Here is a 432623-nt window from a genome sequence, read left to right on the forward strand (position 1 = left end):
AAAGGCGTTGCCCCGGGAAACCCTGAAGACGGTCGGGCGACGAGTAAGCGACATGACGAAAGAACCGACGGTTACGCTCACCGTCAGGGGCGCGGAAAAGCGAGACGGCGGGCGTGGCATCGCCCGCATCGCGGACGCGGCCCGCCAGCGACTCGGCGTGCTCAGCGGGGACACCGTCGCCCTCGACGGCGAGCAGACGACGGTCGTGAAGGTGTGGCCCGCCGCCAGTACGCTCCCGGAGAACACCGTCCAGATAGACGCCGAAACGCGGGCGAACGCCGGCGTCCGAATCGGGGACGAGGTGTCGGTGCGACCCATCGCCGTCTCGGACGCCGACTCGGTGACGGTCGTTCCGAAGGCGAACTTCTCGCTGGACGACGTCGACACCCTCGAATCCGCCGCGAAGCGCGAACTGTTGGACCGTCCCGTGAGCGCGGGCGAACGCGCTCGAATCGAGCGACTCGGCGACGCGGGCCTCTTCGTCGTCTCGAAGACCGACCCCGACGGAACCGTTCGGGTGACGAGCGAGACCGACGTGAACGTGTCCCTGTCCAACCTCGCGGAGTCGGCGACGCCCGCGAAGTCGGACGACGACGCGTCGCTGACCGAGGTGACCGGCGCGACCTACGAGGACATCGGCGGGCTGGACGAGGAGCTTCGACGGGTTCGGGAGATGGTCGAGCTCCCGCTCTCGAACCCCGAGTTGTTCCGCCGCCTCGGCATCGACCCGCCGAAGGGCGTCCTGCTGTACGGTCCGCCCGGCACCGGGAAGACGCTCATCGCCAAAGCCGTGGCGAACGAGGTGAACGCCCACTTCGTCTCCGTCTCCGGCCCGGAGGTGATGAGCAAGTACAAGGGCGAGAGCGAGGAGCGACTGCGCGAGATATTCAACGAGGCGGAGGAGAACGCGCCCGCCATCGTCTTCTTCGACGAGGTGGACAGCCTCGGCGGCAAGCGCGACGAGGAGAGCGACATGGAGAACCGCCTGGTCGCCCAACTGCTCTCGCTGATGGACGGGCTCGAATCGCGGGGCGAAGTCGTCGTCATCGGGGCGACCAACCGCGTGGACGCCATCGACCCGGCGCTCCGCCGCGGCGGGCGCTTCGACCGCGAGATCGAGATCGGCGCGCCGGACGAGGGCGGCCGACGCGAAATCCTCGAAGTCCACACCCGCGGGATGCCGCTCGCCGACGACGTGGCCGTCGACCGCCTCGCCGCGACCACGCACGGGTTCGTCGGCGCCGACCTCCACGCGCTGGTCACCGAGGCGGCGATGGCCGCGCTCCGCAGGGCGCGGGACGCGGGGTCCGACGACGAGGCGCTCCTCTCGGTCGAGGTCACCCGCGAGGACTTCAACACCGCGCTGACGAGCGTCGAACCCTCCGCGATGCGCGAGTTCGTCGCCGAAGCGCCCGAGATATCATTCGACGACGTGGGCGGACTGGAGGAGGCCAAACGGACGCTTATCGAAGCCGTCGAGTGGCCGCTCTCCTACGCCAACCTCTTCGAGGCGACGAACACCGAACCGCCGAGCGGCATCCTGCTTCACGGACCCCCCGGTACCGGGAAGACGCTCCTCGCCAGGGCCCTGGCGGGCGAGAGCGACGTGAACTTCGTCCACGTCGCCGGACCGGAGCTGCTCGACCGGTACGTCGGCGAGAGCGAGAAATCGGTCCGCGAGGTGTTCGAGCGCGCCCGACAGGCCTCCCCCGCCATCGTCTTCTTCGACGAGATAGACGCGCTCGCGTCCCAACGCGGCGAGTCGCACGAGGTGACCGAGCGCGTCGTCTCGCAACTGCTGACCGAACTCGACGGGCTGACCGAGAACCCGAACCTCGTCGTCCTCGCGGCGACCAATCGCTACGAGGCCATCGACCCCGCGCTCCTCCGCCCCGGCCGACTCGAATCGCACGTCGAGATTTCAGCGCCCGACGAGGCCGGACGGCGCAAGATACTGGCCGTCCACGGGAGCGACAAACCCCTCGCGGACGACGTGGACCTGGACGCGCTCGCCGAGGAACTCGACGGTTACACGGGCGCGGACCTCGAGGCGCTCGTCCGGAACGCCTCGATGCGGGCCATCCGCGAGGCCGCCGACGAGTGGGGTGCGGAGGAGGCGAACGAGCGGGCGGACGAGATAATCATCGAGAAGCGCCACTTCGACGTGGCGCGCGAGTTCGTCCGGCCGACGACGTAGTTAGCCATCAGACTTAGGCGCTCGACCCGACTAGTGCGTCTGCCATGCGCACGCTCATCGTAACCGGCGACGGAGTAGAGGACGCGGAGTTCACGTACCCGTACTACCGACTGCAGGAGCGGGACGTCGACGTCGACGTCGCGACGCCGAACGGGGAGTCGTTCGAGAGCAAGCACGGCCAGTCGTTCGACGCCGCCACCCTCGCCATCGAGGACGCCGAGGCCGGCGAGTACGACCTGCTCGTGCTCCCCGGCGGGCGCGCGCCGGAGAACCTCCGACTCGAAGCGCCCGGCGTCCCCGACATCGTCCGCGAGTTCGACGCCGACGATAAGCCCATCGCGTCCATCTGCCACGGCGCGCAACTGCTCATCAGCGCCGACGTGCTGGAGGGGCGCGACGCGACCGGTTACTGGTCGCTCGAAGTCGACATCGAGAACGCGGGCGCGAACTTCGTGGACGAGGAGGTCGTGGTGGACGACAACCTCGTCACGTCGCGCAACCCGGACGACCTCCCGGCGTTCATGCGCGAGACGCTGACGTTCGTCGGCGAGGAAATCGAATCGCCGGTGTAGAGGGGATTTTTGCGCCGAGACGAGGTTCTCGTCAAATCGTCGTCACGAGCTTCCGCCGGAAGAACACGAGTGTTGGACGAGTTCGACCCTGCTGGTCGATTCGGGGCCGTCGAGTCGCGTGGGTTGCTCGACGTAGTAGACCGTGACGTTCACCAGTTTATTTTGGTGGTTGCTGTTCCACTGATGGCAGAGGTATCCGGCGAACCGGTGGTCGAGGTCGTCGTTTCTCGCACGTCGCAAGTCGAGCAGATACACCAGCCAGCGATGAGTAGGGTACGTTTGCGCCACCTCTCGCGGTCGCTCCCATCGAACCGCCGACCGATGGAAGGCGTCGACTCGCTCGCCGGATTCGAGTCGCCCGGGAACCGCGTACCAGCCGTCCGTTCCCCGCGGTTCCGGCGCGAACATATCCCAGCGGCGCTCCTCGGGATTCACCGCCGAGTCAGCACCGGTCGGTAGTTCTGCGTAGCCGAGCGACGCGGCGTTCCAGACGAGGACGAACAGCAACAGTGCCGTCACGACCGCCGGGACGACTCGTCGTTTCCACCGACCGACTGTTGTCGGAAGTGCTGAGAAAGCGGTTATCGGAACCGCATCGCCGATTCGGTCGCGCCAGCGGTGCAACCGAGTGGCGTCGAACGGGAACCGTCTTTCCGCCGCGTCCCAGACGACACCGGGGAAAAATGGAATCAGCGCGGCTATCGAAATCAGCGGAAAGAGACCCAGATTCATCGTTAGAAACATTCCGAAGTGCATCGCCGCAAACAGCGCGGCGAACAGTGCCCGCGACCACCCCGTCAGTAGCAGCAACAACACCGACGAGAGAACCATCGCGAGCCAGATTTTGCTAAAGAATCGAAGCAAGGTCGGGACCTGGGCTACGTAGTCTCCGAGCAGTACGGTCAATTGGTCTAAACTAAACACGTACCGAATCGCGTCACCGCGTATCCAAAGGTCGCCTCGAAGTTTGAGGAGGCCGTTCACGGTGTAGATTATCACCACCTGCACCAGCAGCGCGGCGGACGCGACGCTCGCTGTGCGTCGTTGGGAATTCTCCTCGCAGAGGGAATCGACCGACCAGCGTTCCCCGAGGGGTAAGAACAGTCCCCAGATCAGGAGTCGTCGGAGAACCGAGTCCCCAGCGTTCAGCACGAGTGGATTGCGCGCCTGCAGTGACACCAACAGAACGAGCGACGCGAGCGTTGCGAGCGTCGTTCGATAGCCGAGTAGGAGCGACAGGGCGACCGCGCCGGCTACGAGGAACAGAAGCACTTGCATCCACACGTCACCGGAGAGGGCGTGAATCGAGAGTCGAGAAAATCCGGGAAACTGCTCGAAGAGAAGCGAACGTGGCAGGACACCCGCGTCGGTATAGTGGGCCACGAGGTCGCGCGAACGAAGGAGCAAATCCGTGAGGAGGAAAACGCCGAGCGAAATCCGGAGGGCGGCGAGTGCGCGCGTGTCGACATCGAACCGACGAAAGAGCGCGTCTCGACCGCGAATTTGAGCCTTCGCTACGAACGCGCAACCATTCATAACCGGGGGTTGTAACGAATCGGAATAAGTCTTCTATCTTCGACCAATCGGGACGAACGATTCTGCCACAACGTCTACTAGCCGCACCGTAGTATGGTCCACGTTACCATGACGAACGCCTACGTTCACATCCGCGCCGAACCGACGTCCGTGATGCACGCCGCCCGCGAGGTCGGCGAAATCGACGAGATAACCGCCGCACACGTCGTGACCGGCGAGTACGACGTCATCGCGCAGGTCGAACTGGACGACCCGAGCGACCTCCCCCGAGTCGTCACCGAGAAGATTCAGGAAGCGCCGCCGGTCGAAGGAACGAGGACCAGCGTCGCCTACGAAGTCGAGTAGTCACCCGGCCAGCGTCACCTCGAACGTCCGCCGAATCGCCTCGGTCTGCAACGCCAACGGGAGACTCGGCTCCACCGACGCGCCGCTCGTCCCGTCACCCTCGCGCGCCCGCCGAGCGGCCTGTTCGGGCGTGCAGGGGAGGTGGACGAACCCCATCGACGTATCCCGATTTTCGCGCTCCAAGTACGCCAGCGTCGAGTAGAGGACGTTGTTGCAGAGGTGCGTCCCGGCCGCGTTCGAGACGCGCGCCGGAATCCCGTCTTCGAGTAAGCGCCGGACGACGGTGACGACGGGCAGCGTGGCGAAGTAGCCCGCCTCGTCGCCGGGGCGGATGCGCTCGTTTCGCGGCTCCGCGTCGGCGTTGTCGGGCGTGCTCCCGCAGTCGTCGACGTTGATGCCCACGCGCTCGACGCTGATGCCGGCCCGTCCCGCCGCGAGGCCGGTGGCGACGACGGCGACCGGGTCGACGGTTTCGACGAGCGCTCGCATCTCGTCCGCGGTTCGTTCGAACTCGACCGGGAGGACGCGGCCCGCGATTTCGTGACCCGCCACCTCCTCGCCGTCGAGTTCGCGCGCGATCCGTTCGCTGGGATTCTCGTCGTGGTCGCCGAAGGGTTCGTAGCCCGTCAGGAGGAGCGCCATGGCGGTTCGTTTTCGGTAAAGCGGCTTAGTTGGTCGCATCGCGGAAGTGCGGATTTTGTCGCCTAGCGCCGTCCGAAGAACGCGGTGACGTAGCGGACGGTTTCGCTGCTCCGAAAGCCCTCACGCGCACCAGTCCCGCGGACCGCGCTGCGCGCTTCGGTCGCTCCCTGTAGTCGCTCCCCGTTGTGCTCGCGGGTTCGGGGTTCCCGGAGCGAGTTCGCCCTTTCGGTCCACCAGGGTATCGAAAGTCGGCCAGCACGACTCCCGGTGGTTGGTCGGCCCGTCGAGACCGTCCGTTGGCGGGCGTGCGAAACGCTTCGGCGAGAGGGTCTTCCGAACCGTACCGAGAAATGTGATAACGGAATGGAACGATACCTCGACCATGCGACCGCTCGTCGGCCCCGGCGGTTCCGATTTCTCGGCGCGGAAACGGCCGCCATCCCCCTCGGAATCCGGCTCTGCTGGAAGGCTGCTCGCCGGTTGAACAGTCGCGTCGCAGGCCGCATCTAGTCCCAGAACGCCTGCGTTCGGGCGTACTCCCGCTCCCGGGCGAGGATGTCGCGGTAGAAGTCGTCCTCGTCCTCGCGCAGTTTGGCGATGATTCGGGCGGCGTTCTGCGGGCCGACGCCGCGGGCCGCCAGCGCGACGACCGCCTGCTTTCCGTGGCTCTGGACGAGGTTCGCGGCCTTGTACGCGCGCTCGGTCATCTTCTCCTGTTCGTCGTCCTTCTCGTTCGCTCGGACGGCTTTCACCACCTCGTCGGCCCACGGGTTGAGCGCGGCGATTCGCGTCGAACCGCACTCCGGACACTTCGGCTTCTCGGCGACGCGCTTCACCTTCGTCTTTCGCTTCCACTCCCGACAGTGCAGGCAGAGCAGGATGGTTCGGTCGTTCCGAATTCGCTCCCGGACCGTCTCGATAACGCTGGCGTCGGCGTTCTCGGGCGCGAGCAGTTCCCGACCCGAGGAGCGGCCGCCGCTTCCGACCGGGGTTCGCCCGCCGGTCGAGACGACCTCGAGGTCGCCCGCTCGAATCGCCCGCAGCACGTCGCCCGCCCGCTCGACTTCGAGGTCGTCGTGGAACACCTCTCGAACCGCCTCGTCGTACATGGGGGTGTCCTCCAGCGCGCCGAGCAGGCGACCCATCGACGCCGGATTTCGCCCCTCCCATCGATTCAGCGCGCCGAACTTCGCGGCCACCTGCGCGAGGGTGAACTTGAGGGTGTCCGATCGCTTGAGCGAGAGTTCGATGAGCGGGCCGACGTGGTCGGGGTCGGTCGTCTCCAGCACCTCGACGACCTCCCGTCCGTCGACCTTCGGCGGCACGTCCAACTCGATCCGGTAGGGATCGATCTCCATCCCGACCGACGACCCCGTGCGCTGGCCGACGAGCGAGGAGAGCACGCGCCCGAGCGTCTCGTTCACCTTGTGGCCGAAGCAGGCGTTGACGACGATTTTACGGGGGGCGTGCTCCACGACGATTCGGTCGTTCGTCGGAATCGGCGTCTCGGCTTCGGCCTGTCGGTCGACCTGTTCGAGCGCCGATTCGGCGGTGTACCGGTCGGTCGGATAGCGGTTCGCGAACTCGCGGGCGACTCCCTCCCGCGGTGCGCCGCGCTCGAACTGGGGCCCGGCGACGGCGCGCATCTCGCCGACCTCCTGGGCCACCTCGAACGGAACCGGAATCTCCTCGCCGACCCACGACGGAACCTCGCCGCCGGGGTCTTCGATGGGCGAGACGTTGACGCGGCCCTCCTCCTCGTCGATTTCGGCGATGCGCCACATCTCGCCGCGCTGGATGAACACCTCGCCGGGTTCCGCGAAGTTGACGACGAACCGCTCGTCCAGCGTCCCGACCTGCGACCCGCTCGCCATATCGTAGACGCTGTAGGTCTCCTCGTCGGGAATCATCGAGAGGTTGGCGTAGAAGTACTGCCACGTCTTGCCCGACTTCTCGATTCGGTCTCGCTCCTCGTCCAGCCACACCAGTCGATTGCCCTTCAGTTCCCGAACGACCTCCTTGAACTCGCCCTCGTCGAGGTCGCGGAAGGGGTAGGCGCGGGTGACGATTTCGTATGCCCGGCGGGCGTCTATCTCGCCGAAGTCCATCGCGAGACCGACGATCTGGTTCGCCACCGTGTCGAGGCTCCCGTGGTGGATGTCCGCCGGTTCCACGTCGCCCTCGGTCGCGCGCCGGGCGATGGCCATCGCTTCGAGCGCGTCGTCCGGGTTGGCCGTGACGATGGTCCCCTCCGACACCTCGTCCATCCGGTGGCCCGCGCGTCCGACGCGCTGGAGCAGGCGCGCGACCTCGCGCGGACTCTGGTACTGCACGACGTGGTCGATTCGGCCCACGTCGATGCCGAGTTCCATCGAGGAGGTGCAGAGCAGGGCGTCGAGTTCGCCCGCCTTGAACCGGTCCTCCACGTCGATTCGCGTCTCCTTCGAGAGACTCCCGTGGTGGACGCCGATATTCGCGCCGAGTTCCTTGAACCGGGAGCCGAGCGCCTCGGCGGTCTGGCGCGTGTTGACGAAGACGAGCGTCGAGTCGTGGTCGTCCACGATGTCCCGAATCGCCCTGACGTGACTGGCGATGTCGGGGTTCGTCATCAGCTTCCTCGCCAGTCGCTCGTCCTCGTCCCGAATCTCGGGTTCGCGCACCCGGAAGTCGACCTTGCTCCCGACGTCCACCTCGATTATCTCGCAGCCCCGACTCCCGGTGAGGAACTTTCCAACTTCCTCGGGGTCGCCGACGGTCGCCGACAGCCCGATTCGCTGGAACTCGCCCGCGAGTTCCTGCAGGCGCTCCAGCCCGACGGTCAACTGCGCCCCGCGTTTCGCGCTGGCGAGTTCGTGCACCTCGTCCACCACGACGTGGCGCACGTCCTCCAACGCGTTCCGCAACTTCGACCCGGTGAGCATCGCCTGCAGCGTTTCGGGGGTCGTCACCAGCACGTCCGGCGGGTCGTTCGCCTGTTTCTGTCGTCGGTAGTCCGTCGTATCGCCGTGGCGCACGTCGATTCGCACGTCGAGCGTCTGGCCCCACCACTCCAACCGCTGGCGCATGTCGCGGTTCAGCGCCCGAAGCGGCGTGATGTAGAGCGCGGAGATGCCGAACTGCGGTTCCGCCCGCGCTATCGAATCGAACACCGGCAACATCGCCGTCTCGGTCTTGCCAGTCCCGGTCGGCGCGATGACGAGGCCGTGTTCGCCCTCCGCGAGCGGCGGAATCGCCCGCTTCTGGGGTTCGGTGGGCGTCGAGAAACCCCGTTCCGAGAGCGCCGACCGCACCTCGGAGCCGAGTCGCGCGAAAGCCGCAGAATCCGCGGCTTGCTCGTTCTGCATCGGATTTTCGGATAGGGGTTCGAGCGAATTAAGTCCGTTGCCTTCTCGGGAAGTCGGTGGTTTTGAACAGGGATTTGGACTTGGTTACGAGAGCATCATTTTCCCTACGTGGGAATCGATGGTTCCGCGGTAGAGCTGTCATCGAAAGTCCGCGAGGGCTTTCTGAAAGCTCGCGACGATGTTTCGGTCGTCCGAACGGGGGAGGACATTCTGGAACTCGAAATCGGGGGTCCCGGAAGCGAGTACACCATCAAAATTCGCGTCCGTACACCGTCTCAGATCGTATCGTACCGCCCCAACCGAGCGCCGTCCAGCAGGTACGCCTCGCCGTCCGAGATTCCCTCGGGCAGAAACGGCGCGAGAAAGCCCTGTCCGTCGACGTTCACCCACGTCCCGCCGGTCAGGTCGTTGAACGCGGGAAAGACTATCAGTTCGCCGTCGATGTCCAACTCCTCCCCCGCTCGCTCCTCGAAGGGGTCCGGATTCAGTCCGCCGCGCAACCAGACGCGCTCCACGCGACTTCCCCCGACCGTGTCCTCGAGTCGCACGCAGGGGTGTTCGTGGCCGACGCAGACGGCGTCCCCCGAGAGCACCCCCCGAGAGGGCCACGTGTGCCCGTGGACGAATCCGACGTCGCCGAGGCGGATTCCGTCGCCGGGCGTCACGTCGCACTCGACCCACGATTCGATGTCGCCGTCGTGGTTGCCCTTCACCAGCGTCGTCGGAACGTCGATGGCTTCGAGCAGGACTTCGATTTCGCCGCGCTCCGCGCCGCCCGGTCCGGCGATGGAGTGCATCAGATCGCCCAAAAAGACGACGCGGTCGGGGTCGGCGCGGTCGACGAGGGCGCGCATCCGCTCGCGGCGCGCTTCCGCCCGGCTGTCGAGGTTGATGCCCTGCTCGTACCGCAGCGCGTCCTCGATTCCGGCGTGGTAGTCCGCCACCACCAGCGCGCGCTCGTCGCCGAGGTCGGCGGTCGCGGCGGGTTCGCCAGGAATCGGTTCGACCAGCGCCATCAGATGGGCTTCAGGGTGTCCTCGCCGGACTCGTAACACCGCCCGGCCATCAGCGCGTCTTGCAGGGCGTCCTCGACGTCCGCGGGCGACACGTCGTACGCATCGACCATCGCGGCCAACAGGCGTTCGCGCTCCACGCCGTCGCCGCCGTTCAGCTCCTGCATCTTCTCCATCACGGCGTTTTCGAGGTTTTCGGGGGCTTCCGTCTCCGCCCCACCGTCCTCGGCGTCGGGTTCGGACTCGACGGTCCGCTCCGCCTCCGGTGCCGATTCGGCGCTCGTCTCGGGTTCCGGTTCCGTCTCGGGTTCGGATTCCGGTTCGGGGGTCGGCTCCGGTTCCGGTGCGGTCTCCGTCTCCGGTTCGACTTCGGGTTCGGACTCCGGCGTTTCGATGTCCGATTCGCCGGGGTCGCCGATCTCCCCGCCGGTCGAGAACTCGGTGCCGTACTCCTCCTCGATTCGCTCGCGTTCCCCCTCTTCGAACTCGTACATCTCGCCGCCACCGCTCTCGTCCGGCGATTCGGCGTCGAAATCGCCCAGTTCGTCCTCGGACTCCCCGGCGTCGAAGTCGCCGAGTTCGTCGTCCGCGGCGGGGCCCTCTTCCTCGGCGTCGGTCGCGTCCGGTTCGCCGCCCAGTTCGGGCTCTCGGGCTTCCGCGGGGGGCGTCGTCGCCTCCGGCCCGGAGTCGGGCGCGGCTTCCGATTGCGTTTCCGACGCGGACGTTTCGACCTCCGAGTCGGGAACTGACTCGGAGTCGAGCGTCGGCTCAGGTTCCGTCGACTGCGGTTCCGTCGCCTCCGTTTCTGCGTCCGTTGCCGGCTCCGTCTCCGCGTCGAACGCCGGTTGGGACTCTCCGCCCGCTTCGACGTCCGCCGCGGGTTCCGACTCGATACCCGCCTCGGGAGCTATCCCGGCGGCGTCGAGCGAGGCGTCGAAATCGACGGTCGCATCGCCCGGCTCGTCCGGTTCCGCGTCGAGCGTCCCGACTTCGTCCCGCTTGCCCGCGACGACGCGGGCCGCGTCGAGCGCCACGTCCCTGACCGTCGCGAGGTACGGCGTCGTCGTGTGGTAGTGGTCGAGCGCGAGGGGGATGCCGGACGCGAGTCCGGCGTCCACGTCGTTCGCTTCGAGCGTCCGCCGGAGGCTCTCTCCGCGTTCGCCGGAGTCGAGCGCCTGCGCAAACGTTCGCACGCGCGCGAGGGTCTGCTCCGCGGTCTGCACGGTCCAGCGGTCGCGGGTCTCCGCGTCCACGGTGTTGACGCTCTCGGGGCGAATCGACGTGTACACCGCGTCCGAGTCCTCCGGCTGGAAGGTTCGCGCCTTGCCCGTCACGGCGACGAACATCGGCGGCTCGGCGCGTTCGAGGAACGCCAGCGCGTCCGGTTGGTACTGCCCGGCGTAGACGACGAATCCGCCGGTCGGGTCGACGATTCTCGCGCGGAGCACCTCGTCGCCGACCTGTTCGACCTCGGTCAGCACGCCGACGACGAACAAGCGGTTGATTCGCGCCCCGGTCGGCGTGACGACGTAGTTCGGCGCGCGCTCCTCGTCGCTGTCCGAGTGTTCGAGGCTCGCGTCGTCGTACTCCGCGGCGAAGATTCGCCACGCGACTTCCCGGCGTCCGGCACCGCCTTGGGAACTCATGCGTCCACCCCCGAGAGGAGGGATTTCGCGCGCTCCGTCGGGTCGTCGGCGGTTTCGTCGAACTCGCTCGCTTCGAGGTTCGCGCCGTAGTCGTCGACAGAGAGGTTGCCGCGGACGCGGAACTCGAGTCCGACGATGGTGTCCCGGATGGTGTCCGCGACGACCTCCTGATCCATCGCGTCGCGCGCCTGCTGACGGGCCTTTTCGAGACCGCCGCCGTACACCTCGGCCGTGAGTTCGTCGTCCAGGATGGCGGTGACGGTGCCGGTTCCGTCGTCCACGATGGCTTTCACGCGCAGGTCGTCCTGTCCGTCGACCTGTCCGTGACTTCGACACTGACCCTTCTGGATGACGCGCCCGCACTCGGGGCAGCGTTGGATGAGTCCCGACCCGTCGCGAACCGCCACGACGTTACCGAGCACCTCCACGTCGAACGCGCCGCCCGTCTCGACGGCCTCTCGAACGGACATTCGGGTCGCCGTGTCGCGCACGTCCACCTCCCGTGAGAGGGGTTCGACCGTCGTGAACTCGGAGAAGTTGATGGAGGGGACGCCGCGGAACTCGCGGACGTAGACGTTCTCGGCGCGGATGGTCGCGCCTTCCTCCAGTCCGGCGCGCGCTTCCCAGTCGGTGAACGGAAGCCGGGCCGACTCGTCGGCGACAACGCCGCTCTTGATGGTCGTCTCGCCGTCCCGGCCGTCGATGACCTTCTCCTCGACTTCGAGCACGGTCAGTTCGAGCGCGACGCCCCTGTCGCCGGGTTCGACCTCGGCGAGCGTCGAATCGCCGCCGACGTCGTAGGGGACGTCGATGTCCGTCTCCTCGCGGGCGACGTTGGTGCTCTCGCCGAGGTTGAGCTCCGGTTCGCCCTCCCACTCGCGGACGTTCGCGTTGCCCGCGGTGATAACCTGTCCCGGCGCGAGGCTGAAATCGTTCCACGCGGTGTACGATATCTTCCCGGTTCCGTCGGCGAGTTCGCCTTCGAAGATGACCTGCTCGTTTCCTTGGTATCGGATCGAGCGTTTGCCGACCGTGAGCACCTTCGCGGTGACGGTGACGTTGCCCATCTCGGTCGTCACGTCGTCTATCTCGACGGTCGACGGCGCGGCGCTCCCGCCGCTTCCGCCGCCGTACTTCCGGCGGAGGCTCTGTTTGGCTTCCTCGACCGGAACGCTGTACTCGATGAGGTTCTGCAGGTCGGCTTTGACCTCCTCTTTGTCGACGCCGAGGTCGGAGGCAAGCGCCTCGGCATGGTCGTCTACGTTCATCACCCGGAGTTGGGACGGGATGGATTAAAAGTGTTCGTCGTCGCTCGTTTCCCGGGAGATTCGAATCGGGAGGTGCGTCTCGATTTCGAGATTCGCGTTCCGAAGTTCGAAGCCGACCCAGACGAGCAGCGTCAACAGGGCGACGAGCACCGCGACCAGTTCGCCGAGTCCGGCCCACATCGGCAGGACGAACCAGAAGCCGTTCACGAACTTCTTCGAGAAGAGCGCGTGGGCCAGTCGCTCGTAGATGCCGCGCTCGGCCACGCTCGCGGTGGACGATTCGATTCCCACCCGCTCCGCGCTCGGTCCTCTCGCGCTCTCGTCGCCGGTTCCCAGGCGCTCGACCTCGTAGGGCGAGTAGAACGGCACCGTCCAGATGACCTCGCCGAACCGGTTCACTTCGACAACGCGGTTCCCGTTGGTGTCGGCGACCAGCGTGTGACCGTTCGGCAGGCGGTCGGCGTCGCGCGTCCAAACGGTCTCCGAGTCGTTCCACACCCACGACTGTCGCCACTCGCCGTCGACGCGTCGATACTCCACGACGCGGTCGTTCAGCGAGTCGGCGACGACCACCGCAGGGCCGCCGTGCTCTCGGGGAATGTAGTCGGGATTGTGCTGTTCGTACAGCGTACTGAAGTTGTCCTCCGCGCCGAGCGTCCACGACTCCATCAGGCCGCTCTCGTTCAGGAAGACGACCTGGTCTTGGTTGCGGAGGCTGACCATGTAGCGTCCGTCCGGCAGGCGCTCCACGTCGTTCAGGTGCGCCCAATCGACGGGGTACGGACCGCCCTCGGTGATGGGGAAGTCGTCCTGCGCCTCCCACCGCCACGTCGTGATGCCGGTGGTCGTGTTGACGACGTACACCTGGTCCTGATGGATGTCGCCGACGAGGAGGCGGTCGTCGTCGATTCTATCCACGTCGTGCCAGTTCGCGCCCCTATTCTGCGGGATGATCCGCGAGTAGACCCGCGTCTTCTCGCCCGTCGTGAGGTTCGCCCGCTCGACGAACGAGAGGGTGCACTTCGCGTCGCACGCCTCCGCCCGCGGGCCGGTCAGCGGTTTCTCCGCGACGTACTCGACGGTCATCGACTCCCCGGGGACCGGGTCGACGTCGAAGTAGCCCACGTAGGCGTCGTCGTGGTAGCGCACCCGACCGTCCGGACCGAACGCGACGAGTGCGGACTTCTCTCCGTCCATCCCGTGCCCCGCGATTACGGTGACGCCCCCGCTCGGCGGGGCGACCGATTCGCGCTGCTCGAGCGGCGCGCTCGCTTGGTCGCGGTACTCGCCGACCGCCTCCCGAACCGGGGAGGTGGCGTACGTGAAGCTGACCGCGACCGAACAAAGGAGGAGCAGGGCGGCGAAAAACGCTCGAAAGGCGTTCCGAGTAACCATCGTCAGTCCGGTTCGAGGAGGCCGTATAAAGTTCTTGATAGCACCGAAAGCGGTTTTCGCGGGGGGTACCTACCTCGGCGCATGCACGTGGTCGTCAACGCCGCGACGAGCGCCGACGGGAAACTCTCCTCGCGCCGGCGCGAACAGGTCGCCATCAGCGGGCCGGACGACTTCGCCCGCGTGGACGACCTCCGGGTCGAGAGCGACGCCATCGTCGTCGGCGTCGGGACGGTGCTCGCGGACGACCCGTCGCTCACCGCCGACGGGGGGTCGAACCCGCTCCGCGTGGTTGCGGACTCGCGCGCGCGGACGCCGCCCGACGCTCGCGTGCTCGACGACCGGGCGGACACCCTCGTCTTCGTCGCCGACTCCGCGCCGGCCGACCGGGTCGACGCGCTCCGGGAGGCGGGCGCGGACGTCGCGGTCGCGGGCACCGGTCGCGTCTCGCTCGACGCCGCCTTCGACGAACTCGAATCGCGCGGCGTCGAGCGGGCGATGGTCGAGGGGGGCGGCGAACTCATCTTCTCGCTGTTCGCCGACGGACTGGTGGACGAACTTCGCCTCTACGTCGGGTCGCTAGTCATCGGCGGGCGCGACGCGCCCACCCTCGCCGACGGTGACGGGTTCGTCGACCGCGAGGCGTTCCCGAGGCTGGAGCTAAACGGCGTCGAGCGGATGGACGACGGCGTGTTGCTCCGCTACTCGGTTCCCTGACTTCGGAGGGGTCCGTCCCCTACACCCAGCCTTCCCGCGCGAGCAGTTCGCCGTTCAGCAGGCTCGCTCCGGCGGCCCCGCGGATGGTGTTGTGGGCGAGGCAGTTGTACTGGACACCCGCGGGGGTGTCCTGCACCCCGCCGACGGCGACCTGCATCCCGCCGCCGAGGGTGCGGTCGAGTCGCGGCTGCGGGCGGTCGTCGTCCTCGAACACCTCGATGAGCGGATCGGGGGCGCTCGGCAGGTCGAGCGTCGGCGCGTCGCGGAAGGCGTCGCGGGCGTCCTCGGGGGTGGCGGTCTCCTCCGTATCGGCCCAGACGTTTTCGAGGTGGCCGTCGAGCGTCGGCACGCGGTTGCAGGAGGCCGACACGTCGACGTCGTGGTGGTCGATTTCGCTCCCGTCGAACGTCCCGAGGAGTTTCCGCGACTCGGTCTCCATCTTCGACTCCTCGCCGCCGATGTGGGGGATGACGTTGTCGATTATCTCCATCGACGTGACGCCGGAGTAGCCCGCGCCGGAGACGGCCTGCAGGGTGGCGACGTGGACGCGGTTCAGCCCGAACCGGTCGAGTGCGGCCAGCGTCGGAACCATCGTGATGGTCGAGCAGTTCGGGTTCTTCACCAGCGCGCCGTCCCACCCCCGCTCGTCCCGTTGCACCTCGATGAGGTCGAGGTGGTCGCCGTTCACTTCCGGGATGACGAGCGGAACGTCGTCGGCCATCCGCGCGTTCGAGGAGTTCGAGGAGACGACGTACCCCGCCTCGGTGAACCGCGGTTCGACCTCCGCGGCGATTCCGGACGGGAGCGACGAGAAGAGCAAGTCCACGTCGTCGGGAACGTCGCTGGGGTCGGTCGCGCGAACCGTGATATCGCCGACGCTCTCCGGAATCGGCGAGTCGATGCGCCACTTCGCCGCCTCGCGGTACGACTTGCCCGCGCTCTCGTCGCTCGCCGTTATAACTGCCAGTTCGAACTCGGGGTGGCCGTCGAGCAGTTGGATGAACCGCTGTCCCACCGCCCCCGTTCCGCCCAGGATACCAACGTCGATGCTCATGTGCGAGATGGTAACGAAAGCGAGCGCAAGTAGCTTTCGACGGTGTCGGTGCTTGCCGAGATGGTCAGAAATGAGAGGGTTTCAACCCATCGCTATCCTCATATACCGTCTGTCGCCTCTAAGACTTCATGAGGCGGGAAGTCGTTACGTGCAAAGAGTGCGGACAGCCGTACTCCGTACGGGTTCGAGACGACGGGTCGTTCGTTCTCCCGACCGAGACGGGGGAGTGTGAGCGGTGCGGTGCAAACCAATTCTCTCAAGTCGCTGACGAGCCTATCGGCGACGACTGAAACGCGGTCGGTTCGATTCTCTGCGGATAATCGCCGTCGACTACCGGAGTCCGGACTGCAGAACTACTCTTTCTTTCGGGTGACGTACCCGGCGATTCGGTTGCGGACGCCCTTCGACCCGATGTTGGTCAACTTCTCGACGCTCTCTTTGTTCTGGTCGAAATCCTTCGTGAAAGCGTTCGGATATCGTTCCAGCAGGATGCTCCCCGTCTTCTTGACGTAGTCGGGTTTGATTGCCATGTCGAACTGTTTCCGGTTGTAGGTCTTAAAAGCATTCGTTCACGCCCGGCGAGCGTGAATCTCTCGCACCCCCGAGGTCGCCGCTTATCGGCGCACCCGAAAGCCGTCTTCGTCCTCCGGTTCGCCGTACTCGACCGCGACGTCTTCCACGTCGGCGGCCGGACTGCCCGTGTAACACCACTCGACCATTTCGTTCACCGCCTCCTCGGGACCCTCGAAGACGGCCTCGACGCGTCCGTCAGAGAGGTTCCGTACCCAGCCGTCGACCCCCTTCTCCTGCGCCGCGTCGCGGGTGTTCGCGCGGTAGTAGACGCCCTGTACCGTGCCCGAGACGAAGACGTGTGCGCGGGTTCTGTCCGCCATGGTCGGTTCTTCGAATCGGAGGCACAAAATCGTCGGGGCCGGCGTCACTCGTCGCCGGGCGCTCGCTCGTAGGAGAGGTGTTCGACCCCGGTTCGAACCTCGTTCTTCGTGAGGTCGAGTTCGCCGTAGAAGAACGTGCGGAGGGCGAGCAGCGCGCCGATTCCCGACGCGAGCACCAAGCCGACGAAGGCGGCGAGTCCGAACAGTTCGGTGGCCATGTTCAGCGTCCAAACGCTCGGATAAAATACCTTTCGACCGAGGTCAGTTCCGCAGATAGTGAAAGACGTACGTCTGGGTGTAGCCGGCGTACTCGTCGCCGAACTGCTCGCGAATCGCCCGCGAGGTCTTCGCGTACGACCCCCGCTCGCAGTGGGGGTAGTGGTCTTCGATGGCGCCCCGAATCCACGTGTCGAGCGGAACCGCCTGCAGGTAACCGAGCGAGAACAGCAGGACGCAGTCTGCCACCTTGTCGCCGACGCCCACGAACACCTTCGCGGCGTCGCGGGCGTCCTCGTAGGCCCTCCCTCGAACGTCGTTCGGTGACGCTTCCCCCGACGCTATCAGCTCCGCGGTCTTCCGGACGTAGGGCGCGCGGTAACCGAGGTTCAGGTCGCGCAGATCGGCTTCCGTCGCGGCGGCCAACCGCTCGGGCGTCGGAAAGTCGCGGTAGGTCTTCCCGTCGAACTCGATTTCGTCTCCGAATTCGCGGGCCAGCGCGGTCTGCATCCCGTAGATTCGGTCGACGCGCATCTGGGCCGAGCAGATGAACGAGACGAGGCAGGGGAAGAAGGGGTCGCGGACGATTCGCATCCCGCGGTACGCCTCGTAGGCCTCCTCGACCAGCGGGTCGTCGGGCGTCGCGTCGACGATGGCGTCCAGGTCGTCGTCGAGGCGGAGGAGGGAGAAGAGCAGGGGTTCGGCGTCGGTCGTCGACTCCCATTCCAGCAGGCCGTCCCGCTGGCGGGCGCGAACCACCTCTCCCTCGACGACGGTGTAGTACCACGCACCACCGCCGTAGGCGCGGGCCGTCTCGTACATCCGACCGTCCTCGCGCCGCCAGAGGTAGCTCTGGCCGCTCTCGACGGTCGCTTGGAGGTCGAACCCACCCGGCAGGTCGGCGACGGGAATCGAACCGGTTTCCATCGTTCCGGGAGAGGGAGCGCGGGGGAGCAAATCTTTCGGTTTACCACGTCTCGGCGAGCACCCGCCGCCAGTTCCCGCGGGCGACCCGCGCGACGTCGTCCTCGTCGAACCCGCGCTCGCGGAGGCGGGAGAAGAGCGCGGGGAGGCCCGTCACGTCGCCCACCTCGTCGGGGATTCGCGCGCCGTCGAAGTCCGACCCGAGGACGACGTGCCGGACGCCGACGCGGTCTGCGACGTACTCGACGTGCTCCGCGATGTCCGCGAGCGACGCGCTCGCGTCGGGGTCGGGGTCGTCGGCGACGCCCGGTTCGTGGAACGAGATTCCGACGACGCCGCCCGACTCGGCCACCGCGTCTATCTGCTCGTCGGTGAGGTTCCGAGAATGGGGACAGAGCTCGTGGACGCCGGCGTGCGAGACGACGATGGGCGCGTCGCTCAGTTCGCTGACCTCCCAGAACCCCCGTTCGGTCATGTGGGCGCAGTCGACGACGATGCCCCGTCGCTCGCACGCGCGGACGAGGTCGCGCCCCGCGTCGGTCAGCCCCGCCCCGGTGTCGGGACCGCCGGGGTAGCGCGAGACGACGCCCTCGCCGAAGGCGTTCGGCCTGCTCCACACCGGGCCGATGGAGCGGACGCCCGCCGCGTAGAGGAAATCGAGGTTGGCGAGGTCCGACGCGACGCCCGCCGCCCCTTCGAGGTGCGGGACGGCTCCGAGGTCGCCCGATTCGAGGCATGCGTCGAGGTCGTCGAGCGAGCGGACGACGCGAAACCCGTCCGCGTCGGCGGCGAGCCGGTGGAGCAGTTCGAGGGTTCGGTAGGTGACGCGCCGGGCCTCCCCGTGGTCGACGGCGTCCGGAAGGGGGTACTCGTAGCCGTCGTCGCTCGGTTCGGGGTCGCGTTCGTCCTCGCTCGGGACGAAGACCGCGAAGAACCCCGCGCCGAGTCCCGCCTCGCGGGCGCGGGGCAGGTCGACGTGCGCGTCCTCGCATCCGTCGGCGAAGCGCAGTACCGGGTCGGCGGCGCGACTCAATCGAAGGAGGATGTCGTTGTGGCCGTCGATCGTCGGCACGTCGGTCATCGTCGGAGGTGTGTTCGACGGCGACATAAGTGCTGGTGTGACCTGTCGCGAAGCTCGTGGCGTGCGAAAATTCATACCGCTGGCTCTCCAATTGCCCTTGGGATCATGAACTGCAGAGTTGTCGTGGAAGCCGCGATTCCGGTGTACGACGTACAAACACCGGACGAGGCGGTGCGAATCGCCATCTCCAAGACTGGCGAGCTGCTGAACCCGGATCTGAACTACGTCGAGATCAGCATGGGTGAGCGGACGTCTCCGTCCGGCGAGGAGCTCCCGCCGGCGTTCATCGCCGCCGACGAGGCGCTCGTCGCGCTGGAGCTGGAGATGACGGTGTTCAACGTCGAGCGAGAGGAGCACGCCTCGCGCATCGCGCGGAAGGAAATCGGCCAACGGCTGGAGAACATTCCCCTCGCCGTCCTCGACGTCGAGGTGTTAGAGGAGGACGAAGACGAGGAGGACGAAGCCGAGAGCACCTCCGAGAGCGACGACGGCGAGGACACGACCGACGAGGACGAAAACGACGACGTACTACCGGAATTCGAAGACCTCATCGAATGAGATCGACGGTGCGCAGGTCTCGATTCGGGCCGCTCGGGAGACGATTGTAGGTCGTTTCCTTCGACAACTCTCTTTCCGACGAACCTTCGCCGAGACGCGTCGCCGGCGTCCCCCCACGCCGCGACGCTCGCGCGAACGACGTAAACGATAACCGGCAGGCCGACCAAACGCCTGCCATGACGGAGTACACGACGGTTTCCATTCCGAAAGACCTCGCCGACCGCGTCGAAGAGACCATCGAGGGGACGAGTTTTTCCAGCACGAGCGACCTCGTCCGGTTTCTTCTGCGGAGCATCGTCATCCAGCACCAGAAGGAGGGTCGGCTGACCGAATCGGAGTTCAGCGAGATAACCGACCAGTTGCGCGAACTGGGGTACTTGGAGTAGCGGCGATTTCTCGCCGTCGAGGTGCGCGATCGCCGCTCAGAGCAGTTCCGCAGGAGGCTCGGCGTCGAGGACGACCAACCGTTGTTTTCGCCCGGCCCTGTCGAACGCGGCGATGGAGTCGGAGCGCCACGGCGGAACTGCGACCAGCATCGCTTCGTGCAAGTCGTCCGTCCGAGCGACTTCGAGGTCGCCCTGCGGATGTGAAACGAACCGACCCTGCGACTGCCCGGCGGGGATGGAGAGGTCCATGCCGAACACGGCGGTTACCGACCCGCCCGTGTCCGGCGGGTAGAAGTGCGTGAAGACGGGCGTCTCCGGGGGTGGTAAGTCGTCGCCCCCGCGCAGGTCGCCCGCAGGGGTGACCGCGAGCGATACCGTCACCCGCTCGGGTTCGGCGTTCGCGGCCAGTTCCAGAAGTGCGTCCCTCAGTCCGCGTGTTACGAAGACCACGTCCGCCTTTCGTGTCGCCTGATGATAACGTCGTCGCCCGGCGTCGCCTCACTTTGTTGCCTCTACGTATTTTTTAGAATACATATTTACAAATAATGTAGGCGGTTCTCGGAATATATTTCGAAATATAATATAGAAAAATTAATATAAGTGGTGTGGGTATGTGTGGGTGATGGCAGAAAACGACCTCACCTCGTACCTCGCGGAGAACCCCCGAATGATCGGCGTGCTGTTCACCATCGTGTTGCTACTCTCGCAGGCAGGAAGCGTTGCGGGCGTGGCTATGACGGGTAGCCTCGGAACGTAAAAATCAGCGTTCGTCGGTGTCGATTTCGTAGCTCCACGTAAACCGCCCGTCGAAGTGTACGGGAACGTTCTCCAAGAGAAGATACTCTTCGAGTTCACCGTCGGTGAGCGTAACGGTCGGAAGTGATCCTGACGCGAGATACGACGTGCTCTGGCCGGAGAACTGTGGCGTGACGAATCCACCGATTCCTCCATCGTTGGAATGATACGTGATCGGCGTTAGTTCGAACACGTCCTCTTTCGTTTCGATATCGTAGAGCAGTGCGACGATACTCTCCGTCTGAACGATATTGACGCACCCATCACCAACGACGATGTACTGCCCGCCGATGATGCTCCGGTCCCGGGCGATGTCCAGCGCCGCCCAGAGCGGGAAACCGCGATTCAGGAGGCGAATCATCGTCCGTCCGACGCGAACCGCGCCGCTGTTTATCACGTCGTTCAGCGTGACGACCCCGCCGACGGCCCCCGCCTCGATGAGCGCCATCCCCTGCTCGTAGGACTGACACGCGTTGAGGAAGAACGCCTCGATACCGACCGAGTCGAGTTCCCTCGCGTCGAGCATCCCGTCGACGCACTCGAATCCCCCCTCGTCGATGTGGCCGATGTAGTGGAGGAACTGCGTCTCCGATTCGAGGACGGCGCGCAGTTCCGCCGTCGAGAGATCGTTCCGAACCGTCACGTCGAAGGGGAGCTCCTCGCGCGAGCCGTAGACCTCGTCCGCGAGGGTTCGCTCTTCGTCCATCTGTCGGTCGTTACAGACGACGGTGATGTCGATATCGCCGGACGTGGCCGTCCGTTCGAGACGGTTGCGAAACGCCGCCGCCGTCGCCTTGCTCGCGCCGACCGGCGCGTCTTCGCCGACCCACATCTGCTCCAGCGAGTCCGTCGCCTCGGGTTCGACGAGCGAGTTCACGCTCGCGGGTGCCTCGACGGCGCTTCGCGTCGAGTCGCCACCCCTGACGAACTCGTCGACCGCCGGAGTCTGTAGCACGGACGAGGACACTTCCGTCGCTCGCGGCGTCCGAACGACCGCGAGGTCGTCCACGAGGAACGGAAGCATCTCGACGCTCTCGGACGTCGGTTCGACGTGCGTCGTCAGTTGCCAGTCCGGTACGAACTCCTCGACGACCGCGTACGGAACCGAGAGATACGCTTCGAGTCGCTCGGCCACCGGCGCGTCGTAGAGCGCCGCGAAGTCGAGGTCGGCCAGCGGTTCGACCCGTTGGCGCTCGTGGAGGTCGATTCTGTAGAAGCCCTCCGTGCGGGTCACGCAGTCGAGGAGGAACGTCTGTTTCAGCACGCGCTCGACCTCGTTCTCGAAGCCGCGTGCGGTACGTAACGGATGCTCGAAGTCGTCCGTCACGATTCGCGGGTTCCGCCCCGGCGCCAGTTCCGCGCCGAGGTAGTACGCCAGCGGCGCGACGGGGAATATCGACTCGTACCTCGGAGGTATCTCGATTCGGATGCCGGCGTCGGGGGGCGAGAGTTCGTCGGGGATTTCGAGGCGGTCGCCGAGTTCGATCGTCGGCGGGTGGCCGCGCAGCGTTGGAAACGACCGCTCGGGGCTGGTGGTCTTGAGCGCCGACCCGAACGTCGAAATCGCCGCCATCACGTCGACCGGATCGGCCGTCGTCGTCACCGTCTCCGCCGGGCGGCGGTGGGAGGATCGCGCGCCGACTCGCACGGTCGTCTCGCCGTCGAAATCGAACGCGACGCTGTCGAACGCACCCGAGACGCGGAGCGACCCCTCGACCCGGACGTAGAGTTTGATCGGCGTACAGAGTTCGAGATTGTACGTTCCCTCCGAGAGTTCCTCGTATCCGATACCCTCGACGCTCGCCAACATCTCGCCGCATTCGTCCCTGACGTACACCGCGGCGGGTGTCGGAAGCCGGAGCCCGTCGGTCGAGATGGTTACCGCATCGTCGACCGGAAAGTGAAACAGCTCGGTGTCGGCCGAGGTCGGGTGGACCGCGTCGGACGTGTGGAGCGTGCACGTCCGTCGCTCTACCGAATCCCGTATCTCTATTCCCGGTTCGTTCCCGCGGGAGACGAACGAGATAGTCACCGGAACACCCCACGAAACAGAGGGTTACGAATCCGGCGTACAGGGTACATGTGTGCCATGTACCGACCGAACGCCAAAAACCTATCGGATGGTAAATATAGCGTCGCGTCAGATCGGCGCGAACCGACGCACGGTCGCCGCCAGCAGCGCGGGGTACCGCCGGCGGGAACCGTCGAGCGCGTCGGCGAGTGCGGCAGGCGCGTCGTCGAACACGCCCGCGCCGTGGCTGACGAGGATACGACGGGGGGTCAGTCCGCGGAGCTCGTCCGGCGGTAGCAGTCGAATCGCGGGATGGACGCCCAGTCGTTCGCGGGCGGTTCGATAGTAGTCGGCGGTCCCGACCGATTCCGGAACGACGAGCGTTCCGCTCGCCTCGTCGTACAGCGCGGCCTCCTGCCACGCGGGGTTGTCGAACAGTCGCAGCGCCCGAAAACCGGTATCCGCGAGCGAGGTCTCGAACCTCCGGACCGCGACTTCGCTCGGGCTTCGTCGGAGCCACGTCGGGAGGTACAGCGGAACGTCGTATCGTCGGGCGAACGCCTCCGCGTCGCGCACGTGGCGGTCGAGGAGAACGACGACGCCTTCCACGTCGCCGAGTTCGGCGAGCAAGTCGTCGATTCCGGGGGCGTCCAGCGGGTCGACGAGCCACACGCCGTCGTCCACCGCGAGCGCGTGGCTGGCCCGCTGCATGCTTTCGTCCGGATGTGCGACCCACCCGACGCCGCCGTCCCATCGGTCTATCTCTCGATACTCGGTCGGCGGGGATGTCTCTTTCACCGGCACGGTTGCACTAGCGTCCCGTGAGGCCATAAATCGACGGGCGACGTTTTAAGCGCGGTCGCCGTGTACGACGGATTATGCTCTCGGGGCTTCGTTGGTTAGCGCTGGAAGTGAAGTATCTCGATCGCGGGCGAGAGTTCTACGAAACGGTCCTCGATCTGCCGGTTCGGGAGGCGAACGACGAGGAGGTCGTCTTCGAAGCCGGCGACCACGCGCTCGTTCTCCGGCGGCCCCACGGCGTACCTCGCGGCGGGGTTCACACTCACTACGCCCTCTCCACGCCGAGGGCGCGATACGACGACTGGTACGACCGCCTCTCGGCCGACTTCGACCTCGTGGAACACGACTTCGGGGCGTCTCGCTCGCTGTACTTCTACGACCCGGACGGTAACTGCGTCGAAATCGGCGGCACCGACGCGGACGGGGGCGCTATCGCGGGCATCTTCGAAATCGTGCTCGAAGTCGAAGACGTCGGACGGGCCGAGCGCTTCTACGCCGACCTCGGGTTCGAGACGCGCGACCGGGGAACGAATCGACCGCGGATTCGGATGAGCGGTCCGTTCGATCTCGAACTCTGGGAACCGCACCTCGGTATCGCGGACGCCCGTGGCGGCGTCCACGTCGATATCGGCCTCCGCGCCGACGACCCGACGGCGGTTCGGAGAACGGTCGGTGAACACCGCGTCGAGGCGGTCGAGTCGGGCGTTCGAATCCGCGACCCGGACGGCCACCATCTGACCGTCGTGGCCGACGGTTAAACGTGCTCGTCGATGGGCGTCCCGTCCGCCCAGACTTGTTCGAACAGCCTCTCCCCCCAGTAGCACGCGCGCTCCGACTCCGCGACGAACTCGGTTCGACTGTCGTAGGACCCGTCGAGCGTCGGCAGCGAGAGCAACAGACAGCCGTCCAATACCCCGAGCGCGAACGACACGTCCGCCACGCGGATGTCGAGGCCATCGTTCTCGTTCCGTTCCACCTCGAATCCGTCGTCGTCGAGCAGGTCAGCGAGCACGGTCGCATCGAGGACGAGCCGCGAGTCATTGCAACCGTCGTAAAAGGCCTCCGAGTAGCGCTCGTTGTATATCGGCGCGACGACCGCCGCCGAGTCCGACGCGGCGAGTCGTCGCTCCACCTCGCGCTCGGCCTGCGTCGGTTGCGTGTCGGTCGCACGGATGACCGTTCCGTCGGAGAGGTCGGCGAGATAGTACCGAAACGGAACGGGAAGTGCGGTTACGTCGTGTCGTTTCCAGTACTCCGTGTCTATCCGGAGGACGTTCTCCGTTTCCCGTTGCCGCCGGATGAGGGTGGCGACGACCGAACCCATTCCCGTCGGTGCCCAGCGTTTCGTTCGCGGCACGTATATCAGCCCGCATTCGCTGAGTTCGGTCAGGGCGTTGTACACTGCGGATTCGCTCGCGAGGTCGAGGTCAAGCAACTCCTGCGTCGAGTTATAGTCGTCGGTGATAGATAGCAGCACGTCCGTGCGCGCCCCTGACCGAAGTACGTACTCGACGAACGACCGTTGGTTATCCATGGCGGTACCGTACCATTCAACCGTCCGGCTCTTTTTCCTATCGTTTTCTGGCTGAATCTATCAAATTCCAATTACGACGGAATATTCTACCAACGATAAAGGTTTATGCGTATAAAAATGGAATTTTTATATGGGGTCGAATCGTTATTAACGCTTGGGCCACCCGGTGGTCCCGCTGACGTACAGCGGTACAGTGCTCGCGCCCTGACACTGTGCCCTCCTCCATCAAGCGCAGGCGTTTCTCAGAGTTCGCTCGTATCGATTTCGAAATCGGGCGGTGAGACGATGAGAAACTTCCTGAAATGCACTAGATTACCCCCTCGTTTTTTGATGGCCGGTGCGAGATCGGACGCGAGTTCGTTCAGGTCTCCTTCGACGGCGAGGACGAGCACGTTCCCGCGGTCGACGGCCTCGACCCGTTCTTCTATCGGCGTCGTCCCGTCGAGTACTCCTAACACGATACGCTCGCCGTCGGAGAAATCCATCTCCTTCTCGGCCGACTGCAGGTCGAGGTCGAAGTCCGGGTTGCTCATGGACGGGTCCTCTCACCCCCCCGAGAAAAACCCTTGCCTTACTACTCGTACTCGCGCTTGAACCCGCGGAACTCGGTTCGGTGAGCCTCTTCGTCGGCCAGAATCGTCACGCCCAGGTCCTCGGTGACCGGGTCGTCCGTGTCCCGCGCCGCCGAGATGAGGGAGCGGTACGTTTCGATGGCGTCCTCTTCGGCTTCGAGCACGCCCTCGATGACCGACAGCACGTCCGTGCTGTTCTCCGGCGGTTGGAGACTCTCCTGGCGCGCCTCAAAGTCGTACGAGGCCGGCGGGCGCTCGTCCAGCTGTTTGAGACGGTGGCCGATCATCTCCGCGTGGCCGAGCTCCTCCTGGATGTCCGATTCGAGGCTTTCTCTAACCTCTTCTGCGCTGACACCTTCGAGGACGATGGAGTTCGTGAGATAGTTCATCACGGTCTCGATTTCGTCGCCGTAGGCTTTCTTGAGGAGTTGAGTGACTTCTTGGTTCGTCATGCACCTCCTAATTCGTCGTGAATCCCCCTTATCCTTGTGGCAAACATCTATATCGCCCCGACCGCGACCCGTCCGCTGCGCAAAACTTATATCTTACTACCATCTGAGTAACACAGTACGATGAGACAGCTAGACACTCGCTCGCACACCCGTGCCGCGAGCGGCGTCGCTGTCGGTTCGATTCGCATCGTAGGGGTGTAACGCCCCTACTCACTCCACTTCCGACCCGACGAATCGACATCCTACGAGAGGCGAACGAGCGTCCCGAAAAGACACACGATGACGAACGACCGACAGACGACGCAGGACACGAACCACTCACCCCCGCACGACGACCGCCGACCGCGACCGGCGGCCGACGAGGGGCGAATCAACGAGACGATGGCGGACGTCGCCCACACGCCGCCGCACGAAGCGCTCGGAGCGAACCGAGCGTTCGAACGCGGAAACGAAGGCCGACGCTAAGGGCGTCGAATTAGAAAAAGATCGGTGTCACTTATTTCTCGTCCCCCACCTCCGTTCTCAGCGAAGCGGCTCTCGGCCGCCGATGAGTTTCGACGTGTCCACGTGCTCCGCCCGCGCACCGCCCTTTTTCACTTCCGTGGCAGTCATACATTCGAGGCAGCCGAAGACTTCGTTCTCGTTGTTCCCGAACACGCGCGCGAAATCGCGGGTCACGAACGAGCCACAGCTTCGGCATCGGTTTTCAGAGACGGTGTCGTTTCGACTGGTGATCCTGCTGTCTGTCGTTGTCATAGTGAGCCTCGGCGATACTGTAACAAGAGCGCGGGTACTTTGTTATCCGGTCACTTCACGCGAGAAAGCAACCCCTGTCTTCTCGCAAGACGGGTCTACGAGGTCAGTAACGGGCGCTTACTCGGTCGGGGTATCGAAAACGCCGACTCCGTCGTTTACCGGGTCCGACGCGAAAACCGACCGCTGGCCTATGCTTTAAAGACCTTCGCGGCCATCGATTAATGTGATGCCCAAGATAACGCTCGACGAGGAGACCGTATCGCGCCTCGACAACCTCCGGGTCGAAGACGAGTCCTACGACGAGATAATCACCGAACTCATCAACATCTACGAGGCGGAAGAGCTGACCCTGTTCCACGGCGGGGACTACTCGAGCGACTGAGCGGCGATGACCGTCTCGCCCGCCCGGACTCGTTCTCCTTTCGCCACCGAGACGTCCGTCACGTCGAACGTCGGCGGGAGGAGTACGTCCGCCCGGCTCCCGAACGCGATGTGGCCGAGGCGTTCGCCTCGCTCCACCGCGTCGCCGACCTCGACGTAGGGGTGAATCCGGCGAGCGAACGCGCCGGCGATGAGCGTCAGGTCGTGCTCCGGAAAGCCGACGCGGACCCTCTCGTTTCTGTCCGACTCCTTGCTGAACGCGGGCCGGTGCGCGCCGGGTTCGTGTTCGACCGACTCGACCCGCCCGGCCAGCGGCGCGCGGTTTACGTGCACGTCGGTCACGTTCATGAACACGCCGACGCGAACCCGACCGTCCTCCTCCCGGATGACGGACACCCGACCGTCGGCGGGCGAGAGGACTCCCTCCGCGGGGGACGTGCGCTCCGGGTCGCGAAAGAAGAGCAGGACTGCGCCGCCCAGCGCGAGGGCGGCGAGCGTGGCGACCGGCGAGAGGAATCCGACCGGCCCGGCGAGGAGGAACGGGGGGGCGGCGTACCGCCACGCGCCGGGTGCGAGACGCATCACTCTTGAACCGCCCTGCGGGCGCGATCCCACCGGTCGTTCGCTTCCAGTCGAGTTTGCAGTTCGTCGGCGTACTCCTGGGCCAGTCGCTCGGCCGCGGCGAGCCGATCTTCGTCGATTCCACCGCCGCTACCGCCCAGTCCGAGGGCCTCTTTGACCGATGTGAAGATACCTTTGCTCTCCCGGTTCGAGGATTTACCCGCCATCGCGTTCATCTGCGATTGGATGTTCTCCATCTCGGGCATCACCTGCCGCACCTTGCTCGTGTCGGCGACGAGCCTCGCGCGTTCGTCGTCCTCGGGGTGTTCGATGTCGAGTTCGACGGCGGTCATTATCAGTCCCCACTCCTGACGGGAGAACTGCGAGTCGGCCACGCGCTGGGTGAACTCCTGGTCGACCGCCATCCTGTCTCCCACTATCATATCCGTCCACTGGTGACCGGTCATACTACAGATTGGCGGCGCGCGAGACTTGGTGTTTTCGTCTGCGAAAGAACCGTTCGGACGCGGGCGAGCGAGCGGCGCGCTTCGACACCGAAGGCGTCAGCGCAGAAGGGTGAGAGTCAGAATCGGGCACCGGTACGCGCTCGATACGACCCCGAAATAGTGCGTAACGGCTCCTTTCCGGAGGAAACGCGGTCGGATGCGAGCGTCCGCCGGTTCGCCCGCTCTCTCGCTACTCGTAGGGGTAGCGTTTCTGATGGCCGCAGTCGCAGGTGACGACGACGTGGTCGTCCCGCAGTCGGACGCGGGCGTTCTTGCCGGGACGGAGGTACGCGTCGCAGGCGTCGCAGGTGAATCGCTTGAACCGGCGAGGGAGGCGGAGGCGATTTCGCTCGGCGATTCGCCTGGCAAGGCGAACGTACTCTCGCGCACGGTCGTCGTGGCACTCGGCGGCGGCGTCCCTCGCAAGTGCGGCGAGACGCGCTATGCGCTCTTCAGCTACTGTCATTCGGAATGGGGGGGTGGGGGTTTCCGGGGCGAGACAGGACAAGGATAGAAGTGTTCCTGTATTGCCCCATGCGGCTCATTCTCCCGCTTCAACAAATACTTTTCGGTCCTTCAACGACCGCTTTCCGAAAGCGGTAATGGGCGGCTACGCCATCACACGGCCAGTGCGCGCACTCAACTATCTCGAACTGGAATCCCGACTACACCGAAGCGGCATCGGAACCGCCGCGAAGCACCAGCGAAAGGCGCTCGCCGGAACCGACGTGGACGTCGTCACCTCGCCGTGGCGGGGCGGAACGCCGGGTCGCGCGCTGGCCTCGCGGGCGGTAGGGCGTCGTTTCTTCGCCGAGTTCGACGTGGCTCACTGCAACCTCATCGGGCCGGGGTCGGCGTCGGTCGCTCGCCGCGCGAAGCGCGCCGGGATTCCGCTCGTCCTCCACGCGCACGTTACGCGCGAGGACTTCGCGGAGAGCTTTCGCGGCTCGACGCTCGTCGGTCCGGCGCTCGGACGCTACCTGAGGTGGTTCTACTCGCAGGCCGACCTCGTGCTCTGCCCGAGTCGGTACACGAAGGGAGTGCTCGAATCGTATCCGGTGGACGCGCCGATTCGCCCGATGACGAACGGCGTGGACGCGGAATCGCTGGCGGGCTTCGAGGCGTTCCGCGAGGAGTACCGCGACCGCTACGACTTGGATGGGATGGTCGTCTTCTCCGTCGGCAACGTCTTCGAGCGCAAGGGCGTCACGACGTTCTGCCGACTCGCGCGGGCGACCGACTTCGACTTCGCGTGGTTCGGCACGTACGACACCGGTCCCCACGCCAGTTCGACGGTCAGACGGTGGACGCGCGACCCGCCGGAGAACGTCACGTTCACCGGATGGGTCGAGGATAAGCGCGGCGCGTTCGCCGCGGGCGACGTGTTCTGCTTCCCGGCGAAGGTCGAGAATCAGGGTATCGTGGTGCTGGAGGCGATGGCCTGCGGGAAGGCGGTCGTCCTGCGGGATATCCCCGTCTTCGACGAGTTCTACACCCACGGCGAGGACTGTCTGAAGTGCGAGACGGAAGCGGAGTTCCGCCGGGCGCTGGAACTGCTCGCCCGGAACCCCGACCTGCGCGAGCGACTCGGGGAGAACGCCCGCGAGACGGCGAGAGAACACAGTCTGGAGCGCGTCGGCGAGCGACTCGCGGAGACGTACCGCGAGCTTGCCTGAAGTCACAAGCCCTTAACACCCCCTACCCGAATCACGGAACAATGAGTCGATGGGTCGCCGCGTTCACGGATACGTACTTGCCGACGATAAACGGCGTCACCTACACGATACGGTCGTGGCGCGACTGCTGGGAGCGGAACGGGGGTCGGATGGACGTGGTCTACCCCCGGTCGGACGACTACGTGCCGGAGAAGGGCGAACACCCCGTCGGGAGCCTCCCGTTCCCGTTCTACGACGGCTATCGGCTGGGAACGCCGCGCGTTCCGAAGGCGGTTCGAGACGCCGACATCGTCCACTCTCACACGCCGTTCGCCATCGGACTCGGCGGCCTCCGACTGGCTCGGAAGCACGACCGAGCCTTCGTGACCTCGTACCACACCCCGACCGGCGAGTACGCGGATTACCTCGTCTCGAACGACGCCGTCGCCGAGTACGTCGAACGCGCGTCGGTGGCCTACGAACGCTGGTTCTTCGACCACTCCGACGCCGTGCTGACGCCGAGCGAGGCGACGAAACGACACATCGTCGAGACCGTGGGCGTGGACGCTCCGGTTCACGTCGTCTCGAACGGGGTCGATATCGAGCGATTTCACCCCGTCGAAATCGCGGAGTTCGTCCGCAAGTACGACCTCGACGCGGACCGACCGCTCGTCGGCTACACCGGCCGCCACGGGTTCGAAAAGCGCCTCTCGGAGCTCGTCGCCGCGGCGGACGGGATGGACGTGACGCTCGTCCTCGGCGGCGACGGACCCGCCCGCGAATCGCTCGAAAAACAGGCCCGCGAGAGCGACGTGGACGCGCGATTCCTCGGCTTTCTGGACCGCGACGAGATGGCGGCGTTCTACTCCGCGCTGGACGTGTTCGCGTTCCCCAGCCCGGTCGAAACGCAGGGGTTGGTCGCGCTGGAGGCGAACGCCTGCGGAACCCCCGTCGTCGGCGCGAACGCCGGCGCGCTGGCGAACACCATCGTCGACGGCGAGACGGGCTACCACTTCGAGAGCGGCGACGTCGACGGGTTTCGGGAGGCCATTCGGCGCGCGCTCTCGGAATTGGATCAGCTTCGGGAGGCGTGTCTGGCCCGGCGCGAGGAGATAAGCGTCGAGCGGGCGGTCGAAGCGCTGCGTCGGGTGTACGAGAGCGTCGCCTACAGCTCCACTCTCTCGACGATGTGATCCGTTCCCTCGCGGACGTTCAGGGCGACGATTCGAATATCGTCTTCCAGTCCCGACTTGTGGAGTTTCGCCTTGAGCAGGTTGTCCACCTGATAGACGCCCGCCGCATTTAGCATCTTGATCTCGACGAGGACGGGGACGGTGTCGCCCCGCCTGAGACTCACCTTCTTGATGGCCTGGCTGGAAACGGTGTTGATGCCGCGACCGCCCTTCTCGTACGGGATGCGCGACCGACCGTGTTCCATGTCCAGCGCGTCCGCGACGCGAATCACGCCCGCCTCGGTGGTAAGCGGGTCTTCCTCGGTGTGGTGACAGAGGATTGCGTGAAGCACCTCGCCTTTCATCCGCACCGCGTTCGCGGTGTCGTAGAAGTTCGGCAGTATCCTATCTAGCAGGTCCGCGGCGAGCGGTATCGAGTAGTAGGAGTGCGAGTCGCGGTGGACGACGTGGCCGATGTCGTGTATGGTCGCGGCGAGCGCGATGATGACGCTCTCGTCCGCCTCGTCCAGCCCTTGATCCGCCGCCCCGTTGAACTCGACGTCGCCGCGTTTCAACAGGTCGTAGAGGAGGAGGGCGCGATTGCGGACGATCTCGATGTGCTTCGTGCCGTGATCGTTGTACCCCTTTCGAGCGACGGCGTTGACGTTCTGGGCTTCGAGGTACGTCTGGATCTCGACGTCGTTTTCGATGAACGCCAACATCTCGTTCAGCCGCTCGTCCGGAAAGGCGTGTTCCGCCTCCGGGTCGTATGCCATCCGACCGTTTTCCGTCTCTCCTTCCGGTTCACTCTCGTCCATGGTGGACCCTATCGTTCCGGCGCAAAAAGCGCTCGGGCGGTCGGATTCCCGGCCCGTTTCTCCAACCCCGTCGACGAGTTGTACGCCAGCGATACCGACGCTGTGCCCCCTCGAAGGGACCTGCGGCTCAGCGTCGTATCACTCCTCGAATCCCTCTTCTTTCGTTTCGTACACGACCGTAAACCGGCCTGGGTTCGGGCTTCGAGCGGCGTCTCGGATGGCCTTGAACTCCCCTAACATCTGCGTCGAATCCTCCGTTCCTTCGCGGGTCGTCCGTGACTCCTCTCGAACCGAATCGTACACGTGAGTCATCAATCGTTCGATCGCGTACGCGTCCGACTTCGACTCGATCGTGAAAGTGGCTTCGTACTCCTCCATAGAGTCGAATACTACTCCCTGAAGGATAGGGTTGTCCTCAAACGGAGGTGGCGTCGACGTTTGTGCGAAGTTCGGGCCGTTCCCCGGAGCGATACACTCGACTCCGGTTGGTCGAACCGAGGACTCCCTGTATGGAACGGGATCGAATACGTCCGCTGTTCAAAGTGCGCCCCGTCTCTTACACGGTCACTCCCAACTTGCTCAACTGCGATTCGCGGTAACACTCGATTTCTGCGCGCCGAAGGAGTCGCGTCGCCGCGGTGAGAGGTACTCGTCACGCGCCGCGTTCGGGGTGTTTCCGTCCCCAACCCATCTTGTTCTAATCGCCGATTTTGGCGACCTATGAAATGCAAAAAGCCTATAATTGCCAGTGGGTAAGCAACGTGTAGAGGATGTTCGAAATGATACCACTGTTCGGGCCGCTTCCCGGCGGGATGGAGCTCGCGGTGATTCTGCTCATCGCGGTGCTCCTCTTCGGTGCAAACAAGATTCCGAAACTCGCGCGCTCGACCGGTGAGGCCATGGGCGAGTTCAAGAAAGGACGACAGGAAGTCGAAAACGAACTCCGCGAGATGCAGGAGTCCGGGTCGTCCACGGAGACCCAATTCGACGAGTCGGAATCGCGTACGGACACCGACACCGACACCGGCACCGCGACCGAGACGGAATCCGAAAGATAACCCGTTTTTCTGATCCACCTCGTGGCGAGCGTGTGGCCTAGCGGATAGGGCGAGAGGTTCCTAACCTCTCGACCGCGGGTTCGAATCCCGCCACGCTCGTATTCGTCGCTCGCGGAATCGAACGGTCGAGCGCCGAGTCTCCCCCCGCATCTTTCGTGTCTGGAATCGATATATTACTCCGAAGTGTCCGATGAAAATCGCGGTACCCGAAGACGATACTCGCGAACGTGAATGTTTACACATGTATATTAATTTTAACAAGGTTTTTTAATGGATTAGTGATTGACGGTACTCAATGGCTAGTGAGGAATCCGAAGCGCTCGGGGGCGGGGGACCCGAGGCCGGCCCCGACGGAGTCGATTTCTCCGGCGGGGTCCCCGCTCGCGTCGCCCTCGGGACGTACACGTGGGAGGATTTCAAGGAGGAGTTCTTCTACGAGGACGGTCGCCCGCCGACCAACTGGCGGGGGAAATCTCGACCGTTCCCGGCCGAGGAGTTCCTCGGCTTCGACCCGGACGAGACCGAATCGCGCGTCGGGGAGGCGGCGAGGCGAGCGAACGCCCTCGGCGCGCGATTCGAAGCGTTCCTCGACCCCGAGGAGACACCCGTCACGGTCGGCGAGTACCTCTGGGAGCACTTCCGCTACGAGTACTACTACGACCCCGACCGGGAGAAACCGCACGAGAAACCCCGCGACGAGGACGGGAACGTCGTCGAATTCGAGAAGTCCGACTGGCTCGGTTTCGAGGAGGACGACCTCCCGAACTTGCTCGCGGAAGGCGCGGCGAAGGCCGAGAGGCTCCTCGAAATCGAGGACGAACGGACGCTGGACGTGCCCGACGACCTGGACGAGGACGCCTTCTTCTCGACCGTCGAGGGCTACACGACGGTGGTCAATCGCTACGACCTCGAAAAGGCGGTCGCCCTGCCGAAGAAGACGCACTTTCGCGAAATCGACCGCTACTGGGTGAACAAGCCGTACTCGTTCGTCGTCGTCTTCCACTCCGAGAAGGAAAACGAGCAGAAGTACTACCTCGTGGAGCCGTACTGCACGCGAATCGAGGACGACCTGCGGGAGTTTCTGACCGGGAAGCTCCGCACGTCCATCAAGTACTCGAGCGACGACGTGGTCGTGGACGCCGACGAGGAGGACCGCGAGGCGGTCATCGAGCGCGAAACGCTCCGCCTGCTCTCGCGCTACGACCTCCACCTCCCCGGCGACGCCCAGATCGCCGAACTGCTGCGAGGGACGCTCTCCGGCTACGACGACGCGCGCGATACGTGGAACCGCTACGCCGCCGAGACGCGCGCGCAGACCGGCGAGGCGATTCGAACCCTCCGCGAGCGGACCGCTCCGTACCTCGAACGCTTCGGCGAGGACGAGAAGGAACCGGAGCGGGACGAGGCCGACGACGGTGCGGACGCGAGCGAATCGGTCGAAGAATCGGACGCGAACGACGTCGACGAGGAGAGCGGTGAGCAGGAACGTGATTCGACGTCGGAAGCCGACGAGCCGAGGGAACCCGCGACCGAACTGGACGAATCGGCGGAACCGACCCCGGAACCCGACGGGGCGGAACGATCGACTCCGGAGACCGACGAGACGGGGACCGTCGCGGCCGCGCCGAGCCGTTTCGACGGTCTTCGAGCGCGGTGGGACGACCTGCTCGCGGAGCGCGTCGGCGACGAGAGCCTCCGCCGGGCGGTTCGCACGCGCGTCGAGGAGGCCATCGCGGAACACGAGGCGGACGACGAGGGCGGCGAACTCGACGGCATCATGGCCCGCCCGGAGCCGGCTCTGCTGGAGGAGGACGCCGACACGCTCACCGAGTATCAGGTCGAGAAGCTGCTCTACCTGCTGAAGCGCGACTTCATCGGCTACGAGCGGATCGACGGCATCAAACACGACATCAACGTGGAGGACATCTCCTGCGACGGCTACAACTCGCCCGTCTTCGTCTACCACACCGACTACGAGCAGGTCATCACGAACGTCCACCACGGCGAGTCGGAGTTAGACGACTTCGTCGTCAAACTCGCCCAACGCTCCGGAAAGGGTATCAGCAAGCGCCAGCCGCAGGTTGACGCCACGCTCCCCGACGGCTCCCGCGCCCAGCTGACGCTCGGGCGCGAGGTGTCCGACCACGGGACGAACTACACCGTCCGGCAGTTCAAGGACGTGCCGTTCACGCCCATCGACCTCGTGAACTGGAACACGTTCTCGCTGGACGAGATGGCGTTCCTCTGGCTGGCCATCGAAAACCACCGGTCGCTCATCTTCGCCGGGGGAACGGCGTCCGGGAAGACGACCAGCCTCAACGCGGTCTCGCTGTTCATCCCGAGCAACACGAAGATCGTCTCCATCGAGGACACGCGCGAGGTCGAACTGCCGCAGCGCAACTGGATAGCGAGCGTCACCCGGCCGTCGTTCTCCGACGACGACAAGGGCGACGTGGACGAGTTCGACCTGCTGGAGGCCGCGCTCCGCCAGCGCCCGGACTACATCGTGATGGGCGAGATTCGCGGCGAGGAAGGTCGCACCCTCTTTCAGGTCATGTCCACCGGGCACACGACCTACACGACCTTCCACGCCGACACCGTGGGCGAGGTGCTGAAGCGGTTCACGACCGAACCCATCAACGTCTCGAAGACGCTGTTCACTGCGCTCGACCTCGTCTCCGTGCAGACGCAGACGCGGGTGAAAGGGAGCAAGGTTCGCAGGACCAAATCCATCACCGAGATAAACCACTACGACACGGAGAACGACGAAATCAACGTCAAGGACGTGTTCCAGTGGCGGGCCGAGACTGACGAGCACGAACACCTCACCGGGTCGAACACGCTGGAGGAGATCAAGTTCGACCGCGGGTGGGACCAGGCGCGCCTCGAAGAGGAACTCCTGAAGCGCCGGACCATTCTCGCCTACCTCATCCACAACGGGCTGAACGAGTACACGCAGGTCGCCGCGACCGTGCAGGCGTTCATCAACGACCCGGACACCATCCTCGCGCTGGTCGCCAACGAAAAACTCGAAGACAGCCTCGCCGACCTCCGCGAGATGGAGAGCGTCCTCATCGACATCGACCCCGAGAAGGAGGAGATGGTGCCGCGACCCGACCCCGACGGGGAAGTTGCGGACCTCTCGAAGGACATCCTCGCGGAGGCGGACGACGAACTGCTCGACCGGTACCGCGGCGTGACCGTCTCGGAGGACGAACTGGCCGTCGCGCTGGCCGAGACGGCGAACCCCACCGACGACCGCGCCGGCGGGGTCGAGCGAAACTCCGCGCTCGACGCCGACCCGTTCGGCGAGTTCGAGGAAGCGACGTTCGCCGAGGACGACGGGGGAGCGACGCCGACCGGGGACGAGGCGACGGGGGCCGGGGAGGACGACGAATGAGCCTCGGCTCCGCCACCGGCGGGACGAGCGCCGACGCCCTCGCGGACGCGTTCTACCCGCTCTACGCCCGACTCTTCGACGAGGACAGCGATTTCGCCGCCGACTTCGAACGCAAACTCGCCGAGGCGCGGATGCCCGAGACGGCGGAACTGTACCTCTCTCGGGGGCTGGCGGTCGGGACGCTCGCCGGACTCGTCCTGTGGCTGGTCGGACTCCTGCTCGGCTACCTGCTCGTCGCGGCGGGGGTCGCGGGCGGGGAGGTCTGGCTCGGCGTGCCGGTGTCCGGCGCGGCGGCCGACCTGCTGAACGCGCTCAAGGTTCCCGCGCTGGTGCTCGGCACCGGCGTCGTCCTCGGAACGCTCGGCTTCGCGGGCGGGTTCGGCACCGTCGTCGCCGTTCCGTACAGTCGGGCGTCGTCGCGGAAGCGCGAGATAAACATGCTCCTGCCGGACGCCATCTCGTTCATGTACGCCCTCTCCATCGGCGGACTGAACCAACTGGAGATTTTAGAGGCGATGGCGAAAGCCGACGACACCTACGGCGAGGTCTCCCGCGAGTTCCAGAGCATCGTCCAGGAGACGGACTACTTCGACACGGACTACCGAACCGCCATCCGAAAGCGGGCGCTCGAAACCCCGAGCGACGAACTGTCGCAGTTCTTCACGGACATGCTCTCCATCGTCAACAGCGGCGGGAACATGACCCGGTTTCTCGACGACAAGAAGGACAAGCACATGCGGACGGCGAAGCAGGAACAGGAACTGACGCTCGAAACGCTGGAGCTGTTCGGCGAGATGTACATGACGCTCTCGCTGTTCCCGCTCCTGCTCATCATCATCCTCGTCATCATGAGCATGCTCGGCGAGGCGCAGCAGTTTCTGCTGTACGCGACGGTGTACGCGCTGATTCCGCTAGTCGGCGTCGGTTTCCTCGTCCTCGTCTCGACCGTGAAACAGGACGAAGTGGGCGACGGATACCTCGACGCCGGCGACGGCGGCGACCGACTGGAGACCGTCTCGGGCGCGGGACTGCTACGCCTCGGACTCGTCGAGGAGTTCGTCGGCGAGTTCTCGGTGTTCGACCGAATCAAGAGCCGGGAGGGAACCCACACGACGGTCGAGCTTCTGAAACGCCCGCACATTTTCTTCCGGGACAATCCGCTCTACGTCCTCGGAATCACGATTCCGGCGTCGATGGTGCTCGTCGCCAGCGCGGTGTGGACCGGCGCGGTCTCGTCGTCGCTCGACGGGTTCGTGACGAATCCCATCTGGACGACGTTCGTCTACGTCTACCTCCCGCTGTACGTGAACGGCGTGCCGCTCGCGGTCTTCCGGGAGTGGAACGTTCGCTCGCGCCGGAAGGTGATACGGAAGCTCTCCGACAACCTCCGGAAGCTGTCGAGCGCGAACGACACCGGACTCACCCTGCTCGAATCCATCAAGACCGTCGCCGACACCTCCTCGGGCAAACTCGCGGAGGAGTTCGACCGAATCCACGCCAAGGTGGAGTACGGCATGAGCATGAAGTCGGCGTTCGTCGAGTTCAACAACCGCTATCACCTGCCTCGACTCGCCCGGACGGTGAAGCTCATCAGCAAAGCGCAGGAGGCGTCGAGCCAGATAACCGCCGTCCTGTCGACCGCGGCGCAAGCGAGCGAGAACCAGGACGACATCGCGCGGGAACGACGCTCCCGCGCCCGGATGCAGGTCGTCATCATCGTCATGACCTTCCTCACGCTGCTCGCGGTGATGGCCATCCTGAAGGTGCGGTTCCTCGACGTGATGTCCGGGCTGGCCGGGCAGGCGTCGAGCGCGGAGGACGCGCCGAGCGCGATAAACTTCGGCGGAGCCGTCGACACGACCACGCTGTCGATGCTCTTCTTCCACGCCGTGACGATACAGGCCGTCCTCTCGGGGTTCATCGCGGGCTACATCCGCGACGCCGACCTGCTCTCGGGCGTGAAGTTCGCCGTCGCCCTGTCGACCACCGCCCTGCTCACGTTCGCGTTCATCTAACCATGCGGGGCCAAACGAGCATCGACTTTCTGGTCGGGATGAGCGTCTTCCTGCTCACGGTGGCGTTCGTGTTCGCCGCGCTTCCGAACACGTTCGCGCCGTTCGCGGGCGACGACGGCGCGGACGTCCTCGCCGCGGACCGGGTCGCCGCCCACCTCGCGGAAGGAACGCTCGCCCGCGAGGGTCGGCCGAACGTCCTGAACGCGACCTGCACCGAGCAGTTCTTCGACGAGGACGTTCCCGGGCCGTGCCACCAGTCGAACCTCAACGACGCGCTCGGCGTCGGGCCGACTCGCCGGGTGAACGTCACCATCGAGTCGGACGAGGCGCTCGTGTACGCCGCGGGACCGCCGGTGCCGACCCGCGGCTCCGTCGTCGTCGCGTCACGCCTCGTCTCGCTCGGCGGCGAGGAACGCACGCTCTCGGTGAGGGTCTGGTAGCATGGGAAGGGCACAAGCGCACACGTTGGAAGCGTTCACCGCGGCGCTGCTGGTCGTCAGCGCGGTGGTCTTCGCGCTACAGGCGACGGCGGTGACGCCGCTCACCGCGAGCACGTCGAACCAGCACATCGAGAACCAGGAGGAAGCGACCGCCGACGGCCTGCTTTCGGCCACCGCGGCCGACGGACGACTCCGCGAGGCGGTGTTGTACTGGAACGCGACGGGCGAGCGGTTCGCCGGGTCGAGCGACGAGGGCATCTACGCGAACGGCGGCCCGCCGAACGCCTTCGGCGACGCGCTGAACGAGACGTTCGGCAACCTCACGACGGGCGGCGGTCGCATCGCCTACGACGTGTTCGTCGTGTACCGACTTCCGAGCGGCGAGACCCGCCGGCAGACGATGGTGTACATGGGGTCGCCGAGCGACAACGCCGTGGTCGCGACCCGGACCGTGACGCTCTTCGACGGCGACGAATTCACCGCCCCGAGCGGCGGCGCGGTCGGGCAGTCGTTCTACGCCCCGGACGCCGCCCCGAACGCGACGCTCTACAACGTCATGGAGGTGCGAATCGTCGTATGGAAGATGTGACCTCCCTCCGCCGACCGGACGACCGGGGACAACTCATCCTCGTGACGGGGCTCGCCGTCGCCGTCGTCCTCGTCGCCCTCGTCCTCCTGCTCAACACCGTCATCTACACCGAGAACCTCGCCACGCGGGGTGCGGACGTGGGCGGCCGCGACGCCGTCGAGTTCGAAAACGCCGCGCTCTCGGGGGTCGGCGGCGTCGTCGTCACCGAGAACGCCGCCGACCACGGAACCGCGGAAGCCGCGACGGAGAACGTCTCCGAGGGAGTCGGTCGATACGCCGACCTGCTGGAGCGGGGCTATCTCGAACGGGCGACGGTCGCCGAGCTCTCGAACCTCTCGGTCGCGGAGGGCGTCACTCTGCGTCACGGGAACGAGACGCGGACGTTCACCAGCGCGAGCGACGCGGAGAACTGGACGCTGTCGACGACCGTCGGCGAGGGCGAACTTCGACGGTTTCGGGTCGACGCCGCCCGCGACCGACTCGCGTCGTCCTCCTCGCGGTCCTTCCGAATCGTACTGAACGACGGCGACGACGTTTGGCGGGTCTTCGTCTATCGGGAAGGCGAGGACATCGTCGTCGCCGCTGACGCCGGGGGAACGCCGACGAAAGCCTGCTCGGTGACGGGCGACCGCGCGACGTTCGACCTCACCGACGAGTCGCTCGACGGCGGCGCGTGCTCGTTCGACTTCGCCGAGGGAATCGACGACCCCTACTCGGTCGAGTATCGGTACGGCGGGGCGGTGAACGGAACGTACTCGCTCGTCGTGAACACGTCGGGCGGCGCGAACGTTGCGGATTCGAACTTCGCTCCCGGTCCCGATTCGTCCCCGTACGCCAGCGCCGCCGTCTACAGCGCGACGTTCGACCTCCACTACCGGACGCCGCGACTGACCTACGCCGAACGTCTCCGGGTCGCCCCGGGTGAGAGCGAATGACCGACCGCGCGGTGTCGGCGACGGTGAACTACGCGCTCAACCTCGCCGTGGCGACGCTGCTCATCGCGGGCTTGCTGACGGCGACGGGCGGACTGGTCGAAGATCAGCGCCGGGAGGCGGCGCGAACGGAACTGAGCGTCGTCGGCCAGCGCCTCGCGTCCGACCTGCAGACCGCCGACAGACTGGTGCGGGCGGGCGGGGAGACGGTCGCGGTCGAGTCGCCGCTTCCCGAGCGCGTGGCGGGCGTCTCCTACACCGTGACGGTCGGGTCGAACGAACTCGTGCTGGAGACGACGCACCCGGAGGTGACCGTGCGGGTCTCCTTCGCCGCCGCGACCGCGGTGGAGGAGACGACCGTTTCCGGCGGGGCGGTGACCATCGTTCGCGTCGACGGCGGGACGGGCGACCGCTTGGAGGTGCGACCGTGAACGACCGCGCGGCGAGCGAGACGGTGGGGTTCGTCCTCGCGTTCGTCCTCGTGACGGCCACCGTCGGCGTCGTCTACGCGACCGGCATCGGCGGACTGTACGACGCCCAGCGGTTCGAGCAGGTGAACAACGCGGAGCGCGCGTTCGACGTGCTGGCCGACAACGTCGCGGACGTCCACCGCGAGGGTGCGCCGAGTCGGGCGACCGAACTCCGTCTCGGCGGCGCGACGCTGAGCCACGGCGACCCCGTGACGATTCGCGTGCAGGTGAACGACACGCAGTCCGCGCGGAACGCGACGTACGCGATGAACGCCAGACCGCTCGTCTACTCCGGCGTCGGGGATAGCGAGCTCGCCTACGCTTCGGGTGCCGTGTTCCGGAGCGACGGCGACGCCAGCGTGATGCGTCGAGAACCGGGGTTCGTGTTCGACTCGCGCCGCGTCGTCGTCCCGTTTCTCGTCACGTACCCTCGCGGCGACGCGCGCTCGCTCTCCGGCGACGCGACCGCGCTGGTCGTCGCGTACCGCCAAAGCGCCGACCTCGGCGGGGAGTTCGACACCGATTCGAGTTCCGACGCGAGGGTGAACGTGACCGTCGAATCGCCGCGCGCGGCGGCGTGGAAGCGGTACTTCGAACGGGAGGGATTGACGGCCGTCGACGGGGACGCGAGCGACGGCGGCGTGACTTACCAGTTCGTCACCGACCGACTCGTCGTTCCCGAGACCGTCGTCGAGTTCGAACTGAAGCGTTAGACCGCCGTGACGTTCACCCGATTGACCGAGACGTGCATGTAGGTGACGCGCGGCACGCTGGTGAACTCCGCCGGTAGGGTCTTCGTCGTGACGAGCGCCTGGTCGTAGTGAACCCTGCCGCCGGATTTGAGGGTCGTCTTCCCGCCGACTATCGCGCCGTACACCCGAGCGTGAGAGGTGACGGAGACGTCGCCGTACTGGCTCTTGGAGTCCGGCGCGTAGAGGACGCCGACGAACCGCGTCTCCTCGCCGGAGAACGTCGCGCTCGTTCCCGGCGGCGCGTAGATGCGGAGCGCCGGGGATTCGTCTCCGGAAACCGAAACGCTCGCCGCGTTCGTGACGCTCACCGACCGCCCGGTCGCGTAGAGGTTCGCCGTTCCGTTGTCCGGATTTTGAACCGTTATCTTTCCCCCGGAGAGCGTCACGTCGTCGTCTATTACGAGGTCGATATCCCCCCCGTTCAGGTCGAGGACGAGCGTTTCGCCGGAGGCGATGTCGAGGTCGTCGAGGTAGTAATTACCGCTCGTGAGCGTCCACGTGGATTTCGTCGCGTTCAGGCTCCGTCCGTCTATCGCCTCCGTCGCGCCGTTGTCGTTGTCGGCCGCGAGCGAGGCGGCTTGGTTCTCGATCATGGAACCTATCGGGTCTATCTGCTCGACCGAACCGTTGTCCGCCGTCCACCCTCCGATCGTCGCTTTCTTGTGGAGAGCGGTACTGCCGCCGTACGAAAGGTTGCCGACTATCTCCGTGTTCGCGCTCTCCATCTTCACGACGCCGCCGCCGGTCACGAGGTCGCCTTCGATCACCGCCCCGCCGCTCAACGACACGCCGCCGACGGTCTTTATCGTCCCGTTCGTCCCCTCGGTCTCGCTGTACGGTCCGACCGAGGAGTTGTAGCTGTCCGTGAACGACGAACCGCCGGAGCCCTGGATGACCAGTTCGCTCGGCGAGGTGGACGCCAACCCCTGTTCGATTTTCGGTGCCTTGGTCGGCGTGACGAGGGTGAGCGTCACGGACTCCGCCGAGTGGTCGTACTCCACCTCGCCGCCGGTTCGCTGTTCGAAGAAACTCCCCCACGCCCGGTAGTAGTCGCTTCGGACGGTGACGTTCACCGTCGCCTCGCTGAGCGGGTTCGTCTTCTCCGGTTCCGCGAGCGGGAACTTCGACTCGGCGGTGCCGTTCTTGGTTATCTCGAGTCGCGGTTCGAGCGCCCCTTCGCCACCGACGACGACCAGCGGGAGCGTGAGCGTCGTCTCACGGTAGTGGAACTCCGGCGGGGAGACCATCGTCGCGCCGTCGCCGGTCCGTTTCCAGACGCCGCCGCCTTGGTAGGCGACGGTCGTTTCGCCGTTTCGGTAGACGACCGCGCCGAGCGTCTGGTTCATCACTTCCACCTCGCCCCCGTCGTCGGGATGAACCTCGACGCGCATCCATCCGCCGTCCGTGCGGGCGAGCGTCCGCCCGTCGTTCTCGACGCCGAGGTTCACCCGTTGGGTGTCGGTGTCGCCGATACCGACGAGGCTGGCTTTCGAGTCGAGTTGCGTCATCGCGTGTTCCGCGCTGTCGAGTTCGGCCGCGCGCTTCGAATCGTCCAGCATCGACGACCCGAACGCGACGACGAGTCCCGTCCCCGCGAGCGTAACCGCGAGCAGGAGGACGACGCCCAGCGTCTCGGTCTGGGCGCGGGCGGAGGCAGTTGTCATGTCGCCCCATCTTTCGTCATGCGTAATAAACGTCCGCACTACTTTCTGAAAGTTGTCCTGTTTTTCCGCGGCGCAACCCCCGTATTTTCGATCGACCTCCCCCGTCGATGAACAGTTTTCTCGGTTCGTCTATCGCACGAAGACGCATCGGTACTCGGACCGTCGACGAGCGTCGACCGTGGCTCGCGCTTCGACGCTCGTCGCGCTCATCGGTGCCGCGTCGTTCTTCGTCCCGACGCCGATACCGTCCGAACTCGCCGTTCTCGTCGTTCTAGCGGTCGCGGTGATGCACCCGCTCGGTGGTTCGTGGTGCGAGGATTCGACGGTTCGTTCCCGGGCCATCGGCGTTCTCGTTCGAATCACAAGAAAAGTTGATAATTCCCCTCCGCGAATCGTCGCTGTGTTCGAATCCGACGGAGCGTTCGTCAGCGCCCTACGGTCGCACCTCGGCCCCGCGTTACAGGCGGTCGCGGATTCGCGCGACGGTGACTACGAACTGCTCTACGTTCGAGACGACGTCGCGGGCAAATTCCGGTCGGAGGACTTCGACCGTATTCACCGCGAGTCGCTGCTCGCCGGTCGGGAGCGCGAGAACGCGGAGAACGCGTTCCGGATGGGGAACCTGAACTTCGCCATCTACACCTTCGACGTGGGCGTGGCGTTGCAGTTCGTCGATGGGGAGCGGACGTTGTTCGTCGTGTTCGACGACGCCGACGTGGAGTTGCTCCGCGTCGTCGAAACGTGTTCGAACTGGATTCGGTCGAACGTGTGAGCCGTCCGCCGGAATCGAACGAGCCAATGCAACGACTTAATCGTGGTCGCGGCGAACTCCGCTCGTGAGTGACGAATCCGGGCGGCGGAACCTCCGCATGCCCAACGACGACGAAGTTTTCGCTGTCGTGACCGACATGCTCGGGAAGAACCGAGTTCGGCTTCGCTGTAACGACGGCGAAGAACGGATGGGCCGCATCCCCGGACGAATGCGAAAGCGCGTCTGGATTCGCGAGGACGACGTCGTCCTCGCGGAGCCCTGGGACTGGCAGGACGAGAAGGCCGACGTGACGTGGCGCTACACGCGGCAGGACGCCGACCAACTTCGGCGCGAAGGCCACATCGAGTGAAGGAGAACGAGAGTCCGCCCCCGGACGGGCGTCCGGCGACTTTCTCAAACTGATATCGAACCGTCGAGAGCTACGGCCATCAGCAGTTACGACCTCCTCGGTGACGTTTCGTTCGAGTCCCCGACTTCGACTCCGCGACCTCCCGACTCTCCGACGCGCCGAACCGCGACCCCGTAGAACGGTTTGCGCGCGCAGTACCCGCTCGGAGCGTCGTCGCAGACGAAGATGGTGGCGATGCGGTACACGCCCCGCGGAAGTCGCTTCCGGGTCGCCCACGCGATGCCTTCGCGCCCGCGCTGGTCCCGCTGGAGGTCTGCGAACAGGTAGCGGTGGATCGTCGTCTCCTCCTCGAAGCAGGTCGGCTTCGCCGGGGCGAAGGTCCCCTCGACTCGTCGGAGGCTTATTCGGTCGTTCACGTCCGGCGTGGGGTCGTCCTCAGTGGTGATGTCGCAGGAGTAGAGGAGCCGAACCGGACCGTCGCTCTCGTCGCTGGACTCGCTCGAAGCCGGGTCGGCCGCGGTCGCTCCGGCGGTCGCGAGGGTGGCCCCTGCGGCGATTCGGCGGAGCAGGGTGCGTCTCGTTTGTTCGTCCATTGTTATCACTACTCACTCCGATTCGTCGGGGGTACTACGGAGGAGTGATTAGGTGTTTCGGCGGTCGCAAGATCGCTATTCGAGCGGAACGAAGTGGGCTCGCTGGAATTCGAACGCCGGAGCCTGCGCTCGCTTCGCTCGCGCAACCGCTCGCTCCGTTCGATTCCAAGACTCCGCTCCAAGGCGAGTCCTCGGTGCTGCTTGATTCGCGGCCGCTAACTTTCGGTACGACAGTTTCGAATAGTACACAAACGGGACTCGTTACGCGTCGTAGCGCGTTACCCGCCTTCCCTGCATCGTCTTTTAACAGCACGGCGCACAAAAAATGACCGCGGTCGGCTAGCAATCCGTCGTGCTCGTCGTCCCACCACCTGCTCCGTCACTATTACCGCCGTCACTCGTCGTCGTGGTTGTCGTTGTGCTGCCACCGTCGCCGTCCTCGGTCGGTGTAGTGGTCGTCGTCTCGTCACCGTCATCACCATCGTCGGTCGTCTCCGTGGTGGTCGTCTCCTCGGTCGTAGTGGGTTGGGAGTTTTTGCTCGTGCAAACCACGTTGCCGTCGGGATCCAGTAGCGCGATGACGTCGTTGCCGTCGTTGTTGAAGACTTCGCTCTCGTACTCCAATATTAGATCGATGCCGTTCACGTCGGAGACGTCTTTCACGCCACTCGCCACGCCGTAGGTTTCGCCCTCTTCCACGATGGTACGGTACTCGGGGCCGCCGTGTTCGGCTTTCGAGGGAATTTCGCGGCGTTGGTCGTAGTCTTCGTTGCCGTATTCGAAGGCGACGGTGTAGCCAGCGAGGTTCGCACTGCCGCTTACGCATTTGAAAATGACGTATTCGCGTTCAGCGTTGACCTCTTCGACTTCCATTTCGACGTCGGCGTCTTGGGCGAGAACGTGTTGTGCGCCCACTCCGGCGACGGCGAGTCCGGCCATGCTTGTCAGTACGTTCCGTCGTGTCCGCTTACTTGGTGCCATTAGACGACTAAGTAATGCTAAGCTAGAATATTAAAATGAGTGCACTGTCACGCGGTATTTTCATAATAAGTAACAGAAATAAGCTGATCGGGGGAGATTTCAACACGCGCTTGCCCACCACTCTCCATCCGTTCTACGGATAGTCATGCCGCAAACGACGATGCGGCCCTGCTATCAGACGAACGAGTGTCCGCACGATCGCGACCTCAATGAGTGCGAGGCTGTCGGCCAGTACAATACGGCCTCAAAGTGTCCGTCGTCACGGTCACCGCACGCACTCCGTCGAGGAGCAGCAACGAAGAACCTCAACGATGGGATGCCAGAGGAGATGGCGAGCGACAGGATGGACATGACTCCCGAAGTGCTTCGGGACCACTACAACGCACAGACTGAAGAAGACAAAAGACGATTACAACGGAGATTCTTCGAGGAAGAATAGAACGGGTTGTCTAAGGAAATCAAGCGATTAAATCTCCAAACCGGTGCTTCAGGGCGATTCCATGTAATCGCTCGTGGAGTGTGTCCACGGCGTCCAAAGCCCTGCTAACATCACTCGGTATCTCCACCTCATCTAAGAAGTCATTTTCATCATCCGAATGATGGACAATAGAACTCCTCATGTCGTAGACTCTACGGATTTTACCCTTCTCTCCATCCGTGATGACTCCCGTAACATAGAGCAACCACTCTCGCTCATACTGCGACATTCGCTCTACTCTCTGTCTGACAGAATTACTCCTTCGAGACGGTTCTACCACATCTTCAAGAAAGAGGTCAATAGTTAGAGTTTCAACCATCTGTCCAGCAAGCATGAAGAACTCCTCTAGTTCATCCTTTCTTACAAAGTGGTTCAGTTCCTCGGGAGTCACTTTCGGATTTTCGGGCAGTTCATCCTCCTTCTCGTATTCAAAAACAGGACCAGATTGGATTTCACTTCTCAAGCGAAAGAGCCGGAATACCTGAGCATCAAATTCGTCTGCTTCCTCTGAAATTAGGGGTGCTAAATACTCGAAAGCCTCGGCCATTCCGATGGTATCTTCATCGCCATCTATGGTCTGTCTGTCGAGAATTTGTCTATCGAACTCACCGGCCCATTCTACAAAATCAACAATCAGTTCGGATTCTTCCGATGATAGGTCTTCAGCAGTCCATTCACTCATAGTCGGTTTCTATGATGTCTTCACTCCGTAAATGCACCCCTTAGAGTTTGATTGGTGCTGATACACTCCTGTACTTCGCGTATCAACCCGATGAGGCCGGGGGAGGGAAGAACTGTTAATGTCATCCGACGCAACTCCCTGCGTGAAACCGACGTATGGCTAAGGGGCCACAGCGGAGACGGGTTCAAATCACCTCGGACGCGATTGCCGGGTTTGCGATGGAAATCGCCCTCAACAAGACGTGGTTGGTTAAGAAGACCGACCGCCGTCTGTTCAATTGGGGTAAAGAGGAACGCGCTATGGACTCGCCGGGATTTGAACCCGGGGCCTGCGCTCGCTTCGCTCACGCCACCGCACCGCCTGTTCCGAGTCTCCAACTGTAAGGGAGTAATTGGGTTCTGAAACTGAACTCCTCGTTTGGAGCGTCGTTCTTCGGAGTTCTACATGGAAAGAAAACATGCTGGAACCGATTTCGCCCCAAGAAGCGGTGAACTACTACCTCCGCGACCGAGCGGATGAAATAGCCCACGAAACACACCGAAAGCACGACGACCGACTCAAGCAGTTTGTCGCTTGGTGTGACGAGACGAACCGTACGAATCTGAACGAGCTGACTGGACGTGACCTGCTAACGTTCAAAGAGTGGCGCTCAGAGGGTATCAAGCAGATTACGCTCAAGAACAACCTGTGGACGGTCAAGAAGTTCCTCCGGTTCTGTGAGAACATTGACGCCGTGCCACCGGGAATCAGCGAGAAGGTACTAATCCCTAAGACCGACCCGGAACAGGAAGCCCGAGACGTCTACGTGACGAAGGAGGAAGCCAACGCCATTCTTGACTTTCTCAAGAAGTATGAGTACGCTTCTCTCCGGCATGCCTTGTTCATTACCTTGTGGAAGACAGGTATCCGGTCGGGAACACTTCGAGGACTCGACTTAGATGATTTCAAGCCCAAAATCCCGGCATTAGAGATTAAGCATCGCTCTACCTCAGGAACACCACTCAAGAACAAGAAACGTGGTGAGCGAGAGATTCATCTGACCGATGAGACGGCACGAGTTCTCACAGATTACATTGAACACACTCGCTCGGACGTGACCGACGACTACAATCGACGACCATTGTTTACTGGCCGAACTACTCGCGCCGGAAAGACCGTGATTCAGCGGAACATCTACACGGCAACTCGTCCCTGCTTCTATACCGGAGAGTGCCCCCACGACCGGGATTTACAGGAGTGCGAAGCGAACTCGTATAGCGGGGCAAGTAAGTGTCCGTCTTCAAAGAGTCCCCATACGCTTCGACGTGGCTACATCACGGCGGCATTGAACGCAGGGCAACCTGTAGACGTGACTGCAGAACGGACGAACGTAAGTCGGGATGTTCTGGATAGGAACTATGACGCCAGAACGAATAGTGAGAAAAGACAGATACGGAGACAGTTTTTAGAGGAAATTTAATTTTCTACTTCTGATATTTCTTGGAGTTCAATTATTATTGCGGAAACTTCATCTGTTACGTAACGCAAATCAGATTTGTAGATATCTTTTTTGTCCTCTAAATCCTTAATCTGCCTCTTTACTCTTTGTTTCCGGTTGCGAAGCTCAGCAAGTTGCTGTTCAATTGTGTCTGAATCTATAGCATCTGTATTTGAGTTAGCACTAGTATTCTGGAGCTCACCCTCAGTTGTTAAATTGTCAATACATTCGGTGGTCCGTTCAAACTTGTTTGTGAGAGCATCCATCTTCGTTATAATATCTATATATTTGTGGCTTTCTTCTTCCAGATATGCTAACAGCGAATCTATCCTTCTTAAATGTTCTCGTTCCATAAATTCTATTTCGTCTGGATACGAGTTGATTAAGTTATCTAATCTACTACGGATTCTATCAATTTCATCATGGAAGTTCCTAATGTCTTCGTCATCATCCGGGTTTAGCGAATTAATATCGACTAAGTCATTTATATCATTGGCTAATTCAAGAGTTTGTTTACGCCATTGTTTTTGGCGTTCCTTGCCCCGTCTTATATTGAGATAGTGTACAAAAACCACCATTGAACCAATAACTGAAATTAAGGAAGAAGAAAGTAAAGTGGCAAATGTGATAAAATTCGATATTTTCAATCCCGTTATTCCCAGTCCATCAATATTTGGTGGTACTAAATACCCTATTCCTCCTATCATAGCAGTAACTATGACATACTTGCCGTATTTCCATGTTTTCTGCTTGAGTGCTGATTCGACTGTTACGTCATCTTCTAAGTAAAGCGGCCTTCGGAAGGCAACTAATATCGCGATTCCCAGAATTATTAATGAGAGTGATAATAATATAACTCCTCCTTGGATAATCCAAGAATTGCTTCCAATTACAATTTTCGCACTGAATAACAATCCGCTAAAAACTAGTAATGCAAATCCCCATTCAATAAATTGGAATTCTGTTTTAAATCCTAACACATCCCCGTCAGAATGGTATTTATCTTGATAGCTAAGGACTGCTTGTAACAAAATAGCTACTGCAGGGAGAGTCAGAGCTACGAACTGTAGAAGAGCCATTTCAGCTTTGGGCATATCTCATAAGAGTGGACAAACCCATATTAAATCATGTCTCTCGCACTAGGGTGAATGTGCTGGGTGAAATCTCCAAGAATCCATGCAGCGTTTTCCCCCACATATGATTCGGCCATGTGCCATTATGAACTGTTTACACCGGGCATGCTATCGTAGGTGGTTCTCACAAGCGGTCATCGACGAGCACTACGACCGGCGAACGGAGCACGAGAAAAATGGGGCAACGGTGACAGTTCCTCGACGAGATTTAGTACCGTAGACACTACGTCAGGCTGGCTTTTCGTTTCCCCTTATTAATTCCAATTCAAGCGTGAAGAAGTGGCAAACAATTTTTGGTGATTGGTTTAGTATAGTCCTCGTATGAAGATTGAAAAATTACTGGACAGGGTTGAGTCCAATGCTATCGTTCTCCCGGAATTCCAGCGCGAATTTGTCTGGAAACGCCAGCAGGCAAAAGCACTGATGGATTCATTATATAAGGGGTATCCAATTGGCGGTCTCCTCACCTGGGAAACCGAGAATCCTCCTGAAATCAAGAACGACGCGATTGATGAGGAAAAACAGGCGCTCTTTGAGATTCTTCTTGATGGTCAACAACGATTGACGGTTCTCTATATGCTCCTTATGGACGAGATACCACCTTACTACGATGAGTCCGACATTGAAAATGACCCTCGCAAACTGTATTTCAACGTCGAAACTGCTGAATTTCACTTCGAAAATAAGCGAGTCCGCGAGGGGACGGTATGGGTAAAGGTCACTGACTGCTTCACCGACGAAATCAGTGCCATCTCCATTGCTCGGAGTGTAGTGGGAGACGATGACCCGGAAGAAGTGCTTCAAATCTCGGAGCAGTACGAAAAGCAGTTGAAACAGCTTCAGAACGTCGGTACCAATGACATCCCAGTCGAGACCCTTCCGAAATCCGCTGATATCCATCAGGCCATCGAACTCTTCGACAAAATCAACTCGCAAGGGACGCACCTGAGTGATGCGGAATTGGCACTTGCACACATGAGTGCGGAGTGGCCGCATATCCGACGACACATGAAGGAAAAGCAGGCGAAACTCGCCGAGCGAGGGTTCGATTTTGACCTCAACTTCTACGTGAAGTGCATGATTGGTACTATCACACAGACGATGACCTATGAGCAGGTCTATGATACTCCCCGAGAGATATTGGAAGCAAAGTGGCGCAGTCTCGCGAAGGATGATGGTGTCCTCGATTACCTCGTGAACGTTCTTCGAAATGAGGCTCACATTCCAAACTCAGACTACATCAATACCCGCGACGTTCTCATCCCCTTCATCGTCTACCTCGACAAGACGAACCGGCAAATTACTCAGCAGGAGAAGAAGGAATTTATCCGGTGGTTGTATGCCGCGATGATGTGGACCCGGTACAGTGGCTCGTCCGATTCCACTGTCGAACATGACCTTTCGCTGCTCGATAATCCGTCACCGACGAAGGACCTGATGCAAGAAATCAAAAACGACCGAGGCCGGATTGAGGTCCAAGCCTCCGACCTCCGGGGACGAGGGAAACGAACGCGACGATTCTACAATATGGTTCGAATGGTTACCCGTGCAAACAAGCCGGTTGACTGGAAAACAGGTGAGCCGCTCGTCGGGAGTTTCCGTCTTGAGTCACACCATATCTTCCCGAAATCCCGTCTGTATGAGGAGTACGATGCCGGACAGTCAGAACACCGAAAGCTCGTCAACGAAATCGCCAACCGAGCGTTCCTTACCCCCGAGACAAACAAGAAGCTAGGCGACACGCTGCCAGAAGCGTATCTCCCAGAGGTCAAAGAGAGTCACCCCGATGCACTCAAGTCGCAGTTCATCCCTGACAATCCTGAACTGTGGAAGGTCGAAAATTATGAAGACTTCCTCGCGAAGCGGCGTGAAAAACTTGCGACAGCCATCAACGACTACATGGAGAGTCTCATCACTGATGGCGGTGGAAAGAAGCGAGAATCTATCGAGGACCTCCTCGCACAAGGCGAGAATGCTCGCGTCGAATTCAAGGAAACGTTCCTCTACGATGTGTACCGTGACCAACCGAATAAAGAGTTAAAGGCGGAAGTCGTCAAGGAAATCGCTTCATTTGCGAATTCCGATGGTGGTGTCGTCATCATCGGTGTTGAGGATGAGACACATGAACCAGTCGGTATCGACCGCGACCTCAAGTTGATGAAGAAGGGAAAGGACTCGTTTGAACTGCAACTCAACCGCGAAATTTCGAACCGCCTCGGAAAGATGATGGCAGCGGCCTATACACACCTCTCCTTCGAAGAAGTGGATGGGAAGACGGTGTGTGTCGTTTGGGTCGATGATAGTCCTGACCCTGTCTACTTTGAGGATGGAGACGAGGAGAAATTCTATGCTCGGGCAGGGAGTTCGTCAGAACCCTTGGGAATTCAGGACGCGAATCGGTATATTCAGCGGAATTGGAACTGATTGAGCCTGTCTTACTGGCTGTACCGGGCCGTTCCCCCACGGGTGATGAGCAACCAAACAAACATCTTACAGGGGGGGCCTTGATGAGTACTGCGACCAAGGGACGGAACACGATAAGATGTAGCGACAATTTCTAGACACCGTCTGACAGTCGGGGCTACTCCATCAACGAATAAGAATCGAAGTGCCGTACTGGAATCGCTGACTGCTTATCGAGCGCCAGCATCGGGTGCCAGCGATAGTTGGGCACGCGATGGTTCATCTACACTAATGGGGATGGGGTCATCGTGCACCGTGATGGTGCTGAAAACCCAGCTAGCCACCTCCTCCCAGGTGTACTCGCCAGTCGCAATGCCCCGTGCCCACGATTCCTCAACGTAGTAGTAACCAAGCTCGTAATGCGTTCGCCCTTGTGTTTTGACGATGGTCGCAACGAGGCGGTCGGGAGGGTTGTCAGTCGAGCTGACGACGCCGGCGTACGCCCCCGTAATCGTCCCCATTTCGCTAGCCAGTTGGACTTCATCGGTGCCCTTCGTCTCGTAGACAACATACAGTACGTCATCGCGTTCGGTCACGGAGTAGACGGAGATGCCTTTCGAGATAAGTGCCGCTTCGACAATGGCGGCCGTGGTATCCGGGTCGCTACTGTCCTGGCTCGTAGTCGGGCGTCTTGTCGTCGTTGCTCGCATCGTGGTTCGTGTGGTCGTAGGTATCAATCTCGTCGTAGTCTGTTGTGGCATTGTCGTGGTTTGCTGTGGCGTTGTGGTAGCAACGATTGGCTCGGCTTCCGCGGGGGACGCCGTGGGTTCCGCTGTTGGTTCAGCACCGCTGAACAGTAACAGCAGAAGTGTCATCACGACGAAGAGGGACAGCACCACGTACGCATACCCAAGCGCGAGGTTTCGCACCGTCCGTCCCGGTTGCATTAGCGGAAGTGCGTTAACGATTGGCGACGCCCATCTGCGAAGGGTGGCGATGACCCCCATCAGCGACGGTCCCGCGTTCGGGCTTTGATGTGGGCGTCCACATCACCCTGCTTCACATCGATACAGACCAGTTGGCCCGTAAAGGGAATGACCGTCGCATTCTCGCCTCCGTTTACGACCACACGCACTGACTGGTGTGTAGTTGTGGTGTGGTGTAACTGCCCCTGAACTTGGATGTCCACAATCGCTGTTTGCGTCTGTTCCGTCGGTTCCAAGATAAGTTTTGAGCGTCGTTGCTGGGTCTGTCCGGCACAGTCGGTATTGGTGTCGCTGTTAGGTGGTGTTCCGCGCTGGAATTCTATAGGGTCAACAGACCGCCCATCGAGATACACTTCGACGGAGCCCTCCTGAAACCCGAGGCCGCTGAAGTTGACGTATGATAACTGGCCGGTGAACCGATAGACGTCTGCTCCACCGTTCGTTGCACCATGGACAAGACAGCTCTTGATGTCGTCCTCACCGTCGACGGTAACGGCACTGGCGGGGACGTTCCTATACGGGTCACGCCCGAGCTTTTGGACGCTGTCCGTCGGTACGAACTGATAGAAGGTTTCGTGGCCATACGGGGCCGTAATCGTCAAGATGTGAGTGCTGGTCTGGCCAACGACACTCCCAATCCCGAGAAGGCCGATGACGCCGCCGAACGTTTGAAGCAGTGTCCGGCGAAGTGATACTGTTGATGTTGCTGGTGATGGTTTTGCGTTGGAGTGTCCCATTGTATTCCCTGCTGCGTGTGTGTTCCGCGATGTAACCGCTGGGAACGCACCAGGATAAGAGAGAATTGTTGTGATGATAACATATTAGGATTGTTCAGGAGGGCGAGAACCAGTTTTGACCAATACGAGGAGATAGGCTGGCCCTACGAGACACAAACTGAAGCGAGACATCTTACCGGCCGTTCCCGACGAACCATACGACCAATGTACAGAGCATGAGAAGATGGAGTAGCGGGAGGCAGTTCCTTAACGTGATATAATTTCTCGGCTATCCACCTTGTGATATACGGTGCGTCTCTCGGTCACGCCTGTTCATGAGGCTGTAGAAGTTGGAATTGAACTCGGACCACGAAGGAGAGAATCACTCATGTTAGCGAAGAATATCGAAGGCCAGCGACACCTCGAACGAATCCAAACGAACCGTGAAGAAGTGAGAGAACTGAGTATCTCGGTCTAATTGGCTCAAAGAGGAAAGATGGGGTAAAAAGACACGTTACTCAGAAATTGTTCAAAGGTCGCCGACGTATTAAGGAATCAGCCATAGGCACTGCCATTGGACTGAAAGACCTAGCTAGGGATGCATCCTTCCCTCCATTGAATGGGAACGTCGACCCTGAGTCAGTCACGGTTGGTTCTTTGACTGACCACATTCGACTCCAGTGGTATTGAGAAAGACCTAAAATCGCTTCCGGACATCTCAGAGGGACATCAAAAAGAGTCCTACTTTGTTCTCGCAACGATGTATGACCCTCTATGTCGTGGCGAACACGCCAAGTACCACTTATCTAATGCACAAGCAAAACAGAAGACGGGTGACGCTTTCGTTTAATTGGTTCGCGATGAATACCCGTTGGTCAACTTTCTCTACCTGTATCCCGATGGTGGAGAATATCTAAACGAATTTTCATCTCGCAACCATCTAATTGTTAATTCAATCCAATTTAAGTTTCAGCCTCTACTTCCCTGCTAGTATGAGCGTCTTCCTCGTTCAGACAAATGGCCACGAAATTAGTGAAGATGCCGCCCCCGAGTACATTTGGGGTGCTCAAGGGCCCACCTTCGTTGATGAACCGCTCCGACATCACCGGTATTTCAATGCAAACCCTTATTGGAAACGTGAGGGGTACGGACGGCGAGATGCTTGGGAAAGTGCAACCGAAGGTGACACTGCGCTTCTGTATTGCTCCTCCTCCGTCGACCAGTACCCAACCTGTATCAGCCACATCCTTCTCATTGAAGATAAACAAATCGACACTGAGGGTGCGCTACTGGAATTTGAGACACCGGTAGAGATTGAACCCAAAATAACCTACCAAGAGATTCAGCGGCTCGTTGACCAAGGAGAGTTCTCAGAGAAGATGAACTATTGTGGGCAGCAAGGGTTTAATTTCACCCAGGTTGCAAACTCAGACCTTGACAAAGTTAACGAACTGACCACCCGAGTATGAACGAAGATGAGGTACGTCAGGCAGTAATTAGCGCTCTTGAGAGAATTATCAAAAAAGACACTGACTTACTAAGGTACGATGTTAACGAGAGGAGTATCACCCACCGGCTCGGAATGTATCTTCAGGAGGTAGTCAGTACTCCTTGGGATGTGGATGTCGAATATAATCGAATAGGCGAGGATGACGTGACTAAGCGACTCCCAGCTGAGATGTTGCGTGACGAGAGTCAGGGGGCAGTGTATCCCGACGTAATAATTCATCAGCGAGGGTCGGAGGACGACAATCTTCTCGTGATTGAGGCCAAGAAATCGGGGAATCCCAGCGACGGTGACCGGCAGAAGGTACGAGCATACATGCAGCACCTAGATTACGACTATGGGTTGTTCGTGCGGTTCGATACAGGGCAGAATTTTGAGGAGTATGATTACTCCTGCGAGTGGCAATCCATCTAAAGAGATAATCGGCTATAGGAAATCACGGAACGAGGGTCTCAACAGGCGCTATATGCACATTTACTATGGGCAGATTGTGAGTTGTGAGAATACTCCCGTGGCCCTACGCCAATCGAATTCGAGAAAGAGGAAGGGCGACTCATCGAAACAAATGAGTACGACTGCGTCTGCGCCTTCCTTGACATGGTCGTAAAAGGACGCTATCAAGGGCGGGAGAAGATGGAGCTACGGCAGCAGTTCTTGGACGATATCTAATTGATTCTAAAACGTAGATATTTTCTATACTAGGCTATTTTCCACCGCTGATGGTGAAAATTACACTTCTACTTTCGTAATCAGGTTTGGTTTTGACGTATTTGGAAATTTGTGTCCGATTATTTCTGGATTAGAAGTAACCGTCAAGGTCCACGACCATATCTGTCAATTCGTAACTCCGTCATGATTAATACTAATCTGTCTCCACTATCCAATATGGTATCTGATGCAATTTGGGCCGCTGCCATTGCTGGCACTGCAGGTGTTGCCGGTTCCGTTTTAACTGCTATTGTAGGCTACTACCGCACCAAGAAACGGTTAGACGACGAACGAACTCGCTGGAGGGCAGACCATTGGATGGACAAAAAAGTCGAGGTGTTAACTGAATTGGCCGTAGCGGAACTAGAGTGCTATCGTGCAGTAAGGAATGCGGGGAACGACACTCATGATTCGTATGACGAAATGGACGAAAGCGTGAGGCCCGCCCTCTCTCGGTTCACGGATGCGCTAACGACCGCTCGAATCTATCTAACTGAAGATGAAATTGGAATAATTGAAAGTACTATTGGAAAATATAAAATTTTCCTGAATGACTTGGCGCGACGTGTTAACGGGGAAATTATAAATCTGCCGTGGGACGACACTGAAGAAGCCCACAACGAAGCTTATTCCGTGTTGAGCAGCATCGTAAATCCCGACGAAGACCGCGAATCGTAGGAACTTCCAGTCGATTCGCAAACCAGTACGAATCACCAGTATCTAATCGGCTTGCGCAGTGTTCGCGTCTGTGCTCACCCTCGACAGTAAGTTGGCAAGTGCGCTTGACGCTAGTTGACCGAGTCGTCGTTGCTGCTCCACTCACCCCAATAGTGTGCGCGGAGTGACGAAGGGACACTCCTGAGAGCAGCAATATGGGGCAACGGCGTCGTGGATGGACCGGTCGAAGATGTCGGTGAACATGCCGGAATGTGCCGTCGGAAAAAGATTCTGCAGGCTACACGTACATCGAACGGAGCGCGAGAAAAGTCGGAAGAGATGAATAGAATGGGGGGTCAATTACCAAAGTCTTCGGATTCTTCTTCGATTCTTTTAATCAATTCATCCAAGCTATCTTTCGCGTCATGATTCTTCGGTAAATAGGTCCAATCACCTCCAGCACGGCTAAAGTACCAATCAGAATAAATTTGATAGAGTGAAATTCGAATATCATCGGGAATTTCGCCAGGACAAGAACCATATAATTCAAGTAGTGATTCGACCCGTTCGGTCATGTCGTTTAATGTTCCCTCTTCTACTCCATAGCCATTCTCAGACAGGGGATAATGCTCGGATTGTATGATATTCTCCCATGTCTTATGTAGTATCCTCGCTTCTGTGAAAACTTCACGATACCAACCTTCAACTTGCTCAATGTGACGCATCTCCTTTTGGACGTTTACCATGCGCCTCGTTTCAAGAGTGTACCAGCCTGTCAATCCCACTAGTAAAAGTGTGGCCACGGAAGACGTAATAGAGGCGAGATTTGCAGGGAAAACCAAGTGTGCAGATGTTTCGAATGAATCAATAGACGAGAGAATGATGAATACAATGGATGCAACAGCGGTCGCTAATAGAATTAGAATTATAAACTCCGAAGAGCTGAAACCGATTTCCGATTTTCTTCTTGAGTTATTGGACATACTTACCACTTGCTGATAAGGTATAATATCCCTGTGCATTAATTTCCCTCATTTCAGTAGGATGAACAGTTACTACCAATCGGCATTTAAGGGGTGGGCTTCGCTCTGAATCGGCGTACGCCTCATGACAGCAGAGCCGGAGCGCATCCACAAAGTCGTCGGGCTGGCCAGTCGGGACACTATAGTGGACGTTCCCGGCTTGGGTGACCTCGTACTAGAACGCCGGCAGGTCCTGCCCCAAAACCGAGATATCTGGCAGTATCAGTTCATTCAAGTTGAGTAACCAGATTCTCGATAAGCGCCTGTTTCTTCTGGGACGAGAAGGTTATCAACTTGACCGAAACGCTCATCCATTCCAAGTTAGACAGAAAAGCATTGATAAACAACTGGGTCACAGATACCGCGAGCAACAGAACCATCGGGACTTAGAAGACCTCTAAGTAGTCCTCGATGACTTCGCGCTCGCCCTCAGTAAGCTTGAACAGGTTGTACACAGCCTCGTCTATCTCAGCTTCCAATTCCTCGATGCTCGTTTCTTCGACTGTCGCTCGGTCCCGCTCAAGTGCGTCGAGGAGTTCTTGCACGCCGTCATCAGTTTCTGGAATCGGGATGGCCTGTTCTTCTCCCTTTTTTACGTTGCGGCCATCGACGGCGGCGTGAACGTACTTCGCTTTGCGTTTGCGTTCCTCGCGGTCACCAGTATCCATTTGTGGTGCAGTAATTTCATCGGAACGCCCTGCAGTAACCACATAGCGACCATCGTCAAGTTCTTCAATATCGGCATTAACGGGATAGCGGCGGGTCTGCCACTCATAGTCAATGTAGCTGATAGTTCCGCCATAGTTGTCCATATATTTGTTCGGGAAGCTTCTAACTCTATTTTCTACATCGATTATTTTTCGTATCGTTTCCACCAGTTCACCAATTTTAGTTTCCTGCTCTCCACCGGTTTTGACTGGAAGACGTTCTTGATAACGAGTAAGGAATTGATAGTAGCCATTCTGTAGTGGCGAACTGGTTTGTTTAATGAAGAATTCAAGGGTTGATGAATTCAGTAAACCAAGTAGGAACTCAAGTTTAGGGCCAAATTCATCTATAATTTGTAAGAAGAATACTTTATTGAGGATGAATCTGCCATCTTTGTCTAGAGCGTAGTTATTCCGCTGAGACATTTCTGGGCAAATTATCTTTTCTACCTCCATAACTTCTTCAGAATGAGGTATGTTTAGCTCATACCATTTTTTGTCCTTGTTCTTGAACGTCGCGTCCTTGCGGCTCTCAAGCGCCTCTTTATGTTGTCGTAGATATTGATGTGCGTTTGGATATTCTTCAATTTCGACACCCTCAGTATATATTAAATATTCATCTGGATAGCCCATTTGGTATCTTTTGATATCACTTCCTCTGTAAATTGGCTTTAAAATACTCTGTTCGATGTTCCACTGTTTTACTTCTTTAGCACTCAATATGAAAACGGTATTTTTACCAGTCTTGATTCCAGCCGAAATTCGCTTGGTAATTTCACTTAAGCTATTCTCGGATTTCGACTGTAGACCTCGGAACAATTCATTAGCTTCCTCAGGCGTAAATCTCCATTCTCGCTCATCCAAGTCAGAGAACGGAGTTTTATATGTCGTATAGTATTCGGAGGTGTGGCGACCGTTCTTACGGATAACATCACGGATTTCTTCAAGCACACTCTCTACTTCGGAATCATCAGGTTTCTTCCTTCCATATACTACATTTATATCATAGTCTTCTTCAGGAGTAATATTCTCTAACACAAGAATACAAGGGTAGGCAGTTGCGTCTTCGAAGAAGTTACTCATCTCATAATTTGAAAACTCATCTATTTTTACGGTGTTTGCTAATGTCTTTCTCAATCCAGAACCATACGCTGTACTTGTGAATCGAGATGAAGTAATATAACCGAGTTTACCTCCCTCGTTTAGAAGCTCTGTTCCACGTTTAATGAAGTATATAGAGAGGTCTGCGTTACCGGAGTACACGTCCTCATAGAGTGATTGAAGAACTCTTTCCTTGTAATTCGAAAGAATAGACTCTTTACGAACATACGGTGGATTCCCAACAACGTAGTCGTATTCCATGTAGTTCTTGACGACGAGCGAGAGAACCGTGTCCTCAAACATCTTGAACAGGCGTCCATCACCGTGTTCGACGCGGAGATACCGAACGGTATCAAGAATGTCGTTCACGTACTCCTCGAAGAACTCCTCGACGCCCTCGTACTCACGGGTTGTATAGCGATGGATACCTTCTTCCAGTCCACCATAGTACTCCCACATCCCTTCATGCATGTGGTATTTCACCACGTCGAGGACGCCCTGTAACGCCGCATAGTATTCTCCGAAGTTTCGAATCTCGGCGTTCATCTTAGCGGTCTGGTGCTTCGGCATTCGAACACGCTGAACGAGGAACTCTCCTTCGCGCTCCGATTCATCCACCTCGTCCTCGTCAACTTCGACCGGGAGCGGAACGGGAATCAGCACATCCTGATTATCCTCAGTCATCGCGTCGAACGTCATCTGGGTCGTGTCGTCGTCCCCGAGGTCGATGCCCGTCAGTTCCCGTTCGTTCCGAAGCGTGTCAGTGCGGAAAATGGGCAGGCGTCGAATCGTGAAATCAGCGTTGCTTCGCTTCGCTTCCCGATACTTTGGCAGGATGGCGACCATGAACCGAATCTGAGCCATCAGCACTGCGAACGGGTGAATGTCCAACCCGACGATATGCGGGCGGGTACAGAGTTCGGTGAGGTGTTTCACCCAGTCCGGGTCGTCGTTGTATCGCTCCACGTCCTCGATGTACCGCTTCACAGCTTCCACGAGGAACGTCCCAGACCCACAGGACGGGTCGATAATTCGCTCGCTGGAAACACCCACGTCGTAGCCAACGCCGTCCATGATGTAGTCGATGACTGGCTGTGGCGTGTAGAACTCGCCGAGGGCCTTACGCGTTTCTGGGTCGAAGTATCGCTGGTAGAGGTTCCCGAGCGGGTCGCCTTCGATGCGGGAGAAGTCGAATTTCAGCACTGAGAAGACGACGTGGGCCACTGCGCGACTGAACCGCTCTCGCGTTGCCCGACTCACGCGAGATACTTCACTCCCGTCCTTCGCCACGTCACGGAACCGATTGTATGGATTCTTGTGTTGACTGGCGGTCTCCTCGGCGTAGCCGTCAGTCCACCAGATGAAAATGTCGTCCTCGAATAAGCTCTCGACGAGTTGGTTCCGCATGTCCTCAATCATTCCGTTCGCCGCGACCGGATATGCATCGAGGCTAATTTCGCCATCGAATCCACCGAGCGCGTCGAAGTACCGCCGGAGCCCTTTATTAGTTGGGAAGAACGCGTGGTCTACAGTAGCTTTCGATAGGAGGAGTCGTGCGAGGAGTGCGTGACCGCTCTCCAGACAAAACATGAAATCCCGAAGCGATTGCTTGCCGTCAACAAATGCATCCCACGACTTCGGTATCTCATCAGGCTCGCTGGCGTAACTCGCTTCCCAGAAATCGTAGGCCCCTTTCACGAACTTCGCTTCGTTCTCGTCACGGAGTTCCCGAAGTAGGTCAACCATCGCAGTCACGAGGTCGGCGAACGGACTATCCTCTTCCAATCGGAATGTGTCGAAGAAGTGTTCGCGCCCAAGTTCGCTGTCCAATTCCACTGCGTCGAGATTGTCGAGGTATTCGTTGACGCTTTCGGGATTCGTGATGTCCCACTCCGGTTTTTCGAGAGCAGCGACAATGTCTGCGGCATGGCTTTCGGTCGCTTCTTCGAGAGAGATTGCAAGCATCTCCGTGTGACCGTCACGGCTGTAGAGTTGGAGTTTTTCGCCGTTTGTTAGAACTCCGTAGTCGGCTTTCAACTCGTCCACGTAGTGAAAGAGTTGGTCAGTGTGAGCGTCGAGGTCGTGTCCCGATGTTTTGAACTCGTAGATTGCAGTAACGGCTTCATTAGCGTCCAGTGTCACGTAGTCCGGTCGTCGGTTATCTGGAAGTGTCCACTCGCTCCGCAAGTCGTGTCCTGCACCGGAATAGCCAAGGAGTGTGTAGAAATTCTCGTTCATAAATGCATTCTCCACGTCCTTCTCGCTCATATCATCGCCAATGCGGGCTGCAATGCTGTGGAGCGCATTATGAACTGACGACGTTTGGGTCATATCTTGCTGGAGACAGTGATACATTAAAAATCTCGTGTTTGAATTACAGATGACCCTCACGTAGATGGAGTTCGGGCGGTACACTTCGACTCTGAACCTACAAATGGTTCGCAGGTCATCGCACCGGTTTTGCCGAGAGTACACATCCGTGGAAGAGGCGAGAAGAGAGGAGAACGCCGCTATCAAAGACCCACACTGTTAGATGGTGTTAAGTCCCTGTTTCGGGGGTATTCTCGTGGTTACTCTCGAACTGAACGACACAAACAGTAGCCGCTGTTTAACTGTGAACTGATTGTCGTATTGCCGGAGGTAGCCATGAAAGCACTCAAATTACTCGTGGCATTCGCCGTCATCACCAGTATTGCCGTCGGTGGCGTTGCCGCGCAAGAACAAGAAAACGAATTCGAGCAAGGCGCTGACGCCGACGTTGACCAAGAACAGTACGTCTCGCAGACGAACGTGAACGTCCAAGACGATAACACCGCCGTGGCGCTTGGCAAGTGGAGTGATGCGACGGCAGTGCAGGCAAGTGAGCAGTCCAACAGCAACTCGCAGACTGGTGTCGCAATCGCCTCGAACTACGCTAAAGATGTCGAGCAGGAGAATGAGGTTGAGGACGGTGGGGGCCGTGGTATTGGTGGTGGCAGATAATCACGGAGAGCAGCAATGAGATTGAAACCATTCCTAACGGTCGCACTCGCAGTGGCACTCCTCTCAACAGTGTTCGCCGGTGGTGCTCTGGCACAAGATGGCGGTGACGCGGTTGCCATTCAGACGAACGACCAGAGTAATTCGAACGCACAGACAGGAATCGCCATCGCCGAGAATACCGCTGAGGACATCGAGCAGGAAAATGAACTAGACGACAGCATACCGGTTCCACCACCACCCCAACCCAGTGACCCAGGCGAAACCTAATCAAACCGCGGAGCGACAGTGACGCCGCTACCCATATTTTCCTCCGACCCACCTACACTATTGTCCAGTAGACGCCTTTCCAGAGTGACTGTTTCAGCAGTTAGTATATCATACTAACCCGCTGACCATAGCGGTGCTCAACGACTGGAGTCTCAACCACGGATTTCGGCGGTGCTATCGTGGTTACTCTCGATGTGAAGAAGATGAACGGTTGGGGCTGTTTAACAGTGCTCTGCGTGTCGTGGAGTCGGAGGTAGCCATGAAAGCACTCAAATTACTCGTAGTATTTGCAGTGATGACCAGCATCGCTGTTGGCGGAGTAGCCGCGCAAGAACAAGAAAATGAGTTCGAACAGGACGCTGAGGCCGAGGTGGAGCAATACCAAGACGTCGAGCAGACAAACGTGAATGTGCAGGACGATAACCTCGCCGTGGCGGCCTGGGGTGGCGATGCAACTGCCGTGCAGGCAAGTAACCAGGCTAACGAGAACTCACAGACTGGAGTCGCGGTCGCCTCGAACTCCGCTGAAGACGTCGAGCAGGAAAACGAGATAGAAGATAGGAGTGGTGACAACAATGTTGGTGGCAGAGGGTAACCCCAACGGATGACAATGAAACTGAAAGCACTCTTAACGGTCACACTTGCGATAGCACTTCTCTCGACAGTACTCGTTGGCAGCTCGATGGCCCAAGAGCAAGCAAACGAATTCGAGCAGGAGGCTGACGCTGAGGTCGAGCAATACCAGGATGTTGAGCAGCTCAACGTAAACGAACAGTCAGACAACGTCGCAGCAAGCAGTGGCGGTGATGCAACTGCCGTACAGGCGAGCGAGCAGTTCAATAGCAACTCGCAGACCGGCGTTGCAGTCGCGTCGAACACTGCCGAGGACATTGAGCAGGAGAACGAGGCGGATGATGAATGTGATGGTATTCTACTACCGGACGGCACTTGCCGACCACCAGCGCCCAGCTAATTACGGAGTAAACCAATGAGACTGAAACAACTTCTCACCCTTGGCATTGCACTGGTACTCGTGACGACGGTTTTTGCTGGCAATGTCGCTGCGCAAGAACAAGAAAATGAGTTCGAGCAGGACGCCGAGGCCGAAGTAGACCAGTATCAAGATGTATCGCAGACGAACGTGAACATCCAGGAAGACAACACTGCTATAGCAGCGTGGGGCGGTGACGCCACTGCTGTGCAAGCGGGTGAACAGAGTAACGAAAATTCGCAGACCGGCATCGCAGTCGCGTCAAACTATGCTGAAGATATTAGTCAGGAGAATGAAATCGACTTCGAAGACAACAGCCCGCCACCCCCGCCACCGATTGACGTCTAATCACACTAAAGGGCGGCAGTGACGCGATTACCCATTTTCTGCGAACCAAGTGAACCAGAGGGCTTGGTCTCTGGGGGGTGGCGCGTTATGGGGTCACCTCGTCGTTTATCACCGCACAAATCTCACAGGTATGCTCGCTCGCCGAATCATACGGTACCGGTTCTCCGATGAGGGTTTCTTTGATGTAGTCTAATTTACTCATCCGTGATAATTCATACAATCGGTTAAATCAGCCTTTCGCCACCGTTTGTCCATAAGACTCTGAACTGTATCGTTAGCCCAGGCAGCTCGCTCCTGCAAGACGATACCAATAGACCGCTGCATGAATTTAAGTCCATGACCGACATCTTTCTTGACAAGAGAAGCGATGAGCACGAATTACCTCGCCGCAGAGGTACCACCAGAGAAAGACCCCGCCGACTACTCGTACGTCGAACGCAGAGCCGACTTGCTCGACCGTGTCCTGGCGGCGGGCTCCAGAAAGAACATCCACCAAGCCCGTCTCGCGGAGGTCTACGACGTATCGCCAGCCCAGATTTCGAAAGATATGGCGCGTATTGGTGATGACGTGGCGGACCATCTCACGAACGACCTCGAACTCCAAACGGTCGCGATGTATGAGCATACGGTCGAACAGTTGCGTGCCGACGGGCGCTACAAAGCGGCATGGGACGTGCATCTGGACTTCCTCGACTGGGTCGATTATTCACCCGAGGCAGCAGCGAACGAGACAGATACGACTGACACGGAACAGGACGACGTCCGCAAGCTACCACAGGAAACCAAGCGTCTCATGGCCCAATTAACCCACACCGACCACGACACCTCCGAGGAGACGACTCCACCTGCATCACAGAGTTAATCGATGAAGCGGTAAAGCCGTTCTCCAAGTCAGAGAAACCTGTAGCGAGCGTTCTGGCGGTGAAAAATTAACTCTACTTTACCCGCGGTGAACGGCTGTAGTCTGGGGGTGCCGTCGCTGGCAGGTGAGGGCGAATAGCCTGTATGGAGTGGGTCAATTCCGGTCAGCCGGGTGGAGGTGCGCCGTCGAGTACCGTCGAAAGCGTTGTCTGGCCCATCGGTTCGCCAGGTGACGGGCTGCTCGCGGTATCAGTACCTTGATTCCATGCGAAGTTGCGGAAATCTCGCGTATAGAGTACAATATGCGATTCTTCTGCAACCGTGTCACCGGCTCCGTCAGCGATGGCCGGGAGGTCGACGGTGCCGTTGCGGTCGAAGTCGGTGAGGCCGATATCGGCCCACCGAGTGACGCGTCCGTCGTCGGGGTCAGTCCGGCGGGCAAGATGGCCAGTATCGGCGAACATCGTGAGGATTTGTCGCACCCGTCGTTCACTGATGGTGACGGCATCGTGGGCGGCGACCGCGGCGGTGGTCACTCCGGTGGTTCCGTCTCCGTCGCGAGTGAGCAGGTCGGTCGTCGCGTCAAAGACGCTCTGTTCGCCGGCACTCCGGGTGTCGACGTGTGCAGTAGCGTGGATGGGAAACCAGTCGGGGATGGCCGCCGTATCCAGAATCACGGTCGCAGGTTTGTTGGCGGTGCGCCCGACGCGAAGCGCCACTTGGGCAGTATCGGCCTCCCGCATCTGTTTAAGGACGGCATTTCCAACGGCACTTCCGTAATCACGCTCAGTCCCCTTCCCGACAGGGTCGATGGTTTCGTTCAACCACGCCGCCCGTCGTCGGAGTTCGTGGTCGCCATGGTGAGCCGACCCGAGGACAACCGCGAGCGATTCATCGCCGTAGGTATCTGACCCGCGGAGGTTGCCGCGGTGGTCCATCAGCTTGGCGAGATTCGCGTCGCCAGTGAAGTGGTCTTCATACTGGTCACGCACCTTCTTTGACGTGAAGACGACCGGCGGCGTGCCACCGCCGTACTGGTCGCGTACAGCCGCGCACAAAGCGGCGTCGTGTGCGGGGTTCGTCCATCGACCAGATGAATACGGTTTGATGGCGTCAGTACTTTGAATGTAGGTATTGGCGAGCGTCTCGCCGAGGAACGCGGCACGTTCATCATCGTCTAGTATTTGGACGTGATTCATCGGACGGCCGAGCGCCCGTTCCCATTCGAGAGGGTCATCATCGACGAGGAGCGGGGTGCCGTCCAATCCGATGACAGCCTTCGTATAGGAGAGTTCGGGCGGCGTTTGGAACTCAACGTGATAGGTACCGTTCTGCTCACTCGTGGTAAAGAACTGGGCGGCGTTGTTGATGCCGGGGAGACTTGTCCGTTCAAACGGCTCGCCCGGTGCTATCGGGTCGGCGTTGAGGATGGTAAAGACGGCGAGCGGCGCGTAGGCGTGATACCCCATCAGTTCGAAGTCGACGGCATTGCGCTCGTCGGGTTCGAAGTCGAATTCGGGGCGGGTGAACCATGCGAGCGCACGCTTGCGGCGTTCTGCGTTGGTGCGGACGGCGAGGAGGTCGTTCCAGTCGTCGATTGGTGGTGAGTCATGGAGAGCGAGAAAGGCGTTCACGCCGCGAATAAGCGCTTCGCCGTCGAGCCGGGTCGTAAACACGTCTTCGCCGGCTTCGTCGAAGACCACGTGGCGGCCTTGTCCGACCTGGGGGAGGTGTGTATGTGCGTGATGCCCGATGATGACCTGATAATCGTCGAGCTCAACTGCCATCTTCGCGCGATAGGGACACTCCGCGTCGCCATCCTCGCACGGGAGGTCAAGGAGGTCGTGAATCGTCTGTGGTTGAACCTCGTGCTGATAGAGCTTTTGGGCCCGGTCTCTGATGGCGTCGTCGAACTCGCCGGTGAATGTGGGACAGTCACGGAAGACGGATGGAAGGGTATAGATGTCGTCAGGGTCGAAGCCGACCTGTTCGGCGTATCTCGTTCCCTGTTCGTACAACCCTTCGCGTTTCGCGAGGTATGCAATCGGTTCGTCGCGCTCGCGGGCAACTTTGAACGTGCTGTAGGACTTCCCACTCCCCATAATTGCGTCAATCACGACTTGGTCGTTGCCCTGCATCGCCGTGTCGAGTTCACCGGCAACGCAGGCACGAATATCGTCGATAGTGGGGGCATCCGTCGCTGCATCAACCAAGGCCAAGGGGATGTCGGCGCGGGCGCGAGGAGAGTTTGGGAGCGTGACCGTGGCGGCGACCGCGTCGGTCGTGGTACTTTCGGAGGCGTTGTACTCGGGAATGGCGAAACCAAGGGCACGAAGGTAGTCAACACCGCGCCACCAATCGGCACCGTCGGCGATGTGTCCGCGCGGCCAATCCTCGTTAGCGATAAGCGCCATCTCGACGACGGTGCCGTGGTGGTTCTGGCCAGTGTCGACCCACACGCCCTTCGTCGTGTTGATGTAGTTCGCGGTACCGTTCGCGTCCGGCCCCCATATCGGGACGAACGCGCGATGCCCAGCACTGGTTCCGGCGTCGTCGTTCCACGCATGGACGATGGTCTTCTCGGCGACGCGTTCGGCATCCAGCGTGTCGATAGCAACGAAGATATCGCGAATGTCGCTGGTTATCTCGTCGGCCGTCGTCGCCATGGGGTCGTGGCCGGAGAGGTCGTAGTTATCGTGGTTAGTTGAGCCAGCCGGCGTCGCGCCCGCCGGGATGTCACTGGCACGGTCGTCGTCGACCCACGCGTCGAGTGCCGCCCGCCAATCGTCGTGGTCGGCGGTGTACTCGGGCCACAATCCCTCGACAAGGGCTCCAACACGGTCGGCGTACGTGGGGTCGGTGAGCTCCTCACCCCATGCGGCCGTCTCAGCAATTAACTCGTCGGAAACGGCATCGACGGGCGTCGGGTCGTACTGGACATCCGTCGTGTCGATGGGCGTGACGACGGAATCGTACTCAGCGTGGAATGACAGTGGGGCCTTGTACTGCCGGTTCTTGTTGTTCACCCAGTCCGGGTCGAGGAGGTCGTTTGCGCCATCGACGCTTTCGTACACATTGGCTTCGGCCACCTCCAAATAATCACGTTCGCGGTTACGCAGTTCCGCAAACACACGCCGGCGGGCGTCACGGTCGTCGGCGAAGTGCTCGGCGATGGGCAGCGTCGCCGCAGGCGGACCGAAGATGTACGCACCGCCAACGCTGTCGAGCATCGAAACAGCATCACGCCCGCCGTACAATGCTCCTACTTCGGCAGCGAAAGCGGCAAGCGCGGCCTCAATCGTCTCCTGTTTTCCAGGGGCGAGCGTTCCGGCGTCGCGCTGGGCTTTCAGGGAGTCGCTGGCCAGGTCGATATCGCCCCAGACGGCATAACCCTGAATGTCGCCATAATCGGGCGTCGGTTTTTCGTCGTCCTGCCACGTCGTGCCATCGTCAGTCCGGCACGGCACGGTGCGAATCGTCGCCGGGTCTTTGTATGAGGTAATTGCGTACACGCACCGGTCAGCACGGTCGTAAATCGTCTCGCGGTCGTCCGCAAGCGTTGCGACCCGCCCCAGTTGGTCGAAGCCCTGTTCATGCAGGTCGAGGTCATCATGCTGGCGCTTGATATACCATCCGTAGTAATCGTTCAACCCCAGCGTTGGACGACCGTCAAGCGTCGCAATGGCCGCATGCGCGGGTTCGATACGTCGATAATAGTCGTGCACTGCGATGGAGGTCTCGGAGCAATTTGTTGCGATAGCCTCACGCTGGTCGTCCCCGTGGCCGAGGTCGGGCATGACGCTCACGGTCGCCGTCGTGGCCGTGACCGTTGTCGTCACCGTCGCCGCAGTCGCGACTACGTGCGTCCCTTGGGTCATCGGTTCCCTCCATCCGTTACCTCGCGCTGGCAATACTCGCAGATATAGACGGGAATATCGTGCGTCAAAACAACCGATTTCGTCACCCCATGCACCTCGCAGCGAGGTGGTCGGTCGACCCGCCCATTCATCGGGTGCCCTCCCGCGATGCAATGCCGAGACGCACGGCTAGTGTAACCGCCACGAGGACGCGACGAATGAGGTGATGCAATCGGAATCGTCTGGATGTGATAGTGGTCATGGGTTGTGAATTGGAGTTCCGACACACGCTTGTGCCCTCGTGGGGCAGAACCTATATGGGGGAATCCATGGGTATTGGAAGTACGGCCGTGAAGTCCGCCTCATTGCGGGCTGGCGTGCCGTCGGATGTACGCGTCCACCGACTGCCTGTGGCTGGGTGAGGTGGTGGACGCGTAGGTCTTGTCGTGTTATTCGCCCTCCTGGTCGGGCTCTGACGCGGTCTGTTCGAGCATCCGCTCCAGAATGTCCGCATATGTCTCCCCTTTGATACCACGCGCTTTGATGCGGTCCCGAATCGTTTCGGGGAGTTGTATGCTAGTCGTTGCCATAAATAATGCATAGTATTGTAGCACTATAGTTCTATTCCCCAAGTAACCAGAGTTATTACCCGGCATCTCGAACAGAAAACCGATAACTTACCCATGAAAAACGAGGATAGTTTCGACGGCCCTCAGACTGAGTGGAGCACCGACCTACCGCTTCCCGGCGGTGAAGATGACCCAGAGCGTCGCCTCCGCGGGTTTCTCACCGAAACCGACGTGAAATTCCTTCGTGATGACCTTGAGCCGAGTGACCCCGCCGAACGTCGGCGCAAGCTCTATCAGCGTGGCCGCTCGGCCGTGATGGACTTTACACTCTTACACGAGTGCCTCACCGACACCCATCTTGACTTCATCTTCTTCCCCGAACGTGATGGCCGCGCCAAGCGCGCACTCATGGAAGACGAAGCGACGTGGCTCCGGCGCGGGATGATTGACATGCTTGCTGTCCTCCATCGGGTGACACTCGACACGGACGCCGCAACCGAGAGTGTCCAGCCCGATACATTCGAGTGGCTCAACGAGCGCGGGCAGTATCGCGCATCCCGCGAGTACCGAAGCGTCGGTGACGTTCGTGCCCTCGTTGAACGCGGGCAGCCTGAGGAACTGACCGAGGCTGAGAAAGATTGGTATTTGCGTGCGCTTGCGAACGGCACGCTTGACGACCTCGATGATGATGCGGCGTGGTTTCCAACGACGACGCCCGGCACAGCCACCGACGCTCGTGACCCCGAGGCCGACTCTGCATACCAGAACCTGACCGGAAAGGGAACATTCGACGTGGCAGACCATATCTATGTAGCGCCCGAGGAGGCTGAGTTCTACGACCCGGAGAAGGACGACGACCAAGAACACGAAGACGACGCATGAGACAGCCGCAACTGTCGGCGATAGAATCGCGACCGGTAGTGCGGATAGCACGTGAAGGTGTCGGAGTGGCACACCAGCGAGACTATGGTGAACCCCGCAACCGGTGATAGGTTTTAGTGGGCGTGCTGAATACAGGGCGCGTATCGGTCACGGGCCACCCCACCGTTCACAGTGTAGAGCATACGCTTATCTGGAACCAGCGCAGAAACTATCTAAATGAATGTACCAGAATCAATCCGTGATATTGGAGAACGTCCCCTTGGCCGTGTTCTGGTGATTCTCGTTGGTCTCTGCCTTGTCTTTGGGGTAATGACACTGTTCCTTCCAATTCGTCCTCTAATTTGGTGGTCTCTCCCGGTTTTACTCATTATTTGGGGAATCTCGACACTATATCGTTACGGAGTAGGAAAATCTCTGACTCTGCTTGCTGGTTGTCTGCTCATACTCGGCGGAATCACACGTGCCTTGTTCCAACTCATTTCGATGAGTGAATTCATCGGAACTGTGGCTAATCTTGTCCCGCTCGCGGGCATTTTTGCTGAAATGTTTGCTCACCACTACCGCGAGAATAAATAACTGCATCACACTTTGCTAACTACGTCGACGTGACAGCTGGTTCACCACTCTTTAGCCGGAACAAACGAGTTCAATTTGACGAATACAACCTCTCTATTCGGCACGTCAATTCTATCAGTCGTTGAGGATTTCTACAGAGCCACCAGCAATGCTCTCCTTGGGTGATGAAAAGTACTGGTCGAATGGGTGGTGGTGACGATACGTTTATGCAGCCACCCACATTTAGCTCTCTGCGAATCGAGGGACAGCACCGATGGCAACCTAGAGCAGGTTCAAATCACCTTGCCGGTTTGCGCGTACGTGAGAAAAATATCCCACCGCAGGCTGTTGGCTTCCCTGATAAAAAGAACTCCTCAGAGTCGGTTCATAGCGCTTTTATCATCTCTGTTTTCATTCAATGCACTGGTGGACAGTTCCCACACCTTGAAGGGTGGCAGTACATGTTCGTCGAACCTGAAGAGTTATGATGTCACTCTGCTACTGGAATGTTGTAGAACGCCCGACCGAGGCGTGCCGGGAGTGAGGAACGATTGGAATCCAGATGGCGTAAATTGCCGGTAAACCGCTTGGAATCCAAGCCAAAACCGGGCTATCCGATATAAGGAACTCTACGCCGTCTACGGAATGTGGAAAATGCGCGAAGCGCATGGACTCGCCGGGATTTGAACCCGGGGCCTCTCCCATGCCAAGGGAGTGATCTACCACTGATCTACGAGCCCGCGTCTGCAGTCAGTTCTTCCCTGCGACCATTGATAAACCTCTCGAAATCCGCGCACCCCCGCCGGAGCGTGTCACACCGACTCGTCCGCTCGACCGACCGAATGGAAACCCTTTAACCGCTGAGAGGGGAAACGGGCGTAGGGAACGGCACAGCCGCAAATCCGACTCGTCGCGAACGTACTTTGACGCGACTTGGGATTGCGGACGTGCAACGTGACTCTCGTCACGACTGGCGGAACCCGCCGCCAGCACTCTAGCGGCTCGTGCAGTTCCTATCCTCGAACAATGGCACGAATGCACACCCGACGCCGCGGCTCGTCCGGTTCCGACCGGCCCGTGGCAGACGAACCACCGGAGTGGAGCGACGTAGATGCGGGCGACGTGGAAGACCGCGTCGTCGAACTCGCGGAGCAAGGCTACAGCCCCAGCCAAATCGGGCTGAAGCTCCGCGACGAGGGCGTGACCGGCACGCCCGTCCCCGACGTGAAACTGGCCACCGGCAAGAAAATGACCGAGATTCTGGAGGAGAACGACGCGGGCTCCGACCTGCCCGAAGACCTCGAGAATCTGATGGAGCGCGCCGTGCGCCTCCGCGAGCACGTCGACGAGAACCCGCAGGACAAGCAGAACAAGCGCGCCCTGCAGAACACCGAATCGAAAGTTCGCCGCCTCGTGAACTACTACCGCGGCGACGAACTCGACGAAGACTTCACGTACACCTACGACGTGGCGAAAGAACTCCTCTAATAGATGTCGACGTCCGGCCGAACCGCTTCCGAGGACGCCCACTCCGCGAGCGAGGTGGCCGCGGCGCTCCGCGACGCCGACTTCGTTCGAATCGTCGCGCAGGCCGACGGCGACTCACTCGCGGCGAGCGGCGTCCTCGCCCGCGCGTGCGCCGACGCCGGAATTCCGTTCCAGGTGAGCGCCGCGCGCTTCCCGGCTCACCGCGCCGAGACCGACGACCGCTCCGTCGTCGCGACGGTCGGTGCGACGGGCGGCGACGTGTCGCTCCTCGGGCGGTCGGCCAGCGTCGCGGCCTACGAAGCCGCGGACGAACTCGGCGAAACGCCGGACCCTGTGCTGGCACTCGCCGGCATCGCGGCGGCCGGCGTCCTGCCGGGCGAGGACGAGAGCGCGCGGCTGCTGGACGCCGCGGGCGACCGACTCGCGCGCAAACCCGGCGTCGCGACGCCCACGAACGACCTCGCGGACGGGTTGGCACACTCGACGCTGATTCACGCGGGATTCTCCGGCGACGCGGAGGCGGCGCAGGCCGAACTCGCGGAACTGGGTCTTCCGGTCGACCTCGACGACGACGCCCGCCGACGGGTCGCCTCGCTCGTCGCGCTCTCGGTCGCGGGGCCGGAGGGCGCGACGCCGCGGGCGGGCGACGCCGTCGAGCGCGCGCTTCGCCCCTACGAACTCGCGGACGGACCGTTCGCGACGCTCGGCGGTTACGCCGACGTTCTCGACGCTGTCGCGCGCGAACAGCCCGGAACGGGCGTCGCGCTGGCGCTCGGACACGACGCTCGCGCGCCGGCGCTCGACGCGTGGCGCGACCACGCGAGCGCGGCGCACGCGGTGCTCCGAGAGGCGACGACGGGACGCTACGACGGCCTGTTCGTCGCCCGAACGGACGACGCGCCGGTCGAGACGGCGGCCCGACTGCTCGGCGACTTCCGGTCGCCGGAGCCGATCGCGCTCGTCGTCACGGACGCCGAAGCCGCAGCGGTTTCGGTGGACGACCGCGAACCCGACGACCCCGAAGCGGGCGTCATCGGACTGGGCAACGCGATGCGGCGGGCCGCGTCGGCGGTCGGCGGCGACGGAACGGGAAGCGCGCGCCGCGGTTACGCGCGGTTCGACGCGGACGCGAAGGAGTTCCTTTCGGCGTTCCGGGAGGCGCTATGAGACGAGCGACGATTCGCACGGAACTGGAGGACGCCGACGTTATCGCGGCGTCGGTCGCGCCCGACAACACGTCCGAAATCGAGACGAACGTGGAGGGCGGCGCGGTCGTGACGACGATAGAACGCGGGACGACCGGCGGTCTCCAGTCCACCGTGGACGATTACGTCGTGAACCTCTCGGTGGCGGAACAGGTGGTACGGACGGCGAAGACGACACCGACAACTCAGACAGCACAAACGACGAACGACGATACCAACACGAACCATGAGTGAACGATCAGTCTCCAAGAAGTCACAGCAAAAGCGGTGGTACACGGTCCACGCTCCCGAGCAGTTCGACCGCGCGGAGCTGGGAACGACCCCCGCCGACGAACCGAATCAGGTGCTCGGTCGCACCATCGAAACGACGCTCGGCGAGTTGACGAACAACGCCAGCGAGAACAACACGAAACTGACCTTCAAGATCAACGACGTGGGGAGCGACGCGGCCTACACCGAGTTCGTCAAGCACGAACTCACCCGCGACTACCTGCGTAGCCTCGTGCGACGCGGCGCCTCGAAGGTCGAGGCGTACATCACGGTGCTGACCGCGGACGACCACCGCGTTCAGATCCAGCCCGTCGCGTTCACGACGAAGAAGGCGGACCACAGCCAAGAGAAGGCCATCCGCCGGACGATGATCGACCTCGTCAGGGAGGCCGCGCGAGACCGCACCTTCGACGACCTCATCGACAGCGTCGTCGAGGGTCGCCTCTCCAGCGCGATCTACGGCGAGGCGAAGACCATCTATCCGCTTCGCCGGGTGGAGATCCAGAAGGCGACGTTGGAAGCCCACCCCGAGGAGGTCGCGGAAGAAGAAGAGACCTCCGTGGACGTGGAAGAAGAGGACGTGGAAGTTTAATCGACTTCGTTTTTTGCGCGGGCGACAACGCGGTTTCTCGCGGAGCCGCGGCCGTCGCGAAGTGGTCGCGGAGCGGCGCTACTCGGTGACGACGACGGTGCCCGACATACCATCCACCTCGTGAGGGATGCAGAAGTAGGAGTAACTCCCCGGAACCTCGAACGTGTGCTCGAACGTCAAGTTCGGGTCGATGGTGCCTCGACCCTTCTGCCACGCTTTGCGGGCCGCCTGCTCGGAGTCGAAGCCGCCCGACGCGAAGTACTCGGCCCCGTCCGGGATGCCGTCCTGGTACGCCGTCACGCTGTGTCTGCGCATGTCGGTGTTCGTCCAGACGACGGTCTCGCCGGCCTTCACTTCGAACTTCCGCGGGTTGAAGGAACTCGACCCCATCGAGATGTCGCCCTCGGGGGCGTTCGACCCGGTGTTCGTCAGAGCCGCGCACCCCGACACCGTGGCGGACGTCGCGCCGACGACCCCGGCCAGAAACGCTCGGCGGTTCATAGCCGAGGGTCGGGTCGCCGAGGGTATATGTCTCTCGAAACGCGATTCGCGCGGTCGTCGCGGTTTCCGCCCCGCCCGTTAGGGCCAGTTGCCGCCTTCCTCGTAGGCGTCGATGACGCGCTGGAGGGCGACGACGTACGCCGCGGTGCGGAAGTTCGGCAGGTCGTGTTCCTCGTAGGCGCTCGTCAGGTCGTCGAAGGCGTTGACGATGACGCTCTCGAGTTCGTCGTTGACGCGCTCTTCCGACCAGTGGAACCGCTGGCGGTTCTGCACCCACTCGAAGTACGACACCGTCACCCCGCCCGCGTTGGCGAGGATGTCGGGGAAGACGTGCACGCCGCGCTCCGTGAGCACGTCGTCGGCCTCGGGGGTGAGCGGTCCGTTCGCGGCCTCCGCGATGACGTCGGCCTGCACCTCGCGCGCGAGTTCGTCGTCGATGGCGTTCTCCAGCGCCGCGGGCACGAGCAGGTCGACGTCGAGCGTGAGCAGGTCGTCGTTGCCGAACTCCTCGTCCGCGCCGGCGTAGCCGACGACGCTGCCCGTCTCGTTCTTGTGGTCCTTCACGTCGCGGGCGTGAAGCCCCTCGGAGTTGTAGACCGCGCCGCTGGAGTCCGAGACGGCGACGATTTTCGCGCCGAGGTTCTCCAGCAGTTTCGCGGCGATCCACCCCGCGTTGCCGTACCCCTGCACGGCGACGGTGGCGTCTTTCATCTCCTTGTCGAGGTAGTCGAACGCCTCGCGGGCGGTGAGCATGGTCGAGCGCCCCGTCGCCTCGACGCGGCCCTCGCTCCCGCCGGAGTCGAGCGCCTTACCGGTGATGACGCCCGGAGCCGTCGTGTTTTCCAGCGTCTCGTAGGTGTCCTTTATCCAGTTCATCTCCCGCTGGCCGGTGTTCACGTCCGGCGCGGGGATGTCGCGGTCGACGCCGATGAACGGGCGGAGTTCCGTCGCGAAGGAGCGCGTGATGCGCTCCAACTCCGCCTCGCTGTACTCGTCGGGGTCGATGACGATGCCGCCTTTCCCGCCCCCGTAGGGGATGTCCACGACGGCCGTCTTGTAGACCATCCATCCGGAGAGGGCTTTCACCTCGTCTCGGCTGACGTTGGGATGGTAGCGGATGCCGCCTTTGTACGGTCCGCGGTCGCCGTTGAACTGCGAGCGGAACGCCTTGAAGACCTCGATGGAGCCGTCGTCCATCTCCACGGAGAGGTTCGTTTCGAGCACCCGCTCGGGATGCTTGAGCCGTTCGAGGACGTCGTCGGACGCGTCGATGTACTCGGCCGCGTCGTCGATCTGCTCCTGCAGGCTCTCGAACGGATTGGCTTGTTCTGACATCGTCTGTCAGTGACACCCACCCACTGTTAAGCGTGGCGAAATTCGGGACCGACCGGCTTCGATTCGGGGTGAGGGGTTCAGTTACCGGAGGCGCGAGCGTACTCGAGGATGCGCTCCGCCTGCGCGACGAGAGGGGCGTCTATCATCTCTCCCTCGACCCGAAAGACGCCGCGACCCTCCTCGTCGGCCTCCGCTTTCGCCGCCAGCACCCTCTCGGCCCACTCGACGCGCTCCGGGTCGGGCGCGAACGCCTCGTTGATGGGTTCGACCTGCGACGGATGGATCGCCATCTTCCCGTCGTAGCCGAGTTGGATGGCGAACTCGGTCTCCTCGCGTACTCCCTCCGGGTCCCCGAAGTCGGTGTAGACGGTATCGATGGCGTCCACGCCCGCGGCGCTCGCGGCCAGCACGACGCGCTCGCGGGCGTAGAGCACCTCCGTCCCCTCGTCGGTTCGGGTCGCCCCGATGTCCGCAGAGAGGTCTTCCGCGCCGAAGGCGAGGGCGTCGGTCGCGTCCGCCGCGCCGATCTCGTCGGCGGCGAGCACCCCGGAGGCGGTTTCGACCAGCGCGACGACGGGCACGTCGCAGTCGTGCTCGTCGAGGAGGCGGGACAGCGTCTCGACGTCGTCCGCCGACCCCGTTTTCGGGAGCATGACCGAATCGAGCGAGTCCGCGCCCGCCGCGATTTCTCGCAGGTCGTCGTCCGCCGCGACCCCGGTCGGGTTGACCCGAACGCACACCTCGCAGTTCGGTTCGAACTCCGGGTCGGCGAGCGTGTCCCGAACCGCCTCGCGCGCCTCGTCCTTTCGGTCGGGCGCGACGGCGTCCTCCAAGTCGAACACTATCACGTCCGCCCCCGCTCCGGGCGCTTTGCGCAGCATCTCCGGACGGTCGCCCGGCGTGAACATGACGCTTCGTCGTGGCATACGCGAGGCGACGCGCGGGTTCGATTTCAACCCACCGGGATTATGTTGTCGTACGCGAGTCGGTGGATATGGCAGACGATATCGACGGAGAACAGATGGGAGTCGGAATCGCAATCGGCGCGGGCATCGGCGCGGCGTTGGGCGTGGCGATGGACAACCTCGCGCTCGGGATGGGGATGGGAATCGCGGTCGGAGTCGCTATCGGCGCGGCGCTGTCCTCGAAGTGAGGCGCAGACCGCCGTCTCAGGGCCAGAGACCGCGCGCCTGATGGGCCTCCGCGATGCGCGAGAGGCCGACGATGTAGGCCGCGTCGCGCCACGTCACGCCGCGCGTTTCGACTTCGTCGCGCACGTCGTTCCACGCCTTCAGCATCTCGGTCTCGAGTTCCTCGTTCACGCGCTCCAGCGACCACTGGCGGCGGTTGATATCCTGCAGCCACTCGAAGTACGACACCGTCACCCCGCCCGCGTTGGCGAGGATGTCGGGGACGACCGGGATGCCGCGGTTTTCGAGTATCTCGTCCCCGGTGGTGGTCGTCGGACCGTTCGCGCCCTCGACCACGATGTCGGCGTCCACGTCGCGGGCGTTCGCCTCGGTGATGACGTTACCGATGGCGGCCGGGACGAGCACGTCCACGTCCAGTTCGAGCAGTTCGTCGTTCGACAGGTGTTCGGGCGCGTCGTAGGTCGTGACCGCCTCGGGTTCCTCCTCGTGCGTCGGGATGTCGTCGATGTCGAGGCCGTCGGGGTCGTAGATGGCGCCGTTGACGTCGCTGACGGCGACGACGTTCGCGCCCCACTTGTGCAGGGCGAGCGCCGCGTTCGCGCCGACGCTGCCGAACCCTTGAATGGCGACCGTCGTCTCTTCTAAGGGGTAGTCGTAGTAGTCGCACGCTTCGCGGACGATGATGGCCACGCTCTGTCCGGGGGACTCCTCGCGTCCGTGGCTTCCGCCGATGACGGGGGGTTTGCCGGTGACGACGCCGGGGGTCGTCTCGCCTTCCTGCATCGAGTAGGCGTCCATGAACCACGCCATCGTCTGCGCGTCGGTGCCCATGTCCGGCGCGGGGATGTCCCGCATGGGGCCGATGAAATCGCGCAGTTCCTCCGCGAAGCGTCGGGTGAGCCGTTCTTTCTCCTCGGCGCTCAACTCCTTCGGGTTCACGACGATGCCGCCTTTCGCGCCGCCGAACGGGATGTTCATCACGGCGCACTTCCACGTCATCCACATCGAGAGGCCGATGCACTCCTCCTCGGTCACGCCGGGGTGGTAGCGCATGCCGCCCTTGAACGGTCCGCGCACGCTGTCGTGCTGTGCGCGGTAGCCGGTGAATATCTCCGTGTTGCCGTCGTCGCGCTTGAGCGGAACCGACACGCGGTGAACCTGGTCGGGATGTTTCAATCGGTCGATGATGCCGCGGTCGATGTCGAGGTGCGCCGCCGCTCGTTCGAGTTGGCGACGCGCCGTTTCGACCGCCGTTTCGGGTTCGTCGGTCGTCTGCTTGCCGGTGGATGCCATGATTTGGACGCCTCCGTGGGGTCTGACCGGCAAATATTGCACGACCGGAGAAAGACCTTCCCATCCGAGTCGGAAGCGATATGCATTACCAAAGCACGCTACCGCCGAAACGGCTACTGCGGGAACGCGTACACCGTTCCCGCGACGTCGCCGACGTACACGGCGTCGCTTCCGACAGTCGGCGACGAGACCAGCGCGTCCTGCGCCCGGAAGCGCCAGCGGATGCGCCCGTCGGCGCGGTCGAGCGCGAACACCTGCCCCGCGTCGTTGCTGACGTACGCGAACCCGTCGGTCACGACGGGCGACCCCCACACGCGCGCGCCGGTTTGGACGCGCCACCGGACCGTCCCTTCCCGCGCGTCGAGCGCGTAGACGTTACCGTCGGCGCAGCCGACGTAGACGGTGCCGTTCACGACGACGGGGGTCGACCAGACGCCCGCTTCCGTCCGGAACCGCCACTTCGTCTCGCCGGTCTCGGCGTCGAGCGCGTAAACTCGGTCGCCGTCCACGGTCCCGACGTAGGCGGTGTCGCCGACGATTTCGGGCGTGCCCGCGATGGCGAGGGCCGGCGCGAACCGGAACCGCTCGCTCCCGTCGGTCACGTCGTGGGCGAACAGGCCGCCGTCGAGGCCCGTCACGTAGAGGGTGTCGCCCGCGATTCGAAGCGAGGTGAGCGCCCGCGCCGGACTCCGAAACGAGTCCGCCACCTCGCCGCTCTCGGCGTCGAGGGTGGACACCTGCCCGTCCCGGGCCGCGACGTAGAGGGTGTCGCCGAGCAGCACCGGCGACACTTCGAGTCCGGCCTCCGTCTCGAACTGCCACTCCCGTCTCCCGTTGGCGGCGTCGAGCGCGAACAGGTTTCCGCTGCGGTCGCCGACGTACGTCAGTTCCGGGCCCATGGTCGGCGTCCCGACCGCGTTCGGTGCCTGAAACAGCCAGTTGCTCACGCCGTCCCGGCGGTCGATGCCGCAGACGAACCCGTTTCCGGTCCCCACGTACACCGTTCCGTTTCGGACGACCGGCTTCGTTTGGACCGGTCCGCCCGCCTGCGCGTACCAGCGCGCGCGAACGCGGTCGCCCCTCGACGACGTCCGACCGGTTCGAAGCGCGGTTCCGCCGTCGCCGCCGCGCGGTGCCGACCGCCAATCGACGCCGCCGTCGGTCGAGGTCCGACGAGGGGACGACCGTCGCTCGGCACCGCCGTCGGTCGACACTCGACGAGGCGGCGGCGAGCTAGCGCCGTCGTCGGGCGCTCCGACCGCGTCCGTCGGGTCGGTCGTCTCGGAGCACTCGAAGGACCACTCGACGCTCCGCGAGACGCGCGTGTCCCCGCGAGTCACCACCTGGTCGAACTGGAACTCGCCGGCCGCGTTCATATCGAAGCTGTCAGGTTCCGCCCCGTTCTCGGAGTCGAAAGACGCTCCTATCGATTCGTGGTCACGTCGATTCGCCGTCGAACGCCGCGTGTTTTGGTCTTTCATGTTTTCCTCCCGACCTGAATTAGGTCTGACTACAACTCCCGTTCGAATAGTGTCTACTTTGTTATGCACCGATTATACGCCTCCGTCTCCGTTGCAACGGTTGGAACGGTTGCAACAATCGGTGATAGACGAACTGAAAGGTGTGATAGACCGAAGAGATGGCGGAGACAGACCGATAGGATTTTTCCGGCGCGCGGCGCAGATTCCGCCATGACGGGCCGCTACTACGAGGAGTTCACGGTCGGCCAAACTATCGAACACGAGAAACGGCGCACCGTGAGCGAGAGCGACAACCAACGGTTTTGCGACATGACTATGAATCAACAGCCGCTCCATCTGGACGCGGAGTTCGCCGCGGACACGCAGTTCGGCGAGCGACTGGTCAACGGTCTCTACACGATGAGCCTCGCGGTCGGGTTGACGATCCCGGACACGACCGACGGCACCATCGTCGCCAACCTCTCGTACGACGACGTTTCCCATCCGCGTCCGGTCTTTCACGGGGATACCATCCGCGCGCGGTCGACGGTCACGGACAAGCGCGAGACGAGCGACGGCGAGCGCGGCGTCGTCACCATGCGCGTCGAGGCGTTCAACCAGGACGACGACCTCGTCTGCGAGTTCGAGCGCACGGTTCTCTCGCTGAAGCGCGAAAACGCCGAGTGAGCGCTCGAACGCCGACCCGCGAAATCAGACGAACAGCGAGAGGTTGACGACCACGGCGAGCGTCCACGGGAGCGCGAGGCCCGCCGGGACGAGCGCGCCGTACTCCCGCGGAATGAGCCTTCGACCGACGAGTCCGACCCCGACGGCGAACGCCTTCAGCGCGACGAGCGACGCGAATCCGAACCGCGCGAGCGCGCTCCGCGCGACGGGATTCGTTTCGGTCAGTCCCGCGCGCAAACCGACGTAGGTGGTGAGCAAATCGCCGACGAGCGCGAGCAGAACGAGGTACCAGAGGAGTCGCTCCCCGTCGCCGATGTCGGGCCAGTTCGCGCGTCGAAGTCGGGCTGAAAACCACTGGTGGTTCATGGGTGGTGTCGCGGGGCGACCCCGCGTCGCCCGAACCGACGGCGGAGTGGGGCTTTATTATGCGGCGCATTATCGATCGAATTCGACCGTAAGGAACCCCCTAAACGGTCGCGGAACTACGAACTCGTTTCGCCGAAGACGTGGAGATCGCCGTCCGCGGTTCCGACGAATCCGAGTTCGCCGCGGACGGTCGGCCAGTAACAACACCGATTTCAGCTCGCGGCGAGGACGAATCTCGCCTACAGAATCGTCCCGTGTTTCTTGTCCGGCAGGTCCTTCTCCAGGTCGGCGTAGAAGTCGAACCGCTGGACGAGTTCCTCGCGCAGCGTGCTCGGCGGGACGATGTCGTCGATGACCATCTCGCTCGCCATGCGGTGGACGTCGATGTCCTCGCGGTACTCCTCCCGGAGTTCGCGTTCGCGTTGGGCGCGCTCCTCGTCGTCCTCGATGGCGTTCAACTTGTTCGCGTAGACGGCGTTGATGGCGGCCTCCGGCCCCATGATGCCGATTTCGCCGGACGGGAGCGCGATGGTGCTCTGGGGGTCGTAGGCCGGGCCGGACATGGCGTAGATGCCCGCGCCGTAGGCCTTCCGCACGACGACCGAGATCTTGGGGACGGTGGCCGAGGAGGTGGCGTAAATCATCTTCTTGCCTTTTTCGAGGATGGCGTCCTTCTCGACCTGCGACCCGGCCATGAAGCCCGGCGTGTCGCAGAGGTAGAGCAGCGGGATTTCGAAGGCGTCGCACTTCCAGATGAACTCGGCGGCCTTCTCGGCGGCGTCGGGGAAGATGGCACCCGACCGCTGCGCCGGTTGGTTGGCGACGATGCCGACCGGCCGCCCGTCGATTCGCGCGAACGCGGTGAGTATCTCCGGCCCGTAGTCGGGTTTGAGTTCGAAGTAGGAGTCGGCGTCCACCACGCGCTCCGCGAGGTCGGTCATGTCGTAGGCCCGGTTCGGGCTCTTCGGGATGACGGCGTCGATTCCCTCGGGGGATTTTCGTGGTGCCTTCGGCTCGCTTCGGGGCGGTTTCTCGTGGGCCTTGTCGGGGAGGTACGTGACGAGGTCGGAGACGAGTTCGCGGGCGTGCTCCTCGTCTCGGGCGACGAGGTCGGCGCTTCCGGAGTGTTTCGCGTGCATCCCCGCCCCGCCGAGGTCCTGCATGTCGATATCCTCGCCCGTGACCATCTGCACCATCCGCGGGGAGGCGATGGCCATCGCGGACATCCCCTCGACCATGATGGTGAAGTCGGCGAAGACGGGGGTGTAGGCCGCCCCGGCGATGCACGGTCCGTAGAGGACGCATATCTGCGGGACGCGCCCCGAGAGCATCGAGTGGTTGTAGTAGTACTTCCCGATTCCCTCGCGGTTGGCGAAGAAGCCGGTCTGCTGATCGATGCGCCCGCCGGAGGAGTCCATCAGGTAGAGGACGGGGTTGCCGCTCTGGAGCGCCCGCTGTTGCATCCGGAGGAACTTCTCGACGCCCTTCGCGGCCATGCTTCCGGCCTTGACGGTGAAGTCGTTCGCCATGAAGTGCACGTCGCGGCCCTCGAACTCCGCCGCCCCCGTGAGCAGTCCGTCCGCCGGGAGCTGGTCGTCAGCGTCGAACTCCGCGAACTTACCGTCCTCGAACTTCAGACCGTCCTCGCCGAACCAGAGGTCGAGTCGGTCGCGGACGAACAGTTTTCCCTTCTCGGGGAGGCGTTCTTTGTACTTCTCCGGGCCGCCGGACTCGATGGCCTCTATCTCCTCCCACAGAATCGCTTCGCGGTCGGTCGGTTCCAGGCCGTCCTCCTCCGGCGATTCGCCGGGGTCGCTCCACGTGACGGTCGGTTCCTCCGCGTCGCCGACGTACACTTCAACTTCGCTCCCGACGTGCTTGGCGAGCGCGCTGGCGATGGCCGAGGCTTCCTCTTCGGTCGCCCCCTCGCCGATGCGAACTTTCATGTCTCCGTGTCCGCGGGGTGATTTCAAACCGTTTTCCCTTTCCTGCGAGGCGAAATTCCTGACGCGCGGCGACCTCCGAATCGCCGAAAAAAGACGGGGCGGCGTGAGCGTCGAGAAGACGGGGGAGGGCCTAGAAGCGTCTGCGGGGACACGGGGAGAACCGGACGAGAGATTACTACTCCGGCAGTTCCATCGCTGCGACGTGCTCTGCGTACTCTTCGAGAACCGGTTGACCCCAGTAGCGTATCGACTCGCTTCGCGCGTCGTAGTCGATGATGTTCGCGTCGGCCAGTTTCGGGAGGTGCGTGTGGTGCAGAGACGCTTCGATGCGTCTCCGGTAATCGTCCGGAACGTCGTTGGGCGACGTTTCGGTTTCCCACGCGACGACCTGCTCGACGAGGTCGGAAAGCGTCGCCGCGCCGTCCGGCGTCCGCGAGAGATAGTGGATGGCGTATCGTCGTCGTCTCTCCGACAGCAGTCCGAAGATATCGTCGAAGGAAGGCCTACTCACCCCCGGTTCAGCGCGAAGTACGTGGGGTGGGTGTGCCGACGGTCGTTTCCCCGAGTCGTCACGGTACGGTGACTCATTGCTCATGCGACGCTCATCACCAGTTGACCACCCTCCGTAAAGAATGGTGAATCTAGGCACCTAGAGAACTGCCAATTAAACTGAAAACGACGACGTTACAGGTTCTATTTCCAACACGAACGCGCTGCGGACGGCACGCGCCCCCCGACCGAAGCGCACCGACGGAAACGGAGGAAACGTCCGGTCGAAACGACGATTACCGGACCGGTTGGACGCGGTTGCGAACGGTAGCGGGCGACACCGACGCCGGGGGTGGCGCCGTCCCGTCTCGGCGTCGGTCGAGAACGGAATTAACGGTGTCGAGGGTTGAAAACCGCCACCGTCGAGTACGGTACACTCATGAGACGATTCGCGCGGACGACACTCGTGCTCGTGTTGGTCGTGAGCCTCTCGAGCGCCGGACTCGTCTCGATGGGAGAGCCAAGGGCACGTCCGTCCGCGGACGCGCCGGCGGTGTTACCATCGAGCCAACGAACGGACGTTTCCCGCTCGCCGCACCTACGGGGGATGATACAGGACACGAACCTCTCCGAGTCCGAGCGAGCGGCGGCGCGCGGGGCCGCGCAGGGTGCCGCGCTGGCGCAGCGACAGGGCGTTTCGATAACGCAGCAGCAGCGCCAAGCCGCGGTCGTCGGCGCGGTTCGAGCCGTCGAGCAGGAACAGCGGGCGAACGTCTCGCAGATCCAAGCCGCCGCGCGCGGCGCGGCGCACGGAACGTTGCTCCAGAGTCAGGACGTCCGGATCACGCAGATACAGAGCGCGACGCAGGGTGCGACGAAGGGCGCGACGCAGGTGCAGCGAGCGACGGTCGAGCAGGCGCAGTCGGCGGCGTTCGGGGCCGGACACGGCGCGGTCGCCCAGAGTCAGAAAGCGACCGTGACGCAGGTGCAGGTGGCCGCGCGGGGCGCGGCGCGGGGCGCGGCGAAAGGAGCGGTTCAAAAGCAGCGCGTGAGCGTCTCGCAGATCCAGGAGGCGGCGCAGGGCGCAGCCTTCGGCGCGCTCGACCAGCGCCAGACGGTCGAAATCAGACAGGTGCAGTTCGCCGCGCGGGGCGCGGCGAAGGGTGCGCTTCAGAACCAGCGGGCGAACGCCAAACAGGTGCAGGTCGCGGCGCTGGGGGCGGCGAAAGGCGGCGTGACGCAGGTACAGCAGGTCGACGTTCGACAGGTGCAGGCGGCCTGTCGCGGCGCGGCGGCGGGGGCGATATCGCAGATTCAGAAGGCGAGCATCGTCCAGATTCAGGTGGCCGCGCACGGTGCGGCCGCCGGAGGGCTCAAACAGGGTCAGCAGGCGACCGTCGAGCAGATGAAGGCGGCCTGCCGCGGCGCGGCGGCGGGTGCGCTGAGTCTCGTCCAGATTCAGGTCGTGAACGTCGTTCAGATTCAGATCGTCGCGCAGGGGGCGGCGCAGGGGGCCGTTCAGGGCGCGGTTCAGAAACAGGTCGTCGAGGTTCGACAGGTGCAGGCCGCCGCGAGGGGCGCGGCGCGCGGCGGCGTGACGCAGGTTCAGACCGTCCGAATTCGGCAGATTCAGGTGGCCTGCATCGGCGCCGCGTCGGGGGCGGTGACGCAGAGCCAACAGGCGAGCGTCACCCAAGTCCAAGCCGCCGCGCAGGGTGCAGCGACGGGCGGCGTGACGGCGAGTCAGAGCCAGCGGGCCGACGTTCGACAGGTGCAAGCCGCCGCGCGGGGTGCGGCCACCGGGGCGGTCTCCCAGAGTCAGCGGGCGAGCGTCGTTCAGATTCAGTCCGCCGCGCAGGGTGCCGCCGCGGGCGGTATCGCGCAGCTTCAGCAGGCGACCGTCGTCCAGACGCAGGCCGCGTCGCTGGGCGCGTCCGCGGGCGCGGCGCAGGCGGCGGCGCGACAGGACGTGAGCGACGCGACTCGGATACAGCAGGCCGCCCGCGAAGGCACCGCGCAAGCGGCCGAGCGCATCTCGACCGCGGAGGACGTCGAACCGCAGGTCGTTCGGTCGGTCGCTCTGCAGGAGGCGAGCCAAATCGAGGAGGTTACGACTCCGACCGCCACGACCCGGCGGCCGACGACCACGACCCTGCCGACGCTGACCACGGCGGAGCCGGTCACGACGACGGCTACGACCACCACGACCGCCACGACCACCACGCAACCGACGCCGACCGCGACTCCGGAGAACGCAACGACGCCGCCCCCAGCGACGCGGCCGGCGACGCCCACCGCGACGCCGACCACGACGCCGGAGAACGTCACGACCACGACGACGGCTACGACCACCACGACGACCGCCACGCCGACGCAACCGCCCGCCACGCCCACCGCGACCACGACACCGCCGACCGCACCGCTCTCGGTCGAGTTGAACTGCACCGCGGTGACGGTGAACGCGACGCAACCGGCGGACTACCGGTTGTCCGCGCTGCTCGTCAACGTCTCGAATCCGCAGTCGGGCGTGCTGGTGAACCGGACGATTCCGGCGGCGGAGTTCGAGCAGGCACCGGACGGGAACGTCACGTGGACGAACGACACGACCGACCTCGGCGTGGAAGGCTACGTTTTCGTCAACGCGACGATATTCGACGCGAACGGGCGGGTCGTCGCCACCGCCGAGCAGGACGACGTGCAGGCGTGCATCGATCAGGAGCGCACGACGGAGGGACAGACGACGCGGACCACGACGGCGCGACCGACGACCACCCCAGCGAATCGGACGACGACTGCCGGCGGGACGACGCAACTACAAACCGCCGAAACGACGCAACCGGGGTGAGTTTTAGTCGCGGCTAACGAGTTCGACTCGCCGAGCGAAATTTCGAGCGAAAAATGGACTGGTCGAAATCGGCGGTTACAGCGCCGCTTCCAGTCGGTCGACGAGTTCCGCGTTCCCGACGTGGAGCGGAACGCGCTGGTGAAGCCCCTCGGGCGACACGTCGAGGAGCGAGCGTTCGCCGTCCGAGGAGCGCCCGCCCGCGGACTCGACGATGTACGCTATCGGGTTCCCCTCGAACTGGAGGCGGAGTTTCCCCTCCGTCCGCGACCTGAGACTCGGGTACGCGAACACGCCGCCGTAGGTCATCACCTGGTTCACGTCGCCTATCATCGCGCCGCCGTATCGGAGTTTGAGTTCGTCCTCTATCTCGCGGGCGTACTCGGTGAACGCCTCGGTCCAGTCGGGAACGCGCCCGCCGAACCCGTAGACGACGGGGTCGTCGGGGAGGCTCACGTCGTCGTCGACGACCCTGGGGTCGCCGTTCTCGACGACGTACTCCGTCACCGTTCCACCGCGAGCGACCATCATCGTCGTAATCGGCCCGAAGAGGACGTAGGCCGCCGCGACGAGGTCTCGACCCGACGCCGGGAGGGGAGCGTCGTAGACCCCCACGATGGTTCCCATCGAGTTGTTCGACTTGAGGTTCGAGGAGCCGTCGAGCGGGTCGACGGCGACCGAGAGACCGTCGCCGCAGTCGATAACTTCCTCGCGCTCCTCGCTGGCGAACTCGCCGACGCCGTCGATGGCGGTCAACTCGGCTTCGAGGTGCTCGTCGGCCCACACGTCCGCCGCCATCTGCGTCTCGCCGCTGGGGTTCTCCTCGTCGGCTTTCCGTCGCCGTCCCGGGAGACCGCCCCGAATCTCGGGGGCCGCCGCCGCGACCGTCTCGACGATTCGGTCTACCGTCTCCATCATTCGAGCGCTTCGTCCGCGGTCGCGCCCTCGAAGATGACCTTTTCGAGCGCGTCGAGGATTCGCTCGGGGTTATCGCGCTGCCAGACGTTGCGACCGACCGCGAGACCGGCGCCGCCCGCGTCCATCACGGCTTCGACGCTGGAGAGGAAGTCGTAGTCGCTGATCTTCGACCCCCCGCTCATGACGACCGGCATGTCGGCGGCGGATTTGACGGCCCACTCCATCGATTCGCGGGTGCCGGGGTACTTCACCTTCGCCATGTCCGCGCCGAGTTCGAGCGCGATTCGAGTGCCGTAGGCGATGATGCTCTCTTTCGTGTCGTTCTTGAGACCCTGACCGCGCGGGTACGACCACATGACGACGGGCATCCCGTACTCGCGGTGCGCCCGCTCCTGTACGTCGCGGAAGTCCTCGTACATCTCCGTCTCGTGGTTCGACCCGGAGTAGACGGTGTAGCCGACCGCGTCCGCGCCGAGTTCGGCGGCGTAGTCGACCGTCCAGTTCTGCGGCGAGTAGGGCTCGCCCATCCAGAGGTTGCTCGTCCCGTTCAGCTTGGCGAGCAGGTTCACCGAGTCGTCGTAGGAGGGATAGTACGTCTCGGCGACCCCCTTCTGGACGGCGAGGCAGGTCACCGCGTCGTGGGTGGCGATGTCGAAGACCGTCTCCGGGTTCAGCGAGTCCGGCACGGAGCCGAAGTCGGCCGACGGTCCGTGTTCCAGACCGTGATCCATCGCGAGAATGAGCGCCTTGTCGTCCCGAGTCACTGGTGAGTCACTCAGCGGAATCATCGTTCCGAACTGCGCCGACGAAATATATGAGTCTACTGGTCGCGCGCGAGTCGAAACCTCCGTTTTCGTCGCTCTCGATGGTCCTATCGAGCGTCCGTGAACTACGAAGGTAGTAAATTTACAGCGGTTCGCCGGTCGCGGAGGCGTCTACGCCAGGTCGCGGGCGTCGTTCCACCACCGCTCGACCGCCTCTCGGTCGAGTCCGAGCGAGTCCGCGACCCGCTCCGGGTCGGCGGTGGCGAGACTTCGAATCGAGGTGACGCCGCCCTCGGCGAGTCGGTCGGCCGCTTCGTCGTCGATGCCCGGGACGTCGGTCACCGGGTCGGGACTGCTCCGCTCGCGCCACGCCGCTTCCTCGGCGTGCGCGTCGCCGCTCCCGTCGGTCGACGCGGGGGTCGCTTCCCAGTCGCCGGAACTCGCCGCTATCCACGCGCGCTCCTCGTCCTGGAGGCCGCGAATCTGGTTCGAACGGTCGGTGAGGTCGTCGCCGGACCCGCCGAACGACCACGACAGGGAGTGTTCCCTGCGTAACCGTCCGGCGACCCCCGGATTCACGCCCGCCTCGCGCAACATCTCGTAGGAGACGGTTCGCTCGACGATGCCCTCGGCGTCGAACGACGCGTCCTCGATGACCGCCGCCGTCGCCGGGCCGACGAACTGCACGTCGGTCGGTCGGGTTTCGGTCGGTTCCTCCCCATCTGTGTCGTTTTTCGTCACGGTCTCACCGACTTGTTTCCCTCTCACACCCCTGATTCTTGAACTTTTCGCAGGCGGCGTCTCGGGCGGCGGCGAGTTCGCCTCTCGCGCCGCACGACGGACGACCCCGCCCCGCGTTCCGCTATCCTTACGTTCGTCCCCGGAGCACTCCCGGCCATGCGTACGCTGGACGACATCGACACCATCGGCGTAGTCGGCGCAGGTACCATGGGAAGCGGCATCGCGCAGGTCGCCGCCGCGAACGGGTTCGACGTGGTCATGCGCGACATCGAAGCGTCGTTCGTGGAGAACGGGTTCGACGCCATCGAAAACAGCCTCGACCGCTTCGTCGCCAAGGAGGAGTTGAGCGAGGACGAGGCCGAGGCGGTCGTCTCCCGCATCGAGGGGACGACGGACCTCGCCGACCTCGCCGACTGCGACTTCGTCGTCGAGGCCGCGGTCGAGGACATGGCAATCAAGCGGGACATCTTCGCCGACTTGGACGACGTCCTCCCCGAGGACGCGGTGCTCGCCACGAACACCAGCACGCTCTCCATCACGACCATCGCCAGCGCGACCGATCGCGAGGAACTCGTCGTCGGTCTGCACTTCATGAACCCGGTCCCCGTGATGAAGGGCGTCGAACTGGTCGTCGGCGAGAAGACGGACGAAGGCGTGGTCGACCTCGCCCACGACCTCGCGGAGGAACTCGGCAAGGAGACGTGGGAGTCCGACGACAAGCCCGGCTTCGTCACCAACCGCATCCTCATGCCGTGGATAAACGAGGGCATCCGCGCCTACGACGAGGGCGTCGCCGACAAGGAGGACATCGACAAGGGGATGACGCTCGGAACGAACGTCCCGATGGGTCCGCTCACCCTCGCCGACCACATCGGCCTCGACATCTGTCTGGACGCCAGTCAGACGCTGTTCGAGGAGTTGGGCGACCGCTACAAACCCGCCTACCTGCTGAAGCGAAAGGTCGACGCTGGTGATTTAGGGAAGAAGACCGGGAAGGGCTTCTACGAGTACTGAGCGGACGGATTTCTCTCCCTTTCGATTTCGCCGAGGAAGGCCATCACCGCGTCGTACCGCTCGGAAACCACCTCGCGGGCGGGGCCATCTTGTTCCAACTTCGCTCGACCGTCGGTTCGCGAAAAGGGACGACTCAGGCCAGGTGGAACGGTCGCTCGGCTATCGTCCGGCGGAGGTCGCCCAGCATATCCCGCTCCACGCCGCCCGAGAGCGACGCGAGGACGGCGTGTACCTCCTCGCGCGAAATCTTGATTCCGGCGCGTCGGAGGGCGTCCTCGGGGCGCTTTCGCACCTCGCGGAGCGTGCCGACCGCGAGCAGGTACGGGACGGTCCACGCGACGAGGCGGTTGCCGCTCTCGCGGGGCATCGTTTCGAGGTAGGCCTGCGCGTCGTCCGCGAACCCGTGGGCGTGCTCCGCGGTGCGGGCGACGACGCCGGCGACCTCGTCGCTGTTCTCGGGGTCGCAGAGGGCGTCCTGCGAGACGTCCGCTTCGCCGAGCCACGTCGCCGGGAGGTAGACGTTGTTCTCGTCGTGGTAATCGACGTACACGTCCTTCGAGACGTTGACGAGTTGGAGGAGGAGGGCGAACGACTCGGAGTTCTCGCGGAGGCGGTCGGCCTGTTTCGAGTCGGCGTCCCGGCAGACGAGGTTCGTGATGAGTTCGCCGACCGTTCCGGCGACGTAGTAGCAGTACTCTTCGAGTTCCGCGCGCGTTCGTATGCGGAGGCCGCCCCTGTCGGCGTAGCGCTCGACGAACATCGCCATCCCGGAGACGAGTTCTCGGACGGGCGGACGAACCGCTCGCCGGACGGGGAGCGGACAAGACGCGAACGTCTCGACCACGCGCGGCGCGTGCGCGACGACCGACCAATCGTCGCCGGCGTCGTCGGGAATCCACTCGTCCGCGGCGGCGCGGAACTCGGCCACGGTCGTCTCGTCGTCCGGGTCGAGCGCGGCGTCGTAGGTGCGGAGGAGGTGCGCCTGTTCGGCGGGCGGGATGTGGCCCGCGTCCTCTATCGTGTCGGCGATGCGGCAGAGGAGGTATCCGACGCAGATGGCGTCGGCCATCGGTTCGTCGAGCAAGTCGATGGTGATGGCGAACGTTCGGGAAACCCCCTGAACCGCCCGATGACACCAATCGAGGTCGGCCTGCGAGATGTCGTCTGAAATCTTCGGTGTCGGTTGGTAGCTGTCCATTCTGATATTGAACCTCCCGGCCTTTCGGGGCGAGGCGGCAAAACCTCTTGGGCTTACCACCGCGTCAACTTCGACGGGTTAATCTGTTCCGAATCGCCGATCCCCTCGTCGCCGTCCGACGCGGAGTCGCAAGCGCCAAGTCCGGTCGCGTCCGACCGAAAGACGAGCGATGTACGAGAGCGTCCACGCCGTCCCGGACGGGGAGAGCACCGTCGCGCGCTTCGCGGCGACGGCGACCGACTACGGGTTCGACGGTATCGTCGTCCGGAATCACGGCGATTCTCGCGCGGCGTTCGACGCCGAGCGGGTGCGCGAGGCGTACGACTTGGACGTGGTGGACGCCCTCGAAATCCGCGCTGACGACCCCTCGCAGGCCAGCGGCCACGTCGGCAACTACCGGCCCAAGACGACGCTCCTCCTGCTCCACGGCGGCACGCCGAAGCTCAACCGATTCGCGGTCGAAGCGGAGCGAGTGGACGTGCTCGCCCACCCGATGCGCGGGCGCGGCGATTTCAACCACGTGCTGGCGAAGGCCGCCGCCGAGAACGGCGTTCGAGTGGAGTTCAACTTCGCCCGCGTGCTCCGCGCCGACGGCGGCCCGCGGGTGCGAGCGCTGCAGGACCTCCGGAAACTCCGTGAACTCGTCGCGAAGTACGACGCGCCGTTCGTCGTCACCGCCGATCCGCGCTCCCACCTGCAGTTGCGCGCCCCCCGCGAACTGCTGGCCGTCGGAGAGACGATAGGGTTCACGAGCGAACGGGTCGAGGCGGGACTGCGGGAGTGGGGCCGCCTCGCCGAGCGAAACCGGGAGCGACGCTCCGACGATTTCATTGCGCCCGGCGTGAAACGTGGCCGGTATGAAGAAGACGATTGAGGAACACGCCGACCGATTCTCGGAGATCGCCGGACAGTACGACGATTCGCAGAACAGCGACGAGTACCGCGCCTGCGTGAGCCTCGTCGTCGAACACGCCGCCCCGAGCGCGGACGACACCGTGCTCGATTTAGGGACGGGCACGGGCGCCATCGCGCTCGCACTGGCCCCCGACGCGAAGCGCGTCGTCGGACGCGACATCAGCGAGGGGATGCTGGACGAGGCTCGCAGGAAGGCCGAGGAGGAGGGGTTGGAGAACGTCGAGTTCGGCGAGGGGAGCTTTCGGGAGCCGAACGTCGAGGAAACGGAGGGGGAGGTCGACGTCGTCGTCTCCAACTTCGCCATGCACCACCTCTCGGACGAGGAGAAGCGCGAGGCCGTGGAGGTCGTCGCGGGACTCGACCCGCGGAAGTTCGTCTTGGGCGATGTGATGTTCTTCGGGACGCCCGACCCCGACGAGCCGTTCTACAGCCCCGAGGTCGACGACCCCTCGACGGTCGGGCACCTGGCGGACGCGCTGACCGACAACGGGTTCTCGCTGACCGCGGTGGAGCGCGTGCACGAGCAGGTCGGCGTGCTGGTCGCTGAGCGGGCGGGCGGGTAGCGACGGACGGAAGCCGCGCGGAAAGCCGAATCTCCCGGCCGAATCAGGTCTCCGTCCGCTCCGGCGGGGTAAACCGACGTCCGGCCGCGGTACGAAGACCGGAGCGGCGACCGTTCCGGAGCGCACGATTCAAATCCGTCCGAACCGAACTCACGGCCGAGACCCCGAAATGAAACATCTCCCGAAACACCTCAGACCGCGCTGGCGCTACCTCGCGGTCGGTCTCGAATCGTGGCCCGACGCCGACGTCGACCGTCGGTCGTTCCAGCGGAGCCTCTGGTTCGCCGCGCAGAACCTGCTCGGCGACGCCGGGAGCGCGGACGCCGACCTCAAAGTGCTCGGGTTCGAGTTCGAAGACGGCGAGGGCGAGGCCATCGTTCGCGCCCGCCGTGGTCACACGGACGACGCGAGGGCGGCGCTCGCGTGCGTCGAGGAGGTGCGCGGCGACCCCGTCGGCGTGTTCGTCCGCGGTATAAGCGGGACGGTGCGGGGTTGTGAAGAAAAGTATTTAGGTCGCCGCAGGGAACTTTCGGGGGAGAGAAGCGTCGTGTTCGCGGACGCAGAACGACCCGCCGTCGTACGGAACGACTTATTCGACGTCCGGGTCGATGGCGCGTTCGTAGGCGCGGCGGAACTCGATTTCGAGTGATACTATGCAGGGACAAGCCCAACAGCAAGCGTACGACCGCGGGATTACGATATTCTCCCCGGACGGACGCCTCTACCAGGTCGAGTATGCACGGGAGGCCGTCAAGCGAGGAAGCGCCAGCATCGGCGTCAGGACGCAGGGTGGTGTCGTCCTCGCGGTGGACAAACACACCCGGTCGCCGCTGATGGAGCGCACGAGCGTCGAGAAGCTCCACAAGGCCGACGACCACATCGGCATCGCCAGCGCGGGTCACGTCGCGGACGCCCGCCAGCTCATCGACTTCGCGCGCCGCCAGTCGCAGATAAACCGCCTGCGCTACGGAGAACCCATCGGCGTCGAGACGCTGACCAAGGAGGTCACCGACCACATCCAGCAGTACACGCAGGTCGGCGGCGCGCGCCCCTTCGGCGTCGCGCTCATCATCGGCGGCATCGAGAACGGCGTTCCGCGACTCTACGAGACCGACCCGTCCGGCACGCCCTACGAGTGGAAGGCGCTCGCGGTCGGCGCGGACCGCGGCGAGATTCAGGACTACCTCGAATCGAACTACAGCGAGGAGATGGACCTGGACGGGGGCGTCGACCTCGCGCTCAGCGCCCTCGGAACCGTCAACGACGACGAACTCTCGGCGAAGGGAGTCGGCGTCGCCACCGTCGACGTGGAGAGCGAACAGTTCCGCATGCTGGACGACGACGAAGTCGAGGGCTACCTCGACGAACTCGGCCTGCTCGAAGGCGAGGAGAGCGACGAGCCGGACGAGTAACCGGGACGTTTTCTTCGGGAAACAATTTTTAGGTGGGCGCGTTTAGCTCCGGGTATGATATCACTGGAAGAGGCGGTGACGGCGCGTCTCGAATCGCACGGGGCGCGATTCGAGGTGCTCGTAGACCCGGACGCGGCGCTCGCCATCAAACGCGGCGATTTCGAGGGCGACATCGAGGACGTCATCGCCGCCGAGGACGTGTTCGAGAACGCGAGTCGGGGCGACCGACCCGCCGAGGAGGACTTGGAGAAGGTCTTCGAGACGACCGACCCGCTGGAGATAATCCCGGAAGTCATCGAGCGCGGTGAGATTCAGATCACGGCGGAGCAGCGCCGCGAGATGCAAGAACAGAAGCACAGACAGCTCGTCGACCGCATCACGCGCAACGCGGTTAACCCGCAGATGGACAACGCGCCGCACCCGCCGGAGCGCATCGAGAGCGCGCTGGAGGAGGCGGGCTTCTCCGTCGACCCGATGGAACCCGTCAGCCAGCAGGTGGACGACGCGCTCGACGCGCTCCGACCGGTCATCCCCATCCGGTTCGACGAGGTGACCGTCGCGGTGCAGGTGCCGGCGAACTACGCGGGAAGCGCGCAGGCGAGGATTCGCCAGTTCGGCGAACTGGAGCGCGAGGAGTGGCAGAACGACGGCTCGTGGATCGGCGTCCTGACGTTCCCGGCGGGGATGCAAAACGAGTTCTACGACCTCGTGAACGAGATAACCAGCGGCGAGGCAGAGACGCAGATTATCAAGGACGAGGACGACCTGCAGACGCGCTAGCTCGTCTCCGACTCACCCCTCCGACTTCTCCTTGGGCGGCACGAACGGACCGACCGAGACCGTGTAGAACGCGATGGTCGCCACCCGGAGGATGTACGCGATGAGCACCGCGAGCGGGCTGATGATGACGCCGAATCCGAGCAGGACGACCGCGGTGAGCGTCTCCGGCTGAACGTACGCGCCCGAACTCGACTTGTAGAGGAGGGTGAGGGCGATGGTCGTCACGAACGCCGACAGCCCGGTGTACGCGATGAACCGCGAGAGGCGGGCGAGGTCCTGCTGGATGGCGAGCGTCTTGAAGAACTGCCGGGCGATGGCGATGGATTCGAGGAGTTCGAGCACGTCCTCTAACTCCGATACGGTTCCTTCCGAGAACTCGTCCTCGAACTCGTTTTTCACGTAACGCGTCGCCTCCATGTACTCGGCGTACTCCGCGCCCATTATCTTCGAGAGGACGCCGATGGTGTCGTCCTGGTCCCGAACCGAGTCGGTCAACGAACCGGAGTACGAGGCGAGCGCCGACTGGTAGTCGCCGGCCTCCTCGTCGACGGACGACAGGTCGAGGTCGGTGACCTGGTCGTGAATCGTCTCGGTGATGAGCGCCAGAAACTCGCGGGGGTCGGTCGGACTGGTCGAGGTTCCCGCTATCCGCTCGACGTTTCGCCGAAAGTTGACCGTTCCGTCGAGTCGGTCGGAGAGTTCGTTCGGCGACCCGAACAAGCGCGAGAGGATGAGTTGGTTGATGGAGAGCGTCACCGTGATGAGCGTGAGCAGCCCCGACGTGATACCGCTCGCGAGCAGGGTTCGGGTAGCACTCGAAAGGCCGACGGAGATGACGCCGAGCGCGGTGAGCGCGGCGAGAATCGCCACGAACGCGACGACGATTCCGGCGGTGACGACGAGCCGATTGCCCGAGAGGAGGAGCCACCTCGAGACGGACACTCCGTCGTCGTCGTCCAACGTAGGCTCGTCTAACATCTCCCGCAACTACCGCGTCGTCCCGGAAAAAGCGAACGGCCGGGCGAGAAGAAATTTTTGTCGTCGGAGCGTCGTAGCCGGTACGATGAAACTTCCCGACGACCGGTCGCAGGTCGGCTGGTGGGTGCTCGCCACCGCGCTGTTCGTGGCGCTATTGTTCGTCGCGTACTCGTTCATCGGCACGCTCGTCCTCGGCCTGTTCCTCTACTACGGAACGAGGCCGCTCTATCGACGCGTGACGGCGCGGGTCGAATCGGACAATCTCGCGGCGATGGGGACGCTGCTGCTCGTCGCCCTACCCGCGTTACTGCTCATCAGCTACAGCGTCGTCGTCGGGATTCGAGAGCTGAGCGCGTTCACCGGAACGGGTATCGAAACCTACTACGCCCGTCTCGTACCCGGTTCCGGCGAAGTTCCGGCGGTGCTCTCGCAGCCCCGACGACTTCTCAACTCCGACATCGGTCGGTTTCAGGACGAACTCGCGACCGCCGCGAAGTCGCTCGGCGCGGTCGCCGCCGGCATCCTCCACCTCTTTATCGCCATCTCGTTCGCCTTCTTCGCGCTCCGCGACAGCGACCGACTCGCTGACTGGTTCCGCGACGAAGTGGGCGACGAAAGCCCGCTCGTCGCGTACCTCTCGGCGGTCGACAGCGACCTCGCCACCGTCTACTTCGGTAACGTGCTCACCGTCCTCCTCGTCGGCGTGGCGGCGACGGTCGTGTACAACGCGTTCGCAGCGCTCGCCCCGTCGGGCGTCTCGTTTCCGATTCCGACCATCCTCGCCCTCCTGACCGGATTGGCGACGTTCGTCCCCATCGTCGTCGGAAAGCTCGTCTACGTTCCCATCACGGCGTATCTGGCCGTGCAAGCGTTCCGGACGAATCCCCGACTCGCGTGGTTTCCGGCCGCGTTCTTCCTCGTCTCGCTCGTCTTTCTCGACCTGCTCCCGCAGATGGTCGTTCGGCCCTACGTCTCGGGGCGGACGACGCACACCGGATTAGTGATGTTCTCGTACGTGCTCGGCGGCCTGCTGTTCGGCTGGTACGGCATCTTCCTCGGCCCGCTGGTGCTCGTGCTCGTCGTGCAGTTCGCCGGGATGGCGCTCGGCGACCTCCTCAGCGGAAAACGAGTGACCGCTAATTCGTCGCTCTCGCTCGGCTCCGAACCGCCGGAGGAGCGGTAACGACGGATCTACCGACGCCGAATCAGTACTGGAGCCGAATCTCGTCGTCCGTGACGGACGCGATCGTCTCCTCCTGGAGCGGGTAGGTGTCCTCGTCCCTGTCGCCCCAGCCGAGTTTCGATTTCACCTTCTCGGTGAGTCCCGGGTCGGGGTCGACGTACGCCGTCCCGTGTTCGACGTCGGAGACGATGCCGACTTGGTCGCCGTTCTCGTCTACGACCTTCTTCCCCTCGTCGTCGTCGGTTATCTCGGTCGCTGACATAGCAACTCGTTTTTACGCCTCTCGGCGGGTAGTCGCCGTGGTTGCCTGTTCATGCCGCTTATCAGCGCCGTCGCTCGGACGGTCGTCGGGCGCGGTCGCGCACGGAAGTCAGTCCTTGCCGGGCAACAGCGGGTGGTCGTCCGGCGCGCGCGCGAGTCGGCGCTGTACCGCGTCCCACTCCTCGAAGTAGCCGTAATCGGTCATCGTGGACATCCCGGCGATGGCGGCGCTGAGGCTGAGGCCGACCAGCGGCACGTCCGCGACCGTGATGACTACGTCCGCCTGTATCACGGCTCCGTCGCGGAGCAGCACGTCGAGCAGGTCCACCACGGCGTGGTCGTCTTTCGTCGGTTTCATGCGTCGAGTTCGGGGGCGAACGAGTAAGGGGGCCACGGCCCCGTAAAGCGCACTTCGACGCCCGGTTCCCCCGCGATGTCGTCGAGTACGTCTCCGATGTCCGTTTCGCGGTCCTCGTGCGCGAGGAACGCGACCTGTACCACGTCCTCGGGGGTGTCCGACCCGAGGAGGTTGGTCCGCGAGTCCGCCTCCTCGAACTCCCGAACGAGGGGTTCGAGACCGTCGCGGAGCCGAGTCGCCAGCGCTTCCTTGCGCGTCCGACGCAGGTCGCGGAGTCTGTTGTCGTACTGCTTTTCGAGCATGAACGCGGTGCCTTCGCTCGCGTCGTCGATTCGCTCGCGCAGGTCGGCCAACGTCTCGTCCTCCGACTCCAGTTCGTCGCGGACCTGTTCTTCGTCCCACGTCACGCCGACGCGATACTCCCAGTGGCCCGCGAACTCGTCCAAGTGCGCCCGGAGGTCGGCGCGTTGGTCGACGAGCCACTCCCGCACGCGGTCGTCGTCCCCCTTCAGGATGGTGTCGAAGCGAAACGGGAGCGGCGTACCGAACGCCTCTCCGGCGGCGTCGACGACCTCCTGATGGGTGAGGAGCCACTCGCGCACCGTGTCGAGGTCGTCCGTGTCGTAGGGCGAGTCGCAGGGCTGGACGACCGCGCCGACGCCCTCGGCGGCGACGACCGAGACGGGTTCGTCGTCGATACCCGTCTCCGAGAATTCCGTCTCCGCCGTCGAATCGACCACGCAGTAGAGGTAGCGACCGTCCCCGAACTCGGCGTCGACCCCCGCGTTCGCACCCGTCTCGGCTCCGTTCGGTTCAGCCATCGAATCCCTCCAGTTCGGGTTCGCGCTCGGCCACGTCCACCAGCGCATCGGTGAGCAGGGCGTCCAGGTCGTCGCGGAGGTCGTCGACCTCGCGCTCGATGTTCTCCGACTCCTTCAGTCGCTCTATCTCCGCTTCCAGCGCCGCCAGCTGCGAGCCGAGTCGCTCTATCTCCTCCGGGTCGAGGTCGTCGTACTCCATCCGACGAACCGCCTCGCGCTCCAAGGCGTCGACCAGCAGTTCGACGAGGGTGACGACGAGCGCGACGAGTCCGCGCCCCGCGTCGTCGCCGTCGATTTCAATCGCGCTCATTCTCCGCCGTCACCTCCTGCGCTTCCTTTTCCTCCTCTTCTTCCGCTTCGGCGTCCGCCTCCTCTTCCTCGTCCTCGTCTTCGTCCTCCTCGTCGGACGCCTCGACCGTCACCGCCTCGGACTCCGGGAGTTCCTCGACGCCCGCCGCCTCCTCGACGCGCTCCATGTCAGTGCCCTCCGGGAACTGGAGTCCGTAGTGGGCCGCCGTCTCGAACGAGGCGATGGCGGCCCGGAGTTGGACGCCGAGCAGTTCCGTCTCGCCGACCGTCACCACGATGTCCGCGTTGATGACGACCCCCTTGTCGAGCAGCAGTTCGAGCATCTCCGCGAGGTCGGACTGGCTGCGCGTCGGTCTCGCGTCATCCATCGTTCTCCTCCTCGAACCTGTCGCCGTAGATTCGTTTCGTGTTCGGTGCCGACGAGTACTTCGTCTCCCGCGGAACCGTCGAGAAGCTTCCCGCGCTCCCCATGTCCGTGCGCGACCGTGCCACGCTGGAGTAGGCCGTCGGGTTGCGCGAGTTCGGCTGACCGGGGCCGCCTATCGACTCGTTCTCCGCTTTAATGGCGGCGAGTTCGTTTCGGGTTTCGATCAGCTTCTCGCGGAACGTCTCGACGCTGTCTTGCAGTTCGGACTGAATCTTCGCCTGGTACAGCTCACCCCGCACCTCGCTTTCCACGTCGGCGTCGTCCACGTCGGCACCCCCGACGTCCGCGCTCGTGCCCGACAGCATCCCGCCGTCACCTCCGTCTTCCGAATCGCCGCCGAGGTCGTCGACCGCGTCCTCGAACTCCCGCGCTTCCCGCCAGAGTTCTCGCACGTCCGCCGACTCCCACAGCTGCCGGAGTTCGAGCGCCTTGACGAGTCCCCGCGCGTCGATGGCCTCCTTCGGGTCGCCCTCGGAGATGGCCTTCGGAACGTCCTCATCGTCGACGGCCTCGGAAGCGTCCTCCGCGTCGACGATGTCCGGAACGTCGGCGAGGTCGATTTGGTCGAGTACGTCCTCCCCTTCGTCCAGTACGGTCCAGAGCTTCTCCGCCTCGTCCGAAACCTCCTCGAACGACTCCGACGATTCGAACGCCGATTTCAGTCGCTCGACGCCCGACCGAACCTCCGTCTCGAACGCTTCGATCTGTTGGTCATCCATTTTCCATCCCTCCAAACCGCAGTTCCAGCACGCGGTTGTTGTACGACGCCGCGACCACCCGCACGTCGGTTCGGGGTAGGTCGATGCGTTTGACGGTTCGTCGCGCGTCCCGAATCTCCACCGTCCCGGTCTCGTCGTCGAACTTGACCGAGAGGTCGTCCTCCGACACGTCGGGCACGTCGACGGTGACGAGGAGTTCGTCGTCCTCTTCCCGAATGTCCGTGAGGTACTCTCGGCGCGACGCCGACGACGGTTGTTGCCGTTGCGCGGAGTCGGTCCTGATGGAGTCGACCGTAACCGCGTAGTCGATTCGCCCCTTGTCGCCGAGTTCTCCGGAGCGCATCCGCGTTCCGTCCTCTTCGGCGAGCGCGTTCGCCAGTCTGACCAGCCGTTCGAGCAGTCCCATTATCCTTTTACCTCAACTTTTCCGTTCCGCAGTCGGTCGTGAACCTCCTCCGCGACCTCCAGTTGTTCTTCGAGTTCTTCCTTCCGCGTTCGGTACTCCTCGTCCGACAGTTCGCCGAGTTCGTACAGCAGGTGGGTCTCCTTGAGTTCGTCCTGGATGCCCTCCACGTCGTACATCTCGTCCAGCGCCAGCGAGTGAAGCACGTCGAGGAGCGAGACGAACGGGCGTACGAACAGGTCGTCGACGACGATCATCGTTGCGCTCCTATCTCGATGTCCACGAAGTTGTACGGTGCCCACGGTCCGGTGTACTGGACGGTGAGGTCCTCGTACTCCTCGCGCACGTCGTCCACGACCTCGCCGAACGCCTCGCGGTCGTCTTGTGCGACGAGGTACGAGCGGTTCAACACGAGTCGGTCGCTGAACAGGTCGTCGTCCGTCTCGCCCGCCGCGATCTCCGACAGTCGGCCCCCGACGTCGTCGCGAATCTCCTCGCGGGGGAGGTCGGCGTCCTCGTCGGCGACGAGTTTGACGCCGAGTTCGACGTGACCGTCCACCTCGCGGAGGGCTTTCGTGAACGCCCGCCTCGCGCCGCGGAGGACGGTCTTCAGGGTTCGGTTGTCCTTGAACGCCATCCCGTACTGCATCGGGACGACGGCGTCCACGTCGTCGCGTTCGAGCACACGACGGAGCACCTCGTCGTGCGCTTTGCTGTCCTCGTCGGTTCGCTCGGGGTCGGTCGTGTCGATGTCCGAGACGACGGCGGAGAGCGTTCGGTAATCGACGGTGTACACTCGGTCCGCGCCACCAACCGCGTCGGCGTCGAACTCGAACTCGTTCTGTTCGACCACCCCGTAGACGTATCGGTTCGAACTCATCGTTATCAGGACGGCGACGGCTGTCCTCTAGCTCAAATTGACGTGACGCGCGCTATTAAGTCGTGTGGCGGATACAGCAAGCAGACGCCTCGTTCGCGGCGGTTGGGCCGGTTAAACGGAGCGAGACGCTCCGCGACGCCGAGCCTTCCGTCCGCCGAAGCGACCGCCGCGTTCGAGGGGCGGTCCCGTTCCCGGCGAGATGCGTCGAAGCGCTCCACTCCTCGTCACTGCGCGGCCTTCCGCTGCTGAATCTCGTCGAGCAGGTCGTTCGCCAGCGACTGGAGGTCCTCGTCGGAGAGGTCGTCGAAGCTCACGCCACCCTCAGTCGCCTCCGCGGTCGGTTCGCCTTCGGCTTCCCTCTCGTCTTCTGGGGGTTCCGTCTCTTCCGCTTCGGCTTCCCCTTCCTCCTCGTCCGCGTCCTCCTCGGCCTCCGTCTCCGCTTCCGTTTCTTCTCCTTCCGTACCTTCTTCCTCGGTTTCCGCCCTTTCTTCCTCCGCTTCCGTCTCTTCCGCTTCGGCCTCCGCTGGCTCTTCGGCTTCCCTTCCGTCTCCGCCTTCTTCCCCCTCGCCTTCCGAGTTTTTTCCCTCTTCCCCTTCCGTCTCCGCCTCCGACTCCGTCTCTTCCTCGCCCGTTTCTTCCTCCGCTTCCGGTTCCCCCTCGTTCGCTTCCCCTTCCGTTTCTCGCTCGCTCGTCTCCTCCTCCGCTTTCTCTCCCTCGCTTTCACCGCCGGATTCGCCCTCGGATTGGTCGCCCGCCTCGCTCTCGTCGCTTCCGACGCCGGGTGCGGACGCGAGTATCTCCTCCGCCTCCTCTTTGCCCACCTCGAACGCGTCTTGGACGCGCTGGCGGACGAGTTGTTCTCGCGAGGAGTCCGACGACTCCTCGTGCTCGTCCCCGCCGAGGCGAGTCTGGACGTTCGTACCGATCGATTTTCCGAGCCTTCGTCCGACGTACATCCCCAGCGCGCAACCGATCAGCCCGCCGACGTTGCGTCCGACGTTTCCCCCGTTCTCTCGCTCCCCGCGAATAATCTCGTCGACCAGTCGTTCGACGTTCTCCTCCTCTTCCAAGCTCTCCTCGAGCAGTTCTCTCATCGTTGGTGTTTCGTTTTCGCTCATGTCGTCCCCCGTTCGGCGTCGGTTACGGCGAAGATTTCCCGCTGTTCGTCGAGGCTTCCGCGACGATACCGACCGGCGCGGCCGTATCCCCGAACGCCCCCGGTCGAATCGAGGCTGATGACGTACCGGTCGATGACGTCCTGCGTGTCGGGTATCGAGTGGCGCTTTACCACTTCGGCGATCACGCGCCACCCCTCCTCGTGGCCTTCGACCTCGACGATGCGGTCTAACGGCAAACCCGTGAGGTCTTCCGTGACGGCTCGTCCGACGTCACGCGCGTCGACGACGTCTATATCGTCGTCCGTCTCGGGCATCTCTTCTTCCGCATCCCGTTCGGACGCTTCGACGGCGTCGGCGAGTCGGCCGGCCACTTCGTCCAACTCCCCCCTGGAGTCGTCCGTTCGTTCGCTCATTCTCTCCCCCCGCTATTGTGTCGACACCGACGACAATAACTCGTGCGCCCTCATCGGCGATTTCTCGCCGGACGCGGTTCGACGCTCGATTTGGCGCGGACGTAACGACCGATTTCGAGCACGACATTCCTCACTTCTCGATAATGATGGTTCGTTATAAACCCACCCCGCATATAAACGGCTTGCTTCGTCGGCCCTAATCGTCAAATAGCGCCGAACAACTAGAGAATGTACGGGGATTGGATTCCCGCTGATAACCCATGGCACGAACAAATCCGGATTCGTCCAGTCTCGCGGAAGTGCTGGACCGAATCCTCGACAAGGGTGTCGTCATCGACGTGTGGGCACGCATCTCCGTCGTCGGTATCGAGGTGCTGACGGTCGAAGCGCGCGTCGTGGTCGCGTCGGTCGATACGTTCATCCACTACGCCAAGGAGATGTCGAAGATAGAACATGCGGAGGCGGGCGAGGAGGTCGACTTCGAGGAAGTAGATGTAAAAGCGACCACGTCGTAGATAGCCACTGAAACATCATGTCGGAAGCCGACCAGTGCCGGGCGCTCACCGAGTCCGGCGAGCGCTGTTCCCGCCCGGCACAGGACGACGGGTTCTGCTACCAGCACGACCCGGATGACGCGACGATAGACGATGCCGACGAAATCGCGGCGGACGGGGGCGGAGAGGCGGAAAACGAATCGAGCGAGAGCGACGAAGAGGAGGACGAAAACGTGGACGAAGCCCAAAACGGCGACTTCGACGTGATGGACGTTCGGGAGACGATAGAGAGCGTCGCATCGGACCTCGTCGGTCGTCCGCTCGACGGAATTATCGAGATAACCGAGGAGGACGACGGCTGGGAGGTCGGCGTCGAGATGGTAGAACGGAGCGCGATTCCCGATACGCAGGATATCCTCGGACAGTACGAAGTTTCCTTGAGCGAATCGGGAGACGTGACCGGTTATCGTCTCAAAGAGCGGTACCGCCGGGGCGACGAACAAGAACGGTAGGTTACCCTTTTTGGAAGCCGAGCATGAAGCCGCCGACGAAGCCGGCGCTCACGGAGACCATCGAGAGGAGCGTCGTTATCCACGACGGCGGCGTCCCACTGCCGGCGACTTCGCCCGTCTTGAGCAGGCCGGCGGAGAGCTTATCCCAATCGACCGTCAGTATGCCGCGCGATTCGAGGAACTTGAACAGGGCGAGTTCGAGGCCGACGATGACGGCGATCAGCTTCGCCACCTTCTTCGCGGCGAACCCGATGACGCCGCCGATGACGGCACCGCTCCCGAACTCCAGTCCGAGCTGTTGCGGGTCGATTCCGAATTGCATCGTCCGATTCAGTACGTCGACACGTTAAGAATTTTGTGGTCTCTCTGAGATGATAAGACGGTCCTCGAGACCGTTTCGGAGAACTCGCACCGCGCCGTTCGACGCGGTGCGCACCGCGGCCGGTTCCGTCGGATAGCCGCCCGAACCCTCCTCCCGGCGGGAGATTGAAGAACCTCGGCGGCTTACGGGAGGACGTGCACGGAAACGCGGCACGAACGGGAGTGAAGGGCCGGCACGGCTGACGTGGTCGGCGTCGACATCAGCGGTCGCCACGAGGAGCGAGGCGAGTACCTGATGGTCGCCGCCGCCGTCCACGCTACCGTCGGAACGACGCGCCTGCGATGTATCGAGGGAATGGGGTTCGCCGTCAGCCGCGAACAACCGACGCTCTCCGCCATCACGGACCTCGTCGCCGCCGCGTTCGGCGACCTGCCGACCCAGCCGGAAGGGCCGGTCGTCGCCGAACGCGGCGAATTCTACGAGGAGCCCGAGTGGATGGTCGAACAGTACCTCGAACCTGAATTTAAGTACGTCGAGAGCATAGCCGAACGTGAAACCGTGCAGGCCGCACACCACGCCGCGTACGCCGCTCGCAAACTACTCCTATGAAAGCGATACTGGCAAAACGAGTAGACGCAGGAACCGCCGACACCGCCGAACTTCGGGACCTGACCCGCGCCGCCGGCTACGAAGTAATCGCCGAGTTCACCCAGTCGCGCGAGGAAGACGCCGCGTTCCAGTTCGGCGAGGGGAAAGTGACCGAACTGGCCGAAACCGTCGCCGATACGGGGGCCGAGTTGGTCGTCTTCGACAATCAACTCGGCCCGTACCAGACGTACAACTTGGGTCAGCGTCTCCCCGAGGGCACGCGGGTCATCGACCGGTTCCGACTCATCCTCGAAATCTTCGGCCAGCGCGCGCAGACCCGCAAGGCGCAGTTGCAAGTCGAGTTGGCGGAGCTCCGGTACGAACTCCCCCGCGTCGAGGCGAAGACGAGCCTCGCCAAGCGCGACGAGCGCCCCGGCTTCATGGGGCTCGGCGAGTACGACGAGAGCCGCGAACGGGACATCAAAGACCAGATCAGCCGCATCAAGAACGAACTCGACGCCATCGCCGACAAGGAAGCGGACCGCCGACAGAAGCGCCGGGAGTCGGGCTTCGACCTCGTGGCGCTCGCGGGCTACACCAACGCCGGGAAGTCCACCCTGCTACAGCGGCTCGCCGAGGACCTCGAAATCGGCGAGAACGACGACCTGCACCCCGACCTCGCCACCACCGCAGAGGCGGAAGACCGCCTGTTCACCACGCTCGGCACGACGACGCGGAAGGCGGCCATCGACCGACGGGACGTGCTCGTCACGGACACGGTCGGATTCATCCAGGACCTGCCCCACTGGCTGGTCGAATCGTTCAAATCCACGCTCGACGCGGTGTACTACGCGGACCTCGTCCTGCTGGTCGTGGACGTGAGCGAACCCGTCGACGAGATCCGCGAGAAGCTCGTCACCTGTCACGACACGCTGTACGAGCGCAACCAAGCGCCCATCGTCACGGTGTTGAACAAGATCGACGCCGTGAGCGACGAGGAACTCGAAGAGAAGCGAAAGGCACTCTCCGCGCTCGCGCCGAACCCCGTCGCCATCAGCGGGATGGAGGGGTCGAACGTCGAGGCGCTCAAACGCCGCATCGACGTCGAACTCCCCGACTGGGAGTTCGAACGACTCGTCATGCCGATGACCGAGGACACGATGAGCGTCGTCTCGTGGGTTCACGACCACGCGCGCGTGGAGGACGTGACTTACGTGGAGGACGAAGTGGTCGTCGAGTTCGAGGCACGCCCGTCCATCGTGCAGCGGTCGCGGGCGAAAGCGAGCGACTTGACGGCCGCGCCGTCGGCCTAAAGCATCGAGGAGATCGATACCGCCCCGTCGGAGCGAATCCACGCCCGGTGGTTCTTCTGGTCGTAGATGAGGACCGCGTCGTCCTGCACCGCCAGTTCGGCGTATCGGTCGTCGGTCCTATTCCGTCGGGAGTCGTCTGCTTCGTGCGTGCTCGGGGTCATGCCAGCGTGGTAGTGTGTCGTAATCGACTTACTATACAGCAGTAGGTAACAACCAGCCATTGATAAATGTTACCTATTATCACAGCTCTGCAGTTACTCCTCCGTCGGCGGAGGACGAAAACGTTTCGGTGAGAATAGATACCGCAGATTTCACTTCGTTCGACCGCCGATATCGGGGCGGACACGCGTCGAACCGCGGGAGAGAGATTTTCGCTCTTCGGTCCGTCCGCCGACCGGTCGTCCGGGAGCGTCGCGGAGCGCGGACAGTTACGAAACGTAAGTCGGTGGTCGTGGGTAACTTTTTGTGCCGGCGGCGAAAACGTTCGGTCATGAGCGAACCGGCGCGACCCCTCGAACTCTGGTGTGCGGGCGAAGAGTGGTGTTCCATCACCGCGACGGCGCGACTGGTCGGGAAGAAGTGGCACCCCGTCATCGTGCATCGACTCCTCGAAAACGGCCCCCTCGGGTTCAACGCGCTCAAAGAGGAGGTGGACGGTATCTCCAGTAAGGTGCTGTCGGACAGCCTGGAGGACCTGGAGGAAAAACGGCTCGTAAACCGCGAAATCGTGAACGAGAAGCCGGTTCGCGTCGAGTACTCGCTGACGCAGATCGGCGAGTCGCTCCAACCGGTCATCACCGCGATGCGCGACTGGGGAACGGAGTATCTCACTCCCGCCGAGGACCGGGATTCGGCTATCGCGTAAGCGGCCGTTTCTCCTTTTCGACCACCCGGACGTTTCGGATCGCGGTGTCGGGATACCCCCCGTCGTCGTCCTTCTCGGCGGCTTTCACCATGTCCCAGACGACGTTCAGTCCAGTCGTGACCCCCTCCAGCGCCTCCATCTCGCACCCCGTCTTCCCGGTCGTCTCCACCGCGACCGAGAGCGCGACGCGGTCGTCGCGCACGTCGAACTCGGTCTCGACGTTGGTGATGGGAATCTGGTGGCACATCGGAATCGTCTCCCACGTATGTTTCACCGCCTGCACCGCGCCGATTCGCGCCGTCGCCAGCACGTCGCCCTTCTGCAGGTCGTCCGCGCGAATCGCCTCGACGGTCGACCGTCGGAGGTGAATTTCGCCCTCGGCGACCGCCCGGCGGGCCGCGTCTGGCTTGTCGCCCACGTCCACCATCTGCACCTCGCCCTCCTCGTCGGTGTGAGTCAGGTCGTCGGCGTCAGTCATCGAACCCACCCCGGATGGCCGCGGGTACGGCGTCGAGCAGGTCGGAGGCGAGGAGCCCTTCCCCGCGCTCGTCGTACAGCAGGTCCCCGGCCCGCCCGTTGGCGTACGACCCGGCGCAGGCGGCGTCGAAGGCGTCCACCGCCCCGAACAGCCCCGCGACGATTCCGGCGAGCACGTCGCCGGTGCCTCCGACTTTCATCCCGGTGTTTCCGGTTCGGACGACGCGCGTTCGCTCGCCGTCCGACACCACGTCGACCGCGCCCTTCGCCAGCACGACGTGGCCGAGGTCGGCGGCGAGGGTTTCGATGCCGTCGGTCGCCTCGCGCAGGTCGTCCGTCTCCGGACCGCCCATCTCCGCGAGTTCCTTGCGATTCGGCGTGCAGACCAGCGTCGCCTCCGTGTCGAGGTCGGGAATCGCGGGGAGGGCGTCGGCGTCCACCACCGCCCTGCCCGAGAACGATTCGAGGAACGAAGCGGCCGCCTCGACGGTCTCGTCCGCGTTTCCGAGTCCCGGTCCGAGGACGACCGTGTCGTCGTACCCCTCCGCCGTCTCCACCAGTCCGTCGACCTGGTCGGACGTGAGCCGGTCGCCCTCGTAGGGCTGGACGATGAGGTCTTCGGCGTAACCCTGAATCTCGCCGGCCACGGCGTCCGGCGCGGCCACGAACGAGAGGTCCGCTCCCGCTCGCAGGGCCGACTGCGCCGCCAGCGCGGGCGCGCCGGTGAACGGACCGCCCCCGATGACGAACACCCGACCGCCGATTTCGCCGCGCACGCCGCGGAGGTCGCCCGGGCCGACGAACCGCTCGGCGGCGGCGGGGATGCCGATGTCCGCGACCGTCACGTCGCCGTCGAGGTCGTCGAAGCCGGGTTTCGTGTCGTGGAACGTGACCACGCGGTCGGCGTCGACCGCGGTGCCCTCCGCCTCCCCCGTGTCGGCGTTCACGCCCGAGGGGACGTCCACCGCGAGGACCGTCGCGTCGCTCTCGTTCATCTTCTCGGCGGCGGTCGCCTCGGGTTCGCGCAGCGCGCCCGTCACGCCGGTTCCGAGCATGGCGTCCACGATAACGTCGCAGTCGGGCAGGTCGAGCGCGCGGGAGTCGGTCACTTCCATCGCGTCGTACTCCGCCTCCCGGAGCGCGTCCCAGTTCTCGCGGGCGATGTCGGTGCCGATGGTTTCGGCCCGTCCGAGCAGGAACACGGACACGTCGTAGTCGTCCAGAAATCGAGCGGCGACGAAGGCGTCGCCGCCGTTGTTCCCCCGCCCGGCGACGACGACCACCCGCGAACCCGGCGAGGCGACCTCGCGCACTTCGCGGGCGACGGCGTTCCCGCTCGACTCCATCAACTGCTTGCGCGGTACGCCGAGCGCCTCGGCGTTCTCGTCCACCGCGGCCATCCTGTCTGCGGTAATCATACGCGGGGTTTGGGTCGGATTCGGGGTTAACGTTGTGGGTCGGCGCGTCGGTATCGCTCGAACGACGATCGTTTCCGGAACGCTCCAATCCCCGCGTCCACTCCGGCGGTCGCGAAGAGAAACTATCGCGGGAAGCTGTCCGCCGGCGCAGGCACCGCGGACGGTCGTGTCCGTTCGAGGGGCGACGAACCGCGCGACGCGCCGACGACACGCCCTGTCGTCCGCGCCACCGGATGACGTAAAGTTCCCGACGGTTCAACGAACCGATATGCGAGTGCTGATCGTCGGCGGCAGCGGCTTCGTCGGTACCGCCCTCACCGAAGAACTCCACGAGCGCGGCCACGACGTGACCGTGCTCGCGCGCAACCCCGAGGACGCCGCCCTCCCCGCCGGCGTCGAAACGGTCGCGGGCGACGTGACCGACTACGAATCCGTCGAAGGCGCGTTCGGGGGACGGGACGCGGCGGTCAACCTCGTCGCCCTCTCGCCGCTGTTCCAACCCTCGGGCGCGAGCCACGAGGAGGTCCACCTCGGCGGCACCGAGAACGTCGTCCGCGCGTGCGAAGAGCGCGACGTCCCGAAACTCGTCCAGATGAGCGCCCTCGGTGCGGACCCCGACGGGCCGACCGCCTACATCCGAGCGAAAGGGCGCGCGGAGGGGGTCGTCCGCGACTCGACCCTCGACTGGATACTCGTCCGCCCGTCGGTCGTCTTCGGCGACGGGGGGGAGTTCGTCTCGTTCACGAAGACGCTGACCACGCCCTACGTGACCGGGCTTCCGGGCGGCGGAAAGACCCGATTCCAGCCGATCTGGGTCGGCGACATCGCGCCGCTGTTGGCCGACTGCGCGGAGGACGACGGACGCGCCGGTCGAACCTACGAATTCGGCGGCCCCGAAGTGCTCACGCTCGCCGACGTGACGAGACTCGCCTACCGCGCGGAGGGAAAGTCGGTCGTCGTCCTCCCGATTCCCATGCCGCTCGCCGGACTCGGCCTGCGGCTCGCCGGCCTCGTTCCGTTCGTTCCGATGGGAGCCGACCAGTACCGCTCCCTGAAGTTCGACAACACGGTCGCGGAGAACGACGTTCGGGCGTTCGACCGCGACCCGGACGACCTGCGACGCCTCGCGGACTACCTCGGCGTCGACGACCGTTCGAGAGCGACCGCGACCGACGAGACGACGCCGAAAACCGCGTGAAAAACGGAAGTCGAAGCCGGCGTTCGTTTCGTAGATCGAGGGCCGGCGAGCGCCACCGCCTTCGGTTCCATCCCGGGAATCGTCTTCGTCGCGATAGCGGTCGCGTACGTACTGGCCGGGGTGCTCGTCGGAAGCGTCGGCGGACATCTCCTCGCGCGCGGCGTCGCTCGGGGATGGAACACGGTCGGGCGATTCGGAGCGTGAACCGGGCGCGACGGCGGGAAACGAGCTGTCAGCCCACCGCGAATCCGCGCGGTCGGCGCACGAAAAACGGGAGTCGTTCTCCACACATCTTATGCCGTTCCGTCCGTTCTTCCGACTATGTACGAAGTCGAAGTGAAGGTTCGCGCCGACCACGCGGCGGTTCGGGAGCGACTCCGAGAAATCGGGGCTCGCCCGCTCGGAACCGTCACGCAGGAGGACTTCTACTACGACGCGCCACACCGCGATTTCGCCGAGACCGACGAGGCGCTCCGGATTCGCCGGGAAGCGGGCGAGGAGGGGACCGCGGAGGTCGTGACGTACAAAGGACCGCTGGTCGAGGAGGAGTCGAAGACGCGCGAGGAACACGAGACCGTCGTCGGAGACGGCGACACGGTCGACGCGCTGCTGTCGGCGCTCGGCTTCGAGGCGGCGGCGACCGTCCGCAAGGAGCGCGAGCGGTACGAACTCGACGATTACCTCGTCGTCCTCGACTCGGTGGCGGGACTCGGCGAGTTCGTGGAAGTCGAAGCCGAGGCCGAGGAGGACGCGGTCGAATCGGCGCGCGACGGGGCGTACGCCGTGCTCCGCGACATCGGTCTCGACCCGGACGAGCAGGTCAGAACTTCGTACCTCGGTCTCCTGCTCCGGAATGACCGTGAGTAATACTAACGCGCCGGAGCGTTTCCGGAAGTTATAGAATCTGCGACTGTGAATCCGAGATAATGACCGAGCGGAACATCCAGGTGGAGCCTATCGACCGTCGGGCAGTCGAAGACCAGGACATCGAAATCGTCGAGCGAAAGGGCATCGGCCACCCCGACTCTATCTGCGACGGCATCGCCGAAAGCGTCTCCAGCGCGCTCTCGCAGGCGTACCTCGACCGCGTGGGGAAGGTCCTCCACTACAACACCGACGAGACCCAACTCGTCGCGGGGAGCGCGAACCCGCGCTTCGGCGGCGGCGAACTGGTCGAACCCATCTACATTCTCCTCGTCGGTCGCGCGACGAAGTCGTACGAAGGCACCAAGATTCCGACCGACACCATCGCGCTGGAGGCGGCCCGCGAGTACCTGAACGAACACATCCCGGAGCTCGACGTGGGTACCGACGTCATCCTCGACGTGAAACTCGGCGAGGGAAGCGGCGACCTGCAGGGCGTGTTCTCGGAGGACGGCGCGAGGGTGCCGATGGCGAACGACACGAGTTTCGGCGTCGGCCACGCGCCGCTCTCTGAAACCGAGCGGATCGTGCTGAACGCGGAGCGCCGACTCAACGGCGAGTTCGCCGCGGACCATCCCGCGCTCGGCCCGGACGTGAAGATAATGGGCAAGCGCGAGCGCGACACCATCGACGTGACCGTCGCCGCCGCGATGGTGGACCGGTACGTCGAAGACCGCGAGGAGTACGACGCGATGGTCGAGAACGTCCGCGGCTACGTCCGCGCCGTCGCCGAGGAGTACACCGACCGCGACGTGAACGTCTACGTCAACACCGCCGACGGCGACAGCGACGACGAAATCTACCTCACGACGACCGGCACGAGCGCCGAGATGGGCGACGACGGCTCCGTCGGACGCGGAAACCGCGCGAACGGACTCATCACGCCGAACCGCTCGATGAGCATGGAAGCGACGAGCGGGAAGAACCCCGTCAACCACATCGGGAAGATATACAACCTGCTCAGCACCAGCATCGCCGAGACCGTGGTCGCCGAGGTGGACGGCATCCGCGACATGCGGGTTCGCCTCCTCTCGCAGATCGGCCGCCCCATCGACGAACCGCACGTCGCGGACGCGCAGGTCGTCGTGGAGGACGGCGTCTCGCTCGCCGACATCGAAGACGACATCGTCGCGCTCGTGGACGAGGAACTGGCGAACGTGGCGACGATCACGGAGCGGGCCATCCGAGGCGACGTGACGACGTTCTGAATCGCCCTTCGGTTCGACACTCGTTTATTGCGGCCGCTGTTACGCCCGGTATGCACCCGTCGGGAGCCGACACCGTCCTCGTCCGCCACGGCGACGTCGGCGTGAAGAGTGGGAAAGTGCAGACGGAGATGGAGCGACGGCTTCGGGACAACATCGCGGGAATCCTCGCCGACCGGGGCATCGACGCCGAGGTCGAGCGACAGTGGTCGCGCCTGTTCGTCCACGCGAGCGAAGACGACGTCGAGGCGGCGACCGACGCGGCGGCGGACACCTTCGGCGTCCAGTCGGCAAGCCCCGCGGTCGTCGTCTCGCCGGAACGGGAGGTCATCGAGGAGACGCTGGCCGAGGCCGCCCGCGAACACTACCGCGAGGGCACCTTCGCCGTGCGCGCCCGGCGGTCGTCGAAGGACCACCCGTTCACCAGCGCGGAACTCGAACGCGAGGGCGGCACCGCGATTTGGGAGGCGGTCGAGAACCCCGAGGTGGATTTGGACGACCCCGACGTCACCTTCTGGGTCGAGGTGCGCGAAACGGACGCCTTCGTCTTCCTCGAAAAGCGCCCCGGGCCGGGGGGACTCCCGCTTGGCACCCAGACGAAACTCGTCTCGCTGGTCAGCGGCGGCATCGACTCGCCCGTGGCGACGTGGGAGGTGATGAAACGCGGCAGTCCCGTCGTCCCCGTCTACCTCGACCTCGGCGATTTCGGCGGCCCCGACCACGAAGCGCGGGCCGTCGAGACGGTGCGAAAGCTCTCGAAGTACGCGCCCGACCAAGATATGCGCGTCAGGAGGGTTCCGGCGGGAGACGTGATGCGCCTGCTCGACGAGGAGGTCGGCCCGGCCCGGATGCTCGTCTTCCGCCGGTTCATGTACCGCGTCGCGGAGCACCTCGCCCGCGACGAGCGCGCCCACGGCATCGTCACCGGCGAGGCCATCGGCCAGAAATCCAGCCAGACCGCGCGAAACCTCGGCGTGACGAGCGCGGCGACGACGATGCCCGTCCACCGGCCACTGCTGACGATGGACAAAAGCGACATCGTCGCCCGCGCCCGGAAGATAGATACCTTTACCGATTCCACGATTCCGGCGGGCTGTAACCGCATCGCGCCGGACTTTCCCGAGACGAACGCGACGCTCGAAATCGTCGAAAACGCGGAACCGGACGACCTGTTCGAACTGGCCGAGGAAGTCGCGGGGGACGTGGAACTGGTCGAACTCTGATTCGCTCGAATTCACCTCCACTCCGTTTACGAAATTCACCCTCGTCCCGTGGGTCCCCGGCGCGCGAAGGCGGTCCGCAGAGAATCCGCGAACCGCCCGCGCGAGGTCTTCGTGAACGGGGTGAGCGAACGGCTCGTCGGAACTTGTCTCCGACGGTGGACGACCGAAACGACAGAAAGGAGCGGAGGGAGTCGGTTAGGGAGGTATGTGGCTTTGGCGGTGCGGTGTGGTGCGGTTGCGGTATTTCGTTCAACGAATCGCTAGAACTCGTCTAACGCACGGGTTCGAGTCGGAAGCCAACTTTTTCTGAGAGTAATTGACGGATGAAAATACAAATCACCGCTCTTCGAACTATCATCGAAATGGTGGATTCGGTCGAGATGGACGCCCGAGCGCCACTGCGGAAAACCGGCCCGTTTCACGCTTGCAGCCGTGCGACGAAGTACGCGAACTCCGCGTCCTGCTCGGCGAGTCCGTCTTCCACCGTCCCTTCGCGTTCGACGGCGAAGCCCGCGGACTCGAGGAGCCTTCGCGTCTCCGCCGGGCCGGCGATATCCCACCGCATCTCGACGCCGCTTCCGAGCCAGTCGGGGTTCGTCCCGCTCCACTCGGACGTCCCCGCGGTGAGGAGCAACCGGCCTCCGGGCGAGAGCACCCGCGCGAACTCGGCGACGACCGTCGGGTGGTCCTCGCTCGGGACGTGAATCACCGAGTGAAAGGCCGTCACGCCGTCGAACTCCCCGTCTCGAAACGGGAGCGACGTCATGTCGCCCTGCGCGAGCGCCGCATCGGGGGCGTTTTCGGTCGCTCGGCGGAGTTGGACGCGGGAGAAGTCCACGCCCACGGCCTCGGTCGAACCGCCGGCGCGTTCGAGAACCGGCACGCCCTGGCCGCACCCGGCGTCCAGGATTCGCGCCGCCCCCTCCAGCGAGTCCAGGAAGTCGCCGAGAGCGTCCGTTTCGAGCGAGTCCGGAGACCGCTCGGCCGCGTACGTGTCCGCGAGTTCGTCGTACCCGCGACGAACGACGTCTTTGTCCGACATCGTTCACGTCTATTCGACTGTCACGTAAATAACTATTCGACGGAGCCGACGGCAATTCCGAGACCGGCGTCCGGGAGAAGACGAAATCGCTTTACTTCGCCGCTCCCACCGGGGAAACAGTGACCCGCGTCCTGCTCGTCGGTTCGGCGGAAGTGGACCTGCGCGCCGAGCTGCTGTCACGGGAGACGGCGCGCGACGCCCTCGCCACCTATCAGCTCCGCGAACCGTACCGGAACTGCCTCGAACTGGAGACCATCAGCGTCGGCGCGGCCACCTCGCTGTTGAACGACCTGAACTGGTATCTCGTGCGCTTCGTGGACGAGGCGCTCGTCCTCGAACCGAGCGTGAGCGACGAGGAGTGGCTCTCGCGGACGCTGGCGGCCCGGGTGCGCGACGGCGACGTCGAACCCGCCGAGACCGACCCGCTGCTCAAGGTGTACGGCGTGGTCGGCGGCGAGTTCGGCGAGGAACTCGTGGAGCCGATGTACGTCGCCCGCACCGTCGACGGCGTTCCGGAGTACGACCTGCGCGAGGTGGACGACACGCTGGTCGTGCGAGTGACCGAAGACGAGTTCCGGTCGTAACCGGCGTATCGCCCCTTCCGTCGTTCGGAATCGAACCCCCGAGGCGACCGGTCGACCGACAGGACTACTTCCTCCCGCTTCGAATCCGAAACGATGCCCTCCAACCCTCCGTCCGATCACCCACCGCGGCGGATAGTCGGGCCGATCTGGGTTCGCGACGCCACGCTCCCGTTCCAACTCGTCGGGCTCTTCTTCGCGTTCGTCGGGGTCGAGATACTGACGTTCGGACTCGACTTCCTCCGGTTGCCGCTCACCGTCGCCGAGGTGATTCGTTTGCCGACGGACGCCTCCGTGCTGACGCACCACCCGGCGTCCGCGGCCTACCACATCGTGCTCGGATGCTTCTTCCTCTGTAGCGGCCTCGGAATCGGCGGCGTTCGCCTCCGGTTCGAGCGATAACGCCTGCATCGAACACCTACTCCGAACGGTCGGGCGACCCTCTCGGCGGAACCCTTATCCACGTTCTTCGCAACCTCCGTGACATGGGGGAGCACATCAGTTCCGAACAGGTGGAGGCGTGGCTCGACGAGAACGTAGTACAGGACGTGCAGCGCGTCTCGGACGACGAAACCGAGTTCAACGTCCAGCTACGACTCGCGCAACTTCCGCTCCACATCATCAAAGAGGAGACGTGGGGGCCGCTTCGGCTGGTCAGCAAGAACGCGTTCGACACGGATCGAACCATGCTCCTCAAGGAGGACGACCGGGACAGGCAGGAACTGTTGACCCGTATCGGTCCGGTGCTGGCGGCGACGCCGGGGTTCTACACCTTCCTCGACGAGGAGAGCGTCTCGTGCGATTTCGCGGAGGCGCACTCCATCCAGCTCGAACACCGCATCTATCCCGACGGCGCGAGCCAGCAGGCGGTGATGGAGGGCCTGATGAGCCTCGCAACCGCCATGCGATACCTCCAGAACACGGTCGCCTCGATGCTTCAGAGCCGAGCGGAGTGAGCGATCGGCTTTTTCCGTCCGACTCGCGTATCGTCACCCTGTGCCAACCGTCGACGAGCGGATCGGCGATTGCGACGGACTCCGAATCCGATACCTAGCGGCGGGCGAGCCGGGAGATCCGCCCGTCGTGCTACTTCACGGTGGCAGCCTCGACTCGGCGAGGCTCTCGTGGAAGCGCGCGATTCCGGCGTTCGCGGGCGATTTTCGCGTCGTCGCGCCGGACTGGCCGGGATACGGGGGGAGCGACCCGCCGGACGCGCCGGTCACCACGGGGTACTACCGATGCGTGCTCGGACGGCTCCTCGACGCGCTCGAACTCGAATCCGCGAACCTCGTCGGCGTCTCGATGGGCGGCGGCGTCGCCCTCGGTTTCGCGCTCGACGATCCGAGCCGCGTCGAGCGATTGGTACTCGTCGACAGCTACGGGCTCGGCGGGGCGGTGCCGGGCGGACCGGTCGGCTACGTCGCCGGGCGGCTCGGCCTGACCGGACTCGCGTTCTCCCTCCTGCGGCGGAGTCGACGGGCGACCGCGCTGGCGCTCCGGAGCGCCGTGGCGGGGACGCCGGACGACGAACTCGTGTCGGAGGTGTACGACGAAGTTCGCCGCCGCGGCCAGTCGGCGTGGATAGCGTTCCAGCGAAACGAGGTCGGCCCTCGGCGGCTTCGAACGAACTACGTCGATCGGCTCCCGGATCTCCCGGTGCCGACCCTGTTGATTCACGGCGAAAACGACCCGCTGGTTCCGGTTTCGTGGGCGGTTCGGGCCGGAACGCTGATTCCGAACGCGGAGGTTCGCGTGCTGCCGAACTGCGGGCACTGGCCGCCGCGAGAGAAACCGGAGGCGTTCGCGGAGCTGGTTCGGGCGTTCCTCTAATCGAACATCCCGGTCGAGAGGTACCGTTCTCCGCTGTCGGGGAAGACGGTGACGACGAGCGGGCAGTCGTCGTAGCCCTGTTCGACGCCGCCGTCGGACGTGACCGTCGACGGCGAATCGAACTCGTCGTCCATCGCCTCGCTCCACTCTTCGGGGACCTCCGGGCAGTTGAGTTCGGGTCGGGCGAGTCGCTCGGCGACGCGGTAGGCCGCGACGCTCGCCGCTCCGCTCGACTGGCCGACGAGGATCCCCTCCTCGCGGGCGAGTCGGCGACACTCCTCCTCGGCGTCCTCCAGCGACACCGTCTCGATGGCGTCGATGCGGTCGGCGTCGAGCAGTTCGCTCACGAAACCCGGGCCCATCCCCTGATACTCGTCCTCGCCGGACTCCCCGGTCGAGAGGACGGCGTTTCGTTCGGGTTCGACGGCGACGACCTCCATGTCGGGGTGCTCCTCCGCTAGCCGCGCCGCGGTGCCCGTGATGGTGCCGCCCGTTCCGACGCCCGCGACGAAGGCGTCTATTTCGCGCCCGTCGACGGCCTCGATAATCTCTTCCGCGGTCGTTCGATAATGGGCGTCCGCGTTGGCCGGGTTCTCGAACTGGCCGAGTTGGGTCGCGTCTCCCGACGCGGCGAGTTCGTCGGCCCGCGCTCGGGCGGCCTCCATATCGCCGTCCACGAGTTCGATGTCCGCTCCGTACGCCCTGAGCAGCTGCCGGCGCTCGGGCGACTTCGACGCGGGCATGACGATGGTGAGGTCGTACCCGCGGGCCGCGCACACGACCGCCAGCCCGATGCCCGTGTTGCCGCTCGTCGGCTCGACGATGCGGTCTCCCGGGTGCAGTTCGCCCGCTCGCTCCGCGGCCTCGACCATCGCCAGCGCCGGGCGGTCCTTCGCGGAACCGCCGGGGTTGAACGACTCGACCTTCGCCGCGACGGTCGCACCCTCGGGCGAGCGAACGTGGACGAGCGGCGACCCCACGGTGTCGAGGATGGACGATTTCATGATTCGGAAGTAAGTCGTCCACGCCTAAACCACTGATGGAATCCGGCAGGTGGTGCCGGAAGAAAGAGTCGTTTAACTGCATCCGACCCTAGGCGCAAGTATGGAATCGACCGAACCGAATCCGACGTGGGACGCGAGCGCGCACAGCGAGACGGTGAGTGCCATCGAATCCGGCGTCGGCGAAGTCACCTACCGCGTCTGGGGTGCGGACTGGTGCGGCGACTGTCGCTCCGCACTCCCCGACTTCTTCGCCGCGCTGGACGCCGCGGGCGTCCCCGAGGACGAGATACACGTCTACGAGGTCGACGAGGAGAAGGACGGCGAACTCGTCGAAGAGTACGGCGTGACGCTCATCCCCACCATCGTCGTCGAGCGGAGCGCGACGACCAACCGAACCGCCACGGACGACATCACCGCGGAGGAAGACGATGAGATCGTCCGGTTCGAGGAGGAAGAGAGCCTGCCCGCCGCGGAGTACGTCGCCGACGAACTGCTCGAAAGCGACGTGTTAGCGTAAGGGGACGGTCGGCAGTAGAGAGCGGTCTGTTGTCCGGTTTCATCGGTTAACCCCAATCTTTGCAACCGTCGTTAGAGACGGACCGCGTGTATAACGACGGGATCACGGCAGACGTCGGTACCCCTACTCGGGTCCCCCGATGGATGTGAAGTGCTCTCGGTGCCCGCCGCGATCGTCCCGATAGACACGCGGTACGTCTTCGTCGAAACCACTCGCACACTGATCGTTGAGTATCATCGTGATCGGCGAGACGTGCTGTTTCGAGCGCCCCGAACCCCTTCAGGGGCGGAAAAACCATCCCCGACGACCTCACGGAGAGTCGTTACTCGACCGGTGACCGTCGGTACGGTGGAGCTAGGCGGTTCTCAGCGAGACCACGGCCACCCGCCGCTCGTCAGCCCATCTTGAAATGTGTCGCCCACTACTGTTTCGTTATGACGAGTGCCAGCCGGCGCTGGAAGGGAGTGAATCGAGGATGAGGGATCGTTCTAAGGGGGTTTCCCGTCGCCGTTTTCTCGCCTCGGTGGGTGTTGGAACGACCGTCGTCCTCGGTGGTTGTGCGAGAACGAGCAACAAACCGGGGTACGAGAGTCGTAGCGTGAATGAAACCGCCGGCGACCCGCGGACGGCGAACGAGATGGTCGCGGCGGAAGCGCTGGCCCAACAGGATGCGAACGAGAGCGCCAGTCCCCTTAGCTCGCTCGAACTCGGGAACCACCAGTTCGTCGTCAAAAAAGGATACAAGGGGCCAACGGTGCAAGGCACCGCCAGCAATACGGGTAACGGTCTCCTCACGTTTGCCGAGGTTCGCGTGCGGGTGTACGACGATACCGGGGCTCAGATCGGACGCTATCTCGATACCACCGGCGACCTGACCGCCGGAGCAACGTGGCGATTCGAGGTGATTCTTCTCGCCTCGGCCAAAGAGATCGCGAAGTACGACATCGCTCTTGTCGGTATTCCAGACTGATGTATCGACTGAGGATAGCTCACGTGGGTTGGGTCGCACGTACCGTTCTGATGGCGATGCGATCCGGGTATTGAAGTACCACGCTGACCGTGACGCCACGTTCAACACCGTAGACCGCTGCCGTGGCGGAGCGATGCTCAAAAGAACTCACGAGTGACGATCTGTACCGGGCGCGTCGCTCGGTGAGCCACTATATTCGTGGTGAGTTCCCGTCGCTAAACCGATCGAACATCGGAGTTGCGATAGAAGCGTCAGTTCCGGGTAATACGAACCGACGGAGACCGACGGTCTCACCGACTGTCGGTGCGGTAGGGCCTTCTCCCTACACCGGCCGCAGGTCGTCGGCCCACTCCAGTCCGGCGTCGACGTCGGTCACCGGCGGCGAGCAGGTGAACGACCGACAGACGTAGAGGGTCGGTTCGCCGTCAGCGTCCCGGTTCGCCCAGATCGGCGGCGCGTCGTCCAATCCGAGCTTCTCGCACCAGTCCGCGAGGCCGTCCTCGGTCGGCGGCCGTCGGGTCAGAATCCGCGTCGGGAGGTACGCTTCGGCGAGTCGCTCGCGCCACGCCGCGGGGAGTTCGTCCGCGGCGACCGTCAGTTCCAACGAACCGGTGGCGCGGCGGTCCGCGGCGAGCGTCAGCGTCGCGTACTGCACCGGGTTCGACTCGACGGTCCGCGAGTGCGTTTCGAGCACCGACTCCGCGACGTCGGCGAACCGGTCGTGGGGCGCGAACTCCGAGAGCGCGAGGAGGAGGTCGGTGGCGACCCCCAGACTCGACGGCGTGGACTGGTCGGCCAGTTCCTGCGGGCGGGCGACCAGTCGCTCGCCGCTCTCGGGCGTGAAGTAGAGCGTCCCGCGCTCGCCGTCCCAGAACTCGCGTTCGACGGCCCGCGCGAGGTCGAGCGCGAAGCCGAGGTGGTCTCTCTCCCCCGTCGCCTGGTACAGGTCGAACGCGCCGCGCGCGAGGAAGGCGTAATCCTCGAGGTAGCCGTCGATGGCGACGTCTCCGCCGTGAGACGCGGTCTCACGAGCTTCCGAGTGCGACCCGGAAACGTCCTTGAACCGGCGGGAGAGCCGCCCGCTTTCGGCGTCCCAGAGTCGCTCCCGAACGAAATCGAGGGCCGACTCGGCGAGGTCGGCGTACCGGTCGTCGAGCACCAGTCCGCCCTCCGCGAGCGCGGAGACGAGCAGGCCGTTCCAGCCCGCCAGCACCTTCTCGTCGCGGGGCGGGCGTTCGCGCTCCTCGCGCGCGTCGAACAGTTTCCGGCGGGCGTCTTCGAGCAGTTCCGCCACCTCGTCCTCGGAACGGTCGTACTCCTCGGCCAGTTCGGGGACGCTCGCCCGCAGGGTGAGCACCGTCTTCCCCTCGAAGTTGCCCGGCGTCGTGACGCCGTAGCGGTCGCAGAAGAGGTCCGCGGCGGTCTCGTCGCCCACCGCGTCGCGAACTTCCTCGGGCGTCCAGACGTAGAACGCGCCCTCTTCGCTGCCCTCCTCGCCCTCGCTCCGCGCGTCGAGCGTGCTGTAGAAACCGCCCTCGGGGTGGCGCATCTCGCGTTCGAGGAAGGCGAAGGTGTCGCGGACGACGTCGGCGTAGCGTTCGTTCCCGGTGACCTGGTAGCCCGCGAGATAGACTCGCGGCAGTTCGGCGTTGTCGTAGAGCATCTTCTCGAAGTGCGGCACCGTCCACTCGCGGTCGGTCGCGTAGCGGTGGAACCCGCCGCCGACGTGGTCGTACAGACCGCCGCTCGCCATGGCGTCGAGCGTCTCGACCGCCACGTCGCGGAACTGCGCCGCGCCGGTTCGGTCGTAGGCGCGCAGGAGCAGGTCGATTCTCGCGGGTTGCGGGAACTTCGGCCCACCCTGCCCGAAACCGCCGTGTTCGCGGTCCGCGCTCCGAACCGTCTGCGAGGCCGCGGACCGGAGCAGTTCCGCGTCCGGCGCGTCGCCCGCCTCGGGCGTCGATTCCAACTCGCCCTCGATGGCGTTCGTCCACTGCTCGGCGCGATTCTCCATCTCCCCCCGGTCGGTCCGCCACGAGTTCCGGATGTTCTCGAGCAGGTCGACGAACCCGGGGCGTCCCCGCTGGGCGCGCTTCGGGAAGTAGGTGCCGACGTAGAACGGTTTCCCCTCGGGGGTCAGCCACGCCGAGAGGGGCCACCCGCCGCCGCCCGTCACCTGCTGGCAGATGCTCATGTAGATGGAATCGATGTCCGGGCGCTCCTCGCGGTCGACCTTGATGGGGACGAAGTGTTCGTTCAGCACAGCCGCGACCTCCTCGTCCTCGAAGCTCTCCTCTTCCATCACGTGACACCAGTGGCAGGCCGAGTAGCCGATGGAGAGGAAGATGGGGACGTCGCGCTCGCGCGCCGCCTCCAGCGCGGTCTCGTCCCACGGCTGCCAGTGAACCGGATTGTCGGCGTGTTGGCGGAGGTACGGGCTCTCCTCCTCGTCGAGTCGGTTTCGCCGCGTCGGGTCGTTCATGGTCGAAGGTTGGCCCCCGACTCACGTAAAGACCCTCGCCGCACGACTGATGTGGGTCGAAAGCGTACCGCATACGATTATGACAGAGACGGGAATCTCCGACCAGTTCGCGGACGAGATAGCCACGACCTGTCGGACGGGAATCGGGGACACGCTCAGGAGCGTCATCTACTTCACTCGGAACGAGTTCGACCACCTCTACCTCCGGAGCGACCTCTACGGGGGCGACGCCGAGCGAGCGCGAGAACTGGAGACGGTGTTCGTCAGCAACGAACGCCTCGGCTTCAGCACGAACGAGACGTACAGGCGACTCGAAGAACTGGGGGCCGAACCCGACCTCGGTGAGTATCAACTCACCATCCGCGCGTTCTCCGACGGGTTCGTCAGCCGGGTCATCGTCGGCGACCACGGCATCCTGCTGACGAGCGACAGCTACCACATCTCCGACTTCGAGGAGGTGGCGGTGTCGCTCAGGAAACTGTTGGCGGAACGAGCGCCGGAGTAGCCACGAACGTGCATACATCTCCGGAGGGTAACGACAACCTTTACACCGGTGTGCCCACATTTTGGCTGTATGAGCGAAACCGTACTGCTGGTCGGCGGTGGCGGCCGCGAACACGCCATCGCCCGGGCGCTGGCCGACAGCGACGCCGACCTCTACGCCTGCGCGGGAAACCGTAATCCCGGTATCGCCCGCCTCGCCGACGGATTCGAGAGTCTCGACGCGACGAACTCGACGGCCGTCACCGCCTACGCGGAGGACGTCGGCGCCACCCTCGCGGTCGTCGGTCCCGAGGGGCCGCTGGCGGCGGGCGTCGCCGACGCGCTGGAGGACGCCGGAATCTACGCCTTCGGGCCGCGTCGGGACGACGCCCGCATCGAGACGGACAAGGCGTTCCAGCGGCGGTTCATGGAGGAACACGACATTTCCGGCTGTCCGGACTTCGAGACGTTCGACGACGTGGAGGCGGCCTGCGAGTACATCGACGGATACGACGGCGACCTCGCGGTGAAACCCGCCGGACTGACCGGCGGCAAGGGCGTTAAAGTCATCGGCGACCAGGTGACCGCGGAGGAGGCGAAAGCGTACCTGCGCGACAGCGACTACGACCGCGTCGTCCTCGAAGAGCGACTCGTCGGCGAGGAGTTCACCGTGCAGGCGCTCGTGGCGAACGGGCAACTGCGGGTCACCCCGGCAGTCCAGGACCACAAGCGCGCGTACGAGGGCGACGAGGGACCGAACACGGGCGGAATGGGAAGTTACAGCGACGCGAACCTCGCGCTTCCCTTCATGACCGAGGACGACTACCACGAGGCCGTGGACGTGTTGAAAGCGACCGTCTCCGCCTTGGGTGACTACCGGGGCGTCCTCTACGGGCAGTTCATGCTCACCGCGGACGGCGTGAAAGTCGTGGAGTTCAACGCCCGGTTCGGCGACCCCGAGGCGATGAACACGCTCCCGGTGCTCGCGACCGACTTCCTCGACGTGCTCGTCGCCGCGCGCGAGGGCGAGGACCTTCCGAAGCTCTCGTTCGCGTCGAAGGCGACGGTGTGCAAGTACGCCGTCCCCGAGGGCTATCCGACCGACCCCGAAGCGGGCGCGAAGGTGGCGATAGACGAGGAGAGCGCGGGCGATGCCATCCTCTTTTTCGCCAGCGTGGACGAGCGCGACGACGGGATTTACACGACGACTTCGCGGTCGTTCGCCGTCGTGGGCGTCGGCGACTCCATCGCCGCGGCCGAGGAGACGGCGGAGGACGCCCTCTCGATCGCCGGCGAGGAAGGACTGCACGTTCGCCACGACATCGGCACCGACGACCTCGTACAGCGCCGCGTCGACCACGTGCAGGAACTACGTACCGGCGGGTAACGGACCGCCTGCGAGACCCTCAATCAGCCCATAACCAAGCGACAGTATCCAAATCCTTACAACATGTGCGAACGCCTCTCCCCCGACGAGATATTCGACGTCCTCGGCCACCGCTATCGACGGTACGTCGTCGCGGAACTGCTCGAGCGGGACGACGGGACGACGGTTACGGAACTGGTCGAGACCGTCAGTCGGCGGACGGACGCGGATTCGAACCGGATCGAAATCGGCCTCCTCCACTCGCATCTCCCGCGCCTCGAAAACGCCCACGTCGTCGAGTACGACGCGGACGCGGGCGTGGTCGAACCCACCACCGCCGTCTCCGATTTCGAACCGTTCTTAGAAATTATCGAGGAGTAGCTTCAAGCGATCAGGGTGCGAACCGCGGCGCGTGAGCGACGACACGCCCCACCGCCACGAGCGCATCGCGCGCCACCCGACGCCCGGCGGCCTGAACTCCCTGCAGTACTGGACGACGGCCCGCAGTCCGCTCCGGGTCGCGCTCAACTACGTCGTCATCTGGCTCGTGCGGATAAATCCCAGCCTCCGCCTGAAGAACTGGCTCCTGCGCCGAATCGGCGTCACGGTCGGGCGAGGGGTGTCGTGGGGTCTCGAATCGACGCCCGACGTGTTCTGGCCCGACCTCATCACCGTCGAGGACCACGCCATCATCGGCTACGACGCGACCATCCTCTGTCACGAGTTCCTCCAGGACGAGTACCGAACCGGCGAGGTCGTCGTCGGCGAGCGCGCGATGATCGGCGCGGGGGCCGTCGTCCTGCCGGGCGTCGAAATCGGCGCGGGCGCGCAGGTGGCCGCGAACTCGCTGGTGACCCGTGACGTGCCGCCGGGGGCGACGGTGGCGGGCGTTCCGGCGACGGAGATGTCGAGCGGGAGTCCGGAGTAGCCGAACTCAGTTTCGGAGCCGAACCGCGCCCCTCCGGAAGACGAGGTGGTTCGGGATGATGAACTCCTCGCCGTCGTTCTCGATGTGCGTGACGAACATGTCAACCTCCTGTACTATCCCCTGATTGCCGGCGACCCGAATCTCGTCGCCGATACTGTACGGTTGGTTGAGAAGGAGATAGATGCCGGCGGCGGACGAGCGGAGCAAGTCCCAGAACGCCACCGCACCGAAGACGATGACCGCGAGGATGTACGCTCCGAAGAGGACGAGCAGCGTGAGCACGGCGATACCGATCTGGCTCAGCGCGATGAGCGTGGCGATGTAGACGATGCTGTACTTGACGAGTCTCGGGAGCAAACTGACCTCGGGCAGTTTGACGCTCCGCAGTCGTTCGCTGACCAATAGCTCCGCCTTGTCGGCGATGATGAAGCCGACGATGAACACGAGCGCCGCGACGAACAGGTCGGGGATGAAGAGGATTATCTGCCAGAACAGTTGGGTGCTGAGGGGGAGCTCCGCGGTGTTGAGCGCGAGCAGGATGGCGACGCCGTAGATGAACCACGACGTGAGGCGGGCGATGAGCGACACCGTCGTCGTCCCGAGACTCCGCGCCGTGCGCTCGAACGGCGTCCCCTCCACGACTTCGTGAACGCCCGCGGCGCGCAGGATGCGCTTGTTCAAGCGGCCGAGGAGGTAGCCCGCGATGCCCCCGGCGATGATGATGAGGATGGCGAGGACGATTCGGTACTCCTCGCGCAGGAGCTGTTGCCACTCGGGTTGCATCCTAATACTCCTCCGGATCCAGTTCGAGGATGAGCTCACCGCCTTTGAACGACCGGACGAGGCCGTCGCTCTCGGAGAGGACGATTGCCGTCGCGTTCGTGTCGCGGGTGATGGCCCCCGCCGCCATGTGGCGCGCGCCGAGCCCCTTCGGGATGTCGACGCCCTCCGCGGAGGGTTCGAGGTAGCGGTAGGCGGAGACTATCTTCCCCGAGTCGGAGATGACGAACGCGCCGTCCAGCCGCGAGAACTCCTTCAGCATGACGTTCACGATGGGGTCGCCGACGTGAACGTGGGACTTCTCGAAGGGGTTGTACGACAGCGGGCGCGACTTGTTCATCACCTTGCCGGCGTCGCCGACGACGAACAGCGCGCCGACGGGCTTGCCTTTCTGTCCTTTCTTGCCGAGTTCGATGGCGACCTCGAACACGTCGCGGATGACCCCCGGGTCGGCCCGCGAGTTGGCGAACAGGCCGTAGATACCGGAGTGGGACTCCTCGTTCGCCCGAACGCGGGTGACGGTGTCGATGCCGTCCTCGAACATGGTCGCGATGCACGCGAGTTCGTCGCCGTCCTCCGTGATGCCCTGTTCTATCGCGCCTTCGATGCCGAACCGAATGCGATCTTTGACGTTGTCGAACTCCAGCGGGAGTTCGACGTACTCGCTCGCCCCGACGGCGTTGTCCGGCGCGACGACCACGACGTCGAGTTCGTCGAGGTCGGAAAGTCGCTCGTAGTACGAGCCACTCGGAGAGAAGAGGAACACCGCGTCGACGCCGGTGACGAGGTCGTTCAGAAGGTCGCTCAGGCTAGCCATTACTCAAGCCCACTCAATCACCGGAGAAAAGGTTTGCGGGGGTATATGTCATCGGTCGTTTCTATTTGCGGAACAGTCTATCGTCGTGGGCTAGAGAGGTTCCGTTCCGCACGTTCCCGGATTCGTACGATACTTTTCACATTCCCATGTCCGCGGCGACGTCGGGAACGGGGAGGTCGTTCGGTCGAACCCCCAGGCGTTCCGCCGCGTGGTCCAACGCCATGTCGAAGCCGTAGTATCGCTCCAGTTCCGAACCGTCGGCGGTTTCGCGCACCTTCAACATGCCGTACCCCTCGCGGTTCTGCGCGACGACGGCGGTTCGACCCTCGCGGGAGAGTTCGAGGACGCGCTCGTCGTCGGTCTCGAAGTAGCGCGCCGTGACGTCGCCTTCCGAAAGCGTGGTCATGGCGGTCGGTTCGGAGGCGGGGCAGTCGAAGCTATCGGTTCCGTCCGAAAGGGAAAACGACGTGGCGACGGACGCCGCACGCACCTACATGCGATGGCACCAGAGCGGAACCCGCCGCGACATCTGTATCATCCTCGCCGACGCCGGAGAGCTTCGCGGCCAACGGGTGAAGACGCGCCTCGAATCGCGGTACGACGAGCAGCTCGACCCGAAGCGGTTCTACGGAATGCTCGACAGGTTGGTCGAGAGCGGCCACGTCGAGAAGCGCGTCGAGGGACTGTACGACGTGTACTCGCTGACCGAGGTCGGAGGGCGGGCGCTCGGGGAGCAGTTCGAGTGGATGCGAGAGATGGTGGAGTGAGGGGAACCGTTCGGTTCTGGTGTGATTGCAACTACCAACAAGCAGACATCGAAAGCCCTCGCCCACTCGCGGTCGCCGAGACGACCACGTACGCGCGAGCGGAGGGCCCCTTCAGTCCACCGGCACCGCGCTCGCCACGCCAACGCGCGCCATCGTGGAACGTTCGTCTCGGGTAGCACCCAGAGCTTCCAAAATTAGCGGAACCGACCGTTCAGTCCAGCATCTGCGCCGCGATGGTGTTCCGCAGCACCTCGCTCGTCCCCTCGTAGATCTCGTTCAGTTTGGCGTCGCGGTAGTATCGTTCCACGTCGAAGTCGGTCGTGTAGCCGTAGCCGCCGTGGATTTGGATGCCCTCGTTCGCCACCTCCCTGCTGATTTCGCTGGCGAACAGTTTCGCCTGCGCGGCCTGCTTGATGTAGTCCTCGCCCCGAATCTTCCTGTCGGCGGCGCGGTGCATGAGCATCTTCGCGGCGCTGACCTTCGTGTCCATGTCCGCGAGTTTGTGCTGGATGGTCTGGAAGTCGCTGATCGGCCGGTCGAACTGCTCGCGCTGCTGGGCGTACTCGAGGGCGTCGTCCAGCGCCGCGCGGGCCAGTCCGATGGAGCGCGCCGCGATGGTGATGCGCCCGCCGTTCAGCGTCTTCAGGGCGTGGACGAACCCCCGCCCCTCCTCGCCGAGGAGGCGGTCCTCCGGGATGCGCATATCGTCGAACCGGAGTTCCGCGGTCGGACAGCCCTTGTCGCCGAGTTTGTGCTCCGTGCCCTCGACGTGGAAGCCGTCGTCCTCCTCCGGGCGGACGACGAACGACGAGATGCCCTTGTTCCCCGCGTCGGGGTCGGTCTTGGCGAAGACGGTGACCGTCTCGGCGACCGACCCGTTCGAGATCCAGAGTTTGCCGCCGTTCAGCACGTACTCGTCGCCCTCCCTCTCCGCCGTGGTGTCCATCGCGGGCACGTCGCTCCCCGCGCCGGGTTCCGAGAGCGCGAACGCGCCGATGTCCCGCCCCTCGTTGAGCGGCGTGAGATACTCCTGCTTTTGCTCCTCGTTTCCGAACTCGTAGAGCATGTTGCCAGCGAGGCTGGTGTGAGCCGCGACGATGGTGCCGACGCCGCCGCTTCCGCGGGATATCTCCTCCAGTCCGATGGCGTAGGAGTGGTAATCGAGTCCGGCCCCGCCGTACTCCTCGGGGAAGGGCATCCCCATGAGGCCGAGGTCGGCCATCTGGTCGATGAGGTCGCGGGGGAACTCGTCCGTCTCGTCTATCTCCGCGGCGCGAGGTTTGATCTCCTCGTCCACGAACTCCGCGACCATGTCCCGGATCTGTTTCTGCTCTGCGGAGAGGCTGAAGTCCATACCGGAAAATGCGACTAGTCAATCCTTTACTTTTCCCATCCCGCTCGACGCTCGGCGGTCGACGGCGGTCCGTCCATCGGCGTGAAAGGCTCGAACGTCGAGGAGCGCCGTCCCCTAGCGGTCGAGCGCGTCACCGCCAGGTCAGTGAATTCATACGTTTCGACGGTGAACCGACGCACGAAAATGGCCGCGCAACGCGAAGTTCTCGCCGTGCTACTCGCGCTCGAGTTCGTCGTCGTCGCCGCCGTGGTGTTTCTAGTGGTGCCGTTCGAGGCCGCACTTCCGCTAGCGCCGATGTTTCTACTCCTCGTGTTCGCGCTGTACAAGTACTACTTCTGAATGGCTCCGTGGGGTCTGTCTTCCGGCTTCACTAAATTTGCCACGTGCGCGCCCGCAATAATTCCAGAGGCTCGACGGACTGCCTGATACCCGTCGAGAACGCGGTGCCGCGGACAGAAGTCGAGTTCGGCACATCCCTCATCGCTATGCCAAGAATTAATATGATATACGCAAATCCACCACAAATGAAATATCACTTCAAAAATAACGATCCGATAGCATACACTAATACCGATGAAGCCGACATAGTGATGAACTACATCGATAGGGAACCTGCTCACGAAACGGGCCAATACGCGTTCTTACGCCACGTACGGGCGAATATCGCGGACGATGACGATGACGGAGACGTTGTAATCGAAATCAATGCGGTCGACAATTGTAACGGCGGGATATTCTCTTTTCACGATGTTTTGGAGGATGCACCCGGGGGAGAACGAATTGAGTTCAGCGACGTAATACGGGTTCCCAAAAAAGAAATCGAGGACCGAACGCTCGATGACGCAGTTGATACTCGCTCCCTATCTGACCTCGTAATTCAGGACGTCAAGGAGTGGAGCGACAACACGGCGTTTAAATCGGAGCCGGAGATCATCCCCGAGAAATTCAAGTTCGATTCGTAACGTATCGCAACCGTGCTGATATAAACGTTCGCCGATTCGAGCGGATCGAGTTGCGAGGTGTGCGCCTTCTATTCGGCACCACCGCCGAGAACTGTGATCGATCGAGGTTCAACAGAGCACCTTGAACCGGAGATACGGATGCCGGTCGACGACCTCTTCGAAACGCCGAATCGCTTCCGCTCAACGGAGGCGCTTGCGGAGCGAATCGAGCGTGAGCGCGCCCTGCACGAGGTACGACAGTTTGCGGTTCTTCGGCGCGATGGTCGCCGCGCCGAGCAGAATCGCGCCTCGCTTCGCGTTCCCCTTCTGGAAGGCGTACCCCGCCTGCGCGAGCAGGGACAGGACGTTCAGTTTGTCGAGGGAGTCGCTCTGCGCGGGTGCGGCGGGCGACGAGGACGTCAGCGCGGACAGCAGTTTTACGCCGGACTTCACGACGCCGAGTAGTGTTCGAAGCATGGAACGATGAGAGGGTTCGTAGCGGGGTAAGGGTTCCGGCGGCAGGAGAAAGGAGTTGAAGGCGAACGGCGGGGCCGTCGCCGTCCGAAACGGCTTACCGGCGTGAACCCCAACCGACGGAATATGTACGGCGTGGTGACGCGCAACCCCGAGGAACTCGACTGGCCCGAGTTCGACAGGGGGTTCTACGAGATGAAGGACGTGACGGGTCGCGCGACCGAACCCGTCGAATCGGGCGTGAACATGATCTCCTGTTTCGGCGACAGCGCCGCCGCGGAGAGCGATCCGTCGCTCGTCCCGGTGAGCGACGAGGGCGAACCGGCGACCCGCGACCGCCCCTACTTCGATTGGGGGTACGTCTGCCCGACCCGCGAGTCCTACCGCGAGGGGCTGTTGGAGATGATCGACGACGCCGCGGCGGCGTACCCCGACGTGCGACTGGACGACGTGGGATTCCCCCGCGCCGAGTACTGCCACTGCGAGCAGTGCGAGCGCGAGTTCGACGCGAGCGAGTACGACGACAGGATGGAGTGGCGCGCGAACGTCATCACGGACTTCGTGGCCGAGGCGACCGAGCGAATCCCCGGCAAGACCTACCTCACGCTCTACCCCGACCCCTATCCGGGACATCTCTACGAGCGCGCTGGACTCGATTTAGACGCGCTCTCGGAGTACGTGGACGAGTTCGTCGTCCCGCTGTACGACATGGCCTACTCCACGACCTACTGGCTCGAAGTCATCGCCACGGGGTTCGAAGACGCGCTCTCCGTCCCGTTCAGCATCGAACTCTACGCGGTGGACATCGACATCGACGACCTCATCCACGCCACCGAGGTCGCCGACGCATACGCCAACGACGTGTTCTTCGGCTACGAGTCCGGCAACGCTCGCGGCGCGATTCGGCGGATGGACGCCGACTCCCGCGACGGCGTCACCCACGGGAAATGAAGCGGTCTTCCTGCCACGCCACCAACTGTTCCCGGTCGCGCGTGTTCGCCGGCAGTTCGTCGAACCACTTCGCGTCGGTTATCTCGCCGTCGGGGTCGTCCACGGTCGGCGTCGTCGTCTCCGCCCGCGCCTGAAACACCGGCAGGACGCCCCACGTCGAGTAGTCGCCGCACCGAATCGATGTTCGAGTCGCGATGGCCAACCCCTCGTAGTCGGCTTCGACGCCCGCCTCCTCGTAGAGTTCGCGCTCGGCGGTCTCGCGGTACGATTCGCCCTCGTGGACGCCGCCGCCGGGGAGCACCCACATGTCCACGCCCTCGTGCCAGACGAGCAGTAGCTCGCCGGAGGGTCGGTAGACGGCGGTGTGCGCGCCGTACGGCGCGCCGGTCTCGGATACGCGCTGGGCGAGCGTACGGAACCGATAGCGGGAGACCTCGTAGGTTCGGTCGAACTCCAGAAACTGCGTGTAGGCGTCCGTCAGTCGGTGATAGGCCTGCTCGGCGTGTTGTTCCGCCTCGGTGGCGAGAAACCAGAGGTCATCGAGCGTCATCGTCGGGTGGCGAGGGACGCGACTTCGAGGAGTGCGACTGCGAAGACGAACCGATTCCGAGGCGTGCGAAGAGTATAATCATGTGCCGGAGTACTTCGGCGGTCGAAATAAGCCTTCGGTCGCCGACATTCCGGAATCGGACGGTTTTTACGAGCGGGCGGGGTATCCGCCGGTATGAGCTTCGACGAAGACGACCGCGTCATCTTACACGATAAGCACAGCGAGTACGACGGCGAGGAAGGAACCGTCACGCAGGTGATGGAAACGATGTTCGGCGACGCCACCTACACCATCAGCTTCGAGGACGGGCAGGAGACGGGTATCTCCGAGGACTCCCTCGAAGCGGTCGACGACGAAGCGTAACGCCGTTCACCGAACGTCTCTCCATGACCAGCGTTCCGTTCCACTACGTCGACCTGCGCGCGTTCTGCTACGACACGGAAGACGACCAGCGCGTCGAAGCGGCCCTCCGAACCTTCCTCCCCGAGGAGTTCGAGGTGACGCGCGCGACGAGCGAGGGCCACCACGGCGACCGCATCCTCGTCCTCTCGGCGCGAGTCGAGACGGCCGACGAGATGCGCCACGTCCTCGACAAACTCCGCGAGCTTCCGGACATCGAGCGAGTGCGCGACGAACTCGACCAGCGCGTGGACGAGAACTGCTCGTTTTTCGTCTCGCTCGACAAGCAGGCCGCCTACCGCGGTCGGGTCGAACTCGGACAGGGAATCACCCTCCGCGCGAAGGTCGAAGCGTACCCCGCGAAGAAGGACGCCGCGGTCGAGAACGCCCGCGAGGCGCTCGCCTGACGAGCGCCTCGGACGACTCGCCGCTCGCGGTTCGCTCCGCCCCCGTCCTCGTTTCCGTCCGCGCGGGTCGACACAAAGTTTATCACAACCGCGACTGTGGTGTCAGACGTTACCACGCATCGCGTGGATGAGTATCATGCAAGAGTGCCCTTACTGTAATTCTGACCTCCGCCGCGGCGGTCAATCGCGGACGACCCGCAATGGCGACCCAACTGGACACAAGAGCACAGGCACCGAACTCGTGTCGTGCCCGGACTGCGGAAACGTAATCGACGGGTTCACTGCGCACTGAGAAACGGCCAGCGGGACGTCTCGTTCGTTTTTTACTCGTCGCGTGGCGGAGTGTCCCCGTGTTCGAAGCCGGGAGTGGCTGCTCTCCACGGTTCGTTCCATCGAAACGAGTCACGGCACTCCGTCGGTACGGACGGCGGGTGGTGCTTTCGTCGGCGACGGTCGATGGACTTGGGTAAACGAGGGGTTCGCCGGTGGCTCGGTAGACCGGTTCGCCGATAGATCGAAAAGTAAGACGAACCTTCTTTATCGACCAGCACCTCAGCCATTTACTTGACATGTAGACAAAACCAACCGACGGAGCCGTCCATGAGAAGAATTATACCCGGACGCAAGAGTGGTACGCTCCATGAAAGCGGTCATTCTCGCTGCCGGTGAGGGCTCCCGACTGAGACCCCTCACCAACCATCGACCGAAACCGATGCTCCCGGTCGGAAACAAACCCCTGCTCGAGTCCGTCATCGAAGCGGTGTCCGCGGCCGGCGTGACGGAAATCGTCCTCGTCGTCGGCTACCACCGCGAACGGATCCAGAACCGCTTCGGCGACGGCGACCGCTGGAACGTCGATATCACGTACGCCGTCCAGGAGAAACAGCTCGGAACGGGACACGCCCTCCTGCAGGCGGAACCGTACATCGAGACGGATTTCATCGCGCTGAACGGCGACCGCCACCTCAAACCGAAAGCGGTCGAAGATCTGATCGACGAACGACGCCAGACGGGGGCGTCGTGTCTCGCCGTGACGCGCGTCGAGATGCCGAACCGATTCGGCGTCGTGGAACTCGACGGGCAGACCGTCACCGACATCATCGAGAAGCCGATTCCCGGGACGACGTCGTCGAAGCAGATCAACGCCGGCGTGTACGCGTTCGGCCCCGAGATTTTTTCGGCGATTCGCCGGACGGAGAGTCACGGTGAACAGGCGCTGACGACGACGCTACGGACGCAATCGGACGTTCGGCCGCTTCGGGCGGTTCCGTACGACGGCTTTTGGGGCGACATCTCCTACCCGTGGGATCTGCTCTGGCTCAACAACTACGTCTTGGATCGGCAGCGCTCCACCAGCGAATCGGACCTTCCTCGGTCGGTACGGGTCGCATCGAACGCCGTCGTCCACGACGACGTCGTGCTGGACGAGAACGTGACGGTGCATCCCGGTGCGGCCGTGCTCCGCGGAACGTCCGTCGGCGAGAACGTCTCCGTCGGGTCGAACGCCGTGATCGAGGACGCCGTGATCTTCCCGGACGCGACGATCGGACCCGGTGCCGTCGTCCGCGATTGCATCGTCGGCGCGAACGCCGCCGTCGGCCCCAACGCGACCGTCGAGGGCGGGAGCACCGACGTCACGCTCGCCGACGAGGTCCACCGCGACGTGACGTTCGGGGGACTCGTCGGCGACAACGCTCGCCTCGGCGGTAACGTCACGGTGCGGCCGGGAACCATCGTCGGCGAGGGAGTAACGGTAGACAGCGGGGCGATCGTCGGTGGACGACTCGAAGACGGCGCGTTCGTACAGCGAGGCTAACGTATGTGTGGAATAACGGGTTACATCGGCGACGGAGATTGCTCGACGATCATCGCGCGGAGTTTGAAAAATCTCGAGTATCGCGGCTACGATTCCGCCGGCGTCGCGTTGCTCGACGGGACGCTGGAGGTGCACAAGCAAAGCGGCCAGATCGACGACCTCACGATTCCCTCGATGCCGAACGCCACCTGCGGAATCGGTCACACGCGGTGGAGTACGCACGGAGCCCCCACGGACGCGAACGCCCACCCGCACACCGACTGTTCGGGAGACGTGGCGGTCGTCCACAACGGCATCATCGACAACTACGAGGCGTTCAAACGGGAACTCGGCGACGACCACGAGTTCACGAGCGAGACGGACACCGAGGTGATCGCCCACCTCATCGAGGACGCGCTCGCGGACGACGCGGACCTCCGCGACGCCGTCGAAGACGTCGTCGCGATGCTCGAGGGGAGTTTCGCGATCGCGGTCACCGCGGTCGGCCACGAGGGCATCGTCGCCGCGCGCCAGGATAGCCCGCTCGTCATCGGTCACACCGACGACGCCACCTTCCTCGGGAGCGACGTCACCGCGTTCGTCGAGTACACTCGGCGTGTCACGTTCCTCGAGGACGGTGACATCGCCCGCCTCACCGAGAGCGACGTGACGATTACGAACGGCGATACGCTCGTAGAGCGCGAGCGCCAAACCGTCGATTGGGACGCGGACGCCGCCGAGAAGGGCGGGTACGAGCACTACATGCGAAAGGAGATTCACGAACAACCGCACGCCGTCCGACAGGCGCTCTCCGGCCGCGTCGACGAACTCGCCGGCGCCGTCGATCTCGACCTCTCGCTGTCACGGGAATACTGCAACTCGCTGGACGAGATTCAGATCATCGCGTGCGGGACGTCGTACTACGCCGGTCTGTACGCCGCAGAACTGCTCGAACGGCACGCGGACGTGCGCGTCTCGGTGCACGTCGCGAGCGAGTACGAGTTCCGGGGGAACCGCGACCCGTGGCGAACGCTCGTCGTCGCCGTCACCCAAAGCGGCGAGACCGCCGATACCTTGCGCGCCCTTCGAAAGGCCGCGGGTGCAGGCGCGCGAACGCTCGCGGTGACGAACACGGTCGGGTCGACGGTGGCCCGCGAAGTCGACGACACGGTGTACATCCGGTCCGGACCGGAAATCGGCGTCGCCGCTACCAAGACGTTCGCCTCGCAGGTGACGACGCTCGCGCTGGTGACCGTCTACCTCGGTCGACAGCGCAACGCCATCTCCTCGAACGAGGCGTCGACCATCTTGCGGGGACTGTCCGCGGTGCCGGGGGCCATCCAACAAGTGCTCGACGCCGAACCCGCGGTACGAGAGACGGCGGAAGAGTACGCCGACGGGGACGCGTTCTTCTTCATCGGTCGGCGATTCGGCCATCCGGTCGCGCTCGAGGGCGCGTTGAAGCTCAAGGAGATCTCCTACGACCACGCCGAGGGCTTCCCGGGCGGCGAACTCAAACACGGTCCGCTGGCGCTCGTCACGGAGCAAACGCCCGTCGTCGCCGTCCTGACCGAGGGGACGAACGCCGACGAGACGCTCCACAACGTGAAGGAGGTCGAATCGCGGGGCGCACCCGTCATCGGCGTCACCTCGGAGACCGACCCGAATCCCGTCTTCGACACGGCGCTCGAAGTGCCGGCGATCGGGCTGATGGAACCGGTCGTCGCGAACGTGTACCTCCAACTGTTCGCGTACCACGTCGCGAATCAGAAAGGGCGTTCCATCGACAAACCGCGGAATCTCGCGAAGAGCGTCACCGTCGAATAGATACCCTTTCCGTCGGTGGAATCGACGGGTCGGACTCGCGGTAACCCTCCGAGGGGGGTCACCGGTCGACCGAATCCTTCCAGTCGATCATCTCGTTCACGTCGCCCACGAGCGGTTCTTCCACCAGCGTCCGGAACGCGCCGCGTCCGGCGAGGGTTCGGAGATGGGACACGAACTCCCGCCACTCGGCGGCGCACTCCGTGTGGAGATGCCACGTGTACGAGGGCGGGCGCGGGTCGGGGGAACCGACGATCACGTCACTGGTCCGTTGATCGATACTTTCGGCGCACCACGGGCAGGTCGCCGAATCCGTCTCGTCACCGTCGGCGGCTTTCTCGGCGCTCATTACTCTATATTTATATGTCTTCTATGGGTTAGTTCTTGCCTTCATCACGCCGTTCTTTAGGTAAGAGATTCGATAAACGTCCGCCCGGTCCTTCGGTTGCACCTCGGAGAAGGAACCCTCCCACCGTCGGAATCGGCGTAACAGACTACGACCGCCGTACTCCCGTTCGCTCTTGCGTGAGTAGCCACACGAGGGCGATGGTTCCGACGGCGATTATCGAAACGAGAACGTCGTAGTACCCGTCAATCAGTATCACGCTGAGCCACAGGATGCTGATCGCGCCGGTTCGGAGCGCCCTCGCGTGCGTCCCGCGGACGACCGCCTGATAGCCCGCGACGAGCGCGGTCCCCGTAGCTGCAAGTAGAAACACCCAGTCAGCTAGCCACGCTGGGGTCATACCGTACAGTTCGGCGGTTCGACTTGTATGCTTTTCCCTCCCCGACCTTGACACGTACTCCCACCCCCTCCGTTCCGCGCGAATCGACGGTGCGGGCGCACCGTCGATTCGGCCGTCGAACCGTTCCGAATCGAACACGTCGCGTCCGGATGTTTATTACTCAAGGCATCGGGAGTAGTGATATGTATCCGACCGTGGGAGACACACTCACCCTCACCGCCGAGAAGTACCCGGAACGAACCGCTGTGGTCTACCCGCGAAAGAACCAGTCGCTGACCTACCGCCAGTTCGACGAGCGCACGAATCAACTCGCCCACGCCCTCGCCGACCGAGGCGTCGAGCGGGGCGACCGCGTCTCGACGCTCCTGTTCAACACGAGCGAGATGGTGATCACGATGTACGCCGCCGCGAAACTCGGCGCCGTTTTCAACCCGCTCAACTTCCGCCTGCCCGCCGGCGAGGCGACGTACATCCTGAACGACGCGGAGAGCTCCGTCCTCGTCTACGAGGACGCGGTGGCGGACGTCGTCGAGGCGGCCGAGGGCGACCTGGAAACCGTCGAGGAGTTCGTCCACGTCGACGATTCGAGCGCGACCGGGTACTTCTACGACCTCCTCGAGGGCCGGCCGACGACCGCTCCGGACGCCGACGTCGCGCAGGACGACGACTACATCGTCATGTACACCAGCGGCACCACCGGTCGGCCGAAGGGCGTCGTCCACGCGCACCGGGACATGATCGAGCACAGCGCGTCCGTGCTCGTCGACCAGCAGCTCACCCGGGACGACGTCGGACTCTCGGCCGCACCGCTCTACCACTCCGCGGAGCTCCACGTCTTCCTCATCCCGCGGGTGCACGTCGGCGCGACGAACGTCGTGCAGCACGCCTTCGAACCGGAGGCGACCCTGTCGATGCTCGCCGAGCACGACGTCACCGTGCTGTTCGGCGCGCCGACGATGTGGCTCGCCATGCTGCAGGCCGACCCGGAGTCCTACGACCTCTCCTCGCTCCGGTTGGGCGGCTACGGGGGGGCCAGCATGGCACCGACGACGATTCGCGAAATCCACGACCGAATCGGCTGCGACCTCGTCCAGTACTACGGGATGACGGAGCTCGGCCCCGCGGTCACGGTGCTCTACCCGGACGAACAGCTGGAGAAAGCCGGCAGCGCCGGGGTGCCGATACTCAACCACGACGTCCGCGTCGTGTCGCTCGACGAGGGCGGCGACGCGCTGGCCCCGGACGAGGAAGCGCGGCCGGGGGAGGTCGGCGAGATCGTCGTTCGCGGCCCGGCGCTCATGCGGGAGTATCTGAATCGGCCCGAACAGACCGACGCCGCCATCCGCGACGGCTGGTACTACACGGGCGACCTCGGCTACGCCGACGAGGACGGCTACCTCTGGGTCAAAGACCGCGCCGACAGCATGATCATCAGCGGCGGGGAGAACATCTATCCGCGCGAAATCGAGGACGTGCTCTTGGAGCACCCCGAGGTCGTCGAGGTGGCCGTCGTCGGTAAGCCCGACGAGGAGTGGGGCGAGCGAGTGGTCGCGTACGTCGTCGGGGAGGACGGGGCGACCGAGGAGACCCTGGACGCCTTCCTGCGCGAGAGCGACGACCTCGCCGACTTCAAGCGCCCCCGCGAGTACGTCCACGTCGACGAACTGCCGAAGACCCCCAGCGGGAAGGTGCAGAAGTTCGAACTCCGGTAGGTTACTCGGAGTTCGTTCCGGTCGTCCGACAACGACCATCGCCCGCCGCATCGGTGACCCCTACCGGAGATTGTTTAGTACTGGGTTGGGAACGGTTCGCAAAGGATGCCGACGACCGACGCCGATTCCTTCGACCCCACCGAGACGACCGTCGACGAGATTCACGCGGCCATCGAAGCGGGCGACGTCACCGCCGAATCGCTCGTCGACCGCTATCTGGCGCGCATCGACGAGTACGACGACGAACTACGCGCGATTCTGACGGTGAACCCCGACGCTCGCGGGCGGGCGCGACGACTCGATTCGCGGTTCGAAACGAACGGCTTCGTCGGCCCGCTGCACGGCGTTCCCGTCGTCCTGAAGGACAACCAGGACACCCACGACATGCCGACCACGGCGGGGTCGCGGGCGCTCGCCGAGTCGGTGCCGGAAGCGGACGCGTTCATCGTCGAACGGCTCCGCGACGCGGGCGGCGTGATCCTCGCGAAGGCGAACCTACAGGAGTTCTCCTACGGCGTCGACACCATCAGTTCCCTCGGCGGGGAGACGCGAAACGCGTACGCGCTCGACCGTCGACCGTCCGGTTCGAGCGGCGGCACCGCCGCCGCTATCGCCGCGAATCTGGGCGCGGTCGGAACGGGAACCGACACCTGTTCGTCCGTCCGGTCGCCTCCGGCGTTCAACAACTTGGTCGGACTCCGGCCGACCAGGGGACTGGTGAGCCGAACCGGCATCGTCCCGCTGAGCGAGACCCAGGACACGGCGGGCCCGATAACTCGAACCGTCGCCGACGCCGCGCGGATGCTCGACGTCGTGAGCGGCTACGACCCGGCGGACCCCGTCACGGCGCGAGGCGCGGGCAACGTCCCCGAGGGCGGCTACGTCTCGCACCTCGACGAGGACGGACTGGAGGGGGCGCGAATCGGCGTCGTTCGGGAGTTCTTCGGCCTGCAGGACGAGGAGAGCGCGCCCGAAGCGGCGGCCGAAAGGGTGACCGGCGTCGTCGAGACCGCGCTCGACGAGATGGAGGCGGCGGGCGCGACGATCGTCGACCCCGTCGAGGTCGTCGACGCGGACGTCTTGGCGACGGCGCGCGTCATCCGCTACGAGTTCGAGCGCGACGTGAATCGGTATCTGGAGGGACTGGGAGACGCGGCTCCGTACCGCACGCTGGGGGACATCGTCGAGTCGGGACTGGTCGCCGAGGCGGTGCAATCGCGACTCACGGCCGGCGACGTCCTCGACGTCGACGCGGAGGCGCCCGACGAAGAGCGCGGCTACCTTCGGCGGCTCGAGCGACGGCGGGAAATCGCGGTGGACACGGCGCGTCGGATGGTGGAACGCGACCTCGACGCGCTCCTGTATCCGCCGTCGACGATTCCACCCGTCGAAATTCCCGAAAACCAGCCGTTCGAGGAGCTATCCTGCGAGTTGGCCGCGCACACGGGATTCCCCGCTATCGTCGTGCAAGCGGGCTTCACGGAGGACGGCTTGCCGGTGGGGGTCGAACTGCTCGGGCGAGCGTTTTCCGAACCGCGGCTCTTCGAACTCGCGTACTCCTACGAACGGGCGACGCGGCACCGACGACCGCCGGAGGGATTCGGAGCGGTCGACTGAAGTCGGCGGACGAAACGCGGTAAGAGCGTTACTGCGCGACGGTGTCACCCCCGGCGGGGGCGGACTACACGTTCACGCAGACGCCGGTGGCCGGGATGCAGACCCTTCGGGTGTGGTGGTCGCGGCGACGCCGCAACAGGTGACCGCCGAGCACCGCCGCGGTCGCGCCCGCGAGCACGCTGCCGACCACGACGGGGTAGGAGACGGCCAACAGCACGGCGAGGAACGCCAGATACGCCGCCGCCCATCCCAGGATCGTTTTTCGAAAGCCGTGCGTCGAGGACGGGGTCTGTTGCCGGTCCGGCAACTGGGTCGGTATCGATCTCATCACAGTTGAACAGTGGACGGCCACCGGCATAAACGTAATCTGAATTACATTTCTGTAGGGGAATTTACTGAAATCGATTTCAGCCGAGGCGTGCGTTCGTGCGGAAAGCGCGGTTTCCGACGGTCGCCGTGGTGCGTCTCGCTCACCCCTCTCGTCGGTCGACCAGCGGTTCCGACCGGTCTCGGTACACCGCGAAGACGCGTTCGGCCCACCGGCGGGCGATGGCCGCGTCGGAGTCGACGAACACCTGCAACGCGCCCGTCTTCTCGTCGTAGGCCCCGATACCGACGCGGTCGTCGAAGATGGCGAGACCGTACGGAAACGCCTCGCGCGTCCGGAGTTCGAGGTGGCCGTGGTCGAGGGCGGTGCTCGCCCGCTCCGGGTACGCCTCGACGAGTCGTTCCGCCGTATCCGGGAGGGAGATGAGTTCGGTGTCGGTGCTTTCCAGCAGGCGTTCGTGGAACGAATCGAGCGACAGGGGCACCATGTGCGTCGTGTTGAAACCGCGGAACGACGACGACTCCTCCACGAGCGAGAGGAAACGCTGCATCGGTCGGTACGGGTCGTCGGGGGTCGCGACCGTCACGGTCGCGTCCGCGAACGGTTCGACGACGAACTCCTGGTGGTTCTCGCAGATGGAATCGAGGAGCGGCGCGAGGCGGTGCGCGGTGGCGAGGTTCTGTTCGAAGCGCACCACCTCCTCGGCGACCGCCTGCCCGTATCCCGTCAGTTCGAATCGCCCGTCCACCTTCCGCGCGAGGTCGCGGTCGGTCAGCCACCGGACGAAGCGGTGGCTGGTGGCGCGGGACACGTCCAGTTCCGCCTCGATATCGCGCCGGTCGAGCGGCGCGAGAAAGAGCGCCTCGAGCACCGGCCCGTGCCGAATCACGTCGATGAGGTCGTCGGTACCGATGCGCCGCTCCGATTCGGTCGATTCGTCGCCGACCGCTCGGAGTTCGAGGCGCGTCTGAAACAGTTCGTCGAGGATGGACGCGCTCTCGTCTTCGCTCACGCCGGTGCGCACCCGGCGGCGGGACTCCCCGTTGCTCTCTCCCATGGGTGCGCTTCGCTATCGAATGACATAGCGATATCGCGTCTCACTGTGTGAGATGGGTTTCGAGCGACGACCGCGGTGTTGACGGATGAGGCTATCGTTCCGCCCGTCCTCTAGTGAAGTAGGGACGGCCACCCGACGCGACTCGACGGTCGCGTCGAGTCGCGTCGCACGAGACGGCGGTCTCGCCGGTCGACAGGTCCGACGTCGACCGGTCGCTCCCGAGGAGACCCACCATGACGACACCCACCCGTTCACCGACCGATTCCGAAGAGCGGACGACCTCCCCGTGGCAGTCGCCGACGGTGCGGATCGTCCTCGCGGCGACCCTGCTCGCGCCGCTCGGCGTTCCGTTAATCAGCCCGACGCTGCCGGCTTTCCGCGACGCGTTCGCCATCACGGACGCGCAGGCGAGCCTGCTCGTCAGCACCTACTTCGTCACGGGAATCGTGCTCTCGCCGTTCATCGGGATGCTCGCCGACCGAGTCGGTCGCCGGGCCGTTCTCGTCGGGTGTCTCTTCGTGTTCAGCCTGTCCGGCGGTGCGATCGCGTTCGCGCCGAGCTACGAAGCCGTGCTCGCGCTCCGCGTCGTCGGCGGCACCGCCGCGGCGGGCATCTTCATCACGACGGTGACGCTCATCGGCGACGCGTTCGAGGGGACGCAGCGAAACGCCGTCCTCGGCATGAACAACGCGGTGCTCTCGGCGGGCGCCGCGACCTTCCCGCTCCTCGGCGGCGCGCTCGCCGCGTTCGGCTGGAACGTGCCGTACCTCGCCTACTTCGCCGGACTGCCGCTCGGGTTGTACGCCGTCAAACACCTCGAAGAACCCGCCCACGAGCGGGACTCGCAGGGCATCGCGTACCTCCGCCGCGCCGCGCGCGTGCTCAGCGGCGCGGACGCGCTCGTCCTCTACGGCGCGGCCTGCATGACCGAACTGCTGCTGTTCGGTACCGTCATCACCATACTGCCGTTCCTGCTGGCGGGGGACTACGGCATGTCGGCCCTGCTCATCGGCCTCGTCCTCGCGATCGGTGAGGCGGCGTCCGTGGTCGTCTCCGCGAAGAACGGCTGGTTCGCCCGCTACCTCTCGAACTACAGCCTCATCGCCGCCGGCTTCGCGTGCTACGCGGTCGGCCTGTTCGGCGCGTGGTTGGCGTCGTCCCCGGTCGGCATCACGCTCGCGATGGTCGTGTACGGGGCCGGTCTGGGGCTCTCGATGCCGGCGGTCGACGCCGCCATCAGCGACCTCGTCTCGTCCGGCCTCCGCGGGGGCGCGCTCAGCCTGCGCAACAGCACGACGTTCCTCGGACGCGCGGCCGGGCCGGTGCTGTTCGCCAGCATCGCGGCGACGACGGGGTACTACCCCTTGTTCGTCGCCAGCGGCGTCGTCGCGCTCGGAATCGCGCTCGCCGTGTTCGCGATGCGAGCGTACCAAAAGCGCCGCGTCTCGCTCGTCGACGAGCGCCCGGCGTGAGGGTCTTCGCACGTCGCTCCTCGGCGTCTCGCTACCGAGAAATCGGTACGCCCCCGTCCGGAATACCGCGTGCTGACTCGACTGGAGGTGCCTCAACCCCCGTCGACGGGTCCCCTCACCGAATCCCTCAAGTCACCGGAATCGCGGGCCGTGGCAATTTCGACGGTGTCCCCCTGCGGCGTTTTTGGTGACACCCCGCCGTCACTGTACTTCGTCCACCCGTTCTCCAATGCGGGTGTGCACTTGCGCACCGCGGGGTTTCTAGGGGTGTACTCGCCCGGCGTCGGCGGCGCTACGCATCGACTATCGACGGACATCAGTCGAAGCGGTCAGCCACTCCGAAGCCTACGACTGCGAGAACGAGACCCAGTCCCACGTGGAGGAGCGTATCGGCGAGACCGATGTTGAGTAACTGGTTCAAGAACGCGGGAACGACGAGCCAAAGCGCGGCCAACAACAGGTACGCGAGACCGCCGTACCTGTTATAGTCGCCGGAGAAAGCACCGACCGCGAAGTATCCGGCGGCGAGGCCCGCGACGCCCGTGAGAAAGTGCACGGCGTTGTGGAGCGTATTCACCCCGAAAATCCCGAAGAGCCTGCCCTCGACGGGTACGAGAATGAACCCCAGAATCCCAACGAGCGCGATGACCGCGCCGATACCCAGTGCCGTCAACACCTGTAGTCGGTTTCCCTCCCCGGTTTCGCTGGCATCGGTTGCCATCCTATTCCAACTCTCACACCGTTTTACGGCGTGAAGACACAAAACTCTGATTCGGCTTCGACGACCGAACGCTCGGAATAACCCCCTCCCGTTTTCTCGGATGGCATTCTTCGTCGTCCGATGGAAGGATGACGATGGTGTCGATCGACGTCCGGAACGGCGGCTCCTCGTTGTCGCTGAAGTTCGCTGGATTCCCCGACGCGGCGACGCGCAGTGCGAAAAACCGCGCGGCAGCGCGGGTTGTAGTGTGCGGGACCGGATTCGAACCGGCGGACCCCTACGGGACAGCGTCCTAAGCGCTGCGCCGTTGGCCTAGCTTGGCTACCCGCACGCGGTATCAACTTCCGAAGTCGGCGATAAGAACCTGTCGCTCTCGTCGGACGAGCGTTTATATTCGACGGCGCGCTACCTTGCTCCCGTGTATCGGGCACGTGACCAAGTCGAAAACGAATCGTGGCTCGCAGAACTCCAACAGGCCGCAGACCGCCTCGAACTCGAAACGGGTGCGCGGTCGCGCGCGGCCGACCTCTTTCTCACGACCATCTCCGACGAGGACGACCCCGAGGAGCGTTCGAAGCGCGCGGTCGCGGCGGCCAGCCTCTACGCCGGGTCGCTCATCGAGGGCGACCAGCGGTCGCAGCAAGCGGTGGCCGACGCGGTCGGCGTCGCGCGGTTGACGATTCAGCAGCGCTGGAAGTCTATCCTCGAAGAGGCGGGGCTCCAACCGCCGTCGTGGTGACTCGCCGCTCGAAAATCAGTCGCGTCCGCGGCGTCCATCGCGCTCGGGGGTGAGGTTCCCGTGTTCGTCGATTTCGCCCCGGACGATTCGGGTGCTGGAGATGATATCCCCGTCCTCTGCCTCCACGTGCGGGACCACGACGATGTCGAGGGGGTCGTACCCGCGCTCCTCGCGGATGTCGTTGATTCGCTCGCCGCCGTCCTTCGTCTCCGGGGAGACGATGAGCGCGTCGAATTGCTCCTCGGTGGCGATGCCCGTCGGCTCCGTGAGCTTCCGCACCTCGAACTCGCGGTCGTACCCCTCGGCGAGCGTCCGGAGGTCGGCTTCGAGGTCGCGCTTTCGCTCCTCGAACGGGCGGACGTACCTGTCCACGTTGCGCGTCTTCGGCGCGAGGTCGTCGCTCGTCAGCCCGACGGTCACGTCACCCAACTCAAACGCTCGCTCGAACAGCGCCCTGTGACCGTCGTGAACCGGGTCGAAAGTCCCGCCCAACGCAACGTCCATATCCCGCCGAATGATTCGACACGGTTTATCACCTTCGGAACTCGCCGACGGGGGCGGCGTCAGATGGGCCGCGCATCGTCTCGATAGCGGCGGTACAGCGTCTCGGCCCAGTCCAGAAAGTCGCGGTCGTCGCACTCCACGAGCGCCCTGAGCTGTCCGTCGTCGTCGTACGCGCCCGCGAGCGCCCAGTCGTCCCCGAGCGTCAGTCCGAGTCCGACCGCTCCGTCGTACCGCCGGATGTCGATGGCCTGCTTGACCGTTCGAAATTCGAGCGGGTTGCGCGACCGCGCGATTTCGATCCGCTCCGCGGGCATGACGAGTTCCGTTTCGACGCCGGAGAGGACGAGTTCGGCGTGGGCGTCGTGGTAGAGTCGACTCAGGACGGGCGCGAGCATTCGAACCGAGCGCGTTCGACGCTCGCGCAGTCGGCGCACGTAGCGGCTCACCGGTGCCTGCGGTTGCTCCGGCGACGCGGCGACGAGCGTCGCGCCGCGCAGCCACTCCGGGTCCGGCGCGTGCGCCGGGTCTGGGAGGTGTCGGAAGAAGGGGTCGTACTCCGCGAGCGTCGCCATCGTCTCGACGTACTCCCCGTGGGTTCGAGCGACGAGGTCGCCGCTGGTGGTGAGGGCGTACTTCCCGTTCCGCTTTCGAACCCAGCCGCGGTCGGCGAACTCCGAGAGGTTGCGCTGGACGCTTCGGTGCGACGCGTCGAGAGCGTCCGCCACGTCGCGCGGGGAGCCGGGGTGCTCCCGGAGGTGGACGAGCAGGCGCAGGCGCTCCGACGACCCGGCGAGAAACGCGACGGATTCGGGCGCGTCCATCGGGGGAAACTACTCGGAGCGGCGACGTAAATCCCCCTCTTCGCGCGAACTCGCTCTCGCGGTCGAAACGTGATTCTTAAGGGGCGAACGGGTGTCGTTTCGTGTATGAGTGACGAACAAGAGGCGGAAGTAGCCGAGGAAGAAGAGACGGAATCGCAAGACGGACTGCAGGAAGGCGACTTCATCAGCCTCGATTACACCGCACGCACGGTCGAGGACGACGACCTCGTGGACACGACCAGCGCGGACGTCGCGGAGGAGGAGGGCGTCGAAGCGGAGGGTCGCGAGTTCGGCCCGCGCACCATCGTCCTCGGCGCGGGACACATCTTCGAACCCGTCGAGGAGGACATCTACGGTAAGGAAGCCGGCGACGAGGGCACCGTCACCGTCGAGCAGGCGTTCGGCGAGTACGACAACGAGCAGGTTCGCACGGTGAGCGCCGACAAGATTTCGGAGGACGACCGCTACCCCGGGGCGCGCGTCAACGTCGACGGCCAGCAGGGCCACGTCGAGACCATCATCGGCGGTCGCGCGCGCGTGGACTTCAACCACCCGCTCGCCGGCGAGGACCTGGAGTACGAGTACGAAATCGTCGAGGAGGTCGAGGACGCGGACGAGAAGGCGAAGGGCCTGTTCTCGATGTACATCGACGCCGACCTCGACATGTGGATTCAGACGGACGAAGTGGAGGAGGAAGTCGAGGACGAGGAGGGTGAAACCGAGACCGAGACGGTCGAGAAGGAGACGCTCTACATCGAGGCCACGCCGCAGCTGTCGATGAACCAGCAGTGGATGTTCCAGAAACAGCAGATCGCACAGGACGTCATCGACCGCCTCGACTTGGACCGCGTCATCGTCCAGGAGACCATCGAAGGCGGCGGCATGGGCGGCATGATGGGCGGTATGGGCGGCATGGGCATGGGCGACGCCGACATCGAAGAGGCGCTCGAAGACGTCGACGTCGACGAGGACGAGATCGTCGAGGAACTCGAAGCCGAAGGCGAAGACGAGGACGAAGCGGCGGCCGAGGACGCGGACGCGACCGAAGAGTAACCCGAACCGAACCGTTTTCTACGCGGTGGACGACTGTCGGGTGTGATACCCCCGACGCGACTCTTTCACCTCCACTTCAACACGCCCGACGTGAGCGGCGCCGAACGACGACTCGCGGAGCGCGGCCTACCGCTCTATCGCCGATTCGGCCGCGTCGACGGCGAGTTTCGCGCGCTCGACGCCGACGACCCGGTTCCGGACGACTTTCGCCTCCGCCTCCAGAACGCCCAACGGGGGTACGTGAACGTCACCCTCGCTCCTGGGCGACGACCGCGCTTCGACCACCTCGGCCTCTGTACGACCGCCTTCGACGCGCTCTGCGACCGCGCGACCGAGCGGGGCTGGTCGGTGCGCGACCGCGACGGGCGGCGGACGTTCGTGATGACGCCGTGGCGGTTCCGGGTCGAACTCCACCCCGACGGAAGCGACGTGGAGACGGACCTCGGCCCGTGGGAGGTCGCGCACTTCGAGCGCGTCGAACTCACCCTCCCCGACTCGGACGCGGACGACGAGTTCCGGGCCGTGTTCGGCGACGTGCCGGGGATCAGGATTCGGCGAGGTGACGACGTCGGCGCGCCGCGATTCCACCTCGCCGGGAGCGCGTTTCGGGACGGGACGCAGGTCGAGACCGACGCCGTGCTCTGACGCGTCGGCCTCCCCGACCGTTCGTTTCCGACCACCCCTTCCGACTAACCTCGTTCGACTACCCCGTCGAGTTCTCGGTGTCTATCTCGCCGACGTACCACTCTCCGACGCTGGCGTTCCGAATGACCGACCGCTCGACGGTTCCGTTCTCGATGACCACGTCCGGTCGCGGTTTCGAATCGGGATTCGTCACGGCGGGCGGGACGACCGACTCGTTCGCGGCTTCCTGCATCGTCGCGTTTTGCACCGACAGGTTCTGCACCACCAGCCGATCGAGCGCCGCGCCTTCGACGGTCACGTTCGCCAGCACGTGGCGCTCGATGACGCGGTCTTTCACGCCGGGGTCGAAGAGGTTGCCGCCGGGCACGTTCCAGATGGAGCGATTTCTGACGACGATTCGACTCGCGGTGACGTTCTTTAGCGTCCCGTTTTCGATTTCGAGTTCGGCGACGGAGACGTTCCGAAGGGTGACGTTCCGCTGGAGTTCTCCGTCGGTGCGAAGCCTGCGGACGAGCACGGAGTCGACCGTCGCGTTCTGCACCGTCACGTTCCGCAGCGCCCACGTTCTGACGGTCACGTTGTTGATGGACACCTTGTACTGGAGGGGTGAGAACTGCCCGAACTGCGGGCTCCCGTTCGCCGACGCCGCCGTTCCCCCGACGAGCGGTGTGACCCCCGAGAGCAGGAGAAGAAACGAGAGAACGACCGCGGTTCGCGGGCCGGTTTGCGTCCCCATACGCACAACAGTCACGAGGGACGGCATAAACCGGCGCGACCGTTTCCGTCGGTTCGTCGTGTTAGGCCGACGTTTCTCACTTCACGCTGATGTGTGCGGCGAGGTCGTCGCGGACGATGGTCTCGCAGTACTCGCAGCGGACGCCGTCCGCGAGCACCTCGAATTTCGACTCGACCGGTTCGCTCCCCGTCGTGATGCAGTTGCTGTTCGGACAGGAGAGGACGCCGACCACCCGCTCGGGGCGCTCCAACCGATGCTTTTCTGCCACTTCGTACTCGCGGATGATGTTGATGGTGGCGTCGGGCGCGATGAGCGAGAGCACGTCCACCTCGTTCTGGCTCAGTTCGCGCCCCTCGACTTTCACGATATCTTTGCGACCCATCCGGTCGCTCGGGACGTTCATCCCGACGCTGATGGCTTCGCCCTCGCTCCCGTCGATGCCGAGGATGGCGAGGACGTTGAGCGCCTGTCCGGCGCGGATGTGGTCGATGACGGTGCCGTTTCGAATCTTGCTGACGCGGAGTTCGTGTTCGCTCATCGTTCCTCCAGCATGGAATCGAGCAGTGCCATGCGCACCGGGACGCCGTTGTGCGCCTGTTCGAAGTACTTCGCGTGCGGCGTGTCGTCCACCTCGGCGGCTATCTCGTCGACGCGCGGCAGGGGGTGCATGACGGTCAGGTCGTCCGAGGCACCCGCCAGCGTGTCGAGGTCGATTTGATACTCGCCGGCGATTTCGCGGTACTCGTTCTCGTCGGGGAAGCGTTCGCGCTGGATGCGGGTGACGTAGAGCACGTCCAGATTCGGCAGCACGTCCTCGACGTCCGCGTGCTCGCGGACGTTCGCACCCGCCTCGTGGAGGTCGTAGCGAACGCTTCGGGGGAGTTTGAGGCTCGGCGGACTGACGAAGTGCTGTCGAGTGTCGAAGTTCGTCAGCGCGTGGGCGAGCGAGTGAACCGTGCGCCCGTACTTCAGGTCGCCCATGATACCGATGGTGAGGTCGTCGAGTCCCGCGTTCTCCCGAATCGTGTAGAGGTCGAGCAGGGTCTGGGTCGGGTGGTGACCCGCTCCGTCGCCCGCGTTGAGCAGGGGGACGTCCACGAAGTCGCTCACCATCTTCGCCGCCCCTTGGCTCGGGTGGCGCAACACGAGCGCGTCGGCGTAGCCTTCGACGACCCGCGCGGAGTCGGCGAGCGACTCGCCCTTCTTCACGCTCGACGATTCGACGGAGCCCATGTCCACGATGTCGCCGCCGAGGCGCTTGATGGCGGTCTCGAAGCTCATCTTCGTGCGGGTGCTCGGCTCGTAGAACATCAGCCCGAGCAGTTTCCCCGCGTGTCGGTCCGCGAACGCCGCCGGGTCGGCGTCGATCTCGGCGGCTCGGTCGAGGACGCCCTCGATGTCGGCGCGCGAGAGTTGTTTCGTGTCGATGAGGTGGTCGTGCCGCATCGTTCGACAAGGGGGGAGCGCGCGTATTGAAAGGCACGGGTCGCCCCCGAAACTTAAATCGGATGACGCGACCACAGCCGCCATGCTCGCTATCGCCGGCGGAAAGGGCGGCTGCGGAAAGACGACCACGACGCTCGGGCTCGCGGCCGCGCTCGGCAGGGCTCGCCGGTCGGTGCTCGCCGCGGACGCCGACCTCGACATGCCCGACCTGCACCTGCTCGCGGACGTGGACGCCGATCCGAACCTCGCCGCCGTCGCGCGGGACGGCGCGGTCGAGGACGCCGCCCACCCGCCGCCCTCCCTCTCCGGCGTCGACTTCGTGCCCGCACCGCGGTCGTTCGGCGAGGCGGTCGACCTCCCCTCCGCGCTCTCCCGCCTCGGCGCGAACGCGGACCACGTTCTCGTGGACTGTCCCGCCGGGGCGGGGCCGGACGCCGCGACCCCGCTTCGAATCGCGGAGCACGCGCTGTTGGTGACGACGCTCGACCCGGCTTGTCTCCGCGACGCGGCCAAAACCGCCGCGATGGCGCGCGCGCTCGACGCGACCGTCGTCGGATGCGTCCTCGTCCGGACGACGCGCACCCCCGCGAGCGTCGAGCGACTGCTCGGCTGTCCCGCGCTGACGTCGGTTCCGGAGGTCGTCGCGCCGGTGCTCGCCGACGAGTCGGTCGCGCGGGCGTACGACCGACTCGCGTCGGCGGTCCTGACCAAACACTTATGAATGACGTCGGAGTTGTCACATTCATGTCAGGGCGGCTCTCGACCGGCATCCCGGTTCTCGACCGGGAACTCGACGGCGGAATCCCACCGGGGAGCACGGTGGCACTCTGTGCTCGACCGGCCAGCCAGTCGGAACTCCTGTTGACGGAGTTCACGGTCAGTCGTCCGACGCTGTACCTGACGACCGACCGCGACGAGGAGGCGGTCAGCGGGCGGTTCAGGCGCGCGCCCGGTCGCCGAACGCCCGAGGTGCGCTACGTTCCGGGCGACGCCCCGCTCGAACACGCCCGACGGTTGTTTCGACGACTGCCGGGGGGTTCGACGCTCGTCATCGACTCGATGAATCTGCTCGAACGGCAGGATTCGAGTCGCTACCGGAACTTCCTGCACGACCTCCAACAGCACGTCCGGGGGACGGACGGTCTCGCCGTGTTCCACTGCCTCGACGGGCGGAGCGTCCCCGACCGGCGCGACGTCACCGAACACGTCGCCGACGTGGTGTTTCAGCTTCGCACCGAAATCTCGGGCGACCGAGTGGAGAACCGGCTCGCGGTGCCGAAGTTTCGCGGCGGACGGGCGCTCCCCGAAACCATCAAACTCGAACTCACGGAGTCGGTGTCCATCGACATGAGTCGGGATATCGCGTGAAAAGACGCCGTAACACGACCGTCGAGAGAGATACCGCTACCGGCGCTCGTCTATCCGGCGCATCTGCTCTCTGTGGAGCGTGACGATCATATCGGAGAGCACGCCGAACATGAGCAACTGCACGCCGAAGATGATGGCGACGCCGGCGACGACCGCCAACACCTCGTGGGAGACGCGCGGCGGGATGAACCACTCGATGCCGACGTAGATGCCCAGTACGACCCCGAGGAGACCGCTCAACATCCCCATGCTCCCGAAGTAGAACAGGGGGTTGTTCGTCTTCGCCAACTGGTAGAGCGTCATGATGATGTCGCCCCCGTCCCAGATGGGGTGGAGGTTCGTCTCGGAGTCCTCCGGTCGCTCCTCGTACCGAATCGGGACGACGGTCGTCGGGACGCCGTGTTTCACGCACTCGACGGCGAGTTCGGTTTCGACGCCGAACCCGTCGGAGGTGAGGTACGCCCGTTCCGCGGATTGCAGGGAGAACGCGCGGTAGCCGCTCAGGATGTCCTGGAAGTCCTGCCCGTGGATGACCAGAAACGCGCGGTTGATGAGCCGATTCCCGAACTGGTTCAGTCGGGTCATCGACCCCTCGCCCATCTCGGCGAAGCGGTCGCCGATGACGTGTTCGTAGCCGTCGTCGAGGGGTTCGAGCATCCGCTCCGCGTCCTCGGGCGAGTAGGTGCCGTCCCCGTCGAGCATCAGGACGTACTCGGTTTCGATGTGGTCCAACCCCTCGCGGACGGCCTGGCCTTTCCCCACCCCGCTCTGCTCGATGACGCGAGCGCCGCGATCCGTGGCGATGTCGCGCGTCGCATCGTCGGAGTCACCGTCGACCACGAGGACGTTCGAGAAGCCTCGATCTCGGAACCCGGCGACGACTTCACCGATGGTCTCGGCTTCGTTCAGCGTCGGGATGAGCACGCACACGTCCTCGCGGTCGGGCATTGTCAGGCAAGTGGGTACCGAGGCGTTAAAAGCCCAACCTTTCGCCTCGCCCGCCGTCATCGACACAATCCATAAATGTTTAAAACAAAACGCCCAAGGGCCGGACATGAATCGGCTTGCGAAGGCTGCCGCGGTCGTCGTCGCGGCGGCCGCCCTTCCCTATCTCGCCTTTCTCGCCCTGTACGGACTCGTGCGCCCGGACGGTTCGCCCGCCGAAAAGCGGGATGCGGAGCCGACCGTGAGCGTCGTGCTGCCGACGTACAACGAGGCGGACATCATCGAGAAGAAATTGGACGACTTGCTCGAACTGGACTACCCGATGGAGAAGGTCGAACTCGTCGTCGTCGATTCGAGCGACGACGAGACGCCCGACCTGATTCGCGAGTACCTCGCCGAGCGCGAACATCCCGAACTGACCCTCATCGAGGAGGGCGAACGCCGCGGCCTCGCGGTCGCGCTCAACGACGCCTACGCCGCGGCGAACCACGAGATGGTGGTCAAGACCGACTGCGACTCGTTCGTGGCCGAGGACGCCCTTCGCGTCGCGGCGGCGAACCTCGCCGACCCCGACGTCGCGGCGGTCACCGGGCAGAACGCCGAGGTGCTCGGCGGGAGCGAGGTCGAGGCGGGATATCGCGGCGTGCAAGCCCACGTCCAGACGCTCGAATCGCATCTCGACTCGACGCTCATCTTCCACGGACCGTTCTCGGCGTTCGAGAACGACGCCATCGTCCCCATCGACCGCGATTCGCTGGCCGACGACACCGAACTCGCGCTGAAGATCCGGCGGAACGGGAAGCGAGTCGTCTTCGACCCGGCGATTCGGTACAGCGAGGCGTCCCACTCGGATTTCACGAAGCGTCGGTTGCAGAAAGACCGGCGAGGGATGGGACTGATTCGGTTGCTGGTGCGGCATCGAGATGCTTTGGGTCGGTACGGGAAGTACGGCGGGCTCGTGTTGCCGTTCAACTGGTGGTTCATGGTCGTCTCGCCGTGGCTGGTCGCGCTGGCGATCGGACTGCTGACGGGTGCCGCATTGGTCGCGGCCGGACCGTTCGGATTGGCGGTCCCCGCGGCGCTCTGGGCGTTCGTCCGGTTGGGCGGGAGCGACCGGTTGGGACCGCTACAGCCGGTGTACGCCGTCTTCGATACGCAAGTGTCGCTCTTTCGGGCGAGCGTTGAGCTGTTGCGGGGTGAAGGAGATGGAACGTGGGAGATAGACGAGGAGTTGCGGGAAGCGTTCGAATGAAACGAATTGTAGTGGAGTAGAACCAATCCTCGTTGCTATTCGGGGGAAGTGAGTGAGAACGCTTATGTATTTTAAGGAGTTTGCAAGGTCATAAGGAATGTCGGACAATCCACCCTCGGTCGCTATCCTCCACGACCGGTTTCCGCAGATTGGGGGTGGTGAGAAGTTCGCCATCGAGGCGGCACGCACGCTCGATGCGCCGATTTACACGATGTACGTCTATCCCGGTACGGAGATTCCAGATGACGTGCGCGTCATCCCCATCAAACAGGGGAAGTACGCACGAGGGTTATCGAAGCACGTCCTCGCGTGGAAGAACGAAGGGTCGAATCCGCTGGAAACGCTCTCCGTGGCGATGGACATGACCGACGCACATCCTGATCTCACCGAGTACGACGTGATCCTGGAGAGTGCCCCGCTGTCCAAACACTACGTCCCGACCGTCGACCAGACCATCGTCCACTATCCGCACAGTCCACCGCGATGGCTTTACGACCTCTACCGTGACCGAATGGCGTCGTTCGACTACCCCGGCGTTCGGTTCGCGTTGAAAACCTACGCGAAGTGGTGGCGCGCGCTCGACAAGGAGGCCAACGACTACGTCGATACGTTCGTCGCCAACAGCGAACTCATCCGCGACCGGATTCGGCGATACTACCATCGCGACGCGGAAGTGGTCTATCCACCCGTGACCGGCGACTGGCGCGACGAGGGTGACGACGGTTACTTCGTTACGTGGTCGCGACTCGCCCCCGAAAAACGAATGCCACTGCTCGCCGAGGCGTTCACCGAACTGGACGAACGCCTCGTCATCGCGGGCGATGGAGCCGACCGTCAAAAACTCGAACGCATCGCACGCGGCCACGACAATATCGAAGTGCGGGGATTCGTCGACGACATTGAATCGCTCGTCGCACGTTCGACGGCGGTCATCTACGCGCCGGTGCAAGAGGACTTCGGGCTCGTCGGAGCGGAGGCGTTAATGGCTGGAAAGCCGTTGCTCGGTGTTAACGAGGGATTCACCAAGTATCAGGTTAAGAAGGGAGTGACTGGCGAGTTATTTGAACCGACCGTAGAGTCGATTCGGGAAACTGTTCGGACGTTCGACGCAACGGACTACGATAGCGATATAATACTAGAGAATGCAGAGAGATATAGCTATGAAGCATTTCAGGAAGGGATTCGGACGGTTATTGATCACAACTTGAAACACGCATGACGGTTATGAAACCGATTTCCGCACAGAATCCAAAAATATCGGTGGTCATACCGACACTTCCGTCGAATAGCCACGATGAAGTCGTTGCGTGTCTCAAAGAACAAACGTTCGATTCGTACGAAGTACTAGTCGTAAACGATGTTGATCTAGATATCTGTGAAGCTCGAAATTCCGGTATTAAAGCTGCTTCTGGCGATATTGTAGCGCTTACGGATGATGACTGCCGGCCTGACCCAGAGTGGCTAAGGAACGTTTGGGACGAGTTTGACGCGAGTTCGAATCTTGTTTGTTTGGAAGGGGCAGTCCACGGCGGACGAACCTATAACGGAACTCGACGGTACGTGGGCTGTAATATTTCTTTCAACCGCGAAGCTGCGCTCGCAGTTGGTGGTTTTAATAGCGACTATGCAGGCTGGCGCGACGACACCGAATTCGGTTGGAGGATGGAACGAGATGCGGGGGGCTCGTGCCGGTACAGCCAACGAGTAAAGATTCACCATCCAGACCTTCCCCGTGCGGGTATGAACGAGGAGTTAGAGATGCAGCTAAAAAGGGAGTATCCCAACCGATATGAGAATATTCTTGTCCCTGATTCGATTATTGGGTCTATAAATGATTGGCTTTGGCGCCACGGATTCTGGGATATGATTGACAGCATCAGATACAACACCCAAAAATGACGAATATTGCACTGGTCGTTCTTGATACGCTTCGAAAGGACGCGTTCGATAGACACTTCGACTGGCACCCCGGACAACGATTCGAGGATGCGTGGAGTACGAGCCACTGGACCGTCCCGTCACACGGATCGCTGTTTACGGGGAAGTACGCGAGCGAGGTTGGCGTTTATCGGAATGCCGAGACCCTCGACTGTGACGAACCAGTCCTCGCTGAGCGGCTTCGGAATACGGGATACACGACACGGGCGTTCAGCGGGAACGTGAATATTTCACGGCAGTTCGACTTCGATCGCGGCTTCGACCACTTCGAAGGGAGCTGGCGACTCCGCGAGGTCGATCGGAATATGTTCGATTGGGACGGCTTCATCGCCAAGACGGAGGGAATGGGATTAAAGAGATTTCCGCTCGCTTTCTGGGAGTGTATTACGAGCGATTGCAACACGATTTCGTCGTTTCGATATGGTGCACTACTCAAGCTACGAGACTTGGGCTACGGGACGGATCACGTAGATGACGGTGCTCGTGACGCGCTTTCTCTCGTTCGGGAGACCAACTTTGGCGAGAAGGAATTTCTCTTCTTGAATTTGATGGAAGCACATTCACCGTACTCGGCCCCGGAGGAGTATCAGACCGTCGAACCCCCAGAAATCAGCGGGTTGAACGCGACGATCAACGAACCCGAACATGATGCGGATCGAATACGGAAGGCGTACGACGACGAAGTCAGATACCTCTCCGATATGTATCGAAAGATATTCGAGGAGCTTCGCGACGACTTCTCACTTGTCATTACCGTGAGCGATCACGGCGAGTTACTCGGCGAACACGGCGCTTGGGAACACATGTACGGAATCTACCCGGAACTAACTCACGTTCCGTTGTGCGTCTACGACGGTGAGGACAAAACGGAAACCCGAAGCGAAACCGTCAGTGTTCTCGACGTTCATCGAACAATTCTGAACGCCGCTGGCGTCGATTCTGAAAGCCGCGGTCGAGATTTAACCGAACCGATCGAAACCGGCGAGTTCCTCACCGAGTATCACGGAATCTCCGACCGGCACTATCACAAACTGAAGAACGATGGACACGCCGACATCGAACACTTCGATGATGAGCTTCGTGGAATCGCTACCGACGGGTACTACGGCCATGAAACGTTCGACGGTTTCGAAGAACACGGAGAACGAGTTCACTCGGATCCAAGAGAACGGCTCTCCCAACTCGTTGCCCGGCTCGACGTTCGGGAAACCCGCGATGACGTTGAACTTACCGACTCGATAAGACGACAGCTCGAAGATCTCGGATACGCGTGAACGGCGGCGGACGACCAACATGACAACGGACGCTACGGACGTCAGTCTAAGCGGCGAGACTGCGAAGGCGACGGTGGCAAAGTTCACGATGGCGTTGAGCGGGTTCGTTGGAACGGTTCTGTTCGCTCGACTGTTAGGCCCCGTGTCGTTCGGTGGATTCTACCTCTTACTCGGAGTAGTCAAAATCGCCGATAGACCGATTCACGGCTGGACTATTGCGGCGAAGAAACGATTCTCGGAACACCGTGTTCGGGATGAGGCAGTCGTCGGCTCCCAAGCCGTCTTCATTGCGGTCTGGCTCGTCGTTATCGGAGTGGGGTCGCTAACGTTCTCGGAAGAGCTTCGGGATTACACCGGTCTCGTCGCGGCACCGGTTTTATTCCTGGTCCTGTTGGCGTCCGAGCCGCTGTACGAACCGTTCGAGAAACTCTTACAAGGCCGCGGTCAGATCGGTGTCGCGACGTGGATCGATACGCTCCGGTCTTATCTGACCCTCCCGTTGCAACTCGGATTCGTTCTCACAGGATTTGGGGTCGCAGGGATGGTATACGGACTGGCGGGTGCAACGGTACTGTCGATTCCCGTCGTTCTCTATTTCCTCCGGACGCCGCCTGAGCTGCCGTCTTATTCGCTACTCCGAAGTCTTTGGGAGTACGCTAAGTACAGCATCCCCTCGAGTTTTTTCGGAACCATTTATGACCGGTTCGACGTCCTTCTACTCGGACTACTTCTCACACCTGCCGCGGCAGGCTACTACGAGGTAGCAGCCAAATTGACACTCCCTGCGGTGTTCGTCGGATCCACGGCAGCCAGCGGACTGATGGCTCGCGTGAGTGCCAACCGGAGTAAAGGAAAAGAAGTTGCCGATGATGTGACCAACACGCTCGCTTTTACGAGCGTACTCGCTATTCCCATATTCTTCGGCGCGCTCGCAATACCAACGTCGCTCATCATCACTGTCTACGGCAGTGAGTATGCCCCGGCAGCGACGCTCCTCGTCGGCATCGCGGGTTATCGCCTTCTCAAATCACAGAACGCACCGCTCACACAGACGGTAAACGGGTTGGATAACCCCGAGATGACTATGCGAATCTCAGCTATCGCACTCACGGTCAACATCGTTGTGGGCGTAGTACTCGTTCTTCGGGTCGGTCCCGTCGGAGTCGTCCTCGCCACGCTTCTAGCCGAAGTCATCCGCTACCTTTGGCTCGCGGTCGTAGTTCGGCGATCGATTCCGAACGTGAAACTCCTACCATCAACGCTCATCGAACAGATAGGAGCGGGATTTCTGATGTTCCTCATCGTCTCAGTCACCCACGGGTATCTCCCCGTTCGATCTTGGACCGATCTCTCGCTCTTGCTCTTGGTCGGTGCGAGTACATACGGTTTCGCCTTACTCGCCATCAGCACCCGACTTCGTCACACCATCGGAAGCGTCCTCCGAGGCTCCCGAATCGAGCAGTTCGTCCCCCGGCCCATTTTGAAGTGGTGACCCCTTCTCTCGTTGCGCTATCATAAGGCTTATCCCCACTTTGCCAGACCTTCTACTCAATGAGTCAGGGTACAGAGCAGGTCGAGGAGTCCTCCAACCTGGTCGACTCCGTCCTCGACCACCTCGAAGACTGGTACCACATCCCCGTGCTCGGGGTGTTGCTGGGGTTTATGCTGTGGGTTCGTCTACAGTCCTACGAGAACTTCACCGTCGGCGGTGAGGTCTTCTTCTCCGGCAACGACCCGTGGTATCACCTCCGGCAAGTACAGTATACGGTCAAACACTGGCCCGCGACGATGCCCTTCGACCCGTGGACGTACTACCCCCACGGGACGAGCGTCGGCCAGTTCGGCACGCTCTACGACCAGCTCGTCGCCACCGCCGCGCTGGTCGTCGGATTGGGCGACCCCTCGCAGAAGACGGTCGCGCTGACGCTGCTCGTCGCCCCGGCGGTGTTCGGAACGCTGGTCGCCGTCCCGACGTACTTCGTCGGGAAGCGCCTCGGCGGTCGCCTCGGCGGGCTGTTCGGCGTGCTCGTCCTCGCGCTGATTCCGGGTGAGTTCCTCCGGCGCGGACTCGTCGGCTTCGCGGATCACAACGTCGTCGAGCCGTTGTTCCAAACGTTCGCCGTGCTGGCGATGATGGTCGCGGTCACGATCGCCGAGCGGGAACGCCCGGTGTTCGAACTGCTGGCGGATCGCGACTTCGCGGCGGTTCGCCGCCCGCTCGGCTACAGCGTCCTCGCCGGTATCGCCACCGCGCTCTACCTCTGGACGTGGCCGCCGGGCGTCCTCCTCATCGGCATCTTCGGCGTGTTCTTCTTGTTGAAGCTCACCGCCGACTACGTCCTCGGCGTCAGCCCGGACCACCTCGCGTTCGTCGCCGCGGTGAGCATGAGCGTGACGGGGCTGCTCCTGCTCGTTCCGCTCGGGACGATATCGTTCAGCGCAGTGAAGTTCTCCCTGCTCCAGCCGCTCATGGCGTTCGCCATCGCCGCCGGCGCGGGGTTCATGACGTGGTTGGCCCGCGAGTGGGACGACCGGGACCTTTCGCCGACGCTCTATCCCCTCGCCATCTTCGGCATCCTCGCGGTGGGAACGCTCGTCGTCTACGTCGCGCTTCCGAACCTCTTCCACCTGATTCAGAGCAACCTCATCAGGTTCGTCGGATTCGGTACGAACGCGGCCCAGCGAACCATCGGTGAGGCGAAACCGTTCCTGCAAGGCGGTCAGTCGCTTTCGGCCGCCGTCATCCCGCAGTACGGGCTGACCTTCTTCACCGCCATCGTCGGCGCGCTGGTGATGGTCTGGCGCTCGTGGACGGCCGACGAACACGACGCCGAGAAACTGCTCGTGCTCGTCTGGGCGGCGTTCATCACCGCCGCCGCGTTCACGCAGGTGCGATTCAACTACTATCTCGCGGTGCCGGTCGCGGTGCTGAACGCCTACCTTCTCGGATGGATTCTCAGCGTCGTCGGCTTCGACGAGGCCGCCCGTGACTCGGTGCAGAACGTCGAAGTCTATCAGCTGTTGGCGGTCGTCTTCGTCTTCATGTTGGTCCTTCCGGCGCTCGTCGTGCCCGTGCAGGTCGGCAACACCCAGACGTACAACGCCGTCCAGATGGGCAATGCCACCGGCCCCGGCGCGGTGACCCAGTGGGACGGCACGCTCGATTGGATGCAGACCAACACGCCGCAGGAAGGCAACTACGGCGGTGCCGGCAACTCGATGGCCTACTACGGCACCTACACCGAAGGCGACGGCGATTACGACTACCAGAAGGGAACCTACGGCGTCATGTCGTGGTGGGACTACGGTCACTGGATCACCGTCGAAGGCGAACGCATCCCGAACGCCAATCCGTTCCAGGAGGGAGCGAAACCGGCGGCGAACTACCTGCTCGCTCAGAACGAGTCCGAGGCCAACCAGCTTCTCGATCGGATGGGCCAACCGGACGAGAAAACGCGTTACGTGATGGTCGACTGGAAGATGGTCAACACGCGCGGGCAGTCCGGGAACGTCAAGTTCTACGCGCCGACCGTCTTCAACGAGAACGTCTCGGCGTCGACGTTCACGGACCCCATCTGGTTCTCGAACAACCAGTACATCGTCCAGCACAAACAGCCGTACTACGAGACCATGATGGTTCGGCTGTACCGCTATCACGGCAGCGCGGTCGAGCCGAAACCGATCGTCCTGGACTGGCAGCCGACGACACAGAACGGACAACGGCTCAAAGTGGCCCCGAGTCTCGTATCGCAGAACTCGAGCGAGAAGACCGTGAAGCGGTTCAACACGATGCAGCAGGCCCGCGAGTACGTCCGGAAGGACGGCAGTTCGCAGATCGGCGGCGTCGGCCCGTACCCGAGCGAACGCATCCCGGCGCTCCAGCACTACCGAGTGGTGAAGGTGAGCCAGTCGCAGTCGACGTGGGTTCCGTCGCACTATCAGGTCATAATGCAGCGGCTGGGGCTGCTCCAGAACGTCTCCTCGCCGCAGAACTACTTCCCGACCTCGCCGTCGTGGGTGAAGGCGTTCGAACGCGTCCCCGGCGCGGAAGTGCGGGGAACCGGTCCGGCGAACACCACCATCACGGCCTCGGTGAAGATGCGGACGGACGCAGGAACCTTCACCTACACGCAACGGGCCGAGACCGGTCAGGACGGGAAGTTCACGATGACCCTGCCCTACTCCACGACCGGCTATCAGCAGTGGGGCACCGACAAGGGGTACACGAACGTCAGCGTCCGCGCGGTCGGTCCCTACGAGTTCCGGACGCCGATGAAAGCCGGCGAAAACGGCTTCACGTTCAAGAACGCCACGGCGCACGTTTCCGAGGGACAGGTGCTCGGCGAGAACGACAACCCGGTGAGGGTGTCGGTCGACCAGCAACAGACCGTCCCGGTCGGCGGTGCGAACAACTCGACCAACGCCACGAACGGTTCGGCACCCGGCAATCAGACCGACGGTAACTCGACCGCCGGAAACGGGTCGGCGGGCAACAACTCGACGAGCGATCAGTCGAACTCGCTTCCCGACCCCGCCTCGCCCGCGACGCGAATCGGCCTCGTCGGCGCGTACGCCGCGGCGATGGTCGTCGCCCGGCGCGACTGAACCTCCGTCGTTCGGGCCGACGAACCCCTATTCTCATACGCTCGTGCCTCGTAGCACCGAACCGTGTCCGAAGACGAGCGAGAGCGCGCCGGCGTCGAACGCGGATGGGAATCGTTTTTTGATTGGCCCGGAAACCCGGGAGCGATGCGCGCCCTGTTGTCCATTTACTTGAAAGGCGTCTGCATGGGTGCCGCCGACGCGGTGCCCGGCGTCTCCGGCGGAACCATCGCCCTCATCACGGGTATCTACGAGCGACTCATCTCCGCGGTGGCGTCGTTCGACCCGCGAATCGTGACCAGTGCGGTTCAGATACACGATCCCGAGGAACGCGCGAAGATTCGGACGATGCTCTCCGAGATGGACTTCCCCTTCCTGCTCGCGCTCGGGGCGGGAATCGCGACGGCAATCGTGACGGTGACCGGGTTGGTCGTCTGGGCGAGTAACGTCGCACCCGTCCTCCTCTACGGTTTCTTCTTCGGGCTCATCGGGGCCTCCGCCATCGTCCTCTACGACGAGGTCTCCGTGAGCACGCCGGGACGGATCGGCGCGGCGGTCGCCGGTTTCGCCATCGCGTTCCTGGTGTCCGGCGCGGTCGAACCGACCGGCGGTTCGACGCCGCTCCTATTCGTTTTCCTGACCGGAGCGGTGGCCATCAGCGCGATGGTGCTCCCGGGCATCTCCGGGGCGCTCATCCTCATGCTCCTCGGCCAGTACAAGTACCTCTCGAACAATCTCCACGGGTTCAAGGACGCCGTCGTGGGACTCCTGGACGGCGGTACCATCGACGCCGTCGTCGTGCCGGGGACGGTCGTCGTCACGTTCGTGCTCGGCGCGGGCGTCGGACTCCTGACGGTCTCGAAGGCCGTTTCGTGGGCGCTCGACCACTATCGGGCGGCGACGCTCACCTTCCTCGTCAGCCTGATGGTCGGCGCGCTTCGGTTCCCCGTCGAAAAGGTGCTCGTCGCGGAGACGTTCGCGTGGACGCCGACGGTGGTCGGCGGCGCGGTCGTCGCAGCGCTGGTCGGCGGCGGCGCGGTCCTCCTGCTCGACCGCTACACCGACGACCTCGACTACTGAATCCGAGTCCGAGTCGGATTCACAGAGCAGAGTTAACTTATCACACGGCGTACTACACTCGCTATGACCGCTACGTACGAGTGTGAGAACTGCGGGCACCGCGTGAACGCGCTTCAGCATCCCGGCGACTGTCCGAACTGCGGCGGCGAGATGCGGAACGTCAGCGTCCCGCGCGAGTGAGGTATCGAGCCGTGCTTTAGCGCCGAACCTACCGCCGCGGACGCACCCCGTCGTGAGTTCCGACGACGAGCAACAGGAGCGCGAACAGGAGCGGCGAGACGAACGCCAGCAGGACGGCGACGGCGAGGAAGTACCCGGCGGTAGGAATCCGCATCCCGCCGCCCTCCCCGCCTTCTTCGCCTCCGCCGCCCCCTCCACCGCCACCGGAAATCTGCATCTCGCCGAGCATCGTCGTCGGATGAATCTGGCAGCGATACTGCGCCATCGCCGGCGAGGCGGTGAACGTCACCGTCTGCGTCGCGCCCCGCTGTTGGATGGTTTCGCTCGTGAGGAGTGCGTTACCGTCGGAGTCGAGTATCTGGAAGTTGTGCGGTTGACCGTCCATATTCTCCCAGACGACGCGGTACCGCCGGCCCGCCTCCACCTGCAGCGTCGGATTGTCCTGCCCGGCGATGCTCTGCGGCGCGCGCCCGTGCCACGCGGCGACTTCACCGCCGAGGCGGAACGTCTCCGCCTGCGCGCTCGCGCGTGCGCTCACCCCCGCGAGCGACCCCGCCGCCAGCGTCGTACAGAACGCTCGTCGCGTCAGTCCCCCCGATTGCTGTCGTGACATCGTTCCCCCGGATTCTGTCACGACGGGAATCGGTAAGAAGATGCAGGTGCCCGACGACTCGTCGCGCCGTCGTCGACCATCATCTTTGTCCGAGACGGATTCGAGTAAGCGCGCTCGACGCGGAATCATCGCCGAGGGTACCGGAGAGGCGACCTCGTAGATTCAGGGGCCTTATCCGACTACCGCGCGTGGCCGAACACGTGCCGATAGCTCCGAGTCCCTCCGAGATATTCCATCGGGCGGTCGAGGAAGGCGAACGTCGACTCGACCAGTCGACGCTCGAACTCGTCGCGACGAGCTTCATCGCGGGGTTCACCATCGTCTTCGCCCTCGTCGCGCTCGGAATCGTTCACGCGCTGGTCGAACCGCGCTTCGGCGACGTGGCGAAGGTCGCCGGCGCGCTCGCCTTCGCCGTCGGCATCGTGTTTCTAGTCGTCGGGCGAGCGGAACTCTTCAACGAGAACTTCTTCGACCCGGCCGCGAAGGCGGTCGACCAGTCCGATTCGTGGATGCTGTCGTCGCTCATTCGCCTGTGGGCGATCACTCTCGTTCTCAACCTCGGCGGCGGCGTCCTTTTGGCGGTCGTCTTCTCCGTCGACGGGGTGCTCCCCTCGGGGTCGGCGAGCGCGCTGAGCGAGGTCGCCAAGGAACTCGTCCACCGCGGAACCGTCACCACGTTCGCGAGCGCCATCGCGGGCGGCGCGCTCGTGAGCCTGCTGTCGTACCTCCTGCAGGGCGTCAACAGCGTGAACGGCCGCATCGCCGTGGCCTACGTCGTCGGTTTCCTGCTGGCGCTCGGGCCGTTCGACCACGTGATAGTCACCACCTTACACGTCGTTTTCGGCATGCTCTTCGGGGCCGAAATCGGCTACGGAGCGTTGATCACGACCGCCGCCGTCGTAACCGCGGGCAACCTCGTCGGGGGACTCGGCTTGGTCACGTTCACCCACGTCGCTCAAGTTCGGGGTGCGCGGCAGTCCGACGGATGACCCCCGACGAACCGCGACGGGCGTCCGGCGCACCTACTCGACGAGCGCGGCTTCCAGCACTTCGAGCGGGTGGCGAATCTCGTAGCCAGTGCCGTGGTTCATCTGCATCGCGCAGGTCGGACACTCGGTCATCCCGGTTTCGCCCTCGACCTCGCGCATGTGCTCGAACATGTCCTCGCCGATCTGCATCGAAACGTCGTACTTCTCCGCCTTCCATCCGTAGGTGCCGCTGATGCCCGAACAGGAGTCGCCCACGTCCACCGCGTCCGCGCCGTCGAGTTCCGAGACGAGTTCCACGGCCTGTCCGTCGATACCCTGATTTCTGGCGTGGCAGGGAGCGTGGTAGGCCAGTTCGCCGAACTCCGATTCCGGGACGGAGGCGTCCGCGAGCTCGCCGTCTAAGTCCTCGTGAATCCGCAGATACTCGAGGGCTTCGAAGGTGTTCGCCGCGACTTTCGCCGTCCCGTCGAACGAGTAGAGTTCGGGGTACTCCTGTCTGAGCGCCATCGAACAGGAGGTGCACGAGCAGACGACGTCGTACCCCCGCTCGACCAGCGCGGCGAGCGTCTCGACGTTGAACTTCGCGGCTCGCCGGGCGTCGTCCAGCATCCCGTTCGCGTACATCGGCGTGCCGGAACAGCGCTGTTCGGGAACGGCCACCTCGTACCCGAACGATTCGAACACCCGAACCATCGCCTTCGCCACCTCGGGCGTGTTGAAGTTCGAGTAGTCGCCGTGGAAGTAGGCGACGCGCTTGTCGTCGCTCTCGACCTTCGCTCCGTCTCGCTCCTCTCGCGCCCTCCTCGCTCGCTCTCTCGAGGCGGCGTTGCCGCCTCGCTCGTCCCACCAATCGCGGAACGTCTGCGCGGCGAAGGCGGGGAACTCGCGCTCGCCCGTGATACCGAGTAGCTTCTCGTTCACCAACTTCGTCACCGACAGCCCCATCACGAAGTTCGTGAGTCGGGGGAAGCGCGCCCCGAGCGGCGCGAGTCGCCCGTAGTTCGCCAGAATCCGGTTGCGGGCGTACTCCAGCGAGAACGGGGACATCTGTTCGTCCACGTACTCGCCCCTGGCCGTGTTGTGCATCTGGGAGAGCGGCACGTTCGACGGACAGACGTCGTCGCAGCGCATGCAGTTCGAACACGTCATGACCGACCCGTCGATGTCGCGGTCGTCCTTGCGCTTGAGTCGCCACTGCTCCGGCCCCTGGAACTTCGGTCCGGGGAACTCGTCGTCGACCTCCGCGACCGGACACTCGGTGTCGCAGGTCGAACACTTGTAGCAGTCGTCCGACCCCGGTCGGAGGTCGATGGGTTCGCCGCTGAACACGTCTCGTAGCTCCGATGCCTCTCGTCGTTCGGTCTCCTTCTCGCTCGTTGGTTCGTTACTCATGCGTTCACCTCGTCGTTCGCCTTCCGTCCCGCGACGACGCCGGTCGCCAGCGAGACGCCGCTCCCCGATTTCTCCGCCGCGAAGTCGTAGCCGCCGAGCACGCCGCCGACGGCGCGCAGGTTCTCGAACTCCGGTTCCCCCGCCGAATCGAGCGGGCGCAACTCCTCGTCCACTCGCACGCCGAACCGGGCGAAGGGGTGGTCGTCGAACGCCCCGTCCTCGAACCAGTCGTAGCGGTCGTCCGGGGCGGGGACGTGACAGTCGAAGACGGGTTCCCCGACGCTACCGCGGTCGGAGTCGATGCCCTTCCCGACCAACCCGCCGGTCGCCAGCACGAACTGCTCGCCGCGGAACGGGATTCGAGCGCCGTTTCGCTCCACGACGACCGCCCGAATCCGGTCGTCGCCCTCGAAGTCCACGACGGGATTCCCCGCCGTCGTCCGCACGCCCTCGTCCCGGAGCGCGCGGTGGAATTCGGTTTCGAGGCGCATTCCGGGGAGGCTCGGCGGCCCCATCGGCACCTCGAACACGGCCGCGCCGAGTTTCCGTTCGAGGTCGGCGCGAACCTCGCCGGGGTCGTCCTGGCCGAGCATCGCCGGAAAGCCGACGCGCTCCGCGCCGTCGAGGTGGGGTTTCACCCGCTCCGCCAGCGCGGTTCTGATCGGCGCGGATTCGGTCACGCCCGCGCGGCCGGTTCGCCCTCGTCCCGGCCCCCCACCCTCGATTCGCTCGTTCTCGTCCAGCGCGTGCGCGAGGCGGGTGATGCGGGCGTCGGTTCTGAAACCGCCGGGGAACGGGAGCGTGACGCCGCGCGTCTCGAAGGGGACGCCCGCCGCCGCGAGGCGGTCCGCGGCGACCGGCGCGTCGAAATCCACGACCGTCTCGAACCCGACGAGCAGGACGTCCCGCGGGTCGCTCGCCAACCCAGCGGCGGTGTGCGCGGGGTAGCGCGCGGTCGGTTTCACGTTTCCGCCGAAGGTGGGGACGAGCGCGTTCCGGTCCGTGTGCGCGCCGCGATAGTCGGTCACCGAGTCGAACAGCGCGAGACCGTCCCGAACGCCCTCCTCGCCGACCCGTCGGTAGGGGTGTTCGTCCGGCAGGTCGGGGAGGGCCTCGAAGGGGTTCGCGACGATTCCGTCGCCCGCGTAGCCGAGCACGTCGACGAGTCCGCTCGCGCTGCGCAGCGTGTTCTCCTTGTGCGAGAGGAGGCGGACTCGCGCCCCCTCGCGGGCCGCGGACAAGGCGGTCGCCATCCCGGCGAGGCCGCCGCCGACGACCACCACGTCGTCTTCAATCGCCATCTCGACCCCCGTCGAAGGCCGCGAAGTCGAGGTCGTCCTTCGAAGGCTCGCGGCGGTCGCGGTTCATCGTCGTCGCGTGGAGCGCGTAGTTCAGCGCGGCCTGCGAGAGCTGTTCGCCCCAGAGGGCGTGTCGCTCGCCCTTCCAGCGCTCCTGAAACAGTTCGTCGAGGGCGCTCCGGGCGGTCGGTTCGTCGTACTCGGGGTGGAGTTCGTTCGCCATCCGGTGACAGCAGAAGCCGCCCTGGCAGTTACCCATCGAGGAACGAGTGCGGATGCGAACCGCGTTCAGGTCGGTGCCCGACCCCTCGATGGCGTCCCGAATCTCCGCGCGGGTGACCGCCTCGCACTCGCAGAGGACGGGGTTCGGGTCGTCCGTCTTCAACACCTCGTCGGCGCGACTGCCGAGTCGCTGGACGCTCCGCCTGCCGATCGGCGAGCGAAGGCCGAACTCGTCCATGTAATCGCGGAGGACGGAGAAATCCTCGCTGCCGGGGAGGGGTTCGTCCGCCGTGCGGCACCGACCGCGGACGCCGAGTTGGTCGCAGACGTGGTTCGATATCTGCTCGGCCATCGCCCGATAGGTGGTGAACTTCCCGCCGACGATGCTCGTCAGTCCGCGCAGGTCGTCGCGCTCCTCGTGGTCCAAGAGGAAGAAATCGCGGGTGATGTCGGTCGGGTCTTCCGTCCCGGTTCCCGGCGGTTCGTAAAGCGGGCGGACGCCCCAGAACGACCGGACGGTTCGGGAGTCGCGGAGGATGGGTACCAGCTTCGACAGTTCGTCGATCATCAGATCCACTTCCCACTGCTCTTCGGGGTAGTCCTCGGGGTCGCTCACCTCCTCGTCCGTGGTTCCGAGAATCGCCGTCACCTCGTGCGGGACGACGATGTCGGCGTCTCCCTTCGGCCGACAGCGGTTGACGACCGTGTCGACCTGCCGGCAGTTCATCACGACCATCACGCCCTTCGAGGGGCGAACCTCGATGTCCACGCCCGCCATCGCGCCGAGTCGCCCGGCCCACGCGCCGGTCGCGTTGACGACGTACTCGGCGCGAATCTCCTCGGTCGTTCCGGGCGTCGCGTGCTCGCGCTTGCCCGGGCCGCTCTCGTGGCGCACCTCGACGCCGACCACGTCGCGTCCGTCCACGAGGACGTCGGTCACCTCGGCGTGCGTCTCGATTCGCGCGCCGTGCATCTCGGCGTCGGCGGCGTTCGCCACGCAGAGCCGGAAGGGGTCGACGGCCCCGTCCGGAACCGCGATGGCGCGCTTCACGTCCTCCGTCAGGTAGGGCTCCTGCTCGCGGGCCTCCTTGGCGGTGAGCACTTCCGCGGGGATGCCGCACTCCCGACAGCCCCGTAGCTTCTCCTCGAAGTAGTCGTCCGGGTCGTCCGCCAACTGCACGAACTGCCCGCCCGTCATCTCGACGCAGTGGGCGGCGATGTCCCGCAGGACCCGGTTCTCCTCGATGCACTCCTCCGCGCTGGCCCGGTCGGAGACGGCGTACCGGCCGCCGCTGTGGAGCAGGCCGTGCATCCGCCCCGTCGTCCCGTGGGTGAGGTTCCCCTTCTCGACCAGCGTCACGTCCACCCCTCGCATCGCCAGGTCGCGGGCGATGCCGGTGCCCGTCGAACCACCCCCGACGACGAGCACCTCCGTATCGAGCGACATGCTTGGGGGTTGGGCGGAATCCACTTGAGAGTACCGCTCGTCCGGGAGAGAAATCGCCAGCCCGCTTACGGTTTTCCGCCGACGGGGGGCCGACGACAGCGGACGAAGGTGCACGTCTCGAACGGACGCCGCCGTCCCCGGTGCGTCGACGGGTCCGAGGACTCGGTCTCCCCCGGCGGTACGGTTCCATCGTCCGCGATTCGGCGGACGGCGACGAGGTGTCGGAAGCCGCGCGGGAGCACGTCGCGCCGGTCGTCCCGAGGCGCTCTTTCGACGATCGCGACCGCTTCCGACCGAATCGCGGGCACGAGACCGACGTCGTCGGGGAGAGTCTCGCGATCTTCGGTACCCTGCTCGACAGGTCGTGAAACATCTACCAAGAGTTAAGACCCGCCCAAACAATCACTCGTTCATATGGACGATACGCCAGAGGAAATTACGACGCTTGTCGGTCGGGAGGTGTACTCCAACAACGGTGTGTTCGTCGGCGAGGTGGACGACGTTCGTCTCGATTTAGACGCGACCGCCGTGACCGGGCTCGCGCTCGGGGGGCTCAACGACGAACTGTTCAGCAGCCGAATCGAACCGGGACGCGGTGCAATCATCCCCTACCGGTGGGTGCGCGCGGTCGGCGATGTCATCCTCATCAACGACGTCGTCGAGCGCCTGAAAGAACCGGAGGGAGAAGAGGAAGCGGCCGTCTAACTTCCGTTCGTCTCGCCGTCGACGCCCATCGCGTCGAACAGTTTCTTCTTGACGGCTTCCTCGGTGAGCGAGAGCAGGGTGTCGCGGTTGTCCTCGTTCGCCTCGATACCGGTGAAGATGCCGAGCGGAATCTCGGCGCTCGCCTGCGTGGAGTGGCCCGCCGCCTCGCCGATGTCGTCGAAGGCGTCCTGCAGGACGTTGCCGATGTTCATTCGAATGTCCTTCGAGCGCGCGGCGAGGAAGATGGTGTCGTCCGCGATGCCGAAGACGGCGGTCGTCGTGATACCCTCCAGATTCAGCAGGTGTTGTGCGGCCTGCGTCAACGCATCCCGGTCGCGGATGAAGCCCGCGTTGGTGACGAGGTGGCTCCCCTGCACGTCGCGGCTGGTGATGGCCTCCGCGAGCACGTCGAGCGTTTCGGGGGACATCGACGGCGACTCGACCTGCTCGAGCGTGTCGTGGTTGGCGAAGGGGTAGAGGTAGGCCGCCGCGGTGAGGTCCGCCGGCGTCGTGTCCCGTTTGAAATCGAGGGTTTCGGCCCGGATACCGTACAGGAGCGCCGTCGCAACCTCTTCGCTGAGGCTGATGTCGAACTCCTGGACGTACTTCGTCATGATGGTCGAGGTGGAGCTGACGTTCGGTCGAACGTCGGAGAACTCCGCCTCGTACTCCGTCTCGGGTTCGTAGTGGTCGATGAGGATGTCGACCGGGTGGTCGAGTTCCGGTTCGGTCGCTCGCATGTGGTCGACGAGCGCGAACGTGTCGTACTCGGTGATGTCCACCTCGTCGCGCTGGAGCAGTTCGATACCGAGGAGATTGACGAACGCCCGGTTCTCCTGGTGGCCGATTTCGCCGAGATAGAGGATGTCCGCTTCGATGCCGAGGCTCTCGGCGATGACCTGCAACGCGGCGGCGCTGGCGATGGAGTCCGGGTCGGGGTTGTCGTGGGTGAGGATGGCGAGCTTCGTCGAAACGCCCTCGACGACCGCCTGCAACTGGCGGGCTTTGTACTCCAACTCGCCCGCTTCCAGCGACCGGAGCGCGGAGTTGGCGATGACGGTCGACGGGTTGATGACCACGTCCGCGCCCATCTCGGTGAGTTCGTCGGCGGAGACCGGGTCGCTCGCGCGAACGACGATGAACCGCTCGCCGCCGTGCGTCCGGAGGTTCGAGACGGCTTCCTTGTTCGCGGTGACGTCGGACGAGAGGATGAGCACCACGTCGCGGTCGCCGACGGTCTCCACCACCGATTCGTCGCGGATATCCCCCGCCTGCGCGTTCAGGTCTTGGTCGCGGAGCGCCTCGACGCGGTCGCTGTCTCGGTCGACGATGAGCACTTCTTTGCCCTGTTCGATGAGCTCCTCTGCCACTGCGTACCCCACGCTCCCACAGCCGAGAATGGCGTACGTAGACATCGAGGAGATAGTAATCCCGGCGCTCATTACTACTGGTTGGTTGCTCGGGTCGGTACTTAATCCTCCCGAAGCAACCACGAAACCAGCCGTCGGCCCTTTTACTCGCGATGCGAGCGATTCGGGTTCGCCGCCGAAACTGTCGAACCGAACGCCGGAAAGCGCACCTTGAATCCGCGGCTCCGTTCTCCGCTACCGCCGGCGCAAAACGGTGAGTCTCCGGAGCCCGCTGGCGGTGAATTCGCCCGGTCGAAAACGGCATCCTCCCGCGCCCAAACCGCGGTACCGCAATCCGAAAGGAAACGTATTTACGTGATTCCCCACTTTGTCCGAGTGCGTTGGGCCGGTAGCTCAGTTAGGCAGAGCGTCTGACTCTTAATCAGACGGTCGCGTGTTCAAATCGCGCCCGGCCCGTCACCACTTCTGTCGAAACTCATTGATCGCAAATAGAGGTTTCACAACCTCTGGTCGTATATTTCCATTATTCCTGAGTGAAATAGCTGTTTTCGCAGAGGAGAATTCATCACGCGAAGTGACGGTTCGCCGGGCGTGCACGCAATTTTTTACCACTTGAGTTTAAAGCAGGTGCTTCTCTGAGATAAAGCGTATCGGGGCGGGTCTCTTTCTGTACGGTTCGGTATAGGTCTTCAATGAGCATCGCCATTGCATTGATTTGGGTTCTCGACACTACAAGAGGAGGTTGAGTCTATAGAAGATATTTACCGGAGAAGAGACTGCTTGTCGCTATGAACCGCCGGAAATTCCTCCAGATCACTATTTTAGGAAGCAGTACGCTAGGTGGTTGTTTAAAAGGGAAAGAAAACGACGAGGATGTGTCATCAAAAGACTTCAATATAACACAAACTCCTGTTTTTGACTGCTTTGAAAATTCAGCGATTATAAAGTTCTATAGGAAGGAAAACAAAATAGTTGTTAACGGGCAACTAGAAAGTGGCGGAAGATCTTGTACACGAACTATTCTGGATAGCGCAACGTTTTTGGAGAATACTTGTGTGTTGAAAATAATCGTGGCAGATGAATCCACAGGTGGTAACAGTTGTACCTTAGAAGAGGGGATTGTTCCATATCGAGTATCTATAGTTCTGAAACCAGATTCGCTACAAAAGGTCAATATTATTCATAAAAATAAGCGTGGAAATGTTCATTTTGATAGAACAGCAGATATAACGTCCACAGAAGGTGAAAAGGTAGTCACGAAGAAAATAAAGTGTCAATAGGTTTCGACCGATAGATCCTCGCTCTGTATTCAGTACGTCATTCTCGTCACATTTTAGTCTAATTCGTGAAAGTAGTCACCTCGTGAGTTCATTTCTTCATGTTTGGTTCGTTGGACGTAGTGCTTTTTCAGTACCTCTTGACTCACGTCTATTCTTTCGCTTACCGCATTAGCGGGAACATCGTTCAATCGTGCCCGCGTTATCGCACCCTTGCGCACAGCGTGTGGACTCACGTCCGATGGATATTTGCTTGCATCGTGTTTCTTTGCATCGCCTCACAGGGTTCTGTTTCTCTGCCGTGAGGGCATGTTCCAAGGTGATAGAGGGCGCGTGAGTTGCATCTCTCCAGAAACGGACGTCGTGCGCGAAATACTCACATAGACAGCCGACGTAGGTAGAGCCGAGAAAAGGGAGATAGCCATGCTCGAGGAGCGAGGTATCCGGGATGATCGTATACGTTGACCGATCGACGGTGCGCGAGGGGAAACTGGGCGAACTCAAGGCAGCGATGACTGAACTGGTGGATTTCGTCGAAGCGAACGAACCCGACATACTGTCGTACGACGTCTACTTCACCGATGACGGTACGCGGATGACCGTAATGCACGCGCACGCCGATTCGGCGTCGTTGGCGTATCACTTGGAGGTCGCCGGGCCTGAGTTCCCCCCGATCGGGGAGTTCATCGAACTCGAAACCATCGACGTGTACGGTCGACCGGACGAGAACATCGTCCGAGAGATGAGGGAAAAGGCGTCGATGCTGGGAACCGGGCGCGTGTCGATACACGATCTCTACGACGGGATCGATCGCGCTCCCGTCGACTAGCCTGCGTGGCGAAGCGTCCCGTATCGGCGATGATCGTGCCGGAAACGGAAGGCGATCCTCGGGAGCTTCTGGACCCCGGCGAATGGTGTGCAATTTTATAACAGCTCGCGCGGATGGTGGGGACGAGCATGCCCTCCAACGATACCGTAAATCGGTACGTCGTCGCCGGAATCGTGATCGCCCTGTTGGTCTCTTTCCTCTACAGCGTTCTCATCGCCGGCAGGCCGCTCGGTTGGCTCGGCGTCGTAATCCTGTTGGCGATATTCCATCTCGGTTGGCGGTTCGTTCGGGCGTTGGAACGAATCGCGGACGCGTTGGAACCGTGAGTTCGAGAGAGGTTCAGAATTTCCATCGACCGTCCCCGCCGAGTGCGTTCGGGGGACTGAATCGCCGGCGGTGCCGATTTTGGTTCTCGGACGACAGCCGTAGGAAGATCGATTTGTCGCGTCGACGCACGGTAACGGGATGGCCGAAGTACGGTTCGACGATTCGTTTTTCGGGGCGACGGTCGGTTTCCTTCCTTCGTTCGTCGGCGTATCGATGGTTCTCTTTCCCGCGATTGGAATCGGTAACGCGCTCCTCGGATCCCCGTTGGCGGACGCGACGGTGAGGCTGCTCGTCGGGCTTCTCCTCGCGGTCGGTATCGCGGCGCTCGATCTGCAGTTCGCCGGCGCGAACCCGGTGCCGCAAGCCGTGCTGGCCGCGGCGTCGTACGTGGCTGCATTCCTGTTCGTGAGGCGACGGAATCGATAGCTAATCGGCGAGACCGTCGGCCCGCTCCCGAGAAACGACGACGTACCATTGCGGCGTTCTCCTCTTCCAGCGGTCGCCGGTTCTGCGATCGTGACTGTGGTTTTAAGTCGGTCGCCCGCCGACACTCACCGAACCCCATGCCCGTTCCGACCGCCGCGAACGAACGCGGTTATCCCCTCGTGCGCGCTCGTCACCGCCGAGTGGAATGACCGAGGACAGCGACGTACGGGAGATCGCTGCGCTCCTCGAAGACGAGTACGCCCATGCCATCCTCATCCAGACGAGCGACCGAGCTATGTCCGCGGACGAACTGAGCGACGCGTGCGACGCGTCCGTCTCGACCGTCTATCGACGCATCGAGCGGCTTCGAGAGCACGACCTGCTCTCCGAACAGCTACAACTCGACCGGGACGGGCACCACTACAGAACGTACACGGCGCGGCTCCAGCGAATCGAGATCGAACTGACGGACGGCGCGTTCGAGATGGAAGTTACGTACCGACCCGAGGACGCCGCCGACCGATTCACCGACCTATTCGAGGGGTTGCGGTAGCATGCGGTCGCTCTTCCAAACCACGACGGACGCGACGGGCGGGTCGCCGCTCCTCGTCGTCCTGGCGCTGCTCGGACTGCTCCTCACCGCCTGTCTGTCGCTCGCGGTCGCCTACGTCGTGGTTCGCGGCTACCGGCGGAATCGGAACCGCGGACGGTTGTATCTGGCCGCGGGACTCGTGCTGCTCACGACCGGACCGATACTGCTCCAGTTCGTTCTGGCGACCTTCACGGACGTTTCGTCGGTCGTCCGCGCCGCGGCCGCGAACGCGAGCAAGCTACTCGGCCTCGGTGCCGTGCTCTACGCGATCTACGGGGCCGAGCGCCCGCGCGAAGCGACCCCGACGAACGACGCCGACGAATCGAACCGGGTGAGAAGATGATAGCACCGCTTCGGCTTCCGGACGCGCTGGGGAACGCCGACGGACTCATCTTCGCGTTCGCGGCGGTTACCGCGATCGCGGGAGCGTTCGTCGCGTACCAAGCCTATCGCGGCTATCGACGCAACGAGAGCCGGCCGATGCTGTATCTCGCGGTCGGAATCGCACTCCTGACCGTCGTGCCCGTCGGCGTGGACTACGCGCTCGTGGCGCTGACGGGCGCGACCGACGCGGAGATTTTGCTACCGGTCACGGTCGCGCACCTCGCGGGCGTGGCCGCGATCCTGTACGCGCTCACCAGAGCGTAGATCGAACCGGCGCAGAGCGAAAGGAGCGACCGGTCGGGGGCGTTTCAGTAACGTCGCGGCGCGAGCATGACCCGCGCGTACCGACCCCACAGTTGCGCGAGGACGTTGAACAACTGGAGCGAACACAACAGGAGCACGCAGCCGAGACCGGCGACTAACAGGGCCCCCGGCAGCGTCTCCACCTGCCACGACCCGACCTGAACCGTCGTCGTGAGACCGACCAAGAGGTTGTCCCAACCGAACGCGAGGTCGAGCGTCACGTCACCGGACGGAATCGGCCCGAAAGCGTGCGCGGTGACGGGAGCGTCCCGATAGTACAGCGGGGCCGACACGAAACTGACCGACGTCGCCAGCACCGACGCTAGTAACGTGATCGAGAGGTTTCCGAGGACGAACACGCTCAGCAGGTACGCGACCGCCTTCCACGTCAGAGCCTCGGTTACGAGCCGCTTCGCTCGAGTTAGGAGACCGCCTTCGGTCTCGGCGGCGGGGGGAACGTCGACTCCCAGCAGTGCGCCGACGAGGGTTCGTTCGAACGTCGCCAGTCCGACGACCGCCGCGAGGAGAAGGAGGAGAATCGGGACGCCGATACCGACGAACAGGAGGGGGATGCCGGCCGAGACTCCCACCATCAAAAGCACGAAGTAGGCGATTCCCCGCGGAAAGGCCGACGCGAGATAGAGGAGATTGCGATACGTTTGCGCCCGCGCCGGAGCGCGGAGAACGCGACTTAGCGGTCCGCCGGAATCGCGCGTTCGGGAAGAGGTCTGAGTTGACATCGTTCTGCTCTCGGACGGCGCTCGACGCGCGTCTGTGTGCACCGTAGAACCGGAGTATCCTTAATCGGCGCGGTTCGTCGACTCTCGTCGTATCGACCGACACGATAGGGACCTCGAATATAAGCGTTTCGCAGAAACGCCGCCTCTGCGACCGTGCTTCCCGTCTTATCGTTCTCCCGTTCGCAGAAACGGATGGAGAAGACCAACGTATGACTTCCAAACGGACGAACTCCCGACGAGTGGCCGACGCATCGGAACCGCGACCGAAAACCGACGGAGCGCGGAAACGCGGTTCGGGCGGCGTGGAAAGCGAGAGACGACGCTTCCTCCGTGCGGCGGGCGGTCTCGCGATCGTCGGCCTGCTCGCCGGCTGTACCGACGACGGCGACGGAGGTGGCGGCGGAAGCGGCGCGAGCAGCGTCGACGAGTGGCTGTCGAACACCGACAACTACGACTCGGTTCGGGACGCGACCGGCGATGACGCCGTCACCGTCGAGGTGGGTCCCGCGAGTAACGAACTCGTGTTCGCACCGGCGGCGATTCGCGTCCGGCCCGGGACGACGGTCACGTGGAAGTGGGTCGGGAGCGGTCACCACAACGTCGTCGCCGAGGGCGGCCAGTTCGACAGCGGACAAGCGAAGACGGGCGGCACCTTCGAACACACGTTCGAAACGCCCGGAACGGTGCTCTACTACTGCGAACCGCACGAATCGGCGGGCATGAAGGGTGCCGTCGTCGTCGAAGGTGACGGAGGCGGCGAGAACGCCGGAACCACCTCGGAGTGACGGATGACGACTTCGAGACGGGTTTCGTGGGCGCGCTACGGGTACGTTCTGCTGGCGGCCGTCTTCGCCGTCTGCGTTCTCGTACAGGTGTACATCGCCGGGATGGCGGTCTTCGTCGACCCGGCGAATTGGGAACTTCACACGACCTTCGTCCACCTCTTCGGATTCGTCCCGTTCTTACTGTTCGGTCTCGCCCTCCTCGGGCGACTTTCGAGAACCCTGAAGCTGCTCCCGGTCGGGTTGTACGCGCTCGTGATGGTTCAGTACGCGACGGCGCACCTGTTCGGTTCGCTGGTCGCCGCGCTTCACCCGGTCAACGCCATCGTAATCTTCGGCGCGGCGGTCGTCGCGCTGAAACGAGCGTGGGCGTCGGCGTCGGAGGCGGAGGCCGGTCCGTGAGTCACTCCCTCTCGACCAGCAACTCCAGAAGTCCCTCGGGGTACAGCGGCCCCGTCTCGCCGCGAAAATCGTCGATCGGCTTCCAGAACGCTTCGAATCGCTCGTCGAAGGCGTCCTCGTAGCACTCCAACGCGTCCTTTTCGTACAGCGATTCGTCCGCGAACGCGCCGTCGTAGACCACCACTAACTCGTGGCCCAGCCGCCCGTCGTAGGAGAACAGGTTTTCGAGGACGCCGAGTCGCACCACTTCGACCAGCTCCGCTCCGACCTCCTCCCGGAACTCGCGGACAACGGCGGCCCTGCTGTGCTCGCCGAACTCGATTCCCCCGCCGAGCGGGCGGTAGTATCGCTCGCCCGTCTTCGGGTCCTCGTGAGCGTGTACCAGAATCTCGCCGTCGCGCTCGACCACGCAGAACGCCTTCGGCCTGATGGAATCTCGTCGCATGGACTGCGCAACTCCGCGTACGGCTGATAAAAGAAATTCGGTCGCCGCCGGAACCGGAACGGCTCCGATATCAGGGCGAGAGCGCGAGCGTCCGCGTTCCGCTCTCGCCGTCGGCGAGGGTGTACCCGACGGTCACCTCCACGCGTTCGCCGACCATGTCCACCGGGTTTCCGCCGGATTCGAACTGATAGAGCGAAACCGTCGCGGACGAACCGGGCGAGAGCACCGCGACGCGGTCCGCGTCGTCGCTGTGGCCGTCCGTGGCGAGGTCGATAGTTCCCGGCAGGGCGAGGCCGTTGTTCACGTCGGTCAGCCCCGCCTGCACGTCGGCGTCGATGTACAGTTCGCTCGTCCACCGTCCCTCGTCGTAGGAGTGGTCCGACAGTCCGTCGATGGCCGCGTTCGCAGGTTCGATGGCGAGGTCGGTGACGGTTAGCTCGCGTCCGGCGTCGTTCGTGACGCCGAAGGTGAGACCGGAACGCACTCCGTTGCTGTCGACGGGGGCGTCGACGGCGGCCGCGTCGCCGTCGTAACTGAGGTCGTTCGCGCTCTCGGTCGCGCTCAGCGTTTCGAGGAGACCGAACCGGTGCATGAACCGCTCGACGGCCGCGGTGGTGTGTTTTACCCGGCGGTCGAGCGAGAGCTTCTCGGTCGCTTCGAAGATGATGGCGGGCGTGCCGAGCGTCGCGCCGACCTTGTGTTTCAGCATGTCCCGCGAGCCGTCGTCGTGGTGCGTGTGTTCGCGGAAGTCGTACACGTCGTCCAGCGAGTCGTCGAGAACTTCGGCGTTCAGGTAGTCGCGGATTGCCTTGGAGTGGACGCCCGCGTCGCCGGCGTCCGTGGCGAACAACGCCTGTCCGACGCCCCCGTCGCCCGACTCGTAGATGCCGTAGGAACTGTGGAGGTCCCAGAGGAAGTCGACGTCTTCCCGCACGACCACGTCCCAGATGGCGGCGGCGAGTCGCGATTCCTCCTCGGCCCCGTCGGGAAAGTGACGGTTCAGGTCGCCGTCCGAAAATTCTCGCGTTCCGGCCTCGATGGCCGGCTTACACGCTTCGGGAACGACGACCAGTCTCCCGGCGTCGATGTCCCAGTCTTTTATCAGCCCGGCGGAGAGGTAGCCGCTCTTTTCGTCGCCGTGCACGCCGCCGGTCACCATCAGCGTCGGCCCGTCGGCGACCGCCTCGGTGACGTACACGGTGGTCTCTTCGTCGGTCCCCTCCCTGATGCGGTAGCTCGACCGCGACGGCGTCGCGGCGGCGCGGCCCGAGGCCGAAACGCCGACCGTCGTCGCGGCGGCCGCGGACAACCCCAGCTTGAGATACTCTCGTCGGTTTACGGAGCCCCCGCCGTCGGAGTCCGCGTCGTTGTTTCGTGTCATAGTTTCTCCGAAGTGAGTTCGGATAGACATATCCCACATCGGTAGGTATCTATTGGGCTTTACATACGAATATATTATAAGTCGAAGAGCAGTCACTAATTCTCGGTCGGGGTATCAGCCGCCGGCGCTCCCTTCGGGAAGACGAATCTGGATACGTATCACGTAGAACACAGTAGTCGGAAAACCTTACTGACTCCGTCCGTACTTCGGACGTATGGACGTCGCCGCCCTCTCGCTCTTCCTCGGAGCCTCCGCCGCGCTCATCGTGACTCCCGGCCCCGACACGATGTACGTGCTCACCCGGGGCGTCGAGCGCGGTCGTCGGGCGGGAATCCGGGCCGCGTCCGGCGTCAGCACAGGGATTCTGGTGCACACGATGGGCGCGGTGTTGGGACTGTCCGTGCTCCTTCGCACGTCGGCCGCGGCGTACGCCGCCGTGAAGTACGTCGGCGCCGCGTACCTCCTCTACCTCGGCGCGCGGACGGTTCGGAAGGACGCGGCGCTCGAAATCGAGGGGAGCGATTCCGGCGACGGGTTCCGACAGGGCGTGGCCGTGAACGTGCTCAACCCGAAGGTCGCGCTGTTCTTCCTCGCATTCCTCCCGCAGTTCGCCGGAACCGGTTCGAGCGCCGACGCTCGGATGGCGACGCTGGGGCTTACCTACGCGGCGCTGACGCTCGTCTACCTCTCCGCGGTCGCGCTCGCGGCCCACCGCGTCGGGGCGCTCATCCGCGAGAGCGCCCGCGCGAACCGGGCGTTGCGGTGGCTCGCGGGGAGCGTCTTTGTCGGACTCGGGCTCAAACTCGCGCTGCCCGAGCGCCTCGTCTGACCGCGGCCGACGGACTACTTCTCGTTCCGAAAGACCAGACAGTAGTTGTGGTCGTAACCGTACCCGTACGCTCCGGTTCCGTCCGTCGATTCCGCTCCTTCCCACGCGACCACCACCTCGCCTTCGAAGCGGAAGGTGGACGAGAGAACGTCGACCGCGTCCCACGCCAGCGTCGTCACGTTGCCCTCGTTCTTCAGGTTCGAAACGTCGACGAGCACGTGCGAATCGGTCGCCATGAACTCCGCGAGCTGGGAGAACGCGTCGCCGACGTTTTCGAGATACTCGTCGTAGCGACTCTTCCCGGCGTAGTTTCGAAACGGATTTCGGGTATCTTCTTCCGCCATGTACGGCGGCGAGGTGAGACAGAGGTCGAACGTCGGCAGGTCGTAGGACGCCAGTTCGAGCGCGCTCCCGCGGACGATGTTCTCTGCGTGCTCGATACGGTCTTCGATGTACGCGACTCTTTCCGCCTCGTACTCGATTCCGTACGGGATTCGTCCAAACTCCTCCGCAACTTTCAGGGTCGTTCCGAATCCGGCGAACGGGTCGATTACTGTGTCGCCCTCCTCGGAGAACTCTTCCACGAACTCCGCGACGAACGACTCCGGCGTTCGCACGTCGTCCCCGAATTTCGACGGGAGTTCGTCCGACTTCTCGTAGCGAAACCGACGGAACGTCTGCATGGGTAGTCGCTTTTCTGTCACGAAAGAAAAAGCTGTTCCACTCGCGCCGACGGTGGCGATTGCGCTACTCGTGCGGGCTGTAGTTCGGCGCTTCGTCGGTGATCATCACGTCGTGGGTGTGACTCTCGGTCTGGCCGGCCGGGGAGACGCGGACGAACTCGGCTCGCTCCTTGAACGCCGGAATCGTCTCCGCGCCGACGTAGCCCATGCCGGACTGCATGCCGCCGACGAGCTGGTGGAGTTCGCTCTCGAGGCTCCCCTTGTACGGCTTGGCCGCCTCGACGCCTTCGGGGACGTACTCCTCGTCGTCCTCCGGGTCGTCCTTGAGGTAGCGGTCGCCGTCGCCGCTCTTCATCGCGCCGACGCTCCCCATGCCGCGGTACTGCTTGTACTTTTTCCCCTCGATGGTGATGACGCGACCCGGCGCTTCGTCGGTGCCCGCGAAGTACGACCCGAGCATGACGGCGTCGGCGCCCGCCGCGATGGCCTTGATGGCGTCGCCGGAGTAGCGAATCCCGCCGTCCGCGATGACGGGCACGTCGTGTTCTGTCGCCACGTCGGCCACCTGCGAGATGGCGGTTATCTGGGGCATCCCCGACCCGCTGACGACGCGGGTGGTGCAGATGCTCCCCGGACCGATTCCGACCTTGAGACCGTCTGCGAAGTCGACCATGGCCTCCGCCGCCTCGCGCGTGCCGATGTTCCCGACGACCACGTCGGCGTCGACGGACTCCTTTATCTCCCGCGCGCCGTCGATGACGTTCATGTTGTGCGCGTGGGCGCAGTCGATGAACAGCACGTCGGCGTCGGCCTCGTCGGCCGCGACCGCGCGGTCGGTCTCGAACGGGCCGACGGCGACCCCGACCCGGAGGTGGTCGTCGTCGTCGCGGACCGCCTCGCCGTACTCCCGGCGCTGGAGGACGCCCTGCATCGTGACGAGACCGGTGAGGCGGTTCTCGTCGTCCACGATGGGGACGCGCTCTATCTTGTGCTCGTACATGAGTTCGAGCGCCTCCCGCGCGGTCACGTCCTCGCTGGCGGTGATGACCTCGTCGGTCATCGCCTCCCGAACCTCGTCGCGCTCGCCGACCTCGAGGTACGGTCGGATATCGGTGCCGGAGATGATGCCGAGCACCCCGCCTCCGTCGTCCACGACGGGGGCACCGCTGACGCCTTCCCGTTCCATCATCGCGTCCACCTCGTGGACGGTCTGTTCGGGGTTCGCGGTCACCACGTCGCGGATGATGAGTTCGTCGGCGCGTTTGACCTGCTCGACCTCGGCGACCATCCGGTCGACGTCCATGTTGCGGTGGAGCACGCCGAGACCCCCCTGTCGGGCCATCTCGATGGCCATCTCGCTCTCGGTGACCGTGTCCATCGCCGCCGAGAGCACGGGAACGTTGAGTTCGACGTTCTTCGAGGCGCGCGACCGAACCTCGGCCGAGTCGGGTTCGACGCGGCTCTCTTTCGGACGCAACAGCACGTCGTCGAAGGTGAGCGCCTCCGGTACGTTGAGTTTCTCGGAAAACGGACCGTCGTTCTGAGAATCGTTCGCCATGTAACGCGAACGAGGCGGCCCCTGAAAAACGTTGCGAGATTGTGCTACTCTGGTACGAGGACGCTCGTCTTCTGTACACAGTCGTGCGCATCGCCGCCGAGCGTCCGGTATCGTCGCGGCGGTAACTGAAAAACAGCCGGCGAATGGACGAATCCGGTAAAAGATGGTCAACCCTGATGCCGATTTTCGCTGCTATTTTGCGGTCCATGGGGTCACCTGTCACGCAACACTTAAGCAATAAACGGGGATAAACTCGTGTATGGACTCTACCAGTCCCATTGCAAAGCGCATTGCTGTTCGGACGAGCGACGACTCTTCCAGTCCGACCGCGATTTTTGGGAAAATGCGCGCCACATTTACACTGGTAGGGAAACTCCTCGCGGGAAATCTTCGACCGGTATCGCGGCGTCGGTCGCACCGCAGGTATCATCGCCCTTCTCCCACGGGTCAGGGGTATCGTCGCTAGTCGATGAGTAGCTCTCAACACCCGATCGCCTACCGGTTGGAGCGGCAGGTGGGCGGTACGACGAAGCTGTTGGCGACCGTCATGGGTCTGCCCCTCGTCGACGGAATCTTCCCCGCGATGGTTCTCGCGGGGGCGCTCGACTCGTGGGTCGGCATCGTGCAGGTCGGCCTGCTCGTCTTCGGCGGGAGCGCGACCGTCGCCGTCATCCTCGCGGAGATGGACGGAACGCCCCGCGAGCAGGCGACGACCGTGCTCGCTGTCGGCGTCGGCCTCATCGCGCTGGCGGCGGTCGAAGCCGCGTTCGCACCGACCATCGCGAGCGCGCTGGACATGGCCGTGTTCGAGCGGTTCGCCGCGCTGGTCATCGCCGCCATCGCCGCCAAGACGGCGAGCGCGCGCGTCGGCGAGTTCCTGCCCGGACCCGGCGTCATCATCGGCCTCGGGATGCTCGCCAGCCTCCAGCCCGCGGGCTTCGAACTGGTGACGACGCTCGACGAAACTCGCATCCTCCACGCCGCGGCGGCGGCGGGAAGCGGCGTCGCGTTCGCGCTCGCGGTCGCCTTGCTCGGGCCGTGGCTCCGCCAAGTCGTCGACATCGACCGCTTCCGGTTCGGGAGCGCCGTCGCGCTGGGCGTCCTGCCGCTTTCCATCCTCGGCTTCGCGCCCGGAACCGCGCCGCTGTTCGTGCTCGCGGTCACCAGCCTGCTGGCGCTCGACCCGGGCGATCGAGCGACGACCGATGAGGGCGCGCCCGAGGAACCGTCGAGTTCGTCGGACGCGACGAGCGACCCCGGAGCGCTGGAGGGTGCCGCCGCGGTCACCGACGGCGGCGAGAACTCGGACTCGGCCTACGGTTACCCCGGCGAGGAGGACGGCGACGAGCGCCGTCCGTGGCTGTAACGCCGTTCGGCCGCTCGGGGCGTCACGGCTGCAACGTTTTTCCGTTCTCGCGTTCGTGTTTCGGTGATGACCGAGAATCGCGTCGTTCAGGGACGAATGGTCACGCCGAAGCGGTTAGCCGAGATGATAGAAGGCGAGTCGGTGATGGAGGCCGAACGCATCGAGGACGCGGAGCGGGAGTGCCCGGAGTGCGGCGGCGACGTGCTGAAGGTCGGTTACATGCCGAGCGTGACGGCGTACGTCACCGGCTACAAGTGTCAGGACTGCGAGTGGCAGGAACGCGAGGAGTAGAAATCGAAATCCCTTTAGGTAGTTTCCACCTACGAAGGTTTGCGGGGTCGTGGCCAAGCCAGGGATGGCGACTGACTCCAGAGGCTACGCGCCCGGGACGAAACTCCAGACTGATATACCGAGCGAGTGACTGATCATCGCTCGCGTTGACGACCCTCTGGAGTTCCGAGGCGCACCGGAGATATCAGTCGATCGGGGGTTCAAATCCCTCCGACCCCATACTGTAAAAAAGCACTGCGGAGACTTCTGCCGCTACTTACCAAAGGTAAATCCGACAGCAACGGGTGTATTGCCCAACGCCGAGGAGGTGACTCGGCGTGAGTTCCGACGAGTTCGAAGGCGACCTTCGAACGACCTACGTGTCCGCAATTGGTTCTGTCGTCGAGCCGCACGACGACGACCTCGTCCTTGGCGTTATCCGCCAAAATACGACTTCTTCGAGCGCACCGTTGACAGAAACTGCCCAGCGCTCGCACCGCCCCGCAAACTGCTCAACCAGTTCAAAAAGGTCGAGAAAGCCGCCGAGTCCGACGGCATTCCAGACCCAGCACGCGCCGCCTGGGCCTCCGTATCCTGTTGGGAGCGGTACCTCGGGTTCCTCGAAAGACCCGGCCCTCGGCAGTGTATCAAGGGCATCCGCGACCGCCTCGACGACGGCCAAGATGTCTGGCTCGTCTGTCTCGAAAAAGACGACACGTTCTGTCACCGCCGACTGCTCGCGGCGCGGGTGCGTGGGAGCTCACCGACGCACTGGAGCGAGTTACACGAGCTGCCGGAACAAGAGTTCGCTAAGAATTAGCCTGCTACTCTCGACGACTTCGAAGGGGGTGAGACGGCGTGACCCATGTCGCGCCCGCTCCCCACGAGTTCAAAGCCAACCTCAACTTCGTCAAACACGGCCCCTCACCGTATTGGGCGCTCTCTTCGTTGCTCATCAACCAGTACGATGGCTATGCCGACGAACTTGAGTTCCAGATTCGAGGCGAGACGTGGAAAGTCCGTTTCTTGTTGATCCATCTTCAGCAAATGGCGGCTGTTCTCGTTAAGTGCGCCCTACCTATCTCTCAAATGGATTCGTCATTAACTTCCTCACGAAGCATTTCGATTTGGTCTTGTAATTCGGTGAGCTTTCGCTGGTTTTCCATCGTTTCGCGGAAGTTGGGGGATCGGTTCTCGTGGCCGTTCTGGTGCTGATCGTACGTAATCTGAGATGGGTGCATGATCACATAATCGATTGCGATAATCGCGGGGACGAGGATGACTGCCACGAACCCCAACCACGCCAGCACACTCGGAAAGCGACTACTGATGGCAGGACTCGTCTCGTACAGTACGAGCATGAGCGTTGTCGTGTTCATCATTCCCAAGTAGAACTGCAATCGCTGACCGTAGGTACGCAGACCGCCAATCCACCGAAGCGTGCCAGTATTCACCCACTGGTCTATCTGTGGAAGGTTCATCGGTGGATTCTCCGGTACTGCGCCGTCAATTCGCCAGAACCACATCGATGTACTGCAAAATTCGGGAAGCCGTTTGCGATTACCTGAAGGAGGCCGGAAAATCGCCGGAGTGGGGGTAGAAACCACACGTCGATATCCCGATTAACGAGTTCGAAATCGGTTTCTGGATCCCACGGTCGCCGGTTCTTTCGACAATAAATCTCGGGAGTAGTGTACGTCCAGAATTGCTTGTGGTCGGGATCTGTCCGGGCATTTTCTCCGAGCGGAATGGTGACTTCTAACCATCCCCCGTCAGCCAAAACTCGTCCTGCTTCGGTGAAGAAGTGCTCTGGGTCTTCCAGATGCTCGAAGCAGTGGTTGACGACGAGACCACGAACGCTTGCCTCGTCGAGCGGCCACTCTCCTTCTAAATCGAATTGATGGTTGTGTACATCGGATGGCCGGATATCGTGGGTTTCTGTTGCCCGGGGATCTGGCTTTTCGCCCGCACCAAGGTCGATGATTGGTTGTTGTTTGGCTTGACTCATCGAGCCCCACCATCAGACACGACCTGTTGCTGTCCTGTGCTCGCTGCACTATCAACCTCGGTTGCATCCATCCACGGAGGGACAATTCCTGTGCGGTCTTGAGCCTCTTTGACAGCCTCATGCATCCCTCGTCGGAATTGATGCACACTAAAGCGGTCGTCTGCGAACTGAGCAATTTCAGTGTCAGACCACTCGACACCCTCCGCTTCGAAGTGATCGATACACTCCTGAAGGTGGCCGACACCTCGTTCGAATGTGTATCCGTTTTCACCATCGAGAATTTGGTATTTCGTGAATCCCTCGTTCACCCCGAGAACGGGCGTTCCGGCGGCCATTGCTTCGATGGGACTCATGCCAAAGTCCTCATTCAGTGCGGCGAAGACGAACCCTTTCGCGCCGGCGAGCAACTCTCGTTTTCGTGTCTCCGTGACGAAGCCCTCAAAGTGGATATTCTCCTCGGCAATCCGTTCGAGCCGGTCTTTTTCCGGGCCTTTTCCAGCAATGCGCAGTTCGTGTCCGGAGCGGTTGAACGCCTGGACGATCTCTTCAATCCGCTTTGGCCCATCCAATCTAGAGACCGTCACATAGTAGTCCTGTGTCGGCGCGTCCGTGGGACTGTATTCACGGGTGGGTATCGGTGGATAGACGATGCGGAGCTGGTCGTCTGGGATGTTCCAGTTCTGGTCAATCCGACGCGCAACGCGGTCGGAGTTTGCGATATGTAAGTCTGGAAATTGTGTCCGCGGGAAGTACAGTGCCCGTTGGATGTGCGTGGCCGTTCGACCGATAAACCCGTCTACTTCATGGTAGAGATCCCGGAAGAAGCGTGGCGGAGAGTGTGTGTACGCAATTACCGTTTGGTGGTCCCGGGGTTGCCACCATAGCGGTTCATTTCCGCTTGTGATGATCGTGTCGTACTGGGCCAGCTCACTGTCTGCGTTGTCTCGCCAGTGGAAACAGTGGCCGATTGCCCGCATAATCCCTCCTCGATTCATCAGCCCGTGGTAGCGACTGTTGGGTTTGATGATGCGGATGTCGAGGTCGCTTCCTTCGGGTTGGTTCGAAGGGTCGCCATGAGCGATGTAGAGGGGGCAGTCGAAGGTGCGCGCGAGTTCCTCGGCGAGGATTTCACCGCCGCCCCGAACGTCGTAGTCTTTGTGTGCGATTGCTATGTTATTCATCGTCTAAATTACTCCTTTGAGCGTCTACAATTCCTGTGGTACCTGCTTTGTAATTCCACACATGGATTATCCGGATTTTACTAGTACTTCTCTCCATAGTTAGATAGTAAATCACCACTATCTGATATAGTACTTGTTAATATGTGTTGTCTTTAAAACATCATCTGGAACCACTCGTTCTCGTAACTTAGCATGTTGTGCTAAGCAACGATGCTCGATAATACGGTTGTTAGCGGACAACCTCTGCGGGTGTTCTGCATGGCCGACTGTGAGAAGGAAACGATAGAACTACCGACGCACGGACGCGCCGAAGCGGTCGCGTGTGCGTGGTTGGGTGTTACGTCACTTTGTGCGGCGCAGGTGGGGTTGGCCGCCTTCCAGTCGAGTGATTAGTTTTACGGAAACTCCCTGAAAGTAAAATAGTTTGTATAAGAACAGGATAGTTGACACGGCCAAGAATCAGCGTAACCGCTACCCAAAAGAAACACCGGTACGCAAAACACCCACTGGACGAGAACGCCGCCACGCCCCAAAACCACACCGACGATCAGATATTCTCGATGAATATGACGAAGCCCTTTCCAAACACGAGCGTCCCAAACACCAAGATGAAACCAGCCGCCGTCGGGTGAGCGCCCGCCCAGCTAATCCATCCCGGCGTCAGAAACTGCTCAAGCGTCAATTGCCCACTCGTAAAGCGCATGAAGCGCCCGACCATGACGAAAAGTGCAATCACCGCTAATCCCCATCCGATTGATTTTCCATAACCCATACCTACATACAAATATTTTCTGTAGAATTATAAATGTTATCCTACAAAAGGGTTGTTTCCCCCACTCATAATGCTGCTCTTGGGGATGGCGGCGTTCTCGACCAGTAAGTGAGTAAATACGTCCCAAATCTTCTCCCTCTATTACTGCTCAGATTCGTCACTCAGCTATACAGAAACAAGGCAGCGACCTTGGCGGTGGCTGCATCGATATTGAGTGCTGGTATATTCTCGCTGTTGGAGGGAATGTACGTTCTTGGTGGCGTCGAAGTTCTCGTTGCTGCTGGGCTGCTCGTTCTCTACGGTTTCCTCACACCCGTGAATTGCAGTGGATCGTTCGATTAGGTTGCGGGTGCGGACCAGTACCTCCACTACCTCGGCAGGTGTCGAACTCGGTAATTCCACTTCGCGGGATGGAAGATGATTTCAACGGGGCAAAAAGACTGGAGGAACCGTCCTCCGGACCATCCCGCGGAGGGCTTCTCGTCAGCGGGGGAAGCAACGACCGGCGGATTATTCGACGACCAACGTTCCGGTCATCCGGGCGGCCTTGTGCGGCTGACAGAAGTACTCGTACGTTCCGGGCGTGGTGAACGTGTGCGAGTACGTGTAGCCGGAATCGTACGTCTTGGTCTTGCCGCCCGGCGCCCCCTTCCAGTTCGCTCCCTGGGGTTGGGTTTCGGGAACGACGTTGTGGAGGTCCGATTCCCACTTCCACGTGACGGTCGTGTCGCGGGAGATTTTGGCGGCCTTGGGTTCGAATAGCAGATCACCGTTCGGGCCGACCGCTACCGTGATCTCACTCCGTCCGGTCAGATCCGTGACCGTGCGGGGTTCTTCCGACGCCGTCTGCTCCCCCTCTTCCTCCGATTCGGTGTGCGTTTCGGTTTTCGTCGGCGAATCGGTCACTTCGACTTCGCCGGTCATTCCCGCAGCTAAGTGGGGCTGACAGTAATACTCGTACCTTCCCTGAGTTTCGAAGGTGTGCGTGAAGCTGAAGCCGGTGTCGTACGTTTTCGCCGGATCACCTGGCGACCCAGTCCAGTTGGCGTTTTTCGGTTGCGTTTCAACGACGATGTTGTGGATGTCGGACTCCCAGATCCACTCGATGGTTCCGCCCGGCGGAATCGTCACTTCCGCCGGTTCGAACGTATATGTCCCTCCCGGGCCGACCTTAACGGTCGCATCGGGTTCGGTGGTTGTGGTGGTAGTCGACGTCTCGGCGTTCGTCCCACCGGGATTCGCTGACGAGAGACAGCCAGCGAGCGTTGCACCGGTGAGCGTTGCGCCGGTGACCGTGAGGAACGTGCGGCGGTCGAGATCGTGGTTCATGGGTGAAGTCCATTGGTGACTAACATCTTTTTGGTAAAAAATACCGGTACCGATTCTCAGGTCCTGAAAATCGGCTTCGTAGAAGCGAATTCCGCTATCCAGTACGATTTGGCACACCTACTCCGGCCGGTCGTCCCCGTTTTTATCGCGCCGGTCTTCGGAGAAGAGGTCACGGGCGAGCGCACCGACGTCGCCTTGGGTCAGTTTCCCATCCCGGTCGAAATCCAGCGCCGCGACCTGTTCGTCGTTCAGATCGAGGTGATCGCGCTGGTAGGTCGCGATGATCGCCAACGCAGCCACGTCCCCGGATGTAAATCGACCGTCGCCGTTGGCGTCTTCGTAGAGTCCGTCGCCGGTGAGATCCTGTGGCGGATCGAATTTGAAGAGAACGACGCCGCGCTTTTCGATGACTAGCGGGTTCGGGAAGACCGTCTTCTCCCCTTTGACGGCTCTCCCGGAGAGCGCGACTGTAATCGTCGGGTCGTCCGTATCGTTGTTCGTTATCCGGAGCGTCGCCGTCTTCTTGCTCGGGCGGGTCGGCGCGAACTCGATGGTCACGTTGCGGCTCTCGCCCGATTCGAGACTGAACGGTGCGGCAGCGCCTACGATGTCGAAATCACTCGCATCGCGGCCGACGATGTCGGTCGCGCTGACGTCGAGCGGGGCGGTACCGCTGTTCGTGACGGTGACGTTCGCGGTCGCCGTATCGCCGGTGGGGACGGTGCCGAAGTCGACGGCGGAAGGTGAGACGGTGATGTTAGGCTGGCGCGTCAGCGGAAGGAAGTCGGTGTTGTTGACGCCGAAGTCGTTCGGTTCGTCGCAAAACCCGTCGTTGTTGGCGTCGGCGCACGTTTGGCTGAATCCGGTTCCGTTCGGCGTCGCGTAGTAGTTTCCGCCGAGGAACGGCCCGCCGATGACGTTGGGACCCGATTGCTCGGAGACGTTCCACGCGTTCGGTGCGCCGGTGGTCAACTCGACGTTGCGGCTGTTGTTCAACGCGTTGTCGAAGAGGAGATTCGACGTTGAGTTCGACCCGGTCACCGCGACGCCCGCGGCGCCGCTTCGGGCGATTACGTTCCGTCGAACGGTCGCGTTCGAGGTGTTTTCGAGCCGCAGCCCGACTTCACCGTTCGCGGCGATCGCGTTGTTCGTAACCGTCGCGTTCGTCGCTGACGTCAGGTCGATCCCGTGCCGGCTGTTGTTGACGATCGCGTTCTGACGAACGGAAAGATCGCTAACGTTGCGCGTACGGACGCCGTCATCGTTCCGACGGAACTCGTTGCTGACGAGCTCGATTCCGGTTCCGTCGGCGACGGTAACACCGCCTCCGTTATCGTTGTCGGTCGCCGTGTTGTTCCGGAGGTGTATGTTCGAGGAATCAGAAACCACGAAGCCACCGCTGTTGTTGGTCGCGGTGTTGTTCTGAAGGTGTACGGCCGAGGATCTGAAGAGCGTAAAGCCACCCTCTCCGTTACGGGTCGCAGTGTTGTTTCGGAAGATTAGCTTCGCGTTCGGTAAGCTGTCGACGACGGAGAACCCGTCCTGAGTGTTGTCGGTCGCAACGTTGTTTTGAACGATTCCATCCGTGTAGGTGGCAAAGTAAAAGCCCCGGCCGTAGTTGTTACTCGCGGTGTTATTCAACAGGGTTATATTCGACGCATAAACACTGAAGCCGACGTCGTTGTCGGTCGCGGTGTTATTGCGGACGAACGAATCCGAGGAGTTTTCGAAGTCAAAGCCTTGACCGGTTCTGATGGCGGTGTTGTTCCGAAGCGTCGCCGCGACGGATTCGACGAGGTTGTAGCCGCCATATCTGGTTTCGTTCGCGGTGTTGTTCAACAACGTCGCGCTGGGAGACGACTCGATAATGAAGCCGTCACCGCGTTGATTGAGGGCGGTGTTGTTTCGGAGGGTCGCGTTCCGAGACGACTCGATGATGAAGCCGTCACGGGTGTCGTTCGCCGTGTTATTCCGAAGCGTCGCGGCGGCGGACCCGACGATGTGATAGCTGATTTCACCGAACTTGGCGGTGTTGTTCTCGATCGTCGAATTCGGGGAACCGGAGAGGGAGAACCCGAATCCGATAGAAATCGCGGTGTTGTTACGAAGAACCGCGTCGGCGGTCTGTTCGAAGCTCACCGCGGTGTGCCAGTTAGCGAGGGTGAGATTCTCGACGGTAACGTTCGTTAACTGCTGCTCCGACGAGTACACGCGGATGCCCTGTTCCACGCTTCGCTGCGGGTAACCGTCGATGGTGTGGCCGTTGCCGTCGAGCGTGACGTCGCTGGCGGTGATCCGAATACAGGCGTACGTCGTCGAATTGGTGATGTTCCGCGTTAGTTCGTACTGGCCGGGTCGGTCGATCGTCGTGCAGGAACTGATGGCGGTGGTTTGGGCGCTGGCGGGTCGAACGGCGAACAACGAGGCACTCGTCACCAACGACGCCACGACTAGCGCGGAGAGAATTACCGCGAGACCGCGTCGTTTCCGCGTCGAGTCTTCGAACAACCGATGCCATCGACCGCGTTCGCGGGAGGTTTGCGTTTTCGGCGGAGGGTTCTTTCTTCCCATACTTATTATCCGAATCTGAGTGTCATAAATATTGAGTCTAGGCTGCTAGAATACTCCATTAAACAGTACGAAATATTGTCGGTGAGCGAGTTTTGCTTCGCGACGACACATCATCGAGAGCACCATCACGGGTACCTAACGAACTCTTTTTCCGTAATCGGCGTGAGCGCTGCGTAGCACGTACTCGTCCACCGACGAGCGTACGCTTCAGTTCTATTTCGATCAGCAGCCGCGATGACAAGAAATAAACCCGAAACCGTGGTAATCAAAGCATGGTACCGCTATTCGGGCCGGTTCCGGGCGGGATGGAGTTGGGAGTCATCCTGTTGATACTCTTCATCGCCGTCGCGCCGGCCTATCTCGTCTACCGCGACGCCAGCGAGCGCGGGAGCGATCACGTCTACGCGTGGACCGTGGGCATGATAATCGGCGGCCTCTTCGGGAACCTCCTAGGGAGTCTACTCGTCGGCGGATTGTACTACGCGATCGAAGTACGAGGAAGCGAAAATCCGAGCAGCCGCGGCAGTTAATCCGTCGCTCCTATTACGAGTCCGATCCCTTCGTCGATTGAGCCGTACAGTTCATCCGCGATTTCCGCCGCCTTTCCCGCGAACGACACGCCGCGCACCGCGCGGCGTACGCTCACCCGTCGGCGAGCGGAAAAATGAAACGAAGATGTGGCTGAACTAACCAAAATCGAGGAGTAGGAAGCGGTTGCTCGTTCCGTATTTAATTCAGATGGCGCATAACAAACGGCGAGGGCATCGCATCGAACGCCCAGTGACCACCGATGACCCGCCTGCGTGATTCATCGACCCGCCGTCGGCTGCTCGTACGTACCGGTACGGCCCTCGCGGGAACGTTACTCGCGGGATGTTCGAGTTCGCTGACCGAGAACAACGAAGAAACGACGACCACCACGACCGCGGATAAGGAAAACGTCGACCCGAGTCGACTGACGCTACGAAAGCGGGGGCAGCTACACCCCTCCGCGCGGTCGTCCCCCAGCGGTGGTATCTCGGAGGTGTCGGTTCGGGCCGACGGGCGCTACGCCGTCGTCGGAACCAAGTGGGGGGTGAGCGGCAGCTACCTGGTCGATCTCTCCGACCCGACCGCCCCGAAGCGGGTTCACCACCTCGGCAACGCGAACGACGCGCCGAATTTAGACGTCAAGTTCGACGCTCGGAACGGGCTCTACCACCGAGCGATAGAGCGAACGTGGGACGGAAACTTCGAAATCGTCGACTACGGTCACGGTTCGGGGACGCCGAAGAACCCGAAAGTCGTCGGCACCGTCTCGGAGGGGAAATCGCACAACCTGACGCCGCACCCGACGAAGCCGGTGCTCTACACGGTCAACTACGACCTGAAGACGAACGGATTCGACGTGTACGACGTTTCCGACCCGACGACTCCGCGCAAAGTCGGCCAGCACGGCCCGCAGGGGGCGTGCCACGACATCACCGTCGACCCGAAGCGGGAGTTGCTCTGTTCCGCGTTTCAGGCGGGGAAGTTCATCGGATTCGTCATCTACGACCTGAGCGACCCGCGGAATCCGACCGAGATCGGGCGCTTCGACTACACGAAGCGAAAATCGTACGGCGAGGCGCGAGTCGGCGAGGAAGCGTTCGGGAGCGCACACCACGGTCACTTCGACCCCCGGCGCGACCTGCTCGTCCTCGGGGACGAGCGACCGACGGGAACACCGGGCGGAAAACACGTCTTCGACGTCGGATGGAAGGATGGATCGCTCTCGAATCCGATTCCGGTCGGGTTCACCGTCTCGCCGAACGCGAAGCGCATGGGGGATGACTACGCCGAGCGGTTCGACTGGACGGGACATCACTTCAGTATCGTTCCGCTGGGGAACGCGACGCTCGTCGTGAGCGCCGACTGGCACGAGGGCGTCGTGGCGTACGACATCACCGACCCGACGAACCCGCGGCCGATAGACCGGTATCCGACCGACGACGGCGCGAACGCGCTGACGCCGAACGACAAGGTCGCGCAACTCGGCTCGCCGCCGATGGCGTGGCGGGCGGCGTACAACGCGACGCGCGACCTCGTCGTCGCGAGCGATTCGTTCACCGGACTCTACACGTTCGAACTGGCCGACGGCGGGGGATAATCGAGCGGTAGTTCGGACCGCATCCGCGGCGAAATATCGACGGTTCCGTTCGCGCACCGCGACTCGTTCACCTGTCCGTTTCGCTACCCGCCTTCGAGCTTCACCCGCCCTTTCATCGTTTGCGCGTGGTACTCGCAGAAGTACTGCGCCATCTGTTTCGAGGCGGTGAACGTCACGGTCACCGTCTCGCCTTTCTTCTTCGCGTCGTCGCTCTTGACGAGTTTCTTGTCGCTCTCTTCGAGTTTCCCGTTGCTGTCGTCGACGATGAGCAGTTCGTGTTCCATTCCGTCCAAGTTCTCCCACGTGAGTTTGTACTTCTGCCCCGCCTTCAGGGACAGCGTCGGATTCTTCTCGCCCGCGATGGACTGCGGTTTGCGGCCGACCCAGCCGCTCTGTTTCGCCCCCAGGCGTATCTCCTCGCGGTCGCCGTTCGAACCGCCACTCGTCGTGGTCGAGGTTCCGCCGTCGTCGGTTTTCGTCGTGGTGGTGGTCGTTCCCGAGTCGCCGCCGCCTCCGCCCGTGCACCCCGCGAGCGTCGTGGCGGCGAGGGCGCTTCCGGAGAGGCGGAGAACCGAGCGTCGGGACGGGTAGTTGTTGTCGGTCATCTCTCGGTCGGCGGTTTTCCGCCCGTTTTCAGAAAAACTATTGGCCGTCCAACTGATGTGTGAACCGAAACGAAGTTCGCCGAAAAGTACACGGAGGGGCGTCGGCGGGAAAACGCGCTACTCTTTCACGATTACCTTTCCGCTCGCGTCGACGCTCACCTCGTACACGTCGTAGTGGAAGGTGAGAGAGACGTTATCTCGTGCCTCGCCGTACCGGCGGGTACGGAAGAGCGCTTCGACCGCATCGCAGTTTACCACCGCGTGAAGCGGCGTCATCTCGTGCGGCGCTGCGTCCGTAACCTCCGCGAGAGCGCGGACGATGCCCGCACACGCGTGTCCGTCGGCCATTTCGCGTTCGATGTCGAATACGTACCTCGACGTTGCCTCGGTCGAATCGTCGTCGCTAACGGTCTCGATCTCGATGTCCATATTGAAATCCCTGGAGTCGTTTGAATCGCGCACGGTGTGCTACTACCGTCTCAGAGGGTGACGAACATATAGCTATCGGCGAGTTTCGCACTACCACTAACGAACGATACGATGACAAAATATCACTCGGTGATAACCCAGGCTGGAGCGCGTACCCGTCGTCTCGGCGTCCCCGTTCAGCTGTCGTTCGACGTGGACTTCGTCGAAGCGACCGATTCAGGGAACTCCTTCTCGACGAGTTCGATTCGCCCGTCGCTGTAGACGGTAACTTCGTGTCGCCCGTAGCCGAACGCGACGTGGCCACTCGCACGAGCAGTTCCGTTTTGCGTATCCTCGAACAGCGAGTCGAGCGCGTCCGGGTCGATGATATCGTAGAGAACCGGTCTGATCTCCGTCGGATCGGTTTCTTCGTACTCAGCGATGGCGTGAACGACCCGAAGACTAAGCCGTTCGTCACCGCTAGAGTCGCGGTCGTCGGAAGTGCCCATCTTGCCCGGCGCTACCACACATCCATCAATAAATATAGCGAAATATGGCGCAAACGGAACTGTACCCTACATTAATTTCTTTTGTCTCCGGCAACCCCTAGCGGGTATCGCTCCACGTAGTTGTTCACTTTCGTCCCGCTTTGCACAGGTTAATCCCGATGGCGTTCGAACGGTTCGCCGATGTCGAAGCGCGGCGGACGCTTGCCCGGCGTCGAAGACGAACGCGAGGAGCGTATCGTCCTCCACGTGGATATGGACTGCTTTTACGCGTCCTGCGAGCGACTCCGCGACCCCGACCTCGAAGGCGAACCGGTCGTCGTCGGCATGGGGTACGAGGAAGGCGAACCCCACGGTGCGGTCGCCACCGCGAGCTACGAAGCCCGCGAGTACGGCGTCGAGAGCGCACAGGCCATCAGCACGGCGCTCGAACGGCTCCCCCGAAAAACGACCGCCGACTCCGAGTCGGACGACGACGGCGACGGTGACGACGCGGGTTACTACCGCCCGGTGGATATGGCGTTCTACAAATCGGTCAGCGACGACGTTCGTGCCATCCTCCACGACTGCGCGGACACGGTGCGCGAGGTGAGCATCGACGAAGCGTACCTCGACGTGACCGGCCGCACCGCGTGGGAAGTCGCCGAGGGATTCGCCCGTCACGTCAAGAACCGAATCGAGCGGGAGGTCGGCGTCACCGCGAGCGTCGGCGTCGCCCCGAACATGAGCGCGGCCAAGATAGCCAGCGACCACGACAAACCGGACGGACTGGTCGTCGTGGAACCCGGCACCGTTCAGGAGTTCTTGGCCCCGCTCGACGCGGCGGAACTCCACGGCGTCGGCCCGGTCACCGCCCGCGAACTCCGCGAGATGGGCGTCGGGACGGCGGGCGACCTCGCGGACGCCGACCCGCACGAACTCGCGGAACGATTCGGCGAGCGCGGGCGCGAACTCCACCGGCGAGCGCGCGGCGACGACGACCGAGCGGTGACGCCGACCGGTCGCCCCAAGAGCCTCTCGCGCGAGTCGGCGTTCACGGGTGCGACGAGCGACGCGGAGGAAAAACGAGCGCGCGTCTCGACGCTGGCGACCGCGGTCGCCGACCGCGCCCGCGACCGGGACGCGATGTACCGCACCATCGGCGTGAAGGTCGTAACGCCGCCGTTCGACGTTCACACCCGCGAGCGGTCGCTGCCCGGCCCGGTGGACGACCCCGAACTGGTCGAGGAGGTCGCGCTCGACCTGCTCGCCGAGTTCGACGACGACAGGGTGCGGAAGGTCGGCGTGCGCGTCTCGAACCTCCAGTTCACCGAGAGCGACCAGACCAGCCTCGACGGCTTCGACGCGCCGGAGGCGGCGGGAGAACGAGCGGGGAAGGAAACGGGAGAGCGAACGCCGGACGACCGTAGCGAGGCGGAGGGCTGCGAGACGGGTGAAGAGAGGGGAACCGACGAGCGAGCGCGCGATCGGACCCGCTCCGGGCAGGTGTCGCTTTCGGACTTCTGATAACCGTGGACCTCCAAGCCCGCGGTATGAACAAGCTGGCGCGAGCGGGCGAGGGTCGCTGGCACCTGCCGCGACACGCCCACATCATCGTCTACGAGGCGGAGCGAGGCGACCAGCTCATCACCGTCTACGACTGCGGGGCCGCGCAGAAACCGCCGTCGGCGCAGGTCATCGGGAACCTCGTCCGCGTCCGGGCGGAACACGAACTCGACCCCACCGTCACGGGCTACGTCGTCCGGATGCGGGAGCGGTCGGTGCTCGAAGCGCAGGACGACGACCACTTCGTCGTCGTCTCCGCCTAGAGCGGTTCGACGAGGCTCTCGAGCGCCGCCGTCGGGTCGTCGGCCTTCGCCACGCCGCTCGCCAGCAGGACGCCCTCCGCGCCGAGTTCCCGCGCCGCCACGAGGTCTTCCCCGGTGGAGATGCCCGCGCCGCAGAAGACGCTCACGTCGTCGTCCACCGCCTCGGCCGCCGCCACCGCGTCGGTGACGACGTCCGGGTCGGCCTTGCTGACGGGCGTGCCGGTTCCGATGAGTTCCGGCGGTTCGACCGCGACCGCGTCCGGGCCGAGAGCGGCGACCGCGCCGACTTGCTCGGGGTTGTTCGCGCAGACGGTCGTCCCCAGTCCGACGCGCTCCGCGGCGTCCAGCCCCGCGTCGATGTCGGCGAGTTTGAGCCTGCGCTCCGAGTGGTTGAGCAGCGTGCCGGTCGCGCCCGCGTCCGCGACCGCCTCCGCGAGGGTGCTTCCGGTGTGACTCCCGCGTTCGACGGGGCTGACGTGTTGCCCCCACGTCTCGACGCCGGTCTCCGCGACCCGCGAGAGGTGAGCCGCCTGCGGCGCCACCGCGACGTCGACGTCGCGTTCTTCGCTCACGTCGCGCGCCGCCTCCGCTATCTCGATCGGGTCGCACGGGTAGGCTTTCAGATTGACGAGTACGAACATACCCGGAGCGACTGTCGGCGCGCCCAAATAGATTGCGAGAGCGAAAGCGGGAGCGGTCGTGGAATCGGCCCCCCGTCGGAGGTGTTCGACCGTCGGGACTCACTCCTCGTCCGATTCCGACGACCGCGACGCCGGCTCCGACTCGTTCGCGGTCGACGCCTCCGAGTTCGACCGCCGCCACAGTGCGAACGCTCCGCCGACGGGAATCCCGAGGACGACGAGGTAGGGCAGGACGTACGCCGCGCCGACGACCATCGCCCGGAGCACGACGAACGTGCCGTCGACCGAGTCGAGGAAGGCGGCCAGAACGCCCGCGTCGTACCACGACTTCTCGTCACCCGTCTTCGTCGCCGCGTCAGGTCGCGGTTCCTGCATCGTCACGGTTACGGTCGAGTAGGCGACGCGCTTTTGGAGCGACTGCTGTTTCGCCTCCAGTCGCTCGATTTCGGACTGCACCTTCGAGAGGCGCTTTTGCACGGCGAGCACGGCTTCGGTGTCGTTGGCGTTCCGGTAGAGTTCGCGGAGCTTTTCGCGCTGCGCCCGGAGGTTCCCGAGGCGGGCTTCGAGGTCGATGAGTCGGTCGGTCACGTCCCGCGTTCCGGTGCTCGACTCCTCAACCTCGCCCACCCGTTTCGCCCGCTCGAAGAACGCGGAGAAGTTCCCCTTCGGAATCCGGAAGACGACGCGCCCGGACGTCCACGTCTCGTTTCCTCGGCGGTGGACGCGCCGGTTCGAGTCGCTGACGAACCCGCCCCGTGCGCGCGCCGCCTCGGTGAGATTTCGGCTCGACCGGTCGAAGTTCTCGACCCGAAGCGTGACGTTCCCCGTCCGGATGAGCGCCCGCTGTTGGACGACGAGCGCGGTTCGCTGCTGACCGTTATCGGCCGTGTTCCCGCTCGATCGGGTGGCCGCCCCGTTCGGACCGTTCGCCGAGTTCTTCGCGTCGTCTCCGCCGGAGCCCGAACAACCGGCGAGGGCCACGAGGACGACCAGCGAGAGGACGAGCAGGCGACTGCTGCGTGCTGTCATACGCCTCACTGGTCATTCGGATAACAAAGGTGTTGGGTAGAGTGAAACACCCGTTTCACTCACCGCGCTTCCGACATCGGTTCGTCCCGCCGGTGCGCCGAAAACGCCGGCTTTCGCGGACGGTCGGTTCCTCGCGCGCTCACTCGAACTCCGGCAACACCTCGTTCTCGTAGAAGTCGAAGAAAGCCTCCTGGTTCGGGCCGATCTGGTGGACGTAGACGTGGTCGTAGCCCGCGTCGAAGAACTGGCGCAGGTTCTCGACGTGGGTGTCCGGGTCGGGGTCGGTCACGACGCTCCCCTCGGCGATGTCCTCTCGGGTAACCATCTTACTGGCCTGCTCGAAGTGCGTCGGGGTGGCGAGTTGGGCGGCGAGTTCGCCCGGCAGCGACGTGTTCGGCCAGTTTTCCAGCGCGGTGTCGATGGCCTCGTCCTCGTCTTCGGCGTAGCAGATGGACATCTGGCTGTACCTCGGCCCCTCGCCGCCGGCCTCGTCGAAGGTCTCGACCACGTCCTGCGGCCCGACGCTCCAGAACCCGTCGCCCAGTTCCGCGGCGGCCTTCGCCGCCCGTTCGCCGTAGGCCGAGACGACGATTTCCGGCGGTTCGTCCGGCAGCGTGTAGAGCCGCGCGTTCTCGACCGTGAAGTGGTCGCCGTAGTAGCTCTGCTGGCCGCCCTGCCACAGTTTTCGGATGATCTCTATCGCCTCTTCGAGCATCTCCATCCGAATCGGATGCTCGGGCCAGTGCTCGCCGACGACGTGCTCGTTCAGTCGTTCGCCCGTCCCGACGCCGAGGAAGAAATCGCCCTCGAACATCGCCGCGGCGGTCGCGGCGGCCTGCGCGACGATGGCCGGATGGTATCGCATGATGGGACAGTTCACGCCGATTCCCACCGGGAGGTCGTCGGTGGCGTGCGCGACGCCGCCGAGCGTCGACCAGACGAACGGACTGTGTCCCTGCTGGCTTATCCACGGGTGGTAGTGGTCGGAGATGGACGCGAAGTCGAAGCCCACCTCCTCGGCCCGCGCGGCGTGCTGAACGAGGTCGTTCGGATGGTGCTCCTCGCTCGACAGCGTGTAGCCGATTTGCGTCATCGTCCCCTCCGTCGAGTGATTTCGAAAGCCATGACGGAGGCGCTACATCGGTCGTCGGCATGAAGCCTCCGGCCGAAACGAACGGCGGTCGGACGGTTCGCCGATTTCGAAATCGTCGGTTCGAGCGGTCAGTGTCGCGGACCCTGCCGTCGTCCCTGCTGCTCCTGGAGGCGCTCGCCCTGATGTTCCTGCTGTTCCTGTCCCTGCGATTCGTGGAACTGCTGACCCTGTTGCTGGCCCTGCTCCCTTCGTCGCCCGTAGCGTCGCTCCTGCTGTCGCCGCTCTCGTCGATTCTGGCGGCTCTGTTGCCCCTCGCGCATCGCGGTCTGCTGGACGGAGCTGTACTGGCCCTCGGAGCCACCGCCGTACTGGTTCTGCTCCTGCTGCTGCGACCGTTCTCCCCCTCGTTGCGACCGTCGTCCGTACCGACGCTGTCGCCCTTGTCGCCCGCCCTGCCGTCCGCGTTCCGGTTGGCCGCGTTGCTGCTCGTGCTGTTCTTCCCCTCGTTGTCGTCCCCCTCGTCGCCCGCCGTAGCGCCGCTGCTGCTGTCGCTGCCGTCGCCGTTCCTGTCGGTGTTCTCGTCCTCCCCGTCCCCGATCCTGACCCTGCGATTGCTCCCGCTCGCGCCGCCGCGGGCCGCCGTAGCGTTGCGTCCGCGACTCGCCCTCGTCGCCGCGACCTGACTGGTCGTGCTGATGGTGTGTCATTGGTTACCCCATCGTGGGGTCGCCAGCGGATTCCTTAATCGTGCCGGCCCGGGTGGCCACGCTTAAGAGCGGTCGGCGATTCGGTCCCGACATGGAACCACGAGACCTCTCCGCGCACGTCGCGTATCAGGCCGGACGGGGCATCGAGGAGGTCGCTCGGGAGCACGGAATCGACCCCGGGGGCCTCGTGAAACTCGCGTCGAACGAGAACCCCTTCGGCCCGAGTCCGGCGGCGGTGGACGCCATCCGAGAGGCGGCGGGGAACGCCAGTTCCTACCCGAAGGCGTCGCACACCGACCTCACCGCCGAACTCGCCGACGGGTGGAACGTCGAACCGGCGCAGGTGTGGCTGGCGAACGGCGGCGACGGCGCGCTCGACTACCTCTCCCGGGCCACGCTCGACCCCGGCGATGCGGTGCTCGTGCCGACGCCCGGGTTCGCCTACTACGGGATGAGCGCGCGCTACCACCACGGGGAAGTCCGCGAGTATCCCCTCTCCAAGGACGACGGGTTCGCGCTCACCGCCGACGCCGTGCTCGGCCGGTACGACGGCGAGCGAATCGTCTACCTCACCAGCCCGCACAACCCCACCGGCGGGCGGTTCTCGCTGGACGCGGTGGAAGCCATCGCGGACGGGACCGACGACCGGACCCTCGTGGTCGTCGACGAGGCTTACGGCGAGTACGCCGACGCGCCGAGCGCCGTCTCCCTCCTCGACGACCGCGACGACGTGGCCGTCCTCCGAACGTTCTCCAAGGCCTACGGACTGGCCGGCGTCCGACTCGGATACGCCGTCGTGCCCGACGACTGGGCAGACGCCTACGCCCGCGTGAACACGCCCTTCGCCGCGAGCGAACTCGCGTGCCGGGGCGGCCTCGCCGCGCTCTCGGACGACGAGCACGTCGAGAAGTCGGTCGAGACGGCGCGCTGGGCGCGCGAGTACATTTACGAACGCCTCGACGCCCCGACGTGGGAGAGCCACGGAAACTTCGTGCTCGCGGAGGTCGGCGCCGCGAGCGAGGTCACGGCGGCCGTGCAGGAGCGCGGCGTCATCCTCCGCGACTGCACGAGTTTCGGCCTGCCGGACTGCGTGCGCATCACCTGCGGGACGAAACCGGAGACGCGGCGCGCCGTCGACGAACTCAACGAGGTGTTGGCGGAGTGAGGGTCGCCGTCACCGGGACGCCCGGCACCGGGAAGACGACGGCGACCGAACTGGTCGAATCCGACCTCGCCGTCGTCCACCTGAACGACGCGATTCGGAAGGAAGGGTTGGACGAAGGGACCGACGAGGAGCGCGACAGCCTGCTCGCCGATTTCGACGCGATTCGGGAGTGGTTGGCCGAACGGGGCGACGACCTGCTGGTCGATTCGCACCTCGCCCACCACTTCGACGCGGACAGGGTGGTCGTCCTGCGGTGCCACCCCGAGCGGTTGCGCGAGCGACTGGTCGAGCGGGGTGAATCGGAGGCGAAGGCGCGCGAGAACGCGGAAAGCGAGGCCCTCGACGTGATCCTCTCGGAGGCGGTCGCCGAGCGCGGCGTCGACTCGGTCTACGAAATCGACACGACCGACCGAACGCCGGACGCCGTGGCGGGCGACATCGAAGCGGTCATCCGGGGGGAGCGCGCGCCCTCCGCCGGCACCGTCGACTACCTGGAGTACCTATGACGCTCGACCAACTCCGCCCCGTCGCGAACCGCGCGCTCCGCCCCTTCGTCTCGGCGTCGGTGCGACTCGGCCTCACCCCGGACGCCGTGAGCGTCGTCGCGTTCGCGCTCGCCGGGGGCGCGGGGTGGGCGTTCTACCTCGGGGCCGAGGCTCGACTCTGGTACCTGGTCGGCGCGGTGCTCGTTTTCCTGAACGGGTGGCTCGACCTGCTCGACGGGGCGCTGGCGCGCGAACTCGGGACGGACTCCGCGGCGGGCGACCTGTTGGACCACGTGCTCGACCGCTACGCCGACATCGTGCTCATCGTCGGTCTCGCGGCGGGACTCGGCCGGTACGCGCTCGGACTGGCGGCGGTGACGGGCGTGCTGATGACCTCCTACCTCGGCACGCAGGCGCAGGCGGTCGGCTTGGACCGCGTCTACGGCGGCCTGCTCGGGCGGGCGGACAGGCTGGCGCTCATCGGCGTCGTCACCGGTCTCGCGGCCTTCGCGGAGTCGGTGGGGGGCTATCCGCTGGCCGCGCTGTTGCTCGCTCTGTTCGCCGTCGTCGGGCACGTGACGGCGCTGCAGCGGTTCTACCACTCGTGGCGCGCGCTGGCGTGAAGCGGCGTGCGATTTATCAGTCGAGGGGGTAAACGATACCACATGGTTCAGTGTGAGATGTGCGGTGCAGAGACGACCTCCCCGAGGACGATTAAAGTCGAAGGCGCCGAGTTGGACGTGTGCGACAACTGCGCCGACTTCGGCACGGAGGTCAAAACCCAGCAGTCGTCGTCCACGTCGACGAAGTACTCGACCTCCTCCTCTTCCGGCGGGTCGAGCGCGAGTTCGGGTAGTTCGGGGTCGTCGGGCGCGTCGTCCCGGCGGCGCTCGGACATGTTCGACGACATGGACGAAATCGCGCAGGACTACGACGACCGCATCCGCAACGCGCGCGAGGCCGAGGGACTGAGTCAGGAGGACCTCGCCAAGGAACTCAACGAGAAGGCGAGCCTCATCCGCAAACTCGAACGCGGCGACGTCCTGCCGAGCGACAGCGTCCAGAAGAAACTGGAGCGGAAACTCGGCATCAGCCTCACCGCCGGGAGCGGCGGCGCCGAGGACGAGGAGTGGAGCGGCGGCAGTTCGACCGGCGGCACCACGCTCGGCGACGTCGTCAAGCGCAAGGACTGACGGCGACTTCGCGGCGACGAGTCGTCGACCCGTCGCCCGCGCGGCGTTCCACAGCGTTTAAACGCGCGTCCCGCACCCATCGACGTATGAAAGCGACCGCGAAGGCCCACCCGATTCAGGGGCTCGTCAAGTATCACGGGATGCGCGACGAGGAGCGCAGGTTTCCGTACCACGACAGCATCAGCGTCTGCACCGCCCCGAGCCACACCAAGACGACCGTCGAGTTCGACGAAACGCTGGACGACGACGTGTTCGTCGTCGACGGCGAGGAACTGTCGGATCGCAAGGCCGACCGCGTCAGCACGGTCGTCTCGCGCGTGCGCGAACTCGCCGAGATAGACGCCCGCGTCCGGTTCGAGAGCGAGAACAGCTTCCCTTCGAACGTCGGCCTCGGCTCCTCGTCGTCGGGCTTCGCGGCGGCGGCGATGGCCTGCGTCGAGGCGGCGGGTCTCGACCTCGCGCGACCCGAGATATCGACCATCGCGCGCCTCGGCTCCTCCTCGGCGGCGCGCGCCGTGACGGGCGGCTTCTCCGACCTGCACGCCGGACTGAACGACCACGACTGTCGCTCGGAGCGACTGGAGTCGCCCGTCGAGGACGACGTTCGCATCGTCGCCGGTCTCGTTCCCGCCTACAAGGAGACGGAGGAGGCACACCGAGAGGCCGCCGACAGCCACATGTTCGAGGCCCGAATCGCGCACGTCCAGGATCAACTCGTGGAGATGCGCGACGCCCTCCGCGCCGGGGATTTCGACCGCATCTTCGAGACGGCGGAGCACGACTCGCTCTCCCTCGCGGCGACGACGATGACCGGTCCCGCGGGCTGGGTGTACTGGAAACCCGAGACGCTCTCCGTCTTCGACGCGGTTCGCCGCCTCCGCGAGGAGGAGGACGTGCCGGTCTACTTCTCCACCGACACCGGCGCGAGCGTGTACGTCAACACCACCGCCGAGCACGCGGAGTACGTCGAGGGAGTCGTCGCCGACTGCGGCGTCGAGACCATGCGCTGGAGGGTCGGCGGCCCCGCCGAAGTCCTCCCCGAGAGCGAAGCCCTGTTCTGAGGGGAGTACGCCTTTAGCCCTCCCGCGCGTAGCGTCGCACCATGCAGGTGGCAGTCCTCGGCGCGGGCTACGCCGGTCTCACGCTCGCTCGAAAGCTCGAACGCTCCCTCCCCGACGACGCGACCCTCGTCGTGGTCGAGCGAACGGGCGAGCACCTCGTCCAGCACGAACTCCACCGGGTCGTCCGCAGACCCTCGCTCGCCGACGACATCGTCGTTCCCCTCGACGAGGTGCTGAACTGCGAGATTCGGGAGGCGCGCGTCGAGTCGGTCGCCCCCGCCGAGAACCGCGTCTCGCTCGACGACGGCGAACTGGCGTACGACTACGCCGCCGTCTGCCTCGGCGCGGAGACCGCCTTCTACGACCTCCCGGGCGTCGAGGAACACGCGACGCCCCTGAAGCGACTCGACCACGCCCGCGAGATTCGGGACGATTTCACGGCGCTCGACGGCGGTCGCGTCGTGGTCGGGGGGGCGGGGCTGTCGGGCGTGCAGGTCGCGGGCGAACTCGCGGCGCTCGCCCGCGAAGAGGCGGTGGACGCGGAAATCGTCCTCTTGGAGCAGTTCGCCGAAGTCGCGCCCGAGTTCCCGGCGAACTTTCGGGAGGCGGTGCGGAGCGAACTCGAAGCGCGCGACGTCGAGGTCCGGACCGGAACCGCGGTCGAACGCGCCGACGGGAACGAAATCGCGCTCGCCGACGGGAGCGCGCTCGCCTACGACCAGTTCGTCTGGACCGGGGGAATCCGCGGCCCGGACGCGCTGGGCGGCGACCGCCCCCGCGTCGATAGCACGCTCCGACTCGGCGACGGAACCTTCGTCGTCGGCGACGCCGCGCGGGTGGTGGACGGCGACGGCGAGTCGGTGCCCGCGAGCGCGCAGGCCGCCGTGCGCGAGGCGCGGGTGGTCGCGAAGAACATCGCGCGGCTGGTCGAGGGCGGCGACGACGTGTTCGACCCGCGACTCGACCAGTTCACCTTCGACTCGCCCGGTTGGCTCGTCTCGGTCGGCGACGGGGCGGTCGCCCAAATCGGTCCGACGGTGGTGACCGGCACCGCCGCCAAGGCGCTGAAGGCGACCGTCGGCGTGCGATACCTCTCCTCGGTCGGCGCCGTCAGAAACGCGGTCGAACTGATCGGAGAGGAACTGGGCGAGTAGCGAACGGGTCAGATGCTCGGGATGCCGAGCATCCTGAACGTCAGGACGTTCAGGATGGCCAGCGCGTACGTGATGGCGACCACCGAGACCCACGCGATGAGGCCGATGCCGATGGCGTTGCCCCACCCGCCGGGGTAGCGCCAGTTGATGACCCATACCCACGCGACGAGCACGACGAGCCAGCCGAGCAACCAACCGATGAGTACCGCGACGATACCTCCGACCAACGACCCGACGATGGCCGTGATGAGTGCGTAGCCGTAGTCGTCGGTTCCCGTGACGACCCGCGCACCGATGTAGATTCCGAGCGCACCGATGAGCAGGCTCACGACGAACCCGACGACCGAGCCGATGAGGTACACCATACGGGGCGTTCTACGACGAACCCGTTTTTATAAGAACCGCTTGCATCTCGGAAGAGAGTTCGTTTCCCACAAAACTTATCATGGATAATTCCAGCACCAGTTTTAAGGTACTGGCCCGACCTTGCCCGAGCATGGCACGCGCAAGCGCATTTGACACGGTACTGATGGGTGCAGTCGGCGTCGGCACTGCGGCGGTAATCGGCCGACGGGCACTCGAATACTATCGCGAACGGAAGCGACTCTCGGATCCACATATCATCTGCGTTAATTGTGGCGAGGCGATGCCGATCGACGACGTACTCGACCCGGTCGTGACCTGCTCCTGTGCGACCAGCAACATCAGGATGGACTGACCGGACACCGCGTGCCAGCGTTCACACCGCAACAAAATCGGGTCGGGGAGTCAGCCGTGGCGGAACGTGCCACGGAGTCCCCGCTCGGCCACTCCGATGAGTAGCAGGGCGAAGAGCGCGACGACGAGCCAGCGTCCCGTCTGGGAACTGAGCGCGTCGACGACCAGTCCCAGCAGGTCGAAACCGACGACCTGACCGAGTGCGAACAACAACAGCGCGAAACCGACGACCGCGAGACCGGACAGCAGTCCGGTCTTCGCCAGCCAGTCCGACGTGCTCTCCCTCTCGCGACCGCGTTCCGTCCGCTCGTGCCGTCGGTTCGCACCGCTCTGTCCAGCGGTTTCGTTCGTAACGGTTCGTTGACTATCGTTACGGTCGTCTCCGCCGTTCTGTGGTTGGGGCATGGTATCGTCCCCGGCGAAACGGAAGACGCTGACGCCTAAAGTTATGCGGACGCTAAGGGAACCGTTACCGACCGTTCCGCAGAAACGATGCGCGCCGCCCGCGAGGTCGATCAGCGCTATTCGGCGTCGTTCACGCTTCCTCGACGGAGTCGGCGTACCGCTCCAACTCGGCGGCGACCTCCCGAGCCTGCTCGGGCGACAGCGACACCGTCTCGGCGTGCGCGGGGAGGTGCTCCAGTTCCGCGTTGTCCAACTCCACCTGCAACAGCACTTCTTCGGGGGCCTCCTCGCCCTTCGGCGTGGTGACGTTCAGCACCGCCACGGCCTCCTCGTCCCAGCCGTGGCCCTCCGCGACGGCGTCGACGAGGTCGAGCGTGGTGTAGGCGGTGACCGATAGCACGCGATCCGCCATCTCAATCGTCACCCGGAATCGGGTCGTTCGGGCTGTTCGGTGCCGGACTCGCGTCCATCGAGTCGTCCTCGGCGTAGGGGTACCACGTCTTCTTCGTGTTGTGCATGTAGGGGTCGTCGTAGGAGGTCTCCTCCGGTTCCGCGAACTCGGCCAGCGTCTCCTCGTCGTGTCGCTGCACGAATTCGCGGAACGTCTCCCGGCCCTCCCGGCGCTCCGCGAACGCCTCGATGAGGTTCCGAATCGCGCCGGGCACCTCGTCGGCGGCGATGCGCTGTCGCACCCACGACGCGAAACTCGGGTTCTCGCCGAGTCCGCCGCCCAGGCCGATGTCGAGCGCTTCGACCGGTTCGCCGTCCTTGCGCGTCTTCATCCCCCGGAGGCTGATGTCCGCGATTTGGGGCTGCGCGCAGGAGGCGGTGCAGCCCGAGAGGTGGATGTGAAAGTTCTCCACGTCCTCGGGGAGGTCGACGTTGTCTCGCAGCCAGCGCGAGAGGCGCACTTGCCTGTTTTTCGTCTCGACGATGGAGAGCGAGCAGAACTCGGTTCCGGTGCAGGCGATGGAGCCGCGCTGGAAGGGGTGCGGGTCGGGGCTGTACCGGTCGAACAGCGGTTCGTCCAGCATCGCGTCCACGTTCTCCTCCGGAACGTCGGTCAGGATGACGTTCTGGCGCTGCGTGAGCCTGGCTTCGCCCGAGCCGTACTTCTCGGCGAGGTCGGCCATCTCTATCATGTCCTCCGCGCCGACGCGGCCGACGAGGACGTTCAACCCGACGTAGTAGTTCTCGTCCGGTTGCCGGTGGACGCCGACGTGGTCGGCGTGGCCGTGGTCGTCGGGCACCCCGGCGTTGTAGGAGTACTCCTCGCGGAGGTCGTCGCCCGCCGTCTTCAGTTCGAAATCGACGTACTCCTCCTGCAGGACGCGGCGAATCTTCTCCGGTCCCCACTCGTCCACGAGGAACTTGATGCGGGCGCGGCGTCGGTTCTCGCGGTTGCCGTGGTCGCGGAACAGCCCCGAGAGGCCGCCGAGGACGGGCGTGACCTCGTCCGGTTCGGCGAACACGTCGATGTCGCGGGCGAAGCGCGGTTCGCGCCCGGCAAGTCCGCCGCCGACGCGGACGTTGAACCCGCGAACCGCCTCGCCGTCTATCTCCTTCTCGGCGGGTTCGATGCCGATGTCGTTGATGTCGCCCTGCCCGCAGCCCTCGCGGCAGCCCGTGACGGACACCTTCCACTTCCGCGGGAGGTTCGCGTACTCGGGGTTGCCCTTCATGTTCTCCTGTAGGTCTTCGACCACGGGGAGCGCGTCGACGAACTCCCGTTCGTCCTTTCCGGCGACCGGACAGCCGACGATGTTGCGCCACGAGTCGCCGCAGGCCTGCATCGTCGAGAGCCCCGCGTCCTCCAGTCGCTCCCAGATGGCGGGAACGTCCTCGATGTTTATCCAGTGAAGCTGGACCGCCTGCCGCGTCGTCACGTCGGCGTAGCCGTTGCCGAACTCGGGGTTCTCGGCCGGGCCGACGGCGAAGTCGCGTGCGATCTCCCCGATAACCCGCAGTTGGCCCGGTTCGAGCACGCCGCTGGGCGGCCCGATGCGCATCATGAAGTAGCTCTCCTGCCCGTCGCGCTGGTGATACAGTCCCCACCATTTGAACCGCTCGAACCACGCGTCGTGTTCGTCGTCGGGAATCGCGTCCCACCCCTCCTCGGCGAACCGAAGCATGTGTTCGCGTATCTCCTTCCCGTACACCTCGTCCTTCCACTTCTCCACGTCGGTCGGCATGTGGGTACCCGTAGAGAACCCACCCGTAAACAGACGCCCTCCGCGTCAATCCCCGCCGGAGGTCGAACGTAGAGGCAAAGCTTTCGGGTTCCCGTGACGCGCCGGAATCGACCGACCTCGGCGGACGACGGCGCTCACCGCGGTCGATGGACGGATTCCACGGCGACGGGCCGAAATTCTCCGTCGCGGACGCGCCCGACCCGGAGCCACCCCGTCGTGGAGCGTTCGCCGCAGCCGATGCACTGTCCGGCGGCGCGGGCTTCGACCCACCGCCCGTCGACCCCGACGTCGGCGAACACTTCGACGAGGAAGAACGCGGTGTCGCAACCGCAGACGCCATGGTCGGCGAGTTTCCAGACGTTGCTCACCCCGACGGTTCTGGTGTTGTTCACGTTCACCCACGCGCCCTCGTCCAGCGTTCGAATCGCGGTCGCCATGTCGGTACGTCGGAGTCCGCGCACCTCAGGGCGTCGGCAGTCGCAACCCCCGCCGCATCGTATGACGCGTCGCGCTCGGCGATACGGTTCGCACCGCATCCGTTCCGGAGTTCGGGCGGCGACTTCCCCTTTCTCGCCCGTCAGAGAAACCGACGAATCTTACCGCGACGTGGGAGCATCGGCCGGAATTACGCGAAGACGCACCGTTTAGGGGACGTGCGGTAAACGTGGTGGTGATGACACGACTCGACGGAGACGCTCGCCGATATATCGACGGCGAGTTCGTCGACCCGACGGACCGGGAGGTGACGGCGGGTGAGTGACCGACAAGTGAGCGAGCGACAGGTGAACGACCGGCCGGAGGACGACCACTTGGACGACGTGCCGGACGGTAGCGGCTGCACCGAAATCTGGGAGCACCTCTCGGAGCGCCGCGGCGAGGACGAAACGCGAGAAGAATGACCCGTGCGGCGCTCGTGCTGGTCGGCCACGGCTCGCACCTCGACCCGAAGTCGGCCAGACCGCTGTACGACCACGCCGACGAGATTCGCTCGCGGGGGTCGTTCGCGGCGGTTCACGAGGCGTTCTGGAAGGAGGAGCCGTCGCCGCGCGAGGTGCTCCGAACCGTGGAGAGCGACGAGGTGTACGTCGTCCCGCTGTTCACCAGCGAGGGCTACTTCACCGAGCAGGTGATTCCGCGCGAACTCCGACTCGCCGAGGGGTGGAACCTCGACGTGGAGAAATCGGTGACGTACACCGACCCGGTGGGCACCCACGACGCGATGACGGAGGTCGTCGTCCGGCGCGCCGAACGCGTGACCGGCGACCCCGAGGTCGGGCCGGGGGTCGGACTCGCCGTGGTCGGTCACGGCACCGAGCGTAACGAGAACAGCGCGCGGGCGACGCGAGCGCACGCCGACCGCATCCGCGAGCGCGGTCGATTCGACGAGGTTCGGGCGCTGTTCATGGACGAGAAACCCGAGATAGACGACCTCACCGCGCACTTCGAGAGCGACGAAATCGTCGTCGTCCCGCTGTTCGTCGCCGACGGCTACCACACGCAGGAGGACATCCCCGAGGATATCGGGCTGACCGACGACGCGAGCCCCGGCTACGACGTGCCCGCCGAGGTGGCCGGGCGGACGGTCTGGTACGCGGGGGCGGTGGGGACGGAACCGCTGGTCGCCGACGTGGTCGTCGAGCGCGCGGCGGACGCAGGTGCCGACGTGGAACACGTGGGGGCGCGAGCGCCGCGGGGGGAGAACGCGTCGGCGCGCGACTCGCCGGTCGACGAACTCGTCGAAGCCGCGACCGAGGGCGTCGATTTCGACGGCCTCCGCGCGGAGTTCGACGGCGAGTTCACCTTCGAGACGCCGGAGACGCGACGCGCCGGGCTGAGCGAGTCGGCGTTCCGCTCGTTCGCGCGCGACCACCCTCGGTACGTCTCGAACTGGCACCACTGGGAGCGCGCGGTCGGGGGACGCGACACCCACCGCCGCGCCTTCCTGCGCTGGCTGGAAAACGCGAACCGTCCGGTTCCGGAGCGCTACGACGCGCTCGCCGGAACCGAGCGGGGAGACGGGGGCGTCACCCGGACGTGGGGACAGCTCGCGCTCGCCGTCTCGCTCGGAGACGGCGGCGAGCGACGCTACGAGGTTCGCCACGTCGACGACCGCGAAGCGGACGACGCGGCCCTCGCGACGTACCACGACCCGACCGCGATCCGCGACCTGTCGCGGTTCACAGACGACGGCGAGTACCGACCGCTGAGGGCGGCTCCGACGCTCCCGACGGGGTGGTCGTTCGTCACGACGAGCGGCGAGGACCTCTACCGGGCGGTCGAGTACGTCTACCCGGCGACGGTCGCCAACTGGCACCGCGAGCGCGAGGGCGACCTCGACGCGACCCACTTCGAGGAGGCGGCCGCGCGCCAGACCGGCATCTACGCCGAGGTCGAGGAACTCGACCGGGACGCGCTGGAACGAGCGGTCGAGTCCTGTTGCGTCGATTCGCAGTGTCGTAAACGACGCGCGTGGGACGTCGGCGAGGGCGACGAACTCGCCGTCCCCCGCGGCGACGGCGAGTTCCCCTGCCGCGAGCCGTGCTCGCTGTTCGTGGCGGCGGCCCGGGAGTTTTTGCGGGCCGAGCGAGAGGACGAATCGAAGCGGGGAGACGCCGACGGCGAATCGAGGCGCGACGGCGCGACGGTGCGCGTCGGCGAAGTGAGCGACCCCGCGAACCGCTACCGAGCGCGGTATCGCCGCGCGAAGCGCGTCGCGGACGAGAGGTGATTTCGATGCACGATGGAACAGTTTATCTGGTCGGCGCAGGTCCGGGCGACCCGGAACTGCTGACGGTAAAGGCACGCAAACTACTGGACGAGGCGGACGCCGTCCTCCACGACAGGCTGGCGGACGAGCGCATCGTCGACTCCTGCTCCGAGACGGCCGAGGTCGTCTCCGTCGGCAAGCGCCCCGGCCCGAACGGCGAGCGGACGACGCAGGAGGAGATAAACCGCATGATGGTCTGCAAAGCCCGGGAGGGCAAGGACGTGGTTCGCCTGAAGGGCGGCGACCCCACGGTCTTCGGTCGCGGCGGCGAGGAAGCGGAGCACCTCGCCGCCGCGGGGATCGACTTCGAGGTCGTCCCGGGGATCACGAGCGCGGTGGCCGCGCCGGGCGTCGCCGGCATCCCGGTCACCCACCGCGAGCACGCCTCCAGCGTGACCGTCGTCACCGGCCACGAGGACCCGACGAAGCCGGAGAGCGCCCTCGACTGGGACGCGCTGGCCGCGAACGTGCGGGCGGGCGGAACGCTCGTCGTGCTGATGGGCGTCGGTCGCCTCCCCGACTACGTGGCCGCGCTCCGGGCCGGGGGGGTCGCCGAGGAGACGCCGGTCGCCATGGTCGAGAACGCGACCCGCGAGTCCGAGTTCACCGTCACCGGGACGCTCGAAACCATCGTGGAACGCCGCGATGACGTCGGCATCGAACCGCCCGCGGTGACCGTCGTCGGCGACGTGGTCGCCGTCCGCGACCGCGTCGCCGAGTTCCTGCAAGGCGCGCCGTCGGTCGATTTTTCCCCCGCGCCCGAGACGGTCGCCTCCGACAAGGGGGTCGAGTGATGGCGCTTCGAGAGTTGATGTCGCGGGTCGGTTCGGGGCCGAAGTCGGCAGAGGACATGAGCTACGAGCAAGCCTACGAGGCGTTCGACGGAATCCTCTCGGACGACGCCGACCCGACGACGCTCGGCGGGTTCTGGGTGGCGAACCGGTGGAAGCGCAACACCCCCGAGGAGTTGGCCGGTTTCCTCGACGCGATGCGCGACGGGTCGGTCGAGGTCGCCCGTCCGGACGCCGACCCGGTGGACTGCGGCGCGAACTACGACGGCAAGGGGGAGACCGCGCTGCTCGGCGTGGCGGCGGGGCTGGTCGCGGCGGCGGCGGGGACGCCTGTCGTCGTCCACAGCGGCGACCGCGTGCCGGTCTCGGAGGGCTGTGCGTACCGCCACGTGCTGTCCGAACTCGGGGTCGAAACCGACCTCGCGCCGGACGCGAGCGCCGAGATGGTCGACTCGGTCGGCTTCGGATTCTACGACCAGTCGCGGTTCAATTCCGGCGTCGACGCACTCCGCGACCGCCGGGCCGCGGTCGGCGTCCGGACGTTCGTGAACACGGTCGAGACGCTGGCGAATCCCGCCGACGCCGGTGTCCACCTCGGGAGCTTCTTCCACCTCTCCTTCGCCGAGCGAATCGTCGGTACGCTCCGAGAGAGCCGAACGTCGAACGTGGAGCGGGCCATCCTCTTCCAGGGATTGGAAGGGTACGACGACATCAGGCCGGGATACACCAAGGTCGCCGAGTGGAACGACGGGGCGGGCGAGTTGGAAGAGTACGAGATAGAGACGGCGAACTACGGGATGGACTTCGAGCGCGACGACCTCGGGGTCGGGGACGTCCCCGCCGATTCCGCCCGAATCACCGAGTCGGTGCTGTCCGGCGAGCGCGAGGACGAGTTCGCCGACGCCGTCGCGCTCAACGCCGCCGTCCGCATCTACGCCGGCGGCGACGCCGATTCGCTCGACGAGGGGCTGACGCTGGCGCGGAAGACGGTCGCCGAGGGGGACGCCGCCGAGGCGCTCGACGCCCTTCGGGGGTTCGAACCGTGACGAACGCGCCGCCGGTCGAGGAGAAGCCGTACAAGATACTCTTCGAGGGGGCGCGGTGTTTCGGCGCGGGGAAGTGCGCCGAGGTCGCCGAGAACTGGGGAATGGACCTCTCGACCGGACTCGGAAGCCCGAAGACGTACTTCCTCGACGACGACGAACTTCCCGAGAACGTCCGCGCCGCGGAGGTCTGCCCCGCGAAGAAGGACGCGGGCGTCATCCACGTCGTCGACCGCCGGACGGGCGAGGAGATCGCGCCGAATCCCGACGGCGACGGAACCCTCAGTCTCGGGTGAGCGAGCGGTCGAGAGCGTCTTTCACCGCGGCCTCCGCTTCCTCACGTCCGTCATCTCCGGCCGAAATCGCGTTCCGAACGGCGTTCGATTCGACCACCGCCCGAACCGCCCGCCGTCGCGCTTCGGGCGACGTCTCCCGCTCTCGTAGCTCCTCCCGGACGTCGGCCGTCAGGTCCGCCATCGCGTCCGCGCCGTCGAGCAGCGGTTCGATTCGCTCCCGCAGGCGTTTGCTCAGGGCGGGGCTCCGTCCCCCGGTCGCGACCGCCGCGACGACCCCCCCGTCCCTCGCCGTCGCCGGAACGACGACGCTCCCCGCCTCGCGGTCGCCGCTTCGGTCGGCGCGATTGACCAGCACGCCTCGCTCGCGGGCTTCCACCTCGACGGCGTCGTTGAGCGCGCCGTCGTCGGTCGCGGCGACGGCGAGCGCGGGCGAGGCGCGGTCGAACCACCCTCGCACGTCTTCGGGGTCGAGGTGCGCCCTGACCAGCGACGCCTCGCCGACTTCGTCGTAACCCGCTTCGAACCGCCCGCCGACGACGACGGTTCGGGCTTCCCGCGCGAAAAAGCGGGCTTTTCGGAGGCCGACGCTCCCCCCGCCGAAGACGAGCACCGTTTCGTCGGCGAAATCGTGGAAGAGGGGAAGCATTCGTTCGAGAGGACGGAGGCGAGCGGCTTGAAGGTCGTGATTCCGGAACCGGCGTCGGTTACAGACCGAGAATCTCCCGCGCCCGCGCGGGCGACGCGACCTCCCGCCCGAGTTCGTCGGCGAGCCGCGCGACGCGCGCGACGAGTTGGGCGCTGCTCTCCGCGAGTTCGCCCCGCCGATAGTAGACGTTGTCCTCCAGACCGACTCGGACGTGTCCGCCGAACAGGATGCCCATCGTCGCGAACGGGAGCTGGTGTCTGCCGAAGCCGAGCGTGTTGAACAGCGCGTCGTCGGGCAAATCGTCGACGGCGTTCAGGAAGTTCCTCGGGGTCGGTCGCGTGAGCGTTCCAGGACCGAAGATGAGCGTCGCGTACACCGGGTCGGCGAGGTCGCGGCGTTCCAGGAGTCCGTACACCTCGTTTCGGTGGCCGTCGTTGAACACCTCCAGTTCGGGTTTGATATCGCGCTCATCCATCTCGTCGTAGAGGTCGTCGACCATCGCCCGCGTGTTCTCGCTCGTGAGGTGGTCGTACCGGTTCAGCGGTCCCATGTCGAGCGACGCCATCTCCGGCGCGGGGTCGGTTCGAAGCGGGAGGTGGCGGTCTTCGGCCGGCGCGGCCGTCCCCCCCGTCGAGTGCTGGATGATGACGTCGTCCGCGTGCGCCCTCACCGCGTCGTCTATCTCCTGAAATCGCTCGGTGGCGAAGGAACGCTCGCCGTTCGACTCGCGGGCGTGCAGGTGGACGATGGCGGCACCGGCCTCCTCCGCCGCGGCGGCGGCCCGCCCGATCTCCTCCGGCGTCTCCGGTACGTTCGGATTCGCCTCCTTTCCGTGGACGCCCCCGGTCAGCGCAGCCGTGAGGATGACCGGTTCGCCCGCGAGGTACGCCCCGTAGCTCATTCGTCACCCTCGGCGCGTCCGCGGTATATCTCGCAGTGTCGCTCGTGGCGCAGTTCGTACCGGTCGTTGCAGATGTCGGCGCGCATCGGTTGTACGAACTCGTCGACGACTGTGCAGAAGGCTCGCGGCTCGTCGAACCTCGTCGCGTCGGACTTCGACTCCCCGGTTTCCGTTTCCTCGATTCCATCTCGATACTCGAGATACGGACACACCATACGCGAGACGGATGGTAGCGAGTGGCATAACGGTTCGCTATCACCGCCGTCACCCGGCGAGGCGTCGTTCGAACCGCGACCGCGTTGCTCTCGGGCGGGCGTTCTCGGGCGATTTCAACGCTCGTCCGAAGCGCTCCGAAAGCCACGGAAGCGGGTTTCCAACGCCGGTTACCCCACGACGTTGTTGACGGTCAGCGCGACGAAGAACGCGATCACGACCTCGTTGACGATCCACGAGTTCGAGTTCATCCAGTCGCGAACTTTCGGAAGGGCGGCCTCCGCCCGCGCGCCGAACGTGAACACGGTCAGCGAGGGAAGCGCCAGCAACAGTACCGTGAGCGCGACGAACGGGAGACCGTCCGTCCACGGGTCGCCGTGGGCCGCGAGGAAGGAACCGACGGCGAACGAGGTGAGGATGTCGGTCGGGAAGAATCCCATCAGGAGGAAACCGAGCTTGAACGAAAATCTCGGCCTCGCCGTCTGTAGTTTGCCCATCCATTTCGGGGGCTCCGACTCCCCCCGCTTCAGGTAGACGTGCACCATGGCCGCGAGGAGGAGGACGAGGACGACGACGTAGAGCGCGTCGTTGGAACCGCGTTGCCCGGTCGCGCCGCTACCGAGGAGGTAGGCTATCGTGACGACGGCGGTGATGGAGAGTGCGGCGCCGAGGATGTACGCGACGGAGTTCCGCCGCCAGTCCCGACTCGTGGCGAGGAAGACGGCGCTCAGTATCTGCGGACCCGCGATCATCACGATCGCCATCGGGAGCAGCGGTAGCGAACTCACGGCTCCGCTCCCATCCGAAAAACGCGACTCCGAGTTGCGACTCGGCGGTCGCGCCGCCGGTCTCCAACACGCTCGACCTCCGAGTTCGTCTCGTTCATCGCGACCCCCTTCACGGTGTTATCAGACCGCGTATCTAAACCGCGCTCCCTGCCACCCTTTAACGGTTAGATGGCTAACACGGTAGCTGTTTTGGTCGTTGAATCACACTACTCGATGCGTTTCGGCATCGGTACCGTACAGCGGGCGCGTACTCGCCACCAACGGGGTCGATTTACCACCGAGGTAAAACCCCACACGGTCGTAGTGACCGGCGATGCAGTCCCCAGGGAAGAAACGAGTCGTCGTCACCGGTGCGAACGAGGGAATCGGCTACCACATGCTCACCGCGCTCCTCGAGGACGGTTACCGAGTAGCCGGACTCGACATCAACGGGGAACACGTCCAGTCGCTTCGCGAAACGCACCCCGAGCGAGTACGCTTTATCGAGTGTGACGTGACCTCGGATGCCGACGTCGAGGCGGCGGTCGGGGAAATCGTCGACGAGTGGGGTCGGATAGACGTCCTCGTCAACAATGCCGCGATACTGGACTTCGGATTCTTCGAGGACCAGACGCTCGCGGACACGAAACGCGTGTTCGAGGTGAACTACTTCGGATACGTTCGGACGATTCGGGCCGTCTTACCGCACATGCGGGCTCGGGACGAGGGAATCATCCACAACGTGGGGTCAGGCGTCGGGCGCGTCGGCAACCCGGGGCTCTCCGGGTACGCTTCCACGAAGGGCGCGATCGAATCGCTCACGCGCTCGCTGCGGCTCGAACTGCGACACGAGAACGTGGCGTGTACGATAATGCACCCTCGACTGGCGAAGACTCGGTCGGCGACTACGCTCGGCTATCCGAAGTCACAGATGAGCGACCCGGAGTACGTGGGTCGCAAGCTTGCCGGGAAGATCGAATCGACCGTCCCGTCATCTACACCGACTGGGCGACGAAGATCGGACTGTCTCTCGCTCAACGGTTCCCGTACCTCGTCAGGAAGGGCACGGAGCGGTTCTTGGAAGAACGCGAGGGGACCAGAGAAACGTAGCACGAGCGTCGTCACACCCTCTCCTATTCCAGCGGTAACTAGATAAAACGACGTCTGCTTCACACGATTACCGACCGGATGATCTTCGCTTCCGCCCGCCGAAGATGATCTCCGATCGTTCCCCGCGAAAGTCCAAGCTCGGTGGCTAAGTCGCGCTGTGTCGCACGACGAGGGATGTCGTAGTATCCTGCGGCGAGTGCTGCCCGGAGGATTTCTTTCTGTCGGTCGGTGAGTTGCCCCGCCGGGTCACTCCCGTCCGGTTGATACTCTCCTGCGCGTTCGAGAGTCACGTCTACTTCGTCAGGAAATCCCGCGATCAGTTGCTGAAGGGCTGCATCCTCACCAAAGAGCGTGACTCGCAACCCATCATCAGTCTCCTTCATCGGCCAGTCGATGCTGATCGCTTCGGCATCGATACGCTCGAGAATAGCGCTTTCAAATTCGTCAGGCTCGTAGTGCATATACGCCAGCCACGTCTCACCACCTGTCACAGTGCAAGAGATGATCTCCGGAATCTCGTCTTCTATCGTCGCGAGCTTATCAGCATCGCCTCTGAACCGAGCGACCCCAACAACGGTCCCATCGTCGAGAAGATTGACGTAGTGTATCGCTTCCTGTGTCGCTACGAGCGTGCCATCGATCCAGACCTCCCTCGGATCGTTGACTCCCCGCTGCATCTGCCGGTCGTTCTTCGACCGGATGTATTCTTCCAGTGCTATGACGACGGTTATGTATCTCATTACCGTCGATTTTATACACTCGGTCGCACTGTTCGGTCCCTCTCGAATCGTGTCCCAGGATGAAGCGTTATTGCCGCCATCGTACGAGGATGTAAGACCGTAGCCAGTGATAAAGATAGCGTGCATGCTCGGCGTTAACCCCGAGGATACGCGGCCCCTCTCCCTCCTCGATGGAGAATCGAAATATCCGCACGTGGAACGCGAAAGCGACTGTATTGACGATCCTCGGCGCTATCGTGGCGCTACTCGGAATGTTATGGTTGGTTCAAGGCCTCGGAATCGTCCGGATAGGTCCCGTTTTGTGCGTCGCAAACTGCGAACCGATCACCGGAAGATCGGTGCAGTGGACGGTCATCGGCGTATTAGCCCTGTTCGTGGGAATCGTAATCGGCAGGGCGGGGCTGAGACGCACAAACCGATGACGGTTCCTACCGGAGTCCGCACCACGAGCGCTAGCGGCTTCGAAAAGACGTCCTCTGCCACTACTGGTCTGCTGAACGTATCCTCTCTTCTAGGAGGTCGCGGTGTAAGATAGAGCGTGCCGGGGTGATGGTGTGCAACCCTTTTACCGCCAGAACGCTTCTTAAACGGCGATTGAAAGGATGAAGACCCAATACTACACGGCAACGAGCATCGACGGTTATCTCGCCGATGAGGATAACTCGCTCGACTGGCTCTTCCAGTTCGGGGAAATCGAGGAGATCGAGGGCGCGAAGGACGACTACCCACAGTTCGTCGATCAGGTCGGTGCCTTGGCCATGGGCTCAACGACGTACGAATGGATACTCGAACACGATAACCTTCTAGAGGACCCGGAAAAGTGGCCGTACGAGATTCCGGCTTGGGTGTTCAGCACTCGGAAATTGCCGGTGGTCGAAGACGCGGACATTCACTTCGTGCAGGGCGACGTTGCGCCCGTCCATGCTGAGATGGCGAAGGCTGCAGATGGCAAGAACGTCTGGCTTGTCGGCGGTGGTGACCTTGTAGGGCAGTTTCACGACCACGGTCTACTCGACGAGATTATCCTCAGCGTCGCTCCAGTCACGCTCGCTTCGGGTGCACCACTATTGCCGCGCAGGATCATCGATCCGCCTCTGAAATTAACTAACGTTGAAAAGTATGGTGAGGTTTTTGCGGTTCTAACCTACGAGGTACAATATTCCGGTGGGGGGTAGCCAACGGAACTTCCCTTCCTCTCTCACTAACGACAAGCGGAGGCGGGATGCCCGTCGATCAGTATCGTTTAGGAATGAAGCGAGGGAAAACGATCGATATTTCCCCGTAAACCATCCCGTTAGAGACAGAGCGTCACTCCGTAGCGACGGAGTGCGATATTTCGTGGCAGACTATCGATGGCATTTTTATCATTCGAGCATCTCAGAATGGGGAGTGCACGCTCCTATTTTGCTAGTTGATTCCGAGACGGCGTCACTCCTATTTCTGATAGCTTGATGCATCGGACAGTAGTAGAATAGTAGATCGATAGTGATCCTTTTGAGCTTGCCCCAAAGTCGAGCAGTGTATTCGCTTCAGTTCCTTCATGAGCCCATTGACGCTACAGGAATTGGTTATTTGCGCGGAGATTATTCGCCCCGGCGAGTTGCATCCCTCTAGTGGCGTTGTCGCGGCCGTGGTTGCCGACGATGGTCCAGTAATCGCTCGTACCCTCGCTATAGATCGGCCGCGCCGTTCCTTTCATCATCGAGCCGGTCACGAGGGCATGACGGACATCCGATCCCCATATCGCTCGCCCTCCCAGCGATCGGATGGTTGCAGACACGTAGAGTTCGTAACAATTTATCGCTCGGACACCGACACCGCCCTGTGCGATCTCACCTTCAACACGAATCGTGTCGTAGAAGTTTGCAAAGATACCATTGGAATTGCTTCCGAAGTTCTGAATCAGTGCATCGACCCTGGCATCGTATCCTTCGTTGTGTAGCGCGATTCCGTGTCCATCGACAGCCTGAATTGATGCATCACAGTACACGCGATCGGCTTTTGCTTCGACTGAAATACCGGATTGCCCGCACTGCTGTATCACTCCCGAAATCCGTAAGTCGGAAATGCGGTTCCCGGTGCCGGGATCATCCGTGACGCGGATGCCGTGTTCAGCACAATCGTTGATATTTGTCGCAAGAAATGCGTAACCGATATTTCCTGCCGTCGTCGCTTCTGCCTCGTGATGGATGCGAATTTCATTGGCATGGATCGGTGATGAGAGGGTTCCACCGATGATAGAGATTTGTTCGATCGTGGTGTCGAAAACGCCGATCGCAACTGCATCATCGCCACTCCGGATCTGGGGATTGGCGACGGTGATCCGCCGAACATCGTAGATATGGAGTCCATCAAGTCCTGAGCCGAGGGCCGGGTCAGAAAGCAACTCGGGTCGGGAATCGACCGTCAGGTTTTCTACCGACGCTTGGTCGAAATCCCGAATCTCGAAGAAGAAATCGCTATTTTCGAAACCGGTGCTGTCCTGGATACGAGCGAAGTCACCTCCGGAGTTCGGGTCGCCAACGAGTCGTACTTCTTTTGGCGTATTCGCTGGGAAGTTTTGCCCAGATCGATTTGCGTCGAACGTTCCACCGTCGATCGTAATGGATCCATTAATAGTCCATTCGATCATTTGGTCGTTCATACCATCCGCCTTTCTCAGCGTATGGGGTCCAGCCCAGAGGTAGAGGTCTGTCTCGCCAAAATCGTACCGGAGCGGTTGCGTGAGTTCGATATTGGCTCCGTGGGCGACCTCCGTGTTGCGGTGTACCGGTAGCGAACGTATCGAGTGCCGTTCGAAGTTCTGCTTCAGTCGTCGCTATATCGAATGTTCGATTGATGGCAGCGAGGTTTGCCTGTTGCGTTGCCGTGATAGTATCTGCGGTAACCTCAGTTGTTTCCGACGATATCTCGGTGCTTTGGCCTGCCCATCACCTCTGGCTGGATGCTTCCGCTTCGGTTTTTCTGAATTTCGCCCGGATGATCTTCGTCGAGAACACGGCTTCTTTAGATCCGAGGGCTCTGCGTATTCGATCATCTCAAATTCGTCGACGAGAAGCTCTGAAAGCTCCTGATCTGCCTCTGCTTTCCCCTCTTGGGAGAACTCTACGGGAGATTCTATCCGCGGTGTCTTGAGTGATTGAAGGACGGGACGATCGTTTGCGTCAGTTTGGGTTACTCGAATCCAGGTCATGATCCAGCAATATATAGTCTCTGAATATCTTAATATTATTTCATAAAATAAGTATGTATCGTCTGGGATTCTAGATTCAAGGACTGATTCGATTACGGATCAATAGCAACACGGAGCATTAACGATAGTAATAAGCCCGAACTCTGAAGGTAGCGCAGAAGAGATTACGTCGACTACAGCACACAGTTGGATGTTCAAAGCATCCCAAGTTAGACACGCCAAGGGTACCTCCACCCAACAGGGTGGCCTCGTTCAGACGCGTGCTGGCCGTGCGCAGTTCACGAACGCCGACGTTAGTATCCGTTACGGTCGTCTCGTCAACCGCGACATTGTCCGTTTCGTGTAGAACGGCTCCGAATCCCCAATTTCGAACTGTAAGATTCTCTATTCGAACGTCGGTTGATGCGGTGAGTTGGGTTGGCTTCTCACGGCAAACGACAGGGTTGACAATAATGGCTGTTACCTCGGTATGAATGACGGCGTCACATCCTTCGTGGCATATTATTATCAGTCATCAATAAGTGCCTTTGCGATAATTTGGTGCTTGCGAATCACACCACAGCGGCGACCCGCGTCATACAGCATGACGAACTCTCAAGTTGGAGCGCCCAGTCAGTTATAAGGAACTCGACGCTCTCGGCGAGATGCAGATCGTCACGAATCGTGATGAGCGCTGCAGGATTTGGGAACCACCGGAAGAGAACCTGAAAACAAGTTCCAGAACCTCTTCCGTGACTCGCGCTCACAACCGTTCGCGCTCACCCGCGGCAACACCATGGGCCAAGCGGCCACCGATACCACGTGGAGCGAAGGGCCGGCCGAAACACCACCAACAGCCACCCACTCGCCACGGAACCGCTCACCGGTACCGTCCACTCGGTTTGCGAGGCACCGATGCACACCACAGACCTCGAACCGATACAGCCGACCGACGCCGTCGAACTGTACCTCGACGAAAAACGCACCGAACTCTCGAACGCCACCATCTACAGCCACTCATCGCGACTCGGCCACTTCCTGCGATGGTGCGATGAATAGGACATCGACAATCTGAACACGCTCACCGGGCGTGACCTGCCCCGCTACAAACTCTGGCGACGCAACGAAGGCGACCTGCGCCCGGCCACCGTGAAAACCCAGAAGGATACTCTGCGCGTATTCATCCGGTGGTGCGAAGCCGTAGATGCCGTCACGCCCGACCTCTCGATGAAAGTGCAACCACCGAGTCTTGCCCCCGGCGAGAACGCCCGGGACGTGATGCTCGACACCAAGCAGGCCGACGCTGTCATCGCGTACTTGGAGAAGTACGAGCACGCGTCGCTCCCCACATCACCCTCCTCCTGTTGTGGCACACGATGATGCTACGCGGTTTCTGACGATAACGCCCGGCACAGCCACCGACGCTCGTGACCGCGAAGCTGACCCTGCCTACCAGAACCTGACCGGGAAAGGGACGTTCGCCGTGGCAGACCATGTCCATGTGTCGCCCGAGGAGGCTGAGTTCTACGACCCGGCGAAGGACGACGACCAAGAACACGAAGACGACGCATGAGACGCCGTAACTATCGGCGATAGTATCGTGACCGGTAATGTGGATAGCGCGTGAAAGTGTCGGAGTGCCACACCAGCGAGACCGTGGTGAACCCCGCGACCGGTGATTGGTTTCAGTGTATGTGCTGAATACAGCGCGCGTATTCAGCCCTAAGCAGACAGACGCCCTTCAGCCGGTTAGTAGGGCCCTTCTAACAAAGTGGATAGAGGCCATAACTGGTTAACACCGTATAATACAGGAACACGACAATATGTCAAGTCCACCTTCAGTAAAAGAGCCAGTCAATAGTTGTAGTAGTTTTTTATATGCAGTATTTTTAAATGTAATGTATCAATGGGAAGAACTGATTACTGTCCATAAAAAACGTTGTAAGAGTCTGTCTTGGTGGAATCCTCTCCGATGGCTTTGCACATTATTTTACTATGTCATTCACATTGCTAACATCATTTTCCTAACTTTAATTTTCATAGTTGCGTTTGTAACATGCGTACTCATACACGGTCTCGACTTTGAGGACATCGTAGGCGTTCCACCGGAGATTCCACCGGTGGAACCTGAGGAAGAAGAGCCTGAGGAGGCAGAGCCTGAACAACCGTTCCTCCTGAGACGACTTCGGGAACGAACACAGAAACCACGGGATGTAGAAAAGACACCAGAGACACCGGCACGTACTCGGTCCGACTGTCCGCACTGTCTCGCTAGCGCCATTGCACTCATTGGAATCGGAGTATACGTTCTTCTCCGGGAACTCACTCGTCAGAAGTAAGCCTATCAGGTGATTTTGTCACTGACCGATTCACACGCACGGACAGTCTAACGGTTATTTCACCCTGGATGTGGAGAATAGAAGGTCGTTCCGTTGCGGAATACATCCTCTGTATTCAGCACGATGTTTGTGACAGATATTCGTACCTCGGTGAACCGCTGCAAGATACAGGGCACGTACCGGTTACGTGCCAGTCGTCATCTGGCGGAGAACAGAGTGGTAGACACCATTCCTTTTAGTGGGAGTGCACAAAGTTCACCATTCGAACTTTCCGAGTGCTAAATCCACCTTCCGGAGTACAGCCCCGTCCTGGTACGTCATTTGAGCGGTTTGAATGAATCGACTCAGCTCACCATGCCGCGGCCCCCAGTGAGCGACCTCAATTCCGAGTTCCTCTTCCAACACGTACGATGCACCGAAGCTGCCCAGTGACGCGAGAATCAACATAGCAACCCACCCAGTCGGAGCGGTGAGGATTACAAGCGCAACTGGGAGCGACGAGTACAGAGTGTACGCCGGGAGGTTGTACAGGATACCGGTTTTCCAGTTGAGTAGATACGCTGCAAAGCCGTACAGTCCGAGTAGGAGTCCGAGGTCCCCATACCAAACCAGTGCACGGGGAGCCGCGTCCAGCGACAAGAAATAGACGTTGAGGGCGATTGTGTTCGTGAACACGGTGACTCGGCTCACGTAGTGTTTCTCGACGGCAAACCCGACGAGTAGGAGTTCAAGAACTGGGAGGTTATGTCCGAACGCTCGGACAAGCGCGTCAATTATCATATTCTGGCTGATTGCTCATATGATATAGTAATTTCTGGGGACGAACCTGTCGCCGCTCTACGCTTGTGACCCCATCCAGATTAATATCCAAGACGAGTCAGACCTGGACCACACGTCTCACCACAGTGAGCATGGGACGTTCGTCAAGAGCATTGAGGACGAAGCCGGCAATGAGACCGGCCATGACCGATATATCTTCTCTATTCAGCACGCCAGTTCTATCAGTCATTGATGGTTTTAACAGAGCCACCAGCGATGCTATCCGTGGGTGATGAAAAGCACTGGTGGAATGGCCGGTGGCGACGATACGTTTATGCGGCCATCTCACGTTTAGCTCTCTGCAAATCGAGGGACGGCACCGATGGCAACCCGCAGCGGGTTCAAATCAGCTGGAAAACGCAAGCGGGAGTATATAAGGGGTGTACGCGCGCCTATTGGATTTGGATGGTGACGCAGCAGGATGGGCGCTGCAGGATTTGAACCCGCGGCAACTTGGTCCGAAGCCAAGCACTCTGTCCAGACTGAGCTAAGCGCCCTCGGGTGCCCATTGGTCAGCCGTCGTAACTCCCGCCCTCCGGGAGTTTCCGGCGTTCCACATCCAAACTGTGCTTAGCCATGTTTATAAAACTCTCTATCTCTACCTACCGTTTCCACTAGTCTGCTACTGGTTGCCGATGCACGGGCGACCGTCCGGTTGCGAAAATCGCACGTCGCTTTCTCGTCCGACGCAAAGGCTAAGATGTTGGTCTGCTAATGTATCTCCGATTCTGTTCGAGCCGGCATTGTTCCGACCACGCTCCGCGAAAATCGGGTGACAACATGGCACACTACGAACGGCAGCGATTGACCCAGCCGACTACCCGGCGGTGGATGCGGGAAAGTATTCTCAGCGGTCTCGTCGGCGGATGTTGATGACCATCGCGGGACTCGCCTTGCTCAGCGTCTTGAACGAGGCGGAGTTCGGTATCGTCGATCCGCTCGGTGCGGTGGCAACGATCCTTCTCGCGCTCGCACTCTCGACGTTGTACGCGAGCGAGCGACGCTGGTTCGGCCGCCTCGCGAAGGTTGGCTTCGGACTCCTGAGCGTCGGCTGGATCGTAGCGACCGTGGCGCTCCCCGTGGCAATCTACGGCCCGGGGGTGGCATTTCTCCCGTACCTGCTCGGGGCGCTCGTCGCCATGATCGGCGCGCTCGCGTTCGGCATCGCAGCGCTCCGCACCGACGCGGCGACGGTGCCGCGTCGTGGCGCGTGGCTCCTCGCCGCTGCGCTCCCGTTCGGCCTCCCGTTCGCGTTCGGCTTCACTACCTACGTGATGGGACAGGGGGCGGACCCGTGGGCCGGGCCGATGCTCCTCTACGGACCCGCCTGGATCGTTATCGGGCGCTCCCTACGGCAGCGTCTGGGCGAGGTGCCGGCGACCGAACCGGCACCGCGATAGAACTGCCTTTCACCGACGGGGAGAGGACTTTCAATCCATTTATACCGGGTGGCCCGAGTACGTCGCCGTATGGCTATCGACGGGCGCGCGAAGGGACTGTTCGAACTCACGCGCCCGGGCAACGCGTTCGCGGCGGGGGTGCTCACGTTCATCGGGGCGTTCGTCGCCGGCGGCGTCTTCGCCGATTCGCGATTCGTGAGAGTGGTCGCCGCCGTGCTCGCGACGTGGTTGGCGACCGGCGCGGGCAACGCCATCAACGACTACTTCGACCGGGATATCGACCGAATCAACGCTCCCGACAGACCCATTCCGCGCGGTGCCGTCTCGCCGAGAGGGGCGCTCGTGTTCAGCGTCGTGCTGTTCGCCGGAGCGACGGTTGCGGTGCTCGCCCTCCCCCCGCTCGCCATCGCCATCGCGGTGGTCAACCTCCTCGCGCTGGTCGCCTACACGAAGTTGTTCAAGGGATTGCCGGGCGTGGGGAACGCCGTGGTCGCGTATCTCGGCGGGAGCACGTTCCTGTTCGGGAGCGCGGCGGTCGCGGTCGGAGCCGGAAACGCCGGCGCCTCGTTCGGTGAGATTCGCGCCGCCGGGGTCCTCTTTCTGCTGGCCGCGCTATCGACGTTCACGCGCGAAGTCGTCAAGGACGTGGAGGACATGGCGGGCGACCGCGAGGAAGGCTTGAACACGCTCCCGTTGGCCATCGGTGCGCGACCCGCCATCGCCGTCGGCGCGGCCTTCCTCGTCGTCGCCGTGGCGGCGAGTCCGCTCCCGTACTTTTGGGAGACGTTCGGCGTCGCGTACCTCGTCGTCGTGCTCCCGGCGGACGTCCTCATGCTCTACGCGACGTACGAGAGCGTGAACGACCCGACCGCGGGCCAACGTCACTTGAAGTACGGCATGTTCCTCGCCGCTATCGCGTTCGTCGTCGGCAGGGTCGCCGCGCTCCTGTGACCTCGTCCGATGAGCAGGGTAGCAATCAAAAAGAATATAAGTGGCTCCCTGGATATTAATCCCAGATGACATCGGGGGAGAACGTCGACACTCCTGTCAGTGTCCCCCGCGTCCGTCACGTCGCCGCGAGGAGCCATCATGTACAACATAGGTGATACGTTCTCGGGGATGGAAGTCGATCCGGGGACGAATCTGCTCATCGCAGGACCCCCGATGACGGGAAAGCGGAACCTCGCGTTCGATATTCTCGCCTCCGGCGGACGAACCGGCGACGGCGCAATCGTCGTGACGACGAAAGACAACGGCGAGCAAGTGCTCACCGAGTACGAATCTCGACTCGACGGCTCCACACCGGCCGTCGGCGTCGTGGACTGCGTCTCGAAGCAGCGTGGGATGACCCCGCGCCGCGTCGACGGCGTCGAGTACACGTCCTCCCCGGTGGATATGACCGGAATCGGTATTCAGCTCTCGGAGAATCTCCAGCGGTTCTACGACGCCGGCGTGCGGACGAACCGCATCCTGTTCAACTCGCTGTCGACGCTCCTCATGTACTCGAACCTCCAGACCGTGTTTCGATTCCTGCACGTGTTCACGGGGCGGGTCCAGAGCGCGGAAGCGCTCGGACTGTTCGTCATCGACTCGACCGCGCACGACGACAAGACGATGAGCACGCTCCGGCAACTGTTCGACGGAGAGATAGCGGTTCGAGAAGCGGAGAAGAACCGGTCCGAGGCGCGAATAAAAGGCGTCGGCCCGACGAGCGATTGGCGACCGCTGTAAGCCGAGAGAGGCGACACGCCGGGTCGTCCGAAATCTTTTGCGCGAGCGTCGCATCGTCTCCACCATGCCACTCGAACGCGACGACGAACTCCGAGACGTCCTCGAACTCGACACCGTGGCGGTCGTCGGTTGTTCTTCGACGCCGGGAAAGGACGCGCACGAGATCCCGAAGTACCTCCGCGAACACGGCTACGACGTCATCCCGGTCAACCCGTTCGCCGACGAAATCTTCGGTCGAGAAGCGTACGACTCGCTCGGGGACGTGGACGAGGACGTCGATATCGTGGACGTGTTCCGCCCGAGCGAGGAGGTGCCGGAGATCGTCGACGCCGTTCTCGACCGGGACGACGTCGACGCGGTGTGGCTCCAGTTAGGTATCCGCGACGACGAGGCGGCGGGACGGGCCGAGGCGGCCGGAAAACGGGTAGTCCAAGACCGCTGTATGAAAGTCGAGCATCAGCGATTGATGGAGTGACGACCGAAGCCGGCGACGTGGTTCAAATTCTCGAGTCGTTTGCGGTACGGCAACTGTGGCGAGTTACGAGATCGGATTACCCGCCTGCGAGGATACGTCAGTCATCACGGCACTTTCGACAGTAGCCGTCTTCGAGGTAGATGGAGAGTGCCGATTTTCCACAACCAGAACACTCCGTGATAATTTTGGTGTGATTATCTGGGTCAGTGCTCTTCGCCATACGGATTATGAACTAGTAGCTTTCCTATTAAAGGTATTTTACACCAAGTGACGGGTCAACGAGAGGGGAATGAACCGTCGGAGAGCGCCGCGGTCGCGGCAGCGTCACCGCTTCGGCTTCCGCGCGGAGACGCGGGGCGTTCGTGCGTTCTCTCTCTCTCGTCACGAACTCCACTCTTCGAAGGAGCGGTAGATTCCTTTCGAAAGGTATCGCTCGCTGGAGTCCGGGAAGATGGTGACGACCGAGTCGGCGGGTGCGTCGACCTCGCCGTCGCGGATTCTCTCGGCAATTCTCCGGGCGGCGACGCTGGCCGCGCCCGAACTGGAGGCGACCAAGTTACCCTCCTCGCGCGCGAGGCGTTTCAGTTCGTCGTGAGCGGCGCGATCCGACACCTGGACGATTTCGTCGACGAGGGCGGGGTCGAACAGTTCGTTCGTCGTCGGGTCGTGCGTTCCGATTCCTTCAATCTTGTACTCCTCCTCGTCCACGTCCGCGCCCACCGTCTCCGAGTAAAGCGACCCTTCGGGTTCGACGGCGACGACGTAAGTGTCCGGATCCCGCTCGCGGGCGTACTTCGCCATGCCCATCAACGTTCCCGCGGTGCCGCACCCGGCGACGACGGCTCCGACGTCGCCGTCCAGCGCCTCGTATATCTCCGGCCCCGTCGTCTCGTAGTGCGCCTCGACGTTAAGCGGATTGCTGAACTGCTGGGGGACGACCGCGTTCTCGGTCTCCTCCGCGAGCTGGTGAGCGCGTTCGATGGCCCCACCCATCCCGTCCTCGGTCGGCGTGTTGATGACCTCCGCGCCGAGCGCGCGCATGAGCTGCTGTTTCTCGACGCTGAACCGCTCGGGCACGACGAAGACGGCGTTCACGTCGAGTTGTTGCGCCGCGATGGCGAAGCCGATGCCCGTGTTTCCGGCGGTCGGTTCGACGACCGTTCCGCCGGGGACGAGGTCGCCGCGTTCGAGCATCAGTTTCACCATGTACAGCCCGATGCGGTCTTTCACGCTCGCGCCGGGGTTGAACGACTCTAACTTCGCGTACACCGGCACCTCGTCGGGTGCGGCGTGGACGCGGACGAGCGGCGTTCGCCCGACGGTGTCGAGCACCGAATCGAGCGGCTCCCGATGTGTCGTCATGCGCGAGAGAAGGAAGGCGGGGCTGTTAGTCGTTGTTATGTGGACGCCTCCGTCGTCTCGTCGTCCGCGTTCGGCTCCCCCTCCGCCGTCCCGCCTTCCGCGCTCTCGGTCTCCGCACCGTCGAGGACGCTTTCGACGTCGATTCCTCGTTCTTCGGCCAGCGCCTCGACGAGCGCGCGTTGTTTCGCGTTCTCGGCTTCGAGTCGTTCGACGCGCTCGTTCGTCGCCTCCAGCGAGTCGCGGATGGCGAGTACCTGCTCTCGCAGTTCGTTAAGTTTGGCGTACAGCTTCTCCGCGGTGTCGGCTACTTTTTGGATCTTCTTGGCCGTGCTTCCGAGTCCCATGTTCGGGGGATTCGTTCCGAAGTAATGTGATTTTTCCGACTCAAGCGGGGCGCTTAACTCGCTCGCGTGAGTGCCCACCGACATGAGCAAGCGACTCGCGCCGAAACTCGGAATCGCGTCGTCTCTGGCGGTGCTCGTCCTCCTCGCCCTGCCGTACTTTCTCGCTCCCGCGGCCGCGGTCGGCGTCTACTACGACACGATTCCCGTTCCCGTTCACCTGCTCGATACGCTGTTCGCGCTCGTGGCGGTCGTCGCGTTCGGCTCCGGACTTCGGCGGCGCTCCGACCCGGCGACGGTCGCCGGCGTCACGCTCGCCCTCGGGGCGTTCATGGCCGTCGTTACGCTCTGGTGGGCCGTCGTGACTCCCGCGGATGCCCTCGTTGAAGCGGCCCGGATGGACTCCATCGGCTACCATCGCTGGGCGTTTTTCCTCGCGACGCTCGCCGTCACCGCGAGCGCGGGTTGGTACGCGAGGAGCGTGCTGTAGTCCCTCGTTTTCGCGGCTCAGCGGCCTGTTACCCCCGTTCAGTCGGCCTATAACAAAGTGGCGCGACGGCGGAGACCGTTCCGTGTCGCCGGACGCTCACTCCCGACCGTGGTCGCACGTCTCCTTGCCCCTGTTAGTCGCCGTCCTCGGCGTGATGCTCGGCGACGTCGTGACCACCGGAGTGGGGCTGAAACTCGGACTCGAAGAGGGGAACCCCTTCGTCGCGCATCTCCTCGCGGAGGTCGGTATCGCCGGCCTCGTGCTCGTCAAAGCGATCACCGTCGTCCTGTTGGTCGTCCTCTCCGGGTGGACGCGGCGCTCCCACCGAACCTTCCGACTCGGAAGTCTGGTCTACCTCGTCGTCGGAACGCTCGTCGTCCTCTCGAACGTCGTCGCCATCGTGACCGTCGGCTAGAGACGACCGGCGGCAAGGGGACGCGGCCGCGACCGTCGCCGTTCCGACGCCGGGTCGACGAGACCCGAAAGGTCCTTAAGGCAGAGTCGGTTAGGTGAAAACGGACTAGGTCGGGCAGTTAGGCCCTGCTCACAACCCGCACTACGGTCTTGAGCGGGGACCGAACTTCGGATGCGTCCGGTCAGACCGGGCCGGGCCCCGGAAGCCAACGCAGAAGCCTCGTCCTGCGGGGACAGCGGTCTGCGACGAACACTCGCAGGGGTGTCTCGTCGCAGTTAACCGGTGGCAATCCGTCAGGCACGGAAGTGAGCAGCGGACCATCGGACATCTGTCGCTCGCAGGATCGCGGGGTGGAGAAGGCAACCGGGATTCCCCGGCCCGGAACGCCGGGCAAATCCGGCCGTCCACCATTCATACCGTCATTTCGTCGGCGAGTCACAACGCTCGAATACGCCACGAGTCGAGCACGCTGGCGACGAACGCCTTCGTCCACCGCGCGCGTTTCTCCGGTTTCACGCCGTCCTGCGTAACTTCGAAGAGACAGGACGGTATATCACGATCCCGTCGCGCCTTGTTGACGAGCATCGGCGCGGTCGCGTACTCGGAGTCGTCCGCGGGCGTCCGAACGAAGTCGTAAATCGGCTCGTACCCGGTGACGAACTCGTCGTTCAGGTATTCGATGGCGCGTTGGACGCTCCGAACGACGCTCTCGTGGTTCGAGTGAAAGACGTTCTGTCCGACGCCCTCGTCGTTCTCCCGTCGCAGGATGCCCTTCGAACTGTGGAGGTCGACGAGCACGTCCGGTTCGTGGCGACGAATCGCTCCCCAAATCTCCCGGGCGAGCGCGTTCTTCGGCGGCGCGCCTATCGGGAACTGTCGGTTCAAGTCCATCTCCCCGGGCCACTCCCGGCGGTGCTGTTCGACCGCCGGCGCGTTCGCCTCCGGGAGTACGACCAGCGTCCCGGCGTCGATCTTCCAGTTTCGAACGTCGTCGGCCGCCCAGTAACCGCTCTCCTCGTTGCCGTGCATCCCGCCGACGACGAACGCGGTCGGGCCGGGCCGCCCCGAACGAATCTCGTACACCGTGGTCTCCTGTTCGGTCCCAGCGCGAATCGTCGACGTGGCGACGGTCGGTTTTAGGTCGCCGCCGCTCGCGGTCGACGTCGGCGTCGACGATTCGGTTCGGGTCGTCGTCGTAACCGCTCCCGCTTCGACGTCCTGCGGGTCGTCTCCGGCGCAGCCGGCGAGCGCGAGGGCTCCCCCGACCGCCCCCGCGGCGGAGAGGAACGCGCGTCTGCTCTCGTTCACGCCGTAAATATAATCGCTCGGCCGACTTCAACGCTCCTCCTCGTCGCTCGAAACGACCGGGCGTCAGTCGCTCGAAACTTCGGCCAACTCGGCGGGGTTGGCGACCTCGACGCCGCCCGTGAGTTGGCGGTGCGGGTAGGGGATGTCGATGCCCTCCGCGTCGAATCGCTCCTTGACGGCGGTGACGTACTCGCCGCGCGTCTTCACGAAGTCGCCCCGCTTCGGGTCGGCGATCCAGAACCGCGACTTGAGACCGACCGCGGAGTCGCCGAGTTCGGTGAGTCGAACCGACGGGTCGGGTTCGTCCAGAATCTCGGGGTGCTCCTCGGCCTCCTCGACGAGGATGTCGGACGCCCGATGGATGTCGTCGTCGTAGCCGATGCCGAAGAGGAACTGGATGCGAAGCTTGTCCTTGGCGACGGGATTCTTGATGACGCCGTCGGTCAGCACCGAGTTCGGCACCGTCAGGAGTTCGTTGTCGAATGTTCGGACGCGGGTCACCCGCAGGTCGATGTCCTCCACGATTCCGGAGTAGGTTCCCCCGTCCCACTCTATCCAGTCGCCGATTTTGAACGGTTTGTCGGTGAAGATGAACACCCCCGCGACGAAGTTGGCGATGATGTCCTGCAGGGCGAAGCCGACCGCGAGCGTCGCGGCGGCGGCGACGGTTGCGAGGGCGGTGAGGAAATCGCCGAGTTCGGCGAATCCGAACGCCAGCGCGACGGCCGTGAACAGGACGATAAAGTGGGCGACTTTACCGAGCGGTTTCCTGACGCTCTCCTCGTAGCCGCGCCTGTCGAGCAGTCGCTCGACCAGCGGGAGGACGACGGCGCGTCCGACGAGGTAGAGGACGACGAACGAGACGACGAAGTAAACGGCCTGCGTCACCAGACCCGCCTGCTTCCCGAAGATTCCGAACCCCGGGAGCGCATTGACCATCAGTGGTACACCGCCGTGTTCCCCCGGGTTTCGACGAGTTCGGCGCTCGCCTCGTCGGCCAGTTCCTCCGCCAGTTCGTCGGTCGAGGTGCCGCCGCGGGCCGCCCGGAGGAACTTCACCTTCACGAGTTTTTCGTTCCGTAGCTGGTTCTTCAGTTCGTCGGTGACCGCGGAGAGTCCGCTCTTGCCGACCCAGACGGTCACGTCGAGGTCGTGCGCTTCCTTCCGCAGTTCCTGTTCGTCCATGGCGAGTGAGTTGCGCGCGATTGCCTTTAAAACTTGCAGCCCGCCGGACGTGACACCGAGAGAGTGAATAACTCACATCCCGCTACGGGTTTCAAAGCCTTTGTATCGGATGACTCCCGAGGTTCGCACATGGCTACGAAGGTCGTCGTGCTCGGTGCTGGGTACGCCGGTGCTGGCGCAATACGGCAGCTCGAAGAAGAACTGGAGAACGCCGACATCACGTGGGTGTCGGACACCGATTACCACCTCGTGCTGCACGAAGCCCACCGGGTTATCCGCGACCCTCGCGTCAAGGAGAAGATTACGCTCCCGGTTCACGACATCAAATCGCCGAGTACGCGATTCGTTCAGGGAACCGTCACGGGCGTGGACACCGACGACCGGTCGGTCGAACTCGAAAACGGCGACCAGATCGACTACGACTATCTCCTCGTCGCCCTCGGAAGCAAGACGGCATACTACGGCATCCCCGGCATGGCGGAGAACTCGCTGACGCTGAAGGGACTCGACGACGCGCTCCAGATCCACGACGCGGTCAAGGACGCCGCGAAGACCGCGTCGCGCAACGACCCCGCGAAGGTCGTCGTGGGCGGGGCCGGCCTGTCTGGCATCCAGAGCGCGGGCGAGATCGCCGAGTACCGCGACAAACACCGCGCGCCCATCGACATCTACCTCGTGGAGGCGCTGGACGAGATCATGCCCGGGCAGGACCCCGAACTGCAGGGGACGGTGAAGAAGTACCTCCTCGAGAAGGACATCAACGTCCTGACCGGCGACCCCATCACCGAGGCGACCGAGGACGAGATTCAGTTCGACGAGGGCGAACCGCTCGACTACGACGTGTTCGTCTGGACCGGCGGTGTCACCGGCAGGGACGCGATGGACGACTGCAACCTCGACAACCAGCACAACCGCGTCACCACCGAGGCGAACTTCCAGACCAGCGACGAGCGCGTGTTCGCCATCGGCGACTGCGCCATCATCGACCAGGGCGAGAACCCCGCGCCGCCGACCGCGCAGGCCGCGTGGCAGGCCGCCGAGGTCGTCGGCGAGAACATCGCCCGCTCCATCCGCGGCCAGCCGCTCGCCACGTGGACGTACGACGACAAGGGGACGGTCATCTCCATCGGCGACGACGCGGTCGCCCACGGCGTCAAGGCGGTCGGCGTCGAGTTCCCCGTCAGCACCTTCAACTCCCACGCGGCGAAGTTCCTGAAGAAGATGATCGCCGCGCGCTGGATCGCCGACGTGGGGTCGTGGAACCGCGCGGTCAAAGCGTGGGACTCGCTGTAATCCCGAAATAGCGTCCTTCTCGTCCCCGTTCTCCGAGCGTCCGCCGATTCTCGTCGAGCGCTCGTCCTCCGAGAGACGGCTCCCGAACGCTCCGCCGTGTTCGATATCGATCCGCCCGAACCGAGTCGCGTTCAGTGGCCCCGCACGTCGTGCGAGAGCGTCCCGATTCCTTCGATTTCGACCTCGACGCGGTCGCCGTCTTCGAGCGGTGCGACCCCCGCGGGCGTCCCGGTGATGATCACGTCGCCGGGTTCCAGCGTGAGGTAGGTCGTGATTTCGGCGACGAGTTCCGGCACGGAGAAGATGAACTGGTCGCGAGAGGACTCCTGTCTGAGTTCGCCGTTCACGCGCAGTCGGACCGCTGCGTCGTCGGGCACCTCGTCGGGGGTCGCCAGAACCGGGCCGAGGGGACACGAGTTGTCGAACGCCTTGCCGCGCACCCAATTCTGCTCGCGGTCCTGATCGTCGCGGTTCGAGACGTCGTTCGCGCACGTGAACCCGGCGACCACGTCCATGGCGTCCTCTTCCGCGACGTGGCGACACTGCTCGCCGACGACGACGCCCAACTCCGCCTCGTGGTCGACGCGTTCCTTCCCGGCGGGGAGCGCGACGGTGCTCCCGTGGGACGCCACCGCGTTCGGCGGCTTGAGGAACAGGAGGGGACGCTCGGGCACGTCCTTGTTTCGCTCCGCCGCGTGGTCGGCGTAGTTCAGGCCGACGCAGACGATCTTCGTGGGGTCGCTCGGCGCGAGGACGTCGACCTCGTCGGGGTCGTAGTTGTCCTCGCCGAATCGGAGTTCACCGTCGCTCCACTCGCCGGTTCGAATCGAACCGGCCGGGTCGCGGAATCGGACGCGTTTCATACCGGGTGGTCGAAGTCGCGCGCCAAAATCGTTCGGTCTCCGGTAACGCCCTCGTCCGCGACCGCCAACATCCTTTAAGGACGATTACGCACAACCTACGACCGCACCATGGAACTCACTTGGTACGGACACTCGACGTGGCACGTCGTCGTCGACGACACCGAACTCCTCATCGACCCGTTCTTCGATAACCCGAAGACGGACACCGACCCGGAGGAGTTAGACCCAGATTACGTGCTCCTCACGCACGGGCACGCGGACCACATCGGCGACGCGGACCGATTCCGGGGCGCTCACTTCGTCGCAACGCCGGAGGTGATCGGCTACGTCACGGACGAGTACGGCGTCGAGAACGGCACCGGGATGAACATCGGCGGTACGTTCGAGGCCGACGACGCCTTCGTCACGATGGTTCGCGCCGACCACACCAACGGTCTCGACACCGGGTACGGGGCCTCCGGCGGGATGCCCGCGGGCTACGTGGTCTCCGACACGAAGCCGACGCAGGTGTCGGACGAGGAGTCCACGACGTTCTACCACGCCGGCGACACGGCGTTGATGACCGAGATGCGCGAGGTCATCGGCCCGTACCTCGAACCCGACGCCGCGGCAGTTCCCATCGGCGACCACTTCACGATGGGTCCGTGGCAGGCCGCCATCGCGGTGGATTGGCTGGACGTCGACTACGCGCTGCCGATGCACTACGACACGTTCCCGCCCATCGAGCAGGACACCGACGACTTCGTGCGCGAAGTGGAGGCGACCGGAAGTGACGCCGAAGTTCGCGTACTGGAGGGCGGCGAGACCTTCGACCTGACGGACGAGCTGTCCTACTGAGTTCGGGACTACCGTCGTTTTTTCGCGGTGGTCCGGCGGACGAGCGCCGCGCGCTCGGTTGCGCCGCCGAGCGAATCACCCGTGCGCCTAACGGTAGCGTTTATGACAGAGCTGATGAAATTTATCGATGCATGACGAGTTCCCCGTCGACACCGACGCGCACGTTCGGGTGGGTTGACGACGCGATTCCCCGGTACGAATCGTTCTTTACGGTCGACGAACACCGCGAGCGCGACCGAACGCTCGCGGCCGAACACGACCACGTCGAGTACGCGGAACTCGGCGAGAGTTCGGACGGTGAGACGCTGTGGGCGGTGACCGTCGGCGACGGCGGTCGGAGCGCGCTGCTGGTCGGCGCGCCGCACCCGAACGAACCGATCGGCTCGATGACGATCGACTTCCTCGTCCGCGAACTCGCGACGAACGACGAGATGCGGGCGTCCTTCGACTACGAGTTCGTCTGCGTGCCGGTCGCCGACGTGGACGGCGTCCGACTGAACGAAGGTTGGTTCGACGGCCCGTTCACGCTCACGAACTACGCGCTGAACTTCTACCGAACGCCGCCGGACGAACAGGTCGAAGCCACGTTCCCGGTCGAACATGAGGGGTACTCCTTCGATAATCCGGCGCCGGCGACGCGGGCGGTGGTCGCGCTGATAGAGGACCACCGTCCGGAGTTCATCTACAGTTTCCACAACACCGCATTCGGGGGGTGTTATTACTACCTCACCGAACCACTGGAACCGCTGTACGATGTGCTTTCGTCGCTCCCCGGGGAGTACGGCGTTCCGCTCCATCGCGGCGAACCAGAAGGGTTCCGTACGGAGGCACTACACGACGCTATCTATCGACTCCCGACCTTCGCGGATCAGTTCGACGACGCACGCGAGCGTGACGACGTCGAACCCGAAGCGGTGCTCCTCGGCGGCAACGCCTACGACTACGCCAGCCGATTCGACGAAAACGTAGTCGAGTTCATCGTCGAACTGCCGTACTTCCACGACCCACAGATTCAGGAGCGGACCCGACTGAACCGCTCCCGCGAAGAGGTGATCCGCGACGGAGTGCGGAACCGGCAGACGCTCGCCGTAGAGTTGCAGCGCGAGATCGACTCCGTCGCCGAGTACCTACCGGACACGCCGATGGCTCGGGAAGCGGTCGGAGCCATCGACTACTTCGAGGACGAGTACGAGTCGAAGCTCGAGTGGGCGGAATCGGTCCCCGAGACGGACGAGTCGGCGACCGTAGCGCAGCGCGTCGACGAGCGCTTCCTCCGGCAGTATCACTTGCTGACGTACCTCGGCATGCTGTTGCGGTCCATCGACCGCGCCGCGATGAGCGGCGACGAGGACGCTCACCGGACGCTCACGGAGGCGAAAGCCGGGCTCGAAGACGCCTTTCACGACCGAATCGGGGAGATGCGCGACCATCTCGACTACGAGACGATTCCCATCTGGAAGCTCGTCGCGATTCAGGCTCGCGCGGGGCTTATCTGTCTGGATCATCGCCAGAATCGCGCCGACGAAACCGGTTCGGGTGTCGAAGGGAACGCGGGGAGTCGCTGAGCCCGACCGAGACGTACCGAGAGCGTCGACGCGCTCCGCCCTCGGGGTCGTACGTCGCTTACGAGTACTTCCCCCGTCGTTCGGACGATCCGCGGCGACGAGCGGGGTCCGGGAATCGGTCACGTCCGCTCTCGAACCACCGACGTCCGTCCTTTCTACCGCTTCTCTCCGTCAAGCGCGACCGGAAGAACAATACTTAGGAGCGTCGCGGGAAACAGTCGAAACGCAATGCCAGAAGTCACCACTACGTCGGAAGAGGGGTACAGCGCAGAGAACGACATCCGCGACTTCTCCATCAGCATCGACGCGACCGGCGAGGACGCGCCGGACACGCTCGAGACGCTGCTGGCCGCGTACGGTTCCTGCTACGTTCCCGCCCTGCGCGTCGGCGGCGAACAGCGCGACGCCGGCGACCTCGGCAAGATCGAAATCGACGTGAGCGGCGACCTGAACGACGACGATAAGCTCGAATCCGTCGCGTTCGACATCCGATGGGAGGCCGACACCGACGACGAAACCGCTCAGAACGTCATCGACCGCGCGTTCGAACTCTGCAAGGTTCACGACGCGCTCAAGGACAGCCTCCACGCGGACGCCTCCGTCGAGACGGGCGCGTTCTAACGTCGCGTCTCGATTTCCCGAACCCGGAAAGGGAAGCGTTAAAAGTCGCGCGGCGGAACGGTAGGGTATGAGTCAGACCCAGAAGCAGGCGCGAAAATGCGTCTCGTGCGGGATTAACATCTCCGGCACGAACGCCGCGTCGTTCAAGTGCCCTGACTGCGGGCAGACCATCTACCGCTGTGCGAAGTGCCGCAAACAGAGCAACCTCTACGAGTGCCCCGACTGTGGGTTCCTCGGACCGTAACAATGGGAAAAGTCGCAGCCAAAGTCAAAGTGATGCCGCAGAGCCCCGAGATCGACTTGGACGATCTTCAGGAGAAACTCGAAGACTCGCTCCCCGAGGGTGCGAAGATCAACGGCTTCGAGCGCGACGACGTCGCGTTCGGGCTCGTCGCGCTCCTGCCGACCGTCATCGTCCCCGACGACGCCGGCGGCACGGAAGCCGTCGAGGAGTCGTTCTCGACCGTCGACGGCGTCGAGAGCGTCGAAGTGCAGAACGTCGGTCGGATTTGAATTCGGCTCTTTTCGCGTTTCGTAGCCTCACTCCGACAGCGACTCGTACACCGCTCTGACGTCCGAATCGTCGACGTAGCCGCCGTGATAGCAGAGCGTTCGCCCCGCGTCGAACTCCGCGAGTTTGCCGACCGAGTCTATCGCCTCGTCCATCTCGGGCGTGAACCGCTCGCTCGGCCCTGCGAGACCGTCCTCGTCGGCCGTCAGGGCGTCGCCCGCGACGAGCAGGTCGGCGTCGGGGAGCACCAGGGAGACGTGTCCGGGCGTGTGACCCGGCGTCTCGACGACCCGCATGGGACCGACCTCGGTCCGGAACGCGACGCCCTCGACCACCCGCACGTCCATCGGAACCGGCGGGTAGCGGTCGCCCGACGATTTGACGGGGTCCTCGTCCCCTTCGATGGCCGGCGCGTCTCGGGGGTGGGCCATCACCGTCGCGTCGGTTCGCTCGACCAGTTCGCGAGCGCCGCCGGCGTGGTCGCCGTCCTGGTGCGTTAGAAGGAGCGTCTCCACGTCGTCGAGGTCGAACCCCTCCTCGGCGAGCGCCGCCGCCAGTTCGTCCGTCTGACCCGGATAGCCGGCGTCTATCAGGACGAGTCCGTCGTCGGTTTCGACGCCCGAGGGGTGGATGGTCACGCGGCGGTCGCCGCGGTCGAACGCGAGCGGGAACGAGTACGCGTGTCGGTCGAGTTTCATGCGGCGGAGTACGGCGGCCAGCGCCGTGTACCTTCGGTCGAGCGTTCCCTTTTGGGAGTCCGGTTCCGATTTCAGTTCAGCGCCGTCTCGAACGCCCGCTCCAAGTCCGCCTTTAAGTCGTCGACGTGTTCGATGCCGACGCTGGCGCGGATGAGGCCGTCCGAGAGCCCCGCCGCGAGGCGCTCCTCACGCGGAATCGCTGCGTGCGTCATCGTCGCCGGCTGTTCGATGAGCGATTCGACGCCGCCGAGGCTCTCCGCGAGTGTGAAGACGTCCGTCTCGCTCACGACGCTGGCGGCCTCTTCGAGCGAGGCGTCGAGTTCGAAGCTCACCATGCCGCCGAAGTCGTCCATCTGTTCCGCGGCGAGTTCGTGACCCGGGTGGGAGTCGAGACCGGGGTAGTAGACGGTCTCGACCGCTTCGTGGTCGTCCAGCCACCGGGCGATTTCGCGGGCGTTGTCGCAGTGCCTGTCCATCCGGACGCCGAGGGTCTTCGTCCCGCGCAGGACGAGAAAGCAGTCGTGGGGGCCGGGCGTCGCGCCGACGCTGTTCTGGTAGAAGCCGAGCCGCTCGTCCAGTTCGGGGTCGTTCGTGACGAGCGCGCCGCCGACCACGTCGGAGTGACCGCCGAGGTACTTCGTCAGCGAGTGCGAGACGATGTCCGCGCCGAGGTCGAGGGGTCGCTGGAGGTACGGCGTGGCGAAGGTGTTGTCCACCGCGCAGAGGGCGTCGGCGTCCGCCGCGATGTCGGCCATCGCCGCGATGTCCACGACGTTGAGCAGGGGATTCGTCGGCGTCTCGACCCACAGGAGTTTCGTCTCGTCGCGGACCGCCGCCGCCACCTCGTCGGGGTCGGTCATGTCCACGAAGGAGAACTCCACGTCGTAGTCGGCGTACACCTGCGTGAAGATGCGATGGGTGCCGCCGTACACGTCCTCGCTGGTGACGACGTGGTCGCCGGCGTCTAGCAGGTTCAGGACGGTGTTTATCGAGCCCATCCCGCTGGAGAAGGCGCGTCCGAACTCGCCGCCTTCGAGGCTGGCGAGGTTGGCTTCGAGGTCGGTGCGCGTCGGGTTACCCGTCCGCGAGTACTCGTACCCGCGGTGGTCGCCCGGGGCGTCCTGCACGTAGGTCGAATTGGCGTAGATGGGCGTCATCAGCGCCCCCGTCTCCTCGTCGGGTTCCTGTCCGGCGTGGATGGAGCGCGTTTCGAACCTGAAGTCGTCGCTGTCGGTCATGCGCGAGGGGACGTAGCGCGGGCAGGTTACTCTTGTCCTTCCGCGGCGCACGGGTCGAAATCGCCACAGAACGCCGCGACCGGAAGCGGGAATCCGTTACGTCGTCCAGAATTCTCGCTTCCGGCGGCCGGTCGCCGTTCTAAACCGAACCTTTATGACACGTGGGAATGACATCTCGGTCGTGAAACACGTGGCTCCGCCCCGCGCTGGCCGCAATCACGGGCCAGTACCTACTTTTCGTCGGGTGAAGTCTCGGTTCGGCCGCTGACGCGGCGTCGGGACGAAACCCGACGACCCGCGCACCGCCCGCCGAACGATTCCGAATCCAACCACAGATGCGAGCACTCACGCAGTTCAGCCGACGCACCGCCAGTCGAACCACCGTCCGAATCGCCGTCGACCGAGTCCCCGTCGGCCGACCGGCCGCCGGAAACGCGGACGAAGCGGTCCCCGCGGAGGTCCGACGATGAGCGACATGACCCCTCGGAGCTACTACGACGAGTTCGCCGAGGGCGAGTGGGAACGCCTCGACCGCGACCCCGTGACCAGGATGGAGTTCGAAAACACCGTCGCGTACCTCGACCGCCGCCTCCCCGATTCGGGTCGCGTCCTCGACGCGGGCGGCGCGGCGGGTCGATACTCGATTTGGCTCGCCGAGCGGGGCTACGACGTGACGCTCGTCGACCTCTCGCCCAAACAGGTCGAACTCGCACGCGAGAAGGCCGCAGAGCGAGGTCTCGACGCTCGAATCGCCGCCGAAACCGGCGACGTGCGCGACCTGCGGTTCGATGACGACGCCTTCGACGCGGTCTGCTGTCTCGGCGGCCCCCTCTCGCACGTCGTGGACGACGCCGAGCGCCGGGAGGCGGTCGGCGAACTCCGGCGAGTCGCCGCGCCCGACGCGCCCGTCTTCGTGTCGGTCATCGGTCGATTCGCCGCCATCGTGGACATCCTGAAGTTCAATCTCGACGCCTCACACGGCCTGCTCGCTCCCATCGCCGAGGACGGCAAGTACACCCGAGCGCGGGTCGAGGAGTACGGCGACGGCGAGGGTTGGGCGGAGTGTCACTTCTTCCGCGCCGACGAGTTCGAGTCGGAGTTGGAGGCGGCCGGCTTCGAGGTCGAGCGGTTGGTCGGGTTGGAGGGCGTCGCCAACCGGATGAAAACAGAATTGGCGGAGGTCGACGAGGACGCCGTCGAGAGCGTGCGCGACCTCGTTCGGATGCTCCGCGAGGACAGAACCGCGGTGGACTTCTCCGAGCACATGCTGGCGGTCTGTCGGGCGTAGCGAAAACAGGTGGGTTCCGACTCAGAACCGCGTCGTCCGCCCCGCCGCGGCCCACGGGTCGGTCGGCGCGCCCCGAGGCACGCGAACGTCGCGGTTCTGCAACTGCGATATCTTTCCGGCGAACCGCCAGCGGCCGCCCTCCCAATCGGGCTCCTCGCCTTCCGCCGCCGCCGCTTCCTGCGCTCGGAGGTGGGCGCTGATCGCGGCGGCTATCGCGGCGGCCTCCTCGTCGGTGGCGTCCGGCGGGACGTCGAGGTTCACGTCCGCGAACCCCTCAGAGCGGGATGTTGCCATGCTTCTTTTCGGGTTGGTCGGTTCGCTTGTTCATCAGCATTTCGAGGTCGTCGATGAGGCGCGGTCGGGTGTCTTTCGGTTCGATGACGTCGTCCACGAAGCCCCTGTCGGCCGCGGTGTAGGGGTTGGCGAACTGCTCGCGGTACTCGTCGATGAGTTCCTCCCTGCGCGCCTCGGGGTCGCTGGCCTCGTCCAGTTCGGAGCTGTAGAGCACGTTCACCGCGCCCTGCGGACCCATCACCGCGATTTCGGACGTGGGCCACGCGTAGTTCACGTCCGCGCCGATGTGTTTCGACGCCATCACGTCGTAGGCCCCGCCGTAGGCCTTCCGGGTGATGACCGTCAGGAGCGGAACGGTCGCCTCCGAGAAGGCGTAGAGCAGTTTCGCGCCGTGGCGGATGATGCCGCCGTGCTCCTGGTCGGTACCGGGCATGAAGCCGGGCACGTCCACGAAGGTGAGGATGGGCACGTTGAACGAGTCGCAGAACCGGACGAACCGCGACCCCTTCTCGCTGGCCTCGATGTCGAGGGTGCCGGCGTTGACGCGGGGTTGGTTCGCCACGATGCCGACGGAGCGCCCGTCGAGGCGGGCGAATCCGACGACGATGTTCTTGGCGTAGCCCTCCTGCACCTCGAAGAAGGAGTCCTCGTCGACGACGCCCTCCACGACGCGCGTCATGTCGTAGGGTTTTCGCGGCTGGTCGGGGACGACCGATTCCAGCTCCTCGTCCCTGCGCTCGGGGTCGTCCCACGGCTCCACGCGCGGCGGGTCTTCGACGTTGTTCTGCGGGAGGTACGAGAGCAGGCGGCGGATGTCGTCCAGCGCTTCCTCCTCGCTGTCCTCCGCGAAGTGCGCGACCCCGCTCTCCGCGGTGTGGGTCGTCGCGCCGCCGAGTTCCTCGAAGGTGACCTCCTCGCCCGTCACCGTCTCGATGACGTCCGGGCCGGTGATGAACATGTGGCTCGTGTCCTTCACCATGAAGATGAAGTCCGTGATGGCGGGCGAGTAGACCGCCCCGCCGGCGCACGGACCCATGATGGCGGATATCTGGGGGATGACGCCGGACGCCTGCTGGTTGCGGTGGAAGATGTCGGCGTAGCCCGCGAGCGATGCGACCCCTTCCTGAATCCGCGCGCCCGCCGAGTCGTTCAGTCCGATGACGGGCGCGCCGACCTCCATCGCCTTGTCCATCACTTTGGTCACCTTTTCGGCGAACACCTCGCCGAGCGACCCGCCGAAGACGGTGAAGTCGTGGGCGAAGACGAACACCGTGCGTCCGTTCACCTCGCCGTAGCCCGTCACCACGCCGTCGCCGTAAACCTGCTTTTCTTCCATCCCGAAGTTGTGGCTTCGGTGGGTGCGCAGCTGGTCGAACTCGTTGAAGGTGTCGTCGTCGAGGAAGTAGTCGATGCGCTCGCGCGCCGTCATCTTCCCCTTCTCGTGCTGTTTCTCGATTCGCTTCTCGCCGCCGCCCTTCTCGGCTTCGCGGCGTTTCTCGCGCAGTTCGTCGATCCGCTCGTCCATCGTCACGGTCGAACCCTCCGGAGACTCATTGCGCGTTTGCAGGACGACGGACCGGAAAAGAGTTCCGTACTACAACAGCGAGTAGAGGTTCAGGGCCAAAGTGGCGAGCAGGAAGAACGGGAGCACGGTTCGCACGCTCCAGAGCCACGGCGTTCCGAGCGACCGAGCGACCCCGCCAGCCCCCGAGTCGAACTCCGCCAGCGCGTCCGTCCCCAGAATCCAGCCGGTGAAGACGAGGAACCCCGCGAGTCCGGCGGTGAGCATCAAGTCCACGAGCGTTCCGGCGACGAAGTCGAACAGCCCCGGGTCGAGCGCGCAGACCGCACCGGTGACGAGGACGAGCGCGCCGAGTCCCGCGGTCGCGTTTCGGCGCGAAACGTCGTGCTCGTCGACGAGGTACGCGACGGGGATTTCGAGCATGCTGATGGAACTCGACAGGGCGGCGAACAGAATCGCGCCGAAGAACCCGACCGCGACCGCCCGCCCGAAGGGAACCTGCTGGAACGCGCCCGCCACGCCGATGAAGATTGCGCCCGCCTCGCCGCCCGCGGTCACCTCCGTGAGACCGCCCTGCAGGGCGAACAGGAGCGGGAAGACGACGAAGCCGGCGAGAACGCCGATTCCCGTGTTGAGCACGGCGATGACGCTCCCGTCGAACGCGAGGCTGTTGTCCTCGCCGAGGTAGGAGGCGTAGGTTATCATCGTCCCGACGCCGAGCGAGAGCGTGAACAGGGCCTGTCCGGCGGCGGCCCGGAGCATCCCGATGGGGTTCTCCTCGATGGGCGCGGGGTCGAAGTCGAGGTAGAACGATAACCCCTCGCCCGCGCCGGGTTGCGTGACTGCCCACCCCGCGAGTACCGCGAGTAGGACGACGATGAGCGGCATCATCGCCTTCGTCGCCGTCTCGATGCCGCCGCGAACCCCGCCGAGGACGATGGCGGCGGTCAGGGCGAGGAAGCCGACGTGGAAGGCCGCGGCCTCCCACCCGAAGCTGATGGTCTCGAAGTACGCGCCCGACTGGCCGAAGTACGACCCGGTGAAACTCGCGGCGAAGTACCGGAGAATCCACCCGCCGACGACGCTGTAGAACGAGAGCAGGACGAGCGCGGTCACGACCCCGAACAGGCCGACGAACCCCCACGATTTCGTGCCCGGCGCGAGGCGGGCGAGCGCGCCCGCCGGATTTCGTTTCGAGCGCCGACCGATGACGAACTCGGCGAGCAGTCCGGGGACGCCGACGAGCAAGACGATACAGAGGTAGACGACGAGGAAGGCGCTCCCGCCGTACTCCGCGGTCATCCACGGGAAGCGCCACACGTTTCCGAGTCCGACCGCGCTTCCGACCGCCGCGAGGATGAAACCCAGCCGACTCGTCCATGATTCGCGTGCCATTGCTCTGCACTCGTCCGTCGCGGGGTTATGAGGGTTTCGAGATCGGAAATCGTCAAAGCGTTGTGAATAGAGTCGATGGGCCGCACAACGCGGATTTTTGAGAGTGAATCGGGGGTGAATCCGCTCGTCGGGTTACGATATTTCAGTCGATGATGCGAGCGTTCAAATACCAGGCGACGATTCGATGGAGCGCCTATCGTCCGAAACCGCAAATTTCGCGCGAGGAAACGCCGAGCATCGTGCCGTTTGTCGGACGAGAAAATAGCGTGTTACCGGAATCGTTCGTGTGCTACGGGCCCGTCGGTGCTAGCCAACGAACGACATCAGGCTCAGCGCGAGCGTGCCGATGACCGCGACCAACACGACGACGCGGACGTGCCAGAGCCAGAACGGACCGATGTTGCTGGTGTTGCCGAGGCCGCGCCGGAGTTCGCGGACCGCGCCGGCGCTGTAAACCCAACCGACGAAGATGACGGTCAACACGACGCCGAGCGGGAGCAGGATGTTGTTGGCGATCTTGTCGAACAGGGTGAGCGTGTTGGTGTCGAGCGCCGAGGGGACGCCCAGGGCGAACACCACGACGCCGATGCCGACGGTGAGCACCGGACGGCTCACGCCGTAGTTATCGACGAAGTATGAGACGACGACTTCGAGGAGGCTGATCGCGGACGAGAGCGCCGCGATGAGGAGGATGACGAAGAACACGAAGCCGATGATTCCTCCCGCCGGTAGCTGGCCGAACGCCTGCGCGAGCGTGACGAAGATCGCGCCCGCACCGGCCTCGCCGACGTCGATGTTCTGTGCGAACAGGAGCGGGAAGACGACGAGTCCGGCGAGGATGCCGATGAAGGTGTTCAACGCGACGATGCTGAGACCGTCGCCGACGAGGTTGTCGTCGCCGTCGAGATAGGACGCGTAGGTTATCATCGCGCCCATGCCGAGCGACAGCGAGAACAACGCCTGCCCGACCGCGTTCGGGATGATGGTCTGGTATTTGTCCACGATGACGCTGAAGTTCGGGTTGAGGAAGTACTGGTAGCCGGCACTAGCGCCGTCGAGGGTGAACGCCCACGCGGCGAGACCCACCATGAGCACGGCGATGGACGGGACCATGAGCTTGGTGCCGACCTCGATACCCTTCTCGACGCCGGCGGCGACGATGCCGATGGTCAGGATCATGAAGACGGCGTGGAACAGTATCGCGTCGGTTCCCGCCGAGATTTGAGTGAAGTACGTTCCGGGGTCGCCGAAGTACGCGCCGTTCAGGCTCCCGATGACGTACTGGATGACCCAGCCGCCGACGACGCTGTAGTACGACAGGATCCAGAATCCGGTGAACAGGCCGAGGACGCCGATGAGTCCGGCGACCGGACCGCCGATATTCCGGAACGCGTCGACGATGTTCTTCTTCGTTTGTCGCCCGATGACGAACTCCGCGAGCATCGCGGGCAGTCCGATGAAGACGGCCGCGATCAGGTAGACGACGAGGAAGGCGGCACCGCCGCTTTCACCCGCCATGTACGGGAATCGCCAGATGTTCCCCAAACCGACTGCGCTACCGACGGCGGCCAATATAAACCCTAGTCGGGATGTCCACGTTTCTCTTTGTGACATGCTTGTACGTGGCATTCTTAATTATCAGTTATAAACGGTGCGATGTATATTAACCAGACGACTCCTGTCATATTGATTCGTATTCCGAGGGCGTAAATTGCGATTTCGGCGGCTCAGACCGTCGAATCCGAAACGTTACGATCGTGAGAACTGTTGTCGAGCGACAGGTTTCGCGTGACTACCGTACCGGTAGCGGCCATTTTTTGCCGGGAATCACGCTTCGCCGTACACCGGCACCGCCGCCCCGCTCGTCACGCTGGCGGCGTCGCTGCAGAGGAACAACACTACCTCCGCGATGTCCGCAGGAGCGACCCACGAATCGTGGTCCGCGTCGGGCATCATCTCCCGGTTCGCCGGCGTGTCGATGACGCTCGGCATAACGGCGTTCGCCCGCACGACGCCCTTGTTCTCCTCGGCGATGGTCTCCGTGAGCAGGCGGACGCCCGCCTTCGAGGCGCGGTAGGGGCCGTCGCCTTCGCCGCCTTCGAGCGACGACCGGGCGCTGACGCTGACGATGGCTCCCTCGCGGTCGCGGAGGTGCGGGACGGCGTGCTTCGACGCGAGGAACATCGTCTTCAGGTTCACGTCGAAGAGCAGGTCGAACGTCCCCTCGTCGGTCTCGTCGACGGGCGACCCGCCCTTCCACGTCCCCGCGACGTTGGCGAGACAGTCGATGCCGCCGTGGTCGGCGACGACCTCGGAGACGACCGATTCGACCTCCGATTCGTCCGTGAAGTCGCCCCGGTAGAACGCCACCCGGTCGCCGTCGAGCAGGGCGTCCTCGTCGCTCGGTTCGACCACGTCCGTCGCGCAGACCGTCGCTCCCGCGTCGTCGAAGGCGGCGCAGACCGCGCTTCCGAGCGCCCCGCTCGCGCCCGTGACGAGGGCCACGTCGTCGGTGAAGTCGAAGTTCGCGTCCATGGCTCGGACGACGGGTTCGAACACCATAAAATCGGATGCGGCGCTCGTCGCGACCCTCCTCGTCGTTTGCCCGCCTTACGGTTCCACGACTAATTTTCCGAGGAAACTCTCGCCGATCACGTCTCGCTGCGCCGCGTCGACCTCGTCCAGCGGGTAACTCCGCGCGATTTCGGGGGCGATCTTCCCGTCGGCCACCGACCGGGCCAACCGAGCCAACACCGCCGAGATGTCCGGCGTGTTGAACATGCTCATCAGCGTCACGGTGAGCTCCTTCGAGCGCGCGGCGGGGACGTTGTCGAAGCCCGCCGCCACGTCCTCGTTTCCGATGCCGACGATGCGCGCACCCCGCGCGGCCACGTCGGCGTCGAACTGGAGGTAGTCGTCCAGTCGGTGGTCGAGGACGACGTCGGGTTCGCCCGCCTCGCGCACCGTGTCCGCGAGGTCGTCGCGCGCGTAGTCGAGGACGGTTCGCGCGCCGAGCGCGTCGATTCGGTCGTGGTACCGTTCGCTCGCGGTGGTCGTCACGCGCGCGCCGGTCGCCGCCGCCAACTGGACCGCAACGTGGCCGACGCCGCCGCTCCCGCCGTGAACGAGGCACCTCTCGGCGGGTTCGAGTCCGGCGTGATCGACCAGCGCCCGCCACGCAGTGACCCCGACGAGCGCGACCGCCGCGCCTTCGTCGAAGCCGACGCCTTCGGGGAGGCGTGCCACGCGGTCGGCCGGCGTCGCGACGTACTCGGCGCAGGTGCCCGGTCGGTCGTTGCCGAGACCGGTGCCGAACACGCGGTCGCCCTCCGCGAAGCCATCGACGTCCGCGCCGACCGCTTCGACCGCTCCGGCGAAGTCGGAGCCCGGAATCCACGGGAGGTCGCCGGGCGAGTACGACCCTTCGCGGAAGTAGGTGTCCACCGGGTTGACCGCGGCGGCGCGAACCGACACGAGCAGTTCGTCGTCGTCCGGTTCTGGTCGGTCGATATCGTCCACCTGTAGTACCTCTGGCCCGCCGTGTTCGTGGAATCGGACTGCGCGCATGGGCGGGAGATGGACGGGCGAGCAGATAAGTCCGCAGGGAGTGCAGTTGCGGTATGACCAAGTCCGACGTTCCCGCGCTCGTCGCTCACCGCGGCTTCGCCGACGAGTACCCCGAGAACACCCTGCTCGCGTTCGAGAGCGCGGCCGAGCACGCGGACGCGATAGAATTGGACGTCCGACGCTGCGGGTCCGGCGAACTCGTCGTCTTTCACGACGAGAAGCTCTCGAGACTGACGGACGTTAGCGGACTGGTCGCCGACACGCCGTGGTCGGAACTCCGCGAGTTGACGGTGCTCGACTCCGGCGAGACGATTCCGCGGCTGGAATCCGCCCTCGACGCCATTCCCGACGACGTGTGGGTCAACGTCGAACTGAAACACCGCGGGATGGCGGCGAGGGTGCTCGACGCCGTCGACGGCGCTGAAAACGAACTGTCGTTCTCGTCGTTCGAACCGCGGGCGCTCGGCGAACTCCGGGAGCGCGATACCGCGGCGTCGCTCGGTTACATCAGCCAACGGGGACCGAACTGCATCGAAACCGCGCTCGACCTCGGCTGCGAGGCCGTCCACCCCTCGGCGGACATCTGCGACGCCGCTTTCGTGACGCGGGCGCACGATGAGGGACTGCGCGTGAACGCCTGGACCGTCGAAACGAGGACGGAGGCGGAGCGTCTGGCCGCCGCGGGCGTGGACGGGGTGGTCGCCGACACGCGCCGCGTGCGCCCCCGAAGGTAATACCGGGTCGCGAATCAGGGGCCGAACGCCCGCATTTAACCGCGTACCCCGCCACACACATGACATTTGGCGAATGTGTTTATGCCGATCTGTGGCGTACGGCGTTCGATGAGCACACCGATAGACCAGCGACGCGCTCCGAAACTCGACTCGGACGCGCGGGCGCTCCTCGACGAGCTAGCCGCGGCGGACGCCCCCGACCTCAGCCACCTCTCGCCCGAACAAGGCCGCGCGCTGCTCGGCGGTCTGTTCACTCCGGACGTCGAACCCGAACCGGTCGCCGAGGTGGACGAGCGCAAGATCAGGGCGTACGCGCGCGACATCAGGGTGCGAATCTACGACCCCGAACCGGACGAGAAACTGCCCGCGGTCGTCTACTTCCACGGCGGCGGTTGGGTCGTCGGAAACCTGGACACCCACGACGGAGTCGCGCGCTCGCTCGCGAACGAAGGAAACTGCGTCGTCGTCTCGGTCGACTACCGGAAAGGGCCGGAACACCCCTTCCCCGCCGCCGTCGAGGACGCGTATCTCGCGACGAAGTGGGTCGCCGACAACGCGGAGGGAATCGGGGCCGGCGGGGGACTCGCCGTCGCCGGAGAGAGCGCGGGCGGCAACCTCGCCACGGTCGTCGCGCAGATGGCCGTCGAGAAGAACGTCGACCCGCCGGACATCGACCATCAGGTGCTGTTCTACCCGGTGACCGACCACTCGTTCGACACCCCCTCCTACGAGGAGAACGCCGACGGCTACTTCCTGACCACCCGAGGGATGGTGTGGTTCTGGAACCACTACCTCCGCGACGATATCGACGGGGCGAACCCGCGGGCGTCGCCGCTCCGCGCCCCCGAGCGAATCCTCGCCGAACTACCGCCGGCGACCCTGTTCACCGGCGGATACGACCCGCTCCGCGACGAACAGTTCGCGTACGCCGAGGCGCTCGACGAGGCGGGCGTTTCCCTCGAGCACGCTCACTACGGCGGCATGATTCACGACTTCGCGAACATGCGTCGTCTCGCTGAGCCGTTTCCCGGCATCGAAGCGGCCGCGGACGTGCGCGAGCGCGCCGGCGATGCGCTCAGGGAGGCCTTCGAGTAGCCGACGTGCGGGCTCGAAACGAAGCGGCTCGTGACGATCTGCGGGGAGGGGTTCCGTACGACCGAATCCGCCGATAGCGCGCCGTTCGCGTGTCGGGACGGCGCGCACTCGGGGTGCGGTCGTCCCGGTTTTTTTCGGAAGTACTATCCGCCCTTCTCCAGAAGTTTCGTGCGAGCCCACTATGAGACTACACGAGTACCAAGCGAAGGAGGTGTTCTCCGACGCGGGGATTCCGACGCCCGATTCGGCGCTCGCTCAGAGCGTCGACGAGGCCGTCGAAGCGGCGGAGGACATCGGCTACCCCGTTGCGGTGAAAGCGCAGGTACACGTCGGCGGCCGCGGGAAGGCCGGTGGCATTAAACTCGCCGAGAACCGCGAGGAAGCCGAGGACGCCGCCGACTCCATCCTCGGGATGGACCTCAAAGGATACACGGTCGAGAAGCTGTTGGTCGAAGCGGCCGTCGATTTCACCGACGAACTCTACGTCGGCGTGACGATGGACCGCGGAGAGGGCAAGCCCGTCGCCATGGTCTCCTCGAAGGGCGGCGTCAACATCGAGGAAGTCGCCGAGGAGGACCCCGACGCCATCGCGCGCGAGCACGTCGACCCGGCGTTCGGGATGCACCCCTATCAGGCCCGGAAGGCGGTTTACGACGCGGGCGTGGACCGCGAGGTCGCGCTGGACGCGGCGAGCGTCCTCACGACGCTCTACGACCTCTGGGAGGACAAGGACGCCAGCGACGCCGAAATCAACCCGCTGATGGTCACGGCGGACGACGAGGTAGTCGCCGCGGACGCGGTTCTCAACATCGACGGCGACGCGCTCTTCCGCCACCCCGACCTCGCCGAGATGGAGGACGAGGCGGCGGAGGACGAACTGGAGGCGAAGGCCAACGACTACGGCTTCGACTACGTCCGACTCGACGGGAACGTCGGCATCATCGGCAACGGGGCCGGACTGGTCATGACGACGCTCGACCTCGTGGACCACTACGGGGGGAGCCCCGCCAACTTCCTCGACATCGGCGGCGGCGCGAAGGCGGAGCGCGTGACGAACGCGCTGGACATGGTCTTCTCGGACGAGAACGTCGATTCCGTCGTCTTCAACATCTTCGGCGGCATCACACGCGGCGACGAGGTCGCCAAGGGCATCAACGAGGCCCTCGAATCCCTGGACGAGATTCCGAAACCCGTGGTCGTCCGACTCGCGGGTACCAACGCCGAGGAAGGGATGGAGATACTGAACACCGACCTCGTGCAGGTCGAAGCGACGCTGGAAGACGCGGTGCAGCGCGCCGTCAAAAACGCCCAGGAGGTAGAACAATGAGCATTCTCGTCGACGACGACACCCGAGTGGTCGTCCAAGGTATCACGGGCGGAGAGGGAAGTTTCCACACCGAGCAGATGATGGAGTACGGAACGAACGTCGTGGCCGGCGCGGTCCCCGGCAAAGGCGGGCAGGAAGTTCAAGGCGTGCCCGTCTACGACACCGTGGACGAAGCCGTCGAGGAGGAAGACGCCGACGCGTCGGTCGTCTTCGTGCCGCCCGCGTTCGCCGGGGACGCCATCTTCGAGGCGCTCGATACGAACCTCGACCTCGTGGTCGCCATCACCGAGGGCGTTCCGACGCAGGACATGTCGAAGGTGTACAAGCGCCTCTCGGAGGTCGAAACGCGACTCATCGGGCCGAACTGCCCCGGCATCATCACGCCCGGCGAGGCGAAACTCGGCATCCTGCCCGGCAACATCTTCGAAGCCGGTAACGTCGGTCTCGTCTCACGCTCCGGGACGCTCACCTACCAAGTGGTGGACAACCTGACCGAGCGCGGACTCGGCCAGACGACCGCCATCGGCATCGGCGGCGACCCCATCATCGGCACCGACTTCATCGACGCCCTCTCGCTGTTCGAGGACGACCCCGACACCGACGCGGTCGTCATGTGCGGCGAAATCGGCGGCGAGGACGAAGAGCAGGCCGCGAAGTTCATCGCCGAGAACATGGACACCCCCGTCGCCGGGTTCATCGCCGGGCGAACCGCCCCGCCGGGCAAGCGCATGGGCCACGCCGGAGCCATCGTCTCCGGTAGCGGCACCGGCACCGCGGAGAGCAAAATCGACGCGCTGAACGACGCGGGCGTTCCGGTCGGCGACACGCCCGAGGAAGTCGCGGACAACATCGAAGACCTGCTGTAAGGCGGTTTCGCGAGTTTCGTTTTCTTTCGTAGTGTTCTCGTTCTCGGGCGGTGGTTCACCGCGCGGAGCGATCGCGCCACAAAGCGTTTAATTCGTCGCGGCAACTCCGAACCGGATGATCCGAACCCGCTCCGCGAAGCGTCGGAACGTCGGTCTCGCGGTGGCCCTCCTCGGTCTTCTCGTTCTCGTGCTGTCGAAGCCGAGCGCCGGGACCGTCTGTCTGGGTCGGGGTGGCGGTATCGACCGCGTCATCGTCGCTTGGCACGCGGTCGGTGTCGAGTACGGCAGTTGCGCGTGGACGCTCACCCCCGCCGGATTCGTCGGACTCGGTGCTCTCGGGGTCGTCGTCGGGGGAGCGGAGGTACGGCGGAACCGATAGCGACCGAATTGACCGCTCGTGCGCGGAACGACCATCCGTCGTCAGCGAAAGCTATTACCTCGGTGTGCGTACTCGTGTCATGGATTCGCCGATACACGACGTAGAGTTTCTCGCCCGCTCGGAGCACCGGGTCGACGTGCTCGACGCGCTCTCCGATTCCCCGCGCGACCGCCCCGCGCTGCAGGAAGCGACCGGCGCGTCCTCGGCGACGCTGGGACGCATCCTGAGCGACTTCGAGGAGCGAAAGTGGGTCGTCCGATCCGGCTATCGGTACGAGTTGACCTCGCAGGGCAGGTTCGTGCTGGAGGGGTTCGGGAACCTCCTGACCCGGATGGAGACCGAGCAGAAACTCCGCGACGTGCTGGAGTTGCTCCCCGCCGAATCGCTCGGCTTCACGCTCGACATGTTCACCGACGCGACGGTGACGGTCGCGGACGAGGCCGACCCCTACCGGGCGGTTCGTCGCTTCGACGAACTCATCGAGGGCGCGGAGACGATGCGGGCGTTCGGGACGGCCACGCTCAAATCGGCGAACGTCGACACGCTCCACCGCAACATCGTCGACGGGATGGAGACGGAGATAATCTATCCGCCGCCGATAATCGAGGCGGTGGCGGCGTGGAACCCCGCCGCGGCGACGGAAGCCGCGGAGAGCGGGAATCTCCGAATCCTACTGTACGACGCGCTCCCGTGCGGACTCACGCTGTTCGACGGCCGCATCGCGCTCACCGGATACGCGCAGGACACCGGCCTGTTGCGGGTCGTCGTCGACACCGAGAATCCGGGCGCGTTCGCTCAAGCCGAGAAGATATACGAATCGTACAGGGCGAAATCTCGACCCTTCGCGCCGGCGCGGTCGACCGAAACGTAACCGGAACCGTCTCCGCTCGACGTGGTCTCGTCGCCGACGGAAGGCGAGCGCGTTGCAGGCGACGAAAGCCCGCTCACGCCGTGCAGGACCGAGCGGTCGTGAAATCGTAACGACCGCCCGAACGATTTCGTTCGTTGCAAGTGTTTTCAGAAGGAATTTATATCCCCTCTCCGCGCCTCTCGTCGGTCGCGGAGTGAAAACAGATGACGGTAGAACAACGGGAAGCGGTCAGGTACGGTGTGGACGGCGAGACGTTCGGCGAGTTCGTCGAGTACGCGAAGGCGAACCCGGACGACGTCCAGTTCGAACTGAGTGCGACGGGTCGCTGGGAGGGTCGCGCGTTCCACACGCTCTCGAAGGTCGGCCCCTACGCGCTCGGCGGGGCGGAAATCGACCGGGGGACTCGGGACTACTCGTTCCTCTGGGGCGCGCACAAGGAGGTCGAGGAAGCGATGGGGTTCGTCGACCCCGACGACCGACCGGAGGTCATCGAGGGCGCGTTGGCAGCCCTCAGCGGGTGTCTCAATCACGTCATCTCGCTTCGCCTGATGGCGGAAGGAATCGACGTCGAGGAATTGGAGACGAGGGTGCGCGTTCCGTGGGATCCCTTCGTCGCGCTCGACCTGGCCGAGGTCGAAACCGAGGACGGAACCCCGAGAGACCAGTTCGGCGACCTCCGCGTCGAAATCGCCGTCGGCGGCGAGAACGTGGACGACGACACCCTCGAGCGAATCCGGCGCGCGGCCCGGCGCTCCGCCGTGTTCAACCTCGTGACGCTGGCGCACCCGTGCGAACCGGTGGTGTCGAAGAAGGGAGCGTAACGACTTTCGAATCGATTTTTCGGAGAATGGGTCGGGGCAGATTCGAACTGCCGATCTGCTCCGTGTGAAGGAGCTGTCATAACCGGACTAGACTACCGACCCTCGCAATAATCCGTTTCCCTGCCCGAGACTTAAGGCTTGCTTTCAACCGCGGGCGGCCACTACGACCAAGGTTCGCCGATACCGACCCCCGGACGTGACCGACTGGAACGTGGTGGACGTTGCCGAAATCGACCCCGCCGTCGCCAGCGGCGAGAAACCCCTGAATCGAGTGTTCGACGCCTACGCGGGCGCTCGGACGAAGTTCGTCCTCGCGCCGGGGCGCTACCGCCTCGACGGGCGGTTCGAGCACAACGACTGCGAGGCCATCGCCGTGGTGGGCGACCCGCACGCCACGCTGGTCGTGACCGACCCCGACCAGCAGTACTGCCTCGACGTCGGCGGGGGGTGGGGCGCGACCCCCGAATCGTCCGCCGATTCGGTCGAGATTCGGAACCTCACCTTCGACATGACCGCCGATGGCGTGGGCGCGCAGGCCGTCTCGGCGCGGGCCGCCCGCAGCCTCCGCATCGAGGACGTGGTCGTGGAGGGCGAGTGCGCCTCGGCGGGCAAGAAGGCCCTCGGCGCGATTTACGCCGCCGTCACGCACCCCGAGGGGTCGGGCGTCGTGAGCGTCTCGCTCCCCGACGGCTGCGAGTTCCGCCCCGACGCCTACCCGGACCAATCGCCCGTCGAATCGCAGACCAGCCACCCCATCGGCATCAGCGTCACCGACGACCACCGCGGGGAGTTGACGTTCCGCGACTGCCGCGTCGAGGGGTGGGTGAACAACGGCGGCTACCTCGCCGGGGGCGAAGGCCCGTGCGTCGTGGAGGGCGGACGCTGGAAGGACAACGGGAACGCGAACCTCCGACTCGGCGACGGCGACGTGGCCCGCGACGTCCGAATCGAAGCGGGCGAGACGGCGTACACCGGGTGCGGCCTCTGGCTACAGGAGGGGGACGTGCGCGTCGCCGGCGGCGAACTCTCCCTGCCGAACTGCGACAACGACGGCCTGCGAGTGTCGAGTCGGTCGGCCCGCGTGCGCGACCTGACCATCGACTGCGACTCGTCGGCGCGCGCTATCAAGGTCAACGACGGCCCGGAGACCGTTCTGCTGGAGGGAGTGGAACTCGAAGACCGCGGGGACGGTTCGCAACACGCCTACTGCGCCGAACTCTGGCGCGAGGGGACGACGCTTCGGAACTGTCGACTCGGCTTCCGGTCGGGCGCGAACGACCGGAACGGAATCAACCTGCTCGGGCCGAGGATACGCTTCGACGGCGTGACCGCCGCGCACGACGCGGCGGACCGGACGACGGTGCTGGTCAAGGCGGACCACGTCGAATTCCGGAACTCGACGTTCCGCGGACGGGTCGACGTCGATCGAAAAAACGCGGCGTCGCCGACGTTCGAGAACTGCGATTTCACCGATTGCGAGTGCGTCGGCTTCGAACCTTAGCTCGTTCGGATGCGCTTTCGGACGTCTCGCATCGCGTCGCGGGAGCGCCGTTTGGCCGCTCGCTCCGCCTCGCGGAGGTTCGAGCGCACCCGTTCGCGTCGGGAGGGTTCGGGGTCGGACCCCTCGCCGAACCGCTCGCGGACTCGTCGCTCGACCGGTTCCAGTTCGATTCGGATACCGCGCCCGAAGTGCCTCGCGGCGCGTCGGAGGTAGTACCATCCGTCTTCGAAGTGTTTGTTCATTTCTCCCACCTGATTGTGTCCTTACGCTAGGGACAGATATAATGGTTGTGTCAGGATACGCGACCGGTTGTCGGTTCAAAAACGGTTTTACCCCGGGCGAAGAAACCGGACGTATGTTCACGCGGCTTTCGATTCCGACGCCGTTCCAGGTCGGTCCGGTGAACGCCTACCTCGCGGGGCGAACGCTGGTCGACCCGGGACCGGGGAGCGAGGAGGCTTGGACCGTGTTGCTCGAAGCGTTAGAGGACGCCGACCTCGAACCGACCGACGTCGAGCAAGTCCTCATCACGCACCCGCACCCCGACCACTTCGGACTGGCGGCGCGGCTTCAGGAGTCCGGTGCTCGCGTCGTCGCCAGTCCCGGAACGGCGGGGATAATCCGCGATTTCGCCCGTCGGTTGGAGTACGAACAGTCGTACTTCGCCGACTTCTTCGACCGATGCGGGATGGCTCAAACCACCGCCCGGACGGTGACCGACCTCCCGGCGGCCTTCCTCTCGGTCTCGCCCAAGGTCGAAACCGACGTCGAACTCACCGACGGCGAATCGGTCACCGTCGACGGAATCGACGTGACCGCCGAGGCGGTACAGGGCCACGCACCCGGCGAGACCATCTTCACCTACGAGGTCGACGGCGAATCCCACGCCATCGTCGGCGACCAAGTCCTCCCCGACATCACGCCGAATCCGCTCCTCCAACCGCCCGCCGAGGAGGGCGAGGGTCGCCCTCGCGTCCTTCCGGCGTTCAATCGCTCGCTCGAACGGCTCCGGGACCGGAAGTTCGACCGCTTCCTCCCGGGGCACCGCGAGGAGATTTCGACGCCGTCGGAGCGAATCGGGGAGATTCTCGCCGCCCACGAGGAACGAACCGAGAACGTCCGAAACCTCGTGAACGGGCCGACGACGCCGTTCGACGTGATGGAGGACCTCTTCGGCGACCTGCCCGCGACGGAGTACTTCCCGGCGATGAGCGAGGCGGTCGGCCACCTCGACGTGCTCGAAGAACGGAACGAAGTGGAACACAGCGAGCGAGGCGGAGTCATCGTGTACGAGGAGGTGACGGCGTGAACGACCTGCAACCGGTGGCGCTCGGCGACGAACCCGCCGACCTCGTGATTCGAGACGGGCGCGTTCTCCTCCCCGAACCGTGCGAGTTTCAGGCCCGCGACGTGGCGATAAAGAACAATCGCGTCGCCGCGCTCCCCGAGGACGCGACCGACGCCGTCGGCGAGGACACGAAGGTCATCAACGCGAGCGACCGAGTCGTCGTTCCGGGCTTCATCGACGCCCACACCCACATCGACCTCCACCAGACGTTCGAGAACGCCTACCACTACGCGCTCGAAGGCGGGACGACGACCGTCGTCACGGAAGTGACCGGATTCGGCCCCGCCTTCGGCCGGGAGGGGGTCGAACAGCTGCTCGCGGCGACCTCGTACCTCCCGATTCGCGTGTACGCCACCGTTCCGCCCCAACCGGTCATCGACACGTTCGAGCCCGCGCGGGCCGACGTCGACGCGCTCGCGGAACTCGTCGACGACCCGCGAATCGTCGGCATCGGCGAAACCGACTGGATTCACGCGGTCGGGCGCGACACGAACGCGGAGGTGCTCTACGACCGCGCGAATCGGGAGGGCAAGACCGTCTCGGGTCACGGCGCGGGCTGTTCGGGTGCGAAACTCCAAGCGTTCGCGTCCGTCGTCGACGACGACCACGAGGCCATCACGGGCGATGAGATCGTCGAGCGAGTCGAGAACGGAATCCACGCAATCGGCCGGTACGGGTCGATTCGGGACGATATGAGCGCGGTCGGCGAGGCGTACGAGGCGATCGGCGCGAGCGAAATCTCGCTCTCGACCGACGGCATGTGGCCGCGCCAGCTCGTCCGCGAGGGCTACATGGACGTGGTCGTCCGCCGGGCCATCGAAGAGGGTGTCCCGCCCGCAGACGCGATTCGGATGGCGACGCTCAATCCGGCCCGTCACTTCGGACTGCCGAACCTCGGGTCGCTCGCGCCCGGCAACGTCGCCGACGTGTTGCTCATCGACGACTTGGAGACGGTCAACGTTACGACCGTCATCAGCGGGGGCGAGGTCGTCTACAACAACCACGAGACGACCGTCGCGCCGCGCTCCTACGAGTACCCCGAACGATTCTACGACAGCGTGAACGTCAGCACCGACCCGGACGAGTTCCGGGTGCCCGCCGCCGAGGGAGCGGTTCGAGCCATCGAGTACCGGGGCGGGCTGCTGTCCGCCGAAACGACGGTCGAACCACCCGTCGAGGACGGCGAACTCGTCGCCGCGCCGGAGGACGGGTTACTCAAAGTCGCCCTGTTCGACCGTCATCCGGACGGCGACGGAACCGGCTTCACGGGATTCCTGACCGGGTACGGCGCGTTCGAGGGCGCGGTCGCGACCAGCCTCGTCTGGGAGGTCCCCGGCGTGCTGGCGGCGGGGAGCGGCGACGACCTTCGTCGCGCCGTGGCCCACGTCAACGAGATGGGCGGGGGCTGGGCCGTCGTCAAGGACGGCGACGTGGTCGCGGAGCTTCCGACCCGGGTCGGGGGCGTGTGCTCCGACCTCGAAGTCGAGGAGACGGCGAAGCTCTACGGCGCCATCGAGAGCGCCCTCCGAACGCTCGGCGCGGAGGTCGAACGACCGATGCTCGCGCTCCAGACGCTCACCTTCCCCGGCGTGCCGTCGCTCAAGCTCTCCTTCTCGGGCTACGCCGACATCTTCTCCCGCGAAATCGTCGGACTGCGCTCCGAGTAGCGGCGCTCACTCGTCGCCGTGGTGTTCCCTGATCGTTCGAATTTGCTCGTACGGGAAGAAATTTCGACCCCCGGTTCGCGACAACCAGACCCCCGTGTCGTAGAACTCCAGTTCGTCGCCCTGGACCGGCGAGACGATGTTCTGCTCGCCGGCGCGCTTACCGGACGGGACGAGATACACGTCGTACACCTTGTCGGGCATGGAAACCTCGTACGTCGAGTGCGAGCAAAAGCGTGCCGGTCAGTTCGGGTCGCGTACCTCGACTCGACCGTCGCGTTCGACCACGACCTCGAACCCTTCGTGGTGGAACGTGACGCGGGCCGGAACGTTCGCGTCGGAGCGTCGGTCGAACAGGTCGTCCAACGCGTCGGGGTCGATGCTCTCGTACAGCGGTTCCAACTGCGTCGGGTCGGCGTCCGCCGCCTCGGCTATCGTTTCGACGATCGTCTCCGTCATCGGTTCGTAGCGGTGTTCCGGTTCCTGGAGGGCGGTTCGACTGGCCCGATACCCCTCCGAACGCGTATCGTCTGGTTCGTGATTCATGTCTGGTACCTCGGTGACCTCGGACTCCGAAACGGACGGGTCGATATCGATATATCCCTACAAGAGGCGGACGACGAACGGAGTCCTTGGGGTTTATCAGTTCGTATCTTTATCACCGGTCCGATCGGCCTGCGGAAACAGCGTCCCGTCGAGCATCCGCTCCAACCCGCGCCGGAGGCGACCGGACGCGGCCTGCGGCGATATCTCGAGTTGCTCCGCCAACTCGGAGAGCGAGGTTTCGCGGGGAACGCGGAAGTACCCCCGTTCGAACGCCGTAACGAGCGCTTCGCGTTGCTCGTCCGTCAGGCCGTGTCCGCCCGTGGAGAGTTCGGTGAGCGAGTAGATTCGGTGTACTTCGTACGATATCGACTGTTCGTCACAGGCTTTCCTGAACCGCGTCGTCGCCTCGTGGTCGGGGAATCGAATGCGAAACGACCAACCGTCGCTACACCCTTCGGCGTCGAGGAGCGTCACGCCGTGGTCGGTAAGTATCCCGTGGATTCCGCGTTGCTCCGACGACCAGACGGCCCGACAGAGGGCGCTGTTTCCGATCTCGCGGACGACTTCGACGGAAGAAACGGGCGAGTTCTCGAGGGTGACGTCGGTGACGAACGTCGGGTCGGCGGCGGCGACCCAGAAGAACGGCATCGCTCCTTCCCCGGTCGGAACGATGCGCTCGAGTTCGATTCGCGCCTCGGAGCGGTGGGCGAACAGCGCGCCGAGGGCGAACTCGTCGGGTGGAAGCCGAAGCTCGACGACGACGTTCACGAACGTCGATTCGGCGCGCGACGTGTCAACTGTTTCGGCTAGTCCGTGCGCACGAGACGCCGATGATGCGCATAACTTACGCATACCGCCGGCGTTGCCAACCTAGTTCCTACGGCGCTCCGCGGGGTAATCCGCCTCGAATTGTCCGGAGAACAACCGGAGTTGAATCGGGAGACGGGAGCGCCATCATCGGCTATTATAGATTATTATGAAAACTTAGTGTTAGAAACGCTTTTATATAGCGATGTCTCAGCCACGCGCGAGGTACGAGATGTTCGCACCGTTACGGCGCGCGACCCTGTTCGCCCTGTACCAGTTGAGCGTCCTGACCGGTATCTTCCTGCTCCCGGTCGCCCTCGTGGCCCGACGAGCGGGAGTTCCGTTCCCCATGCACCGTGTAATGCAAACGCTCGCGAAAGCGTACGAAGAGGCCGCAGAATCGAGCGCATAACACCGTCCCCCGTTTCCCGGCGTCGTCGCACACCCCGGAAGGGTTGGTTTTATCAGTGCTGGCGGACTACGTGCGGGTAATGCGTACGCCAATGCACGGTTCCGAATTCTCGCGCAATACGGAGCGCCTCGATGGCACCGATAGCAGTCCGTACGAGCCGGAGATCGGCTCGCTTCCGGAGAGCGAATTCTCGAAGGACGACCTCCAGAACGTCAACAAGACCGGAACGACGACCATCGGTCTCACGACCGCGGACGGCGTCGTCATGGCGACCGACATGCGCGCCAGCCTCGGCGGCCGGTTCGTCTCCAACAAGAACGTCCAGAAGGTCGAACAGATCCACCCGACCGCGGCGTTGACGATGGCCGGGTCGGTCGGCGGCGCGCAGTCGTTCATCCGAACGATGCGCATCGAGTCGAACCTCTACGAGGCCCGCCGCGGCGAGGAGATGAGCATGCAGGCGCTCTCGACGCTCGCCGGAAACCTCCTCCGAGGCGGCCCGTTCTTCCTCGTCTCGCCCATCCTCGGCGGTATCGACGAGGAAGGGTCCCACATCTTCAGCCTCGACCCCGCCGGCGGCGTCATGTCGGACGACTACACCGTGACCGGTAGCGGGATGCAACTCGCCTACGGCGTGCTCGAACAGGAGTACGAGGAGGGGCTCTCGAACGAGGAGGCGAAGACCATCGCCGCCCGCGGTATCAAGAGCGCGGTCGAGCGCGACACGGGCAGCGGTAACGGCGTGTTCCTCGCGGAAATCACGGACGAAGGCGTCGAAATCACCGGGCACAAGGACTTCGACGAAGTCCTCTAAGCCCAGTCCGCGAAGCTTCCTTCCAGCAGCGTCTCTTTCTGCCGGTCGATGTACGTGCGTTGCATACCGGTTATCGCGTCCTCGAACGTCGCACCGTCGGCCAACCGTTCGCGCACTTCTCGTTTCTTCCACCCGGCGGGCGTCACGCCGTGGCGGGCGCGCTGGCGGAGGGGCCAGAGGTACTTCGCGGCCTCCTCGTCGGACAGCCCTCGCGCCTGCAGACCGTCTTTCGCGTGGGCGAAGAGGTCGGCGAACAGTTCCTCGGCGTCGGTCGTCTCCTTTCCGTCGTTCGTTATCCAGTAGAGTTCGGCGTCGAGACCGTCGCGCATGGCGGCGTAGAAGTTGTCCCGCGCGACGATCCAGTCGAGGTGCCGGACGGGGTGCTCCCTGCGGAACGTGCTCTCCAGCAACCCCGCGAACGCCGCCTGAAACGCGATGGAGTCCCGGACCGTCGGCTGGGCCGCGATGGGTCGGAACTCGATTCGAGCGTTGGCGTCGGAGCGCGTCGCCCCGCCGAAGACCGGGCGAACCCACCGCCAGTAGGTTCCGTGTTTCAGCCGGAAGTGGGCGAACTCGTCGTCGAAGCGGGCGGAACCCGCCACCGGCATGGGAACCATGGTGCGGTCCGCCGCGATGTCGTCGATGACCTCCTCGACCGACTCCACGTCCTCGGGAAGCCGTACCTTGCCGGGGTCGCCGCCGTTCAGCACCGATTCGAAGACGCCGATTCGGTTCTCCATCCACGCCTCGTCCACGATGTCGTCCGGCGGCGCGTCGTCGTACAGGTCCGGCGGGAAGAAGGGGGAGTTCACGCCGAGCGCGAGCAGCGGCGCGGCGATTCGAATCGCGTACCTGAAGTACGCCGGGAGGTCGCGGGCGTGGGGTACCTGATAGTGCGGCTGGATGGACGTGATGAGGCTCTCGGGCATCACCGTCTCCGCGGACAGCGAGACGTGCGGCGCGTCGAGTTCCATCCCCGCCGTGTCGGTTGCGTTCGCCATCGCGTGGTAGCGCACCGAGTCGCTCATGTTCGACGCGACTCGAACGCCGCCGTCGTCGACGCTGTCGGTGAGGTACCCCGTGGCCGTCTCGCCCTCCGGCGGAATCGTCCAGAGGCCGTCGCTGACGAGCCGCATCCCCTCGGAGAAGGTTCGCTCTTCCGCCGCCGAGAGGCGGGCTTTCACCTCGGCTTCCTGCGCGGCCAGTCCGTACTCGTTCAGCGGTTGCGGGCTGGTGGACATCTCGGCGTTGTGCAGGCCGAGTTCCTTCTCGAACCCGATGAGCGAGAGCAGTCGACGGGGGACGCGGGCGAGGGCTTTCGTCTCGGCGTCCACGGCGTAGAACTCGTACTCGAATCCGATGATGGCCTGCGGGTTGTCGAACGTTCCCTCCGCGAGTTCGCGCTTGATGACCTCCGCGTCCTCCTCGACGCGAGCCTGGAACTCCCGACTATCGACGGTGAGCACGTCCTTCACCTGCGACACGAGGTCGTCGGTCATTGAAGAGTGATGAGCGAGCCAGACGTTTCAATCCACGGGCCTCGCGGCCGTCGTTCGTTCCGGTTTCCCGTCTCTTTCGGTAGCGCGCTCCCGACCGCGGTCGGCGGTTCGCGCCGACGCGTACCCGTGATTTCGCGTCCGGACTTCACAAACTGTCGGAAGGGTAAAACGAGCGTTCGAGCCGCGAACGCCCCGGAAACCGAAAGCCGTGCGTTTAACTCCGACCGCCGACAACTTCCGGTAATGGAGTTCGCGGAGTTCGCCGAGCGCGCCGGAGACATCGAAGAACTGAGCGCCGACACGGACATCATCGAGGCCGTCACCGACCTCCTCGCGGCGGCCAACGACGACCTCGAAGTGCTGGCTCGGTTCGTGCAGGGCCGGGTGTTCCCGGCGTGGGACTCGACGACCCTCGACATCGGGCCGAACTACTGCTACGAAGCCATCGCGCGCGCCGCAGGGCAGAACGTCTCCGCGGACGACGTGGAGGACGAACTCGCCGAACTGGGCGACATCGGCGCGGTGGCCGCGAGCTACGACTTCGGCGGCCAACAGGGTCTCGCCGCGTTCGGCGGCGGGCGGGACGACCTGACCGTCGCCGAGGTCGCCGACGAACTCGAAGCGGTCGCCCGCGCCGAGGGGTCGGGGAGTCGGGAGACGAAGATAGACATCCTCTTCGGGCTGTTCAACCGCACCGGTTCGCGGGAAGCGCGGTATCTCGCCCGCCTCGTCCTCTCGGAGATGCGAATTGGCGTCGGCGAGGGAACGGTCCGGGACGCCATCGCGGGCGCGTTCGACGCACCGGTCGAGTCGGTCGAGCGCGCCCTGCAGGTGTCGAACGACTACGGCCGGGTCGCCCGGGTCGCCCGCGACGAGGGCGAAGCCGGACTCGACGCGATGGAACTCGAAGTCGGCAGACCCGTACAAGCCATGCTAGCGCAGGCGGGCACGGTCACGGACGCGCTGGACGACTGGGGCGAGGCGGGCGTCGAGTGGAAGTTCGACGGCGCGCGAGTGCAGTTGCACTACGACGGCGACGACGTCAGTATCTTCTCGCGGAACATGGAGGACGTGACGGACGCGCTCCCCGAAATCGTGGAGTACGCCCGCGAGCACCTCGCCGCACCGGCCATCGTGGACGGCGAGGTCGTGGCGATGGACGGCGGAAAACCGCTTCCGTTTCAGGAGATACTGCGGCGCTTCCGCCGCAAGCACGACGTGGCCCGCGCCCGCGAGGAGGTCAGCCTCGAACTCCGAGCGTTCGACTGCCTGCACGCGGACGGCGATGACCTGCTCTCGGCACCCCTCACGGAGCGCCACGACCGGTTGCGGGGCGTACTCTCCGGAGGGGTGTCCGCGCTCACCGTCACCGACGACGCCGACGCTATCGCCGACATCGAGGCGAACTCGCTCGATGCGGGCCACGAGGGAATCATGCTGAAGAACCCCGAGTCGACGTACTCGCCCGGACGGCGGGGGAAGAACTGGCTCAAGCGCAAGCCGGACGTTGAGACCCTCGACCTCGTCGTTACCGGTGCCGAGTGGGGCGAGGGCCGCAGGGCGAGTTTCCTCGGGACCTTCCTGCTGTCGGCGTGGACCGAGGACGGCTTCGAGACCATCGGGAAGGTCGCCACGGGAATCACGGACGAGGAACTGGCCGAGCTGACCGAACTGCTCGAACCGCACATCGCCGCGCAGGACGGCCAAGCGGTCGATATCTCCCCGAAAATCGTCTTCGAGGTGGGATACGAGGAGATACAGCGGTCGCCGACCTACTCGTCGGGCTACGCCCTGCGGTTCCCCCGATTCCTCGGCGTCAGGGACGATAAAACCCCCGAGGACGCCGATTCGCTGGAGCGCGTGGAACGACTCGCCGAGTCGCAGTGAAAAAACGACTTTCCCTAGACCGTCACGATAATGACGAACTTGCGCGACCGGGCCCGGGAACTCCGCCGCGAGGTGACGGCGTTGGCGATAGCGTCCCGCGACCCCCGGACGCCGTGGTACGCGAAAGCGGTCGTCCTCGTGACGGTCGGACTCGCGGTCAGTCCTATCGATCCGATTCCGGATTTCGTTCCGGTGCTCGGCTACGCCGACGACCTCCTTTTCGTTCCGGCGGGCGCGTACCTCGCCCGTCGGTGGATTCCGGACGACGCGCTGACCGAGGCGCGCGCCGAAGCCGAAACGCGCCAGGAGCAGGGGGACGGCGGTGCGATAGGGTGGCTAGCGGCCCTTCTCGTGGTGGCCGGTTGGTTGCTGGCGGGGTACGCGCTCTGGCGATTCTTCGCCTGATCCTTTTCCGCGACCGAACCCTTTTCCCCGAAAGCGGACTACCGACGGGTATGACGGTTCGACACGACGGCCTGACGGTGGAGTGGTTCGGCTACGCGACGGTGCGACTCGAGACCCCGGACGGATTCGTCGCGTACGTCGACCCCGGACGGTACGGCGTCCTGACGGGCGAGTGGGACCCCGACAGTCCGGACGCGACCCATCCGGAACCGGTCGACTACCGCGCGCAGGACGGGGACGCCGTCTTCGTCACCCACGACCACCACTACGACTCGGACGGTATCGAGCGCGTCGCCGCCGAGGACGCCACCGTGGTCGTCTACGAGGGCGTGGACGCCGACGCCATCGACCGGGACGTGACGGCGGTGGACGACCTCCCCTACGACGTCCGGCGAATCGGGGCGGAAGACCGCGTCACCGTCGGCGAGTGCGAGGTCCGGTCGGTCCCGGCCCACAACGAACTCGACGGGCCGCACACCCGGGCGAACGGCGAACCGTACCACCCGGAGGGGTTCGGCGTCGGCTTCCTCCTCTCGCTGGGCGGGAAGACGGTCTTCTGGCCCGGCGACTCCGACGTGTTGGACGACCACCGGGAACTCGACGTGTCGCTCTTTCTCCCTCCCATCGGCGGCAGTTTCACGATGGACAGACGCGAGGCGGCGGCGTTGGCGGAGCGACTCGGCCCGGAACTCGTCCTGCCGATACACTACGACACGTTCTCGGCGCTGGAGACCGACTCGGGCGCGTTCGCGGCGGACGTGGCGAGGCGGGGCGTGCCGGTGGTGTTGGACGAGAAGTGAGACGGAAGGCGGCGAAACGCCGGTTCGAATCGGACGAGTTCGTCCGCGACCGTCGGTCGCGCGCTCAATCCGAGATGCCGCCGCGAAGCGCGTCCGCGACCGTGAGGACGGCGAGGACGACCGCGGAAACCCCGGCGAACGCGCGCAGTTCGGGATTCGCAACTCGAACCGAGTAATGGGTGAGCGCCCAGATTATCGCGAACACCGTCGCACCGATTCCCGTCAACTTCAGGTCGACCCATCGTCTCGGATCCATAGTATAACGAACGGTTTCGGGATACAAATTACCGCGGGAAAAGACGAAATAACGGAACGAACGACCGGTTCGTCGGCTCGGCCGACCGCGTCGCTGCGGTTCGACGTCGTTACAGGATTCCCATCTCGCCGAGGCGGTCGGGGAGATAGGTGTCCGTCACGAAGTCTAGACCGTGCGATGCGAGCGCCTGCTGTTCGGACTTCTTCTCGATGTCGAGTTGCAGTTCGATCTGTTCACGCCAGTAGTCGGTCTGGTAGCGCGGGTCTTCGAGTTCGCTTTCGAGCGCGTTCTTGTCCGAGTCGGAGAGGGGGTCGGTCGGCAGGTCGTACTCCACGATGTCCTCCGGTTGAATGCCGACGAACTGCGCGTCGGGCGTCGCGAGGTAGTCGCTCAGGTGCGCGCTCTTGATGGAACCGTATGCGACGGAGCCGTAGATTCGGTAGCTCCACGGGTCGCCGTCGGTGAAGACCGTGACCGGCAGGTCGAGTTCCTCGTGGAGTCGGCGGGTGATACGCCGGGTCGCGCGCGCCGGTTGCCCCTTCAGATGGACGATGATGGCGTTGTGGTCGTCGTCGAATCCGTTCTCGACGAGTCGATCGCGCATACCGCCGGTCTCCACGCAGAGGATGAACTTCGCGTCGTGGTCGAGGAACTCGATGGTGTCCGGGTTGTTCGGAATCTGGTAACCGCCCTCGCCCACGTCCTCCTGACAGTGGATGTCGCGCTCGCCGCGCCGCGTCTGCTCGCGGAGGTGGAGCGGCCCCATGATGGTCGCGCCGGACTCCTCCGGGCGCATGTGGAAGTCCTCGCGGGTCACGTCGGAGACGATCTCCAAGTCCTCGATGAGCTGGTTCGACTCGTCCTGGTCGGAGAACTGCGCTTCCTTCGCGTCCCACGACTCCGAGAGGTAGTACAACTCACGGAGGGTCGAGGAGCGGTCCTCTTCGAGTTGGTTCGAGAGGAAGTCGATGGTGTAGACCGCCTTCAGTAGCTTCCGCGCCCCGCGAACGCTGTTCGCGCTTCGGGTGCTCTTCCGGTCGCCGTACACCCAGACGCGTTCGGCCTCGTCGTACTCGATGTTGCTCTTCGTCCGGGTCGGAATGGACATGGAGGGAATCTGTCCCCCCGCGAACTGGTCGTAGAACTCCGCCGCGAGGTCGATGAGTTTCTCTCGGGCTTCTGTGTCGATGTCTGCGCTCATGTGTTGTTGGTCAGTCGTTCGTCTTCGATTCCTTCGACCGACACGGGGTCGAACGATACGTCGTCGGCGACGGTGTACTCGAGCACCGCCTCGTCGCCGCTGCCCACGGTCGGCTCCCACGTCACGAACCACTCGCCGTCCATCTCGACCGCGCTCGCGCCGTTCGAGAGGTTCTCTGGTTTGGTCGCCACGATGTCGGTCAGCTTCGGCGACTCGTTCGTCGAGCCGTGGTTCTCGACGACGAGCGTGACCGTGTCGTCTTCGACCTCGCGCTCCACGAGCACGTTGTTCATGATGCGCGCCATCGAGTCCTCGATGACGAGTTCGTCTCGACCGGTCACCTCGGATAGCTTCCGGGCCATATCGGGGAGGATGGAGGCGATGACGTTCTGTTTCTTCTGGCGCTTCTTGAGCGACTGGCGCTTCTTGAGGTAGGATTTGAGTTCGCGCGCCGCCTCGCGGATGGCCAACTCGATCTCGTCCTCGATGGCGGGGACGTTCGCGATGGCGTCCTTCGACTCGCTCGTGAACGGAACGTTCGTGGACGCGACGTGAACCATGATGACGACCGGACCGTTCGGAATCCCGCGTCCGCCGGGTTGGTCGAGGTTGTAGTTGCGCCAGCCGATGGACTTTATCACGTCGGTCGTCGCGCACGCCCCGCGCTGGTAGACGAGCGGGACGCGGTTGGCGAACCGGAGGACCTCCGCCGAACCCTCGGCGTCCAGTTCGTCGCCGTATGCGATGCCGGCCTCGACGATGAAGGGGTCGCCGCCGTGAACGTCCGCGTCGCGGGTCGCCGCCGCGTAGAAGTCGGCGTCGTACTCCTTCCGGAGTCCGGCCTCAACGAGGTCGGCGGTGATGGGCGAGAGGCAGTTCGTCGGCGGCGCGATGATGTCCGTCACGTTCATCGCTTCGAGCAGTTCGCTCGCGGCGTCGCGGTCGTTCGCGACGTCGCGAATCTTCGGGACGTCGTCCGGGACGGTCACCATCGACTCCCAGACGGCTTCGACGATGTTCTCGCGGGCCGTCTCGCCGACGGTGGCGTCCTCGCGCTCCTCGGTCATGTCCGCCGCGCGGGAGACGTACTCCCGCAGGCGTTTTTCGGTCGCGCGGTCGGGTCCTTCGTCCCCGTCGAACTTGGCGGCGATTCGCTCCGCGATGGCGCGAACCGTCTCGTCGTCCTTCCGGGTGCTCGTGGCCTCGTCGACGAGTTCGTAGAGGTCGCTCACCCGGTCGTCCGTGATGGCGTCCCACGCGGCGTCGATAGCGTTCTCCCGGACGGTGTCGCCGAAGGCGGTGCCGGACTCGTCTTCGACCTCCTCGGCGGCGACGGCGACGACCGCGCGCACCTGATGGTGCGGGATTCGGTCGCTCTCGCCCAGCTTCTCCGCGACTCGCTCGGCGAACGCGGCGGTCGCGTCCGCGCCTTTGTTCGCCACCGCCTCCTCGACGGCGGCTTTCACGTCCGCCTCCTCGTGGGGGCGCGGCGGTCGCCACGCGGCCTCGCGCCCGAAGTGGCGGTCGCGGAAGTTCTCGATGACGCTCTCGGCCGTCTTCTTGCCGACGCGGGTGAACTCCCCCTGGAGGAACCCGGAGACGCTGTGGGAGTCGGTCTGGGCGAGCATCTTCAGGAGCGTCCCGAGTTCGACCCCGTGCGGGTGCGGACGAATCTCCTCGGTTTCGGCGGGGAGGGAGGCACCCTCCGCGCGCTCGAAGACGAGTTCCTCGCCGTCCTCCATCCCCGGTTCCTCGAAGACGATTTTCGCGTGGGGGTTGACGACCGCGGTGTGTTTGATGTACCGGAGGAGCTGTTGGCGAGCGCGCATGTTCGCCTCCATCTCCAGTTCGATGCGCGTGCCGTGCGTCCCGACGAGTTCCCGCCCGACCGGCGGGGTGTCGGACTCGGACTGTATCTCCGGTTCGTTCTCGTCGGTGTCGATGATGAGTTCGAAGTATCGCTGGCCGTCGCTCCCCTTTGGTTTGCTCGTAATCTTCGCGGGTTTCCCGCTGGTCAACTGCGAGTAGAGGACGGCGGCGGAGATACCGATACCCTGCTGGCCGCGCGACTGTTCGCGCTTGTGAAATCGAGAGCCGTAGAGCAGCTTTCCGAACACCTTCGGAATCTGCTCGCGGGTGATTCCCGGCCCCTCGTCCTCGACGATGAGACGGTAGTAGTCGCCGCTCTCCTCGATTTTGACGCGGACGAACGGTTTCAATCGGGCTTCTTCGGAGGCGTCCAGGGCGTTGTCCACCGCCTCCTTGACGGCGGTGACCAACCCCCGGGCACCGCTGTCGAACCCGAGCATATGCTTGTTCTTCTCGAAGAACTCGGCAATGGAGATCTGTCGCTGGCTCTCGGCCAGTTCTTCGGCGATCCCCTCGTCGCCGAGCGTAGACTGCATCGAAGGCATTCTTCGCCAGTATTTATCGGCGGGTACGTTAAAACTGCCCCGGTGAGGCGGAGTGAAAGTGAAAGTAGCCGAATCGAGGCGGAAGAAGGCCCGATTCGACGGGTTAGGTCGTTTCCGGCCGCCGCTCGTCGCGGGTCGGACGCCGGAACGACCCCCTCTCGAACCCCTTCCTCGTCCGCGCTCGCAATTACCGTTATGCATACCGCCGCGGCCCGTCCGGACGCGGGTCGACCAGCGCCGCATCGTTCGCGCCGCCGTTCGAACTGGCGCATCTCGGACGTGTCCGGCCCGGTTCGTTTCCGACCGCGCCGCGGGGGTGACTTCCTCGGCTTCGCGCGCCGTACCCGAACGCGCGGGTGAAATCGACCGTCAGTTCGAGCCGTTTTTTCCCTTTTTCGGCTAGTTCTCTTTTTCCATCACGTCTCCGATTCGTACAGCCTATCGCCGGGTAATATTTGACTCTCCGCACGCGCGCGTGCGTGAGCTTTATCAGTGGTCGGCGTCTACGATAAATCAGGATTTATGAGCGACGGAAATGAGTACGGCGCTGGGCAGATACAGGTGCTCGAAGGGCTCCAAGCCGTTCGAAAACGCCCGGCAATGTACATTGGTTCTACCGACACTCGCGGGCTACACCATCTCGTGTTCGAAGTCGTGGACAACTCCATCGACGAGGCACTCGCCGGATACTGTGACACCATCGACGTGACCATCCACGAGGACGAATCGGTCAGCATCGAAGACGATGGACGCGGTATCCCCGTCGACCTCCACGAGGAGTACGACAGACCCGCGCTGGAAGTCATCCTGACCGTCCTGCACGCGGGCGGGAAGTTCGACAACAAATCGTACCAGGTTTCGGGCGGTCTCCACGGCGTCGGCATCTCCGTGGTGAACGCCCTCTCGAAGCGGTTCGAGATCGAGGTGAAACGCGACGGTGCCGTCTGGCGACAGGCGTTCGAGCGCGGCGAACCCGACGGCGAGTTGGAGCGCGTCCGCGACCTCGAACCGGACGAGGGAACGGGTACGTACCAGCGATTCTGGCCCGACACGGACATCTTCGAGACGACCGAGTTCGCCTACTCGACGCTCGAGAACCGACTCCGAGAACTCGCCTTCCTCAACTCGGGCGTCGAAATCACGCTCGACGACGAGCGCGACGGGGAGCGAAGCGACTCGTTCCACTACGACGGCGGCATCCGCGAGTTCGTCGAGTACCTGAACGAGACGAAGACGTCCCTCCACAGGGAGGTCATCTACTTCGAGGACGAGGCCGAGAACATCCAGGTCGAGGTGGCGATGCAGGCGACCGACGAGCTTCAAGGGTCGATTCACGCCTTCGCCAACAACATCAACACCCGCGAAGGCGGGACGCACTTGACGGGATTCAAGACCGCCCTCACGCGCGTCATCAACGACTACGCCAACGCGAACGACCTCCTCGGCGACATCGACGAGAACCTCCGGGGCGAGGACATCCGCGAAGGGCTGACGGCGGTCATCTCCGTCAAGCACCCCGACCCGCAGTTCGAGGGGCAGACGAAGACGAAACTCGGCAACAGCGAGGTTCGCGGCATCGCCGAGAGCGCGGTGCACGAGGGGCTCTCGGTGTACTTCGAGGAGCACCCGAACACGGCGCAGGCCATCGTCCGCAAGGCGGTGGAGGCCGCGAAGGCGCGGAAGGCCGCGAAGAAGGCCGAGGAGCTCACTCGGCGGAAGAACGCCCTCGAGACGAGCGCCCTCCCCGGGAAGCTCGCCGACTGCCAGTCGCGCGACCCGGGCGAGTCGGAGCTGTTCGTCGTGGAGGGCGACTCCGCCGGCGGGTCGGCCAAGCAGGCCCGCGACCGGAAGTTCCAGGCCATCCTCCCGCTGTTCGGGAAGGTGTTGAACGTCGAGAAACACCGCCTCGACCGCGTGCTGGAGAACGAGAAGATACGCAATTTCATCACCGCCATCGGAACGGGGGTCGGCGAGGAGTTCGACATCGAGGACGCGCGGTACCACAAGATCATCATCATGACCGACGCCGACGTGGACGGCGCGCACATCCGAACCCTCTACCTGACGCTCCTCTACCGCTACATGCGGCCGCTGTTGGAGGCCGGCTACGTCTACGCGGCCCAACCGCCGCTGTACCGCATCCGCTACCGCGGGAAGACGTACGACGCGATGACCGAGGAGGAACGCAACCGCATCGTCGAAGAGAAGTGCGACGGCAACCCGTCGCAGGTTCAGCGGTTCAAGGGGCTCGGCGAGATGAACCCCGAGCAGCTCTGGGAGACGACGATGAACCCCGAGAACCGCATCCTGAAACAGATCACCATCGAGGACGCCGCCGCCGCGGACAAGATGTTCTCGGTGCTGATGGGTGACGCCGTCGAACCGCGAAAGCAGTTCATCCAAGACCACGCCACGGAAGCCGAGTGGGTGGATATCTGATGAGTTCGGAGACACCAGACGTACCAGACGACGTTGCACAGCAGATCCAGACCGTCCGCGTCGAGGACGAGATGGAACAGAGCTACATCGACTACGCGATGTCCGTCATCGCGGGTCGCGCCCTCCCGGACGTGCGGGACGGGCTGAAGCCGGTTCACCGGCGCATCCTCTACGCGATGCACCGCTCCGGCGTGACGAGCGGCGCGAGCCACCGCAAGTCCTCGAACATCGTCGGGGACACGATGGGCGATTTCCACCCGCACGGAGACCAGTCCATCTACGACGCGCTGGCGCGGATGGCGCAGGACTTCTCGATGCGATATCCGCTCATCGACGGACAGGGGAACTTCGGGAGCGTGGACGGCGACCCGCCGGCCGCGATGCGGTACACGGAGGCCCGGATGGCACCCATCGCCGAGGAGTTGCTCGCCGACATCGAGATGGACACGGTGGACTTCCAGTCCAACTACGACGACCGACTGCAGGAACCCGATGTGCTGCCCGCCGCGGTGCCCAACCTGCTCGTCAACGGCTCGTCGGGTATCGCGGTCGGGATGTCCACGAACGTCCCGCCGCACAACCTCGGCGAGGTCATCGACGCCACGGTCGAACTCATCGACAACCCCGACGCGACGGTCGAAGACCTGATGGAGTACGTCAAAGGGCCCGACTTCCCGACCGGCGCGAACATCGTCGGCAGGAACGCCATCCACCAGGCGTACAAGACGGGCAGGGGTCGAGTCCGGGTTCGCGCCGAGTACGAGGTCGAAGACGACCGCATCGTCATCACCGAACTCCCCTTCCAGACGAACAAGGCGCGCCTCATCGAGCGAATCGCCGACCACGTCAACGAGGGCACCATCGACGGCATCCGCGACCTGCGCGACGAGTCCGACCGCGACGGGATTCGGGTCGTGGTCGAACTCAAGCAGAACGCCATCGCCGAGGTGGTCGAGAACCAACTGCTCGAACACCACCTCGAACGAACCTTCGGCATCATCTCGCTCGCGCTGGTCGACGGCCAGCCGAAGGTGTTGACGCTGAAGGAACTGCTCCAGCACTACCTCGACCACCGTCGAGAGGTCGTCCGTCGCCGGAGCGAGTTCGAACTCGGCGAGGCGGAAGAGCGGGCGCACATCCTCGAAGGCCGCCTGCGGGCGCTCGACAACATCGACGACGTGGTCGAACTCATCCGCAGTTCGGACGACCGCGACGGCGCGCGAACGGGCTTGCAGGAGACGTTCGACTTCTCGGAGAAGCAGGCCGAACACATCGTCCGGATGCAGCTCGGCAGCCTCACCTCGCTCGAATCCGAGGAGATCGAGGCGGAGTACGAGGAGGTCACGGCGCGCATCGAGCGCCTCGAAACCATCCTCGGCGACGAGTCGGAACTGTTCGCAGTCATCAAAGAGGAACTGCTGGAGATGAAAGACGAGTACGCCGACGAGCGCCGGACGAAGATCGTCGAGGACACCTCGGAGGTCACCCGCGAAGACCTCATCGCCGAGGAGGACGTGTTCGTCGTCGTCACCGAGCAGGACTACGTCAAGCGGATGCCCATCGACCGGTTCGACGCGCAGGGCCGCGGCGGAAAGGGTATCATCGGCGCGGACGTGAAAGAGGGCGACCGCGTCTCGAAGGTGTTCCGCGCGAACACCCACGACTACCTGCTCTGTTTCACGAACCACGGGCAGGTCTACCGCCTGAAAACGTACGAAATCCCCGAGATGTCGCGCACGGCGCGCGGCAAATCCGCCGTGAACCTCCTCGACCTGGACGAGGGCGAGGATCTCACCGCCGTCATCACGACGGACGAGTTCGCCGAGGACGAGTCGCTGAGCATGGTCACCCGACAGGGCTACGTCAAGCGCACCGCAGCCAAGGATTTCGAGAACATCCTCTCGACCGGCATCATCGCGGCGCGTCTCGAAGACGGCGACGAACTCGTGGACGTGAAGGTCACCGACGGGACGAAAGACCTCGTCATCGCCACGAAAAACGGCATGACGATCCGATTCGACGAGACGGAGGCGCGCGAGATGGGCCGCAGCGCGCGCGGGGTGCACGGCATCCGGCTCGAAGGCGACGACGAAGTCGTCGGAATGGTCGCCGCGGACGGGGAATCGCGTAACCTGCTCACCGTCACCCGGCGCGGGTACGGCAAGCGCACGCCGCTGTCGAAGTACCGCTCCCAGTCGCGGAACGGGAAGGGCCTCATCGACATCAAGACCGGCGAACGAAACGGCCCGGTTACGTCCGTGAAGAACGTCACCGAGGACGACCACCTCGTCCTGATGAGCGAACGCGGACAGATAATGCGCATCCGCGCCGAGGACATCTCGGAGGTCGGCCGCAACACGATGGGCGTGACGGTGATGGACGTCGCCGCGAACGACCGCGTCGCGAGCGTCGACGTGATTCCCGCGTCGTCGACCGACGAGGAGTAGTTACTCGATTTCCGCGGGTTCTTTTTCGAGGTCGAACGAGTGATAGCCGGTCGTTCGCGTGTCGAGCCACTCCCGGAGCGGAAGCACTCGCGGACGATAGCGAAGCGTCTCGCCGAGCGCGTCGAACGCGACGAACGCCGCCTGCTCGACCTCGCCGTCCGGATCCTCGGGCCGGGGCGTACCCTCGGCGGCCGCCTCGTAGAACACCTGCAAGTGGTGTTCGGCCTCGTCGATTCGAATCTCGGTGACGAACGCGACGTCGCCGAGTTCGACCGCCAGCCCGGTTTCCTCGCGTGCCTCGCGGACGGCGGCGTCGGCGAACCGTTCGCCGGGTTCGCAACCGCCTTTCGGGAGACTCCACCGACCGTGTTCGCGAACCGCCAGCACGGAATCGCCGCGGAGGACGACGACGCCCGCCGCGAGTAGGTGCATCATGGATTGCGAGAGGACGGAGACGAGGACGATATGCGTTTGGATTCTCCGAACTACGCGGAGGCTTCGACGGGCGAGTCGAAAATCAACAGGTAACACAGCCGCCAAAAACTCGTCTATCGATCGATCTCCCGATATCAGCAGGCGACACAACCGCCAGCGGCTAGCGGACTCACCGCGAGCCAAGGGATGAGCGCAGGCTTTTGGTGCAGATTTTTCCGGGGAGGGAGGCCGAGACGCGCACCACGTGGTGCGCGTCTCGGCACCCGACCGCAGAAAATGGTGCGTTTAGAGGATGCGCTTTCCCAGCGTGCTGGCGGCGAGTTCGGTCGCCAGCGCCGCGGTTTCGTTGTGTTCGTCCAGAATCGGGTTCACCTCCACCAGTTCGAACGAGCGCAGGATTCCGTCGCGCTCGTTACGCTTGGCCACGGTTTCGAGGGCGGAGTGAGCCTCGCGGTAGTTGACGCCGCCGCGAACCGGCGTCCCGACGCCGGGGGCTTCCTTGGGATCGAGCCAGTCTAAATCGAGGCTGACGTGTATGTCGTCCACGCCGTCCGAGGCGATATCCAGCGCCTCTTCCACGACCTCCGTGATTCCGCGCTCGTCGATATCCGACATCGTGAAGGCGGTCACGTCGCTCTCGCGGATGGCCTTTCGTTCGGCGGCGTCGATGCTCCGTAGGCCGACGAGGACGACGTTCTCCTCGCTGAGGCGCGGGACGTTCGCCCACTCGGTGTCGGCGAAGTCGTCGATGCCGAGCGCCCCGGCGAGCGGCATCCCGTGGACGTTCCCGCTCGGGGAGGTTTTCGGGGTGTTGAAATCGCTGTGCGCGTCGAACCAGATGGCTCCGATATCGGCGTCGCGGGCCGACCCGCGGAGGGTGCCGATGGCGATGGAGTGGTCGCCGCCGAGCACCAGCGGGAAGGCACCGTCTTCGAGCGCGGCCGCCACTTCCCCGGCGAGTTGGGAGCAGGCGTCCGCCGTCTCGCGGAGGAACTTCGCTTTCCCCTCCGCGGGTTCGTCGGTCTCCGGGTCGCGTTCCTCCGCGCGCGGGACGAGCAAGTCTCCGCTGTCGATAACGGTCACCCCGGCGGCGGTGAGTTCGTCGGCGAGTCCGGCGTAGCGTATCGCCGACGGTCCCATGTCCACCCCGCGTCGGTTCGCGCCGTAATCGATGGGCGCTCCGATTATCTGAACGGTTTCGACCATACGACCGGGGACGAGTCGAAGGGGTTTCAAATCCCCCCTTTTCGGCCCGGCGACGCCGCATTTAAACCTCGTTCGCGCCTCGTTCGTCGTTCCGAGATTCTCCTGCGATATTCGTCGCATTTAAGGAAATCAATTACGAAGATTCCACCAATGTCGAGTATTGAGTTGACGCCCAGTCAGAAGACGATTCTGACGGCACTCGTAAACCTCCACCGGGAGACCGAAGACGCGGTAAAGGGCGAGGACATCGCCCAAGAAGTCGACCGCAACCCCGGTACGATTCGAAATCAGATGCAGAGCCTCAAAGCCCTCCAACTCGTCGAGGGAGTTCCCGGCCCGAAAGGGGGGTACAAACCGACCGCGACCGCCTTCGAAGCGCTCGATATCCACCAGTTGGACAGCGCCGCCCAGGTTCCCCTGACCCACAACGGCGAGCCGGTCGAGGACGGCAACGTCGAAGAGATCGACCTCACGAGCGTCCACCACCCCGAACTCTGTCGCGCGGAGATTCACCTGCGCGGATCGGCTCGGAACATCCACGAAGGGGACGACATCACCGTCGGCCCGACCCCGCTGTCGAAACTCGTCGTCGAGGGCGTCGTGGACGGAAAGGACGACACCCGAAATATCGTCATCCTGAAGATAACCGGCATGCAAGCGCCCACCGAGGACCCCGAGCACTGACCTCGCACCGTCCGCCCGCCGGACCGCGAACCCCCGCGCCGTCGAATCGTCGAAACGATTCGTTTTGAACGCCGCTCTTTTTCTCCGACTCCCACTCCGACTCGGTTCCGGAAGGTATTATCGACGGACGCTCCTAGCCTCGATGATGAACCGTCGAACCGCGACCCGCCGCGCGACCCGTCTCGTCGCCGTGCTGGGGCTCGTCGCCGCCGTTTCGGGGCACGCGCTGGCGCACGGCGGAAGTCTTCGAGGGACGTCCGAGTCGCTGTCGGTCCCCCTCTGGCTGTTCCTGCTCACGGGCGGCGGCGCGGTGAGCGCGTCGTTCCTGCTCGCAAGCTTCGTCACCGACCGGGCGCTCGTTCGAGGAGTCCACGAGTGGCGTCGCTTGGCGCGGGCGTCGGCCGACGGAATCGTCCTCGCGGCGCGAGCGGCCGGCGTCATCGCGCTCGTCGGAATCGTCGTCGGGGGGGTGCTCGGCCCCGCGGACGCCCGGCAAAACCTCGCCATCATCGTCGTCTGGGTCGGCTGGTGGGCCGGGTACACGACCTCGGTGTACCTCGTCGGAAACACGTGGACCGTCCTGAATCCGTGGCGGACCATCGCCGACTTTGTCCGGAGGTTCCTCCCCTCGCGCGGCCTCGACTACCCGGAGCGACTGGGCGCGTGGCCCAGCGTCGTCGGACTGCTGGCGCTGGTGTGGGTGGAAGTCGTCAGTCCCCTCGCCGACGACGCGGAACTGCTGGTCGGCATGATTCTCCTGTACTCGGTCGTCACGCTCGCGGGGGCACTGGCGTTCGGCCCCGACCGCTGGTTCTCGACGGTCGACCCGGTGGCGCGCGTCTTCCGCTACTACGGTCGGGTCGCGCCGATTCGGCGCACCGACTCGGGGTTCGAGTTCCGGTTACCCGGCGCGCGACTGACCGAGACGAAACTGGTGACGGGACGCGACGAGGTGGCGTTCGTCGTCGCGCTCCTCTGGGTGACGACCTACGACGGGTTCGTCGCGACCCCCCTCTGGGCGGATATCGCGCGGGCCGCGAGCGGGGTCGGACTGCCGTTGCGGCTCGTCTACGTCGGGGCGCTGCTCGGCGGTTACGCGCTCTTCCTCGGCGTCTACCGGGCGGCGGTTCGACTCGCCCGTCGGACCGCGGACACCTACCTCACGCCCGACGAAATCGCCCGGCGCTTCGCCCCGTCGCTGCTCCCCATCGCGGCGGGCTACCACCTCGCCCACTACCTGGGCTACTTTCTCGAGTTGTCGCCGACCCTGCTGGGCGTCTTGGCGAGTCCGCTCGACCCGCCGCAGGCGGTGGTGCTCATCCTCCCCTCGTGGTTCGGCGGGCTGAACATGGCGTTCGTCCTGCTCGGCCACCTACTCGCGGTGTGGGTGGCCCACGCGACGGCCTACGACGTCTTTCCGGGGCGACTGCAAGCGGTTCGGAGCCAGTACCCTCTCGTGGCCGTGATGATTCTGTACACGATGACCAGCATGTGGATCGTCTCGCAACCGTCCCTCGTCCCCCCGTCAACATGACCCTCGACACCTCCGTTCCGGCCGGCGAATCGCCGCACGAGTGCTCGCGCTGCGGGATGCCGTTCCGCCACGAAGACCACCTCGTGCTCCACCGCGGTTTGGAACACGGCGACGACCTGTCCGAAGCGGAGGTCGCCGCGTTCCGCGACGCGTACGAGGCGGAGAGCGAGGAACTGCGACTGTTCCGCCTCAAGGCGCTCGCGCTGCTGGTGCTGTTGTACTTCGGTTTCCTCTTCACGTACTCGTTCGTCACCTGAGACGGGCGATCCCGACGTCCGATAGGACTACGACCGTCGCCGGCGTCTCGAACGGTATGCCTTCCATCCGTCCGGCGAACGAGTCCGACGCCGAGGCCATCCTTGAACTCCACGTCGCCTCGATTCGGGCGTTCGGCCCCGAGCGCTACCGCGACGAACAGGTGGACGCGTGGGCGACGAAGCCACTCGGAAGCGCGCCGTACTGCGAGTCGATGCGCGACGAGTCGGAATACGTCGTCGTCGCCGAGGTGGACGGCGAACTCGCGGGGTTCGGCCGCGTCGAACTCGATTCCGGGGTGGTGAGCGCGGTGTACGTCCACCCGAACTTCGCGCGGAAGGGGGTCGGGTCGGCGCTCCTCGCGCGCCTCGAAGCGCGGGCGGCGGAGGCGGGGCTGGATTCGCTCTCCCTCCGCGCGTCTCTGAACGCGGTGCGGTTCTACGAGCGGGCGGGGTACGAGCGGGTCGCCACGGTGGAACACGAGACGACCGGCGGCGTCGAACTCGCCTGCGTCGAGATGACCCGCGAGCTTTGACATCGCCGCGGGCTGTTCGCCCTCAACCCTCGACCCGGCCGATTTTCGGGTCGGAAACCAAAAGACACGAAACCCTCGGGCGTCTCGATTCTCGTATGAGCAATTACCTCGTTGCGATGGAGGCGGCTTGGTTGGTGCGCGACGTCGGCGATATCGACGACGCCATCGGCGTCGCGGTCAGCGAAGCCGGTAAACGGCTGAACCAGAAGAACATGGACTACGTCGAGGTCGAAGTCGGCGCAACGGGTTGTCCGGCCTGCGGCGAACCGTTCGACTCGGCGTTCATCGCTGCGCACACCGCGCTCGTCGGACTCGTCCTCGAGATGAAGGTGTTCAACGCCGACAGCGAGGAGCACGCCCAGCGAATCGCCAAGAGCGAAATCGGCGGCGCGCTCCGCGACGTTCCCCTCTCGGTGGTCGAGACCATCGAGTTCGGGGACGACGAGGATATCGACTTCGGCGACGCCTGAAGAGGCGAACGATTTATGACATAACCGCCGGTTATTTCGCGTATGGAACTCCCGACGCCCCAAGACCTCAGGGAACGCCGGACGGACCTGGGTCTCACGCAGAGCGAACTCGCCCAGCGGGCCGGCGTCTCCCAGCCGCTCATCGCCCGAATCGAGGGCGGCGACGTCGACCCGCGGCTCTCGACGCTCCGGCGAATCGTCAACGCGCTCGAAGAATCCGAGGGCGACATCGTCCGCGCCAGCGACCTGATGCACGAGAACGTCATCAGCGTCGCCCCCACCGATCCGGTCAGCGCGGCGGTGAAGAAGATGCAGGAGGCGGGCTACTCGCAACTCGCGGTCATCAAGCAGGGCGTTCCGGTCGGCTCCATCAGCGAGAGCGACCTCGTTCACGTCGATTCGGACGCCCGCGACGAACCGGTTCGAGAGCACATGGGCGAGAGCTTTCCGACCGTCTCGAAGTCGGCGACGCTGAACGAGATAAGCAACCTCTTGGACCACTACAAGGCCGTGATGGTCACCGAGGAGGGTGAGACGGCGGGTATCGTGACCGAGGCCGACATCGCGGCGCGGTTGTCGTAAGTCGGTCGTTCGGGCTTCGGGAGTACCGGCGGATCAGAGCGTTTACTCGGTTCCTGTCCGCTGTCGACCGACGCCGTCTTCCACCAAGCCACTAATACTTCCGCGTCGTTAGTTGGGTCACGAGCGTCGCCGTCAAGGACGGCGGGCGGACGAGCCACCATGAGCACGACCGATTCGGCATCCCTCTCGGACGAGGATGCGGACGAACGGGAACGGAGCGTTACCCCGCTGGAGTTGTTCTTCGACCTCGTTTTCGTGTTCGCGGTGACCCAAATCACCGGGTTTCTGATTCGGAACCTGACGTGGGGCGGGATGGTTCGCGGCGTGGCGCTCCTCGCGGTGGTGTGGTGGGCGTGGGTCGGGTACTCGTGGCTGACGAACGCCGTTCCCGCCGAGGAGGTCCTCCCGGCGCGACTGGTGGTTCTGTTCGCGATGGCCGCCATGCTCATCGTCGCGCTCTCGATTCCCCGCGCGTTCGGCGACGACGCGGTGTCGTTCGGCGTCGCCTACTTCGCGGTTCGAGCGTCGCACGTCGTTCTCTACGGACTCGTCACGCCTCCCGAAACGAGGGAGGCGGTCCTCCGACTCGCGCCGGGGTTCCTGGGCGCACCCCTCCTGCTCGTCGCGGCGGGATTCGTCGCGACCCCGTACCAAAGCGCGCTGTGGGCCGTCGCCATCGCGATCGATTTCGGCGTCGCGCGCGTCCGCGGCGTCGAGGGGTTCCACGTCCGCGCGGGCCACTTCGTCGAGCGCCACCGACTCGTCGTCATCATCGCGTTGGGCGAGTCCATCGTGGCGGTCGGCGTCGGCGCGACCGGTCTCGTCCTCGACGCGGACGGCGTTCTCGCGGTCTTCTCGGGATTCGTCCTCATCGCGATGCTGTGGTGGCTCTACTTCGACTACGCCACGCTCGCCGCGGAGCGACGACTCGCCGCGATTCACGGCCACGACCGCGCCGTGCTGGCGCGGGACTCGTACAGCTACATCCACCTGTCGATGGTCGGCGGTATCGTCTTCGTCGCCCTCGGAATCGAGCGGACGCTCGCGCACGTGAACGAACCGCTCCGTCTCGTCTCGGCCGTCGCGCTCTGCGGCGGCGGCGCGCTCTACCTCTGCGGGCACAACGCCTACCGATACCGCGACCACGGCACCGTCAGCGTCCCGCGCGCCGTCGCGGCCGCCGCCGCGAGCCTGCTGGTTCCGTTGGCGCCGTTCGTCCCGGCCCTCGTCGTTCTCGGCGGCCTCACGGCCTTGTTCGTCGCGCTCGCGGGGTTCGAGACGATCCGGTCCGAATATCGGCCCGAGTTTCGTCCGTGAACCCGGTTACCGGAGGCTCAACCCGCGAATCTCCACGCTCTCGCCCTCCGCCACGGAGCCGATAATTCGCCCGTCCGTCTCCTCGACCAGGCTCTCGGCGTCGTCCTCCGGTAGCGCGACCACGAACCCGGTACCCATGTTGAAGGTTCGGTGCATCTCCTCGTCCGAGACGTTGCCCTCCGCCCGCACGAAGTCGAAAATCGGCTGCGCGGGGAAGGGGTCGGTCACCTCGTAGCGACGCTCCCCCATCCGCAGGAGGTTCGTCCACCCGCCGCCGGTCACGTGCGCGGCGGCGTGCACGTCGCGCGACCGGAGCGCCGGAAGGAGGTAAGTGTAGAGGCGCGTCGGTTCGAGCAACCGCTCGCCGACCGTCCCATCGCCGCGGGGGAAGGGGTCGTCGTAGTCGTGGTTCTTCGTCGCGGCCCGCCGGGCCAGCGTCAGGCCGTTCGAGTGGATGCCGTCGGACTCGAAGCCGACCAGCGCGTCGCCGACCTCGGCTTCGCCGGGGAAGACGGCGTCCTTCGGCGCGAGTCCGGCGCAGGCACCGGCGAGGTCGAGGCCGGAGACGACCTCGGGCATGACGGCGGTTTCGCCGCCGACGAGGGCGACGCCCGCCTCCTCCGCGCCCGCGGCCAGTCCTTCGCCGACCTGTTCGGAGAACTCCTCGCTCGGCTCGTCGACGGCGAGGTAGTCCACGAAGGCGACCGGTTCGACGCCGGCCGCCACGAGGTCGTTCGCGTTCATGGCGATGCAGTCGATGCCGACCGTCGAGTAGTCGCCCAGTGCCTCCGCGACGAGCAGTTTCGTCCCGACCCCGTCGGTCGCCAGCGCGAGATACCGGTCGCCGATGTCGAGCAGGCCCGCGTAGTCGGTCGTGTCGTCGATGTCGGAAACCGCGCCGACGAGGGCCGCCGTCGCCGCCTCGCTGGCGTCGATGTCCACGCCGGCGTCCGCGTAAGTCAGTTCCTCCTCCTCCTCGCTCATGGTCGAACGCGCGCACCGGGCGAGTAAAGGTGTGCCGTTCTCGCGTCAGAAGGACGGCGTCACGAACAGCGCGAACAGCGCGAGCAGGACGCACGGGACGAACGCCGCGACGAAGACCGCGGTGCTCCACTTTCGAACCGTATTTCCGTCCAGCGGGCCCCACGGGAGCATGTTGAACCCGGCGAGCAGGAAGTTTATCTGAACGCCGAGGCCGCCGATATCGCCGACGATCGACGGTCCGACCAGGGCGAGGGGGAAAAAGAGCGCGCCGAGCGCGACGTTCGTGAGCGGACCGGCCAGCGCGATGAGTCCGTTCTCCCGCTCGGTCGCCATCCCCCGGTGGTACACCGCGCCGGGCGCGGCGAACAGGAACCCGGCCAGCGCGCTGACGACGGCGAGAAACAGCATGCCGTAGTCCGCGCGGAACTCCGCGACCTGACCGAACCGCACCGCCGTCACCTTGTGCGCCAGTTCGTGGAGGAGAAAGCCGACGCCCGCGGTGAGAAGCGAGACGCCGAACGCCCCGACGAACTCGCCGGACGAGACGCCGCCCCCGGGTTGGAGCACGGCCCGAACGAGTTCGGGCCGGAAGAACAGCGCGAACGCGACGCCGAGCGCGAGCCACGCGACCAGTAGGTCTCGAACCTCGTGCGCGCTGAATTTCATGCGAGCGCCTCCCAGATGATGTCCGCGCTGTTCCGCGCGCCCTCCACCATCAACCGGGTGATGCCCTCGACGCCGCCGACCTCCGGGCCGAGGAGCGGGAGCACGACGAACGGGAAGAGGAACGTGGCTATCATGCTCCCGACGTTCGTCATGGCGACGACGGCGATGAGGCGAAAGAGCGGAACGTCGAGCATCCGCGACATGATGTCCGACAGGGGGCTCTCCTCGTCGCTCATGATGTCGTTCAGCTCCGCGATGTCGCCGATGTTAACCTGCGTGTACTTCAGTTCGACGTAGCCAGCGAACCACCCCGGCGCGAGCAGGGGGTTGATGCTCGTGAGCCACGCGATGAGTCCGCCGACGGTGGCGCTCGACCAGTGCGCTCCGGCGAGTTTCGCCAGCGAAAAGGCGAAGATGCCGTTGAACAGGAACCACGCCGCGAACACCTCGATGAGGAAGGTCTGTCGCACGCCGGCCATCGCCAGCAGGACGAAGAAGGCGACGAAGGCGACGGTGACGAAGTAGCCGAACGCCTTGAACAGCGAGAAGCGCCGTCCCTTCTCCGTCCCGACCAGCGACTCCATGGGCGGCAGCGTACTCGAATCGGCGAGATAGCGCTCGATGCCCGCCCGGTGGCCCGCGCCGACCACCGCGACGACGTTCTTCCCCGATTCGCGGAGTTCGACCAGTCGGTGGGCGATGAAGGCGTCGCGTTCGTCGATGAGCGCCTCCGCACCGCCGGGCGAGAAGCGCCGGAACTCCTCCATCATCGCGGTTATCACGTCGCCGTCGGTCAGTTCCTCGATTTCGAACTCCTCGTCCAACTCCGCTTCGTCGACGCTGCCGACGAAGAGGCTGCCGAGCAGTCCGAGGACGACGCCGACGCCGACGCCGACCGCGAGCGACGTGAGCACCCGGAGCGAGACCGCGCCGACGGCTTCGAGCGTCGCCGCGTCGAGCGCGGTGCCCGCGCTCGCGTCGATCGCGCCCGTGCCGACCGCGAGACCGGCGACGATGCCGACGACGAGGCCGCCGCCGAGCGCGACGTCGTAGCGTCTCGTCGCGCCGAACGAGAGGGCCACCGCCCCGAGCGCGAGGCCGGCGAACGCGCCGCCCGCGAACCCGCCGACGAGTCGGAACGTTTCCGCGCCCGCGCCGAGGGTGAGCGCCTCGTTCAGTCCGAGAATCGGCGCGACGAGGATTCCGAACAGCATCGCGAAGAAGACGCCCATCGTGGCTCCGCCGACGAGGCCGAGCGTGAGCGGGTCGGTCACGCCGAGGGCGAGGCTGCCGACCATCCGGAACTTCTCGCGCAGGGTCATCCGCGCCCAGAATCGCTGGATGGTCATCTGGATGTCGCGGTCGACCAGCGCCACGTCGCTTCCCGTCCGCTCCGCCACTTCGATGGCGGCCTTCATGTCAGCGCCCGGTTGGATGTCGAACTCCTCGCCCATCTTCGCTTGGACGTACGAGAGCATCCAGTAAGCGAGAAACTGAAAGACGGTGTTGCCGTGGAGCAGGTCGGACGGTTCGAGGTCGTCCGCCATCTCGCCCTGCATCTGTCTGTATCGCCCCTCGTCGAGTTCGACGGCGACCACGTCGGGTCGCTCCTCCTCGACCGCCTCCTCGACGCGCTCGACGCTCTTCGCCGAGACGTGGGCGGTCCCGACGACTCGCACGCTTCCCGCGCCGCCTCCGGACGGCGGCGGGTTCTGGTCGGTCATCACTCTCGTTACTCACCCTCCGTTTTTACCGTTATCGGTGACGCGACAATTTTTCCCGCTCCGTCCCCCTCGAACGAGGTCGCCGCGCGGTTCGAAAACTGAACGGGGAGCGTCCTGGCTCACGCTCCGGAAGCACCTCGGACTCGGTCGGTTACGCGACTCGGACGACGACGCGACCGTGGCTCTGCACTTCGACCTCGTGGCCGGCCAGGACGAACGAGACGGTCCCGGTGAGGGGCCGGAGACGTCCGTCCGCGCGCGGGCCGAAGAGGGCTTCGAGGGCGTCCACGTCCACGGCGCGGTGGAGGGGCGGGAGGTCTTCGGGGGCCTGTCCGGTCGCCGACGCGAGCGTCTCGACGATGGTGTGGAGGAGCGTCGCTTCGCCGTCCCACGAGTACTGCGCCGACGCGACTGGTTCGGGGCTGTCTATTGACACGGATTCGTTCACGCTCACCGGAGGTACCGCGCGCTCGGCCATCCGCCTGTGCGTTCAGATGTTGCGTCTTTAAATAGGGCGAGGATGCGGAGGGACACCGTCACACGGTTCGGTCGATGGTGGCGAACAGTTCGCGGTACGGTTCGGGGAACCGCTCCATCTCGACGGACTCCCGGGCTCGGTCCCATCTGACGAGTTGGATTTCCTCCAGCATCGGAAGGTGGGCGTGGATGAGCGAGGTTCGAATCTGTTCGTCGGTGCCGCCCTGGAGGCGACCGACGAGGTCGGATAGCGAGAGCGCACCGTCTTCGCGCCGTAACGCGAGTAGCGTCTCGCGTCGGCGTTCGTTCGAAAGTACCGTAAAGAGCGCGTCGAGTTCGGGCGTCGCGGTCCCGCCCGGTTCCGCGCCGGGGTCCTTCTCGGAGCAGACGTCGGATGGCATGTTCGGAGGCAGTAACCGAAGGGCATTGAGCGGCGGGGCTAAACGATTAGCTTTCCCCTCGGTTATTCGAAGACGGTCGAGAGGAACTTCTTCTCCGCGAGTCGAAGGTGCTTGTGGAGCGTCGGTGCGGAGATGTCGAGCGATTCGGCGAGTTCCTCGCCCGTGCTCCCGCGCGGCCAATCGAAGTAGCCGCCGTGGTAGGCCGCCATGAGGACGGCGCGCTGGCGGTCGGTCAATCGCCGGTCGAGCGCGTCGCGGAACTGTGTGCGCGTCTCGACGGGGCGTTCGACGGTCTGGCGGGAGACGAGTTCGGACGAGTCGAAGGCGTTCGCCAACGCATCGACTATCTCGCGGACGTTTCCCTCGTCCGGCAGATCGACGTGGACGTCCGCCACGCCGTCCTCCGCGACCGCGGAGCGGAGGACACCGCCGTGGTGCGTGAGCGTCGTCAGCACCATCGGTTCGTCGTACCGCACCTCCAACAGGCACTCCTCGTCCCGCTCGCTGACGACTCGAAGGTGGGAGACGCTCGCGAAGTTCCGACAGAACTCGACCACCTTTTCGGGGGGTGCTCCGCGGACCGAGACGTACAGCAGCAACGCCCCGTCGGGGTGGAAGACCGCGTCCTCGAACCGAACGGTGCAACTCTCTCGGGCGGAGAGCGCGGTGAAGACGTACTCCTCGTCGACGATTCGGAACGTCAGTTGGACGACCTGTTCCGCGAGGAGCGCCCGTCGCGCTTTGACCGCGAAGATGGCGTAGCCGACCATCTCGCCGAGTTCTCCCAGCACCTTTCGCTCCGGTTGGTCGAACGCGTACGGTTGGTCGGAGTAGACTCCGAGCACGCCGTACACCGTCTCCTCGTGAACCAGCGGGATGGCCGCCAGCGATCGGAAACCGCACTCCGACGCCGGTTCGCTCCAGTCGTACTCCCCTTCCTCGATGTCTTGGATGACCTGCACCGTCCGCGTTCGGGCCGCCGTCGCGCCCGGACCGTCGGAGACGTCGAAGTTCGCCCGCTGGAGTAGGTCGACGTACTCCTCGTCGATACCGGCCCACGTTCGCGGCTGAAACTCCTCGTACTGGGGGTCGAAACGGACGACGAGGGCGAACCGGTACGGGTCGGCGGCGATGCGGTCGCACACCGCCCGTTCTATCCGTTCGACGGTGTCGGCCCGGACGACGGCGCGGTCGATGCTCCGGATGACGGCGTTGATGCGGCGGAGTCGCTCCAACTCGTCGCGCTGTGCTTTCAACTCCGCGTCGCGCCGTTCCTTCGTCGAAACGTCGCGGGCGACCCCGACCGTCCCCGCGAAGTCGTCGCCCTCTCGAACGACCGAGAATCGGAGTTCGTAGGCGAGCGTCTCCCCGTCCGCGGTTCGAATCGGTAGCTCCGTCGCTCGAACCCCGTCCGGGTCGTCCTTCAGCAGCTCGGCGATTTCGGCTTCGAGGCGGGCCACGTCGTCTTCGTCGACGACGAGCGAGACGTGCGCTCCCAACAGTGCCTCGCGGTCGTACCCCGTCGCCTCGACCACGGCGTCGTTGATCGCGACGAAGCGGCCGTCCTCGTCGAGTTGATAGACCCCGTCCCCGACTGTCGAGACGACCGCCTCGTCCGGTAGCAATCCGTTTCCTTGCTCCCGACTCATTGAGGTAGACAATCGTTCGACGACGATAACTCTGGCGCGGCGGACGAACCGCGTCGAACTAAGTACGGCGGCGGACAACCCGCGAACATGGCGGACACCGCGACCCTAATGGACTCGTACACCGAGATGACCGAACTCCTCCTGCCGAACGACACGAACAACCTCGGACGGGCGCTCGGGGGCGCCGTGCTCCACTGGATGGACATCTGCGGCGCGATTTCGGCGATGCGGTTCTCGAACCAGCAGTGCGTCACCGCGTCGATGGACCACGTCGACTTCATCTCGCCCATCGACCTCGGCGAGGTGGCCACCGTGGAGGCGTTCGTCTTCGACACCGGCAGGACGAGCATCGACGTGAAGGTGAACGTTCGCGCGGAAGACCCGAAGGAGGGCGAGGAGCGGGAGACGACCACCTCCTTTTTCACCTTCGTCGCGCTGGACGAGTCGGGGTCCCCGACCCCCGTGCCGAAACTGGAGTGCCCGGACGAGAATCAGGAGTCACTCCGCGATTCGGCGCGGACGGAGCGCGTCGAGCAGCTTCGCGCCGTGGCCGAGCGAATCGACTAGTCGCGGAACGATTCGATATCGTCGCGGTACGGCGTCTCCGGTAGCTCGGCGAACCACCGCGCGTCGCGGATCGTCTCGCCGTCGACGCCGAGGTCGTCGCTAATCGTCGGTTCCGCCGCGCGGCCGCCGAAGAGGACGAACCAGCCCGAGACGTCGTCCCCGTCGTGCGCGAACGTCTGGCGCTCCACGGCGAGCGGTCGGTCGAGTTCGACCGCCACCCCCGTCTCCTCGGCGACTTCCCTGACGGCGGCCTCTTCGAGGGTCTCCGCCGGTTCGATCGTCTCGCCGCAGTCGTCGCCCGCCGGTTCCGAGACGCGCCGAATCTCGCGGTCGCCTCCGGGGACTATCCATCCGTCGCTCCACCCGTTCTCGACGAACAGGACGCGCCCGTCGTCGTCGGTCACGGCCGCGCCGACCCAACGGTCGTACCCCGACTCGATGGCGCGCTCCACGCCGGCGAACTCGTCGGCGTCGAGCGAGAGCGTGCGGCTTCCCTCACGAACGTCACCCCGACCGCGGATGTCCGATAGCTCGTCCATGGTCGCGAGTCGTCCGACCGAGAAAAAGTAGCTACTTATCTACGGGTTTCGCGGGGCGGTGCGCTTTCCCTTCTTCTTCCCGCCGTTCTTTTTCTCGGCCGTCTTCTTCTGCCCGTCCTTCGCCGTGGTCGTCGTGGTGGTGGTCGTGGTCTTTGCTCCTTTATCGCCTTTCGCGGTCGTGGTCGCGGTGGTCGTCGTGGTCGTGGTGGTCGTGGTTCGCTTCCCCTTCTCCTTCGGCGTCGCTTTCTTCCGCTCCGTCGTGGTGGTCGTTTCGTTCGCCGTGGTCGTCTCTTTCACCGTCTCCTTCGGCGTGGTTTTGTTCGCGGCGGTCGTCTCCGGGGTCGTCCGCTTCTTCACGACCGTCTCGTTTGCGGTCGTCTCCCTCACCGTCGTCGCGGTGGTCGTCTCGTTCGGCGTGGTGGTCTTCTTTCGCACCGTTTCTTTCGGGGTTGTCTCTTTGGCCGTGGTTTCCTTCGGCGTCGTCCGCTTCTTCACGACCGTCGTCTCTTTCGGCGTGGTCTCTTTCGCGGTCGTGGTGGTCGTCTGCTTCGCGGTCGTCTCTTTCACCGTGGTTTCCTTGGCGGCGGTCGTTTCCTTCGCGGTGGTCGTCGCTTTGGCCGTGGTGGTCGTCTTCGCGGCCGTGGTCTTCCGCGTCGTCTCCTTCGCGGTGGTCGTTTTCTTCTCGGCGGTCGTTTCCTTCGCGGTCGTCTCGTGGTCGGCCGCCGTCGTTTTCTGCGCTCCTTTGAACACGAAGTCCTCCACGAGGATGAGTTCGAACGGTCTGTCGGGGGTGCCCTCCGGCGCGTCGGCGGGGTTGACGTAGCCCGCCGCGAACGCGGAGTACGCCGTGCTCTCGTTCAACGTCACGTCGAACGTCGCCACGACCGGACCGTCGTCGTTCTCGGTGGCGGGGCGGACTTCGAGCGTGTAGTTGCCGGCCGGGACCTCCTCGTAGGCGGTGGCGTTGCGGAACGAGACGTTGTCGAAGAGCGTCGCGTTCGTCCCCTCGACCGTCACGTCCACGGGCGGGGCGTCCGGCGAGACGTGGACGAGTCGGACGGAGGCGTTCCCCGCTCCGGGCGCGGTGAAGTTGTCCTCGAAGACGACCGGTTCGAAGGAAGTGTTCGCGTCCTCCGAAATCTCGCCCGTCGCGGTGACCGTGTAGTTCGTGTCCGCCTCGAAGCTCACGTTCCCGGAGAAGACGACCGCGCTCCGGTCGCCCGCCGCGGTGATGGTGACGTTGTGCTCGCCCGCGGAGAGGTTCGCGTACTCGGTCACGTTGCCGTACGAGAGGTTCGACGCCACCGTCTCGTTGTCCACGAGCACGTCCACCGGCGGCGCGTCGGGCGACATGTGCGCGATTCGAACGCGCGCGTCGCCGCCGTCCTGAGCGCCGCCCTCGTTACCGCCGTCGCCCGTCATCGCGCCGATTCCACCGGCCATCGCGCCGATGCCGACGGACGCGACGAGAACTAGCGATACCACTCCGACCGCCAGCGTCCGCGTTGATTTTGTCCCCCACATTCCGGCGTACAGTCCGGGTAGCGTCTCCTTAAAACGGTTAGAACGTCCATACCCGTAACGATTTCGGAGAAAACGGTAACGCTCGTTTCCGGTCGTCTCGACCCGCCGTTCGTCCGGAGAAATATCCGCCTACCGCGGCGTCCGCGAGGGTCTCGTCGGCGGGAGAAGAACCCTTATCTGAGCGGTCGCCCTATCACGGCCCATGGGACTCGACGTGTCAGCCCCGGACGCACCGACCCTGCGCCCGGAGGCGGACGTGCAGGAGTACGACGACGTGTCGGTTCAGGGGGAGACGAACTACCGGCGCGACGAACTGGAGACGTTCCTCCGCGAAGGCGCGTGGGAGGAGGCGTTCAATCAGTGGGCGGAGCACACCGACTTGGACGAACGCGAATTCGAGACCGCGCTCGATTTGGGACTGTTCGACGAGTTCGACTTCTTCTGGGACGACTTCGCGGACCGAGTCGGATACCACGCGCCGGGCCTCCCCGAGGACTGGAAGGAGCGGGACATCCACCCGGACGTCGACTCGTGGAACGCCGTCTCGTCCATCAACGCCGCGCTGACCGAACTCGGACAGGTGGTCTGCGACGTGCTCGAACGCGACTACGTGAACTGGGAGGCGGAGTTCGAAGCGCCGGACGACCTGCCGAACTTCGACGAGCGTTAGACCGGTACTATCGGAATATCACGCCCTCGGTCTCCCCGTCGAGGACGACCGAGCCCTCCTCGTTTCGACAGACGAACGACACCGTCATCTCGTGGCGCTCCTCGCGCGACGTCACCGCTTCGACGGTCGCCTCGCAGGTGATCTCCTCGCCGACGTACACCGGTCCGCGGAACTGGAACGTCATCGTCCGGGCGACGTAGTCCATATCGCCGCCGAGTTTCGTCGGGAGCGTCGCCGTCAGCAGTCCGTGAACCATCGGCGAGTCTCCCTCGACGTGGTGGCGTCCCCGGTCGCCGGAGACGTCGGCGAACCGAACCACGTCCTCGTTCGTGAACGTCCGCGAGTACCGCTTCGTCTCGCCTTCCGTCGGAGCGTCGGCCATGCGAGAGGTTTTCTCGCCGACCGAGGTAACTTTTTATCCGGACGACCGCGCCTTCGAACCGTCCGCGACCGAAGCGGACGGGTTCATTTATACCACAGTGGTCACACACACCGGATATGGTGTCGCTGCTCGATGGGTGGTCGGTGCGGGTCGGAATCCTGCTCGGCCTGTCGCTCTCGCTTCTCATCGTCTGGGGGTTGGACAGACCGCGAGGACGCTGGGGTATCGCGCTCAGGAAGCGATTCCTCCTCGGCGTTCCGTGGGGGACCCTCGTCTCGGTCGTCGGGGTCTTGGCCGTCTACCTGTTCGTGCAGGGCGGTTGGAACCACTGGCGAAATCCCGTCACCGTCGCGTTCGCGTCGTGGTCGTACCTCTACCCGGTGGGAATGGCGCTCGGGTCGTTCTCCCACGCCGGGCCGAGTCACCTCCTCGGGAACGTGACGAGCACGCTCGTCGTCGCGCCGCTGGCGGAGTACTACTTCAGCCACTTCCCGACCGAGCGCGGCGAATCGTCGTTCTCGTCGTGGCGGACGAACCCGTGGTTTCGAGCGTTCGTGCTGTTCCCCATCGGCGTCGTCCTCTGCGGTCTCGGAACGAGCGTCTTCGCTTGGGGGCCCGTCATCGGTTTCTCCGGCGTCCTCTTCGCGTTCGTCGGGTTCGCGCTGGTCCGCTACCCGCTCGGAACCGTGGTCGCCCTCTCCGCGCAGGGCGTGGTTCACACCATCTATCTCGCGCTCCAGGAGCCGCAGATCACCGGGCAAGCCTCGTCCTCCTACTCGAATCCGTGGTGGTTCGGCATCGCCGTGCAGGGACACACGCTGGGACTCTTCCTCGGCGCGCTCGCCGGACTGTACCTCCTCCGACGGCGACGGGTTCGGGTGAGCGCCCTCCGGACGTGGGCGGGCGCGTTCGTCCTCCTGATGTCCCTCTCCCTGTGGGCGCTGTGGTGGTACCGCGGGCTGGAGAAGTACGTCCTCTTTCGCGGTCTCGGCGTCGTCTTCGTCCTCGCGCTGGCGATACTCCTCGCGGTCGCGATTCGCACGACCGACCGGAAATCGTTCGGTCCCAGGGCGCGGCAGGCGGGAACCGTGTTGTTCCTGATTCCGCTGGTCGTCATGGCTGGCGTCGCCATCCCCGTCAACCTCACGGCGGTCGACGGCGACGGGACGGCGGGCGTCGATTCCGGCGTGTCGATTCGGGACTACACCGTGATGTACGCGGAGAACGTGCCGAACCAGAAGGTGTCCGTCGTCGACGTTTCGCTCGGCGGGGAGACGACGCAAGTGAACACCAGCGGCGTCATCGTCGTCAACGAGGACCGGGAAATCTGGTCGCGCGAAGTGTCGAAAGGACGACTCGCGCACGTCGGACGATCCACGGTCAGGGTCGGCGGCCTCGGCTGGACCGAAGCCGTGCAGGTGCGGCGCGTCGGCTGGAGCGCGGACGGCGGCGGAACCGCTTATCACGTCTGGCTACGCCCGAAATCGGGGTCGTGGCGACACGCCTTCGCGTCCGGACCCGCGACCGCGACCCCGGTGCTGGCGGGCAAGAACGTCTCCATCGTCCCGCGGAACGGGCGGTTCGCCATCCGACTCACGGAGAAGAACAACGCCACGCTCGCCGCCGCACCGCTGCCCGACCGAAACTCCTCCGTCACGCTCGGCGGTACCGAGTTCACCCGAAAGGGCGGAAAGTTGGTCGCCGCGGTCGACGACACCCGCGTCGTGGTGGCGAGAAAGGAGACGTACCGAAACTAGCGCCACTCGATTCTGAACACTTCGGCGTCGAGCGTCGTTCGCTCCCGCCGTTGGAAGTCGAAGCGCCGCGAGAGCGCCAGTTCCGCGCGAAACGCGTGCGTGACGTCGCCGCCGGCGTCGGCGGCGAACGCCTCCACGAAGTTCTCGCTCCCCTCGTTGTGGATGGAGTAGGATACGTCCGCGACGCCGGCGGTCGTCTCGAGGAAGGCTCGGTCCGCGTGTTCGTTCCCCTTCTGCGCCCCGAACGGCGGGTTCATCACGACGGTCACGCCGTCAGTCGCGCGATTCGCGGCGCAGAGGGGTGCGCGCGTCGCGTCGGCGAGCAGCCACTCGACCGGGACGGCCGGCGCGACGCGTCGCTCGTTCTCGCGGGCTCGTCGGAGCGCGGCGGGGTCGCGGTCGAGCGCGACGACGCGTTCGGGGTCGCGCGTCGCGGCCCCGAGCGCGAGCACGCCGGTTCCGGTTCCGAGGTCGACGACGGTCTTCCGGGCGACGTCGCCGTGAACGTCGGCCAAATGGACGAGGTGGGCCGCGAGGTCCGCGGGCGTCGGATACTGCTCCCACTCGACCCGCGGGTCGGCGAAATCGGCGACTTCTGAGAGGCGGCGTTCCAGCGCGCGTTTCCCCATGTGGCGGGTGGACGAGGCGGAGAGACGTAAGAATCAGGATTCGAGCGTGATGGGGCCGTCGAGTTCGAGCGTGATTCCCTCCCGGTGGGCGCGCTCTCGCAGGGCGGCGAGGGAGGGACGGACCTTCGATTCGTCCTCGACGGCGTCGAACCGGACGGTGACGGTGCCCGCCCCGAGGAACGCCGCGGTTCTGACGTACTCGCGGATGCGGTCGGCCTCGTCCTGCGTGGCGAACGAGCAGTCCGCGTCGAAGCAGGCGTCGACCGTCACGCCGGCGGGGACGAAATCGTTAGCGTCGAGTTCGCGCTGGAGTTCCCGCAGTTCGTGGCGCGCGCTCGGCAGCGCGGACGCTTCGAGCGTCACGGGCGTCTTGTCCGTGGGTCGGCAGCGTTCGATAGCGGTTTCGATCGACGTGGGGCGAGTGGCGCTCATCGTACCACACCATATCTGCTAAGCATACAAAAAGGTTTGTGTATGTCCAGTAGTAATCTCATAGGTAAAGCGACCGTTTCACCCAACTGAAAGCATTTACCGAAGACGGCGGAAGACGGAACCATGTACCGCCGAGCAGTCCTCGCCTCCGTCGGTTCCGTCTTGGCCGCAGGCTGCCTCTCCGAATCGACGCCGGGCGGGGTCGGCATGGAACCGTCCTCCACGACCCCGACGCGAAAAACCTCGACCCGAGGAACGCCCACGACGGCGACGGAACCGACCCTCCGAATCCCGGACGAGAATCGCTGTCCCCCGTTCGGCGATCAACGCGTCGTCTGCTACCAGAACGCCGACTCGGACGCGACCCTGCTCGCGGAACCCTCGACGGAGCGGGCGACGCTCCCGAAGGCGACCCTCTCGTTCACCCTGACGAACGAGACGGGTGCGACGTTCACGACGAATTACTACGACTGGTCGGTGTGGAAACTGGTCGACGAGGAGTGGTTCCGCATCGCGCCGCGAATCGTCCCCGAACCGGCCACGATGCTCGACACCGGGAACTCCCACGCGTGGAACGTGACCGTCGACAACACCGACCTCGGGCGGGCGCTGCCGCGGGCGGAGGGAACCGAGAGCGTCGCCCTCGCCGGACTCGGCGGGGGCACCTACGCCTTCGGAATCTCCGGTTGGCTCGAGGGACAGAGCTACGAGGACGGCGTCGGCGTCGCGGCCCGATTCGAACTCGCCGGCGACCCCCTTCGACTCGCGCCGACGGACGACCTGACGGTGGTCGGGCGGGACGGCGACGAGAAGCGCGTGCGTTCGTCCTCGGCGGACGCCGTCTACGTCGCCACGCGCGTCGAGGGCGTCGAATCGCCTCCGATTCGAAAGATTCCGGAGCAGGTCGTCCGCGTTACGCCGCTCCGCAACCTGCTCGCCTCGTTCGAGGACGGGGTGCGTCGGGTCCGCCTCGACGGGAGGGAGTCCGCTTCGCTCGGTCTCGAACGACGGGTGATCGAGTACGAGGGTGCGACCTACCGAATCGAGGAGGCTTAGCGCCGGGCGAGTCGCCGAGCCGTCGTTCGGGCGTGTTTCGCGTGCGCCCACCCGAGGAGATAGCGGGCGTAGGTCTCGTCGAGCGAGCTTTCGAGCGAATCGTCGCCGGATTCGATTCGTCGCCGCGCGGTTTCGAGCAGTTCGCGGGCGAAGGGGTCGCCGTCGCTCTCGGCGAGCGCGTCGCGGAGTTCGCGGAGCGCCCCGCGTTTCGTGCGAAAGACGAGTTTCGACCCCATCTCCGCTTCCTTCTCGTCGGCGTTCGCGCCGTCGCGTCGCGCCACGCGAGGAGGTGCCGGAGCGCGTCGGCCGTTTCGACCGCCGAGAGCACCTCGAAGCCGTCCTCGCGGTGGCGTTCCGCATCGTCGAGGAGGTTTCGTCCGAAGCGAAACCCGTGGACGAAGATGCGCACTCTGACCCCCCGGTACGACCCTTCCGAGAGTTCCTCGGACGCGTCTTCGGTCCGCGAGTCGCGCAACTCCTCCGCCTGCCGTCGAAGCATCTGCCGGTTCCGCCGCAGGGACTCGCCGAACGACCGCGGCGAATCGAGTCCGTCGCGGTATCGCCGGTAGATGCGCCGTCCGTCGTCCCAGTCGCGGCGCGCCGACGCGAGGCTCTGACGAACGCCCCCCGCGTCCATCGCGTCCTCCGGCGGTGAAACGCGGCGGAAAAAACCCGACGCCTGTTGGAGGTGGTGCTCGCCCCGGCCGACCCGCACGAGAAACTCGCTCGGGTCGTCGCACTCGAGCGCGATTCGCTCCCGGAGGGATTCGATACCGAATCGGAGGTCGGCCTGTTCGGTGCCGGGGTTCTCCTCGTGATACTCGCCGTTCAGGTACTGAGCCGCACCGAGCGTTTTGGCGGCTGCTCCCGCGGCGTACTGGAACTTTTCGAGCGTTCGGAGGGTTCCGGAACCCTTCGACACCTCGTCGAGCGCGTTTCGCGCCTGTTTCGGACCGTCTTCGAGGACGTAACGGTCCGTGCTGCCGAGGGTCGACGCGTCGGCCCGCCCCCACGCCCGTTCGGCCTCGGTCGTCAGTCGCTCCACGTGGCTTCGCGCCGCTTCGACGTGCGCCGCCGGAATCTCGATTCGGGGCGGTATCGTGGGGATTTCGGCGCGGCGCGTCCGCGCGCTCGTTATCGAGGCGGGGAGCGTGTCAGTGGCGAACGCGAGCGAACCGAAGCCGAGGGCGGAACCGCCGACGAGGGCGGAACCGACGAGGAGTCGCCTGCGGGAGAGCGGGCTATCGGGGCGGAACATGAGAAGAATGAGACCGGTCGACTACAAGAATTTTCCTACCACGTGCCGTGAAAGGTGTCGAATTCGAGCGCGTCCAGCGGTTTGTTTCCGACCGCTATCTCGTACTCGCCGGGCGTGAGCATCGGCTTGTGGAACCGCGGCCCGTCGTCGGTCGTGATGCGCGGACAGCCCGTGTTGACGAAGGCGTCCATGTCGAAGTTCCGGAGGCGGTCTGGCGTCACCTCGTCCATCGTGATGAGGTAGGCGTCGTCGTTGTCGTCCAGAATGTCCTGCGCGACCTCCCAGCGACCCTGTCCGATCTTCGTGCAGAAGATGACGCCCCACTTCTCCGCGTCCATCGCCCGGTGAACAGCGCCGTACCGCTGTTTCATGAACTTCTCCGTGTCGGCGACCGTGACGACGTTGTTCACGGGGTCGGCGATGACCACGGTCTTGTCGGGGTGCTCCATCGCCAGTCCGAGCGGGTGGAACTTCCCGCCGCCGACGTAGAGCACCTGGTCGGCGTCGATGTCCGCCGAGGCGTAGTTACAGCCGAGCACCTGCCCCTCGTGGGTGAGTCTGTCGTCTCCCTTCCGGGTGTGGACGTCGAAGCCGCGGTCTTCCAGCCACTCGCGCATCTCCTCGAAGCGATTCATGTGCTGGGCGGTCGTGACCAGCCCCACGTCGCCGACTTCGAGTTCGTCGAGGGCGTCCTCCACGATGGGGAACACGTCCACGTTCGAGAACAGGGGGACGTAGATGACCTTGTCCGTGTTCTTCATCGGGGAGTGGCCGAAGTGGACGAACACGTCCGTGCGCTTCATCAGGTAGGTGTCGAGGTCGCAGGCCCCGTAGCACGGCTGTCCCGAGATGAGGATGGTCACGTCGTCGGGGAGCAGCTCGCGCAGGTCGTCGGCCACCTTCGGCCCGCGGCGTTTCAGCCCCTCGGGGAACTGGAGGCCCACCTTCTTCGCGTCGCGCTCTTCGACCGCGTCGACGATGCGGTCGAGCTCGTAATCCCACTCCCGGTCGTGTTTGAGGGACATCCCCGTCTTCCGCAGGTCCCCCTCGCTGTACTCGCTCTGCTGGCTCATTACCACTCCTTGCGGCCGAGAACTTTTAACCCCGGCGTTCCGGGTCTCCTGCCCCTCGTTTCCGCGCGCGGCACGCGGCGGACCCGTCGGCCACCTCGCCATTCGGCACACCTAAACGCCTCCAGTGCGAATCCACTCCCATGAGCGTAGACGCCAAAGCGGAGACGGGCAAGGAGCGAGCCAGCGTCGAGGAGATGGCGACCGAACTCGGCGAAGCCATCGCCGACACGCCGGAGTATCAGCAGTTCGAGGAGGCGAAGGCGGCGGTCGAGGCCGACGAGGACGCGCAGGAGAAGATTCGGGAGTTCGAGCGCCTCCGACAGGAGTTCATGCTCGCGCGCCAGACGGGCGAGGCGACCCAAGAGGACGTGACGAAGGTGCAGGAAGCCCAGCAGGAACTCCACTCGCTTCCGGTGATGGAGGAGTACCTCGAAGCGCAGGACGAACTCGACGCGCGACTCGAAGACCTGAACCGCGCCGTCTCCGCCCCGCTGGCCGTGGACTTCGGCCAGCAGGCCGGCGGCTGCTGTCAGGACGAGTAGTCTTCGACGGCCACCCACTCGCCGACCTCACCACTTTCTCGAAGCGCATCGACCACGACGAGCGTCCGCGCCGCCTCGCGGGCGTCGGTTCGCGGCCGATCGCCGCGTTCGACGTACTCCGCGAACCGCTTCACCTCGATGGCGTACGGATTCGTCGGGTCGAACGACTCGGTGACGCGTCGCCCCGGCGCGCGGAGTTCGAACGTCGTCGGGTCGCTCCCGGTCGAGAACGCCGGGTCGGCGTGAATCCGACCCTCCGTTCCTTCGACCCGGCAGTACTGGGCGTCTTCGAGGCGGAACGAACAGTCGACCTGCGCGGTTTTTCCGCCGGGGAACGAGAGTATTCCCGACACCTGCGTTTCGACGCCCGTTTCCTCGGGGTCGGCGATTCGCGCGACGACCCGCTCCGGTTCGCCGAGGAAGAGCTGCGCGGCCTGGATGGCGTAGACGCCGACGTCGAGCAGGCAACCGCCGCCCATGTCCGGGTCGAAGCGCGTCCCTTCGGGCCAGTAGCGAAGCGACGAGTGAAAGCCGGCGTCGACCGAGCGCACGTCGCCGAGTTCGGTCGCCGCCGCCGCCATTCGCTCCGTTCGGGGGTGGTAGCGGTACATCATCGCCTCCATCAGCGTGACGCCGCGGTCGTCGCAGTGGTCGCCCATCTCGCGGGCTTCGGCGGCGTCCACCGCCAGCGGTTTCTCGCAGAGGACGTGCAGACCGCGGTCGGCGGCGCGCTTCGTCCACTCGGCGTGGAGCGCGTTCGGAAGCGGGTTGTACACCGCGTCCACCGCGTCGGATTCGAGCAGTTCCTCGTACGACCCGAACGCCCGCGGAATCCCGTTGTCGGCGGCGAACCGCTCGGCTCGTTCCTCGGTTCGCGACGCGACGGCGTCGACTTCGTGGTCGGTCGCCTCGACCGCCGGAACGAACGATTGCCGTGCGATTCGCGCGGTTCCCAGCACCCCGAACTTCATACGATTGGTAACAGTTCGCACGGGCAAAAGCGTGGCGCGCCGCGCGGTCGGTTCGTTCGCCGGCGTCCGGAGTTCAGAAGTCTGAAGTCGACCAAAACCGGGTCGGGAGAGCGGAGGCGATTCGAGCCTACTTCGGCTCTCGGCAGCCGGTTATTCGAGTTCGTCCAGTTGAACCGTCTCTTCGACGACGAGCGTCGGACCCTGCTCCAAATCGAGAAATTCCGCGGCGTCCGCCATCACGCGCTCGCCCTGCTCCGAGTCGAACGCGGCCTTCATGTCGGCGGTGGAGTCGAAGTACAGTTCGAGGTGACCGTCGTAGCCCGCCTTCTCCGGGTCCTTCGGAACGGAGGTGACGTACTTTCGGAGACCGGGAAGCTCCTTGGCAATCTCCGAGTGCTCGTTCAGCCAGTAATCGACGAACTCCTCGTGGGTCGTCCCGTCTTTGCGAACCAGCAGATCGACCATCTTTATCATGGCACCTGAATTCGCGCATCCGGCCGACTTTGCTGTATCGACTGTCGTTCGAACTCGGCGAGGCGGCAGCGTACTCCCGTTGCCGTTCGTTTAAGTGTACTCCCGTCCTTCTCTCTGCCCGATGGCGGAAATCAACCGACCCGACCGACGGCGGTGCGTACGGTGCGGACGCGAAGACGAGTGGAACGAGTCGAACCGCAACTGGGCGATAGCCGGAGACCAGGGCAGACCGTTCTGCATCCACGAGTGGGACATCAACGGGACGCACAACCCCATCGCGGAGTGAGATGCCGACCGCGTACATCACCGCGCCGCCGGACGCGGCGGGCGAACTCGCGGAACTGCTGGTCGAAGAGCGACTGGCCGCGTGCGTGAACCGGTTCCCGTGCACCTCGGTGTACCGCTGGGAGGGCGACGTGGTTCGCGACGAGGAGGTCGTCCTGCTGGCGAAGACGACCGACGAGGCGTGGGCGAAGTTGGTCGCCCGGGTCGAGGACGAACACCCCTACGACGTTCCGTGTGTCGAGCGATTCGAGGAGCGCGCGATGTCCGAACCGTTCGAAGCGTGGCGGGACGCGGAGGTGGAGTGATGGGGCGCGACGCGACGGACCGGGAAGCCGACCGACAGTTCGGGCCGTGGGCGCTGGCGCTCGGCGTTCTGGCGGTCGGCACCGCCGCGCTGATTCGAGAGGTCAGAAACCGTCGAGGCGGGAAAGCGCGGGACGAACGGACGCGAAACGAGGATTCGAAGACCGGTCGACGCTGACTCGGTCGCCGAAACGCGCCCGCGTGGTCGGCACCGCCGGTTCGAACGGGGAGGTCCTTTCGTCCCGCTACTTCCGCTCCAACCGCGACAGGCCGTGCCAGATGGCGTCGACCATCCGGTCCTCGCCGTCGCCCTCGGCGTCGTCCCACCCCCGAGAGAGGGCGTCTTCCAGCACGGGAAGCGGGTGGTTCTCGAAGTTGTTCATCCCGCGGAAATCTTCGAGGGCGTCGCGCTCGTCGTCGCCGAAGTCCTCGGAGGGCGTCCCCTCGAAGAAGCCGAGGTCTACGAGCGTTTCGGCCACCGCTTCGGCGGTCGCTCCCGACAGCTCCCTCGTTTCGTCCGGCTCCGCGCGTTCGAGGAGCGTCACGTCGTACACCTTGAACACGCGCTCCAGTTCGTCGATGGGCTTCTCGTGGTCGTCCACGCGCACGTCGACCCAGCGGTCGTTGCGCCCGTCGTACCCGCCCTCGGGCTTGGCGACGTACAGCGCCGCGCTCTGTTCGCCGCGCTTGTCGCCGCCCGCGTCGTTGCCCGCGTGGAGCGCGGCGATGAGTCGCTCCGGGAGGCCGCCGTCCGTCTCCTCGAACGCCTCGGACATGGCTTCTATCGTCTCGCGGTTCTCCAGGATGTTCCCCTGCACGGTGTAGTCGTCTCCCTGAATGTCGCCGGCGTAGTCGAAACACTCCGACCCCGTGAACGCGGCGACGGAGCCGTCCCGTCCAACCACGCCGACCTGCCGCGATTCGAACTCGGGATCCGCTCCGGTGAGCTCCCGCACGACGTCGTCGGCGCTCTTTCCCGCCCGAAGCAGGTCGAGTCCGTCGGGGCCGTAGGCGACGTTCGCGTAGCTCTGCGTGGCGACCGCACCCGCGTCCGCGCTGGCGAACGGGACGACGGCCCCGACGCCGACGAACTTCGACTGGACGGCGATGCCGACGGCGTTCCGTTCCGGGTCGCGCGCGGCGATGGAGAACGTCGATGGTCGTGGCATACCCGGGACGAGGGAGGCCACCCCGAAAAGCGTTCACCCCTCCAGACGGGTCGGTCTTTCGGCCCGCAGTCACCCTTTCCTCGCCGTGAGCGGTTGGCGCGAGGCCAACTCGCAGTCGAACTCGGGGTGCTCCGCGAAGTGGTGGACGAGCATGTGACGTCGTCCGCCGGTCAGGCCGCGTTCGCCCACGTCGTCCGCGGTGAACTCGTCCGGGAGTCGGTCGTACAGTCGGGCCACCGACTCGAACCGTTCGAACACCTTTCGGTGGCCCGCCGAGTCCGCACCTCGGCGCGAGACGACGTAGCTCCCGTCCTCGCGGCGTTCGCCGACCGTGTTGAAGAACTCGCGGCGCTCAGTCAGCGCCCGTCCGAGGGCCTCTCGCAATCGGTCGGCGTCGCCTCTGGAGAGTTCGTGCGTCTCGCCGGCGACGGTCACCGAGACGCCGGCGTCCGTGCTCGCCGCCGAGACGGGCGTCTCGGCGGAAGCGAACGAACCGTCAGAACAGTCGGTACTACGCGTGGTCGAGAATTTCTCGACCAGTCGCCGCGGGGCGACTTACTCTATCCTCCGTCGTCGACGACGGATACTGTGACGACATACGCCACACTTGTTGGACGACCCTCATAAGTCTGTCCGTGGGTCGCCGGCGGTGAAGCCACAGCAGGGCGACCGTCAGCAGGTTGTACGCGACCAGTCCGGCGACGAGCGCGCCGAGACGGAATCCGACGAAGGGCGCGACGACGGCCAAGGCGTCGACTCCGACCACCGCGACCAACAGCGCGCTCAGGAGTCCCGCCGTGAACGCTATCGGAGTCGCGTAATCGCGCCACGCGGTCGTGGACGCGGGAACGCGAAGCTTCAAGAGCGGCTCTCGGGAATCGGTCGCGGTCCTCCGTCGAACGCCGCAGTGATCGATCTTCTGTCACTCTCAACGGTCGCGTGAGAGTTTTCACCCCGGCGATACAAGTACCGGGTATGAAGGTTCGCGGAACCCGCGAGTGTCAGGACTGCGGGGCGCAGTGGTCGTACTACGAGACGGGGAGCGTCACCTGTCCGGAGTGCGAGAGCATGCGGAGCGTCGGACTCGAAGCGAGTCGCGTTCAGCATACGGACAGCCCCGAAACGCTCGAACTAGCCGAAGCGCGCGAGGCGACGGACGACCGCCCGCTGCGCGAAGCCGCCGACCTCGCAGGGGACGCTGCGCGCGAGTACGTCAGAAAGCGCGGGTTCATCAACGGCGGCGAACTCCGACCGTTGGACGACACCTACCTCGCGGCGCAGGAACTCCGGCACGTCGCGGACGTGGTCGGACGGACGTTCGAGACGACCGACGACGAGGAGATCTACTTCTTCTCGTTGCTTCGCGGGGCGGACGAGGGGGAGCGCCCCGCGACCGCGGACGTTCCGGAGTCCATGCACGACGTTCGCGGACTCGCCTACGCCGAGGCGCTCGACGAGTACCACGGGGAGATGCGCGAGTGGGTCAGAGAACACGACGTGGGCCGGGACGGTCGGACCACGCTCGAAACGCTCGGCGAACACGTCCGTCGCGCTCGCGCGCTCGAAGCCGGTCTCGATATCGACGCCGCGGACGGCCTCGTGTCCGCGGCGCGCGACCTCTCCCGGTACCTCCGGGACGGCGACGAGGACGCGCTCGTCAGCACGCGGGACACGCTCTCCCGACTCTGGTAGCCCCCTCGCCCCTCGTTACGGCAGTTCGACCTCGACCCCTTCCCGTATCCCGGCGGCTTTCACCGTGTTGTAGAGCAACATCGCGCGGGTCATCGGGCCGACGCCGCCGGGAACCGGGGTGATGGCGCTTGCTTTCTCCTTCGCGCTCTCGAAGTCGACGTCGCCGACGAGTTCGTAGCCCTTCTCCGTGTCCGCGTCGACGCGGTTGACGCCCACGTCGATGACGGTCACGCCGTCGGAGAGCATCTCGCCGTCTATCATCTCGGGGACGCCGGCCGCGGCGACGACGATGTCGGCTTCGCGGGTTTTCGCGGCGAGGTCGGCCGTGCGCGAGTGACAGACCGTCACCGTCGCGTTGCCGCCATCCGCCTTCTGGACGAGGAGGTTCGCCATCGGTTTGCCGACGATGTTCGACCGTCCGACGACGACCGCGTCCTTGCCCTCCGTGTCGACGTTCGCCGAGGCGAGGAGCTTCTGGACGCCGTGGGGCGTGCAGGGTTTGAACCGCGGGTGACCCGCGACGAGCATCCCGACGTTCTCGGGGTGGAAGCCGTCCGCGTCCTTCGTCGGGTCGATGGCCCGGAGGACGCGCCGAGAATCGACGTGCTCCGGGACGGGCATCTGGACCAGTATCCCGTGGACCTCGGGGTCGTCGTTCAACTCGTCGATGGCGTCGTACAGCTCCGAAGCGGGCGCGTCGGGGTCTATCTCGACGTGGATTCCCTCGATGCCGACCTCCTCGCAGTCGCGCTGTTTCATCGAGACGTACGTCTCGCTCGCTGGATCGTCGCTCATGAGCACGGTCGCGAGACCGGGCGTCACGCCCGCGTCCTTCAGCGCGCCGACGCTCGATTCGAGCTCCGCTCGAATCCCCTCGGCGACCGCCTTCCCGTCGATGATGTCCGTCATCGACGAATCTTCCGGCGCGAAGCCCCTTCAATATTCGGGTTCGTGCCTATTTTGTGCCCTCTCTGCTCGTTTCTATGCACATCAATGCGTAGTACGGCGGGCGAACCGGTCCGTCACCGACTCGACCGAATCCGGTCTATCTGCTCTCGGGGGTGAAACTGGTTCGTCGCGTCGGTCTGGATTCGTACCCACCCGGGGTAGATGGCGACGCGCACGTCGGTGAGCGTCTTTCCGTCGGTGAAAACGATGTCCGCGCTTTTGAAACCGGCAATCTGCTCGGGCATAGGTAGCGTTCCAGTCGCGTGCAGTTACGTCTACCGCGTCGCCGGAGCGAAAATCGAGGGTTCGAAGCTACTCGTACAGCGGGTTCGCCTCGCAGAGGTTCTGCACCCGCTCGGCGACTTCCGCCTTCACGTCTTCGTCGTCGAGATGGTTCACCGTGCGCGCGATGAGGTCGCCGACGGCCTCGATGTCCTCGGCGTCGAATCCGCGAGTCGTGAGCGCGGGGGTTCCGGCGCGGATGCCGCTGCTGACGAAGGGCGAGCGCGTCTCGCCCGGAACGGTGTTGGCGTTGAGGACGATGCCGACGTCTTCGAGGGCGCGTTCGGCGTCCTTCCCGGTCACGTCCTCGTGGGACTCCCGCAGGTCGACGAGAACGAGGTGAGTGTCCGTACCGCCGGAGACCAGACCGAAGCCGTGTCCTTGAAGCGTCTCGCCGAGGACTTTCGCGTTCTCGACGGTTCGGGCGGCGTACTCCTCGAACTCGGGTTCGAGCGCCTCCTTGAAACCGACCGCCTTGCCGGCGATGTTGTGCATCAGGGGACCGCCCTGCATGCCGGGGATCACGGCGGAATCGACGGCGTCCGCGTGCTCCTCGTCGCACATGATGATGCCGCCGCGACCCGACCGAATCGTCTTGTGGGTCGACCCGGTGACGAAGTCCGCGACGCCGACCGGCGAGGGGTGCTCGCCCGCCGCGACGAGGCCCGTGATGTGGGCGATGTCCGCGAGGTGGTAGGCGTCGGCGGCGTCGGCGGCCTCCTGGATTCGCTCCCACTCGACCTGCCGCGGGTAGGCGGAGTAGCCGGAGACGATGATGTCCGGTTCGAACTCGACGGCGTGGTCGTACAGCGCGTCGTAGTCGAGGTACCCCGTTTCGGGATCGACCTCGTACTGTTCGACCTCGTACAGCTTTCCGGCGAAGTTGACGGCGTGCCCGTGCGAGAGGTGGCCGCCGTGGGTCAAATCGAGCGAGAGTATCTTGTCGCCGGGTTCGAGGGCGGCGAGGTAGACGCCCATGTTCGCCTGCGACCCGCTGTGCGGCTGGACGTTGACGTGTTCCGCCCCCCAGAGCTCCTTCGCGCGTTCGATGGCGAGCGATTCGACCGTATCGACGTGCTCGCACCCGCCGTAGTAGCGCTCGCCGGGGTACCCTTCGGCGTACTTGTTCGTCAGGGTGCTGCCCTGCGCCTCGAGCACCGCCTTGCTGACGAAGTTCTCGCTGGCGATCATCTCCAGCGTGTCGCGCTCGCGTTCGACTTCCGCTTCGAGCGCGTCGGCGACTTCCGGATCGACCGCCCGGACGTGGTCGTACTCCATGTACAAATTCGGGACACCGCGGCGTATAAGTTTACCTTTCGGGCAGTACGTTTTGCTCCCCGATAGAAATATAAACTAACAGTGAGATAACGATTCTATTACCGGCATGATAGAGTGGGAGGAAACGGAATCCGGAATTCGTGCGTTTGACCGCGCGAAAACCGAGATTACGGTTCACGCGCCCGATTGGCGCGAGGGTGAACACGTACACGAGATCGACAGACCCGTCGACCAGTCCGTCGCCGGGTACGCGTCGAGGCTCCGATTTCCTCCGAATCTGGTCAGCATCACGGAACTGAACTCGGACGAGCGACACCAACACGGGAGCGACACCGAGATGCTCGCGCTTCCCGACGGCGAGTACTTGGCGAACATCCACGGTAACGTCAAGACGTACCTCCGATTCTCGGGGGCGGCAACCGTCCGGAAAACGTCGGATTACGACGCGTTAATCATCGATTTCCACGACCGCGTTCCGATCACGCTCGGCTTTCGGAGCCACCACAAGGTTCCGGTCGACACGATAACGGTTCCGCCGACGACGGACGGGTTGGCGACGGCGATAACGTACTCGTCTTCGTCGCACAAGACGGCCGGTCCCGACCGCTCGTACCCGTCCCTTCGAGGGCATCCGCCGCGAATCGAGCTGGGCGAGGAGGTGGACATTCCCCGGCAAGTACGGAACGGGAAGAAGGAGACGGGTATCGAGATACGCGTCCCCGACGCGTTCGATATCCTGTTCGTCACGGCACCGCTGGCGTACTACCTGCAGGCGGAGGTGATAGTCGAACAGCGTTCCGCACCGGTTCTGCGCGCTCCCTCGATCAACTTCACGTATCACTTCAGTCCGCTTCCCGATTACCAGCACGAAGTCGCCGAACTGCTTCGACGGGTGTTCTTCCTCGACTGCCTCGTTCGAAACGCGGGGCCGTACCGCTGGAACCTCGCGGAGATGTCGCTTCTGGGCGAGGTCGATATCGACCCGGAGGCGGTTTATAACTCGACGCCCGCTGAACAGCTCGTCACCTACGACCTCACGGAATTCGAGCGAATCGAGGACGAGCTACCCGACTGGCACCTGTCCATGTACGTCGAGCCGAGCATCGAAAACGTCTCGGCGCTCCCCTATCTCCTCTCTAACCTCGGTCTCATCTACCTCCCGGAGTCGTCCAATCTCAATCGAAATGAGCTTCTGGACGCGTCGCTCGGCGACTTCTACCGGGACGCACCGGGCGCGCCGAACGTCCCGCAGCGTGCAGTCGCGGGCGGGGACCCGTGCCGGGCGAGGAGCGCCGAGAACGTCACGTCGGTCGATAGAATCAAGCCCAAGTTACACCGCGGACGCGTCCACGGCTGGCTCGCCGACGGGGTCCCCATCGACGTGTTCAAAGTCGAACCGAGCACGTACCGGAATCGATTCGACTACTTCAACCGCGAGGAAGGCGACATCGAGGTCGTTCTCATCCTGAACGACAAGCAGATGGACGACGAGCGGGAAACCGTGTCGGACATTTATCTCGACCGCGCGAAGGACCTGCCGATCAACATCACGGTGCGCGACCACTTGACCCGCGCCGAACTCGCCGAAGTGTTCGAGTCGCAGTACGATTTCGTCCACTACATCGGCCACTGCGAAGAGAGCGGCCTGCGGTGCGTCGACGGGAACCTCTCCGTCGAGGATATCGCGCGGAGCAGGGTACAGACGTTCTTCCTGAACGCCTGCGGCTCGTACTACGAAGGGCTGGAGCTCGTGCGAAAGGGGAGCGTCGCGGGCGCGGTCACGTTCAACAAAGTGCTGAACAAGCAAGCCGCGAAAGTCGGCGTCTCGTTCGCGCGCTTGTTGATAAACGGGTTCAGCATCCAGCACGCCCTCCAACTCGCGCGACGGCGGATCATGATGAACAAGGATTACTCCGTCGTCGGTGACGGGACTCACACGCTGACGCAGTGCGATAATCATATGCCGATCGCCGGCCGGATCGAAACCGATGGAGACGACTTCCGCCTCACATACGAATCGCTATCGGTCTCGATGTCGATGATCGGCGGCTGTTACCAACCGTACATCGCCGGGAACGATAAGTTGTATCTACAAGGAAATGACGCCTCGTTCACGATGGGTGAGGACGAACTCTGTTCGTTTTTAAAACGAGCGGAAATGCCCGTTCGCTACGGTGGTGAACTGTATTGGTCGGAGGAAGAGAGCTTGATCGCTCGCGTTAGAGCCGATTAAGGCCCGGTGGTCGCTCCAGCTGCCGCGAGCGGGTCGATGGCACTTCCTTGCATATACGTGTAGCCCACCATCAAAGTAAACACTGCGCTCATTGCTGCTGGGTGTCCTGCTAGCCACGTCCGAATTTTACCTCGCATGACACATGTTGGTAACCCACATTCTTACTTCATTCTTTCGGACTGTTCACGCAAGGTGGAGTTGGTAATTGCTGATTACTATTCGAATTTATCTCGCGGTAACGGTTCGACACCGTCCGCATCGTCCGATAAGCCGGCGTCATCGCGTATCGTGACGACTCTCCGAGCGGGTTTCTACTATTCGAAACTCTCGAAGAGTCAGCCAGGTTCAGGCGGATATTATACGACTCGGTCGATTATAATTACGGCATTGACCAATTGTTCACGGAACACAACCAATGATTTCCGTCGACTATGAACGTTAAAATTAAATAGCTGAACGCCGTCCCTACGTGTATGGAAACAAAATCGAATCTCTTGAACCAAAGCGTCCACGAGATATTCCGGACGGTGATCGACGAATCGCCAGATATTATGCTCGTCGTCAATCCGTCGGTGAACGCCATCGAGGAGCTCATCGACGCCGCAACCGAGTACGACGGCGATCTCCCGGAGATGCGTATGCTCGCGGACGAGGCCGTCCTGAAGGACGTGATGGAAGACTTCATCATCGCCAGCAACACCGCAGATCTCATAGACGAGGGTGCGCTCTCGCTGCGCACCACGGACGACTCGTCCGGTAACTCCCTCCTCGTCACCGACGAACTCGTCGTCGCGCTCGTCACCGCGGGCGACCGCGTAGGCGGACTAACCTCGGACGACGACGAGTTCGTCGACGCGGCCTACGGCACGTACGCGAACTACTGGGAAGAGGCGGCCGACTTCTCGCTGCGGACGCCGCCCATCTCGCGCGTCCGCGAGACGCTCGGCGACGAAATCAGCCCCGAGGCCGAGGACGACTTCAACAGCGTGCTCTCCTCGCTCGAAACCGCGCGCGGTGACGGCGACGGACTCGACGAAGTGACCATCAGCCTCCTCGTCGCGGCGAAGAACGAAGCCCTGCTCTACGACATCAGCAAGTGGGGCGAGGACGTCGGCATCGCCAGCAAGGCGACGTTCTCGCGCACGAAGACCAAGCTCGAGGACATGGGCCTCATCGGCACGGAGAAGGTTCCCATCGACGTCGGTCGTCCGCGCCTGCGCCTGAAGCTCGCCAACGAAGACCTCCAGAACGCAGACACCGACCAACTCGCGAGCGTCGCGCAGGGCATTCTCCACTGAACGCGCAGTTTTCCATTTTCGCTTCCCCCACCAGCGGCGGCTATCCGTCGCGTTTTTGCCACCGGACCGTCTCGTCCCGCACATGAGCAACGCGTTAGGTGTCGTCGGCACCGGCCCCGCGGCCGACGCGGTCGTCGCGGCGCTCGCGGACGACACCGTCACGGAACTCGGTCCGGACGACGTGGGCGACGTCGATTTCGCCGTGGTCGTCGGCGGCGTCGGTTCGAACGTTTTCACGCGCGCGAACCGGTCGGGGACGCCGTGGCTGGCCGTCGAACTCGGCGGCGTCGGCGGTCACGCGCTCCCGGACGTAGACGCCGCCGTCTCGGGATTCGCCCCCGGGACGGCGTGTTTCGAGTGCCTGCGTTCCCGAGTCGCGTCGAACTTGGACGGTGACGCGGACGGCGTCGCCGACCCGACCGACGCCGAAAGTCCGGACGCGAACGAGGCGACCGAACGCCTCGCCGGGGCGCTGGCAGGGCGCGAGGCGGCGATGCTCCGCTCCGGCGGCGAATCGGCTGCGCTCGGCGGCGTCGTGGAACTCCCCTACGCGGAGCGACGACTGCTACCGGTTCCGGGGTGCTCGGCCTGCGGCGACGCCCGCGACCGGACGCTCGGCATCGACCACGCGGAGCGTCCGCTGGACGACGCGGTGGCGCGCGCGGAAATCGCGCTGGACGAGCGAATCGGCGTCGTCCGGTCGCTCGGTGAAGTGGCGTCGTTTCCGGTGCCGTACTACCTCGCCACCACCTGCGATACGACGGGGTTCAGCGACGCGCGCGCCGCCGAGAAGGCGGCCGGCGTCTCCGCGGAGTGGGACGAGGCGTTGATGAAGGCGCTCGGCGAGGCGATGGAACGCTACTGCGCGGGCGTCTACCGCGAATCAGAGTTCGCGGCGGCGCGCTCGGCCGAACTCGGGGACGCGGTTCCGCCGACGGCGTTCGTCCGACCGAGGGGGTGGGCTGAGCCGGGGAACGACGAACTCCCGTGGGCGGCGGGGCGGAATCTCGCCACGGGCGAGCCGGTTCACCTCCCCGCCGAGTTCGTCCACTTCCCGCCGCCGACCCGGCGGTTCAAACCCCCGATAACCACGGGACTGGGGCTGGGTAACTCGACGACGGAGGCCCTCCTGTCGGGGTTGTACGAGGTCATCGAACGCGACGCGACGATGCTCGCGTGGTACTCCACCTTCGAACCGCTCGGGTTGCGGGTCGACGACGCGGGCTTCGAGACGCTGGTGACGCGGGCGCGGGCGGAGTCCCTCGACGTGACCGTCCTGCTGGTGACGCAGGACGTGGACGTTCCGGTCGTCGCCGCGGCGGTGCACCGTGACGGCGACTGGCCGAGGTTCGCGCTCGGCTCCGGTGCGAATCTCGACCCGGACGCCGCCGCTCGCTCCGCGCTCGCGGAGGCGCTCCAGAACTGGACGGAGCTGAAACTGATGGGGAGAGAGGAGGCGGGGGACGCCGAGGGTGCCATCGCGGACTACGCCGACTTTCCGGAGGCGGCCCGCGGGTTCGTGACCCCGGAGACGACGATTCCGAGCGCGAGCGTCGAGGACGCGGTTCCGGACGGCGTCGCGGAGTTGGAGACGGTCGTCTCGCGGGCGAGCGAAGCGTTCGACGTGTACGGCGCTCGCCTCACCACTCGCGACGTGGAATCGCTCGGCTTCGAGGCGGTTCGCGTGCTCGCGCCGGAGGCGCAACCGCTGTTCACCGGAGAGCCGTTCTTCGGCGAGCGCGCCCGAACCGTGCCGGCGGAACTCGGGTTCGAGCCCCGACCCGACCGGGAAGCGCACCCGTATCCGTAGCGTCCGCCGCCCGAAATATGCTATCGAGGCACATAGTATTTATATCGAGAGAACGTCCTACTTCACGTAGAGGTGGACAATTAATGTATAGGTTATATTATGCGTCGGCGCAGGTGACGGAATGACGACGGAGTACGACCTGACCTGTGCGACGTGCGGGTCACCGCTGTCGAAAGAGCGCGTCTCCGTCGATCATCTCGATTTCGCCGACGCGGAATCAGTCGAGGTGGCGACGTGTCGGAACTGCGGGGAGCGGTACTTTCCGGAATCGACGCTCGAGCGGCTCTCTTAGATTCCGAAGGTCGCTCGGAGCATGTCGCGGGTTCCCGGCCCGAGACCGACCGCGAGGATAGCGACGAGCAACAGGATGGCGTAGCGCGGACTCTCCTCGAAGATCTGCTCGTCGAACACCCAGACGACGGCGAGCGCGGCGACGATTTTGACGAGCAGGAACGGCCACGCCGTGCCGATGACCGCCGTGACGGATTCGGGGAGCACCGCCGACGTGACGTCGATGATGGCCGCGTTCACCGGATGCTTCGCGCCGTACTCGCCCTTCAATCCGAGCGCGCCCGCCCAGTCGAGCACCGCGACGTTCGCGACCCCGTCCACCGAGTGACCCCAGATGACCACCGCACCGATGAACCCCGTTCCGGCGTTGATTTCGGGGGCGTAGCGGTCGATTCCCTTCCACACGACCGCCGTGACCAGCGTCGCGCCGACGAGGACGACGACCGTCACCTGCGGGTAGAAGCCGACCCGCCGGGTCGTGAACGCCAAGAAGAATAGGTAGCCCATCGTGGCGACGAGGACGAGCGTTCCGATTCCCGCGAGCGGACGTTCGTAGTTCTCGAAGACGTCCCGCCGGGCGAGCCAGACGCTCGCGACGAGCGCCCCCAGCGTGACGAAGAAGACGGTGAAGTAGATGATGGGGCTGATGATGAGCGTGTTCCACGGGAACGGAATCGCCTCGGCACCGACCTCTCGGAGGGCGTCGTTCGCGTCCTCGACCACGCGGAGCGCGCCACCGAACAGCATGAAGGGAAACAGGGCGTAGAAGAGGCCCCTGTTTCGACCCACGTCGAGTCGTCGGAGGAGGAAGACGACGCCGAGGAGCGCGACGATGAGCGTGACGGCGTACCCGACCTCGGAGACGAGCGTGTACCCCGGAACGGCGACGGGTTCCGGCGCGGTCGCGCAGGCGGTCGCGTCGTCGAGGAATCTCGTCGTTCCGCCTTGGCGGACGGCGCACGACGCACCTTTCGCGTCGGCGACGACCGGTCCCCAGAAGTAGTGCCAGATGAAGCCGTCGTACACCCGTTTCGGAAAGACGAGCGCGCCGCCCACCAGCGCGACGACGGCGGCGGCGACCGCCCCCGCCCACGCGCGCTCGTTGTCGAAACCCTCGCTTGCGGTGTTCATATCGCACGCACCGGAGCGAGCGGGTTTTATATTTCCGGTCTGGCTATTCCTCGACCATGCCGTCGAGCGGGAGTTCCTTGCTCTCGTAGGGCGAGCCGAGGACGACCATGGTCTGCGACCGGGCGAACCCGTCCATCTGAGCGATGGTGTCGAACATCAATTCGCGGAGGCTCTCGGCGTCTCGGGCGTAGACGCGGGCCATCACGTCCCACGAACCGGTCGTGAGGTGGACTTCTTGAATTCCGTCGATATCTTCGAGTTTCTTGAGCGTGTCCTTCTCGCGGCCCTGTTCGACCCGGAGACCGACGAACGCGGAGATGCCGAGCGAGACTTCCTTCGGGTCGACGCTCGCGTGGTATCCGGTGATGACCCCCGCCTCTTCCATCCGGTTGACCCGGTCGTGAACCGTCGCGCTGGACATATCGATTTGACGGGCGATTTCGCTGAACGGGGTTCGGGCGTCTGCTTGGAGCGCGCGTAGAATGGCGCGGTCCGTATCATCCAGCTTCATATCGCTACCGATACGGCCCAGTAATAAATATCCTTACACACTAGGCGGGGTCCTCTTGCAGTATTCCAAATGAGAAACGACGGTCGTCCTATTTTCCACAATGTGCTTCGGCCGCGCGGGCCGCGGCGAGCACCTCGTCGTGAGCCTTCCCGTTCGAGGCGACGAGCCCCCTGCTCTCGGTCGTCCACGGTTCGCCGTGGATGTCGGTGACAGTCCCGCCCGCTTGTCGAACCGCGTAAACGCCGGCGACGGTGTCCCACGGATTCGGAACGACGTTCGTCACCGTGCCGTCCAGCGCGCCGCTGGCGACCATCCCGAGGACGATCTGCGCGCATCCGAACCGCCGCATGTCGCCGAACCGCTCCACGATGGCCCGGACCGTAGCGGCGTACTCGTCCCGGCGGTCGAAGTCCCACCAGATGGTCGGGGCGACCGTGAACGTCTCGGGGTCGGTGCGGTCGCTGACCGCGAGTCGGTCGCCGTTCAGGAACGCTCCCTCCGGCCCGGCGGTGTAGGTGTCGCGGAGCGCGGGGCAGACGTTCGCGGCGGCGACCGCCTCGCCGTCGCGAACCGCGGCGACGCTCGTCGTCCAGACGGGAATCCCCGGACGAAGTTGTTCGTCCCGTCGATGGGGTCGATGATCCACGCGTCTCCCTCCGGCGGAACCTCCTTGAGTTCGTCCTCCTCCTCGCCGACGATGCTGTCGTCGGGGTACTCCTCGCGGACGACCTCGATGACGCGGCGCTGGCTCCGGCGGTCGGCCTCGGTCACCACGTCGGTCTTGTTCGATTTCGTCTCCACGGCGAGGTCGCCGCGGAACCCCTCGGCGGCGACTTCGCCGCCCGCCCTCGCGGCTCGCTCCGCGAGTTCGACTCGGCGTTCGGCGTCGGTCATGGTTCGAGTGGCGCAACGGGACGGAAAAGGAGTGTCGTTTTCGGATTCGGAACGTTTTAACTTACCCGCGTCGGAGTAGGAGACGCGTGCGAGGGTAGCCAAGCTCGGCCAACGGCGGCGGACTCAAGATCCGCTCCTGTAGAGGTCCAAGGGTTCAAATCCCTTCCCTCGCACTCACCACGAGTGCAGGAAGACCGCATCGGAGCGCTCTTCCCTCGCAAAACCTCAAAAGGGCCATACAGGCTCTCGCAAAAACCTTCTGACGAGCGCGAGACGGTGAGAAACGTCGTTGATTCGATAGGGGGTGTGTCAAGGATGTCGTTCGTTTCGAGGTAGCTCCGGTGACGAAGTTGTCACGTATTTGGGATCCTCTGGACGCGCTTTTCGAGACGAACGAGTTTCCGCAGTGACGGCGTCCTCGAAAGCCCTCGCCCCTTCGTTCCGCCAGGGGGTGACAGGGACGGGCTGGCGCGCTTTCGTGTCAAACCGGTGTGTGCGTTCGGCGGCCGGTCGGTCGGTCTTCGCGCGAGGGACGGGAGAAGTTCTCGTCGAGCGAAAGCACGGAAGAGCTTGCCGCTTCCGGAGTGAGGAGATCGGGGAGGACGAGGTGCGGTCGCGGTCTGTTTGGGGCGGACTGAAAGGACGAGCCCTTCGAGGACACAGCTACCACGATTTTGCCCGAGTCGGCACGGTCGAGTTAGCAGCATCCGAGCGACGAAAATCCAATCCGCATCCTGTGTCGTAGGCGAACGTTATATGAGGCCGGGCCGACAACCAGTACCCATGAGCACAGACGCCGCACCGAACGGGGAGGAACTCCCGAAGATAGAGGTGACGGAGGACGCCGCCGAGCAGGCGCTTTCCCTGCTCGACGGCGAGGGTCTCGACCCGGAGGTTGCCGGGCTGCGGCTGTTCGTCCAGCAGGGCGGGTGCGCCGGTCTCTCCTACGGGATGCGGTTCGACGGGGAACCCGAGGAGGACGACACCGTCTACGAACACCACGACCTGCGGGTGTTCGTCGACCCGGCGAGCATGAACTACATCGAGGGAAGCGTCGTCGACTTCGAACAGGGGCTACAGGGCGCGGGCTTCCACGTCGACAACCCGAACGTCGTCTCCGAGTGCGGTTGCGGCGAGAGCTTCCGCACCTGAATCGGGTTCGCCGGGTCGGCCGGCGTCGCCGAAGAACGGTTCGCGGGGGTTCGTCCGACGCTTCCGTTTCGCCGCTACTCTTCTTCCTCGCCTTACTCTTCCAGTTCGAACGCGACCTTCACCTCGGCCTGATACTCCCTGCCCTCGACGGACGCGAGTTCGACCCCGAGGTGCTCCACTTCGACCCACTTGATGTTGGAGATCGTCTTCTCCGCTCGGTCGATGGCGTCGTCGGCGGCCGCGTCGAAGCTCTCGCTGCTGGTTCCGATGAGGGTGACTTTCTTGAACACCATGGCGTGTCCCCATTTGCTCGCCGCGGGTGAAAATCGCATCGGCCGTCAGTCCGTCTTCGACCCGCGACCGTCGAGGCGCTCGGTGAGCGCCCCCACCACGTCGGCGAGATACGCGGTTCCCCAAATCGCCGTGATGAGACCGCCCGCCGTGTCGAACAGGAGGTCGAGCATCGTATCACCGAGTCCGTACTGCGTGAGCACCGTCCGCCCGCCGAGGACGCCCGCCAGTCCGCTCACGGCGAACTCGATGACCTCCCAGATGACGCCGAACGCGACGACGAACATGAGGATGAATACGAACATGAACCGCGGCGGGAGATACACGTCGTCGTAGTGGGCGTCGATGGCCCGGACGGTGGAGTAGCCCACCGCGGCGACCAGCGACGCCGAGAGGACGTGGGTGACGTGGTCCCACCACCAGAACCAGGCGTCGTCCTGATACGGTCCGAGGGTGCCGACCGCGTGTAAGAAGACGGCGGTCGTAATCCACAGCGTCAGCCCGGCGTCCATCGGAATCTGGTAGTCGCGTTCGAGTATCGCCGGAACGAGCGTGATGGCGAACGCCATGGCGCTGTTGATCATTATTCCGAGATTGCGCCAGTAGAGTCCGACGAGGAAGATGCCGATCAGACTCAGTTCCATCGCGCGGGTCAACTGTCGCTGTCTCCGGTCCGAGATACCGAGGCGGCGGCGAATTCTCATTGAATCCGCTCCCGTACGTCGGTCGGCAGGCGCGCTTCGACCGGCACGACCCGCCGGAAGTACGCTTCGAAGACGATTCCGGCCAGCAGGCCGCCGACCGTCGCGTAGACGAAGTCCCACATCAGGAGGTGCTCGCTCTCGATGAACTGCGTGCCGAGGTACACGTCCGACAGCCACTCGACGATGGCCCAGACGCCCGCGGTCGCTATCGTCGTGATGACGACGAAGAGGACGGCGAACCAGTGAGTCATCCGAACCGGGGTGAAGACGTGGAGTTCGACGGCGACGACGAGCGCGAGCGCGGCCACCGAGAGGTACGTCGCCAACCGACTCGTCAGCGCGAGCGTGGCGAGCGCGCGTCCGAGGATTGGAAGCGCCCCGAGCACCAGCACCTCCCACGGAAGCATCGCTTCCGCGTTCCGGAAGGCGAGCGGGGGAACCACCGCCAGCGCGGCGACGAACCCGACGAACACGGCCCACAGCAGGTCCGCGCTCAGCAGGCTCTCCGCGGCGACGACGAGCAGAAAGGTGACGAGCAGCCACGACAACCCGGCATTGACGCGCTCGTCCTCCACGAGCGCGTCCAACCGACCGGTTCGCTGTGCCATACCGTTCGATAGGTGAGCCACCGATAAGAAAGGTCGGAAAGGGGAGAACCGGTCGTCGTTCCCGACCGGTTAAGCGACGAGATACGCGCCCGCGTAGCCGAGTATCGCGAGCGTAACGGCCGCCAGCCCGGTACACGCCCACGCCCGCGGGTCGCGCACCGGGCGGAACGGACGCCGCGGGTGGAGTTGCGGTCCCACGCCGACGACGCTCACCGCGAGCACGGAGAATACGAAGTGATACGACACCGAGAGCGTCGGCGCGGGTAACACCAGCGCGGCGAGCGCGTAGCCCGCGCCGAGCGCGGCGCGCCCGTGGACGTGTTCGCGCAGCCTCTGGTCGCGCAGGCGGAAGTACGTCACCACCGCGAGCCAGGCGGTCGCCAACTCCAGCGCGAAGATGGCGAGCAGGTTCAACGTCGGCTCGCCGAGCAGGGCGAGGCGCGAGTCGAGGAGCACCGCGTCGAAGGGGTAGAGGAACTGCGGCGGTTCGCCCGTGAACAGATCGCCGAACGGGTGCGAGAGGAGTCCGAACGCCGCGGCGAGGACCAGCGCGCGCGGGCCGAGGTCCGTGCGCGCGGCGGCGACCCGCGCGACCGCCGCGCCCGCCACGACGAAGACGAGCATGACGCCCGCGCCGAGGACGCCGCTCTCCGCGAGGGAGAGCCAGACGAGGGCCGCGAGGACGACCGCCGCGAGCGCCTTTCGGCGGCGGTCGCCGGTCGCCCAGACGAACGCCGGGGCGGCTATCGCGCCGACGACGAGCGAGTGCGTTACGGCTCGGTGGACGAGATGGGAACTGGCCCAGAACGCGGCGGTCATCTGCCAGACGCCGCCGAATCCCGCCTGCGCGAGTCCGACCAGCGCGTAGACCATGTCCACGTCGGGGACCGTGGCGAACGCCCCCGCGACCGCGCCGAACGCCAGCGCGCGCTCCGCGGGCCAGAACCGGGCCGCAACGAGCGCGGCCAAGGCGAAGGCTAACAGGGCGTGACCGACCATCATGGATTGCGACTTCGGGTTCGGCGGATATAAGCTTCTCTCTCCGAAAAGAGACCGAGCGTTAGTGCTGCGGTTGCTGGCCGGACGACTGCTGGACGGACATTCCCGTCTGTCCCGTCTGTCCCGATTGGATTTGGTCGAGTAGCCGATACGTCGAATCGACGGCTCGGGAAAGCACGGACGCGCACTCTTGGCAGTGCGCGTGTGGGTGTCGCATGCACTCGTCCGCGCACTCCTCGGCCGCGTGCGCGAACACCTCCGCGAGTTCCGGTCCGAAGACCGAATCGCGGGCGATGAGCTGCGCGTTCAGCGTACCGAGGTCCGCAACGTCGCGGCAGAGCCGGATACACTCGGCCATCTGGGGTCCTTCGTCGATGCACTGGTCGGCGCACCAGTCGCACACTTGCGCGGCCTTCTCGAAGTCTTCGAGGGCGATCCGCATCTCGCCCGGCAACTGGTCTTCGAACTGGCCGCCCCGCTGCGTCATCTGCTGACCGCCTTGCTGGGTCATCCCTCCGCCCTGCTGGATCATCCCGCCGCCGACTCCCTGTTGGCCGTACTGCTGACCGCCTCCCCGTTGGCCGCCTTGCTGACCGATTCCCTGTTGGCCCGTGGACGGTTGACCGCTCTGTTGTGGCTGACCGCCCTGCTGCGGGTGGCCGGACTGCTGGTATCCGGTCTGTGCTTGTGAGTGTTGCATCGGTCCCTGTCGTGCCATGGTAATCTCCACCCAGCAACGCGCTGGGTCGTCCCGGCATACGCCGATTGCTCGAATAAACCGGGGCGACCGTTTGGACAGTTTGCCGGGCATTCGACCGGGGAAACGGCGCGTTGTCCGATTCAACGGTTCGTTGGTCGCGCGGTGCCGGGACAACGGGATTTTTGTGACCCCATGTGATACGAAGGGGCATGGAAAAACCGACAGTCGGTGAGCTGACACCGCCGAACAGGACGCTGCTCGGCCCCGGCCCGAGCGAAGTACACCCGCGCGTGCTCCGAGCGATGAGCACGCCGCTGGTCGGCCACTTGGACCCGACGTTCGTCGACATCATGGACGAGGTGCAGGCGCTCCTCCGGTACGCGTTCAGAACGAACAACGAGTGGACGATTCCGGTGTCCGGCACGGGGTCGGCGTCGATGGAGGCCGCCATCGGCAACGTCGTCGAACCCGGCGACACCGTGCTCGTCCCGACCAACGGCTACTTCGGCGGTCGGATGGCGGAGATGGCGCGGCGGGCGGGGGGAACGATAGTCCGCGTCGGCGCGCCGTGGGGCGAACCGCTCGACCCCGCCGACGTGCAGGCCGCGTTCGAAGAACACCGACCCGACGTGTTCGGGTTCGTCCACGCCGAGACGAGCACGGGCGTCCTGCAACCGAACGTCCCGGAGCTGACCGACATCGCGCACGACCACGACGCCTACGTCATCGCGGACTGCGTGACGTCCCTCGGCGGCGTCGAACTCCGGGTGGACGAGTGGGGCATCGACGTGGCGTACGCCGGGGCGCAGAAGTGTCTCTCCTGTCCGCCGGGCGCGAGTCCGCTAACACTCTCCGACCGCGCGATGGAGAAGGTGCTCGCGCGCGAGGAGTCGCCCCGGTCGTGGTACCTCGACCTCGGCCTGCTCGAAGGCTACTGGGGCGACGAACGCTCGTACCACCACACCGCCCCCGTCACGAACGTCTACGCCCTCCGCGAGGCGCTTCGCCTCGTCAGCGAGGAGGGCATCGAAGCGCGCTGGGAACGCCACCGGCGGATGGCCGGGGCGCTCAAGGCGGGCGTCGAGGCGATGGGCCTCCGGATGAACGCGCCCGAGGAGTACTGGCTCCCGAGCCTCAACGCCGTTCGCGTCCCCGAGGGCGTGACCGACACCGACGTGACGGCGTACCTGCTGGAGCAGTACGACCTCGAAATCGCCACCGGACTGGGCGACCTCGACGGCGAAATCTTCCGAATCGGCTGCATGGGCTACTCCGCGCGTCCCGAGACGGTCTCGTACCTCGTGAGCGCGCTGGGCGACGCGCTGCAGAAACAGGGGGCCGACGTGGACGTGAACGCGGGTCTGTCGGCGACGAGTCGGGCGCTCGGCGAGTAAGTGGAGTTCTGCTACGCTCCGTCGCGCGCTCGCCACTCTTCGCGGAGCAATCCGTAGTTGACCCTATCGACGTACTCGCCGTCGATGAACCGATCTTTGCGGATGCGTCCCTCCTCCGCGAATCCGAGCGACTTCAACAGGCCTTGTGAAGCCACGTTGAAATCGTACGCTCCCGCGCCCACAGCAGGGTGGTCGTACACCCGGAAGACGTAATCGATGACGAGGGAGACGGCCTCCTTTCCGTAGCCTTCGCCGTGAACTTCCGGGACGAGCCAGTAGACGAGTTCGGGTCGCCGCCAACTCGCGTCCTCGACGAAGACCGCACCGATGGGTCGCACGTCGTCTTCGTCGGGGTGGCCGGGCGCGGCGTCGTCACCGTCGAGACAGACGAGGAACTGATCGACTTCCTCGTCGTTCCACTCCGCGAGTTGCTCTTCGTTCTTGAGCGGGGTGCCGAGCGGGTAGCGAATCTCGGGGTTGGCGTAGGCGCGCTGGAGGAACGAGACGTCCTCGCGTTCGAGCGTTCGGAGCGTAACTCGCTCGCCGCGCTCGATGAGTGCTCCTGGCATGGGTACATCGAGTAGAATGCTTGATAAGTATCTTCCGTCTCGAAGCGGCGGTGGACGGGGCCTAACGAGGAACCGCCCGCCGATTTTACTCGAACCGCTTTCTGACGCTCTCGGCGTGCGCCTCCAACCCCTCGGCTTCGGCCAGCGTCGTAATCGTCTCAGTGAGGTTCGACAGCGATTCCTCGTCCAATCGCTGTACCGTGGTCGAGCGCAGGAACGTATCGACCGACAGTCCGCCCGTGATCTTCGCCAGTCCGGTCGTCGGCAGGACGTGGTTCGTCCCGGAGGCGTAGTCGCCCGCCGCCACGGGGGTGTACGAACCGAGGAAGACGCTTCCCGCGCTATCGATGCGCTTCAGAAGTTCCTCGTCGTTCTCGGCCTGAATCGAGAGGTGTTCCGCCGCGTACTCCTCGGCGAACGAGACGGCTTCGCTCATCGACCGCGCGACGAAGACGCCGCTGGCGCCGTTGCCCAGCGCGTTCCGGATGACCTCCTCGCGCTCGCGCTCGCTCGCCTGTCGGTCGATTTCCTCGGCGACCGCCTCGGCGACGTCGGAATCGTCGGTGACGACGACCGCCGAGGCGTTCTCGTCGTGTTCGGCCTGCGCGACCGCGTCGCTGGCGACGTGTTTCGGATTCGCGGAGTCGTCCGCGACGACGAGCAGTTCGCTCGGCCCGGCGAGGAAGTCGATGGCGACGTCGCCCTGCACCTCGGCTTTCGCCGCGGTGACCCATCGATTGCCGGGACCGACGACCTTCTGCGCCCGGTCTATCTGCTCGGTTCCGTAGGCCATCGCGGCGATCGCTTGCGCGCCGCCGACGCGGTAGACCCTGTCCGCTCCCGCGGCGTGAATCGCGGCCAGCGTGATGGGATTCTGAGGGTCGCCGGGCGGGGTGGCGACCGCCACCTGCTCGACGCCAGCCACCTTCGCCGGGACGACCCCCATCAGCGCGCTGGAGGGGTACGCGGCGGTTCCGCCGGGGGCGTACACCCCGACGCGCTCTATGGGTCGGAACCGGCGTCCGAGTTCGCGCCCGTCGAAGTCCGCGCGCCAGTCCTCGGGCAGTTGGGCTTCGTGGAACTCGCGGACGTTCGCCGCGGCGTCCTCGATGGCCTCGCGCACCTCGTCGTCTACCTCCTCGTAGGCCCGTTCGGCGTCGTCGGTGATGTCGATGTTCCCGACCTCCACGCCGTCGAACTCGCGGGAGAACTCGCGAACCGCCACGTCGCCCTCGTCGCGCACTCGGTCGATGATGTCGCGCACGTCGCCGCGAACGCTCTCGATTCCGGCGTCCCGGTCGAACAGCGCGCGTCGCTCGTCCGGCCCGAGGTCGGCTATCGGCTTCGGATTCATGCGTCGGTGTTCGAAGCGGGCGGAAAAACGGTTTGCGCTCTAGGACGGCGGTTTCGTCGAGGCGATTCGGTCGGCGGTATCCTCCCGCCTTCGCCACGGACGTTCCGTTTCGCGGTTCGCGTTATCGACGCAGAACGGTGCTTATCGCGCCGACGAGGGCGTTACTGGGGTCCTGCGAGAGTTCCCAGCACATCATCCCGCCGAAGTCGTTTCGCTCTACGTACTTCGCCTTCTCCATCGTGGAGTGTCTGTCGTCGTAGGTGACGAATACGCCGTCCTCCGCGGAGTACAGCCACGGCACGCGGGCCCGCGGGTGCCAGTATTTTTCGTAGCCGGCCTCCGTCTTGAGGCTCCGAATGTCCTCGTACGTCCGCGTGTCTGCGCCGTCGAACGACTGGAACAGTCCCCGATTTTCGTCTCGCACGCCCTCGAAGGCGAACCCGTAGAACGGCGTTCCGAGGACGACCTTGTCGCGCGCTATCGGCTGGTCGGCCCAGTACCGCATCGAGTGGTCGACGGTGAGGAGGCGCTGCCAGTACGTCGGGTCGTCGTAGGCGGCGTACAGCGGCGCGTTGAAGTTGGTCGCGGCGCTCCAACTCCCGTAGAAGTTGTAGTTCATCACGTTGACGAAATCCAGCACCTCGTCGAGTTTTTCGACTTCCAGCGGGTCGATGTTCGGCGGGATGGGGGCCGCCGCGATGCTCAACTCGTAGCTTCCGTCGTCCTCGCGCCCCGCGACGTCGAGTTGCCGCCGGAGTTCGCGGAGGAGCAGCGTGAAGTTCCGGGGGTCGTCCTCCCGAACCGATCCGTTCGGATACTCCCAGTCCACGTCGATGCCGTCGAAGTTGTACTCCCGTAGGTGTTCGACGGCCGTTCGAGCGAACCGCTCGCGGCCTTCGACCGTCGAAGCGGCGTCGGACATGTTGCTGCCGAAGTCCGCGACGGAGAGCATGAACGACGTGTTCGGTCGTTCGCGCGTCACCGTCTCGAACTGCCGGAGCACTTCGGGCGCGCGGTCGCCGGCGACGGCGAGTTTCACCTCGCCGTTCGACTCCGTTTCGAGGAAGGCGTAGTTCAGGTGCGTGAGGTCGTCGTAGGGGACGTCTCGGGGCGTGTAATCGCCCGCCCACGAGGGGTAGTATCCGACGACCCGTTTGTTCGTCGCGGCTTCGCCGTCGTCGTCGGTCGCCCGGACCGCTCGGGAGACGAACGGCGTCGTCGCCAGCAGTCCGGCGCTCCGCAGGTATCTTCGTCGGCCAGCGTTCACGTTTTCGTTTGTCATCCGTATATACAACGTAAGTATCGACTATAAACAATGTACCTAGTATTATAATTAACAGAAATTTTTGAGAGACAAGGTTGCTTCGCCGGAGCTTCCTTCGTGTAACCTCGCGAAACGGACGACGCTAACTCAGTTGTAACTCCAAGTCGTCGGTTCATCCGGCTCTGATGAATCCCTCAACCGGTGATCGTTCTCACTGGTCGTGCTGAATACAAGGCGCGTCTCGGTCACCGGCTACTTAGAGCCTGGCGAGTGGAATGGGGTGATAGACGCAGAGGATATATTGAACGGCCTATGACGCGCACCCAGTGGAATTTCGGATTTACGATGAACCCGTTGACGTATAATGACCGAAAGACGTGACCGTGACACTTGACGGAGACACGTTACGGAAGTTGCTCGAAACGCCGGTTAAGTGTCCGTATACATATTTGGGGCCATTACCTTCACTTTCGGTTTGTAGCTCGTCGTTATATATATCGAATAAGTCACCATTATTGTGTATGGAGGATATAATGACACAGAGAGAAACAAAGTACTGGCCGACGCTAACGCTCGCCTTTGGCGTTGTGTTCGCAGTTGTGTACTCGGGGCAACTGCTCATAGACGGGAGTCTGTCAAAAGACGCCGGATACCAGACTGCGACGATGGTGAAAAACACCGTTGGCAATGGATCGGTCGTATTTTCGTGGTTGTTCCATTCCACGCACATACACTTCTCGGAAAATCTCGCCATCTTCCTTCTCACGGGATGGTGGGTTGAGAATCGAGTAGATGACGACCGATTTATTCTCGGCGTTGCTGTTGTCCTCGGAATCGGTGCGAACGTAGCTGCTGCTCTCTTCTTCCAAGTTCCTGGAGCAGGAATCAGCGGGATCACGACCGGACTGGGAATGATGATCGCTCTGGGAGCGTTCGAGAGGTTGTTTGACTCTACCGTCCGTTTGATGAAGAACATCCCTGATTTCACACTTTCTGTTGTGTTCGTCCTCTGGAGTATCGGCGCTATCGGACCGCTCCCGGCTGGGACTGCTGTCGAAGTCCACCACTTTGGTGCGGTGTTTGGTACCGCTTGGTACGCGACAGAAAAGGTTCGTTACGACTTCGGGCACCCACCGACTCCACAAAATAGCTAATTTGGCTCTGTGAGAAACCCTTGTTCGGTGATAGTTTATCGAAGTGATGCTGAATACAGGACGCGTATCTTGCACGATCAGACTCGAAGAATCGGGCCGTAACGATACCCGCGTAGTTCTCGTGAGAGAATCACTAACGCACGACTTCAGGTGGCCTCGGTCAGGTGTCGTTCGAGGAATGCGGCCTCCTCCTCGACAATCTCATCGGCCGTATCGCCGACGAACGCTCCGAAATGATCGATATCGTAGGTGACCCACTTGAGATCAGAGAGATGGGCGGCCGCTGCTTTGATGGCACTCCTCGGGGCGATCTGGTCGCCAGCTCCCTCGACGAGAAGCGCCGGACAATTGATCTGGCCGGCTTCCGAGACAGGCCGGTACAGGCCGAAGGTCAAGAACACGCGCGCGGCACAGCGGTTCACCAACGGATCGTCTGCCTCCGGTCCGACGGCGGCCTCGTGACCCTTCTTCGAGCCCTTGGTCGGTAACGCAGGGAGGTCCTCGGGATAATTGCCCCAGATGGGGATGTAGTAGGGCTCCTGTCCGGTCCATTTTCGGGCTAGGTCCCGGATACCTGCCGCAGTCGTGCGGAGTCCATAGGCCGGACCCATCTGTCGCGTGATGTAGAGGATGGCTCGCATCCCGTCAAGCACTGGATTTTGCCCGACGTACGCATCAACATCTTCTCTCGCAGCAGTAACGAATGCCCCGCCACCGCCCATCGAAAACCCCCAGACGCCGATATGGTCTCCGTCGACGCCGTCGATGGTACGCGCATGACCGACGGCAGCCCGCCAGTCGACGAGTTGTCGGAACGGGATCACGACGTTTCGCGGTTCGCCGCCGCTCTCACCCAGCGATCGATAGTCGAACGTCATCGCCGCGAGTCCGTGTTCCGTGAGCCGCTGTGCGACGGCAGGGAGGCCTGCCTGACGGGGCAGTCCGAAGCCGTTCCCCATCACCACGACCGGCGGATCGCCCGTCGTGAGCGATTCGTCCGGGCGGTACAGAGAGCCCGCACAGCGCGTTCCCTCGCTAGTGAACTCGATAGGTTCGTATTCGGCCGGCACATTCTGAGACATGATACGGGTGATTTGCTATGCGATTACCTGCAGGAGAGTTTTCAACGAGGTCAATCCAGCGTACGGTAATCTGGCCGGCGAGTACATACTCCGCTTCGCTATTAGTTATGCGCTACCCCCAACACGGGTAACAGTCGCTTTCGACGGTAACTGGAAATATTCTGGCCCGACACGCGCCTAGTATACAGTTCGACCGTTCTAACAGTTCATACGAACGATTCTGTCGTTGGCTATCTCATCTGTCGGTAACGCTGCGCTGGACTCATCCACTGTATGCAGCACACCGTTTGTGACAAAAGCTCGGCAATCCGTTGCGCCGCTGTAGGATAGAGGCGCATATCTTCCACACCGTATCCACCGGCCGGTAAATTCGTGGTGCGTACTTGTCAGAAAGAGAGCTTCTGCCCCAGCGTTAACAGTAACACGTCGACGCAGGTTACCAAAAGCCAACCCGACATCGGCTACGTCCGACGAGTGAGAATTCAGATTACTTCCCGTCGAAGTACACTTCGAGTGTCTCGACCGCTTGGTCGAACATCTCGGGTTGGATGTTTTCGTATTCGACCCCCGCATCCCATTCCTCTTCAGTAATGAGGTCACCGACGTCAAAGACTGCTGCCGAGTCAACACCGCGATACTCGGCAACCGCGAACAGGCTTGCCGCTTCCATCTCGACGGAAACGACACCATCGGCGACGTACTCTGCTATCTCGTCGGTGGTCTCCCGATAGAACGCACTGGTCGTCCACGTCGTTCCTCTGTGGACATCGAAGCCGGCATCCGCGTACGCCGCTTCGAGGTGATCGACGAGTTCCTCCGTCGGTGTTGCATCGGTCTCCGGCGGAAGGTAGTGGTACGAGGCTCCCTCGTCCCGAATCGCTCGGTCGGCGAGTATCACGTCCGTCGGCTCGATAGACCGTTGTAAACCGGCGGAACCCCCGACGATACAGAGCACCTCGGCCCCCGCCGCGATGAGATTCTCGGCGATCGTTGCCGTCACGGGCGCGCCGATTCCGAATTTCCCGACGACGCCGACGGTGTCGTTCACGGGGTGTACTTTCTGCCCGCGAACGATGGGGATCGGGTCGTCCGTCTTTTCCGGCACGACCGTTTCGAAGAGTTTCGACTGAAACGTCAGGATGACGACGGGCGGAACGTCGGCCTCGGTATCCCCTCCGTACTCTTCGATGGCTTCCGATGGAGAGAACAACGCCTTCGAGTCGTACTTATCACCGTAGTTCGGGATCATTCGAGTTGATTGTCAGAGGTATTGGATATAAACCTGCCTCCGATTTGCGTGGTGAGCACTTCGTGGCCGAAGAAGGGTGGGACACGTCATAGCCGGGGAAGCCACCAGCGAGTGACCGATCAAAGACGAAGTGTGGCCGTGCTCCGTGGTACGGCACTTTTCGACATCTTACAGGGCGAATTCGCTGCCGTATCGGAGGCACGTTGTGACGACATCGACGCGGAGACAGTAGTGACCGCCTCGACGAGAATGATACGCGCCAACTCGATCGGCGTCGAACCGAAGGGCGAGTCCTCGAGGCGATTCAATGACTCGGGTCCGAGTTTTTCTTATGCCAATCGGAGTGCCCCCGGCGTCAGCGCTCGCGAAGTCGCACCGCGCCGCGTCCGAGCGCGAACCCGACCGACGCGCCGACCAGACCGACGATTCCGAACGCGACCACCAGCGTCCAGAGGGGCGACTCCCCGGTCGCGGCACCGGTGACGACACGCCGAAGCAGCGCCACGACTCCGAACGAGAGCGCGGGTACCAGACCGACCGCGACGCTCACGAGCAGTCCCCCGCCGCGAACCGCGCTCAGCGCGGCGACGACCGGCGGCGCGTAGAAGAGCGCCGCCGGGAGCAGGTGGTCGTACACGAGACCCGAACCCCGACCGCCCCCGAACGTCACCACGAGCAGGAGGACGAGGACGACGCCGGCGAACCCGCCGACGAAGACCGACCAGTGGCGCGTTCTGCGCTCCGGACGACCCCACAACAACCGTTCCGAGATAGCTGACATCCGTTCGACGTGCAACGTCAGATGGGATAAACGTTCAGTCGATTGGCGGAAGCGTCCGGCGAAAAAATCGAGAAACAGTTTTGCCAACCCCCTTCGAAGGGTCGATAAGCATGGCATACAGTGACACCGAGATGTCGTCACGGGACGAACTGCGGGCGCTCCAGGACGAACGGCTCGCCGAAACGGTCGAGCGCGCCTACGAGAACGTCCCGTTCTATCGAAACGCGCTGGACGAGGCGGGCGTTTCGCCGGACGACATCGAGGGCGTCGAAGACATCTCCCGACTTCCGTTCACGACGAAGGAGGACTTCCGCGACGAGTACCCCGACGGGATGTTCGCGGTACCGCGCGAGGAGATACGCCGAATCCACGCCTCCTCGGGGACGACCGGGAAGCCGAAGATAGTCTCCTACACCGAGTCCGACCTCGACGTCTGGCGCGAAGTGATGGCCCGCTCGCTGGCCGCGGCGGGCGTCGAACCCGGCCACGTCGTCCAGAACGCTTACGGCTACGGGCTGTTCACCGGAGGGCTCGGCTTCCACGACGGGGTCGAGGAACTCGGCGCGTGCGTCATCCCGGTCGGGGGCGGGAACACCGCCAGACAGATCGACATGCTGCAGGACTTGGAGAGCGACGTGCTCGCCTGCACGCCCTCCTACTGCCTCTACCTCGCCGAGGCCGCGGAGGAGCGGGGCATCGACCCGCGCGACCTCCCGCTCTCGACGGTCGTCATCGGCGCGGAACCGTTCACCGACCCGATGCGCGATGAGATAGAGGACGCGCTCGACGTGACCGCCGTGGACGTGTACGGCCTCTCGGAGATAATCGGCCCGGGCGTCTCCATCGAGTGCGCGGAGGTGCAGGAGGGTCTCCACGTCTGGGAGGACCACTTCTATCCCGAGATAATCGACCCCGCGACGGGCGAGGTGCTACCCGAGGGGGAGGAGGGTGAACTCGTCATCACCAGTTTGACGAAGGAGGCGCTGCCCGTCCTGCGTTACCGAACCGGCGACATGACCAGCCTGAACTACGAGCCGTGCGACTGCGGGCGCACCGCGGTCCGGATGGGCAACGTCACCGGGAGGGCGGACGACCTCCTCATCGTCCGCGGGGTGAACGTCTACCCGAGCCAGATCGAGGACGTGATGGTCGACCTGGACGCCGTCGCGCCGCACTATCGCATCGACCTGACGCGCGACGGAAACCTGGACCGCATGAAGATAACCGTCGAGTACCACGAGGAGTTCGAGGACTCGCCCGACGAACTCCGCGAGCGAATCCGCGTCAGACTGGACGAGATACTGGACGTGACGCCCGACGAACTCGAAGTGGCGGAGCCGGGTGCCATCGAGCGAACCGAGGTCGGGAAGGTAAAGCGCGTGTACGACCACCGCTGACGGACCGGCGAGGACCCTACAGCCACCCGTCGAGAAGCGAATCGCGCTCGTGCGGGCGTTCGACCGTGACGACCGTGTTGTACGCTTCCGACCGAACCTCTCCGGTGGTCGAGCCGAACACGAACTCCCGAAGCCTGTTCTTTCGCGGCGCGCCCATCACGGTCGCGTCGTAGTACCGGGACTGTTCCACGATGGCGTCCGCGGGGTCGTCGGCTTCCAGCACCCACGAATCCACCTCCTCGAACTCGCCGAGTCGCTCGCGGGCGGCGGCGACGTACTCCTCCGCGTCGTCGCGCTCTCGGTCTCCGGAACCCTCCTCGACCACGTGGAGGAGCTCTATCCACGCGCCGCGCACCTCGGCGATGCTTCGAGCCACGTCGACGGCCAGCCCGGAGTGGGGACCCCCGGCGACCGGAACGAGGACGGAAGAGAGGGTAGACGAGGCGTGTTTTCCACCGACGGTGACGATGTCGCTGTCGGCGTTTCCGGCGACGCGCGCGGAGGCGGGTCGTCCGAAGGGAACGACCGGTTCGGACTCGTCCAAGACGAGGATACCCGCGGAGAAGTCCTCGCTCGCTTCCTCGACGATGGCGGAGAACGTGCGCCCCGCGCGGGCCGTGCCCCGAGTTCGAACCTCCGTCTCCGAGTCGAGCGACGTTCGAAGCACCCGTCGGGCCGCCGTCCGGTGCTCGTCCAGCAGTTCGTCCGTGATGTCGAGCGGCGTTCCGGACGGTCGAACCACGGCGTTGACGATGATCGCTTCGCCGCCTCGGGCGGCGGCGAGGGACGCGGCGAGTTTGACGGTTCGCTCGTCGGCCGTTCCGTCAAGGAGCGGAACGACGACGTTTCGCCGGGTCGCCTCGCTACCGCCCCCCGCGTACAGGAGCGAAGGAGTCCACGGTGCGGGACTCACATTCATACCCTATGGCTCTTGTCGATACCGTATAAATCGTAGGGTTAACTTTCATATTCCCGAATCTAACGCGCCGAGCGCGAGGCCGTCTCGTTCGAGGGTACGAGCGTTTCGCACGACGAAAACGGGGAGTTCGAGGCGGGCGGGAGCGAGCCGACGACGCGAGAAGTGACGGGTTCGTTACGGTTTGTACACGCGCCCTCGGAAGACGGCGACGGTCTCCTCGCCGGCGGTCACGTCCACCCGGTACGACGCGGTGCGCCGACTCTCGTGGTCCCGCTCAGCGACCGCGACCAGGGTCTCGCCGACCTCCGCCGCGGCGAGGTACGAGACGTTCGTCTCCAGCGCGAGCGCCGTCTCGCCCTCGGCGTTCGACGCCGCCGCGAACGCCGCGTCCGCGAGCGAGTAGACCGCGCCGCCGTGGGGCGTCCCGTGGAAGTTCAACAGCTCCTCGGTGACGGCGAGTTCGGTTCGCGCGGTGCCCGGTCCGAGGTCCGCGAGTTCGATTCCGAGCGTCGCGCAGAAGGGGTCGGCGGCGATTTTCTCGTGGCGGTCGTCCGGGATATCGGCCATAGATGGCGTCGGTGCAGTAGTTACTTATATTCTACCCGAGTGGGTTCGCCCATGCCCTACAGCTACGAACCCCACCACTTCGAGGATTTCGAGGAGGGCCAGACGTTCGAGAGCGTCGGTCGAACCGTCACCGAGTACGACTTCGTGATGCACTCGGCGTTCACGGGCGACTGGACGGAACTCCACACGAACAAGCACTACGCGGAGGGCGAGTACTTCGGCGAGCGCGTGGCCCACGGCCCGATGACGTTCTCGCTCGCCACCGGCTTCGTCTACCGGTGCGGGTTCTTGGAGCGCACCGTCCTCGCGTTCCTCGGGATGAACTACATGGACATCCCCGCGCCCGTCAAGATGGACGACACCATCTCGCTCGACATGGAGGTCACCGAAACGAAAGAACTCTCCAGCCGCGAGGACTCCGGCCTCGTCGTCATCGACACCACGATGACGAATCAGGAGGACACCGTCGTCTTCGAGGGCGATATGAAGTTCCTCATCAAGCGCCGCGAATAATCGTTCTCCCCCTCGGATTACTTGATACCGACCGCGTCGACGAGGAGACGCTCTCCGCAGCCGAGGTACGCGTCGTAGCCGACGCCTCCGTCCGACCACGCGGAGTCGCTCGCCGAAACGCGAGCGATGCGGTTTCCGTCCGCGCCGCGGAGCGTCACCATGTGACCGCCGTTCGGGGCCCAATCCACGACGAGTTCGTACCACGACCCCTGGGAGAGGCTGTACCCCGTCGAATCGGAGTCGAGTCGGTGCGCCGTCCCGTTCTCGTACCGGAACAGTACGAGGTCGTCGTTGGCGATATCGACCCGAACGAAGTAGCGGTCGTCGTGTCCCTGCACGCCGTACGAGAGGTTGCTGTCCGCCGCGCCGCCGTCCCCGCGGAGCCAGTAGCCGAACGTGTCGCCCGCACGCGGATAGGTCGGCAGCCCCGACGTGCTGATCATCTCGGTGTTCGTCCCGCCGATTTCGAGGGCGTTCCCGCCCCGCTCGGTCGGCGTCGAAACGACCCGCGCGCCCGACTCGCCCCGGTCGAACTCGTACTCGGCGAGCGTCCCGTCCTCGAACCCGTCGACCGTCGTCGTCGGAGAGTACGAACACGAGGGCGACGCACACGACGCCGAACCCGCATCGTTGTTTCGGCGAGCGACGCTGCTGGAGTTGTCGAGGACGATGGGTTCGCCGGTCACGTCGAACGACGACCCCGAGATTCGGCTGGCGTCGCAGTACTGTAACAGGATTCCGTCCCGGTCTGCGCCGGTCTGTTCGACGCAGCAGGACTCGAACACGGATCCCGGACGGCCGTACGCGCGGACGGCGGCGCTGCCGGGGTATCCGCCGGTGGTGTGCGACGCGTCGCCGGTCACCTGCACGTTCGTGCAGCGAACCGGGGCGGGCGTCGTCTCAGGCGGCGCGGCGTACATCGCCGCGGTCTCGTCCGTGTCGACCCTGATTCGCGTGCTCCGTATCTCGTGCGTTCCGCTCCCGCCGACGAGGACGCCGCCGTCGCTGACGGTGTCCGCGGCGAGCGTCACGTCGCAGTTCTCGACGGTCGCGTCCCGTCCGCGCAACCAGACGCCGCGCATGTTCGTCGGGAACTCCGGGTCGGAGTGCGGCGCGTCGACGACCACGCAGCAGTCGCGAACCTCGCCCCCCGTCCCCGCGAGGCGAACGTTGGCGATGTTGTTGTTCCGGTACAGTCCGCCGACGACGCGGACGGTTCCGGTGCTCTTGCCCGATTGGTAGAGGCCGTTGTTCGGGAACCCCGCGAGGTGGCAGTTCCGGAATTCCAACTCCCCGGTCGTGTTCATCTCGACGAAGACGCCGACGGCCCCGCTTCCGTCGGGGGCCCCGTCCGGCGCGCGGAGGTTCTCCACGAGCCCGGTTCCGGACGAGGTTCGAACCCCGAACAGGAACGGCCCCTTCGAACCGCCGTGGCGTCCGCGGTGGAGCACGTCCCGAACGAGGAGCCCGTCGTCGACGATGAGCTGCATCCGCGGCGCTTCCGGCGCGCCGCCCGCGTCGTGCCGGAGCCCCTCGTAGAGGATGTTGGACGACCCCGCACCGCCGAGCGATAACCAGTACGCGCCGGAATTTCCGGTGACGTCGTTGGTCGTGTCGAGCACGATGGTCGCGCCGGGCTCGACGCCGACCATCCCGAAGTCGTGGAGCCCGTTCCCGAAGTCGAAGGTGAGGTCGGTGACCCGGTACTCGCCCTGCGGAAACTCCAGCTTCGTGTTGCTCCGGACGTTGTTCTGAAGCGCGTCGTCGATGGGCTCCTGCCCGGTCGGGTCCATTCCGAGGTCGTCGACGACGTCGTACGTGCGGTCGAACTGGAAGTCGTCGGTCGTCACCGCCGCGTCGACGGTTCCTCCGTTCGTCGACCCGCCGGTCGCCGCGGACGCGCCGCCGAGGGCGACGCCGGTGGTCAGCGCTCCGGCCGCGAGCTTCAGGTACGACCGTCTGTTCGTCGCGGACGTGTCGGCCGCCCGTTCTGGTGGTCCGGACATGTTCTGACGTACGACCACGTGAATTAATAAATGATATTAGTTGAAAAGTTACTAAATTCAGTATCCAATTACTCAAAATCACTTCGAATCTGAACGAGGTACGGTTCGCCTATCTTTTTGAGGACGATGCGAGTACTGTCCGGTATGCCAATCGACGTGCTCGCCGCGGAGGACGAACCGCGCGCCATCGACACGCACGCCCACCAGCCGACGAAGGAGTTCCTGGAGGACGCCGGCGGGCAGATGATGGAGGACGCGGCGAACAAGTTCGGCGCGAAGATGGAGACGGACACCTACGACTCGCTCGTCGAGGAGTACCACGAGGCCGGAATCGGAAAAACGGTGCTGCTAGGGTGGGACGCCGAGACGAACACCGGGAACCCGCCGGTTCCGAACGACTACGTCGCCGAGGTGCGCGACGAGTACCCCGACTTCTTCGTCGGGTTCGGCAGCGTCGACCCGCTGAAAGACGACTGCGTCGAGGAGGCGGAGCGCGTCGTCGAGGACCTCGACCTCTCCGGGTTCAAGTTCCAACAGATCGCGCAGGGGTTCGACCCGAGCGACCCCGACCACGAGGAACTCTTCTCGACCATCGAAGACCTCGGCGTTCCGGTCGTCTTCCACGGCGGCAACTCGACGCTCGGCGCCGGCAGTCCCGGCGGCCGGGGGCTGAAGATAAAGTACGGTAATCCGATGCTCATCGACGACGTCGCCGCCGAGCATCCCGACCTGCAGATTCTCCTCGCGCACCCGGCGTTCCCGTGGGAGCGGGAACAGCTCGCCATCTGCCAGCAGAAGGGCAACGTCTACATGGACCTCTCGGGCTGGCTGCCGAAGTACATCGACGACCAGGTGCTCCACTACGCGCGGACGCTGCTGCAGGACAAGGTGATGTTCGGCACCGACTACCCGATGATTCGACCCGGCGAGTGGCTGAGCCAGTTCGAGGAACTCGACTTCCCGGAGGAGGTACAGCGCAAGATACTCTGGGAGAACGCTGAGGAGTTCCTCGACCTGTAACGAGCGCCATCCGTCGCCGTCGGTTCGGCTTAATCGGCGAATCCGAGGTAAGCGGCGATGAACGCGCTTTTCAAACGGCGTATAACAAGGAGCGGCGCGGGAGATTGGCGTCTATCAATGGTCGCACGCCGCGCTCGACACGACTCGGCAGTCGCTCCGCTAGCGGAGCTTTCTTCGCCGCGGACGAAACTGGTGTACCTCTACCTTAACGTCGTCGATGAGGCGACCGTAGAGGAGCTGCACGAAGCGCTAGGAATCCGATACATGGAGCTGTACAGCGCGCTTCGAATCCTGCGGGAACGCGACGACGTTCGATTCGAACGCGATTCCTATCGTCGTCTCGGCGAGGACGAACCCGATTCCGAACTCGCCGAACGACCGAGTCGAGCGCAGTAACGTCGACCAGCGAGCCGCTTCCCACCGCATAACTATGGATGAAAATACGTAATTCCGTGGACGAGATGCGATGTCCGCACTAAACAGTAGCGCCGGAGATGCGTACGTCGTGCGATGGTTCGAGGACGGCGACGTATCCGATTTCCTCGCACTCGACCGTGCGGTCTTTCAACGAGAACGGGACGAACGCTGGTTCGAGTGGAAGTACGAGGACAACCCCTACGTCGATCACGTCCCGATACTCGTCGTCGAAAACGAGGACGACATCGTCGGCGCTCGACCGTTTATCGCGTTCCGACTGCGCGCCGGCGCCGAGACGGTACTCGCGCTCCAACCGGCCGATACCATGGTCCATCCGGAACACCGCCGTCGGGGGTTGTTCACCCGCATGACCGAGCGGGCTATCGACCACTACGCGAACCGCGAACCGGCCTTCTTCTTCAACTTCCCCAACCAGCGGTCGAGACCGGGGTACCTGAAGCTCGGATGGCAGATCGTCGGCGACCGGGTAACGTACTACCGGATTCAGAATCCGGCGGCGTTTTTCGGCGGCGACGGCCGGATTCCGTCGCGCCTCGCCGAACTGGCCGTCCAGCTCACGGGCGACGTTCGCGAGTTTCGCCGCACCCCGGCGGACGCGGCGGGAGAGTTCTCGGTCGACAGGTACCCGGGAACCCGCGCATCGATTCTCGCCGAGTTGTACGAAACCCGTCCTCCGGACGGGTTTCACGCGCTGCGCGACGAGACGTTCTATCGGTGGCGTTTCGCCAGTCCGGCGTGGAGTCGCGCCACGTACGTCGCCTCGCAGGGCGGCCAGCCCGTCGCCGGAATCGTCGTCAGAAACCGGACGACCGCCGAAGGCGTCTCCGTCACCCAACTCGCGGACGTCGTTCCGCTGGCGGAAACCGAGCGACGAACCCGCGCCCTCGCCCGACTCGTAGAGCGCATCGTCGCCGACCACGCGAGCTCCGATATCCTCGCCGTCGCGGAGGGCGGTGTTCCCCGGCGCTTACTGACCGAGTTCGGCTTCGTCGGCGACGCGACGCCGCCGCTCTCGTGGATGTCGGACTTCGACTGCCGCCTCGTCGCGTTACCGCTCGGCGGTACCGGGTGGACGGTCGGGGGGGAACGGCTGAGCCACCGCTCGAACTGGCACGTCTCGTTCGCCGAACGGGACACCGCGTAGGAACTCGATACCGGTCGATCTGTCGGGGCATAACAAAACGTCCAGACGGGGAATCCACGCCGAGACATGGACAGCAGAACTCGAAACGCGCTGGCGTCGGTCGCCCGACTGTACCGGTTCGCGCTCCTGGCGGCGAGCGCTCCGGTCGTCCTCGCGGAGTACTTTCGGAGCGAGACGGGGAGCGAGTACGGCGTCGGATTCGTCGATAAGGTCGCGCTGGCCGCGAAGATGCTCCGGAATAACCTCCGGATTCAGACGGGGTCGACGTTTCTGGAACACCTCGTGATGGCGACGAAGGCGTTGACGATTCCCGCGGACGAGGAGGGGTGTCTGGTGGAGTGCGGGTGCTACAAGGGCGGAAGCACGGCGAACCTCTCGCTCGTCGCCGGACTCTGCGACCGCCCGCTGGAGGTCTTCGATTCGTTCGACGGGATGCCGGACCCCGCCGAAGACGACCGCGAGCACGTTCTCGTCAAGTCGGAGCAGATTCACACGTACGACGAGGACGCGTGGGGCGCGCCGATAGAGGAAGTGCAGGAGAACATCGCGCGGTACGGCGACATCTCGGTCTGCACGTTCCACGAGGGCTACTTCGAGGAGACGATGCCGTCGTTCGAGGAGCCGTGCGCGCTCGTCTTCCTCGACGTGGGCCTGCGCGAATCGGCCGAAACGTGCCTCCGTCACCTCTGGCCGCGGTTGCGACCGGGCGGATACCTGTTCACCCACGACGTCAAACACATGGAGATTTCCACCCTCTTTTTCGACGCGGACTGGTGGCGAGCGACCCTCGACCGGGAACCGCCGGGGTTGGTGGGTGCGGGAAGCGGTCTCGGCCTCCACCCGGAGAGCAACGGGTTCGGTAGCCTGCTGGGATACATCGTGAAAGCGCCGGACTCGTCGATGTTCGAGATGGTCGCCGAAACCGGCGAGGGGGAGAACTGCGTCGAAATCGCTCGCAAACAGTAGCGGTGAAACGGCGCGCTCCGCCGACCGGAGCGCTCGGCGTCGCGGCCGAAATCGGTCGAATCGGGGCGACGGAGTTTTTGTGGCTATCGACCGTAGGCCGAGGTGGTGATAGAACGTGGAACACTTCGACGTCGTCGTCGTCGGCGGCGGTACCGGAAACAAGGTCGCGCTCGCCGCGGCGAACCGGGGGATGGACGCCGCGCTCGTCGAACGCGGACCGCTCGGCGGAACGTGCGTGAATCGCGGCTGTAACCCGTCGAAGTCGTTGATCCGCCGCGCGGACGTCGCCGAGACGATACGGCGGGCGGACGAGTTCGGCGTCGACGCCGAGATAACCGACGTCGACTTTCCGCGCATCGTCCGCGAGGTCACGACGACGGTCGACGAGAAGGCCGACGAGATGGAGCGCACGCATCGCCGACGCGACGACGTCACGCTCTACCGGGACGAAGCGCGCTTCGTCGACGACCGAACGTTGGAGGTGGGCGACGAGCGTATCGAGGGCGAGAAGGTGGTCGTCGCGGCCGGAGCGCGTCCCGTCGTTCCGCCGATCGACGGTCTCGACGACGTCGATTACCTCACGAGCGCGGACGCGTTGCGGCTCGAGGACCAGCCGGAACGCCTCGTCGTCGTCGGCGGCGGGTACATCGCCGCGGAACTCGGCTATTTCTACGAGGCGCTCGGGACGCGCGTGACCATCGTCGGACGGAGCGACGTCCTGCTCTCGAACGAAGACCGCGACGTCGCCGAGACGTTCACCGAGGCGGCGCGTCGCCGCCACACGGTTCACGTCGGATGCGAGGCGACCGAGGTTTCAGAGGACGGAGGGGAGGTGACGGTGACCGCCGAGGGGAGCGACGGCGAGACGGTGACGGTCGCCGGCGACCGTCTGCTCGTCGCCGCGGGTCGGCGGCCGAACACCGACCAACTCGACGTGGAGGAGGCGGGAATCGACACCGACGACCGGGGGTACGTCGAGACGAACGAGTTTCTGGAGACGAGCGCCGAGAACGTCTGGGCGCAGGGCGACATCGCCGGCGGGTACCAGTTCAAGCACGCCGCGGACCGCGAGACGAAGTACGTCGTGAAGAACGCCCTCGACGGGGAGCGCGAGGCCGTCGATTACACGAGCATGGGTCACGCCGTCTTCACCTCGCCGCAGGTGGCCGCGACCGGAAAGACCGAGGAGGAGCTCCGAGACGCCGGACGGGAGTACGTCGTCGGTCGGTGCGCCTACGAGGACACCGTGATGGGAAAGGCGCAGAAGGTTCGGGACGGGTTCGTGAAGGTGCTCGCCGACCCCGAGGACGGCGACATCCTCGGCTGTCACATCGTCGGCTCGGACGCCTCGACGCTGATTCACGAAGTCCTCCTCGCGCTGGCGAGCGGTTCCGGAACGGTGAGCGACGTGACCGACACGATTCACATTCACCCGGCGCTGAGCAAGGTCGTGCTGAAGGCGTTCGAGGACGCGGAGTGAGTTCGCCGCGTCGATTCGCTACTCGTCGGACGCGACGTCGGGCACGTCGAGTTCGCCCGTCAGTTCGAGGAACTCCGGGGACATCTCGAAGCCTTCGCGTTCGAACCGCTCTTTGACCGCCTGAAAGTACGCCGACCGGACGGCGAGGTACCGCCGGCGACTCGGGTCGTCTATCCAGAACCGCGACGTGAGTCCGATTCCGGCCGCGGTCACGTCGTCCACCGTCACCTCCGGTTTCGGCTCGGCCAGAATCTCCGGATTGCGCTCCGCCACTTCGAGGAGGACGCGCCGCATCTCGTCGATGTTCCCGCCGTACTCGACGCTGAAGGAGTAGTCGATTCGAAGCGCGTCCTTGATGGCGTGGTTCACGACGACGGTGTTGGCGAGCACGGAGTTGGGTACCGTGATGAGTTCGTTCTTGAACGTTCGTACGCGGGTCGCTCGAAAGCTGATATCCTCGATGATACCCTCGTTGTCCTCCCACTCGATCCAGTCGCCGATGTTGAACTTCGGGTCGCTGATGATGAACACGCCGCCGACGAGGTTGCCGACGATGTCCCGGGACGCGAACCCGACGGCGAGCGTGAGCGCGGCCGCGAACCCCCCCATCACGGACAACAGCGTCTCCAATCTGGCGAAAAAGAGCCCCGCGAAGAAGGCGACGACGAGGGTCGACACGCGGATGAACCGTAGCGTGGGCTTTCTGACCGTCGGCGTGACGCGCCGACTCCGGAGAAGACGCCGACCGACGGGCACCGCGACGAGACGACCCAGACCGTAGGTCACGGTGAACGTCGCGACGAAGACGGCGAGCTGCAACAGGAACGCCGCGTAATCGACGCGACCGAGGACGTCGTCGAACGCCGGACTCGGTGGAGTCATCGGCGGACGGGGCGGGGGAACGCCGGCGTGGTCGGTGCGGTGGGCTTTCCGGCGGATCTCGCGCTCATCACGTCTCCAGTTCCAGCCGGCGACGTAGTTAGCTGTGTTGGCATCGAACGGTGCCGAACTACTCGGATCGCTCGTCGCCGTGCTCCGCGCAGAGGATGTCGCCCGTCTCCGTGTCGAAGACGAAGGCGTCCCCCGGCATGATTCGCTTCCCGTCGACGCCGCAGCCGTCCGAGTGGTCGAGGAAGTACTTCCCCTCCTCCTGGCCGGTTTCCAATCGTCCCGCCGCCACCGCGAACCGGACGAGCCCCTCGCCGATCTGCGTTCGTTCGGTCGAATCCGCGGTTTCGAATCGTACGCGTGGCATGGTAACCCCCGCGAACCGGTACGACCCGCGACGGGAAGAAAGCTCTCCCCGGCCCGGCTTTTTATCTACGGGGTCGTCGAAGGCGCTCGTATGGGGGTGGAAGACGTTACCGCGATACACGAGGAGTACGGCGGCGAGCGATTGCCGCCGGGACAGCGCCGGACGGAGCGATTTCCCGTCCTCTCGAAGAGCGGGACGCCGCGGTGGGAGATGGACTCGTGGGAGTTTTCGGTCACGGGCGCGGTCGAGAACGAACTCGCGCTCTCGTGGCGGGAGTTCACCGACCTTCCGCAGGAAACCCAACGACAGGACTTCCACTGCGTCACCGGTTGGAGCCGGTTCGACAACGAGTTCGCCGGCGTCCCGTTTCGAACCGTCGCGGAGCGAGCGGACGTGGCGGACGACGCCGTTCACGTCCTGTTCGAATCGCTTGACGGCTACTCGACCAACCTCCCGCTCGACGAGTGCATGCGCGAGGGCGTGCTGTTCGCCCTCGAACTCGACGGCCAACCGCTCCCGTCGGAGCACGGCGGGCCGCTCCGGGTGGTCACGCCGCACAAGTACGCCTACAAGGGGGCCAAGTGGGTGAACGCCGTTAAATTCCTCACGGAGCCGAAACGCGGCTACTGGGAGAAACGCGGCTACTCGAACGCCGCGAACCCGTGGCGGGAGGAGCGGTACAGCTTCTTGTGAGGCTGACGTCGCACGCGTATCGGTGCGGCGTCCCGGTAAGTCACCGTAGCCGGTGGCCGCGGTTCGCGCGTCAACGACGACCCCTCGACCTTCGCCTCCGGTACCGTCGGTATTGAACCGCGATACCGAATCCGACGATGAGAAGCCAGAGAGCGTAGCTCGTGCCGAGCGTTTCCCAAACGTCACTCCGAAGGATCGGTAGGAAGCTACTCCAGTGGATCGCGAGATGCTGGAGGACGCTCGCGCCGAAGAGGCTCGTCACGACGGTCAAGAACGGGAGGTAGAACTGCCAAACGAGGATACCCACCGCACCGCCGACGAGCGCCGACTCGACGACCGGAGAGATCGAACCGAGCGCCGAGACGGGAATCGCCCCCGGTCGGTCGGGAGATGCCAGCAGTGAGTAGACGACCGACGACGAGAGGAGGACACACAGCGCGACGATGGCAGGTCGCTGTGCGGAGTAGGCGACACGGCTTCCGGCGATACTGCCGACGAGGGCACCGACCAGCGAAACGAGTAGCAAATCGGGCGAAGCGACGCCGACTGCGGGCGCGACGAGCGTTTGAGCGACGAAACTTCCCAGTAGGGCACCGGCTAATCCGCCGACCAGCGACGTGAGTCGTGTCACGAACGAGTAGCCGAAGCACGTGAACGCGAGTCCGAGCCCTAGCGCCAGTACCACGACCGCCGCCGTGGGGAAATCCGCGACCATCGATTCCGTATCGCAAACTGGTGTTGCATTCCGTTAATTGACTTGGTAGAATATCGTCCGGAGTATCGCGATTCATCGAAACGAGACGGTGATTCCGATTCAGATAGTCGAGGACGAGGAAATCAGGGTTCCGACGCCTCACCCGTGGGGTTTTCGTCGAGCCACGTTTCCAACTCCTCCCAATAGGCCTCCCACTCGGCGAGCAGGCGGTCGTACTCCTCGCGGGCAGTGTCGGCTCCTTCGTAGCTGGCGAGCGATTTTAGTCGGTTTTTCATTCCTTTTAAACAGGCCTCGTTTTCGTCGTACCAGTTGTAACCACACTGAACCATAGCGTCGTGGTACATCGTCCAGAACCCGATACCCGGGCGATTTTCGTCGGAGTGTTCGGCGACGGCAGGTAGCTCTTCCCCGAACTCGCGGAGATACGAGAGTGCGAAGTGCGCCGTGAGTGGCTTCAGCCGATACTCCCACTCACCGCCAATCTCCCCTTTCACGTCCCGTTGCTGTTCGAGGAGACTTTCGTATCCCTCTTCGGTCTCCTCGTACCGCCGGAGGTTCCACGATTCGAGTCCGTCGAATCGGTTCCAGCGGTTCGCTTCGCTCTCGACTATGGCGTCCGGGTCGCCCTCGAAGACGATTCGAACCAGTCCGCAGTCCGGCCCCGAGTCGTACTCTGCGAACTGCCGGTACGCCCAGAACCACCCGGTTTCCCAGAAGTCGCCCGCTTCGAAGCGATTCCACGCGTCCGGGAGGTACTCTCGAACGAACCGTTCTTCGTCTTCGAGCGATTCGAGCCGAAATTCGACATCTGCGCCTGCCATGTCTCGACTGCCGGGCGAGAGGAATATATCGTTTCCGCGAAGCTTGTTTCTGTAGAAATAGTGACCGTTTCCCGAAAGTATGTCACGGAGACTGATCGATGACGGTCCATGCGGCCGACGGAATCCTCCACAGCCGACATCCCCGAAACGGCGATAGACGCGCTCGGAACGCTCGCGAGCGAACACCGTATCGCAATTCTCCGAGAACTCGCGACCGCGGACGAACCGCTCGCGTTCTCGGAACTCCGCGAACGCGTGGGCATCCGGGATACGGGCCAGTTCAACTACCACCTCTCGAAGCTCCGCGGGCGATTCGTCCGGGAAACCGACGGAAAGTACGAACTCGGTCACGCTGGCGAGCGCGTAGTGCTCGCAACCGCCGACCTGGACGCGGACGGTACCGCCGCGTTCGCCGAAGCGCGCACCGAGGAAAGCGACGAATGTGCAGTTTGTGGCGAGGAGGACTGCAATCGCGTGATTCACGTGCATCTCTCGGGGGCGTGATGGCGAATTCGTCCGATTCCATAGAGCGAAATACGATTTACGGGTTCGGTATTCGACCCTGCTCCTGAGAAAAACGAAACTCGAACGAGAGAGTTCGGTCAGCAATCCGACTTCTCTCGCCGCAGCGATTCGACCCGTTCCACCGGGCTTTCACTCGAACTCCGGTTCCCGACCCTCCAGGAAGGCCGACACGCCCTCCTCGTGGGCGGGCATGTCGTACGCCTGCGACTGAATCATCGTCTCGTAGTCCAGCGCCTCGCGCCACGCTTTCCCGAGGTTTTCGTGGAGCGCTTGCTTACCGAGGGCGATGGTGCGCGTCGGTTGCTCCGCGAGTTGGTCGGTCAGCTCCGTGACCCTGATGTCGAGCTGTTCGTCCGGCACGACACCGTTTATCACGTCCAGTTCGGCGGCTTCCTCGGCCGAGATCATCTCGCCCGTGAACGCGAGTTCCTTGGCCTTCCGCAACCCCACGAGTCGCGGCAGGAGGAACGTTCCGCCCATGTCCGGAACGAGACCGACGTTGATGAACGACGCCGCGAACCGAGCCGACTCGCCGGCGTAGGCGAAGTCGGACGCGGTGACGAGCGCCATGCCCGCGCCCACCGCGTCGCCGTTCACCTTGGCCACGACCGGGACCGGCGCGGACAGCACCTCGCTGACGACGCGCGAGAGCGTGTCGCGTACGCGCTCGTAGGCGTCCCTGACGTTCTCCTCGCGGTCGGCCATCGACTGGATGTCGCCGCCCGCGCTGAACGCCTCGCCCTCGCCGGTCAGCACGACCGCGTCGATGGACTCGGGGTCGCTCTCCGCGAGTATCTCGGCGAGTTCGCCCGCCGCCTCCGGCGTGAAGGCGTTCCGAACCTCGGGGCGGTCGAACGTCACCGTGCGCACTCCGTCGTCGTCTGAGACGTGCATACGAAAACTGGGTCGCCGCACGCACATTTAATTACTCCCCGTGTGCAGTCGGCGTATGGATATCGAAGCGTTCTTCGAGGGGATGCCCTTCGCCGACCTGCTCGGGGTCGAAGTGACCGAGGCCGCGGACGGCCACGCCGAAGGAAAAGTGGCGATGCGCGACGAGCTATCGTGGAACCGAGACCGACTCATGGCGCACGGCGGCGTCACGTTCACCCTCGCGGACACCGTCGGCGGCGCGGCGCTCGTCTCGCTCAACGACCAGCCGGTGCCGACGATCGACATGCGCATCGACTACCTCAGCGCGGGAACGGGCGACCTGTACGCCGAAGCGGACGTGGTGCGAAACGGGAGCGACGTCGGCACCGTCGACGTGAGCGTCTACGACGAGGACGGCGAGCACGTCGCGGACGCCCGCGGCGTCTACAAGACTGGGTGAGGGCACGGCCAAGTTCGAAAACGGAACGGCGACGAAATCGACCGAACACGAACGATTTGCCGTCGCCTCGACCGACCCCGAACGTTATCAGGGAAAGCGCGGCCATCGCCGACGTGACCTGATTCGAGTCGTGAAGCGCCCCGCGGTCGCACGGCACGCCGCTTCACGCCTAGCTTCCCGCGATCGGTGCCGTCTGTTCGCCACGTCCGCTCGCGGCCGCGTTTCTCCACCGCCGTTCATCCGTCTTCATCACCCCCCGTCGGTCGACGAGACGAAGGCGTCGTCCAGCGCGAGGAGCGGAATCAACACGAGGAGCAAGACTCCCGTCGCGTAACCCAGTACCGCGAGACCGTCCGGGAGATGACGAGCCTGCGCGATGAAGAGATAGCCGAAGACGAGAAGGGGTACTTCGAGCCGGAACGGGACGACGAGTGCGGGCACGGCAGAAAAATGGTGACTGAGTGACGAATAGCTTGCGCCGAAGTAACCGCGGACGAGGGTCGACGTCCGCTACGCGAACAACTGCGAGAAGAGCGATCGCTCGGCCCGGTGGATTCGCTCCAGAAACGCCGACTTGCTGATGCCGAGTTCGTCGGCCACCTCGCTCGCGGTCGCCTCGCGGGGGACGCCGAAGTAGCCCATCTCCCGCGCGGTTCGCAGGGCGCGCTCCTGCGCCGGCGTCACGTCCCACTGCTGCGCGACGACGTTCTCGTCCTCGGAGCCGAGCTGGTGGACGCGCTCCAACCGCATCCCGACGGTCTCCCCCGCGGCTTCGAGGACGCCCTGGAGCACGTCGTGACCCACCACCGCGCCCGTGAACTTTCCGCTGCCGCCGTGGTACCGGAGCGACTCGGCCATGAACCCGACGTTCGTCAGTTCGTGAACGACGCAGGGGTGTTTCGAGAGGCATCTGTAGTTCTGCCTCCCGTCGGTGGTCGAGACGTGGAGGTAGCGAATTCGGTCGTCCGCGTCTAGACGGTCGGCGAGTCCGTCGCTTCCGGCGGGAGCGCTGAACCGCAGGAGTGCGTAGCCGTCGTCGCGGTGCTGCGGCGGTTGACAGTCGATTCGCGCGCCCGTCGCCCCCGACGCCTCGGCGAGCGGACAGTCGTCCCCCGTGACGGTGAACTCCACGACGAGGCACTCGTCTATCATCGACGGCGTGTACGCGGCGGCAGTATTTAAAGCCAGCCTATGGACGGGTGAAATAGTATAGGTCGGGATGCATAACTATCGACCATGGACATCGAGACCGTCAAAGAGCGGGCCGGCCCCCGGCAGTTCAGTCCGAAGGACGACATGCCGGAGGAGTACCGGAAGGCGGCGACCCGCATGATTCAGTTCCACGCGAACTCGGAGATTATGGGGGCGTACCTGGAGCGACCCTTCATCCGGCAGTCGCCGAGCCTCGACCGAAAGCTGGCGTTCAGCGCGAAGGTGCAGGACGAGATCGGCCACGGACAGCTGCTCTACCGCGCCGCCGAATCGCTCGGCGTGAAGACCCGCGAGCAGATGCTGGACGAGTTGGCGAACGGCGAGGGGAAGTTCCTGAACTGCTTCCACTACGAGATGACGGAGTGGTGGGAGACGCCGATGATCGCCTTCTTCGTGGACGGCGCGGCGATGCGCCGACAGGCGACCCTGAAGCGCACGAGTTGGGAACCCTACGCCCACGCGATGGACAAAGTCTGCTTCGAGGAAGGGTTCCACGTTAAACACGGCGAGGACATCATGCGCGAACTCTCGATGGGGTCGAAGAAGGAACAGGAACTACTACAGGACGCCTTCGACGAGTGGTGGCCGCGCATCATCCAGTTCTTCGGGCCGACGAACGACAAGAGCACGCACCACGACTTCTCCGCCGACGTGGGCCTGAAGACGATGACGAACGACGACCTCCGTAACGCCTTCCTCAACGCCTACATCCCGAAGGCGAAGAAGTACGGGCTGGAGATTCCGGACGAACCGCGCATCGAGCGCGACGAGGAGACGGGCACGTACAAGGTGCGCGAGGACGATTTGGACTGGGACGAGTTCTTCCAAATCGCCAAGAACAGCTACGAACCCGGCGTCGGCCAGATAAACGGTCGTAAGCGCGCGCAGGACGCGGTCGAGTGGGTTCGCGACGCGCTGGACGACTGGGAAACGAGCGGTTCCAACTCGCCGGTGGCGGCTGATTAACATGATCTGGGAAGTGTTCCGACAGGAGGAAGCGGGCAAGTACCACACCCACTGCGGAAACGTCCACGCGCCGGACCGCGACATGGCGCTCATGTTCGCTCAGATTCAACACGGGCGGCGCAAGCCGACGAACAGCCTCTGGGTCGTTCCGAAGGACGAAATCGGCGAAGTCGACGCCGACGAGGCGGCCTTCGGCGGAACGACGGACAAATCCTACCGCTGGGTGATGGCGTACAACCGCATCGACTCCAGTTTCGCCGAGGAGATAGAGGACAGCGAGGCCGAGCAAGAGGAGGCCGACCGACAGCGGGGTGAAGCCTGATGTCGGCGCAGCTCGCCGGACCGGACGAACTGAGCGACGAGGAGCGAGAGGCGGTCGAATCGCTCCTCTACCGCCTCGCGGACGACGAACTCGTCCTCGCGGAACGCTACACCGAGTGGCAGGTTCGCGCGCCGACGCTGGAGTCCGACCTCGCCATCTCGAACATCGCGCAGGACGAACTCGGGCACGCCCGCCTCTGGTACGACCTGTTGCAGGACTTCGGCCGCACCGAATCCGAACTCATCTTCGAGCGCGACCCGAGCGACTTCCGGCACGCGACGCTCGTGGAACTCCCCTTCGAGTCGGGAGACTGGGCCGACGCCATCGTCCGCGGGTACTTCTACGACGTGGCCGAACAATTGCGCCTCGAGGCCCTCGAAGGGACGTCGTACCCGCGAATCGGGGACAGGGTGGCGAAGATTCTGAGCGAGGAGGACTACCACCGCGAGCACGCCCAGAACTGGCTCGAACGACTCGCCGACGACGACGAGGGGCGAGAGCGCGTGCAGTCGGCGGTCGACAGGTTGTTCCCCTACGCGCTGACGCTGTTCGTGGCGGGCGACGCCGACGAGCGGATAGACGAACTCGGAATACGAACCCAGTCGCTCGAAGCGATGCGCGAACGGTGGCTCGACATCGTCGTGCCGTTCCTCGTCTCGCTGGATATCGACGTACCGGAGGAACTCCGGAGCGACGACCCGGACGAACTGCTCCCCGAGCGCGTCGGACGCGACGGCAGCCACACCGACGACTGGTTCGACCTGCACGAGGACATGACCCGGTCGTACCGCGAGCTCGGGCGAACCGAAGCCCACCGAATAATGCCGGACCCCGACGATGAGTAATCAACCACAGGAGTTCGAATCCGAACCCACGGCCTGCGCGTACACGGACTACTCGAAGAGCGGTCGCTCTCCGGACGACCTTCCCGCCACGGGGGAGGGAGCGACCGGGCTCGAAAAGCGCGTCTGGGACGCCCTCTACGGCATCGAAGACCCCGAGATGCCCATCAGCATCGTCGACCTGGGACTGATATACGGAGTGGAGTGCGAACCCCCGGAGGAGTCCCGCGGAGGCGATGCCGCCGGAACGAGGGTGACGGTCGTCATGACCCTCACGTACACCGGCTGTCCGGCGCGAAAGATGCTCACGGAGGAAATCGAGGCGGAAGTCGCCGCCGTCGAGGGCGTCGAGCGCGCCGACCTCGAACTCGTCTGGAATCCCCCGTGGTCCATCGAGATGGTGACAGAAACGGGCAAAGACGACCTCCGGGAGTTCGGACTGAGCGTATGAGGCGACTCGACCCCAGCGTGACGACGAGCGGCGAGGAAATGGGCGCGGAGTGTCCCTACTGCGGTTCGACGGACACCGAGCGAGAGCACCCGAAGGGACCGTCGCTCTGCCGGTCGATGCACTTTTGCAACGCCTGCGAACAACCCTTCGAGAAGTTCGAGTAGGCCATCATCCTCTTTGGTTCGAAGGGCGTACCCCGACGTATGTCCGCAGATCGACCGACGCGAGAGGAAGTTCGCCAGGGGATGACCGTGGAGATAGAGCAGACGAACGCGGAGAACGCGGACGATGCGGAACCGCTCCGGGGCGAAATCGCCAAGATTCTCACGGAGGAGGGACAGCGAACGGAACCGGGCGGCGTGAAGGTCCAACTGGACTCGGGCGTGACGGGGCGAGTGATGCGCGTCGCCCCGGACGAGTGATTACCGCGATTCGAGGTCGAGCAACCGTTTTTTGAGTTCCAGTCGGTCGCTTTCACCGCCGGAGTAGCCGCCGAGTCCGTCCGCCGCGACGACGCGGTGACAGGGGACGACGACGGGGACGGGGTTGCGCCCGCAGGCCTGCCCGATGGCGACGGGAGACGTATCGAGCGCGTCGGCGAGGTCGCCGTAGGTCCGCGTCTCGCCGCGCGGAATTTCCGCCATCGCGGCCATGACCCGCCCGGTGAAGGTGTCGGGGTACGAAACGGCGAGGTCGAACTCGCGGCGGTCACCGTCGGCGTACTCGCGCACTTGCCGGCGGATTTCGTCGGACGAGGCGGCGACGAGCGATTCGTCGAGTTCCGACCGCCAGTCCCAGAGCGAGACGAACATCACTTCCTCCTGAGCACCGTCACGGGTCGGTGGAGCGTTCCCGGTTCGCACTCCTCGACGGGTTTCGAGAGGTCGAAGCTATCGAACCAACCGACGTGCTCGAACTCGGAGTCTTCGGCGATCATGCGGAACTCTTGGGGTGCGAAGGTCTTTATCGTATGCGCTTCGCGGAATCGGCGCGTTCCGTCGGGGGTTTCGACCCGCGTCGTGATAGTCTGACGCACCAACTGCTCCGCCGGATTCACCGGTTCGCGGTCGATACCGAACCGAACCGTCGTGTCGCCGCGCGTCGACTCCCACTCGCTCTCCGAGGACGTGCCGCCGCAGAAGTCGATGGAGCCGTCGATGCAGTAGAGCGACCCCGGGGTCAGCGAATCGGCGACCGAGTCGAGGTGCGAGAGGAGCGCGTCGTTCGAACCGAGGTACAGCGAACTCAGCGCGCAGAAGGCGAAATCGACGCGCCGGGGGAGGGAAAAGTCGGCCATGTCCCGCCGGAGGAAGGTCGCCTCGATGTCGTGCTCGCGCGCCTTCTCGATCGAGTGCGAAATCATCTCCGAGGAGTTGTCGAGACCCGCGTACTCGTACCCGCGAGCGTCGAATTCGAGGAGGTACGGCGACGGCCCGCAGGCGATTTCGAGCACCGAGCTCGCGCGGTGTGACCGCTCGCCGAATCGGTCGATGCAGGTCTCGAAGAAGTCCACTTCGGCCGCCACGTCGCGGAAATCGAAGGCGATTTCGTAGTAGTTCGGATGCGCGTAGAGACCGGCCATAGGGGCCAACTCGCGGCGGGGGTCTTAACGACTTTCATCGCCGCGGAAACGGTTGTTTGAGCGGCTCGAACCGTCCGATTTTAGGAGATATGGTCGGATCGCTTCCGGAATCGCGCCGCTCGACTTCGACGCGGTGCTCGCCCGAGATGGGGTAAACGTAGGTTTAAACGAGAAGCCGCACAACCCACGACCATGACCGAATCGGACGCCGAGGAAGGATGGTTCGCGGGCGTCGAACCGGACGACGCGGAGGCGGGCGCGCGGGCCATCCGCAAGGGGAGCGCCGACGCTCCGGCGGACTGGCCCGCGCGAGCCGTCGAATCCGATTTCGCCGCGGACGAGTCCGACTACTACGCGAAGCTCCGGGCGGCCAGCATCCGGGCGACCCGCGACGCGGTGACGGAGCGCGAACGGGCCGACGACCGCCAACTCGTTCACGCCGTTCGGGCCATGGACGACTGCGAGTCGGAGGCGAACGAACTCGCCGAACGCGTCGCGGAGTGGGCCGGGACGCTGTACCCGGACGCCGGGACCGGGATCGAGTACGCCCGAGAACTCGCCGAGCGGGAACCCGAGTCGCCGGTCGAAGAACGCCTCGTCGCGCTCGCCCGGCGCGTCGCGGATCTCGCGGACGAGCGCGACGACCTCCGCTCGTTCGTGGAGCGGCAGGCACCCGCGGTCGCGCCGAACCTCGCCGACCTCGCCGGGCCGGTGCTCGCCGCGCGACTGGTCGCGCTGGCGGGCGGACTCGAACCGCTGGCGAAGATGCCCGCCGGGACGGTGCAAGTCCTCGGCGCGGAGAACGCCCTGTTCGCGCACCTCCGGGGGAGGGCGTCCTCGCCGAAACACGGCGTCATCTACACCCACGAGTACGTCCGCGGAACCGCGCCCGACCAACGGGGTTCCGCGGCCCGCACGCTCTCGGGCAAACTCGTCATCGCCGCGCGCGTCGACCACTACTCCGGCGAACGCAAACCCGAGTTGAAGGAGGAACTCGACCGCAGGATGGCGACGATTCGGTCGCGGGGTGACGACGAATGAATCGTCCCCACGACGAGACGCTCCCCGACGGCGTCGAACGGCGGACGTTCGACGGCGAGAACCGACTTGCGACGCGAGGAACGCCAGCGTACGGTGAGCCGACCGACGGCGAGTGGCGGAGTTGGGACGCCCGGCGCTCCAAACTCGCCGCGATGATAGAACGCGGAATGGATACGGGACTTCGCGGCGGCGAACGGGTGCTCTACCTCGGCGCGGCGAGCGGGACGACCGTGAGCCACGTCGCCGACTTCTCGGGCGCGACCTACGCGGTCGAATTCGCGCCCCGTCCGACCCGCGACCTGCTCGACGTGGCGGAGGCGCGCGAGAACCTCTTCCCGCTCCTCGCGGACGCCCGCAAACCGTCGACGTACGCGCACGTGGTCGAATCGAACCTCGACGTCGTCGTGCAGGACGTCGCCACCCGAGGACAGGCCCGCGTGGCCCGCGAGAATCGCCGGTTCCTCCGCGACGACGGGCGACTCCTCCTCGCCGTCAAGGCCAGAAGCGAGGACGTGGCGAGCGACCCCGGCGACGTGTTCGACCGCGCCCTGGAATCCCTCCGCGAGGAGTACGAGGTGCTCGAAACGCGACGGCTCGAACCGTTCCACGCGGACCACCTCGCCGTCGTCGCGGTTCCCCGGTAGCGATGACCGTCTCCGGAAGTATTTACCCGCCCGATTGCTAACTCCCAAAAAATGGATCTGGGTTCGGCCGAGAATTTCACGGAACGAGGAACGCTCGGCGTCGAAGAGGAGTTCTACGTCGTCGACGAGCGGGGCGTCCCGACCGCGGGCACAGACGAACTCGTCTACGAAACCGATCCGCCGGACGTCCTCGAAGGCCGACTCGACCACGAACTGTTCAAGTGCGTCATCGAAACCCAGACGCCGAAAACCACCCCTTCGGACGTGGACGAGCACGTGCGTGCGGTTCGCGAGGCGCTGGTCGAACACGCGGGCCGTCGGGGGTTCGGTATCGCGGCGGCGGGTCTCCACCCCGGCGCGAAGTGGCGCGAGCTGGAACACGCCGAGAAGTCGCGCTACCGGGCGCAACTCGACCGCATCCAGTATCCGCAGCACCGCAACACCACCGCCGGCCTGCACGTCCACGTCGGGGTGGACGACGCGGACGCCGCGGTTTGGGTTGCGAACGAGATTCGCTGGTATCTCCCCGTCGTGCTCGCGCTCTCGGCGAACTCGCCGTACTGGAACGGTTACGACACCGGCCTGGAGTCCGCCCGCGCCAAGATTTTCGAAGGCCTGCCGAACACCGGGATGCCCACCGACTTCGAGGATTTCGAGACGTTCGCGCGGTTCGAGGAGATGATGGTGGAGAACGGCGCGATAAACGACCGAGGGGAACTCTGGTACGACGTGCGCCCCCACTCCGAACACGGGACGGTCGAGATTCGAACGCCGGACGGGCAAGCGGACCCGGAGTACGTGCTGGCGTTCGTGGAGTACGTCCACGCGCTCGTCCTCGACCTCGTGGAGCGGTACGAGGACGGCGAAAGCGGCTACTGTCACCGCCGGGAACTGCTGGACGAGAACAAGTGGCGCGCGATGCGCTACGGGCACGACGCCTCGTTCATCCGCCGCGACCTCGACGGCGAGATATCGCTCGCGGACGCGGTCGAACGCGAGTGCGACCGACTCGGGGTCACCGGAATCCGCGACGTCCTCGACTGCGAGAGCGGCGCTGAGCGCCAGCGCCGCATCCGCGACGAAGACGGGGTCGAAGCCCTCTATCAATCGCTCCTGCTGTAGGCAACTTTTTTACGCGACAATGGCTTTTGTCCTCTCGGGAACGACAATGTCCGGGGAAGACGCGAACGACGAAAACCGCGAGGAAGAGATTTCGGTCGAGAACGACACCGTGGAAGAGGCCGAGATTGAGGACGTGGACGAGGAAGTGGACGTCGAAGAGGAACTGACCGCGGAGGACGAATCGACCGTGACCGAGCGCGTCACCGTCGAAGAGTCCGGCGAGGAGAAGACGGTCGTCGAGGAGGACATCTCCGTCGAAGAATCGGGGAAGGAACGCCTCTCGCGCGGACGAAAACGCCTCGAAGAGGAGGCCGACAGAGCGGTCGAAGGATTCGACCAGGGCATCGTCGACCTCCTCTCGTGGGTGCTCGACACGGAGACGCGCGCCCGAATCTACGTGTACCTCCGCAAGCACCCGGGAAGCACGAGCGAGGAGATAGCGGAGGGGACGGGTCTCTACCCGAGCACCGTGCGCGAGTCGCTCGCCGAACTCCACGAGGAGGAGAAGGTCGTCCGCGAGAAGCGCGAGAGCGCCGGCGCCGGGAACAACCCCTACGAGTACACCGCGATAGCGCCGAGCGAACTCGTCGGCGGCATCGTCGACCAGGTACAGCAGGAACTCAACACGGTGTTCAACCTCGACAGCCACCTGAACGACGAGGCGTCCGAGACGGAACCCGTCAGCATCGAAGTGGACGACCGCTCGGACGAGGAACGAGACGAGACGGAAGGCGGCCGCGGCGGAACGTAGTCCCCCGTCGAAGCGAACGGGAAGAAAGACGTTCGGCCGAAGCGACATCTCGACGCATGTTTTATATATCCCTTCTAAGATGTGAACTGTATGAGTGATTTCGGCGACGGAAACGAAACGGTATCGAACACCGAAAGCGGCGTCACGGTTAAAAAGTCGTTCGATGGCGAGGAGTTCGCGGTTCCGGCCATCCGGTTCGAACTTCGCTCCGACCGCGACGATGCGGTCACGGTTCGAATCACCGACCGAATACCGAACGATTTCCCGATGGACAACGTCGGCTTCCACCCCGAGTACGAGAACGAGAACTGGACGGCGTACAAGGACCACCGCGTCCAGTTCGAACGGACGCTGGAACCCGGCGAGGCGTTGACGACCGTCTACGGGATTCGCCTCTCGGACTGGCAGGACGCCGAACTGTTCCTGAGCGAACCCGAACTCGAAGAGGTCGCGCCGGTCGACGGCGACGCGGAGGACGAGACGGAACAGCCGATGGAAGAACACACCATCACCGACATCGTCTCCGAGGACAGCAGTCAGGTCGTCCGCGACGTTATCGCGGGCGACAGCGGCCTCCCGGGATTGGGCGGGGATGCGGAGGACGCCCCCGACCCCCTCGCCGAGTCGGGTGATGACCCGCTCGCGGAGGCGACCGACGACCCGCTTACCGACGACCCCTTCGACGAATCGACCGACGCGACGGACGACGATTCGTCGGAGTTCGCGGAAGCGGTCGCGGACGAAGGATGGGACGAATCGGACGGCGTCCTCGAACCCCCCGCGGACGACGTCGAGTCCGCCGAGCGGGTCGCATCGCCGCCGCGACCGGGAAGCGTCGCCGCCGCCCTCGCGGACGAGATACGCGCGGGGGAAGTGAACGACGACGACCTCGCGCTCATCCAGCGGGAACTCGACCTCGACGCGCCGGAGAGCACGAACGTCCGCATCCGACACCTCCAATCGCGGGTCGACGACCTCGCGGCGTACACCGAGGCGCTCGAGGAGTTCATCGACGACAACGGGACGGCCCAGTCCATCATCGAGGAGTTCGAGAACGAGGTCGAAGCCGTCCGCGGCGAACTCGACGCGATGAACGACGATATCGAGAGCGCGAAAGACGAGGGTGCGCAGGCACGCGCGCGCGTCGCCGATCTCGAAGGCGACCTCTCCGCCCTCGAAACGGAACTCGACGAACTCGGGGAGTTCGGCTCCGACGTGGACGACCTCCGGTCGCAACTCGACGATCTGGAGGACCTGGTGGCCACGAACACGGCGGAAGCCGCCGCGCTGGACGACGAAGTCGAAGACATCCGCGACGACTTGGACGACGTGCAAACCCTCGAAGATGAACTGGAGACGCTGTCGGACGACGTCGCCGACCTCTCGAACTCGGCGTCCGCGACGGAGGCGCGACTGGACGAGAAACTCGACGCCCTGCGCTCCGACCTCGAAGCTATCGAAGGCGAACTGACCGAGTTCCGCGAGTGGCGCGAACAGCTCGGCTCCGTGTTCGGCGGTAACTAACTACCCCTTTTTTACTCGCTTGCGGTCGCAGGCAGGAACCACCTGCCCGCGGACGTACACCTCTCGATAAGGAGAAACAGCCATGACGACACCACAGCCGGAACGATGTCCGGAAGGGGAGCGTCCGGAGGAAGAAGGCGAAGACAGTCCCGAGTACGAGCGTCAACGGTACGGAGAGCCACAGCACGAAGTCAGGGACGAGCCAGAACCGGACGAGCGGATGTACGGAACGCCGCAGCACGAGACGGGCGAGTCGAAGGACGACTTCGAACTCCTCCTGCTCGAACGCGTCGTCGGCCCGGAGGGGATGCGTTCCGAGGAAGCCAAACCGTGACGTCGCCGCAGGCCGAGGGTGTCGTCGAACACTGAGAACTGTTCGCGCGAGACGGCCCACCGCGTCCCCATCGAGATTCGAACCGAGAACGAGCGCGCCACCACCAGCGCGTTTTCGCGCGAACCCTATCGCGTCAGCACCCGCGTCGCGTGCGGCGAGCGAACGGTCGGCGGGCGAACGACGCTTAGCGGGGACGACCGTCGCCGGGATTGACCGCGAGGGCGTTCTTGACGAGGCTCCGATGGCCGCGGCGGAGTCGCTCAGAAACCGCCTGGTGCGAGATATCTAAACTGTCGGCGAGCTCGTCAGCCGTCGATCCCCGCGGAACGTCGTAGTACCCCGCCTCCAACGCCATCAGCAGCGTTTCGTGTTGGTCCTCGGTCAGGCCGAAGAGGCCGTGGCGCGTCTCGCTCATCTCGTAGATGTTTCGCACGTCGAGCGAGAGGCCCGATTCCTCGCAGAAATCGTAGGTCGCGGAGAGCGAGTCGCGGTTCGGAAAGAGGATTCGAAGCCGCCAACGGTTTCCTTTCCCGTGGAGGTTCAGTATCGTCGCTTTCTCTTCGAGGAGGATGTGGATGACGACGCGAATCTGGTCCACCCACTGCATTCGGTAGAGTCGCTCGTCGCTCAGGTCTTCGAGCAAGGTCAGTTGCTCGACGCTGGGGTCGTCGTTGAGGGCGTCGTCCAGCTCATCGAAGTCGTCCGCGGTCGCCCAAATGTAGGGAAGTACGTGCTTCGTGTCGTGGGCGACGACGCGAACCACGTCGAATTCGGCGTTTGGAACCTGCTCTAACGTCGTTCGGAGCGCGAATTCCTGTGCAGGAATTTCGATCTCCGCGATCGTACTCATACGTAAGGAATCGTGAGCCAAAACAATACGTGCTACGGCTATCACGCCGCCGCTGTTGCGGTCGAATTCTACACCCGGATCGAAACGGTTCCGTGCGGCGTTTCGCCGACCAGCGGCGGCGTCCGGGTTTCTCGCCCATCGGTCCGATGAGATAGCCGTGAGTTCGAGCGATTTCTCGCGCACGGCGTCCGGAATCCGGCGTCGTCCGCGGCGGTGGTAGTATCGTCCGTTCAGGCCGCGAGCACCCAACCATGCTCACCCGTGCCATCGTTCGACCTGCGGTTCGAGAAAATCGGCGACCGGTTCGGGGGGCGAATCGAACCACCGAGCGTCGAGCAGTTCGTTGGCGACGCGAAGTTCGCCGCCGACGCAGACCCCCGAAAACAACACCGATAGCACGTAGAGACGTTCGCTCGGGTCGGTTTCGAGCGCGATTTCCGTCCGGCGGGCGTGGACGACGTCGGTCAGTCGGCATCGCAGGCCGGTCTCCTCGCGCAGTTCGCGGCGGGCGGTCTCCGAGAGCGTTTCGCCGGGTTCGTGACCGCCGCCGGGGATTCCCCACCGGTCGGGAGCGTCCGGGTGACGAATCAGTACGACGCGGTCGTCGGCGTCCGTCACCCAGACGCCGGCGTCGCCGAGCCAACCGGAGTCGGCCTTCCGACGACCGCGTTCGAAGAAATCGGGGTCGTTCTCGACTCGCTCGTCGCGGAGAGGAAACATCCCGTACGCTCGTCTGAGGCGACGAAGACTGCGGGCCACCGCTTCGCGGGTTCGGACTTCGAGCGACATGATGCCCGTTTGGATAGCTGAAACTATAACGTTCCGCCCGGTCGACGGTTAATATCAACCGCGACACGGAGGAGGCGATGGTACGAATCCGGCGTAGGGCGGTTCTCGCGCGTCTCGCTTCATTCGTCTCGGCGGTCCGATTCGCGCCGGATGCGTCCGGTCGGACGCGCTCGCGTCGCGGCCCTCCGAGCAACTCGTCCGCGACTACTCCCACCGTAATTGGTATAGCGATATGGGATTCATAAGTTCGTCACCCGACGCCGCATCGAGGCGTGCATTTTGATAGCAAACCACATGGAGCGGCGAAAAAATCGCCCGCGCTTCGAATCGAGAACTCGCGCTCCGAGGGTCGATTTCGGCCGGTCAACGCCTCGTTACCGAGAAGAAATGGGGGAATTCGCCGCTCGCGCCGGAGGGTGTTTCGAAACGCGAGATTACTTGCCGCCCTTGGCCGCCTCTTCGGCGGACATCGGAACGCCCTTCGGGGGTTTGAGGTTCGCCTGTTCGCCGGTTCTCGTGTTCTTCGTCTCGACCTCGCCGCCGTGCGTGCTGACGAGACCGCCCTGGATGTCGGAGTTGATGACCTTCGTCGTCCCGTACCACGACCAGACGCCGCGGTTGTTGACCGCACCGGGACTGGAACAGTTCTCGCCGCAGGGCGGCGTCTTCTCGTCGACTTTCACCACGCAGTTTTTCACGTACGGCGTGCGGTCGCCCTTTGCGTTCGTCCGAATGTTGGAGATGTTGTTCGAGTGGAAGTACGAGTCCTCGACGTTCGTGATACCGGTCGCGCCCTGACTTCCCGGACCGGATGCGTAGAGACCGTTGTTGACGGTCTTGGCGATGTGCGTGCGACGCACCGTGATGACGCCCTGGTGCGGGAGGTTCGCGTTCACCCAGACGCCGCCGCCGCTCTGTTTAGGCTTGATACCGTCGCCCATGTAGACGTTCTCGATGAGCCCCTCGCCGTCCGACGACTCGACGCCGGGCATCATGATGAAGCTCTCGCCGCTGTGCTCGCCTTTGATACCGATGTTTCGGATGGTCCAGCCGCTTCCGCTCGTCGTGAACGCCACGCCCGCGCCCTCGGCGGACACGTCGATGAGCTTGTTCTCGTAGGTCTGCCCGTCGCCGACCTCGATGGCCTTGTGCTCTCCGGCGGAGACGGTGATCGTCTCGTACTCCGCCGCGTTCGCGAGACCGCTCACGCCCGCGGCACCCGTCGCGGCGACCGCGGCGCCGGCCATCTTCAGATACGAACGCCGGTCGAGTAACGATGCATTGTCGGTCTTTTCGTTCTCAAGTTCGCGTGCCATGCAGGCTCAACGAGAGATTGCCAACTTAAAAGTGCGTCGATTCAGGTTCAATGTTGTGCTAGTAATTTATAAGAACCGCTTGTTGCCCGGCGGTATCGTCGACTCGCGGAACCGGGGCGAATCGCCGCGTCGAGGCGCGTATCCCGCGATAACGTCCCGATAACGGGTCGCCATCCCTCGTTATCGGGGTGACCGCCGAGGTTACGCGCGGCGTACTGTCGGCTCGTCTACGTTTATCGCTCGGGAGCGCCGGAGCGCCGTCACGGACGAGCGCTGGCGGGGGTTCGCCGACCGGTAAGAGGCTCCTGTCGTTCGCTGATCCGGAGTATAACAAAGTGTTTCCGAGGGGGCGTTTCAGACGATATGAACGAGGGAGTGAGGGAAAAACGATTCGAAGCGCGTTCCGGCGAACGTCGCCGGCGAACGTTCGCCGCGGCATCGGCGACCGGGGGACCGACGAGGCGAGTCGCGGCCGTCGATTCGGAGCGTGGACGATGACCGAGAGGTCGAAAACCGTCGTGTTGGGGTTCGACGCGCTCGACTTCGAGCACCTCGACGCGTTCGAGGACGACCTACCGAACTTCGGTCGCCTCCGTTCGGAGGGCGTCGCCGCACCCCTCCGCTCGACGCACCCGCCGTGGACCGGGAGCGCGTGGCCGTCGATGTACACGGGTACGGACCCGACTCGCCACAACGCGTTCGCCTTCTTCGATTACACCGACGCGTACCCCGACGACGCGGCCATCGTCACGCGCAACGACGTGAGCGCGCCGGCCCTCTGGAACTATCTCACGGCCATCGACGAACCGTCCGTCGTTCTCAACGTCCCCGTCACCCACCCCGCCGAACCGCTCTCCGGCGCGCTCGTCCCGGGATATCTGGCGAGCGAGGACGCCGAAGGGTATCCCCCGGACGTCAGGGACGAACTGTCGGACGCGCTCGGCGAGGAGTACACCATCTACTCCGAAGACGAGATGTCGAGCGACGAGGGGGCGAAGCTCGACGGATACGTCGAAATCGTCGGTCTGCGCGAGCGCGCCGCCCGGCACCTCCTCGAAAACTGGGACTGGCGCGTGGCGGTCGTGCAGGTCCAGAAAACCGACGCCGTCTTCCACAACTTCGACGACCCCGCCGCGTTCCGGCGCGTCTACCGGGCGGCGGACGACCTCGTCGGAACCGTGCTGGAGACGGCGGGCGACGCGAACGTCGTCGTCTGCTCCGACCACGGGATGGGCCGAACCGACGGCTACAAGATATTCGTCAACGAGGTGCTCCGGGAACACGGGTTCGTCGAGGCGACCGGGGACGGCGACGCCCACGGAACCGGCCTCTCGGCGGTGAAGGGGTCACTCGTGAATCCCGGCGAGAAAACGGACGACGAGGCGAACCGAGACTTCTCGCGAGCCGCACTTTCGCGGGCGGTGGCCGGACTCGACGCCGTCGGCATCACGCCGGGGTCGGTGTACGCCGCCGCGCAGCGGGTCGGCGCGGACTCGTTGCTGAAACGCGCGCTTCCGGCGAACGTGCTCGACGCCGCCGAACGAACCGTCGATTGGCGTCGGTCGCCGGCGTACTGTCGCGCGCTGGGCGAACTCGGCGTCCGCGTCAACCTCGAAGGCCGCGACCCCGAGGGGGTCGTCCCCGAGTCCGAGTACGAGGCGGTTCGGTCGGAGATAATCGACCTCCTCTCGGCGCTCCGAACGCCGGACGGGGAACCCGCGTTCGAGTTCGTGAAGCGGGCCGAGGAGGTGTCCGACGGCGACGACCCGCTGAGCGGCCCCGACGTGGTGTTCTTGCCCGCCGGGATGAACCACCTGGTGCTTCCGAGCCTCGTCGGCAAACGATTCCTCCCCGTCGACGAGTACAACCACAAGCGGGACGGCGTGTTCATCGGCGCGGGGCCCGCGTTCGACGCGACCGCGGAACCGGACCGACTCTCGCTGACCGACGTCGCGCCCGTCGCCATGGCGGCCGCGGGGCTTCCCGTTCCCGAGCGGATGACCGGAACCGTCCCGGAGGGGCTGTTGACGGTTCAAGTGAACGAGCGGGAGTACGCGGACGTCGAGTACGGAACCGCCGGAGAGAGCGGCGACGAGGGACGGGTCGAGTCGCGGCTGGAGGACCTCGGCTACCTGTAATCCATGGGAACGGAACGAGAACTTCGAAACCTCCTTTCGAGTGCGAGCCTCGTGTTCGTCGGGGCCGCGGTCGCGTCGGTCGCGAAGCTACTCGAACGCATCATCCTCGGACGAAGCCTCTCGACGGCGGCGTTCGGCGAGGTGAACATCGCGCTCACGACGATGTCGCTGGGCGTCACGTTCGCGCTCGTCGGGTTCGGACAGGGGGTTCCGCGCTACATCTCGCGGTTCGACGACGAGCGGGACGTGCGGGGCGCGTGGCTGACCGGCGTCCTCTTCACCGGGGCGGTGGGCGTGGCGCTGGCGGGTATCCTGTATCTGAACGCCGATTTCGTCGCCTCGAACCTGTTCGACGGCCCCGATTCGAGCCGCCTGCTCCCGTTGTTCGCGCTCGCGGTTCCGCTGGTCGTCGGCTATCAGGTCGGCGTCGGCGGAATCCGCGGATTCGAGAACACGATCTACAAGACGTACGTCGGCGACCTGCTCTACCCCTTCGGCAGGCTGCTCCTGCTCGGCGGGTTGCTGTCGCTGGGTTTCGGGGCGGTGGCGGCGGGGTACGCCTACCTCCTCAGCGCCGCCGCGGCGGTCCTTGCGGCCCATTACCTGCTGAACAGATTGCTGCCGCTCGTCGGTCCGTTTCGACTGCACGTGCGCGAGATGGCGACGTTCTCCGCCCCGCTGGTGGTCTCGTCCGTCCTCGCGGACCTCCTCACCCGAACCGACACGGTGATGCTCGGCTACTTCACGACCTCCCGCAAGGTCGGCCTCTACTCGGCGGCGTACCCCCTCGCCAACAGCCTCCTCATCGCGCTCGCGTCGTTCGGATTTCTGTACCTCCCGCTCGCCTCGCGACTCGACGCGAACGGGGAGCGCGACGAGATAACCACGATATACCAACTCACGACGAAGTGGGTCTTCGTCGTCACGTTCCCCGCGTTCCTCCTCTTCGTGACCTTCCCCGCCGACATCCTGTCGGTGTTCTTCGGCGACCGCTACGCCGAGGGCGCGCTGGCGCTCGCCATCCTCTCGGTCGGTTTCTTCACGAACGCCGCCGGCGGTCGAAATCGCGAGACGCTGTCGGCGCTCGGCCACACGAAGCTGATACTCGCGGGGAACGCGGTCGCGTTCGTCCTCAACTTGCTCATGAATCTCGTGCTGATTCCGACCTACGGGTTCGTCGGGGCCGCGGTTGCATCCGCGACCGCGAACGTCGCCCTCAACGCCTTCATGTTCGCCGTGCTGTGGTCGAAGTTCGGCATCACGCCCTTCTCCCGGTGGACGGTCCGAACGATGACGCGCGTGCCGCTGCTCCTGATTCCGCCGACCGCGTTGCTAGCGCGGACGGTTTCGCTCACCGCGTTCACGCTCCCGCTCGCGCTGCTCGCGGCCGCCGCGGGAACCCTCGTCGTCGTCTCCACGCTCGGCTGTCTCCAACCCGAGGACAGGGTCGTCGTCGACTTCGTGGAGAGCGTCACCGATACGAAACTACCGTTCCTGCGCGGTTACGTCCCCGAGTCGGCCGAGTGAGCTTCGCGGTCGTCCGCCGGGCGTCGACCCCCCTCCGCGCGTCGAGCGCACGGGGGAGGGTCCGCCGTGCGTCGAACGCTACGTCGCGAACCCGATGGGGAGGGGCGGCCCGAGGAAGAGCACGACGACGCCCGCGGCGAGCGAGAGGAGGCCGGTCGCTACCGAGAACTCCCGCCCCCACGCCGCCGGGAGGCGTTCGACCGTGACCACGGTCGTGAGCGCGACCATCCAGAAGTAGTTCATCTCGCCGAAGAAGGGCATCACCAGGAAGAACGGCCCCAGACAGACGAGGAGACAGCTCACGCCGTGCTCGACGCCTTTCCTGAGACCGTCCGCGACGCGCGCGTTGTGGGGGAGGACGCGCGAACAGCAGGTTCGCAGCCGCGACCGTTTGAACCCCGTGAGCTGGTAGCAACCGGTGAGCGCGAGCGCGCCGCCGACCGCTAACCGGGTGTGCGCCTGCGCGAAGCCGTAGATACCCCCCGGCAGGAGCGCGTGCAAACCGAGAGGGACGACCCCGGAGAACAACCAGACGACCCCGTATCCGACGTGGAACGCGACGACGGTCGCCGCGACGACGGCCGTCGACCCTCGGAGCGCGTCGGCGTAGTCGCGCGTGAACCGCGTCATCGGCGGGTACATCATCGCCATCATCATCACCCCCCACGTGACGACGTAGCCGGCGAACGCGGCGCTCGTGCCGGCGTGAAAGGCGGCGAGTTCCATCGCACCCGGGGCGGCCATCGGGATCCCCCGATTCGCGAGCCACGTCATCCCCAGCATCGGAACTCGACCGGTGAACAGGAGCGTCCACCAGAGCGCGTCGAGCGCGACCATGGCGACGACGACCGCCGTGGTGCGATCGACGCGGTCGGCGAGCGCGAACCGACGCTCGCTCGCCACCTCCGCGCTCATCGATGGTCGCGGAGTGCTCCGCGTCGAACGTCGCGCACTGACTCCGCGTTCGCGGCCGCTCCCTTCCGCAGCGCGACCCACGACGTACACTCCGGACAGGCGAAGACGCGCCCGTCACGGTCGCCGAGCACGCGGGCGAACTTCGGATCGACGTGTTCGTTGTCACAGCCCTCGTTCCGGCAGGTGACGAACCGCGACGACTCGTCACCGTCGGAACCCCACGAGGGGTGCGTTCGATGCGTCGCTTCGGTGCTGAATTGACTCGCTTTCGACATTGGTTAGTGCCTTACGCGTATCGCGTCTCGATGTTCGTCCGAAACCGTCCGGAACGCTCGGTTCGCGTCGACTCGTCGCACTCCGACCTGCGTCGTCCCCCGCCGTGCGGCGCTACCCGTCCACGTCATAGCCGAGCGTTCGAATCGCGGCGGCGAGGTCGCCCTTCGCTCCGTCGTTCGCGGAGACGACGACGACGCTTCGCTCGTGGTCCGCGTCGACCGCGCTCGCCGCGCTCGTTCCAGCCAGTTCGCGTTCGATGATTCGTTCGCAGCCCTCACACCGCATCCCGTCGACATGGAACTCGTATCGTTCCATACCGAACTATCGTCCTCCGCCGACTTTATTCCCCATTTTAGTACAGAAAAATAACCTGTCGTCACGGGACACCGACGGCCCGGTGGCGACGGTAGAGATAGACCGCACACATCGTCGCGACGCTTCCCAGCCAGGAGAGCACCGACAGCGAGAGGTTGACCCTGGGGCCGAAGACGTAGCCGCCGCCGAGATAGCCGACTATCGGCGTCAGCGCACCTCCGCCGACGTACAACCACCAGTGGGGGTTCCACTCCCCGCGTCTGCGGAGGTGGGTCGCGTCCCGGTACAGCGCCGGAAACGTCGCCAGGCTGGCGAGACCGAGCGCGAGGACGACCGCGATCGCGCCGATCCCGATGAGGGTTACCCGGTTCGTGACGCCGACCAACGCGAGGAACGCGGCGACCCCGAATCCGACGGCCAAGAGGTACGCCGCGAGCACGTACCAGTAGAGTTCGCGGGTGTCGGGGTCGGTCATCGTTCGATCACGGTGCCTCCCGCACCCACCGCGACGTCCGTTTCTCCGACGGTCACACCCCGAAGGTCCGACTCGACGGGCGTCGTCGACTCTTTCCAGCCCTCGTCCGACGCGCGCTCGTAGACGCGACCGCCGGCCCCGACGGCGACGAGTTTCGACTCGCCATCGGCGAGTCCGTGGAGGGCTCCGTCCCCGGCGTTGATGGGCGTCCAGTTCTCGCACGCGCGGTCGTAGCGATAGACGCGACCGCCGCCGCCCGCGATGAGCAACCGGCCGCCGCCGGCGTGAACGTCGAAGAAGTTCACTTGCGCGTTCTTCACGCCGATGTCGGTCCACCCCTCCTCTCGCTCCTCGAAGGCGTTTCCGCTCGTGTCCACGGCGTAGGCGCGCCGGTCGCCGAAGTCGAGCGCCGGAACCGTCGACCCGCTCCCCGGCTTCACGACCTCGCCCCACTGCGGGCAGCCGTTCTCGTCGGTCGTGACGGGGAGCACCTCGCCGGAACCGTTCGCCACTCGAAGCGTTTCGTCCCCTCGCTCGCCGCTGACCGCGATGGCCTCCCACGTGCTCGTCTTCTCCTTCGGGGCGGAGTAGTCGTACTTCCTCCCGTCGGACACGTCGTAGCAGCCGAGCGCGCCCGACGACCCGGCGAACCAGATTCGCTCACCGTCTTCGGTCGCGTCGACGCAGGTGAGCGCGTTCTTTCGCGTCGCCGGGCCGTCCCGAACCGCGAATCGCCACTCCCCGTTCCGCCCGCTGAGGACGTTCCCGCCGGTTCCCACGGCGAACGGACCGTTCGCAGTCGAGACGACGTCGTAGAGGGCCTTCGAGGTGGGCGACTCCGCCTCCCGCCACTCTCTCGCTCCGCTCGAACGGCCCGAATCGGTCGGGCCGTCGGACGGGCTATCGGGCGGCGAGCTATCGGACGGGGAGCCGTCGTTCGAGCGTCGTTGCTGGTCGTCGAGTCGGTTTCGTATCGATGAAAGCAATTTCATGCGGTCTCCGAAATCAGTCGATTCGGCAGCCGATTCGAAGCGCGACGGCGAAGACGACGGGCACCGTCCCGCCGAGCAGAACCGCGGCGGCGGTCGTCAGTTGCGGCCGCCGCGCGAGCGCCGGGAAGTACGTCGGCACGGTGAATCGCGCGCCGACGTACGCCGTCGCCACCGGCAGGACGACGAAGACGTACACCAGGAAGGCGACGCCCAGCGTCGTCTCCGCCCAACTCACGTCCGCTCCTCCAGCGCGGCGACGACGTCCTCGACGACGTCCTTCGGAATCGTCACTTGGGTGCGCCGCTTTCTCCCCCAGACGTTCTGAATCTCCAGCGCCTCGCTGTCCGGGTCGTTTCCGTAGTGCCCGACCCAGACGCCGCAGTGAGCGCCGTCCGGGTCCCGCACCATCTCGCCGTCGTCGCGGCTCATGACAGCAGCGCGCGAAGCTTCTCTCGGTAGTCCGCCAGCGCGCGCCTGACGGCCTCGCGGTAGTCGGCGATCGATGCGGTCTCGTCAGCGGTCGGCGCGGTGTCGTCGGTTGAATCGGTAGTCATGGTCCGAAGGTCACCCGGTAGTCCGCCAGCGCGCGCCTGACGGCCTCGCGGTAGGCGGAGGTCACTGCGGTTTCGTCGATGGTCGATGCTGCGTCGTCGGTCGAATCGGAGGTCATGGTCCGAAGGTCATCTTGTGTTCCTTGTACAGTACGCCCGTGAACAGCGCGAACGGTACCAGTCCCAGGAGCGCGAACAGCAGGGCCAGTCTGAGAACCAACGGAATCCCGAACGTCGTCGTGAGGTACCCCAACACGGCGACGCCCGACGAGAGGAACAACACGATGCTCGTCAGCGCGAGTCCGAAGCTCCACTTCCGGTAGCGCCACGGCAGGTTCTCCGACCGGCGGAGCATCTTGATGAGCACCGCTATCGGCGGGATGGCGAGCGCGAGCAGTTGCAGGACCGAGAGCGCGATGCCCCGGCTCATGACTCCTCGCCGTCGCCCTCCAGCGCGAGCAGGCACTCGTCCTCCCACTCTCGGTGCGCCCGCAGTCGCTCGTCGGCCCGGCTCGTCAGCCGGTAGACGTTCGTTCGACCGTCGAGCGGAAGCTTTCTGACGAAGCCCGCATCGACGAGTTCGTCGAGGTTCCGGTAGAGTCGACCGTGATTGACGGGTTCGCCGTAGTGCTCCTGGAGCTCCTGCTTGACGGCCTGTCCGTTCGGGTTGGTTCCCGAAAGACGGGCCACCGTCAACAGCAGATCGCGCTTGAACCCCGTCACGCCCGCGAGCGGACGGGGGTCGATTCCTGGGTTGGGTTCGGGTTCACTGGCATCCATTGTTTTACCGGCGGCGGTTGCCGCCGAGAGCCGCGCGCGGGGGTCGAACCCGCCGACCGGCCTGGTTACCGGACGCGGCCGAGACGTTCGAACAGCCGTGCGATTCGCGGTTCGTGTCGGACGAACAGCGTCCCGAGGACGCTCGTCGCCAGCACGTAGCCGACCGCGAACTCCGGGACGAACCTCACGGGAACGGTCGCGCTCCGCGCCATGGCCGCGAGCACCAGCGAGAACTCGCCGCGCGCTATCAGCCCGATTCCGACGCGGAGCGAGCGGCGTCGGCCGAGTCCGTAGATGCGACCGCTCACCGCCCCGCTCACGACCTTGCTGGCGATGGTCGCGACCAGCGCGACGGCGAGCAGCCCCGCGATGTGTGCGAGAACCGACGCCTTCGTGGCGAGACCGATGGCGAAGAAGAAAATCGCGGAGAAGAGGTCGCACGCCGGTTCGAGGGTGCGTTCGATGCGCTCATCGTGTCCCGTCCGGCCGAGCGCGACGCCCACGAAGAAGGCGGCGATCCCCTTGCTCACCCCGAACGTCGCCGCGACGGCCGCGACGGCCGCGACGACTCCGAGCACCCGCAGGACGAACAGTTCGTTCGACTCCCCCGCTAGCAGCCGTTCGAGCACCCCCGTCGCATACCACCCGACGGCCGCGACGGCCCCGAGCAGCGCGAATCCGGTGGCGAGCGAGAGCAGCGCGTCCGCGAACGACCCCCCGTCGAGCGCCATCGACGAGACGACGGTCAGGTAGACGGCGATGACCACGTCCTCGAAGACGAGCGACCCGAGGATGGGGTCGCTCTCGCGACCGGCTATCCACCCCTGATTCAGCAGCGATTCCGTGACGATGGCGCTGGAGGAGATGTAGACGATTCCGGCGAGAAAGAGGATTTCGAGCGGCGAGAATCCGAACAGCACGCCGAGCGCGACGCCGACCGCGTAGTTACAGACGAAGTCCACGACGCCGCTCCCCACGACGCGGTTCCAGTCGTCGAGCAGCCGATCGGCGTCCACGTGCAGGCCGAGGAAGAACAGCAGCAGGACGACGCCGAGGTCTGCGAAGGCGCGGAGGAACTCCGTTTCGGCGACTATCGCTATCGGTACGCCGCCGACCGACGTCGGCGCGCTCGGACCGACGAGAACGCCGGCGATGATGTACGCCGGGATGACCGACTGGCCGGCGCGAGCGGCGACCGTTCCGGCGAGCGCCACCACCACGAGGACGACGGCGACCTCCGCGAACGCCGTCATCGCTCGGCGAGTCGGGCGAGGTCGGCCAACTCTTCGCGCGTTCCGACGGCGACCAGCGCATCATCCCCGCGAACTTCGAAGTCGGAGTCGGGCGCGGGGTGGGTCTCGCGGGCGCGCTGGACGGCGATGACGGTCGCTCCCGTCTCCCCTCGGATAGCCGCCTCGTCGAGCGTCGAACCGGACAGGGGGGAGGCGTCGGTCACGTCCACCCACTCGATGATGGCGTCCCCGAGGGGCAGTTCGACCGCGTCGTGCTCCACCGGCTGGAAGTAGCCGCCCGCCAGAATCGTCGCCAGCTTCCGGGCCTCCGCTCCCGCGAGGTCGAGTAGCTTCTCGTTTTCGTCGTCCATTCGGCGGTACAGCTCGCGTTCGCCGTCGTGTCGCAGCAGGACGACGAGCCGATCCGTTCCTCGGTCGAGTTCGTACTTCCGGCCGACGCCGGGAATCGAGGTTTCGTACACTTTCATGGGGTTACGAGGGGCAGGAGGTACGTCTTCCAGAGCCAGTCGAGCGGCGTCCACACGCCGAACGCGTGCGAGAGCACGTCGTCCAGCGCGACCAGCGCGAACAGGACGACGACCCCTCGCCACCGCGTTCCGTACCGGGTCGTCGCCGCGCCGCCGAGGAGGACGCCGACCGTGCCGAGCAGGCAGGCCGTCGCGCCCGGCGCGGGGTAGTACCGCCACACGTGCGCCCACCCGAACAGGGCGAACAGGGCGCTCCCGGCGACCGCGGTCGGCTCCTCGCGGGGGTAGTCGTCCCACCGCAGGGCGCAGGCGAACAGGACGATGTACAGTCCGTACAGGAAGTGGTGCGGTGCGAACAGCGCGCCGTCGGGTATCGATTCGGCGGGAAATGACATTGGTCAGGATTCTCGTCGCTCCGCGAACCACTCCCACTCCCGCGACCGGAAGCCGAGTTCGCGGAGGTTCCACGGGTCGTCGGTCTCGACGCGGTCGCCGCGCGACAGCGACCGCGCGACGTTCCAGAGCCAGACGAGTTGGGCGATTCCGAGGACGTAGGCGCAGACGGTGGCGACCATCTGCAGGGGTGCGAAGCGCGGAGGGTAGGTCGCCATCCGGCGCGGGAGGCCGTCCATCCCGAGCAGCACGAGGACGGTGAACGCGCCGACGACGCCGACCGCCGAGAGCCAGAAGTGGAGTTCGGCGAGGCGGGGGTCGTACCACCGTCCCGTCAACAGCGGGAACCAGTAGTAACAGGCGGCGAAGAGCGCGAACGCGGACATCCCGACGAGCATGAAGTGGAAGTGGCCGACGACGTAGTAGGTGCCGTGGAGCAGTCGGTCGACCGGGATGGCCGCCAGAAAGACCCCCGTCACGCCCCCGACGACGAAGTTCGCTATCGCGCCGACGCAGAACAGCATGGGGGCTTCGAGGCGAACTCGCCCGTTCCACAGCGTCGCCATCCAGTTGAACGTCTTCACCGCGCTCGGCACCGCGATGGCCAGCGTCACGGCCATGAAACTCGCCTGGATGCGCGGGTCGAGGCCGGTCGTGAACATGTGGTGCGACCACACGCCGAACGAGAGGACGCCGATGGCGAGCGTCGAATAAACGACGAACTCGAACCCGAACAGCTTCCGCCCCGCGAACCGCGGAATGACGTAGCTCAGGATACCCATCGGCGGCAGGACGAGGATGTAGACCTCCGGATGACCGAAGAACCAGAACAGGTGCTGCCAGAGGAGCGGGCCGCCGCCGGGGGTCGTGAAGAACGTCGTCCCGAAGTTCCGGTCGAGCAGGAGCATGACGAGCGCGCTGCCGAGCATCGGAAACGCGAAGACGACGAGTCCGCCCGTGACCAGCATCGTCCACGAGAAGATGTCCAACTCGGCCCACGAGACCTCCCGACAGGCGACGACGGTCACGACGAAGTTGATGCCCGACATGACCGTGCCGAGTCCCGAGAGGTGGAGACCCAGCAGCAGGAGGTCGATGTCCGGGTTCGGCATCTCCGCGGAGAGCGGGGGATACATCGTCCAGCCGACGGCGGGGGGACCGACGCCGGGGACGCCGAGGACGTCCGCGACGATTCCCGCCCGCATCAGCAGCGCGGCGGGCGGGAGCACCCAGAACGCGACGGCGTTCACACGCGGGAACGCCATCTCGTCCGCGCCGACGAGGATGGGGACGAGATAGTTCCCCACGCCGAAGACGACGGGCCCGGCGAACAGGAAGAGCATCGTCAGCCCGTGGGTCGTAAAGAGTGCGTCGTAGGTCGCCGCGCCCCAGACGCCGGGGCGCGGCGACAGGGCGTCGGTGCGGAGCATCATGGCGTCCAACGCGCCGAGCAGTCCGGCGCCGGTCCCGAACAGGAGGTAGAGCAGGCCGATGTCCCGGTGATTCACGGTCGTGAGCCAGCGTCTCACCCCCGTCGGTCGTTCGGCGGACATTCACGCCCTCGACCTCCTGACGAACCGCAGAAACTCCCGACAGCCGAGCAAGCCGACGCAGGTGGCGAGTCCGAACGCCAGTTCCGCGCCGAACCCGTAGAGCAATCCGCCGACGAGCGGGGCGGGGACGACCGCCGCGCGGCGGGCGACCAGGTAGGCGTCCGAGACGCCGTTCGACCGCGTCGCTTCGGCGAGAAGCCGCTCGCGGACGGGACGGGTGGTGAGCGAGCCGCCGAGGCACGCGAACAGCGCGACGGCGACCGCGACGCTCTCGGCGGTGGCGACCAGGAGGGGTACCAGCGCCGCGACCAGCACACCAGCAACCGCGACGCCCTTCGCGCTCACCTCCGCCGCGAGCCTCGTCGCGAGGGGTCCGCCCGCCATCGCCGTCGCCGTCTCGACCGCGAGCAGGAGCGCGAACGTCGCTTCCGGCTGAAATCGGACGCCGAACGCGGTCGCCTCGAGGCGGAGGTGGTGGACGACGACGATGACGAGGAAGTAGGCGACCATGCCGACGGCGAACCGAACCAGAACGTCGCCGAGCAGGAGGGAGCGATTCGTCGAGGAGAGTTCCCGCAGCGCGGCGCGCGCTCGTGACGCCGACGGAACGTCCGGCGGATCCGAACCGCCGTCGGAGCGTTCCGCGGCGGATTCGTCCGCGTCGTCGACCGCGCGAATCTCGGCCGCCACCGCCGCGGTGAGACCGGCGCTCGCCGCGAGCGCGAGCAGCACCTGATAACCCGCGAGGAAATCGGGCGCGCCGACGAACAGACCGCCCGCGACGGCGAGCGCCGCGAGAAACGGCGCTCGCCGGTTCGTCCCTCCATCCGTTTCGAAGGAGTTCGTCCGACGGAGCCGCGACAGGAACGCCGACGAGTCGGTTCGCCAGAGCCACAGGAACGGAAGACCGGCGAGCACCCAGACCCACGGTTCGAACGCGACGACTATCGCGGAGAACGCGCCCAAGAAGGGGGCGGAGAGCCACAGGACGAGACCCCCGGTCGCCACCGCGCCGACGACGAGGGTCGTTCGTCGTCCGACCGCCCGCTCCACGTCGCGCCGAACCGCGGGCGCGACGAGCGACAGCCCCAGCGCGGCGCTCCCGAACAGTCCGACCAACCACGCTCGCGCGCCGAGCAGTCGAAGGTACTCGGGGACGTACCGCAGCGCCACCGCGACGAGCGCCCCGAAACCGACCGTGAACGCGGACGTTCTCCCGGTCATCGTAGGGTTCGGTACGCCTCCCGGAGCTTTTCGACGATTCGCGCCAGCGCGCCGCCGAACCGACGGAACGCCTCGCCGACGAGACCGAGCGCCCTGACGAGATTCGCCGCCGCGCGCCGGAGGGGTCGCGCCGCGTCGACGAGTCCGCGGACCAGACCGACCGTCGCGCCGCCCGCGATTCGGAGGGCGGCGGCGACGTGACCCGCCGCGCGGCGAACGTCGACCAGCGCGTCGCCGACGACGCCGGGTAACGCGACGAGGGCGTCACCGACTCGCTCGGTGCCGTAGGCGGCGGTCACCTGCGCGAAGAAGAGCGGCGTGAAGAGCAGGTTCAGGACGACGGTGTACTCGCTCGGGGCCGTGCCGCCGACCGCGCCCTGCGGCGGAACGAGATCGAGTCCCGAGAAGAGGTAGTGCACGACGATGCCGGCGACGACCGCCGCGACGAACATCGCGGCGAACAACACCGCGGCGATTCGCGCGCCGTAGTATCGTCGGTACGCGTTCACGATGGGCGGGATGATGAGGTCGGCGAAGATGAACGCGAGCACGCTTCCGAAGGCGATGCCGTTCTGCCAGAGGACGAGGGCGAACGGAACGTTACCGACCGAACAGACGAACGTGAGGACGCCGATGAGCACGGCGATGACGGAGTTCGACGCCACCCACAGGAACCCGGAACCGCCCGTGCTGAACAGGGTCGTCCACCACGTTCGGGGGACGAGCGCGGCCAGCAGGCCCGCGATGAGAAAGCCGACCGCGATGTCCTTCCAGAGCATGTCCCACTCCTTCACCGTGCTGGTGGCCGCCCGCGTCCACGCTTCGAGGGACGTGAGTTCCTCCGTCGGATCCGTTTTCGACGGTGCCGACTCCCGGTTGCGGTACACCATCTCGCAGCCGGAACAGCAGAAGCGGCGCGTTTCGTCGTCCACCTTCGCCGTCACCGTCTCCCCGTCGTCCGGCGACGCGTCCATGCCGCAGGCGGCGCACGTCGCTCCGTCGAGTTCGTACACGTGGCGTCGCGCGCGTTCGAACCACTCGTCCGGCACGCGCCGAAAGACGAGCGCGAGCACCGCCACGGCGACGAGTCCCCCGGCGAAATCGGCGGCGACGAACTGCCAGCCGAGCAGAATCCACATCACCAGCCCGAGTTCGACCACGAGGTCGGTGGCCGCGAACTGGAACGCCGCGAAGCTGGCGACCGGGGACGCCCCCTTCTTGAACAGCGTCTTCGCGGTCGCTATCGCGGAGAACGAACAGCTGGAGGAGGCGATGCCGAACAGCGTTCCGAGGCCGACCTCGCGCCAACCGTCGTCGCCGAGGTAGCGACTCATCTGTCTCTCGGTGACGAACTCGTCGACCGCGCCGGTGAGCGTGAATCCGAGGACGAGCGCCCACCACGTTTCCCACGCCATCCCGATGGCGAGTCCGATACCGTGCAGTAACGAAGTGATGATTGACATTGTTGTTGTTCGCTCGAACGGCAAAGAAGACACTGTCGCGCCGGGAGGTCATCCGCGCGGGAGGCGCGTCGTCCAGGCGGGCGCTCACCGTCTAGTTCTGTCTCTAATAGTAAAAATCTTATTTACAATTCCTAGAAATAAAACTCATTTTTAATCGTTTAGTCGCCTATTTGTGATATTCCACAACGGTTCCGCTTTCGCCGACGGAAATAGCGGGGTGCTCGGTCGTCCCCAGGCAGACGCCGTGTAGCGATTCGCCGTTCGACGCTCGTTCGCGCCGCCACCCGTCGGGCGTCAGTCGGAAGGCGCCGCCCGAATCGCCGACTGCGAGGCCGCGGTGACGCTCGCGCTCGACGGCCAGCAGGGCGTTCTCGCCCGCCCGCGAGCGCGTCCACGTGAACCCGTTGTAGCCGAATATCGACCCCGCATCGCCGACCACGTCGATCTCGTTCGACCGGAGCGGCGCGATATCGTGGAGGTTGACGCTTCCCCGCCGGATGCCGATTCGCCGCCACGTCTCGCCGCCGTCGACCGTCTGGAAGACGTTGCTCGACGTGTCGGTCACGAACCCGAAGCCGCGGCCGGTGAACTCGACGCTCGTGATGCTCGATCCGCCGCCGGGCTTCACGGGGTCGCTCCACTCGACCCGTCCGTCCGCGTGGGTCGCCCGCACTACCTCCCCGGAACCGTTCGCGAGGGAGACCACCTCCGCGCCGGCGAGTCCGACGACGCCCGTCGCTTCCCACGTGCTCGTCATCCCCTTCGGCGCGGAGTGGTCGGTCATCGAACCGGCGTCCACGTCGTAGACGCCGACGACGCCGCTGTCGCCCGCGACCCAGAGGTGGCGTCCGTTGTCGGTGACCGACGCGCCGCGGAGGGCGTTCCGCGCGCCGGACGGGCCGGCCTCGACGACGACCCGCCACCCGTCGCCGCGGCGCGCGACGATGCGACCGCCCTCGCCGACTGCGTACGGCCCCTTTCGCGTCATGACGACGTCGTACAGCGTCATCTCCGTCGGCGATTCGACGGCGATCCACTCGCCGTCGTTTCCGTCGTTTCTCGTGCAACCGCCGAGCGCGAGCACGCCCACGCTCGCCGCTCGCAGGAACCGGCGTCTCGTGGTCATCGCTCTCGAGCGCCGGGCGGGCGCTCGCCCTTCGGGGTGAACGCTCCCGGAGCGGAGGTTCGTTTGAGGACGGTCGCGACCCGAATCACGTACGCGAACAGGATGGCGAAGGGGCTGAACGCGATGGCCAGCGAGGCGGTGACGAGCAACAGCAACGGCAGTTCCCCCACGATGGGCGGGTAGCCGGTCGCGTATATCATGATGACGAGCGTCGAGACGAGGACGGCGGCCACGCCGCTGTACGCGATCCGCCGCGACAGTTTGGCGAGTTCCTGTTGCAGGTACATCGTCTTGAAGTACTGGCGGGTGACGTCCACGGACACGAACAGCTCTTGAAGCTCCGAGAGGAGGTCGTCGGCCTCCGGCGGTAACGAGTCGTCGTACGTCGTCCGCATTCGTCGCGCCTCGTTGCAGTGCTCGGAGTAGTCGTCGTTCATCACGGGGAGGAGAACGCTCCAGATGCGCGCGTCGCCGTCGAGGTGCGTCTCGACCGAATCGGCGCGTCCCGCGACCGCGGCCGCGTACTCGCTCACCTCCTCGCGGCAAACCGCGTCCGGACACCCCGTGCAGGCCGCCTCCAGCGACGCCGCACGGTCGCCGATGGCCCTGTATATCAACCGGAGAAACCCCGCCGGGTCCGTGGTGCTCACCGCGACGTTCGGAAGCATCTCCTCGACGTCGGCGCGGAACGACCGCACGCTCAGGACGCGCTCGCGCAGTCGCTTCGGCGTGCCCAGCACGCGGGAGACGGTCAGTTGGTTGATGGCGATGACGAGGGGGACGAACGAGAACAGCCCCGCGATGATGGTGCTGAACATCGTCGTCACGAAGCCGCTCTCCCGAACGCCGATGACGTCGGTGAGACCGAGCACGAGCGTCGCCGCGAAGACGCCGCCGACGAGGCCGCGCTCGATCGTCCTTCGGTCGGCTTCGAGCAGGAGCCATCGCCTCGCCCGTCGGCGGTTCTTCGTGCTTCGGAGCACCGAAACGAGCAGGCGCAGGCCGACGAACAGCGTTCGGAGCGTCACCCGGAGGAACGCGCCTAGCAGTCGGAGGATGCGAACCAGCGGTCGGTCGTCTTCGTCGGTCATAAGTGGATGGTGGACACGTTCGTCAGGAACAACACGAGCGCCCCGATGAGCGCGATGAGCGCGAGGATGCGCCGGAGCATCACGCTCCGGGTTCTACGAAGGTCGGACCAGTCGCCGGGGTGGTAGCCGAAGTACCAGAGCGTGACGATCGCGCCGAGGTTGATGGCGAGGACGTTGACCAACACCACCGCCGCCGACCCGAGGACGACCGTCGGATGCAACCACGCGATGCCGACGCCCATGACGCCGATGGGCGGCATCACCGCCGCCGCTATCATCACGCCGACCAACGAGGTTAGCCCGCTGGTCGAGAGGCTGACCGCGCCCGCGATTCCCGCGCAGAGCGCGACCGCCACGAGCAGGAGCGTCGGGGAACTGTGAATGCTCAGTTGGAGACTGGCGCTCACGTCGATGGCGCTCTTTCCGCCCGTCGCGTATCTCACGAACAGGGCGAACGCCAACGCGCTGGCGACGGATATCGCGCCGCCGATGGCTTGCATGCGCGCGCTGGTGAGAAACAGGTCCTCGTCGCCGATGACCGTCGCCACGCTCGTCGCCATCGACGGGCCGAGCAGCGGGGCGATGACCATCGACCCGACCATCACCGACACCGAATCGAGCAGCACGCCCGCGGTGGCGACGATCGCGCTGATGGCCGTCATGATGGCGAAGACGATATCGTCGGGGATGAGGTCGGCCGCCTTCGAGTGCAGTTCGCCGCGGGCGACGCGACGGTGTCCGAACGTCCCGACGGTTTCGTACTGCTTCTCGACGTGGTCGAATCTGGACGACACGATGGCCTCGGGCTTGGTGACGACCGTGTAGATGTCGTCCTCGACGCCGAGGTCCTCCAGCGCGGTGCGGAGGGACTCGACGTGGTGCGCCGGAACGGGAAACGAGATGCGCGCCGATTCGTTCGATTCGGCCGAATCGGCGGTGTGGTCCGAGACGGTGTAATCGAGTTCCTCCCGGTCGAGGAACTCGACGGTTCGCTCCCGCGCTCGTTTCGACATCGCCATCACGTCCACCAATCTCATATCTTTCCGTGCCATGGCACTCACTGTCGGCGAGTTCGGTTACGGCGGTCGTCGCCCCGTCCGAACGACTGAGGATGCATCACAGGTATTCGAGGTCGTCCACCGACGGCCGTTCGCTCGCGTCGACATCGAACGCTCGACCGTAGAGGCCGACGACCGTCTCGCGGATTTCGGCGAGGCGGTCGCTTCGGTCGTCCGTGCAGTCCGTACCGCAGCGGGCGACGAGTTCGTCCGCCGCCGTTCGTTCGTACTTGAGGCTGCCCGCGCACCGCGGACAGCGCGGCTCGACGTGCACGCTCATCCATCGAACGTCGAATCCGAGGCGGTCGAGGCGTTCGGCAAGCGCGTACCAGACGTACATGTCCCACGCCTCTCGCCCGTTCGCCGTTCGTTTGAGGCGTCTCAGCGCGAGAGTCGCCTTCGAGTAGAGTCGCGAATCCGTCCCGTGGTGACGCTGGTGACAGCGTCGGAAGTGATTGAATACCGCGACCTTGGACGAGCGGAGCGACCCGTTGGTCAGTTCGCCGTCCGGTGAACGCACCGCCGAATACTCGTCGCTCTCCACGCACCTGCGCGAACGGCCTTCGTCGTCGTAGTGAAGCTCTTCTGATAGCGGTGCACCGCTTTTCGGACAGAACGCGTAGTTACCTTTCATCTCTGTCGAACGAGAAACAGCGGACTGTTCGGTTGGGGGTCATCCGCACCTCGATGGTCCGTCGCCCGAACCGCACTGACATAACATACTCGGGGCTGTTCGCTTAAAAATATCACTACAATATACTTAGACGGATTAATTTATTAGACAGATACAAGGAATGAAATTCTCGGATTATGTTTCCGTTAACGAAGTGGGGGAGGATATACCGGAGGTGAGTACGGCCGGTTCGTCACCGTCGAACTCGAACCGGCCGCCGAATCGTCCGCGATCGGGTTGGCGGTAACGTATAGCGACACGCAGTTTATCGTCCGTCCGGCGGCCGAGAATCTTCCGCGACCAAGAGCGGAGGCGTCGTTCGAGGGGAGCGCATTCGACGGTGCGACCGGTCTCGAAGCGCCGGGGCGTACGCTGGCGACCGCCGGGGTCCGCTTCGGAACGTTTCGAAACCGTCGCGGCTCCGCCGCCGATCGTTCGACGCGGGTCGCGAACAAACCGGACGAGTAGCGGGGCGATCTCTCGAAGCGAGCTCTCGGACGAAACGACCTCGCGCTTTCGACCCACGCGGAACGGATTCGGTGTAGATTCAGTCGGCTCCGAGATATCTCCCTGTAAAGCACCATGCATGGCCTGCTGGCGGTACCACGAAGAGCGATATTCGAGTATTGAGGGCGCGAGGAAGGGCCTATCGAAGGGGATAAAGTCCCTTATCACCCCACGTGGGACAAATTGATATACCGGGGGCGAGACGCGCAACCATGGGCGACGAGTCGAGCCGAACTGTCGTGAAGACGTACATTCCCGAGTACCAAAAAGACGAGTGGCGGGCGCACGCCGAGGACCTCGACATGAGCCAGAGCGAGTTCGTCAGGGCCATGGTACAGGCCGGGAGACGCGGTTTCGAACTCGCCCCCGCGCAGACCCATTCCGAGGGGTCGAACCCCGGGGGTGACGAGCTGGAAACGCGGTTGCTCGACCTCCTCTCCTCGGAGGGTACTCTGTCGTGGGACGAACTGGTCGAACGACTCGCCGGGGACTTCGAAGACAGACTCGACCGCGCGCTCGACGAACTCCAGTCCGAGAACCGAGTGCAGTACAGCGGGCGGCGCGGCGGGTACGTCCTCGTCGGAGGTGACGATGGCGACGAGTAGCCCCGCCGATCCGAACCCCGACGACCCGGTGGGCTACTTCCTCCAAGACCTCCTCTACCACGGGAAGAGCGAACGAACGCGCGACGCCTACGAGCGTGTTTTGCGGCGCTTCGAGGCGTTCCTGAGAGACCCCGGCCGGAACCCTTCGGGGCGAAGCGTCGCGCCCGGAGCGGCCACGCAGCGCGACTGCATGGCGTGGATTCACACCCTCCGAGGCGACCGCGCCGAAAGCACCGTCGCCACCTACGCCTCCTACCTCCACCGATTCTACGCCTACATGACGCAGGTCGGCGCGTTCGACTCGAACCCGATGGCGCTCGTGGTCGAGGAGATGCACGAATCGGTCGACAAGGACCCGACCCGTCGTGAAATTTCGGTGGCGAGCATGCGGGAGTTCGTCGCCGACGTCACCCACCCGCTGGAGCGCGCCGTGGTTCTCACCCTGTTGAAGACCGGGATGCGCGTCGGCGAGGCGTGCAACCTCGACCTCCGGGACGTGAACATCGCGGACGAGAACGTACGATCCGCGTACGCGCTGGGGGAGCGACCGCAGTTGGACGGACGCCCCGACTCCATCTTCGTCGCCGCGGACCCGGTGCGCGGGCAGGTCGTCAACGGGGAGGAGCGCACCGCGTCGAACAAGCGAAAGCGCGAGACCGTCGTCCCGGTGGACGACGAACTCAGTCGAGTGCTCGTTCGGTGGCTGGCGATTCGACCGGACGCGATTTCCCGCGCGGAGCCGTTGTTCGTCAGCACGAGCGGCGATTGGGGCGAACGCCTGACGCCGAAGATGGTTCGAAACGCCGTCGAGCGCCACGCCCGCGATGCCGGTTGGTACCGAACCGGCGGCGGCGCGGAAGAGAACGTCACGCCCCATTACTTCCGCCACTTTTTCACCACGCACCTCCGGGACCGCACCGGCGACCGCGGCATCGTCAAGTACCTCCGGGGCGACGTGGCGAGCGACATCATCGACACCTACACCCACAACTGGGGGGACCGGGTGCGAGAGGTGTACGAGGCGAACGTCTACTCCTTGCTGTGAATCCGCGCCGCGGACTCGTCTCGAACCGTCGTCTCCCGTTCGGTTCGTTTTCGACGCGACCGTCGGTACGCGCGCGGTCGAGGAAGCGATTTCTCGCACGGAATCGGCGTCCGAAGTGTCGACTGATTCGAACGCCCGCTCCTCGGCCGCCGTCGCGGCCCCGCCTTCTCGGATGCCGTCGGACTCCCTCGCCGCGAATCGATGGGGCGATTTCGGCGCTTCGGCCGTTTCGCCTGGTGCCGGTAGCCGGTTTTCCTCCGCTCATCGACGGCGACGCGCCCCGACGGAGCATCGAAGGTGAACCGTTCAGGGGTCGACGTTCACCGTGGCCGGTGGAAAATGTCGCCCGAATTTCACGTGTCCGTTCCGCACCGAACTAATAAATCGTATATCGCTATATCAACCGGATTGGTGAAACGGCTCTTCCGACCGATGGAGAGGACCGCTCGGTCAACGGAAAGTTGAGGGCCGTAAACGGTGGCGATCCGGGAAGTAACGCACCGTAATCCGCAGTACCTTCGCGCCCACGGGGATTACCGAAGTTCACGTACAGGTAGGTACGAATTGGAAAATTGAAACGTCCTCTCCCTTTATCAAGGGGTCCGGCTTACGGGGTTGTGAAGTCACGATGACTGAACGAGAACCACGAGACACAGAAAACGTCGAATCGAAGGAACGTCGGTCGTTCATGAAGAAGGGCGCGCTCGCGACGGGGGCGCTCGCGTTGGGTCTCGGCAGCGCCGGCAGCGCGTCGGCGCAGGGACAGAACGTGCTGGTGTACACCTACGACTACCACCCGAACGTCCAGTTCCGGGTTATCCAGTCGCTGGAGCAATCGACGACGGTTCGACTCCTCTCGCGCCCCGGCGGCGGTAACGTTCCCGAAATCAGCCAACCGGACGACTACAACGCGTACATCATCCGCTACCTGCTGGGGGGTGGGGACGGCGGACAGGGTCAGATCACGACGTTCGTGTTCGGCCGCGACTTGTCGTTGAACACCGGTTCCACTCGCAGTTTCTCGGGCGACGCGTCGGTGTTCAGCAGCACGCTCAACCTGCTCAGCACCAGTATTGAGGGCGGCGGCGGTGGCGGCGGTACCACGACCACCACGACCACCCAAAGCTAGTCCTGAACTCCGCTCCAACCACCGTTTTTGTACCGCATGCGTTTCGAGGCGATGCACCCGGAGGCGTAGCGTTCGGTGAACCCGGCGACCGCGAGCCGGGGACGGAGAATCAGTCGTCCGCGGTGACGGTTCGTTCGTGTTCTACCGTCGTTCCGAGCACGTCCAAGAACTGCGACAGCCACTCGACGTGGTCGCCCCAGTCGCGCCCGGTCACCAGATTCCCGTCGGTGGTCACGCCGTCGTAGTACTCCCCGCCGGCGTCCTCCACGTCCGTTTTGAGCGCGGGATAGGCCGAACAGGTCCGGCCCTCGATTACGTCCGCCGCCGCCAGAATCTGCGCGGCGTGGCAGATGGCGGCGATGGGCTTGTCCTCGTCCGCGAAGTGGCGCACCGTCTCGACGACCTCGTCGCGGGTCCGGAGGTACTCCGGCGCGCGCCCGCCGGGGAGGACGAGTCCGTCGTAGTCGGCGGGGTCAACCTCGTCGAACGCCTTCGTGAGCGCGAAATCGTGACCCCTCGATTCCATGTACGTCTGGTCGCCCCGGAAGTCGTGAACCGCGGTCTTCACCGTGTCGTCCGCGTCCTTGTCGGGACACACCGTGTCCACATCGTGACCGACCGCTTGCAGGGCTTGAAACGGTACCATCATCTCGTAGTCCTCGCCGAAGTCGCCGACTATCATCAGGAGTTTCTTCCCGTCCATGGCTTGCGCGAGTACGGTATCGATTAGCATAACGATACGGCTACCTGTCGACGAGCGGGGAGGAACGCGAGTCGTTCGCGTCGGTTACGCATCGCTCTCGGGGTCGCCGACCGGGTTTCGCGTCTCGCAGTACGGACACCGACTCCGGTAGTGGTCCAGATTCTCGCCGCAGTACCGGCATGTGTAATCGCCGTCCGGTCGCTCCGTCAGCGACTCCGAGCGAGCGCCCCACGGGAACGTTCCGGCGCGGTACGCCAGCACGCCGCCGATCGCGAGGACGACGACCGCGACCGCGACGAGTGTCGCACCGTCGACGCCGGGGAGCACCGCGCCGTTCCCTCCACCGGCACCGCCACCGCCGTCGCCGGAGAAGAACAGTCGCCGCGCGAGTCCCAGCAGTAAGAGCAGAACGAGTATTCGCGGAAATCGACCGCCGAAGAGCCTACTCCGCATCCTCCCACCGAGTTTCCATACCGTTTCTGAGTGCCGAGCGGAGATAAGGCTTCGGCGGCGCTGCGCGCAGGTATCGCCGGCCGAATCCTTCTATAGGCGTACACCGTCGAATACTTCGTCCGGGACATCCTCTGATACAATCATTACTTCCGTCTAACAGGCGTCACGGAAGTCTTCGGCGATCAGCACGCTGCGTAGTTGAATCCCTGCTTACGAGCTTTGTCGAAGTGCTGTCAGATCGTCAGGACGATACTGCGGATAAACTCCTTGCTCATCTTCTTACTTCCCTCGTATTTTGCGCTCCTCCCTGATTAGAAATCCTCGCTCGTCGTAACTGCCGACCGTAGAAAAAGTCAATTTAAACTCGGATGGTGCGGGCATCGTTTCTTTTACCATGAAAATAGATGCGAGTCTCTCATCCTGTTCTTAGTGAGACTCTATTCGTCTTAAATTTGTTTGGTCGTCGCGTAGATTCGTGACGAGACGTGAAGTAAGCGCCTTAAAATTCCGCGGTGTTTACTTTGACAATAGCGTTAAAATTGATCATGATTATAGAATTAATTGCCTGGTGAAAGTCGTTCAGCAAATTTGTGTTGGGGACAAATTTATTATAGGTAGGAAATTTTATATATAATGAGTAACGTATATTTAATTGCAATGCCTGGCAAAGAAACAATCGAACGGCGAATTGGACGCCGGAAATGGTTACAGACATTGGCGGTCACCGGAAGCGCGCTCGCTGGAGGAATCGGGACCGTCGTTGCGAAGGAAAAAACAAAGCTCGACAAGGCAGATCTAAAACGCGCGGAGAAGTTGCTCGGTAAGGTTGAAAATGCAAAGAATCCAGAGCAAGTCTGGAAACAAATGTCGAAAGAAGACCTCGAATTGATAAAGGAAGCAGTCACAATCCGTGACGTTACCGCCACGACGCAGGGCGCGGATTCAGACGGGGACGTTGGTATCAGAGCCACGGGCTGTAAAACAATAACGACAAAAATTGTAGGTTCTAGCTACCTCGGTGAGCAATGGAGATACTTTTTGGAAACGGACTTCTGCTACGACGGTGACGATATCACCTCCAAGCGGTATCGACGCTGGGCAGAAGTTCCCGGAGTTGCTTGGTCGTTTAACGGTCATATCGGCTTGGATGAGGTCGGTGGAGTTGGATCGTACCACTACAACGTTTGGACTCAAGGCGAGTTCGAATCGAGTGGAGTGGGTATGGAATGGGATCACGCGTATCCGTGGGTTGAGCACGACGTTTATGGAGATGGTAGCTGGACTGACGATGGCGATCACGGGGAGTGTAACGACTGCTAAAATATAATATGTCCAATCAAATAATAAAGCATATGTATTCAAATTTCGAATAAACGCGTGATGGTCCCAAAAATTAGCGAGAGAAGAATACAACTACTATTTGTTGTATCTCTGCTCCTTGTTTCACCAGTTATCGGCTATATCCTTATTGCCGGTGCGTTAACGGCTAATGCAGGCCTAATGGGATGGGTCGCTATTGTAGCGTTTCCGCTGTTACTCCTAGGAGTTGGGCTGTATCTGATTGCGTTAGGAATCGAAAAATCACGTCGCGGAGATATATCTACAACGTAATCATACCGCATTCTATTTTATTTTCTACACTACGACACGTTATTCAGTAGTCGAATACTCGTACTGTCGATCGTACAATCCACGAGGTACGAATCGGTTAAGCGACCTCGTACCCCTTCTCCCGCAGTACCTCCGCCACGCGCTCGCGGTGGTCGCCCTGTAGTTCGATCGCCCCTTCGTTCACCGTCCCCCCGGTCGCCATCTTCCGTTTCAGTTCCGACGCGAGTTCTTTCACGTCGACCTCGCCGGGGTCGAACCCCTCGACGATGGTGACGGGCTTGTCGTACCGACGCTTCTCCGTGCGGATACTGAGGCGCTGTTCGGTTCTTCCCAGATCTTCGTCGATGCCGAGTTCCTCCGGCAGTCCCGTGATGGAACTGAGGTCGTCTTTGTCGTTTGCCACGGCAGGAGGAGGTACGGTACCGAACACCTTGGGTCTGTCTCACGTCAGCGGGGAAACAGCCATCGGCTCCCGACCGCTCCGCGAATCTCAAGTTTCTAAACCCACCGCTGCGTCGTCTGGGGTATGAACCGAGTCGCAGTCATCGGGGCGTCGATGACGCAGTTCGGAAAGCGCGACGCCTGGATACGCGAACTGCTCGCGGAGGCCGGGGAGGCCTGCCTCGACGACGCCGGCGTCTCGCCGCTCGACGTGGAGCACCTGTACGTCTCCAACATGGCGAGCGGCGAGTTCGAGGGACAGACCGGAGTTCCGAACGCGCTGGCGCACGACCTGGGCGCGCTTCCGGCGTACGCCCAACGCGTCGACCAGACGAGCGCCAGCGGCGGGGCCGGAATCCACGCCGCGTGGCAGTCGGTCGCCTCGGGCGCGAGCGACCTCACCCTGCTCGTCGGCGGCGAGAAGATGACTCACAAGTCGACCGCGGAATCGACGGACGTTATCGCCTCGCTCACCCATCCCGAGGAGTACAAACACGGCGTCACCCTCCCGAGTTTCGCGGGGCTGACCGCCCGGCGGTACCTCCACGAGTACGGCGCGCCGCGCGAGAGTCTGGCGAAGGTCGCGGTGAAGAATCACCGAAACGGGCTGGACAACCCGCACGCCCAGTTCCGCAAGGAGGTCGATTTGGAGACGGTGATGGACTCTCCCGTCGTCGCCGACCCCCTGCGCCTCTACGACTTCTGTCCCATCACGGACGGGAGCGCGGCGCTTCTGTTCTGTCCCGAGTCGACGGCGAAGGAGTACGCCGAGGAGTACACCGTCGTCTCGGGCATCGCGGGCGCGACGGACACCCACGTCGTCCACGAGCGCGACGACCCGACGGTGATGGGCGCGGCCTACGAGAGCAGCGAACTCGCCTACCAGATGTCCGAGCGCGACCCCGACGACGTGGACGTGGCCGAACTCCACGACATGTTCACCATCCTCGAGTTCCTCCAGAGCGAGGCGGTCGGCTTCTTCGACCAGGGTGAGGGGTGGAAGGCCGTGGAGGAAGGCGTCACCGACCGCGACGGCGAGTTACCCATCAACACCTCCGGCGGGCTGAAATCGAAGGGACACCCGCTCGGGGCGAGCGGAGTCGCGCAGGCGTACGAACTCCACCGGCAGTTGCTCGGCGAGGCCGGGAAGCGACAGGTCGAAGCGGAGGTCGCGCTGGCCTGCAACGTCGGCGGGTTCGGCAACTGCGTCACCACCACCATCATGGAGGCACCCTAAATGACCCTCGAAGCACACCGCTGTCCGAACGACCACCTCACCCATCCGGGGCACCCGCGCTGTCCGGAGTGCGCGGAACCCCAGGTCGAGACCGTCGATCTGACCGAGCGCACCGCGGAAATCGTGACGTGGACGACCAGCACCGCGACGCCGCCCGGCGTCCGCCAACCGAACCACCTCGCCATCGTGGCGTTCGACGTGGACGGGGAGTCGGTGCGAACCATCGGCCAACTGACGACCGGCGACGTGGAGATCGGCGACGAAGTTCGTCCGGTTCACGTCGACGAACTGCGCGACCCCGAGGCCGGGATACGGGAGGCCGCGAGTCAGGACTGGGACGGGTATCGGTTCGAACCGGTCTGAGGCTCGAAGGCCTCCTTTCTCTGCTCCACCCCCGCGCGACCCTCACAACCTCCCTGACTTCCTACTCGTCGGAATCGTCCGAATCGCCGGCGTTTGAATCGGTATCGCTCGCATCGTCACCGGCCGCGTCGTCCGCGTCCCCCTCGCCCACGCCGAGTTCCTTTCTAATCGAGCGCAGTTCGGCGTCCACGTCCACCTCGGGTTTCTCGTCCTCGCCGTCTTCCATCGCGCTCTCGTCTTCCCCGCCTTCGTCGCCGCCCGCATCCTCGATATCTATCGCTCTGGCGGCGTCGCGCTCGGCGTCGGCACGCTCGCGCCCCGCCGAGACCTCCTCGCGGATGTCCTCGCTGAGTTTGCGCGCGTCTTCGAGCAGTCGTCTCGCGGCCGGTTCGCGCGGCAGTCCGCCCTCGGTGAGCGCGCCCTCCACTTCCTCCAGCGTGGATTCGAGGCGGTCGAGGGTGGCTCGACTCACCCGATTCGCGCGAGAGCCCAGTTCGGAGCGCGCCTCCCGCGTTTGGCCGCGCTCGGGGTCGACGAGGCGGAGTATCTGCTGGAGCGCCTTCAGCGCGCGAACGTTCGCCTCCAGCATGGCGACGAGCGTCGGGATGGCGTACTCGCCCGTGAACGAGAGCACTTCGCGGGGCGTCGGCGGGCGCGGGAGACCGAACGCGCCGCGGGGTGGCTGACGAAGTTCGCTCCGGAGGTCGCGAATCGTCGTCTCCAACTCCTCGACGCGTTCTTCGAGGTCGTCCCGGTCGCCTCGACCGTTCCGGTCGTCTGACATACCCGAACGTTGGCACCGCAGAACAAAAGCGTTGGTTGCTCAGAAGCCTTCCCGGAGGAACACGTCCCGCTTCGGGAACAGGGTGGCGAGGCGGTTGCTGACGCGAGGGGTTTCGACGACGAGGCCGCCGAATCGCTCGGCGTCCTCGACCGAGTGATAGCCCGCCACGAGTTGCGAGAGCGTGTTGACGTCGGTCGTCACGTCCGGGTCGGCGTCGGTGCGCTCGCAGCGAACCGCGTCGCCGGTCACCAGTTCGAAGGTTCCCTCGTTCCACTCGGCCAGCGGGTCGCTCACCCGCAAGACGATTCGACCGTCCGCACCGTCAGGGTACGAGAGCCGCTCGAGCGCGCGGGACACGTCCACGAGTCGGAACATCGGTCCGGTCCGAATCTCGCAATCGACCTCGCGGGGGTCGTCGACCACGTCGAGCAGCGCCGCGTTTTCGGGTTCGTAGAGGCGCACTCGCTCGACTTGCGAGTCGTGGTACTGGACGAACCGGAGGAGGTGGCGGTAGGCTTCGTCGTCCACGTGGGCGAGTTCCCAGACGCGGAATTGCTTGTCGTCGCCGTCCTCCTGGACTGTGTAAACGATGTACCCTCGCGCTTCGCCGTCCCGCATCCACGCGTACACGTAGGGATCTTTCAACCAGCCTTCGAACACGCGGTGCCGCCACCACTCCTCGGTTCGGTCGAGCGTGAGCGCGTACCGCTCGCCGTGGGCGTCCAAAACCGGTCCGAGCAGTTCCCAATCGTCGGCGTCGAGGCGGCGGAACTCGCCCGTCGGCTCGGTGTCGAGGGCCAGCGCGTCCGGCGTCGTCTCGTACTTCGTGTACTTGGTCACCGTCCCCCAGCCGTATCGCCGGTAGAAACCGTAGTCGAAGGGCCAGAGCGCGGAGAAGACCACCCCCTTCTCGCGGTACTCGGAGAGCGACTCCGCGAGCATCCGGGCTACCAGCCCTCTCCGGCGGTTTTCGGGGGGCGAAGCGACGGCGGACAGTCCGGCTACCCCGTGCCACTCGCCGCGGACGCGGGCGGTGAACCAGTGGTGTTTGCAGACGCAGAGCAAGTCGTCGCCTTCGAAGAGACCGCGCCGGTCGCCGAGGTCCGGGCCGTCGTCCTTGTCCAACTCCGGTCCCGCCTCCGGTCGGAACGCGTAGCGTAAGAATCGGCGATACTCATCGGTGCGCTCGGAGGGAAGCGGCCGATATTCGGGCATAGTTGGCGATGAACGGGAGTTATCAAATAGCTTCGTATCGACCGCGTGAACCATATATCGCTATACTAAATGTGCCCGGGTTCGGGGGCACAGTTTCGGAGGATGGGCTATTTTCTCGTGTTTTCAGACCTAATCGTGGCTCAGCTGGATGACAAGGGTGAAGTCCCGACCACTTCTTTCGGTTAGATTTCATCGAGTCCGCGAAAACTGGCCAAGACCATACGTCCCGCAGAGTATCGCCACTCACAATAGGCGGTCCGAGCTGGTGTAGAGCGCTTGTCGGGCGGGATCGGTGCTGAGCAAACGAACTCCACACTCACCAGCTGTCAGAACCGGTGCACAGTCCATCTCACCGCCGACACCAGCCTTCGGCAGGAAACCAGTGAGCCGCCAGATGTTATGATCACGGAGGTGTTTGTGGAGTTCGAGAGCAGCGGCGACGCGTCGGTCGATCGGCGGTCACTCTGCGTCATCAGTTTGAATAGATAGTAGATAACAAAAATGTGTAACTATCGGTTCATTTCAGGTGAACGATCCTCTCCATACGTGTCTCGGAACTCCTGAATTAGTTGTCCAGTGGTGGCGTACCACTCATTGAGCATTCGTTGGAGTTCATCTGCAATCTCGTCGGGATCGGAGACCCGATACACGTGGTGATAGCCCCCCTTCGGGCAACTTTCCTGCTCTTCAACAGCCACTCCTGCTTCTAGAAGCCGTTTGACCGAACGGTACGCAGTCGTCCGTTCGCGGTCGATAAACTTCGCGACCTGATCTATGGTAAGTGGCTCGGGGCATTCCACCATTAGTCTAAATACACGTCTGTCCATCTCATTCAGCCCTAACATACAGTCGAGGAGACCCTCACACTCCCGCTCTTCGTTGAGTTGCTTTTGCACAGCGTCTGGCATTGTTATTGGTCTTTGGTGCTCCGGCCAGATAAGTCTTGCATTCTGAGTGCATACACCCCGCACGCTTGGATCGACCACCGAGGATTGAGTGAGATCCGGACGGACTCACCAAAATGTGTAGAACTCGCCGTTTAAAGCTTCACGGCTGCGTTTAACTGTATTTGGGTACTGCCATCTCCGACAGCGACAGCCTTATCACCGCCACCCTACTTGCACTATCTATGCAAACAACTGGCGGCGGCGAGTTGGATTTCGACGTTCTCATCATCGGTGGCGGGCCAGCGGGCTTGAGCGCGGCCCTCCAGTTAGGGCGCTCGCTCCGCAGCGTCTTGGTCTGCGATAACGACGAACCCCGCAACGGTCCCGCAGCTGAGGCGCACGGATATCTGACGCGGGACGGCATCCCACCGGGTGAACTCCGCCGTCTCGGTCGTGAGGAAGTAGCGAAGTACGGAGGCGAGTTCCGCGATACGAAAGTAACGGATGTCAGTAGAGACGACGACGACGGATTCACCAGCACTCTGGATTCCGGCGAGAGGGTCACAAGTCGGAAGGTTGTACTAGCGACAGGTGTCAGGGACGACCTTCCCGATACCGACGGATTCGAGGAGTTCTGGGGGAGTGGCGTGCATCACTGTCCCTACTGTCACGGCTACGAAGTACGTGGTGAACCCCTCGGCGTGATGGTCACGGACCAACACACGGTCGACTACGCGAAGCTCATCTACAACCTGAGTGAGGACCTCGTCGTATTTACCGACGGGCAGGACGTCTTCGATGACGAATCGCGGTCGGTGTTCGTCGAACGAGGAATCAAAATCGAAGACGAACCGATTACCGCCCTCAACGGCTCCGATGGTGAGCTCGAAAGCGTCTCCCTCGCGGATGGTCGCAACGTAGCTCGCCACGCTCTGTTCTACCCTCCGCCGATGGAGCAACACAGCGAGATACCAGAACGGCTCGGTCTCGAAGTGAACCAGGCTGGACTCGTCGATGCAACGCGATCCCAGCGTGGAATCGGGTTCACATCGGTTGAGGGGCTGTTCATTGCTGGTGACGCCTCTAGCGGATCTCCTCCGTCCATACCGTCCGCCGTCGCCGATGGATACGCAGTCGGCGCGACCGTGAATGGGGAACTCTCCACGGAAGACTTCGAAGGAGGGTGGCAATAATGGACGAGCCCCTTGAGGACCTCGCCGATCACTTCTCACGGATTGCCAATCGGTACGACGACAAACACGGCAGCGAAGAGAAGCCGATCTACAATGCGTGCGCCACACTTGTAACTGAACACGCCAACCCTGGTCCCGACGATGTCGTCCTCGACCTCGGAACGGGGACGGGCTTGATCGGGCTTGCGTTGGCCAAGGATGCTGGCCACGTCGTCGGTCGCGATGTCAGCGACGGGATGATAGAGCAGGCGCGGTCGAAAGCCGCCGATAGGGGTCTCGAGAACGTGGAGTTCGGCTACGGCGAGTTCCGCGACCCGCACTACGACGGCGAAGTAGACGTCGTGGTCTCGAATTTCGCTCTGCACCACCTCCCCGATGAGGAGAAACGCGAGGCTATCGAGGCCATCGCCGACCTCGGCCCGCGTCGATTCGTCCTCGGTGACGCGATGTTCTTCGGATCACCCGACCCTGAAGAACCGCTATTCAGCCACGGGGTCGACGGGGCTACCGTCGGGATGCTCGTGGACATACTCACTGACGTCGGGTTCGTGGTCACGGAAGTCGAGCGTGTGCATGACCAGGTGGGCGTCTTGGTCGCCGAACGGAGTGATGAAGAGCCGGTTTACGACCCTCAAGAGGACCAGTAACACCGATGCGTCGAACGTTCGCGTTGCGGAGCACCGTCATGAGGCACTACACGTCCCGATCGAGCAAGCCCGGGAACGGATGGGCGAGGATCAGGCGCTGACGTTCGAGTGGATCAACGAACACGGCTACGAGGCCGACATCGCGGGGCTTCGGCGCGACGCTGGTCTCGATCTCACCGGCTTCGAGACGTATCTCGCTGAGAACGGGTGGACGAGAGAGGCTGACCGATAGAACGGCTATACTCCGATGGGAGTCCCACCGCATCTCCTATAGAGCGCTGTCGGTTTCGTACGCTAATGCATTCCTGACAGCGTTGTAAGTGAGCCACGCATCAAACTCATCTTCCGAGGTTGTGGAGGGGAGAGTTCGAGTGTCGCCTTCGGTCGTCGAAGCGCAGAATCGGTCGTGGAACGGGCTGACGGTACAGTTCGAACCGCAGGCTTTCCGCCGAGATGCGCACGAAAGCAACGGTGCGCGAGAGGGACGGCGGGAGGCGGTGGACGCCGCTCAGTCTCGGTCGCCGGTCGGATTCAGTTCCTCGATTTCGCGGAGGATTCCGCTCAACTCCCGCCCCGTCTCGGTCAGTCGATACGTCGTGGTCGGCGGCGACGTCCGTTCGACCTCCCTCGAGACGATACCCTCGGCTTCGAGTTGCTTGAGTCGTCGGGAGAGCATGGTCGAAGTGATTCCGTCGAGCGTTCGTTCCATCTCGTTGAATCCGCGTTCGTTCGTCGAGAGGAGTCGGATAACGTGAAACGTCCACTTACAGCCGAGAATGTCCCAGAGGCCGTGCCACGTGCGTTGCCAGTCGAGGTGCTCCGCCCCTTGCATTCCGTTTCTCTGTACGGGTCACTTCTACTTGAGTGGGGTGGTACCTATCGAGGTACCACCAACCTTACACGGTACTGACACGTATTTGGAATCGGAGCGCCAACATTCGCTCGTGTCACGAACGAACCGTACTACACCAGTGGACGAGGCTCGCGACGACCGAACCGACGGGATTCGCACGAACGTTTGGGTCGTCGCGTCGAACGAAAACCGGTGCGCACATCCGAACGACGACCTCCGGCACGTCGGTGACGACGGTATGAACGCGTACTATCGATGCGACTTGTGCGGTGCGACGCTCATCTCGGAGGCCGAACTGCTCGCCCGGGCCCGCTCCGTCTGAGACCCGCCCGCTCCGTTTCGCGCGGCGAAAGTCGGACACGTCGGCAAGTCAGGCCGACGTGTGCGCGGAATAGATTCGGACGACAGATTATTTTCCAATACGTTCTACATATTATTTATTCGTCGAAAACGAATAATGATGTGGTGCGTAGAAATGACGCGACACACGAGACGTCAGTTTCTTCGAGCGGGAGGAACGACGGCTGTCGCCTCGGTCGGTGGAATCAGCTTCGTAGCGTCGGCGCGGACCGAATCGACGAGCGGGTGGAGCGCCGTCGAATCGCCGACGAACAAGACGTTAAACGGCGTCGTCGATACCGCGGAAGGGCCGTTCGCCGTCGGGGGCGGCGGCGACGTGCTCGCGCGTCGCCAGAGCGGCTGGGAGAAGGTCGTCGAGTACGGGCCGCAGGCGCGCAGTCGACCCTTGACCGGCGTCGGCGTGACCGACGACGGAACGCGAATCTGGTTCGTCGGCGGGAGCGGCGTCATCGGCGAGTACGACGTCGTGACGGAAACTCTGACGAACTACTCCGCGCCGAAGGGAAAGACCAGCACGTGGGAGGACGTCGCGGTCACGGGCAAGGGCGGCGAGAGCGAGCGACTCTACTTCGTCAACGGCTCCGGCGAACTGCTCGTCGGCGTCCGGCAGAGCAGCGGCGCGATGAAGTACGAGGACGTGCGCAAACCGGGGGGCGGCTCGACCATCCCCGGCATCGACTTCCACACCCGAACGAAGGGTCACGTCTGTAGCACGAGTCAGTTCGTCGCGGAGACGACCGACGGCGGCGTGGAGTGGACGCGAATCGGCATCGACTTCGCCGGGCAGAACTTCTTCGACATCGCCAGCGTCGGAATGGAGGACGTGAACGTCGCGGGCGGCGGCGGTATCGTCTATCGATACGACGGGTTTCGCTGGACGCCCCACGTTATCGACGACGGGAGACAGGCCATCCGCTCCATCGACCGCGACGGGGAGAAGGGACTCGCCGCCGGTTCCGGAGGGAAGGTCTACGAACGACGGTCCGCGGGGCAGTGGCGTCGGACCGTGACCTCGGTCGAGACGCAGTTCCGCGGCGTCTCCCGCGGGTCGAACGGCGTCGACGTCGCGGTCGGCGCCGGCGGTACCATCGTCGAGCGCGTCGTCGACGGGGGAGACGCGGGTAGGACGACCACCACGACGGCCGTTACGACGGCGGCGACGCTCCCGTCGATATCCGACACCAGCAAGACCGTGAGAGAGTACGCCGAGGGCGAGTGGGTGTCGTAGCCCGCGCGGCGCGATTACACCGCTCGCCGGTACTGCACCGGCCAGTCGACGCGGTCCTCCGCGCCGAGTTCTTTCGCGGCGTGGAGCGTGAAGTACGGGTCGCGGAGGTGTTCTCGACCGACGACCGCGAGGTCCGCGCGGCCGTTTCGGACGAGCGCGTCGGCCTGCGCCGGTTCGGTGATACCCCCGACCGCGCCGACGGGGAGGGAAGTCCCCTCGCGGATTCGCTCCGCGTACGGAACCTGATAGTTGGGACCGGGATTCGGAATCCGCTGGTCAGGGTGGATACCCCCCGCGCTCACGTCGACGAGGTCCGCGCCCGCGTCGGCGAGTTGGCCGGCGAGGCGGACGGAGTCCTCGACGGTCCACGATTCGCGGTCCGGCAGCCAATCGGTCGCGGAGATGCGGACGAACACCGGTTTGTCGTCGGGCCACGCCGCGCGAACGGCGTCTGTCACCTCGCGGACGATGCGGGTTCGGTTCTCGAATCGCCCGCCGTACTCGTCTTCGCGGTGATTCGTAATCGGCGACAGGAACTCGTGGAGGAGATAGCCGTGGGCGGCGTGGACTTCCGCGATTTCGAACCCGGCGTCGAGCGAGCGCCGTGCCGCCGCCGCGAACGCGTCCACCACGCCCGCGATGTCCTCGCGGGTCATCGCCCGAATCTCCGGCGGGTTTCCGTCGTACGGCCACGCGTCCGCGCTCGGGGCGACGGTTTCCCACCCGCCTTCGTCCGGTTGCAACGGACTGCTCCCGTCCCACGGGCGAGTCTTGCTCGCCTTCCGACCCGCGTGGGCGAGTTGGATGGCCGGGAGCGCGCCCTGTTCGCCGACGAACTCCGCGACGGGAGCGAGAGCGTTCGCGTGGTCGTCGCTCCAGATGCCGAGGTCGTTCGGCGAGATTCGGCCGCGCGGTTCGACCGCCGTCGCCTCGGTCATCACGATACCCGCACCGCCGATGGCGCGGCTTCCGAGGTGGACGCGGTGCCAATCGGTCGCGAGTCCGTCGTCGTCGCAGGAGTACTGGCACATCGGCGAGACCATCACGCGGTTCCGTGCCGTGCATTCGCGGAGCGAGAGGGAACTGAACAGATCGTCGGTCATCGCCGTCGGGTACGCGTTCGGCCCTGAAAACTGCTACAAACACAGTCGAACTTGCCGATGTCTCCGAACGGCCGACCCAAAAAATTTATTATACGGCCAATAATGTTACTCAAACAATGGAACATCGCGGCGAAACCAGCGTCCACGAGCCGGAAACGGCGGCTGTGTTCACGCGGACGCTGGCAGGATTGAAACGCCGGGGAAGCGGACTCCTATTGATCGGGCCGGAGCCGGTCATGGAGCGGGCTTGCGGCCGATTCCTCGGCGAGTCCGAAACCGAGCCGCGTCGTCGGCTGTTCGTCAGAACGCGCGGCGGTCACGCCTGTTTGCACGAACCGAGCGCGGGCGGTGTGAAGGTCGTCGAGCGCGCGACCCACACTCGGAGCGCCACCGCGACACAGAGCGGCGGGTGCGGGACGGATACGACGGTCGTTACGAGCCCGTCGCTTCCCTCGCTCGGTATCGCCATCGCCGAGGCGATAGACGAGTTCGAGCGGGAGAGCGGCGGGTTGACCTCGGGCGAGCTCCGCGTGTGTTTCGACTCGCTCACCCCGCTCTTGGAGGAGCACAGCCGCGAGTCGGTGTTCCGGTTCCTGCACGTGCTGACCGCACGCATCCGGAACGTCAACGGGATGGCTCACTTCCACCTCCCCGCGGAGATGGACTCGACGGTCGTCCGCGCGCTGTCGCCCGCGTTCGACGCCGTCGTCGAGGTGCGCGCGAAGGGCGACGTGGCGGAACAGCGGTGGCATCTCGTTCGACAGGACGTGACGACTGGGTGGCTATCGCTCTGAGTGCGGGCGGCTCGAACTAAAACGGAGAGCTTCGAACGAGCGTCGAATCGTTACTCGGCCAGCAACCACCGGTGACGGTCGCGCAACCGGTGTGCGATTTTGTGCGCGTCCGCCGGCGCGAACCGATCCAGTTCTCGAAGCCGAGCGAGGTCGTCGCCCGCCACTCGTTCGAACAGCGGCGTGTCGAGCAGCTGTACGACGCCGGGAACGCTCTGTTGGCCGTACAGACGCTGGCGACGTCGTCGCTTCCCTTCGGCGATTCGTTCCCCGGGGTCGAGCGCGTGGTCGTACGCTTCGACGACCGGATACCAGCCCCCTCGAACCGCGCGGTTCGTCTGCCGGGCGAGGGTCGTCCCCCGTTTTCGAGAGACGGTTCGGCCCGACGCTTCCGACCCGTCGCGGTCCACCGTCTTCGCCGCACCGTCGCCGGACGCGCTCGTCACACCGACGCGGTCGGCCGATTCGAGGAGCGCGTCGTGCGCCGACAGCAGACGGCGGAGCTGTTCGACGGAGCGAGACAGCCTCTCGGCGACGGCCGACCGAAACCGCCGCTCCGCCTCTTCGTCGTAGCGATAGAACTTACCGCGAACGTCGCGTTCGAACGCGCGCGCTTCGAAGTAGTGGTCGTTTATCTCGCCGAGCGCGTCGAGGTAGGCGGCTTTGTCCGCCGACGGAACTCCCCGGACGGCGACGACTCCCCGACCCGCCGCGACCAGCGCGCTGAGACAGCGTTCGTCGCGGTGCTGGAGGAACTTGTAGCGGCCATCGCCTCGCTCGATCAGCTCCCGAGACTCCCGCAAGAAGCGCTTCGAAACCATGCGATAGTCGTCGTCTCCTTCGGGTGATGCGGCATAAAACTTTCAATGGGATTATCATCAGAAATAATCTCGGCGAGCGAGCCGGGCGGAAAAATTCGGGCGATGGCGTCCGTTACCAGAGCGTGAGCGAGTCGTGGGCGAGGAAGCTATCGGCCTCGTGAGCGTACTCTTCCAACGCCACCAGTCGCTCGCGGAGGATCTCGCCCGTCGCGTGGTCGCCTAAACTCTCGGCCAGTTCTATGTGGCTGCTGACGCTCTCGATGAGGTCGCCGTACGCTTCAAGGTCGTTTCGCATCGACGTGCGTACGCCGTTCACGTCCTCGCCTTCGAACGGGACGGTGCTGTGCTGTTCTAACATCGCCGGCCCGCTTATCGGGACGCCGCCGAGCGCCTGCACATGTTCCGCGAGTTCGTCCGCCGCGTACTCAGCGTCTTCCGCGGCCTCGCCCCAGAAGTGGTGGAGTTCGCGATACTGCGGCCCCTCGGCGTTCCAGTGGTGTTTTCGTAACTGGTGGTAGAGCACGTACGTCGCCGCGAGGTCGGCGTTCAGCGCCTCGATTATCTGTTCGGCTTCTCCACGTCCAATCGAACCGGATTGGCGTCGACGGTGCCCGCCCGCCGACGAACCTGTTGCTGTTGACTCATCGAACCCCCGACCGAGGTACGTTCGCGGCCAGTATAAAAATACGTTCTCGGGCGAAACGTCCGGAGGCGAGGAGAGCGTTCCAGGGGCGAACAGCGTAAAAGCAACATACCGGCATTAATCCGAATGTGAGTAAATAATTTACCTGCCGAGAACCAAAGAGCAACTATGTCACAGAAACGCATCCACCGACGAGAACGACTCTACATCGACGGTGAGTGGCTCGACGCCGACGACGCGCTCGACGTGACCGACCTCGCTGAGGGCGGGGTCTTCGCCGAGGTCGCCGCCGCGGACGCCGAACGCGCCGAACGAGCGCTCGCCGCAGCACAGCGCGCGCAGGCGGAAATGCGCGAGACGACCATCCCGCAGCGCGCCGAGTGGATGGAGACCATCGCCGACGGTCTCCTCGAACGGAAAGACGAGCTGGCCGACGTCATCGTCCGCGAGGCCGGAAAGCCGATTTCGAGCGCGCGCGGCGAGGTCGAGAGCGCCGCCGAGCGGTTCCGCAGGGCCGCCGAGGAAGCCCACAACCTCCGCGGCGAGTACCGCGAGGGGACGACGAAGGGTCACGAGGGCTGGGAAGCCATCATTAAGCCGGAACCCATCGGAACCGTGCTCGCCATCACGCCGTACAACTACCCCCTCTCGACCACCGCGCTCTGGGTGGCTCCCGCGCTCGCGGCGGGCAACTGCGTCATCATCAAACCGGCCAGCAAGACTCCGGTGAGCGCCGCGATTCTGGCCGAGGTGGTCTCGGAGGTCGACGTTCCCACCGGCGCGTTCAACTTCACGCCGGGCCGAGCGAGCGAGATCGGCGACCTGCTCGTCGGCGACGACCGCATCAACATGGTGGCGATGACCGGTTCCAGCGCGGCGGGCAAACACGTCTCGCGAACGAGCGGGATGGTCGACCTGCACATGGAACTCGGCGGGAACGCGCCCGCCGTGGTCTTCCCGGACGCCGACCTCTCCGACGTGGCCGGCGCATGCGCGAAGGGATCGTTCAAGTACGCCGGACAGCGCTGTTCCGCGGTGAGCCGGGTGGTCGCGCACGCGGACGTCCACGACGAGGTGGTCGAGCAACTGGACGCGGCCGTCGACCAGTGGACGGTCGGCGACCTGTTCGACGAGGAGACCCAGATGGGACCGCTCATCAGCGAGGAGCAGGCCGACTGGGTCGAGGAACTCGTCGAGGACGCCGTCGAGAAGGGTGCCGACTTGGTTCGCGGCGGCGAGCGCGACGGCCAGTTCTTCGAGCCCACCCTCCTGGCGAACGTCCCCCACGACGCCCGAATCATCGACGAAGAGCAGTTCGGCCCCATCGCGGCCGTGACCACCTTCGAGAGCGAGGAGGAAGCGTTGGAGCTGTCGAACCGCAGCGATCTGGCGCTCGACGCCTCGGTCTTCACGAAGGACTACGACCGCGCGCGGCGGATGGCCAACAAACTCGACGCGGGAGCGGTTCGAATCAACGGCGCGCCGAGCCACGGACTCGGCGACATTCCCTTCGGCGGCAACAAAGCCTCCGGCATCGGCCGGCAGGGGCTTCACCTCACCATCGAGGAGATGGTGCGGAAAAAGAGTATCATCCTCTAACTGCCGTTTCTCCGGGGGCGTTTCTCCGTAGGTACCGGTCTTGAGTTACTCTCGCCCGCCCGACCCCGTCGTTTATTCGTTCGATCGCTTCGTCCATCCGTTCGGCCCCGTCGTTCCGCTGTCTTCGCTGTCTTTAGGCCCGGGCGAGGGGTTGAACCCCGTCGTTCCGCTGTGTCTGACGCGATACTCGGCGCGATACCACACTCGCTAGCGGTGAGCAGATACCAGTTAACGGCGAGCGGATTCCGACCCCACTGTTCCGCTGTTTCTCGGACGATAGCGGCGCCGAAACGCTTAGTTACGGTGTTTCCGGCCGTGGAGTAGGCTACCTCGGAACCCCGCCGTTCCGCTGTTTCGTCGCCCCTCCTCGACGCCTCTGGCGCGTCCGCCGACCCCGTCGTTCCGCTGTTCTTCTCGTTCGTCCTTTGGTCGCTCCTCGTTGGTCCCTCGGTCACTCCTCGTTCGTTCGCTCCTCGCTCTTTGATCGTTCGCCCCTCGATCGTCCGCTCCTCGATCGTTCGCTCCTCGGACCCCCTCGGACGCCCCGATAGCTGTTCCGGTCAGTGGTCTTCCGAGCGGTCCCCGGTTCTACGACACTGTGTCCCACGGCGCACACACCGTCGTTCCGCTGTTTCTCCATCGAGTTCGTTCGCCGCATCCCGCAGTCGTCCGCTTTCGCCGCCGTTTTCGTCGCCCTGCCGTTCCGTCGGCCGACGACGACGGGCGCCGCCGTCGCCATCGGAGTCGTTTCCGGTGTTTCCGGTGTCCGTATATCCTATAAAGACCCCCACCCCTCCGTTCCTCTGTCTTTCGGCGCGGGCGAGGGTCGGTGACGACCCGCCCGTCGCGTGACGCCGGTTCCGGGGAGATATCAATCGACTACTTCGGTGAAATAGTCGATTTAGTCGGGTTTACGGATACGGTTGTGAGTATGGTGTCTTCAATCTTTCCAGTTCCAAGGGCCGCTGCGACCCCTCCCCACCCTCTCTCCGCCGACACAGCGGAACGACGGGGTGGGGGTGGTACTTAAACATCCGAGTCAGAAGAAACAACGGAATCAAAGGAACGGGTGGCTTCCCCGGGTCCCCCTCGTTTTCCACCGACGACCGTAGGACGCAGACCCCCGCCACGAACGCTGTGCGTCTGACACAGACGATTCTCACGAATCACAGGAATCAGCGGAACGGGTGGTTCGGAAGGGTTATGGCACTCCTCCGTTTGCGGTGGAGTAATGGCTTCATTCGAGTTCGTCCGCGAACACTCTCCCTACAAGAATCGGGAGGCGCTGTTGGACGATTACACGCCGGACACGCTGGTCGGACGGGATTCCGAGTTGGAGGAGTACCACGGGGCCCTCCAGCCGGCCATCTACGGCGAGCAACCGGACAACATCTTTCTCTACGGGAAAGCGGGAGTGGGGAAGACCGCCGCCACGCGATTCCTGCTCGACAAACTGGAGAACAACGCCGACGATTACGACGACCTCGACATCTTCACCGAACTCGTCAACTGCGACGGGCTGAACTCCAGTTACCGCGTCGCCAGCCACCTCGTGAACATCCTCCGCGACCCCGCCAATCGCATCAGCGAAACCGGCTACTCGCGGTCGCAGGTGTACGAACTGATGTGGGACGAACTCGACAGCCACGGTGGCATCATCCTCCTCGTGCTGGACGAGATCGACCACCTCAAGGACGACAGCATCCTCTATCAACTCTCACGCGCACGCGAGAACGAGAATTTGACCGAAGCCAGGATCGGTCTCATCGGCATCAGCAACGACCTCACGTTCCGTGACGGTCTCTCGCCGAAGGTTCGCTCGTCGCTCTGCGAACGCTCCATCTCCTTTTCGACCTACGATGCGAACGAACTCCGGGCCGTCCTCGAACAGCGCCGGGAAGTCGCGTTCAAGGACGACGTGCTCACGGACGACGTGATTCCGCTCTGCGCCGCCTTCGGCGCGCAGGAGTCCGGCGACGCGCGCAAGGCGCTCGACCTCCTGCTCAAGGCGGGCGACCTCGCCCGCGAGGAGAACGCCGAGAAGGTCTCCGAGGAGCACGTCCGCCGGGGCCGCGACCTGCTCGAACGGGAGCAGGTAGCCCGCGGCATCGCCGACCTGAACGATCACGAGCGGTTGGTCGTCTACGCCCTCGCCACGCTCGAAGCCGAGGGCGAGACGCCCGCTCGGTCTCGCGAAATCTACTCCCGGTACAAGGCGCTCTCGGAGGCGGCCCGGCGCGAAGCCCTCACCGCTCGCTGGCTCCGCGAGCACCTGGACGACCTCGCGATGCTCGGTATCCTCTCGGTCTCAGAAATCAACGAAGGTTCCGCGGGCGGGAAGTACCGCGAGTACGCCCTCCAGCAGGACCTGGCGGTCGTGCTCGACGCCTTAGAAGAGACGCTCGAAGCGATGGGCGTCCACACCAGCGTCAAGGGGTACGTTTAGTCCGACGCCCGGTCGTCACGTCCGTCTCACCGCACTCGCTGCGGACGCCCGTCTCGCCCCGCAGATCGCGGCGAGCTAATCGCTCGCTACGCCGGTTCGAGGCGGATTTCGGAACGGGGTTGTCCCGATTACCGCGGCGAAACGTCACCTGATTCGTCCCCGTTCATCCTCCCGCGCCGCGAACGATGAACTCCGTTTATTGGCGTGCCCGAAGTGGCCTCCGTGGTATGAGGAACGACAGAACGACCGACGGCCGAACGCGTCACCGAAACCAGACTCGAAGCGACCGAACCCGCCGCCGGGGTCAGACACGGAGGCGATTTCTCGCGCTCACCGGGGGTGCGCTCGTCGGAGTCACCGCGGGTTCCGCGGTTTCGAGCGCCCAGCAGACGCCACAACCCGCGGAATCGTTCCGCCTCGGCGGGGAAGTACAGGCGTGGCAGGGGCGCGCACCGCAGTCCATCTCCGGGCAGGAGAACCCGACGCTCCAGCTCCAGACGGGGCAGGTGTACGAGGTGACGTGGGAGAACCTGGACGGCCAGCCGCACAACTTCGCGCTACAGAACTCCGACGGACAGAACCTCGCCGTCATCTTCCCGGACGTCCAGACGAACACCGGCGGCGGAGGCGGTGGCGGCGGTGGCGGAGGCGGCGGAGGCGGCGGACAGGTACAGCCGCCGCAGGACGCCATCGAGGTGACGGAAACCGTCTCCCAGCAGGGTGCGACCCAGACGCTCCGATTCGTCGCCACGCAGGACGTCGCGCGGTACATCTGCGTCGTCCACCCGACGACGATGGTCGGACAGGTGAACCAGCAGGGCGGTGGCGGAGGCGGGTAACCAAGGCGGCGGCCAGTGAGGCGGTTCGCTCGAAAGAGGGGGCGCTAATCGGACGTTTCCGTCTCCTCCCGCGTTCGACCCTCGACCGTGACGCGAGCGATGCGATTGTCATCCACTCGGTCGACGTGCAGGCTGTAACCGTCTACCTCCACGCTATCGCCGACTTCCGGGGCGCGACCCAACCGGCTCAACACGAGGCCGCCGATGGTCTCGAAATCCTCGCTCCGGAAGTCGGCGCCGAGCACCTCGTTGACCGTTTGGATGGCGACGCGACCGTCCATGGTGTACGCACCGCCGTCGAGCTTCTCGATGGACGGCTCTTGCTCTTCGGCGTCGAATTCGTCGCGGATATCGCCGACGATCTCCTCCACGATATCTTCGACGGTCACGATTCCCTCGAACGCGCCCCACTCGTCGATGACCACGGCCATCTGTATCTCCCGGTCTTGGAACTCGGCGAGGAGGTCGTCGATGCGCCTGTCCTCGGGAATGACGAGTATTTCGCGCGCGATGTCGTGGGCGGTGGACGCGCTCTCGCCGGACTCGGTGACGCGGAGCACGTCCTTGACGTGGACGAACCCCGTCGGCTGTTCTCCCGTTTCGCCGTCGAGCACGAGGTACCGGGTGTGGCTGCCCTCGGCGGCGACCGACCGAAGCGTTTCGAGGGGCATCGACGCCGAGACGGTTTCCACGTCCGGCCGCGGTACCATGATTTCGCGGGCGACCGTGTCGCCGAACTCGAAGACGCTCTCTATCATCTCCGCCTCCTCGGTGTCGATGTGGCCCTGTTCCTGCGACTTCGAGAGAACCATCCGCACGTCCTCCTCGGTGTGCACTTCCTCGGTCTCGGCCGCCGGCGAGACGCCGACGAGACGGGTGAAGAAGTTGGCGGTCCCGTTGAACACGATGATGCCGGGGACGAAGGCGTAGTAGAAGAACTTCATCGGCGGGGCGACCACGAGCGCGATTCGCTCGGCCTCTTGGATGGCGAACGTCTTCGGCGCGAGTTCGCCGAAGACGACGTGGAGGAACGTGATGAACCCGAATCCCAGCGCGACGGCCGCCACGTGGATGGCGCTCGCCGGGAGGAACGACCCGAGAACCGGTTCGATGAGCGCCGCGACGGCCGGCTCTCCGATCCAACCCAGTCCGAGGGAAGAGAGGGTGATGCCGAGCTGACAGACAGCGAGGTAGTCGTCCAAGTTCCGCGTCGCCTCCTCGACCAGTTTCGCGGAGCGCCTCCCCTCGTCGACGAGGGCGCGGACCCTCGTCGGGCGTATTCGCACGAAGGCGAACTCCGCGGCCACGAAGAGCCCGTTCATGAACACCAAGAAGAACGCGACGAGAAGCTGAAAGAGAGAGACGGCGAGGTCTACCATCGTTTCGGTAACCGTGAGTCGTCCTTACCCGACGCGCCGTCGGGCGGAGCGCCGGCGTTCGGCGGTTCGGGCGTGGGATGGTCGTGAAGAACGTTCGGTCCGAGGTCGAGGGAGCCGCGCGCGTCGGTGACGGTACGGAGATCGCCGTCCGGTTCGGCGGAGCTGAGCATACCTAATCGTAGTTCGTCACGTACCAAAACGGTAGCGACGAACGACGTCGAACGCGGCCGACTCGACGGTTCGTTCCGGCGTCGGTTCCGCGACGCAGGCCGGAGAAGTTCGGCGAGACCGAGGGCTCAGCCGAGCATCCGCGGTCGCTTGAAGTACTGCTTGATACCGTCCGCGGCCCTGTAGGCCAGCGCGCCGACCGTCCCGGTGGGGTTGTAGCCGCTGTTGTGCGGGAACGCCGACGCCCCCGGAACGAAGAGGTTCTCCGCGTCCCAGCACTGGAGGTAGGAGTTGACGACGGAGTCGTCCGAGTTCGCCCCCATGATGGCTCCGCCCGTGTTGTGCGTGGACTGGTACGGGCGGATGTCGTAGTGGCCGTTCTCGCCGATGACGCTCGTTCCGACGCCCATCTTCGTCGGGTTCATCGCCTCGACGATTTCGGCGCAGCGCCGCCCTTCGAACTCGGCGAGTTTGCGGTCTTGCTCGGTCCAGTCGAACGTCATCCGGAGCAGGGGGTCGCCCCACTCGTCGGTGTAGGTCGGGTCCAAGTCGAGGTAGTTCGTCCGGTGGGGGAGGACGGCCCCTTGCGCCGAGATGTTGACGGTGCTGTTGTGGTACTTGACGCTGGCGCGCTTGAACGCGGCCCCCCACTCTTTGTCCACGCCGGGCGGCGCGTCGTTGTTCGCGATGGGTCGTTTTCCGGTCTGGCTGATGGCGATGTTGCCGCCGTGCAGGAAGTCGAGGTCGGTGTGGTCGAAGTTGTCGCCGTTCCAGTCGTCCACCGCCGCCCCGAGCGCGCCCGCCCCCATGTAGAGGTTCCACTCCTCGTCGTCGAAGAAGCCCGCCGCGCTGCCGCCGAAGTTCTGGTAACAGTAGTTCTTCCCGACGACGCCCTCGCCCGTCTCCGGGTCGTACGGTTCGCCGATGTCCGAGAGCAAGAGCAGTTTGACGTTCCACAGGCCGTAGGCGGTGAGCGCGACGACCTCGGCCGGTTGGACGTACACCGTGTTGTCGACGGTGTCGACGTACTTCACGCCGGTCACGCGCCCCTCCTTCTCGTCGTAGACGAGGCGGCGCGCGTCGCACTGCGTTCGCAGTTCGAAGTTCCCGGTCTCCTGCGCGACCGGCAGCACGGTGACCGTCGGGTCGGCTTTCGCGCCCCACTCGCAGCCGAACCGTTCGCAGTAGCCGCAGTACTGGCACGGTCCGCGGGCGACGCCGTCGGGATTGGTGTAAGCCTCCGAGAGGTTCGCCGAGGGTGCCATGAACGGGTGGAGGCCGACGCTGGACGAGGCTTCCATGAACCGGCCCAGCACCGGCGAAGTAATCATCGGTTGCGTCGGGAAGTCCTCGTTTCGCGGCCCCTCGAACGGATTACCCTCGTCTTGAATCTCGCCGTTCAGGTTGCCCGCCGCGCCGGAGATGCCGGTCATCTTCTCGAACTCGAGGTAGTACGGTCTGAGTTCCTCGTAGGTGATGCCCCAGTCCTGTAGTTGCATCTCCTCGGGGATCTTCCCCGGGCCGTACCGGTCGAGCGTCTCGGAGCGAATCTGGAAGTCGTAGGGGAGGAATCGCCACGTCTGTCCGTTCCAGTGGACGCCCGCGCCGCCGACGCCCTTGCCGGGGAGGAACGACCCGAGTTGTCGCATCGGTAGCGCGCGCTGGTTCGGGTTGTTCCGGAACGTGAGCGTTCCCTTCGAGAGGTCCTGCATCATCTCGTAGCGCAGAGCGTAACGCAGTTCGTTGTGCATCGTGAGGTAGTCCTCCGGGCCGCGCTCTTGGCCGCGTTCGATGCCGACGACCTGCTTGCCGTCTTCGGCGAGTTCCTTGGCGATGATACCGCCCGTCCACCCGACGCCGACGCAGACCACGTCGACGGGGTCCAACACTTCAGGCATCGGCGTCACCCCCTTCGTCCTCTCCGCTTTCGTGGGAGTGGTGTCCGCCGCTCCCGTTCTCGTCGTTCCGACCGTCCCTCTTCAGTTCGTAGCGCGAACCGTGGTCGTGGTTGTGGACCGCGCCCTGCGACCCCGACGAGCCGGACGACCCCGCGCCGGTCTCGATGCCGACGGACTCCACGTCGTCCGCGACGCTTCGCGGCGGAATCCGGATGAATCCCTCCCTGCCGATTAACTGCTTGTAGCTCCCGAGCGCCCCCGGCGACCCGGGGAATTGCTTCATCCGCCACCCCTGCATGCCGCGATTGCCGTCGTAGGCCGGGTCGCAGTACGCGCCCTCGAAGACGTTCGTGCGAAAGAGCGTGAAGAACTCCGACGGCTTGACCGACCGGAAGGTGTCCACCTCGTCGTTTTCGAGCGCTTCGAGCACCGCGACCTGCTGGTCGGCCGAAAGGTCGACGAAGCTGCTACCGTAGCGGTTGTTCGTGTACTCCTCGATCCACCCTAGCGCCAAATCGTAGGCCTCCCGCGGGACGAGGTTCGACTGCCACCCCTGGTTCGGAATCGCACCCTCGAATTGGTTGATGAACGGCCCTTTCATGTACCAGTTCGCCCCCTCTCCCCACCCGTTGGACAGTCCGGCGAGTTGGCGGTCGATGAAGTAGACGACGCCGAGTTCGACCGCGCCCGGGCCGAACTCGTCGGATGGAAACACGCGGGCGGCCATCGCCTGCACCGTGCGCGCTTGGTCGATATCGAGTTCGACGAGCGCGTCCTCGTCTATCCCCGCGTCCCCCTCCGGCGCGTCCTGTTGCGTCCGGCCGCGGGCGACGTCCGCCGCTTGCCCCGCGAGCAGCATCGCGCCCCCCGCGAACCCGGACTGTTCGAGGAATCCGCGCCGAGTGAAGTCGAATCGTGTCTCTGGTTGCTCTTCTGACATCGTATCCCGGTGGTTCGACCAGTGCCACCGAATAGTAACTATCGACCGTTATGGACAGTTCACGGAGTATTCCGACGTTTGCCGCGGTATCCGAGGCGGTAATCGTTCGTGTCACCGGCGAACGACGCGAACGGTCTGGTCGGTTTAACGCGCAGACCGAAGTACGCCAAGTGTGATGCAGACGTATCATATCACCGTCGTTTTGATGACGCTCGCGCTCGCCGCCGGTCCCGCGGTCGGAGGTGTCGCGGTCGGGGACGCTGCGGTAGCGGACGGCGTTCCGGGACGGGAGTTGACCGACCAGCGACCCGGCGTCGACCAGCAATTCGGTGCCGTCGAGCAACGGAACGACGCGCAGGGAACGCAGCAGAACAACGCTACCTTCGAACCGGTGCAGATAGAGGGGGAGACGGTCTCGGTGGCCGGCGTTCCGCTCCGGGTCGAACAGGGACTGTTGACGCTCCGAAACGGGACGCTGTCGCTGTTCGTGAAGCGCGGCGCGGTGGTCGCGGGGGACGCGTCGGCGGCGGTGACGAACGCGCGGTTCGCGGTGGGTGACGACGTGACGCCCGCCGAGGCGCGGCAGGTTCGGCGGGGAATCGAACGCGGAAATCCCGCCGTTTTCCCGCCGGAGGGCGTCACCCACGCCCGGTTCGCGCTCGGTCTCGTCGCGGTCGAAGCGAACGGAATCGTCTTCCGCGATACGAACGTCAATACGAGCGTCGGGGAACCGCGCGTTCCCCCGGGCGGGGAACTCGCCGGCCCGCGAGAGGGGTCCTTCGAGGTGACGAACATCAGCGCGCCGGAGAACGTCTCGGTCGGCCAGTCGTTCGAAGTCTCGGCGCAGGTTCGAAATCCGGGCGACAGGGCCGGAGCGGAGGTGGTGCAGTACCGATTCGGCGGGGTTGTCGTTCAGAGTCGGCCGGTGACGCTGGGGCCGGGCGAATCGGAGACGGTGACCTTCGAGATCAGTTCGGGCCAGATCGCGGGCGAACCGGGAACCTACGACCACGGCGTGTACGCCTTCGCCAGCAATCAAACGGCGCAAATCACGCTCACCGGCGGGCAGAACCAGAGCGCTCGGTCGTGACGACGGATTCCCGACGCCGTCGGCCATCAGTTCGTGAGAGATTCCTCCCCGCCAGAGCTAACACGCCTCCCGCCGAGCGACCGATATGAACGCGACGACGGGGTTCGTCACGCAGGTGGGGATGGCCTACGAGGAGGCGTTCGAAGTCGCGGGCGACCTCGGTTTCGACTACGTCGAACTGATGATGGACGGGCCGACCGAACGCCGGCACCTCGACCCGGGCGCGGTGCGAGCGCGGGCCGACGAGTGCGACATCGACCTCGCGGTCCACCTCCCGTTCGCCCTCGACGTCGGGACGCCGTTCGAGCACGTTCGGAACGGGGCCGTCCGGGAGTTGCGGGCGGCCATCGAGACTGCGAGCGAGTTCGGGGCGACGAAGGGGGTCGTCCACGCCAGTTCGAGCGCGTGGAAACCGGCGTGGAACGCCGAGGTGATCCGGTCGAACGTGATCGATTCGGTGGCGACCCTCGACGAGTTCGCCCGCGAGCGCGAATTCGAAATCTGCGTCGAGAACATCCCCGGCGGCTGGTTCTCCATTCAGGACTTCGACCGCATCTTCGAGGAGACGGACGCCTCGATGACCCTCGACACCGGTCACGCGAGGATGGACGGACTGGACTCGGAGGGCATCGCCGCGTTCGTCGGCGAGCGCGGCGACCGAATCTCGCACTTCCACCTGAACGACACGCGACTGGCGGAGGACGAACACCTCCCGTTCGGGGCGGGAACCCTCGACTTCGGTGCGATACTCGGCGCACTGCCCGACGGTTGGGAGGGAACCCTCTCGCTGGAGGTGTTCACGCTCGATTACGGCTACATCGAGACCAGTAAGGAGTACTTGGACGAGTTGCTGTGAGTCGCGGCAGCCCGACACGTCGAAATGACAGCATTTTTCGCTCGTCGACACCCCTCTGCGAGAAAGATGGTTCGTGAGGATATCTACCGGGGGGCGCTCGTCGGGTTGCTCTCCCTGATTTCGTTGCAGTTAGTGGTCGTTATTCAACTGCTGAGCGACGAGTTCGACGCGGCGGAGATATTCGAGGTTTTGGGGTTCGTCGCGACGTACGTCCCCGTGCTCGTCGCGGTGATTCTGCTCGCGTACTGGTACGGTGCGGTGAAGGGTTCGAGAGCGAGCGCCTCGCCCGACGAACGACGGTGAGTCCGACGGGGTTCGAGCGGTCGAACGGGCTCCTGGGGCGGTGCCGCCGGTAGAAAGCCCGAGTGACGTCATCCGAGGACGGGTGAGCAAATCCTTTGGCGCTGGCTCGCCCACGCGAAACCATGACGGAAAACTCGCCGACGCCGCGGATCCTCGTCTCGGGCGAGACGCTGGTGGACTTCCTGCCGGAGCGACCCGGCCCGCTCTCCGACGTCTCGGGCTTCGAGCGCAGGGCGGGCGGCGCGCCCGCGAACGTCGCGGTGGCGCTCTCGCGGTTGGACGAGACGCCCTGGTTCTGGACGCGAATCGCCCGCGACCCCTTCGGCGACTTCCTCGCCGACGCGCTCGCCGACCGCCTGCCCGACCGATTCGTCGAGCGCGACCCGGACGCGAAGACGACGCTGGCGTTCGTGACCCACGACGAGTCGGGCGACCGGGCGTTCTCGTTCTACCGCGACGGGACGGCGGACACCCGGCTTCGACCCGGCGGCGTGCCGGACGACGCGCTCGCCGAACTGGAGTGGGTGTACGTCGGCGGCGTGATGCTGGCGGCCGACCCCGCGCGCTCCGCCACGCTCGACCTCGCGGAGCGCGCGAGCGAAGCCGACTGCACCGTGATATTCGACCCGAACGCCCGACCGGAACTCTGGCCCGAAGGGGGGTTCGCCGAGGCCGTCCGCGAGATGCTGCCCTTCGCCGACGTCGTGAAGGCGACGCCCGAAGACCTCGGGATGGCCGGCTTCGACCCCCGCGAACTCGCCGATTCCGCCGACCTCGCCGCGGCGGCCAACCCGCCCGACGCCGGCGACCCCGCCGCCCTCGCGGCCGACGTCTGCGAGGAGGGTCCCCACACCGTCCTGCTCACGCTCGGCGGCGCGGGCGCGTACGCGCGCTCGACCGCCGACGCTCCGTGGGGTGCCGGGTCGACCGGACACGGGGGGTACGACGTTTCGGTCGCGGACACCACGGGCGCGGGCGACGCCTTCACCGCGGGCGCGCTCGCCGCGCTGGCCGGCGGCGAACCGCTCGACGAGGCGCTCGCGTTCGCCAACGCGGTCGCCGCCCTGACGACGACCGAACCGGGCGCGATGACGGCGCTCCCGACGCGCGACGCGGTCGCCGAGCTACGAGATTCGTAGCTTCGGTGACGCGATTCGTAACGCCACTCTTAAGCCGTCTACGAGGAATCCGAAAACAAACCGTGGCTGAGAACGCATGACCGACACGACAGGCGATACGACGACTGATACGATAGAGCCGGAAGGCCCCGCGAGCCTCGAAGAGGCGTCGTTCGTGGAGTACGGCATCGAAGACAAACCGCCGCTGCTGGAGGCGATATTCCTCGGCTTCCAGCACTACCTGACGATGATCGGCGCGAACATCGCCGTCCCGCTGGCGCTGGCCAGCGCGATGAACATGCCGACGGGGCAGACGGCCCAGTTCGTCGGCACCTTCTTCGTCGTCTCCGGGGTCGCGACGCTCGCCCAGACGACGTTCGGCAACCGCTACCCCATCGTGCAGGGGGCGACCTTCTCGATGCTCGCGCCCGCGCTGGCCATCATCGCCGTCATCGGGGCGGGGTGGCGAACGACGCTCCTCGAACTGCAGGGGGCCGTCATCGCGGCCTGCGCCGTCGAAGTGGTCGTCGGCTACCTCGGCCTCATGGGGCGGCTGAAGAAGTACCTCTCGCCGGTCGTCATCGCGCCGACCATCGCGCTCATCGGACTGTCGCTGTTCGGCGTCCCCCAGATAACCGACGTGAACGCCGGCGTCGCCGGAGCGCAGCAGGACTGGTGGCTCCTCGGTCTCACCCTCGGCCTCATCGTCCTCTTCTCGCAGTACCTGAACGATCGCCGCGCGTTCCGGCTGTTCCCCGTCCTGCTCGGCGTCGTCTCGGCGTGGTTCATCGCGTTCGTGCTGTCGTGGACGGGGTTCTACGCCCCGAGCGCGCCGGGCTACGTGAACTACGGGCAGGTCGTGCGGGCCGATCTCATCCAGCCCGTGATGCCGCTCCAGTGGGGGATACCCCAGTTTACGCTCCCGTACATCATCGGGATGTTCGCGGGCGTCGTCGCTTCGATGGTCGAGAGCTTCGGCGACTACCACGCCGTCGCGCGCCTCTCCGGCGTCGGCGCGCCGAGCAGGAGGCGAATCGACCACGGGATCGGGATGGAGGGCCTCGCCAGCGTCTTCGCCGGAATCATGGGCACCGGCAACGGTTCGACCTCCTACTCCGAGAACATCGGGGCCATCGGCCTGACGGGCGTCGCCTCGCGCTACGTCGTCCAGATCGGCGCGGTCGTCATGCTAGTCGTCGGCTTCGTCGGCTACTTCGGCCAGCTCGTGGCGACCATCCCGGCACCAATCGTCGGCGGGCTGTTCATCGCCATGTTCGGGCAGATAGCCGCGGTCGGCCTGTCGAACCTGAAGTACGTCGATATGGACTCCTCGCGCAACCTCTTCATCGTCGGTCTCGCCCTGTTCGCCGGCCTCGCAATCCCCGCCTACATCGGCCAAATCGGCGTCGGCGTGGAGCAGAGCGGTGCCGAGGTGTTCCAGGCGGGCTTGAGGGGGGTCGCCGTGGTCGGTCCGGTGCTCGGCACCGACCTCGTCGCCAACACCCTCTACGTCATCCTCGGAACCGGCATGGCGGTCGGCGGCATCGTCGCGTTCGTCCTCGATAACACGGTCGAAGGGACTCGAGAAGAGCGCGGCCTCGAAGCGTGGGAGGCCATCACCGAGGACGAAGGCGAGTTCCGGAGCGCCTTCGAACGATTCGGTTCCGAGCGCGGCACCGACTCCTCGCGGGCCGACTGACGCGTTCGAACGGGTCGGACTTCGCGGCGCGGAAGGGGGTTTCGACGACGGTCGGCGCGCTCGCTCCGAAGTGTCACCGGCTGCGTCGCGGTGTCGATCGTCCTAAACCACCCACAACCTTTTGTTCTCTCCTGTCGTGCGTAGCGATAGCACATCGCACTTTAGATTCCAATGACGGTAGATGACTCGGAGACCACGACGGAATCGTCCACTGACGAGTCGACCACCGACGACCGGCCCGCCGAGAGCGACCGGTCGGAGATCGAATCGCTTCGGGACGAACTCGAAGCGACGAAAGAACGACTCCGCGACGCCGAGAAGAACCTGCGGTGGATGGCACAACAGCAGGCCACGGAGACCGGAAAGAGCGTCTGCCCGCAGTGCAACTCCGGGGGGGCGCTAACGGTCGAGCGAACCGCGACGGGGAAGAAGAAAGTCGAGTGTCGAAAGTGCGGGGAGCGACTCGTTTAACGGACGACCACCCGGCGCGTCCGCGGCCCGTCGCACTCCACGAACAGTATCGACTGCCACGTTCCGAGTCGGAGTTCGCCGTCCTCGACTGGAATCGTAGCGTGCTCGCCGAGCACCGTCGCCCGGAGGTGCGCGTCCGCGTTGTCGTCCGTTCGGTCGTGTCGGTAGTCGTCGCTCTCCGGAATCAGACGCGACAGCGCGGTTTCGAGGTCGGCGAGCAGGCGCGGTTCGTCCTCGTTGACGACCACCTCCGCGGTCGTGTGCGGCACGAAGACGGTGCAAGTGCCGGCGTCGGCGGAGTCGGCGACGCACTCCGCCACGCGGTCGGTGATGTTCACGACGTCCACGCGCTCCTCGGTTCTCACTTCGAATTCCATCGTCCCCGACTTCGACTCGCGGGGTCTAAATCCCCGGTCGGAAATGAAACTATCGTGAAAGAACAGCAGACCGTCGCGCGGTTCCTCGCCGAACACGAACTGGACGCGCCGCCCGCCTACCGACTGCTCGACCTCGCGTCGGAAGTCGGCGAACTGGCGAAAGACGCGAACGAATCGACCGCCTACGGTTCGAACCCCGGCGCGGTTTCGGTCGAGTCGGACGAACTGGGGGACGCGCTCTTCTCGCTCCTGTCGCTCGCCGAATCGCTGGACATCGACGCCGGTGCGGCCCTCGACGAGGCGCTGGCGAAGTACGAATCCCGAATCGAAGAACGGGGTGAGGTGGGTTCCCGTCCGACGGGGTGCTCCGAGCGACGCTGACCCGAACGCTCGCGGCCGTCTCCGCGACGGACGAACTGACGGCGTCGACTCCGGAAATTATCAAATTTGATAGCGATTGATCGAAAGAACTATCCATAGCTTGGCTATCCATTGCTATGAATGACAATTGATGTATCGAGGAGAGGATATTTACGCTTAGCCGGGGAGACGCTCCCGGCGGCCGGTGCCCTTTCCGGCTGCCTCGGCGGCAAGTTAGGTCGGTCGCCGATACGCTTCGGCGCGCTGATGCCGCTCTCGGCCTCGGGCTTTCTCGGAACCGTCGCGAAACACCACCGCCGCGCGGTCGAACGAGCGGTCGCCGACGTCAATCGCGCGGGCGGACCGCTCGGACGAACCGTCGAACTCGCGGTCGAGGACAGCGAACTCGACCCCAAAAAGGCGAAGAGAGCTTTCGACTCCTTCGTCGACGCGGGGGTCGTCGGATTCGTCGGGCCGGTCGTCAGCGACATCTCGCTCGCGCTCTCCGAGCGACTCGCACGCGAGGGCGTCATCGCGGTCAGCCCGTCCAGCACGCACCCGGCGCTCGCGTCGGCGGGCGCGGCGAACGGAACGAAGTTCTTCGCCCGCACCGCCGCGAACGACATTCAGCAGGCGCTCGTGATGGCTAAAATCCTCAACAGCGACCGCTACGCGAGCGCCGACGAGGTCGCCATCGTCCACGTGAACAACCGCTTCGGAGCGGGACTCGCCGAGACCATCGGAGCCGAGGTCTCGGGCGACGTCGTCGCCACGGTTCCGTTCCCGCCGGGGCGCGAGACGTACGCCAGGCAGGTCGCGGAAGTTCAACGCTCGGAAGCGGACGCGGTCGCGTTCGCCAGCGAACCCGGTAACACGAAGGTGCTCGAACTGCTGGCCGACGGATCGTACGACGGCGAGTACGTTTTGAGCGCGGGTCTCCTTCCGAGCGAGATTCCGACGCACATGGAGGGGATGTACAGCGCGTCCGTGGCGTCCGAGAGCACGACCGGCGCGATGGAACTCCGGCAGAAGCTGCGCGACATCGCCCCGCTCGCCCCGTACACTCGACACGCGTACGACGCGCTGTTCCTGCTCGCGCTCGCGACGGAGCAAGCCGGCGAGGCCGACGCGAGCGCTATCAGCGAGAACCTCGTATCCGTCTCCGGCGGCCGCGGACAGACCGTTTCGGTCGGGGATTTCGACCGCGCGGCGACCCTCCTGAACGCGAATCGAGCGGTGAACTACCAGGGAGCGTCGAGTTCCGTCGACCTGAACGCGAACCTCGAACCGCTCAACGCCTACGTCATCGAGCGAGTCGAGAACGGAGCGGCCGACGAACTCGAACTGCTACAGACCTCCTTTTTCGAGGGGAGGGAGGAACGATGACCGACGACTCCCGCGGCCGAACGCTCGCGGGGCGATTCGAACGACTGCTGCCCACCCGCATCAGGCGAAGTTACGCGGCGAAGTTCGGGGTCATCCTGTTCTCGATCCTGCTCCTCATCGCCGCCATCGGCTTCTACATCCACTTCGACACGAAGCGACTCGTCCAGGGGGAGACGCGCTCGGAGATAAACAACGCCGCGAAGGGCGAGGCCGAAGCGCTCCACGACTGGGTCGCGAAGAAGCGGTCGACCACTCGCTTCCTCGCCGAATCGCTCTCGGGGAACCGGTCGAACGCGGAACGACAGGCGCTCGTCGAGCGAAAACTCATCGCCCTGCCGAACGACGTGCAGGCCGTCCACTACGTGGACAGAAAGAGCGGAACGGTGCTCGCCAGCACGACCGACGAACTCGTCGGGAAGACGCCGAAAGCGATCGACGCGGCGTGGTCGAACGGATCGATATCGTTCGCCGACGACGACGCCGTCCGGGTCACGTCGCCGTACGAAACGGGCGGCGAGCCGGTCACCGCGTTCGTCGCGCCGACCTCGAACCCGGATCGGATGGTGGTCATGACCGCCTCGCTCGCCGAACGCTCTCACGCGCTCTCGGCGCCGATAGCGACCGGCGATATCACGGTGGTCGACGGGAAGGGGACGGTGCTCCTCGACAACCGGAACACCCGCGTACTGGACTCGTACGCGGGCGAGTCGTCGATCATCGAGGACGGTCTCGCCGGGAACAGCGGCATCCGGCGAGTGTCCGGCGCGAACGACGAATCTTCGGTCATGGCGTACACGCCGGTCGTCGGAACGGACTGGGTGCTCTTGTATCAGGTGCCCGTGGACTCGGCGTTCGCGCTCCAGACCCACGTCACCCGGAACATCGGGCTGCTCGTCCTGATGGCCGTGCTCGCGCTCGTGGTCGTCGGTCTCTCCATCGGTCGCGGAACCGCTCGTTCCCTGTCCGATGTTTCGGAGACGGCGGACGGGATCGCGTCCGGGGAACTCGCGGTCGACCTGCCGGCGACGACCCGCGAGGACGAGATGGGGCGGCTGTTCGACTCGTTCGAATCGATGCACGAGTACCTGAACACGGTCGCCGACCAGGCCGACGCCCTCGCCCGAAAGGAGTTCGACGCGCCGGCGTTCGACGAATCCGTTCCGGGCGAGTTCGGCGAGACGCTGGAACGGATGCGCGACGATCTCCGAACGATGGTCGCAGACATCGAACGAGCGCGCGCCGAAGCCGAGACCGCGCAAGCCGAAGCGGAGTCGGCGCAGGCGGAGGCCGAGGAACTCAACGCGGCGCTCCGGCGCAAGTCGACCGAGTTCGGCGCAGTGATGGGACGGGCCGCCGACGGCGACCTCACCCAGCGGATGTCCACGGAAAGCCCGACGGAGTCGATGACCGAAATCGCCCGGGAGTTCAACGCGATGATGGCGGAACTCGAATCGACGATACGCGACGTCCACGAGTTCGCCGAAACCGTCGCCGCGGCGAGTCAGGAGGTCACCGCGAGCACGCACGAGATAGAACGGGCGAGCGAACAGGTGACGGAATCGACGCAGGTGATGTCGTCGGGGACGGTCGAGCAGTCGGAGCGACTCGAGCGCACCGCCGGAGAGATGAGCGAACTGTCGGCGACCATCGAGGAGATAGCCGCCTCCGCGGATCAGGTGACCGCGACCGCCCGACACACGGAAACGCTCGGAGAGGACGGTCGCGCCGCCGCGCAGGCGGCCATCGAGGAGATGACCGCTATCGAATCCGGCGCCGACGCGACGGTCGAACAGATGGAGGAACTGGAGTCGGAGATCGCGCGCATCGGCGACGTGGTCGAACTCATCCGCTCCATCGCCGACCAGACGAACATGCTGGCGTTGAACGCGAATATCGAAGCCGCGAGCGCCGACGGCTCAACCGAAGGCTTCGAAGTCGTCGCCAACGAGGTCAAGGAACTCGCCAACGAGACGAAGGAGGCGGTCGGCGATATCGAACGCCGCATCGACACCGTCCGGGAGCACGCGGAACTGACCGCCGACGACATCCGGACGACGCGCGACGCCATCGCCGACGGTACCGAAACGGTTCACGAGGCCCAGGAGTCGCTTCGGGAGATCGTGAACAACGTCGAGGAGACGAGCGTCGGCGTCAGCGAGATAAACGACGTGACCGACGACCAAGCCGCGACCACGGAGGAAGTGGTCGCCGCGGTGGACGAGGTGACGCGGATCAGCGAGGAGACCGCCGCGGAGGCGGAGGACGTGGCGGCCGCGACGGAAGAACAGACCGCCTCGCTCGGCGAGGTCTCCCGAAGCGCGGAGTCGCTCTCGCGACAGGCGGAATCGCTCGCCGCCACGGTCGATAGCTTCCGCGTCGGCCCACGCGCCGATTCCGACGGCGAGGCGTAATCGCCGGATCGCCGCCCACAAACGAAGACGGCACCGCCACCGATTTACCGCCTCGGTGAGAGGTACTCCCATGCACGAGCGAGCGCGAGAGTTCGGCGAGCGCGCCGATACGGAGTACGGCTTCGACATCGACGTTCACGAATTCCCGGAGGGAACGAAGACCGCCGCGGACGCCGCGAACGCCATCAGTTGCGACGTGGCGCAGATAGCGAGCAGTCTCGTCTTCCGCGCCGGCGACGACCTCGTGGTCGTCGTGACCAGCGGGGCGAACCGGGTGAGCGAGGCGAAACTGGCCGACGTCGAAGGCGTCCCGAAGGGCGAGGTCGAGATGGCCGACGCCGCCGAGATTCGGAACACCGTGGGCTGGTCCATCGGCGGCGTGCCGCCCTTCTGTCACGACGCCGAACTTCCCGTCTACCTGGACGAGACGCTGACGGAGTTCGAGACGGTGTGGGCCGCGGCGGGAACGCCGAAGGCCGTCTTTCCGATTTCGCCGGGAAAACTGCGGGAGTTCTCGGGTGCGACCGTCGTCGCCGTGAGCGAGTGACCGAAACGCCGATTTTCGCTCCCTTCCAACCGTCCGCCATGGCGCTCCTCGAAACGACGCTGTCGATGGTCGTCGACACGACCCTCGGAAGTTGGCTCGGGAGTATGGTATTTTTCTCGTTCATCGCCGCGCCGACGACGTTCGACGTACTCGGTGACGACGCCGGACGGGTGGTCAACGCCATCTTCCCGAAATACTACGCCTTCGGTCAGATTCTCGGGTTTACGGCGTTCACCGCCGTCCTCGTCGCGGGAAGCGAAGGAATGCTCGGTTCGACGCTGTCGCTTTCGATCCAAGTGCTGCTACTGGTCGCGCTCTCCGCGACCATCTACTCCCGAGCAGTGCTCGTCCCGAGGATGAAGGAGGCGGGCGACGACGGCTTCGCACGATATCACGGACAGTCGGTGCTGTTGAACGGCGTCGCCATGCTCGCAGTTGCGGGCGGACTGGTTCTCTCTCACCTGTGACGGGAACCTACACCCTGCTGGTCGAACTCGTCTCCGCCGCCGAAATCGAGTTCGGCGCGAAAGGGACGAGGGACCTCGATTCCGGCTGGTACGCCTACACCGGCGGCGCCTTCGGTCGGGGCGGTTTCTCGCGCGTCGACCGCCACGCGCGAGTCGCGGCGGGGGAGAACGACGCCCGCCACTGGCACGTCGATTACCTGCTCGGCCACCCCGACGCCCGACTCGCGGACGACGTGCGAACCGCGGACGAAGACGTGGAGTGCGCGGTCGCCCGGAGACTCGGCGACGAACTCCGGTCGGTCTCGGGAATCGGGGCGTCCGACTGCGACTGCGGGACGCACCTCCACTTCGCGCCCGACCGAGACGCCCTCGAACGCGCGGTTCGACGGGCGCACGACCGCGGTGATTCTCGCGGGACGCGAAACGGGCACTACTTTTAATCCCGCGCTGACCGACTTCCGAACGATGGGTAACCGCGTACTCTCCGATCTCTTCGCGCCGTCGCGAGTCGCAGTCGTCGGAGCGACCGAGAGCGAAGGCTCCATCGGTCGCGCCATCGTGACGAACCTGCGCGACGACTTCGACGGCGAAACGGTGCCCGTGAACCCGAAATACGACGAGGTGTTCGGCTTGCGGTGCTACCCCGACCTCGGGTCCGCCCCGGACGTCGACCTCGCGGTGGTCGTCGTGCCGCCGCACGTCGCAGTCGACGTGGTGCGCGACGCGGGCGAGGCGGGCGTCCGGAACGTCGTCGTCGTCACCGCCGGGTTCGGCGAGACGGGACGCGAAGGGGCGGAGCGAGAGAAGGAACTGCAGGAAGTCGCGGCCGAGTACGACCTGAACCTCGTCGGTCCGAACAGCCTCGGGGTGATGAGCACGCCCGTCGACATGAACGCGACCTTCGGGCCGGACAACGCCCTGCCGGGGTCGATGTCGTTCATGAGCCAGTCGGGGGCGTTCATCACCGCGGTGCTCGACTGGGCCAACGACGAGGGGTTGGGGTTCAAGGACGTGGTGTCGCTCGGCAACAAGGCCGTGCTCGACGAGACGGACTTCGTCAGAGCGTGGGCCGACGACCCCGACACCGACGTCATCCTCGCCTACCTCGAAGGCGTCGAGGACGGCGAGGCGTTCATCTCGGCCGCCCGCGAGGCGACCGACGACACCCCCATCGTGATGGTGAAATCGGGGCGAACCGAGGCGGGTGCGCAGGCCGTCTCCTCCCACACCGGGACGCTGGCGGGTAGCGACCGCGCCTACGAGGCGGGTCTCCGGCAGGCGGGGGTTCTCCGCGTCGAGAACGTCCAAGAGCTGTTCGACTTCGCCCAGATTCTGGCGGGCCAACCCCTTCCAGAGCGGGACGACGTGGCCATCGTCACGAACGCGGGCGGACCGGGCGTGATGACCACCGACGCCGTGGGCGATTCGAACCTCTCGCTGGCGTCGTTCTCGGAGGAGACGCTCGACGCGCTCTCGGAGGCGATGCCGGAGGAGGCGAACATCTACAACCCCATCGACGCCATCGGAGACGCCGATATCGACCGGTTCCGCGAGGCCATCGACCTCGCGTTGGCCGACGAGAACGTCGGCGCGGCGGTGGTGCTCTCCGCCCCCACCGCGGTCATCGACTATCCCGCGCTCGCGGAGGAGATAGTCGAGCTACAGGCGAAACACGGTAAGCCCGTCGCGGCGACCCTGATGGGCGGAGAGCGCACCGAGAAGGCGAAGGACGTGCTGCGCGAGGGCGGCGTTCCGAACTACTTCGACCCGGCGCGCGCGGTGCGGAGCCTCGACGCGCTCGTCTCGTACCGCGACATCGGTCGGCGCGAGTACGAGGAGCCGACGACGTTCGACGTGGACGAGGAGCGCGCCGAGGAAATCCTCTCGCGGGCGAAAGACCGCGGCGACAACCGTCTCGGCGTGGAAGCGATGGGGCTCCTCGACGCGTACGGAATCCCGACGCCCGACGGAACCGTCGTCGACGCGCCGGAGGACGCCGTGGCGGCCGCGCAGAACATCGAGGGTGACGTGGTGATGAAGATAGTCAGCCCGGACATCCTGCACAAGTCCGACATCGGGGGGGTGCGAGTCGGCGTCTCGAACGAGGACGTGTACGACGCGTACGAGGACCTCGTGACGCGAGCGCGCAACTACCAGCCGGACGCGACCATCCTCGGCGTGCAGGTGCAGGCGATGGTCGACCTCGATTCGGGCACCGAGACCATCATCGGGATGAACCGCGACCCGCAGTTCGGGCCGCTCCTGTTATTCGGACTCGGCGGCATCTTCGTCGAGATTCTCGAGGACACCACCTTCCGCGTCGCGCCCGTGAGCGAGCGCGAGGCCCGCGAGATGATAGACGAAATCGAGGCCGCGCCGCTGCTCCGGGGCGCGAGGGGCCGCGACCCCGCCGACGTGGAGGGAGTGGTCGAGAGCATCCAGCGCCTCTCGCAGCTCGTCACCGACTTCCCCGCGATCCTCGAACTGGACGTGAACCCCCTCGTCGCCACGCCCGACGGCGTGCGCGCCATCGACATCAGACTGACCGTGGACACGGACGAACTATGAACACGATACTCGTCACCGCAACCGAAGAAAGCACAGGCAAGACCGCCGTCGCCCTCGCGCTGGCGCGGCTCGCACAGGAGCGCGGGCTGTCGGTGGGCTACATGAAACCGAAGGGAACCCGCCTCCAGAGCAACGTGGGGAAGACGCTGGACGAGGACCCCATGCTGGCCCGCGAACTGCTCGGATTGGACGCGGAGATGCACGAACTCGAACCCGTCGTCTACTCGCCGACCTTCATCGAGCAGGCCATCCGCGGTCGCGCCGAACCCGACGAACTCCGCGAGGAGGTTCGAACGAGCTTCGAGTCGCTGGCCGAGGACACCGACCTGATGGTCGTGGAGGGCGGCGGCAAACTCACGACGGGCGGCATCGTGAATCTCACCGACCCGGAGGTCGCCGACCTGCTGGACGCCGACGTGCTCCTCCTCTCGCACTACGAGCGGGGAAGCGACGTGGACGACCTGCTCGCCGCGACCGGGGACGTCGGCGACCGACTCGAAGGCGTCCTGTTCAACGCCGTGGCGAACGCGAACTTCGACGCGCTCGAGACCGACGTCGTTCCCTTCCTCGAAGGGCGCGACATCCCGGTTCTCGGCGTCCTCCCGCGCCAGAAGGACCTCGCGGGCGTCACGGTCGGCGACCTCGCGGAGGAACTCAGCGCCGACCTGCTGACCGGAGCCGACACCGACGCCTTCGTGGAGCGATTCGTCGTCGGCGCGATGAGCGGGGACAAGGCGCTGCGCCACCTCCGCCGGACGAAGGACGCCGCGCTCGTCACCGGGGGCGACCGCCCCGACCTGCACACCGTCGCGCTGGAAGCGCCCGGCGTGAAGTGCCTCGTGCTGACCGGCGGGTTCCGCCCCCCGGGGGCCGTCATCGGAAAGGCCGAGGAGAAGGGCGTCCCCATCCTGCTCGTGCAGGGGGACACCCTGACGACCGTCGAGCGCGCCGAGGACGTGATTCGCAGCGGTCGCACCCGAGACGAGGAGACCGTCGAACGGATGCGGGAGCTCCTGCACGACCACGCCGACGTGGACGCGCTGGTGGGCGAGTCGGGGACCGACGGGGAGTAGCGTGACCGAGGACGAGGGCACCGCGACCGCCACCGCCGACGTCGTGGTCGTCGGGGCCGGGCCGGGCGGGTGCGTGCTGAGCTACCTCCTCGCTCGAAGCGGCGTCGAGACGGTCTTGCTGGAACGCCACGCCGACCTCGACCGCGAGTTCCGCGGGTACTTCTTCCAACCGCTCGTGCTCCGGTTGTTCGAGGAAATGGGCGTGTTGAGCGACGTGCTGGCGCTCGACCACGACGAGATTCGAAGCCCCGCAGTGACCGCGTTCGGACGCTCCTACGACGTCGTCGACATCTCGACGCTCCCCGCGTCCCACGACTACGGTCTGCTGATGGAACAGCCGCCGCTGCTCCGTTTCTTCATCGACCGGGCGAGGGAGTTCGACGCCTTCGAGTTTCGACCCGCGACGACCGCGAACGACCTCCTGCGCGAGGACGGCCGAGTCGTCGGCGTGAGCGCGACCGACCGCGAGCGCGACGAGAAACTCGAACTCCGGAGCCGCCTCGTCGTCGGCGCGGACGGGCGGTACTCCACGGTTCGGGAGGCCGCCGGAATCGACCCCGGACTGTTCGACTCCGACGTGGAACTGCTGTGGTTCAAGCTTCCGGCGGACGCGGTCGGCACCGCCGCGCAGGGGCGCATCGAGGGCGAGGGAATCCTGCTCTACTTCGGACTCGGCGCGGAGGACGCGCAGGCCGGCTGGTTCGTCGAGAAGGGAACGTATCCGGCGATTCGAGAGCGCGGCATCGACGCCCTTCGGAGACGAATCGCGGCGGTCGACCCGACCATCGCCCGCCACCTCCGGAGCTTCGACCAGTGCTCGCTCCTCCGCATCGAACCCGGCCTGAGCGAGACGTGGACGAGAGACGGCCTCCTCCTGCTCGGCGACGCCGCGCACGTCGCCTCGCCGGTCGGCGGACAGGGCAACGGACTCGCGATTCAGGACGCGGTGGTCGCCCACTCGACCGTGGTGACCGCGCTGGAGGGGGCGGACGGCGCGCTTCCGAACGAACGACTCGCGAGGTTCGAATCGCGGCGACGCCCCGCGGTCGAAGAAGTCCTGCGCCTCCAGCGACGGGGAGAACGGGCGCTGTCGTGGTACGTCCGTCACCGCGATTCGATTCCGGCGTGGGTCGGGAGCCCGCTGACGAGGGCGCTGTTCGCGGTGCTCCCCGAGACCGCGTCGTTCCGACGGACGTGGGAGACGTTCGCGCTCGGGCCGGAGCCCGTATCGGTGGACACCGCGGCGTTCGAGTCCCCGCCGTGAGCCCCGCCGCGAGCGCTCCCGCTCGCGCATTTCGGTCTTTCCGCCGCTTTCTCGAACGGAGGTCGCAAAAAGGAGAGCGTTCTCGACTCCGGGAGACGAACCGGTGCGAGAGCGTTCCGCGAGAACCGATCAGTCCGCGTGCTGCGCTCCGGAGTACCGGGGCGACTGCGTCTCGACTTCGGGGTCGGCGGAGTCGTTGAGCGGGTTCGGCGAGCGGAGGATGGCGATGAGACTCCACATGATTCCCGTGAGGAACGACCCGGCGGCGGAGAGGTTCATTCCGAGGGTGAAGAACGCGGTTCCGTAGATGATGCCGATGGTGGCGGAGGGGAGGGAGGTTCCGAGCGGAATGTTCGCCATCGAATCGCGCAGGGTCGGCACGAGGACGAGGAGGGAGAAGACGCTACCGCAGAGGAACACGATATCTTGCCACATTATCTCTTCACCTCGACCGTAATCGTTTGCTGGAAGGCTGTTTCATTCATCAACTCGTGGTAGGGGAGGGTGGTTGATAAGTCTTACTCACTTCCGAGTAAAAATTTATGAGGGCGGTTAGCACGGTGGTGACTCTCGTACGGATTCCGTTACTCAATCGCACGACGCGTCTCGTTTCGGCGAGCGCGATAATCGTCCCAGTTGCGCGGTCCCTCCACCTGACCGGAACCGATTCGGCGGTCGCGCTGCCCGAAAATCCGCCGTCACCGGCGATTAACGGACGAAAGAACGATTTCTCGCGAATTTTCCCGCCGAACCGTGTCGCGTCAACGGCATAATAAGGTTGATAGCGAGGTGGTTACTATAGACGGCTAGCAATGAACCGACGAAGGTTTCTCGCGGCCGGTGCGGTCTCGGTCGCGGGACTGAGTGGCTGTCTCGGCCTCGGTGGTGGCCCGGGTTCGAAATCCGAGGAGGGGTTCGAGACGGTCTCCCAGTACGGACAACAAGTTCCGCTCGCACCGCTGTCCGTCACCCACAAGTGGTACAAGCAGGACAAGGCTCGGTTCGTGGACGCCCGCACCGAGAGGCAGTACGTGATATCGCACATTCGCGGCGCGGTGCTCAGTCCCGCACCGAACGGGCAGAAGAAAAACGACCCCGTCGCCTCGTGGCCGAAAGACCAGCGCATCGTCTGCTACTGCGGCTGTCCGCACCACCTCTCCTCGATGCGCGCTGGCAAGTTGCTGCAGAACGGGTACGAGAACGTGTACGTCATCGACGAAGGGTACTGGGCGTGGCACGAGAAGGGCTACCCCGTCAAAGGCCGGAACACCGAGGCGACGCCGAACAGTTACGTCATCGAGGGCGTCACCGACCCGACTTTCGTCGGCGAGACGGCGTGGGCGCGCCACATCGCCTCCGGACAGAACGAAGCGACCGGCATTCAGAACGACGGCTCGTACTCGATGCACCTCAAGTTCTACGACGTGACGCCCGACAGCGTCATCACCGTTCAGACGCCGGAGTACGAAGTCGAAGGGACCATCGCGGAACTCTCGTCCCGGGTCGTCACCGGATAACTCGGTCGTTTTATCGGAATCACTGACGTTTGCGAGGGCGTTTCTCAACCTTTATTCGCTCGTGCGGGCGATCGACGCTCGATGGTACGGTGTCGTCAGCGCGACTGCGGCTGGGTCGCCATCGCTCCCTCGGAGCGGGCCGCGTGGAAACAGTACGAGGCGCACGTCCTCCGAGAGCACGTCGAGGCGGTCGAGACGGACGTCCCGGACGGGTGCGTGCAGATTCGAACCGACGACGGCGAGTGGAAGACGATGAGTCCCGAAGAGGCGCTGGAGTTCGACGACGATTAGACGGAGAGCTCCCTGTCGATGGGATCTTCCAAATCGCCGAGGACGGCCTCGAACGCGTCGGTCGCGGTCACCAGTCCGACCACCTCGCTTCCGTCGAGCACCAGCGCGAGTTCCTGATTTTGGGCCTGAAAGAGGTCGATAACGTCGCTGACGTTGGTGTCCGCGGCGATAGTCATCGGGTCGTGCGCGATATCGACGAGCGAGACGTCCCCCGATTCGAGCGCGTCGTAGTGTTTGACGACGGTCGGCGCGTACACGATTCCGCGGTACTCGTCGAACGACTCGCCGATGACCGGATACCGGACGAGCGGGTTCGATGCCATCCGCTTCCGATTCTCGTCGAACGGGACGTCGGCGGAGAGCGCGACGATGTCGTCGCGGGAAACCATGACGTCGCGGACGGGGAGCATCTCGATCTGGAGGGCGGCCAGAATCTCCTCTTCGCGCTCCCGAGACAGGTCGTCAACCCGACCGAGCACGTCACCCATCTGGCGGTGGAGGTCGGCCCTGCTGACGATCTCTCGTTCGCCGTCTTCGCCGCCCTCGCCGCCTTCTCCCGCCGTCCACGAGCGGGTGATTTCGACGCCGAACAGGCCGAGCAACCCTTTGGCCGCCTTGTCGGCGACGACGATGACGGGCGACATGAGTTTCGTCCACCAGTAGAGCAAACCGGAACCGTACCGGGCGACGAACTTCGTCCGTTCGATGCCGAGATACGTCGGGGCCTGCTCGCCGACGATGACGTGTAAGAGATTGATGAGCGCGAGCGCGAGAATCGCCGACAGCGCGTGCGTCGACCCCGTGCCGAGTCCGACGGTCTTCACGACCGGCGCGAATATGTGGGCGACGGCGGGTTCGGCCACGACGCCGAGTCCGACGCTGGCGATGGTGATGCCGACCTGACAGCCCGAGAGATAGATTTCGAGGCGGTCGGTCATCTCCCACGCGCGTCGAAGTCCGGACGAGTCGCCGAACTCGTCCTCGCTGAACTGCCGTACCCGCGTCATGGCGAACTCGATGACGACGAAGTAGGCGTTCATCAGCAGGAGGAACGCGCCGCCGAGAAGACGGAGGACGGTGAGAACTTCGACCATCGTGCGTCCCTTCGCCGGTAACCGTCCTAACTCTGATGGGTCGCCGATACCCCGCGGAAACTTTCGGAGTCAAACGGGATGAAATAGCTAGACGGGATGGTCCAGTTTCTGATTCGGCGACTGCCGCGCTCGTCAAGGGCGTCAACCCGAACTACAACGCGAATCGGGTGCGGAAGACGCTCCGCAACGCGGCGAACCGCGTCGGCGACAGGGCGTACCACGGGAAGGGCCACCTCGACACCAACGCCGCGGTTCGGGAGTAGGGTCGCCCCTTTTTTCGATGCCGATGCGATTTCGTCGGTTGTCTTCCCGCTGAGCGACCGGTTTGTGCTTTCCTGTCACGCCGCGAAGCGGAACCTCCATCTTTTTGGCAGGGCTGTCAGTAGTATTCTACCAACAGATGACCCCCCACGATAGCGATCCCGGAGGCAGTCGATGAGCCTCCTCGAACGACTCTTCGAGAACGTCACGGCGCACAGTCGGGCGGTTATCGCCGTCCTGCTCGTTCTCACGGTGCTGGTCGGGGCGGGCGCACAGCAGGTCGACCAGTCGTCCTCGCTGGACCAGTTCCAGAGCGACAGCAAGGCGGCGCAAAAGCTCGATTACATCGAGTCGAACTTCACGACCGGACGCGAGAACACCACAGTCGTCCAGATAATCGTCCGCGGAGACGACGTGCTGTCGAAGGAGGCGCTCGTCAACTCCCTCGAACTGCAGCAGCGACTCCGCGAGAACGAGACGATAAACGATACGCTGGTGGCGAAGACGCCCACCAGCGGCGTCTCGAACGTCGTCGCCATCGCCGCGATACAGCGGGAGAAGGTCTCCGAACTTCGCGCCGAGGGCGCGAAGCTCCAACAACGCGGTCGGCAACTCAATCAGACCGCGTCGAGGCTGAGCGACGCCCTGAACCGGACGCGGGAGCTACAGCGGCGGTACGACCGGCTGAACGCCTCGCGGCAGGCGGGCGAAATCGACAACGAAACGTACCGCCAGCGCTCCGCACGACTCGAAACGCGACTCCGGCAGGTGCGGGCCAACGCCACGGCCGAACTCACCGCGAACCAGTCGGCGACGTTCAACCGGTCGGCCCAGCAGGCCCGCGAGCTGCAGACGCGACTCGACCGGCTGAACGCCTCGTACCAGCAGGGCGAGATAAATCGGTCCACCTACCGACAGCGCGCGGGCGAGGTTCGGTCGCAGTTCCGGCAGGTGTACGAACTCGGCACGCGCGGCGTCCTGGCGAGCGAGTACGAGCAGCTCCAGAAGCGCAGCGAGCGGCTGCAAGAACGGCGCGCCGCCCTCGAAAACGGCTCGATGCCGACGCTCGCGGAGCAGTTAGAGCAATTGCGCTCGATGAACCGGTCCGAGCTCAACGCCACGACGAAGATGGTGCTCTCGGAGAACGCCAGTTCGGGCGGGACGTCGAGTCGGGCGTTCGCGTTCATGCCGACCTCCTACGAACCCGGGAGCGCCGAGGCGAACGCAACGATGATCGTCGTCTTCCAGAAACAGGAGTCGCAGTCGATGCACGGACAGGCGTCCAACAGCCTCGTCGAGACGCAGAAAGCGATGCAATCCATCGCGCGCGACGAACTCGGCCGCGAGGCGGTCGTCTTCGGAAGCGGCATCATCAGCGAGGAGATCGACCAGTCGATGGCCGACAGCCTCGCCATCGTCGGCCCCCTCGCGCTGCTGTTCGTCGTCCTGACGCTGGTGGTCGCCTACCGCGACCTGCTGGACATCCTGCTCGGCGTCGCCGGTATCGTCTTCGTGCTCGTGTGGACGTTCGGCTTCATGGGCTGGGCCGGAATAACGTTCAACCAGATATTCATCGCGGTGCCCGTCCTCCTCATCGGCCTGTCCATCGACTACGCGATTCACGTGTTCATGCGGAACCGGGAGGAGCGGGAGGAGAACCCGGACGCGGGCGTCAGGGGTTCGATGCGCGTCGCCCTCGCGAGCGTCGGCGCGGCCCTGACGTGGGTGACCGCGACGACGGTCATCGGCTTCCTCTCGAACATGGTCAGTCCGCTTCCGCCGATTCGGGACTTCGGCGTCGTGAGTTCGGTCGGCATCGTCGCGGCGCTGCTCGTCTTCGGGGCGCTGATTCCGGCGCTGAAAGTCGAACTCGATGCGTTCCTCGAATCGCGCGGCTTCGACCGGCGGAAGCGAGCGTTCGGGACGGGCGGCGGCGCGCTCGGACGCGTCCTCTCGCTCGGAGCGGTCGCGGCGCGGAAAGCGCCGATGATAGTCATCCTCGTCACGGTGCTCGTCAGCGCTGGCGGCGCGTACGGCGCGACGAAGGTCGACACCAGTTTCGCGCAGGAGGACTTCCTCGCGGAAGACCCGCCGCAGTGGACGAAGCAACTGCCGGAGCCGTTCAAGCCCGCCAACTACACGGCGAAAAAGCACCTCGACTACGTGAACGAGAACTTCGTGCGCGAGGACTCGCAGGCCCAGATACTGATTCAGGGCGAGGTGACGCGAGACGACGCGCTCGAACAGGTTCGGCGGGCCCGCGAGCGAGCCGCGACGAAGAACGCCACCCTCGTCCTCTCGAACGGCGAACCCGAGATTTCGAGCCCGCTCTCGGTGATGGAGCGGGTGGCGGCGCAGAACGAATCGTTCAACCGGACGTTCGTCGCGGCGGACACCGACGGAAACGACGTTCCCGACAGGAATCTGGAGAAGGTGTACGACAAACTGTACGCCGTCGCGCCCGACCAAGCCGCGAGCGTCGTGTACCGCGAAGACGGCGAGTACCGCGCGCTCAGGATGACGATTTCGGTGAACGGGGGCGCGTCCAGCGCCGCGGTCACCGAGCAGATGCGCGACGTGGCCGACAGCTTCGACGGCCTCGAAGCGACCGCGACGGGACAGTCCATCGTCTTCGAAATCGTGCAGAAACAGCTGCTCGACACGGTCATCCAGAGTCTCGTCCTCACGATGGTCGCCGTGTTCGCGTTCCTGATGCTCGTCTACCGAATCACGGAGGGCAGCGCGACCCTCGGGGCGGTGACCCTGCTTCCCGTCCTCTTCAGCGTGACGTGGATTCTCGGCACGATGTACCTGCTCGGCATGCCGTTCAACGTCCTGACGGGGATGATAACGAGTCTGACCGTCGGGCTGGGCGTCGCGTACAGCATCCACCTCTCCGAGCGGTACAACGTCGAACTCGAACGACGGGGCTCGGCGTGGGAAGCGATGCGCGTCAGCCTCACCGGAACCGGCGGCGCGCTGCTCGGGAGCGCGGCGACCACGGTGGGCGGGTTCGGCGTGCTCGCCTTCGCCATCCTGCCCGCGCTCCAGCAGTTCGGCATCATCACGGGGCTGACCATCATCTACGCCTTCCTCGCCAGCGTGCTGGTGCTCCCGAGTCTGCTCGTCGTCTGGACGCGCTATCTCGGGCCGGGCGCTCACGGAGCCATGGAGACCAAATCGACGGCCCCCGCGTCGGGAGAGGACTGACATGAACGAGGACGACGCCATCGACGCGCTCGAAAGCCTCGGCCTGTCGAACTACGAGGCGAAAGTGTTCGTCGCGCTCCAGAAGTTGGGAACCGGGACGGCCAGGGATATCCACGGCGTCACCGACGTACCGCGCTCGCAGGTGTACGGCGCGGCCGAGAACTTGCAGGAGCGCGGCCTCGTGGAGGTCCAGCAGTCGAAGCCCCTCCAGTACCGCCCCGTGAGCTTGGACGCCGCGAAATCCCACCTCCGAGAGCGGTTCGAACGCAGGCAGGAGCAGGCGTTCGACTACCTCGAAACCGCGAAGAACGAGTTCGTGGAGGGCGACGAGGAGCGCGAAGACGTGTGGACGGTCGACGGCCGCGACGCCATCGATAGCCGCGTCGAGCAGTTGGTCGAGGAGGCCGAATCGCGGGTCGTTTTCGGCGTCCACGACGCCTCGCTGTTCCCCGAGACGATCGCGGACGCCCTGCGGGAACGCGCCGAAGCGGGCGTGGACGTGCTTCTGGTCGCCGACGACCCGGTCATACGCGACCGATTCGACGAACTTCCGATAGTCGGCCTGCCGGACGAACCGCCGGAGAACCGCGCCGGGCGCGTGCTGGTCGTCGACGACGACACCGTTCTCATCAGCGTGCTGGGCGGCGGCGAGACGGCCATCTGGAGTTCGCAGACCGGCTTCGCGGCGATACTCAGTCAGTTCATCGACGCGCGAATCGAGGACGCGAGGGGGATCTAACTCGGCTGCCGACCGAACGCGTCGAACCTCGCACGATGATTTAAATATCGAGGCGCAGAAACGTCCGGTATGCCGTGGTACGCCGTCGAAGCCCTGGACGACGCCATCGAAACCACGAAAGCCCTCCTGCTCCCCGTCGAGGTTCGGACGTGGCTGAAACTCGCCGTCGTCGTCTTCTTCCTCGGCGGTGCGAGCGCGTCACCGCCGACGGGAGGCGGAAATTTCCAATTCACGGGTGAACCGAGCGGACCGACCTCGGACGTCCCGATTTCGGAGGGCACCCTCGTCACCGTCGCCCTCGTCATCGCCGCGGTGGCGATACTGCTCTGGTTACTGTTCACTCTCGTCGGGTCGGTGATGGAGTTCGCGTTCGTCGAGGCGCTTCGAACGCGCGAAGTTCACGTCCGGCGATACGCGAGCGACCACCTCGGGCAGGGACTTCGCCTGTTCGGCTTCCGTTTCGCCCTCTTCCTCCTGTTCGTCCTCCCGGTCGCGGGATTGGTGATTCTCGCGTTCGTTCCGGCCGTTCTCAGCGGGACGCCGAGCATCGGTATCGGAGTCCTGCTTCTGCTCGTTCCGGTGTTGCTCGTGTTCGGACTCGTCGTGGCGGTGGTAGACGGCCTGACGAGAAATTTCGTCGTCCCGGTGATGGTGCTCCGGGGCGGCGGCGTCCTCGCGGGCTGGCGGGCGTTCTGGCCGACGCTCCGGGACCAGTGGAAGCAGTACGTGGCGTACGTTCTGCTCCGGGTCGTCCTCACCATCGCGGGCGGAATCGTCACCTCGATCGTCGGCGGAATCGTCGGTCTCGTCCTCCTGATTCCGTTCGTGGTCCTCGGCGGACTGCTCCTCGTCGCGTTCGGGGGGCCCGCCGCGGTCCTGTCGAGTCCCGGCGCTTTGGCGCTGGCTTCGTTCGGGCTCCTCGTCGTGGTGTACGGCCTGCTCCTCCTGTCCGCCTTCGCCGTGATTCGCGTCCCCGTGCAGTCGTACCTGGGCTACTACGCCCTGCTCGTGCTGGGCGATACGAACCGGGAGTTCGACCTCGTCCCGGAGCTTCGAGCGGAGATTCGCTAGAGCTTCGAGTCCAGCTGGCGGGAGACGGCGTCGTCCCCGACCGGCCCGCCGTCCCGCGAGAGGTGGACGATGGGCGCGTTTTCCATCTCGATCCATTCGCCGCCCCCGTCGCCGGCGAGGGTGACCAAGCGCCGAGTCCGGGGGAGACCGTTCGCCCGGGTTCCCGACGTTCGCTCCCTGACGCTCGCCATCTGGAGGGGTCGCGGCGGTTCCTCGTTGACGACGAACCGGTACCGCGGCACGTCGCGGTCGTGTTCTCTGAGAGCGTCCCGATACTCGCGGGCGAGTTCGGCGGCCCGGTGGGCGTCCTCGTCGGTTTCGAACCGCGCGCCCGTTATCGGCATCGGGCGCTCGCCGGTGTCGGCGCACGCGACGGAGAATCGTCCGTTCTCGACGGCTAGCCGCTCGATTTCGCGCCGCGTTCGCCGGAGGGTCTCGTCCATGTTTAGGTCGACCTAATCTCTTTTAGGCCGTCCTAAAAACGTTGCGACTCACTCCGTGAGCCCCGCGAGGAGGTGGGCGGCGAGGGTCTTGTCGAGCGGGTCGTTCGCGTTTCCGCAGTGGGGCGACTGGACGCAGGAGGGACAGCCGGATTCGCAGTCGCAGGCGCGAATCATCTCCCGCGTGTTCCCCATAAGCGACTCGACGGTTTCGTAGCCCTCGCGGGTCAGACCGACGCCGCCGGGGTAGCCGTCGTAGATGAAGATGGTGCTCGCCCCGGTGTGGGGGTGGAGCGGGGTCGAGAGGCCGCCGATGTCGCCACGGTCGCAGAGCAGTTCCAGCGGGAAGAGCGAAATCATTCCGTGTTCGGCGGCGTGGATGGCTCCGCCGAAATCGCCGTCCATCGCCCGAATTTCGCGCTCCAACTCGCCTGGTATCGTGAAGTAGAGCGCCTTCGTTCGGAGCCTGAGCTCCGGCAGGTCGAGCGACTCCCGCCCGAGCGTCTCGTCGCGCTTCGCGTCCCGGCGTTCGAAGCCCGTGATTCGTTTTCGCATCGTCACGTCGGCGAACCGCACGAGGCAGTCGTCGCGGGTCGAGAGCGTCTTCTCCCGCAGGTCGGCTTCGACCGTGATCTCCTTCTCGTGCAGCGTCTTCGTGTGGTAGTCGGCCCACGTCGGGGAGAGCTCGGCCACGTCCCGCGACAGGTCGAGGTCGACGACCTCGTACGACTGGCCCTGGTGGTGGTACACGGCCCCCGGGTGGACGTCGTTCAGCGCGTCTCCGAAGGGGAGCGAAGCGATGACCTCGTTGCGGGTGCGATCGAGCAGGTCGACCTCCCGCTCGTCGATGGTTCGGAGGCTCATCTCGTGTTGCGGGCTTCCGTCGCCGTCGTACACCCACCGAACTCCCCCGCTCGTCTGCCGGCGTTCGAGTTCGCCGCGCGATTCGAGTTTCGCGACGAGTTCGGGGAAGCCCGCGCCGAAGTGCGCTTCGTCGTCGGGCGAGAGCCACGTCTCGCGGGCCGCCGACGCGACGTGCGCCGGGAGCAGTTCCTCGTTCTCGGGATTCGCGACCGCGCGCTCCGGGTCGCCCGCGAAGAACTCGTCCGGGTTCGCCACCAGATACTGGTCCAACTGGTCCTCGCCGGCGACGAGGGTAACGAGACTGGGGTCCGTGCCCCGGCCCGCGCGTCCGGCCTGTTGGAACGCGGCCATGCGGGTGCCGGGGTAGCCGTCGAGCAGGACGGCGTCGAGGCCGCCGACGTCGACGCCGAGTTCCAGCGCGTTCGTGCTCCACGCGCCGCGAATCTCGCCGGAGTGGAGACCGGATTCGAGTTCCCGCCGCCGGTCGTTCTTGAGGGCGGCCTGGTACGCCGCGACGTTCGAGGCGAGGTCGCGCTCGCCGCGCCGCCGGAGTTCGTCCGCGCTCTCCATCGCGTAGCGTTCCGCGGCCTGTCGGGCGCGGGTGAACGCCAGCGTCTGGCAGTTGCGGCTCACGAGGTCGGCGAACAGTCGCTTCGTCTCCCCGTGGTTGGACTTGCGCCGCTTCGCCCCGCCGCGGCGGTCGTCCTCGTACTCGGGCGGGTTCCAGAGCAGCCAGTGGGTCGGCCCGGTTTTGCTCGTATCTTCGTCCACGAGGCGGAACGACGATTCAGGTCGCCCCGTCACCGCGCTCGCGTGCTCGACCGGGTTGCCGATGGTCGCCGAACAGCAGACGAACTGCGGGGAGGCGTCGAACCGGTCGCAGATTCGCGCGAGTCGGCGGAGGACGAGCGAGACGTGGCTCCCGAACACGCCGCGGTACTCGTGGACCTCGTCCACGACGACCGTCTCCAACCCCTTGAAGAACCAGTCCCAGAGGCGGTGCGCGTAGGGGAGGAGGGCGTAGTGGAGCATGTCGGGCGTGGTGAGCACGACGGTCGGCCGGCGGTCGCGCACGTCGCGCTTTTCGTTCTTGTCGAGTCGGCCGGTGTACTGCGCGACGGAGACGCGACTGCCGAACCCTAAATCGCGGGCGAGTTCCGACAGCGTCTCCTCTTGGTCGTTGATGAGCGCGTTCTGCGGCGCGATATAGAGGGTTCGTCCGCCGCGCTCCATCGCGCGCTCGAAGGCGGGCACGGTGTAGGCGAGGCTCTTCCCGCTCGCGGTCCGCGTGGCGACGACGACGTTCTCGCCGTCTCGTACCGCTTCGATCGCCTCCGCCTGGTGGCGGTAGAGGCGGTCGATTCCCCGGTCGCGGAGGGCCGATTCGAGGCGCGATTCGAGGGTCACGTCCCGAAACTCGCCGTCGTCGCCGGGGAGCGTCTCGTGGCGGGCTATCTGTCCGTCGTAGTAGGGGCGTCCTCGGAGCCAATCGATGGTGTCCTGCACTGAACTGGCGTTGGGGGCGGAGGTTCTAACCGATTTCGTCGGCGGACACCGAACGAGTCTTCTTCGAGGGACCACGAAGGCCGTTCACTCTTCGGAAAAGGGAGCTCTCGGAATTGGTTTCACGATCTCGTCACCGTACGACCAGGAGAGGACGCCGTAATCCGCGAGTCGCGGGAGGTGCTTCTGTACGAGGCGAATGCGGATTTCCTCTTGCTCGGCGGGCGTAACGTGCGTGAACGACGTATCGTTACAGCGACTCGCGATCTCCAGCGCCACCCGTGAGAGGGGCGTCGCGGTTTCCCGCTCGGCGAGATAAAGTACGAGATGGCGACGTTGCTCGTCTTCCAGCAGTTTGTACACCGCACTCGAAGTAGAAGTAATAGTGTCGGAGTCGACCGCTTCCAAGAACTCCAATAGTTCGGCAAGCGTCCGTTCCCCATCGTCCGGTGTCTCGCCCATGTTCTATTTACCGTTTCTGTAGCGTATGAATCACCCGGTTGGACGCCTCGTTCGAAATTTTCAATTCGGGTATCGTTTTACGGGAAGACGGCTTCCCGACCCGGGGTTCGCAATTTGGAGGTAATTACGAATGATCACCTCTGGTGCGAAGGGGGAACCGCGCCCGAACGCCTCAAACCATCATTATTATCGTCCAACATCATTCCGAGGCGACATATGAACTTTTCACGCTAGAGCTACTAACGATACGAGAGTATGAGTGTCCAAGACGACGATGCAACCTCGCCGTTTATATGTGGTGTGGAGGCACCCATAACGTTTCGGTACGATTGGGAAAGCGAGGACGCGTTGAGCGCGTTTATCATCCAGCGGATGATAGAGGAAACGGAGATCGACTCCACTGACGTCCCGCAGTCGCTCTATCAGCGCATCGATCCCGACGCGTTGGAGGATCTATTTCGTCCGCTCCGGGACGGAACCCCTCGAACGAGCGGGAAAGTGACCTTTAAGCTCGCCGGTCACTACATCACCGCTCACGCCGACGGAACGGTCGAAATCGAATCGGAGCTCGGTCGATTGAAACGATCCGGCGGGAATCTCCTCCTCACCGGTGACGTCCCGACGGACGTTTTCGAGCAGTTGAGCGCGCAGTTTATAGGCGAAACGGCGTACGACAGAACGCATCTGTTCGCGCTTTACGGACGTAACGCGGACGTCGTTCGTACGCGACTCTCCCAAGCGAACGCGAGTTTGGACAACGCACGCCTCTTATCGTACGAGGCAGCGGTACGATCGACCGCACAAGCGCGGACGAACGAGCATTCGAGGCGGGCGTCGTTCTCGTCGGTAGTGGGAACGATAGACGACTTTCGAACGGCGATTCGGGAAACAACGTTCGAACTGCAGCGTCAGCAGATGGGGTTCGCACCGGGTGAACTACGGTTTTGCTTCGATTCGCTGCAACTACTTTCCGGCGAGGAGGACGCGCAAACGGTGGAGGAGTTCCTTCGAGCGATCACGGAAACGATCGAGGACGTTTCCGGTCTGGGCCACTACATCTTCCCGGGAGCGTACGGATCCCAACCCGTCCAGGCCGTCAGCTCGTTGTTCGACGTGGCTATCGAACTGAAAATCAGCGAGGACGGGCCGAAACAACGGTGGCACATGCACGATACGGAGTATACGACGACGTGGTTCCCCGTATAGAGGGGATATGGACGCGACTCGACTAAGCGGTGACGAATTTGCTTCCGCGTTGGCGGAAAATGCTCCAACAACTACCCACTGAAAGCACATGAAACCGATATTTCGCTCAGATACTGATCGACCCGGCATAACGGTCATCGATCCGATTCAGCGTCGGCAGTTTCCGATTCGAACGTCGGAGCCCGTCCGTCCGGTTTCGATCGACACCGATCAGTTCTACTTTCCCGTGGACAGCGCGACCGAAATCGCAACGACCAATCTCGTTTTACCCCACACCGTCATCGCCCACGTCCGCACCGTGCGCGGGGACGTTCTCACGAAAGCCGAAGATTTCGCATACGAACAGCTTCCCGAAGGAGACTACGTGATCGAATTAAACGCTCCGATCGGAATATACCTCCGCGTCACCGGCGATCTAACGATCGCCTCGTCAGCGGACCGGATGGAGTTCGATTTCGGTACGAAAACGCGCGTTAAAATCGGGGCGCGGTCGTACCACGAACAGCCCGGAACGACGGTGACTACGACGACTGAACCGCGCGACGTGATGACCGCATTTTCGACGTTCGGCTCGGCGCTGAAGACGCTGAGCTGCGAGCGGTCGCTTCCGTCGCTCAGGGGTCACCCGCCCAAAATCGAGGTCGGAGATAGACTTCGCATCCCCGACGAAATCTCGGCACCCGATACCGGAGTTCGGATCGAACTCCCGCCCGAACTGTCGTCGATCTATCCGGTGAGTTCCCTGGCTTACTATCTGGGCGCGGACGTCGTTCCGGGCGACGACCCGAAACTCGTCACGGATCGAGGATTCGTTCACCCTCTAGACCATTCGCGGAGGGGATTCGAAGGCGAGGTCGAGCGCGTACTCAAACAGGTGTTGTTCCTCGACTGCGTAACGCGTACGGAAGGATTTTATCGGATCCCCCTCCACGAGCGGCAGGCGATCGAACCGTACGTCGATTTGTCGTTCGACGAACTGTACGAAAGGGATCTGTCGGAACAACTCGAGACCTACCTCAACATCCCGTACGGCGATATCCGAAAGCAAATGCCGACGTGGTTACTGTCGACGACCGTCACCGACGACGCCGGTAACCTCGAAGCGATACCGTACCTCGTAAACAACCTCTCCATCATATCGACGAAGCGCGATGAACACCGGCGAGAACCGAGACCGGAAACGCCGAAACCCATCGACAGCTTCTTTCGAGGTGCGAGCACGAAACGAAGGGGTGAGCGACGGGAGGAGGACGGCTCGTACGTTGCCGCCGGCCGAACGAACTCCTTGGAACGGGCGTGGCTCGGACGAGGGATGCCGATCGGGGCGAACAAGATAATCAAACAAGCGTTCGAAAACAAACTCGAACGGTCGTCGTCGACCGAAGGGATCGACATAACGGTGATCTGTAACGAGCCGGAGATGAGTCCGGAGTACGACGCGGGGGATAATCTCTACGGAAAACGAGACGAACTCGAATTCGATATCGACGTTCATCGAAACCTATCCGTCGACGAGTTAGAATCGGTGCTCGCGTCACCCACCGACTTCGTCCACTACATCGGCCACATCAAGGACGGGGAGTTTATCTGCCGCGACGGTGGCCTCGACGCGGAATCGATCGACGAGGTAGCGGTCGACACGTTCCTTCTGAACGGTTGTCGGTCGTACGAACAGGGGGTGAAACTCATCAATTCCGGAAGTATCGGCGGGATAGTCACGTACAGCGAGATAGCGAACAAGAGCGCCATCAAGATCGGGCGCACGATCGCCCGCCTGTTAAACCGTGGGTTCTCGCTCCGATCCGCCCTTACGATAGCACGGGATCAGCAGATAGTCGGGAATCAGTACATCGTCGTCGGCGACGGGAGCATCGAAATCGCGCAAAGCGAAAGCGGAACGCCGATTCTCTGTCTCCTCGACACCGACGACGAAGGGTACGACCTACAATTGACGACGTATCCGACGGTCGACTCGGGGATGGGTTCCCTGTTCACCCCCTTCCTCGGCGATACCGAGGAGTACTTTTTGAGCGGGGGAGATATCGAAAGCTTCCGCGTAGAGAAGGACACGCTGACTCGTTTTCTCAACTTAGAACAGATCCCTCTCGTCGTCGACGGAGAATTTACTTGGTCGACCGATCTGGACTTCGAATCGCTATAAAACTGATTTACCGGATCGTTCCGCCGCACGCTGCTGC

Annotated in this window: 481 protein-coding genes, 9 tRNA genes, 1 other RNA gene and 7 pseudogenes (1 of these 498 running past the window's edge); 257 read left to right on the top strand and 241 right to left on the bottom strand. The window is 64.3% G+C overall.

Annotated elements, in window-relative coordinates; all coding sequences use genetic code 11:
• Positions 1-52 precede the first annotated feature (52 nt).
• Both LIX00_RS00005 and LIX00_RS00010 read left to right on the top strand, forming a co-directional pair.
• Positions 53-2197, top strand: coding sequence for a CDC48 family AAA ATPase (locus LIX00_RS00005; RefSeq protein ID WP_227354136.1), 2145 nt, complete (start codon positions 53-55; stop codon positions 2195-2197).
• Between the two features lie 44 nt (positions 2198-2241).
• Complete coding sequence (locus LIX00_RS00010; RefSeq protein ID WP_227354137.1) at positions 2242-2769, top strand: type 1 glutamine amidotransferase domain-containing protein; 528 nt, start codon at positions 2242-2244, stop codon at positions 2767-2769.
• Positions 2770-2811: 42 nt separating this feature from the next.
• Here LIX00_RS00010 and LIX00_RS00015 read toward each other — a convergent pair whose 3' ends face one another.
• Positions 2812-4305, bottom strand: coding sequence for an HTTM domain-containing protein (locus tag LIX00_RS00015; RefSeq protein ID WP_227354138.1), 1494 nt, complete (start codon positions 4303-4305; stop codon positions 2812-2814).
• A 93-nt stretch (positions 4306-4398) separates the two neighbouring features.
• On the opposite strand from LIX00_RS00015, the gene LIX00_RS00020 reads away from it, so the two are divergent.
• Positions 4399-4650, top strand: a complete 252-nt coding sequence (locus LIX00_RS00020; protein ID WP_227354139.1) for an Lrp/AsnC family transcriptional regulator — start codon at positions 4399-4401, stop codon at positions 4648-4650.
• Here the strand turns inward: LIX00_RS00020 and LIX00_RS00025 are convergent, their stop codons facing one another.
• From LIX00_RS00025 to LIX00_RS00050, 6 genes are all read right to left on the bottom strand, one after another.
• Positions 4651-5292: a pyroglutamyl-peptidase I gene (locus LIX00_RS00025; RefSeq protein WP_227354140.1), complete on the bottom strand. Its 642-nt coding sequence runs from the start codon at positions 5290-5292 to the stop codon at positions 4651-4653.
• A gap of 506 nt (positions 5293-5798) precedes the next feature.
• Positions 5799-8636: a DEAD/DEAH box helicase gene (locus LIX00_RS00030; protein WP_227354141.1), complete on the bottom strand. Its 2838-nt coding sequence runs from the start codon at positions 8634-8636 to the stop codon at positions 5799-5801.
• A 275-nt stretch (positions 8637-8911) separates the two neighbouring features.
• Positions 8912-9652, bottom strand: a complete 741-nt coding sequence (locus LIX00_RS00035) for a metallophosphoesterase (RefSeq protein ID WP_227354142.1) — start codon at positions 9650-9652, stop codon at positions 8912-8914.
• Positions 9652-11295 carry a hypothetical protein gene (locus tag LIX00_RS00040; RefSeq protein WP_227354143.1) on the bottom strand — a complete coding sequence of 548 codons (1644 nt, stop codon included), beginning with the start codon at positions 11293-11295 and terminating at the stop codon, positions 9652-9654. Before LIX00_RS00040 ends, LIX00_RS00035 begins: the two co-directional genes overlap by 1 nt.
• Positions 11292-12563, bottom strand: a complete 1272-nt coding sequence (locus tag LIX00_RS00045; protein WP_227354144.1) for a Single-stranded DNA binding protein — start codon at positions 12561-12563, stop codon at positions 11292-11294. The genes LIX00_RS00040 and LIX00_RS00045 overlap by 4 nt, the downstream gene beginning before the upstream one ends.
• A gap of 24 nt (positions 12564-12587) precedes the next feature.
• On the bottom strand, positions 12588-13958 hold the full coding sequence (locus tag LIX00_RS00050; protein ID WP_227354145.1) for an arylsulfotransferase family protein: 1371 nt from the start codon (positions 13956-13958) through the stop codon (positions 12588-12590).
• A gap of 81 nt (positions 13959-14039) precedes the next feature.
• On the opposite strand from LIX00_RS00050, the gene LIX00_RS00055 reads away from it, so the two are divergent.
• Positions 14040-14672: a 2,5-diamino-6-(ribosylamino)-4(3H)-pyrimidinone 5'-phosphate reductase gene (locus tag LIX00_RS00055; protein WP_227354146.1), complete on the top strand. Its 633-nt coding sequence runs from the start codon at positions 14040-14042 to the stop codon at positions 14670-14672.
• Between the two features lie 19 nt (positions 14673-14691).
• Here LIX00_RS00055 and asd read toward each other — a convergent pair whose 3' ends face one another.
• The 6 genes from asd to LIX00_RS00085 all read right to left on the bottom strand — a co-directional run bounded on the left by asd (position 14692) and on the right by LIX00_RS00085 (position 18840).
• Positions 14692-15726 (bottom strand): aspartate-semialdehyde dehydrogenase, encoded by a 1035-nt coding sequence (gene asd, locus LIX00_RS00060; protein WP_227354147.1) that lies wholly within the window; start codon positions 15724-15726, stop codon positions 14692-14694.
• 353 nt (positions 15727-16079) lie between these two features.
• Positions 16080-16256 (bottom strand): 30S ribosomal protein S17e, encoded by a 177-nt coding sequence (locus tag LIX00_RS00065; RefSeq protein ID WP_227354148.1) that lies wholly within the window; start codon positions 16254-16256, stop codon positions 16080-16082.
• An 84-nt stretch (positions 16257-16340) separates the two neighbouring features.
• Complete coding sequence (locus LIX00_RS00070) at positions 16341-16619, bottom strand: acylphosphatase (protein WP_227354149.1); 279 nt, start codon at positions 16617-16619, stop codon at positions 16341-16343.
• 44 nt (positions 16620-16663) lie between these two features.
• Positions 16664-16837 (bottom strand): hypothetical protein, encoded by a 174-nt coding sequence (locus tag LIX00_RS00075; RefSeq protein ID WP_227354150.1) that lies wholly within the window; start codon positions 16835-16837, stop codon positions 16664-16666.
• A gap of 43 nt (positions 16838-16880) precedes the next feature.
• Complete coding sequence (locus LIX00_RS00080) at positions 16881-17762, bottom strand: DNA-3-methyladenine glycosylase family protein (RefSeq protein ID WP_227354151.1); 882 nt, start codon at positions 17760-17762, stop codon at positions 16881-16883.
• 40 nt (positions 17763-17802) lie between these two features.
• The gene (locus tag LIX00_RS00085) at positions 17803-18840 is read right to left on the bottom strand and encodes a dipeptidase (protein ID WP_227354152.1); all 1038 of its coding nucleotides are present in this window, start codon (positions 18838-18840) and stop codon (positions 17803-17805) included.
• Positions 18841-18945: 105 nt separating this feature from the next.
• Here LIX00_RS00085 and LIX00_RS00090 point away from each other — a divergent pair, with 105 nt between their 5' ends.
• Both LIX00_RS00090 and LIX00_RS00095 read left to right on the top strand, forming a co-directional pair.
• On the top strand, positions 18946-19398 hold the full coding sequence (locus tag LIX00_RS00090; protein WP_227354153.1) for a DUF555 domain-containing protein: 453 nt from the start codon (positions 18946-18948) through the stop codon (positions 19396-19398).
• A 176-nt stretch (positions 19399-19574) separates the two neighbouring features.
• Positions 19575-19784 (top strand): ribbon-helix-helix domain-containing protein, encoded by a 210-nt coding sequence (locus LIX00_RS00095; protein WP_227354154.1) that lies wholly within the window; start codon positions 19575-19577, stop codon positions 19782-19784.
• Positions 19785-19820: 36 nt separating this feature from the next.
• Here the strand turns inward: LIX00_RS00095 and LIX00_RS00100 are convergent, their stop codons facing one another.
• Entirely contained in the window at positions 19821-20234 is a 414-nt protein-coding gene (locus LIX00_RS00100; RefSeq protein ID WP_227354155.1) for a JAB/MPN domain protein-containing protein, read from the bottom strand.
• A 172-nt stretch (positions 20235-20406) separates the two neighbouring features.
• Between LIX00_RS00100 and LIX00_RS25890 the strand changes: the two genes are divergently transcribed.
• Complete coding sequence (locus LIX00_RS25890; protein WP_255679309.1) at positions 20407-20541, top strand: DUF7503 family protein; 135 nt, start codon at positions 20407-20409, stop codon at positions 20539-20541.
• A 3-nt stretch (positions 20542-20544) separates the two neighbouring features.
• On the opposite strand, the gene LIX00_RS00105 is transcribed toward LIX00_RS25890, so the two are convergent.
• Entirely contained in the window at positions 20545-22611 is a 2067-nt protein-coding gene (locus LIX00_RS00105) for a CHAT domain-containing protein (RefSeq protein WP_227354156.1), read from the bottom strand.
• A gap of 108 nt (positions 22612-22719) precedes the next feature.
• Positions 22720-23394 (bottom strand): MBL fold metallo-hydrolase, encoded by a 675-nt coding sequence (locus LIX00_RS00110; RefSeq protein WP_227354157.1) that lies wholly within the window; start codon positions 23392-23394, stop codon positions 22720-22722.
• 74 nt (positions 23395-23468) lie between these two features.
• On the opposite strand from LIX00_RS00110, the gene LIX00_RS00115 reads away from it, so the two are divergent.
• Positions 23469-24149: a VOC family protein gene (locus LIX00_RS00115; protein ID WP_227354158.1), complete on the top strand. Its 681-nt coding sequence runs from the start codon at positions 23469-23471 to the stop codon at positions 24147-24149.
• On the opposite strand, the gene LIX00_RS00120 is transcribed toward LIX00_RS00115, so the two are convergent.
• The 3 genes from LIX00_RS00120 to LIX00_RS00130 form a co-directional block, all read right to left on the bottom strand.
• Positions 24146-24925: a helix-turn-helix transcriptional regulator gene (locus LIX00_RS00120; RefSeq protein WP_227354159.1), complete on the bottom strand. Its 780-nt coding sequence runs from the start codon at positions 24923-24925 to the stop codon at positions 24146-24148. The two genes, LIX00_RS00115 and LIX00_RS00120, sit on opposite strands and share 4 nt — an antisense overlap.
• 242 nt (positions 24926-25167) lie before the next feature.
• A complete protein-coding gene (locus LIX00_RS00125; RefSeq protein WP_227354160.1) occupies positions 25168-25458 on the bottom strand; it encodes a DUF5779 family protein in 291 nt (96 codons plus the stop codon).
• A 41-nt stretch (positions 25459-25499) separates the two neighbouring features.
• Positions 25500-25949 (bottom strand): ferritin-like domain-containing protein, encoded by a 450-nt coding sequence (locus LIX00_RS00130; protein ID WP_227354161.1) that lies wholly within the window; start codon positions 25947-25949, stop codon positions 25500-25502.
• Between the two features lie 279 nt (positions 25950-26228).
• Here LIX00_RS00130 and LIX00_RS00135 point away from each other — a divergent pair, with 279 nt between their 5' ends.
• Positions 26229-26414, top strand: coding sequence for a DUF7989 family protein (locus LIX00_RS00135; RefSeq protein ID WP_227354162.1), 186 nt, complete (start codon positions 26229-26231; stop codon positions 26412-26414).
• 57 nt (positions 26415-26471) lie between these two features.
• Here LIX00_RS00135 and LIX00_RS00140 read toward each other — a convergent pair whose 3' ends face one another.
• On the bottom strand, positions 26472-26705 hold the full coding sequence (locus LIX00_RS00140) for a DUF7563 family protein (protein ID WP_227354163.1): 234 nt from the start codon (positions 26703-26705) through the stop codon (positions 26472-26474).
• Between the two features lie 226 nt (positions 26706-26931).
• Here LIX00_RS00140 and LIX00_RS00145 point away from each other — a divergent pair, with 226 nt between their 5' ends.
• Positions 26932-27087 carry a DUF7557 family protein gene (locus LIX00_RS00145; RefSeq protein WP_227354164.1) on the top strand — a complete coding sequence of 52 codons (156 nt, stop codon included), beginning with the start codon at positions 26932-26934 and terminating at the stop codon, positions 27085-27087.
• Here LIX00_RS00145 and LIX00_RS00150 read toward each other — a convergent pair.
• The 3 genes from LIX00_RS00150 to LIX00_RS00160 form a co-directional block, all read right to left on the bottom strand.
• Positions 27072-27668 carry a protein sorting system archaetidylserine decarboxylase gene (locus LIX00_RS00150; RefSeq protein ID WP_227354165.1) on the bottom strand — a complete coding sequence of 199 codons (597 nt, stop codon included), beginning with the start codon at positions 27666-27668 and terminating at the stop codon, positions 27072-27074. The two genes, LIX00_RS00145 and LIX00_RS00150, sit on opposite strands and share 16 nt — an antisense overlap.
• Positions 27668-28114: a DUF5799 family protein gene (locus LIX00_RS00155; RefSeq protein WP_227354166.1), complete on the bottom strand. Its 447-nt coding sequence runs from the start codon at positions 28112-28114 to the stop codon at positions 27668-27670. Before LIX00_RS00155 ends, LIX00_RS00150 begins: the two co-directional genes overlap by 1 nt.
• A 229-nt stretch (positions 28115-28343) precedes the next feature.
• Positions 28344-28619, bottom strand: coding sequence for a ribonuclease P protein component 4 (locus LIX00_RS00160; RefSeq protein WP_227354167.1), 276 nt, complete (start codon positions 28617-28619; stop codon positions 28344-28346).
• Between the two features lie 163 nt (positions 28620-28782).
• On the opposite strand from LIX00_RS00160, the gene LIX00_RS00165 reads away from it, so the two are divergent.
• Positions 28783-29829, top strand: a complete 1047-nt coding sequence (locus tag LIX00_RS00165; RefSeq protein WP_227354168.1) for a glycosyltransferase family 4 protein — start codon at positions 28783-28785, stop codon at positions 29827-29829.
• Positions 29830-29870: 41 nt separating this feature from the next.
• Entirely contained in the window at positions 29871-31001 is a 1131-nt protein-coding gene (locus tag LIX00_RS00170) for a glycosyltransferase (protein ID WP_227354169.1), read from the top strand.
• On the opposite strand, the gene LIX00_RS00175 is transcribed toward LIX00_RS00170, so the two are convergent.
• Together LIX00_RS00175 and LIX00_RS00180 are read right to left on the bottom strand one after the other, a co-directional pair.
• Positions 30974-31756, bottom strand: a complete 783-nt coding sequence (locus tag LIX00_RS00175; RefSeq protein WP_438267077.1) for an HD domain-containing protein — start codon at positions 31754-31756, stop codon at positions 30974-30976. The genes LIX00_RS00170 and LIX00_RS00175 overlap by 28 nt on opposite strands.
• Before the next feature lie 180 nt (positions 31757-31936).
• Positions 31937-32176, bottom strand: a complete 240-nt coding sequence (locus LIX00_RS00180) for a hypothetical protein (RefSeq protein ID WP_227354171.1) — start codon at positions 32174-32176, stop codon at positions 31937-31939.
• A gap of 392 nt (positions 32177-32568) precedes the next feature.
• Between LIX00_RS00180 and LIX00_RS00185 the strand changes: the two genes are divergently transcribed.
• From LIX00_RS00185 to LIX00_RS00225, 9 genes are all read left to right on the top strand, one after another.
• Entirely contained in the window at positions 32569-32856 is a 288-nt protein-coding gene (locus LIX00_RS00185; protein ID WP_227354172.1) for a Sec-independent protein translocase subunit TatA/TatB, read from the top strand.
• Between the two features lie 26 nt (positions 32857-32882).
• Positions 32883-32955: transfer RNA gene (locus LIX00_RS00190), tRNA-Arg, on the top strand.
• A gap of 196 nt (positions 32956-33151) precedes the next feature.
• Complete coding sequence (locus LIX00_RS00195; protein WP_227354173.1) at positions 33152-36256, top strand: ATPase, T2SS/T4P/T4SS family; 3105 nt, start codon at positions 33152-33154, stop codon at positions 36254-36256.
• The gene (locus LIX00_RS00200; RefSeq protein ID WP_227354174.1) at positions 36253-38271 is read left to right on the top strand and encodes a type II secretion system F family protein; all 2019 of its coding nucleotides are present in this window, start codon (positions 36253-36255) and stop codon (positions 38269-38271) included. Before LIX00_RS00195 ends, LIX00_RS00200 begins: the two co-directional genes overlap by 4 nt.
• 2 nt (positions 38272-38273) lie before the next feature.
• Positions 38274-38711, top strand: coding sequence for a DUF7287 family protein (locus tag LIX00_RS00205; RefSeq protein ID WP_227354175.1), 438 nt, complete (start codon positions 38274-38276; stop codon positions 38709-38711).
• A gap of 1 nt (position 38712) precedes the next feature.
• Entirely contained in the window at positions 38713-39300 is a 588-nt protein-coding gene (locus LIX00_RS00210) for a DUF7288 family protein (RefSeq protein WP_227354176.1), read from the top strand.
• On the top strand, positions 39288-40235 hold the full coding sequence (locus tag LIX00_RS00215; RefSeq protein ID WP_227354177.1) for a DUF7261 family protein: 948 nt from the start codon (positions 39288-39290) through the stop codon (positions 40233-40235). Before LIX00_RS00210 ends, LIX00_RS00215 begins: the two co-directional genes overlap by 13 nt.
• The gene (locus tag LIX00_RS00220; protein WP_227354178.1) at positions 40232-40663 is read left to right on the top strand and encodes a DUF7266 family protein; all 432 of its coding nucleotides are present in this window, start codon (positions 40232-40234) and stop codon (positions 40661-40663) included. The genes LIX00_RS00215 and LIX00_RS00220 overlap by 4 nt, the downstream gene beginning before the upstream one ends.
• Complete coding sequence (locus tag LIX00_RS00225) at positions 40660-41415, top strand: DUF7289 family protein (RefSeq protein WP_227354179.1); 756 nt, start codon at positions 40660-40662, stop codon at positions 41413-41415. The genes LIX00_RS00220 and LIX00_RS00225 overlap by 4 nt, the downstream gene beginning before the upstream one ends.
• Here the strand turns inward: LIX00_RS00225 and LIX00_RS00230 are convergent.
• Positions 41412-43118: a DUF7289 family protein gene (locus tag LIX00_RS00230; protein ID WP_227354180.1), complete on the bottom strand. Its 1707-nt coding sequence runs from the start codon at positions 43116-43118 to the stop codon at positions 41412-41414. The two genes, LIX00_RS00225 and LIX00_RS00230, sit on opposite strands and share 4 nt — an antisense overlap.
• 178 nt (positions 43119-43296) lie before the next feature.
• Between LIX00_RS00230 and LIX00_RS00235 the strand changes: the two genes are divergently transcribed.
• Together LIX00_RS00235 and eif1A are read left to right on the top strand one after the other, a co-directional pair.
• Positions 43297-43890 carry a DUF7522 family protein gene (locus tag LIX00_RS00235; RefSeq protein ID WP_227354181.1) on the top strand — a complete coding sequence of 198 codons (594 nt, stop codon included), beginning with the start codon at positions 43297-43299 and terminating at the stop codon, positions 43888-43890.
• 64 nt (positions 43891-43954) lie between these two features.
• Complete coding sequence (gene eif1A, locus LIX00_RS00240; protein ID WP_227354182.1) at positions 43955-44239, top strand: translation initiation factor eIF-1A; 285 nt, start codon at positions 43955-43957, stop codon at positions 44237-44239.
• Positions 44240-44325: 86 nt separating this feature from the next.
• On the opposite strand, the gene LIX00_RS00245 is transcribed toward eif1A, so the two are convergent.
• The 3 genes from LIX00_RS00245 to LIX00_RS00255 form a co-directional block, all read right to left on the bottom strand.
• Positions 44326-44832 carry a hypothetical protein gene (locus LIX00_RS00245; protein ID WP_227354183.1) on the bottom strand — a complete coding sequence of 169 codons (507 nt, stop codon included), beginning with the start codon at positions 44830-44832 and terminating at the stop codon, positions 44326-44328.
• Positions 44833-45171: 339 nt separating this feature from the next.
• Positions 45172-45771 carry a hypothetical protein gene (locus LIX00_RS00250; protein ID WP_227354184.1) on the bottom strand — a complete coding sequence of 200 codons (600 nt, stop codon included), beginning with the start codon at positions 45769-45771 and terminating at the stop codon, positions 45172-45174.
• A gap of 500 nt (positions 45772-46271) precedes the next feature.
• Positions 46272-46973 carry a hypothetical protein gene (locus LIX00_RS00255; protein WP_227354185.1) on the bottom strand — a complete coding sequence of 234 codons (702 nt, stop codon included), beginning with the start codon at positions 46971-46973 and terminating at the stop codon, positions 46272-46274.
• A 457-nt stretch (positions 46974-47430) separates the two neighbouring features.
• On the opposite strand from LIX00_RS00255, the gene LIX00_RS00260 reads away from it, so the two are divergent.
• The gene (locus tag LIX00_RS00260) at positions 47431-48432 is read left to right on the top strand and encodes a tyrosine-type recombinase/integrase (RefSeq protein ID WP_227354186.1); all 1002 of its coding nucleotides are present in this window, start codon (positions 47431-47433) and stop codon (positions 48430-48432) included.
• Here the strand turns inward: LIX00_RS00260 and LIX00_RS00265 are convergent.
• Entirely contained in the window at positions 48429-49544 is a 1116-nt protein-coding gene (locus LIX00_RS00265) for a coiled-coil domain-containing protein (RefSeq protein ID WP_227354187.1), read from the bottom strand. The genes LIX00_RS00260 and LIX00_RS00265 overlap by 4 nt on opposite strands.
• A 360-nt stretch (positions 49545-49904) precedes the next feature.
• Here LIX00_RS00265 and LIX00_RS00270 point away from each other — a divergent pair, with 360 nt between their 5' ends.
• Positions 49905-52007 carry a GmrSD restriction endonuclease domain-containing protein gene (locus LIX00_RS00270; protein WP_227354188.1) on the top strand — a complete coding sequence of 701 codons (2103 nt, stop codon included), beginning with the start codon at positions 49905-49907 and terminating at the stop codon, positions 52005-52007.
• 209 nt (positions 52008-52216) lie between these two features.
• Here the strand turns inward: LIX00_RS00270 and LIX00_RS00275 are convergent, their stop codons facing one another.
• Complete coding sequence (locus tag LIX00_RS00275) at positions 52217-52915, bottom strand: DUF8159 domain-containing protein (protein ID WP_227354189.1); 699 nt, start codon at positions 52913-52915, stop codon at positions 52217-52219.
• A 77-nt stretch (positions 52916-52992) separates the two neighbouring features.
• Positions 52993-53709, bottom strand: coding sequence for a hypothetical protein (locus LIX00_RS00280; RefSeq protein WP_227354190.1), 717 nt, complete (start codon positions 53707-53709; stop codon positions 52993-52995).
• 971 nt (positions 53710-54680) lie between these two features.
• Between LIX00_RS00280 and LIX00_RS00285 the strand changes: the two genes are divergently transcribed.
• From LIX00_RS00285 to LIX00_RS00295, 3 genes are all read left to right on the top strand, one after another.
• On the top strand, positions 54681-55157 hold the full coding sequence (locus tag LIX00_RS00285; RefSeq protein WP_227354191.1) for a hypothetical protein: 477 nt from the start codon (positions 54681-54683) through the stop codon (positions 55155-55157).
• A complete protein-coding gene (locus LIX00_RS00290; RefSeq protein ID WP_227354192.1) occupies positions 55154-55609 on the top strand; it encodes a hypothetical protein in 456 nt (151 codons plus the stop codon). The genes LIX00_RS00285 and LIX00_RS00290 overlap by 4 nt, the downstream gene beginning before the upstream one ends.
• A 471-nt stretch (positions 55610-56080) precedes the next feature.
• Positions 56081-56581, top strand: a complete 501-nt coding sequence (locus LIX00_RS00295) for a hypothetical protein (protein WP_227354193.1) — start codon at positions 56081-56083, stop codon at positions 56579-56581.
• Between the two features lie 335 nt (positions 56582-56916).
• On the opposite strand, the gene LIX00_RS00300 is transcribed toward LIX00_RS00295, so the two are convergent.
• On the bottom strand, positions 56917-57306 hold the full coding sequence (locus LIX00_RS00300) for a hypothetical protein (RefSeq protein WP_227354194.1): 390 nt from the start codon (positions 57304-57306) through the stop codon (positions 56917-56919).
• Here LIX00_RS00300 and LIX00_RS00305 point away from each other — a divergent pair.
• Positions 57305-57559, top strand: coding sequence for a hypothetical protein (locus tag LIX00_RS00305; protein WP_227354195.1), 255 nt, complete (start codon positions 57305-57307; stop codon positions 57557-57559). The two genes, LIX00_RS00300 and LIX00_RS00305, sit on opposite strands and share 2 nt — an antisense overlap.
• Before the next feature lie 409 nt (positions 57560-57968).
• On the opposite strand, the gene LIX00_RS00310 is transcribed toward LIX00_RS00305, so the two are convergent.
• Positions 57969-61721, bottom strand: a complete 3753-nt coding sequence (locus LIX00_RS00310) for an Eco57I restriction-modification methylase domain-containing protein (RefSeq protein WP_227354196.1) — start codon at positions 61719-61721, stop codon at positions 57969-57971.
• A gap of 315 nt (positions 61722-62036) precedes the next feature.
• Between LIX00_RS00310 and LIX00_RS00315 the strand changes: the two genes are divergently transcribed.
• From LIX00_RS00315 to LIX00_RS00340, 6 genes are all read left to right on the top strand, one after another.
• Positions 62037-62372, top strand: a complete 336-nt coding sequence (locus LIX00_RS00315) for a hypothetical protein (protein WP_227354197.1) — start codon at positions 62037-62039, stop codon at positions 62370-62372.
• A 51-nt stretch (positions 62373-62423) separates the two neighbouring features.
• Positions 62424-62639 carry a hypothetical protein gene (locus tag LIX00_RS00320; protein ID WP_227354198.1) on the top strand — a complete coding sequence of 72 codons (216 nt, stop codon included), beginning with the start codon at positions 62424-62426 and terminating at the stop codon, positions 62637-62639.
• 259 nt (positions 62640-62898) lie between these two features.
• Positions 62899-63234 (top strand): hypothetical protein, encoded by a 336-nt coding sequence (locus tag LIX00_RS00325; RefSeq protein WP_227354199.1) that lies wholly within the window; start codon positions 62899-62901, stop codon positions 63232-63234.
• Positions 63235-63243: 9 nt separating this feature from the next.
• Positions 63244-63612, top strand: coding sequence for a hypothetical protein (locus tag LIX00_RS00330; protein WP_227354200.1), 369 nt, complete (start codon positions 63244-63246; stop codon positions 63610-63612).
• A gap of 15 nt (positions 63613-63627) precedes the next feature.
• Positions 63628-63978 (top strand): hypothetical protein, encoded by a 351-nt coding sequence (locus LIX00_RS00335; protein ID WP_227354201.1) that lies wholly within the window; start codon positions 63628-63630, stop codon positions 63976-63978.
• Between the two features lie 367 nt (positions 63979-64345).
• Entirely contained in the window at positions 64346-64840 is a 495-nt protein-coding gene (locus LIX00_RS00340) for a hypothetical protein (RefSeq protein ID WP_227354202.1), read from the top strand.
• Between the two features lie 163 nt (positions 64841-65003).
• On the opposite strand, the gene LIX00_RS00345 is transcribed toward LIX00_RS00340, so the two are convergent.
• Both LIX00_RS00345 and LIX00_RS00350 read right to left on the bottom strand, forming a co-directional pair.
• On the bottom strand, positions 65004-68717 hold the full coding sequence (locus LIX00_RS00345; RefSeq protein WP_227354203.1) for a hypothetical protein: 3714 nt from the start codon (positions 68715-68717) through the stop codon (positions 65004-65006).
• 428 nt (positions 68718-69145) lie between these two features.
• The gene (locus tag LIX00_RS00350) at positions 69146-69286 is read right to left on the bottom strand and encodes a hypothetical protein (RefSeq protein WP_227354204.1); all 141 of its coding nucleotides are present in this window, start codon (positions 69284-69286) and stop codon (positions 69146-69148) included.
• A gap of 93 nt (positions 69287-69379) precedes the next feature.
• Here LIX00_RS00350 and LIX00_RS00355 point away from each other — a divergent pair, with 93 nt between their 5' ends.
• Both LIX00_RS00355 and LIX00_RS00360 read left to right on the top strand, forming a co-directional pair.
• On the top strand, positions 69380-70147 hold the full coding sequence (locus LIX00_RS00355; RefSeq protein ID WP_227354205.1) for a hypothetical protein: 768 nt from the start codon (positions 69380-69382) through the stop codon (positions 70145-70147).
• A 216-nt stretch (positions 70148-70363) separates the two neighbouring features.
• Positions 70364-70723, top strand: a complete 360-nt coding sequence (locus tag LIX00_RS00360; RefSeq protein ID WP_227354206.1) for a hypothetical protein — start codon at positions 70364-70366, stop codon at positions 70721-70723.
• A gap of 647 nt (positions 70724-71370) precedes the next feature.
• Here LIX00_RS00360 and LIX00_RS00365 read toward each other — a convergent pair.
• Positions 71371-71442, bottom strand: a tRNA-Ala gene (locus LIX00_RS00365).
• 286 nt (positions 71443-71728) lie between these two features.
• Here LIX00_RS00365 and LIX00_RS00370 point away from each other — a divergent pair.
• From LIX00_RS00370 to LIX00_RS00385, 4 genes are read left to right on the top strand one after another with little or no spacing between them, the layout of a single operon-like run.
• Positions 71729-72190, top strand: a complete 462-nt coding sequence (locus LIX00_RS00370; RefSeq protein WP_227354207.1) for a 30S ribosomal protein S15 — start codon at positions 71729-71731, stop codon at positions 72188-72190.
• Positions 72191-72193: 3 nt separating this feature from the next.
• Positions 72194-73357, top strand: coding sequence for an exonuclease RecJ (locus tag LIX00_RS00375; protein WP_227354208.1), 1164 nt, complete (start codon positions 72194-72196; stop codon positions 73355-73357).
• On the top strand, positions 73354-73629 hold the full coding sequence (locus LIX00_RS00380) for a KEOPS complex subunit Pcc1 (RefSeq protein ID WP_227354209.1): 276 nt from the start codon (positions 73354-73356) through the stop codon (positions 73627-73629). Before LIX00_RS00375 ends, LIX00_RS00380 begins: the two co-directional genes overlap by 4 nt.
• The gene (locus tag LIX00_RS00385; RefSeq protein WP_227354210.1) at positions 73622-74257 is read left to right on the top strand and encodes a 30S ribosomal protein S3ae; all 636 of its coding nucleotides are present in this window, start codon (positions 73622-73624) and stop codon (positions 74255-74257) included. Before LIX00_RS00380 ends, LIX00_RS00385 begins: the two co-directional genes overlap by 8 nt.
• A gap of 78 nt (positions 74258-74335) precedes the next feature.
• On the opposite strand, the gene LIX00_RS00390 is transcribed toward LIX00_RS00385, so the two are convergent.
• The 3 genes from LIX00_RS00390 to LIX00_RS00400 all read right to left on the bottom strand — a co-directional run bounded on the left by LIX00_RS00390 (position 74336) and on the right by LIX00_RS00400 (position 77019).
• Positions 74336-74758: a cupredoxin domain-containing protein gene (locus LIX00_RS00390; protein WP_227354211.1), complete on the bottom strand. Its 423-nt coding sequence runs from the start codon at positions 74756-74758 to the stop codon at positions 74336-74338.
• 78 nt (positions 74759-74836) lie between these two features.
• Positions 74837-76093: a Glu/Leu/Phe/Val family dehydrogenase gene (locus LIX00_RS00395; RefSeq protein WP_227354212.1), complete on the bottom strand. Its 1257-nt coding sequence runs from the start codon at positions 76091-76093 to the stop codon at positions 74837-74839.
• A 77-nt stretch (positions 76094-76170) separates the two neighbouring features.
• Positions 76171-77019 carry an HpcH/HpaI aldolase/citrate lyase family protein gene (locus LIX00_RS00400; RefSeq protein WP_227354213.1) on the bottom strand — a complete coding sequence of 283 codons (849 nt, stop codon included), beginning with the start codon at positions 77017-77019 and terminating at the stop codon, positions 76171-76173.
• A gap of 68 nt (positions 77020-77087) precedes the next feature.
• On the opposite strand from LIX00_RS00400, the gene LIX00_RS00405 reads away from it, so the two are divergent.
• Positions 77088-77246: a glycine zipper domain-containing protein gene (locus LIX00_RS00405; RefSeq protein WP_227354214.1), complete on the top strand. Its 159-nt coding sequence runs from the start codon at positions 77088-77090 to the stop codon at positions 77244-77246.
• 16 nt (positions 77247-77262) lie between these two features.
• Here the strand turns inward: LIX00_RS00405 and gdhB are convergent, their stop codons facing one another.
• Positions 77263-78537 carry a glutamate dehydrogenase GdhB gene (gene gdhB, locus LIX00_RS00410; RefSeq protein WP_227354215.1) on the bottom strand — a complete coding sequence of 425 codons (1275 nt, stop codon included), beginning with the start codon at positions 78535-78537 and terminating at the stop codon, positions 77263-77265.
• A 113-nt stretch (positions 78538-78650) separates the two neighbouring features.
• Positions 78651-80018 carry an outer membrane protein assembly factor BamB family protein gene (locus LIX00_RS00415; RefSeq protein WP_227354216.1) on the bottom strand — a complete coding sequence of 456 codons (1368 nt, stop codon included), beginning with the start codon at positions 80016-80018 and terminating at the stop codon, positions 78651-78653.
• 210 nt (positions 80019-80228) lie between these two features.
• Here LIX00_RS00415 and LIX00_RS00420 point away from each other — a divergent pair, with 210 nt between their 5' ends.
• The gene (locus tag LIX00_RS00420) at positions 80229-80684 is read left to right on the top strand and encodes a MaoC family dehydratase (protein ID WP_227354217.1); all 456 of its coding nucleotides are present in this window, start codon (positions 80229-80231) and stop codon (positions 80682-80684) included.
• Between the two features lie 24 nt (positions 80685-80708).
• Here LIX00_RS00420 and LIX00_RS00425 read toward each other — a convergent pair whose 3' ends face one another.
• The 3 genes from LIX00_RS00425 to LIX00_RS00435 form a co-directional block, all read right to left on the bottom strand.
• Positions 80709-81050, bottom strand: a complete 342-nt coding sequence (locus LIX00_RS00425) for a DUF5658 family protein (protein WP_227354218.1) — start codon at positions 81048-81050, stop codon at positions 80709-80711.
• 239 nt (positions 81051-81289) lie between these two features.
• Positions 81290-82996, bottom strand: coding sequence for an acyl-CoA carboxylase subunit beta (locus tag LIX00_RS00430; protein ID WP_227354219.1), 1707 nt, complete (start codon positions 82994-82996; stop codon positions 81290-81292).
• Positions 82997-83171: 175 nt separating this feature from the next.
• Entirely contained in the window at positions 83172-83507 is a 336-nt protein-coding gene (locus tag LIX00_RS00435) for a DUF7344 domain-containing protein (RefSeq protein WP_227354220.1), read from the bottom strand.
• 417 nt (positions 83508-83924) lie between these two features.
• Here LIX00_RS00435 and LIX00_RS00440 point away from each other — a divergent pair, with 417 nt between their 5' ends.
• Entirely contained in the window at positions 83925-86330 is a 2406-nt protein-coding gene (locus tag LIX00_RS00440) for a hypothetical protein (RefSeq protein ID WP_227354221.1), read from the top strand.
• Positions 86331-86405: 75 nt separating this feature from the next.
• On the opposite strand, the gene LIX00_RS00445 is transcribed toward LIX00_RS00440, so the two are convergent.
• From LIX00_RS00445 to LIX00_RS00455, 3 genes are all read right to left on the bottom strand, one after another.
• The gene (locus tag LIX00_RS00445) at positions 86406-87242 is read right to left on the bottom strand and encodes a class 1 fructose-bisphosphatase (protein WP_227355713.1); all 837 of its coding nucleotides are present in this window, start codon (positions 87240-87242) and stop codon (positions 86406-86408) included.
• Positions 87242-88033, bottom strand: coding sequence for a class I fructose-bisphosphate aldolase (locus LIX00_RS00450; protein WP_227354222.1), 792 nt, complete (start codon positions 88031-88033; stop codon positions 87242-87244). Before LIX00_RS00450 ends, LIX00_RS00445 begins: the two co-directional genes overlap by 1 nt.
• 147 nt (positions 88034-88180) lie before the next feature.
• Positions 88181-88750: a DUF7409 domain-containing protein gene (locus LIX00_RS00455; protein WP_227354223.1), complete on the bottom strand. Its 570-nt coding sequence runs from the start codon at positions 88748-88750 to the stop codon at positions 88181-88183.
• A 156-nt stretch (positions 88751-88906) separates the two neighbouring features.
• On the opposite strand from LIX00_RS00455, the gene LIX00_RS00460 reads away from it, so the two are divergent.
• A complete protein-coding gene (locus LIX00_RS00460; RefSeq protein WP_227354224.1) occupies positions 88907-89764 on the top strand; it encodes a 3-hydroxyacyl-CoA dehydrogenase family protein in 858 nt (285 codons plus the stop codon).
• A 133-nt stretch (positions 89765-89897) separates the two neighbouring features.
• Here LIX00_RS00460 and LIX00_RS00465 read toward each other — a convergent pair whose 3' ends face one another.
• Positions 89898-90962 carry a phytoene/squalene synthase family protein gene (locus LIX00_RS00465; RefSeq protein ID WP_227354225.1) on the bottom strand — a complete coding sequence of 355 codons (1065 nt, stop codon included), beginning with the start codon at positions 90960-90962 and terminating at the stop codon, positions 89898-89900.
• Positions 90963-91131: 169 nt separating this feature from the next.
• On the opposite strand from LIX00_RS00465, the gene LIX00_RS00470 reads away from it, so the two are divergent.
• The 5 genes from LIX00_RS00470 to LIX00_RS00490 all read left to right on the top strand — a co-directional run bounded on the left by LIX00_RS00470 (position 91132) and on the right by LIX00_RS00490 (position 94632).
• Positions 91132-91836, top strand: a complete 705-nt coding sequence (locus LIX00_RS00470; protein ID WP_227354226.1) for an RNase P subunit p30 family protein — start codon at positions 91132-91134, stop codon at positions 91834-91836.
• A complete protein-coding gene (locus LIX00_RS00475; RefSeq protein WP_227354227.1) occupies positions 91820-92440 on the top strand; it encodes a class I SAM-dependent methyltransferase in 621 nt (206 codons plus the stop codon). The genes LIX00_RS00470 and LIX00_RS00475 overlap by 17 nt, the downstream gene beginning before the upstream one ends.
• A 169-nt stretch (positions 92441-92609) precedes the next feature.
• On the top strand, positions 92610-93089 hold the full coding sequence (locus LIX00_RS00480; protein WP_227354228.1) for an Rpp14/Pop5 family protein: 480 nt from the start codon (positions 92610-92612) through the stop codon (positions 93087-93089).
• A gap of 4 nt (positions 93090-93093) precedes the next feature.
• Complete coding sequence (gene psmA / locus LIX00_RS00485; protein WP_227354229.1) at positions 93094-93852, top strand: archaeal proteasome endopeptidase complex subunit alpha; 759 nt, start codon at positions 93094-93096, stop codon at positions 93850-93852.
• Between the two features lie 54 nt (positions 93853-93906).
• Positions 93907-94632 carry a ribosome assembly factor SBDS gene (locus tag LIX00_RS00490; RefSeq protein ID WP_227354230.1) on the top strand — a complete coding sequence of 242 codons (726 nt, stop codon included), beginning with the start codon at positions 93907-93909 and terminating at the stop codon, positions 94630-94632.
• Positions 94633-94644: 12 nt separating this feature from the next.
• Here the strand turns inward: LIX00_RS00490 and LIX00_RS00495 are convergent, their stop codons facing one another.
• A complete protein-coding gene (locus LIX00_RS00495; protein ID WP_227354231.1) occupies positions 94645-95610 on the bottom strand; it encodes a DUF7972 family membrane protein in 966 nt (321 codons plus the stop codon).
• Positions 95611-95695: 85 nt separating this feature from the next.
• Here LIX00_RS00495 and LIX00_RS00500 point away from each other — a divergent pair, with 85 nt between their 5' ends.
• The gene (locus tag LIX00_RS00500; RefSeq protein ID WP_227354232.1) at positions 95696-96793 is read left to right on the top strand and encodes an AI-2E family transporter; all 1098 of its coding nucleotides are present in this window, start codon (positions 95696-95698) and stop codon (positions 96791-96793) included.
• 22 nt (positions 96794-96815) lie between these two features.
• Here LIX00_RS00500 and LIX00_RS00505 read toward each other — a convergent pair whose 3' ends face one another.
• The 11 genes from LIX00_RS00505 to gvpO (LIX00_RS00555) all read right to left on the bottom strand — a co-directional run bounded on the left by LIX00_RS00505 (position 96816) and on the right by gvpO (LIX00_RS00555) (position 102502).
• Entirely contained in the window at positions 96816-97055 is a 240-nt protein-coding gene (locus tag LIX00_RS00505; protein ID WP_227354233.1) for a DUF8593 domain-containing protein, read from the bottom strand.
• 108 nt (positions 97056-97163) lie between these two features.
• Positions 97164-97412: a gas vesicle protein GvpM gene (gene gvpM / locus LIX00_RS00510; RefSeq protein ID WP_227354234.1), complete on the bottom strand. Its 249-nt coding sequence runs from the start codon at positions 97410-97412 to the stop codon at positions 97164-97166.
• A complete protein-coding gene (gene gvpL / locus LIX00_RS00515) occupies positions 97409-98233 on the bottom strand; it encodes a gas vesicle protein GvpL (RefSeq protein WP_227354235.1) in 825 nt (274 codons plus the stop codon). The genes gvpM and gvpL overlap by 4 nt, the downstream gene beginning before the upstream one ends.
• On the bottom strand, positions 98226-98543 hold the full coding sequence (gene gvpK / locus LIX00_RS00520; protein ID WP_227354236.1) for a gas vesicle protein GvpK: 318 nt from the start codon (positions 98541-98543) through the stop codon (positions 98226-98228). Before gvpK ends, gvpL begins: the two co-directional genes overlap by 8 nt.
• Positions 98530-98910 (bottom strand): gas vesicle protein GvpJ, encoded by a 381-nt coding sequence (gene gvpJ, locus LIX00_RS00525; RefSeq protein WP_227354237.1) that lies wholly within the window; start codon positions 98908-98910, stop codon positions 98530-98532. The genes gvpK and gvpJ overlap by 14 nt, the downstream gene beginning before the upstream one ends.
• Positions 98903-99688 carry a hypothetical protein gene (locus LIX00_RS00530; RefSeq protein WP_227354238.1) on the bottom strand — a complete coding sequence of 262 codons (786 nt, stop codon included), beginning with the start codon at positions 99686-99688 and terminating at the stop codon, positions 98903-98905. The genes gvpJ and LIX00_RS00530 overlap by 8 nt, the downstream gene beginning before the upstream one ends.
• Positions 99681-100094 (bottom strand): Hsp20/alpha crystallin family protein, encoded by a 414-nt coding sequence (locus LIX00_RS00535; protein ID WP_227354239.1) that lies wholly within the window; start codon positions 100092-100094, stop codon positions 99681-99683. Before LIX00_RS00535 ends, LIX00_RS00530 begins: the two co-directional genes overlap by 8 nt.
• Entirely contained in the window at positions 100094-100348 is a 255-nt protein-coding gene (gene gvpG / locus LIX00_RS00540; protein WP_227354240.1) for a gas vesicle protein GvpG, read from the bottom strand. Before gvpG ends, LIX00_RS00535 begins: the two co-directional genes overlap by 1 nt.
• Positions 100345-100971, bottom strand: a complete 627-nt coding sequence (locus LIX00_RS00545) for a GvpL/GvpF family gas vesicle protein (RefSeq protein ID WP_227354241.1) — start codon at positions 100969-100971, stop codon at positions 100345-100347. The genes gvpG and LIX00_RS00545 overlap by 4 nt, the downstream gene beginning before the upstream one ends.
• A 224-nt stretch (positions 100972-101195) precedes the next feature.
• Positions 101196-102089, bottom strand: a complete 894-nt coding sequence (locus LIX00_RS00550; RefSeq protein WP_227354242.1) for a hypothetical protein — start codon at positions 102087-102089, stop codon at positions 101196-101198.
• Positions 102086-102502, bottom strand: a complete 417-nt coding sequence (gene gvpO / locus LIX00_RS00555) for a gas vesicle protein GvpO (protein ID WP_227354243.1) — start codon at positions 102500-102502, stop codon at positions 102086-102088. Before gvpO (LIX00_RS00555) ends, LIX00_RS00550 begins: the two co-directional genes overlap by 4 nt.
• 260 nt (positions 102503-102762) lie before the next feature.
• Between gvpO (LIX00_RS00555) and gvpA the strand changes: the two genes are divergently transcribed.
• The gene (gene gvpA, locus LIX00_RS00560) at positions 102763-103017 is read left to right on the top strand and encodes a gas vesicle protein GvpA (protein WP_227354244.1); all 255 of its coding nucleotides are present in this window, start codon (positions 102763-102765) and stop codon (positions 103015-103017) included.
• 17 nt (positions 103018-103034) lie between these two features.
• Positions 103035-103508 carry a gas vesicle protein GvpO, halophile-type gene (gene gvpO / locus LIX00_RS00565; RefSeq protein ID WP_227354245.1) on the top strand — a complete coding sequence of 158 codons (474 nt, stop codon included), beginning with the start codon at positions 103035-103037 and terminating at the stop codon, positions 103506-103508.
• A gap of 1 nt (position 103509) precedes the next feature.
• On the opposite strand, the gene LIX00_RS00570 is transcribed toward gvpO (LIX00_RS00565), so the two are convergent.
• Positions 103510-103830 carry an FUN14 domain-containing protein gene (locus tag LIX00_RS00570; RefSeq protein ID WP_227354246.1) on the bottom strand — a complete coding sequence of 107 codons (321 nt, stop codon included), beginning with the start codon at positions 103828-103830 and terminating at the stop codon, positions 103510-103512.
• A gap of 243 nt (positions 103831-104073) precedes the next feature.
• Between LIX00_RS00570 and LIX00_RS00575 the strand changes: the two genes are divergently transcribed.
• Together LIX00_RS00575 and hflX are read left to right on the top strand one after the other, a co-directional pair.
• Positions 104074-104439 (top strand): DUF2209 family protein, encoded by a 366-nt coding sequence (locus LIX00_RS00575; protein ID WP_227354247.1) that lies wholly within the window; start codon positions 104074-104076, stop codon positions 104437-104439.
• Positions 104436-105731: a GTPase HflX gene (hflX, locus tag LIX00_RS00580; protein ID WP_227354248.1), complete on the top strand. Its 1296-nt coding sequence runs from the start codon at positions 104436-104438 to the stop codon at positions 105729-105731. The genes LIX00_RS00575 and hflX overlap by 4 nt, the downstream gene beginning before the upstream one ends.
• On the opposite strand, the gene LIX00_RS00585 is transcribed toward hflX, so the two are convergent.
• Positions 105728-105892: a DUF7331 family protein gene (locus LIX00_RS00585; RefSeq protein WP_227354249.1), complete on the bottom strand. Its 165-nt coding sequence runs from the start codon at positions 105890-105892 to the stop codon at positions 105728-105730. The two genes, hflX and LIX00_RS00585, sit on opposite strands and share 4 nt — an antisense overlap.
• A gap of 329 nt (positions 105893-106221) precedes the next feature.
• Between LIX00_RS00585 and LIX00_RS00590 the strand changes: the two genes are divergently transcribed.
• Positions 106222-106596 carry a winged helix-turn-helix transcriptional regulator gene (locus LIX00_RS00590; RefSeq protein ID WP_227354250.1) on the top strand — a complete coding sequence of 125 codons (375 nt, stop codon included), beginning with the start codon at positions 106222-106224 and terminating at the stop codon, positions 106594-106596.
• On the opposite strand, the gene moaC is transcribed toward LIX00_RS00590, so the two are convergent.
• Positions 106586-107074: a cyclic pyranopterin monophosphate synthase MoaC gene (gene moaC / locus LIX00_RS00595; protein WP_227354251.1), complete on the bottom strand. Its 489-nt coding sequence runs from the start codon at positions 107072-107074 to the stop codon at positions 106586-106588. The genes LIX00_RS00590 and moaC overlap by 11 nt on opposite strands.
• Positions 107067-108491 carry an NAD(P)H-hydrate epimerase gene (locus tag LIX00_RS00600; RefSeq protein WP_227354252.1) on the bottom strand — a complete coding sequence of 475 codons (1425 nt, stop codon included), beginning with the start codon at positions 108489-108491 and terminating at the stop codon, positions 107067-107069. Before LIX00_RS00600 ends, moaC begins: the two co-directional genes overlap by 8 nt.
• 268 nt (positions 108492-108759) lie before the next feature.
• On the opposite strand from LIX00_RS00600, the gene LIX00_RS00605 reads away from it, so the two are divergent.
• The 4 genes from LIX00_RS00605 (at position 108760) to thiI (ending at position 113041) form a co-directional block, all read left to right on the top strand.
• On the top strand, positions 108760-109689 hold the full coding sequence (locus LIX00_RS00605) for a complex I NDUFA9 subunit family protein (protein WP_227354253.1): 930 nt from the start codon (positions 108760-108762) through the stop codon (positions 109687-109689).
• 321 nt (positions 109690-110010) lie between these two features.
• The gene (gene cyaB / locus LIX00_RS00610; protein ID WP_227354254.1) at positions 110011-110556 is read left to right on the top strand and encodes a class IV adenylate cyclase; all 546 of its coding nucleotides are present in this window, start codon (positions 110011-110013) and stop codon (positions 110554-110556) included.
• Between the two features lie 59 nt (positions 110557-110615).
• Positions 110616-111821 carry a methionine adenosyltransferase gene (locus LIX00_RS00615; protein WP_227354255.1) on the top strand — a complete coding sequence of 402 codons (1206 nt, stop codon included), beginning with the start codon at positions 110616-110618 and terminating at the stop codon, positions 111819-111821.
• A 50-nt stretch (positions 111822-111871) separates the two neighbouring features.
• Complete coding sequence (thiI, locus tag LIX00_RS00620; protein ID WP_227354256.1) at positions 111872-113041, top strand: tRNA uracil 4-sulfurtransferase ThiI; 1170 nt, start codon at positions 111872-111874, stop codon at positions 113039-113041.
• Between the two features lie 418 nt (positions 113042-113459).
• Here the strand turns inward: thiI and LIX00_RS00625 are convergent, their stop codons facing one another.
• On the bottom strand, positions 113460-114083 hold the full coding sequence (locus LIX00_RS00625) for a class I SAM-dependent methyltransferase (RefSeq protein ID WP_227354257.1): 624 nt from the start codon (positions 114081-114083) through the stop codon (positions 113460-113462).
• A gap of 119 nt (positions 114084-114202) precedes the next feature.
• On the opposite strand from LIX00_RS00625, the gene LIX00_RS00630 reads away from it, so the two are divergent.
• The 4 genes from LIX00_RS00630 (at position 114203) to LIX00_RS00645 (ending at position 116494) form a co-directional block, all read left to right on the top strand.
• The gene (locus LIX00_RS00630; RefSeq protein WP_227354258.1) at positions 114203-114667 is read left to right on the top strand and encodes a DUF5804 family protein; all 465 of its coding nucleotides are present in this window, start codon (positions 114203-114205) and stop codon (positions 114665-114667) included.
• A gap of 93 nt (positions 114668-114760) precedes the next feature.
• A complete protein-coding gene (locus LIX00_RS00635) occupies positions 114761-115066 on the top strand; it encodes a hypothetical protein (RefSeq protein ID WP_227354259.1) in 306 nt (101 codons plus the stop codon).
• A gap of 83 nt (positions 115067-115149) precedes the next feature.
• Positions 115150-115620, top strand: a complete 471-nt coding sequence (locus LIX00_RS00640; RefSeq protein ID WP_227354260.1) for a DUF2299 family protein — start codon at positions 115150-115152, stop codon at positions 115618-115620.
• 40 nt (positions 115621-115660) lie between these two features.
• Complete coding sequence (locus LIX00_RS00645) at positions 115661-116494, top strand: alpha/beta fold hydrolase (protein ID WP_227354261.1); 834 nt, start codon at positions 115661-115663, stop codon at positions 116492-116494.
• Here LIX00_RS00645 and LIX00_RS00650 read toward each other — a convergent pair.
• Positions 116491-117498 (bottom strand): PLP-dependent cysteine synthase family protein, encoded by a 1008-nt coding sequence (locus LIX00_RS00650; RefSeq protein ID WP_227354262.1) that lies wholly within the window; start codon positions 117496-117498, stop codon positions 116491-116493. The genes LIX00_RS00645 and LIX00_RS00650 overlap by 4 nt on opposite strands.
• Positions 117499-117598: 100 nt before the next feature.
• Here LIX00_RS00650 and LIX00_RS00655 point away from each other — a divergent pair, with 100 nt between their 5' ends.
• Positions 117599-118015 carry a thioredoxin family protein gene (locus tag LIX00_RS00655; protein WP_227354263.1) on the top strand — a complete coding sequence of 139 codons (417 nt, stop codon included), beginning with the start codon at positions 117599-117601 and terminating at the stop codon, positions 118013-118015.
• Between the two features lie 598 nt (positions 118016-118613).
• Positions 118614-118985 carry an FxLYD domain-containing protein gene (locus LIX00_RS00660; protein WP_227354264.1) on the top strand — a complete coding sequence of 124 codons (372 nt, stop codon included), beginning with the start codon at positions 118614-118616 and terminating at the stop codon, positions 118983-118985.
• Between the two features lie 322 nt (positions 118986-119307).
• Here the strand turns inward: LIX00_RS00660 and LIX00_RS00665 are convergent, their stop codons facing one another.
• The gene (locus LIX00_RS00665; RefSeq protein WP_227354265.1) at positions 119308-121467 is read right to left on the bottom strand and encodes a thioredoxin domain-containing protein; all 2160 of its coding nucleotides are present in this window, start codon (positions 121465-121467) and stop codon (positions 119308-119310) included.
• 79 nt (positions 121468-121546) lie between these two features.
• On the opposite strand from LIX00_RS00665, the gene LIX00_RS00670 reads away from it, so the two are divergent.
• The 4 genes from LIX00_RS00670 to LIX00_RS00685 all read left to right on the top strand — a co-directional run bounded on the left by LIX00_RS00670 (position 121547) and on the right by LIX00_RS00685 (position 124244).
• Complete coding sequence (locus LIX00_RS00670; RefSeq protein WP_227354266.1) at positions 121547-121972, top strand: DUF7522 family protein; 426 nt, start codon at positions 121547-121549, stop codon at positions 121970-121972.
• 69 nt (positions 121973-122041) lie between these two features.
• A complete protein-coding gene (gene purD / locus LIX00_RS00675; RefSeq protein WP_227354267.1) occupies positions 122042-123337 on the top strand; it encodes a phosphoribosylamine--glycine ligase in 1296 nt (431 codons plus the stop codon).
• 63 nt (positions 123338-123400) lie between these two features.
• Positions 123401-123697, top strand: coding sequence for a DUF7344 domain-containing protein (locus LIX00_RS00680; RefSeq protein ID WP_227354268.1), 297 nt, complete (start codon positions 123401-123403; stop codon positions 123695-123697).
• A gap of 31 nt (positions 123698-123728) precedes the next feature.
• Entirely contained in the window at positions 123729-124244 is a 516-nt protein-coding gene (locus tag LIX00_RS00685) for an acyltransferase (RefSeq protein ID WP_227354269.1), read from the top strand.
• A gap of 6 nt (positions 124245-124250) precedes the next feature.
• On the opposite strand, the gene LIX00_RS00690 is transcribed toward LIX00_RS00685, so the two are convergent.
• The 3 genes from LIX00_RS00690 to LIX00_RS00700 form a co-directional block, all read right to left on the bottom strand.
• Positions 124251-125027 carry a mechanosensitive ion channel domain-containing protein gene (locus tag LIX00_RS00690; RefSeq protein ID WP_227354270.1) on the bottom strand — a complete coding sequence of 259 codons (777 nt, stop codon included), beginning with the start codon at positions 125025-125027 and terminating at the stop codon, positions 124251-124253.
• Position 125028: 1 nt separating this feature from the next.
• Entirely contained in the window at positions 125029-125841 is an 813-nt protein-coding gene (dacZ, locus tag LIX00_RS00695; RefSeq protein ID WP_227354271.1) for a diadenylate cyclase DacZ, read from the bottom strand.
• A 136-nt stretch (positions 125842-125977) separates the two neighbouring features.
• Positions 125978-126247 (bottom strand): DUF7111 family protein, encoded by a 270-nt coding sequence (locus tag LIX00_RS00700; protein WP_227354272.1) that lies wholly within the window; start codon positions 126245-126247, stop codon positions 125978-125980.
• Between LIX00_RS00700 and LIX00_RS00705 the strand changes: the two genes are divergently transcribed.
• On the top strand, positions 126246-126608 hold the full coding sequence (locus LIX00_RS00705; RefSeq protein ID WP_368410702.1) for a PadR family transcriptional regulator: 363 nt from the start codon (positions 126246-126248) through the stop codon (positions 126606-126608). The two genes, LIX00_RS00700 and LIX00_RS00705, sit on opposite strands and share 2 nt — an antisense overlap.
• 211 nt (positions 126609-126819) lie before the next feature.
• Here LIX00_RS00705 and LIX00_RS00710 read toward each other — a convergent pair whose 3' ends face one another.
• Complete coding sequence (locus LIX00_RS00710) at positions 126820-127962, bottom strand: acyl-CoA dehydrogenase (RefSeq protein WP_227354273.1); 1143 nt, start codon at positions 127960-127962, stop codon at positions 126820-126822.
• Positions 127963-128043: 81 nt separating this feature from the next.
• On the opposite strand from LIX00_RS00710, the gene LIX00_RS00715 reads away from it, so the two are divergent.
• Positions 128044-128301, top strand: coding sequence for a hypothetical protein (locus LIX00_RS00715; RefSeq protein WP_227354274.1), 258 nt, complete (start codon positions 128044-128046; stop codon positions 128299-128301).
• A 185-nt stretch (positions 128302-128486) separates the two neighbouring features.
• Entirely contained in the window at positions 128487-128924 is a 438-nt protein-coding gene (locus tag LIX00_RS00720; protein WP_227354275.1) for a hypothetical protein, read from the top strand.
• Between the two features lie 180 nt (positions 128925-129104).
• Here the strand turns inward: LIX00_RS00720 and LIX00_RS00725 are convergent, their stop codons facing one another.
• Positions 129105-129380 (bottom strand): hypothetical protein, encoded by a 276-nt coding sequence (locus LIX00_RS00725; protein WP_227354276.1) that lies wholly within the window; start codon positions 129378-129380, stop codon positions 129105-129107.
• Positions 129381-129503: 123 nt separating this feature from the next.
• On the opposite strand from LIX00_RS00725, the gene LIX00_RS00730 reads away from it, so the two are divergent.
• Complete coding sequence (locus LIX00_RS00730) at positions 129504-130328, top strand: hypothetical protein (protein ID WP_227354277.1); 825 nt, start codon at positions 129504-129506, stop codon at positions 130326-130328.
• Here LIX00_RS00730 and LIX00_RS00735 read toward each other — a convergent pair.
• On the bottom strand, positions 130312-130878 hold the full coding sequence (locus tag LIX00_RS00735; RefSeq protein WP_227354278.1) for an NUDIX hydrolase: 567 nt from the start codon (positions 130876-130878) through the stop codon (positions 130312-130314). The genes LIX00_RS00730 and LIX00_RS00735 overlap by 17 nt on opposite strands.
• A gap of 174 nt (positions 130879-131052) precedes the next feature.
• Between LIX00_RS00735 and LIX00_RS00740 the strand changes: the two genes are divergently transcribed.
• The 4 genes from LIX00_RS00740 to glmS all read left to right on the top strand — a co-directional run bounded on the left by LIX00_RS00740 (position 131053) and on the right by glmS (position 135306).
• Positions 131053-131241, top strand: coding sequence for a DUF1918 domain-containing protein (locus LIX00_RS00740; protein WP_227354279.1), 189 nt, complete (start codon positions 131053-131055; stop codon positions 131239-131241).
• Positions 131242-131264: 23 nt separating this feature from the next.
• A complete protein-coding gene (locus LIX00_RS00745) occupies positions 131265-131684 on the top strand; it encodes an RNA-binding protein (RefSeq protein ID WP_227354280.1) in 420 nt (139 codons plus the stop codon).
• 640 nt (positions 131685-132324) lie between these two features.
• A complete protein-coding gene (locus LIX00_RS00750) occupies positions 132325-133500 on the top strand; it encodes a sugar phosphate nucleotidyltransferase (protein ID WP_227354281.1) in 1176 nt (391 codons plus the stop codon).
• Positions 133501-133503: 3 nt separating this feature from the next.
• Complete coding sequence (gene glmS, locus LIX00_RS00755; RefSeq protein ID WP_227354282.1) at positions 133504-135306, top strand: glutamine--fructose-6-phosphate transaminase (isomerizing); 1803 nt, start codon at positions 133504-133506, stop codon at positions 135304-135306.
• Between the two features lie 58 nt (positions 135307-135364).
• On the opposite strand, the gene LIX00_RS00760 is transcribed toward glmS, so the two are convergent.
• Together LIX00_RS00760 and LIX00_RS00765 are read right to left on the bottom strand one after the other, a co-directional pair.
• The gene (locus tag LIX00_RS00760; protein ID WP_227354283.1) at positions 135365-135652 is read right to left on the bottom strand and encodes a hypothetical protein; all 288 of its coding nucleotides are present in this window, start codon (positions 135650-135652) and stop codon (positions 135365-135367) included.
• Positions 135653-135797: 145 nt separating this feature from the next.
• A complete protein-coding gene (locus tag LIX00_RS00765) occupies positions 135798-136049 on the bottom strand; it encodes a hypothetical protein (RefSeq protein WP_227354284.1) in 252 nt (83 codons plus the stop codon).
• Between the two features lie 182 nt (positions 136050-136231).
• On the opposite strand from LIX00_RS00765, the gene LIX00_RS00770 reads away from it, so the two are divergent.
• On the top strand, positions 136232-137761 hold the full coding sequence (locus LIX00_RS00770) for a long-chain-fatty-acid--CoA ligase (RefSeq protein ID WP_227354285.1): 1530 nt from the start codon (positions 136232-136234) through the stop codon (positions 137759-137761).
• Between the two features lie 105 nt (positions 137762-137866).
• Positions 137867-139378, top strand: a complete 1512-nt coding sequence (locus LIX00_RS00775) for an amidase family protein (RefSeq protein ID WP_227354286.1) — start codon at positions 137867-137869, stop codon at positions 139376-139378.
• Between the two features lie 64 nt (positions 139379-139442).
• Here LIX00_RS00775 and LIX00_RS00780 read toward each other — a convergent pair whose 3' ends face one another.
• Positions 139443-139706: a hypothetical protein gene (locus LIX00_RS00780; RefSeq protein WP_227354287.1), complete on the bottom strand. Its 264-nt coding sequence runs from the start codon at positions 139704-139706 to the stop codon at positions 139443-139445.
• A 142-nt stretch (positions 139707-139848) separates the two neighbouring features.
• Positions 139849-140763: a helix-turn-helix transcriptional regulator gene (locus tag LIX00_RS00785; RefSeq protein ID WP_227354288.1), complete on the bottom strand. Its 915-nt coding sequence runs from the start codon at positions 140761-140763 to the stop codon at positions 139849-139851.
• Positions 140764-140996: 233 nt separating this feature from the next.
• Here LIX00_RS00785 and LIX00_RS00790 point away from each other — a divergent pair, with 233 nt between their 5' ends.
• On the top strand, positions 140997-142235 hold the full coding sequence (locus LIX00_RS00790; protein WP_227354289.1) for an MFS transporter: 1239 nt from the start codon (positions 140997-140999) through the stop codon (positions 142233-142235).
• Between the two features lie 316 nt (positions 142236-142551).
• On the opposite strand, the gene LIX00_RS00795 is transcribed toward LIX00_RS00790, so the two are convergent.
• Entirely contained in the window at positions 142552-142956 is a 405-nt protein-coding gene (locus tag LIX00_RS00795) for a DUF4383 domain-containing protein (protein WP_227354290.1), read from the bottom strand.
• Positions 142957-143202: 246 nt separating this feature from the next.
• Positions 143203-143287 (bottom strand) — tRNA-Leu (locus LIX00_RS00800).
• 87 nt (positions 143288-143374) lie between these two features.
• Between LIX00_RS00800 and LIX00_RS00805 the strand changes: the two genes are divergently transcribed.
• Positions 143375-143695 (top strand): transcription initiation factor IIB family protein, encoded by a 321-nt coding sequence (locus LIX00_RS00805; RefSeq protein ID WP_227354291.1) that lies wholly within the window; start codon positions 143375-143377, stop codon positions 143693-143695.
• Between the two features lie 15 nt (positions 143696-143710).
• Here LIX00_RS00805 and LIX00_RS00810 read toward each other — a convergent pair whose 3' ends face one another.
• Both LIX00_RS00810 and LIX00_RS00815 read right to left on the bottom strand, forming a co-directional pair.
• Positions 143711-144199, bottom strand: coding sequence for a phosphopantetheine adenylyltransferase (locus LIX00_RS00810; RefSeq protein ID WP_227354292.1), 489 nt, complete (start codon positions 144197-144199; stop codon positions 143711-143713).
• Between the two features lie 59 nt (positions 144200-144258).
• A complete protein-coding gene (locus LIX00_RS00815) occupies positions 144259-145020 on the bottom strand; it encodes a helix-turn-helix transcriptional regulator (RefSeq protein WP_227354293.1) in 762 nt (253 codons plus the stop codon).
• A gap of 105 nt (positions 145021-145125) precedes the next feature.
• Here LIX00_RS00815 and LIX00_RS00820 point away from each other — a divergent pair, with 105 nt between their 5' ends.
• Positions 145126-146073 (top strand): FKBP-type peptidyl-prolyl cis-trans isomerase, encoded by a 948-nt coding sequence (locus LIX00_RS00820; protein ID WP_227354294.1) that lies wholly within the window; start codon positions 145126-145128, stop codon positions 146071-146073.
• A 42-nt stretch (positions 146074-146115) separates the two neighbouring features.
• On the top strand, positions 146116-146718 hold the full coding sequence (locus LIX00_RS00825; RefSeq protein WP_227354295.1) for a hypothetical protein: 603 nt from the start codon (positions 146116-146118) through the stop codon (positions 146716-146718).
• 58 nt (positions 146719-146776) lie between these two features.
• Here the strand turns inward: LIX00_RS00825 and LIX00_RS00830 are convergent, their stop codons facing one another.
• From LIX00_RS00830 to pyrB, 3 genes are all read right to left on the bottom strand, one after another.
• On the bottom strand, positions 146777-147454 hold the full coding sequence (locus LIX00_RS00830; protein ID WP_227354296.1) for a hypothetical protein: 678 nt from the start codon (positions 147452-147454) through the stop codon (positions 146777-146779).
• 76 nt (positions 147455-147530) lie between these two features.
• On the bottom strand, positions 147531-147992 hold the full coding sequence (gene pyrI, locus LIX00_RS00835; RefSeq protein WP_227354297.1) for an aspartate carbamoyltransferase regulatory subunit: 462 nt from the start codon (positions 147990-147992) through the stop codon (positions 147531-147533).
• A complete protein-coding gene (gene pyrB / locus LIX00_RS00840; protein WP_227354298.1) occupies positions 147989-148900 on the bottom strand; it encodes an aspartate carbamoyltransferase in 912 nt (303 codons plus the stop codon). Before pyrB ends, pyrI begins: the two co-directional genes overlap by 4 nt.
• 82 nt (positions 148901-148982) lie before the next feature.
• Between pyrB and LIX00_RS00845 the strand changes: the two genes are divergently transcribed.
• Positions 148983-149621 carry a MinD/ParA family ATP-binding protein gene (locus LIX00_RS00845; RefSeq protein ID WP_227354299.1) on the top strand — a complete coding sequence of 213 codons (639 nt, stop codon included), beginning with the start codon at positions 148983-148985 and terminating at the stop codon, positions 149619-149621.
• A 23-nt stretch (positions 149622-149644) separates the two neighbouring features.
• On the top strand, positions 149645-150268 hold the full coding sequence (locus LIX00_RS00850) for an RAD55 family ATPase (RefSeq protein WP_227354300.1): 624 nt from the start codon (positions 149645-149647) through the stop codon (positions 150266-150268).
• Positions 150269-150304: 36 nt separating this feature from the next.
• Here LIX00_RS00850 and aglJ read toward each other — a convergent pair whose 3' ends face one another.
• Positions 150305-151216, bottom strand: a complete 912-nt coding sequence (gene aglJ, locus LIX00_RS00855; protein ID WP_227354301.1) for an S-layer glycoprotein N-glycosyltransferase AglJ — start codon at positions 151214-151216, stop codon at positions 150305-150307.
• Between the two features lie 106 nt (positions 151217-151322).
• Between aglJ and LIX00_RS00860 the strand changes: the two genes are divergently transcribed.
• The 8 genes from LIX00_RS00860 to LIX00_RS00895 all read left to right on the top strand — a co-directional run bounded on the left by LIX00_RS00860 (position 151323) and on the right by LIX00_RS00895 (position 161539).
• Entirely contained in the window at positions 151323-152465 is a 1143-nt protein-coding gene (locus LIX00_RS00860) for a glycosyltransferase (protein ID WP_227354302.1), read from the top strand.
• A gap of 97 nt (positions 152466-152562) precedes the next feature.
• Positions 152563-153684 (top strand): glycosyltransferase, encoded by a 1122-nt coding sequence (locus tag LIX00_RS00865; protein WP_227354303.1) that lies wholly within the window; start codon positions 152563-152565, stop codon positions 153682-153684.
• The gene (locus tag LIX00_RS00870) at positions 153681-154364 is read left to right on the top strand and encodes a glycosyltransferase family 2 protein (RefSeq protein WP_227354304.1); all 684 of its coding nucleotides are present in this window, start codon (positions 153681-153683) and stop codon (positions 154362-154364) included. The genes LIX00_RS00865 and LIX00_RS00870 overlap by 4 nt, the downstream gene beginning before the upstream one ends.
• Entirely contained in the window at positions 154361-155677 is a 1317-nt protein-coding gene (locus LIX00_RS00875; RefSeq protein ID WP_227354305.1) for a sulfatase-like hydrolase/transferase, read from the top strand. The genes LIX00_RS00870 and LIX00_RS00875 overlap by 4 nt, the downstream gene beginning before the upstream one ends.
• A 19-nt stretch (positions 155678-155696) precedes the next feature.
• On the top strand, positions 155697-157169 hold the full coding sequence (locus tag LIX00_RS00880; protein ID WP_227354306.1) for an oligosaccharide flippase family protein: 1473 nt from the start codon (positions 155697-155699) through the stop codon (positions 157167-157169).
• 59 nt (positions 157170-157228) lie between these two features.
• Positions 157229-160282, top strand: coding sequence for an oligosaccharyl transferase, archaeosortase A system-associated (locus LIX00_RS00885; protein ID WP_227354307.1), 3054 nt, complete (start codon positions 157229-157231; stop codon positions 160280-160282).
• A 144-nt stretch (positions 160283-160426) separates the two neighbouring features.
• On the top strand, positions 160427-161359 hold the full coding sequence (locus LIX00_RS00890) for a DUF368 domain-containing protein (protein ID WP_227355715.1): 933 nt from the start codon (positions 160427-160429) through the stop codon (positions 161357-161359).
• Positions 161360-161422: 63 nt separating this feature from the next.
• Complete coding sequence (locus tag LIX00_RS00895) at positions 161423-161539, top strand: rubrerythrin-like domain-containing protein (RefSeq protein WP_227354308.1); 117 nt, start codon at positions 161423-161425, stop codon at positions 161537-161539.
• Between the two features lie 28 nt (positions 161540-161567).
• Here LIX00_RS00895 and LIX00_RS00900 read toward each other — a convergent pair whose 3' ends face one another.
• Positions 161568-162152: a cupredoxin domain-containing protein gene (locus LIX00_RS00900; protein ID WP_227354309.1), complete on the bottom strand. Its 585-nt coding sequence runs from the start codon at positions 162150-162152 to the stop codon at positions 161568-161570.
• Positions 162153-162352: 200 nt separating this feature from the next.
• On the opposite strand from LIX00_RS00900, the gene LIX00_RS00905 reads away from it, so the two are divergent.
• Positions 162353-163141 (top strand): formate/nitrite transporter family protein, encoded by a 789-nt coding sequence (locus LIX00_RS00905; RefSeq protein ID WP_368410756.1) that lies wholly within the window; start codon positions 162353-162355, stop codon positions 163139-163141.
• A gap of 33 nt (positions 163142-163174) precedes the next feature.
• On the opposite strand, the gene LIX00_RS00910 is transcribed toward LIX00_RS00905, so the two are convergent.
• Genes LIX00_RS00910 through glpA form a run of 3 tightly spaced genes read right to left on the bottom strand, consistent with a single transcriptional unit; the run spans position 163175 to position 167500 of the window.
• Positions 163175-164533 (bottom strand): anaerobic glycerol-3-phosphate dehydrogenase subunit C, encoded by a 1359-nt coding sequence (locus LIX00_RS00910; protein WP_227354311.1) that lies wholly within the window; start codon positions 164531-164533, stop codon positions 163175-163177.
• Entirely contained in the window at positions 164530-165834 is a 1305-nt protein-coding gene (glpB, locus tag LIX00_RS00915; RefSeq protein ID WP_227354312.1) for a glycerol-3-phosphate dehydrogenase subunit GlpB, read from the bottom strand. The genes LIX00_RS00910 and glpB overlap by 4 nt, the downstream gene beginning before the upstream one ends.
• Positions 165824-167500, bottom strand: coding sequence for an anaerobic glycerol-3-phosphate dehydrogenase subunit GlpA (gene glpA, locus LIX00_RS00920; RefSeq protein WP_227354313.1), 1677 nt, complete (start codon positions 167498-167500; stop codon positions 165824-165826). The genes glpB and glpA overlap by 11 nt, the downstream gene beginning before the upstream one ends.
• A gap of 140 nt (positions 167501-167640) precedes the next feature.
• Here glpA and LIX00_RS00925 point away from each other — a divergent pair, with 140 nt between their 5' ends.
• A complete protein-coding gene (locus tag LIX00_RS00925) occupies positions 167641-167868 on the top strand; it encodes a hypothetical protein (protein ID WP_227354314.1) in 228 nt (75 codons plus the stop codon).
• Positions 167869-167914: 46 nt separating this feature from the next.
• Entirely contained in the window at positions 167915-168205 is a 291-nt protein-coding gene (locus tag LIX00_RS00930; protein WP_227354315.1) for a PRC-barrel domain-containing protein, read from the top strand.
• Here LIX00_RS00930 and LIX00_RS00935 read toward each other — a convergent pair.
• A complete protein-coding gene (locus LIX00_RS00935) occupies positions 168202-169647 on the bottom strand; it encodes a DHH family phosphoesterase (RefSeq protein WP_227354316.1) in 1446 nt (481 codons plus the stop codon). The genes LIX00_RS00930 and LIX00_RS00935 overlap by 4 nt on opposite strands.
• A 310-nt stretch (positions 169648-169957) precedes the next feature.
• Between LIX00_RS00935 and LIX00_RS00940 the strand changes: the two genes are divergently transcribed.
• The 8 genes from LIX00_RS00940 to LIX00_RS00975 all read left to right on the top strand — a co-directional run bounded on the left by LIX00_RS00940 (position 169958) and on the right by LIX00_RS00975 (position 173674).
• Positions 169958-170031: transfer RNA gene (locus LIX00_RS00940), tRNA-Lys, on the top strand.
• A 332-nt stretch (positions 170032-170363) separates the two neighbouring features.
• Positions 170364-170855, top strand: a complete 492-nt coding sequence (locus LIX00_RS00945; protein ID WP_227354317.1) for a hypothetical protein — start codon at positions 170364-170366, stop codon at positions 170853-170855.
• A gap of 445 nt (positions 170856-171300) precedes the next feature.
• Positions 171301-171681: a hypothetical protein gene (locus tag LIX00_RS00950; RefSeq protein ID WP_227354318.1), complete on the top strand. Its 381-nt coding sequence runs from the start codon at positions 171301-171303 to the stop codon at positions 171679-171681.
• A 128-nt stretch (positions 171682-171809) separates the two neighbouring features.
• Positions 171810-172007: a DUF8066 domain-containing protein gene (locus tag LIX00_RS00955; RefSeq protein WP_227354319.1), complete on the top strand. Its 198-nt coding sequence runs from the start codon at positions 171810-171812 to the stop codon at positions 172005-172007.
• 139 nt (positions 172008-172146) lie between these two features.
• The gene (locus tag LIX00_RS00960; protein WP_227354320.1) at positions 172147-172434 is read left to right on the top strand and encodes a hypothetical protein; all 288 of its coding nucleotides are present in this window, start codon (positions 172147-172149) and stop codon (positions 172432-172434) included.
• Positions 172435-172639: 205 nt separating this feature from the next.
• Positions 172640-172987: a helix-turn-helix domain-containing protein gene (locus LIX00_RS00965; RefSeq protein WP_227354321.1), complete on the top strand. Its 348-nt coding sequence runs from the start codon at positions 172640-172642 to the stop codon at positions 172985-172987.
• A 1-nt stretch (position 172988) separates the two neighbouring features.
• The gene (locus LIX00_RS00970) at positions 172989-173369 is read left to right on the top strand and encodes a DUF7521 family protein (RefSeq protein ID WP_227354322.1); all 381 of its coding nucleotides are present in this window, start codon (positions 172989-172991) and stop codon (positions 173367-173369) included.
• Positions 173366-173674 (top strand): DUF7521 family protein, encoded by a 309-nt coding sequence (locus LIX00_RS00975; RefSeq protein ID WP_227354323.1) that lies wholly within the window; start codon positions 173366-173368, stop codon positions 173672-173674. Before LIX00_RS00970 ends, LIX00_RS00975 begins: the two co-directional genes overlap by 4 nt.
• 44 nt (positions 173675-173718) lie before the next feature.
• On the opposite strand, the gene LIX00_RS00980 is transcribed toward LIX00_RS00975, so the two are convergent.
• A complete protein-coding gene (locus LIX00_RS00980; protein WP_227354324.1) occupies positions 173719-174453 on the bottom strand; it encodes a sensor domain-containing protein in 735 nt (244 codons plus the stop codon).
• A 209-nt stretch (positions 174454-174662) separates the two neighbouring features.
• Between LIX00_RS00980 and LIX00_RS00985 the strand changes: the two genes are divergently transcribed.
• Together LIX00_RS00985 and LIX00_RS00990 are read left to right on the top strand one after the other, a co-directional pair.
• Positions 174663-175238 carry a halocyanin domain-containing protein gene (locus LIX00_RS00985; protein WP_227354325.1) on the top strand — a complete coding sequence of 192 codons (576 nt, stop codon included), beginning with the start codon at positions 174663-174665 and terminating at the stop codon, positions 175236-175238.
• A gap of 3 nt (positions 175239-175241) precedes the next feature.
• On the top strand, positions 175242-175637 hold the full coding sequence (locus tag LIX00_RS00990) for a DUF6220 domain-containing protein (RefSeq protein WP_227354326.1): 396 nt from the start codon (positions 175242-175244) through the stop codon (positions 175635-175637).
• Position 175638: 1 nt separating this feature from the next.
• On the opposite strand, the gene LIX00_RS00995 is transcribed toward LIX00_RS00990, so the two are convergent.
• Positions 175639-176082, bottom strand: coding sequence for an NUDIX hydrolase (locus LIX00_RS00995; RefSeq protein ID WP_227354327.1), 444 nt, complete (start codon positions 176080-176082; stop codon positions 175639-175641).
• 70 nt (positions 176083-176152) lie between these two features.
• A complete protein-coding gene (locus tag LIX00_RS01000) occupies positions 176153-177463 on the bottom strand; it encodes a succinylglutamate desuccinylase/aspartoacylase family protein (RefSeq protein ID WP_227354328.1) in 1311 nt (436 codons plus the stop codon).
• 214 nt (positions 177464-177677) lie between these two features.
• Here LIX00_RS01000 and LIX00_RS01005 point away from each other — a divergent pair, with 214 nt between their 5' ends.
• A complete protein-coding gene (locus LIX00_RS01005) occupies positions 177678-178292 on the top strand; it encodes a LysE family translocator (RefSeq protein ID WP_227354329.1) in 615 nt (204 codons plus the stop codon).
• Positions 178293-178306: 14 nt separating this feature from the next.
• Here LIX00_RS01005 and LIX00_RS01010 read toward each other — a convergent pair whose 3' ends face one another.
• Together LIX00_RS01010 and guaB are read right to left on the bottom strand one after the other, a co-directional pair.
• The gene (locus LIX00_RS01010; protein WP_227354330.1) at positions 178307-178975 is read right to left on the bottom strand and encodes a DNA methyltransferase; all 669 of its coding nucleotides are present in this window, start codon (positions 178973-178975) and stop codon (positions 178307-178309) included.
• A gap of 64 nt (positions 178976-179039) precedes the next feature.
• Positions 179040-180533 (bottom strand): IMP dehydrogenase, encoded by a 1494-nt coding sequence (gene guaB, locus LIX00_RS01015; protein ID WP_227354331.1) that lies wholly within the window; start codon positions 180531-180533, stop codon positions 179040-179042.
• A gap of 259 nt (positions 180534-180792) precedes the next feature.
• Between guaB and LIX00_RS26465 the strand changes: the two genes are divergently transcribed.
• The 6 genes and pseudogenes from LIX00_RS26465 to LIX00_RS26240 form a co-directional block, all read left to right on the top strand.
• Positions 180793-180999, top strand: a complete 207-nt coding sequence (locus LIX00_RS26465; RefSeq protein WP_497007340.1) for a DUF8099 family protein — start codon at positions 180793-180795, stop codon at positions 180997-180999.
• A 3-nt stretch (positions 181000-181002) separates the two neighbouring features.
• On the top strand, positions 181003-181899 hold the full coding sequence (locus LIX00_RS01020) for a DUF5794 domain-containing protein (protein WP_227354332.1): 897 nt from the start codon (positions 181003-181005) through the stop codon (positions 181897-181899).
• Between the two features lie 66 nt (positions 181900-181965).
• A complete protein-coding gene (locus LIX00_RS01025; RefSeq protein ID WP_227354333.1) occupies positions 181966-182190 on the top strand; it encodes a DUF5795 family protein in 225 nt (74 codons plus the stop codon).
• Positions 182191-182233: 43 nt separating this feature from the next.
• Positions 182234-182409, top strand: a tRNA-Trp gene (locus tag LIX00_RS01030).
• 88 nt (positions 182410-182497) lie between these two features.
• Positions 182498-182989, top strand: a complete 492-nt coding sequence (locus LIX00_RS26080) for a DUF488 family protein, N3 subclade (protein ID WP_227355716.1) — start codon at positions 182498-182500, stop codon at positions 182987-182989.
• Between the two features lie 38 nt (positions 182990-183027).
• Positions 183028-183183: pseudogene (locus LIX00_RS26240) on the top strand (DUF7845 domain-containing protein); the annotation flags it as partial.
• A gap of 71 nt (positions 183184-183254) precedes the next feature.
• Here LIX00_RS26240 and LIX00_RS01040 read toward each other — a convergent pair.
• The 4 genes from LIX00_RS01040 to LIX00_RS01055 form a co-directional block, all read right to left on the bottom strand.
• Positions 183255-183650 (bottom strand): hypothetical protein, encoded by a 396-nt coding sequence (locus LIX00_RS01040; RefSeq protein ID WP_227354334.1) that lies wholly within the window; start codon positions 183648-183650, stop codon positions 183255-183257.
• Complete coding sequence (locus LIX00_RS01045) at positions 183647-184177, bottom strand: methyltransferase domain-containing protein (RefSeq protein WP_227354335.1); 531 nt, start codon at positions 184175-184177, stop codon at positions 183647-183649. The genes LIX00_RS01040 and LIX00_RS01045 overlap by 4 nt, the downstream gene beginning before the upstream one ends.
• Positions 184174-185358 carry a glycosyltransferase gene (locus tag LIX00_RS01050; RefSeq protein ID WP_227354336.1) on the bottom strand — a complete coding sequence of 395 codons (1185 nt, stop codon included), beginning with the start codon at positions 185356-185358 and terminating at the stop codon, positions 184174-184176. Before LIX00_RS01050 ends, LIX00_RS01045 begins: the two co-directional genes overlap by 4 nt.
• A gap of 547 nt (positions 185359-185905) precedes the next feature.
• Complete coding sequence (locus tag LIX00_RS01055; RefSeq protein WP_227354337.1) at positions 185906-186130, bottom strand: hypothetical protein; 225 nt, start codon at positions 186128-186130, stop codon at positions 185906-185908.
• Between the two features lie 108 nt (positions 186131-186238).
• On the opposite strand from LIX00_RS01055, the gene LIX00_RS01060 reads away from it, so the two are divergent.
• A complete protein-coding gene (locus tag LIX00_RS01060; RefSeq protein ID WP_227354338.1) occupies positions 186239-186472 on the top strand; it encodes a hypothetical protein in 234 nt (77 codons plus the stop codon).
• 168 nt (positions 186473-186640) lie between these two features.
• Here the strand turns inward: LIX00_RS01060 and LIX00_RS01065 are convergent, their stop codons facing one another.
• On the bottom strand, positions 186641-187459 hold the full coding sequence (locus LIX00_RS01065; protein ID WP_227354339.1) for a plastocyanin/azurin family copper-binding protein: 819 nt from the start codon (positions 187457-187459) through the stop codon (positions 186641-186643).
• Between the two features lie 117 nt (positions 187460-187576).
• Positions 187577-190030 (bottom strand): NosD domain-containing protein, encoded by a 2454-nt coding sequence (locus LIX00_RS01070; RefSeq protein ID WP_227354340.1) that lies wholly within the window; start codon positions 190028-190030, stop codon positions 187577-187579.
• 272 nt (positions 190031-190302) lie between these two features.
• Between LIX00_RS01070 and LIX00_RS01075 the strand changes: the two genes are divergently transcribed.
• On the top strand, positions 190303-190560 hold the full coding sequence (locus LIX00_RS01075; protein WP_227354341.1) for a hypothetical protein: 258 nt from the start codon (positions 190303-190305) through the stop codon (positions 190558-190560).
• Between the two features lie 260 nt (positions 190561-190820).
• Positions 190821-192158: an LVIVD repeat-containing protein gene (locus LIX00_RS01080; protein ID WP_227354342.1), complete on the top strand. Its 1338-nt coding sequence runs from the start codon at positions 190821-190823 to the stop codon at positions 192156-192158.
• An 83-nt stretch (positions 192159-192241) separates the two neighbouring features.
• On the opposite strand, the gene LIX00_RS01085 is transcribed toward LIX00_RS01080, so the two are convergent.
• From LIX00_RS01085 to ddfA (LIX00_RS01095), 3 genes are all read right to left on the bottom strand, one after another.
• Positions 192242-192763: a plastocyanin/azurin family copper-binding protein gene (locus LIX00_RS01085; RefSeq protein WP_227354343.1), complete on the bottom strand. Its 522-nt coding sequence runs from the start codon at positions 192761-192763 to the stop codon at positions 192242-192244.
• 117 nt (positions 192764-192880) lie between these two features.
• Positions 192881-193192 (bottom strand): HalOD1 output domain-containing protein, encoded by a 312-nt coding sequence (locus tag LIX00_RS01090; RefSeq protein ID WP_227354344.1) that lies wholly within the window; start codon positions 193190-193192, stop codon positions 192881-192883.
• Positions 193193-193368: 176 nt separating this feature from the next.
• Positions 193369-193680, bottom strand: coding sequence for a DdfA family disk-determining factor (gene ddfA / locus LIX00_RS01095; protein ID WP_227354345.1), 312 nt, complete (start codon positions 193678-193680; stop codon positions 193369-193371).
• A gap of 180 nt (positions 193681-193860) precedes the next feature.
• On the opposite strand from ddfA (LIX00_RS01095), the gene LIX00_RS01100 reads away from it, so the two are divergent.
• Together LIX00_RS01100 and LIX00_RS01105 are read left to right on the top strand one after the other, a co-directional pair.
• Positions 193861-195183, top strand: a complete 1323-nt coding sequence (locus LIX00_RS01100) for a DNA polymerase Y family protein (protein WP_227354346.1) — start codon at positions 193861-193863, stop codon at positions 195181-195183.
• A gap of 26 nt (positions 195184-195209) precedes the next feature.
• Complete coding sequence (locus LIX00_RS01105; RefSeq protein ID WP_227354347.1) at positions 195210-195485, top strand: hypothetical protein; 276 nt, start codon at positions 195210-195212, stop codon at positions 195483-195485.
• Here the strand turns inward: LIX00_RS01105 and tpiA are convergent.
• The 4 genes from tpiA to LIX00_RS01125 all read right to left on the bottom strand — a co-directional run bounded on the left by tpiA (position 195482) and on the right by LIX00_RS01125 (position 198955).
• Complete coding sequence (gene tpiA, locus LIX00_RS01110; protein ID WP_227354348.1) at positions 195482-196126, bottom strand: triose-phosphate isomerase; 645 nt, start codon at positions 196124-196126, stop codon at positions 195482-195484. The two genes, LIX00_RS01105 and tpiA, sit on opposite strands and share 4 nt — an antisense overlap.
• Before the next feature lie 99 nt (positions 196127-196225).
• Positions 196226-197155 carry a DUF4349 domain-containing protein gene (locus tag LIX00_RS01115; protein WP_227354349.1) on the bottom strand — a complete coding sequence of 310 codons (930 nt, stop codon included), beginning with the start codon at positions 197153-197155 and terminating at the stop codon, positions 196226-196228.
• A 139-nt stretch (positions 197156-197294) separates the two neighbouring features.
• Complete coding sequence (locus tag LIX00_RS01120) at positions 197295-198248, bottom strand: TIGR03557 family F420-dependent LLM class oxidoreductase (protein WP_227354350.1); 954 nt, start codon at positions 198246-198248, stop codon at positions 197295-197297.
• A gap of 128 nt (positions 198249-198376) precedes the next feature.
• Positions 198377-198955, bottom strand: coding sequence for a hypothetical protein (locus LIX00_RS01125; RefSeq protein ID WP_227354351.1), 579 nt, complete (start codon positions 198953-198955; stop codon positions 198377-198379).
• Between the two features lie 91 nt (positions 198956-199046).
• Here LIX00_RS01125 and hisC point away from each other — a divergent pair, with 91 nt between their 5' ends.
• The 6 genes from hisC (at position 199047) to LIX00_RS01155 (ending at position 204013) form a co-directional block, all read left to right on the top strand.
• A complete protein-coding gene (hisC, locus tag LIX00_RS01130; protein WP_227354352.1) occupies positions 199047-200120 on the top strand; it encodes a histidinol-phosphate transaminase in 1074 nt (357 codons plus the stop codon).
• On the top strand, positions 200117-200626 hold the full coding sequence (locus LIX00_RS01135) for an adenylate kinase family protein (RefSeq protein ID WP_227354353.1): 510 nt from the start codon (positions 200117-200119) through the stop codon (positions 200624-200626). The genes hisC and LIX00_RS01135 overlap by 4 nt, the downstream gene beginning before the upstream one ends.
• On the top strand, positions 200623-201228 hold the full coding sequence (locus LIX00_RS01140) for a CDP-alcohol phosphatidyltransferase family protein (protein WP_227354354.1): 606 nt from the start codon (positions 200623-200625) through the stop codon (positions 201226-201228). The genes LIX00_RS01135 and LIX00_RS01140 overlap by 4 nt, the downstream gene beginning before the upstream one ends.
• 42 nt (positions 201229-201270) lie before the next feature.
• Positions 201271-201798 carry a multiprotein bridging factor aMBF1 gene (locus tag LIX00_RS01145; RefSeq protein ID WP_227354355.1) on the top strand — a complete coding sequence of 176 codons (528 nt, stop codon included), beginning with the start codon at positions 201271-201273 and terminating at the stop codon, positions 201796-201798.
• 86 nt (positions 201799-201884) lie between these two features.
• Positions 201885-202859: a phosphomevalonate decarboxylase MvaD gene (mvaD, locus tag LIX00_RS01150; protein WP_227354356.1), complete on the top strand. Its 975-nt coding sequence runs from the start codon at positions 201885-201887 to the stop codon at positions 202857-202859.
• A gap of 41 nt (positions 202860-202900) precedes the next feature.
• Positions 202901-204013: an NAD(P)/FAD-dependent oxidoreductase gene (locus tag LIX00_RS01155; RefSeq protein ID WP_227354357.1), complete on the top strand. Its 1113-nt coding sequence runs from the start codon at positions 202901-202903 to the stop codon at positions 204011-204013.
• Between the two features lie 8 nt (positions 204014-204021).
• Here LIX00_RS01155 and LIX00_RS01160 read toward each other — a convergent pair whose 3' ends face one another.
• Entirely contained in the window at positions 204022-204378 is a 357-nt protein-coding gene (locus LIX00_RS01160; protein ID WP_227354358.1) for a hypothetical protein, read from the bottom strand.
• A gap of 131 nt (positions 204379-204509) precedes the next feature.
• On the opposite strand from LIX00_RS01160, the gene LIX00_RS01165 reads away from it, so the two are divergent.
• Entirely contained in the window at positions 204510-204731 is a 222-nt protein-coding gene (locus LIX00_RS01165; protein ID WP_227354359.1) for a hypothetical protein, read from the top strand.
• 50 nt (positions 204732-204781) lie between these two features.
• On the opposite strand, the gene LIX00_RS01170 is transcribed toward LIX00_RS01165, so the two are convergent.
• The 4 genes from LIX00_RS01170 to LIX00_RS01185 form a co-directional block, all read right to left on the bottom strand.
• Entirely contained in the window at positions 204782-205135 is a 354-nt protein-coding gene (locus LIX00_RS01170; protein WP_227354360.1) for a hypothetical protein, read from the bottom strand.
• A gap of 130 nt (positions 205136-205265) precedes the next feature.
• Positions 205266-205547 carry a DUF6360 family protein gene (locus tag LIX00_RS01175; RefSeq protein ID WP_227354361.1) on the bottom strand — a complete coding sequence of 94 codons (282 nt, stop codon included), beginning with the start codon at positions 205545-205547 and terminating at the stop codon, positions 205266-205268.
• A 1-nt stretch (position 205548) separates the two neighbouring features.
• Entirely contained in the window at positions 205549-207327 is a 1779-nt protein-coding gene (locus LIX00_RS01180) for a nitrite/sulfite reductase (RefSeq protein WP_227354362.1), read from the bottom strand.
• A gap of 134 nt (positions 207328-207461) precedes the next feature.
• Entirely contained in the window at positions 207462-207764 is a 303-nt protein-coding gene (locus LIX00_RS01185) for a DUF8134 family protein (protein WP_227354363.1), read from the bottom strand.
• Positions 207765-208079: 315 nt separating this feature from the next.
• On the opposite strand from LIX00_RS01185, the gene LIX00_RS01190 reads away from it, so the two are divergent.
• From LIX00_RS01190 to LIX00_RS01215, 6 genes and pseudogenes are all read left to right on the top strand, one after another.
• The gene (locus LIX00_RS01190; protein ID WP_227355723.1) at positions 208080-208226 is read left to right on the top strand and encodes a DUF8595 family protein; all 147 of its coding nucleotides are present in this window, start codon (positions 208080-208082) and stop codon (positions 208224-208226) included.
• A pseudogene (locus LIX00_RS01195) lies at positions 208223-209230 on the top strand (CbiX/SirB N-terminal domain-containing protein); the annotation flags it as partial. The gene LIX00_RS01190 and the pseudogene LIX00_RS01195, both read left to right, overlap by 4 nt.
• Before the next feature lie 81 nt (positions 209231-209311).
• Positions 209312-210055, top strand: a pseudogene (locus LIX00_RS01200) (DR2241 family protein); the annotation flags it as partial.
• A 5-nt stretch (positions 210056-210060) separates the two neighbouring features.
• Positions 210061-210888 carry a uroporphyrinogen-III C-methyltransferase gene (cobA, locus tag LIX00_RS01205; protein WP_368410705.1) on the top strand — a complete coding sequence of 276 codons (828 nt, stop codon included), beginning with the start codon at positions 210061-210063 and terminating at the stop codon, positions 210886-210888.
• On the top strand, positions 210888-211931 hold the full coding sequence (locus LIX00_RS01210; RefSeq protein WP_227354364.1) for an anthranilate phosphoribosyltransferase: 1044 nt from the start codon (positions 210888-210890) through the stop codon (positions 211929-211931). The genes cobA and LIX00_RS01210 overlap by 1 nt, the downstream gene beginning before the upstream one ends.
• Positions 211928-212224, top strand: a complete 297-nt coding sequence (locus LIX00_RS01215; RefSeq protein ID WP_227354365.1) for a ferredoxin — start codon at positions 211928-211930, stop codon at positions 212222-212224. Before LIX00_RS01210 ends, LIX00_RS01215 begins: the two co-directional genes overlap by 4 nt.
• On the opposite strand, the gene LIX00_RS01220 is transcribed toward LIX00_RS01215, so the two are convergent.
• The 4 genes from LIX00_RS01220 to LIX00_RS01235 form a co-directional block, all read right to left on the bottom strand.
• A complete protein-coding gene (locus tag LIX00_RS01220; RefSeq protein ID WP_227354366.1) occupies positions 212211-212870 on the bottom strand; it encodes a precorrin-2 dehydrogenase/sirohydrochlorin ferrochelatase family protein in 660 nt (219 codons plus the stop codon). The genes LIX00_RS01215 and LIX00_RS01220 overlap by 14 nt on opposite strands.
• Positions 212871-212928: 58 nt before the next feature.
• Positions 212929-213771, bottom strand: coding sequence for a beta-keto acid cleavage family enzyme (locus LIX00_RS01225; RefSeq protein ID WP_227354367.1), 843 nt, complete (start codon positions 213769-213771; stop codon positions 212929-212931).
• Entirely contained in the window at positions 213768-213986 is a 219-nt protein-coding gene (locus LIX00_RS01230; RefSeq protein WP_227354368.1) for a hypothetical protein, read from the bottom strand. The genes LIX00_RS01225 and LIX00_RS01230 overlap by 4 nt, the downstream gene beginning before the upstream one ends.
• A gap of 168 nt (positions 213987-214154) precedes the next feature.
• The gene (locus LIX00_RS01235) at positions 214155-214772 is read right to left on the bottom strand and encodes a GAP family protein (RefSeq protein ID WP_227354369.1); all 618 of its coding nucleotides are present in this window, start codon (positions 214770-214772) and stop codon (positions 214155-214157) included.
• 313 nt (positions 214773-215085) lie between these two features.
• On the opposite strand from LIX00_RS01235, the gene LIX00_RS01240 reads away from it, so the two are divergent.
• Positions 215086-215907, top strand: coding sequence for an SDR family oxidoreductase (locus tag LIX00_RS01240; RefSeq protein WP_227354370.1), 822 nt, complete (start codon positions 215086-215088; stop codon positions 215905-215907).
• Positions 215908-215920: 13 nt separating this feature from the next.
• Here the strand turns inward: LIX00_RS01240 and LIX00_RS01245 are convergent, their stop codons facing one another.
• Positions 215921-216601 (bottom strand): helix-turn-helix domain-containing protein, encoded by a 681-nt coding sequence (locus tag LIX00_RS01245; RefSeq protein WP_227354371.1) that lies wholly within the window; start codon positions 216599-216601, stop codon positions 215921-215923.
• A 602-nt stretch (positions 216602-217203) separates the two neighbouring features.
• Here LIX00_RS01245 and LIX00_RS01250 point away from each other — a divergent pair.
• Positions 217204-217776, top strand: a complete 573-nt coding sequence (locus LIX00_RS01250; protein WP_227354372.1) for a dihydrofolate reductase family protein — start codon at positions 217204-217206, stop codon at positions 217774-217776.
• Between the two features lie 380 nt (positions 217777-218156).
• Here LIX00_RS01250 and LIX00_RS01255 read toward each other — a convergent pair whose 3' ends face one another.
• On the bottom strand, positions 218157-219245 hold the full coding sequence (locus tag LIX00_RS01255) for a hypothetical protein (protein ID WP_227354373.1): 1089 nt from the start codon (positions 219243-219245) through the stop codon (positions 218157-218159).
• Between the two features lie 1443 nt (positions 219246-220688).
• Here LIX00_RS01255 and LIX00_RS01260 point away from each other — a divergent pair.
• Positions 220689-220832 (top strand): hypothetical protein, encoded by a 144-nt coding sequence (locus tag LIX00_RS01260; protein ID WP_227354374.1) that lies wholly within the window; start codon positions 220689-220691, stop codon positions 220830-220832.
• A 168-nt stretch (positions 220833-221000) separates the two neighbouring features.
• Positions 221001-221153 carry a hypothetical protein gene (locus tag LIX00_RS01265; protein WP_227354375.1) on the top strand — a complete coding sequence of 51 codons (153 nt, stop codon included), beginning with the start codon at positions 221001-221003 and terminating at the stop codon, positions 221151-221153.
• Positions 221154-222367: 1214 nt separating this feature from the next.
• Here LIX00_RS01265 and LIX00_RS01270 read toward each other — a convergent pair.
• Positions 222368-222892 carry a hypothetical protein gene (locus LIX00_RS01270; protein WP_227354376.1) on the bottom strand — a complete coding sequence of 175 codons (525 nt, stop codon included), beginning with the start codon at positions 222890-222892 and terminating at the stop codon, positions 222368-222370.
• A gap of 79 nt (positions 222893-222971) precedes the next feature.
• Between LIX00_RS01270 and LIX00_RS26470 the strand changes: the two genes are divergently transcribed.
• A complete protein-coding gene (locus LIX00_RS26470; RefSeq protein ID WP_497007346.1) occupies positions 222972-223124 on the top strand; it encodes a DUF8139 family protein in 153 nt (50 codons plus the stop codon).
• Positions 223125-223353: 229 nt separating this feature from the next.
• Here LIX00_RS26470 and LIX00_RS01275 read toward each other — a convergent pair.
• Positions 223354-223428 (bottom strand) — tRNA-Arg (locus tag LIX00_RS01275).
• Between the two features lie 375 nt (positions 223429-223803).
• Here LIX00_RS01275 and LIX00_RS01280 point away from each other — a divergent pair.
• The 4 genes from LIX00_RS01280 to LIX00_RS01295 all read left to right on the top strand — a co-directional run bounded on the left by LIX00_RS01280 (position 223804) and on the right by LIX00_RS01295 (position 226537).
• Positions 223804-224331, top strand: coding sequence for a hypothetical protein (locus LIX00_RS01280; protein WP_227354377.1), 528 nt, complete (start codon positions 223804-223806; stop codon positions 224329-224331).
• 69 nt (positions 224332-224400) lie between these two features.
• The gene (locus LIX00_RS01285) at positions 224401-225282 is read left to right on the top strand and encodes a geranylgeranylglycerol-phosphate geranylgeranyltransferase (RefSeq protein WP_227354378.1); all 882 of its coding nucleotides are present in this window, start codon (positions 224401-224403) and stop codon (positions 225280-225282) included.
• A 138-nt stretch (positions 225283-225420) separates the two neighbouring features.
• Positions 225421-226062: an RAD55 family ATPase gene (locus LIX00_RS01290; protein WP_227354379.1), complete on the top strand. Its 642-nt coding sequence runs from the start codon at positions 225421-225423 to the stop codon at positions 226060-226062.
• A gap of 64 nt (positions 226063-226126) precedes the next feature.
• The gene (locus tag LIX00_RS01295; protein ID WP_227354380.1) at positions 226127-226537 is read left to right on the top strand and encodes a CoA-binding protein; all 411 of its coding nucleotides are present in this window, start codon (positions 226127-226129) and stop codon (positions 226535-226537) included.
• A 381-nt stretch (positions 226538-226918) separates the two neighbouring features.
• Here the strand turns inward: LIX00_RS01295 and LIX00_RS01300 are convergent, their stop codons facing one another.
• Together LIX00_RS01300 and LIX00_RS01305 are read right to left on the bottom strand one after the other, a co-directional pair.
• Positions 226919-227899, bottom strand: coding sequence for a PLP-dependent cysteine synthase family protein (locus tag LIX00_RS01300; protein ID WP_227354381.1), 981 nt, complete (start codon positions 227897-227899; stop codon positions 226919-226921).
• A gap of 35 nt (positions 227900-227934) precedes the next feature.
• Positions 227935-228243 (bottom strand): DUF5798 family protein, encoded by a 309-nt coding sequence (locus tag LIX00_RS01305; RefSeq protein WP_227354382.1) that lies wholly within the window; start codon positions 228241-228243, stop codon positions 227935-227937.
• Positions 228244-228325: 82 nt separating this feature from the next.
• Here LIX00_RS01305 and LIX00_RS01310 point away from each other — a divergent pair, with 82 nt between their 5' ends.
• The 3 genes from LIX00_RS01310 (at position 228326) to ffs (ending at position 229555) form a co-directional block, all read left to right on the top strand.
• Positions 228326-228730, top strand: coding sequence for a DUF7548 family protein (locus LIX00_RS01310; RefSeq protein ID WP_227354383.1), 405 nt, complete (start codon positions 228326-228328; stop codon positions 228728-228730).
• An 82-nt stretch (positions 228731-228812) separates the two neighbouring features.
• The gene (locus tag LIX00_RS01315) at positions 228813-229145 is read left to right on the top strand and encodes a DUF5658 family protein (RefSeq protein WP_227354384.1); all 333 of its coding nucleotides are present in this window, start codon (positions 228813-228815) and stop codon (positions 229143-229145) included.
• Positions 229146-229243: 98 nt separating this feature from the next.
• Positions 229244-229555: signal recognition particle sRNA (ffs, locus tag LIX00_RS01320), an RNA gene on the top strand.
• 25 nt (positions 229556-229580) lie between these two features.
• On the opposite strand, the gene LIX00_RS01325 is transcribed toward ffs, so the two are convergent.
• The 3 genes from LIX00_RS01325 to LIX00_RS01335 all read right to left on the bottom strand — a co-directional run bounded on the left by LIX00_RS01325 (position 229581) and on the right by LIX00_RS01335 (position 231637).
• The gene (locus LIX00_RS01325; RefSeq protein WP_227354385.1) at positions 229581-230453 is read right to left on the bottom strand and encodes a succinylglutamate desuccinylase/aspartoacylase family protein; all 873 of its coding nucleotides are present in this window, start codon (positions 230451-230453) and stop codon (positions 229581-229583) included.
• A gap of 63 nt (positions 230454-230516) precedes the next feature.
• Entirely contained in the window at positions 230517-231392 is an 876-nt protein-coding gene (locus LIX00_RS01330) for a mechanosensitive ion channel family protein (protein ID WP_227354386.1), read from the bottom strand.
• Positions 231392-231637, bottom strand: a complete 246-nt coding sequence (locus LIX00_RS01335; RefSeq protein ID WP_227354387.1) for a YhbY family RNA-binding protein — start codon at positions 231635-231637, stop codon at positions 231392-231394. Before LIX00_RS01335 ends, LIX00_RS01330 begins: the two co-directional genes overlap by 1 nt.
• Positions 231638-231766: 129 nt before the next feature.
• Here LIX00_RS01335 and LIX00_RS01340 point away from each other — a divergent pair, with 129 nt between their 5' ends.
• Positions 231767-232930, top strand: coding sequence for an NAD(P)/FAD-dependent oxidoreductase (locus LIX00_RS01340; protein WP_227354388.1), 1164 nt, complete (start codon positions 231767-231769; stop codon positions 232928-232930).
• A 131-nt stretch (positions 232931-233061) separates the two neighbouring features.
• Here the strand turns inward: LIX00_RS01340 and LIX00_RS01345 are convergent, their stop codons facing one another.
• Positions 233062-233793 (bottom strand): fumarylacetoacetate hydrolase family protein, encoded by a 732-nt coding sequence (locus LIX00_RS01345; RefSeq protein ID WP_227354389.1) that lies wholly within the window; start codon positions 233791-233793, stop codon positions 233062-233064.
• Positions 233794-233901: 108 nt separating this feature from the next.
• Here LIX00_RS01345 and LIX00_RS01350 point away from each other — a divergent pair, with 108 nt between their 5' ends.
• The 5 genes from LIX00_RS01350 (at position 233902) to LIX00_RS01370 (ending at position 237329) form a co-directional block, all read left to right on the top strand.
• Entirely contained in the window at positions 233902-234630 is a 729-nt protein-coding gene (locus LIX00_RS01350; RefSeq protein WP_227354390.1) for a metal-dependent hydrolase, read from the top strand.
• A 131-nt stretch (positions 234631-234761) separates the two neighbouring features.
• The gene (locus tag LIX00_RS01355; protein WP_227354391.1) at positions 234762-236195 is read left to right on the top strand and encodes a M14 family zinc carboxypeptidase; all 1434 of its coding nucleotides are present in this window, start codon (positions 234762-234764) and stop codon (positions 236193-236195) included.
• A gap of 228 nt (positions 236196-236423) precedes the next feature.
• Positions 236424-236816, top strand: a complete 393-nt coding sequence (locus tag LIX00_RS01360) for an OsmC family protein (protein WP_227354392.1) — start codon at positions 236424-236426, stop codon at positions 236814-236816.
• Positions 236817-236883: 67 nt separating this feature from the next.
• Positions 236884-237060 carry an HVO_2753 family zinc finger protein gene (locus LIX00_RS01365; protein WP_007978781.1) on the top strand — a complete coding sequence of 59 codons (177 nt, stop codon included), beginning with the start codon at positions 236884-236886 and terminating at the stop codon, positions 237058-237060.
• Positions 237061-237062: 2 nt separating this feature from the next.
• Complete coding sequence (locus LIX00_RS01370) at positions 237063-237329, top strand: elongation factor 1-beta (protein ID WP_227354393.1); 267 nt, start codon at positions 237063-237065, stop codon at positions 237327-237329.
• Between the two features lie 27 nt (positions 237330-237356).
• Here the strand turns inward: LIX00_RS01370 and LIX00_RS01375 are convergent, their stop codons facing one another.
• Positions 237357-238025 (bottom strand): MBL fold metallo-hydrolase, encoded by a 669-nt coding sequence (locus LIX00_RS01375; protein ID WP_227354394.1) that lies wholly within the window; start codon positions 238023-238025, stop codon positions 237357-237359.
• A gap of 71 nt (positions 238026-238096) precedes the next feature.
• Complete coding sequence (locus LIX00_RS01380) at positions 238097-239263, bottom strand: cystathionine gamma-synthase (protein ID WP_227354395.1); 1167 nt, start codon at positions 239261-239263, stop codon at positions 238097-238099.
• 335 nt (positions 239264-239598) lie between these two features.
• On the opposite strand from LIX00_RS01380, the gene LIX00_RS25900 reads away from it, so the two are divergent.
• The gene (locus LIX00_RS25900) at positions 239599-239733 is read left to right on the top strand and encodes a hypothetical protein (protein WP_255679324.1); all 135 of its coding nucleotides are present in this window, start codon (positions 239599-239601) and stop codon (positions 239731-239733) included.
• On the top strand, positions 239730-240551 hold the full coding sequence (locus tag LIX00_RS01385; RefSeq protein ID WP_227354396.1) for a class I SAM-dependent methyltransferase: 822 nt from the start codon (positions 239730-239732) through the stop codon (positions 240549-240551). The genes LIX00_RS25900 and LIX00_RS01385 overlap by 4 nt, the downstream gene beginning before the upstream one ends.
• Before the next feature lie 21 nt (positions 240552-240572).
• Here LIX00_RS01385 and LIX00_RS01390 read toward each other — a convergent pair whose 3' ends face one another.
• From LIX00_RS01390 to LIX00_RS01415, 6 genes are all read right to left on the bottom strand, one after another.
• Positions 240573-240845: a DUF8022 family protein gene (locus tag LIX00_RS01390; protein ID WP_227354397.1), complete on the bottom strand. Its 273-nt coding sequence runs from the start codon at positions 240843-240845 to the stop codon at positions 240573-240575.
• Positions 240826-242370, bottom strand: coding sequence for an acyl-CoA carboxylase subunit beta (locus LIX00_RS01395; RefSeq protein ID WP_227354398.1), 1545 nt, complete (start codon positions 242368-242370; stop codon positions 240826-240828). Before LIX00_RS01395 ends, LIX00_RS01390 begins: the two co-directional genes overlap by 20 nt.
• 69 nt (positions 242371-242439) lie before the next feature.
• Positions 242440-243762 (bottom strand): sodium-dependent transporter, encoded by a 1323-nt coding sequence (locus LIX00_RS01400; RefSeq protein WP_227354399.1) that lies wholly within the window; start codon positions 243760-243762, stop codon positions 242440-242442.
• Between the two features lie 306 nt (positions 243763-244068).
• Positions 244069-245376 carry a sodium-dependent transporter gene (locus LIX00_RS01405; RefSeq protein ID WP_227354400.1) on the bottom strand — a complete coding sequence of 436 codons (1308 nt, stop codon included), beginning with the start codon at positions 245374-245376 and terminating at the stop codon, positions 244069-244071.
• Between the two features lie 213 nt (positions 245377-245589).
• Entirely contained in the window at positions 245590-246297 is a 708-nt protein-coding gene (locus LIX00_RS01410) for an SDR family oxidoreductase (RefSeq protein ID WP_227355648.1), read from the bottom strand.
• 75 nt (positions 246298-246372) lie between these two features.
• The gene (locus tag LIX00_RS01415; protein ID WP_227354401.1) at positions 246373-247329 is read right to left on the bottom strand and encodes an NADPH:quinone reductase; all 957 of its coding nucleotides are present in this window, start codon (positions 247327-247329) and stop codon (positions 246373-246375) included.
• Positions 247330-247382: 53 nt separating this feature from the next.
• Between LIX00_RS01415 and LIX00_RS01420 the strand changes: the two genes are divergently transcribed.
• From LIX00_RS01420 to LIX00_RS01450, 7 genes are all read left to right on the top strand, one after another.
• Entirely contained in the window at positions 247383-248063 is a 681-nt protein-coding gene (locus LIX00_RS01420) for a glycerophosphodiester phosphodiesterase (protein ID WP_227354402.1), read from the top strand.
• Positions 248064-248171: 108 nt separating this feature from the next.
• The gene (lipP1, locus tag LIX00_RS01425) at positions 248172-249158 is read left to right on the top strand and encodes a LipP1 family hormone-sensitive lipase (RefSeq protein ID WP_227354403.1); all 987 of its coding nucleotides are present in this window, start codon (positions 248172-248174) and stop codon (positions 249156-249158) included.
• A gap of 181 nt (positions 249159-249339) precedes the next feature.
• Positions 249340-250485 carry an ADP-forming succinate--CoA ligase subunit beta gene (gene sucC / locus LIX00_RS01430; RefSeq protein ID WP_227354404.1) on the top strand — a complete coding sequence of 382 codons (1146 nt, stop codon included), beginning with the start codon at positions 249340-249342 and terminating at the stop codon, positions 250483-250485.
• Positions 250482-251351 carry a succinate--CoA ligase subunit alpha gene (gene sucD / locus LIX00_RS01435; protein WP_227354405.1) on the top strand — a complete coding sequence of 290 codons (870 nt, stop codon included), beginning with the start codon at positions 250482-250484 and terminating at the stop codon, positions 251349-251351. The genes sucC and sucD overlap by 4 nt, the downstream gene beginning before the upstream one ends.
• A 115-nt stretch (positions 251352-251466) precedes the next feature.
• Positions 251467-251730 carry a hypothetical protein gene (locus LIX00_RS01440; RefSeq protein WP_227354406.1) on the top strand — a complete coding sequence of 88 codons (264 nt, stop codon included), beginning with the start codon at positions 251467-251469 and terminating at the stop codon, positions 251728-251730.
• 79 nt (positions 251731-251809) lie between these two features.
• Entirely contained in the window at positions 251810-252601 is a 792-nt protein-coding gene (locus tag LIX00_RS01445) for a helix-turn-helix transcriptional regulator (protein ID WP_227354407.1), read from the top strand.
• 203 nt (positions 252602-252804) lie between these two features.
• The gene (locus LIX00_RS01450) at positions 252805-253422 is read left to right on the top strand and encodes an OsmC family protein (protein ID WP_227354408.1); all 618 of its coding nucleotides are present in this window, start codon (positions 252805-252807) and stop codon (positions 253420-253422) included.
• Positions 253423-253449: 27 nt separating this feature from the next.
• Here LIX00_RS01450 and LIX00_RS01455 read toward each other — a convergent pair.
• A tRNA-Val gene (locus tag LIX00_RS01455) sits at positions 253450-253524 on the bottom strand.
• Between the two features lie 94 nt (positions 253525-253618).
• Between LIX00_RS01455 and LIX00_RS01460 the strand changes: the two genes are divergently transcribed.
• On the top strand, positions 253619-254923 hold the full coding sequence (locus LIX00_RS01460) for a hypothetical protein (protein WP_227354409.1): 1305 nt from the start codon (positions 253619-253621) through the stop codon (positions 254921-254923).
• Here the strand turns inward: LIX00_RS01460 and LIX00_RS01465 are convergent.
• Positions 254920-255165 carry a DUF7553 family protein gene (locus LIX00_RS01465; protein WP_227355649.1) on the bottom strand — a complete coding sequence of 82 codons (246 nt, stop codon included), beginning with the start codon at positions 255163-255165 and terminating at the stop codon, positions 254920-254922. The genes LIX00_RS01460 and LIX00_RS01465 overlap by 4 nt on opposite strands.
• A gap of 113 nt (positions 255166-255278) precedes the next feature.
• On the opposite strand from LIX00_RS01465, the gene LIX00_RS01470 reads away from it, so the two are divergent.
• The gene (locus LIX00_RS01470; protein WP_227354410.1) at positions 255279-256232 is read left to right on the top strand and encodes an MBL fold metallo-hydrolase; all 954 of its coding nucleotides are present in this window, start codon (positions 255279-255281) and stop codon (positions 256230-256232) included.
• Positions 256229-257938 (top strand): adenine deaminase C-terminal domain-containing protein, encoded by a 1710-nt coding sequence (locus LIX00_RS01475; RefSeq protein ID WP_227354411.1) that lies wholly within the window; start codon positions 256229-256231, stop codon positions 257936-257938. The genes LIX00_RS01470 and LIX00_RS01475 overlap by 4 nt, the downstream gene beginning before the upstream one ends.
• Before the next feature lie 6 nt (positions 257939-257944).
• Here the strand turns inward: LIX00_RS01475 and LIX00_RS01480 are convergent, their stop codons facing one another.
• The 3 genes from LIX00_RS01480 to LIX00_RS01490 all read right to left on the bottom strand — a co-directional run bounded on the left by LIX00_RS01480 (position 257945) and on the right by LIX00_RS01490 (position 259249).
• Positions 257945-258139 (bottom strand): hypothetical protein, encoded by a 195-nt coding sequence (locus LIX00_RS01480; protein ID WP_227354412.1) that lies wholly within the window; start codon positions 258137-258139, stop codon positions 257945-257947.
• 39 nt (positions 258140-258178) lie between these two features.
• Positions 258179-258481 carry a DdfA family disk-determining factor gene (ddfA, locus tag LIX00_RS01485; RefSeq protein ID WP_227354413.1) on the bottom strand — a complete coding sequence of 101 codons (303 nt, stop codon included), beginning with the start codon at positions 258479-258481 and terminating at the stop codon, positions 258179-258181.
• Positions 258482-258577: 96 nt separating this feature from the next.
• Positions 258578-259249 carry a helix-turn-helix domain-containing protein gene (locus LIX00_RS01490; RefSeq protein ID WP_227354414.1) on the bottom strand — a complete coding sequence of 224 codons (672 nt, stop codon included), beginning with the start codon at positions 259247-259249 and terminating at the stop codon, positions 258578-258580.
• Positions 259250-259520: 271 nt separating this feature from the next.
• Between LIX00_RS01490 and LIX00_RS01495 the strand changes: the two genes are divergently transcribed.
• Positions 259521-259700 (top strand): hypothetical protein, encoded by a 180-nt coding sequence (locus tag LIX00_RS01495; RefSeq protein WP_227354415.1) that lies wholly within the window; start codon positions 259521-259523, stop codon positions 259698-259700.
• Between the two features lie 79 nt (positions 259701-259779).
• Entirely contained in the window at positions 259780-260514 is a 735-nt protein-coding gene (gene psmB / locus LIX00_RS01500; RefSeq protein ID WP_255679326.1) for an archaeal proteasome endopeptidase complex subunit beta, read from the top strand.
• On the opposite strand, the gene LIX00_RS01505 is transcribed toward psmB, so the two are convergent.
• Entirely contained in the window at positions 260511-262013 is a 1503-nt protein-coding gene (locus tag LIX00_RS01505) for a glutamate-cysteine ligase family protein (protein ID WP_227354416.1), read from the bottom strand. The genes psmB and LIX00_RS01505 overlap by 4 nt on opposite strands.
• Positions 262014-262256: 243 nt before the next feature.
• On the opposite strand from LIX00_RS01505, the gene ligA reads away from it, so the two are divergent.
• Genes ligA through LIX00_RS01520 form a run of 3 tightly spaced genes read left to right on the top strand, consistent with a single transcriptional unit; the run spans position 262257 to position 265105 of the window.
• The gene (gene ligA, locus LIX00_RS01510) at positions 262257-263900 is read left to right on the top strand and encodes an ATP-dependent DNA ligase LigA (RefSeq protein WP_227354417.1); all 1644 of its coding nucleotides are present in this window, start codon (positions 262257-262259) and stop codon (positions 263898-263900) included.
• A gap of 30 nt (positions 263901-263930) precedes the next feature.
• The gene (locus tag LIX00_RS01515) at positions 263931-264305 is read left to right on the top strand and encodes a YkvA family protein (RefSeq protein ID WP_227354418.1); all 375 of its coding nucleotides are present in this window, start codon (positions 263931-263933) and stop codon (positions 264303-264305) included.
• A 50-nt stretch (positions 264306-264355) separates the two neighbouring features.
• The gene (locus LIX00_RS01520) at positions 264356-265105 is read left to right on the top strand and encodes an MBL fold metallo-hydrolase (protein ID WP_227354419.1); all 750 of its coding nucleotides are present in this window, start codon (positions 264356-264358) and stop codon (positions 265103-265105) included.
• Between the two features lie 64 nt (positions 265106-265169).
• Here LIX00_RS01520 and LIX00_RS01525 read toward each other — a convergent pair whose 3' ends face one another.
• The 3 genes from LIX00_RS01525 to LIX00_RS01535 form a co-directional block, all read right to left on the bottom strand.
• The gene (locus tag LIX00_RS01525; RefSeq protein WP_227354420.1) at positions 265170-265361 is read right to left on the bottom strand and encodes a hypothetical protein; all 192 of its coding nucleotides are present in this window, start codon (positions 265359-265361) and stop codon (positions 265170-265172) included.
• 109 nt (positions 265362-265470) lie between these two features.
• Complete coding sequence (locus LIX00_RS01530) at positions 265471-266562, bottom strand: DNA topoisomerase IV subunit A (protein WP_227354421.1); 1092 nt, start codon at positions 266560-266562, stop codon at positions 265471-265473.
• Positions 266559-268976, bottom strand: coding sequence for a DNA topoisomerase VI subunit B (locus LIX00_RS01535; RefSeq protein ID WP_227354422.1), 2418 nt, complete (start codon positions 268974-268976; stop codon positions 266559-266561). Before LIX00_RS01535 ends, LIX00_RS01530 begins: the two co-directional genes overlap by 4 nt.
• 522 nt (positions 268977-269498) lie before the next feature.
• Between LIX00_RS01535 and gyrB the strand changes: the two genes are divergently transcribed.
• Both gyrB and gyrA read left to right on the top strand, forming a co-directional pair.
• Positions 269499-271415 (top strand): DNA topoisomerase (ATP-hydrolyzing) subunit B, encoded by a 1917-nt coding sequence (gyrB, locus tag LIX00_RS01540; RefSeq protein ID WP_227354423.1) that lies wholly within the window; start codon positions 269499-269501, stop codon positions 271413-271415.
• A complete protein-coding gene (gene gyrA, locus LIX00_RS01545; protein ID WP_227354424.1) occupies positions 271415-273862 on the top strand; it encodes a DNA gyrase subunit A in 2448 nt (815 codons plus the stop codon). Before gyrB ends, gyrA begins: the two co-directional genes overlap by 1 nt.
• Here gyrA and LIX00_RS01550 read toward each other — a convergent pair whose 3' ends face one another.
• Both LIX00_RS01550 and rocF read right to left on the bottom strand, forming a co-directional pair.
• Entirely contained in the window at positions 273863-274297 is a 435-nt protein-coding gene (locus tag LIX00_RS01550; protein ID WP_227354425.1) for an NUDIX domain-containing protein, read from the bottom strand.
• Between the two features lie 285 nt (positions 274298-274582).
• Positions 274583-275503, bottom strand: coding sequence for an arginase (gene rocF, locus LIX00_RS01555; RefSeq protein WP_227354426.1), 921 nt, complete (start codon positions 275501-275503; stop codon positions 274583-274585).
• A 150-nt stretch (positions 275504-275653) separates the two neighbouring features.
• Here rocF and LIX00_RS01560 point away from each other — a divergent pair, with 150 nt between their 5' ends.
• The 7 genes from LIX00_RS01560 to LIX00_RS01590 all read left to right on the top strand — a co-directional run bounded on the left by LIX00_RS01560 (position 275654) and on the right by LIX00_RS01590 (position 280880).
• Entirely contained in the window at positions 275654-276187 is a 534-nt protein-coding gene (locus LIX00_RS01560) for an Rrf2 family transcriptional regulator (RefSeq protein WP_227354427.1), read from the top strand.
• 145 nt (positions 276188-276332) lie between these two features.
• Positions 276333-277721 (top strand): hypothetical protein, encoded by a 1389-nt coding sequence (locus LIX00_RS01565; protein WP_227354428.1) that lies wholly within the window; start codon positions 276333-276335, stop codon positions 277719-277721.
• Positions 277718-277978, top strand: a complete 261-nt coding sequence (locus tag LIX00_RS01570) for a DUF7410 domain-containing protein (protein WP_227354429.1) — start codon at positions 277718-277720, stop codon at positions 277976-277978. The genes LIX00_RS01565 and LIX00_RS01570 overlap by 4 nt, the downstream gene beginning before the upstream one ends.
• A 56-nt stretch (positions 277979-278034) precedes the next feature.
• Entirely contained in the window at positions 278035-278511 is a 477-nt protein-coding gene (locus LIX00_RS01575; RefSeq protein ID WP_227354430.1) for a GNAT family N-acetyltransferase, read from the top strand.
• 95 nt (positions 278512-278606) lie between these two features.
• Complete coding sequence (locus tag LIX00_RS01580) at positions 278607-278981, top strand: DUF555 domain-containing protein (protein WP_227354431.1); 375 nt, start codon at positions 278607-278609, stop codon at positions 278979-278981.
• Between the two features lie 42 nt (positions 278982-279023).
• Entirely contained in the window at positions 279024-279563 is a 540-nt protein-coding gene (locus tag LIX00_RS01585; protein ID WP_227354432.1) for a CBS domain-containing protein, read from the top strand.
• 159 nt (positions 279564-279722) lie between these two features.
• A complete protein-coding gene (locus LIX00_RS01590; RefSeq protein ID WP_227354433.1) occupies positions 279723-280880 on the top strand; it encodes a low temperature requirement protein A in 1158 nt (385 codons plus the stop codon).
• A gap of 6 nt (positions 280881-280886) precedes the next feature.
• Here LIX00_RS01590 and purM read toward each other — a convergent pair whose 3' ends face one another.
• The 6 genes from purM to LIX00_RS01620 form a co-directional block, all read right to left on the bottom strand.
• Complete coding sequence (gene purM, locus LIX00_RS01595) at positions 280887-281864, bottom strand: phosphoribosylformylglycinamidine cyclo-ligase (protein WP_227354434.1); 978 nt, start codon at positions 281862-281864, stop codon at positions 280887-280889.
• 45 nt (positions 281865-281909) lie between these two features.
• Positions 281910-282530: a zinc metalloprotease gene (locus tag LIX00_RS01600; RefSeq protein WP_227354435.1), complete on the bottom strand. Its 621-nt coding sequence runs from the start codon at positions 282528-282530 to the stop codon at positions 281910-281912.
• Entirely contained in the window at positions 282527-284254 is a 1728-nt protein-coding gene (locus tag LIX00_RS01605) for a TraB/GumN family protein (RefSeq protein WP_227354436.1), read from the bottom strand. Before LIX00_RS01605 ends, LIX00_RS01600 begins: the two co-directional genes overlap by 4 nt.
• A gap of 151 nt (positions 284255-284405) precedes the next feature.
• Positions 284406-284690, bottom strand: a complete 285-nt coding sequence (ddfA, locus tag LIX00_RS01610; RefSeq protein WP_227354437.1) for a DdfA family disk-determining factor — start codon at positions 284688-284690, stop codon at positions 284406-284408.
• 100 nt (positions 284691-284790) lie between these two features.
• The gene (locus tag LIX00_RS01615) at positions 284791-285132 is read right to left on the bottom strand and encodes a DUF7344 domain-containing protein (protein ID WP_227354438.1); all 342 of its coding nucleotides are present in this window, start codon (positions 285130-285132) and stop codon (positions 284791-284793) included.
• Positions 285133-285194: 62 nt separating this feature from the next.
• Positions 285195-286781 (bottom strand): bacterio-opsin activator domain-containing protein, encoded by a 1587-nt coding sequence (locus LIX00_RS01620; RefSeq protein ID WP_227354439.1) that lies wholly within the window; start codon positions 286779-286781, stop codon positions 285195-285197.
• Positions 286782-286868: 87 nt separating this feature from the next.
• Between LIX00_RS01620 and LIX00_RS01625 the strand changes: the two genes are divergently transcribed.
• Positions 286869-287348 carry an acyl-CoA thioesterase gene (locus LIX00_RS01625; RefSeq protein ID WP_227354440.1) on the top strand — a complete coding sequence of 160 codons (480 nt, stop codon included), beginning with the start codon at positions 286869-286871 and terminating at the stop codon, positions 287346-287348.
• Here LIX00_RS01625 and LIX00_RS01630 read toward each other — a convergent pair.
• The 3 genes from LIX00_RS01630 to LIX00_RS01640 form a co-directional block, all read right to left on the bottom strand.
• Positions 287345-287887, bottom strand: a complete 543-nt coding sequence (locus tag LIX00_RS01630) for an NUDIX hydrolase (protein WP_227354441.1) — start codon at positions 287885-287887, stop codon at positions 287345-287347. The two genes, LIX00_RS01625 and LIX00_RS01630, sit on opposite strands and share 4 nt — an antisense overlap.
• A 39-nt stretch (positions 287888-287926) precedes the next feature.
• On the bottom strand, positions 287927-289249 hold the full coding sequence (locus LIX00_RS01635; RefSeq protein ID WP_227355651.1) for a DUF4397 domain-containing protein: 1323 nt from the start codon (positions 289247-289249) through the stop codon (positions 287927-287929).
• Positions 289230-289305: transfer RNA gene (locus tag LIX00_RS01640), tRNA-OTHER, on the bottom strand. Before LIX00_RS01640 ends, LIX00_RS01635 begins: the two co-directional genes overlap by 20 nt.
• A 308-nt stretch (positions 289306-289613) precedes the next feature.
• Here LIX00_RS01640 and LIX00_RS01645 point away from each other — a divergent pair.
• Positions 289614-290081: a DUF7992 family protein gene (locus LIX00_RS01645; protein ID WP_227354442.1), complete on the top strand. Its 468-nt coding sequence runs from the start codon at positions 289614-289616 to the stop codon at positions 290079-290081.
• 7 nt (positions 290082-290088) lie between these two features.
• Here the strand turns inward: LIX00_RS01645 and LIX00_RS01650 are convergent.
• Positions 290089-290469: pseudogene (locus LIX00_RS01650) on the bottom strand (MaoC/PaaZ C-terminal domain-containing protein); the annotation flags it as partial.
• Between the two features lie 110 nt (positions 290470-290579).
• Here LIX00_RS01650 and LIX00_RS01655 point away from each other — a divergent pair.
• Positions 290580-292220 carry a rhomboid family intramembrane serine protease gene (locus LIX00_RS01655; RefSeq protein WP_227354444.1) on the top strand — a complete coding sequence of 547 codons (1641 nt, stop codon included), beginning with the start codon at positions 290580-290582 and terminating at the stop codon, positions 292218-292220.
• Here the strand turns inward: LIX00_RS01655 and LIX00_RS01660 are convergent.
• Positions 292217-292849: an METTL5 family protein gene (locus tag LIX00_RS01660; protein WP_227354445.1), complete on the bottom strand. Its 633-nt coding sequence runs from the start codon at positions 292847-292849 to the stop codon at positions 292217-292219. The two genes, LIX00_RS01655 and LIX00_RS01660, sit on opposite strands and share 4 nt — an antisense overlap.
• A 33-nt stretch (positions 292850-292882) precedes the next feature.
• The gene (locus LIX00_RS01665) at positions 292883-293281 is read right to left on the bottom strand and encodes a DUF7961 family protein (protein ID WP_227354446.1); all 399 of its coding nucleotides are present in this window, start codon (positions 293279-293281) and stop codon (positions 292883-292885) included.
• Between the two features lie 123 nt (positions 293282-293404).
• Between LIX00_RS01665 and LIX00_RS01670 the strand changes: the two genes are divergently transcribed.
• Positions 293405-294337 carry a hypothetical protein gene (locus tag LIX00_RS01670; RefSeq protein WP_227354447.1) on the top strand — a complete coding sequence of 311 codons (933 nt, stop codon included), beginning with the start codon at positions 293405-293407 and terminating at the stop codon, positions 294335-294337.
• On the opposite strand, the gene LIX00_RS26475 is transcribed toward LIX00_RS01670, so the two are convergent.
• From LIX00_RS26475 to dph2, 3 genes and pseudogenes are all read right to left on the bottom strand, one after another.
• Complete coding sequence (locus tag LIX00_RS26475; protein ID WP_497007341.1) at positions 294334-294573, bottom strand: hypothetical protein; 240 nt, start codon at positions 294571-294573, stop codon at positions 294334-294336. The two genes, LIX00_RS01670 and LIX00_RS26475, sit on opposite strands and share 4 nt — an antisense overlap.
• Before the next feature lie 365 nt (positions 294574-294938).
• Positions 294939-295595: pseudogene (locus LIX00_RS26480) on the bottom strand (hypothetical protein); the annotation flags it as partial.
• A gap of 35 nt (positions 295596-295630) precedes the next feature.
• Positions 295631-296668 (bottom strand): diphthamide biosynthesis enzyme Dph2, encoded by a 1038-nt coding sequence (gene dph2 / locus LIX00_RS01675; RefSeq protein ID WP_227354448.1) that lies wholly within the window; start codon positions 296666-296668, stop codon positions 295631-295633.
• 140 nt (positions 296669-296808) lie between these two features.
• Between dph2 and LIX00_RS01680 the strand changes: the two genes are divergently transcribed.
• A complete protein-coding gene (locus LIX00_RS01680) occupies positions 296809-297210 on the top strand; it encodes a YlbF/YmcA family competence regulator (protein WP_227354449.1) in 402 nt (133 codons plus the stop codon).
• Here LIX00_RS01680 and LIX00_RS01685 read toward each other — a convergent pair.
• Both LIX00_RS01685 and LIX00_RS01690 read right to left on the bottom strand, forming a co-directional pair.
• A complete protein-coding gene (locus LIX00_RS01685; protein WP_227354450.1) occupies positions 297198-298181 on the bottom strand; it encodes a Gfo/Idh/MocA family protein in 984 nt (327 codons plus the stop codon). The genes LIX00_RS01680 and LIX00_RS01685 overlap by 13 nt on opposite strands.
• 150 nt (positions 298182-298331) lie before the next feature.
• Positions 298332-298655 carry an EthD family reductase gene (locus tag LIX00_RS01690; RefSeq protein ID WP_227354451.1) on the bottom strand — a complete coding sequence of 108 codons (324 nt, stop codon included), beginning with the start codon at positions 298653-298655 and terminating at the stop codon, positions 298332-298334.
• Between the two features lie 121 nt (positions 298656-298776).
• Between LIX00_RS01690 and LIX00_RS01695 the strand changes: the two genes are divergently transcribed.
• From LIX00_RS01695 to LIX00_RS01705, 3 genes are read left to right on the top strand one after another with little or no spacing between them, the layout of a single operon-like run.
• Positions 298777-298941, top strand: a complete 165-nt coding sequence (locus LIX00_RS01695) for an HEWD family protein (protein WP_227354452.1) — start codon at positions 298777-298779, stop codon at positions 298939-298941.
• Position 298942: 1 nt separating this feature from the next.
• A complete protein-coding gene (cutA, locus tag LIX00_RS01700; RefSeq protein WP_227354453.1) occupies positions 298943-299245 on the top strand; it encodes a divalent-cation tolerance protein CutA in 303 nt (100 codons plus the stop codon).
• A complete protein-coding gene (locus tag LIX00_RS01705) occupies positions 299245-299421 on the top strand; it encodes a hypothetical protein (RefSeq protein WP_227354454.1) in 177 nt (58 codons plus the stop codon). The genes cutA and LIX00_RS01705 overlap by 1 nt, the downstream gene beginning before the upstream one ends.
• Positions 299422-299488: 67 nt before the next feature.
• On the opposite strand, the gene LIX00_RS01710 is transcribed toward LIX00_RS01705, so the two are convergent.
• The 3 genes from LIX00_RS01710 to LIX00_RS01720 all read right to left on the bottom strand — a co-directional run bounded on the left by LIX00_RS01710 (position 299489) and on the right by LIX00_RS01720 (position 301274).
• A complete protein-coding gene (locus LIX00_RS01710; protein ID WP_227354455.1) occupies positions 299489-300412 on the bottom strand; it encodes a DUF1028 domain-containing protein in 924 nt (307 codons plus the stop codon).
• 69 nt (positions 300413-300481) lie between these two features.
• Positions 300482-300847 (bottom strand): DUF7528 family protein, encoded by a 366-nt coding sequence (locus LIX00_RS01715; RefSeq protein WP_227354456.1) that lies wholly within the window; start codon positions 300845-300847, stop codon positions 300482-300484.
• 76 nt (positions 300848-300923) lie between these two features.
• A complete protein-coding gene (locus tag LIX00_RS01720; RefSeq protein WP_227354457.1) occupies positions 300924-301274 on the bottom strand; it encodes a hypothetical protein in 351 nt (116 codons plus the stop codon).
• 113 nt (positions 301275-301387) lie between these two features.
• On the opposite strand from LIX00_RS01720, the gene LIX00_RS01725 reads away from it, so the two are divergent.
• The gene (locus LIX00_RS01725; protein WP_227354458.1) at positions 301388-302104 is read left to right on the top strand and encodes a DUF7117 family protein; all 717 of its coding nucleotides are present in this window, start codon (positions 301388-301390) and stop codon (positions 302102-302104) included.
• Between the two features lie 15 nt (positions 302105-302119).
• On the opposite strand, the gene LIX00_RS01730 is transcribed toward LIX00_RS01725, so the two are convergent.
• From LIX00_RS01730 to glyA, 3 genes are all read right to left on the bottom strand, one after another.
• On the bottom strand, positions 302120-303013 hold the full coding sequence (locus LIX00_RS01730; RefSeq protein ID WP_227354459.1) for a bifunctional methylenetetrahydrofolate dehydrogenase/methenyltetrahydrofolate cyclohydrolase: 894 nt from the start codon (positions 303011-303013) through the stop codon (positions 302120-302122).
• A gap of 113 nt (positions 303014-303126) precedes the next feature.
• Positions 303127-303297, bottom strand: a complete 171-nt coding sequence (locus LIX00_RS01735; protein ID WP_227354460.1) for a hypothetical protein — start codon at positions 303295-303297, stop codon at positions 303127-303129.
• 67 nt (positions 303298-303364) lie between these two features.
• A complete protein-coding gene (gene glyA / locus LIX00_RS01740; protein ID WP_227354461.1) occupies positions 303365-304612 on the bottom strand; it encodes a serine hydroxymethyltransferase in 1248 nt (415 codons plus the stop codon).
• A 106-nt stretch (positions 304613-304718) separates the two neighbouring features.
• Here glyA and LIX00_RS01745 point away from each other — a divergent pair, with 106 nt between their 5' ends.
• The 4 genes from LIX00_RS01745 (at position 304719) to LIX00_RS01760 (ending at position 310245) form a co-directional block, all read left to right on the top strand.
• Positions 304719-306845 carry a hypothetical protein gene (locus LIX00_RS01745; protein WP_227354462.1) on the top strand — a complete coding sequence of 709 codons (2127 nt, stop codon included), beginning with the start codon at positions 304719-304721 and terminating at the stop codon, positions 306843-306845.
• Between the two features lie 473 nt (positions 306846-307318).
• On the top strand, positions 307319-308143 hold the full coding sequence (tbsP, locus tag LIX00_RS01750; RefSeq protein ID WP_227354463.1) for a transcriptional regulator TbsP: 825 nt from the start codon (positions 307319-307321) through the stop codon (positions 308141-308143).
• An 82-nt stretch (positions 308144-308225) separates the two neighbouring features.
• Positions 308226-309953 carry a YcaO-like family protein gene (locus tag LIX00_RS01755; protein ID WP_227354464.1) on the top strand — a complete coding sequence of 576 codons (1728 nt, stop codon included), beginning with the start codon at positions 308226-308228 and terminating at the stop codon, positions 309951-309953.
• 121 nt (positions 309954-310074) lie between these two features.
• The gene (locus tag LIX00_RS01760; protein WP_227354465.1) at positions 310075-310245 is read left to right on the top strand and encodes a DUF7479 domain-containing protein; all 171 of its coding nucleotides are present in this window, start codon (positions 310075-310077) and stop codon (positions 310243-310245) included.
• Here LIX00_RS01760 and LIX00_RS01765 read toward each other — a convergent pair.
• The 3 genes and pseudogenes from LIX00_RS01765 to LIX00_RS01775 all read right to left on the bottom strand — a co-directional run bounded on the left by LIX00_RS01765 (position 310242) and on the right by LIX00_RS01775 (position 312780).
• Positions 310242-311375: a DUF63 family protein gene (locus tag LIX00_RS01765; protein ID WP_227354466.1), complete on the bottom strand. Its 1134-nt coding sequence runs from the start codon at positions 311373-311375 to the stop codon at positions 310242-310244. The genes LIX00_RS01760 and LIX00_RS01765 overlap by 4 nt on opposite strands.
• 43 nt (positions 311376-311418) lie before the next feature.
• Positions 311419-311886: an Lrp/AsnC family transcriptional regulator gene (locus tag LIX00_RS01770; protein ID WP_227354467.1), complete on the bottom strand. Its 468-nt coding sequence runs from the start codon at positions 311884-311886 to the stop codon at positions 311419-311421.
• 88 nt (positions 311887-311974) lie between these two features.
• Positions 311975-312780, bottom strand: a pseudogene (locus tag LIX00_RS01775) (inositol monophosphatase family protein).
• Between the two features lie 88 nt (positions 312781-312868).
• Between LIX00_RS01775 and LIX00_RS01780 the strand changes: the two are divergent.
• Together LIX00_RS01780 and LIX00_RS01785 are read left to right on the top strand one after the other, a co-directional pair.
• A tRNA-Leu gene (locus LIX00_RS01780) sits at positions 312869-312953 on the top strand.
• A 610-nt stretch (positions 312954-313563) separates the two neighbouring features.
• Entirely contained in the window at positions 313564-313932 is a 369-nt protein-coding gene (locus tag LIX00_RS01785; RefSeq protein WP_227354468.1) for a HesB/IscA family protein, read from the top strand.
• Positions 313933-314024: 92 nt separating this feature from the next.
• Here the strand turns inward: LIX00_RS01785 and LIX00_RS01790 are convergent, their stop codons facing one another.
• From LIX00_RS01790 to LIX00_RS01810, 5 genes are all read right to left on the bottom strand, one after another.
• Positions 314025-314225, bottom strand: coding sequence for a dodecin (locus LIX00_RS01790; protein ID WP_227354469.1), 201 nt, complete (start codon positions 314223-314225; stop codon positions 314025-314027).
• A gap of 45 nt (positions 314226-314270) precedes the next feature.
• The gene (locus tag LIX00_RS01795; RefSeq protein ID WP_227354470.1) at positions 314271-314927 is read right to left on the bottom strand and encodes a DUF2238 domain-containing protein; all 657 of its coding nucleotides are present in this window, start codon (positions 314925-314927) and stop codon (positions 314271-314273) included.
• On the bottom strand, positions 314924-315535 hold the full coding sequence (locus LIX00_RS01800; RefSeq protein ID WP_227354471.1) for a hypothetical protein: 612 nt from the start codon (positions 315533-315535) through the stop codon (positions 314924-314926). The genes LIX00_RS01795 and LIX00_RS01800 overlap by 4 nt, the downstream gene beginning before the upstream one ends.
• Before the next feature lie 69 nt (positions 315536-315604).
• Positions 315605-316537 (bottom strand): metal-dependent hydrolase, encoded by a 933-nt coding sequence (locus LIX00_RS01805; protein ID WP_227354472.1) that lies wholly within the window; start codon positions 316535-316537, stop codon positions 315605-315607.
• Between the two features lie 58 nt (positions 316538-316595).
• The gene (locus LIX00_RS01810) at positions 316596-317252 is read right to left on the bottom strand and encodes a four-helix bundle copper-binding protein (protein WP_227354473.1); all 657 of its coding nucleotides are present in this window, start codon (positions 317250-317252) and stop codon (positions 316596-316598) included.
• 191 nt (positions 317253-317443) lie between these two features.
• Between LIX00_RS01810 and LIX00_RS01815 the strand changes: the two genes are divergently transcribed.
• Positions 317444-318628 carry a pyridoxal-phosphate-dependent aminotransferase family protein gene (locus tag LIX00_RS01815; protein ID WP_227354474.1) on the top strand — a complete coding sequence of 395 codons (1185 nt, stop codon included), beginning with the start codon at positions 317444-317446 and terminating at the stop codon, positions 318626-318628.
• 11 nt (positions 318629-318639) lie between these two features.
• Here LIX00_RS01815 and LIX00_RS01820 read toward each other — a convergent pair whose 3' ends face one another.
• From LIX00_RS01820 to LIX00_RS01830, 3 genes are all read right to left on the bottom strand, one after another.
• A complete protein-coding gene (locus LIX00_RS01820; protein WP_227354475.1) occupies positions 318640-319197 on the bottom strand; it encodes a GNAT family N-acetyltransferase in 558 nt (185 codons plus the stop codon).
• An 85-nt stretch (positions 319198-319282) separates the two neighbouring features.
• Positions 319283-320551, bottom strand: coding sequence for a histidinol dehydrogenase (hisD, locus tag LIX00_RS01825; protein WP_227354476.1), 1269 nt, complete (start codon positions 320549-320551; stop codon positions 319283-319285).
• Between the two features lie 121 nt (positions 320552-320672).
• Entirely contained in the window at positions 320673-321833 is a 1161-nt protein-coding gene (locus LIX00_RS01830; RefSeq protein ID WP_227354477.1) for a glycoside hydrolase family 18 protein, read from the bottom strand.
• Between the two features lie 515 nt (positions 321834-322348).
• Here LIX00_RS01830 and LIX00_RS01835 point away from each other — a divergent pair.
• Positions 322349-322969, top strand: a complete 621-nt coding sequence (locus tag LIX00_RS01835; RefSeq protein WP_227354478.1) for a rhomboid family intramembrane serine protease — start codon at positions 322349-322351, stop codon at positions 322967-322969.
• A 146-nt stretch (positions 322970-323115) separates the two neighbouring features.
• On the opposite strand, the gene LIX00_RS01840 is transcribed toward LIX00_RS01835, so the two are convergent.
• From LIX00_RS01840 to LIX00_RS01850, 3 genes are all read right to left on the bottom strand, one after another.
• Positions 323116-324051: an alpha/beta hydrolase gene (locus LIX00_RS01840; RefSeq protein ID WP_227354479.1), complete on the bottom strand. Its 936-nt coding sequence runs from the start codon at positions 324049-324051 to the stop codon at positions 323116-323118.
• A 487-nt stretch (positions 324052-324538) separates the two neighbouring features.
• Positions 324539-325300 carry a nucleoside phosphorylase gene (locus tag LIX00_RS01845; protein WP_227354480.1) on the bottom strand — a complete coding sequence of 254 codons (762 nt, stop codon included), beginning with the start codon at positions 325298-325300 and terminating at the stop codon, positions 324539-324541.
• 355 nt (positions 325301-325655) lie between these two features.
• A complete protein-coding gene (locus LIX00_RS01850) occupies positions 325656-326081 on the bottom strand; it encodes a hypothetical protein (protein WP_227354481.1) in 426 nt (141 codons plus the stop codon).
• A gap of 110 nt (positions 326082-326191) precedes the next feature.
• Between LIX00_RS01850 and paaK the strand changes: the two genes are divergently transcribed.
• Entirely contained in the window at positions 326192-327478 is a 1287-nt protein-coding gene (paaK, locus tag LIX00_RS01855; RefSeq protein ID WP_227354482.1) for a phenylacetate--CoA ligase PaaK, read from the top strand.
• 16 nt (positions 327479-327494) lie between these two features.
• On the opposite strand, the gene LIX00_RS01860 is transcribed toward paaK, so the two are convergent.
• A complete protein-coding gene (locus LIX00_RS01860; RefSeq protein WP_227354483.1) occupies positions 327495-328397 on the bottom strand; it encodes a universal stress protein in 903 nt (300 codons plus the stop codon).
• Positions 328398-328571: 174 nt separating this feature from the next.
• Positions 328572-328964: a hydroxyphenylacetyl-CoA thioesterase PaaI gene (gene paaI, locus LIX00_RS01865; protein ID WP_227354484.1), complete on the bottom strand. Its 393-nt coding sequence runs from the start codon at positions 328962-328964 to the stop codon at positions 328572-328574.
• Between the two features lie 51 nt (positions 328965-329015).
• Here paaI and LIX00_RS01870 point away from each other — a divergent pair, with 51 nt between their 5' ends.
• On the top strand, positions 329016-329477 hold the full coding sequence (locus LIX00_RS01870) for a MaoC/PaaZ C-terminal domain-containing protein (RefSeq protein ID WP_227354485.1): 462 nt from the start codon (positions 329016-329018) through the stop codon (positions 329475-329477).
• Positions 329478-329494: 17 nt separating this feature from the next.
• On the opposite strand, the gene LIX00_RS01875 is transcribed toward LIX00_RS01870, so the two are convergent.
• Entirely contained in the window at positions 329495-331483 is a 1989-nt protein-coding gene (locus LIX00_RS01875) for a right-handed parallel beta-helix repeat-containing protein (protein WP_227354486.1), read from the bottom strand.
• Between the two features lie 144 nt (positions 331484-331627).
• Between LIX00_RS01875 and LIX00_RS01880 the strand changes: the two genes are divergently transcribed.
• The 5 genes from LIX00_RS01880 (at position 331628) to LIX00_RS01900 (ending at position 336531) form a co-directional block, all read left to right on the top strand.
• Positions 331628-332503: an amidohydrolase family protein gene (locus LIX00_RS01880; protein ID WP_227354487.1), complete on the top strand. Its 876-nt coding sequence runs from the start codon at positions 331628-331630 to the stop codon at positions 332501-332503.
• Between the two features lie 117 nt (positions 332504-332620).
• Positions 332621-332899, top strand: a complete 279-nt coding sequence (locus LIX00_RS01885; protein ID WP_227354488.1) for a helix-turn-helix domain-containing protein — start codon at positions 332621-332623, stop codon at positions 332897-332899.
• A 70-nt stretch (positions 332900-332969) separates the two neighbouring features.
• Positions 332970-334085, top strand: a complete 1116-nt coding sequence (locus LIX00_RS01890) for a GNAT family N-acetyltransferase (RefSeq protein ID WP_227354489.1) — start codon at positions 332970-332972, stop codon at positions 334083-334085.
• A gap of 66 nt (positions 334086-334151) precedes the next feature.
• Positions 334152-335051: a TylF/MycF/NovP-related O-methyltransferase gene (locus LIX00_RS01895; protein ID WP_227354490.1), complete on the top strand. Its 900-nt coding sequence runs from the start codon at positions 334152-334154 to the stop codon at positions 335049-335051.
• Positions 335052-335166: 115 nt separating this feature from the next.
• Complete coding sequence (locus LIX00_RS01900; protein ID WP_227354491.1) at positions 335167-336531, top strand: dihydrolipoyl dehydrogenase; 1365 nt, start codon at positions 335167-335169, stop codon at positions 336529-336531.
• 18 nt (positions 336532-336549) lie between these two features.
• Here LIX00_RS01900 and LIX00_RS01905 read toward each other — a convergent pair whose 3' ends face one another.
• Together LIX00_RS01905 and LIX00_RS01910 are read right to left on the bottom strand one after the other, a co-directional pair.
• Positions 336550-337413 (bottom strand): mechanosensitive ion channel family protein, encoded by an 864-nt coding sequence (locus tag LIX00_RS01905; protein WP_227354492.1) that lies wholly within the window; start codon positions 337411-337413, stop codon positions 336550-336552.
• A gap of 127 nt (positions 337414-337540) precedes the next feature.
• A complete protein-coding gene (locus tag LIX00_RS01910) occupies positions 337541-337786 on the bottom strand; it encodes a DUF8075 family protein (protein WP_227354493.1) in 246 nt (81 codons plus the stop codon).
• Between the two features lie 90 nt (positions 337787-337876).
• Between LIX00_RS01910 and LIX00_RS01915 the strand changes: the two genes are divergently transcribed.
• The gene (locus LIX00_RS01915) at positions 337877-338479 is read left to right on the top strand and encodes a sulfite oxidase-like oxidoreductase (RefSeq protein ID WP_227354494.1); all 603 of its coding nucleotides are present in this window, start codon (positions 337877-337879) and stop codon (positions 338477-338479) included.
• Between the two features lie 70 nt (positions 338480-338549).
• Here LIX00_RS01915 and LIX00_RS01920 read toward each other — a convergent pair whose 3' ends face one another.
• The gene (locus LIX00_RS01920) at positions 338550-339194 is read right to left on the bottom strand and encodes a hypothetical protein (RefSeq protein ID WP_227354495.1); all 645 of its coding nucleotides are present in this window, start codon (positions 339192-339194) and stop codon (positions 338550-338552) included.
• A 122-nt stretch (positions 339195-339316) separates the two neighbouring features.
• Positions 339317-340015 (bottom strand): hypothetical protein, encoded by a 699-nt coding sequence (locus tag LIX00_RS01925; protein WP_227354496.1) that lies wholly within the window; start codon positions 340013-340015, stop codon positions 339317-339319.
• A 108-nt stretch (positions 340016-340123) separates the two neighbouring features.
• Here LIX00_RS01925 and LIX00_RS01930 point away from each other — a divergent pair, with 108 nt between their 5' ends.
• The gene (locus tag LIX00_RS01930; RefSeq protein WP_227354497.1) at positions 340124-340519 is read left to right on the top strand and encodes a DUF7347 domain-containing protein; all 396 of its coding nucleotides are present in this window, start codon (positions 340124-340126) and stop codon (positions 340517-340519) included.
• A 150-nt stretch (positions 340520-340669) separates the two neighbouring features.
• Here the strand turns inward: LIX00_RS01930 and LIX00_RS01935 are convergent, their stop codons facing one another.
• A complete protein-coding gene (locus LIX00_RS01935; protein ID WP_227354498.1) occupies positions 340670-341434 on the bottom strand; it encodes an enoyl-CoA hydratase/isomerase family protein in 765 nt (254 codons plus the stop codon).
• A 55-nt stretch (positions 341435-341489) separates the two neighbouring features.
• Here LIX00_RS01935 and LIX00_RS01940 point away from each other — a divergent pair, with 55 nt between their 5' ends.
• Entirely contained in the window at positions 341490-341873 is a 384-nt protein-coding gene (locus LIX00_RS01940; RefSeq protein WP_227354499.1) for a PaaI family thioesterase, read from the top strand.
• A gap of 249 nt (positions 341874-342122) precedes the next feature.
• Here LIX00_RS01940 and LIX00_RS01945 read toward each other — a convergent pair whose 3' ends face one another.
• Entirely contained in the window at positions 342123-342314 is a 192-nt protein-coding gene (locus LIX00_RS01945) for a hypothetical protein (RefSeq protein WP_227354500.1), read from the bottom strand.
• Positions 342315-342383: 69 nt separating this feature from the next.
• A complete protein-coding gene (locus LIX00_RS01950; protein ID WP_227354501.1) occupies positions 342384-343025 on the bottom strand; it encodes a helix-turn-helix domain-containing protein in 642 nt (213 codons plus the stop codon).
• Between the two features lie 84 nt (positions 343026-343109).
• Between LIX00_RS01950 and paaA the strand changes: the two genes are divergently transcribed.
• Genes paaA through LIX00_RS01980 form a run of 6 tightly spaced genes read left to right on the top strand, consistent with a single transcriptional unit; the run spans position 343110 to position 346088 of the window.
• The gene (gene paaA, locus LIX00_RS01955; RefSeq protein ID WP_227354502.1) at positions 343110-344051 is read left to right on the top strand and encodes a 1,2-phenylacetyl-CoA epoxidase subunit PaaA; all 942 of its coding nucleotides are present in this window, start codon (positions 343110-343112) and stop codon (positions 344049-344051) included.
• Position 344052: 1 nt separating this feature from the next.
• A complete protein-coding gene (gene paaB, locus LIX00_RS01960) occupies positions 344053-344373 on the top strand; it encodes a 1,2-phenylacetyl-CoA epoxidase subunit PaaB (RefSeq protein WP_227354503.1) in 321 nt (106 codons plus the stop codon).
• The gene (paaC, locus tag LIX00_RS01965; protein ID WP_227354504.1) at positions 344373-345218 is read left to right on the top strand and encodes a 1,2-phenylacetyl-CoA epoxidase subunit PaaC; all 846 of its coding nucleotides are present in this window, start codon (positions 344373-344375) and stop codon (positions 345216-345218) included. Before paaB ends, paaC begins: the two co-directional genes overlap by 1 nt.
• Complete coding sequence (paaD, locus tag LIX00_RS01970; protein WP_227354505.1) at positions 345211-345666, top strand: 1,2-phenylacetyl-CoA epoxidase subunit PaaD; 456 nt, start codon at positions 345211-345213, stop codon at positions 345664-345666. The genes paaC and paaD overlap by 8 nt, the downstream gene beginning before the upstream one ends.
• Positions 345663-345830, top strand: coding sequence for a 1,2-phenylacetyl-CoA epoxidase subunit PaaE (paaE, locus tag LIX00_RS01975; RefSeq protein ID WP_227354506.1), 168 nt, complete (start codon positions 345663-345665; stop codon positions 345828-345830). The genes paaD and paaE overlap by 4 nt, the downstream gene beginning before the upstream one ends.
• A gap of 39 nt (positions 345831-345869) precedes the next feature.
• Complete coding sequence (locus tag LIX00_RS01980) at positions 345870-346088, top strand: DUF2196 domain-containing protein (protein ID WP_227354507.1); 219 nt, start codon at positions 345870-345872, stop codon at positions 346086-346088.
• Here the strand turns inward: LIX00_RS01980 and LIX00_RS01985 are convergent, their stop codons facing one another.
• Positions 346089-346478, bottom strand: a complete 390-nt coding sequence (locus tag LIX00_RS01985; RefSeq protein WP_227354508.1) for a methylated-DNA--[protein]-cysteine S-methyltransferase — start codon at positions 346476-346478, stop codon at positions 346089-346091. It abuts the gene before it with no gap.
• Positions 346478-347248 carry a class I SAM-dependent methyltransferase gene (locus tag LIX00_RS01990; RefSeq protein WP_227354509.1) on the bottom strand — a complete coding sequence of 257 codons (771 nt, stop codon included), beginning with the start codon at positions 347246-347248 and terminating at the stop codon, positions 346478-346480. Before LIX00_RS01990 ends, LIX00_RS01985 begins: the two co-directional genes overlap by 1 nt.
• Before the next feature lie 192 nt (positions 347249-347440).
• On the opposite strand from LIX00_RS01990, the gene LIX00_RS01995 reads away from it, so the two are divergent.
• The 7 genes from LIX00_RS01995 (at position 347441) to LIX00_RS02025 (ending at position 352877) form a co-directional block, all read left to right on the top strand.
• Complete coding sequence (locus LIX00_RS01995; protein WP_227354510.1) at positions 347441-348289, top strand: NOP5/NOP56 family protein; 849 nt, start codon at positions 347441-347443, stop codon at positions 348287-348289.
• Entirely contained in the window at positions 348286-348933 is a 648-nt protein-coding gene (locus LIX00_RS02000; protein WP_227354511.1) for a fibrillarin-like rRNA/tRNA 2'-O-methyltransferase, read from the top strand. The genes LIX00_RS01995 and LIX00_RS02000 overlap by 4 nt, the downstream gene beginning before the upstream one ends.
• 51 nt (positions 348934-348984) lie before the next feature.
• On the top strand, positions 348985-350055 hold the full coding sequence (locus LIX00_RS02005; RefSeq protein ID WP_227354512.1) for a glutamate--cysteine ligase: 1071 nt from the start codon (positions 348985-348987) through the stop codon (positions 350053-350055).
• 247 nt (positions 350056-350302) lie between these two features.
• Positions 350303-350806: a winged helix-turn-helix transcriptional regulator gene (locus tag LIX00_RS02010; protein WP_227355652.1), complete on the top strand. Its 504-nt coding sequence runs from the start codon at positions 350303-350305 to the stop codon at positions 350804-350806.
• A gap of 90 nt (positions 350807-350896) precedes the next feature.
• The gene (locus tag LIX00_RS02015; protein ID WP_227354513.1) at positions 350897-352330 is read left to right on the top strand and encodes a coiled-coil domain-containing protein; all 1434 of its coding nucleotides are present in this window, start codon (positions 350897-350899) and stop codon (positions 352328-352330) included.
• Positions 352331-352412: 82 nt separating this feature from the next.
• Positions 352413-352664, top strand: a complete 252-nt coding sequence (locus LIX00_RS02020; RefSeq protein WP_227354514.1) for a hypothetical protein — start codon at positions 352413-352415, stop codon at positions 352662-352664.
• Positions 352665-352682: 18 nt separating this feature from the next.
• A complete protein-coding gene (locus LIX00_RS02025) occupies positions 352683-352877 on the top strand; it encodes a DUF7835 family putative zinc beta-ribbon protein (protein WP_227354515.1) in 195 nt (64 codons plus the stop codon).
• Here LIX00_RS02025 and LIX00_RS02030 read toward each other — a convergent pair.
• From LIX00_RS02030 to LIX00_RS02040, 3 genes are all read right to left on the bottom strand, one after another.
• A complete protein-coding gene (locus LIX00_RS02030) occupies positions 352849-353514 on the bottom strand; it encodes a helix-turn-helix domain-containing protein (protein WP_227354516.1) in 666 nt (221 codons plus the stop codon). The two genes, LIX00_RS02025 and LIX00_RS02030, sit on opposite strands and share 29 nt — an antisense overlap.
• Before the next feature lie 255 nt (positions 353515-353769).
• Positions 353770-354303, bottom strand: a complete 534-nt coding sequence (locus LIX00_RS02035) for an NUDIX domain-containing protein (protein ID WP_227354517.1) — start codon at positions 354301-354303, stop codon at positions 353770-353772.
• A 434-nt stretch (positions 354304-354737) separates the two neighbouring features.
• Entirely contained in the window at positions 354738-355619 is an 882-nt protein-coding gene (locus LIX00_RS02040) for a hypothetical protein (RefSeq protein WP_227354518.1), read from the bottom strand.
• A 494-nt stretch (positions 355620-356113) separates the two neighbouring features.
• On the opposite strand from LIX00_RS02040, the gene LIX00_RS02045 reads away from it, so the two are divergent.
• Entirely contained in the window at positions 356114-357757 is a 1644-nt protein-coding gene (locus LIX00_RS02045) for an alkaline phosphatase family protein (RefSeq protein ID WP_227354519.1), read from the top strand.
• 3 nt (positions 357758-357760) lie between these two features.
• Positions 357761-359284 (top strand): flippase, encoded by a 1524-nt coding sequence (locus LIX00_RS02050; RefSeq protein WP_227354520.1) that lies wholly within the window; start codon positions 357761-357763, stop codon positions 359282-359284.
• Positions 359285-359362: 78 nt separating this feature from the next.
• Here the strand turns inward: LIX00_RS02050 and LIX00_RS02055 are convergent, their stop codons facing one another.
• The 20 genes from LIX00_RS02055 to LIX00_RS02145 all read right to left on the bottom strand — a co-directional run bounded on the left by LIX00_RS02055 (position 359363) and on the right by LIX00_RS02145 (position 373850).
• Positions 359363-360199, bottom strand: coding sequence for a copper chaperone (locus LIX00_RS02055; protein WP_227354521.1), 837 nt, complete (start codon positions 360197-360199; stop codon positions 359363-359365).
• Positions 360196-360474: a DUF7563 family protein gene (locus tag LIX00_RS02060; RefSeq protein ID WP_227354522.1), complete on the bottom strand. Its 279-nt coding sequence runs from the start codon at positions 360472-360474 to the stop codon at positions 360196-360198. The genes LIX00_RS02055 and LIX00_RS02060 overlap by 4 nt, the downstream gene beginning before the upstream one ends.
• A 112-nt stretch (positions 360475-360586) precedes the next feature.
• Entirely contained in the window at positions 360587-360790 is a 204-nt protein-coding gene (locus LIX00_RS02065; protein WP_227354523.1) for a heavy-metal-associated domain-containing protein, read from the bottom strand.
• A gap of 61 nt (positions 360791-360851) precedes the next feature.
• Entirely contained in the window at positions 360852-361265 is a 414-nt protein-coding gene (locus LIX00_RS02070; RefSeq protein WP_227354524.1) for a hypothetical protein, read from the bottom strand.
• On the bottom strand, positions 361262-362257 hold the full coding sequence (locus LIX00_RS02075) for a beta propeller repeat protein (protein ID WP_227354525.1): 996 nt from the start codon (positions 362255-362257) through the stop codon (positions 361262-361264). Before LIX00_RS02075 ends, LIX00_RS02070 begins: the two co-directional genes overlap by 4 nt.
• A gap of 13 nt (positions 362258-362270) precedes the next feature.
• Positions 362271-362492 (bottom strand): hypothetical protein, encoded by a 222-nt coding sequence (locus LIX00_RS02080; RefSeq protein ID WP_227354526.1) that lies wholly within the window; start codon positions 362490-362492, stop codon positions 362271-362273.
• The gene (locus tag LIX00_RS02085; protein WP_227354527.1) at positions 362489-362686 is read right to left on the bottom strand and encodes a hypothetical protein; all 198 of its coding nucleotides are present in this window, start codon (positions 362684-362686) and stop codon (positions 362489-362491) included. The genes LIX00_RS02080 and LIX00_RS02085 overlap by 4 nt, the downstream gene beginning before the upstream one ends.
• A complete protein-coding gene (locus tag LIX00_RS25905; RefSeq protein WP_255679335.1) occupies positions 362683-362811 on the bottom strand; it encodes a hypothetical protein in 129 nt (42 codons plus the stop codon). Before LIX00_RS25905 ends, LIX00_RS02085 begins: the two co-directional genes overlap by 4 nt.
• 112 nt (positions 362812-362923) lie before the next feature.
• The gene (locus LIX00_RS02090; protein WP_227354528.1) at positions 362924-363238 is read right to left on the bottom strand and encodes a hypothetical protein; all 315 of its coding nucleotides are present in this window, start codon (positions 363236-363238) and stop codon (positions 362924-362926) included.
• On the bottom strand, positions 363235-363588 hold the full coding sequence (locus LIX00_RS02095) for a helix-turn-helix transcriptional regulator (protein WP_227354529.1): 354 nt from the start codon (positions 363586-363588) through the stop codon (positions 363235-363237). The genes LIX00_RS02090 and LIX00_RS02095 overlap by 4 nt, the downstream gene beginning before the upstream one ends.
• A gap of 65 nt (positions 363589-363653) precedes the next feature.
• Positions 363654-364841 carry a cation:proton antiporter gene (locus LIX00_RS02100; RefSeq protein ID WP_227354530.1) on the bottom strand — a complete coding sequence of 396 codons (1188 nt, stop codon included), beginning with the start codon at positions 364839-364841 and terminating at the stop codon, positions 363654-363656.
• The gene (locus LIX00_RS02105) at positions 364838-365308 is read right to left on the bottom strand and encodes a cation:proton antiporter regulatory subunit (protein ID WP_227354531.1); all 471 of its coding nucleotides are present in this window, start codon (positions 365306-365308) and stop codon (positions 364838-364840) included. Before LIX00_RS02105 ends, LIX00_RS02100 begins: the two co-directional genes overlap by 4 nt.
• The gene (locus tag LIX00_RS02110; protein WP_227354532.1) at positions 365305-365703 is read right to left on the bottom strand and encodes a hypothetical protein; all 399 of its coding nucleotides are present in this window, start codon (positions 365701-365703) and stop codon (positions 365305-365307) included. Before LIX00_RS02110 ends, LIX00_RS02105 begins: the two co-directional genes overlap by 4 nt.
• A 3-nt stretch (positions 365704-365706) precedes the next feature.
• A complete protein-coding gene (locus LIX00_RS02115) occupies positions 365707-367254 on the bottom strand; it encodes a cbb3-type cytochrome c oxidase subunit I (protein WP_227354533.1) in 1548 nt (515 codons plus the stop codon).
• Positions 367255-368478 (bottom strand): hypothetical protein, encoded by a 1224-nt coding sequence (locus LIX00_RS02120; RefSeq protein ID WP_227354534.1) that lies wholly within the window; start codon positions 368476-368478, stop codon positions 367255-367257.
• A complete protein-coding gene (locus LIX00_RS02125) occupies positions 368475-369941 on the bottom strand; it encodes a permease (RefSeq protein ID WP_227354535.1) in 1467 nt (488 codons plus the stop codon). Before LIX00_RS02125 ends, LIX00_RS02120 begins: the two co-directional genes overlap by 4 nt.
• 166 nt (positions 369942-370107) lie before the next feature.
• Positions 370108-371067 carry a beta propeller repeat protein gene (locus LIX00_RS02130; protein ID WP_227354536.1) on the bottom strand — a complete coding sequence of 320 codons (960 nt, stop codon included), beginning with the start codon at positions 371065-371067 and terminating at the stop codon, positions 370108-370110.
• Positions 371064-372158, bottom strand: coding sequence for a DUF7972 family membrane protein (locus tag LIX00_RS02135; protein ID WP_227354537.1), 1095 nt, complete (start codon positions 372156-372158; stop codon positions 371064-371066). The genes LIX00_RS02130 and LIX00_RS02135 overlap by 4 nt, the downstream gene beginning before the upstream one ends.
• On the bottom strand, positions 372155-373210 hold the full coding sequence (locus tag LIX00_RS02140) for a TIGR00341 family protein (protein ID WP_227354538.1): 1056 nt from the start codon (positions 373208-373210) through the stop codon (positions 372155-372157). The genes LIX00_RS02135 and LIX00_RS02140 overlap by 4 nt, the downstream gene beginning before the upstream one ends.
• 64 nt (positions 373211-373274) lie before the next feature.
• The gene (locus LIX00_RS02145) at positions 373275-373850 is read right to left on the bottom strand and encodes a hypothetical protein (RefSeq protein ID WP_227354539.1); all 576 of its coding nucleotides are present in this window, start codon (positions 373848-373850) and stop codon (positions 373275-373277) included.
• 276 nt (positions 373851-374126) lie between these two features.
• On the opposite strand from LIX00_RS02145, the gene LIX00_RS02150 reads away from it, so the two are divergent.
• The 4 genes from LIX00_RS02150 to LIX00_RS02165 all read left to right on the top strand — a co-directional run bounded on the left by LIX00_RS02150 (position 374127) and on the right by LIX00_RS02165 (position 377175).
• On the top strand, positions 374127-374357 hold the full coding sequence (locus tag LIX00_RS02150) for a hypothetical protein (RefSeq protein WP_227354540.1): 231 nt from the start codon (positions 374127-374129) through the stop codon (positions 374355-374357).
• Positions 374358-374608: 251 nt separating this feature from the next.
• On the top strand, positions 374609-375001 hold the full coding sequence (locus tag LIX00_RS02155) for a DUF5805 domain-containing protein (RefSeq protein ID WP_227354541.1): 393 nt from the start codon (positions 374609-374611) through the stop codon (positions 374999-375001).
• On the top strand, positions 374988-376046 hold the full coding sequence (locus LIX00_RS02160; RefSeq protein WP_227354542.1) for a tyrosine-type recombinase/integrase: 1059 nt from the start codon (positions 374988-374990) through the stop codon (positions 376044-376046). Before LIX00_RS02155 ends, LIX00_RS02160 begins: the two co-directional genes overlap by 14 nt.
• A 628-nt stretch (positions 376047-376674) precedes the next feature.
• A complete protein-coding gene (locus LIX00_RS02165) occupies positions 376675-377175 on the top strand; it encodes a twin-arginine translocation signal domain-containing protein (protein WP_227354543.1) in 501 nt (166 codons plus the stop codon).
• 109 nt (positions 377176-377284) lie between these two features.
• On the opposite strand, the gene LIX00_RS02170 is transcribed toward LIX00_RS02165, so the two are convergent.
• Positions 377285-377878, bottom strand: coding sequence for a DJ-1/PfpI family protein (locus tag LIX00_RS02170; RefSeq protein ID WP_227355653.1), 594 nt, complete (start codon positions 377876-377878; stop codon positions 377285-377287).
• Positions 377879-377962: 84 nt separating this feature from the next.
• A complete protein-coding gene (locus LIX00_RS02175; RefSeq protein ID WP_227354544.1) occupies positions 377963-378331 on the bottom strand; it encodes a hypothetical protein in 369 nt (122 codons plus the stop codon).
• A 657-nt stretch (positions 378332-378988) separates the two neighbouring features.
• On the opposite strand from LIX00_RS02175, the gene LIX00_RS02180 reads away from it, so the two are divergent.
• Positions 378989-379651 carry a hypothetical protein gene (locus LIX00_RS02180; protein ID WP_227354545.1) on the top strand — a complete coding sequence of 221 codons (663 nt, stop codon included), beginning with the start codon at positions 378989-378991 and terminating at the stop codon, positions 379649-379651.
• Positions 379652-379711: 60 nt separating this feature from the next.
• On the top strand, positions 379712-379942 hold the full coding sequence (locus LIX00_RS02185) for a hypothetical protein (RefSeq protein WP_227354546.1): 231 nt from the start codon (positions 379712-379714) through the stop codon (positions 379940-379942).
• A gap of 97 nt (positions 379943-380039) precedes the next feature.
• Here LIX00_RS02185 and yciH read toward each other — a convergent pair whose 3' ends face one another.
• Positions 380040-380345 (bottom strand): stress response translation initiation inhibitor YciH, encoded by a 306-nt coding sequence (gene yciH / locus LIX00_RS02190; RefSeq protein WP_227354547.1) that lies wholly within the window; start codon positions 380343-380345, stop codon positions 380040-380042.
• A gap of 123 nt (positions 380346-380468) precedes the next feature.
• On the opposite strand from yciH, the gene LIX00_RS02195 reads away from it, so the two are divergent.
• Positions 380469-381620: a thiolase family protein gene (locus LIX00_RS02195; protein WP_227354548.1), complete on the top strand. Its 1152-nt coding sequence runs from the start codon at positions 380469-380471 to the stop codon at positions 381618-381620.
• A complete protein-coding gene (locus tag LIX00_RS02200; protein ID WP_227354549.1) occupies positions 381621-381983 on the top strand; it encodes a Zn-ribbon domain-containing OB-fold protein in 363 nt (120 codons plus the stop codon).
• Between the two features lie 61 nt (positions 381984-382044).
• Here LIX00_RS02200 and LIX00_RS02205 read toward each other — a convergent pair whose 3' ends face one another.
• From LIX00_RS02205 to LIX00_RS02215, 3 genes are all read right to left on the bottom strand, one after another.
• Positions 382045-382767: a DUF7547 family protein gene (locus LIX00_RS02205; RefSeq protein WP_227354550.1), complete on the bottom strand. Its 723-nt coding sequence runs from the start codon at positions 382765-382767 to the stop codon at positions 382045-382047.
• A 39-nt stretch (positions 382768-382806) separates the two neighbouring features.
• Positions 382807-383982, bottom strand: a complete 1176-nt coding sequence (locus LIX00_RS02210; protein WP_227354551.1) for a GNAT family N-acetyltransferase — start codon at positions 383980-383982, stop codon at positions 382807-382809.
• A gap of 509 nt (positions 383983-384491) precedes the next feature.
• Positions 384492-384890 carry a helix-turn-helix domain-containing protein gene (locus LIX00_RS02215; RefSeq protein ID WP_227354552.1) on the bottom strand — a complete coding sequence of 133 codons (399 nt, stop codon included), beginning with the start codon at positions 384888-384890 and terminating at the stop codon, positions 384492-384494.
• Between the two features lie 161 nt (positions 384891-385051).
• Here LIX00_RS02215 and LIX00_RS02220 point away from each other — a divergent pair, with 161 nt between their 5' ends.
• The 3 genes from LIX00_RS02220 (at position 385052) to LIX00_RS02230 (ending at position 386941) form a co-directional block, all read left to right on the top strand.
• Complete coding sequence (locus tag LIX00_RS02220; protein WP_227354553.1) at positions 385052-386062, top strand: NAD(P)/FAD-dependent oxidoreductase; 1011 nt, start codon at positions 385052-385054, stop codon at positions 386060-386062.
• A complete protein-coding gene (locus LIX00_RS02225) occupies positions 386062-386709 on the top strand; it encodes a class I SAM-dependent methyltransferase (protein ID WP_227354554.1) in 648 nt (215 codons plus the stop codon). Before LIX00_RS02220 ends, LIX00_RS02225 begins: the two co-directional genes overlap by 1 nt.
• Positions 386710-386788: 79 nt before the next feature.
• On the top strand, positions 386789-386941 hold the full coding sequence (locus tag LIX00_RS02230; RefSeq protein WP_227354555.1) for a hypothetical protein: 153 nt from the start codon (positions 386789-386791) through the stop codon (positions 386939-386941).
• 276 nt (positions 386942-387217) lie between these two features.
• On the opposite strand, the gene LIX00_RS02235 is transcribed toward LIX00_RS02230, so the two are convergent.
• Entirely contained in the window at positions 387218-387541 is a 324-nt protein-coding gene (locus LIX00_RS02235) for a winged helix-turn-helix transcriptional regulator (protein ID WP_227354556.1), read from the bottom strand.
• A gap of 112 nt (positions 387542-387653) precedes the next feature.
• Between LIX00_RS02235 and LIX00_RS02240 the strand changes: the two genes are divergently transcribed.
• Both LIX00_RS02240 and LIX00_RS02245 read left to right on the top strand, forming a co-directional pair.
• Positions 387654-387884 carry a hypothetical protein gene (locus tag LIX00_RS02240; RefSeq protein WP_227354557.1) on the top strand — a complete coding sequence of 77 codons (231 nt, stop codon included), beginning with the start codon at positions 387654-387656 and terminating at the stop codon, positions 387882-387884.
• A 153-nt stretch (positions 387885-388037) separates the two neighbouring features.
• Entirely contained in the window at positions 388038-389150 is a 1113-nt protein-coding gene (locus LIX00_RS02245) for a WD40/YVTN/BNR-like repeat-containing protein (RefSeq protein ID WP_227354558.1), read from the top strand.
• Positions 389151-389164: 14 nt separating this feature from the next.
• Here the strand turns inward: LIX00_RS02245 and LIX00_RS02250 are convergent, their stop codons facing one another.
• Entirely contained in the window at positions 389165-390253 is a 1089-nt protein-coding gene (locus LIX00_RS02250) for an NADH:flavin oxidoreductase/NADH oxidase (protein ID WP_227354559.1), read from the bottom strand.
• A gap of 116 nt (positions 390254-390369) precedes the next feature.
• On the opposite strand from LIX00_RS02250, the gene LIX00_RS02255 reads away from it, so the two are divergent.
• Positions 390370-391047, top strand: coding sequence for a DUF7504 family protein (locus LIX00_RS02255; RefSeq protein ID WP_227354560.1), 678 nt, complete (start codon positions 390370-390372; stop codon positions 391045-391047).
• Positions 391048-391097: 50 nt separating this feature from the next.
• Here the strand turns inward: LIX00_RS02255 and LIX00_RS02260 are convergent, their stop codons facing one another.
• Positions 391098-391865 (bottom strand): hypothetical protein, encoded by a 768-nt coding sequence (locus LIX00_RS02260; protein WP_227354561.1) that lies wholly within the window; start codon positions 391863-391865, stop codon positions 391098-391100.
• A gap of 112 nt (positions 391866-391977) precedes the next feature.
• Positions 391978-392510, bottom strand: a pseudogene (dpsA, locus tag LIX00_RS02265) (DNA starvation/stationary phase protection protein DpsA).
• 166 nt (positions 392511-392676) lie between these two features.
• On the opposite strand from dpsA, the gene LIX00_RS02270 reads away from it, so the two are divergent.
• A complete protein-coding gene (locus LIX00_RS02270; protein WP_227354562.1) occupies positions 392677-394107 on the top strand; it encodes an aldehyde dehydrogenase family protein in 1431 nt (476 codons plus the stop codon).
• Positions 394108-394558: 451 nt separating this feature from the next.
• Here LIX00_RS02270 and LIX00_RS02275 read toward each other — a convergent pair whose 3' ends face one another.
• The gene (locus LIX00_RS02275) at positions 394559-394846 is read right to left on the bottom strand and encodes a hypothetical protein (protein ID WP_227354563.1); all 288 of its coding nucleotides are present in this window, start codon (positions 394844-394846) and stop codon (positions 394559-394561) included.
• Between the two features lie 492 nt (positions 394847-395338).
• On the opposite strand from LIX00_RS02275, the gene LIX00_RS02280 reads away from it, so the two are divergent.
• Together LIX00_RS02280 and LIX00_RS02285 are read left to right on the top strand one after the other, a co-directional pair.
• Positions 395339-396553 (top strand): Cdc6/Cdc18 family protein, encoded by a 1215-nt coding sequence (locus LIX00_RS02280; protein WP_227354564.1) that lies wholly within the window; start codon positions 395339-395341, stop codon positions 396551-396553.
• Positions 396554-396780: 227 nt separating this feature from the next.
• Entirely contained in the window at positions 396781-397392 is a 612-nt protein-coding gene (locus LIX00_RS02285) for a hypothetical protein (protein WP_227354565.1), read from the top strand.
• Between the two features lie 44 nt (positions 397393-397436).
• Here LIX00_RS02285 and LIX00_RS02290 read toward each other — a convergent pair whose 3' ends face one another.
• The 4 genes from LIX00_RS02290 to LIX00_RS02305 all read right to left on the bottom strand — a co-directional run bounded on the left by LIX00_RS02290 (position 397437) and on the right by LIX00_RS02305 (position 401777).
• The gene (locus LIX00_RS02290) at positions 397437-398771 is read right to left on the bottom strand and encodes a hemolysin family protein (protein ID WP_227354566.1); all 1335 of its coding nucleotides are present in this window, start codon (positions 398769-398771) and stop codon (positions 397437-397439) included.
• Positions 398765-398941, bottom strand: coding sequence for a hypothetical protein (locus LIX00_RS02295; RefSeq protein WP_227354567.1), 177 nt, complete (start codon positions 398939-398941; stop codon positions 398765-398767). The genes LIX00_RS02290 and LIX00_RS02295 overlap by 7 nt, the downstream gene beginning before the upstream one ends.
• Before the next feature lie 126 nt (positions 398942-399067).
• Positions 399068-400837 (bottom strand): GMC family oxidoreductase, encoded by a 1770-nt coding sequence (locus LIX00_RS02300; protein ID WP_227354568.1) that lies wholly within the window; start codon positions 400835-400837, stop codon positions 399068-399070.
• Positions 400830-401777 carry a gluconate 2-dehydrogenase subunit 3 family protein gene (locus tag LIX00_RS02305; protein WP_227354569.1) on the bottom strand — a complete coding sequence of 316 codons (948 nt, stop codon included), beginning with the start codon at positions 401775-401777 and terminating at the stop codon, positions 400830-400832. Before LIX00_RS02305 ends, LIX00_RS02300 begins: the two co-directional genes overlap by 8 nt.
• 175 nt (positions 401778-401952) lie before the next feature.
• On the opposite strand from LIX00_RS02305, the gene LIX00_RS02310 reads away from it, so the two are divergent.
• The 6 genes from LIX00_RS02310 to LIX00_RS02335 all read left to right on the top strand — a co-directional run bounded on the left by LIX00_RS02310 (position 401953) and on the right by LIX00_RS02335 (position 407314).
• Positions 401953-402867, top strand: coding sequence for a CARDB domain-containing protein (locus LIX00_RS02310; RefSeq protein ID WP_227354570.1), 915 nt, complete (start codon positions 401953-401955; stop codon positions 402865-402867).
• An 85-nt stretch (positions 402868-402952) separates the two neighbouring features.
• Entirely contained in the window at positions 402953-403723 is a 771-nt protein-coding gene (locus LIX00_RS02315) for a sugar phosphate isomerase/epimerase family protein (RefSeq protein ID WP_227354571.1), read from the top strand.
• 66 nt (positions 403724-403789) lie between these two features.
• On the top strand, positions 403790-404026 hold the full coding sequence (locus LIX00_RS02320) for a hypothetical protein (RefSeq protein ID WP_227354572.1): 237 nt from the start codon (positions 403790-403792) through the stop codon (positions 404024-404026).
• Positions 404027-404148: 122 nt separating this feature from the next.
• Positions 404149-405165 carry a carbohydrate kinase family protein gene (locus LIX00_RS02325; RefSeq protein ID WP_227354573.1) on the top strand — a complete coding sequence of 339 codons (1017 nt, stop codon included), beginning with the start codon at positions 404149-404151 and terminating at the stop codon, positions 405163-405165.
• 76 nt (positions 405166-405241) lie between these two features.
• Positions 405242-406843 (top strand): uracil-xanthine permease family protein, encoded by a 1602-nt coding sequence (locus LIX00_RS02330; protein WP_227354574.1) that lies wholly within the window; start codon positions 405242-405244, stop codon positions 406841-406843.
• 171 nt (positions 406844-407014) lie between these two features.
• Positions 407015-407314: a hypothetical protein gene (locus LIX00_RS02335; RefSeq protein WP_227354575.1), complete on the top strand. Its 300-nt coding sequence runs from the start codon at positions 407015-407017 to the stop codon at positions 407312-407314.
• Here LIX00_RS02335 and LIX00_RS02340 read toward each other — a convergent pair.
• Entirely contained in the window at positions 407311-407691 is a 381-nt protein-coding gene (locus LIX00_RS02340; RefSeq protein ID WP_227354576.1) for a secondary thiamine-phosphate synthase enzyme YjbQ, read from the bottom strand. The two genes, LIX00_RS02335 and LIX00_RS02340, sit on opposite strands and share 4 nt — an antisense overlap.
• Positions 407692-407745: 54 nt before the next feature.
• On the opposite strand from LIX00_RS02340, the gene LIX00_RS02345 reads away from it, so the two are divergent.
• The 9 genes from LIX00_RS02345 (at position 407746) to LIX00_RS02385 (ending at position 417767) form a co-directional block, all read left to right on the top strand.
• Entirely contained in the window at positions 407746-408072 is a 327-nt protein-coding gene (locus LIX00_RS02345; protein ID WP_227354577.1) for a MazG nucleotide pyrophosphohydrolase domain-containing protein, read from the top strand.
• Positions 408073-408192: 120 nt separating this feature from the next.
• On the top strand, positions 408193-409437 hold the full coding sequence (locus LIX00_RS02350; RefSeq protein WP_227354578.1) for an ABC transporter substrate-binding protein: 1245 nt from the start codon (positions 408193-408195) through the stop codon (positions 409435-409437).
• Positions 409434-411848: a methyl-accepting chemotaxis protein gene (locus LIX00_RS02355; RefSeq protein WP_227354579.1), complete on the top strand. Its 2415-nt coding sequence runs from the start codon at positions 409434-409436 to the stop codon at positions 411846-411848. The genes LIX00_RS02350 and LIX00_RS02355 overlap by 4 nt, the downstream gene beginning before the upstream one ends.
• A 70-nt stretch (positions 411849-411918) precedes the next feature.
• Complete coding sequence (locus LIX00_RS02360) at positions 411919-412395, top strand: YbaK/EbsC family protein (RefSeq protein ID WP_227354580.1); 477 nt, start codon at positions 411919-411921, stop codon at positions 412393-412395.
• Between the two features lie 38 nt (positions 412396-412433).
• The gene (locus LIX00_RS02365) at positions 412434-412862 is read left to right on the top strand and encodes a DUF4149 domain-containing protein (protein ID WP_227354581.1); all 429 of its coding nucleotides are present in this window, start codon (positions 412434-412436) and stop codon (positions 412860-412862) included.
• On the top strand, positions 412859-413302 hold the full coding sequence (locus LIX00_RS02370; protein WP_227354582.1) for a GIY-YIG nuclease family protein: 444 nt from the start codon (positions 412859-412861) through the stop codon (positions 413300-413302). Before LIX00_RS02365 ends, LIX00_RS02370 begins: the two co-directional genes overlap by 4 nt.
• Before the next feature lie 25 nt (positions 413303-413327).
• A complete protein-coding gene (locus LIX00_RS02375) occupies positions 413328-415430 on the top strand; it encodes an acetate--CoA ligase family protein (protein ID WP_227354583.1) in 2103 nt (700 codons plus the stop codon).
• Complete coding sequence (locus LIX00_RS02380; protein ID WP_227354584.1) at positions 415427-416503, top strand: phosphotransacetylase family protein; 1077 nt, start codon at positions 415427-415429, stop codon at positions 416501-416503. Before LIX00_RS02375 ends, LIX00_RS02380 begins: the two co-directional genes overlap by 4 nt.
• Before the next feature lies 1 nt (position 416504).
• A complete protein-coding gene (locus LIX00_RS02385) occupies positions 416505-417767 on the top strand; it encodes an FAD-dependent monooxygenase (protein ID WP_227354585.1) in 1263 nt (420 codons plus the stop codon).
• 129 nt (positions 417768-417896) lie between these two features.
• On the opposite strand, the gene LIX00_RS02390 is transcribed toward LIX00_RS02385, so the two are convergent.
• Positions 417897-418202: a hypothetical protein gene (locus LIX00_RS02390; RefSeq protein ID WP_227354586.1), complete on the bottom strand. Its 306-nt coding sequence runs from the start codon at positions 418200-418202 to the stop codon at positions 417897-417899.
• 377 nt (positions 418203-418579) lie between these two features.
• Between LIX00_RS02390 and LIX00_RS02395 the strand changes: the two genes are divergently transcribed.
• Together LIX00_RS02395 and LIX00_RS02400 are read left to right on the top strand one after the other, a co-directional pair.
• On the top strand, positions 418580-419284 hold the full coding sequence (locus LIX00_RS02395) for a rhodanese-like domain-containing protein (protein ID WP_227354587.1): 705 nt from the start codon (positions 418580-418582) through the stop codon (positions 419282-419284).
• An 81-nt stretch (positions 419285-419365) separates the two neighbouring features.
• On the top strand, positions 419366-419575 hold the full coding sequence (locus LIX00_RS02400) for a hypothetical protein (protein ID WP_227354588.1): 210 nt from the start codon (positions 419366-419368) through the stop codon (positions 419573-419575).
• Here the strand turns inward: LIX00_RS02400 and LIX00_RS02405 are convergent.
• Positions 419572-420669: a CNNM domain-containing protein gene (locus tag LIX00_RS02405; RefSeq protein ID WP_227354589.1), complete on the bottom strand. Its 1098-nt coding sequence runs from the start codon at positions 420667-420669 to the stop codon at positions 419572-419574. The genes LIX00_RS02400 and LIX00_RS02405 overlap by 4 nt on opposite strands.
• A gap of 435 nt (positions 420670-421104) precedes the next feature.
• Between LIX00_RS02405 and LIX00_RS02410 the strand changes: the two genes are divergently transcribed.
• The 3 genes from LIX00_RS02410 (at position 421105) to LIX00_RS02420 (ending at position 425950) form a co-directional block, all read left to right on the top strand.
• Positions 421105-424140, top strand: a complete 3036-nt coding sequence (locus tag LIX00_RS02410) for an MMPL family transporter (RefSeq protein WP_227354590.1) — start codon at positions 421105-421107, stop codon at positions 424138-424140.
• A 1-nt stretch (position 424141) separates the two neighbouring features.
• On the top strand, positions 424142-424879 hold the full coding sequence (locus LIX00_RS02415) for a TrmB family transcriptional regulator (RefSeq protein ID WP_227354591.1): 738 nt from the start codon (positions 424142-424144) through the stop codon (positions 424877-424879).
• A 69-nt stretch (positions 424880-424948) separates the two neighbouring features.
• On the top strand, positions 424949-425950 hold the full coding sequence (locus LIX00_RS02420) for a DUF7544 domain-containing protein (RefSeq protein ID WP_227354592.1): 1002 nt from the start codon (positions 424949-424951) through the stop codon (positions 425948-425950).
• On the opposite strand, the gene LIX00_RS02425 is transcribed toward LIX00_RS02420, so the two are convergent.
• The 3 genes from LIX00_RS02425 to LIX00_RS02435 all read right to left on the bottom strand — a co-directional run bounded on the left by LIX00_RS02425 (position 425947) and on the right by LIX00_RS02435 (position 429219).
• Positions 425947-426393, bottom strand: a complete 447-nt coding sequence (locus tag LIX00_RS02425) for a DUF7552 domain-containing protein (protein ID WP_227354593.1) — start codon at positions 426391-426393, stop codon at positions 425947-425949. The two genes, LIX00_RS02420 and LIX00_RS02425, sit on opposite strands and share 4 nt — an antisense overlap.
• A 48-nt stretch (positions 426394-426441) precedes the next feature.
• Positions 426442-428760 carry a DEAD/DEAH box helicase gene (locus tag LIX00_RS02430; RefSeq protein WP_227354594.1) on the bottom strand — a complete coding sequence of 773 codons (2319 nt, stop codon included), beginning with the start codon at positions 428758-428760 and terminating at the stop codon, positions 426442-426444.
• Between the two features lie 84 nt (positions 428761-428844).
• Positions 428845-429219, bottom strand: coding sequence for a DUF7344 domain-containing protein (locus LIX00_RS02435; RefSeq protein WP_227354595.1), 375 nt, complete (start codon positions 429217-429219; stop codon positions 428845-428847).
• A 255-nt stretch (positions 429220-429474) separates the two neighbouring features.
• Between LIX00_RS02435 and LIX00_RS02440 the strand changes: the two genes are divergently transcribed.
• Positions 429475-430425, top strand: coding sequence for a DUF7504 family protein (locus LIX00_RS02440; RefSeq protein ID WP_227354596.1), 951 nt, complete (start codon positions 429475-429477; stop codon positions 430423-430425).
• 226 nt (positions 430426-430651) lie between these two features.
• Positions 430652-432586, top strand: coding sequence for a hypothetical protein (locus LIX00_RS02445; RefSeq protein ID WP_227354597.1), 1935 nt, complete (start codon positions 430652-430654; stop codon positions 432584-432586).
• 7 nt (positions 432587-432593) lie between these two features.
• On the opposite strand, the gene LIX00_RS26245 is transcribed toward LIX00_RS02445, so the two are convergent.
• Positions 432594-432623, bottom strand: the 3' end of a protein-coding gene (locus LIX00_RS26245; RefSeq protein WP_438267058.1) for a DUF7503 family protein. The gene runs 105 nt beyond the window's last position; 30 of the gene's 135 nt are visible here — the last part of the coding sequence; the start codon falls outside the window, past its right edge; the stop codon is at positions 432594-432596.

Source organism: Haladaptatus salinisoli, from assembly GCF_020614375.1.
Classification (GTDB): Archaea; Halobacteriota; Halobacteria; order Halobacteriales; family Haladaptataceae; genus Haladaptatus; species Haladaptatus salinisoli.

Excerpts from the sequence above, each read along its gene's own strand:
- LIX00_RS00005 (WP_227354136.1), top strand. The coding sequence starts at position 53 with ATGACGAAAGAACCGACGGTTACGCTCACCGTCAGGGGCGCGGAAAAG.
- LIX00_RS00010 (WP_227354137.1), top strand. The coding sequence starts at position 2,242 with ATGCGCACGCTCATCGTAACCGGCGACGGAGTAGAGGACGCGGAGTTC.
- LIX00_RS00015 (WP_227354138.1), bottom strand. The coding sequence starts at position 4,305 with ATGAATGGTTGCGCGTTCGTAGCGAAGGCTCAAATTCGCGGTCGAGAC.
- LIX00_RS00020 (WP_227354139.1), top strand. The coding sequence starts at position 4,399 with ATGGTCCACGTTACCATGACGAACGCCTACGTTCACATCCGCGCCGAA.
- LIX00_RS00025 (WP_227354140.1), bottom strand. The coding sequence starts at position 5,292 with ATGGCGCTCCTCCTGACGGGCTACGAACCCTTCGGCGACCACGACGAG.
- LIX00_RS00030 (WP_227354141.1), bottom strand. The coding sequence starts at position 8,636 with ATGCAGAACGAGCAAGCCGCGGATTCTGCGGCTTTCGCGCGACTCGGC.
- LIX00_RS00035 (WP_227354142.1), bottom strand. The coding sequence starts at position 9,652 with ATGGCGCTGGTCGAACCGATTCCTGGCGAACCCGCCGCGACCGCCGAC.
- LIX00_RS00040 (WP_227354143.1), bottom strand. The coding sequence starts at position 11,295 with ATGAGTTCCCAAGGCGGTGCCGGACGCCGGGAAGTCGCGTGGCGAATC.
- LIX00_RS00045 (WP_227354144.1), bottom strand. The coding sequence starts at position 12,563 with ATGAACGTAGACGACCATGCCGAGGCGCTTGCCTCCGACCTCGGCGTC.
- LIX00_RS00050 (WP_227354145.1), bottom strand. The coding sequence starts at position 13,958 with ATGGTTACTCGGAACGCCTTTCGAGCGTTTTTCGCCGCCCTGCTCCTC.
- LIX00_RS00055 (WP_227354146.1), top strand. The coding sequence starts at position 14,040 with ATGCACGTGGTCGTCAACGCCGCGACGAGCGCCGACGGGAAACTCTCC.
- asd (WP_227354147.1), bottom strand. The coding sequence starts at position 15,726 with ATGAGCATCGACGTTGGTATCCTGGGCGGAACGGGGGCGGTGGGACAG.
- LIX00_RS00065 (WP_227354148.1), bottom strand. The coding sequence starts at position 16,256 with ATGGCAATCAAACCCGACTACGTCAAGAAGACGGGGAGCATCCTGCTG.
- LIX00_RS00070 (WP_227354149.1), bottom strand. The coding sequence starts at position 16,619 with ATGGCGGACAGAACCCGCGCACACGTCTTCGTCTCGGGCACGGTACAG.
- LIX00_RS00075 (WP_227354150.1), bottom strand. The coding sequence starts at position 16,837 with ATGGCCACCGAACTGTTCGGACTCGCCGCCTTCGTCGGCTTGGTGCTC.
- LIX00_RS00080 (WP_227354151.1), bottom strand. The coding sequence starts at position 17,762 with ATGGAAACCGGTTCGATTCCCGTCGCCGACCTGCCGGGTGGGTTCGAC.
- LIX00_RS00085 (WP_227354152.1), bottom strand. The coding sequence starts at position 18,840 with ATGACCGACGTGCCGACGATCGACGGCCACAACGACATCCTCCTTCGA.
- LIX00_RS00090 (WP_227354153.1), top strand. The coding sequence starts at position 18,946 with ATGAACTGCAGAGTTGTCGTGGAAGCCGCGATTCCGGTGTACGACGTA.
- LIX00_RS00095 (WP_227354154.1), top strand. The coding sequence starts at position 19,575 with ATGACGGAGTACACGACGGTTTCCATTCCGAAAGACCTCGCCGACCGC.
- LIX00_RS25890 (WP_255679309.1), top strand. The coding sequence starts at position 20,407 with ATGGCAGAAAACGACCTCACCTCGTACCTCGCGGAGAACCCCCGAATG.
- LIX00_RS00115 (WP_227354158.1), top strand. The coding sequence starts at position 23,469 with ATGCTCTCGGGGCTTCGTTGGTTAGCGCTGGAAGTGAAGTATCTCGAT.
- LIX00_RS00120 (WP_227354159.1), bottom strand. The coding sequence starts at position 24,925 with ATGGATAACCAACGGTCGTTCGTCGAGTACGTACTTCGGTCAGGGGCG.
- LIX00_RS00125 (WP_227354160.1), bottom strand. The coding sequence starts at position 25,458 with ATGAGCAACCCGGACTTCGACCTCGACCTGCAGTCGGCCGAGAAGGAG.
- LIX00_RS00130 (WP_227354161.1), bottom strand. The coding sequence starts at position 25,949 with ATGACGAACCAAGAAGTCACTCAACTCCTCAAGAAAGCCTACGGCGAC.
- LIX00_RS00135 (WP_227354162.1), top strand. The coding sequence starts at position 26,229 with ATGACGAACGACCGACAGACGACGCAGGACACGAACCACTCACCCCCG.
- LIX00_RS00140 (WP_227354163.1), bottom strand. The coding sequence starts at position 26,705 with ATGACAACGACAGACAGCAGGATCACCAGTCGAAACGACACCGTCTCT.
- LIX00_RS00145 (WP_227354164.1), top strand. The coding sequence starts at position 26,932 with ATGCCCAAGATAACGCTCGACGAGGAGACCGTATCGCGCCTCGACAAC.
- LIX00_RS00150 (WP_227354165.1), bottom strand. The coding sequence starts at position 27,668 with ATGCGTCTCGCACCCGGCGCGTGGCGGTACGCCGCCCCCCCGTTCCTC.
- LIX00_RS00155 (WP_227354166.1), bottom strand. The coding sequence starts at position 28,114 with ATGACCGGTCACCAGTGGACGGATATGATAGTGGGAGACAGGATGGCG.
- LIX00_RS00160 (WP_227354167.1), bottom strand. The coding sequence starts at position 28,619 with ATGACAGTAGCTGAAGAGCGCATAGCGCGTCTCGCCGCACTTGCGAGG.
- LIX00_RS00170 (WP_227354169.1), top strand. The coding sequence starts at position 29,871 with ATGAGTCGATGGGTCGCCGCGTTCACGGATACGTACTTGCCGACGATA.
- LIX00_RS00175 (WP_438267077.1), bottom strand. The coding sequence starts at position 31,756 with ATGGCATACGACCCGGAGGCGGAACACGCCTTTCCGGACGAGCGGCTG.
- LIX00_RS00180 (WP_227354171.1), bottom strand. The coding sequence starts at position 32,176 with ATGGAGGAGTACGAAGCCACTTTCACGATCGAGTCGAAGTCGGACGCG.
- LIX00_RS00185 (WP_227354172.1), top strand. The coding sequence starts at position 32,569 with ATGTTCGAAATGATACCACTGTTCGGGCCGCTTCCCGGCGGGATGGAG.
- LIX00_RS00195 (WP_227354173.1), top strand. The coding sequence starts at position 33,152 with ATGGCTAGTGAGGAATCCGAAGCGCTCGGGGGCGGGGGACCCGAGGCC.
- LIX00_RS00200 (WP_227354174.1), top strand. The coding sequence starts at position 36,253 with ATGAGCCTCGGCTCCGCCACCGGCGGGACGAGCGCCGACGCCCTCGCG.
- LIX00_RS00205 (WP_227354175.1), top strand. The coding sequence starts at position 38,274 with ATGCGGGGCCAAACGAGCATCGACTTTCTGGTCGGGATGAGCGTCTTC.
- LIX00_RS00210 (WP_227354176.1), top strand. The coding sequence starts at position 38,713 with ATGGGAAGGGCACAAGCGCACACGTTGGAAGCGTTCACCGCGGCGCTG.
- LIX00_RS00215 (WP_227354177.1), top strand. The coding sequence starts at position 39,288 with ATGGAAGATGTGACCTCCCTCCGCCGACCGGACGACCGGGGACAACTC.
- LIX00_RS00220 (WP_227354178.1), top strand. The coding sequence starts at position 40,232 with ATGACCGACCGCGCGGTGTCGGCGACGGTGAACTACGCGCTCAACCTC.
- LIX00_RS00230 (WP_227354180.1), bottom strand. The coding sequence starts at position 43,118 with ATGACAACTGCCTCCGCCCGCGCCCAGACCGAGACGCTGGGCGTCGTC.
- LIX00_RS00245 (WP_227354183.1), bottom strand. The coding sequence starts at position 44,832 with ATGGACGAACAAACGAGACGCACCCTGCTCCGCCGAATCGCCGCAGGG.
- LIX00_RS00250 (WP_227354184.1), bottom strand. The coding sequence starts at position 45,771 with ATGGCCGGACTCGCCGTCGCCGGAGTGGGCGCACAACACGTTCTCGCC.
- LIX00_RS00255 (WP_227354185.1), bottom strand. The coding sequence starts at position 46,973 with ATGAGTGAATGGACTGCTGAAGACCTATCATCGGAAGAATCCGAACTG.
- LIX00_RS00260 (WP_227354186.1), top strand. The coding sequence starts at position 47,431 with ATGCTGGAACCGATTTCGCCCCAAGAAGCGGTGAACTACTACCTCCGC.
- LIX00_RS00265 (WP_227354187.1), bottom strand. The coding sequence starts at position 49,544 with ATGCCCAAAGCTGAAATGGCTCTTCTACAGTTCGTAGCTCTGACTCTC.
- LIX00_RS00270 (WP_227354188.1), top strand. The coding sequence starts at position 49,905 with ATGAAGATTGAAAAATTACTGGACAGGGTTGAGTCCAATGCTATCGTT.
- LIX00_RS00280 (WP_227354190.1), bottom strand. The coding sequence starts at position 53,709 with ATGGGACACTCCAACGCAAAACCATCACCAGCAACATCAACAGTATCA.
- LIX00_RS00285 (WP_227354191.1), top strand. The coding sequence starts at position 54,681 with ATGAGCGTCTTCCTCGTTCAGACAAATGGCCACGAAATTAGTGAAGAT.
- LIX00_RS00290 (WP_227354192.1), top strand. The coding sequence starts at position 55,154 with ATGAACGAAGATGAGGTACGTCAGGCAGTAATTAGCGCTCTTGAGAGA.
- LIX00_RS00295 (WP_227354193.1), top strand. The coding sequence starts at position 56,081 with ATGGTATCTGATGCAATTTGGGCCGCTGCCATTGCTGGCACTGCAGGT.
- LIX00_RS00305 (WP_227354195.1), top strand. The coding sequence starts at position 57,305 with ATGCGCCTCGTTTCAAGAGTGTACCAGCCTGTCAATCCCACTAGTAAA.
- LIX00_RS00300 (WP_227354194.1), bottom strand. The coding sequence starts at position 57,306 with ATGGTAAACGTCCAAAAGGAGATGCGTCACATTGAGCAAGTTGAAGGT.
- LIX00_RS00310 (WP_227354196.1), bottom strand. The coding sequence starts at position 61,721 with ATGACCCAAACGTCGTCAGTTCATAATGCGCTCCACAGCATTGCAGCC.
- LIX00_RS00315 (WP_227354197.1), top strand. The coding sequence starts at position 62,037 with ATGAAAGCACTCAAATTACTCGTGGCATTCGCCGTCATCACCAGTATT.
- LIX00_RS00325 (WP_227354199.1), top strand. The coding sequence starts at position 62,899 with ATGAAAGCACTCAAATTACTCGTAGTATTTGCAGTGATGACCAGCATC.
- LIX00_RS00330 (WP_227354200.1), top strand. The coding sequence starts at position 63,244 with ATGACAATGAAACTGAAAGCACTCTTAACGGTCACACTTGCGATAGCA.
- LIX00_RS00335 (WP_227354201.1), top strand. The coding sequence starts at position 63,628 with ATGAGACTGAAACAACTTCTCACCCTTGGCATTGCACTGGTACTCGTG.
- LIX00_RS00340 (WP_227354202.1), top strand. The coding sequence starts at position 64,346 with ATGAGCACGAATTACCTCGCCGCAGAGGTACCACCAGAGAAAGACCCC.
- LIX00_RS00345 (WP_227354203.1), bottom strand. The coding sequence starts at position 68,717 with ATGACCCAAGGGACGCACGTAGTCGCGACTGCGGCGACGGTGACGACA.
- LIX00_RS00350 (WP_227354204.1), bottom strand. The coding sequence starts at position 69,286 with ATGGCAACGACTAGCATACAACTCCCCGAAACGATTCGGGACCGCATC.
- LIX00_RS00355 (WP_227354205.1), top strand. The coding sequence starts at position 69,380 with ATGAAAAACGAGGATAGTTTCGACGGCCCTCAGACTGAGTGGAGCACC.
- LIX00_RS00360 (WP_227354206.1), top strand. The coding sequence starts at position 70,364 with ATGAATGTACCAGAATCAATCCGTGATATTGGAGAACGTCCCCTTGGC.
- LIX00_RS00370 (WP_227354207.1), top strand. The coding sequence starts at position 71,729 with ATGGCACGAATGCACACCCGACGCCGCGGCTCGTCCGGTTCCGACCGG.
- LIX00_RS00375 (WP_227354208.1), top strand. The coding sequence starts at position 72,194 with ATGTCGACGTCCGGCCGAACCGCTTCCGAGGACGCCCACTCCGCGAGC.
- LIX00_RS00380 (WP_227354209.1), top strand. The coding sequence starts at position 73,354 with ATGAGACGAGCGACGATTCGCACGGAACTGGAGGACGCCGACGTTATC.
- LIX00_RS00385 (WP_227354210.1), top strand. The coding sequence starts at position 73,622 with ATGAGTGAACGATCAGTCTCCAAGAAGTCACAGCAAAAGCGGTGGTAC.
- LIX00_RS00390 (WP_227354211.1), bottom strand. The coding sequence starts at position 74,758 with ATGAACCGCCGAGCGTTTCTGGCCGGGGTCGTCGGCGCGACGTCCGCC.
- LIX00_RS00395 (WP_227354212.1), bottom strand. The coding sequence starts at position 76,093 with ATGTCAGAACAAGCCAATCCGTTCGAGAGCCTGCAGGAGCAGATCGAC.
- LIX00_RS00400 (WP_227354213.1), bottom strand. The coding sequence starts at position 77,019 with ATGCCACGACGAAGCGTCATGTTCACGCCGGGCGACCGTCCGGAGATG.
- LIX00_RS00405 (WP_227354214.1), top strand. The coding sequence starts at position 77,088 with ATGGCAGACGATATCGACGGAGAACAGATGGGAGTCGGAATCGCAATC.
- gdhB (WP_227354215.1), bottom strand. The coding sequence starts at position 78,537 with ATGGCATCCACCGGCAAGCAGACGACCGACGAACCCGAAACGGCGGTC.
- LIX00_RS00415 (WP_227354216.1), bottom strand. The coding sequence starts at position 80,018 with ATGAAAGACCAAAACACGCGGCGTTCGACGGCGAATCGACGTGACCAC.
- LIX00_RS00420 (WP_227354217.1), top strand. The coding sequence starts at position 80,229 with ATGACGGGCCGCTACTACGAGGAGTTCACGGTCGGCCAAACTATCGAA.
- LIX00_RS00425 (WP_227354218.1), bottom strand. The coding sequence starts at position 81,050 with ATGAACCACCAGTGGTTTTCAGCCCGACTTCGACGCGCGAACTGGCCC.
- LIX00_RS00430 (WP_227354219.1), bottom strand. The coding sequence starts at position 82,996 with ATGAAAGTTCGCATCGGCGAGGGGGCGACCGAAGAGGAAGCCTCGGCC.
- LIX00_RS00440 (WP_227354221.1), top strand. The coding sequence starts at position 83,925 with ATGAGACGATTCGCGCGGACGACACTCGTGCTCGTGTTGGTCGTGAGC.
- LIX00_RS00445 (WP_227355713.1), bottom strand. The coding sequence starts at position 87,242 with ATGGAGACGGTAGACCGAATCGTCGAGACGGTCGCGGCGGCGGCCCCC.
- LIX00_RS00450 (WP_227354222.1), bottom strand. The coding sequence starts at position 88,033 with ATGATTCCGCTGAGTGACTCACCAGTGACTCGGGACGACAAGGCGCTC.
- LIX00_RS00460 (WP_227354224.1), top strand. The coding sequence starts at position 88,907 with ATGCGTACGCTGGACGACATCGACACCATCGGCGTAGTCGGCGCAGGT.
- LIX00_RS00465 (WP_227354225.1), bottom strand. The coding sequence starts at position 90,962 with ATGGACAGCTACCAACCGACACCGAAGATTTCAGACGACATCTCGCAG.
- LIX00_RS00470 (WP_227354226.1), top strand. The coding sequence starts at position 91,132 with ATGTACGAGAGCGTCCACGCCGTCCCGGACGGGGAGAGCACCGTCGCG.
- LIX00_RS00475 (WP_227354227.1), top strand. The coding sequence starts at position 91,820 with ATGAAGAAGACGATTGAGGAACACGCCGACCGATTCTCGGAGATCGCC.
- LIX00_RS00480 (WP_227354228.1), top strand. The coding sequence starts at position 92,610 with ATGAAACATCTCCCGAAACACCTCAGACCGCGCTGGCGCTACCTCGCG.
- psmA (WP_227354229.1), top strand. The coding sequence starts at position 93,094 with ATGCAGGGACAAGCCCAACAGCAAGCGTACGACCGCGGGATTACGATA.
- LIX00_RS00490 (WP_227354230.1), top strand. The coding sequence starts at position 93,907 with ATGATATCACTGGAAGAGGCGGTGACGGCGCGTCTCGAATCGCACGGG.
- LIX00_RS00495 (WP_227354231.1), bottom strand. The coding sequence starts at position 95,610 with ATGTTAGACGAGCCTACGTTGGACGACGACGACGGAGTGTCCGTCTCG.
- LIX00_RS00500 (WP_227354232.1), top strand. The coding sequence starts at position 95,696 with ATGAAACTTCCCGACGACCGGTCGCAGGTCGGCTGGTGGGTGCTCGCC.
- LIX00_RS00505 (WP_227354233.1), bottom strand. The coding sequence starts at position 97,055 with ATGTCAGCGACCGAGATAACCGACGACGACGAGGGGAAGAAGGTCGTA.
- gvpM (WP_227354234.1), bottom strand. The coding sequence starts at position 97,412 with ATGAAACCGACGAAAGACGACCACGCCGTGGTGGACCTGCTCGACGTG.
- gvpL (WP_227354235.1), bottom strand. The coding sequence starts at position 98,233 with ATGGCTGAACCGAACGGAGCCGAGACGGGTGCGAACGCGGGGGTCGAC.
- gvpK (WP_227354236.1), bottom strand. The coding sequence starts at position 98,543 with ATGAGCGCGATTGAAATCGACGGCGACGACGCGGGGCGCGGACTCGTC.
- gvpJ (WP_227354237.1), bottom strand. The coding sequence starts at position 98,910 with ATGGATGACGCGAGACCGACGCGCAGCCAGTCCGACCTCGCGGAGATG.
- LIX00_RS00530 (WP_227354238.1), bottom strand. The coding sequence starts at position 99,688 with ATGGATGACCAACAGATCGAAGCGTTCGAGACGGAGGTTCGGTCGGGC.
- LIX00_RS00535 (WP_227354239.1), bottom strand. The coding sequence starts at position 100,094 with ATGGGACTGCTCGAACGGCTGGTCAGACTGGCGAACGCGCTCGCCGAA.
- gvpG (WP_227354240.1), bottom strand. The coding sequence starts at position 100,348 with ATGATCGTCGTCGACGACCTGTTCGTACGCCCGTTCGTCTCGCTCCTC.
- LIX00_RS00545 (WP_227354241.1), bottom strand. The coding sequence starts at position 100,971 with ATGAGTTCGAACCGATACGTCTACGGGGTGGTCGAACAGAACGAGTTC.
- LIX00_RS00550 (WP_227354242.1), bottom strand. The coding sequence starts at position 102,089 with ATGAGCGAAAACGAAACACCAACGATGAGAGAACTGCTCGAGGAGAGC.
- gvpO (WP_227354243.1), bottom strand. The coding sequence starts at position 102,502 with ATGAGCGAACGAACGGACGACTCCAGGGGGGAGTTGGACGAAGTGGCC.
- gvpA (WP_227354244.1), top strand. The coding sequence starts at position 102,763 with ATGGCACGAACAAATCCGGATTCGTCCAGTCTCGCGGAAGTGCTGGAC.
- gvpO (WP_227354245.1), top strand. The coding sequence starts at position 103,035 with ATGTCGGAAGCCGACCAGTGCCGGGCGCTCACCGAGTCCGGCGAGCGC.
- LIX00_RS00570 (WP_227354246.1), bottom strand. The coding sequence starts at position 103,830 with ATGCAATTCGGAATCGACCCGCAACAGCTCGGACTGGAGTTCGGGAGC.
- hflX (WP_227354248.1), top strand. The coding sequence starts at position 104,436 with ATGAAAGCGATACTGGCAAAACGAGTAGACGCAGGAACCGCCGACACC.
- LIX00_RS00585 (WP_227354249.1), bottom strand. The coding sequence starts at position 105,892 with ATGACCCCGAGCACGCACGAAGCAGACGACTCCCGACGGAATAGGACC.
- LIX00_RS00590 (WP_227354250.1), top strand. The coding sequence starts at position 106,222 with ATGAGCGAACCGGCGCGACCCCTCGAACTCTGGTGTGCGGGCGAAGAG.
- moaC (WP_227354251.1), bottom strand. The coding sequence starts at position 107,074 with ATGACTGACGCCGACGACCTGACTCACACCGACGAGGAGGGCGAGGTG.
- LIX00_RS00600 (WP_227354252.1), bottom strand. The coding sequence starts at position 108,491 with ATGATTACCGCAGACAGGATGGCCGCGGTGGACGAGAACGCCGAGGCG.
- LIX00_RS00605 (WP_227354253.1), top strand. The coding sequence starts at position 108,760 with ATGCGAGTGCTGATCGTCGGCGGCAGCGGCTTCGTCGGTACCGCCCTC.
- cyaB (WP_227354254.1), top strand. The coding sequence starts at position 110,011 with ATGTACGAAGTCGAAGTGAAGGTTCGCGCCGACCACGCGGCGGTTCGG.
- LIX00_RS00615 (WP_227354255.1), top strand. The coding sequence starts at position 110,616 with ATGACCGAGCGGAACATCCAGGTGGAGCCTATCGACCGTCGGGCAGTC.
- thiI (WP_227354256.1), top strand. The coding sequence starts at position 111,872 with ATGCACCCGTCGGGAGCCGACACCGTCCTCGTCCGCCACGGCGACGTC.
- LIX00_RS00625 (WP_227354257.1), bottom strand. The coding sequence starts at position 114,083 with ATGTCGGACAAAGACGTCGTTCGTCGCGGGTACGACGAACTCGCGGAC.
- LIX00_RS00635 (WP_227354259.1), top strand. The coding sequence starts at position 114,761 with ATGCCCTCCAACCCTCCGTCCGATCACCCACCGCGGCGGATAGTCGGG.
- LIX00_RS00640 (WP_227354260.1), top strand. The coding sequence starts at position 115,150 with ATGGGGGAGCACATCAGTTCCGAACAGGTGGAGGCGTGGCTCGACGAG.
- LIX00_RS00650 (WP_227354262.1), bottom strand. The coding sequence starts at position 117,498 with ATGAAATCGTCCATCCTCGACACCGTGGGGTCGCCGCTCGTCCACGTT.
- LIX00_RS00655 (WP_227354263.1), top strand. The coding sequence starts at position 117,599 with ATGGAATCGACCGAACCGAATCCGACGTGGGACGCGAGCGCGCACAGC.
- LIX00_RS00665 (WP_227354265.1), bottom strand. The coding sequence starts at position 121,467 with ATGAACGACCCGACGCGGCGAAACCGACTCGACGAGGAGGAGAGCCCG.
- LIX00_RS00670 (WP_227354266.1), top strand. The coding sequence starts at position 121,547 with ATGACAGAGACGGGAATCTCCGACCAGTTCGCGGACGAGATAGCCACG.
- purD (WP_227354267.1), top strand. The coding sequence starts at position 122,042 with ATGAGCGAAACCGTACTGCTGGTCGGCGGTGGCGGCCGCGAACACGCC.
- LIX00_RS00680 (WP_227354268.1), top strand. The coding sequence starts at position 123,401 with ATGTGCGAACGCCTCTCCCCCGACGAGATATTCGACGTCCTCGGCCAC.
- LIX00_RS00690 (WP_227354270.1), bottom strand. The coding sequence starts at position 125,027 with ATGCAACCCGAGTGGCAACAGCTCCTGCGCGAGGAGTACCGAATCGTC.
- dacZ (WP_227354271.1), bottom strand. The coding sequence starts at position 125,841 with ATGGCTAGCCTGAGCGACCTTCTGAACGACCTCGTCACCGGCGTCGAC.
- LIX00_RS00705 (WP_368410702.1), top strand. The coding sequence starts at position 126,246 with ATGGCGGTCGGTTCGGAGGCGGGGCAGTCGAAGCTATCGGTTCCGTCC.
- LIX00_RS00700 (WP_227354272.1), bottom strand. The coding sequence starts at position 126,247 with ATGACCACGCTTTCGGAAGGCGACGTCACGGCGCGCTACTTCGAGACC.
- LIX00_RS00710 (WP_227354273.1), bottom strand. The coding sequence starts at position 127,962 with ATGGACTTCAGCCTCTCCGCAGAGCAGAAACAGATCCGGGACATGGTC.
- LIX00_RS00720 (WP_227354275.1), top strand. The coding sequence starts at position 128,487 with ATGAAATATCACTTCAAAAATAACGATCCGATAGCATACACTAATACC.
- LIX00_RS00725 (WP_227354276.1), bottom strand. The coding sequence starts at position 129,380 with ATGCTTCGAACACTACTCGGCGTCGTGAAGTCCGGCGTAAAACTGCTG.
- LIX00_RS00730 (WP_227354277.1), top strand. The coding sequence starts at position 129,504 with ATGTACGGCGTGGTGACGCGCAACCCCGAGGAACTCGACTGGCCCGAG.
- LIX00_RS00735 (WP_227354278.1), bottom strand. The coding sequence starts at position 130,878 with ATGACGCTCGATGACCTCTGGTTTCTCGCCACCGAGGCGGAACAACAC.
- LIX00_RS00740 (WP_227354279.1), top strand. The coding sequence starts at position 131,053 with ATGAGCTTCGACGAAGACGACCGCGTCATCTTACACGATAAGCACAGC.
- LIX00_RS00745 (WP_227354280.1), top strand. The coding sequence starts at position 131,265 with ATGACCAGCGTTCCGTTCCACTACGTCGACCTGCGCGCGTTCTGCTAC.
- LIX00_RS00750 (WP_227354281.1), top strand. The coding sequence starts at position 132,325 with ATGAAAGCGGTCATTCTCGCTGCCGGTGAGGGCTCCCGACTGAGACCC.
- glmS (WP_227354282.1), top strand. The coding sequence starts at position 133,504 with ATGTGTGGAATAACGGGTTACATCGGCGACGGAGATTGCTCGACGATC.
- LIX00_RS00760 (WP_227354283.1), bottom strand. The coding sequence starts at position 135,652 with ATGAGCGCCGAGAAAGCCGCCGACGGTGACGAGACGGATTCGGCGACC.
- LIX00_RS00765 (WP_227354284.1), bottom strand. The coding sequence starts at position 136,049 with ATGACCCCAGCGTGGCTAGCTGACTGGGTGTTTCTACTTGCAGCTACG.
- LIX00_RS00770 (WP_227354285.1), top strand. The coding sequence starts at position 136,232 with ATGTATCCGACCGTGGGAGACACACTCACCCTCACCGCCGAGAAGTAC.
- LIX00_RS00775 (WP_227354286.1), top strand. The coding sequence starts at position 137,867 with ATGCCGACGACCGACGCCGATTCCTTCGACCCCACCGAGACGACCGTC.
- LIX00_RS00780 (WP_227354287.1), bottom strand. The coding sequence starts at position 139,706 with ATGAGATCGATACCGACCCAGTTGCCGGACCGGCAACAGACCCCGTCC.
- LIX00_RS00785 (WP_227354288.1), bottom strand. The coding sequence starts at position 140,763 with ATGGGAGAGAGCAACGGGGAGTCCCGCCGCCGGGTGCGCACCGGCGTG.
- LIX00_RS00790 (WP_227354289.1), top strand. The coding sequence starts at position 140,997 with ATGACGACACCCACCCGTTCACCGACCGATTCCGAAGAGCGGACGACC.
- LIX00_RS00795 (WP_227354290.1), bottom strand. The coding sequence starts at position 142,956 with ATGGCAACCGATGCCAGCGAAACCGGGGAGGGAAACCGACTACAGGTG.
- LIX00_RS00810 (WP_227354292.1), bottom strand. The coding sequence starts at position 144,199 with ATGGACGTTGCGTTGGGCGGGACTTTCGACCCGGTTCACGACGGTCAC.
- LIX00_RS00815 (WP_227354293.1), bottom strand. The coding sequence starts at position 145,020 with ATGGACGCGCCCGAATCCGTCGCGTTTCTCGCCGGGTCGTCGGAGCGC.
- LIX00_RS00820 (WP_227354294.1), top strand. The coding sequence starts at position 145,126 with ATGAGTGACGAACAAGAGGCGGAAGTAGCCGAGGAAGAAGAGACGGAA.
- LIX00_RS00830 (WP_227354296.1), bottom strand. The coding sequence starts at position 147,454 with ATGGGGACGCAAACCGGCCCGCGAACCGCGGTCGTTCTCTCGTTTCTT.
- pyrI (WP_227354297.1), bottom strand. The coding sequence starts at position 147,992 with ATGAGCGAACACGAACTCCGCGTCAGCAAGATTCGAAACGGCACCGTC.
- pyrB (WP_227354298.1), bottom strand. The coding sequence starts at position 148,900 with ATGCGGCACGACCACCTCATCGACACGAAACAACTCTCGCGCGCCGAC.
- LIX00_RS00845 (WP_227354299.1), top strand. The coding sequence starts at position 148,983 with ATGCTCGCTATCGCCGGCGGAAAGGGCGGCTGCGGAAAGACGACCACG.
- LIX00_RS00850 (WP_227354300.1), top strand. The coding sequence starts at position 149,645 with ATGTCAGGGCGGCTCTCGACCGGCATCCCGGTTCTCGACCGGGAACTC.
- aglJ (WP_227354301.1), bottom strand. The coding sequence starts at position 151,216 with ATGCCCGACCGCGAGGACGTGTGCGTGCTCATCCCGACGCTGAACGAA.
- LIX00_RS00860 (WP_227354302.1), top strand. The coding sequence starts at position 151,323 with ATGAATCGGCTTGCGAAGGCTGCCGCGGTCGTCGTCGCGGCGGCCGCC.
- LIX00_RS00865 (WP_227354303.1), top strand. The coding sequence starts at position 152,563 with ATGTCGGACAATCCACCCTCGGTCGCTATCCTCCACGACCGGTTTCCG.
- LIX00_RS00870 (WP_227354304.1), top strand. The coding sequence starts at position 153,681 with ATGACGGTTATGAAACCGATTTCCGCACAGAATCCAAAAATATCGGTG.
- LIX00_RS00875 (WP_227354305.1), top strand. The coding sequence starts at position 154,361 with ATGACGAATATTGCACTGGTCGTTCTTGATACGCTTCGAAAGGACGCG.
- LIX00_RS00880 (WP_227354306.1), top strand. The coding sequence starts at position 155,697 with ATGACAACGGACGCTACGGACGTCAGTCTAAGCGGCGAGACTGCGAAG.
- LIX00_RS00885 (WP_227354307.1), top strand. The coding sequence starts at position 157,229 with ATGAGTCAGGGTACAGAGCAGGTCGAGGAGTCCTCCAACCTGGTCGAC.
- LIX00_RS00890 (WP_227355715.1), top strand. The coding sequence starts at position 160,427 with ATGCGCGCCCTGTTGTCCATTTACTTGAAAGGCGTCTGCATGGGTGCC.
- LIX00_RS00895 (WP_227354308.1), top strand. The coding sequence starts at position 161,423 with ATGACCGCTACGTACGAGTGTGAGAACTGCGGGCACCGCGTGAACGCG.
- LIX00_RS00900 (WP_227354309.1), bottom strand. The coding sequence starts at position 162,152 with ATGTCACGACAGCAATCGGGGGGACTGACGCGACGAGCGTTCTGTACG.
- LIX00_RS00910 (WP_227354311.1), bottom strand. The coding sequence starts at position 164,533 with ATGAGTAACGAACCAACGAGCGAGAAGGAGACCGAACGACGAGAGGCA.
- glpB (WP_227354312.1), bottom strand. The coding sequence starts at position 165,834 with ATGGCGATTGAAGACGACGTGGTGGTCGTCGGCGGCGGCCTCGCCGGG.
- glpA (WP_227354313.1), bottom strand. The coding sequence starts at position 167,500 with ATGTCGCTCGATACGGAGGTGCTCGTCGTCGGGGGTGGTTCGACGGGC.
- LIX00_RS00930 (WP_227354315.1), top strand. The coding sequence starts at position 167,915 with ATGGACGATACGCCAGAGGAAATTACGACGCTTGTCGGTCGGGAGGTG.
- LIX00_RS00935 (WP_227354316.1), bottom strand. The coding sequence starts at position 169,647 with ATGAGCGCCGGGATTACTATCTCCTCGATGTCTACGTACGCCATTCTC.
- LIX00_RS00945 (WP_227354317.1), top strand. The coding sequence starts at position 170,364 with ATGAACCGCCGGAAATTCCTCCAGATCACTATTTTAGGAAGCAGTACG.
- LIX00_RS00950 (WP_227354318.1), top strand. The coding sequence starts at position 171,301 with ATGATCGTATACGTTGACCGATCGACGGTGCGCGAGGGGAAACTGGGC.
- LIX00_RS00955 (WP_227354319.1), top strand. The coding sequence starts at position 171,810 with ATGCCCTCCAACGATACCGTAAATCGGTACGTCGTCGCCGGAATCGTG.
- LIX00_RS00960 (WP_227354320.1), top strand. The coding sequence starts at position 172,147 with ATGGCCGAAGTACGGTTCGACGATTCGTTTTTCGGGGCGACGGTCGGT.
- LIX00_RS00965 (WP_227354321.1), top strand. The coding sequence starts at position 172,640 with ATGACCGAGGACAGCGACGTACGGGAGATCGCTGCGCTCCTCGAAGAC.
- LIX00_RS00970 (WP_227354322.1), top strand. The coding sequence starts at position 172,989 with ATGCGGTCGCTCTTCCAAACCACGACGGACGCGACGGGCGGGTCGCCG.
- LIX00_RS00975 (WP_227354323.1), top strand. The coding sequence starts at position 173,366 with ATGATAGCACCGCTTCGGCTTCCGGACGCGCTGGGGAACGCCGACGGA.
- LIX00_RS00980 (WP_227354324.1), bottom strand. The coding sequence starts at position 174,453 with ATGTCAACTCAGACCTCTTCCCGAACGCGCGATTCCGGCGGACCGCTA.
- LIX00_RS00985 (WP_227354325.1), top strand. The coding sequence starts at position 174,663 with ATGACTTCCAAACGGACGAACTCCCGACGAGTGGCCGACGCATCGGAA.
- LIX00_RS00990 (WP_227354326.1), top strand. The coding sequence starts at position 175,242 with ATGACGACTTCGAGACGGGTTTCGTGGGCGCGCTACGGGTACGTTCTG.
- LIX00_RS00995 (WP_227354327.1), bottom strand. The coding sequence starts at position 176,082 with ATGCGACGAGATTCCATCAGGCCGAAGGCGTTCTGCGTGGTCGAGCGC.
- LIX00_RS01000 (WP_227354328.1), bottom strand. The coding sequence starts at position 177,463 with ATGACACGAAACAACGACGCGGACTCCGACGGCGGGGGCTCCGTAAAC.
- LIX00_RS01005 (WP_227354329.1), top strand. The coding sequence starts at position 177,678 with ATGGACGTCGCCGCCCTCTCGCTCTTCCTCGGAGCCTCCGCCGCGCTC.
- LIX00_RS01010 (WP_227354330.1), bottom strand. The coding sequence starts at position 178,975 with ATGCAGACGTTCCGTCGGTTTCGCTACGAGAAGTCGGACGAACTCCCG.
- guaB (WP_227354331.1), bottom strand. The coding sequence starts at position 180,533 with ATGGCGAACGATTCTCAGAACGACGGTCCGTTTTCCGAGAAACTCAAC.
- LIX00_RS26465 (WP_497007340.1), top strand. The coding sequence starts at position 180,793 with ATGGACTCTACCAGTCCCATTGCAAAGCGCATTGCTGTTCGGACGAGC.
- LIX00_RS01020 (WP_227354332.1), top strand. The coding sequence starts at position 181,003 with ATGAGTAGCTCTCAACACCCGATCGCCTACCGGTTGGAGCGGCAGGTG.
- LIX00_RS01025 (WP_227354333.1), top strand. The coding sequence starts at position 181,966 with ATGACCGAGAATCGCGTCGTTCAGGGACGAATGGTCACGCCGAAGCGG.
- LIX00_RS01040 (WP_227354334.1), bottom strand. The coding sequence starts at position 183,650 with ATGAACCTTCCACAGATAGACCAGTGGGTGAATACTGGCACGCTTCGG.
- LIX00_RS01045 (WP_227354335.1), bottom strand. The coding sequence starts at position 184,177 with ATGAGTCAAGCCAAACAACAACCAATCATCGACCTTGGTGCGGGCGAA.
- LIX00_RS01050 (WP_227354336.1), bottom strand. The coding sequence starts at position 185,358 with ATGAATAACATAGCAATCGCACACAAAGACTACGACGTTCGGGGCGGC.
- LIX00_RS01055 (WP_227354337.1), bottom strand. The coding sequence starts at position 186,130 with ATGGGTTATGGAAAATCAATCGGATGGGGATTAGCGGTGATTGCACTT.
- LIX00_RS01065 (WP_227354339.1), bottom strand. The coding sequence starts at position 187,459 with ATGAACCACGATCTCGACCGCCGCACGTTCCTCACGGTCACCGGCGCA.
- LIX00_RS01070 (WP_227354340.1), bottom strand. The coding sequence starts at position 190,030 with ATGGGAAGAAAGAACCCTCCGCCGAAAACGCAAACCTCCCGCGAACGC.
- LIX00_RS01075 (WP_227354341.1), top strand. The coding sequence starts at position 190,303 with ATGGTACCGCTATTCGGGCCGGTTCCGGGCGGGATGGAGTTGGGAGTC.
- LIX00_RS01080 (WP_227354342.1), top strand. The coding sequence starts at position 190,821 with ATGACCCGCCTGCGTGATTCATCGACCCGCCGTCGGCTGCTCGTACGT.
- LIX00_RS01085 (WP_227354343.1), bottom strand. The coding sequence starts at position 192,763 with ATGACCGACAACAACTACCCGTCCCGACGCTCGGTTCTCCGCCTCTCC.
- LIX00_RS01090 (WP_227354344.1), bottom strand. The coding sequence starts at position 193,192 with ATGGACATCGAGATCGAGACCGTTAGCGACGACGATTCGACCGAGGCA.
- ddfA (WP_227354345.1), bottom strand. The coding sequence starts at position 193,680 with ATGGGCACTTCCGACGACCGCGACTCTAGCGGTGACGAACGGCTTAGT.
- LIX00_RS01100 (WP_227354346.1), top strand. The coding sequence starts at position 193,861 with ATGTCGAAGCGCGGCGGACGCTTGCCCGGCGTCGAAGACGAACGCGAG.
- LIX00_RS01105 (WP_227354347.1), top strand. The coding sequence starts at position 195,210 with ATGAACAAGCTGGCGCGAGCGGGCGAGGGTCGCTGGCACCTGCCGCGA.
- tpiA (WP_227354348.1), bottom strand. The coding sequence starts at position 196,126 with ATGTTCGTACTCGTCAATCTGAAAGCCTACCCGTGCGACCCGATCGAG.
- LIX00_RS01115 (WP_227354349.1), bottom strand. The coding sequence starts at position 197,155 with ATGACAGCACGCAGCAGTCGCCTGCTCGTCCTCTCGCTGGTCGTCCTC.
- LIX00_RS01120 (WP_227354350.1), bottom strand. The coding sequence starts at position 198,248 with ATGACGCAAATCGGCTACACGCTGTCGAGCGAGGAGCACCATCCGAAC.
- LIX00_RS01125 (WP_227354351.1), bottom strand. The coding sequence starts at position 198,955 with ATGACACACCATCAGCACGACCAGTCAGGTCGCGGCGACGAGGGCGAG.
- hisC (WP_227354352.1), top strand. The coding sequence starts at position 199,047 with ATGGAACCACGAGACCTCTCCGCGCACGTCGCGTATCAGGCCGGACGG.
- LIX00_RS01140 (WP_227354354.1), top strand. The coding sequence starts at position 200,623 with ATGACGCTCGACCAACTCCGCCCCGTCGCGAACCGCGCGCTCCGCCCC.
- LIX00_RS01145 (WP_227354355.1), top strand. The coding sequence starts at position 201,271 with ATGGTTCAGTGTGAGATGTGCGGTGCAGAGACGACCTCCCCGAGGACG.
- mvaD (WP_227354356.1), top strand. The coding sequence starts at position 201,885 with ATGAAAGCGACCGCGAAGGCCCACCCGATTCAGGGGCTCGTCAAGTAT.
- LIX00_RS01155 (WP_227354357.1), top strand. The coding sequence starts at position 202,901 with ATGCAGGTGGCAGTCCTCGGCGCGGGCTACGCCGGTCTCACGCTCGCT.
- LIX00_RS01160 (WP_227354358.1), bottom strand. The coding sequence starts at position 204,378 with ATGGTGTACCTCATCGGCTCGGTCGTCGGGTTCGTCGTGAGCCTGCTC.
- LIX00_RS01165 (WP_227354359.1), top strand. The coding sequence starts at position 204,510 with ATGGCACGCGCAAGCGCATTTGACACGGTACTGATGGGTGCAGTCGGC.
- LIX00_RS01170 (WP_227354360.1), bottom strand. The coding sequence starts at position 205,135 with ATGCCCCAACCACAGAACGGCGGAGACGACCGTAACGATAGTCAACGA.
- LIX00_RS01175 (WP_227354361.1), bottom strand. The coding sequence starts at position 205,547 with ATGGCGGATCGCGTGCTATCGGTCACCGCCTACACCACGCTCGACCTC.
- LIX00_RS01180 (WP_227354362.1), bottom strand. The coding sequence starts at position 207,327 with ATGCCGACCGACGTGGAGAAGTGGAAGGACGAGGTGTACGGGAAGGAG.
- LIX00_RS01185 (WP_227354363.1), bottom strand. The coding sequence starts at position 207,764 with ATGGCGACCGCGATTCGAACGCTGGACGAGGGCGCGTGGGTGAACGTG.
- cobA (WP_368410705.1), top strand. The coding sequence starts at position 210,061 with ATGCACGATGGAACAGTTTATCTGGTCGGCGCAGGTCCGGGCGACCCG.
- LIX00_RS01210 (WP_227354364.1), top strand. The coding sequence starts at position 210,888 with ATGGCGCTTCGAGAGTTGATGTCGCGGGTCGGTTCGGGGCCGAAGTCG.
- LIX00_RS01220 (WP_227354366.1), bottom strand. The coding sequence starts at position 212,870 with ATGCTTCCCCTCTTCCACGATTTCGCCGACGAAACGGTGCTCGTCTTC.
- LIX00_RS01225 (WP_227354367.1), bottom strand. The coding sequence starts at position 213,771 with ATGAGCTACGGGGCGTACCTCGCGGGCGAACCGGTCATCCTCACGGCT.
- LIX00_RS01230 (WP_227354368.1), bottom strand. The coding sequence starts at position 213,986 with ATGGTGTGTCCGTATCTCGAGTATCGAGATGGAATCGAGGAAACGGAA.
- LIX00_RS01240 (WP_227354370.1), top strand. The coding sequence starts at position 215,086 with ATGCAGTCCCCAGGGAAGAAACGAGTCGTCGTCACCGGTGCGAACGAG.
- LIX00_RS01245 (WP_227354371.1), bottom strand. The coding sequence starts at position 216,601 with ATGAGATACATAACCGTCGTCATAGCACTGGAAGAATACATCCGGTCG.
- LIX00_RS01250 (WP_227354372.1), top strand. The coding sequence starts at position 217,204 with ATGAAGACCCAATACTACACGGCAACGAGCATCGACGGTTATCTCGCC.
- LIX00_RS01255 (WP_227354373.1), bottom strand. The coding sequence starts at position 219,245 with ATGAACGACCAAATGATCGAATGGACTATTAATGGATCCATTACGATC.
- LIX00_RS01260 (WP_227354374.1), top strand. The coding sequence starts at position 220,689 with ATGCACACCACAGACCTCGAACCGATACAGCCGACCGACGCCGTCGAA.
- LIX00_RS01265 (WP_227354375.1), top strand. The coding sequence starts at position 221,001 with ATGAAAGTGCAACCACCGAGTCTTGCCCCCGGCGAGAACGCCCGGGAC.
- LIX00_RS01270 (WP_227354376.1), bottom strand. The coding sequence starts at position 222,892 with ATGATAATTGACGCGCTTGTCCGAGCGTTCGGACATAACCTCCCAGTT.
- LIX00_RS01280 (WP_227354377.1), top strand. The coding sequence starts at position 223,804 with ATGACCATCGCGGGACTCGCCTTGCTCAGCGTCTTGAACGAGGCGGAG.
- LIX00_RS01285 (WP_227354378.1), top strand. The coding sequence starts at position 224,401 with ATGGCTATCGACGGGCGCGCGAAGGGACTGTTCGAACTCACGCGCCCG.
- LIX00_RS01290 (WP_227354379.1), top strand. The coding sequence starts at position 225,421 with ATGTACAACATAGGTGATACGTTCTCGGGGATGGAAGTCGATCCGGGG.
- LIX00_RS01295 (WP_227354380.1), top strand. The coding sequence starts at position 226,127 with ATGCCACTCGAACGCGACGACGAACTCCGAGACGTCCTCGAACTCGAC.
- LIX00_RS01300 (WP_227354381.1), bottom strand. The coding sequence starts at position 227,899 with ATGACGACACATCGGGAGCCGCTCGATTCGGTGCTCGACACCGTCGGG.
- LIX00_RS01305 (WP_227354382.1), bottom strand. The coding sequence starts at position 228,243 with ATGGGACTCGGAAGCACGGCCAAGAAGATCCAAAAAGTAGCCGACACC.
- LIX00_RS01310 (WP_227354383.1), top strand. The coding sequence starts at position 228,326 with ATGAGCAAGCGACTCGCGCCGAAACTCGGAATCGCGTCGTCTCTGGCG.
- LIX00_RS01330 (WP_227354386.1), bottom strand. The coding sequence starts at position 231,392 with ATGGTCAATGCGCTCCCGGGGTTCGGAATCTTCGGGAAGCAGGCGGGT.
- LIX00_RS01335 (WP_227354387.1), bottom strand. The coding sequence starts at position 231,637 with ATGGACGAACAGGAACTGCGGAAGGAAGCGCACGACCTCGACGTGACC.
- LIX00_RS01340 (WP_227354388.1), top strand. The coding sequence starts at position 231,767 with ATGGCTACGAAGGTCGTCGTGCTCGGTGCTGGGTACGCCGGTGCTGGC.
- LIX00_RS01345 (WP_227354389.1), bottom strand. The coding sequence starts at position 233,793 with ATGAAACGCGTCCGATTCCGCGACCCGGCCGGTTCGATTCGAACCGGC.
- LIX00_RS01350 (WP_227354390.1), top strand. The coding sequence starts at position 233,902 with ATGGAACTCACTTGGTACGGACACTCGACGTGGCACGTCGTCGTCGAC.
- LIX00_RS01355 (WP_227354391.1), top strand. The coding sequence starts at position 234,762 with ATGACGAGTTCCCCGTCGACACCGACGCGCACGTTCGGGTGGGTTGAC.
- LIX00_RS01360 (WP_227354392.1), top strand. The coding sequence starts at position 236,424 with ATGCCAGAAGTCACCACTACGTCGGAAGAGGGGTACAGCGCAGAGAAC.
- LIX00_RS01365 (WP_007978781.1), top strand. The coding sequence starts at position 236,884 with ATGAGTCAGACCCAGAAGCAGGCGCGAAAATGCGTCTCGTGCGGGATT.
- LIX00_RS01370 (WP_227354393.1), top strand. The coding sequence starts at position 237,063 with ATGGGAAAAGTCGCAGCCAAAGTCAAAGTGATGCCGCAGAGCCCCGAG.
- LIX00_RS01375 (WP_227354394.1), bottom strand. The coding sequence starts at position 238,025 with ATGAAACTCGACCGACACGCGTACTCGTTCCCGCTCGCGTTCGACCGC.
- LIX00_RS01380 (WP_227354395.1), bottom strand. The coding sequence starts at position 239,263 with ATGACCGACAGCGACGACTTCAGGTTCGAAACGCGCTCCATCCACGCC.
- LIX00_RS25900 (WP_255679324.1), top strand. The coding sequence starts at position 239,599 with ATGCGAGCACTCACGCAGTTCAGCCGACGCACCGCCAGTCGAACCACC.
- LIX00_RS01385 (WP_227354396.1), top strand. The coding sequence starts at position 239,730 with ATGAGCGACATGACCCCTCGGAGCTACTACGACGAGTTCGCCGAGGGC.
- LIX00_RS01390 (WP_227354397.1), bottom strand. The coding sequence starts at position 240,845 with ATGGCAACATCCCGCTCTGAGGGGTTCGCGGACGTGAACCTCGACGTC.
- LIX00_RS01395 (WP_227354398.1), bottom strand. The coding sequence starts at position 242,370 with ATGGACGAGCGGATCGACGAACTGCGCGAGAAACGCCGCGAAGCCGAG.
- LIX00_RS01400 (WP_227354399.1), bottom strand. The coding sequence starts at position 243,762 with ATGGCACGCGAATCATGGACGAGTCGGCTGGGTTTCATCCTCGCGGCG.
- LIX00_RS01405 (WP_227354400.1), bottom strand. The coding sequence starts at position 245,376 with ATGTCACAAAGAGAAACGTGGACATCCCGACTAGGGTTTATATTGGCC.
- LIX00_RS01410 (WP_227355648.1), bottom strand. The coding sequence starts at position 246,297 with ATGGACGCGAACTTCGACTTCACCGACGACGTGGCCCTCGTCACGGGC.
- LIX00_RS01415 (WP_227354401.1), bottom strand. The coding sequence starts at position 247,329 with ATGCGCGCAGTCCGATTCCACGAACACGGCGGGCCAGAGGTACTACAG.
- LIX00_RS01420 (WP_227354402.1), top strand. The coding sequence starts at position 247,383 with ATGACCAAGTCCGACGTTCCCGCGCTCGTCGCTCACCGCGGCTTCGCC.
- lipP1 (WP_227354403.1), top strand. The coding sequence starts at position 248,172 with ATGAGCACACCGATAGACCAGCGACGCGCTCCGAAACTCGACTCGGAC.
- sucC (WP_227354404.1), top strand. The coding sequence starts at position 249,340 with ATGAGACTACACGAGTACCAAGCGAAGGAGGTGTTCTCCGACGCGGGG.
- sucD (WP_227354405.1), top strand. The coding sequence starts at position 250,482 with ATGAGCATTCTCGTCGACGACGACACCCGAGTGGTCGTCCAAGGTATC.
- LIX00_RS01440 (WP_227354406.1), top strand. The coding sequence starts at position 251,467 with ATGATCCGAACCCGCTCCGCGAAGCGTCGGAACGTCGGTCTCGCGGTG.
- LIX00_RS01445 (WP_227354407.1), top strand. The coding sequence starts at position 251,810 with ATGGATTCGCCGATACACGACGTAGAGTTTCTCGCCCGCTCGGAGCAC.
- LIX00_RS01450 (WP_227354408.1), top strand. The coding sequence starts at position 252,805 with ATGACGGTAGAACAACGGGAAGCGGTCAGGTACGGTGTGGACGGCGAG.
- LIX00_RS01465 (WP_227355649.1), bottom strand. The coding sequence starts at position 255,165 with ATGAACAAACACTTCGAAGACGGATGGTACTACCTCCGACGCGCCGCG.
- LIX00_RS01470 (WP_227354410.1), top strand. The coding sequence starts at position 255,279 with ATGTTCACGCGGCTTTCGATTCCGACGCCGTTCCAGGTCGGTCCGGTG.
- LIX00_RS01480 (WP_227354412.1), bottom strand. The coding sequence starts at position 258,139 with ATGCCCGACAAGGTGTACGACGTGTATCTCGTCCCGTCCGGTAAGCGC.
- ddfA (WP_227354413.1), bottom strand. The coding sequence starts at position 258,481 with ATGAATCACGAACCAGACGATACGCGTTCGGAGGGGTATCGGGCCAGT.
- LIX00_RS01495 (WP_227354415.1), top strand. The coding sequence starts at position 259,521 with ATGTTCGCACCGTTACGGCGCGCGACCCTGTTCGCCCTGTACCAGTTG.
- psmB (WP_255679326.1), top strand. The coding sequence starts at position 259,780 with ATGCGTACGCCAATGCACGGTTCCGAATTCTCGCGCAATACGGAGCGC.
- LIX00_RS01505 (WP_227354416.1), bottom strand. The coding sequence starts at position 262,013 with ATGACCGACGACCTCGTGTCGCAGGTGAAGGACGTGCTCACCGTCGAT.
- ligA (WP_227354417.1), top strand. The coding sequence starts at position 262,257 with ATGGAGTTCGCGGAGTTCGCCGAGCGCGCCGGAGACATCGAAGAACTG.
- LIX00_RS01515 (WP_227354418.1), top strand. The coding sequence starts at position 263,931 with ATGACGAACTTGCGCGACCGGGCCCGGGAACTCCGCCGCGAGGTGACG.
- LIX00_RS01520 (WP_227354419.1), top strand. The coding sequence starts at position 264,356 with ATGACGGTTCGACACGACGGCCTGACGGTGGAGTGGTTCGGCTACGCG.
- LIX00_RS01525 (WP_227354420.1), bottom strand. The coding sequence starts at position 265,361 with ATGGATCCGAGACGATGGGTCGACCTGAAGTTGACGGGAATCGGTGCG.
- LIX00_RS01530 (WP_227354421.1), bottom strand. The coding sequence starts at position 266,562 with ATGAGCGCAGACATCGACACAGAAGCCCGAGAGAAACTCATCGACCTC.
- LIX00_RS01535 (WP_227354422.1), bottom strand. The coding sequence starts at position 268,976 with ATGCCTTCGATGCAGTCTACGCTCGGCGACGAGGGGATCGCCGAAGAA.
- gyrB (WP_227354423.1), top strand. The coding sequence starts at position 269,499 with ATGAGCGACGGAAATGAGTACGGCGCTGGGCAGATACAGGTGCTCGAA.
- gyrA (WP_227354424.1), top strand. The coding sequence starts at position 271,415 with ATGAGTTCGGAGACACCAGACGTACCAGACGACGTTGCACAGCAGATC.
- LIX00_RS01550 (WP_227354425.1), bottom strand. The coding sequence starts at position 274,297 with ATGATGCACCTACTCGCGGCGGGCGTCGTCGTCCTCCGCGGCGATTCC.
- rocF (WP_227354426.1), bottom strand. The coding sequence starts at position 275,503 with ATGGTCGAAACCGTTCAGATAATCGGAGCGCCCATCGATTACGGCGCG.
- LIX00_RS01560 (WP_227354427.1), top strand. The coding sequence starts at position 275,654 with ATGTCGAGTATTGAGTTGACGCCCAGTCAGAAGACGATTCTGACGGCA.
- LIX00_RS01565 (WP_227354428.1), top strand. The coding sequence starts at position 276,333 with ATGAACCGTCGAACCGCGACCCGCCGCGCGACCCGTCTCGTCGCCGTG.
- LIX00_RS01570 (WP_227354429.1), top strand. The coding sequence starts at position 277,718 with ATGACCCTCGACACCTCCGTTCCGGCCGGCGAATCGCCGCACGAGTGC.
- LIX00_RS01575 (WP_227354430.1), top strand. The coding sequence starts at position 278,035 with ATGCCTTCCATCCGTCCGGCGAACGAGTCCGACGCCGAGGCCATCCTT.
- LIX00_RS01580 (WP_227354431.1), top strand. The coding sequence starts at position 278,607 with ATGAGCAATTACCTCGTTGCGATGGAGGCGGCTTGGTTGGTGCGCGAC.
- LIX00_RS01585 (WP_227354432.1), top strand. The coding sequence starts at position 279,024 with ATGGAACTCCCGACGCCCCAAGACCTCAGGGAACGCCGGACGGACCTG.
- LIX00_RS01590 (WP_227354433.1), top strand. The coding sequence starts at position 279,723 with ATGAGCACGACCGATTCGGCATCCCTCTCGGACGAGGATGCGGACGAA.
- purM (WP_227354434.1), bottom strand. The coding sequence starts at position 281,864 with ATGAGCGAGGAGGAGGAGGAACTGACTTACGCGGACGCCGGCGTGGAC.
- LIX00_RS01600 (WP_227354435.1), bottom strand. The coding sequence starts at position 282,530 with ATGAAATTCAGCGCGCACGAGGTTCGAGACCTACTGGTCGCGTGGCTC.
- LIX00_RS01605 (WP_227354436.1), bottom strand. The coding sequence starts at position 284,254 with ATGACCGACCAGAACCCGCCGCCGTCCGGAGGCGGCGCGGGAAGCGTG.
- LIX00_RS01615 (WP_227354438.1), bottom strand. The coding sequence starts at position 285,132 with ATGCCATCCGACGTCTGCTCCGAGAAGGACCCCGGCGCGGAACCGGGC.
- LIX00_RS01620 (WP_227354439.1), bottom strand. The coding sequence starts at position 286,781 with ATGAGTCGGGAGCAAGGAAACGGATTGCTACCGGACGAGGCGGTCGTC.
- LIX00_RS01625 (WP_227354440.1), top strand. The coding sequence starts at position 286,869 with ATGGCGGACACCGCGACCCTAATGGACTCGTACACCGAGATGACCGAA.
- LIX00_RS01630 (WP_227354441.1), bottom strand. The coding sequence starts at position 287,887 with ATGGACGAGCTATCGGACATCCGCGGTCGGGGTGACGTTCGTGAGGGA.
- LIX00_RS01645 (WP_227354442.1), top strand. The coding sequence starts at position 289,614 with ATGGGACTCGACGTGTCAGCCCCGGACGCACCGACCCTGCGCCCGGAG.
- LIX00_RS01655 (WP_227354444.1), top strand. The coding sequence starts at position 290,580 with ATGGTGTCGCTGCTCGATGGGTGGTCGGTGCGGGTCGGAATCCTGCTC.
- LIX00_RS01660 (WP_227354445.1), bottom strand. The coding sequence starts at position 292,849 with ATGGGGAAACGCGCGCTGGAACGCCGCCTCTCAGAAGTCGCCGATTTC.
- LIX00_RS01665 (WP_227354446.1), bottom strand. The coding sequence starts at position 293,281 with ATGAGCGCCACTCGCCCCACGTCGATCGAAACCGCTATCGAACGCTGC.
- LIX00_RS01670 (WP_227354447.1), top strand. The coding sequence starts at position 293,405 with ATGTACCGCCGAGCAGTCCTCGCCTCCGTCGGTTCCGTCTTGGCCGCA.
- LIX00_RS26475 (WP_497007341.1), bottom strand. The coding sequence starts at position 294,573 with ATGGGGTCGAAACTCGTCTTTCGCACGAAACGCGGGGCGCTCCGCGAA.
- dph2 (WP_227354448.1), bottom strand. The coding sequence starts at position 296,668 with ATGAGCCAGCAGAGCGAGTACAGCGAGGGGGACCTGCGGAAGACGGGG.
- LIX00_RS01680 (WP_227354449.1), top strand. The coding sequence starts at position 296,809 with ATGAGCGTAGACGCCAAAGCGGAGACGGGCAAGGAGCGAGCCAGCGTC.
- LIX00_RS01685 (WP_227354450.1), bottom strand. The coding sequence starts at position 298,181 with ATGAAGTTCGGGGTGCTGGGAACCGCGCGAATCGCACGGCAATCGTTC.
- LIX00_RS01690 (WP_227354451.1), bottom strand. The coding sequence starts at position 298,655 with ATGATAAAGATGGTCGATCTGCTGGTTCGCAAAGACGGGACGACCCAC.
- LIX00_RS01695 (WP_227354452.1), top strand. The coding sequence starts at position 298,777 with ATGGCGGAAATCAACCGACCCGACCGACGGCGGTGCGTACGGTGCGGA.
- cutA (WP_227354453.1), top strand. The coding sequence starts at position 298,943 with ATGCCGACCGCGTACATCACCGCGCCGCCGGACGCGGCGGGCGAACTC.
- LIX00_RS01705 (WP_227354454.1), top strand. The coding sequence starts at position 299,245 with ATGGGGCGCGACGCGACGGACCGGGAAGCCGACCGACAGTTCGGGCCG.
- LIX00_RS01710 (WP_227354455.1), bottom strand. The coding sequence starts at position 300,412 with ATGCCACGACCATCGACGTTCTCCATCGCCGCGCGCGACCCGGAACGG.
- LIX00_RS01725 (WP_227354458.1), top strand. The coding sequence starts at position 301,388 with ATGAAGGTTCGCGGAACCCGCGAGTGTCAGGACTGCGGGGCGCAGTGG.
- LIX00_RS01730 (WP_227354459.1), bottom strand. The coding sequence starts at position 303,013 with ATGACGGACATCATCGACGGGAAGGCGGTCGCCGAGGGGATTCGAGCG.
- LIX00_RS01735 (WP_227354460.1), bottom strand. The coding sequence starts at position 303,297 with ATGCCCGAGCAGATTGCCGGTTTCAAAAGCGCGGACATCGTTTTCACC.
- glyA (WP_227354461.1), bottom strand. The coding sequence starts at position 304,612 with ATGGAGTACGACCACGTCCGGGCGGTCGATCCGGAAGTCGCCGACGCG.
- LIX00_RS01745 (WP_227354462.1), top strand. The coding sequence starts at position 304,719 with ATGATAGAGTGGGAGGAAACGGAATCCGGAATTCGTGCGTTTGACCGC.
- tbsP (WP_227354463.1), top strand. The coding sequence starts at position 307,319 with ATGGAAACAAAATCGAATCTCTTGAACCAAAGCGTCCACGAGATATTC.
- LIX00_RS01755 (WP_227354464.1), top strand. The coding sequence starts at position 308,226 with ATGAGCAACGCGTTAGGTGTCGTCGGCACCGGCCCCGCGGCCGACGCG.
- LIX00_RS01760 (WP_227354465.1), top strand. The coding sequence starts at position 310,075 with ATGACGACGGAGTACGACCTGACCTGTGCGACGTGCGGGTCACCGCTG.
- LIX00_RS01765 (WP_227354466.1), bottom strand. The coding sequence starts at position 311,375 with ATGAACACCGCAAGCGAGGGTTTCGACAACGAGCGCGCGTGGGCGGGG.
- LIX00_RS01770 (WP_227354467.1), bottom strand. The coding sequence starts at position 311,886 with ATGAAGCTGGATGATACGGACCGCGCCATTCTACGCGCGCTCCAAGCA.
- LIX00_RS01785 (WP_227354468.1), top strand. The coding sequence starts at position 313,564 with ATGAGCACAGACGCCGCACCGAACGGGGAGGAACTCCCGAAGATAGAG.
- LIX00_RS01790 (WP_227354469.1), bottom strand. The coding sequence starts at position 314,225 with ATGGTGTTCAAGAAAGTCACCCTCATCGGAACCAGCAGCGAGAGCTTC.
- LIX00_RS01795 (WP_227354470.1), bottom strand. The coding sequence starts at position 314,927 with ATGAGAATTCGCCGCCGCCTCGGTATCTCGGACCGGAGACAGCGACAG.
- LIX00_RS01800 (WP_227354471.1), bottom strand. The coding sequence starts at position 315,535 with ATGGCACAGCGAACCGGTCGGTTGGACGCGCTCGTGGAGGACGAGCGC.
- LIX00_RS01805 (WP_227354472.1), bottom strand. The coding sequence starts at position 316,537 with ATGATGGTCGGTCACGCCCTGTTAGCCTTCGCCTTGGCCGCGCTCGTT.
- LIX00_RS01810 (WP_227354473.1), bottom strand. The coding sequence starts at position 317,252 with ATGGCACGACAGGGACCGATGCAACACTCACAAGCACAGACCGGATAC.
- LIX00_RS01815 (WP_227354474.1), top strand. The coding sequence starts at position 317,444 with ATGGAAAAACCGACAGTCGGTGAGCTGACACCGCCGAACAGGACGCTG.
- LIX00_RS01820 (WP_227354475.1), bottom strand. The coding sequence starts at position 319,197 with ATGCCAGGAGCACTCATCGAGCGCGGCGAGCGAGTTACGCTCCGAACG.
- hisD (WP_227354476.1), bottom strand. The coding sequence starts at position 320,551 with ATGAATCCGAAGCCGATAGCCGACCTCGGGCCGGACGAGCGACGCGCG.
- LIX00_RS01830 (WP_227354477.1), bottom strand. The coding sequence starts at position 321,833 with ATGACAAACGAAAACGTGAACGCTGGCCGACGAAGATACCTGCGGAGC.
- LIX00_RS01835 (WP_227354478.1), top strand. The coding sequence starts at position 322,349 with ATGACACAGAGAGAAACAAAGTACTGGCCGACGCTAACGCTCGCCTTT.
- LIX00_RS01840 (WP_227354479.1), bottom strand. The coding sequence starts at position 324,051 with ATGTCTCAGAATGTGCCGGCCGAATACGAACCTATCGAGTTCACTAGC.
- LIX00_RS01845 (WP_227354480.1), bottom strand. The coding sequence starts at position 325,300 with ATGATCCCGAACTACGGTGATAAGTACGACTCGAAGGCGTTGTTCTCT.
- LIX00_RS01850 (WP_227354481.1), bottom strand. The coding sequence starts at position 326,081 with ATGTCAGCTATCTCGGAACGGTTGTTGTGGGGTCGTCCGGAGCGCAGA.
- paaK (WP_227354482.1), top strand. The coding sequence starts at position 326,192 with ATGGCATACAGTGACACCGAGATGTCGTCACGGGACGAACTGCGGGCG.
- LIX00_RS01860 (WP_227354483.1), bottom strand. The coding sequence starts at position 328,397 with ATGAATGTGAGTCCCGCACCGTGGACTCCTTCGCTCCTGTACGCGGGG.
- paaI (WP_227354484.1), bottom strand. The coding sequence starts at position 328,964 with ATGGCCGATATCCCGGACGACCGCCACGAGAAAATCGCCGCCGACCCC.
- LIX00_RS01870 (WP_227354485.1), top strand. The coding sequence starts at position 329,016 with ATGCCCTACAGCTACGAACCCCACCACTTCGAGGATTTCGAGGAGGGC.
- LIX00_RS01875 (WP_227354486.1), bottom strand. The coding sequence starts at position 331,483 with ATGTCCGGACCACCAGAACGGGCGGCCGACACGTCCGCGACGAACAGA.
- LIX00_RS01880 (WP_227354487.1), top strand. The coding sequence starts at position 331,628 with ATGCCAATCGACGTGCTCGCCGCGGAGGACGAACCGCGCGCCATCGAC.
- LIX00_RS01885 (WP_227354488.1), top strand. The coding sequence starts at position 332,621 with ATGGTCGCACGCCGCGCTCGACACGACTCGGCAGTCGCTCCGCTAGCG.
- LIX00_RS01890 (WP_227354489.1), top strand. The coding sequence starts at position 332,970 with ATGTCCGCACTAAACAGTAGCGCCGGAGATGCGTACGTCGTGCGATGG.
- LIX00_RS01895 (WP_227354490.1), top strand. The coding sequence starts at position 334,152 with ATGGACAGCAGAACTCGAAACGCGCTGGCGTCGGTCGCCCGACTGTAC.
- LIX00_RS01905 (WP_227354492.1), bottom strand. The coding sequence starts at position 337,413 with ATGACTCCACCGAGTCCGGCGTTCGACGACGTCCTCGGTCGCGTCGAT.
- LIX00_RS01910 (WP_227354493.1), bottom strand. The coding sequence starts at position 337,786 with ATGCCACGCGTACGATTCGAAACCGCGGATTCGACCGAACGAACGCAG.
- LIX00_RS01915 (WP_227354494.1), top strand. The coding sequence starts at position 337,877 with ATGGGGGTGGAAGACGTTACCGCGATACACGAGGAGTACGGCGGCGAG.
- LIX00_RS01920 (WP_227354495.1), bottom strand. The coding sequence starts at position 339,194 with ATGGTCGCGGATTTCCCCACGGCGGCGGTCGTGGTACTGGCGCTAGGG.
- LIX00_RS01925 (WP_227354496.1), bottom strand. The coding sequence starts at position 340,015 with ATGGCAGGCGCAGATGTCGAATTTCGGCTCGAATCGCTCGAAGACGAA.
- LIX00_RS01930 (WP_227354497.1), top strand. The coding sequence starts at position 340,124 with ATGCGGCCGACGGAATCCTCCACAGCCGACATCCCCGAAACGGCGATA.
- LIX00_RS01935 (WP_227354498.1), bottom strand. The coding sequence starts at position 341,434 with ATGCACGTCTCAGACGACGACGGAGTGCGCACGGTGACGTTCGACCGC.
- LIX00_RS01940 (WP_227354499.1), top strand. The coding sequence starts at position 341,490 with ATGGATATCGAAGCGTTCTTCGAGGGGATGCCCTTCGCCGACCTGCTC.
- LIX00_RS01950 (WP_227354501.1), bottom strand. The coding sequence starts at position 343,025 with ATGATAGACGAGTGCCTCGTCGTGGAGTTCACCGTCACGGGGGACGAC.
- paaA (WP_227354502.1), top strand. The coding sequence starts at position 343,110 with ATGGACATCGAGACCGTCAAAGAGCGGGCCGGCCCCCGGCAGTTCAGT.
- paaB (WP_227354503.1), top strand. The coding sequence starts at position 344,053 with ATGATCTGGGAAGTGTTCCGACAGGAGGAAGCGGGCAAGTACCACACC.
- paaC (WP_227354504.1), top strand. The coding sequence starts at position 344,373 with ATGTCGGCGCAGCTCGCCGGACCGGACGAACTGAGCGACGAGGAGCGA.
- paaD (WP_227354505.1), top strand. The coding sequence starts at position 345,211 with ATGAGTAATCAACCACAGGAGTTCGAATCCGAACCCACGGCCTGCGCG.
- paaE (WP_227354506.1), top strand. The coding sequence starts at position 345,663 with ATGAGGCGACTCGACCCCAGCGTGACGACGAGCGGCGAGGAAATGGGC.
- LIX00_RS01980 (WP_227354507.1), top strand. The coding sequence starts at position 345,870 with ATGTCCGCAGATCGACCGACGCGAGAGGAAGTTCGCCAGGGGATGACC.
- LIX00_RS01985 (WP_227354508.1), bottom strand. The coding sequence starts at position 346,478 with ATGTTCGTCTCGCTCTGGGACTGGCGGTCGGAACTCGACGAATCGCTC.
- LIX00_RS01990 (WP_227354509.1), bottom strand. The coding sequence starts at position 347,248 with ATGGCCGGTCTCTACGCGCATCCGAACTACTACGAAATCGCCTTCGAT.
- LIX00_RS01995 (WP_227354510.1), top strand. The coding sequence starts at position 347,441 with ATGACCGAATCGGACGCCGAGGAAGGATGGTTCGCGGGCGTCGAACCG.
- LIX00_RS02000 (WP_227354511.1), top strand. The coding sequence starts at position 348,286 with ATGAATCGTCCCCACGACGAGACGCTCCCCGACGGCGTCGAACGGCGG.
- LIX00_RS02005 (WP_227354512.1), top strand. The coding sequence starts at position 348,985 with ATGGATCTGGGTTCGGCCGAGAATTTCACGGAACGAGGAACGCTCGGC.
- LIX00_RS02015 (WP_227354513.1), top strand. The coding sequence starts at position 350,897 with ATGAGTGATTTCGGCGACGGAAACGAAACGGTATCGAACACCGAAAGC.
- LIX00_RS02020 (WP_227354514.1), top strand. The coding sequence starts at position 352,413 with ATGACGACACCACAGCCGGAACGATGTCCGGAAGGGGAGCGTCCGGAG.
- LIX00_RS02030 (WP_227354516.1), bottom strand. The coding sequence starts at position 353,514 with ATGAGTACGATCGCGGAGATCGAAATTCCTGCACAGGAATTCGCGCTC.
- LIX00_RS02035 (WP_227354517.1), bottom strand. The coding sequence starts at position 354,303 with ATGTCGCTCGAAGTCCGAACCCGCGAAGCGGTGGCCCGCAGTCTTCGT.
- LIX00_RS02040 (WP_227354518.1), bottom strand. The coding sequence starts at position 355,619 with ATGGCACGCGAACTTGAGAACGAAAAGACCGACAATGCATCGTTACTC.
- LIX00_RS02045 (WP_227354519.1), top strand. The coding sequence starts at position 356,114 with ATGACCGAGAGGTCGAAAACCGTCGTGTTGGGGTTCGACGCGCTCGAC.
- LIX00_RS02050 (WP_227354520.1), top strand. The coding sequence starts at position 357,761 with ATGGGAACGGAACGAGAACTTCGAAACCTCCTTTCGAGTGCGAGCCTC.
- LIX00_RS02055 (WP_227354521.1), bottom strand. The coding sequence starts at position 360,199 with ATGAGCGCGGAGGTGGCGAGCGAGCGTCGGTTCGCGCTCGCCGACCGC.
- LIX00_RS02060 (WP_227354522.1), bottom strand. The coding sequence starts at position 360,474 with ATGTCGAAAGCGAGTCAATTCAGCACCGAAGCGACGCATCGAACGCAC.
- LIX00_RS02065 (WP_227354523.1), bottom strand. The coding sequence starts at position 360,790 with ATGGAACGATACGAGTTCCATGTCGACGGGATGCGGTGTGAGGGCTGC.
- LIX00_RS02070 (WP_227354524.1), bottom strand. The coding sequence starts at position 361,265 with ATGACCGACCCCGACACCCGCGAACTCTACTGGTACGTGCTCGCGGCG.
- LIX00_RS02075 (WP_227354525.1), bottom strand. The coding sequence starts at position 362,257 with ATGAAATTGCTTTCATCGATACGAAACCGACTCGACGACCAGCAACGA.
- LIX00_RS02085 (WP_227354527.1), bottom strand. The coding sequence starts at position 362,686 with ATGAGCCGCGACGACGGCGAGATGGTGCGGGACCCGGACGGCGCTCAC.
- LIX00_RS25905 (WP_255679335.1), bottom strand. The coding sequence starts at position 362,811 with ATGACTACCGATTCAACCGACGACACCGCGCCGACCGCTGACGAGACC.
- LIX00_RS02090 (WP_227354528.1), bottom strand. The coding sequence starts at position 363,238 with ATGAGCCGGGGCATCGCGCTCTCGGTCCTGCAACTGCTCGCGCTCGCC.
- LIX00_RS02095 (WP_227354529.1), bottom strand. The coding sequence starts at position 363,588 with ATGGATGCCAGTGAACCCGAACCCAACCCAGGAATCGACCCCCGTCCG.
- LIX00_RS02100 (WP_227354530.1), bottom strand. The coding sequence starts at position 364,841 with ATGACGGCGTTCGCGGAGGTCGCCGTCGTCCTCGTGGTGGTGGCGCTC.
- LIX00_RS02105 (WP_227354531.1), bottom strand. The coding sequence starts at position 365,308 with ATGAAAGTGTACGAAACCTCGATTCCCGGCGTCGGCCGGAAGTACGAA.
- LIX00_RS02110 (WP_227354532.1), bottom strand. The coding sequence starts at position 365,703 with ATGTCATTTCCCGCCGAATCGATACCCGACGGCGCGCTGTTCGCACCG.
- LIX00_RS02115 (WP_227354533.1), bottom strand. The coding sequence starts at position 367,254 with ATGTCCGCCGAACGACCGACGGGGGTGAGACGCTGGCTCACGACCGTG.
- LIX00_RS02120 (WP_227354534.1), bottom strand. The coding sequence starts at position 368,478 with ATGACCGGGAGAACGTCCGCGTTCACGGTCGGTTTCGGGGCGCTCGTC.
- LIX00_RS02125 (WP_227354535.1), bottom strand. The coding sequence starts at position 369,941 with ATGTCAATCATCACTTCGTTACTGCACGGTATCGGACTCGCCATCGGG.
- LIX00_RS02130 (WP_227354536.1), bottom strand. The coding sequence starts at position 371,067 with ATGACCACGAGACGCCGGTTCCTGCGAGCGGCGAGCGTGGGCGTGCTC.
- LIX00_RS02135 (WP_227354537.1), bottom strand. The coding sequence starts at position 372,158 with ATGACCGACGAAGACGACCGACCGCTGGTTCGCATCCTCCGACTGCTA.
- LIX00_RS02140 (WP_227354538.1), bottom strand. The coding sequence starts at position 373,210 with ATGGCACGGAAAGATATGAGATTGGTGGACGTGATGGCGATGTCGAAA.
- LIX00_RS02145 (WP_227354539.1), bottom strand. The coding sequence starts at position 373,850 with ATGAAAGGTAACTACGCGTTCTGTCCGAAAAGCGGTGCACCGCTATCA.
- LIX00_RS02155 (WP_227354541.1), top strand. The coding sequence starts at position 374,609 with ATGGGCGACGAGTCGAGCCGAACTGTCGTGAAGACGTACATTCCCGAG.
- LIX00_RS02160 (WP_227354542.1), top strand. The coding sequence starts at position 374,988 with ATGGCGACGAGTAGCCCCGCCGATCCGAACCCCGACGACCCGGTGGGC.
- LIX00_RS02165 (WP_227354543.1), top strand. The coding sequence starts at position 376,675 with ATGACTGAACGAGAACCACGAGACACAGAAAACGTCGAATCGAAGGAA.
- LIX00_RS02170 (WP_227355653.1), bottom strand. The coding sequence starts at position 377,878 with ATGGACGGGAAGAAACTCCTGATGATAGTCGGCGACTTCGGCGAGGAC.
- LIX00_RS02175 (WP_227354544.1), bottom strand. The coding sequence starts at position 378,331 with ATGCGGAGTAGGCTCTTCGGCGGTCGATTTCCGCGAATACTCGTTCTG.
- LIX00_RS02180 (WP_227354545.1), top strand. The coding sequence starts at position 378,989 with ATGCCTGGCAAAGAAACAATCGAACGGCGAATTGGACGCCGGAAATGG.
- LIX00_RS02185 (WP_227354546.1), top strand. The coding sequence starts at position 379,712 with ATGGTCCCAAAAATTAGCGAGAGAAGAATACAACTACTATTTGTTGTA.
- LIX00_RS02195 (WP_227354548.1), top strand. The coding sequence starts at position 380,469 with ATGAACCGAGTCGCAGTCATCGGGGCGTCGATGACGCAGTTCGGAAAG.
- LIX00_RS02200 (WP_227354549.1), top strand. The coding sequence starts at position 381,621 with ATGACCCTCGAAGCACACCGCTGTCCGAACGACCACCTCACCCATCCG.
- LIX00_RS02205 (WP_227354550.1), bottom strand. The coding sequence starts at position 382,767 with ATGTCAGACGACCGGAACGGTCGAGGCGACCGGGACGACCTCGAAGAA.
- LIX00_RS02210 (WP_227354551.1), bottom strand. The coding sequence starts at position 383,982 with ATGCCCGAATATCGGCCGCTTCCCTCCGAGCGCACCGATGAGTATCGC.
- LIX00_RS02215 (WP_227354552.1), bottom strand. The coding sequence starts at position 384,890 with ATGCCAGACGCTGTGCAAAAGCAACTCAACGAAGAGCGGGAGTGTGAG.
- LIX00_RS02225 (WP_227354554.1), top strand. The coding sequence starts at position 386,062 with ATGGACGAGCCCCTTGAGGACCTCGCCGATCACTTCTCACGGATTGCC.
- LIX00_RS02230 (WP_227354555.1), top strand. The coding sequence starts at position 386,789 with ATGGGCGAGGATCAGGCGCTGACGTTCGAGTGGATCAACGAACACGGC.
- LIX00_RS02235 (WP_227354556.1), bottom strand. The coding sequence starts at position 387,541 with ATGCAAGGGGCGGAGCACCTCGACTGGCAACGCACGTGGCACGGCCTC.
- LIX00_RS02245 (WP_227354558.1), top strand. The coding sequence starts at position 388,038 with ATGACGCGACACACGAGACGTCAGTTTCTTCGAGCGGGAGGAACGACG.
- LIX00_RS02250 (WP_227354559.1), bottom strand. The coding sequence starts at position 390,253 with ATGACCGACGATCTGTTCAGTTCCCTCTCGCTCCGCGAATGCACGGCA.
- LIX00_RS02255 (WP_227354560.1), top strand. The coding sequence starts at position 390,370 with ATGGAACATCGCGGCGAAACCAGCGTCCACGAGCCGGAAACGGCGGCT.
- LIX00_RS02260 (WP_227354561.1), bottom strand. The coding sequence starts at position 391,865 with ATGGTTTCGAAGCGCTTCTTGCGGGAGTCTCGGGAGCTGATCGAGCGA.
- LIX00_RS02270 (WP_227354562.1), top strand. The coding sequence starts at position 392,677 with ATGTCACAGAAACGCATCCACCGACGAGAACGACTCTACATCGACGGT.
- LIX00_RS02275 (WP_227354563.1), bottom strand. The coding sequence starts at position 394,846 with ATGGCGACGGCGGCGCCCGTCGTCGTCGGCCGACGGAACGGCAGGGCG.
- LIX00_RS02280 (WP_227354564.1), top strand. The coding sequence starts at position 395,339 with ATGGCTTCATTCGAGTTCGTCCGCGAACACTCTCCCTACAAGAATCGG.
- LIX00_RS02285 (WP_227354565.1), top strand. The coding sequence starts at position 396,781 with ATGAGGAACGACAGAACGACCGACGGCCGAACGCGTCACCGAAACCAG.
- LIX00_RS02290 (WP_227354566.1), bottom strand. The coding sequence starts at position 398,771 with ATGGTAGACCTCGCCGTCTCTCTCTTTCAGCTTCTCGTCGCGTTCTTC.
- LIX00_RS02295 (WP_227354567.1), bottom strand. The coding sequence starts at position 398,941 with ATGCTCAGCTCCGCCGAACCGGACGGCGATCTCCGTACCGTCACCGAC.
- LIX00_RS02300 (WP_227354568.1), bottom strand. The coding sequence starts at position 400,837 with ATGCCTGAAGTGTTGGACCCCGTCGACGTGGTCTGCGTCGGCGTCGGG.
- LIX00_RS02305 (WP_227354569.1), bottom strand. The coding sequence starts at position 401,777 with ATGTCAGAAGAGCAACCAGAGACACGATTCGACTTCACTCGGCGCGGA.
- LIX00_RS02310 (WP_227354570.1), top strand. The coding sequence starts at position 401,953 with ATGCAGACGTATCATATCACCGTCGTTTTGATGACGCTCGCGCTCGCC.
- LIX00_RS02315 (WP_227354571.1), top strand. The coding sequence starts at position 402,953 with ATGAACGCGACGACGGGGTTCGTCACGCAGGTGGGGATGGCCTACGAG.
- LIX00_RS02320 (WP_227354572.1), top strand. The coding sequence starts at position 403,790 with ATGGTTCGTGAGGATATCTACCGGGGGGCGCTCGTCGGGTTGCTCTCC.
- LIX00_RS02325 (WP_227354573.1), top strand. The coding sequence starts at position 404,149 with ATGACGGAAAACTCGCCGACGCCGCGGATCCTCGTCTCGGGCGAGACG.
- LIX00_RS02330 (WP_227354574.1), top strand. The coding sequence starts at position 405,242 with ATGACCGACACGACAGGCGATACGACGACTGATACGATAGAGCCGGAA.
- LIX00_RS02335 (WP_227354575.1), top strand. The coding sequence starts at position 407,015 with ATGACGGTAGATGACTCGGAGACCACGACGGAATCGTCCACTGACGAG.
- LIX00_RS02340 (WP_227354576.1), bottom strand. The coding sequence starts at position 407,691 with ATGGAATTCGAAGTGAGAACCGAGGAGCGCGTGGACGTCGTGAACATC.
- LIX00_RS02350 (WP_227354578.1), top strand. The coding sequence starts at position 408,193 with ATGACAATTGATGTATCGAGGAGAGGATATTTACGCTTAGCCGGGGAG.
- LIX00_RS02355 (WP_227354579.1), top strand. The coding sequence starts at position 409,434 with ATGACCGACGACTCCCGCGGCCGAACGCTCGCGGGGCGATTCGAACGA.
- LIX00_RS02360 (WP_227354580.1), top strand. The coding sequence starts at position 411,919 with ATGCACGAGCGAGCGCGAGAGTTCGGCGAGCGCGCCGATACGGAGTAC.
- LIX00_RS02365 (WP_227354581.1), top strand. The coding sequence starts at position 412,434 with ATGGCGCTCCTCGAAACGACGCTGTCGATGGTCGTCGACACGACCCTC.
- LIX00_RS02375 (WP_227354583.1), top strand. The coding sequence starts at position 413,328 with ATGGGTAACCGCGTACTCTCCGATCTCTTCGCGCCGTCGCGAGTCGCA.
- LIX00_RS02380 (WP_227354584.1), top strand. The coding sequence starts at position 415,427 with ATGAACACGATACTCGTCACCGCAACCGAAGAAAGCACAGGCAAGACC.
- LIX00_RS02390 (WP_227354586.1), bottom strand. The coding sequence starts at position 418,202 with ATGTGGCAAGATATCGTGTTCCTCTGCGGTAGCGTCTTCTCCCTCCTC.
- LIX00_RS02395 (WP_227354587.1), top strand. The coding sequence starts at position 418,580 with ATGAACCGACGAAGGTTTCTCGCGGCCGGTGCGGTCTCGGTCGCGGGA.
- LIX00_RS02400 (WP_227354588.1), top strand. The coding sequence starts at position 419,366 with ATGGTACGGTGTCGTCAGCGCGACTGCGGCTGGGTCGCCATCGCTCCC.
- LIX00_RS02405 (WP_227354589.1), bottom strand. The coding sequence starts at position 420,669 with ATGGTCGAAGTTCTCACCGTCCTCCGTCTTCTCGGCGGCGCGTTCCTC.
- LIX00_RS02410 (WP_227354590.1), top strand. The coding sequence starts at position 421,105 with ATGAGCCTCCTCGAACGACTCTTCGAGAACGTCACGGCGCACAGTCGG.
- LIX00_RS02415 (WP_227354591.1), top strand. The coding sequence starts at position 424,142 with ATGAACGAGGACGACGCCATCGACGCGCTCGAAAGCCTCGGCCTGTCG.
- LIX00_RS02420 (WP_227354592.1), top strand. The coding sequence starts at position 424,949 with ATGCCGTGGTACGCCGTCGAAGCCCTGGACGACGCCATCGAAACCACG.
- LIX00_RS02425 (WP_227354593.1), bottom strand. The coding sequence starts at position 426,393 with ATGGACGAGACCCTCCGGCGAACGCGGCGCGAAATCGAGCGGCTAGCC.
- LIX00_RS02435 (WP_227354595.1), bottom strand. The coding sequence starts at position 429,219 with ATGGGCGAGACACCGGACGATGGGGAACGGACGCTTGCCGAACTATTG.
- LIX00_RS02440 (WP_227354596.1), top strand. The coding sequence starts at position 429,475 with ATGAGTGTCCAAGACGACGATGCAACCTCGCCGTTTATATGTGGTGTG.